Here is a 458,601-nt window from a genome sequence, read left to right as displayed (position 1 = left end):
CGGCGCGCCCAGGGCGTAGCCGAGCCCGGGCAGGGCGAACACCAGCCCGCGGAACAGGAACCGTCCGGGGCGCGCGGCCCACGGGTCGGTGCGCGGCGGGGGTGCGGGGTGACGGCTCGGTACGCGGGCGTACAGCTCGGCCGCCAGCGCGAAGGTGTCCCGGCGCCCGAACCGCTCCTGGGCCTGGTCGCCGGTCAGCCCGTCGGCCTCCAGTACGGCCGCGATCTCATCGGGGTGGACGGCTGCGGCGATCAACTCGCCCTGCTCTTCGATGAGTTCGTCGACCGGGTCATGGGCCCAGCGGGGCCGCCGGGGGCCGCCTCCGCCGTCCCCACGACGCGGTGACGGCAGAGGCGGAGTCGGTACGGACGGAGTCGGTACGGACGGAGTCGGTACGGACGGGGCCGGGGCGGGCGGTACGAGCCGCAGCGGGCCGCTCATGCCGTGCCTCCCGCGACCAGCGCCATCTCCGGGGCCGCGGCCGCGGTGGCCCGGGACGTGGCGTCCAGCTCGTGGTAGATCTCGCGGAAGGCGCTGATGGTCTGGCGCAGGGTGAACTGTTCGATCACCCGCAGCCGGGCCGCCTCGCCCATGCCTGCCCGCAGCTCCGGGTCGCCCAGCAGCCTGAGCGCCGCCCGCGCCATGCGCTCCGGGTCGCGCGGCGGGACGACGAGCCCGCTGTCGCCGACCGCCTCGCGCACACCGCCGACATCGGTCGACACGGTGGCGCGGCCGCAGGACATGGCCTCGATGAGGGTGAACGGGAAGCCTTCGCTGATGCTGGAGAGCATCACCACGTTGCCCGCCGCGTAGGCGTCGCGGATGTCCTCCACCCGCCCCTCGAAGGTGACGGCGTCGGACACGCCCAGCTCCACGGCGAGCGACCGGCATCCGTCGCGGTAGCCCTCCGCGCCGCGCGGGGTGCCGCCGAAGAGGCGCAGGCGCGCCTCGGGCAGCTCCTTGCGCACCAGGGCGAAGGCGCGGATCAGCGTCTCCAGGTCCTTGATCGGGTCGACGCGGCCCGCCCAGCTCAGCGTGGGGACGCCCGGTTCGGGTCCGGCGGGCGGGAAGGCGGCCGGGTCCACGCCGTTGTACACGGTGCGGATGCGCTCCGGCGGGGTGCCGCCGTGCTCCTCCCAGCGCCGGTTGTAGCGGTTGCCGGGGGTGACGAGCGCGGCGCGCCGGTAGCTCTCGATCGCCAGCAGCCGGAAGAAGCCGAGCAGCAGCGCCTTGACGGGCCAGCTGTACGGTTCGGTGCGGAAGCCGAGGTAGCGCTCGCGCAGATAGACGCCGTGCTCGGTGAGCAGGAACGGGGTGCCGTACCGCTCACGGGCCACCAGGCCCGGCAGCGCGGCGAGTCCGCCGCTCACCGCGTGGGCGACGCCCTCGGCCGGGGGCCGCGCGGCGAGCGGGCGCAGGGCGTGCTCCAGCAGGTCGGTGGCGGTCAGGGCGTCGTGCAGGGTGGGGCGGGCGGCGGCGGTGGGCAGATCGGGGCGGGTCCATATTCGGGCCAGGGTGCGGGCCGCGGACTCCGAGGCCAGGGCCGCGGAGAGGGTGCCGCGCTCGGCGTACTCGGCGAGCCGGTACAGCTCGGGCGCGAAGGCGTGTTCCTGGGCCGGGTCGAGCAGGGCGAGCAGAAAGCGCTCGTACCCGGCCAGGAACGTCCGCATCGCCCGCCCGCGCGGGGCGCGCGCCCGGACCGCCGGGGGCGGGCCCCACAGCGGCAGGACGTCCACGCCGCGCACCTGGGCGGGCAGCTCCCAGGCGAGCGGTTCCCGTCCGGTTCCGGTCACCGCGACGACCCGGAAGCCGATGTCCGGCATGCCCCGCACGAGTTGGTCGCACCACACGCTGACCCCGCCGTGGCCGTGCGGGTAGGTGCCCTCGGTGAGCAGGGTCACCGAGACGGTGCCGGCCGTGGGCTCGGCAAGCGGTCCTCGCATGTCGGTTCGGTCTCTCCAGGGACGGCGCCGTGCGAACACGGCGGATGAGGGCAGCGGTGACGGCGGCCGTGACGCGACGGCCGGACGACGGCGGTGGATCGGTGCGGGCGGGCGGGCGCCTCAGTCGCGGCTGGTGTCGCCCGGCCCGTACGGCACGGGCTCGCGCACCCCGGCCGGAACGGGCAGCCGCCGGTCGGCGGGCGCGGCCGCGCGGAGGGCGGGGGCCGTGCCGGAGGGGTCGTCCGGGACCGCGTCGCCGGGCAGGGTGAAGGTGATCCGGCCGAGGGCGGGCGTGGCCCAGCCGGAACGCAGCCCGGCATAGGCGCCGCCGAAGGCGGTGGCGTTGCCGGTCTGGGTCGCCTGGGTGCCGGTGGGCACGGTGGCCGGGGCCTGGGTGCCGCTGGGCACGGTGACGGTGATGGTGTCGCCGACGCGGTACGCCGTGACGCGCCCGGCGGCGAGGGCGGCGTCCCAGGCGGCGCGCTTGCGCATCTCCTCGCCGGTGTCCTTCATCCGCAGGTTGACCAGCGGGGTGTTGTCGGCGAAGAGGCCGTCGTAGGCGCCGAGGGTCTTCTCCAGCACCGGGTAGACGATCCGCTCCTCGGCCAGGTTCGACTGGTGGACGTAGTGCGGACGCGGGTCGTTGGCCAGCACATGGCCGAGCGCGATCCTGGACTCCAGCGGCGCGATGTACGAGGCGTAGCCGGTGGCGGTGTCCAGCGGGGCGTCCAGGCAGGTGGTGGCCGAGGAGGTCTCGCACACCCCGCTGCCCCCGTCGGCCTTCCTGGCGTAGATCCAGTTGTACTCGTCGGCCTGCTCGGCGGCGCGCCCGGTGTTGTAGAAGATGTTCATCGGGTGGCGCGGCACGGTGGTGGCGGGGCCGAGGGTGCGCTGGTCCGTCTCCCGGGAGGCGTCGCTGGCGAGCGAGGTGACTCCGGTGAGGCCGAGGGCGGTCGACAGGTTGGGGTTGTCGTTCGGCTGCTGCGGCAGGGTCTTGAGGCCCGAGTGCTCGCCGGTGACCAGTTCGGTCCTGTCGACGGCGAGGTTCTGCCGCCCGGCCCAGGTGAGGTTGTCGCTGATCTGGCCGGTGATGTCGGTCAGCCCGACGTAGCGGGTGGTGCCGAGGAGGGTGGTGGCGCACCTCCACGGGACGACGGTGGTGTCCTGGACACAGCCCAGGAAGGGGTGGTTGTAGGTGTGGTTGATCCAGCGGAACGAGCCCTGGTCACCGACGAGTTGCTGGGCGAGCGGGTCGCTGCCGCCGTTCTCGTCCTTGTACGCCTCGCTGCCGCCGCCGTTGAAGGCGAGGTCCAGGGTGAAGCCGTGGGCGGTGGACCACTCCTTGGCGTACCGCGCGTCGGCCGCGGTCATCCGGATGGGGTCGTTCTCGACGCCGTCGCCCGCGGTGCCGCAGTCGATGTCGCCGGGGGTGCAGTTGAGTTCGGTGTCCCAGCGGTCGTCGGCGGCGAACACGTCGTCCACGTGGACGGCGAGGTAGTTGCGGTCGGCGCCCAGGTGGATGCCCTGGGTCAGCCACTCGACGATGCCGCGGGCCAGCAGCCGGAACTGGCTCTGGTAGCGGTTGTAGACGAAGGTGACGACGAGTTCACGGCGCCCGTCGTGGGCGTATTCGCCGACCAGCGACCCGCGCGCCGGGCTGCCGGGGACGGGCGCGTCCAGATAGCTGGTGTAGGTGGCGCCCTCGGCCTGCCGCTCCAGCGGGACGGCCAGATAGCCGTAGCTCTCGGTCACGTCCGGATCGTTGTCCTCGAACGGGACGGTGCCGTCGAGGTAGCCGAAGGGGCCCGACGCGCCGGACGGGGTCACCTTCGCGGTGCGGCCGTCCAGCGATCCGGAATACCCGGAATTCTGCGGGGAGTTGAGGCCGACGGCCGGGCGGGCGTAGGTGTACGCGTCCACCTGGCGGATGCCGAACCTCTTCTCGTACGCGGCCAGCGCGGCCATTTCCGCCGAGCCGTCCCCGAACGGATTGTCGTTCGGGACCACGACCGCCTGGTACTTGGCGCGCGGCCGTCCGTCGACGGAGTCGCTGAGGAACGCGGCGTCGATGCGCGAGCGCCCGGGGGCGGTGAGGTCGACCGTGGTGTACGGGGTACCGGAGCCGTCGAGTTCGGCGGTGATGGCGGCGGTCGCGGGACCGTGGTCGTCCAGGACCAGGACCCGCAGGTCGATTCTCGGCGCGGCGGCGGCGCTCGCGGTGAGCGCCGGAGCGAATGCCGTCAGCAGGACCGCGGCGGCGCATGCCGCGGCAGGCCGGGTCATCCGACCCATGGTGAACTCCCCCCAGGGGCAGCCGCGCAGGGCGCGCGGCGCCGACCGGTGAATGACGCGCGTCGGCACGCCGACGCGCGGCGTGCCGAGGCGGAACGAGCGATGAATGATCCTCGGAGAACGCGGCTTCGCGCGGCCGGGGCTCCCCTCCCCGGCGGCTGATGTCACTCCCCCCGCCGCTCACGGACAGCGGTGTCCGGACCGGCTGCGCGGCCGAAGCCGAGACCGCGCAGTCCATATAGTGCGCCATTCGGATGAAGATCGACTCCAGGAACGCCACTCAACGCGCCGGTGGTGAGCCGGTGGTGACTGGATTTCGTCGCTCCGTAACGAACGCTCTCCAGCGCCGCTTCAGAAGTGTGGAGGAGCTGTGAGGATCGGACATCCCTTGCGGCGCCTGATCGGATTTTTGGTCCGCGACAAGCCCTTCGAATGTCTGTTCCTGCTGCACAGCGGGGGTATCACCCCTTGTGGGCCGCGCCGAAATCGGCTGAATGACAGCCGTCCGAATTGATCGCTATTGAAGCGAATCGGGGCGCCGCTCAGTCCACGCTCTGGAGAATGTGCGGCTCGGCCAAGTCGTCCTCGTAACCGGCGAGACGGATCGGAGCGGAGCGTGCCCACACCTCCAGACTGCCCACTTCCGGCGGCTCCGCCCGCCGCCCGGCGTCTTCTGTGTGTGACTCGTCGCCCATGGTCTGCTCGGGGGTCACCGCACACTCCTTCGTGGTCGGCTGAACCAGATCTGTCGTCAGGTTAACCAGCACGTGAAGGCTCCGCGCGTCGATTCCCGAGGACTGGACAAAGAACGAACACTCCGGCCGAATGCTCCGCGCCAAGTGGCCGCGGGCCCCCATCCATGGTGAGCTGGGACGGGAGGGGGTGGGGCCGATGTCCGGCGAACGGGTGAGGCGCCCAGGGGCCGTCCGGCCCGCGGCCCCGCTGCTCGTGGCGCTGCTCGCGCTCGCCGTGCTGAGCGGCTGCCAGGACGGCCAGGGTAAGGGCCGGACCGCGGAGCGCGGCCGGTCCCCGTTCACCGGGCAGTCCGCGAAGTCCGCGCCCGTGCTCGCCGTGAAGATCGACAACACCGGCCAGGCCCGCCCCCAGACCGGCCTCGGCGCGGCCGACATCGTCTACGTCGAGCAGGTGGAGGGCGGGCTGAGCCGCATGCTCGCGGTGTTCTCCAGCCACCTGCCCACCACCGTGGGACCGGTGCGCAGCGCCCGCGAGAGCGACCTCGATCTGCTGCGCCAGTTCGGGCGCCCGGCGCTCGCGTACTCGGGCGTCCAGTCCCGGCTGCGGTCCACCGTGGACGCCGCGCCGCTGTATCCCCTGCCGCCCGGCACGGCGCCCCGCGCCTACTTCCGCGGTACGGAGCATCCCGCGCCGCACAACCTCTACGTGCGCCCCCGGGCCGCGCTGGCCGCGGCCCCGCACGCCTCGGACGCCTCGGACATCGGCTTCCGCTTCGGCGCCGCGCCGCCGGGCGGAGAGCGCGAGACACGGCAGACGGTGCGCTATCCGTCCGCCGCTTTCGCCTTCACCTGGTCTGCCGCTGACAAGCGGTGGCTGGTGGCGATGGACGGCACCCCGGCCCGCACCACCGACGGCGGACGGCTGGGCGCCGCCACGGTCGTGGTGCAGCACACGAGGATCCGCCCGTCGCGTTTCCACGATGTGCTGGGCAGTGTCACGCCCTTCACCGAGACGGTCGGGTCGGGTACCGCGAGGGTGCTGCGCGACGGCAAGGCGTACGAGACCCGCTGGTCACGGCCGGGCGCCGGGGGCGGCACCCGGTTCACGACCACGGACGGCGACCGGATGACGTTCGCACCGGGCCCGGTGTGGGTGGTGTTCGCGGCCCGGTAGCGCCGCGTCTGGCCGGTGGCCGGGAGATCCGAGGTATCAGCGCTCCGATCCGGCCACAGGGGCGCTTGGGCGCACCAATCCGGTCCGCCCATCCGATGTTTATGGCGCGCGAGGGGTTCCCGTTCCTCCGGAAGGGCTGCATCATGCCCAGGGGTTCAGCCCGAGGAACTGGAGGCACGTACGTGACCGCACCCACCAGAAGATCCGTCGTCGGTGGCGCCATGGCCGCCGGAACCATCGGGCTCACCGCACCGGCCACGGCCGCCCACGCGGCCGCCGCCCCGGCCCCGGACGACACCGCCCGGCACCCCTCACCCGACCCCTGGACCACCGTCCTCGACGACGCCGACATGGTCTGGCAGAAGATGCCGCGGACCTGGTACGAGGGCCCGTACCTCGGCAACGCCCGCCTCGGCTCCGGCATCTACGCCGACCCCGACACCCCGGGAGCCGTCCGCTTCAACGTCCAGCACACCGAAGTGCAGGACCACCGCCCCGAGTTCGGCTCCCTCTTCGGGCTCGCCCGCCTCCCGATCGGCCACTTCACCCTGGAGCCGGTCGGCACGATCAAGGCCGTCGACTGGCGGCTGCGGCTCCGCGACGCCGAGCTGACCGGCACGATCACCACCGACCGGGGCACCCTGACGCTGCGCGCCCTGGTCCACAACTCCCGCTCGGTCATGGCCGTCGAGGTCACCCCCACCCGTGGCGAGACGGGGTTCCGCTGGGTGTTCCACCCGGCCGAGGCCGTCAGCCCGCGCGTCGCGTTCAAGCCGGTCCCCGACGGCTACACCGGCAACCCCACGGCCACCGTCGAGGACCACCACGGCGTCCGGGCCGCCGTACAGCCGCTGCTCGCGGGCGGACAGCATGTGACGGCCTGGTGCGAGCGCACCCGCTCCCGGCGCCGCACCCTCTATGTCACCGTGGCGCACTCCCACCCCCGCGCCACCGCCCGCGACCGGGCGCTCAAGGCCGTACGGGCCGCGTCGGCGCTGCCGTACGACGCGCTGGCGGCCACCCACCGCACCTGGTGGCACGCGTACTACCGCAAGAGCTTCCTCTCCCTCCCCGACGCCCGCCTCCAGCGCTTCTATTGGATCCAGCTCTACAAGGTGGCCTCGGCGGCCCGCGCCGGCGCGCCCGTGATGGCCACCTCCGGGCCGTGGCTGGAGCCCACGCCGTGGCCCGCCACCTGGTGGAACCTCAATGTGCAGCTGGAGTACTGGCTGATCCACGGCTCCAACCACCTGGAGCTGGACGCCGTGACCCGCGCTCTCGGCGAGTTCCGCGACAACCTCTCCAACCAGCTCGACGCCCCCTACCGCAAGGACTCGGCGGGCATCCCGCGCACCACCGACATCCGCCTGGTCAACGGCGGAGCCGTGGCGAACGGCGGCTTCGCCGTCGGCATCCCCGGCCAGGACCCGCCCACCCCCGAGGTCGGCAACCTCACCTGGGCGCTGCACAACGTATGGCTCAGCTACCGCCACACCATGGACACCGCGATCCTGCGGGACGTGGTCTTCCCCCTGCTGCGCAAGGCGATCGCGTACTACCTCCACTTCCTCACCCCCGGCGCGGACGGCAAGCTGCATCTGCCCGCCACTTTCTCGCCCGAGTACGGGGTGAACGCCCCGGACTGCAACTACGACCTGATGCTGCTGCGCTGGGGCTGCGCCACGCTGCTGGAGTCGGCGAAGATCCTTGGCGTGGACGACCCGTCGGCGCCGCGCTGGCGTGAGGTGCTCACCAAGCTCACCCCGTACCCGGCCGACGAGAACGGCTTCATGATCGGCGCGGGCGTTCCGTTCGCCAAGTCCCACCGCCACTACTCCCATATGCTCGCCGTCTATCCGCTGTACGAGGTGACCTGGGAGGACCCGGACAAGCGCGAGCTGATCGAGACCTCCCTGAACCACTGGGTCGGCTTCGAGGGTGCGCTCCAGGGCTACACCTTCACCGGCGCCGCCTCGATGTCCGCGCAGATGGGGCGCGGCGAGGACGCGCTGAAGTACCTGGGCGAGCTGATGACCCGGTTCATCCAGCCGAACACGATGTACAAGGAGTCGGGCCCGGTCATCGAGACCCCGCTGTCGGCCGCGCAGTCGCTGCACGACATGGTGTGCCAGAGCTGGGGCGGGGTGATCCGGGTGTTCCCCGCGCTGCCCGCCGCCTGGCGCGAGCTGATGGTGCACGACTTCCGCGCCCAGGGCGCGTTCCTGCTGAGCGCGGCACGCGAGGGCGGGGTGACCCGCTGGGTACGGCTGCGCAGCGAGGCGGGCGCGCCCTGTGTCGTACGGCATTCGCTGCCCGGCAGCATCGAGGTGCACGACGAGCGCGGGCGGCGGCTGCCGTACGAGCACGTCGGCGCGGGCACGATCCGCATCGCGCTGGGCAAGCGGCACGAGGCGGTGATCACGGCGCGCGGCGATCACCCGGACCGGGCGGTCCGGCCGGTCGAGCCGAACGAGGCGGCGCCGCGCTGGGGGCTCCCGGCGTCCTGACGCCACGTCACCGGGTACGGGGCCCTTACACGGGTCAGGGTCCCGTACGCGCGCAGGCGTGACGCACGGAACCGTAGGGGGATGGATCACACCGCGTGCCGGTGAGGCGTGCCGCGGCCATTCCGGGTTACCCAAGAAATATGGGACCGATCAGTGACATCGACCGCCGGCTGTTCGCGCGGGTCGCGGCCAGCAGGCTGCGCGGCGCTCATCCCCTGCTGCCCCGGCTGAGCCGGAGCGCCGACCACGGCAAGCTGTGGTTCGGCACGGCCGCCGTGCTCGCGACGGTTGGCGGGCGCACCGCACGGCGGGCGGCGCTGCGGGGCGTCGGCTCGCTCGCGGCCGCCTCGTTGGCGTCCAACCTGGTGGTGAAGTGGACCGTGGAGCGCCGCCGCCCGGTGCTGGACGCCGTACCGCTGGTCCGGCAGCTGCGCCGACAGCCCTGGACCAGCTCCTTCCCCTCCGGGCACGCCGCCTCCGCGGCCGCCTTCGCGACCGGGGTCGCCATCGAGTCGTCCCGGTACGGCACCCTGGTCGCCCCGCTCGCCGCGGCCGTCGCCGCGTCCCGGGTCTATGTGGGCGTCCACTACCCCAGCGATGTGGTGGCCGGGGTCGCCCTGGGGGCCGGGGCCGCCGCGCTCACCTGCCGCTGGTGGCCGGCGCGCCCGGAGACCCCGGCGCGGGCCCGGCCGCGGGTCTCAGCGCCCGCCCTGCCCAAGGGCGAGGGGCTGGTCGTGGTGGTCAACCACAGCGCGGGTACCACCCCGGCGGGCGGGTTCACCGACGCCGAGCAGCTGGAGGTGCTGCTGCCCGCGGCCGAGATCCTGGAGTGCGGGCCCGACGACGACTTCATGACGCTGCTCGGCCAGGCCGCCCGCCGGGCCGCGGCCCGGGCCGGGGCGCTGGGGATCTGCGGCGGGGACGGCAGCGTCAACGCGGCGGCCACGCTGGCCGCCGAGCGCGGGCTGCCGCTGGCCGTCTTCCCCGGCGGCACCCTCGACCACTTCGCGCTGGACATCGGCGTGCCGAACTTCGAGGACACCGCGCACGCGGTGACCGAGGGCGACGCGGTCGCCGTGGACCTCGCCCGGGCCACCCCGCTGGGCGGAGGAGAGGGGACCGAGGGGACCAGCCACTTCGTCAACACCTTCAGCCTCGGCTTCTATCCCGAGCTGGTGCGGATCCGCGAAAGCCTCCAGGACCGGCTGGGCAAGTGGCCCGCGGCCGCCGTCGCGCTCGGCCGGACGCTGCGCACGGCCACTCCGATGGAGATCGAGGTCAACGGGCACCAGCGGCGGCTGTGGGTGCTGTTCGTCGGCAACGGCGGCTACTCCCCCGACGGCTTCGCGCCCACCTACCGCCAGCAGCTGGACGACGGGCTGCTCGATGTCAGGGCCATCGACGGGGACCAGCCGCTGGCCCGCACCCGGGTGCTGTTCTCGGCGCTCACCGGCACCCTCGGGCGCTCGCGCGTCTATACGACCCGCCGGATGCGGCAGCTGCGGCTGTCCGGGCTGCACGCCCTGGACACCCGCGCCTACGACGGCGAGGTCGCGGCGGAGCCCTCGCAGGCGCTGCTGATCGACAAGCGGCCCGCGGCGCTGACGGTCTACCGGCCCGCCCAGCCGCAGAACGAACTGTTCCAGCGGGCCCGCACAGCCGCCGCCAAGGCGAAGTGGTGGCGTGCCGTACTACGCAAGTAGTAGGAGAAAGCCTGTGCTCAAGGACGACGACGGAGCGGGGTCCGACCGTCAAGGATGAGGGCATGGACGATGACGGATCGGCCCAGGGGGCCTCGACGTGACCTCGCTCGCGCTGTCGGTGCTGCTGGCACTGGCCTCGTCGGTGTGCTACGCCGCCGGGGCCATCCTCCAGGAGCATGTCGCGGCGACCACGCCGCCGAGCGCCACCGGCCCCCTGCGGCGCGGGAGCTGGTGGACCGCGGTGGTCCTCAACGGGGCCGGGGCGGTCCTCCATGTGATCGCGCTGGCCTACGGTCCGCTGAGCGTGGTGCAGCCGCTGGGCGCGCTCACCATCGTCTTCGCGCTGCCGATGGCGGCGATGTTCGTACGGCGGCCGGTCGGCGCGGTGGGGTGGCGGGGTGCGCTGCTGGCCACCGCGGGGCTGGCCGGGCTGCTGTCGCTGACCGGTTCGTCGCGGGCCCAGGCGCTGTCGGACGGGGAGCGCGGCACGCTGATCGTGGTCACGCTCTCCTCCATCGCGGTGCTGGTGCTGCTCTCGCGCCTGCTGCGGCCGGGCGGGCTGCGCGCGGTGGTGCTGGCCACCGCCGCGGGGACGGCCTTCGGTGTCTCCTCGGTGTTCGTCAAGAACGTCGCCGTGGAGGGCACCTGGGGCTCCTGGGCGGACGCCCTGCCGAGCCTTGTCATGATCGGGATACTGGCCGGGAGCGGGGTGCTGCTGTCCCAGGCGTCGTACCACGGGGCCGGGCTGGCCTCGCCGCTCGCGACGGCCACGGTGGTCAACCCCGTGGTGGCGACGGCCGTGGGCATCGCCGCGCTGGGCGAGCACTTCCAGTACGGCACCCCGGGCACGCTGCTGGCGTTGCTCGCGGCGCTGGTGGCCAGCACGGGGCTGGTGATGCTGACGGTGCACGGCGCGGAGACCGGGGCGGACACCGTGCGGCGGCCGGAGGACGACGGCCAGGACGACCGTCCCGACGACCAGCCGCCCGCCCCCAAGGCCCCCGAGGCCCCGCCCCGGCTGACCCGCCGGATCCCCCGCCCCCGCCATCCGGTGCGCAGGCGCGCCCCCGACCGCGGCGAGGCGGTGCTCCAGACCCGCGGCTAGCGGGTCAGCGGGTGCGGTTCCGCCCGACGTACACGTTCCGGGCCCGGTAGTAGGTGTCGCCACTGGGCCCGGAGGAGCCCGAGGAGCCCTCCATCTGGAGGTTGATGATGAGCCACAGCGGCTTGCCGACGAAACCGGCGCCGCGGTGGACGGCCTTCCAGGTGCCGTCGAGGTAGTAGTGGATGTCCACGTCGGTGGCGTTCACCTTGGTGATCCAGGCGCGGTAGGTGTGCCAGTTCCCGGGGCCCGAGACCCCGACGATCGTGCTGGACACGTCGGAGGAGCTGCGGAAGGTGTTGAACCAGTTGTTGGAGTTGCCCTTGAACTCCAGGATGTCGCTCTCCGGCGGCCAGCTGTTGACCCCGGTCAGCCAGAAGGCGGGCCAGGTCCCGGCCCCGCTCGGCGCCTGGAACTCGCCCTTGACCTCGTAGTCGGGGAACTGGTCGGTCACCACGATCTGGTCCTTCGCGTGCACCGCGCCCGAGTGGTAGCGGATCGGCAGATGCGGGGACGAGCCGCTCGTGCCCTCGTCCCAGGTGATGCGGGTGGCCTTCAGGGTGAGCACCCCTGAGGCGAGGGTTACGTGGTTGTGGTCGGTGGAGCTGCCGTACATCCGGGCGCTCCCGTTGTGGTCGGAGCCCCACGGATAGAGGTAGTTCCACTCCGCCTCGAAGGCGCCGTAGCTCCCGAAGGAGCCGTTGATCACGTCTTCCCAGGTCGCCGCCGGTGCGGCGGCGGCCGGGCGGGGCCACCCGGCCAGGGCCGCGGCCCCGCCGACGGCGGCTGCTCCACCGAGGAATCTCCTGCGTCCGTACGACTCGCCTGGTGCTGACACGCCACGCATGGCCGCCTCCCGAAGTCCGAAACTTCGAACACAAGCAAACAGGAGCCACCACAATCCCGCGGCCCCCAGAAGACGTCAACGGTTCGGGACAGGGCCGCGCGGGGAAAGGTCCGGCGCGGGACGGTGTGTTAACCGGACGTTAGCTCTCGGTCCGGAGGCTGTACGCCGCCCCCTGTCCGCACCGACGCTGCGTTGCGCGGCGACCCGCTCCCCGGCGGACCGGCCCGCATACCGCACGTATCTGGAGGCCCAGTGAGCGACACCGGCTCAGCGCAACACCCCCGTACCCCCTGGCGAGCCGTGCTCGGCGGCTCGATCGGCAATCTCGTCGAATGGTTCGACTGGTTCGTCTACGCCAGCTTCGCCACCTACTTCGCCGGTGCCTTCTTCCCCAAGGGCAATGACACCGCGCAACTCCTCAACACCGCGGGCATCTTCGCCGTCGGATTCTTCATGCGCCCCATCGGCGGCTGGCTGCTGGGCCGGTTCGCCGACCGGCGCGGGCGCAAGGCGGCGCTCACCCTCACCGTGACCCTGATGTCCGCGAGCGCGCTGCTCATCGCCATCGCGCCGACCTACGACCAGGTCGGTTACTTCGGCGCGTTCATCCTGCTGGTGGCCCGGCTGCTCCAGGGGCTTTCGGTCGGCGGCGAGTACGCGGCCAGCGCCACCTATCTCACCGAGGCGTCCCAGCCCGGCCGCCGTGGCTTCGTCTCCAGCTTCCAGTACGTCTCCATGACGATGGGTCAGCTCATCGGCCTCGGGCTGCTGATCGTGCTCCAGCGCACCATGTCCGACGACGCGCTGCACTCGTACGGCTGGCGCATCCCGTTCATCGTGGGTGCCGTGGCCGCCGCGGTGGTCTTCTGGCTGCGGCGCAACCTGCTGGAGACCGAGGCGTACACCGAGGAGGAGGGCGCCGGTGAGGGAACGGCCGAGCGCGGGACCCTTCGCCAGCTGATGCGCCACCGCAAGGAGGCGGCGCTGGTCATCGCGCTGACCATGGGCGGCACGGTCGCGTACTACACGTACACCACCTACCTCACCAAATACCTGTCGAACACCGCCGGGCTGAGCAAGTCCGACGCGTCGCTGGTCAGCTTCTGCGCGCTGTTCATCTTCATGCTGATCCAGCCGGCCGCCGGATCGCTGTCGGACCGGATCGGCCGACGGCCGCTGCTGATCACCTTCGGCATCGGCTCGATGCTCGGCACCGTGCCGATCATGACCGCGCTGTCGCACACCGACACCTTCCTCGGCGCGCTGCTGCTCTCGCTCGCCGCGCTGGTCATCATCACCGGCTACACCTCCATCAACGCGGTGGTGAAGGCCGAGCTGTTCCCCACCCATGTCCGGGCCCTCGGGGTGGCGCTGCCGTACGCGCTGGCCAACGCGCTGTTCGGCGGCACGGCGGAGTACGTGGCGCTGTGGTTCAAGGACGCCGGTGCGGAGTCCGGCTTCTACTGGTACGTCTCCGGCTGCGCCGCGGTCTCGCTCATCGTCTACCTCACCATGCGCGAGACCCGGGACACCGCCCTCACCCGGGAAGCGGCCGGGCAGAAGGCCGCCGAGGGCCTGCGGAAGAGTGCTGTCTGAGCCATCGGCCCAGCGCATACGCTGTGGCCCATGCACGTTCTCCTGGTCGAAGACGACGACCGGCTGGCGGCCGCGCTGACCTCGGCGCTCGACCGGCTGGGGCACCAGGTCGTCCGCACCGGGCGCGCGGACGACGCGCTCCGGCTCAAGGACGGCGCCGACTTCGTCCTGCTCGACCTGGGACTGCCCGACATGGACGGGCTGGAGGCGCTGCGCAGGCTGCGCCGCGCCTCCGCCGTCCCCGTCATCGTGGTCACCGCCCGGTCCGCCGAGCGGGACGTGGTCAGGTCCCTGCGCGGCGGCGCCGACGACTACCTGGTCAAGCCGTTCCGTACGGCCGAGCTGATCGCGCGCATGGAGGCCGTCGTACGGCGCGGCACGCGGCCGCTCACGGCCGTAGGCCCGGTGGTCGCGGTCGGCGGCGTACGCATCGACCTGGCCACCCGGCAGCTGGAGGTGGACGGCCGCCCCGTCGCCCTCACCCGCCGGGAGTTCGACGTGCTGGCGCTGCTCGCCCGCGAACCCGGAGTCGTCCGCAGCCGCGAGGAGATCCTGGACGCGGTCTGGGGCGACCTGCTGCTGTCGGCGTCCCGCTCCCTCGATGTCCACATCGCCGGAATCCGCTCCAAGACCGGCCGCCCTGAGCTGGTGGAAACGCTGCGCGGCACCGGATACCGGCTGGGTACCGGCGGATGCACCTGAGGATCCTGACGGTCTACACCGTGCTCATCGCGTGCCTGGTGGCCGCGCTCGCGGTGCCCTTCGCCCGCGCCCACTCCTCGCACCGCACCGGGCAGCTGCTGCTGGAGCGGCGCGCGGACGCGACCCGCTTCGCCGAACTCGCCGACCAGGCGATCCGCGACGGGTACACCACCGGGCTCGCCCAGGAGGTCTCCCGCTACCACCGGCTCTACGGCACCGCCGTGGAGATCCGGGGCCGGGACGGCGAGCGGGTGGCGGGCGGCGGGGCCTGGGATCGCGCTTCCGCCGAGCGGGCGCTGTCCGGCCGTACCACCGGAAGCCTGCCCCTGGTCACCCCGTTCGGCCCTGAGTCGGTGGTGATCGCCGAGCCGGTCGGGCGGGACGCCCAGGTCTCCGGTGTCGTCCTCATGCGGGTGGCCACGGCTACCGCCCGGCGGGAGGTGGCCCTGGTGTGGGCGGCGGTCGCGGGCGGCTCGCTCGTCGCGGTGGCCTGCGCCCTGATCGCCGCGCGACGGCTCGCCCGGTGGATTCTGCGGCCGGTGACCGAGCTGGACGTCACCACCCGGGCCATCGCCGAGGGCCGGATGGACGCCCGGGTCCACGACGTCCGCCACGGCCCCGCCGAGCTGCGGCTGCTGGAGCGGCGGTTCAACGCCATGGCCGACGCGGTCTCCGCCGCCCTGGAGCGGCAGCGCGCCTTCGTCGCGGACGCCTCGCACGAACTGCGCACCCCGCTGACCGTCCTGTCGCTGCGGCTGGAGAACCTGGAGCCGCACCTGCGGAAGAGCGGCGGCGAGGAATACGCCGAGGCGCTCGCGGAGGTCGACCGCCTGGCCGAGCTGCTGGAGGACCTGCTGGAGCTGGCCCGGGTGGAAGCCGGGGCCACCGCCCCCGAGCCGATCCCGCCCGCGGCGCTCGCAGCGCGGCTCGGCACCTGGCGTGAGGTGCACGCGGCGCGGGGGCTGACCCTGGTGGTCGATGTCGACCGGGCTGGCCCTGGCGCCCCGCCGCTGCCCGCCCCGGCCGCCCGGATCGCGGACATCGCGCTGGACAACTCGGCCAAGTTCGTGCCGTCCGGCGGCACGGTCACCGTCTCGCTCGACGCCGCCGGAGCGCTGCGGATCACCGACGACGGGCCCGGGCTCGCCCCCGAGCAGCTGGCCGCGGCCCCCGGCCGCTTCTGGCGCGCCCCGGACCACGGCAACGTCCCCGGCAGCGGCCTGGGCCTCGCCATCGCCGCCGAACTGGCCCGCTCGTGCGGCGCCGAGCTGACGCTGCGCGCCGCCGAGCCGCGGGGGCTGGTGGTGGAGCTGCGGCTGCCGGTGGGGTAGGGCGGGTGCCTCTCCCCACCCCGCCCCTTCCCGAATCGGGGGACACCCCCGCCCCCGGCGGTGCGGGCAGCGCGCACGCCGGATGCCACCGCGCTGCGGACCGGCAGCGGCAGGCGACGCGCGAGTGGCCCGGACGGGGTAGGGCGGGGTGCCACTCCCCCGCCCCAGGCCACTCCGCCGAGCCACACGGGCAGGTGGCGGCGCTGCACCTGGCGGTCGGCCGGGGCCGCCCCCACGGTGCTACCCGGCCAGTTCCACTCCCCCGCCCCCGGCGGGCGGGCAGCGCGCACGGGCGCGGCGGATGCCACCGTGCCGCGGACCGGCAGTGGGTGGGTGCCACTCCTGGTGGCGGGGGATCAGCCGTACGCGGCGCGGTAGTACGCGGCCGCGCCCGGGTGGAGGGGGACGGTGCCGGTGTCGATGGCGTAGCGCTCGTCCAGGCGGCTGCCGGGCGCGTCCGGCACTGCCAGCCGGTCGCGGCGCTCGAAGAGCACCCCGGTGAGCGCGCGGGCCGTCCCGTCCGCGAGCCCGGAGCGGCAGACGAGATAGCTGGGCGTGCCCACGGTGGGGGTCGGCCCCCGCAGCCCGTACACACCGGCCGGGATCGACGCCTCCTCGTAGACCGGGCCGTGCGCGCCGCGCAGCGCGCGGGCGAGCCCGCCGAGGGGGATCAGGCGGAGCGGGCGGCGGCGGGCGAGCCGGGTGATGGCCCAGGTCGGGGCGCCGCCGGACCAGAAGAAGGCGTCCACGTCCCCGTCGGTGAACGCGTCGGCGGAGGCGCCGAGCCCGAGGCGTACGGCGCGGACGTCACGGACTCCGGCGGTCGCGAGCACCCGTCCGGCGGTCGTCGAGGTGCCGGACTCGGCGGCGCCGAGGGAGACCGTGCGCCCGGCCAGCTGGTCGGGGCGTTCGATCGGGGAGTCGGCCGGCACGACCAGGTGCAGATAGTTGAGGTACAGCCGGGCGAGGGCCGCGACCGGGATCCGCCGCCCGAAGGTGCCGCGCCCCGCTGCGGCGTCCGCCGCGCTGTCGGCGAGGGTGAGCGCGGTGTCGGCGCGGCCGTCGCCGAGCATGCGCAGGTTCTCCACGCTCGCCGCGGTGGTGAGCACCCGCACGGTGATCCCGTGGTGGGCGCGGTGCGCCTCGGTGGCCAGTCGGCTGCCGAACGTGGCGTAGGGGCCGCCCCGCGGGCCGGTGGCGAGCCGCACCCGGGCGGAGGGCCCGGGGTCCGAACACCCGGCGAGCCCGCCCGCGGCGAGCGCCAGCAGCAGCCGGCGTGGGACGGTGTGCACCCGGCGATGCTAACCGCAGGGGTGCCGAGAGGGCTCCGTGCCGGTCAGCGGGCCAGGGCGCTGAGCTGGGCCCACACCACGCGGCCCCCGGCCACGCCCGGCCGGTCCCCCCAGGCCTCGGTCAGGGCGCGGACGAGGGCCAGGCCGCGGCCGCTCTCATCCTCCACGCCCGCCTCCCGGGGCATGGGGCCGAGCGGGCCGCCGCCCTGGTCGGCGACCTCGACGTACAGCGAGCACCGCTCCTGGGCGCGCAGCACGCACAGGATCTGCTCGCTGGCGGTGTGCACGAGCGCGTTGGTGAACAGCTCGGACATCACCAGCTCCGCCGCGCCGCACACCTCCTCGTCGAAGCCCCAGCGGGGCACCAGGTTCCGGACGAGCCGTCGCGCGGCGGCGACCGAGGCACCCCGGGCGGGCAGTTGCAGGACCTCCTGGCGGAGGGCCCTGTCAACGCCGGCGGAGCTCATGTGAGGGGCCATCGTCGAGCGTTGACGCAATGCCACGGCCATGTGCCTTCCGTCCGTCTACCTGTGGGGGCGTGAATGCCGTACGTGAATGCCGCAAGTGCGCGACAGGGCAGCCACGTTGGGACCGGTCACGACGCCACTATCGTTCCTGCGAGCATCAGTTGGCAAGACGCGTTCTGCAAAATGCAGAATGGCCACGGCAGTCTGTCCCGCCCACATCGAGCATGGCACACTGAGACGCACAACACCCGTGCGAGGAGGTACGACGTGGGTGAAGCGCGGTCTGCCCCGACCGTCGGGCAGATGGTCCTCGGCATGCGGCTGCGGCACCTCCGTGAGAGGGCCGGGGTCGGCTATGACGCGGCCGCCAAGGCGCTGCACGTCAACCAGACCACGGTGCGCCGGATGGAGAAGGCCGAGGTCGGCCTGAAGCTCCCGTACGTCGAGAAGCTGCTGCGGACCTACGGCGTCGAGCAGGACGAGGTGGAGTCCTTCCTCGCACTGGTCGAGGAGGCCAACAGGCCAGGCTGGTGGCACCGGTTCCGCGATGTGCTGCCGGACTGGTTCAGCCTCTATGTGAGCCTGGAGGGCGCCGCCAGCCGCATCCGCGCGTACGAACCGCACTTCATCCCCGGCCTGCTCCAGACGGAGGACTACGCCCGGGCGCTGCTGCGCATCGGCTTCCCGCAGGGCTCCGAGCGGGAGCTCGACCGCCGGGTCGCCCTGCGGATGGAGCGTCAGGAGCTGCTGTCCAGACCTGACGGCCCGCATCTGTGGGCCGTGATGGACGAGACGGTGCTCCGTCTGCACATCGGCGGGCCGAAGGTCATGCGCGCCCAGATCGACCGCCTCATCGAGACCGTCCAGATGCCGAACGTGACGCTCCAGGTGGTGCCGTTCGCCGCCGGGCCGCATCCGGGCATGGGCGGTCCCTTCCAGCTGTTCCGGTTCCAGATCCCGGAGCTGCCGGACATCGTCTACGCCGAGGGCCTGACGGGCGCCGGCTATCTCGACCAGCGCACCGATGTGGCCGCCTATCTGGAGGCACTGGACCGGATGGGCACCCAGGCCACACCGGCGCGGCGCACGGAGAACTTTCTCCGTGAGATTCGCAAGGAGCTGTGACTGTGGATCAGGCAGAAAACGTCTACAACGGCATGCCGGCCACCCGTCTGGCGACGGAAGGCTGGCGCAAGCCCTGGAGCGGCCCCAACGGCGGTGCGTGCGTGGAGGCCCTGCGGCTGAACGACGGGCGGATCGCCCTGCGGCAGTCGACGGACCCCGACGGCCCCGCCCTGATCTACACGCACCATGAGATGGAGAAGTTCATCCAGGGCGCCAAGGCCGGTGCCGCGGACTTCCTCCTCTCCCGACCCGACCCCAACAACCTGGCCACCACGGCGGCTACCGCACCCGAACGGAGGGCGGCGTGACCGACTACGGACTCGCCCCGGACCAGCAGATCGACACCAGCAAGCCGCATTCGGCTCGGATGTACGACTTCTACCTCAACGGCAAGGACCACTACGAGGTCGACGCGGAAGCGGCCGGCAAGGTGCTGTCGGTCTACCCGACCGTCAGGCTCAACGCCACGGTCAACCGGGGCTTCATCCACCGGGCGACGCGCTGGCTGGCGGCCGAGGCGGGCATCCGGCAGTTCCTGGACATCGGCACCGGCATCCCCACCGAGCCGAACCTGCACCAGGTCGCCCAGAGCGTGGCCCCGGAGGCCCGGGTCGTCTACACCGACTACGACCCGATCGTGCTCGCCTACGCCCAGGCCCTGCTGCGCGGCACCCCCGAGGGGCGCACCGCGTACGTCCAGGCCGATGTGCGCGAGCCGCGGCGGATCATCGAGGCGACCGAGCTTCGGGAGACGCTGGACCTGAGCAAGCCGGTCGCCATGTCGGTGAACGCGCTCTTCCACTTCATCCCGGCGGAGGAGAAGCCGTACGAGCTGGTGCGGGAGCTGATGGGCGCGCTCGCCCCGGGCAGCTATCTGATGCTGACGCACTCCACGGCCGACTTCCACCCGGAGACGTGGCAGAAGGTGATCGCCGTCTACAAGGAGAGCGGCATATCCTTCGTCACCCGCGACAAGAGCGAGGTCGCGGCGTTCTTCGACGGTCTGGAGCTGGTCGAGCCGGGCATCTCGGAGCCGCACGACTGGAAGCCGGACCCCGGCGACCGCCCGGACGAGATCCGCAGCGCGGACATCAACATGTGGGCCGGAGTGGGCCGTAAGCCGTAGCGGGGATCACGCGTTACGGCTCCTCGGGGCCGTCGACCGTGAAGCCCAGGACCGCGCCGCCGCCGGGGCGGGGGCGGGCGAAGACCGTGCCGCCGTGCGCGAGGGCCACCTCGCGCACGATGGCGAGCCCCAGCCCGGAGCCGGGCAGGCTGCGCGCGCCGGGGGCGCGGTAGAAACGGTCGAAGAGCCGTCCGCGGTCCTCCTCCGCGATGCCGGGTCCCCGGTCGCGTACTTCGACGCGGTGCCCGGTCACCACGACCTCGACGGGCCCGGTGCCGCCCTGGTCGAACTTGGCGGCGTTCTCCACCAGGTTGGAGACCGCGCGCAGCAGCGCGGCCGGATGGCCCTCGACGAGGGTGTCGCCCTCGGCCCGTACCGTGATCTCCCGGCCGGTGCGCCTGCGGGCGAGGGTGGCGGCCTTCCCGGCGACCTCGTCCAGGGACACCTCGGTGCGCGGTTCGTCGTCGCGCTGACCGGCCGCCAGATCCACCAGCTCGTTGACGAGGTCGGTCAGTTCCCGGGTCTCCCCCGCCAGGTCGGCCAGCAGCGCCTCGCGCGCGGCGGGCGGCAGCTGCTCGAAGCGGTTCAGCAGCGAGATGTTGGTGCGCAGCGAGGTGAGCGGGGTGCGCAGTTCGTGTCCGGCGTCCTGGACCAGGCGCCGCTGGTCGTCCTTGGAGCGGGCGAGCTGGCCGAGCATGCCGTCGAACGCCCGGCCCAGGCGGCCCACCTCGTCGTCCCCGGCGACCGGGACCGCCACCTCCATCCGGCCGGTGGCCGCCACGCCTTCGGCGATCCGGGTGAGCCGCACCAGCCGCCGGGTGATGCGTCCGGCGAGCCACCACCCGGCGAGACCGGCGGCCAGGATGATCGCGACGACGAACAGCGCGGTGCGCTTCTGGAGTTCGCGCAGCAGATCCTCGGTGTCGCTGATCTGCTGGGCCACCTGTACGGCGCCGCGGTGGTCGCCGAGCGCGACGGTGGCCATCCGGTAGTCGTCCTCGCCGATGGAGATGTTGCGCTGCCGGGTGGTGGCGGGGGTGGTGGCCGCGGCCATCTCCCGGTCCTCGTCACCGACCGGCAGCGCGGGCTTGCCCGCGTCGTAGACGGTGCCCCGGCTGCCCAGCACCTGGACGTCCATGCGGCTGATCCGGCGCAGGTCGTCGCGCAGCCCGTAGGGCACCGGGGCCTCGGCGGCGTACTGCCGTACGACCACCTTCTGGCCCCGGACCTGGGTCCGCAGATCGCGGATGACGTCGGTGAACGCGGACTTCTGGTCGACCCGCACCAGCCCGGCCGCGGCGTCGTAGCTGAGGAACCCCACCAGGAGGGTCACCACGGACGCCAGCGCCGCGCAGGACAGCGCGAAGGTGGTGTGGAGGCTGGGCCGTGGGTGACGGCCGGGCAGGAAGCGCACCGTTCACTCCTCCCGCAGGGTGTAGCCGATGCCGCGCACCGTGTGGATGAGCGGGGTGCGCCCGGTCTGGTCGACCTTGCGGCGCAGATAGCCGATGTAGACGGCCAGGTTCTTCGATCCGGGGCCGAAGTCATAGCCCCAGATGCGAGAGTAGATCGTGGCATGGTCGAGGACGATGCCCGCGTTGCGGGCCAACAGCTCCAGAAGGTCGAATTCGGTGCGGGTCAGCTCCAGCTCCGTACCGCCCCGCCACACCCGGCGCGCCGAGGGGTCGAGCCGGAGGTCGGCGACCTCCAGGGCGGCGTCGTAGGTGCCCTCGGCCGCCTCCGCCACGGGTATGGGCGCGACGCGGCGCAGCAGGGCCCGCAGCCGGGCGAAGACCTCCTCGACCTCGAACGGCTTGGCCACGTAGTCGTCGGCGCCCGCGTCCAGGCCCTCGATGCGGTCGGCGGTCTCCACCCGCGCGGTGAGCATGAGGATCGGGGTGCGGTCGCCCTCGGCGCGCAGCACCCGGCACACCTGGATGCCGTCCACGCCCGGCATCATCACGTCCAGCACGATCACGTCCGGATGCTCACGGTGGATGGCCGCCAGGGCCTCGACGCCGTCGGACACCGCGGTGACCCGGTAGCCCTCCAGCGTCAGGGCGCGCTCCAGGGCATGGCGGATGGCACGGTCGTCCTCGGCGAGCAGCACGGTGTTCGTCACACGACGAGTCTGCCAAGACGCTCAGGGAGCGATCGCCCGCGTCCCCCGGGAGCTGCGGTTCTTACCCAGATCTCACCTTTCTCACGCGACCGGCTTACCGAGCCGGGACAGGGTACCCAGTACGTTCCGGGGGGATCGCGCCCCGGTGTTGCCACCGGCCGGAGAGACACCGAATGAAGATCGTATTCCTGCTGCACAACGCCTATGGGATCGGCGGAACGATTCGCACCACGCTGAACCTCGCCGCGGCGCTCGCGGAGCGCCACGAGGTGGAGATCGTCTCGATGATGCGGCATCGGGGGAAGCCGCGCTTCACGCTCGATCCGCGGGTGCGGCTGGTGCCGCTGGTCGACACCCGTCCCGGCGGCCTCGACGCGCAGGATCCGCTGTTCGCCGAAGCCACCCGGGACTTCCCGGCGCACGAGAAGCGGAACCACCAGTACAACCGGCTGATGGATGTGCGGGTCGCCCGGTATCTGGAGGGCTGCGCCGCCGACGTGATCATCGGCACCCGGCCGGGCATCAATGTGTACCTGGCCCGTTTCGGCCCGCGCAAGGCGCTGCGCATCGCGCAGGAGCACCTGCGGTACGAGGCGCACAGCAAGCAGCTGCGGGCCGAGCTGGCGCCGTTCTACCGCATGCTGGACGCCGTCGTCACCACGACGGAGGCGGACTCGGCGGTGTACCGGGCGAAGATGCCGCTGCCGGGGGCGCGGACCCTCGCGATACCGAACAGCGTGCCCGAGCCAGCGGCCGAGCCGTCCGAGGGCACCGCGCCGGTGATCGCGGCGGCCGGGCGGCTGGTCCGCGGCAAGCGCTTCGACCTGCTGATCGACGCCTTCGCCGAGGTCTCGCCCAAGCATCCGGAGTGGCGGCTGCGGATCTACGGCGGCGGTTCCCAGAAGGAGCGCCTCCAGGAGCGCATCGAGGAGCTGGGGCTGACCGCGGGTGCCGAGCTGATGGGGCCGTACTCGCCGATCGAGGAGGAGTTCGCGAAGGCGTCGATCGTCGCGGTCGCCTCGGACGCCGAGTCGTTCGGGATGACGATCGTGGAGGCGATGCGCTGCGGGGTGCCGGTGGTGAGCACGGACTGCCCGCTGGGCCCCGCCGAGATCATCGAGGACGGGGTCACCGGGCGGCTCGTGCCTGTGGGCGACAAGCAGGCGATGGCGCAGGCGCTGCGGGATCTGATCGAGGACGAGCCGGGCCGCCGGGCGATGGCCGCATCCGCGCTGGAGAGCGCACGGATGTACGACCCGGAGCCGATCGCCGCGCGCTATGAGCAGCTCTTCGAGGAGCTGGCGTCGAGCCGGTTCGCCCGCTCCTGGGAGCGCACCCGCGTCAAGCTGCGGGCCCGCTACCGCCGTACGATGCGCCGCTGGAAGCGCGCCGTACGCCGCCGTCTGCCCGCGACGGGCGGGAAGGCGCCCGCGGGCAAGGCGCCGGGCGGGGAGAAGGCGAGCGCATGACCGCACCCGCGCTCGCCGTACGGGCTCCGGACGCACGGAGCGTCGTGGGGCGGGCGCGCACGGTGCCGTGGCTCACGGTGGTTGCGGTGGTGTACGCGGTGGCGCAGCTCGCCCTGGTCGTCCCGCATGTGGGCAAGGGACTGCTCTGGGACGAGAGCGTCTACGTCTCACAGCTGGACCCGCGCCATCCGACGGTGTTCTTCAGCGCCCCGCGCTCGCGCGGCGTCAGCGTGCTCGTGGCGCCCGTGGTGGCCCTCACCTCGTCCGTGCCGGTGCTGCGCGTCGCGCTGGTCCTGATGTCGGCGGCGGCCCTGTACGGCGCGTTCCGGGTGTGGCGGAAGCTGGTCGGGGAGCGCACGGCGGCGCTGGCCGCGCTGCTCTTCTCGGGGCTGTGGATCACGGAGCTGAGCGGTTCGCAGGCGATGCCGAACCTGTGGGTGGCGCTCTGCGCGGTGGCCGCCGTCGGCTGGTTCCTGCGCGCTCCCGCCGAGCCGCGCGCCCACTGGTGGCTGGTCGCCCTGCTCGCGGGCGCCACCCTGCTGCGGGCGCCCGACGGGGGCTGGCTCGCGCTGCCGCTCCTGGTGAGCGCCGTGGCGGTACGCGGGTGGCGGCCCCAGCTGCCGGCGCTGCTGGCCGGGGTCGCGCTGGGCGCGGCGCAGTGGGTGATCGAGGCGTACGCGCGCTTCGGCGGCATCGGCGCGCGGCTGAGACTCTCCAGCGCCACCGAGGGCGGTATGGCGCCGCACGCCAACTTCGGGGCGAGCCTGCGCTCGCTCGACGGCCCGCTGCTGTGCCGCCCCTGCCACGTGCCGTTGCGCCACCCGGAGCTGACGGTGTGGTGGCTGGCGCTGCCGCTGCTGGCCGCGGCGGCGCTGGCGCTCGCGCTGCACGACCACCGGCGCGGGCGCGGCGGGCCCCACCGGCTGACCGCGACGGTGCTGCCGGTCGCCTGCGCCGCGGCCCTGGCCACGCCCTATCTGCTGCTCATCTCCTACTCCGCGCCGCGCTTCCTCATGCCCGCCTACGCCCTGCTCGCGCTGCCCGTCGCGGGGCTCGCGACCCGGGCCCTGCACGGCGCCCGGCAGCCGGTGGCGGTCGCCGCGGTGCTGGCGGCGGTGCTCGCGCTGCATCTGGGCGGGCAGTACGCGGTCCTCGTACACAACACCGCGGGCGAGGCCAGGACCGTCGAGCAGTACCAGACCGCGGCCGCCGGACTGCACCGGCTCGGGATGCGCCCGCCGTGTCTGGTCACCGGGCCGCGCGCGCTGCCGGTCGGCTATGCGGCGGGCTGTGCGTCGGAGCAGGTCAAGGGCAACAACCGGTCCACCACGGTGGACGGCGTTCTCGACCGGGCGGTGCACGTGCCCACCGCGGCCCTCGGCCGTCCCGGCGGGCACCGGCCGCACTACGCCCACGGTTGGACCCCGCGTCCGCTGCCCGGCACCGGCTGGGTCGCGTACCTGGCACCGCACCGCTGAGCTACGGGGCCGCCCCGGCCTGCCGGACGGGGCGGCTCCGGTCTACCAGGTGGTCGGCGCGTAGTCCTTGAGGAAGCAGCCGAACAGGTCCTCGCCCTGCTCGCCCCGGACGATCGGGTCGTAGACCCGGGCCGCGCCGTCCACCAGGTCCAGCGGGGCGTGGAAGCCGTCGGCGGCGAGCCGCATCTTGTCCGGGTGCGGGCGCTCGTCGGTGATCCAGCCGGTGTCGACGCTGGTCATGAGGATGGAGTCGGCCTCGAACATCTCACGGGCGCTGGTGCGGGTGAGCATGTTGAGCGACGCCTTGGCCATGTTGGTGTGCGGATGGCCCGCGCCCTTGTAGCCGCGGCCGAACTTGCCCTCCATCGCGGACACGTTGACCACGTACTTCCGCCGGGCGGGCGCGGCGGCCATCGCCGGGCGCAGCCGCCCGACCAGGATGAAGGGCGCCGTCTCGTTGCACAGCTGCACCTCCAGCATCTCGACCGGGTCCACCTCGTTGACCCGCTGGATCCAGGTGTTGGTCGGGTCCAGGTCAGGGACGAGCCCACCCGCGTCGATCGCGGTGCCCGCCTCGATCCGGGCGGGCGAGGCGGAGCCGCTGGTGAGCGCGAGGGCGGTGAGGTCCTGGGCGGTCAGCGCGCCGTCCCGCTCCGCGCGCGGCCCGGGCAGCGCCGTCTGGGAGCCGCTGCCGAAGGCGCCCAGGACGACGGACTCGGGCAGTTCCCCGGCGGGCAGCGGCGCCGACTCGCCCGCTATCAGCTCGGCGTACGCCTGCGGGCTGCGGCGCACGGTCTGCGCGGCGTTGTTGATCAGGATGTCCAGCGGCCCGGCGGCGCTCACCTCGTCGGCCAGCGCGATGACCTGGGCGGGGTCGCGCAGATCGATGCCGACGATCTTCAGCCGGTGCAGCCACTCGGCGCTGTCCGGCATCGCGGTGAAGCGGCGGATCGCGTCGTTCGGGAAGCGGGTGGTGACGGTGGTGTGGGCGCCGTCGCGCAGCAGCCGCAGGGCGATGTACATGCCGATCTTGGCGCGGCCGCCGGTGAGCAGCGCCCGCCGCCCGGTGAGGTCGGTGCGGGCGTCGCGGCGGGCCCGGTTCTCGGCGGCGCAGTCGCGGCACAGCTGGTGGTAGAACGCGTCGACCTCGACGTACCGGGTCTTGCACACGTAGCAGGAGCGGGGGCGCGCCAGGATGCCCGCGATCTCGGTGGTGACCGAGCTGCTGAGCGCGCGGCCCAGCGTCTCGTCGTCGATGCGGTCGGCGGCGCCGGTGGCGGTGGCCTCGGTCACCGTCTTGTCGTTGGCGGTCTTGGCGGCCCGCCGCTCCTGGCGCCTGCGCTGCTTCACGGTGCGGTAGATCCCGGCGGTGGCCCGGCGCACCGTGATGGCGTCGGGGTGGTCGACGGGCAGCCGGTCCAGCTCCGCCAGGACGCTCAGGCAGGTCGCCATGCGCTCGGGGTCGATGCCGGGTTCCGCGAAATCCCCCAGCTCTCCGGGCTCCGTGTGCCCGTCAGTCACCGTCATCGCCGCTGCCGCTTTCTGGTTCTGTTCTCCCTGGTTAACGGCCGAACTGTACGGAAGCGGGGACGGCCCTGCCAAACCCGGGCGGTCTCACCCCCTTCCGTACCCGCGGTACGCGTAGCCCTGGGGCGGGGGTTCCCCGGCCGGAGCGGGGCCGGTCAGCGTACGGATCAGGCCATGATCGGGCGAAAGGGCGCAGGCCGGGTCGGTGCGGGCGGCGTCCCCTGTGAGCGCGTACGCCTGGCAGCGGCAGCCGCCGAAGTCCTCGGCGCGGTGGGAGCAGCTGCGACACGGTTCGGCCATCCACTCCTCGCCGCGGTAGCGGTTGAAGGCGGCGGAGTGGTCCCAGATCCACGCGAGGGTGTGGTCGCGGACGTTCGGCGGGTCCAGGTCCGGCAGGGCGGCCGCCGCGGGGCACGGCAGGACGGTGCCGTCCGGCGCGACGGTGAGCGAGACCGCGCCCCAACCGCCCATACAGGGCTTGGCGACGCCCTCGAAGTAGTCCGGGAGGACCCACACCAGCTCGGTGCGGCCGCCGAGCTTCTCGCGCCAGCGCGCGACGCCCTCCCGGGCGCGGGCGAGCTGGTCGCGGCCGGGCAGCAGGGCGGCGCGGTTGCGCAGGGCCCAGCCGTAGAACTGGGTGTTGGCGAGTTCGACGCGGTCGGCGCCCCAGGCCACGGCCAGTTCGATCAGGTCGTCCAGCGCGTCGAGGTTGTCGCGGTGCAGGACGACGTTGACGCCCAGCGGCAGGCCCGCCTCCCGTACCAGCGCCGCGGCCCGCTCCTTGGCGGCGAACGAGCGGCGTCCGGCGATCCGGTCGGACGCCCCGGGGTCGGCGTGCTGGACGGAGAGCTGCACGCTGTTCAGCCCGGCCCCGGTCAGCGCCGCGAGCCGTGCCTCGTCCAGCCCCACGCCGCTGGTGACCAGCTGGGTGTAGAGCCCGGCGGACGCGGCGGCGGCGACGATCGCCTCCAGGTCCCGGCGCAGCAGCGGCTCGCCGCCGGACAGATGGGTGTGGACGACGCCCAGCTCCGCCGCCTGGCGCAGCACCCGCTCCCACTCCTCGCCGGTCAGCTCGCGGGAGCGGCGCACCAGTTGGAGCGGGTTGGAGCAGTAGGGGCAGTGCAGCGGGCAGCCGTGGGTCAGCTCGGCGAGCAGCGCCCAGGGGCGGGGGACGTTCCGGGGGTCGTCGGTCACCGTATCCAGCCCTCCTCGTGCATCCGGTCCAGGAACGCGGGGACGTCGGTGGCCACGGGGGCGCCAGGGAAGCGCTCGGCGAGTTCGGCCACGATGGTGTCGAGGTCGCGGTCGCCGTCGCACAGCCGCAGCACGGTTCCGGCGGTGCCGCGCAGGACCACGACGCGCTCGGGCAGCACCAGCAGGTCCACCTTCCGCACCCGGTCGTGGCGCAGCCGCACCGCGGGGTTAAGGGCCGGGCGCCAGGTGGCCGGGGCCGTCATGTCCCCTCCCCCGCCGCGTCCCCTGCCGTGTCGTTGGTGTCCTTGGTGTCGGCGTGCTCGACCGCGTCCAGCAGGGACCACAGCACCTCGCATTTGAAGGTGAGCGCGGCGACCGCCCGCTCCTCGTCCTCGGGGGTGCGGGCCCAGGTCAGGACGAGGTCGAGGGCTTCGGCGCTGTCCCGGCTGCCCTGGCTCACCCGGTCGCGGAAGTAGCGCAGCCCGTCGCGCTCGATCCAGGGGTAGTGGCGTTCGAACGCCTCGATGCGGGTGCGCATGATGCCGGGGGCGGACAGTTCGGTCAGCGAGGCGGCGACGGCGTCCAGCGGGGTGCCCAGACGGCAGAAGTTGACGTACCCGTCGACCGCGAGCCGCACCCCGGGCAGCACCTCGGCGCCGGTCAGCAGCCGCTCCCGGCCAAGGCCCGCGGCCTCGCCGAGCCGCAGCCACCGCTCGATGCCGCCCTCGCCTTCGGCGGCGCCGTCGTGGTCCTGGATGCGGCGCAGCCACATCCGGCGCAGCCCCGGGGTGTCCAGCTTGGCGGTGATGAGCGCGTCCTTGACGGGGATGTGGCGCTGGTAGTGGAAGCGGTTGAGGATCCAGCGGCGCAGCTCGGCGGGGGTGAGATCGCCCGCGTGCATGCGGAGGTTGAAGGGGTGGCGGTCGTGGTAGCGCTCCTGGGCGACGGCGCGCAGCCGCTCCTCCAGGCTCCGGGTCATAACTCGATCACCATTCCGTCAGCGGCCACTTCGATGCCCCGTCCGGCGAGCAGCGCGTGCTGGGGCGCGGCCGGGTCGTTGAGGGGGTTGGTGTTGTTGAGGTGGGTGTACAGGGTGCGGGCGCCGAGCGCGGCGAGCCGCCGTGCCGTACCACCGGGTCCTTCGATCGGCAGATGGCCCATGGCGGTGGCGGTGCGGGCGCCGAAGCCGCTGCTCCGGGGCTCCTCGTCGTCCCAGAAGGTGCCGTCGACGATGACGCAGTCGGCCTCCTCCGCGGCCCGCTGGAAGGCGTCGGGCCAGGCGGCGAGGGCGGGGGCGTAGAGCAGGGAGCGGCCGGTGGCGCGGTCCCGCAGCTGGAGGGCGACCACCCAGCCGTCGTCGTCGGGGCCACCCGACTCGGCGGCGTAGCGCGGGCGTTTGGCGGAGACGGGCACGGCGCCGACGGCGAAGTCGGCATCGGGTGCGACCGGGCGGGTCTCGCCGGTCGGCACCTCGTGCCAGTCCAGCCGGGTGTACGGGGCGAGTACGTCGCCGAGGTGCAGCCCGGTCAGCAGGGCCCGGCGAACCGCGGCGGTGGTGTGCAGTTCCACGCCGTCCGCCTCGCGCAGCCGGGCGATGCCGAGGGTGTGGTCGAGTTCGGCGTCGGTGAGGATCACCCCGGCCAGCGGGGTGCGGCGCGGTTCGGGTCCGGGGTGGAGTTCGGGGCAGTCCTCGACCTGGTCGCCGAGGTCGGGGGTGGCGTTGACGAGGTACCAGCGGCCTTCGGCGGCCCGTACGGCGAGCGAGGCGTGGCGGCGGCGCCGCTCCGGGTGGGCGCGTGCCCCGGAACATCCGGGGCACGCGCAGTTCCACTGGGGCACGCCGCCGCCCGCCGCGGTGCCGAGCACACGCACGCGCATGGCGGCTGCCGTCAGCGGGCGTTGAGCGAGTAGGCGGTGACTTCCAGCGCGGTCTCGACGACCTCGTAGTCGGGGGTCTGCCAGGCGGTCTCCTCGGGGGCGGGCGGAGTCCGGTCCGCCGTGGTGGGGGTCTGCCGCACGGTCTCGTTCATGGTGTTGACCTGCCTTCCGGTTTCCGATGGGTGGGTCGGTCACGAGGAGGTGTCGCGGGGGCGCGGGCGCGGTCAGCCAGTGGTCCTGATCCGTAAGTCCTCGCCGTCGGTGGTGGTGCTGTGCCGGACCACGGGGCCGGTGACGCCGCTGAAGCCCACGTCGTACGGGCTGGCGGTGCCGCGCTGGGCGGTGACCCGGTCGAGGGTGATGCCTACCCCGTCGTCGGCGATGAACGCGGGCCGGTCGTCGCCGGTGTCGGTGCGGACACTGCTGTTCTTGAAGGTGATGTCCTTGGCGTGCCGGATCCACCAGCCGTAGGAGGGGCGCACTCCATAGGTCTTGGGGACGTAGTCGGTGAGGTATTCGCCGGGGACCAGCTCCGCGTCGGAGGCGGGGTGGCCGCCGGGCACGGTCAGCCGCACCCGGTCGAAGGCGATGTCCTCCACGTCCGCGCCGGGCGCTCCGGTGATGGTGCTGGTGTAGTCGACGCCGGTGACCGGGTGGGTCAGCCCGGTGCCGGTGACATCGGAGAAGGCGATGTCGTGGATCCGCCCGGCGGACGGGGCGCCCGGGCAGCGCTTACGGTCGCCGATCTTGATGAAGACGGGGGTGGCGCCCTTGGTCATGGTGATGTCGGAGTAGCGGACGTCGCTGATGTCGGCGCCGTCCATGGAGACGATGCCGATGGCCGCCTTGCCCCCTCCGCCGATCCGGAGCCGGTCGAAGCGGATGTCGCGGAAGTCGCCGCAGGTCTCCGAGCCGAACTGGAGCGCGTTGTTCTCGGTGGAGAGCACATCGGAGTCATGGACCCGGATGTCATGGCTGGTGTAGGTCCGGCCCAGCGCGTAGTCGCTCTTGAGGACCACACCGTCGTCCCGGCCCTCGATGCGGGACTGACCGATGTCGACATGGCGGCTGTTGATGAGGTTGACGGCGTCCCGGTCGGTGCTGGTGAGCACCTTGGTACGGGTCATCCGCACTCCGTCGCAGCCGTTGAGCAGCAGCGCGAAGTGGCCGCCGCGGGTGAACGTGACGTCCCTGATGTCCAGGTCGGCGCAGCGCTTGAGGGAGAGGATCTTGTCGCCGACGCCCGGTTCCAGTGTGTTGCTGGTGCCCAGACCCTCGCCGTCGAGGGTGCCGGAGCCGGTTATGGCGAGGTGGTGGATGTTCTCGCCGGTCAGCAGCGCGTTGCGAAAGTGGCTGTGACCGAAGTCCTGGTACGCGTCCCAGGGGTTGGGCTCGGCCTCGTCCATGCCGCCGGGGGCGGCGAGCAGCGTCGCGCCCTTGGCCAGGTGCAGGGTGATGTCGCTCTTGAGGTGCAACGTGCGGGACTTGTACGTGCCGGGCGGGAACAGCACGGTGCCGCGGCCGGGAGCGGCGGCGGCCGCGTCGATCGCCCGGTCGATGGCGTCGTCGTCCAGCGTCGTGCCGTCACCGGTGGCCCCGTAGTCGCGCACGTCGTACGTCCTGTCGTACGTCTTGGGGGCGGCGGGGACCGCGGTGGCGGCCGGGGGAAGCGCGGCGAGCGCGCACACCCCGGCCAGTGCGGTGGCCGCGAGCCGTAATCGCGTCATGAATGCCCCTTCGGATAGCCGGAGCCGATGCGCACCTCGTCGATCAGCAGCTTCTGGTAGCGCTTGGTGTCGGTGGCGGCGGCCCATGTGCTGTTGACGGTCAGCCGGACGTAGCGCGCGGTCGTGGCGGGGAGGTCGATGAACCGCACACCGCGGGCACTGGGCAGGGTTCCGGCCTTGACCGGGCTGCCCCACGTGGTGCCGTCGCTGGACACCTGCACCTGGTAGTCGCGGATGCGGGCGGACTGCTCGGTGTCGGACCGGGCGTAGGAGACCGACCACTCCCGCTGGTTGATAGCCAGGTAGCGGAGGTTCTTGGCCGAGCGCAGATCGAAGGTGACCGTGGCGGGCAGCTTGGTGTTGTTGTCCCAGTAGGTCTGCGGGTCGCCGTCGAGGACGGCGGAGGCGGGGTGCCCGCTCGCCGAGGTGCCCGCGCTCGCGGTCATGGAGTCGGCCGGAACCATTCCCTGTCTGCCGTCGGTCCGGACGCTCAGGACGGTGTCGTACGGGTCCCAGCCGGTGATGCCTGAGATGGTGAGCGTGCCCTCGTCCTGGCTGAAGGACAGCTTCTTGCCAGTGCGGAAGTCGGTGACGCCGGACACCTTGTAGCCGTTGTCCCGCAGGGTCAGCTTGGAGCCGGACGGCTTGGTCAGGACGTGGACGTAGTGCTGGTCGGGGTCGGTCCTGCTGACCGTGGTCACCCCGTGCGCCCCGTCGTTCCAGGTGCCGGGCTGGAGCCCGCCGTACGCGTAGCCGCCGCCCTCGGTGCCGTTCAGCGAGCCCCAGATCGTGTCGAGATAGGTCTTGGCGTAGGTGTTGAACGCTTCCTGTTTGCTGGGGAACTTCCCGTTCACCTGGGCCGTCTCCGCCATCAGCGACTTCACGGAGGAACCGGAGTTGCTGATCAGCCGGCCGAGGGTGAGCCCGTAGTCCACCGCCGAGTCGGTGCCGCCGTACCACCAGGCACCGCTGCTGGGCAGTTTGAAGCACGCCTCGGTCAGCCGCGGCTGCGGGGTCCAGATGGCCTGCGGGTAGTCGTACGCCGGGGTCATGCCGGTCTTCTGCTCATTGCTGACCGTGTCCATGATCGGCGTGTCTTCGTTGTTGTTGCTCAGCAGCCAGGACGGGCGGTCGGCGCGGATCTTCTCGTAGAGGCCGTGGTCGAGCCAGTAGTCGTTGTCGTTGTCGATCCAGAACCCGGACAGCTTCGGGTACTTCTTCATCACTTCGACAAAGTTGTCGTATGAGAACTCACCGAACCCGTCGCGCGTGGTCAGGTCGACATCGCGCCCCTTGGAGGCGGAGTACGCCGCCGAGTCGAGCCATTCATGGCCGCCCTCGTCGTGCCACTGCGGATCGTCGGTCATGTAGAGCATGACCTTCAGCCCCTGCTTGCCCGCCGCGTCGATCAGCTCGCCCAGGAAGTCCCGCTTGGTGGAGCAGCTGCCCGGGATGGCCGAGGGCCAGGCGCGCGCGTATCCCAGACGGCTGTGGAAAGAGGCGAGGACAAGGTACTTGGCGTGCAGCTTCTTGGCCTCGTTCACCCAGTAGCCCGCGCTCCAGCCGCCGTCGGTCACCGCCTTCTCCCAGGCGGAACAGCTGGTGTAGCCGGGCGAGGTGCGCATGCCCCAGTGCAGGAACAGGCCCGCCTGTGAGTCGCGCAGCCACTGCTGCCGGGGGTTGACCACATCGGCCCGGGCGGGGGCCGGACCGGCCAGGGTGAGCGTGCCGATGGCCAACAGGACGGCGGCCAGCCAGGCGCCCCAGCGTGGGCGCGATCTGCGGCTCATGGGCGGCTCCTTCTCGGAGTGCGGTCGTGGGCCGTTCTGTTGCAGAGTCACCACCTGTCGGTGTCCGGTCAATAAGCGTGCGCCTAAAATCCTCCGACCTCTTTCGAGGCGCACCCCATGCATGACTCAGTGAACCAACCGGAATGTGCAGGTAGTTGTGGGATCGAGCCGCCAGGAACGGGAGACGACCGCCTTCTTGGTCCACACCATTCCTTGACTCGTGAAGGCATACCTCCTACCTTCACAGTCCCTCGATGTGCACCCCCCATGTGAACAAGGATCAGACAGGAGAATCCTTGATGGAGCGCCGACCGCTCTTACCCCGCACCGCCCTCACTCTCGCGGCCACCGCCGCGCTCATCGCTCCGGCCGCGGTCGCCTACGGCACCGAGCGCTCCCCGCAGGCGCCCGCCGCGTCGTGGAGCCTCAAGTGGAACCCGGCGTCCGGGGCCAGTGTCGCCAGCGCCTTCGAAGGCGCCGAGGACGACCGCGCCGACTCCCATCCGGGCACCACCCACATCTACCCCTACCAGGGCGGTTTCCGGACCGACATCCACTACCCCAAGGACGTCGACACCAGCACCGACCGCCAGCGCAACGAGGTCCGGGGCATGAAGCAGGACGGCTCCGCCGTCAAGATCCTCAAGAACGAGACCTGGCGGATCCAGTACCAGATGTACGTCCCGGCCACGCTCGACGCGACCACGGGCTTCACCCACATCATGCAGATCAAGGTCGGGGACGTGGCCGCCCCGCTGTTCACCATGTCGCTGCACCAGCACGGCGACGGACCGAAGGTCGAGATGCGGACCTCGGACGACGACGACAACCTGACCGAGGCCGGGGCCGCGGACATGGCGCCGCTCCAGGGCACCTGGAGCGATGTGTCGGTCGAGGTCAAGGCCGCCGACTCGGGCGCGTACGCGGACTGGTCGGTGACCACCTCCGACGGCAAGAAGATCGCCTCGTACAAGCGCACCGGCCTCGACCTGTGGCGCGGCAAGAACTATCTGCGGCCCAAGTGGGGCATCTACCGGAGCCTGAACAGCGACGGCCTCCAGACGACGTATCTGCTCACCCGGAACTTCAAGGCGTACAAGCTCCAGTAGGAGGACACGCGATGAAGAGCTGTCGGAACACCCTGGTGGCCGCGGCCGCCACCACCGCGCTCACCGCCGGGCTGCTGCTCGCCCAGGCGGGCACGGGCAACGCCGCACCGGCCGCGGCCGATTCCGCTTCTTCGGCCCCTTCGACCATCACGACCGTCTCGTCCGGCTGGTCGATCCCCTGGGGTCTTAGCTGGCTGCCGGACGGATCGGCGCTGATCACCGAGCGGGACTCGTTCAAACTCTTCAAGCTCACCCAGTCGGGCACCAAGACGCAGGTGGGCACGGTGCCCAACGTGGTGACGACCAGCGGCGAGGGCGGGCTGATGGGCCTCGCGGTCTCCCCGAACTGGAACACCGACCACTACGTCTACCTCATGCACACGGCGTCCGACGGCAACCGGATCGCCCGCATGACCTACGACGGCTCCTCGCTCAGCGGCTACAAGGCGCTCGTCACCGGCATCAAGAAGAACAAGTACCACAACGGCGGGCGCCTCAAGTTCGGCCCGGACGGCTATCTGTACGCCACCACCGGGGAGGCCCAGACCCCCGACCTCGCCCAGGACAAGAACTCGCTCAACGGCAAGATCCTGCGGATGACCACCGACGGCAAGCCCGCCCCCGGCAACCCGTTCGGCACCCTCGTCTACTCCCTCGGCCACCGCAATCCGCAGGGCCTCACCTGGGACGCGCAGGGGCGGCTGTGGGAGGCCGAGCTGGGCAACAGCACGTACGACGAACTCAACCTCATCGAGGCGGGCAAGAACTACGGCTGGCCCACCTGCGAGGGCAGCTGCTCCACCTCCGGGATGACCAGCCCCAAGCGCCAGTGGTCCGTCGGCGACGCGTCCCCCAGCGGGGTCACCTACGCCGACGGGGCGCTCTACATGGCGGCGCTCCGGGGCGAGCGGCTGTGGCGGATCCCGGTCGACGGGACGAGCGCGGGCACCCCGAAGGCGTACTACACCAGCTCGTACGGGCGGCTGCGCACCGTCGAGACGGTGCCCGGCAAGAACACGCTGTGGCTGTCCACGACGAACGCCGACAACAACGGCGGCGAGCCGGACGGCGCGGACAAGGTGTTCCAGGTCGAGCTGAAGTAGCGGGCCCGGGCAGTGGCGGTTGCGGCCGCGCTCCGCGGAGCGCGGCCGCATCCGCGCGTCGTTACGCGATCCGCTCGTTCATCAGCAGGAAGGCGCCCAGCCCATGCAGGTCGTTCGTGTTGCGCTTGCGCCCGAGGTAGTACGCCAGATCGCCGACGTTGGTGCCCTCGCTGATGTCGGTGATGCTGGTCAGCCCGTCCGCGTCCACGGCCACCTTGTCCAGGACGCCCTGGTAGCCGCGGCGCGCCGCCGCCGCGTAGCCGTCGCCGCGGATCCAGCCGTGCCGCAGGGCGGCGTGCAGCATCAGGGTGTACATGCTGGAGGCCGAGGTCTCGGTCCAGTTGCCGGGCTCGCTCGCCTTGTCGACGACCTGGAACCAGCGGCCGGTGGCCCGGTCCTGGTAGCGCTGGAACCCCTTGGCCAAGTGCCTTACGTTGCCGATGAGTTCGGCGCGGCGCGGATGTTTGGCGGGCAGCATCTCCAGCACCTCGATGTGCGTCATCGCGGTCCAGCCGATGGCGCGGGCCCAGAAGTGGGCGGAGGTGCCGGTGGTGTCGTCGGGGTTCCAGGGGGCGTCGCCGTCCGCGTCGTAGGCGTGGTAGATCAGCCCGTTCGGCGCCTTCAGGTGGCGGAAGTACACCGAGAGGTTCCGGGTGACCTCGTCGTACGCGTATTTCTCGTCCCCGTAGGCGATGCCGTACCGCAGCAGGAACGGCTGGGCCATGAACACGCCGTCGCCCCACAGCTCGTTGGTCTTGCCGGTGGCGTGCCACATGCCGCCGTCCGCGGTGCGGGGGTAGGTGGCGAAGCGGGCGCGGATCTGGTCGGCGGCCGTCCGGTAGCGCGCGTCGCCGGTCTCCCGGTGGAGGATCAGCAGCAGGTTGCCGGACTGCATGGCGTCGAGGTTGTCGAAGGTGCGGCTCATATGGCCGTCGGCGTCCACGAAGGTGTCCACCCAGCGCTTGATGTACGCCAGGTACGAGGGATCGCCGACCCGCTGGTAGACGCGGTACGCCCCCAGCAGGAACAGCCCCTGGGTGTAGCCCCAGCCGCCGAGCGAGGCGGGGTCGGGGCGACGGGCGATGGTGGAGTCCACCACGGCCCGCGACCAGTCCGCCGGGGCGGCGTGGGCCGCCCCGGTCCCCGGCAGCAGAAGGCCGCCGCCGATGCCTAACGCGCTCGCGAGTACGGTCCTGCGTCTGATCACTGCGCTCCCCTTTTTTGAGGGCTCGGTTCGCCTCCGGGGCGCCCAGCCGGTGTCGACGGTCGACGTGCTCGGTCGCTCGTACCTCGCTCCCTGCGCGCGACTCCCTTTCGACACCGGCGCGCCCCTTCGGCTCACTCGCCGGAAGACCCAAGCACCCGGGGACTCGAAGTCACCGGACGCCATGTACACGCCAAGAATAGCGTCGGGCGCCGCGTACCGGGTCAAACGCGGAGGAAAGGGCCGGATCCGCGTCCCCCGTCAGCAGTCCGGCCACCAGCCGCCCGGTGGCGGGGGCGAGCATCAGGCCGAGCATGTTGTGGCCAGTGGCCAGCAGCACCCGGGAGTGGCCGGGCACCGGGCCGATCAGCGGGAGCCCGTCGGGGGTCATCGGGCGCGGGCCCACCCACTCCTCCTGGAGGTCGTCCCAGTCGGCGTGGCGCAGATACGGGCGCGCGGCCGCGACGATGGCCTCGACGCGCCGCCGCCGGAACCGGTCGGGGTCGCGCTCGAACTCCATCGTCCCGGCGACCCGGACCCGCTTGCCCATCGGCGTGAGCACCACCTTGGCCGCGCCGAGGTGGACCAGCCGGGACGGCGGGGGCTCGGCCGCCACCGAGAAGCTGTAGCCCTTGCCCGCCACCAGGTCGATGTCCACGCCGAGCCCGCGGACCAGCTCACGGGACCAGATGCCCGCGGCGACCACCACCGCGTCGCTCCGGTACGTCCCCGCCGAGGTACGTACCTCGGCGCGCCCGGCACGGTCCGCGACGGCCGACACCCGGGCGCCCTCGACCAGTTCGACGCCCTGGCGGCGCAGCCGCTCGGCGAGCCGGTCCACGAACAGGCCGGGGTCCAGCGACCACTGGTCGTCCACCACGAACCCCGCCCGGGCGCCCTCGGTGAGCGCGGGCTCGGTGTCCGCGAGGGCGGCGCCGGTGAGCAGCCCGCCGTCGGCGATCGGGGCGCCGAGGCTGCGGAAGCCGGTGAGCGCCTTCGCGGCGTACTCGCGGGACGGAAAGGCGAACAGGAAGCCGTCCTTGTGCGCCTCCCCGTCCACGCCCAGCGCCTCCAGCTCCTCGAAGAGCCCGAAGGTGCCCCGTGCGAGCGCGCCGAGCGCGCTCGCGCCGCGGTCGTGGTGGCGTGCGGTGGCGCGCAGTCCGAAGCGGACGAGGAAGCGCACGAGTTGGGCGCTGGGCGAGGGGTGGACGGCGAGGGCGCTGTCCGGGCGGTGCAGCCCGCGCAGCGCGCTGCCGATCACGCCGGGGGCGGCGAGCGGTTCCACCAGGTCGGGGCAGACCTCCCCGGCGTTGCCGCGGGAGGCGCCGCTGCCCAGCCGGTCGCGCTCCAGGACGGTGACCCGCAGCCCGGCGGCGCTGAGGTAGTGGGCGCACACCAGGCCGACGACTCCGCCGCCGACGATCGTGACCGAGGAGGGCGGGGTGCCGGGGTGGGTCATGAGGTCTCCTTCACCGCGGACCGCGGTGTGGTCGGGGCGGCGGAGTCACGGCGGAGGCGGGAGCGGCCGCGCGGATCGCCGTCGCGGTCCGCCGAGCTGGCGTCGGCGAGGGTCAGCCCGCTGGTCTCCGGGGCGAGGACGTACGACGCGGCCCAGCCGAGGACGCAGATGACCGCGCCGAGGAGCATCGCGAGCCGGGTGCTGTGGGCGAGGACGACGGGCGCTCCCCAGGTGCCGATGGCGGCGCCGACCCGGCTGATGCCGGTGGCGAAGCCGTTGGCTGTGGCGCGCACCCCGGTCGGGAACAGCTCGGAGGGATAGATGGCCTGGAGGCACTGGCTGGAGAAGCACGCCACGCCGAAGGCCGCGAAGAGGACGACCACGACGGCCGGTGAGGGGTGGCCGAGGGCGGCGAGGCAGAGCAGGGGGACGGCGGAGAGGCCGAAGCTCCACAACAGCAGGGTGCGCCGCCCCTTGTTGACCACCAGGATGCCGGAGAGCGAGCCGAGGACGAAGAAGATCTGCACCACGACCGCGCCGAGGTAGGAGTCGTTGCCGTCGGCCAGCCCGAAGGAGGCCAGGATGGTGGGCTCGTAGGTGGTGATGGCGTAGATGGGCAGCAGCTGACAGGCCCAGAAGACGCTGATGAAGACGGTCCTGCGCAGATAGGCGCCGCGGAAGATGTCGCCGTAGCGGGTGCGCGAGGCGGTGTCCGCCTCCAGGTCGGCCACGCTGGCGTCCGGGCCCAGCATCTGCTTCAGCACGGCCTGGGCCTCGTCGGTGCGACCCTTGCTGAGCAGCCAGCGCGGGGATTCGGGGGTGCCGAAGCGCAGCAGCAGGATCAGCGCGGCCGGGAGGGCGCTGCTCGCGAGCATCCAGCGCCAGTCGTCGTGGCCGGAGGTCATCATCACCCAGCCGACGACGTACGCGACGGCGGCGCCGACCGACCACATGGTGACCATGATGACCAGCAGCGGGCCCCGGGAGTTGCGGGGCGCGAACTCGGAGGCGATGGTGCCCGCGATGGCGAAGTCCGCGCCGATGGCGATGCCCATGAGGAAGCGCAGCACGGTGAGCTGCCATGGGTCGGTGACGAAGAACTGGGCCGCGGACAGCAGGATGAACGCGGCGATGTCGAAGAGATAGACCTTCTGCCGCCCGACCCGGTCGGTGACATAGCCGAAGATCAGTCCCCCGGCGAACATGCCGACCAGGGAGGCGGAGCCCACGACTCCGGCGCCGAAGGAGCTGAGGTGGTAGTCGGCGGTGAGGAGCGGAAGCGCGACGCCGATGATGCTGAGGATGTAGCCGTCGCAGAACTCGCCGCCGCCCGCGTAGAGCGTGATGAGCCAGTGGGTGCGGGTGGGACGGGACTTTTCGAGGGAGGCTGTGCTCATGGGCCGTCTCCGATGAGGGACGTGCTCCTGGGGAGGAGGAGGACGGATTGGCCGGGCGGTCGCGAGGCGCCCGGTGCTGATGACGGAAGACGGTAGGCAGCGCGGGCCGCCCGGTCATCGTAGAAGGCGTACGAACCGGTGCCCGGTTCTGCGGGGTCACTTGTACGATCCGCCCATGGACCCTCTGAGCGGCCACCCCGTCCTGACCCCGCAGCTGGCTCAGGAGATCGCCCATGACATCGGCCGGATCACCGGCTTCAACGTGCTGATCACCGACCCCGGGGCGGTCGTCATCGGCTGCGGCGACCGCTCGCGCGTCGGCACCGTCCACGAGGCGTCGCTGGAGGTGGTGCGCACCGGGCGGCCCGCGATCCACACCGCCGGACAGGCGAGCCGGATGCGCGGGGTGCGGCACGGGATGAGCTTGCCGATCACCGTCGGGGAGGAGGTGATCGGCACGGTCTGTCTGACCGGGGAGCCCGAGGAGGTGCACCGCTTCGGCCTCGTGGTGCGGCGGCAGGCCGAGATCCTGCTGGAGGAGCACGCGCTGCTGCGCTCGCGCATGCTGCACGAGCGGGCGGTCGACGACTTCGTACGGGACGTCGCGCTCTACGACGCCGAGGTGGTCGACGCCGGGGCGGTGGAAGCCCGGGCGGTGGAACTGGGCCTGGCCCCCGGCGCGGCGCGGGCCGCGCTGCTGCTGGAGGTGCGCGCGGCCGACGAGGGCGCGGCGGTGTCCCGGATCACGGTGCTGCGGACCGTACGGGAGGTGTTCCGGGACCGGCAGGACGTGGCGGGCGAGCAGGCGGCGGGGCGGTACGTCGTGCTGGCCGCCGCGCACGGGGAGCGCACGGCCCCGGGACGGCTCGCCGACGCCTGCGGCCATCTGCTGTCGCTGCTGTACGAACGCCACGGCCTGGACGGGCGGATGGCCGTCGGCGAGCCAGGCACGGGCAGCAGCGGGATGCACCACTCGTACCGCGACGCGGCCACCGCGCTGCGCACCGGCCCGGCCGTCTCCCCCGGCGACCGCGTGTTCACCGCCTCCGCCCTGCGGATACCGCATCTGCTGGGCTCGGCGCCACGCCATGGCCGGGCGCGGTTCGCCGACGCCGTACTGGGCGATCTGCGTGCCCAGCCGGACTGGCCGACGCTGCGGGAGACGCTGATCGGCTGGGCGGAGGGCGGCTTCCAGCTGGTGCGGGCCGCGGAGCGGCTGCACATCCACCGGAACACGCTGCTGTACCGGCTGGAGAAGATCGGCAAGCTGTCGGGGAAACCGGTGCGGGAACCCGCCCAGGCCATCGAGATGTACCTCGCCTGCCTGACCGACATCCTCCAGGGCAAGATAAGGTAAGGCTTACCTGAAAAGCCCTTGGAGTTGTTCGTGCGCACCCACCGCCTGTTCCCCCTGCTCGCCGCCGCCCTGGCCGCGACCGCCCTCACCGGCTGCGGCCCCGCGCGGTCCGCGGACTCGTCCTCGGCGTCCGCGGGGCGGCCGGGCGCCCGGCAGGCGGACGGTGCCTTCCCCCGCACCGTCGCCCACGCGCTCGGCAGCACACCGGTCAAGGCGAAGCCGAAGCGCGTCGCGGTCATCAGCACCGGACAGCTCGACGATCTGCTCACCCTCGGCCTCGTGCCCGCTGCCACCACCCGCGCCGACAACGCCGGGCTCGTCCCGGACTATCTGCGCGACGCCTTCCCCGGCAAGGCGAAGGCGCTCGCGAAGATGACGGACATCGGCACCCGCTCCTCCCCCTCCCTGGAGAAGCTCGCGGCCGCCAAGCCCGATCTGATCCTGGTCAACAGCACCCAGGGCGACCTGTACCCCACCCTGTCGGCCATCGCGCCGACCGTCGTCACCAAGGGCCGCGGGGTCAACTGGAAGAAGGACCTGCTGACCGTCGCGGACGCGGTCGGCGAGCACGACCGGGCGCGCACGGTCATCAGCCGCTTCGAGAAGGACGCCGCGCGGCAGGGCACCGAGCTGGGCGGGAAGGACACGGAGCTGTCCATGGTGCGGTTCAACCCGGACCGGGTCCGGATGTTCGGCGCGAAGTCCTTCACCGGCACCATCGCCGACGACATGGGGCTCGGCCGCCCGAAGTCGCAGACGTTCGACGACATCTCCCAGGATCTGAGCGGTGAGCGGATCCCCCAGATGGACGGCGACTGGATCTTCTACTCCATCCAGGGCCGGCCAGGGAAGACGGACGCGGACACCTATCTCTCCAATCCGCTGTGGAAGAAGCTCGACGCGGTGCGCGCCGGACACACCGTCAAGGTCGACGACGACCCCTGGTACCTCAACGCCGGTCCGACCGCCGCGCGTGTCGTCCTGGACGACATCACCGAGCACCTGGGCCGCTGAAACGGACCCGGACGTTCGCGACGGTTATGGGAAAGGCATATCCCACCGTCACGCCCCGTATGCGATCGGGACAATCCGTCACCATAATGCCCTCCGCAGGCAATAGTCTCGGCGTAGTGGCCGCGGCGGAGGAGGTAGCCCATGGGGACGGGCGATCGCGAACAGGCACAGGCAAGGGCGCGGCAGGAAGCCGACCGGCTCACCGCGCAGGGCATCCATGGCATCGCGCTGACCTGGGTGGACAACGCGGGGCTCACCCGCGTCAAGTCCGTGCCCACCGGGCGGCTCGCCCACAGCGCCCGGCGTGGCGTCGGCATGTCCCCCGTCTTCGACGTGTACCTCGTGGACGACTCCATGACGACCAGCCCTCATATCGGCGGCCCCGACGGTGATCTGCGGCTCTACCCCGACCTGGACCGGCTCACGGTGCTGGCCGCCCAGCCCGGCTGGGCCTGGGCGCCGGTCGACCGCTACGCCCAGTCCGGCCTGGAACACCCGGCCTGCCAGCGGCTGTTCGCCCGCAGGATGGCCGAGCGCGCCCATGGGCGGGGCATCGCGCTGCGGATGGGGTTCGAGACGGAGTGGGTCGTCACCACGGACGGCACGGGCGGCACCGGCGCGCCGCGCCCCGCGCGCGACACGCCCGGCCCGTACGACGCGGGTCCGCACTACGCCGCTCCGGGCCCGTACGGCACCGCTCCGGGCCCGTACGGCGCGGGTCCGCGCTACGCCGGGGTGGGCCCGGCCTATGGCATGGCGCGCCTGGTCGACCTCTCCGGCTATCTCGCCGATGTGCTCGACACGCTGCACACCCAGGGCGTCGAGGTGCTCCAGCTCCATCCGGAGTACGCGGCCGGGCAGTTCGAGGTGTCCGTGGCGCCCGCGGACCCGGTGGGCGCCGCCGATCTGGCCGTCCTCGTCCGGGAGACGATTCGCGGGGTGTCGGCGCGGCACGGTCTCACCCCGCTGTTCGGCCCGGTGGCCGAGGCGGGCACGGTCGGCAACGGCGGCCATCTGCACCTGAGTCTGTGGCAGGGCGACCGCAATCTGTGCCGGGACGGGGACGGGCCGCACGGCATGACCGCGACCTGTGAGGCGTTCCTCGCCGGAGTGCTGCGCGCGCTGCCCGCCCTGCTCGCCGTCGGCGCCCCCTCCCCGGCGAGCTATCTGCGGCTGGAGCCCTCCCGCTGGGCCGGGGCGTACCAGTGCTGGGGCCTGGAGAACCGCGAGGCCGCGCTGCGCTTCATCACCGGCGCCCCGGACGACCCGGGCGGGGCCAACGCCGAGATCAAGTGCTTCGACCCGGCCGCCAACCCCTATCTGCTGACGGGCGCGGTCATCGCCGCCGGGCTCGCCGGGCTCGACGCCGGGCTCACCCTGCCACCGCCGGTCTCCGGCGACCCGGCGGAGACCGGCAGGGAGCGGCGGCTGCCCACCTCGCTGACCGCCGCGCTGGAGCACTTCGAGGACGCGGGCGTGTTGCGCGAGGCGCTGGGCGATCCGCTCTTCGAGTCCATCGCCGCCGTACGGCGCGCCGAGGCGGCGCTGTTCGAGAAGGCCACCCCGCAGGAGATCGCGGCCGCGACCCGGGGACGGTACTGAACGATGCACTCCGCCGAGGGGACGGAGATGACCGGGCCGTCTCTGCCGCCGCTGGTGGACCACCACTGTCATGGGGTGGCCCGCCGCGAACTGGACGCCGCCGCGTTCGAGGCGTTCCTGACCGAGTCCGACGCGCCCGCCGCGCTCGGCACCACCTTCTTCGACAGCCAGCTGGGCTTCGCGCTGCGCCGCTGGTGTCCGCCGCTGCTCGACCTGGAACCGCACTGCCCGCCCGCCCGCTACCTCGCCCGGCGGCGGGAGCTGGGGGTGCGGGAGGTCAACCGGCGGCTGCTGGGCGCCGCCGGGATCACCGAATTCCTCGTCGACACCGGCCTCCCCGGCGATCTCACCACCCCGGACGAGCTGGCCGCGGCGGCGGGCGGCACCGCGCACGAGATCGTCCGGCTGGAACACCTCGCGGAGCGGACCGCCGACACCTCGCGCAGCGCCGACGACTTCCTGGCCGGGCTCGCCGACGGGATCCGGGAGGCGGCCCGTACCGCCGCGGGCTTCAAATCGGTGGCCGCCTACCGCTACGGCCTCCACTTCGATCCCGCCCCGCCCGCCCCCGCCGCCGTGTACGGCGCGGCCGAGCGCTGGCTCGCCCAGCGCGCCGAGGGCGGCGCGCCCGCGGCCCGGGTGACCGACCCCGTACTGCTGCGCCATCTGCTGTGGTCCGCGGCCCGCACCGGGCTGCCGCTCCAGCTGCACACCGGCTTCGGCGATCCGGATCTGCGGCTGGACCACTGCGATCCGCTCGCGCTCACCGACTTCATCCGCGCCGTGCGTCCCACCGGCTGCTCGCTGATCCTGCTGCACGGCTATCCGTACCACCGCGGCGCGGCCTACCTCGCCGCCGTCTTCCCGCATGTGTACGCCGACGTCGGGCTGTCCCTGACCCACACCGGGGCGCGGTCCGGGGCGGTGCTCGCCGAGATGCTGGAGCTGGCGCCGTTCGGCAAGGTGCTGTTCTCCACCGACGCCTACGGGCTGCCCGAGCTGTACGTGGTGGGCGCGCGGCTGTTCCGGGAGGCGCTGACCCGGCTGCTGTCCCAGTGGGTGCGCGAGGGCGCGTGGTCGAGCGGCGACGCGGGGCGGGTCGCGGCGCTCCTCGGCGCGGACAACGCGCGCCGAGTGTACGGGCTCGGCAGCACGATCACCCGTGATCATTAGCGTTGGCCGCAGAATCACCGGTTCGCGGGGCGCTCGGCCGCGGTTTTCGCCACGATGGTGGGATGGACGATGAGCAATTCCTGGAGCGCGCCCAGCAGTTCGCGCTCCACCTGGCCGAGCTTCAGTCGCGCCTCGACCGCGCGTCGTACGATCTGCTGCTGCGCATACTGCACGGCATCAACGACGCGATCGTGGGCCGGTCCTCGGGCGGCGCCACCGGTATCGACGTACCGTTCACGGCGCTCGACCGGGATCTGTTCACCCCCGCGCTCGGGCGGGAGCTGGCCGAGCTGACCAGTCTGCTGGGGCCGCACGGGCTCCAGTTGGTGGTCGAGTTCGGCAACCAGCAGGAGCACGACCGGCGCGAGGTCGAGGCGATAGCCCGGGTCAGCGGCATGGATCCCGGGGGCGCGTGAAGTCGTACCGGCGGGTACGGTTCGGCGTGGGGCGACCGTCGCCCGATATGCCACCGTCGCCGGAGGAAAACGCATGCGGATCAGCGGCACCACCGTCCTGCTCACCGGAGCGACCGGGGGCATCGGGCAGACCCTCGCCCGGGCTCTCGCCGCCAAGGGCGCCAAGCTGCTGCTCACCGGGCGCCGCGAGGAGGTGCTGAAGCCGCTGGCCGAACGGCTCGGCGCCCGTCCGCTCGTGGCCGACCTGGCCGAACGGTCCGATGTGGAGCGGCTGGTGGAGGAGGCGGAGGCGGCGGACGTCCGTATCCTCATCGCCAACGCCGCGCTGCCCTCCAGCGGCGATGTCCTCGGCTACGAGACCGAGCAGCTCGACCGCGCCCTCGACGTCAATCTGCGCGCCCCGCTGCTGATGTCCCGGCTGATGGCACCGCGGCTGGTGGCCGCGGGGTCCGGGCAGCTGGTGATGATCGGCTCGCTGTCGGGCCGTACCGCGTCCCCCGGCGCCGCGCTCTACAACGCGGCCAAGTTCGGGCTGCGCGGATTCGCGCTCGGGCTGCGGCAGGACCTGCACGGCACGGGCGTCGGGGTGACGCTGGTGCAGCCCGGGTTCGTGGGCGACGCCGGGATGTTCGCCGACTCCGGCGCGTCCACGCCCGCCGGGGTGCGCACCATCACCACCCGCCGGGTGGCGGCCGCCACGGTCCGCGCGATCGAGCGGAACCGGGCCGAGGTGAACGTGGCCCCGATGGAGCTGCGCTTCGGCAGCGCCCTCGGCGGCCTCTTCCCCACCCTCGCCGAGCGCGCCCAGCGCCAGGCGGGCGCCGGGCAGACGTCCCGGCAGCTCGCGGACGGACAGCGCGACAAACGCTGAGGGCTCCGTGGTGTAGGTTCGGGCGACCCCACCGGGTGTTCGAGCGAGGGAGCGGGTTCATGCGTGCTGTGGTGTTCGACGACTTCGGACGCAGGCCCGAGGTACGGACCGTCGACGATCCCACCCCCTCCCGGCGCGGCGCGGTCATCCGCGTCGAGGCCACCGGGCTGTGCCGCAGCGACTGGCACGGCTGGATGGGCCACGACCCGGACATCCGGCTGCCGCACGTCCCCGGGCATGAACTCGCGGGCACGGTCGAGGAGATCGGCTCCGACGTCCTGAACTGGCGCCCCGGGCGGCGCGTCACCGTTCCCTTCGTCTGCGCCTGCGGGCGCTGCGCCGCGTGCGCGGACGGCGCCCAGCAGGTGTGCGAGCGGCAGACGCAGCCGGGCTTCACCCACTGGGGGTCGTTCGCCGAGTACGTCGCGGTCGAGAACGCCGACGTCAACCTCGTCGGCATCCGCAACGAGCTGCCGTTCACCACCGCCGCCTCGCTCGGCTGCCGCTTCGCGACCGCCTTCCGCGCGGTGGTGACCCAGGGCCGGGTCACCCCGGGCGAATGGGTCGCGGTGCACGGATGCGGCGGCGTCGGGCTGTCCGCAGTCATGATCGCGGCGGCCTGCGGGGCGCGGGTCGTCGCGGTCGACATCTCCGCCCGGGCGCTCGCCCTGGCCTCCCGCTTCGGCGCGACGGTCTGCGTGGACGCGTCCTCCACGCTGGGCTCGGTGGCCGAGGCCGTCGCGGACGCGACGGGCGGCGGCGCTCATGTGTCCGTGGACGCGCTGGGCTCGCCCCGTACCTGCGCGGCGTCGGTGAGCAGCCTGCGCCGCCACGGCCGCCACGTCCAGATCGGCCTGCTGCCGCCCGCCGCCGGAAACCCGATGCTCCCGATGGACCGGGTCATCGCCCTGGAACTCCAGCTGCTGGGCAGCCACGGCATGGCCGCGCACGCGTACGGGCCGATGATGGAGATGGTCGACGCCGGGACGCTGCGCCCGGATCTGCTGGTCACCGACATCATAGGGCTGGACGCGGTGCCCGAGGCCCTGTCCACGCTGCCGTCGGCGGCCAAGGGCGGGGTGACGGTGATAGAGCCCCACCGCAGGCCCGCCTCCGGCCACTGACGGACGGCTAACTGCCGCCGTTCACCCGGCCGTTGACCCCGCGCCGGGCATCGCCCCGGCTCCGGCACGCGGGGCGGGCACCCGGCCCCGCGGGGTGGGGACGATGAGGTCGCCCATCGCGCAGACCGCCACCAGGGCGAGGACTCCCGCGACGGCCCCCTCCCAGGCGACCGTGGAACCGATCGCCTGGGCGCCGGCCGTGGCGGTGACCGTGCCGTGAGCGCCCATCAGGGACTGCGCACAGGCCAGCCCGAAGGTGCCGCCGAGCTGCTTGGCGAGGGCCGAGCCCGCGGTCGCCGCGCCCATGTCGGCGGCGGGTACGGCGTTCTGGGTCCCGATGGTGATGCCGCCCATCGCGGGCCCCGTGCCGAGACCGGCGATCAGCAGCCATCCGCAGATCAGCGCCGTCGGTGTCGCCGCGCCCAGGGCGAAGAACGCGGCCGTCCCCGTGGTGAGCAGCCCGGCGCCGGTCAGCAGCGCCGGTTTGGCGCGACCGCTGCGCAGAATGGCGGCGGCGGTGAGCCGGTTGCTCAGCGTCATGCCGATCATCAGCGGCAGGAGCAGCAGCCCGGAGACGGTCGCGGAGTGGTCCCGTACCTGCTGGAAGTAGAGCGGCAGCAGGATCCCGACCGGCATCGCGGCGGCCTGGAAGAAGAACCCGCCGGTCAGCAGGGCGCTGTAGGTGCGGTGCCGGAAGAGCCGGAGCGGCAGCACAGGGACGGACGCGCGGCGCTCCACGGCGACGAGCAGGGCGAGCAGCGCCAGCCCGCCGAGCAGACACCCCGCGACGGTGGGATCCGTCCAGGCCGGGGTGCGCCCGCCCGCCGGGGTGCCCTTCAGGCTGAGACCGGTCAGGGCCAGGGCGAGACCGGCCGTGAGCAGCAGGACCCCCGCGATGTCGAGCCGTCCGGACGGCGCCGCGGCAGGGCGGCGGTCCGGCAGGGCCAGGGCGAGAACGGCCGCGGCGGCCAGGCCGATGGGGAGGTTGAGCCAGAACGCCCACCGCCAGCCCGCGTGGTCGGCGAGCAGACCGCCGACGATCGGCCCGCCGACCAGGCCGAGCACCAGCATCGTGCCCATCACCGTCTGCATGCGGATCAGCCCTTCCGTACGGGTGGGCGGGTTGAGGTCGCGGATCAGGGCCATGCCGAGGGTGAGCAGGGCCCCGGCGCCAAGACCCTGTCCCGCGCGGGAGATGATCAGCGCCTCCATCGAACCAGCCAGGCTGCACGCGAGGGAGCCCGCCAGGAACAGGGCGAGCCCGCCGAGCAACAGCCTGCGGCGGCCGTACAGATCGGAGAAGCGCCCGTAGACGGGCACGCTGATCGAGGACGTCAGCAGATAGGCGGTGACCAGCCAGACGTACCAGCTGCCGCTGCCGCCGATCTGCTCGACGATGCGGGGCAGGGCGGTGCCGACCACGGTGCCGTCGAGCATGGCCAGGAAGGCACACGCCAGCAGGGCCAGGGTGATCAGGGTCCGGCGGCGGGACGTGAGCCGCGCATACGCGTCGGATGTGGTCATCCGCCTTGCCCCGGCCCGGCGAGGGCGCCGTGCAGGAAGAGATCCACCAGTTCGTCGGCGGTCAGCGGGTCGTTCGCGCCCGGCCGCCCGGCGAACATGAGCAGCAGCTGGAAGGAGTCCGCGAGCCGTTCGGGAGCGAGCCGCAGCCGCTCCCGGTCCGGCTCGAACAGGGCGGTCAGCGCGGCGCGCGGCGCGGCGAGCCCCGCCTCACGGTCCAGCAGCCCGCCGCCCTCGGCGGAGGCGTCCGGCGCCCGGCGTTCGAGCTTGCCCGTCGCGACGAGGGCCCCGACGACGGCGCCGATCCGGGTCATGTGACCGCGCATCACCTCGGCCGCCTCGGCGAGCCGGGCGTCGAGCGGCTGGTCGAGGTCGATCGCCTCCAGATGGGCGACGGCTTCATCGGGGCGCGTGGCCTCGGCCACGCAGGCGGCGATCAGGGTGTCCTTGTCGGGGAAGACACGGAAGATCGTGCCCTCCCCGATGCCCGCGGCCCGGGCGATCTTCGCGGTGGTCACGGCGGCGCCGTATTCGACGACGAGGGGAAGCGCCGCGGCGACGATCATCTTCCGGCGCTGGTCGGGGTCCATGGCGGGCGCGCGGCGGCGCGGCGGCGTGGGAGAGGTCTCCGTCATGACCCGAAGAGTACGGAGTGAGTGCTCACTCCGTCAATGAGTGAGCACTCACTCCGTTTCCCCAACAGCGACCTCAGAACGCGTTCACGCCAGTGAGTTCGCTGGAGAGATCCCACAGGCGCGAGGCCGCGTGGAGGTCGGTGGCCCAGGGCTTCACTCCTCCGATGAGCATGTCGTCGGTGGTGGCCGGTTCGGCGATGTCGCAGTCCTGGCAGTAGGCGCCGCCGTGGGCGTCGAGCAGCGGGGAGGTCGCGGCCCAGACCGCCGTCGCCGCACCCTGGCGCGGTGTCTTGAAGCCGTCGGCGGGCTCGCCGTCCGGCGTCACCCAGCCAAGGCCCGACCAGTCCTCGCGCGGGACGTGGCGCTGGAGCGGGGTGAGGATGCTGCCGGGATGCACGGCGTAGGCGTGCACCCCGCTGTCGGCGCCGAGGCGGTCGAGGTGCAGGGCGAAGAGGGCGTTGGCGGTCTTGGACTGGGCGTACGCGAGCCAGCGGTCGTAGCCGGTGCGGAAGTGCGGGTCCGCCCAGCGGATGTCGCTCAGGAAGTGGCCGGCCGACGCCACGGACACCACACGGGCTCCGGGGGCGAGGGCGGGGCGGAGGCGGCCGACGAGCGCGAAGTGCCCGAGGTGGTTGATGGCGAAGTGGGCCTCCCAGTCCGGGCCGACGCGGGTCTCCGGGCACGCCATCACCCCGGCGCCGTTGATGACGATGTCGAGTGTGCGGCCGGTGTCGAGGAAGCGGTCGGAGAAGGCGCGCACGCTCTCCAGATCGCCCAGGTCGAGCGCGCCGACCTCCGCCCCCGGCGTGCCCCGCAGGGCCTCCCCGGCGGTGTCGGGCCGCCGGGCCGGGACGACGACGCGCGCCCCGGCGCGGGCCAGGGCGCGGGTGGTCTCCAGTCCGAGCCCGGAGTAGCCGCCGGTGACCAGGGCGGTGGCTCCGGTCAGGTCGACCCCGGCGAGCACGTCGTCGGCGGTGCTGTGGGCACCGAATCCGGAGGGGAGCTTGCGCTGTTTCGTGATCATGCGCAGGACGCTAGAACCTAGACTGCGCGCTAGGTCAAGGTACGGTGTGCCGATGCGCGACGACGAACACGGCCTGAGCATCGGCAGGGTCTCCGAGGCGACCGGGATGAGCGTGCACGCGCTGCGGTTCTTCGAGCGCGAGGGGCTTTTCCTGCGGGAGATCCCCCGTTCCGGCGGCGGGCAGCGGATCTACGCACAGGCCGACGTGGACTGGCTCGCGCTGTGCGACCGGTTCCGCGCCTCCGGTATGCCGATAGCGACGATCCGGAAGTTCGCCGAACTGGTCCGCCAGGGTCCCGGCAATGAGCCCGACCGGCTCGGACTGCTCCGCGAGCACGAGGAGAACGTACGGGCCAAGATCGACGAACTCGGCGCCTGCCTGGACGTCATCCGGGCCAAGGTCGCCGTCTACGAGCGGCACGTCCACGACGGAACCGCCGCCGGGGTGTGGTCCCCCACGCCGTCGGACGCCTGAGGATCCGGCTTGCCGTAGGCGGCCACCCAGATGTTCATGGCCACCTCGTTCATGTCCTGCCCTTTGGCGTCCGTGGAGTTGACGCTGTAGACCAGGGTGCGGCAGCCGTCGCGGGTGGAGGCGATAGCCGTGTTGTAGCCCCAGCGGCCGCCGGTCTTCCCCCACACTTCGCGGCCGCCGAGTTTCTTCATCGAGAGGCCGACGGAGTACGCGGCCGGGGCGCCGCTCCCGAAGTCCGTCACCTTCGGCAGCGTGAACATCTCCCGCAGGAGCTGGCCGCGCACCACCCGGCCCTGGAACAGGGCCTTCGTGAACCGCTCCAGGTCCGCCGTGGTCGAGATGAGGTCCCCGGCCGCCCAGGCGTCCGTCGCCCTCCACACCGAAACGTCGCGCAGGCCGGTCGTGCCGTCGTCCAGCCTCATCGTCTGATAGCCGTGGTTGTGCCGCCCGATGATGCGCGGATCCGCCCCCGGAGAGTAGGTGTCGCGCAGCCCGAGCGGCTTCAGGACCCGGCGGGCCAGCTGATGCTCGTACGAGTCGCCCGTGACACGCTCGATCAGCAGACCGGCGATCGTGTAGCCGATGTTCAGATAGTGCTGCTTCGTGCCCGGCGCGAACTCTCGCTTCTTCGAGGTCGCCGAGCGGACCATGTCCTCGGGGTCATAGGTCCGGAAGCGGTTCGCGTACGCCTCCTCGACCGTGTTTCCGGGGAAGTCGGGGGCCGGGATGCCATGCGTGTGGTTGAGCAGTTCCCGGACGGTGACCCTCTTGTACGACGCGGGGATCAGTTCCGGCAGGTAGGAGCGGGCGCTGCGGTCCAGGTCCAGTCTGCCCTCGGCGGCCAGTCGCAGGGCGACGGCCGCCGTGAAGACCTTGGTCACGGAACCGGCGCGGAAGCGGGCGCCCGGATCGGCCGGCCGGTTGGTGTTGAGGTCGTGCACGCCCGAACTGCCCCGCCAGACGCCCTCGGTGCCGCCGACCCTGACCAGCGCGGCCGTCGCCGCCGCGTCCGGCAGCTTCGCGATGGCGGCCTCGAGGGCAGGGACCGTGGGATCGGCGGGCCGCGCCGAGGCCGCGCGGGGCGGGGCGGACGCGAGGGCCGGGAGGGTCGCCGGCCCCGTGGCGACGCCGACGACGAGCGCGGCGGCGAGCAGCGTGCGGGTGGTGCTCTTCATGGTCAACTCCATGGGTGCGAGCCGTTGTTCTCGATGGCTCCATCCTGCTGACCAGCGGCCTTTCGCGGATCACCCGCACAGGCGGGTCTCGCCGGGCCGATTCCTCACCGGCGCGGGGGAGGTTCCGGGCCAGGGCGCTCCCCCGGGCGGGGGATCTCCGGCCGTGACGAGGCCCGTCTCATACGCGCAGATCACCGCCTGGATCCGGTCCCGCAGACCCAGCTTGGCGAGCACATGGCCGACATGCGTTTTGACCGTGTGGTCGCTGACGACCAGCTCCGCCGCGATCTCGGCGTTCGACAGCCCCCGCGCGAGGAGCAGCAGCGTCTCCCGCTCCCGCCCGGTCAACGCGTCCAGGCGGGCATCGGGCCGCCGTGGCCGGGCGGCCGGGCGGGTGTACTGCTCCACCAGGCGCCGGGCCACGGACGGCGCGAGCAGCGAGTCACCCCGCGCCACCACCCGGACCGCGTGCACCAGATCGTCCCGGCGTACGTCCTTCAGCAGGAAGCCGCTCGCGCCCGCGTGCAGTGCCTCGTACACGTACTCGTCCGAGTCGAAGGTCGTCAGCATCACCGTCCGGCAGGCGCCGGCCGCGCTGATCTCGCGGCAGGCCTCGATGCCGTCCATGCCCGGCATCCGGATGTCGAGCAGCGCCACTTCGGGCGCCTGCCGCCGCACGGCCTCGACCGCCTCGGATCCGTCGCCCGCCTCCGCGACCACCTCGATGTCCGGCTGGACGTCCAGGATCATCGAGAAGCCGCTGCGCACCAGCTCCTGGTCGTCGGCCACCACCACCCGGATCGTCACCGCGCCACCTCCGCCGCGGTCGGTACGGGGATGCGTACCCGCACCTCGAAGCCCCGGCCGCCCGGGCCCGGCCCGGTGACCGCCGTACCGCCGTGGGCCGCCGCCCGCTCGCGGACCCCGACGAGACCGTGGCCGGCCCCGGGGCCGGGCCGCGGGCCGCGCCCGTCGTCCGTCACCCGTATGTCCACATCCCGCTCCGTGTAGGTGAGTTGTACCGAGACGGTACGGGCGTCCGCGTGCTTGACCACGTTCGTCAGCGCCTCCTGGACGATACGGAAGACCGTCGCCCCGGTGGCGTCCGTCAGCGGCTGCGCGGGCCCCGCCGTTCTGTAGACGACATCGAGGCCGCCGGCCCGCACCCGGTCGAGGAGATCGGGCAGACCGGCCAGGCCCGGTTGCGGTGCGCGCGGGGCGCCGACCGGCTCGTCGCCCTCGCGCAGTACCCCCAGCATGCGGCGCAGCTGCGCCATGGCGTCCCGGCCCGTCTCGGAGATCGCGTCAAAGGCCGCCTCCGCCCGCTCCGGTGCCGTACGCACCGCCACCGGGCCCGCCTCGGCCTGCACGATCATCAGGCTCACCGCGTGGGAGAGGATGTCGTGCATCTCCCGTGCGATCCGGGCCCGTTCCCGCGCGGCGGCCTGTTCGGCCTCGACCCGGTTGGCCCGCTGCCGGGCGGCGGTCAGCCGCCCGAAGACATAGGCCGCCGCGAGCACGAAGGAGGAGAAGGTGAGTTCACGTGCCGTCCGGGTGTTGAGCCAGACCGACATCGGCACGGCCACCAGCATCAGGACTCCGGTGGCCAACCGCTTCCACGGCGGTGAAAGGACGGCGATCGTGTAGACGATGACGAGCCCGGTGTACGGCAGGGGCTGCCCGGGCCCTTCCAGTGCCAGCTTGTACAACGCGCTGGTCGCCAGGATCGCGAACAGGGCGGCAAGGGGAGCCTTCCGGCGCCAGATCAGGGGGATCACGGTGAACGTGGTCAGCCCGTAGGCGGGCCAGGTCGCCGGTGCGACGTCGGCCGGGCGCGGCACCACGAACGGCATGGTCATCGCCGCCTGGACCAGGAGCGCGATCCCGATGTCGACGGCCGGTGGATTGGCCTCCGCCAACGCCCGGCCCCGCGCCGCCCACCCCCGTAAGTGCTCCCGTATGTCCATCACCTCGGAGTGGCCTTTCGCGGTTTCGGCGGCGAGCGGTGGCGAACCATGCTGACGCGTCAGATTACCCGCGGGAGGCCGCCCGGCGCCGAGTACGGCGTTTCAGGGGCACGGGACCCTACGGCACGCGCACGGCGTCCCGCACCACCCGCACCCGGTCTCCCGGCGCCGGATCGGCCTTCATCGGGGGGACGTTGGCGGGGGTGAGCTCGGGGGCATGGCCCGGTTCGCCGCCGCGGGGCACCGTCCGCACCACCTGGCTGGGCGGCAGCTCCCCGCCCCGGCCCCGCAGCCGCTGCCACATCACGTCCAGCGCCTGCTGGTAGTAGTAGCCGAGCGGGACGTAGCGGTTGTCAAGACCCGGCGTCTGCGCGTCGCTGTGGTGGGCGTGGGTGACCTCGACGTAGCTGACCGTCGAGTTGCCCTGCTGCGCACGCGCGTTGAGGCCCAGATACGGCCGGGAGCTGTGGTTCACGGGCACCCTGGTGTCGTCCCGGCCGTGCACGACGATCGCCGGTTTGCCGTGCAGGTCGCCGCTGCGGCGCGTGGCGTCCAGCCCGGCGGCCAGGCGCGCCGCCCAGTCCCGGCCCTTGTCGGCGCCTCGCCGCGGGAAAGCCAGGCGGTACACGCAGCGCTCGCCGCGCAGGTTGTAGTCGTGACGGCCGTCCGCGCCACGGGACTTGCCGTCGGCGACGGGCCCGCCGGGTGCGTTCTCGTCGATCAGCACGCCCGGGGCGGGCGCCCGCCCCGGGCTGGTGCCGAAGGCGGCGGCCAGCTCGGAGCGGCGGTACGGCGCCGGGGCGCCGGAGTCGTCGGTCCGCGCCCAGCCGTAGCCGCACAGCGCGTCGTCCACGGAGGCGCGCGCGTAGCTCATCGCGTACGAGGCGGGCGTCTGCGGATCGTAGTGCGCGAGCTGCAAGTACCCGGACTGCGGCTGGTATCCGGCGCGTACGAGGGCCCGCGCGGCGAGCCGCGGCAGTCCGTCCTCCCCCGCCCGCTCCGCGTCGCGGCGCGGGATGAGCCGGGGGTCGTCGCCGACCAGCGCCGCGCACCGGCGGCGGGCGGCGGGGACGTCGAGGGTGGCGTAGCCCGGCGCGGAGGGTTCGGTGAGCGCGGCGCACGGCTGGAGCAGCGAGGCCAGGGAGTTGTACCGGATCAGCGGCAGCCCGGCCGCGGGGACGGCGCGCCCGCCCTGGCGCACCCGGATGCCGTTCAGCGGGGCGAGGTTCATCTGCGGTTCGGAGGCGACGACGGCGTCGATGAGCCCCGTGCGGTCGTCCTCGCCCGCGGCGACGGCCGCGCCGCCGCCGTTGGAGACGCCGGTGGCCAGGACCGTGGTGGTGGCGGCGGTGTAGCCACCACCACGGTCACGGTGGTCTCGGTTCAGGACGGCGAGCGCGAGCCGCACCGAGCGCAGTACGTCGTGCCCCCAGGTGGCCTGCGGATCGGTCCCGGAGTGCGCCATCTTGTACGCCACGCGGTACGGGCGCGCGGCGTCGAAGCGGGCCCGCTCGGCGTCGGTCAGCCCGGCGTCGAAGGCGCTGCGGCGCCCGAGTTCCGTGCGTGGCCCGGTCGTACCGTCGTAGGCCATGACGGTGTCCGAGTGCAGATCGTCGAAGGCCGGGCCCATGCCCTTGTCGGTGTAGGCGACGGCGCACCGGCGGTGCAGCCCCCAGGCCCCGGCCGTGCCGACCATGCTGTAGACGCCGCCGAGTCCGGTCGCGGGCGCGGCCACGACGCAGGGCCGGGCGCGGTCGAAGCTGTCCGGCACCTGGACGACGAAGCTCACGCTGTCCGCGCCGTGCCCCGCGACCGCCCGGTACTCGGTGCCCGCGATCCGGCCGTCGCCGGGCAGCGGGCGGCCCCGGTCGACGTTGGCCCCGTACAGCCGCCCGAGTCCGCCGCCGGACCCGGCCGACATCCCGGCGGACGCCCAGATGGCCTGGCGGCGCAGCTCGGCGGCGGTGGGCCGGTCGGGGTCGGCGGGGGCGGGCAGCGGGCCGCGCAGGCCGTCGAAGCCGAGCCCGGCGGTGAGCAGATCGTCGCGCTTGCCGTCGTAGTGGGCGGAGGTGAGGTGGTGGAAGCCGGGAGGCGGCAGTGCCCGGTCCGCCGCGGCGACGGGGGTGAGGGACGCAGCGGTCAGGGCGACGGTCAGCAGACTCACGGACGTACGGCGTGCGGATGGCATCGCGGAGGCTCCTCCTCGGGGCGTCACAGCGTTACGAACGGGTTCACACCGGGTTCACACCGGGATCGCGCCCGTCGCCATGGCGACCGCGGTCATCACCAGCGTGGAGCCGAACGCCCAGCGGAAGATGAACCGCTGGTGCTCGCCGAGCTGCACCCCGCTCATGCCGAGCAGGATGAACGTCGCCGCGGTGAGCGGGGAGAGCGGGAAGCCGGTGGTCATCTGGCCGAGGACGGCGGCGCGGGCGACCTCGGCGGGGTCGGTGCCGAAGGAGTCGGCGGTCCCGGCGAGCACGGGCAGTATGCCGAAGTAGTAGGCGTCGGGGGTGAAGACGAGGCTGAGCGGCATGCTGGTGACGGCGACCAGCGCGGGCAGATGCCCGCCGAGGCCATCGGGTATGACCTCGACGATCGCGTGGGCCATCTTCCCGATCATGCCGGTACCGGTGAGGATGCCGGTGAACACTCCGGCGGCGAAGATCATGGTGGTGACGAGGACGACGCTGTTGCCGTGCTTCTCCAGCAGCGCCTGCTGGTCCTCCCAGCGCGGGTAGTTGACGAGCAGCGCGATGGCGAACGCGAGCACGAACAGCACCGGCAGCGGCATGGCCTCCAGCACCAGGGCGGTCAGCAGGGCCACGGTGAGAGCCAAGTTGAAGACGGTGAGCGCGGTGCCCGCCCGAGCGGCCACCCGGGGCGTGCCCGGTCCGTCGCCCTTGGCCGCCGCCTCCGGGACCGGCTCGGGCTCCGGCGTGTCGAGGGTGCCCAGCCGGGCCCGTTCGCGGCGGCCGATGGCGTACGAGGCGAACAGCACCCAGACGATGCCCGCGGCGAAGGCGGGCAGCAGCGGAGTGATGATGTCGGAGGTCTCCAGCTTGAGGGCGGCGGCGGCCCGCGCGGTCGGGCCGCCCCACGGGATCATGTTCATCACGCCCGCGCCGAGGGCGACGACCCCGGCGAGCACGAGCCGGCTCATGCCGAGCCGCCGGTAGACGGGCAGCAGGGCGGAGATGGAGATGAGGAAGGTCGAGGAGCCGTCACCGTCGAGCCCGACGCACATGGTGAGGACGGCGGTGCCGACCGTGACGCGCAGCGGGTCGTTCTTCGCGAGGCGCAGGATGGCGCGGATGAGCGGTTCGAAGAGTCCCGCGTCGATCATCAGGCTGAAATAGAGCACCGCGAAGGCGATCATGATGCCGGTGGGGGCGACCTGGGTGAGCCCGTCGAGTGCCATCGGGCCGAGTTCGTCCCCGTAGCCGCCGATGACGGCCGTCACCACCGGCGTCAGCACGAGGGCGACCAGCACCGAGACCCGTTTGAACATGGTGAGCAGCAGGAAGCCGCCGATCGTGCAGAATCCCAGGGCTGCCAGCATGGGCCGCTCGCTTCCTCGTTCCGGTCGGGTGTTGCCGAAGAGTGTCGGAGCGGCGAAAGATCCGCGTCCAGCATCGAACACAGATCTATCCATGCGTTCTGCGCAACAGTTCCCCCGGACGGCGCTCCCGCATACGCTCGCCGACCATGGACGTCACCCTGCGCCAGCTCACGGCGTACACCGCGGTCGCCCGCGCGGTGAGCTTCACCGCGGCCGCCGCCGAACTGCACGTGTCCCAGTCCTCCCTGAGCCGTGCGGTCGCCGACCTGGAACGCACGCTCGGCATGCGGCTGCTGGAACGCGACACCCGCAACGTCGAACTCACCCCCGCCGGGGCGGAGGCGCTGCGCATCGCTGACCAGATCCTCGCCGCGCACCGGGCGGGCCTGGCCCAGCTGGGCCGCTATGTGGCGGGCGAGCGCGGCACGGTGTCCCTGGCCGCCCTCCCCTCGGTGGCGGCCGTCCTGCTGCCCCCGGTCATCTCCGCCTTCCGCGCCCGGCGCCCCGAGATGACCGTACGGCTCCTCGACGGCCTCGAACGCGCGGTGCTCCAGCGGGTCGTGGACGGCGACGCCGACTTCGCCGTGAGCACGGTCCCCCGCCACCGGGCGGCGAACGGCATACGGCTGCGGCCCCTGGTGCGCGACCGCTTCCACGCCGTGCTCCCCGAACACCATCCGCTCGCCGAGCGCGACGAGGTCACCTGGGAGCAGCTGGTCCGCGAACCGTTCCTCGCGATCGGTACGGACTCCAGCGTCCGCCGCATGACGGACGCCGCCTTCGCCCGGGCGGGCCGGGACGCCGCCCCCGCGGCCGAGGCGTCGAGCGTGGCCACGGTGGGCGGCCTGGTGGCGGCGGGCCTCGGCGTCTCCGCCCTCCCCGCCCTGGTCCACCCCCTGATCCCGCCGGGCCCCCTGGTCCGCCGCCCGCTGGTCGGGCCGGTGCTGGAGCGCCGCCTGTACGTGGTCCTCCCGGCGCACCGGGCGCTCCCGCCGGGCGCGGGCCGCTTCCTGGAGGAACTGGAGGCGTGCCGGGCGGCGGGCCACCCGCTCCCGGAGGGCGTGGTGTGGGAGGAGGCGGAGGCGGACTGACCGGGAAGCCCCGCACGGACGACTCTTGCGACATCCGCATGAATTGATGTTCGTTCAATGCTGGACCCGCATATCCCGCACCCCGCAGCCTGAACCGCATGGAGGACCACACCAGCACACGGCAGGGGCAGGGACAGCTCGCGGGGCTCAAGGTGGTGGAGTTCGCCCACGTCGTGGCGGGCCCGCTCGCCGGGGGCATGCTCGCCGACCAGGGCGCCGACGTCGTACACGTCGAACCGCCCGGTGACGGGGACGCCGCCCGCGCCATGGGGCCCCGCCGGGACGGGGTCCCGCTCTGGTTCAAGGTCGCGGGCCGCAACAAGCGCTCGGTCACGCTCGATCTGCACCATGAGACGGGCCGGGAGGTCGCCCGGGAGCTGGTCGCCTGGGCCGATGTGGTGATCGTGACGCTGCGCGCCGGGCGGCTGCGCGCCTGGGGTCTGGACTGGGAGGCGGTCCACGCGCTCAACCCCCGGGCCATCCTGCTCCAGATCTCCGGCTTCGGCGCCACCTCCTCCCGCGCGGACGCCCCCGGCTTCGGCAAGATGGGCGAGGCCCGCAGCGGCGTCGTCCACCTCACCGGCTTCCCCGGAGGACCGCCCGTGCACACCGGGTTCTCGCACGGCGATGCCGTCACCGGCCTGATGGGCGCTTTCGCGGTGCTCGCCGCGCTGCACCGCCGCAACACCGACCCGGACTTCGACGGCGAGTGGATCGACCTGGCCCTCTTCGAACCGCTCTACCGCCTCGTGGAGTGGCAGATGATCGCGTACGACCAGCTCGGTACGGTCCCCGAGCGGGCGGGCAACCAGCTGGCGGTCGCGCCCGCGGCCGTCATCAACACCTACCGCAGCGTCGACGGCGACTGGCTCACCGTCACCTCCGCCACCACCCGTTCGGTGCGCAACGTGGTCCGTCTGCTCGGCCTGCCCGACGACGAGTTCGCCACCGTCGAGCAGCAGCACGCGGGCCGCGACCGGCTCGACGCGGCGTTGCGCGAGTGGGTCGCCGAGCGCCCCTCGGCAGAGTGCCTGGCGGAGTTCGAACGTACCGAGGTGGTGGCCTCCCGCGTCTTCACCGCCGCCGACATCGCGGCCGACCCCGTCTACGCCGAGCGCGAGGACATCATCACCGTCGACGACCCCGACCTCGGCCCGGTGCGGATGCAGGCCGTCATCCCGCACTTCCGCCGCGCCCCCGGCGCGGTGTGGCGCACCGGCCCGGCGCTCGGCGAGGACAACGACCTGGTGTACGGGCAGTGGCTCGGCATCGACGGCAAGCGGCTTGCGGGGCTGGAGGACGACGGTGTCATCTGAACCGGCCCGGTTCCCGCTGCGCTCCCTCCTCTTCGTCCCGGGCAACAGGACCGATTGGCTGCCCAAGGCTGAGGCGGCGGGCGCCGACGCCGCGATCCTCGACCTGGAGGACGCGGTCCCCGACGAGGGCAAGGCGGCGGCGCTCGACGCGGTGACCCGCGCGATCGACGCTGTGGGCGCGTCGTCCCGCATGCGGCTGTTCGTACGGATCAACCCGCTCGACCGCGCGGCGGGCTGGCAGTCCGCCGACGAACTGCGCGCCGTGGCCCGCCCCGGCCTTTACGGCATCGTGCTGCCCAAGGTCGCCCACGCCGACGACGTGACGGCCGCCGACCGGATGCTGGCGTGGAGCGAGCGCCACCACGGGCTGTCCGAGGGCCACTTCGCGCTCGTCCCCCTGCTGGAGACGGCGCGTGGGCTGCGCGAGGCGTACGCCATCGGCCGCGCCGCCGACCGCGTCGCCCACCTGGGCGCGCTCACCGGCCCCGGCGGGGACGTGGAACGCGCCGTGGGCTACCGCTGGACCCCGGAGGGCGACGAGACGCGCGACCTGCGCGCCCGGGTCCTGCTCGACGCCCGCGCCGCGGACTGCCCCCACCCGGTGGCCGGGCTGTGGACCGATATCGCGGACCTCGGCGGACTGCGCCGCTTCGCCGAGCAGAACCGGGCCCTGGGGTACGAGGGGATGGCGGTGATCCACCCGTCCCATGTGCCGGTCGTGAACGAGGCGTTCTCGCCCGGTCCCGACGAACTGGCCCGGTGCGCGCGGCTGATCGCGGCGGTGGAGGAGGCCCAGGCGCGGGGGGCCGGGGCGGTGCGGTTCGAGGGGCGGATGGTGGACGAGGCGATGGCGGCCACGGCCCGCCGCACCCTCGCCCTGCGGACGGATCGCTGAGGCGCGGGTTCGCCCTCCGGGGTGCGTGGGGCGGTGCCGCCGTTGTTCGGTACCTCGCGGGCGACGTACCGATGCGAGCACCGGGGCCTGCGCGCTCGCACCCTTCGGCCCGGCGCGGGCCGGTCGGACGGTCGCCCGTGGCGGTTCCGCGTCAGCGTTCGGGGCGAGGGGGTTTTCTCCCCTGCCCCGCCCCTTCCCGAAACGGGGGACACCCCCGGCCGCCGGTTCGCTCCGCTGCGCCCTGGCCGCCGGCATCGGGCCTGCCCGGCCACCCCGGGGGCCCGGCTGCGTGGCGAGGCCCCTTCACGGCGCCCAGCCAGCCCGATGGGGGCGCTACGCGCTCGCCTCGGTGGAGGGCGGGCCGTACGGCTGCGGCCGGGCGTGGACCGGCGACTCCGGCGCAGTGCGGCTGGCCGGGGCCTTCGGCACCAGCCCGGGACGGGCGCCCCGCCCCGGGCGCCGAGCAACGAGCGGCAACGGCGGGTCCGGGAAGAACGGGGCCACGCGCCCGCCCCGAGCAACGAGAACGTGCCCGGCGACCTCGTCACCGACCGCACGGTCGGACCCGGCACCGTAAACCGCCCCGGAACCGCACCCCGGCCCTCAATCCTCCAGCACCGTCAGATCGAGCCGGGCCAGCCGGGCCGGGTCGGCGAGGATGTCGATCGCGGCGATCTTCCCGTCCGTGACCGTGAAGCCCAGCACCGAGGCCGGCCTGCCCGCGCGGGTCCCGACCACCCCGACGGCCCCGTTGACCAGCACGGGCCGGGGAACGGAGTCCTCGCCCCCGCTGCGGGCGAACGTGAGCGCCTGGTTGGCGACGCCCTCCGCCCCGCGCACCTCGCGGGGCCCGGCCGGTGCGGCGGCTCCGTAGTCGGCGCGGAGCACGACGTCCGGGTCGAGCAGGGCGATGAGCCCGTCGAAGTCGCCCTCGCGCGCGGCGGCGAGGAAGGCGTCGACCACCGTGCGCTGCCGGGCCAGGTCCGGGTCCGGGAGGGGCGCCGCGCCCCGCACACGGCGGCGGGCGCGGCTGGCGAGCTGACGGGCCGCGGCCGGGGTGCGGCCGACGATGGGCGCGATCTCGTCGAACGGCACGCCGAACAGATCGTGCAGGACGAACGCCAGCCGCTCGGCGGGAGCCAGCGCGTCGAGGACGACCAGCAGGGCGAGGCCGACCGAGTCGGCGAGCAGCGCCTGGTCCTCCGGGTCGACCCCGCCCGTACCGCTGAGGACCGGGTCCGGCACATGCGCCCCGAGGGGTTCCTCGCGCCGCGCGGTGCGCGAGCGCAGCATGTCGAGGCACACGCGGCCGACGACCGTCGTCAGCCAGCCGCCCAGGTTCGTCACCTCGCTGGTGTCGGAGCGGCTGAGCCGCAGCCAGGCCTCCTGGACGGCGTCGTCGGCCTCGCTGAGCGAGCCGAGCATGCGGTAGGCCACCGCCCGCAGATGGCCGCGGTGTGCCTCGAAGGTCTCCGCCAGGTACGCGTCTCCGCCCATCGGCCCGCTCGCCCCTCTCTCCTCGTCCGGTGTCATCGACACACTGACGTACGGGCCGGGGCCGATGTGACAGAGCGACGGCCACCGCGTACCGGTACGCCCGTTCAGCCCCTCAGCCCTTGACGCACCGCGGCCCCCTCACTACAAAACTTGGGAGCGCTCCCAAAGGCCGTCATGCTCCGAGCAGTCCGCAAGGACCGACCGCTCCCCCACCCAGGAGTCGCCCATGCGTACGATCGCCCCCACCGCCCCCGCTGCCCGCTTCGTGGCGGCCGTGTGCGCCGCCCTCGCCGCCCTGCTGCTGTCCCTGCCATCCCTCGCGCCACCCGCCCATGCCGCCGCCGCACCGGAATTACGCGCCGTCGGCGGATTACACGTCGCGGGCGGCAAGCTGGTCGAAGGCAACGGCACCCCCTTCGTGATGCGCGGCGTCAACCACGCCCACACCTGGTACGCCGGCCGGACCACCCAGGCGCTCGCCGACATCAAGGCGCTCGGCGCCAACACCGTGCGGGTGGTGCTGTCCACCGGGGACCGCTGGGCCAAGAACGACACCGCCGACGTGGCGAACGTCGTCGCGCAGTGCAAGCGCAACCGGCTCATCTGCGTGCTCGAAGCGCATGACACCACCGGCTACGGCGAGCAGGGCGGCGCCGTCACCCTCTCCCGCGCCGCCGACTACTGGATCAGCGTGCGCGGCGCCCTCGCGGGCCAGGAGGGCTACGTCGTCGTCAACCTCGGCAACGAGCCGTACGGCAACACCAACGCCACCGCCTGGACCGCCGGCACCAAGGCCGCCATCCGGAAACTGCGCACCGCGGGAATCCACCACGCGCTGATGGCCGACGCCCCCAACTGGGGCCAGGACTGGACCTTCACCATGCGCGACAACGCGGCCGCCGTCCTGGCCGACGACCCGGACCGCAACACCGTGTTCTCCGTCCACATGTACGGAGTCTTCGACACCGCCACCGAGGTCAAGGACTACCTCACCCGCTTCACCAATGCCAAACTCCCGCTCGTCGTAGGCGAGTTCGGTCACAACCACTCCGACGGCAACCCCGACGAGGACGCCATCATGGCGAACGCCCAGACGCTCGGCGTCGGCTATCTGGGCTGGTCCTGGAGTGGCAACAGCGGCGGTGTCGAATACCTCGACATGGCCACCGGATTCAACGCCGCGGCGCTCACCAGCTGGGGACAGCGGATCTTCAAGGGTGCGAACGGCATCGGCTCGACGTCCAGAGAAGCGACCGTCTACGGCTCCTGAGCCACAACTCCCCGGACAGCAAAGGATCTTTCCACCATGCCCAAACGTACCGCGCCGCACACCGCCCGCACCGCCGCCGCGCTCCTGGCCGGAGCACTCCTGCTCGCCGCCGCGCCCGCCACCCAGGCGGCCGTGACCACGGCGCCCTCGGCCGTCCAGGTCAACCAGCTCGGCTATCTGCCGGACGGCCCCAAGCGCGCCACCGTCGTCAGCGCGAGCACCACCGCCCTGCCCTGGCAACTTCGCGACGCCTCCGGCGCGACCGCCGCCTCCGGCACCACCACCGCGCGCGGCGCCGACGCCGCCTCCGGTGACTCCACCCAGTTGGTGGACTTCTCCTCGTACCGGGGAACGGGCACCGGCTACACCCTCACCGTGGACGGCCGGACCAGCCATCCGTTCGACATCCGCGCCGACCTGTACGACGGGCTGCGTGCGGACGCGATGTCCTTCTTCTACCAGCAGCGCTCCGGCACCCCCATCGAGGCGCGGCTCGCGGGCACTGCGTACGCGCGCCCCGCAGGCCACCTCGGTGTCGCGCCCAACAAGGGCGACACCAGCGTGCCGTGCCAGCCCGGCGTGTGCGACTACGCGCGCGATGTCCGCGGCGGCTGGTACGACGCCGGTGACCAGGGCAAGTACGTGGTCAACGGGGGCATCGCGACCTGGCAGCTGGTGAACTCCTTCGAGCGCGCCAAGCAGTCGGGACACGCCGCCGCGCTCGGCGACTCCACCCTGCGCGTGCCCGAGCGGGGCAACAAGGTGCCCGATGTGCTCGACGAGGCGCGCTGGGAGCTGGAGTTCCTGATGCGGATGCAGATCCCGGACGGGAAACCGCTCGCGGGCATGGCCTTCCACAAAATCCACGACGCGGCCTGGACCGGGCTGCCGACCCGCCCCGAACAGGACGCCCAGCCGCGCGAACTCCACCCGCCCTCCACCGCCGCCACCCTCAACCTGGCGGCCGCGGCGGCCCAGTGCGCCCGGGTCTACGCCCCTTACGACGCGGCCTTCGCCGCCCGCTGCCTCGCCTCCGCCCGCCGCGCCTGGACCGCCGCCCAGGCCCACCCCGACCTGCTCGCCCCGGACTCCGACGGCACGGGCGGCGGCGCGTACGGGGACACCCGGGTCGGCGACGAGTTCTACTGGGCGGCCGCCGAGCTGTACGCCACCACCAAGGAGACCCGCTACCGCGACGCGGTGACCTCCTCCCCGCTCCACACCGCGGACGGCGTCTTCACACCCGGCGGTTTCGCCTGGCCCGACACCGCCGCCCTCGGCCGCATCACCCTGGCCACCGTCCCGAACGGCCTGCCCGCCACCGACCTCGCCCGCGTCCGCGCCTCGGTGGTCACCGCCGCCGACGGCTACCTGGCCACCATGGCCCGCCAGGGATACGCCGTCCCGCTGCCCACCGACGGCTACGTCTGGGGCTCCAACGGCCAGGTGGCCAACAACGCGAGCGTCATCGCCCTCGCCTACGAACTCACCAAGCAGCCGCGCTACCGCACCGGCGCCCTGGAGGCCCTGGACTACCTGCTCGGCCGCAACGCCCTGGGCCAGTCCTACGTCACCGGCTACGGCGAGCACTCCTCCCTCAACGAACACCACCGCTTCTGGGCCCACCAGTACGACGCCACCCTCCCCAACCCGCCCGCGGGCTCGTTCGCGGGCGGCCCGAACGCGGCACTTCAGGACCCGGTGGCCCAGGAGAAGCTGGCGGGGTGCGCCCCCGCGAAGTGCTACATCGACGACATCGGCTCGTACTCCACCAACGAGGTGGCCATCAACTGGAACGCCCCGCTGGCGTGGCTGGTGGCCTTCGCCGCCGAACGCTGAGCGTCGCGCGTCACGGGGCTGACACGATGTCCCCATGACGGGCGACGCCACTCCGGCAACCCAAGCGCTGGCTCTGCTCAGCGACCGTTTCCCGCACGCCCTGGGCGCCGTGCTAGGCGGCTCGGCCGCCCAGGGCCGCGCGGCCCCGACCAGCGACCTGGACGTGGTCGTGATCCTCCCGGACGGGGACACCAGCCGTCGCGAGGTGGTACGCCACGACGGCCGCCTCGCCGAACTCTTCCTGCACACCGTCGCGGACGCCCCGCGGCACTTCGAGCGGGACCGGACCCTCCGCCGCGGCACCGTCCTCTTCCTCTACGACCAGTGCCTGATCCTGACCGACCCCCACGGCCACGCGTCCCGCCTGCGCGACCGGGCGCGCGCGGTGTTGGCGTCCGGCCCTCCGCCTCTGGCCCCGGCGGAGTGGGAGCGCGGACGCTACGTCCTCACCTGCTTCATGGACGACCTGACGGACACCTCACCGGCCGACCGTTACGAACAGCTCTCCCTCGCCGACTTCACCCTCCGCGAGGCGGCGCACCTCCTCATCGCCCACCACGGCGGCTGGACGGGCATCGGCAAGTGGCTGCCCCGCAGGCTGCTGAGCGCGGACCCGGTACGGGGCAAGGCCCTGCTGGAGGGCCACCGGGCCGTGGCCGAACGCGCGGACCCCACCCCGCTGGCCGCGGCCGCGGAAGCCGTCCTCGCCATCCTGGGCGGCCCGCTGCGGGAGGGATACACCCAGCGCTGGGACGTCCGGGGAGACGCCGGGGAGTAGGGTGCCGGGTCACCGGAGCGAGATTCCCCACGAAGGGAAAGCGCATGGCCTGGGGCCTGGTCACGGTGTTACGGGAGCGCAACGCCCGCTTCTATCTGACGGGGGTGGTCGTCTCCGGATTCGGGGACTCGGCCATGACCCTGGCCGCCGGGGTGTGGGTCAAGGAACTCACCGGTTCCAGCAGCCTCGCGGCGCTGGTGAGCGTGTGCGTCTGGGCACCGGCCCTGCTGGGGCCGTTCCTCGGCACGCTGGCCGACCGGGTGCGGCGGCGGCCGCTCCTGATCGCCACCAGCCTCGTGCTGGCCGCCCTCATGACGGCACCGCTCGCCGTGCGTTCCCCGGACGACGTCTGGTTGCTCTTCACCGTGCTGGCCCTGGTGGGCGTGGGCGCCGTGCTCACGGGGGCGGCCGAAACGGCGCTGGTGGCCTCCGCGGTACCCGGCGAGCTGCGCGGGGACTTCAACGGATTGGTCCGTACGGCGATCGAGAGTACGAAGCTCCTCGGCCCCCTGACGGGAGCGGCCCTGTTCACCGTGGTGGGCGGGCCGACCGTAGCGGCCCTGGACGCCGCCACGTTCGCCCTGGCCGCACTCGCGTTCTGCCTGATCCGGGTGCGCGAGCCCGCGCCGGCGAAGGGGGCGGCGCGAAACTGGTGGGCCGAGACGGCAGAGGGGCTCTCCTGCCTGTGGCGGCACCGAGCGCTGCGGTCACTGGTGCTCGCCGGTGGCTGCGCCATGGCGGCGGCGAGCCTGCGGAGTACGGCCACCTACGCGCTGCTCGACACCGGGCTGCACCGGCCCGCGGCGCTGGCGGGCGTGATCGCGCTGGTTCAGGGAATCGGGTCGGTCATCAGCGGCCTGACGGCGGGCGCGCTGCTGCGCCGTATGCCCGCGCGCCGCGTCTCGGCGATCGGCCTCGCCCTCTGCGCACTGGGCTCGCTCGCCTGGGCCACTCCCTGGCTTCCCGTGGTCCTGGGCGGCAGCCTGGCGACGGGCCTCGGCCTGCCGTGGCCGCTCATCGGCGCGATGACGTCCGTCCAGGCGGAAACCCCGGGCAAACTCCTCGGGCGCGTCGCGGCGTCCGCCCAGACCCTCATCTTCGCGCCCACCGGGCTCGCGCTGCTCCTGGGCACGGCCATGGTCGCCACCCTCGACTACCGCGTGCAGCTCCTCTCGTCGGCCGCACTGCTGGTGGTCGCCGCCACGTTCAGGGCACCCGCCACCGCGGGGAGCGAGCCACCGGCCGGTGCCGCACCACGCACGCTCGCGAGCGACGACGCGCGGCCCGGCCGGTGACCCTTCGCGCTCAGCCCGGCAGCTGGGCCTCGATCGCGCCCACGACCTCCGCCGCCTCCGGCTCGGTCCGCGGCCGGAAACGCCCGACCACGTCGCCCTGCGGCGAGACCAGGAACTTCTCGAAGTTCCACTGCACATCCCCGGCCTCCCCCGCCGCATCCGGGGTCCGGGTCAGCTCGGCGTAGAGCGGATGCCGCTGCTCGCCGTTGACGTCGGTCTTCTCCAGCAGCGGGAAGGAGACACCGTACGTGGTCGAGCAGAACGTCTCGATCTCCTCCGCCGTCCCCGGCTCCTGCCCCGCGAACTGGTTGCACGGAACCCCCAGCACGGTGAACCCGCGCCCGCCGTACCGCTGCTGCAACCGCTCAAGACCCTCGTACTGCGGCGTCAGCCCACACTTGGACGCCACGTTGACCACCAGCACCGCGGCACCCTGATGCGCGCCGAGCGTGGTCGGCTCGCCGGACAGTGTGCGCAGGGGAATGTCGTACAGACTCATCGCGGATACCACCTTCGTCGTCAGCCGATGCGCCCAATCTATGCCCTCGGGCAATACGCCCGTCGGGCCGCCGGGCACACCGTCCGGGCCGGTGAGCGCGTCCTGCACGCCGGTCCACAACCAGTCGGCGTGGTTGTCGTCGGCCTCGGCCACCGCCTGGGTGATGAGGCTCACGGCGGCCACGGTCCCCACCCGGGCCAGGGCCTCGGCGGTCTGCCGCGTCACCGCCGTGTCCCCGGCGTCCAGCAGCAGCCGCGCCAGGGCTTCCGCGGCCTCGGGGACCTCGGCGAAGGAAGCGAGGTCACGCCCGGCACGGGCACGTCGCGACCACGAGGGGGACGAAGCCCCGGCCAGCGCCGCCCGCAACCCACTCGTCATCTCCGACACCCCCAGACGGTCTCATGCCGAGCGGGGACGGACGAGCCCCGAAGGGGTCCTGTTCAGGCGTGGTCGGTCATCGCCACCGCCAGGCCCGCGGTTCCCGCTCCTTGGTGGAAGGCCCCGTTCTCACCCAGGGCGCGGTCGACACTGGCGTGGATCGACTTGTGCAGGGCGTCCTCGGTGAGTTCCAGTTCCGCGAGGAGTTCACCACGTGATCCGTGGTCGAGGAACTGTTGAGGAATGCCCATCACGTGGACCGGAGCGGTGACACCGGCATCGGACAGTGCCTGTGTCACGGCTACGCCCACGCCTCCCATGCGTCCGCTGTCCTCCACGGTGACGATGTGACGGTAGCCGCGGGCCAGGCGGACGAGCCCCTCCGGGACCGGCTTGACCCACCTCGGGTCGATCACCGTGGCGCCGACCCCGTCGTCGGAGAGCCGGTGCGCCACCCGCACGCACGCGCCTGCCATGGCGCCCACCCCGACGATCAGTACGTCGCGCTGCCCGGACTCGTGCAGCACGTCGACGCCGTGCCTGCGTTCGAGCGCGGGTACGGCGGACTCGACCGCTCCCTTGGGGAAACGCAGGGCCGTCGGCGCGTCCGTGACGTCGACGGCCTCGCGAAGCTCCTCGCGCAGCGTGTCGGCGTCCCGGGGGACGGCCACGCGCAGCCCGGGAACCATGTTGAGCAGGGACAGGTCCCACATGCCGTTGTGGCTGGCACCGTCACTGCCGGTGATACCGGCTCGGTCCAGTACGAACGTCACACCGCACCGGTGCAGGGCAACGTCCATGAGGAGCTGGTCGAAGGCCCGGTTCAGGAACGTCGAGTACACGGCGACGACGGGGTGCAGGCCGGCCATCGCCATGCCGGCCGCCGAGGTGACCGCGTGCTGTTCCGCGATACCGACGTCGAAGAACCGGTCGGGGTGGCGCTTGCCGAACTCATCCAGTCCGACCGGCCCTTGCATGGCCGCCGTGATGGCTGCGACCTTCGGGTTCTCCTCGCCGATCTCGGCGATTTCCGCGGAGAAGACGGAGGTCCAGCTCGGGGAGCCCGCCGAAGACGCCTCGCCGGTACGGGAGTCGATCCTTCCCACGGCGTGGAACCGTTCGGCCTCGTCTCGTTCGGCAGGGCTGTATCCGCGCCCCTTCTCCGTGATGCAGTGGACGATGACGGGACTTCCGAACCCCTTGGCGAGACGCAGGGAGTTCTCCAGCTCGGCGATGTCGTGACCGTCCACCGGCCCGACGTACTTGATGCCGAGATCCTCGAAGAGCGCTTGCGGTGCCACGATGTCCTTGAGTCCCTGTTTGACACCGTGCAGGGTCTCGTAGACCGGATTGCCCACGACGGGCGTGCGTTCGAGGGCTTCCCTACCGGCCGCCAGGAACCGCTCGTACGCCGGCAGGGTCCGCAGCGCCGAGAGGTGCCTGGCCAGCCCTCCGACCGTGGGCGAGTAGGAGCGGCCGTTGTCATTGACGACGATCACCAGGGGCCTGGAGCTGCCCGCCGTCGCGATGTTGTTCAGAGCCTCCCACGCCATTCCGCCCGTCAGAGCGCCGTCTCCGATGACCGCCACCGCGCACCGGTCGACCTCGCCGCGCACGGCGTACGCCTTGGACAACCCGTCGGCGTAGGCGAGGGCCGTGGAGGCGTGGGAATTCTCGACCAGGTCATGCGCGGATTCGGCCCGCGACGGGTAGCCCGACAGGCCGCCCTTCTTACGGAGGGTGGAAAACCTGTCCCGACGTCCTGTGACAATCTTATGGACGTAGGACTGGTGTCCGGTGTCCCAGACGATGGAGTCCGTGGGGGAATCGAACACCCGGTGCAGCGCCAGGGTGAGTTCCACCACGCCGAGATTGGGGCCCAGGTGACCGCCGGTCTGTGAGACCTGCTCGATGAGGAAGGTGCGCACCTCGGAGGCCAGGCGTTCTAATTCCCCCTCGGACAGGCCGTGCAGGTCTTTCGGGGAGCTGATCTCGTTGAGCAACTGCACCACGGGACTTCCTTTCTGGTCTGTTTCCCTGGAGTTCACAGGCCGGCGAGTGCGCGCTTCAACCCGCTGACGACTTCGGGGGAACCGGCGAGAAAGGCGTCGACCTGCCCCGCTCGAACGGTTTCACATTGGCCTCCGGCAGCCCTCACGAGAGCTATTCCAGCCGCGATGTCCCAGATGCTGAGATTGATTCCGACGTAGCCGTCGAGCGAGCCGTCGGCCACCGAGAAGAGGTCACAGGCGGCGGACCCCACCCAGCGCCAGTCCTGGACGTGCGAGACCAGGACCGGCACGATCTGCCGCAGGGTGAACGCCCGCGCGGTGGCGTCATGGCACAGGCCGACCGCGACCAGGGCCTCGTCCACCTTGACCGAGGAGACGGACATCGGGTACTCGGCACTGGCGTAGATCCGGCCGCCCTCGGCGGCGGCCCAGTCTCCGTGAGCAGGCCGGACCACGGCACCCGCAAAGATCCCGTCGCGTGACTCGAGGCCGACCGAGACGGCGAAGTCGCGTCGCCCGTGCACGAAGTTCGTGGTCCCGTCGATGGGGTCGATCACCCAACGCAGCCCGGAGGTCCCCTCCCGCGCCCCGGTCTCCTCGGCGAGGATTCCGTCGCTCGGACTTCGATCCGAGAGATGGTCGATGATGGCGCGCTCCGCTTCCTTGTCGGCGCGCGTCACGAGGTCGTAGCGGGCTCCCTTGCTGGCGATCGTCTGGAGAAATCCCGCCGCGTGTTCATCAATTGCCCTGGCACCCTCCTTCGCCGCCTCCAGCGCCAGGGCTGCGTACGTTAAGTCCACGCCCCCCTGTATCGAAGTGACCAGCATTTCGTTTTCACTCATCGATACCCCACGAATCGGCATGCCGCTGAATGGCTCCGTACAGCAACCATCCTTGCTTACGGAGCGATATCACGCGAGTCACTTCAAGTGACATCGATGTAAACGACATCGATTGTCTTGATCCGTTTCGCTGAATAGCTTCACCTCATGACGGCAGCAAGGGCTTGCCGCCGGGCGACGGAGAGCGTTACTTCGGGTTGCACGCCGGACGGGGCGGTGTCCGGGTTGCGGCATTTCCGGCATCTATCGGAGCACCGAATCAGCCATTGCCCCTTCGCGCGCCGCTACCGCGACGTCAAGCCTTGAGGCCGGAATCGATTGAATCCACTTTCCCTTCACGAAGACGTAAGGGACTGTTGTCCCGCGCGGGCGATCAGGATGCGTTCAGGTACTCGATGGCAGGTTCGGGCCCATGACCTCCGAGACATCCGAGACATCTGAAATCTCCCGGACTTCCGAGACCGCACGGTCGCGTCACCGGCCGCGCTGGAACAAGGTGCCCGAAGTAACCGTCTACTTCTGGGTCATCAAGGTGCTGTGCACGACGGTCGGTGAGACCGCGGCCGACCTGCTGAACGAGAAGGCCGGGCTCGGCCTGACGGGCGTGTCCGCGCTGATGAGCGCGCTGCTGGCCGTGGTGCTGGTGGTGCAGTTCCGGACCCGCGCCTACCGCGCGGGGGTGTACTGGCTGGCCGTCGCGCTGATCAGCGTGGTCGGGACGCTGGTCAGCGACAACCTCACGGACAACATGGGCGTGCCGCTCGAGGTGAGTACGACGGTGTTCGCGATCGTCCTGGCGCTCGTGTTCGTCGCCTGGTACCGGCGGGAGCGCACGCTGTCCATCCACAGCGTCGACAGCCCGAGCCGCGAGTCCTTCTACTGGCTGGCGGTGCTGTTCACCTTCGCCCTGGGAACGGCGGCCGGTGACCTGGTCTCCGAGCGGATGAGCCTCGGGTACTGGCTGTCCGCGGTGCTGTTCGCCCTGGCCATCGCCGCGGTCGCGGTCGCCCGCTTCGCCCTCGGTCTCGACGCGGTGTGGAGCTTCTGGATCGCGTACATCCTCACCCGCCCGCTCGGCGCCTCCGTCGGCGATTACCTCTCCCAGCCGACCGGGGGCGGCGGTCTCGGGCTGGGCACGGTCGTGACCAGTGTGCTGTTCCTGGCGGTCATTCTCGGCCTGGTCGTGTTCCTGGCGGTGACGCGCAAGGACGTCACCGAACCGGAGCTTGCCGCTCGGCAGAGGGCCTGAGGCCCCGTCAATCCCCAAGCGGGTGTTCAGGATGCGTTCAGGCTGCCGCTGACACAGTCGTACGTCGCGGCCGCGCGCGGCCGGTCCATCCCATGGGCGCCCGGGCCCTTCGGCCCGGGCGCCCTGTCCCCGATCAAGAGGGAGCACGTGACATTGGGGAAGCCAGAAGTCCTCACCGACCTCGACGTCGCCAGTACGAGCGGGTCGGTGATGAAGAAACTGCCCGAAGTCACCCTGGCCTTCTGGGTCATGAAGATCGCCGCGACGACCCTCGGCGAGACGGCCGGGGACCTCTTCGCGCAGACCCTGAAGCTCGGCTACTTCCTGACCACGATCGCGCTGTTCCTGGTCTTCGTGGTGACCCTGGTGGTCCAGCTCAGGTCCAACCGCTACCACCCCTTCTTCTACTGGACCGTGATCCTGTCGACCAGCATGGCCGGCACGACCATGTCCGACTTCATGAACCGTGACGCCAGCGCCGCCTACCTCTCGGGCGGCGCCACGTCACTCGGCTGGGGCCCGCAGGGGCTCGGCCTGGGCTATCCGGTCGGCGCGGCGATCCTGATCTCGATCCTGCTGGCGATCTTCCTGGCGTGGAAGGTGAGCGGGATGACGTTCCAGATCCGGGACATCGTCACCTTCCGGGGTGAGGCGCTGTTCTGGTCGGCCATCCTCGTCTCCAACACGCTCGGCACGTCGATGGGTGACTTCCTGTCCGACAGCTCCGGTCTGGGCTACGCGGGCGGCGCGCTCCTGGTCATCGGGGCGCTGGCCGTCCTCCTCGCGCTGATGAAGGCCCCCGCGGTGCCGAACGTGCTGCTGTTCTGGATCGCCTTCGTCCTCACCCGGCCGCTCGGCGCCACCGCGGGTGACTTCCTCACCAAGCCGGTCGCCAAAGGTGGCCTCGACCTGGGCACGGCGGGCTCGTCGGCGGTCCTGCTGGCCGTCCTGTTCGGGTTGATGGCCCACGCCCACGTGCAGGAGCGCCGCACCTCGGACCCGCGGAGTGCGGAGCGGGAGACGGTCAGCCAGCGGGCAGGGTGACGGTGAAGCGCGCCCCGGGCGCGTACGCGGCGTCGTAGGACACCTCGCCGCCCACGGAGCGGGCCAGACGGCGCGCGAGCGGGAGTCCCAGGCCCGCTCCGTGGTGGCCGTCGCCGGGGTCGGCGCGGCGCCCCGGCTGGAACAGCTCACCGGTGAACGCCTCGGGTACGCCCGGGCCGTCGTCGGTGATGTCGATCGCCACGGCACCGGGCACGCGCCGCCCGGAGAGGGTGACGGCGGAACGGGCGTAGCGGCCGGCGTTGGCGAGCAGCGGGCTGACGACGCGTTCGAGGAAGGCCGGTGTCACCCCGGCCTCCAGCCGCGTGTCCCCGGCCGCCACCACGGCTCGCACCCGCGCCGGGGTGTCCAGTTGCTCGGCCATGCGGCGCAGCACGGGCACGACATCGGCCGTACCGGCGGCCGTCGAGGCGTCGGCGGGGTTGTCACGGGCGTCGCGCAGGAGCGTGTCGCAGATGACACGCATGGACTGGGCGGCCTGGTCGATCACCTCGTGAGTGGCGCGGGTCTCGGCGGCCGAACGGGGCCGGGCCCGCCACCAGTCGAGCTCGGCGATGATCCGGGCGAGCGGGGTGCGCAGCTCGTGGGACAGCTCTCCGGTCAGCTGCTGCTCATGACGCAGCACGGCCCTTATGCGGTCCAGCAGCGCGTCCAGTGAGGTGCCGAGACGGGTAAGTTCGGCGGGGCCTCCCGCGGTGCTGAAGCGGTCGTCGGAGGCCACCGCGCTCCACTGGGTGGCCTGATCGGTCATCGTCCGCACGGGGCGCAGGGCCCGGCCGACCGCGAGACGTGTCAGCACGTAGGCGCATACCAGCATCACCGCGTCCAGTATCAGCGAGCCCAGCAGCAGGGTGTCGGCCGAACTCCGGTACGGGGTGAGGTCGAGGGCCGTCACGACGGTGGCGGTGGCGTCGCCGCCGGGTACGGGCCGGGCGCACAAGCGGACGGGCCGGTGTCCATCGGCGCTGACGGTCGCGCAGTCGGGCGTCCCCCGCGCGGCGATCCGTCCCGCGGTGCGGGTGGGAGGGCTGTTGTCCGAGGTGGAGGGCGGCTTCTCCAGCAGGCGGTTCCCGGCGTAGATCCACACGTTCGTGTCCAGCAGTTGGTCGTGGGCGGTCTCCAGGACACGCACCCGTGGGCCGCTGACGTCGACGGTCGTGGCGACGGCGGCCGCCCGGGCCCGCAGTTCGTCGTCCGCCTGGTGTCGCAGGCGTTGCCCCACCACGTTGTTGAACACGACGGTCAGCACGGTGATGAGCAGCGCGGCGGTGGTCAGCGCGACGAGGGAGAGGCGTCCGCGCAACGTACGGGGAGCCAGGCGGCGCAGCAGCGGCCGGTGCGGCGAGGGTTTCATGACAGGCGGTGTCCGATCCCGCGCGCGGTGGCGATGGTCAGACCGCTGCCCGCCTCGCGCAGCTTGCGGCGCAGCCGGGTCAGATACTGGTCCAGGGTGTTGTCACTGACCTGCCCGCCTTCGGGCCAGCCCGCCCTGACCAGGGCGCGGCGGGGCACGAGGTCGCCGTGCGCGGCGGCGAGCGTGGCCAGCAGCCGGAACTCCGTCGGCGACAGGGCGACCCGGGTGCCGCGCACGGTCGCGCTGTGCCGGACCGCGTCCAGGGCCAGGTCCCCGGCCATGGCGGCGGGTGGGGAAGCGGCCCGTTTGAGCGCCGCGCGCAGCCGGGCGGCGAGCTCGGCGATGTGGAACGGTTTCGGCAGGTAGTCGTCACCCCCGGCGGAGAAGCCGGACAGCCGGTCGGTGAGGTGGTGCCGTGCGGTCAGGAAGACGACCGGGGCGTGGAACCCGCCCGCGCGCATGGCCTGGCACACGTCCCGCCCGTCCGCGTCGGGCAGGCCGATGTCCAGGACGACCGCCGCGATCGCGGCGGTGGCCAGGCGCAGCGCGGTGGCGCCGTCGGCGGCCGGGACGGGGTCGAAGTCCTCGTCGTACAGGCCGCGGCGGAGCACATCACGCAGGGCGTGGTCGTCCTCGACGATCAGGATCTTGCGGCGCACGCTCACGCGGTGAGCGCTCCGGTGCCCAGCAGGCCGAACAGCAGCAGGCCGACGGCGATGCGGTAGATGACGAAGGCGTTGAAGGTGTGCTTGGCGACGAACCTCAGCAGCCAGGCGATCGAGGCGTAGGCGACCACGAACGAGACGGCGGTGCCCACCACGAGGGGTGCGGCGCCGACCCCGGCGCCGACGGCGTCCTTCAACTCGTACAGGCCCGCGCCGGTGAGCGCCGGGATGCCGAGGAAGAAGGACAGGCGGGTGGCGGCCACCCGGTCCAGGTCGAGGAGGAGCGCGGTGGACATGGTGGCGCCGGAGCGGGAGAAGCCGGGGAAGAGCAGCGCGAGGATCTGCGAGCAGCCGACCAGCATGGCGTCCTTGAAGCTCGTGTCGTCCTCGCCGCGTTTGTGGCGGCCCATCTGGTCGGCCACCCACATCACACCGGACCCCGCGACGAGGGAACCGGCGACCACCCACAGGGAGGCGAGCGGGCCCTCGATGAGCGGTTTGGCGGCCAGGCCCACGATCACGATCGGGACGGTGGCGCACAGGACCCACCAGGCGAACTTGTAGTCGTGGTGGTGCCGCTGCTCGCGGTCGACCAGGCCACGGCCCCAGGCGGAGACGATCCGCACGATGTCCTTGAAGAAGTACACCAGCACCGCCGCGATCGCCCCGACCTGGATGACGGCCGTGAAGCCCACCACGGAGGCGTCGTCGACCCGGATGCCCATCAGCCCTTCGGTGATCTTCAGGTGGCCGGTGGAGGAGACGGGGAGGAACTCCGTGATGCCTTCGACGATGCCGAGGACGGCCGCCTGGCCGATGGTGATGGCGCTCATCTGGATCCGTTTCTGGGAGGAATGGCACGGCGCGGTGCGGCCGCGCCCGGTGGGACGGGGGGGGTCAGTGGCGCAGGCGTCGCAGGGCCCGGCCCGCGCGACCGCGCCAGGAGGCCCTGCGGCGCTGCCAGCCGCGGGAGAAACGGGTGGCGGCGAGGTCGCTGAACAACTCCTCGTAGGCGAGGGCGACATGGGCCGGATCGAAGCGGCGGGCCGCGGCGCGGGCGGCCTCGCCCATGCGGTGGCGGCCCGGCTCGTCGGCTATCAGGTCGCACAGCGCGGCGGTCAGCGCCTGCCGGTCGCCCGTCGGGACCAGGCGGCCGTCCACGCCGTCGTCGATGATCTCGGCGGGGCCGAGCGGGCAGGCGGTGGCGACCACCGGTGTGCCGCAGCGCATCGCCTCCACCAGGGTCATGCCGAAGGATTCCGCGTCGGAGGCGGAGGCGACGATCGACACCTTCGCGAACTCGGCCTCGATCGGGGACACCGCCCCCATCAGCTCCGCCCGGTCGGCCACGCCCTGCTCCTCGATCAGTTTCCGGAGCCGTTCCTTGTCGGCGCCCGCGCCGTAGATGCGCAGCGACCAGTCGGGGTGCTTGGCGACGACATCGGTGAACGCCTCGATGAGCAGGTCGAACCGTTTGGCGGGCACCAGCCGTCCGGCCGCGGCGATGATGTGGGCGCGGTCGTCGGCGGGCGGCAGCCCCGGGTCGGGCACGCTGTTGGGGACGGCCAGCATCCGCACGCCCGGCAGCCGCATCTTCGCCCGGTAGACGGCCGCGTCGGCCTCGGTCGTGGTCACCACGGCGTCCAGGTCGCGGTACCAGCGGGTGAGCTGGGCGCGCAGTTTCTTGGTGTGCATGTCGTGGGTGAGGTGTTCCTGGGCGATGCGCAGCGCCCGGTGCGGGGCGAAGCGGGCCAGGTAGACGTTGAGGCCCGGCCGGGTGCCGATGATCACGTCCGCGTCGCAGCTCCGCAGGTACTCCCGCGCCCGCTCGTCGGTGAGGCGGCTGTACTGCTTGTACCGCTTCTCGGCGGTGGGGAAGACCTCGGCGGGCTGGCGCAGCAGCGGGTCGGCCGTGTCGGCGGTGTCCGTGCGTATGTCGACCAGGGGCACCACGGTCACCCGCGGGTCGATGGCGAACCGCGGGCCGGCGCGGTGGCGCAGCATCGACACGACGGTCACCTCGTGCCGGTCGGCGAGCGCGGCGGCGAGATTGAGCGTGGTGCGGATCGTGCCGCCGATCGCGTACACGTTGTGGAGCAGGAAGGTGATCTTCACTCGGCCCTCCCGGGGGTCGGCTCAGCGGTTCGTGGAGGGAGAACCAAAGGCACCGCGGGGTCCTTTCCGACCGTGCGCCGCCCCGGGGCAGCGTTCTGCCCGGGTACGAGCGCATGGCACACTTGGGCAACAGCGGCTTTTACACCGGTGTAGGAGTCCTACACGAGTGTAGGAGATGAGGGAAGGGACGCCAAACCCATGGGCATCCGGACGCCTGGACACGGCCCAAAACGGCCCAACGGTGCACGCGAGGCCGAGATCCTCGAACTGCTCCAGCGGGCCGACGGCGCGCTGACCCCCCGCGAGGTCACCGAGCGCCTCGGCAGCGGGCTGGCCTACAACAGCGTGTTGACGATCCTCACCCGCATGCACACCAAGCAGCTGCTCACCCGCACCCCGCGCGGCCGGGCCCATGCCTACGCCCCCGTGACCGACGACCCCGGCTTCGCCGCCCGCCGCATGCGCTCCGTCCTGGAAGAGCGGTCCGACCGCCAGGACGTCCTCGCCCGCTTCGCCGACGGCCTGTCCACCGACGACGCGGACCTGCTGCGCCAGCTGCTCGACCCCGACCAGTAGGAAGGGGCCCGCCCGGATGCGCATCGCCGTCTACGTCCCCCTGCTGCTCTCCCTGCTCGCCCCGCTCGGGGCGCGCCCCCTGTCGGAGCGGTGCGAGCCGCGCCTGGCGACCTGGCTGCTCACCGTCTCCGCCCTCGTCCTGAGCGCGGCGACCACCATCGCGCTCGGACTGCTGGCCGTCACCGGCCTGATCCGCTTCCCCGAGGTGGCCGGCCTCGGCCACTGGTCGGCACACATCGCGCAGCGCGACGACCCCGCCGAGCTGTCCGTCGCCCTGTGCGCCGGACTGCTGCTCGGTGCCGCCGTCCTCACGGCCGCCCGCATGCTCTGGCAGCGCGCCCGCACCCTGGCCGCCGCCGCCCTGGAAGCGGCCTGCATGCCCACCGAGGACGACCTGGTCGTGGTCGAGGACGAGGCCCCCGACGCCTTCGCGATCCCCGGCCTGCCCGGCCGCGTCGTCGTCTCCACCGGCATGCTGCGCACCCTGGACGAGACCGAGCGCCACATCCTGCTCGCCCACGAGCGCGCCCACCTGGCGGCCCACCACTACGCCTTCGTCGCCCTGACCCAGCTCGGCGCCGCCGCCAACCCCCTGCTGCGCCCCCTCGCCACGGCCGTGACGTACACCATCGAACGATGGGCCGACGAGAACGCGGCCACCGCCACGGGCGACCGCGAGCGGGTCGCCCGCACCGTCGGCAAGGCCGCCCTCGCCGCCCACCACACCCCCGCCCGCACCCCGGGCGCCTCGCTGGCCATCCTCGGCCGCCGCAGTCCCCTCACAGCCGCCGGCCCCGTGCCCCGCCGCGTCGCCGCCCTCCTCGCACCCCCCTTCGGCCGCCACCCCCTCCTCGCCACCGCGACCGCCGCGGTCCTCACGACCGCGGCCCTGTCCATCGCCGAAGCCACCCACGACCTCCACCTCCTCCTGGAAGCCGCCAGCACCCGATAGCCCAGCCCCCGCGGACGCCCCGGCATAATGCTGGACGACTGCCTCGGAACCGCAGTCCCAAAGGGGGAAACATGCAGAACGCAGATGACGGGACAGCCCCCGCCTTAGCCGTGGCGATCGTCGGCCTCGTGGTATGGCGGCAGCTGCACACCCGTCCGGTGCGGCGCAATGGTTCGCTGATCGCACCGGTAGTCCTCGGCGTTCTGGGCATATCAGGGCTCACCCTCGGCATCGCCTCGGCCGACAAGCACCATCCGTTGACCACGGCGCCCGTTGCCCTTCTGACAGCCAGCTTTGCCGTCGCGGCCGGCTTCGGTGTGGCCAGGGCCCGGACCGTACACGTATGGCGTGGGCCCCAGGGTGAGGTGCTGCGCAAGGGAACGGCGGCGACGACCGGACTGTGGATCGCCTCGGTGGCCATGCACATCGGGCTGGCCCTGTGGATCGACCACTCGACCACGACCGGATCGCTGGGGACCGCGTCGTTGTACGCCTACCTGGCGATCGGCGTGGGTACGCAAAACCTCCTGGTCCGCGGGCGCGCCGCCGCATTGTGAGTCGTCGTCGCCGCATCTCGGCGGTAAACGGGTGGGCGGTGGCGACGATGTTCGGGTGGGGCGGTCCGGGCGGTGATCTAGGATTTTCCCACCGGACGGAAACCGCGAGCAGCGAGGAGACCCCGTGGCCGAGCCGCGTTACGCCACGATCTCCGAGGATCTCGTGCGCCGGATCGCCGTTGGCAGGTGGGCGGTGGGCGATCTGCTGCCCACCGAGCCCGAGCTGGCGGCGGAGTACGGCGTGTCGCGGGAGACGCTGCGGCGGGCGTTGCGGCGGGTGGAGTCGCTGGGGCTGATCTCGCGGCGGAAGGGCACCGGCACCCGCGTGGAACGCTCGACGCCGGTCACCGCGTTCGCGGCACAGCTGGGCAGCGTCGAGGAGTTGGCGCAGTACGGCCGGACCGCCGTACGCCACGTCCTGTCGGTGGACCCGGTCACGGTCGACGAGGCGCTGGCCGGGACCACCGGGCTGCCGGTCGGCTCCCGGCAGGTGTGCATCACCTCGACCAGGCAGGACCCGGACCACGCCGACGAGGCGCTGTCGTGGGCGAGGGTCTACGTCTCCCCCGAGGACGCCAAGGCGATCGCCGGTGACCTGGGCATGAGCACCCCGCTGATCTCCGACCTGATCCTGGCCCGTACCGGCCGGGCCGTGAAGCGTGTCGTCCAGCGGGTACGGGCGACGCTGCTCAGCCCCGAGGCGGCCGCCGCGCTGGGTGAGCAGCCGGGCGGCCTGGGGATGGAGCTCACCCGCCGGTACTACGACGAGTCGGGTGCGCTCTTCGAGGTCGCGGTCAGCACGCACGCCGGAGACCGTTTCGTCTACGAAACCGTGCTCGAACGCCGCTGAGGCGGTCCCGCCGAAGGTATTGACAGATCCCCGAACACACCCCAAGTTTGTCTAGACACATCACATGTCTAGACAAGGAGCGGCGCATGAGATCTCAGCAGCACGCCGGAGCCACCCCGTCGCCACCAGCGGCGCGCAAGCCCTGGTACCGGGGGCTGGGGGCCCAGGTCCTCATCGCCATGGCCCTCGGCGTGGCCGTCGGGTTCGCGTTCCCGGACGCCGCGGCCCAGCTGAAGATCGTGGGCGATCTGTTCCTCGCGCTGATCAAGGCGGGCGTCGCGCCACTGGTGTTCTTCACCGTCGTCATGGGCATCGCGTCCGCGGGCGATCTGAAGAAGGCGAGCCGGATCGGGTTCCTGGCGCTGATCTACTTCGAGGTCGTCTCGACCGTCGCCCTCCTGCTCGGCCTGCTGGCCGCCAACGTCTTCGAGGTGGGCAAGGGCGCCGGTTCGCTGAACCCCGGCCAGAACGACGCGCCGTCCGCCGGGGGCGGGGAGCACGGCTTCACCGCCTTCCTCAAGGACATCGTGCCGGACAACTTCGTCGGTGCGTTCAGCTCCGGTCAGCTGCTCCAGGTCGTGGTCCTGGCGGTGATCTTCGGCGCCGGACTCCTCTCGCTCCCGACCCGGACGCGGGAGCGGATCAACGGCGGTCTGGAGCTCGTCTCCGAGGGCTTCTTCGGCTTCGTCAACGTCGTCATGAAGCTCGCCCCGATCGGCGCCTTCGGCGCCATCGCCTACTCCGTCGGCACCAACGGCGGCGCCATGCTGCTGGCCCTGGCCGAACTCGTCCTCGAGTACTGGCTGGTCGTCGCCGTCTTCGTCTTCGGCGTACTGGGTCTGATCTGCGCGGGCGCCGGATTCAACGTCCTGCGCATCCTCAGGTACGTCCGCGTCGAGATGGCCCTCGTCCTCGGTACCGCGTCCTCCGAGGCGGCGCTGCCTGGCCTGCTCAAGAAGCTGACCCGAGTGGGGTGTTCGAAGCAGTCCGTCGGGCTCGTCGTCCCCACCGGGTACGCCTTCAACCTGGACGGCACCTCCCTCTACATGTCCCTCTGCACCGTCTTCGTGGCCAACGCGTACGGGATGCCGATGGACCTGTCGGAACAGTTCGCCCTGCTGCTGATCATGCTGCTCACCTCGAAGGGCGCCGCCACGGTGTCCGGCGGAACCTTCGTCGTCTTCGCGTCGACCGTGGCGGCCACCGGCGATCTGCCCATCGAGGGCGCCGCGGTCCTGTTCGGCGTCTACCGCTTCATGTCGATGGCCACCGCCTTCTGCAACACCTTCGGCAACGTCGTCGCCACCTTCGTCCTGGCCAAGTGGAGCAAGGAGATGGACACGGCACGGGTCGAGCGGGCGCTCGCCGACCCCAAGGCGTTCCTCGCCACAGCCGAACGCGAGGACGCCGAACACGACGGTGTCGAAGACGACACCCTCCCCGCCCCCGCCTCCCTCTCCGCGAAGTGAGACATCCCATGAGCAGCAGCACCGTCTTCGACTCCTTCCTGTTCCGCGACATGTTCGGCACACCCGCCATGCGCGACGTCTTCAGCGACACCGCGTACGTCGAACGCGTCATCGACACCGAGACCGCGCTCGCCCGCGCCCAGGCGAAGACCGGCGTCATCCCGCCGGAGGCCGCCGAGGAGATCACCGCCAAGGCGCGCTTCGACGGGCTCGACCTGGAGCGGCTGCGCACCGAGACGGAGATCGTCGGCTATCCGGTCCTGCCGATCGTCAAGCAGGTCGCCGACCAGTGCGGCGCCTCGGGCGGCTATCTGCACTGGGGCGCCACCACGCAGGACATCATGGACACCGCCGTGATGCTCCAGTGCCAGCGGGGCACGGCCCTCCTCCAGACCCAGCTCGACGGCGTACGCCGCGCCCTGAAGAGGCTCGCCGAGGAACACGTCGACACCGTCACCGCCGGCCGCACCCACCTCCAGCACGCCCTGCCGGTCACCTTCGGCTTCCGGTGCGCCGTATGGCTCTCCGCGCTGGACCGGCACGCCGAGCGGCTGGCACAGGCCCGTGACCGCGCCCTCATGGTGCAGTTCGGCGGGGCGGCCGGCACGCTCGCCTCGCTGGGCGAAGGTCCGGAGGGCCTGGAGACCAGGGCCGTCCTCGCCGCCGAACTGGGGCTCCGCGACCCCGCGATCACCTGGCACGTCGCCCGGGACGGGCTGGTGGAGCTGGTCTCCCTGTTCGCCGCCATCGGCGGCTCGCTGGGCAAGATCGCCTGGGACGTGACGATGATGTGCTCCTCCGAATTCGGCGAGCTGGCCGAGCCGTTCGTCCCGGGACGGGGCGCCAGCTCGACCATGCCGCAGAAGCGCAACCCGATCTCCAGCGAGCTGATGGTCGCCGCGGCCAAGCTGCTGCGGGACAAGGCGTCCTCGATGTTCGACGCGATGATGCAGGACTTCGAACGGGCCACCGGCCCCTGGCACCTGGAGTGGGCCGCCGTACCGGAGTCGTTCCTGCTGCTGTCGAGCTCACTGCACCAGGCGGAGTTCATGCTGTCGGGGCTCGAGGTCGACGTCGAGCGGATGCGCGAGAACACCGCCCTCACCGGCGGCCTCATCGTCGCCGAGGCCGTGATGATGGAGGTCGCGCCCGTACTCGGTCGGCAGAACGCACACGAGATCGTGTACGAGGCATGCCGCACCGCCATCGAGGCCAGGACCACCCTGGAGTCGGAGCTCCTCGGCCACCGCGACCTCGTCGAGCGGATCGGCCCGCGGCGGATAGCTGAACTCTGCGACCCCGCCGCGTACTTGGGCAGCGCGGCCGCGATGACCCGGCAGGTCGTCGGCGAGGCCCGCTGAGGTTCAGGACGAGCGTCCGCCCCGACCCGCTCGGGTCAGGACGGGTGCTCGTCCGGGCCCGCCATCAGCGCCTGATGGGGCTCATTCGCCGATCCCCAGCTCGTCGAGCAGCATCGGCTTGAGAACGGGATCGTCCTCGTAGAAGCGGGAGTGGCAACTGACGCAGACCGGCCCTCCCCCGCGCCCAACCGCCCGCCTCCGCAACCACGTCAGCAACTGTTCCAGCAAGGTGAGATCGTCGCTGTGGAGAACCTGGCGCGAGGACAGGGCCCAGCCGTGGTCAGTCGGTCCGTCGCGGCGGGCCAGTTCGGAGAAGACCACCCCGCCGATCCTCGGATCCGCGGGCCCGCGCTCTGCCAGCAGCGGGTACCGGTCGATCTCCCACTGGCCTTCGGGCAGGGGCTCGCCCTCCTCGTCCACGGCCACGACCGGCCAGCCATCCACCACGATCGTGAACTGCTCCGGGCGCGCGCCATGCCCGAGGTGCCAGCGAAGCTCGGCCATCTCGGCTTCTGTCAGGTCAGCTGGAAGTTCGGCCGTAAGGAGAACCTCATGGATATCCGCCACGCTGCGGCATGCTACCCAGGTCGAACAGACGCCTCCCTGGAGATCACGCCGCGTGCTGCCCGGCGGGCGTGGGATAGGTTCCCCGCCATGAGTGACTTAGGATCCATCGCCTGGCCACCCGCGCCGATCAAGACCGAGCGGCTCTTGCTCCGCGAGTCCGAGGCCCGGGATCGTGCGGCGTTCATCGAGCTGTTCGCCTCGCCGGAGGTGGGCGCCTACATGGGCGGCCATCGAACGCGTGAGGAGTTGGAGCGCACGCTGCCCGAGACGCCCGAGAGGCGCCCCGGACTCTTCGTGATCGAGCTCGACGGAGCGATGATCGGCACCATCGAGCTCAACCGGCGCGACGCGGAGCGTCGGAGTCATGTCCGGCCGGATGCCGGGGAGGCCGAGCTGGGCTATCTGCTCCTGCCCGGGGCGTGGGGGCGCGGGTACGCCGCCGAGGCGTGCGCGGCGGCGCTCGGCTGGTTCGCCGACGCGCGTCCCGGCGAGCCGGTGGTGCTCTGCACCCAGACCGCCAACGACCGCTCGATGCGCCTCGCGGCGAAGCTGGGGTTCACCGAGGTGCGACGGTTCGAGGCGTGGGGCGCCGCACAGTGGATGGGCGTGTGGGCCCCGGCCGCGCCGCCCGCACAGCGCTAACGTGGGGCCCGTGATCGTATGGCTCAACGGCACCCACGGCGCGGGCAAGACAACGACCAGCGCACTCGTGCAGCAGCTGATCCCGGATTCACGGGTGTTCGACGCCGAGAAGGTCGGCGAGACGCTCATGGACATCACGCCGGGGCTGCCCGAGACGGACAACTTCCAGCACTGGCCGCCGTGGCGGCCACTCGTGGTCGAGACCGCGCGCCGCGTACTCGACTACACCGGCGGCACGCTGGTGATGCCCATGACCGTCCTGGTCGAGCAGTACTGGCGCGAGATCAGCGCGGGCCTCGCCCGCCATGACATTCCGGTACGGCACTTCGTCCTCCACGCCGACCAGGACACCCTCCGCGCGCGCATCGCGGGGGACACCGTCCTCGGCCCCGACTCACCGTTCCGTCTCAGATACCTCGAGCCCTACGCCGAGGCGGCCCACACATGGCTGCACGGCGAGGCCGAGGTCGTCGACACCACGCACCTCACGCCCGCCGAGGTCGCACTGAAGATCGCGGAGGCCGTCAAGAACGGAACAGCCGGCGCCGAGCGATGAGTTCGACGGTCACGGCGACGGCGATGGCCTGCACCGCCATCAGCGCGATCAGGACGAACAGCTGCACCGCCCCGGCCATGAGCGGGCTCGCCCCGCCCAGGAGCACACCCACGAACGCCCCGGGAAGCGTCACCAGTCCGACCGTGCGCGTCTGGTCCAGCCCCGGCAGCAGCGCGTCGGACGCGGCCGGACGCGCGATCTCCATGCGGGCGTCCCGGTCGAGGAGGCCCAGCGCCATCGCCGCCTCGACCTCGCCGTGGCGGCGTTCCAGCTCGTCGAGGGCTCGTCGCCCCGCGAGCACCGTCACCGTCATGGCGCCGCCGATGAGGATGCCGCTGATGGGGATGAGCGCGATGCCCTTCAGGGGCACCAGTCCCGTCAGGAGCAGCGCGGCCACCGTGGGGACGACGCCGGCGGCGATCGGCGCGGCGGTCAGCCACCAGGTGCGGTTTCTGGTCAGCCGTCGCCCCGCCGTACGCACGGCGACACCGAACATCACGATCAGGAACGCCGCCAGGCCCGCCGCGTTGGTGGCAGCCCAGGTGATGACCAGGGACACACCGGCGAGCTGCGCCGCCGCACGCACGCCCGCGACGACGATCTCCCGGGGACGGTTGGCCGCGTCGTCGGGAGACAGCCGAAACCAGTAGGCGACCCCCGCTGCCACCGTCAGCAGCACCATCAGCAGCACACCGAGGGTGGGGTTGACCGGCATCAGGGATCTCGCGCTCAGCGTCACGAGCCCCACCGTAAACGCCGCTCACAGCGCAGGACAGCCGTGACCTGTGCCAATGAGGCGCTCTATCGGTTGCTCGCGGTTATTGATCGACTACTCCTAGGCGGCAGGGCGGCCATTCTCTGTGAGTTTCTGTGAGCCGCCGACCGACCGGCCGCCGCGACCTGCCGGTTTCCCTCGGGCGGAACCCCCGGTTCGCAGAACACTCCCAGCCTTGCGCAGATCTCTCGCAGAACGGCGGATCAGCGTGAAGCGATGGGCAGCGTCCCTCCGCGACGGAGGAACATCCACCGGTGTTGTTCCTCACCGCCCGCGACGCACCCGAGGACAGGATCAGCGGGCTCAGGGCGGGCGGGGACGACTACGTCACCAAGCCGTTCAACCTGGAGGAACTGGTCCTGCGCATCCAGGCCATCCTGCGCCGCACCAACGGCCGCCAGCCGGACGGGCGGCTGGTCGTCGGCCCCCTGGAGCTGGACCCCGACAGCCGTCAGGTGAGCCGGGACGGACGCCCCGTGCGGCTCTCCCCCACCGAGTTCGACCTGCTGCGCGTGCTGATGGAGAACGCCGGACACGTCCTGTCCAAGGCCCAGCTCCTCCAGCTGGTCTGGCAGTACGACTTCGGCGGCGACGACAGCATCGTCGCCTCCTACATCAGCTATCTGCGGCGCAAGGTGGACCCGGCCGAGCCGAAGCTGATCCATACGGTCCACGGCACCGGCTACGTACTGCGCAGGCCACGGCAGTGAGCGGAGGCCCGGCGCGCGGGCCGCGCGGCAGACTCTCGCTGCGCGGCCGACTGCTGACGATCTGCCTGCTCCTCCTCGTGGTCGCCCTGCTCGGCAGCAACGCCCTGGTCATCACCCTGCTCCAGCGGGACCTGGTGCACCAGCTGGACGACCGGCTCCGCACCGCCGCCCGCCACGTCGGAGAGGTCGGTGAGGCACGGGCACCGCAGGTGCGCGACACCGTGGAGCAGCAGCTGACCGGCGATGTCTACCTCGCCTACCTCGGCCCGGACGGCCACGTACGGCGGGTCGTCCGGCCGTCCGTGCACAGTGCCCCCGCGCTGCCCCCGCTCGATGCGGCGGCGATCCGCGAACGCGACCGCCGCCCCTTCGAAGTCCCCGCCGCCGACGGCGGCGAAGAGTGGCGGGTGATCGCCGTACGGCTCGACGCGCCGGACGGCCGTATGGGCGGCATGCCCGAACGCGCCCATGTCGACGCCGCGATGAGCCGCATCGAACGGGAAGCGGCCCGGCTGGTCCGGCTGGTCGAGGACCTGCTGCTGCTCGCCCGCCTCGACGAACCCACCGCCGCCGCGGACCTCCCGCTCCACCTCAGCCCCATGGACCTGCGCACCCTGGCCACCGACGCCCTCCACGACCTCCACGCGCTGGACCCACGACGCCCCGTCACCCTCACCGGCCCCGGCCGCGGCCCGCCGGGTGGCGCGCCGGTACTCGGCGACGAGGCGAGACTGCGCCAGGTGACCTCCAACCTCGTCGGCAACGCGGTGGCCCACACCCCGCCCGGCACCCCGGTACGGATCGGCGTCGGCGTCGGCGTCGGCGTCCAGGACGGCCTGGCGGTGCTGGAACTCCACGACGAGGGACCGGGGATGTCCCGGGAGCAGGCCGCCCGTGTCTTCGACCGCTTCTACCGCGCGGACGACGCCCGCGGCCGTACCGAAACCGGAGGCGCCCGGTGACCAATCGGCGGCGTCCGGATCACAACTTGACCACGGACCACACACAAACTTTTCACTTTTCAATTACCGCAGTTATGGTCAGCTCCTCGAGTTTCACTCAAGGGGGGACCATGTCCTGGAATAACCGCCCAACACCGCCGCCTCCGGGTCCGACGCCCCGTCGGCCGAGATGGGCCCGCAAGCGCGTGGCCATACCGGCCGCGGCCACGCTGCTGTTCGTCGGCATGGGCATGGGAGGAGCGGATGGGGAGGACGCCAAGGCGGCGGGCCGGGCCAAGCCCGCGCCCACGGTGACCGTGACGGTCACCGCGAAGCCCGCCCAGATCAAGCACAAGGCCGAGCCGACGCCGACCGTGACGGTCACGAAGACCGTCACGGCCAAGCCCAAGCCCAGTGCCACGCCGAAGCCGAAGGTGACGAGGAGCGCCGAGGCGCCCGCCGACACGTCGACGGGCGGGTCGGGGACGGGCTCTGGATCGGGGTCCGGGTCCGGATCGGGGTCCGGGTCGTCGTCCGGGGGTTCGTCCTCAGGGGCGGCGAGTGGCGCCACGGCCAAGTGCGAGGACGGGACGCTTTCGTACGCCGCGCACCATCAGGGCGCCTGCTCGCATCACGGCGGGGTCGCCGTCTTCTACCGGTGACACGGCGACGGGGCGCGCCGCACCGGCGCGCCCCGTCGTGTGATGGCCCGTGGGGCTACTCCGGCGGGGTCGGGGTCTCGTGGTTGCGGTACATCGCCTGGATGTCCAGCTCCAGCTTGACCGTCGGGCCCACGACCGCGATGCCGCGGGCGAGCATGTTGTGCCAGTTCAGCGTGTAGTCCTCGCGGTGGAGTTCGGCGGTGGCGCGGGCCGCGCAGCGCAGCTCCTGGTCGTATCCGCCGTTTACCGCGCCGAGGTAGGTGGTGTCGAGGGTGACGGAGCGGCTGACGCCGTGCAGCGTCAGGGGCCCCTGGATGCTCCACTTCGCACCGCTGCGCCAGGTGAAGCGGTTGCTGACGAAGTGCAGGTCCGGGTAGTTCTCGACGTCGAGGAAGTCCGCCGAGCGCAGGTGGTTGTCCCGGGTGTTGTTGCCGGTGGAGATGCTGGAGGCGTCGATGAGGACCTCGATGCGGGAGTCCTCCATGCGCTCGGCGACGTGGATGCCGCCCCGGAAACGGGTGAAGCGGCCGTGCACGTTGGCCATGCCGACGTGGCGGGCGATGAACCGGATGGCGGTGTGCGGGGGGTCGAACAGCCAGGTGCCGGGCGGGGGGAGTTCGAGCTGCTGCGAGGCCTCCATCTGGATGTGCTGGGGCTCGGTGCACTGGCCCGGCCTGATGTCGGCGGTGAGGCGATGGGGGTTCAGGCCGCTGCCGGTGAACAGGACGGAGTACTCGCCCGGCTCCAGGGTGGCGACGAACAGCCCGTGGGGGTCGGTGGTGGCCTTGACCGCCTGCTTGGCCGCGCCGCGGGTCGCGGTGATGGTGACCTCGACACCGCCCAGCGGCTGGCCGACGGGGTCCAGCACCTCGCAGCTGAAGGCGCCGGCGCCGATGGGCATGGGGAGGCGGAGACCCGATCCACGGTTCTGGCGCTTGGGGCGCATGCGCCGGAGCAGTGCGAGGGGTGTTGCAGTCATCTCTCTAAGGCTTCTCTCGGTAACGGGGTCTCCCCATGATGGAGGGCGCTGGGGGACGGCACCCATCAGGGGTGGTTGTATCGACCAACGGCCTCGGCCTCGTTCGCACCGCTCATGAGACCGCTCAGGAAACGCTCATGAGGAGGTGGGCGACAACACGAGGTCGAAGACGGTGAGACGAAAGGGGGTGCTGACACCGTAACGGGTGGCGAGACCCTCGTCGTCGACCAGGGTGAAGTCCTGCACCAGGCTCCGCTTGACCGCGAACACCGCGTCGGACTCGGCATAGGGGCTGCCCGCCACGAAGACATGGGTGGTCAGGGTGGCGTGGCCGGTGGCCCCGGCGATGACGTGGATGTGCGCGGGCCGGTACGGATGTCGCCCGGTGGCGCGCAGCAGGGCGCCGACCGGCCCGTCGGTGGGGATGGGGTACGGGCTCGGTACGCACGTACGGAACCAGAAGCGGCCCTCGGCGTCGGCGGTGAACAGCCCGCGCCCGTTGCCCTCCGGCTGTACGCCCGGCTGCTGCACATCGTAGAAGCCCTGGTCATTGGCCTGCCAGATGTCCAGCACTGCGCCGGGCAGCGGGCTGCCGTCGGTGCCGGTCACCCGGCCTTGGACGACGCAGGGCTCGCCGGTGCCCACCAGGTCGATGGTGTCGCCGAGTTCGCGGCGCGGCGATCCGGTCAGGTGAAAGGGGCCCAGAACGGTCGGTTCGGTGGCTCCCTCCGCCCCGCGTCCGTTGATCGTCTCGATCAGCATGGAGATTCCGAGCACGTCGGAGAGCAGGATGAACTCCTGCCGGGTGTCGGTGCAGTGGTGGCCGGTCTCGGTGAGGAAACCGATCGCCGCCTCCCACTCCTCCGGGGTGGGCTCGGTCTCGCGGACGAAGTCGTGCAGATGTCGTGTGAGGGAGGTGAGGAGTGTGCGCAGCCGTGGATCGGGGGTCGCGGCGAAGCTGTCGGTGACGGCCTCGGTCGCGGTGCCCTCGGTGAAGTCGGTGGCCATGCCTCTTCCTTCCCTTCCGCCTCACGCGCCTTGTGGCGAGCGCGCATGTCCGAGGATCTGCCTCAGTGCGCCGGTCAGCAAGTCCGCCGCGTCCGGTGCGGCCGTGGCGTGGCGGAAACCGATGTAGTTGTCGGGGCGGGCCAGCAGGGCGCCGCCGTCCCCGGTTTCGCGCAGTGCCGCCCAGTCGCCGTAGGGGTCCTCGTACTCCTGGCCGGGCCCGATGACGACGGTGGCGATGTCGACACCCAGCTCGCGCCGCGCGGCCTCGGCCGCCTGCCGCCAGCCGTCCCCGCCGATGCCGGTGAAGAGGGTGAACCGGCCGTGGCCGCCGAGGTCGAGGGTCGAGACGCGGTCGCGGCCGCGGGTGACCCAGGCGTGCGGCAGCTTGGCGCCGGGGCGGGTGGAGGGCTGGTGGTACAGCTCCGGATCGCGGGCGAAGCCGGGGTCGGGGGTGCCGTCGGGGACGACGGCGGCCGACGCGTACCGCTGGTTCATCTCCACGCCGTGCGCGTTGAACTCGTACACCTTGGCGGCGATGGCCTCGCGCAGCCGCTGCCGCTGCTTCTCGGCCTCGGCGGTGGCGTCCTTGCGCGCGGCGACGTTGCGCCACATCTGCTCGGGGTCGGCGGTGGACAGCACGTTCAGCGCCTCGAAGACCGGCGCGGTCTCGCCGATGCTCTTGTTGGCGCGTTCCACGGTCTGCCGTCCGACCGGGGCCCGCTCGGCGGAGTAGGTGTCCAGGAGGGCGGGCGCGGCGGTGCCGTCGAGGACGTGGCGCAGCTTCCAGGCGAGGTTGTAGGCGTCCTGGACGGAGGTGTTGGAGCCGAGGCCGTTGGACGGCGGGTGGCGGTGGACGGCGTCGCCCGCGCACAGCACCCGCCGGTCGGCGTAGGTCTCGGCGTGGAGGTGGTTGACGGTCCACGCCGAGGTCGAGGTGATGCGCACCGGGATGTCGTCGTCGCCGAGCAGTTGCCGCACCACGGACAGCGCGTACTCCTCGGTGAGGTCCGGCGGACCGGCCGCCAGGTCGTACCCCCACACCACCATCCACTCGGTCCACGGGCGTACGCAGCGCACCAGCCCGGCGCCGATGCCGCCGACGGTGGCGCCGGGGGCGAGCACCCAGTAGAGGGTGGAGGGGCGGTGGGCGGTGAGGGCGGTCAGGTCCGCCTCGAAGACGATGTTGAGGCTGCCCGCGACGCCCATCCGCCCGACGGTGGGCAGCCCGGCGTTCTCGGCGACGCGGCTGCGCCCGCCGTCCGCGCCGACCAGGTAGCGGGCCCGGATGCGGTAGGTGTCGCCGCGCAGCCGGTCCCTTACGGTCGCGGTGACGCCGTCGGCGTCCTGCTCGTGCGCGAGGTATTCGGTGTCGAAGCGCAGCGCGGTGCCCCGGGCGACGGCGGCGTCCACCAGGATGGGTTCCATGAGGTGCTGCGGCATGTCGCACATGGGGCTCGGCCCGGCCAGTTCGTGTTCGGCCTGTACGCGCGGATCGTTGCCCCAGGAGCGCAGCCGCCCCAGCTCCTCGCCCGCGAGGCTGGTGCAGAAGACGGTGTTCCCCATGAGGTGCTGCGGGGTGGCCAGGTCCCGTACCCGCTCCTCGACGCCGAGGTCGCGCAGCACCTCCATGGTGCGCTGGTTGGTGATGTGCGCGCGGGGCGTGTCCGCGAGGTGTCCGTACCGGGTGACGACGATGTTGGGCACGCCGTAGGTGCTCAGGGCGAGCGCCGTCGCGGCCCCGGCCGGGCCGCTCCCGACGACCAGTACGTCGGTCTCGACGGTGTCCACGTGCGCACGGCTCCTCTCCTGGTGGCCGGTCCCCGCGACCGGCCCGCGTGTTGATGATCTTGATCCAGGAGGGGGCGGCGGAGGTGTCTCAATACGAGACACCCGGGCCGTATACGGTGAGGTCCCTGTGACGAGCATCGACGACACCCCGGCCGCCCCGGCCCTCGCCCCGGTACGGCGGGCCCGTGAACGGTTCCTCGGCGGGCGGCCGCCGGGCGAGGACATCCCCGACGAGCTGGCCGAGGCGTGGCGGCGGGCCCGGTTCCTCGGCGTACGGCGGGATCTGACGCCGCCTACCGCCCCCGTACCCGCTCACTCCCCGCTGCTGGCCGCGGCGCGCCCGGTGCTGGCCCGCATCCTGCCCACCCTGACCGGCGGTGACACGGCGCTGCTGCTCACCGACTCCCGCTGCCGGGTGCTGTGGTCGGGCGGCAGGTCGGCGCCCGGGGCGGGCCGCGATCTGTCGGAGCGGGCGGTGGGGCACAACAGCGCGGTGCTCGCGCTGCGCCTCGGACGCCGGGCGGAGGTGCACGGCCCGGAACACGTGCTGGACCTGTGGCAGGAGCTGTCGGCGGTGAGCGTCCCGGTGTACGAGCCGGGCGCGGCCCGCCCGGCCGGGACCGTCACGGCGCTGACGCCGCTGCGGGAGGACCGCGCGCCCCATCCGGGCGCGGCGCTCGCCGAGGCCGTCGGTCACGCGGTCGAGTCGGAGCTGCTGGACCGGGCCCGGCCCCCGGAGCGGCTGCTGCTGGACGCCTGCCTCAGGGAGGAGGGGCCCGCGGTGGTGGCGCTCGACGGGAGCAGCCGCATCGTCAGCTCCGGGGCGGCGCGGCTGCTGTCGGACGAGACGCTGACCCGGCTGGAGCGCCGGGCCACGGCGCTGCTGCGGGACGCGGGTGCGGCGGAAGGGCGGCGGACGCGGGAGTTCCCGGTGCCGGACGGGGCTGGGCTCGTCGTCCGTATGACACCGGTCGTGCACGAGGACGAGGTCATCGGGGCGGTGGCGGTGGCCCGCCCGGACCCGGCGGCCGGTGAGGCGCCGACGGCGCGTACGGCGTCCGAGGCGCGTACGGCTGGGCGCGACGACACCGGGGAACGGCTGCCGGGGCTGGCCGGTACGTCCGGCCCGTGGCGGGTGGCCGTCGCGCGGGCGACCGGGCTGGCCAGGGCGGCGGAGCCGCTGCTGCTGACCGGGGAGGCGGGCGTGGGCAAGTCCGCGCTCGCCCGTGCCCTGTTCGCCCGGCGCGGCGCCCCCGCGCCCCTGGTGGTGGACGCCGCAGAGGGCGCGCCCGGTGACGTACCGCGCTGGTGCCACGCGCTGGCGGAAGGGGACGGCGCACGGGCGGAGGGGGACGCCGTGCCTCCGCTGCTCCTGCTCCACGCCGAGCGGCTGGACCAGCCCGATGTCGCCGCCCTGCTCTCGCTGCTGGCGCGGCGGCCCGACGTACCGCTGACGGCGACCCACACCCCCGGCACCCGGGTCGGCCCGTGTCTGCGGCGGCTGCTGGATCTGCTCACCGCCCGGTCCGTCGCCCTGCCGCCGCTGCGCGAGCGCGTCGAGGACATCCCCGAGCTGCTGCCGGGGCTCGCCGGGCGCCCCTCCCCCGGCTGCCCGCCGCTGTCCTGGAGCCTCGACGCGCGCCGCGCCCTCGAACAGCACAGCTGGCCCGGCAATGTCGCCGAACTGGCCCATGTGGTGCGGGAGGTGGCCGAGCACCGCCGCGCCACCGGCCCGGTGCGGCGCGGGGAACTGCCGCCGGGCCTGCGGGTGCCGCCCGCCGCGCGGCGGCTCAGCGGGATGGAACGGGCCGAACGCACCGCGATCCTGGAGGCGCTGCGCCGCCACGGCGACAACAAGGCGCGCGCGGCCGAGGCCCTGGGCATCGGCCGGGCCACCCTGTACCGCAAACTCCGCGCGCTGGGCATGGACCATGAACTACGGAGCTGACGGCCAGTAGGGTTTTCCGGCACACGTCGTGTTCATGTCGTTCGAGGGGGAACCATGGGGGCTGGCGACACCGGGGGCACGGGGCGGGCGGACGTCGTCGTGCTGACCGCGCTGGAGATCGAGTACCGGGCCGTACGGGCGCATCTGGACGATCCGCGCCCGGTCCGCGCGGAGCGCGGCTCCCTGTTCGAGACGGGCGTCTTCCGCTCCGGGGCCCGGCCCGGCGGCCGTCGGGTGGCGATCCATATGACGGGCCCGGGAAACCCTGGCGCGGCGGCGCTGGTCGAGCGGGCGGCGGCGTTGTTCGCGCCGCGGGCCGTGCTGTTCGTCGGGGTGGCGGGCGGCGTCAAGGATGTCGCGCTGGGCGATGTGGTGGCCGCCGACGCGGTGTACGACTACGAGACCGGCAAGGACACCGAGTCGGGGTTCCTGCCCCGGCAGAAGACCCATCAGCCCGCCTACGGGCTGGCCCAGCTGGCCCGTAACGTCGCCGCGGCCGACGACTGGCAGCGCCGCGTCCTGCCGGGCGGTGCCGCCGGGTCGTACCCGCGCGCCCATGTCAAACCGATCGCGGCGGGTGGCCGGGTGGTGGGGCACGAACGCTCCGACGTCGGCCTCCGGCTCGCAGCCGTCGCCGGGGACGCGGTCGCGGTGGACATGGAGGGCTTCGGCTTCCTGGCGGGCGCGTACGTCAACCAGCAGCTCGACGCGCTGGTGATCCGGGGCATCTCCGATCTGCTGGGCGACAAGGGCACGGCACACGACGAGCACTGGCAGCCGGTCGCCTCCCGGCACGCGGCCGCCTTCGCCTTCGCGCTGATCGACCGCCTCCCCGGCGCGGAGACGGCACCCGGCCCTGAGGCGGCGCACACCGCGAAGGCGGCGCCCGGCGCGGAAGCGGCGCACACCACCCCCACCCGGCGGCGCCGCAAACTCGGCATCCTCGAACTCGGCGGCCTCGCCGACCTGTTGCTGGAGATCCCCGGCCTCTCCTCCCCCGCCCGCTGGCAGCAGCTGCTCGACGAGCTGCCCACCGTCGGCACCGCGGTCGGACGGCAGTCGGCGAGCCGCGCGGAGGCCCTGGCCCTGCTGCGTACGTGCGAGGCGTACCGGGCGCTGGGCGAGCTGGTGTCCGTACTGGGCGTCCTGGCCCCCGACGACCCGGCCGCGGCCGAACTCGCGCGCCGGATCGAGGATTTGGACCTGGGCTGAGCCGGGGGCGGAAAGGGTGTCACCGGGGGCGTGCGGGGCATACAAGTTGTCCGGAGTCCGCGCGGGCGGCGCTTGCCTGTGGCAGGGTCTCCGGCGGGATCATCGGCGGCGGGGACCGGTGATGCGGTACGGGGGAGGCACGGCATGGCGGCCATGCGGGAAGGCGGCCTCAAATCGGTCAACCATTTGGTGTCGGCATTGAAGGAGTTCCGCTGTCTGACGGATCCGGATTCGCGCGCGCTCTGTCTGGACCTGGTCGCCATGGAGCTGGAGACCACGTCCGTCCCGGTGCGCGGCCACCGCATGACCGACTACTTCCTGGTGGAGCTGGCCCGGGAGTGTCTGGAGAACGTGCGGATGATGCGCGCGCTGCGCGCCTCGCTCGCGGTGCTGGCGCCGGGCACGGACGCCATGGAGCACCTCGATTCGGTCGTGGAGGAGATGACGGCCCGTCCGGCGCTGTCATCACCGGCCACCGGCGGGCTGCGGTCGCTGCTGGAGGATCTGGAGATCGGGCATCTGGCCCAGCTGTGCCGTGCCGCGGCGGGTCCGCTCCAGGACGTCCCTGCGGTCACCGGCCCCTGGCACGCGTTCCAGGAGCTGAGCCGGATGAACGCGCGGCCGGACGGGCTGCCGCCGGGGCTGGCCCTGGTGGAGTACCTGGCGGCGTCGGCCCAGCCGCTGCGGAAGGCCGACGCGCTGCGGGCGTGGGCCGATGAGCAGGCCCGGGAGCTGGACCTGACCTCGCAGTTGCGTTCGCTGCGCCAGCAGGTCGGGCACGCCGCCCCGGCCGAGCCGGACGAGGCGTACCTGGTGATCCGGCTGCTGCCGCAGGAGGAACCGGGGCGTTACGAGCTGTCGTCCTGGCACCAGTACGACCCGAGCGGCTGGCATCCGGCCCGCGGCCCGGTCACCCAGGTCACCGCAGCGACCGCCGAACGGGCGGTGCAGGAGCTGGTGTACGCGGCGGAGGAGGAGTGGAAGGACGCCCGGTGCATCCATCTGGAGTTCCTGCTGGGCCCCGATGACCTGAATCTGCCGGTGCACTTATGGCGCAAGGAGCTGGACAGCACGATGGCGACGCCGCTGTGCATGGACTACCCGGTGGTGGTGCGGAGCCTGGAGCGGAGCCAGACCAGACGCTGGCACCGCCCGTGGAACCAGCGCTGGCAGCTCTTCACGGGCCGTCCCGAACTGGCCCGGCAGCTCGTCGTCGAGGGCCAGGATCCGGACAGTCCGCGCTCCGGCGACCCGGCCGCGCTACTGGCCCGGCTCCAGGCGGATCCGCATGTCGTGGCGCTGGTCCTGGGCTCGCCGCCGGGCGGCTCAGGGGAGGGCGCGTACGAGGCGCTGGCGGCCTGGCGGGCGGGAATCCCGCTGGTGGCATGGGACCGCCGGGCCACCCGGGATCCGGCGATCGTCCAGCACTTGAGACAAAAACCGGACGAGGCCAGCGGGGACCTGGCACGGCTCCGCGAAGCCGTGACAAAGTTACGTCTGGACGCCCATACGATCGACTCCGCGGAGCGGGAGCATCACCCGGGGCAGCATGTGGTGCTCGTCTGGGACGACCCGACCCGGCCCGTGGAGACGCAAGGACGCATGACGGGGCCGGACGAGGGGATGGCCAGTCGATGAGCGACGCAGAGCCTGCACGGCGGCACAACGGACGGATCCCGGGTGGCGAAGGCTCCTCCTCCAGTCCCCTGCCGTCCGGCATTCCACGCCCCTGGTGGATCTACCAGGGCACCGGGCGCCCGCTGCACGACGTCAGCCTGGAGGACATCCTTCCGCCCCCGCCGCCCTGGCGCACCTTCGGCGGGGTATCGGCCAGTCCGCCGGACGGCTACGACGGCGACGGCGCGTTATCCGACCCGGACGAGCCGCCGACCGAGCCCCCGGCGCCGCCGGAGGACGTCCAGGACACCGCCCGCAGGCTCGGCGCGACCCCGCTCGGCCTGCGGTCGGAGGCCGAGGAGGCGGACGTGGTGAACGCCGCGCTCATCCTGCGGCGCCCGCTGCTGGTGACCGGCCGCCCGGGCACGGGCAAGTCGACGCTCGCGTACCGCATCAGCCGGGAACTCGGCCTGGGCCGGGTGCTGCGTTGGCCGATCACCACGCGTTCCACCCTGCGGTCGGGTCTCTACGGCTACGATGCCGTCGGCCGTGTGCACGCCGCGGCGGCCGGACAGGCGGCTGAGGAGGACGGACACGAACCGGGACCGGAGGACATCGGCGACTTCCTCCAACTCGGCCCGCTGGGCACGGCGATGCTGCCGCACCGCCTCCCCCGCGTCCTGCTCATCGACGAATTCGACAAGAGCGACATCGATCTTCCCAATGACCTCCTCGACATCTTCGAGGCCGGCGAGTACTCCATCCCCGAGCTGGTGCGCATCCGCAGGCGGCGCCCGGCCGTATCGGTCCTCACCGACGACCCCGACCGCAGCACCGTCATCGCCTCGGGCCGGGTGCGCTGCCGCGCCTTCCCCGTGGTCGTCATCACCAGCAACGGGGAACGGGAGTTCCCGCCCGCTTTCCTGCGCCGCTGTCTCCAGCTGCGGCTGCCCGACCCGGACGCCGACCGGCTCGCCGCGATCGTGGCCGCGCACCTGGGCAGAGCGGACGACCCGCGCGCCCGGGAACTCATCGACATGTTCCTGGAGCGCAGCAGGCACGAAGGCGGGCTCGCCGCCGACCAGTTGCTCAACGCGGTGTATCTGGTGACGGCCCGTTCCGAGGCTCCGGGGCCCGAGTGGGAGGAGCTACTGCGCGCCGTCTGGCACCGGCTGGACGCCGCAGGCTCGACATGACACACGATCCAGGCGGCGGGTCCGGCGAGCAGGGCCCGCGGGACCTCGACTGGCAGCAGCTCGCCGATGCCTTCTGGCTGGCCGTCTGCAAGGCCGAAACGGACCGCGGACCCGGCCGGCCGGCGCCCGACCCGCTGCCCGCGCCCCCGCACGGCGAGACCCCGCCGCGCGCGGACGGCCGGTCCCCTGAGCCACCGCCGGAGGAGGGCGGCGGGCCGCGGCCCGAGCCGGTGCCCGAACCGGCCGTCTCGGCGCCGCAGCCGGTGGAACTCCTCGACGTGCCCGAAGCGCCGGAGGACCCGGCCGGGACGGAACCGGCGCTGGTCACCGACGTGCTGGTGCCCGCGCCCCGCCCGGCCGCCGCCGGACCGCTGGTCGCCGAGCGCGCCGTCTCCCGGGCACTGCGCCCCCTCAAGCGCACCGCGCCCTCGCCGGTCGAGCTGGAGCTGGACGAGGAGGCGACGGCCGAGCGGGCGGCGCGCGACGGGCTGTGGCTGCCGGAGTGCGCGCCGGTGCGGGAGCGCTGGATGGACGCGGTCCTGGTGCTGGACTGCGGCAGCTCCATGGTGGTGTGGCGGCGTACGGCGGCGCGGCTGGTGACCGTGCTGGAGCGGACGGGTGCCTTCCGGGACGTCCGGGTGCACCGGATGAACACCGACCTCCCGCTGCCCGCGGACGGCCCGGGCTCCCCGGTGGACGGCATGGCGCCGCGCGGGAAGCGGGCTGTGCTGGTGCTCACCGACGGCATCGGCGCGGCCTGGGGCGACGAGAGCGCGCAGCGCGCGCTGGGGCGCTGGGCCCGGCGCGCGTCGGTCGCCGTGCTGCATGTGCTGCGTCAGGGCCGCTGGCACCACACGGGGATCGCCCCGGAGCGGGTCCGGGTGCGGGTCCCCGAGCCGGGCGCGCCCAACGGCGCCTGGTGGCCGGGCGACGGCGGCTCCTGGCCGGGCGGCGAACCACCGGTTCCGGTGCTGGAGCTGGACGCGCGCTGGCTGGGCAGCTGGGCGCGGCTGGTGGGTCGTCCGTCGGACCGGGGCCATGACACGCTGGCGCTGCTGCCGGGGGCGTCGTCCGAGCCCTGGGATCCGGAACCGGAACCCAGCGCCTGGGACCGGGTCTTCCGCTTCCGCTCCGCCGCCTCGCCGAGCGCCTTCCGGCTGGCGGCACGGCTCGCGGCGGCCCCGCTGAACATTCCCGTGATGGAGTTCGTCCAGGGAATCCACCAGCCGGAGGGCAGCCCCGGCGATCTGGCCGAAATCCTGCTGGGCGGGCTGTTACGCAAGGTCGGCACCGCCGATCCACTGGACGAGACCGGAATCGGCTACGAATTCCACGACGGGGTACGGGAACTGCTGCTGTCCGCCGGACTGCGGGACGAGTCGCTGTACACCCTGCGCAGCGTGCTGGACCGGCTGGGCCACCGCTGGAAGCCGCTGCATCTGCTGCGCGATCTGCTCAACCATCCCTCGGGGCCGGTACGGGACCTGCCCGACACCGAGCGCCTGATGCCGTACATCCGCCTTCAGGAAAAGGTCTATCAGGCGCTTTCGGGTCCCTATCTCGAAGGCGCGCGCTCCTTTCGCGCCCTTGTCCTCGCGCGCCAAGCGCTCCCCCGCTCGGGCGAAAGCCGTCCGAATCCCTTTGAATCCGTACCCAACTGGGGAAATGTGGTCCCCGAGGTTGCCGTGACTGACTCCATGACTCCCCGAGCCCGTCCGTCGTCCCAAGCCGACGATTCACCATCCCCGCCGGCGCACGGCACGCCGGGTACGGCGGGGGAGCATTCGAGAGGAACCTTCGTGTCCGTGACCGCTGCCCGGTCCCTGCCCGCCGTGGAGGAGCGCCGCGCCGGGGAACCTCCGGCCATCTGGGGCAATGTGCCGCCCCGGAACAACAACTTCACCGGACGGCGAGCGCTGCTCGACACGCTCCACGAGCGGCTGCGCAGCGAGGGTACGGCCGCCGTGCTCCCCGAAACACTGCACGGTCTCGGCGGGGTCGGGAAGTCCCAGATCGCCCTGGAGTACGTCCATCAGCACGCCGCGGACTACGACGCGGTGTGGTGGATTCCGGCGGAGCACCCGGAGCAGATCCGCCAGGCGCTGGTACAGCTCGCCGACCGGCTCGGGCTGAAGGCGGGCATGGAGGCCAACACGGCCGTGCCCAGTGTGCTGGACGCGCTGCGCACCGGGCGCCCCTGCCGCGACTGGCTGCTGGTCTTCGACAACGCGGAGGAACTGGAGACGGTCCGGCCGTTCTTCCCCGCGGGCGGCCCCGGCCGGATCCTGGTGACCTCGCGGAACGCCCAGTGGTCGCGGGCCGCCCGTACCGTCGAGGTGGACGTCTTCGAGCGCGAGGAGAGCATCCAACTGCTGCTGCGGCGGGGGCCTGAGCTGCCGAACGAGCAGGCCGACCGGATCGCCGAGACCCTGGGCGACCTGCCGCTGGCGATCGAGCAGGCGGCGGCGTGGCTCACCGAGACGGGGATGCCGGTCGACGAGTATCTCCAGGTCTTCGAGGACGAGCGGGCGGACGTGAGCACCCGCCGCAACGAACTGCTGGCCGCCGGGGTTCCGGTCGACTATCCCGAACCGGTCGCCGCCGCCTGGAACATGTCGCTGCGCCGCCTCGCGGAGCACTATCCGGGCGCTCTGCAACTGCTCCAGATGTGCTCCTTCTTCGCTCCCGAGCCAATCTCCCGGCGGCTGTTCTCGGGCATTCGGGGTGTTTCCCTCTCCCCCGAGCTGTCGGAAGTACTCCAGGATCCGATCAAGCTCGGCCATGCGATCCGGGAGATCAACCGCTACGCCCTGATCAAGATCAATCACCGGAACAACACCATCGAACTGCACCGGCTGGTGCAGGCGGTGCTGATCGGCCAGATGTCCCCGCAGCAGCAGGCCGACATGCGGCACAGCGCCCATGTGCTGCTCGCCTACGGCGACCCCAATGACGTCGCGCCCGCCAACTGGGGCCGCTACACGGACCTGCTGTCGCACGTCCGGGCGTCCCGCGCGATGGACTGCGACGACAAATGGGTGCGGCAGATGGTGCGGAACCTGGTCCGCTTCCTCCATGTCTGGGGCGACCACGAGGGCGCCCTCGAACTCGGCAGCCGGGTACGCGAGAAGTGGCGGGCCTCGCTCGGCGAGGACAATCCCGAGACCCTCGCCATCTCCCGCACGCTGGGCCATGTCCTCACCCTGCTCGGCCAGTTCGAGCAGGCCCGGGAGCTGAACAGCCGGACGCTGGAGCTGACGCGTGCCCGTGACGGCGACGACCACGAGAACACGCTGGTCACCATCGGGGCGGTCGCCAAGGATGCCCGCTACCAGGGGGATTACGCGCGCTCCGTGGAGCTGGAGGAGGACCGCTGGCGGCGGACCATCCGGCTGTTCGGCGACGAGGACCCGTACACCATCGCCGCCGCGAACGACTACGCCCTGGCGCTGCGCTTCGCCGGGGACTACGCACGCGCCCGGGAGGTGGCCGAGAACGCCCGCAACCTCGCCGAGGTCGTCCTGGGTGAGGACTCGCTGCTGACGATCCTGCTGGAGTCCAATCTCTCGATCGACGTCCGGGAGAGCGGCGACTACGTCGCCGCCCGCACCATGCTGGAGCAGACCTGTGCCCGGGTCCGCCGACTGCTTCCGCAGAACGCGCCGATCGGCGTCGTCGCCCTGCGCAACCTCGCCGTGGCCCGCCGCAAGGCGGGTGACCACGAGGGGGCGCTGGAGATCACCCGGGAGGTCCTGGAGCGGTACCGGCTGCGCTACAGCGAGCCCAATCTCCACATCTCGTCGACCTCGCTGAACCTGTCCATGGACCTGCGCCAGACCGCCGACCTCGACGGCGCCCGTGAGCTGGGCGCCAAGTGTGTGGACGACATGCGGTCCGCGCTCGGGCCCCGGCACCCGGTGACGCTGAGCGCGGCCATCGACCTGGCCGTCACCCTGCGGCTGCTGGGAGAGACCGAGGCGGCACTCGCGCTCAACAAGGAGACGCTGCCCGCGCTGGTCGAGCGGCTGGGGGCGGACCACCCGATCGCCCTGGCCTGCGCGATCAACCTGGCCAGCGACCACTACACGCTGGCGGACTACCAGGAGGCGCGGGAGCTGGACACCGAGACGCTCGCGGCCTGCCGGTCACGGCTGGGCGAGGACCACCCCACCACGCTCGCCTGCGCGGTCAATCTGTCCGGGGATCTGCGCGCGCTCGGTGAGGGCCGGTCCGCCGAGGAGCTGCACAACGACTCCCTGACCCGGTTGCGCACCGTCCTGAGCCCGAGTCACCCGGCCACGGTCGCGGCGGCCCGGGGCATCCGCGCCGACTGCGACGTGGAGGCGATGGCCTTCTGACCGCCCGGGCCCCGGCCCTCAGAGGGCGCTCCCGATCCAGGCCGCCAGCGCGACCGGATCGGGCGCCGCGCCGCCGGAGTTCCGCAGCGCGCGGTGGACGGCGAGGACGGCCTCCGGGGCGCGGAGCATCGCCGTCCTGGCCGGGCCGTCCGGCAGGGTGAGGACGAGCCCGGCCCAGGCCGCGACATCGTCCGGGTCCCGGGCCAGTCGGCCGCGGTAGCCGTGCAGCGCGGCCGCCCGGTCGCCCCTGGCCCAGGCGAGATCGGCCCCGTCCGCTTCGCCGCCCTCCCGCCCCCGCAGCCGCTCCGGTGCGGTGAACCGGAGCCTGGCGAGTGCCGTCCGAGGCACGGTCTCCGTCGCGGCGGACTCGACGAAGGCGGCGGGCAACTTCCGGGGAGGCGTACCGCGCGTCCGCCAGGCCCGCACCCACCCGGCCAACTGCTCGGGTTCGGGCCGCAGATGGCGCATGCGGTACACGAGCCGGTGGTCGACGGCCAGTTCCGCTGCCAGCCGCCGGGGTACGGACGGGACCGGCTCGGCGAGCCAGTCGGCCAGCCGCTCCGCCACCTGGTCGAGAAAGCTCCTGCCCAGGGGCGTCAGTTCGGCGTGGGTGCGCAGCGTCTCCAGCCCGTGGGCGGTCTGCTCCCGGCGGAGGGCGAATTCGAACGCGGCGGTGTCCCTGGCGGGTCCGTCCTCCGTCCGGTGCAGGCGGTCCTGCCAGAAGCCGGTCACCCCCAGGAACGCGTACACCCCCTGGAGCAGTCCGCGCAGCGGCCTCGGGTCCAGCCGCCAGGGCGCGTGGTGGACCTCCTCCCGTCCCCCTTCGATCAGGGGCACCAGATCCATCAGGGCGCTGAGCTTGATGTGCTGGGCCTCGTGCACCAGCGCGGCGGCCAGATCCGGTTCGTCCAGCGGCCCGTTCATCAGGACGCAGCCGTGCGCCTCGGGGGACGAGGCGCTGAACGGCTCGGGGTGGGCCGCGTACGGTACGGGGACCACAGAGGCGACGCAGGCGGCGATCCCCGACGGGTCCACGTTGCGCTGCCCGGCGACCAGCCGCCAGGCGCCCGCGAAACGTTCCTGCCAGTGCTTCCACGCGTCGTCGGTGAGCCGGTCCGGCGCTCTGCGGCGGAAGAAGTCCCGGTAGGGGTCGACATCGTCGAGAAACGGCGAGCAGATGTGTCCTCGGTGCTCACCGTGCAGCCGTCTGAGCCCGAGCCACCCGGGGGCGTCCTCCGCGAAGCCGGAAGCGGGCAGCGGCACCGTGTGCGGCCCGGCCACCACGGCCGCCGTCCCCGTCGCCGTCCGCACGACCTCGGCGAGGTCCGTGGCGGGGTCCGGTACGAGGGTGAAGCCCAGCGCGGGCAGCATCACCCCGCCGTCGCGCACCAGGACCGCGATGCGGAAGTCGATGCCCGCGAGGAGGGCGGCCGAGGCCGCCACCGCGTACAGATAGCCGGTCTCGCTCCACAGCGGCGCGTCCGCCGGTTCCTGACCGCGCAGCTGCCGCAGACACCGGCTCAGCCACACCCCGGTCTGCGGATGCAGCAACAGCCGCTCCACGGCGGCCGGGGAGCGGCGCTCGGCGCGGATCAGCAGCCGCCATGCGTCCCCGGCGGGCGGCAGCGGGCCGGGAAGGGCGGGATGCGTGGCGGCCACGTCGACCAGGGCGCGCAACAGCAGCATCGCACGGCTGCGCTGACCGGATCTCAGCTCGGCGACCGATGACGCGCTGCCCGACCCCGCGGCCAGCTCGGTGAGGCACAGCGCCGATAAGTGGTGGCGGGAGTCGGTCAACTCCCGCAACTCTGCCCCGCATCGGAGGCGCTGGCCGCCGTCGCCGGGTTCCGGACGGCGCCGATCAGCCGCAGCGCCACCGCGGCGATCCCTTCATCCCGGTCGAGGTCTTCCAGTGTCGCTCCCGAAAGGTCCAGCAGCTCCGTCTCGACCTCGGTCGCGACTCGCTCCATGACACCGTCCTCCTCCGGACGTTCCACACCGACTCACGTGAGGCATCCCTATGGTGACCTACCCCTATTGATTGCGAAAGGGTGAACACGGCCAGCGTCAGGCGCCCTTCCCGGAGTGGACCGACTCGACCTCGAACACGCCACCGCACACGCGGAAGGAGTGCGCCGGCACGGTCATGGAGGTGAAGGAGTCCGGCGGGTAGGCCCGGATGCGGTCGGGGGCGCGCCGGCACGGCGTGTCCGTGGTGCCCTCGTTGAGGGTGTGCAGCATGGCGGAGGCGCTGGCGCCCGGCGGCAGGGAGACCGTGGCGCGCGACGCGCCGCGCCGGGTGGCGGGGCCGCCGATCGCGGAGCCCGCGGAGTCCAGCACCGAGACGCCGGGAAAGCCGGTGAGGGTGCAGGTGGCGGTGGACTTGTTGGTGAGCACCAGGGGCATGTAGACGTTCCCCGCGCCCACGTCCTTGCGTCCGACGGTGAGACGAAGCTGCTCGGTGGGGCAGACGCGCTGGGCGCCCGGGCGCGAGGCCGTCGTGCTGGCCCCCGCGGCCGAGGAGGAGACGGACGCGGACCGGGTGACGGGGTGGGTCGCGGGGCGCGATGACGCGGGGTGCGACGCGGGCGGCGCCGTGCGCCCGGTGTGCGCCGTCGACTGTGCGACGGACGAGGCGGCCGCGCTACCGCCGTCCGATGGGCCGGACGCGCCGTGCGGCGCTGCCCCCTGGTCTGCGGTGCCGGTGCCACAGGCGGTCGCCATGGCCAGCGCGCCGGCGAACAGCGCGCATAAGTGCCATGGCCGGGACCGCCGGGGCCTGGGCGTCGTGGTGTCGTTCCGCTGCGCCATGATCGACCTCCCCGGGTCGTATCGGCTCTCTTTTGGCTCCCCCTTCCCCGCCTGGACGCCCTTATGTCTGCCGGAACATTGATCGCATTCCCCGGCAATTCCGGACCCCGGAATCCACCCGCGTCCCGGCGGCCCGGGAGCCACCGGGGCCGCCTGGGAGCGTCGGCTCACATCACCAGGTGAGCCTTGCTGTGGGTGACTTCCTCGATGTCGCCGCCCGCCTTGCCGATCAGCCGGTGGGCCAGGTTGCTCAGTGCCCTCGCCGCCGCGATCTCCTCGCCGACCCGCGGCTGTGCCGGGTCGTCGGGGTTCCGGTTCGCGCGGCCCTGGGCGAGCATCTCGGTGCCGTCGTGCATCCGCAGCCGGATCACCGCTTCGGTCAGCGGACCGATCTCACGGAACTCCATCTCGATGTCGCATCCCACGATCGTCTCCATCACGATCACCTCCTGCGTCACCTTCCAGGATGCGCCTCCCCGCGCTGTCCGGTCGACCTGGTCAGCAGTTCCATCACCTCGGCGTCGCCGGTCTGGGAGAAGTCCTCGTACCACTCGCCGACCGCGGAGAAGTCCGGGGGCGCGGACAGGCACACCACCTCGTCCGCGTCCTCGCGCAGCGAGGCGACCGCGTCGGGCGGCGCCACCGGGACGGCGAGGACGGCCCGGGCCGCGCCCTGGGCCCGCGCGACCCGGCAGGCGGCCCGTGCGGTGGCGCCGGTCGCGATCCCGTCGTCGACGATGATCGCCGTACGGCCCTCCACCGGGATGCGCGGCCGGTCGCCGCGGAAGCGACGCGCCTGCCGGGCCAGCTCGGCCTGCTCGGTCCGCTCCACCTCGGCGATCTCCTCCTCGTCCGCCCGGCTCATGCGGATGATCGCTTCGTGGACGACCCGGACCCCGCCTTCGCCGATGGCACCGAAGCCCAGCTCCCGGTGGAAGGGGACGCCGAGCTTACGGACGATGATCACGTCCAGCGGTGCGTTCAGCGCCCGCGCCACCTCGAAGGCGACCGGCACCCCGCCCCGCGGCAGCCCCAGCACCACGGGCTTCTCCTCGGCCAGCGGCCGCAGCCGCTCGGCGAGCCGCCGTCCGGCGTCCACCCGGTCAGTGAAGATCATCGCTCGCTCCCGGCACCGAATCCTCTCCTTCGCGTCGCTCCCCCGGCATCCCGGGCCGCGAACCGGCGGCGGCTCCGGCACCCTGGAGATATGGAGCACGCCACAAACCGGGACGATTCCGGTTACCCCGTCTTCGTCGAATCATTCGCGTCCGACAGCCGCTATCGACGGGTGCGGATCCGCGGCGTGGGGTGTGAACCACTCGAAAGGGAGGAGTTCGCACCGCGCGTCCGGCAGGTCTTCCCCGGCATCGACCTCGACGACCCGGATCAGGTCCACTGGGCCGACCGGCCCGGGCAGTGGCCGGCGTGGCATCCGGGCGAGGCATGAGCAGGCATGGGCGTCCTGGTCGGCACCTCGGGATGGCAGTACAAGGACTGGCGCGGTGTCCTCTACCCCGCCGACTGCCCGCAGCGGCTGTGGCTGGAGGAGTACGCCCGGGGCTTCGCCACGGTCGAGAGCAATAACGCGTTCTATCGGCTTCCCGAGCACGATCAGTTCGCCACCTGGCGCGACCGCACGCCCGGCGGGTTCGTGATGGCGCTCAAGGCCAGCCGCTATCTCACCCACATCAAGCGGCTGCGCGACCCGAAGGAGCCGGTGGCGCGGCTGATGTCCCACGCGGAAGGGCTCGGCGACCGGCTGGGCCCGGTCCTGCTCCAGCTCCCGCCGACCCTGCGGGCCGACCCCGCCCTGCTGGACACCTGCCTGGCCTGCTTCCCGGCCGGTACCCGGGTCGCGGTCGAGCCGCGCCATGATTCCTGGTGGACCGGGGAGGTCCGGGCGCTGCTGGAGCGCCACGGCGCCGCGCTGTGCTGGGCCGATGTGGGCTCGCGCCCGGCGGCGCCGCTGTGGCGGACCGCCGGGTGGGGGTACGTACGGTTCCACGGCGGCCGCGCCTCGCCCGCGCCGCGCTACGGCGGCCGGGCGCTCGCCACCTGGGCGCGCCGGGTCCATGACGCCTGGCCCGGCGAGGCCGACGTCTACGCGTACTTCAACAACGACACGGGCGGGGCGGCGGTCCACGACGCCATCGCCTTCGCCCGCGCCGTCGACCGGCTGAGCGGCGCGGTCAGCCGTACGCCCGCGCTCTGAACCGGCACCGCGACGGCTACTCCTTGACCGCGCCGCCGAGCATGCCCTCGATGAACCGGCGCTGGAGCGCCACGTAGACGACCACCACCGGCAGCGCGATCAGCACCGACGCCGCCGCGAGCAGCGCCGCGTCCGAGCTGTGCTGGCCCTGGAAGAAGGCGAGGCCGAGCGGGACGGTGCGATGGGCCTCGTCGCTGACCATCACCAGCGCCATCAGGAACTCGTTCCATGTCCACATGAAGGTGATGACGACCATGGTGGAGATCGCCGGACGGCCCATCGGGACCAGCACCCGCCACAGCGTGGTCCAGCTGTTCGCCCCGTCGATCCGGGCCGCCTCGATCACCGCCCGTGCGCTGCCCCGGAAGTACGTCCGCATCCAGAACACGCCGAACGCCAGCGACTGGGCGGTCTGCGGAAGGATCAACGCCCAGTAGGTGTCGGTGAGTCCGGCGTACCGCAGATCGAAGTAGAGCGGGACGACCAGGGCCTCCTGCGGCAGGGTCAGCCCGATCACGAAGAGGTAGAACAGCAGGGTGGAGCCGGGGAAGCGCATCACCCCGAAGGCGTACGCGGCGAGCACGGCCAGCACGGTGGTGGCCGCCACCACGGCCGTGGTGACCAGCACCGAGTTGCCGAGGTAGGTGCCGAAGTGGCCGCGGCTCCAGGCGTCGGCGAAGTTGTCCCAGTGCAGCCCGCCGCGCGGCAGTGAGAACCCGGTGTCCAGGGAGCCCTGCGAGCCGAAGGCGGTGGACAGGATGCCGACGACGGGGATCAGTGAGAGGACGGCGAACAGGGTGAGGAGGGCATAGGTGGCGCCGCGTTCCAGGCGTGTGGTCATGCCCGCCGCCCTTCCACGAGCCGGGACACCGTGACGGTCAGGGCGAAGATCAGGACGGTGAGGGCCACGCCGACGGCGGCGGCCGAGCCGACCTGGTTGGTCTCGAAGGCCCGGTGGTACACCTCGTAGGCGGGTACGGAGGTGGCGTTGCCGGGGCCGCCGCTGGTGGTCACGTAGATGAGGTCGAAGTTGCGCAGGCCCGCGACGATGGTCAGGGTCAGCGCCACCGCGATGTGCGGCCGAAGGCCCGGGAGGGTGACGGCGAGGAACTCCCGGACCGGCCCGGCGCCGTCGATCCGCGCCGCCTCGTACAGCTCGCGCGGGATGCGCTGGACCCCGGCGAGGAAGAGGACCACGCACAGCCCGGTGCCCACCCAGGTGCCGATGACCCCGACGGCGGGCAGCGCCCAGGTGTAGTCGCCGAGCCAGGGGCGGGCGAACGAGCCGAGACCGGCCGCGCGCAAGGTGTCGTTGAGCAGCCCGTCGGGGGCGAGGATGGACCGCCAGGCCACGGCGACCACGATGAGCGCCAGGACCTGCGGCAGGAACAGCACGGTGCGGAAGAAGGTCATGCCGTGGATCCGCACCCGGGACATCGCGGCGGCCAGCAGCAGCCCGATGGCCACCGGCAGGGCCGAGTAGAACACGAGCAGCAGCAGCGCGTGGGCGAACGGGGCGCGCAGCGCGGGGTCGCCGAACAGATCGCGGTAGTTGTCGAATCCGGCCGGGGTGGCGACGGTCAGCCCGTCCCAGTGGACGAACGACAGCCACACCGACTGGCCGAAGGGGTAGAGCAGGAACACCGCGTACACCAGCAGCGCGGGCAGGATGTACAGGTAGCCGACGGCGCGCGGCTCACCGGGCGCCCGACGGCGGTATGCCCTGGCCAGGACGGTGGCCTTCATCGTGACCCCGCCGCCGCGTGGCGCTGCCGCTGGGTGCGCAGGAAGGCGCCGTAGTCCTGCTGGAGGGTGGCGGCCAGCTTCTGCGGTGAGGTCCGGCCGCTGACGACGCCCTGGAGGGCGGCGGAGAGGGTGTCGTAGAAGGTGGGGGTGGCGTAGTCGAGGTACGGGACGAGGCCGTCGGCGGCGCTGAGCCGCTTCCAGCCGTCGACCATCTGGCCGTCGACGGTGTCCGGGTCGACCTCGGCCGCGGCCGGGCCGGGGACGGCCGGCAGCACACCGTGCCGGGTCATGACGTCCGAGGCGTGTGCGCTGGTGAGGAAGTCGAGGTAGGCGGCGGCCACTTCGGGGTGGCGGGAGCGGGAGGTGATGGACCAGGCGAGTCCCTGGCCACCGGTGGTGACGGGGGCGCCGCCGGGCTTCGCGGGCGGCGGGGGCATGAGTCCGAGGTTGTCGCCCATCGTCTTCTTGAGGTCGGCCAGCAGCCAGGTGCCGGTCATGAGGTACGCGCCGTCACCGGAGGCGAACTTCTTGGCCGCGTCGTCGTATCCGAGGCCGTTGGCGCCCTTCGGCAGATAGCCGTGCCTCATCCAGTCGGTGAGGGTCGCGGCGGCGTCCTTGGTGGCCGCGGTGTCGAAACCGGTACCGCGGCCGAGCACGGTGTCCCGGGTCGCGGCGGCCGCGTACTGGTCCTGGAGCACCCCGAAGGTGTGGATCGCGGGGTACTTGTCGAGGTTGCCGAACTGGACGGGCAGTTCGCCCCGCTCCTTGAGGCGGGCGAGCCCCGCGGTGAACTCGCCCCAGGTCTTCGGCGGCTGCAGCCCCGCCTTCCGCAGCAGCTTCTTGTTGTAGTAGAGGCCGACGAACTCGCCGGTCTGGGAGATGCCGTAGAGCCGTCCGCGGCCGAAGTCGGTGCCGTCGGCGGAGACCCGGTTGAGATTGAGGAGGGTGTTCGGGTAGCGGGTGTTCCAGTCGTAGATCCCGGCGTAGGTGTCGAGCGGGGCGAGCAGCCCGGCCCGTACGAAGGAGACCATGTCCGGGTAGCCCTGGTTGGCCTGGATGACATCGGGCGGGTTGTTGCCGGAGACGGCGAGCTTGAGCGTGGTCTTCAGATCGGTGAAGCTCCGCGCCACCCGCTTGATGCGCACATTGGGGTACTTCTTCTCGAACTCCCGGTTCAGCTGGGTGATTTCGCCGTTGGTGCCGCCGCGGATCTCCTGGTCCCACACGGTCAGCGTGGTCTTTCCGGCCGCCCGTGGGTCGGGTACGGCGGTGGCCGCGCCGGTCCCGGGTCCGGCGGCCCCCGAGCCGTCGGTGCCGGGTACGCAGCCCGCGGCGAACAGGGTGGCGCCGAAGGCGAGGGCGGCCGTCAACGCGCGTACGGGCCGGTGGCGCGCCCCGCTGCGGGGACATCCCATGCGGTTCTCCTGTCTGCGGGCGTCGTGTTGCTCCGGGCGTCGTGCTGTTGCGCGTGGCGTACGCGGCGGCCGCGTCGTACGGGCGTCAGGCGCCGCGGGCGTCGGCCGCCCGGAAGCCGATGGTGGGCAGCGCCCGCAGCCGTGGCCAGGCGCGCACCCCGGCCGGGATCACGCCGTCCAGGAAGCGGTGGCGCGCCACCAGTTCGGGGTCCCCCGAGCGGGCCGTACGGTCCCACCACGCGGCGACCTCGGCCCAGCCGGGCGCGGCGAGCGCGCCCCCGAAGTGCTGGACGGAGAGGGCGGCGGTGAGGTTGGCGAAGGCCAGCCGGTCGGCGAGCGGCCAGCCCGCGAGCGTTCCGGTCATGAAACCGGCGACGAACACGTCGCCCGCGCCGGTGGGGTCGAGCGCTTCCACGGCGAGGCCCGGCACCTCGGCGCTCTCCCCGGTGAGCGAGTCGATGCCGATGGCGCCCTCAGCGCCCCTGGTGACCACGGCGATGGGCACCAGCTCGGCCAGGGCGCGCACCGCCCGCTCGGGCGTTTCGGTGCGGGTGTAGCGCTGGGCCTCGGCGGCGTTGGGGAGGAAGGCGTGGGTGTACGGCAGGTCGGGGAGGGTGGCCAGGTCCCAGCGGCCGGACTCGTCCCAGCCGACATCGGCGAAGATCTTGGCTCCCTGGGCGTGCGCCTGGCGCACCCAGTCCTCCTGGCGGCCCGGCTCGTAGGCGGTCACGCAGGCCCGGGAGCGGGGCGGCGCGGGGCGGGTGGCGGGCGGCGGGGCGGGGTGCTCGTGGGTGACCATGGTGCGCTCGCCCTCGTACGCCATGGACACGGTGACCGGGGAGTGCCAGCCGGGGACGCGCCGGGAGTGGGTGAGGTCGACGCCCTCGTCGTGCTCCAGGCTCTCCCAGCAGTAGTCCCCGTAGATGTCGGCGCCGAAGGCCGCGGCGAGGGTGGTGTGCAGGCCGAGCCGGGCGAGGGCGGTGGCCATGTTGGCGATGCCGCCGGGGCTGGAGCCCATGCCGCGGGCCCAGGACTCGGTGCCGCGCACCGGGGCGTGGTCGAGGCCGGTGAAGATGATGTCCAGGAAGACGGTGCCGGTGAGGTAGACGTCGTGTTCGGGGTCGGCGGGGGTGCGCAGCGCGGCGAGCGGGTCGATCGGCTGTATCGGACCGGGGGCTGCGGACGTGGGGCTCACCGGCGCGCCTTTCCTCGTTCGTCGTGACGTCGGTTGAGCGACACCATGCACCTCGGCGTGGCGTTGTGCAAGAGGTCGGTCATACTCGCGCAGAGTCGCTCAGGTGGAGTACGTTGCCACCATGCTGCGAGAGACCCGCCACGAGAAGCTGCTGGACATCCTCGGCGCGGAGGGTGTGCTGCCGATCGGGGAGATCGCCAAGCGCCTGGCGGTCAGCGAGGCCACGGCCCGCCGGGACCTCGCCGAGCTGGGCCGGGCGGGCAGGCTGACCCGGGTCTACGGCGGCGCGGTGGCCGCCGCCACCCCGGACGAGGAGCGCCCGTTCGGCGAGGTGGCGGTCGACGAGCCGGAGGAGAAGGCGGACGTGGCCCGGCGCGCGGCGGAGCTGGTCGCGGACGGCGATGTGCTGCTGCTGGACATCGGCACCACCACGCTCCATCTCGCCCGGCTGCTGCGCGGCCGTCCGGTCACCATCGTGACCAGCAATCTGGCGATCTACGACGAGCTGCGCGACGACCCCGAGGTGACGCTGATCCTGCTGGGCGGGCAGGTGCGCGCCAACTACCGCTCGGTGGTCGGCTTCCTCACCGAGTCCAACCTCCGCCAGCTGCGGGTGGGGCGGCTCTTCCTCGGCGCGAGCGGGGTGCTGGCGGACGGCAGCGTGCTGGACAGCACCCATGTGGAGGTGCCCGTGAAGCGGGCGATGCTCGGCTCGGCCCGCGAGGTTGTCCTGCTGGTCACCGCGGGCAAGTTCCCGGGCGAGACCGGGCTGGCCCGGATCTGCGGCCCGCAGGAGATCGACACCCTGATCACCAACAAGACATCCGACCCGGCGACGCTCGAAGTGTTCCGCGCGGCCGATGTGGAGGTAATGACCGTATGAGGCTGACCGTGCTGGGGGGCGGCGGTTTCCGGCTGCCGCTGGTGTACCGGGCGCTGCTGGAGGACGCCGGGGACGAGGCCGGGCGCTGCACCGAGCTGGTGCTGTACGACACCGACCCCCGCCGGCTGGACGCGATCGGCGCGGTCCTGGCCGAGCAGGCGAAGGAGCATCCGGCCGACCGTCCCGCCCCGCCCGCGGTGCGGGCCACCACCGACCTCGACGACGCGCTGCGCGGCACCGACTTCGTGTTCTCGGCGATCCGGGTCGGCGGCCTCGAGGGCCGGGCCCGCGACGAGCGGATCCCGCTCGCCGAGGGCGTCCTCGGGCAGGAGACGGTCGGCGCGGGCGGGGTGCTGTACGGGCTGCGCACCCTGCCGGTGGCGACGCGGATCGCCGAGCGCGTCGCCACCGTGGCGCCGGACGCCTGGGTCATCAACTTCACCAACCCCGCGGGCATGGTCACCGAGGCGATGCGGCGGGTGCTGGGCGACCGGGTGATCGGCATCTGTGACTCGCCGGTCGGGCTGTGCCGCCGGGCGGCGCGGGCGCTGGGCACGGACCCGGACCGGGCGGTCTACGACTACGTGGGCCTCAACCACCTGGGCTGGCTGCGGGGCGTGGTGGTGGACGGCCGGGACCGGATGCCCGAACTGCTGGCCGACGCCGGGGCGCTGGAGTCCTTCGAGGAGGGCAAGCTGTTCGGGGCGGAGTGGCTGCGGACGCTGGGCGCGCTGCCCAACGAGTATCTGCACTACTACTACTTCAACCGCGAGGCGGTGGCCTCCATCCGGCAGGCCCCGGCCACCCGGGGGGAGTTCCTGCGCGAGCAGCAGGCCCGGTTCTACGAGACGGCCCGCACCGCCGGCGGCGGGGCGCTCGCGGCCTGGGAGCGGACCCGGCTGGAGCGCGAGACCACCTACCTGGCCGCGAGCCGGGAGGCCAGCGGCGGCTGGGAGCGCGACTCCTGCGATCTGGACGGCGGCGGCTACGACCGGATCGCGCTGGCCCTCATGCGGGCCATCGCCCGCGACGAGCGCACCACGCTGATCCTCAACGTCGGCAACCGCACGGCCGTCCCCGGTCTTGACGCGGACGCGGTGGTGGAGGTGCCCTGCCTGGTGGACGCGGGCGGGGCGCGCCCGATGGCCACCGGCGCGGTGGCGGCGGACCAGCTCGGGCTGATGCTGTCGCTGAAGGCGGTCGAACGCGCGACGATCGAGGCGGCCGACGCGATGGGGGCGGCCGGGTCCGGTGGCACCGCCGCCGCCCGGAGCGCGGCCCTGCGCGCCCTCGCGCTGCATCCACTGGTCGACTCGGTCAACGTGGCGAGCCGCATCCTCGACGCCTCGGGGCTGCCGGCGGCGTAGGGACTGCCGACGGCGTGGCCCACGGGCCTAACACATGTCCGAACGGGCTTTCCCTAGACCTTGATCACGCCCGATCGGGCTTCCTTTCGGCCATCTTTTCGGAAACGGGCGGCAAACGGGCACGCCCCGCGCCGACCCAGGCGTCCGCGATCCTCGCCACACCTTCACCCACCCGATCTGACCTGCTGAGATAACGTTAAAGAAACGGGCACATCCGGTCAGGATCTGTCCCGTGCCAAGCCTGGCCACTCCGGTTGCGTGCTTGTAAAACTTCTCGCCAAGCCCGAAGAAGAAGCAGGTGATGCGGTGTGGACGCGGAGGAACGCCGTCGGGAGATCCTCGACATGGCGCGGCGTGCCGGGGTCGTCGACGTCGGCAAGCTCGCCGCGGACCTCGGAGTGTCCAAGGAGACGGTGCGCCGCGATCTGCGCGTGCTGGAGCAGCACGGTCTGGTCCGGCGCACCCATGGCGGCGCGTACCCCGTGGAGAGCGCCGGTTTCGAGACCACCCTCGCCTTCCGCACCACCATGCACGTACCCGAGAAGTCGCGGATCGCGACCGCTGCCGCGGAGCTGCTGGGCGACGCCGAGACGGTCTACATCGACGAGGGCTTCACCCCCCAGCTGATCGCCGAGGCCCTGCCCCGGGACCGGCCGCTCACCGTGATCACCGCCTCCCTCGCGACCGCGAGCGGGCTCGCGGGCCGCGAGAACACCACCGTGCTGCTGCTGGGCGGCCGGGTCCGCGGCGGCACCATGGCCACCGTCGACCACTGGGCCACCCACATGCTCGCCGGTTTCGTCATCGACCTGGCGTTCATCGGCGCCAACGGCATCTCCCGGCAGTACGGGCTCACCACGCCCGACCCGGCGGTCAGCGAGGTCAAGGCGCAGGTGGTCCGGGTGTCCCGGCGCAAGGTGTTCTCCGGGGTACACACCAAGTTCGGGGCCGTCAGCTTCTGCCGGTTCGCGGACGTGTCCGACTTCGAGACGATCGTGACCGACACCGGGCTGCCCGTGACCGAAGCCCACCGGTATTCGCTGCTGGGCCCGCAGATCCTCCGGGTCTGACCTCACCGCCCCTTCCCCTTCCCCCTCTCCCCACGTCCCTCCGATTGGACCCGTTATGCCAGTCCTGACACTTCGTGCTGCCCGGATACCGGTTGTGGCCCTGACCGCGGGCGCGCTCCTCGCGGGGTGCGCCGGTATGGGCGGCGGCAGCTCCGGCGGCAACACCATCAATGTGCTGATGGTGAACAACCCGCAGATGATGGAATTGCAGAAGCTGACCGCGAAGCACTTCACCAAGAAGACGGGCATCAAGGTCAAGTTCACGGTCCTGCCGGAGAACGATGTCCGCGACAAGATCAGTCAGGACTTCTCCAATCAGGCCGGGCAGTACGACGTCGCCACCATCAGCAATTTCGAGGTGCCGTTCTTCGCCGAGAACAGCTGGCTGATGCCGCTGGACGAGCATGTCGCCAAGGACAAGGCGTTCGACCAGAAGGACATCCTTCCGCCGATGCGGGAGTCGCTGACGGCCGGTGACGGCCAGCTGTACGCGGAGCCCTTCTACGGCGAGTCGTCGTTCCTGATGTACCGCAAGGACATCTTCGCCGAGAAGCATCTGAAGATGCCCGAGCGGCCCACCTGGAACCAGGTGGCCGATCTCGCCGCCAAGGCCGACGGCGCCCGCAAGGGGATGAACGGCATCTGTCTGCGCGGGCTGCCCGGCTGGGGCGAGCTGATGGCCCCGCTCACCACGGTCGTCAACACCTTCGGCGGCACCTGGTTCACCAAGGACTGGAAGGCGCGGCTGACCTCGCCCGAGTTCGTCAAGGCGACCAAGTTCTATGTCGACCTGGTGCGCAAGCACGGCGAGGCGGGCGCCCCCCAGTCCGGCTTCGCCGAATGCCTCAACAACCTCACCCAGGGCAAGAGCGCCATGTGGTACGACGCCACCTCGGCAGCCGGGTCGCTGGAGGCAAGCAAGTCCCCGGTCAAGGGCAAGATCGGATACGTCCAGGCGCCGGTGGAGAAGACCAAGAGCTCGGGCTGGCTCTACACCTGGGCCTGGGGCATCCAGAAGGCGTCCCGCAACCCCGACAAGGCGTGGAAGTTCATCTCCTGGGCCTCCAGCAAGGAGTACGAGAACCTGGTCGGCAAGACGTTCGGCTGGTCCAACGTGCCCGCGGGCAAACGCGCCTCCACCTACGCCAACCAGGACTACAACAAGTCCGCCGGCGCCTTCTCCGAGGTGACCAGGAAGGCCATCACCAGCGCCAAGCCGCGCGATCCCGGCGTGCAGGAGCGGCCGACCATCGGCATCCAGTTCGTCGACATCCCCGAATTCGCCGATCTCGGCACCAAGGTCGCCCAGGAGATCAGCGCCGCCATCGCCGGTAAGCAGTCCGTCGACGAGGCATTGAAGACATCGCAGAAGCTGGCCGAGAAGGTGGGCGAGGAGTACCGAGATGAGTAATCCGACAACCGCGGTCCCCGTCCGCGGCAAGCGCCCGCCGACCGCGGCCGCCGCCTCGCCGAACACCTCCCGGCCGCAGCGGAACCGGGCACGGGAGTGGGCCACCCGGGCACCGCTGATGCCCGCCCTGATCTTCCTGATCGTGGTCACCCAGCTGCCGTTCGTGGCGACGCTGGTGATCTCCCTCTTCGACTGGAACTCGTTCCGCCCCGACAACCGCGAGTTCGCCGGTCTGGAGAACTACCAGACCGTGGTGAGCGACGCGGCGCTGCGCGAATCGATCGTCACCACCGTGCTGCTGACCGCCAGTGTGGTCATCGTCAGCGTGGTGCTGGGGCTGGCGCTGGCGCTGCTGCTGGACCGCAAGTTCCGCGGCCGGGGACTCGTCCGGACGATGCTCATCGCGCCGTTCCTGCTGGTGCCGGTGGCCTCGGCGCTACTGTGGAAGCATGCGCTGTACAACCCCGAATACGGGCTGTTCAACGGCGTCCTCAACTGGCTGGGCGGGCCCCAGCCGCAGTGGCTCAGCGATATGCCGCTCATGGCGGTGGAGGCGTCGCTGATCTGGCAGTGGACGCCGTTCATGATGCTCATCCTGCTGGCCGGGCTCCAGAGCCGGCCGCTGGACATGATCGAGGCGGCCCGGCTGGACGGCGCGGGCAACTGGCAGATCTTCCGCTTCCTCACCCTGCCCCATCTGCGGCGCTATCTGGAGCTGGGCACGCTGCTCGGGTCGATCTACATCGTGCAGAACTTCGACGCGGTGTTCACCCTCACCCGTGGCGGGCTCGACACCGCGAACCTCCCCTACACCATCTACGAAACCTTCTACAACGCCCACGAATACGGGCTGGCATCGGCGGCGGGTGTGCTGGTCGTGATCGGCACGATCATCATCGCCACCTTCGCGCTGCGCGTGGTGTCGTCCCTCTTCCGTGAGGAGGCGTCCCGCGCATGACCACCCTGACCGCCCCCGCCGCCATCACCGCGGTTCCGCCGGCCACCCGGCGGGCCAAGCGGCGCGGTGCCGCGCTCGGCCTGCTGGCCTGGTTCATCGGCATCATGTTCGTGCTGCCCGTGCTGTGGATGCTGCTCACCTCGTTCCACTCCGAGGCCGACGCCGCCACCAACCCGCCCTCGCTGGCCGCCCCGCTGACCCTCGACGGCTACAAGGCGTTCTTCGGCGTGGACGGCGGGGCCAGCCCCTGGCCCGCGCTGCTCAACTCGGTGGGCACGTCCGTCTTCTCCACCCTCTTCGTGCTGGTACTGGCGCTTCCGGCCGCGTTCGCGCTGTCGATCCGGCCGGTCCGCAAGTGGACCGACGTCATGTTCTTCTTCCTGTCCACCAAGATGCTTCCGGTGGTGGCCGGGCTGCTGCCGGTGTACCTGTTCGCGAAGGACACCGGCTTCCTGGACAACGTCTGGCTGCTCGTCATCCTCTACACGTCGATGAACCTGCCGATCGCCGTGTGGATGATGCAGTCCTTCCTCGCCGACATCCCGGTGTCCATCATCGAGGCCGCCCAGATGGACGGCGCCCGGCTGACGACCATCCTGTGGCGGGTCGTCGCCCCGATCGCCGGTCCCGGCATCGCCGCCACCTCGCTGATCTGTTTCATCTTCAGCTGGAACGAAATGCTGTTCGCCCAGGTGCTCACCGGCGTGGTCGCCCAGACCGCACCGGCCTTCCTGACCGGCTTCGTCACCAGCCAGGGGCTGTTCCTGGCCCAGGTGTGCGCCGCGTCGATCGTCATCTCCCTGCCGGTGCTCGCCGCGGGGTTCGCCGCCCAGGACAAACTCGTCCAGGGCCTGTCGCTAGGAGCAGTCAAATGAGGGCCGCCGTCATCGAAGCACCCGGCAAGGTCACCGTCGCCACGGTCGCTGACCCGGCGCCTGGCCCCCGCGAGGTCGTCGTCGACGTGGCGGCCTGCGGGCTGTGCGGAACCGATCTGCACATCCTCCAGGGGGAGTTCGCGCCCACCCTGCCGATCATTCCCGGCCATGAATTCGCCGGTGAGGTCGTGGGGATCGGCAAGGACGTCACCGAGCTGGCGGTCGGCGACCGGGTCGCGGTCGACCCCTCCCTGCACTGCCACGAATGCCGCTACTGCCGCATCGGCCGGGGCAACCTGTGCGACAACTGGAACGCCATCGGGGTCAGCGTGCCCGGCGGCGCCGCCGAGTTCGCCATCGCGCCGGTGGCCAACTGCGTCAAGCTCCCCGAGCACGTGGACGTCGGCGACGCGGCCCTCATCGAGCCGCTGTCCTGCGCGGTGCGCGGCTACGACGTGCTCAGCGGCAACCTGGGCGCCGAAGTGCTCATCTACGGCTCCGGCACCATGGGGCTGATGATGCTGGAGCTGGCCAAGCGGACCGGCGCCACCAGCGTCGACGTCCTCGACGTCAACCCCGAGCGGCTGTCGACCGCCAAGACCCTCGGCTGCTCCCGGTCCGCGGGCTCGGCCGACGAACTCGACCAGCCGCGCGGCTGGGACGTGGTCATCGACGCCACCGGCAACCAGGCCGCCATCCAGGACGGGCTCGGCCGGGTCGCCAAGGCGGGCACGTTCCTCCAGTTCGGGGTCTCCGACTACGCGACGCGGGCCACCATCGAGCCGTACAAGATCTACAACCAGGAGATCACCATCACCGGCTCCATGGCGGTCCTGCACAGCTACGAGCGCGCCGCCGGGCTCTTCGCCTCCGGTGTCCTCGACCCGAAGATCTTCATCAGCCACCGGATGCCGCTCGCCGAGTACCCCGAGGCGCTGGAGCAGTTCCGGTCAGGGCAGGGACGCAAGATCGTGGTCGAGCCGTAGTCACGGCGATCGTGTGCGGATGACGGCCCAGGCCCCGGGGGGCCTGGGCCGTCGCCGTGGTCGCCGACGCGGCGGCCGCCGCCTAGTCGGTGGCCGCGCGGAGATGGGCCGCTGCGGCCTGCTCCAGATGGGTCAGGTCGCTGCTGACCGTGGCGAACGTGAAGCCCCTGGCCAGCCGCCTCGCGGCGGTGGCGCCGTCCGGGCAGTGAATTCCGGCCGCGATCCCGGCCGTTTCCGCGGCGCGCGCGACCCTCTCCAGCGCCGCGCCGAACCGTTCCGCCACCGAGGGGTCGGTGGACGTCCGTCCGCCGAGGGCGATCGTGAGGTCGGACGGGCCGATGTAGACGCCGTCCAGACCCTCCGTCGCACAGATCTCCTCCGTGTTGCCCAGCGCCTCCGCCGTTTCGATCATCACGACGCAGGCGACCTGCTCGTTCGCCTCGGCCGGGGCGGGGCCGACGCGCAGGCCCGACCGCATCGGGCCGTAGCTGCGGACGCCGAAGGGCGGGTAGCGGCTGGCGCTCACCGCGGCGGCGGCCTCCTCTGCGGTGTTCACGAGGGGGACGATGACGCCACGGGCGCCCGCGTCCAGGGCCTGGCCGATCCGGAAGGCGTCGTTGGCGGGGACGCGCACCATTCCGGCGGCGGTGCCGCGGGCGTCGATGGCGGTCATCGCGCCGAGGGTGCCCTTGTAGTCGAGCAGCCCGTGCTGGGCGTCGACGCAGATGTAGTCGTAGCCCAGCCCGGCCAGCCGCTCGGTGCCGACGGGGTTGTCGAGGACGACCCAGTAGCCGAGGATCCGCTGGCGCGCGCGGAGCCGGCGCGCGAAGTCGGCGGGGGAAGCGTTCATGCTCCTCAGCTTTCCCCGGTTCCTCTCCCCGAGTCGAGGGTGATGCGTGATGTGAGCACCACGGCCAGCTTTGTGGCGCATAACGCGCAGAATTGGCGACCATACGGCACGGAACGCGCAGACTGATAGTGTTCTCCCCCAGTCACGCAGAGTCGCCCACAGTCGCGGAGAGGATGGCAGGCGCAGATGACATCCAACGGGGAAGGTCAGCGGCGACTGCGCGCCTCCGACCGCCGGGAACTGATCGCCCGTACCATCCGGACCGATGGCACGGTGGTCGTTGAGGAGCTGGCGCGATCGCTGGAGGTGACCCCCTCCACCATCCGCCGGGATCTCGCGCTGCTCACCGAGCAGGGCGCGATCGCCCGCACCTACGGCGGTGCGATGAGCGCGGGGCACACCGTCGAGCCGACGCTGGGGCAGCGCAGCGGGCTCGCGGTCGCCGAGAAGGACCGCATCGGGCGGTGGGCCGCCGCACGGATCGGGCAGGGCGACACCGTCATCCTGGACGCGGGCACCACCACCGGGCGCCTCGCCCACCATCTGCGGGGCCGCACCGAACTCACGGTGATCACCAGCGGGTTGACGGCGGTGCGCGCTCTGGCCGAGGTGGACGGCGTCGAGCTGATCACCCTCGGCGGGCGGCTGCGCCATGTCAGCCAGGGCTTCGTCGGTCCGCTCGCCGAACTGACCCTCTCCCGGCTCACCGCGGACAAGGTCTTCCTGGGCGCCGACGGGCTCGACGCGCGGCGCGGCATCTGCGAGGCCAGTCTCCAGCAGACCTCGCTGAAGGAGATGATGGCCGGCCGTGCCCGGGAGATCTTCGTGCTGGCCGACAGCAGCAAGCTGGGCCAGTCCCCGTTCACCGCGTGGGCCCCGCTGGACCGGCCGTGGACGCTGGTCACCGACAGCGGCGCCACCGATGACCAGCTCGCACCGTTCCGCGCGCTCCCCGACACCGAAGTGATCACCGTATGAGAGAGGGCGGGCCGGGAGTCCCCTCCCGGCCCGCCCACCCGTTGCGTTCACCCGGTCGAGCCCCGGTCAGTCCTTGTACGCGGCTGCCGTCGCGCCGGACTTCTCCAGGAGCGCGAAGGCGTCCTCGACCTCGGCCTTCTCGGCCGCGTTGGGGTTGGCGTTGGTGCAGGACGTACCGGCGCTGGCGCCGGACATCAGGCTGGAGCAGGGCCCCGGCTTCACATCGGGCAGGCCCAGGATGTGGCCCATCTCGTGCGAGGCGATCCGTACGGTGTTGTGGCCCTCGTCCACGGCCTGCCGTCCGAAGTAGATCGTGCCGCTGCCGAGCGCGGTGACCTGGGCGCGGGGCCAGCCGTTGTCCGCGACGACGCGGAGGTTGGCCCGCTGGCCGGAGGCGACCGGCTTGAGCTGTACGTTCTGCACACTCTGGTTCCAGACCGCCGCGCCCTTGGTCACCGCGTCCTTGAACTCGGCGGCCCCGCTGGCGTCGTACGTGACCACGCGCGCGGCGGCGTCGGGCGCCGGGGCGGCCACCGCCTGGCCGCCCGCCAGGGCGAGTACCGCCGCGATCGCGGCCGGTAGGGCGCGGACGAGTCTGCTGGATGTCACATCGGCCTCCTCGTGGGGAAAGGATCCATCTGGACGCGCACATGACGAACCGTCATGTCTCAACGGCCACTGTGCCCACGTCCGCCCCCATCCAACCCGCTCCCCCGCGGCCACGTCACACCGGGGTCAGGGCGGCGCAGTTGGCAGATCCCCGCGTCCGAAACCTCCCCCCGCCCCGCGGGTTCTCCCTAAGCTGCTGTGCAACTCGTTCCACCCCTATCAAGGACGTGATCGCCATGGCGGACACCGCCGATTCCACCCCTGCCCCCGTCTCGCCGTCCGCCGTCGAGGCGGGCCGCTGGGTCCTGGACCCGGCCGGGTCCACGGTCCGCGTCCGGCAGAAGACGTTCTGGGGACTGATGACTGTGAACGGTGTCTTCAAGGGCGTCAGCGGGGAGGGCGAAGTGGCGGCGGACGGCTCCGCGCGCGGCACCCTGACCATCGACGCCGCGTCGCTGGACACCCAGAACGCCAAGCGCGACGAGCATCTGCGCAGCAAGGACTTCCTCGACACGGACCACCACCCCGAGATCGTCTTCGTGGTCTCGAGTGCGGTGCCCGGCGAGAGTGCCGCCGTCGCGGTCGACGGCGAGCTGACCATCCTGGGCAACCCCCGCCCGCTGTCCTTCACGGCGCGGCTCACCGAGGCCACCGCCGAAGCCGTCACGCTCACCGCCGACGTCGATGTCGACCGCACCCGCTTCGGCATGACCTGGAACAAGCTGGGGATGATGCCGGGCGCCGCCGCGATGACCGTCACCGCGCGCTTCACCCGCCGTTGACCAGGGCACCCCGCCGGGCCTCTAGAATCGGCGGATGGCTCTTCCCGAAAACGGACCCGATGTCGTTAACGGCCCCGATGGCAGCGAGGCCCTGCGCGTGCTGCACCGCGTCTTCGGCTATGACGCGTTCCGGGGAGGCCAGCAGGAGATCATCGAGCATGTCATAGCCGGTGGTGACGCACTGGTCCTGATGCCGACCGGCGGCGGCAAGTCGCTGTGCTACCAGATCCCCGCGCTCGTGCGGAAGGGGGTCGGGGTGGTCATCTCGCCGCTGATCGCGCTCATGCAGGACCAGGTCGACGCCCTGAGGAACCTCGGCGTGCGGGCCGGGTTCCTCAACTCCACCCAGGACCTGGACGAGCGGCGGCTGGTGGAGGCCGAGTTCCTCGCGGGCGAGCTGGACCTGCTCTATCTGGCGCCCGAGCGGCTGCGCGTGGAGTCCACGCTGCGGCTGCTGGACCGGGGCACGGTCTCGCTGTTCGCCATCGACGAGGCGCACTGCGTGGCCCAGTGGGGGCACGACTTCCGGCCCGACTATCTGGCCCTGTCCGAGCTGCACGAGCGCTGGCCCACGGTGCCCCGGATCGCGCTGACCGCGACCGCCACCGAGGCCACCCACGCGGAGATCGCGTCCCGGCTGAAGCTCCAGGACGCCCATCACTTCGTGGCGAGCTTCGACCGCCCCAACATCCAGTACCGGATCGCCCCGAAGAACGAGCCGAAGAAGCAGCTGCTGGAGCTGTTGCGCGGCGAGCACCAGGGCGACGCCGGAATCGTCTACTGCCTGTCCCGCTCCTCGGTGGAGAAGACGGCCGGGTTCCTGGTGAGCAACGGGATCGAGGCGGTGCCGTACCACGCGGGTCTCGACGCCCGGGTCCGCGCCGAGAACCAGGCGCGCTTCCTGCGGGAGGACGGCCTGGTCGTGGTGGCGACGATCGCGTTCGGCATGGGCATCGACAAGCCGGACGTGCGGTTCGTGGCCCATCTGGATCTGCCCAAGTCCGTCGAGGGCTACTACCAGGAGACGGGCCGCGCCGGGCGGGACGGGCTGCCGTCCACCGCATGGCTGGCGTACGGGCTCCAGGACGTGATCCAGCAGCGGAAGATGATCGACACCTCCGAGGGCGACGACGCCCACCGGCGCAAGCTGGGTGCGCATCTGGAGGCGATGCTGGCGCTGTGCGAGACGGTGGAATGCCGCCGGGTCCAGCTGCTGGCGTACTTCGGCCAGCAGAGCACCGCGTGCGGCAACTGCGACACGTGTCTGACGCCGCCGGAGTCCTGGGACGGCACCATCCCGGCACAGAAGCTGCTGTCGACGGTGGTGCGGCTCAAGCGGGAGCGGAACCAGAAGTTCGGCGCCGGTCAGGTGATCGACATCCTGCTGGGCAAGAAGACGGCCAAGGTCATCCAGTTCGACCATGACGCGCTGTCGGTGTTCGGCATCGGCACCGAGCTGCGCGAGGCCGAATGGCGCGGTGTGGTACGGCAGTTGCTGGCCCAGGGGCTGATCGGCGTCGAGGGCGACTACGGCACGCTGGTGCTCACCGACGCGAGCGGCGAGGTGCTGGGGCGGGAGCGCGAGGTGCGGCTGCGGCGCGAGCCGGAGCAGGCGCGTACCGGCAAGTCGGCGAAGTCGGGCGCGTCCGGGTCGTCGCCGAAGTCCCGCAAGGCCGTGGTCGACCTGCCGGAGGAGGCGGTGCCGGTCTTCGAGCGGCTGCGCGCCTGGCGGGCGGCGACCGCGAAGGAGCAGGGTGTGCCCGCGTACGTCATCTTCCATGACGCGACGCTGCGCGAGGTCGCGACCGTGTTCCCCTCGACGCTGGACGAGCTGGGCGCGGTGAGCGGGGTCGGCGAGAACAAGCTGCTCAAGTACGGGCAGCAGATCCTGGACACGCTGGCGTCCTGACAGCACGTGCCAGGGCCCCGCTCCGCTGGTCGGGGCGGGGCTTTGGCATGTCGTGAGTACAGGGGTTACCGCTGAGTATTACCTCGGGTAACCTCGGAGTGAAGGTGGCCGCCGGGGGCTGGGGTACTCCGGCGGCCACTCACCTCCTCCCCCTGCTACAGCTCCTGGATCCGGATGTTGCGGAACGAGACCACATCACCGGTGCTGTGGTTCTGGAGGCCGATGTATCCGGAGGCGAACCGGCGGCCGTCGGTGCCCGGGTCGTCCGAGCGCGGCGGGGTGAAGTCCTGGCCCCCGGTGTTCTCGAACTCATTGATCAGCACACCGTTGCGGTAGATCGAGTAGTGCTGGCCGACCACCCGGATCTCGTAGTCGTTCCAGCTGCCCTTGGGCGTCACGCCCGCACCGCCGAGGCCGACCCGGTCGAAGCCGTAGATCGAGCCCGTCTTGTACATGTCGCCGTCCGGGCGGTCGTTGATCTGCACCTCGTGCCCGTACTTGATCGCGACCCACTCCGGGCGGGACTCCTCGGGGTGGTCGTTGACATCGGGGAAGCGGACGAAGACACCGCTGTTGGCGTTGCCCGTGCCCGGGGCGTCGTCACGGAACTGGAGCTTCAGCGAGAAGTCGTCATAGGTGCGCCGCGGGAACCACAGCATGCCCATGCCGTCGACCGTGGAGCTGCTGGTCATGGTGCCGTCGCCGTTCAGCCCGAAGGCGCCGCCGCCCACGTGCTGCCACTGGTCGAACGACTTCTTCGTCCCGTCGAAGAGGTCGCGGTAGCCCTCGCTCTGGCCGGGCTTGCCGATCCCGGACTCGTCGGCGGCCTTGTTGATGGCCTCGTTCTCACGCTGGTCGATGACACCGTCGGAGAGCAGCTTCCCGGTCACCGAGGTGACGTGCTTGAGGAAGAGGGCGTGCGAGGACCAGTCCTTCTCGTCCTCGATCAGCTCGTTGATGGTGCAGCGGCCACGGGTCATCCGGTTGGGGACGCCGGTGTCGACCGTGCCGACGATCACGGTCAGCCGCTCGTCCCACTCCGGGCACGCGGGTGCGGGCACGCCGCCGCCCTCGGCCACGGTGAACGCGAGCTGGCGGGCGGCCGAGGTGTTCCCGGCCTTGTCGGTGGCCCGGTGGGCGACGGTGTGGCGGCCGACCCGGTCGACGACGACGGGGGTGGTGTACGCCAGGTACGGGCCGCCGTCGAGGGAGTACTCGGTCTTCGCCACGCCGGAGTCGGCGTCGGTGGCGGTGATGGTCACCTTGGCGCTGCCGAGGTAGTTGCCGTCCGAGTTCTTGGTGCCCTCGGCCCTGGCCGAGGTCTCGGGCGGGGTGGTGTCCGTGCTCGGCGAGGCAACGACGGTGAAGTCCACCGACTTCACCTCCGAGGTGTTCCCGGCCCGGTCGGTGGCGCGGTAGCGCACCCCGTGCTTGCCGTGGGTGTTCACCATCACCGGTGCGGTGTACTTCGTGAAGTCGCCGCCGTCCAGGGCGTATTCGATGGTGTTGACGCCGGACCCGGTGTCGGAGGCCGTGATGGTGACGGTGGCCGTGTCGTAGTACGCACCGTCCGGACCCTGCTTCCCGGTCACCGTCGCCGAGGTCTCGGGTGGCGCGGTGTCGTCGGTCGGCGGGGCCACGACGCGGAAGTCCACGGATTTCACCGCGGAGGTGTTTCCCGCCTTGTCGGTGGCGCGGTAGCGGATGGTGTGCGTGCCCACCTCGTGGACCATCACCGGAGCGGTGTACGGCTGGAACGCCCCGTCCCCCACCGCGTACTCGATCCGGTCCACGCCCGAGCCCTCGTCGGTGGCCGACACCGCCACCGTGGCCATGCCGAGGTACGCACCGTCCGCGTCCCGCTCGCCCTCGACCTTCGCCGAGGTCGCGGGCGCGGTGGTGTCCGCGCCGCCGCCGTCCTCGGTGACCACGAGGATGCCCTGCATCTGGCCGTGGCCGGGGATGGTGCAGTAGTAGCGGTAGCGGCCCGGGGTCAGATTGACCTCGACGGAGTGCTTGCCGCCGCTGTCGTCGCCGGGGTTGGCGAGGATGTTCAGCGGGACGTCGTTGTTGTACTCGGGATCCGACACGTCGAAGGTGAGGGTGTGCGGCATTCCCATGGTGTTGCCGGTGGCGGTGCTGTTCTCGAAGACGATGGTGGTCTTCCCGGCGACCGCCGTGGTGGGCGCCGAGCCGTACTTCGTGATGTCGTCACCCGCGGTCCAGGTCAGCGTCTGCTGTGCCGCGGCCTTACCCGATGCCGCCGTGGCCGTGGACAGGCCGGTGGTCAGGCCGAGGACCATGAGCACCGCGGCGAGCAGCGCCGTCCACGGTCTGGGGGGTTTGGGTCGCCGTCGTCTCACCGCTGCTCCGCCTTCCTGGCCACGTCCTTGGCGAGCGGAGTGGGCTCGCCGCCCTTGTAGGTGATGTGCCACAGCGCCGACTTGGCGTCGGAGGTGAAGAAGCCGCGCCCGTAGTCGAGGACGTAGAGGGAGCCGTCCGGGGCGAACTTCCAGTCCATGAGGTTGCGGATGCCGTCGGCACCCACCGGGATGATCTTCTTGAGGGTTTCGGCGTGCACGGGCAGTCCGCCCTTGCCGACCGTCTTGGGGTCGGTGAGCACGGCGTGGCGCGGCTGGTCGGCGTCGTAGAAGTCGCCGACGAACCACTTGCCGTCCCAGTACGCGGGCCACTTGGTGGTGCTGTTGCTGTTCTCGTCGTAGCGGTAGACCGGGCCGTTCATGGTGGCCTGGCCGCCGCCCTTGAGCCACGGCAGCAGGTACTTCGCCTCCGACACCTTGTAGCTGGGGATGCCATTGGCATCGCGCGGATAGTCGGGGGCCCCGCCCTGGGGCGAGTACCAGATGGTGTTCCCGGTGACCGGCGGCAGGTTCACCAGGCCGTTGTTGTTGGGCGACTCGTTCTTGGGGTGGTCGCAGTCGTACCAGCCCAGCGGCTTGCTCGGATCGGGCAGGTTGCGGTCGCGGTACGGCTGCTTGTTGCCCATGCAGAACGGCCAGCCGTGGTTGCCCGCCTTGGTGATGGCGGCGAAGGTGTCGTACTTGGCGGGGCCCCAGGTGGTGCTGGGCTCGCCCGCGTCGGGGCCGACCCAGCCCGCGTAGAGGATGTCGGTCTTCTTGTCGACGAAGATCCGGGCCGGGTTGCGCACCCCCATGACGTAGATCTCGCCGCGGGTCTTGCCCCCGCCCTCGTCGGGCTCCTTGCCGGTGAACAGGTTGCCCTCGGGGAGGGTGTACGTGCCGTCGGCCTCGGGGTGGATCCGCAGGATCTTGCCGTTGAGGTTGTTGGTGTTCCCGGCGGTGCGGCGGGCGTCGGCGAAGGACACGCCCTTGTAGTTCGGCTGCGGGTTGTTGCCCGAGTAACCGTCGCTGAACTGGGAGGAGTTGTTGTCGCCCGTGGCGATGTAGAGGTTGCGCTTGGAGTCCCAGGCCATGCCGCCGCCCGCGTGGCAGCAGCTGTGGATCTGCACCGGCCAGGACAGCAGCACCTTCTCCGAGCCGAGGTCGAGCTTGTTCGTCTGGAGGTTCAGGGTGAAGCGGGAGACCCGGCGCTCGGCCATCTGGGTGTCGCGGTTGATCCGGGAGTGCGGGGTGTAGTGCAGATACACCCAGCCGTTGGTGAGGAAGTCCGGGTCCAGCTCGATGCCGAGCAGCCCCTCCTCGTTCTTGATCAACTCATCGCCGCCGCCCTTGTTGCCGAAGACGGTGAGCGCACCGGCGAGCGTCACCTTGCCGGTCTTGGGGTCGTAGATGTGGATCTGGCCCTGGCCCTTGCCGATGTCGGGGTTGTTCCAGTCGGTGACGACGGGCGCGCTGCCGTCGCTCCCGCCGCGGCCGATGTACAGCACCCGGCCGTCCGGCGCGGTGACCAGGCCGTGCGGCTCGCCGATCTGGTCCGCCTGTCCTGGCTGGTTGGGCTTGGTGACCCGCTCGGCCTTGTAGTTGGCGGTGATGGTGGCCTGGCAGTCGGCGCGGGCGAGGCGGGTGGTCCACAGCAGCGCGCCGCGCAGATGGGCGCGGAAGTCCGTCTCCCGGAAACCGGCGGCGGTGCCGCCCATGCCGGTGTAGAAGGACCGGCCGCCGTCGTAGTCACGGCACCAGGAGATGGGGTGGTCCCAGCCGTTGGCGCCGGTGCCCGGCTGATAGCTGCTCTCCCGCACCCGGGCGACGGTGTGCACCTGGCCGGAGGGGTTCGTCTTCCAGTTGAGCCAGGTGTCCGGGCGCTTCCACTCCAGCGGCAGATCCTTGGTGGCCGGGTTGTTGCGGTCGCCGACCTCGACGACGGCCCGCTGCACGGTGGTGGGGCTGGTGGTGGCGGGGCGGGCGCCGATCAGACCGGTGAACCAGTCCGAGTAGGGCTCGTTGCGGGCCGCGTCATGGATGCCGAGGAAGCCGCCGCCCGCCTCCATGTACGTTTCGAGCCCGGCTTCCTGCTCGGGGTCGAGCACATCGCCCGCACCGGTGAGGAAGACGACCGCGTTGTACGTGCCGAGCTTGGGCGCCGTGAAGACGGAGGCGTCGGCGGTGGCGTCGACCGTGAAGCGGGTGTCGGCCGGGCCCTGGTTGCCGATGCGCTCGATGGCCTCGATACCGGCGTCCACGGTGGGCGCCTCGTCCCCGGCCGAGCCGTGGAAGACCAGCACCTTGACGTCGTCCCCGCCCGGCGGGGACGGCAGCGCCAGCCGGGGGCGCTCCTCGGGGCGGGCGGCGGCAGGGGTGCCGCCGAGCATGGTCGCGGTGACGGCCCCGAACAGCAGGGCGGCCAACGCCGCGCGTCTCCTCCGCGGCCGACGCTTCGTCAGCCGATGCCTTTCCGAGGGCTTGTGGTACGGCTTGTCCCGCATGAGTAACCCATCCCTCTCCGGTACCGGATACACCGCTGAAGGAAGCTAGACGCCTTTTCGCGGTCCGCCAATAGCTATGACCGCAACTCGACGAACTTTGTCCTGAGTGTGGATGAACGGGCGTCCCGCCGCTACCGTGATGTCATCCCCGGGGCACGTGCGCATCGGCAACGACTGGACGGCCGTACCGAATTGGGAGAACGATGAGCGACGCACCCGGCACCATGCCCAGACGCGGTTTCAGCCGCCGGCTTCTCGCCGGTGGCGCGGCCGCCGCCGCGATCGGCGGCCCGCTCCCCCTCGCCTCCCCCGCCGACGCCGCCCCCGCCGAGGGTCCGAAGCGGCGGGTGGCGACGGCGGCGGCCGGTGGTGTGGTCCGCCGCATCAAGATGTACGCGGAGAAGCTGCCGGACGGGCAGATGGGCTACGGCCTGGAGAAGGGCAAGGCGTCCATCCCCGGTCCGCTGATCGAGCTGACCGAGGGCGACACCCTGCACATCGAGTTCGAGAACACCATGGACGTCACCGCCAGCCTCCATGTGCACGGGCTGGACTACGACACCGCCAGCGACGGCACCCAGCTCAACCGCAGCGCCGTGGAGCCGGGCGAGACGCGTACGTACACCTGGCGCACCCATGCCCCGGGCACCCGTGCGGACGGCACCTGGCGGCCGGGCAGCGCGGGCTACTGGCACTACCACGACCACGCGGTCGGCACCCCGCACGGCACCGGGGGCCTGCGCAAGGGGCTGTACGGGCCGGTGGTGGTGCGCCGGGCGGGGGACGTCCTGCCGCAGAAGCAGTTCACCATCGTCTTCAACGACATGACGATCAACAACAAGTCCGGCCATGACGCGCCCGAGTTCAGGGCGACGGTCGGCGAGCGCGTCGAGATCATCATGATCACGCACGGCGAGTACTACCACACGTTCCATATGCACGGTCATCGCTGGGCGGACAACCGCACCGGCATCCTGGAGGGGCCGGACGATCCGAGCCGGGTCATCGACAACAAGATCACCGGCCCGGCCGACTCGTTCGGCTTCCAGGTGATCGCCGGGGAGAACACCGGCGCGGGCGCGTGGATGTACCACTGCCACGTCCAGAGCCATTCCGACATGGGGATGGCGGGGCTGTTCCTGGTGGCCAAGGCCGACGGCACGATTCCGGGCTATGACCCGCACCATCTGACCGCGCGGCGCGGGTCCTAGCGCACGTCCTCAGGAGGATCCGTCCGGGTCCCAGTTCAGCAGGCGCACCTGGGCGACGGTACGGACATGGCGGCGCATGGCCGCGGCCGCGGCCTTGGAGCGGCCCTCGGCGATGGCGTCCAGGATCTTGCGGTGCTGGGCGAACGACCGCTGGGGGCGGCCCGGCTGACGCAGTGACTCCTCCCGGCTCTCACCGATCTGCTCGGCGATGGAACGCATGAACTCCGCCAGCAGCGGGCTGTGGGCGGCCGCGGTGACCGCGGCGTGGAAGCGGCGGTCACCCTCGATGCCGTGGCGGCCCGTCGCGATCTCGTCCTCCATCCAGTGGAGCGCCTGCTCCATGGCGGCGAGGTCGTCGTCGGTGCGGCGCTCGGCGGCGAGTTCGGCGAGCTTGGTCTCCAGCGCCTCACGGGCGTCGAGTACATCGGGCAGCCGCCGCCGGCGCTCCATCAGGCGGTCCACGGGCTCGGTGTCGAGGCTGTCGCGGAGCAGCCGCATGCCGCCGCCCTGGCGCACCTCGACCAGGCCCTGCACCTCCAGGACGACGATGGCCTGCTTGACGGAGGCACGGCTGATGCCGAGCCGCTCGGCCAGCTCCCGCTCGGTGGGCAGCCGGTCGCCCGCGCGCAGCCCGCCCTCTTCGACGTAGGAGCGCAGCCTCTCCAGCACCTGCTCGTAAAGGCGCTGACGGTTCATCGGGCGCAGTGCGTCGTCGGCCATGCGGGCTCTCCCCTGCTTCGGCTGGCTGCCGCGATTGGTGACCGTCCCGCTTCGCAGCGTAGCACCTGGTGGCTGATTGGCTCAGCCAATGTGCCACCTATGTATTGACTGTTGAACCACCGCACGCGCAACGTGAGTCGCGGCTCAGCCACTTGCGACGGGAGCGCGCTCGATGTCCGACGAACTGATCTCGATACTCGTGCTGGTGGTGGTCTTCGTGATCGCCACCACCAGATCGATCAACATGGGCGCGCTCTCCTTCGCCGCCGCCTTCGGCGTGGGGGAGCTGGTCGCGGGATTCGACGCGGATCAGATCTTCGCCGGTTTCCCGGGCGATCTGTTCGTGGTGCTGGTGGGTGTGACGTATCTGTTCGCGCTGGCCCGGGCCAACGGGACCACCGACTGGCTGGTGCACGCGGCGATCCGGCTGGTGCGCGGGCGGGTCGCGCTGATCCCCTGGGTGATGTTCGCGATCAGCGCCGCGCTGACCGCGATCGGCGCGGTGAGCCCGGCGGCGGTCGCCATCGTGGCGCCCCTCGCGCTGAGCTTCGCGGCGCGCTACCAGATCAGCCCGCTGCTGATGGGGGCCATGGTGGTGCACGGCTCCCAGGGCGGCGGCTTCTCCCCCATCAGCATCTACGGCTCGATCGTCAACGGCATCGTGGAGCGGGAGAAGCTGCCGGGCAACGAGGTCACCCTGTTCCTGGCCAGCCTGGTGGTCAACCTGCTCATCGCGGCCGTGGTGTTCGTCGTCTGCGGCGGGCTGAAGCTGCCCCGTACCGACGCCGCGGCCGAGGCGGAGGAGGCGGCGGCGGACGCGGACACCCGGCTCACCCCGGCCCGGATCGCGACCCTGGTCGCGCTGGTGGCATTGGTGGTCGCGGTCCTCGTCTTCGACCAGGACGCCGGGCTCACCGCCATCACCCTCGCGGTCGCGCTCAGCGTCGTCTGGCCGGACCACGGCAAGCGGGCCGTCAACGAGGTCACCTGGCCCACCGTGCTGCTGATCTGCGGTGTGCTCACCTATGTCGGGGTGCTGGACGAGATGGGCACCATCACGTACGCGGGCAACGCCGTGACCGACATCGGCATCCCGCTGCTCGCGGCGCTGCTGCTGTGCTACATCGGGGCGATCATCTCCGCGTTCGCCTCATCCGTGGGCATCATGGGCGCGCTCATCCCGCTCGCCGTCCCCTTTCTCTCCCAGGGGCACATCGGCGCGGTGGGCATGATCGCCGCGCTCTCGGTGTCGGCGACGGTCGTGGACGTCAGCCCCTTCTCGACCAACGGCGCGCTGGTGCTGGCTGCCGCGCCCGACGTGGACCGGGACCGGTTCTTCCGGCAGCTGATGATCTACGGCGGCATCATGGTGGCCGTCGTCCCCGCCGCCGTCTGGCTGACGATGGTGGTCCCGGGCCTGGGCTGAGACAGCGCCGGGCCCGGGACCGAAGGGTCAGCACATCTTGTAGTCGGCCCGGCTGCTGTTGTACGAGCAGGTGTCGACCGTGGTGCCGCCGCTCTTGCGGAGCGTGGCCTTGTCGCTGGTGTTGTTCCAGACGTAGGCGCGGCGGTCCTGGTACTTGGAGGCGGAGGTGTCCGAGCCGGTACCGGTCCGCACGGTCACGGTCTTGCCAGCGCCGAGGGTGTACGAGGGGAAGGTGTACGCGTGGCGGCTCGCGTCGACGACCACCCAGCCCTTGAGGCTCACCCCGCGCGTGGTGGAGTTCTTGATCTGCACATACTCCGCGTTGAGGCTGGAGTTGCTCCGGTTGTCCGTACCGGGAGAGTCGTAATAGATCTTGTGCAGATGCACGGAGCCGGCGGCCCCGGCGGGCGCCGCGGGATACAGCAGCGCGATGGCACAGCCCGCGGCGACAGCGGCACCGGCCCTGGCAGTGGTACGGAACATGGACGTCTCTCCCCTTGCGTCGTGTCGCGGTGGTGCGCACACAGACGGACGGACGGCCGCGCCCGAGATGGTTTGGGAGTCACGAGGTGACTCCCTCGGTGCGGCCGTCCGTCCGTCTCCCCCCACCTGTGTGGGCAACCAGAGTGGACCGCGCGGCTCCGTGGCGGCAGGGCTGCGCGGCCCCTGATCAGGGGCCGTCCGGCCCTTGCGGCGCGGCGGGGACTCGGCAGGGGGCGGGGAGTTGACGCGGGGGGCGCTCAGCGGCCGTACTGCGCCCCGCCGTTGATGTGCAGGACCTGCCCGGTGACGTACGCGGCCTCAGGGGAGGCCAGATAGCGGATGGCGGCGGCTATCTCGGCGGGCACGCCCGGCTGTCCGGTGAGTGTCTGCCCGATCTGCTGGGCGATGAACTCGGGTGTGCCGCGCTCGCCGAAGAACTCGGTGTCCTCGACATAGCCGGGGGCCACGGCGTTGGCGGTGACGCCGTCCGCGCCCAGCCGCTTGGCCAGTTCGTAGGTGTAGGTGTGCAGCGCGGCCTTGGTGCCGCCGTACGAACCGGGGCCGCGCAGCGCCGCCACCGAGGAAAGGTGCACGATCCGGCCACCGGGGCGGGCGATATGCGGAATGAGGGCTTCGGTCAACAGGACGGCGGTGAGCACATTGGCCGCGAAGTTGCGCTGGTACTGGTCGGCGATGCCTTCCAGGGTGCCGTCGTTGCCGGGCGCGACATTGCCTCCGGCGTTGGTGACGACCACGTCGACGGGGCCGCCCGCGGCGATCTCGTCGGCGGCGCGGCGGGTCTGCCCGGGGTCGCTCAGGTCGGCGCCGGTCCAGGTCACCAGGCCGTCGCCGTGGGCGGCGTTCAGCTTGTCGGCCGCCGCGCGCAGCACATCGGTGCGGCGTCCCACGATGACGACGCGGTCGCCGTCCGCGGCGAAGGACTCCGCGGTCGCCAGACCGATGCCCGTACCGCCGCCCGACACCACGATCCGTCGCCCCATTACGGCCTCCATCGTGCAAATCGTTGAATCTGGATCATATGTATGAACCGCACGCTAGGCAGAAAGGGCTTTCCCGTCAAGGGTGTTGGCTTGCGTTCAGTATTGACAGGTTCTGTCGCCAATGGCCGAATGATCGGCGCGCCCCCAGCGTGTTCCCACAGCTGTTCCGGCAAGGAGGAGATGTGCGTTTACGTTCGGCCCTCACCAGACCCGGCAGACTCGTCATCGCCGCGCTCGTCCTGGCGCTCGGCGTCCTCGGTCTGCTGACCGCCCCCGGCCCCGCCGCGGCCGCCGCGTCCGACGACCCCGACCCCGTCATCAACGGCCTGCGCGGCGACTACTACCTCCAGTCCGCCCCGGGAGCCTTCGACTTCCACGAGCTCAAGGCGACCACCCTCGATCCGTCCCTCGACTTCGGCAACCTGGAACCGCGGCTCCAGGTCGCCACCGGGCGGTCCGACGACGTCAGCGTCCGGTGGACCGGCCGGCTCGTCCCCGAGCGCTCCGGGGCGCACACCTTCTCGATCACCGGCGACAACGGCTTCCGGCTGTGGATCGACGGCCGTCCCGTCATCGACCACTGGGTCGACGACTGGGACAAGGAGCAGGTCTCCGCGCCGGTCGAGCTGACCGCGGGCCGCGAGTACGACATCAAGGTGGAGTACTTCGAGCACTACGGCGGCTCCAACCTCCACCTCGCCTGGACCCCGCCCGGCGGCACCAAGCAGCCGGTGCCGTCGTCGGCGTTCCGGCTGCCCCCGGACTTCGGCTACGAGGGCCCGGTGCGCAGCGCCGTGCAGCCGGACGGCCGGACGCTGCTGATGGACTTCGCCCGCCCGCTCGACGCTCCCCCGGCCGGGCTGACCGGCCATCTCACCGCCGTCATCGGCGGCGCGGCCTGGCCGCTGGGCGGGGCCCGGCTGGACCCGGCCGACCCCTCGCGGCTGCTGCTCGCGCTGAAGGAGCCGGTGGTGGGCCGCGGCGGTGAGGCGATCGTGCGCTACGACGGCGAGGGCGGCCTGGAGAGCGACAAGGGCGCCGTCGGGCAGTTCCTCGCCTTCGGTGGCAACAAGTCGACATATCAGCTCAGCACCCCCTGGGCCAAGGACGTCGGCCCGGACAACGCCCACCCCGAATACCCGCGCCCGCAGCTGACCCGCGACCGGTGGAAGAACCTCAACGGCACCTGGCAGTTCGCCGCCGCCGAGAAGGGCCAGGCGCCGCCGTTCGGGCAGCGGCTGCGGGAGAACGTCCTGGTGCCGTACCCGGTGGAGTCCAAGCTGTCCGGTCTGGAGCGCCACGAGGACCGCATGTGGTACCGGCGCACCTTCACCGTGCCCGCGGACTGGAAGGTCGGCGGCGGACAGCGGCTGAAGCTGAACTTCGACGCCGTCGACTGGCAGGCCGAGGTCTACGTCAACGGCACCCGGGTCGCCGAACACCGCGGCGGCTACGACCGGTTCAGCGCCGACGTCACCGACGCCCTGCGCCCCGGCCGCACCCAGGAGCTGCTGGTCGGCGTGTACGACCCGACGGACGCCAAGGACGGCGAGAACCCGCCGATGGGCAAGCAGCGGCTGGACCCCAGCGGCATCTTCTACACCCCCTCCTCCGGCATCTGGCAGACGGTGTGGATGGAGCCGGTGGCCGCCGACCACGCCGACAGCCTCAAGCTCACCCCGGACGTGCCGGGCAAGGCGCTCACCGCGGAGGTCCGCGGGGTGCGGGACGGGGTGCCGGTCACCGCGACCGCGTACGACGGTAAGCGCGCGGTCGGCACGGTGACCGGGCGCACCGGCTCGGCCCTGACCGTGCCGGTGCCCTCGCCCCGGCTGTGGTCGCCGGACGATCCGCATCTGTACCGGCTGAAGGTGACCGTCGGGCGGGGCGCGAAGGCCGACCGGGTGGAGAGCTACTTCGGCATGCGCGGCATCGCGGTCGAGGAGGTCGACGGCAAGAAGCGCATGGTGCTCAACGGGAAGCCGTATCTCTCGATGGCCACCCTCGACCAGGGCTTCTGGCCGGACGGCCTGCACACCGCGCCGACGGACGAGGCCCTGGCGTACGACCTGAAGATGCACAAGCGGATGGGGTTCAACTCCGTGCGCAAGCACATCAAGGTCGAACCCGACCGCTGGTACTACTGGGCCGACCGGCTCGGGCTGATGGTGTGGCAGGACATGCCCGCCATGAACACCATCGCGCCCTCGGAGAAGGCGCAGGGCCAGTACGAGCACGAGATGAAGGCCATGATCGACCAGCACATCAGCAGCCCGTCGATCGGCGTCTGGGTCACCTTCAACGAAGGCTGGGGCCAGTACGGCGGGGCGAAGGTGCCCGCGCTCGCCAAGGGCTGGGACCCGTCGCGGCTCATCGACGGCGCCAGCGGCTGGAACGACACCGGCAACGGCGACCTCGCCGACATCCACGCCTATCCGGGCCCCGGCGAACCCCGCCCGGACGCGAAGCGCGCGGGTGTCATCGGCGAGTACGGCGGGCTGGGGCTGGCCGTACCGGGGCACGCGTGGCCGGTGCAGCACACCTATGTGGGCGTGGACCAGGAGCAGTACACGGCCGAATACCTGAAGCTGCTGGACAAGGTGCGGCAGCAGGTCGCCTGCCATGGGAACAGCGGCGCGGTCTACACCCAGATCACGGATGTGGAGGGTGAGCTGAACGGGCTCCTCACCTATGACCGCAAGAAGATCAAGCCCGATGTGGAGCGGCTGCGCGAGGCGCACCGGTCCCTGATCCGCGCGGCGGAGGACCCCGCGTCGATGGAGTGCACCACCGGTTAGCCCGGCAGTGCCATCCGGGCGGGCGTCGCCGCTGAACGCGACGCCCCGCCCGGGTCGTGTGCGGTCTTGAACGCCGCGTCCCGCCGTGTCAGCGTGACGAAGCGTCCGGCCCGTCCGACCATTCGGGAGACTCCTGGTGACCGCATCCTCCTCCCTGCCCGTGGACATCGTGCGCGCCCGGCGCCATGGCGTCGCCGATCTGCTGGCGCGCAGTGCCGCCCGGCTGCCCGGCAAGACGGCCGTGGTGTACGGCGCGCTGCGGCAGACGTACGCGGAACTGGACGCGCTGGTGAGCCGTACGGCGGGCGCGCTGGCGGCGCGCGGTGTCGCCCAGGGCGACCGGGTGGTGCTGTACGCGCGCAACTCGCACGGCTATGTGGTGGCGTACTTCGCGCTGGCCCGGCTGGGCGCGGTGTCGGTGCCGGTGAACTTCATGCTGAGGCCCCCGGAGGTCGCGTACCTCCTCGACCATTCGGGTGCGGTCGGTGTCATCGCGGGCGACGGGCTGCTGGAGGCGGCCGACGCGGCGCTGGCCGAGGCCGCACCGGCCCGCGTCGTCCTGCGCGCGGCCATCGGCGGGGAAGGGCGGGAGGGCTGGGAGGACTTCGCCGCGCTGGGCGAGGAGCGCGGCCACCCCGTGCCCGACCCGGCGCTGGAGGACGACGATCCGGTCCAGCTGATGTACACCTCGGGGACGGAGTCGCGGCCCAAGGGCGCGATCATGACGAGCCGCTGTCTGATCTCGCAGTATCTGACGACGATCGTGGACGGCGGTATGACGGCCGACGACATCGAGGTGCACGCGCTGCCGCTGTACCACTGCGGCCAGTTGCACGCGTTCCTCACCCCGGACGTCTGCCTGGGCGCCACCTCGATCATCCTGCCGGGCCCGGATCCGGCGGCGCTGCTGGCGACGATCGAGGCGGAGGGGGTGACCAAGCTGTTCGCGCCGCCCACGGTGTGGATCGCGCTGCTGCGCCATCCGGACTTCGGGACCCGCGATCTGTCGTCGCTGCGCAAGGGGTATTACGGCGCCGCGGCCATGCCGGTCGCCGTGCTGGCCGAGCTGCGGCGGCGGCTGCCGGGGCTCGCGCTGTACAACCTCTACGGGCAGACCGAGATGTCGCCGATCGCGACCGTCCTGGGCCCGGCCGACCAGGAGCGCAAGGCCGGGTCGGCGGGGCGGGCCGCGCTCAACGTGGAGACGCGGGTGGTGGACGAGGAGGACCGGCCCGTCACCCCGGGCACGGTCGGGGAGATCGTGCACCGCGGCCCGCACACCATGCTCGGCTACTGGCGGGACCCGGAGCGCACCGCGGAGGTGTTCCGCGGCGGCTGGTTCCACAGCGGCGATCTCGGGGTCATGGACGAGGAGGGCTATCTGACGGTCGTCGACCGCAAGAAGGACATGGTGAACAGCGGCGGGGAGAACGTGTCCGGGCGCGAGGTGGAGGAGGTGCTGCACGCCCACCCCGCGGTTGCGGAGGCCGCGGTGTTCGGGGTGCCGCATCCGTACTGGATCGAGGCCGTGACGGCGGTGGTGGTGGCCGGGCCGGGCGAGCGGGTGACGGCCGAGGAGATCCTGGCGCACTGCGGGGAGCGGCTGGCCGGGTTCAAGGTGCCCAAGTACGTGGTGCTGGCCGCGTCCCTGCCGAAGAACCCCAGCGGCAAGATCCTCAAACGGGAGCTGCGCGACACCTATGGACACCTCGGCGCCGACGGTTGACGGTTCTGTGTCAACTGTTCGAGAGCGTGCCGGAACCCGGTTTTAGGATGCGTATTCCCCTGCCGTGACACCGAACCGCCCGAGGGCCCTCCATGAGCAAAGTCCTGAATCTTGACGCTCTACCCGAGCCATCCCGGCTCAAACGTGTGAAGCGACGGCGTCCGGGACTGCTGGCGGCCAATGCCGTGGTGCTGCTGTTCGCCGCGATGGCGGTGACCACGATATTCACCAATCCGCGCTTCGAGTGGCACACCGTAGGGAAATACTTCTTCGAGATCCGCATCATCAAGGGTATCGGGGTCAGCCTGGGGATGACCGCCACGACCATGGCATTCGCCCTGGTGCTCGGCACCGTCGTGGCGCTCATGCGGATGGGTTGCTCGCGGTTGATGTCGGCGGCCGCGGGAGCGTTCATCTGGGTGTTCCGCTCGATTCCCATGCTGGTGCAGCTGCTTTTCTGGTACAACCTGGCGGCGCTGTTTCCCACCCTGTCCCTCGGAATTCCCTGGGGACCGAGTTTCGTCACCTTCGACGCCAATTCTCTGCTGGGTCCGCTTACCGCGGCGGTCATCGGTCTGACCTTGCATGAAACGGCATATGTGGCGGAGCTGATTCGTTCCGGTCTGCTGTCCGTACCGGAGGGGCAGCGCCAGGCGGCCGCCGCGCTCGGTTTGACGCCGACTCAGATCTTCTTCCGTATCACCCTCCCCCAGGCGCTGCGCGTGATCGTGCCGCCGATGGGAAATGAGCTGATATCTCTCCTGAAGGCCACATCTTTGGTCAGCGTGATCTCTCTGGCGGATCTGCTCTACTCGGTGCAGCTCATTTACTCGAAGAACTTCCAGACCGTTCCCCTGTTGATCGTGGCCGCGATCTGGTACATGATCATCACCGGCGTCATCACCCTCCTGCAGCAGCGCCTGGAACGACGCCTCGGGCGACACACGCTGATACCGGCCGAAAAGGTCACCAAAGTGAAGAGGATCGAGCACTCGGTATGACCGTGGCATCGGAAAAGGGAGCGCAGCCCATCGTCTCCCTGCGCGGGATCGTCAAGTCGTTCCGCTCCACGGAGGTGCTGCACGGCATTTCCCTGGATATCCACCGGGGTGAGACGGTCTGTGTCATCGGCCCGTCCGGCTCCGGCAAGAGCACGCTGCTGCGCTGCGTCAACCACCTGGAGGTCCCGGACGACGGCCTGGTCATGGTCGACGGCAACGTCATCGGCTACCGGCTGCGCGGCTCCTCCCTGCACGAGCTGAACCCCCGCGAACTGGCCGCGCAGCGCTCGGTCATGGGCATGGTCTTCCAGAGCTTCAACCTCTTCCCGCACCTCACCGCCCGCGAGAACATCGTGGAGGCGCCGCGCCGGGTCCTCGGTCTTTCGAAGGCGAAGGCCGACTCCCGGGCCGAGGAGCTGATGCGCCGGGTCGGGCTCGCCCACAAGCTGGACAGCTACCCCGAGCAGCTGTCCGGCGGCCAGCAGCAGCGCGTGGCCATCGCCCGGGCGCTGGCGATGCGGCCGAAGGTGATGCTGTTCGACGAGCCGACCTCCGCGCTGGACCCCGAGATGGTGCAGGAGGTGCTGGGCGTCATCCGGGACCTGGCCGGGGAGGGCATGACGATGGTGGTCGTCACCCATGAGATGCGCTTCGCCGCCGAGGTCGCCGACCGCGTGGTGTTCATGGACGACGGGCGGATCGTCGAGGAGGGCCCGCCGGACCGGCTGTTCACCGCCCCCTCCCAGGACCGTACCCGCACATTCCTGTCGAAGGTCAGCGCATGAGCACCGGACGTCCCCTGCCCGACAAGACCCGCGCCCGGCTGGAGCTGTGGGACGGCTACCGCTCGTACCACTACCTGGAGCCGGGCGCGGACTTCCAGGACTTCGAGCTGGTTCCGGCGGTGGGCCGGGTTCCCGACGCGGCGCCGGTGTGGAGCGAGGACGTCGAGGCGCGGGCGCGGGACTTCGAGGAACGCCATCTGGTGATCTCCGCGCACGACCATCTGTCGCTGCGGCCCGCTGACCCGGGGGACTTCGCGGCGTTCCGCCGCCAGGGCCGGGAGGCGATTCCGTACGAGGGCATCGCCCACTCGGGCGTGGACCTGTTCTTCGACGGCGGCCCGGCCGCCGTCAGCATGATCCGCTCGCACACCCCCTGGGACTGGGACGACGCGGTGAGCGACCTGGCCATGCGCCAGGCCGACTTCGCCCATCAGCGCCTGGTGGCCCCGGTCCGCACCCTGGAGGACGCGGAGCGGGCCCGGGCCGGGAACCAGGTCGGCGTCGTGCTGACCCTGGAGTCCGCGTCCCCCATCGGCAACGACGTCGACCGGCTCGATCTGCTCTACGGGCTCGGCGTGCGGCTGCTCGGGCTGGTGTACAGCGAGAGCAACCAGCTCGGCTCCGGGCTCGCGGACACCGGCGACACCGGGCTCACCGTGCTCGGCCGCCGCGCCCTGCGGCGGATGAACGACCTCGGCATCATCGTCGACGTCTCGCACTCCGGGGACGCGACCGCGCTGGACGCGGTGCGCCGCTCCACCGACCCCGTGGTGATCACTCACGCCGGGTCGCGGGCGCTGTGGCCGACGCCGCGGATGAAGCCCGACGACGTGATCCGGGCGTGTGCGGGCTCCGGCGGGTTCATCGGCGTCGAGGCGGCTCCGCACACGACCATCACCGCCCGGCACCCCCGGCACAGCCTGGAGTCGGTGATGGAACACGTGGAGCGCTGTCTGGACCTGGTCGGCATCGACCACGTGGCCTTCGGTCCCGACACCAACTTCGGCGATCACACCGCGTGGCACCACACGTTCGCCCCGCTGTTCGGCAAGGACGACGCGCTCGACGGGCAGAGTTCGCAGCCGCCGCACGAGCCGGTCACTTTCGTCCACGGCTGTGAGAATCCCGCGGACGCCGTCGGCAACATGATCCGCTGGCTGTTCGACCACGGTTACTCCGAGGAGGACGTGGCGAAGCTCGCCGGGGGCAATGTGCGGCGGGTCGCCGAGACCGTCTGGGGCCGCTGACCGTCCCAGTCCCACCTTCCCCCCACATCCGGACCGTCCGGAATCCCGAAACGGAGCAAGGCCATGCGCCACCGACCCCGCGCCGCAGGGTGCGCCCTGTTCGTCTCCCTCGCGCTCACCGCCACCGCCTGTTCGGTCGACGACACTCCGGACAAGGGCAAGTCCGACACGGCCATGCCCACGCCGACCCTCGCCCTGGAACCCAAGGACGACCAGCTGGCGGCGCAGGTGCCCGCGGAGTTCAAGAAGAAGACGCTGCTCATGGGCGTCAGCGAGTACGACCCGTATGTGACCATCGGCTCCGACGGGAAGATCACCGGCCTGGTCCCGGATCTGTCCAAGCAGCTCGCCTCCCAGCTCGGCATCAAGATCAAGGTGGTGCGGACGCCGTTCGACGCGGTGATACCGGGGCTCAAGTCCGGCCGCATCGACCTCAGCGCGCCCTCCGGTGACTTCGTCGAGCGCCAGCAGGAGGTCGACTTCGCCGACTTCGCGCAGAGCCAGATCACCGTGATGGTGAACAAGGAGAGCGGTTTCCGCCCGGAGTCCGGCATCGGCGTCTGCGGGCACAAGGTCGGCGTCGAGAAGGGCGCGGGCACCGAGAACGTCCTCGCCGGTCTCAGCAAGCGGTGTGCCGCGAAGGGCAAGAAGGCCGTGCAGCCGCAGGCGTACGGGGATCTGGCCGCCGCGAGCCTGGCCCTCCAGAGCAAGCGGATCGACGCGGTGGTCGCGCCCAGCGCCTCCAACACATCCGTCAGCGAGAACTCGGACGACAAGTTCGAGACGCTGGAGCTGGACGACATGCTCAGCCTCCCGGCGGCGACGGCGATCTACGGCATCCAGGCCAAGAAGGGCACCGGTCTCGCCGCCGTGATCGTCAAGGGGCTGCGGGAGATGCAGGAGTCGGGCACCTACGCGAAGCTGTTCGGCGGCTGGGGCATGCCGCTGTCCACCATCACCCGGTCGAAGATGCTCCTCAACGGCTCCAAGCAGTCCCAGACCAAGTGAGCGTCTCCCCCATGGCACCGACCGGGCGGACCGAGGCCGCGGAACACCTCGGCGACGGACTGTGGCGGCACCTGCTGCGCGTGCCCGTACGGGACGGGGTGGTGCTCACCGCGGATCTGTACGCGCCCGGGGAACGGCCAGGGCCGCGCCCGGTGATCCTTGAGCGCACCCCGTACGGCCGCCGCGCCATCCGCGAGTCGGACCGGTGCCGCCACGACGAACCTGTGCCGATGCCCGAGGAGACCTCCGCCTTCTTCGTCCGGGCCGGATACCACGTGGTGCGGCAGGACTGCCGGGGCCGGGGCGACTCCGAGGGCACCTTCGTGAAGTACCTGGGCGAGGGTCCGGACGGCGCGGACACCCTCGACTGGATCGCCGCACAGCCCTGGTGCGACGGCCGGGTCGCGATGATGGGCGTGTCCTACTCGGCGCACGCCCAGACGGCGGCCGCGGCCGAGTCCCCAGCCCCGCTGGCCGCGATGTTCATGGACTCCGGCGGCTTCGCGAGCGCGTACGAGGCGGGCATGCGGATGGGCGGCGCCTTCGAGCTCAAGCAGGTCACCTGGGCGTTCCGGCACGGCGAGGAGAGCCCGGAGGCGGAACGCGACCCGCTGGTGCGCAAGGCGTTCGCCGGGACCGATCTGCGGGACTGGTTCACCGTGCTGCCGTGGCGCACCGGCGTCTCCCCGCTGGCGCAGGTCGGCAGTTACGAGCGGTATCTGCTGGACCAGTGGCGGCACGACGCGTTCGACGCGTACTGGCGGCAGCCCGCGATCTACGGGCGGGGGCACTACGACCGCTTCCCCGACGTGCCGACGCTGCACATGGCGAGCTGGTACGACCCGTATGTACGCTCCACGATCGAGAACTTCACGGCCATGGGGCGGCTCAAGACGTCCCCGGCGTATCTGGTGATGGGTCCGTGGACGCACGGCGCGCGCTGCGTCACCTTCGCCGGTGACGTGGACTTCGGGCCCGGCGCCACGTTCAGCGACAACGTGGACACCTCGTATCTGACCTTCCGGCAGCGCTGGTTCGACGCGGTGCTGCGCGGCGGTGACCTCGGCGCGATCCCGCGGGTGCGGTACTTCCTGATGGGCGGGGGCGACGGCCGCCGCGACACGGCCGGGCGGATGCGGCACGGCGGCCGGTGGCACACCGACACCCGGTGGCCGCCGTCCGGGACCCGGGAGACCGCGTTCTACTGCCACACCTCGGGCGAGCTGAGACGGGAGAGACCGGCGGAGGCGGACGCGTGGGTCGAGTACGACTTCGATCCGGGCGACCCGGTGCCGACCCTGGGCGGCCAGGTGACCTCGGGCGAGCCGGTGATGGTCGGGGGCGCCTTCGACCAGGTGCCGGACGAGCGCTTCTACGGGGCGCGCGAGCCGTATCTGCCGCTGAACTCACGGCCCGATGTGATCTCGCTGGTCACCCCGCCGCTGGACGAACCGCTGGTGGTGGCGGGCCCCGTCACCGCCCGGCTGTTCATCTCCTCGACCGCGCCGGACACCGACTTCACGGTGAAGCTGGTCGATGTGCACCCGCCGAACGAGGACTATCCGCACGGGTTCGCCATGAACCTCACCGAGGGCATCTTCCGGTGCCGCTTCCACGCGTCGTTCGAGCGGCCCGAGCCGCTGGTGGCGGGCGAGGTGTACGAGATCGAGATCCCGGCGCCGGACACCGCCAACCACTTCGGGGCCGGGCACCGGCTGCGGGTGGACATCTCGTCCAGCAACTTCCCGCGCTTCGACGTCAACTCGGGCACCGGTGAGCCCGAGGCCGTCACCCGGCGCAAGGTGGTCGCCACCAACCGCGTGCACATGGACGCGGAGCGCCCCTCGGCGGTGCTGCTGTGGACCCGGCCCGGCGCATGAGAGTCAGCGCATGATGGTGGCCAGGACGTCCTGCCCCAGCCGGAGCAGAGTGTCGGTGGCCAGCCGGTGGTACACGTACTTGCCCTCGCGCTCGGACTCCACCAGCCCGGCGTCCCGCAGCTGCCGCAGGGTGCGCGAGACCTGCGTATCGTCCAGGCCCAGCCGCTGGGCCAGTTCGGACGTGGTGATCGGCTCACCCAGCAGATGGCGGCACAGCTCCATCCGGCCGAGCGACGCCAGCGCGGACATCCGGGCCCGCAGCTCCGCCTGGGTGAGCTGCCCGTCCGCCTGCCCCTCCAGCGCGGCGAACTGGAGCACGACGGGACGGGACGCCTCGTCCTTGACGGTCAGATGCGGCCATACGTGGACGGAAGGGACCAGGAAGAGCGGGCGCGGCCCGATGTCGATCTCGTCGACGGCCAGCTTGTCGTAGCGCACCCGGGTGCCGCCCTGGGAGACGACCGCGGTGGGGCTGAGCCCGGCCAGCACCTCGGCCAGGCCCTTTCTGCGGACATCGGTGCGGAACCGCACCACGGACGCCTCAAGACGGTCGTACACCGCGCGCCACTCGGCCGCGAAGAACGCGGTGCCGCAGCGCTCCAGGAAGTCGATCAGCCGGGTCCGCATCCCCTCCGGCGAGGCCATCAGCTCGTGCGCCAGCTCGCCCCGCCGGAACGAGCGCCGCTCGCACTGAGTGATGAAGCGGCAGGCGGCCCCGGGGTCGTTGAGCAGGCTGTGGGCGTCCGGCACCCGCTCCCGGAAGCCCAGCACCCCCTGCGCGCACAGCTCCGTGAACTCCTCCAGCGGCAACTTCTCCAGCAGCCGCAGCTCGTCCTCGAAGGACTGGTCGAGCGGCAGCGCCAGTGGGAACAGCAACCGGCAGCGCAGCCGCGCCCACAGCGGCGACAGGGCGCTCATCTCCTGCGTGAGCGACGCGTCGAAGGTCGTCCCGAGACGGCGCGTCCAGCGCTGCGCCTCGGGGTGGTGGTCCGGCTCGGCCAGGATGTGCAGCACGGACATGAGCTCCGCGAGCGGCGAGCGCCCGACGTGGACGTCGGCCGCCCGCGCTGACCGGAGGTTGAGCGTGATCCCCACCCGCGCAGCGTACAGCCGGATGCGCGGACGGGGACGGCCAGGCAGCGGGGATCAGTCGCGGGGCAGGAGGGGGCCGAGCGGTCCGAGGTCCAGGTTCAGGTCATCCTCGGTGAGTCCGAAGTGCTCCCGCAGCTCCTCCATGTTCTTCTCCAGCGCCATCAGTGTGAGCCCGAGCTTCTCGATCTGCTCGTCGCTGACGCCTCCCTGGTCGACGCGGCGCAGTGCCTGCCGCTCCATCAGCTGGCGCAGCAGCTCCACGATGGTCAGCACCAGACCGGCCAGGCTCTTGCGCACCGACTCCTCGTCGACCTCGATCCGCCGGGGGCGGTGGTCAGGGTCGCGGGGGTCGTGCGGGCGGCGCTCGATGCTCATCCGCGTCTTCCATGTCGTCTATCCGTACGGAGGCGATCAGCGCGCGAAGGGAAATGCGCACCAGATCGATGTCGGCGATGCTCAGGGTGATCTCCCCGGCGATCACGACGCCGCCGGCCAGCACCCGGTCGAGCAGATCGACCAGGGCCACCTCGCGCCGCTCGATCGCCCGGGTCACGACGCCTCCTCGCGCTCGGGCCGTTCGCGTTCGGGCTGCTCGCGTTCGGGCTGCTCGCGTTCGGGCGGCGCGGTGAACGAGTACGGGGGCCACGGGCCGCTCAGCTCCAGGTCGACGTCCGGGTACCGCTCCCCGAGACCGGTCACCGCGGCGGAGAACTCCTCCGTCCGCTCGTCCGGCACCATATAGGAGTTGTTGAGCACCATCCAGCCCTCGTACGCGGCCAGCCGCGCGTCCTGCGGCGGATGGGTGGCGCTCGCCACGGCCAGGGCGGCCAGGGCGGTGTGGATCTCCTCCGCCCGCTCGGTGGCCCGCAGATGGGCGGTCTCCTTGTCGTCCCGCTGGGCGCGGCGGCGCAGCAGATAAGCGGTGCCGGGGCTGTCGCCTGACGTCTCCTCGTCGCCCGGGTCGGGCAGGAAGGCGCGCGGGTCGACGTAAGCCTTGACGCCCCACTCGGTGCGTCCGGCCACCCGCGCCAGCGTCTGCGCGAGGTCGTCCCGCCGCTCCTCCAGCATCGTGCGGACCCGCCCGTCGTCGTGGTAGATCGTGGCGAAGCGCAGCGGGATGACCTGGCCGTATCCGGCCGCCCTGCCGATGACCCGGTGGTGGGCCCTGGCCGCCCGCTCCAGCCAGGGCAGGTCCTCCAGATGGGCGCGCAGCGGCTCCTCGCCGAAGTCGGCCAGCGGTACGGAGCCCACCACGGCGGCCAGCCCGGCGTTCCCGACCAGCCGCACCGGCTCGTCCGCCACGCCGGTGAGCCCGGGCGGGGCGCCGTTCTCCTCGCGGGCCGCGGTCACCGCGTACAGCCAGGTGGCAAGGGCCTCCTCGGTCACCGTCCGTCCTCCCGTTCCGTGTCGCGGCCGGATTCCAGCTCGCCGACGCGGCGCCGCAGCCGCTCGTTCTCGTCCAGGACGTCGCGGGCGCCGGAGGAGAGCGTGGGGTCGTGCTCCCACCAGTCGATGCCCATCTCCTTGGCCCGGTCCACGGAGGCCACCAGCAGCCGGATCTTGATGGTCAGCAGCTCGATGTCCAGCAGGTTGATCTGGATGTCCCCGGCGATGACGATGCCCTTGTCGAGCACCCGCTCCAGGATGTCGGCCAGGCTGGAGGACTCCCGGCGGGCCGGTTCGGGCGGCGCGCCCATGCGGCGGCTCGGCACGTTCCAGTCGGCGCCCTGGCTCATGTCCGCTCCTCCGACCTGCCGCGGTAGTAGCGCCGGGCGCGGCGGTACGAGACGAGCCCGCCCTCGCCGTCGACCTCGACCCGGTACTCGGCGAGGATGTCAGTGGAGTCCGGGATGCGATGGGTCTCCAGCACTTCGACGCCGACGAGCCAGCCGTCGTCGTGGCGCTCCACCGAGGTGATGCTCTCCGGGTCGTGTCCGGTCAGGTCGCGCAGCTCACGGGCGGCGCTGCGGGCGGCCGACCGGGCGGTGGCGGCGGTGCCCCGGGCGCCGGACGAGCCGTGCCGGGTCTCGGGTGCGGACCGCCGGTCGTCGGCGGCGGACCGCCGGGCGCGCCGGGGCCGCTCCCGCTCCTCGCCGTGGTCGCGTCCGTCCCGTTCCTCGCGGACCACGGCTCACACCTCCAGGCCCCCGCCGGGCGGGCCACCGGCCATCAGGCGGCGGACCAGTTCGTCCTCCTGGCGGGCCGCCTCCTCCTCGGTCAGCTCCCCGGATTCCCGCTGCTCCGCGACCTGCTCCAGGCGCTGCTGGATCACCGCGGGGTCGTACAGCTGCCGGTGGGCCTCGTCGTGCAGCTGCTCGGCGATCCAGACGACGCCGCGCACCGGGGCCAGCGGCCAGGTGACCAGTCCGCTGAACAGTCCCATGGCTATTCGTCCTCCTTGGCCGGGCTGATCGCGTCGGCCACGAAGTCGTACGGGGCCAGGGGCCCGAGCAAGCGGATCCGGACCCGGCCGTTCCAGTGCTTGGCCAGCTCCTCGGCAGCCTGCTCGAAGGCCGTCCGCTGCTCGTCCTCGACCAGGAAGGAGGCGTTGACCAGCCCCTCGGCGGAGGACGGTTCCGTGCTCATCGAGCCGAGCGCGTGCGGGCACAGCCTGCGGTCCACTTCCAGCGCGTCCACCGCCCGTTTGGCGGCGATGGCGTCCATGACCAGCTGTCCCAGCTGGATGCGCTGCTCGTACCCGGCCTCCTCCGGCAGCCCCTGGAGCTCCTCGCGGAGCCGTACGGCCTCGGGCTGCTCGGTCAGCACCTCGCGCAGCACCGCGTCCTGTACGTAGCGGGCGCGCAGGGTGAACTGGGAGCGGCCGCGCAGCCTGTCGAGGGCGAGCGCGAAGTCGTCGTGGCCCTCGGCGAGCAGTTCATCGGTGACCGCCGCGGTGTCGCGCACCACCGTGCCGAACCGGAACGGCAGCACGGGGGAGGACTTCGCCGCCAGCGAGTCCAGCACCCGGGCGTGGGCGCGCAGATCCTCGGGGGTGCCCAGCGGTTCGTCGAGGGGCACCTCGCTGACCACGGCGGCCTGACCGCCGTGGCGCACCAGGGTCACCTTCGCGTCCGGATCGCCGACGGCGACCAGGTCCCTGACCGCGTCGTCGCTCCGGTCGTCGGTCACGACCCCGTAGACGTAGCAGGCACGTTCGTCCTCGGCCATCACCGCTCGCGCTCCCTGCTCGTACTCCGCCGGCGCCGGGGCCGGTCACCGGCTTCGACTTCGTCGCGCTCGCCGCGCTCGTCGTCCTCGTCGCCCTGGATCAGGTCGGAGACGGTGTCCTTGACGCCTTCCAGGGCGCCCTTGGTCTTCTTCCGCCCGCCGCTCTCCTGGATCTCGTCCATGAGGCCGGGCAGTCCCTTGGTCTCGGTGCCGCTGCGGGCGAGATCGAGGCGGTTCGTCGCCTCGGCGAACCGCAGATAGGTGTCGACGCTGGCGACGACGATGCGGGCGTCGATCGTCAGGATCTCGATGCCCACCAGGGAGACGCGGACATACACATCGATGACCAGCCCCTTGTCCAGGATCAGGTCGACCACGTCGACCAGGGCGCTCGAACTGGCCCGGTCCAGATACTGACTCTGCTGGCTTGCTACGGTCACCACGCTCACCTGTTCCGGGAGCAGGAGCCGTCAGCGCCGCGAAGGCTGCGCCGGCTCCTTGTCCTCCTCGTACTCCTCCTCGTACTGGTCCTCGTCGCCGTACTCGTCCTCGGGCTCTCCCTCTTCGGCCTCTTCGCCCTCTTCGCCCTCCTCGGCCTCTTCGGCCTCTTCGTCCTCGGCCTCCACGACCTCGCCCTCGCGTATCTCGCCGCGCCAGCCCTCGATCTCGTCCGGGTTCAACAGCACCTCCGCCATCAGATGGCGGCGGAAGTGCTTCAGCTCCAGGCGGACCCGGCGGCCCTGGGCGCGCCAGATGTTCCCGGTCCGTTCGAAGAAGCCCTGGGGGTAGTACTGGAGGACGACCATGATCCGGGTCAGCTCGGGTGCGAGCTCGTGGAAGGTGATCGCGCCGTTGACGTGGCCCTTCTCGGCACGCGACTTCCAGACGATCCGCTTCTCGGGAATCTGCTCGATGATCTCGGCACGCCACTTGCGGTGGGACCAGAAGACCTGGGCCTTCCACTCCATCTCGGTCTCGGACTCCTGCTGAACGTCCTCCACCTTCTTCATGAAGGTGGGGAAGTCCTCGAACTGCGTCCACAGGTCGTAGGTGAGGTCGAGGGGAGCGCCGACGTCGATCTCCTCGACGATGTTGGTGACCTTGAGCTTCTTGTCCTTGTCGCCGTCCTTGCCACCACCCCCTCCGAGGCCCGGGATGGCTTCCTTGGCCTTGTCCACGGTCTTCTCCTTGAGCTGGTTCAGCCCGGCCTTGATCAGCGGCTTCATAGGGAGGCTGAACCCGGAGCCGCCGCCGTCGCCGAGGTTGGTCACCGAGGTCAGGGCCTTCTCGCCGAGTGCGGTGACCAGGTTCTGCGCTTCCTTCATCAGCCGCTCGGTGGGCAGCTCCTTGACGAGCGTGCCGAGCCCGCCCGTCTGCTGGTCCGGTCCCTCAGCCATCACCGATCACCCTTGTCGCCCTTGTCGTCCCCGCTCTTCCGGCCCTCGCCACCGCGGCTGCTCTCGGACGCGGGGCGCCTCCGGGGCCGGTCCTTACGGTCGCCCGAGGATCGCGCCCGCTCCCCGCGCTCCCCGCGCGACGACTCACCGCGCGACGACTCACCACGGGACCGTCCGCCGCTGCCGCGGCGCTCGTGCTCCTCGTCGTCCGCCTCGTGTCCGTCCGGGCCGTGGCCGTTCGGACGCAGCGACTCGGCACGGTGCTCCAGCCGGTCGCTCAGCGCGTCCATGCGGTGACTGGCCGCCGACAGCGCCGCCGACCGACCCGCGGACACCAGTTGGCCGCGCAGCCGACCGATTTCCGAGGACGCCAGATCCTGAATACCGCCCGGGAGGTTTCCGGACGCGAGACGTCGGCCTGCCGCCATCCCGGCGAGGGTGAGCGCCAGGCCCACCTTGTGGCCACGCCCGAAGAGGTAGCCGCCGGTGAAGGCCAGTGCCGTCTGGCCGCTTTTCATGATCGCTCCTCCTCCTGCCCCGCACAGCGATACACTCATATGGGCTTATTAACCAAGTATGGTGCATTTCGCCCATTCGGGCATCGGGGAGCTGCGAGGCGGGGTCAGTCCACCGGGACCCAGTTCAGGGTGCGCTCCACGGCCTTCTTCCAGCCCGCGTAGCCCTCCGCGCGCTGCTCCTCGCTCCACTGGGGCTCCCAGCGCCGGGATTCGCTCCAGTGCGAGCGCAGCTCGTCGGTGTCCCGCCAGAAGCCGGTGGCCAGGCCCGCGGCGTAGGCGGCGCCCAGGGCAGTGGTCTCGGCGATGACGGGGCGGCTGACCGGGACGCCCAGGATGTCGGCCTGGATCTGCATGCACAGCTCGTTGTCGGTGACACCGCCGTCCACGCGCAGGACGTCGAGGTGGATTCCGGCGTCGCGTTCCATCGCCTCCACGACGTCCCGGCTCTGGTAGCAGATGGCCTCCAGCGTGGCCCGTGCCAGATGGCCATTGGTGTTGTAGCGGGTGAGGCCGACGATGGCGCCACGGGCGTCGGAGCGCCAGTACGGGGCGAAGAGGCCGGAGAAGGCGGGGACGAAGTACACCCCGCCGTTGTCCTCGACGGTGCGGGCGAGCCGTTCGCTGCCCGGGGCGTCGTCGATGACCTTCATCTGGTCCCGCAGCCACTGGACGGCCGAGCCGGTGACGGCCATCGAACCCTCCAGGGCGTAGACGGCGGGGCTGTCCCCGAACTGGTACGCCACCGTGGTGAGCAGCCCGCTGGTCGAGCGGACCAGCTCCTGTCCGGTGTTCAGGAGCAGGAAGTTTCCGGTGCCGTAGGTGTTCTTGGCCTCGCCGGGCGCGAAGCACACCTGCCCGACGGTGGCCGCCTGCTGGTCGCCGAGGACACCGGTGATGGGGGTGGGGCTGCGCAGCGGGCGGGAGGTGCGGGCCTGGCCGTACGCCTCGGGGTGGGAGGAGGGGTTGATGACGGGGAGCATGGCGCGCGGGATGCCGAAGAGGGCGAGGAGTTCGTCGTCCCAGTCGAGCGTCTCCAGGTTCATCAGCATGGTGCGGCTGGCGTTGGTGACATCGGTGGCGTGGATGCCGCCGGAGGGCCCGCCGGTGAGGTTCCACAGCACCCAGGCGTCGGTGTTCCCGAAGAGGGCGTGGCCCGCCTCCGCGGCCTCCCGGACCCCGTCGACGTTCTCCAGAATCCACTTGATCTTGCCGCCGGAGAAATAAGTGGCGGGCGGCAGCCCCGCCTTGCGGCGGATGGTGTCGCCGTGGCCGTCGCGTTCGAGGGCGGAGGCGATGGTGTCGGTGCGGGTGTCCTGCCACACGATGGCGTTGTAGTACGGGCGGCCGTCGCGCGGGTCCCAGACGACGGTGGTCTCGCGCTGGTTGGTGATGCCGATCGCGGCCAGGTCGGCGGGTGAGAGCCCGCCCGCGCGCAGGGCGTTCTGCATGACGGAGTTGGTGCGTTCCCAGATCTCCACCGGGTCGTGCTCGACCCAGCCCGCGCGGGGCAGCAGCTGGTGGTGTTCGAGCTGGTACCGCGCCACCTCGCCGCCGTCGTGGTCGAAGATCATGAAGCGGGTGCTGGTGGTTCCCTGGTCCACGGCACCGACGAAGTCCGGCATGCCGCCTCCTCCTTAGACTTCGGGTCCCTCGGGGGCCGGGATGCGTCCCACTTCCTGTGGTCCGGCCTTCGGGAGGAAGCGGCTGACCAGGACCTTGTAGAGCGCGGCTCCGACGAGTCCGCCGATCAGCGGGCCGACGATGGGCACCCAGAAGTAGAAGTTTCCGTACTGGTCGCGCCACGCGGTGCCGTAGCCGGTGAGGAAGCTGGCGAGCCGGGGGCCGAAGTCACGGGCCGGGTTGATGGCGTAGCCCGCGTCGGCACCCCACGCCATGCCGATCGCCACGACGACCAGACCGATGATGAGCGGCGCCAGGTTGGCCTTGGGCGGATCGTTCAGGAGGTCGGTGAGGGCGAAGATCAGCAGCACCAGGATGGCGGTGCCGATGATCTGGTCGCGCAGCGCGCCCCATTCGCTGACCGGCAGCGCCCCGTTGCCGGGCAGGGTGGAGAACACGAACTGGGTCTTGAAGGTGTGCCCCGGGTCGGCGTGGCCCAGCACCTCGGTGTAGTTCCAGCGCACCAGGAGGGCCGCCACGAACGCGCCGAGCGTCTGGGCCACGACGTACGGCGCCACCTTGCGCCAGGGGAAGCCCTTGAAGGCCGCCAGGGAGAGGGTCACCGCCGGGTTGATGTGCGCGCCGCTGAGCCGCGCCGCCACGTACACGCCGAGGGTGACGCCGAGACCCCAGCCCCAGGCGATGGAGTCGTGGTCGCCCAGCCCGCCGGGCGGCTTCGTGAGCGCCCCGCCCGCCACCACCTGGGCCACCACACCGCAGCCGAAGAGGATGAGGATCATGGTGCCCGCGAACTCGGCGCTGAGTTCGCCGAGCATGCCGCCCCGGGTTCCGGTGTCCCGGGTGCCGTCGTCCCGGGTGGCTCTGTTCTTCTCCTCCGCCATGGCCGCCCCTCTCCAGCGGTGCGCGAGCGGCGGTACCGATCGCGTTCCGCACCATCGTGTGCGCGGCCCCGGCACGGCGGCCCGTCCTGTTGCTCCGTACGGGTCACATCGGGCGGCGGCGCGGGCGGTCTGTACGGACCCGGGGCCGGGGCTGTACCAAGGTCCTTGCCACATCACCCCAGGCCCCGGCGCGGGCCCCAGCAGGAACAGGAGCGCGGATGCTGACCACCGGAGCCACCACCAACTGGGCAGGGAACATCACCTTCGGCGCGGCCCGGCTGCACCGCCCGGCCACCCTCGGCGAGCTGCGGCGGATCGTCGGCTCCGCCGACCGGGTCCGGGTGCTGGGCACCGGCCACTCCTTCAACCGCATCGCCGACACCGACGGCGATCTGGTGTCCCTGGACCGGATGCCGCACCGGGTCGAGATCGCCCCCGACGGCACGACCGCCACCATCGCCGCGGGCATGCGCTATGCCCAGGTGGCCGAGGAACTGCACACCGCGGGCTACGCCCTGGCGAACCTCGCCTCGCTGCCGCACATCACGGTGGCGGGCGCCTGCGCCACCGCCACCCATGGCTCGGGCAATGTGCAGCGCTGTCTGGCCGCGTCGGTGGCGGGCCTGGAGCTGGTGGGCCCGGAGGGCGATGTCACCGAGCTGCGCCGGGACACCGAGGCCGACCGGCTGTCCGGTGCGGTGGTCGGGCTCGGCGGGCTGGGCGTCGTGACCTCGATGACGCTGGACATCGAGCCCGCCTACGAGGTGGCGCAGTGGGTGTGGACCGGGCTGCCGCTGGACCGCCTCGGGGACAGCTTCGACGAGATCTTCGCGGCCGCTTACAGCGTCAGCGTGTTCACCGACTGGCACGCCGACGAGGGCGTGGTGTGGCTGAAGTGCCGTACGGATCTGCCGGGCCCGCCGGAGCCGGGCCAGCCGTGGCTGGGCGGCCGCCCGGCCGACCGCCACCACCACCCGGTGCCCGCGATGCCACCGCTGCACTGCACCGAGCAGCTGGGCTCGCCCGGGCCGTGGCACGAGCGGCTGCCGCACTTCCGGCCGGACTTCACGCCCAGCAACGGCGACGAGCTCCAGTCGGAGCTGATCCTGCCGCGCACCGCCGCCACCGAGGCGTTCGCTGCGCTGCGCAGCATCGGGGACCGGATCGCACCCGTGGTGCAGGTGTCCGAGGTCCGCACGGTCGCGGCGGACGAGCTGTGGCTGAGCCCCGCGTACGGCCGGGACTGCGTGGCCCTGCACTTCACATGGGTGCCGGACCACGCGGCGGTCATCGAGGTGGTGGCCGCGATGGAGGAGCTGCTGCTGCCGCTGGGGGCGCGGCCGCACTGGGGCAAGCTCACGGCGGCGGCTCCCGGGCGGATCGTCGCCTCGTACGAGCGGGCCGCCGACTTCCGGCGGCTGCTGGCCGACCACGACCCCGCGGGGAAGTTCCGCAACGCCTTCCTGGACGGCTACTTCCCCGCGGGCTGACCGTCAGGGGGCGGCTAGCCGGTCCAGGACCACTCGGCGACCTCGGGCATGTCGGTGCCGTGTTCGCGGATCCACTGGTGGTGGCGGGCGCGGGCGTCCTGCATCCGCTGCCGTACGGACGCGGCGCGCACCGCGAGCCCCGGGGTGCGGTCGATGACGTCGATGACCAGGCGGTAGCGGTCCAGGTCGTTGCGGACCACCATGTCGAAGGGCGTGGTGGTGGTGCCCGCTTCCTTGTAGCCGCGCACGTGCAGATGCGGGTGGACGGCGCGGCGGTAGGCCAGCCGGTGCACCAGCCACGGATAGCCGTGGTACGCGAAGATGACCGGCCGGTCGCGGGTGAACAGGGAGTCGAACTCGGGGTCCGGCATCCCGTGCGGATGCTCCTCCCTGGGCAGCAGCCGGGTCATGTCGACGACGTTGACCACGCGCACGGCCACATCGGGCAGATGGCGGCGGATGATCCCGGCGGCCGCCAGCACCTCCTGGGTGGGCACGTCGCCCGCGGCGGCCAGCACCACATCGGGCTCCCCCGCGCCGGTCTCCGTCCCCGCCCAGTCCCAGCTTCCGGCGCCGCGGGCGCAGTGCACACGGGCCTGGTCGAGGTCGAGCCAGTCGAAGCAGGGCTGTTTGCCCGCGACGACGACGTTGACGTAGTCGCGGCTGCGCAGCACATGGTCGGCCACGCACAGCAGGGTGTTGGCGTCCGGCGGCAGATACACCCGTACGACCTGGGGGCTCTTGTTGAGCACATGGTCGACGAAGCCGGGGTCCTGGTGCGAGAAGCCGTTGTGGTCCTGCCGCCACACATGGGAGGTCAGCAGGTAGTTGAGGGAGGCGATGGGAGGCCGCCAGGGCAGGTCGCGGGCCACCTTCAGCCACTTGATGTGCTGGTTGACCATGGAGTCCACGATGTGCACGAACGCCTCGTAGCAGGAGAACAGGCCGTGCCGCCCGGTGAGCAGATAGCCCTCCAGCCACCCCTGGCAGAGGTGTTCGGAGAGGACTTCCATGACCCGGCCGTGCCGGCTCAGATGCTCGTCGGTGACGAGGATGTCCTCCTGCCACGCCTTGCCGGTGGCCCGGTAGACGGCGTCGAGCCGGTTGGAGGAGGTTTCGTCGGGGCCGACGAGGCGGAAGTCGCGGCGGTCCGACGTGTCCTCCATGATCTGCTCCAGCAGCCCGCCGAGCACCCGGGTCGGCTCGTGCAGGGTGACGCCGGGCTTGTCGACGTGCACCGCGTACCGCGCCAGGTCGGGCACGGGCAGATCGCGCAGCAGCAGTCCGCCGTTGGCGTGCGGATTGGCGCCGAGGCGGCGCTTCCCCTCGGGTACGCAGGCGAGGACCTGCGGGCGCGGGCGCCCCTCGCCGTCGAACAGCTCCTCGGGACGGTACGAGCGCAGCCACCGCTCCAGCAGCCGCAGATGCTCCGGGTTCTCCCGGACGGCCGGCAGCGGCACCTGGTGGGCGCGCCAGGTGTTCTCGACGGGCAGGCCGTCGACCTCGGCCGGACCGGTCCAGCCCTTGGGCGTACGGAGCACGATCACCGGCCAGCGCGGGCGCTCGACGGCGTCCTCCTCGCGGGCGGTGCGCTGGAGGAGGGCGATCCGGTCGAGCGCCTGGTCCATGGCCCGGGCCAGCGCCCGGTGGGTGTCGAGCGGATCGTCCCCGGGGCGCGCGGCGACGTGGATCGGCTCGTGGCCGTATCCGCGGAGCAGGTCGTCCAGCTCCGGTTCGGGGAGCCGGGCGAGCACCGCCGGATTGGCGATCTTGTAGCCGTTGAGGTGGAGGATCGGCAGCACGGCGCCGTCGTGGACCGGGTCGAGGAACTTGTTGGCGTGCCAGGAACCGGCCAAGGGGCCGGTCTCGGCCTCCCCGTCGCCGATGACGCAGACGGCCAGCAGTCCGGGGTTGTCGAGGGCCGCGCCGTAGGCGTGCGCCAGGGAGTAGCCCAGCTCACCGCCCTCGTGGATCGAGCCGGGGGTCTCCGGGGCGACATGGCTGGGCACCCCGCCGGGGAACGAGAACTGGCGGAAGAGCCGGGCCATGCCCGCCGCGTCCCGGCTCACGTCCGGGTACACCTCGGCGTAACTGCCGTCCAGCCACGACCCGGCGAGCACCGCGGGCCCGCCGTGGCCGGGGCCCCACACGCAGATCGCGTCCAGGTCGCGGGCCTTGACGACCCGGCCGAGGTGGGTGTGGACGAGGTTCAGACCGGGTGAGGTGCCCCAGTGGCCGAGCAGCCGCGGCTTGATGTGCTCGGGGCGCAGCGGCTCGGTCAGCAGGGGGTTGGCCAGCAGATAGATCTGGCCCGCCGCGAGGTAGTTCGCGGCGCGCCAGTGGGCGTCCAGGGCGTGCAGCTCGCGCTCGGTGGGGTCGTTCGGCTCCGTGGTTGCCGCGTCGGGCATGGGCCTCTCTCTCCGCTCGTCCTGTATTGGATGATGCGTACCCCTTTTGCTGGTCGGGTCACGGTCGGACCCGGGCCGTTCGGCCCGGACCCGACCCCGGGCAGCCCACGTGGGCGGGCGGGCGGCCGGTGGAGGCTGGTCGGGGAGGAGGCGGGGATGAAGCATCGCAAAATCGGCAACGTGATGACGGACGACGTCGTCCGGGTCGGCCACGGCGCCTCGTCCGAGGAGATCGGCGCGCTCCTGGAACGGCACCGGATCGGCGGACTGCCCGTGGTGGACGAGGACGACAAGGTCGTCGGCGTGATCACCGGCACCGATCTGATGACCGACGAGGCCGCTCCCGCCCGGCAGCTGATGTCGCGGCCCGCCGTCACCGTGCGCCCGCAGGACAGCATCGTCGACGCCGCGCGCTCCATGGACCGCCATGGCGTGGAGCGGCTGCCCGTCGTTGACGAGGAGGACCGGCTGATCGGCATCGTCACCCGCCGCGATCTGCTCCGGGTCTTCCTCCGCCCGGACGACGAGATCCGCGCTGAGGTCATCGACGAGGTGCTGGTGCGGTCGCTGTGGCTGCGTCCGCAGTCCGTCGCGGTCACCGTCACCGACGGCGTCGTACGGCTGGAGGGCGAGCTGGACCGGCACAGCGAGATCCCCATCGCGGTGCGGATGGCCGGGCAGGTCGACGGGGTGGTGGCGGTCGTGGACCGGCTCACCTACCGCGTCGACGACTCGCGCCCGGCGGCGCCCTCGGGCACCCCGCCATGACCGGGCCCGTACGGCTCGCACGGAACGGCGGCCGGGTCGTGCTCGGCCTGGACGGCTCCGACAGCGCCTGGCGCGCCCTGGACCGGGCGGTCGGCGAGGCGCGGCGGCGCGGTGCCACGCTGGAGATCGTGCACGCCTGGCCCTGGGCGCGGACCGATCCGCTCGCCTACGCCACGGGCCCCGATGCCGGTGCCGTCGCAGGTGCCGACACCGACGCCGATGCCGACGCCGAAGGGCAGCGGCCTCCGGTCGAGGTCGCCCGCACCGTGCTGCGGCTGGCCATGGCACGGGCCGCCGAGCAGGACCCGGAGCTGCGCGTCGTCCCCACCCTCACCGCCCATGAAGCCGTGCCCGAGCTGCTGCGGATCGGCGAGCACGCCGCGCTCATCGTCATCGGCACCCGGGGCCTCGGCGGCTTCACCGGGCTGCTGCTGGGCTCGGTCGGGCTGCGGCTGGCCGCCCACACCCAGCGCCCCCTGCTCGTGGTGCGCGGCGACGTCCCGGCCCCCGCGTACGGGCCCGAGGGCCACGGCAAGGTGCTGGTCGGCCTGGAGAGCGGCGCGGACGAGGCGGCGGCCCGGTACGGGTTCGAGGACGCGGTCCGCCGCGGCGCGCGGCTGCGCGTGCTGTACGCCTGGGCCCGACCCCAGCCGCCGTCGCGCGTGGTGGCCGGGCTGCGCGAGGAGTTCGGCCAGGTGCGGGTGCAGGAACACACGGCCCACCGCGCCCCGGCGCAGGCCCTGGTCGAGGCGTCGCGAGCGGCGGACGTCCTCGTACTGACGGTCCGGCGCCGCACCCCCCACCTGGGCACCCAGTTGGGCCCGGTCACCCACACGGTCCTGCACCACGCCCACTGCCCGGTCGTCCTGATCCCGGCGCCCTGAACCACCCCACCGCGCCCACGGCGGCGGTTGGGCCGGATGACCTGGGTGGGGGCCGGTCGGCCCTTGGCGGGGGGTGGGGGCGGCGTGGTCGGCTGGAAACGGCACCGGGGGCATTCGACACGACGCGGAGAAGCGGACCGGGCGACCGGAACACCGCGCACCGCGCAATCCGGGCCCACGAGAAGCGGGCGGCCCCCGGCGCCGCGTGCCCCGCACGCGGCGGCACGTGGCGGCGCGCATCGCGTGCCCCGCACGAGAGGAAGCGGCCATGAAAGCACTCGTCTTCCAGGGACCCGGGCTGTTCTCCTGGCAGGACGTGCCCGACCCCGGCATCGAGGACGCCACCGACGCCATCGTCCGCGTCGACACGGTCACCATCTGCGGCACCGATCTGCACATCCTCAAGGGCGAGGTGCCGGACGTGCGGCCCGGGACGGTCCTCGGCCACGAGGCCGTCGGCGAGGTGGTCGAGACCGGTGGCGAGGTGCGCGGCGTACGCCCCGGGGACCGGGTGCTGGTGTCGTGCATCTCGGCCTGCGGCCACTGCCGGTTCTGCCGGGAGCGGGCGTACGGGCAGTGCCGTGGCGGCGGGGGCTGGATCCTGGGGCGTTCGGTGCACGGCACCCAGGCCGAGTACGTACGGGTGCCGTTCGCCGATCTGTCCACGCATCCGCTGCCCGCCGCGGCCGACGCGCAGTACGCGGTGCTGCTGGCGGACGTGTTCCCCACCGCCTACGAGGTGGGCGTGCTCAACGGACGGGTCTCGCCGGGCGACACGGTGGCGGTGGTCGGCGCGGGCCCGATCGGGCTGGCCGCGATCGCCACCGCCGAGTTCTTCTCCCCCGGCCGGATCATCGCCGTCGACCTCACCCCCTCGCGGCTCGACGCGGCCAAGCAGGTCGGCGCGGACGCGGTGGCGGACGCCGACGAGGAGCCGGAGCGGCTGATCGACGACCTCACCGAGGGGCTGGGCGCCGATGTGGTGATCGAGGCCGTGGGGACGCCGCGCGCCTTCGAGATCTGCACCCGCATGGTGCGGCCGGGCGGACGGATCGCCAACATCGGCGTGCACTCCCGGCCCGCGACGCTGCACCTCGAGGAGCTGTGGAAGAAGAACATCACGATCACCACCGGGCTGGTCGACACGTACTCCACGCCCACGCTGCTGTCCATGCTGGCCGCCGGGCGGCTGCCCGCGTCGTCACTGATCACCCACCTGTTCGAGCTCGACCAGATGGAGGAGGCGTACGACGTGTTCGCGGGGTCCGCCGACACCGGCGCGCTCAAGGTCGCGATCGGCGGACACCATCCGCCATTGGTCACCCGAGGGAAGTGAACGGTGATGTCCCAGGCAGGCACCCGCCCCGTCGGCGGCGGAGGCGACCTCGGCCGGCGCGTGGCGCTGCGGCGCGAACAGCTCGGCCTCTCCCGGGCGGCGCTGGCCGCCCGGGCGGGCACCTCGCCGGGCTATGTGCGCTATGTCGAGGAGTACCCGGCCGATCCGGGCGCCGCGGTGCTGCTGCGGCTCGCCGCCGCGCTGGAGACCAGCACGGCCGAACTGCGCGGCCGCACCGCCCTGTCGCCGCCCGGCCTCGGGCGGGCCGCCCGCCACGCCGATCTGGTCGAGCTGAGCCCGTGGCAGTGCCGGGAGCTGCTCACCTCGCACGGGGTGGGCCGGGTCTCGGTCTCCACCGCGCCCGGCCCGGCAATAGTGCCGGTCAACTACAGCGTCGTGGACGACACCGTGGTGTTCCGGACCGCGCCCGACGCCACCCCGGCGGCCGCGGCGGGCGCCGAGGTGGCCTTCGAGGTGGACCACATCGACGAGGCGCTCAGCGAGGGCTGGAGCGTGCTCGTCGTGGGCCGCGCCCGGCGGGTCACCGACCCGGCGGCCATACGGCGGCTGGACGACGCGGCGTACACCCCGCCGTGGCCGGGCGGCGGCCGTGACCTGTGGCTGCGCATCGAGCCCCAGAGCATCACCGGCCGCCGGATCCGGGCGCACGCCGTACCGGGCTGACAGGACGCCGAACAGGAGGATCACGTGTCCCGGACCGCGCGCATCGTGAGCGATGTGATGACCCATACCGTCGTCGCCGTCGGCCGCGAGGCACCGTTCAAGGAGATCGTCAGGACGCTGGAGCAGTGGAAGGTGAGCGCCCTGCCGGTGCTGGTGGGCGAGGGCCGGGTCATCGGGGTGGTGTCGGAGGCGGATCTGCTGCCCAAGGAGGAGTTCCGGAACAGCGATCCGGCACGCCTGGCCCAGCTGCGCGACCTGCCCGGCATCGCCAAGGCGGGCGCGGTGAGCGCGGATGAGCTGATGACCACCCCGGCCATCACGGTGCACGCGAACGCCACCCTCGCCGAGGCGGCCCGGATCATGACCCACAAGCGGGTCAAGCGGCTTCCGGTGGTCGACGACGAGGGCCGTCTGGAGGGCATCGTCAGCCGCGCCGATCTGCTGAAGGTGTTCCTGCGGCCGGACGAGGAGATCGAGGAGGAGGTGCGCCGCGAGGTGGTGGCCCATCTCTTCCCGGCGCCGGGTCAGGAGGTCGGGGTGCGTGTGCGCGAGGGCGTGGTCACCCTCACCGGCCATGTCCGGGACGCGGTGCTGATCCCGGCCGCGGCCCGGCTGATCCGCGCGGTCGAGGGCGTCGTGGACTTCGACAACCAGCTGACCGCCGCGCATCTGACGGCGCCCCCGGCCTGAGGCCACCGGTTGAGTCCAATGGCTTCGTACGGGCTCAGGTGTGGCGGCGGGTCCAGCGGGGGCCGACCTCGGCCCAGTCCCGCTCCCACTCGCGCTCCCGGCCGCGGTCCAGCCGCCACCGCACGACCCCGCGGCCCGCCAGCGACACCAGGCACACCCCGGCCGACGCCGACGCACCGGCCAGCGTGGCCCGGGTCGCGGCCTGCCGCGCGGTGGGCGGATCGGCGATGAGGCTGCCGCGCTGATCGGTCCAGACGGTGGTGGCCGTACCGGCGCGCTTGCCCTCGGCGACCCGGGCCGTGCCGGTGTGTACGACGCCGTCGGGTGCGGTCCACCGCACCTTGGCGGGCACCCGGGCGGTGTTCGTACCGTCAGCGGCGGGCATTGCGGCGGGCGCGTTCTCCATGAGCACCGCGGGCACCCGGTGCCGGTCCGCGCGCTCCTGCCGCAGTCCGTCGGCCACCGCGTCGCCGGTCGCGACTCCCGCCGCCGGGCCGCCGACCACCATCACCAGGCCGGTCACCAGGACCACCCAGGCTTCCACCACGTCCGAGCGGCGTTTGAGGGGATTGCGCCGCCATCGCCACAACCACCGCCCCCGCACGTTCGTGCCCATGATTCAGACCGTGGCACGCGCGCGGAAGGGATACGAGGGCCGTGCAGCCCTCTCCGCCGGGGGCCTTTCGGTCCCGTCGCGGCCCCGCGGGGGCCCGTTCGGCCCTGGTGTGCAGGTGGGCGGATGCGCAACGCTCGATTTCCGGGGGCAGGGCGGACGGACGAGCGGGACGAGCGGTGCGAGGGCGCCATGACCGAGAGCTGGGCCGGGGTGACACCACCGACGCCCGTCAGGGTGTTCCTGCTCGACGACCACGAGGTGGTGCGGCGCGGGCTGCACGATCTGCTGGACGCCGAGCCGGACATCGAGGTGGTCGGCGACGCGGGCACGGTGGACCACGCGCTGGCCCGGGGCCCGGCGCTCCGTCCCGACGTGGCCATCCTGGACGTCCGGCTGCCGGACGGGGACGGCATCACGGTCTGCCGTGAGCTGCGCTCCCGCATGCCGGGGCTGGCCTGTCTGATGCTCACCTCGTTCGACGACGACGATGCCCTGCTGGACGCGATCATGGCCGGGGCCGCGGGCTATGTGCTCAAGCAGATCAAGGGGTCCGACCTGGTGTCCGCCGTACGGACCGTCGCGTCCGGCCAGTCGATGCTGGACCCGGCCACCACGGCCCGGCTGATGAGCACCCTGCGCGGCGACGCCGCCCCCGAGGAGCCCCGGGACGAGGCGCTGGCCGGGCTGTCGCCGCGCGAGCGGGAGATCCTGGCGCTGATCGGCGAGGGGCTGACCAACCGGCAGATCGGCAAGCGGCTCTTCCTGTCCGAGAAGACGGTCAAGAACCACATCTCACGGCTGCTGGCCAAGCTGGGCGTCGAACGCCGGATCCAGGCCGCGGTCCTGGCCAGCCACACGCCCCCGGCGCAGGCCCCCGACCACCGTCCCTGACCCGCTCCGACCCATTCGTCCGTGCCCATGTGACCGGCCTGGCCGGCGAGGAGAAGACCATGGAGCCCGCAGTACTGGACGCGGCGACGCTGGAGAAGCTGATCTCCGCCGCCGTCGCTGCTCCGTCGATGCTCCACACCCAGCCATGGCGGTACCGGCTGAATCCGGACACCCTCACCCTGGAGGTCCGGGCCGCCCCTGAGCGCGGGCTGCGGCAGGCCGACCCCATGGGGCGGGCGCTGTGCGTCTCCGCAGGGGCGGCCGTGTGCAATCTGCGCGTGGCCGTGGCCCACTTCGGCTGGGAGCCGGTGGTGCGGCTGCTGCCGCACCGCTCCCAGCCGGACCTGCTGGCCACCGTGCGGCTGACCATGATCCCGCGCGGTGGCGCCCCGAACCCCGTCGGCCTGTACGACATGATCTGGCGGCGGCCCGGCAGCCGGTACCCCTATCCGGGGCGCCGGTTGCCGCCGCGGGAGCTGGGCGCGTTCGCCGAGGCCGCGCGCGGGGACGGGGCGACACTGTACCCGGCGGGCCCCGAGGAGACCGCGCGGCTGCTGCGGCTGACCGCGGAGGCCGAGCGGCGCGGCGCCGAGGGCCACCGCGGGCGCGGGGCGACCGACGGCCGGGGGCGCGACGGCGGCCCCGAAGGCCGGCCGACGATCGCCGTGCTGACCACCGCCCATGACCGGCGCGCCGACTGGCTGCGGGCCGGTCAGGCGCTGGGACACATCCTGCTGCTGGCGACGGCGCACGGCGTCCGGGCCACGCTGCTGCACCAGGCGCTGGAGTGGTCCGATCTGCGCTGGGCACTGAGCGACGGGCGGCGCGCGCCGGGCCATGTCCAGATGCTGATCCGGCTGGGGCCGAACATGGACGGCCAGGAGAGCGGCCCGGAAGGCGTTCCGGGGACGGGCGTCAGCGGTGCTGGAGCGGGACGGCCCACACCAGCCGGGTTCCGCCGCCCGGGGGCGCGCTGAGGTCCAGTTCGCCGCCCAGCTTCTCGGCGCGCTCCGCGAGGTTGCGCAGCCCGCTGCGCCGGCCGCCGTCCGGTATGCCGACGCCGTCGTCCGTCACGGTCAGGGTCAGCCGTCCGCCGTTCACGATCAGCGAGACCTCGGCGGCGTGCGCCCGGGCGTGCCGGGCGGTGTTGGACAGCGCCTCGGCGAGCACCGCGACCATGTCGTCCGCGACCGGCCGCGGCACATCGGTGTCGACCAGCCCCTCGGTGCGCAGCGCGGGGGTGAAGCCGAGGGCGGGCACGGCCTCCTCGATGGTCTTGGCGGTACGGACCCGCAGCCCCTGCACCGCGGGGCCCGCCTCGTGGGAGCGCAGCCCGAAGATCGTGGAGCGGATGATCTTGATGGTGTCGTCGAGGTCGTCCACCACCCGCAGCAGCCGTTCGGAGCCCTCCGGGTGCTGGACGAAGCGCAGGGTGCTCTGGAGCGTCATCCCGGCCGCGAACAGCCGCTGAATGGCCAGGTCGTGCAGGTCGCGGGCGATCCGGTCGCGGTCCTCCAGCAGGGCGAGCTGTTCGGCGTCGCGCCGCCGCTCGGCCAGCTTCATGGCGATCGCCGCCTGGCCCGCGAAGCCGAGCAGGGTGTCGGTCTCGATCTGGGTGAAGGCTGGGCTGCGTGCCGTACGGGCGAGGGAGAGGACGCCGCCGACCCCGTCGCTGGTGCGCATGGGGACCGCGACGGCCGGGCCGAGGCCGGTCCAGCGCTGGGGGCCGACCGCGATCCGGGGGTCATTGGCGACATCGGTGCTGGTGACCGGCTCGGACGCGGTGAAGGCCGCACCGGCGAACGTGCCCTCGCGGGGCAGCACCAGACCACGGTGGGCCTCGGCGTCGGTGCCCGAGGCCAGCGCGACCTGGAGGGAGTCGGAGCCGGTGACGGGCAGCAGCAGGACGCCCAGGTCGGCGGCGAGGATCCGGCGGGCGTGGTCGACGATCAGCTCCAGCACCCCGGTCTCGTCCACTCCGGACAGCAGGTGGTTGGTGACCTCGGCGTTCGCCTCCAGCCAGTGCTGGCGGTGCCGGGCCTCGTCGTACAGCCGGGCGTTCTCGATGGCGACCCCGGCGGCCACGGCGAGGGTGGACAGCACCGTCTCGTCCTCGCCGTCGAACTCCCTCCCCCCGCGCTTCTCGGTGAGGTAGAGGTTGCCGAACACCTCGTCCCGCACCCGGATGGGCACGCCCAGGAAGGAGTGCATCGGCGGATGGCCGGGCGGGAAGCCGTACGAGGCGGGGTGCTGGGACAGTTCGGCCAGCCGCAGCGGCTCTGGGTGGCGGATCAGCTCGCCCAGGATGCCGTGACCGGCGGGCAGCGAGCCGATCGCCTCGCTCTGTTCCGGACTGACGCCCACCGGCAGGAACTCGGCCAGCCGCTGGTCGTCGCCGACGACGCCCAGGGCCCCGTACTCGGCGTCCACCAGCACCACGGCGGCCTCGACGATGCGCCGCAGCACCTGGCGCAGATCCAGCTCGCGGCCGACCGAGAGGACGGCTTCCAGCAGGCTGTGCAGCCGGTCCTGGGTGCCGCTGACCGCGTCGATGCGCACCTGGAGCTCCTCCAGCAGTTCGTCCAGGCGCAGCCGGGGCAGGTACTCGGAACTCCTCAACGGCTCCATGGCCCACCACCGTGTCTTCCGTCAGCGTGTCCCGGCCGCCCCGTCCAGCAGTTCGCCGAGCCGGTCGAGGAAGATCTGCTGCTTGGCGACGATCTTCGTACGGGCCGTGTCGAGGTCCAGCCAGGCGACCCGGTCGATCTCGGGGAACGCCCGCGTCCGGCCTGATCCGCGCGGCCACTCCATGTCGAACGTGCCGGGGGTGATCCGCTCCGGATCGAGGTCGCCCACGAGCGCCCAGACGGTGACCAGCTTGCCGCCGGTCTGCCGTACGGTGCCCAGCGGCCGGAGGTCGCCCACGGGCGGCGGCAGACCCAGCTCCTCTTGGAACTCGCGCCGCGCCGCGGCCTCCGGAAGCTCGTCCTCCGGGTACTCCCCCTTGGGCACGGACCACGCGTGCTCGTCCCGGGTGGCCCAGAACGGCCCGCCCATATGGCCGAGCAGCACCTCGGTGGCCCGGCCCGTACCGCGGTACAGCAGAATCCCGGCGCTGCGTTTTCCCGTCACAGTGCCAGTGTGCGCCGGAACGCGCGGGCTGCCGCGTTCAGCCGCCGGAGCGCGGTCGCAGCGCGGTCGGTGCTGGAGCCCGCGCGGCTCCCGGGCGCCCGGCGGGAAGCGGGTTGGGGGCTGCCGCTCCGCCGTGTACAACGGGGAGAGACACCGCGGAGCGGCAGCGAACCGAGTCTCGGGAGGACCCGGATGAGCCGCGGAGGCGTGGGATTCCCCGGCGGCTCATGGGCGGGTACGGAGCGCGCCCGCGCCGGGTTCACCGTTTGTCCGATCGTGAGCATGAGCCGGAGCCGCCCGTTCCGCAGACCGCCGGGCGCCGATGGATTGCCCCTGCCCGGCCTCCTTGCCAGGCTGTTCCCATGCCCACCACCTCCCTGTCCGAACTGGTCGAAGAACTGCTCGACGGCTGCCGCCCGCTCCCCATCGTCCCCGCGGGCGTCCCCGTCCTGCGCCAAGCCGCCCTCCCCTACGACGGCCAATTGCCCGACGGGCAGCTGGACCGGCTGCTGCGGGCGATGCGCGAGACGATGCACAACGCGCCCGGGGTGGGGCTGGCCGCCCCGCAGATCGGCGTGCCGCTGCGGCTCGCGGTGATCGAGGACCCGGCAGAGGTGGCGGCCGAGGTGCGCGAGGCGCGCGGCCGGGTGCCGCAGCCGTACCGGGTGCTGGTGAATCCGTCGTACGAACCGGTCGGCGACGCCCGTGCGGGGTTCTTCGAGGGGTGCCTGAGTGTTCCCGGCTGGCAGGCCGTGGTCAGCAGGCCCGAGCGGATCCGGCTGCGCGGGCAGGACGAGACGGGGCGCGAGCTGGACGAGGAGTTCAGCGGATGGCCCGCCCGGATCGTCCAGCACGAGACGGACCATCTCGACGGCGTGCTCTATCTGGATCTGGCCGAAACCCGCTCCCTGGCGTCCGCTCAGGCCGTCGCCGACCGCTGGTCGCAGCCCACTCCGGCCGCCGCGGCCCGGGCGCTCGGCTTCCCGCTGCCCGGGGACCAGGGGCCTCGGGGGCGCCAGGGGCCGCACGGCGCCCCATAACACCTCGGCGTTCGGCCTGTGGCATGTTTTCGTCATCGGCTGGCAGTCGTCGAATCACCACGCGGACACTGTGCCGTTCGGAGCCGGAGCAACAGTGGTGTCCTCACCGCTCCTGACGGTCCCCCTGAACGGAGAACAGGAATGTCCGTGCTCACGACGTCCCCGGCTGCGGCCTCCACGAGCTCGTACGTCACCTCCATCGCCCATACCGAGGAGCAGATCCACGCCGCGCAGCGGCTGCGTTACCAGGTGTTCGGCGAAGAACGCGGAGGGGTGCTGACCACACCCTTCCCAGGCCGTGACGTGGACGAGTTCGACGACGTCATGGACCACCTGATCGTCACGGACACCGCGACGGACACCGTGGTCGGCACCTACCGGCTGCTGCCCCCCGGGCGCAGCGAGCGGCTCTACTCGGACACCGAGTTCGATCTGCGGGGGCTTCCCGAGGAGGTGCGCTCCTCGATGGTCGAGGCGGGCCGCGCCTGTGTGCACCCCGATCACCGCTCCGGCGCGGTGATCAACCTGATGTGGGCCGGTCTCGCCCGCTACGTCCTGCTGTCCGGCCACCGCTACCTCGCGGGCTGCGCCTCGGTCCCGCTCGGCGACGGCGAGCAGGCCGCGTCGAACGCCTGGCTGCTGGGCACCACCAAGCACGCCGCCCCGCCCGAGCTGCGGGTCCACCCGCTCGACCCGTGGGTTCCGACCCAGACGCTGGACGCCCGGCCCAGCTACGCCGAACTGCCGCCGCTGCTCCGCGGCTATCTGCGGGTCGGCGCCTGGATGTGCGGCTCCCCGCAGCACGACCGGAGCTTCAACGACGCCGACTTCTTCGTCCTGCTGGACACGGAGCGGATGAACGACCGCTACCGCCGCTACTTCCTCGGTGAGCCCCGGTGACCGTGCCGGTGAGCGTCAACGCGAGCCTTCCGGCGCACGCCTGGGCGGCCTGGTCGCCGTGCTCCCCCAGCTGTGTGTCGCACGCCGCGGCCCGGCTGCCGGCGACCCGGATCGCCCGCCGGTACGCGGCGTTCAGCCGGGCGATCATGAGCGCGCTGCTCAGGGGCGAGCGCATCGGCGACCCGGAGTGCTTGCGCTCGCACGCCGCGGCGATGCTGGACGCGCTGGACATCCGGCTGGAGGTGGCGGGCGACCGCACGCTCAGCGCACCGGGCGGCACCGGGACCCTGGTGGTGGCGAACCACATCTCCTGGCTCGACATCATCGCGCTGCTCGCCGTCGAACCGGTGGTCATGCTGGCCAAGCGGGAGGTGGGTGCCTGGCCGGTGGTCGGTCCGCTGGCGAAGCGGGCGGGCACGATGTTCATCGACCGCGACTCGCTGCGCCATCTGCCCGGCAGCGTAGGGGAGATGGCGGACCGGCTGCGCTCCGGCCAGTCGGTGATGGTCTTCCCCCAGGGCGTCACCTGGTGCGCCGGGACCGGCGGCACCTTCCGCCGGGCCACCTTCCAGGCGGCGCTGGACGCGGGCGCCCCGGTGCGGCCGGTGTCGCTGGACTACGTCCAGCACGGCGCGCCGACCACGGTGGCCGCCTTCGTCGGCGAGGACGACTTCGGCAGCTCGCTGCGCCGGGTGGCCAGCGCCACCGGGCTCACGGTGCGGGTGCGCACGCACCGGCCGCTGCGGCCGGTGGACGGCGCCGACGACCGGCGCACCCTGGCCGCCCGCGCGCAGGCGACGGTGTGCGGTGCGCAGCTGTCGGTTCACAGCTGACAGATCGCAGCTGACAGATCGCAGCTGACGGATCACGGCTGACAGCTGACAGCTATCACGTAGCGGATGACAGCTGACAGATGACGTACGGTGTCCGGCGCCCGCCGGACACCGTACGTCCGTTGCCCGCTGCCCGTTGCGTCAGTCCGTGTGCGGGATGCGCTCGGCGGGGATCGCGCCGAGGCGGCCGCTCTGGAAGTCCTCGACCGCCTGGGCGATCTCGGCCTTGGTGTTCATCACGAACGGCCCGTAGTGCGCGACCGGTTCACGGATCGGGCGGCCGCCGAGGATCAGGACGTCGAGGTTGGGGGTGCGGCTGTCCGGGTGCTCGGTGGCGGCGACGCTCAGCGAGCCGCCCTGGCCGAAGACGGCCAGCTCGTGCGCGTCCAGCGGGCGCTGTTCCGCGCCGACCGTGCCGCGTCCGGACAAGGAGTAGACGAGCGCGTTGAAGTCGGACCGCCACGGCAGGTCGAGCCGGGCGCCCGGGCCGAGGGTGGCGTGGATCATGGTGATCGGGGTGAAGGTGCCGCCAGGACCTTGGTGTCCGGCCACGTCACCGGCGATGACGCGCACCAGCGCGCCACCGTCCGGCGAGGAGAGCAGCGCGGCCTCCTGGCCCTCGATGGACTGGTATCGCGGCGGGTTCCACTTGTTGGCGCGGGGCAGGTTCACCCACAGCTGAATGCCGTGGAAGAGACCGCCGGAGACCACCAGATGCTCCGGCGGCGTCTCGATGTGCAGAATGCCGCCACCGGCGGTCATCCACTGGGTGGCGCCGTCGGCGATCAGCCCTCCGCCGCCGTTGGAGTCCTGGTGCTCCATCTGGCCGTCGATCATGTAGGTGACGGTCTCGAAGCCGCGGTGGGGGTGCCAGGGGGTGCCCTTGGGCTCGCCCGGGGCGTACTCCACCTCGCCCATCTGATCCATGTGGATGAACGGGTCGAGATCACTCAGCGAGGCCCCGGCGAAGGCGCGGTGGACGGGGAAGCCCTCGCCCTCGAAGCCCCGCGGACTGCTGGTCACCGAGCGGACCGGGCGCGGCGGGGCGGTCTGCGGGTCGGGGACGGGGACGTGGGGCAGCTGCACGGTGCTCTCGACGGTCACGGCGGGCATGACACTCTCCTCCCTGCGGATGCGATGTCTAGTTGAACGCTAAACCATCCCGCCGCATTCCCGCACATCGAGCCGATTCCCGCACCCGCCGCCGCGCCCCCGGCACCGCCTCAGGCCGGGCTCTTCACGGAGCGGGACATGAGGGTCTCGTCCTCCATCGGCTGGCCGGTCCTGCGGATCTTCCCGGAGCGCAGGTAGTAGATCGTCCCGGCCACGACCAGGCCGAAGATCCAGGAGAAGGGGGCGACGTCCGAGAACGCCTTCCCCAGGGCCAGCACCGCGGCGACGGCCGCCGCGGGGACGAAGGCGATGATCGCCTCCGGGTTGAAGCCCTTGCGGTAGTGGTACTCCCCCGCCGCGTCGGCGGAGAAGAGGGCGTCGATGTCGATGTGTCCGCGCCGCACGAAGTAGTAGTCGACGAGCAGGATCGCGACCAGCGGGCCGAGGAAGGCACCGAGGGCGCCCAGAAAGTACTGGATGACGACGGGGTTGGAGTAGAGCTTCCACGGCAGGACGACGATCGCGAGGCCCGCCGTGAGCATGCCGCCGCGCTTGAAGTTCAGGTACTTGGGGGCGAGGTTGGCGAAGTCGTACGCGGGGGACACGAAGTTGGCGACGACGTTGATGCCCACGGTGGCGATCACGAAGGAGATCGCGCCGACGATCGTGACCACAGGGTTGTCGATCTTCGCGATGACGCGCACCGGGTCGGATATCGCCTGGCCGAACACGGAGATGGTGCCCGCAGTCATCAGCACCGAGACCACGGCGAAGGCGGTGAAGTTCACCGGCAGCCCCAGCAGATTGCCGCGCCGGTAGGAGCGGTGGTCCGGGGTGAAGCGGGCGAAGTCGGCGTAGTTCAGCACCAGGGTGAGGAAGGTGGCCACGGTCAGGCTGACCGCGATCAGGCTCTGGTGCAGCTGCTCACCCCCGCTGAGACCGGTGAGGCTCGCGGTGAGCGAGATGTCACCGCCCGCCTTGGCCACCAGCCAGAGGGCGAGCACGAGCATGACCACCCAGACGACCGGACCGGTCGCGAAGTCCTGCACCTTGCGGATGAACTCCATGCCGCGCGTGAGCAGCACCGCTTGGAGCGCCCACATCAGGAGGAAGGCGATCCAGCCGAGGGTGGAGAGGCCGAGGATGGAGTTGTGGTCGTACGCGGCGAGGCCGGGCGCGACCTGGATGCCGAGCAGCACGACAGCCTCGGAGGCCAGCCAGGTCTGGATTCCGTACCAGGCGACCGCCATCACCGCCCGGATCAGCGCGGGAATGTTGGCCCCGTACACGCCCCAGCTCGCGCGGGCCAGGACCGGGAAGGGGACGCCAGTGCGATGGCCCGCGTGACCCATCCGGTTCATGAACCAGTGGACGATGGTGATGCCGGCCAGCAGGGAGAGAAAGACCTGCCAGGTGGGCAGGCCGAGGACGAAGAGGCTGGCGGCGAAGGCGTAATTGCTGATCGCGTGGGTGTCGGACATCCACAGGGCGAAGATGCTGTACGTGCCCCATTTGCGCTCCGACGCGGGCGCGAGGTCTTCGTTGTAGAGGCGGGGATCGGGCTGAGCGGGTCCTGGCGTCGGTGAGGTCATGGGGCGCTCCGGGGGACGAGCGGAAGTTCTTGGACGTGAAGCGGTTCACCGAGGGTGGTGTGCCGCGATTTCGGGGACGTTGCGGATGCGGGTCGGGAGCATCACCTCGACTCGGACCCACGGCCGGAGAAGGCGCATGAGCCTCCCGCCGCGTTCGCACCGGAACCGGAAGTTGCCTTCCGTAGTGCGGAATCGATTTTTCGATGGCCAGAACATACCCGCTGAACGCCAGGTGTCAATGGGTACGGCACAGGAACGAAGCGCCCGGGCGGAGGCCGGAAACGGCGCTGAACAACCCGCTCCGCTCGTGCGTACCCCTGGGCGTGAGGTACGCACCGGTGTGCGCACGCGCCGGCCGAACCAGAACGAGAGGGAGCCTGATGGAAGCTTCACCCCACCCGGTCAGAACGCGGCGCCGCCCCGGCCGGCGCATCGCTCCGGTGCTGGCGGTGGCGAGCGTGCTGCTGGCCGCCGGATGCGGCGGCGGTGGCAGCGGTTCGGCGGACGCCAACGCGGGCGGCAAGACCGGCGGCAAGGCAGGCTCCGGGACCGGCGCCGCCAGCTCAGCGCCCAAGCCCGCGCGGGTGGAGCAGCTGGCGAAATCCGTGGACTGCAAGCCTGACTTCACCACCAAGGTGGACGACTACCGGCAGGCGGTCTGCCGCAACTCCAAGGGGAAGTTCCTCTTCCTCGACTTCATCAGCATGAAGGCGCAGCGCGACTGGCTGGAGACCGCGCAGATGTACGGCGGGGTCTATCTGGTCGGCAACCGCTGGGTGATGTCGTCGTCGCCGACGAAGAACATGAAGACGTTCCGGAGCGAGTTCGGCGGCACCATCGAGGAGAGCGGCGGGTACGGCTCCGCCTCCGGCGGGGCCTCCTCACCGGGTGCGTCGTCCTCCCCCGGCGCGTCCTCACCGGGCGCGGGCTGAGCGCCCGCACCCGGCCGGACGGCCCGACGGAGACGAAGCCACCGGTCACACGGCGGCGAGTGCCCGCAGCGTCGCCGCCTCCCGTGGCAGCAGCCGCTCGTCGTCCCCGGGGACGAACTCCAGCAGCACGTCCAGGGGCGCGGTGCCTTCGGTGCTCAGCCGCTCGAACGCGCGGCGCCACAGCGGGGCGCGCGCGGTGAGCGGCAGCCGGGTGGTGCCGGGCCACCAGGAGAAGGCGTGGACGGCGGCGACCCGGCCGCCGAGCGTCGCCAGACCGGTGAGCGCCTCGGCGTCGGGCAGGTCGACCGGCGGCTGCCAGTAGGTGCGCACCTCAGCGCGGTCCACCTCCTCCAGCAGGCGGAGGGTGTGGGCGGCGCCGTCGGTGAGCGTGTTGCGGTGGAACTCGTAGGCGAGTTCCACGCCCGCGTCCGCCGCCAGCGCCGCGGCGCGCCGGGTGTCCTCGACCACGGCCCGGCGCTGTTCGGGCGGTGTCGCGTCGGTGCCCGTGGTGCCCGCCCAGATCCGCACCCGGGGCGCCCCGAGCGCCACGGCCGACCGCAGCACGGCGTCGAACTCCCCCGGGTCGGTGTGCCCGGCGCGGTAGTACGAACCGTACGAGGCGACGGCGAGCCCGGCGTCCAGGGTGGCCTCGCGCACCGCCCGGGCGACGGCCGTATCGCCCGGCGGCACATGGACGTCGCCGCCCCATTCGACGCACTCCAGGCCCGCACCGGCCACCGCGGCGATCACCCGGGCCGGGTCGAGGTGGCGCAGGGTGACCGAGCAGATGCCCAGCCTGCTCACGCGGACACCTCCCGCACGGTGGGAGCGGTGTGCTCGCCGAAGTCCACGACCGTACGGGCGCCGTCCGGCCAGCGCACGGTCACGGTGTGGCCGCTGACCTCGGCCGCGACGAGCCCGGTGAGCGGGTCCGGTCCCCGGTCGCCGGTGAGCGAGGCCAGCGCGGCGAAGAGGGTGCCGGACGGCCCCTCGCCGACGGCGCCGGTCAGCTCGGGGACCAGGGCCCAGGGTCCGTACGCGGTGCCCCGGGGCGCCCGCACCGTACGGGAGGTGTCCCAGCCGTGCAGACCGAGGAGCTGGCCGGTGACCTCAGCCCCGGCGAGGGACACCTCGGGAGCCCCTTCGGTGGCACCGGTCTCGGTCGCCGTGCCAGGGGGCAGGGCGATGGCCCAGCCGGTGTGGTGGACGGTGGTCCCGGCGGGGATGTTCACGGTGCGGTGGACCCGCAGTTCGAACCGGCCGCGCACCAGGGTCAGGCTGTCGAGGCGCGCCGCGGGCAGGACGGGACCACCGGCCGGGAAGAGCGGGGTGTGGGAGGAGGCCAGCCAGCCGGGGCCCGCGGCCAGCGGCTCGATGCGCAGCCGGTCGCTGCGCGCCCCGCGCACCGACAGGGCGATGTGGTTGTCGGGGACGTTGTCGGCGCTGGTGGGGCCGGTGCGGGTGGAGTAGGCGAACCGCCCGTAGAGGGGTTCGGCGGGTGGCAACTCCGCCTCCCAGGGGCGCACCTTGCAGCTGCCGTGGTTGTGCAGCCGCACCAGGCCGTCGCTCGCGGTGGTCTGGACGAGCAGCCCGGGGGCGGACAGGGCGAGCGCCCGGTCGGGCCCCTCGGCCGGGGCGGCCTCCTCGGGTGCGGTCCACACTGGGTGGTCGGGCGGGAGCAGCAGCCCGAGGAAGCCCTTCGACGCCCAGTAGGGCGAGGCGGGTCCGGAGTAGCGCTGCACGGTGGCGGGGTGGGGTCCGTACCAGCCGAGGCCGAGGATGCCGTCCTCGGTGAGCGCGCCGCGGTCGAGGAAGTGGCGGAGCGATCCGCTGAGCAGGCGGCGGGTGGCGCCGGGCGCGAGCGGGGTGTGGCCGGTGAGCGCGCCGAGCGCCACCGCGGCTCCGGCGGCGAAGCGGTACGTGAGGGAGCGGCCGTGGTGGATGGGGGCGCCGTCGGCGTCGAAGAGCAGCGCGAAGCCGTCGAGGAACTCCGCCAGCCGGGGCCCGAGCCGGTCCAGCAGGTCGCGGTCCCCGGCGAGGTGGGCGTGGAGCAGCGGATACATGTGCAGCGCCCAGCCGTTGTAGTGGTCGAAGGCGCGCCCGTCGCCGTCGGAGTACCAGCCCTGCCCCTGGTACCAGCCGTCCAGCAGGCCGAGGGCGCGGTCGGTGGCGCGGGTGGTCTCGGCGTCGCCGCGTCCGACGGATTCGAGGAAACCGGCGACGGTGAGCTGGAAGAGGTACCAGTTGTTGGGCGCGGGCTGGTGGCGCAGCGCGCCGCGCAGCCACTCCTCGGTACGGTCCCGGGCGTCCGGTGTCAGCGCGTCCCAGGTCCACGGCGTGGTCAGGCGCAGTCCGAGCGCGACGGAGGCGGACTCCACCATGGGCTGTCCCTGCACCCCGTGGTGTCCGATCAGCGGCCACGACTCGGCGTCGTCCCGCCCGGGGGTGCGGGTGCCGTGGTCGATGCCCTCGGTGTAGCGCTCCAGGAAGCCGTGCGGGTCCTTGCCGTAGGCGCCCGCGCCGCGGAGCGCGGCGAGCAGGAAGGTGCGGGCGAACCCTTCGAGCCCGTCGGAGCGGACCCCGGACCGGGACGGCGGCCCCGGCAGGTCGATGAGCGCGTGGTGGGGGGTGGCGAAGCGGAGCGCGGCCCGCAGCAGTCCGTCGGCGGCGGCTTCCCAGTGGGCGCGGGTGTATCCGGTGTGCGGGCTGAGGGAGAGGTCGTCTTCGGGGAGGTCGAGTCGGAACATGTGGGGGCGTGTCTCCTTGTCCGGGGCTGCTCGGCTGGCGGGGCGGTTACGCGGAGCGGTCCAGGCGTTCGTGGAGTACGGGATGGGCGAAGTCCCGTCCGGCCACGTAGTTTTCGACCTCGCCGATCGCGAGGTCCGCCAGGCGCCGCAGCTCACCGCTCTTCGACCCGGCGATGTGCGGGGTGAGGAGCACGTTGTCGCAGGTGTACAGCGGCGACTCGGCCGGAAGGACCTCCGGGACGGTGACGTCGAGGACGGCGTGCAGACGTCCCGCCACCACCTCCTCGGTCAGCGCCGCCTGGTCCAGCACCGCCCCCCGCGCGGTGTTGATCAGGGTGGCGCCGTCGGGCATGGCGGCCAGCAGCTCCCTGCTGACCAGGCCGCGGGTGGCGGGCAGCAGCGGGGTGTGCACGCTGACGATGTCGCTGGTGGCGAACAGCTCCCGCAGCCCCACCTGCCGTACGCCCAGCTCACGGGCGCACCCAGCGGTGACGTACGGGTCGTACAGCTGGACGTCGAGGTCGTACGGGGCCAGCAGGGCGATCACCCGGCGGCCGATCTCCGAGGCGCTGAGGATGCCGACCGTTCTGCGGTAGTTGCCCGCGTCCGGGTAGCGTGCGCTCCAGTCGACGGTGCGCCGTTCGGTGCGGTAGTCGCGGGCCATGCCGAGGACGCGCTTGTTGGAGAGCAGGATCATGGCGAGGGTGTATTCGGCGACGGGCACGGCGTTGGCCGCGGCCGCCGAGGAGACCGCGATGCCGCGCTCCCAGCAGGCGTCGGTGATGTGGTGGCGTACCGTCCCCGCGGCGTGCACGACGGCGCGCAGCCGGGGCGCGGCGTCCAGCGCGCGGCGGTCCAGCTGCGGGCAGCCCCAGCCGGTGACCAGCAGTTCGGTGTCGGCCAGTGCGCGGCGCGCGGCGGGGGTGGTGAAGTCGTCCAGGACGAGGTCCGGGTCGAGGTCGAGGAGTGCGGTGAGCCGGTCCAGCGCACCGGAGCCGAGCACCTGGCGGGCGGTGCGCGCCGCCATGGCCAGGGCGGCGCGCGGGCGAGGGCCGATCGGTGGCTGCGGTTGCGGCGGCTGCGATGCGGTCACTTGACACTCCCTGTGGTGAGTCCGGACTTCCAGTAGCGCTGAAGCATCACGAACGCCACGATGAGCGGTACGACGGCGAGCAGCGAGCCGATGACCACCAGCGGGTAGTACTCGGGCGAGACGGTGGCGGAGCTGTTCCAGGTGTAGAGCCCGAGGCTGAGCGGATACAGGTGCTGGTCGGACAGCATCACCATGGGCAGGAAGAAGTTGTTCCAGATGGCCGTGAGCTGGAAGAGGAAGACGGTCACGAAGCCGGGGCCGAGCATGCGCAGGCTGACGCGCACATAGGTCTGGAGTTCGCCCGCGCCGTCGACCCGGCTCGCCTCCAGCACCTCGTTCGGTACGTAGCCGCTGCTGAGCAGGCGGGCGAGGTAGACGCCGAAGGGGTTGAAGAGGACGGGGATGAACACCGCCCAGAAGGTGTTCACCATGCCGATGCCGGAGGCCACCAGGTACAGCGGCAGGGCGAGGACGGTGGGCGGCACCATCACGCCCGTGAGCACGAGCGCGAACAGCTTCTCCTTGTGCCGGAACTCGTACTTGTCGAACGCGTAGCCCGCGGCGACGCTGATCAGGGAGCCGGTCAGGGCGCCGACGACCGCGTACAGCAGGCTGTTGACGTACCACTCCCCGTAGAGCCCGCCGTCCATGGAGAACAGGTCGGAGAGGTTGCCGGCGAACGAGAAGTCGCCGAAGGAGAGGATGTCGCTGCCGAAGAGGGCGTTGGCGTTCTTGGTGGACGCCAGCAGCAGCCACAGGGTCGGCAGCATGGTGTAGAGGGCGGCGACCAGGACGACGGCGTTGGCCACGCCGCGGCTGGTCAGCCGGGACCGGACACCGGTTCTGGGGGTGCGGAGGGTGGTGGTCGGGGTGGTCGTGGTCATCGCGCGCTCCGTTCCCGGCGGCCCGACCAGCGCGTCACAGCGTACGACAGGGCGCAGGTGACGACGAGGAGGATGACCGAGGCCGCGGAGGCGAGTCCGTAGTTGTTGCGGCGGAAGGCCGCGTCGTAGATGTACATGTTCGGGGTGAAGCGGGAGTTGACCATCGGGGTGGCCTGGTTCATCAGCATGGGCTCGGTGAACAGCTGGAGTGCGCCGATCAGGGAGAACATGCACACCATCACCAAGGAGCCGCGGATGATGGGCACCTTGACCTGGAGCGCGGTGCGGATGCCACCGGCGCCGTCGATGGTGGCCGCCTCGATCACCTCGCGCGGCAGCGCCTGGAGCGCGGCATAGAAGATGATCATGTTGTAGCCGAGTCCGCTCCACAGGGCGATGTTGACGATCGACGGGAGCACGGTGTGCAGGCCGAGGAAGTCGATGGTGATGTCGGCCCGGGCGAACACCTTGATGATCGGGCTGAGCCCGGGGGTGTAGAGGTACAGCCAGATGACGGCCGCGATGATGCCGGGCACGGCGTGCGGCAAGTAGAGCAGCATCTGCGCGGTCCGCCGCAGCTTGACCAGGCCCGAGTCGAGCAGCAGGGCGATGGCGAGGGCGCTGAGGACCACGAAGGGGACGAAGATGACGCAGTACAGGGCGATGGTGCCGAACCCGGTGAGGAAGCTCGGGTCCTGGAGCACCGCGAGGTAGCTGCGCAGTCCGGTGAAGACGGTGCGCCCGCCGCCGAAGCCGAGACCCTCGTGGTCCTCGGCGAAGAAGCTGAGGTAGATGGCGTAGCCGACGGGGACCAGGAACACGGCGACGAGCAGTGCCGTGAAGGGGGTCAGCAGCACGGCGGCGGCGAACCGCTGCTGCCGCCGGCCGGTTCTGGAGTGCGGTGCGGCGGCGGCCGCCGAGGGCGGTGCCGCGGTTTTCGGGGAGATGACGGTACTCACGGGATACCTCGGCTCACGGTGGGAGAGGAAGCGGGTTCAGCGGGTGGTGACCGACAGGCCGAGGCTCTTCAGATCCGGCATCGTCCGGCTCTGGGCGTCGCGCAGCGCCTGGAGCACATTGCCGCTCCCGGCACCGGCCTTGGCGAGCCCGTCGTCCCCGGAGGTGGTCGTCGACACCATCCGCGGGCCCCACTTCCAGGTGGGGGCGATCAGCTTGGCCTGCTGGTCGAAGAGGCCGAAGATGTCCTGCCCCGAGAAGTAGCTGGTGTCCATCTGCTTGCGGGCCACCGGGACGAGGCCGGGCACCGAGGGGAAGGCGCTGCTGACGCCGCTGGAGAGCTTGGCGCGCAGGGCGTCGGGGCTGGTGACCATCCAGGAGATGAACTCCATGGCCTCCTTGGGATGGCTGCTGTCCTTGGTGACCATGAAGGTCGAGCCGCCCTGGGTGCTCACCTTCGGCTTGGCCGCGTCCCACTGCGGCACCGGGGCGATGGCCCATTTGCCCTTGCCGTCCGGGGTGGACGCCATCATCGAGCCCGCGGCCCAGGCGCCCGCCAGATATCCGGCCGTCTCACCGCTGCGCAGATGGGCCCGCCACTGCTGGCTGGACCCCGGCTCCACGCGCACCAGGCCGTCGTCCATCAGGCCCTGCCAGTAGTCCGCCACCTTGCGGGTGGGGGCGTCGTCCATGGACACGCGCCAGGTGTCGCCCGAGGTGTCGTACCACTGGCCACCGGCCTGCCACGCGTACGCGGCCATGTACAGGGTGCCGCCGGTGGTGAAGAGGCTGGCGATACGGGAACGGGGCGCGGCCTTCTTCAGCTTGCGGGCCGAACTCTCGAACTCCGCCCAGGTCTTGGGGACCGGGATGTGGTTCTTGGCGAAGATGTCCTTGCGGTACAGGAACACCATCGGCTCGATGTCCACCGGTACGGCATAGGTGCGCCCGTCGAAGGTGGTGAGGTCCAGCGCCTGCGGCAGGATCTTGCGGCGCACCGAGTCGGGCAGCAGCTCGCTGAGGTCCCGCGGCACCCCGTCGATCGTGAAGCCGGGCAGCTGGGGGTATTCGATGGTGGCCACGTCGGGGGCGTTGCCCGCGCGCGCGGCGTTGCTGAGCTTGGCCCAGCCGCCCTGCTCCCCCGAGGGGACCTGGGCGAAGTCGACCTTGATGTTCGTGTGGGTGCGGTTGAACTCGTCCACCACTTCCTGACTGCCGCGCAGCGCGGACCAGAAGGTGAGGCGGACGGGACCGTCCTTGGCGGTGTCCGCTCCGCCACCGGAGCAACCGGTCAGCAGGAGGGCGAACAGTGTGAGCAGCGCCGTCGTTCCGGCTGTCGCCCGGCGTCCGGTAGCCGCGCGTCCTGGGCGTCTGTGGCCAGGCATGGACCCTCCCCTGGTCGCGGTGGAGTCAGGGGGAATCCTGATCGCTTGACGGAAATACCGTCAATACATCGAACAGAAGAAACCAAAACGGTCAAACGATCAGGAGGGGGTGCGGTGAAAAGGGCATGGTGGAAAGGGCATGGTCAGGTGAGCGGGGCCGTCGAGTCCCGCACCACCAGACCGGGCAGCAGTTCCAAGTGGCGGGCACCGCCGGGCCACCGGCCCTCCCTGGCGTGGTCCAGCTGCCGGAGCAGCAGCCCGAGGGCGGCCCGGCCGACCTCCGCCTTGGGCGGGGCGACGGCGGTGAGCGCGATCTGGCCCATGTCGGCCACCACGTCGTTGTACGCGACCACCGAGCAGTCCCCCGGCACCTCGACACCGGCCTCGCGCAGCCGCTGGACCAGCACCAGCGCGTCCATGTCGCTGTGGATCAGCGTCGCGGTGGCGCCGGTCCTGCGCAGCGTCTCCGCCAGGTCGACCGCCCGCGGATCGGCGGCGCGCGGATCGGGGCCAGCGGTGCGCGAGCTGAGGATGGACGCACAGCCCTCGCTAAGGCCCCGGGCGGCCGTCTGCTCGGCGAACTCCGCCCGGATCACCCGGGCCGTCGGGCTGTCGTCGCGCGCGGCCAGCACGATGCGCCGGTGGCCGAGGGAGGTCAGATGCCCCAGCGCCAGATGCACCCCGTACGCGTGGTCCGACCGCACACAGTCCAGCTCGTACAGGGAGCTGCCGCGCTCGGGGCGGCGCTCCAGCAGCACCACGGGGACGTCCAGGTCACGCAGCCAGGAGTGATCGCGCGCCGCCTCGGCCGCCGTGCGCCAGTGCGGCGAGAGCAGCAGCCCGCGCGCGCCCGCCTCCAGCGCCGAGCGCACCGCGGTCCGCTCGGCGTCGGGCTCGTCGGCCGCGATGTGCAGCGCGAGCCGCAGTCCCGCCTTCTCGGCGGCCTCCCTGGCCGCCTGCACGGCCTCGGTCAGATAGGTGTTGCGCTCCGGGATCACCATGCCGACGGTGTCGCCGGTGGCGGTGGACTCCGCGGCCATCGGCTGGAGCGAACGGGCCACCCCATGGCCGCGGCGCACCTCGCCGCGCAGGGCCAGCTCCTCGACGTCCCGCCGTACGGTGACGACGGAAACGCCCAGCTCATCCGCTAGATCGGTGATCCGCGCGACGCCCCGGGACTCCACCAGGTCCACGATTCGCGCCTGCCGCTTGCGCGCCGGCTCCCGCATGTCGCACCGCCCGTCTCGCCGGACGCGTACGGCCGGAGGGTGCCTCGACGCGATCGGCTTTCGTTATCCGCTGAACACCGCCATAGTAGCGATCATTCGATCAGGGGCAGCGGGGGCGTCGTCACACACCGGAGAGAAAGCTGTCGGGGAAGCCGTCAGGCGGGTAGCGGCGCATCAGCCACTCGGCCTGCACCTCCAGAACACGTTGCTTGCGGCGGCCGGCGCGGAGCATCAGGATCAGCGCCACCTCCAGGAAGACGAAGAAGGCGACCGGGATCAGCAGCACCGTCTTGCCGGTCTGTATCAGCTGCACCAGCAGGCCGACGGCGCCGAACAGCACCAGCACCATCGCCGGGACCAGCTTGAGGAGGCTGCGCTCCCGCTCGATCATCTCGGCGTGGTTCCGGGCGGCCCGGGCGCTGCGGCCGTGGAAGGCCGGATGGCGGGCGGCCACCTCGAAGGGGGTGCCGGGCGGCACCGCCTCCCGCTGCGCCCCGGGGTCCTGGTCCGGTACGAAGACGCGGTAGCGGACCGACTTCGAACCGCCGGTGCGGTGGTGGCGGTAGCCGTACGCGGTGGCCAGCTGGACCGCCTGGTCGGGGCGGAGTTCGGTGGTGGAGATGTCCACTTCGGGCCGCCCGTCGAAGAGATGGGCGTAGTGGCCGGGCAACTCCCGTCGTGCCTGGGCCACCCGCTTCGACAATGTCTCTCGCACCGCGGCCACGTCCCACCTCTTGTTGCACCCTGTACGACCGGCTGACCGGGCACACGCTACCTGCGCCACGGGTGGGCCGTATCGGCAGGTCAGAGGTGATCGGAATCCGCGCTCGGCATAGTGCCATACGTCAGGAAACCGACGATGACGGCCGGTCAGCGGACTCGCGGCCTACGCGGCTTCGGGGCCGCCGGGCGGCCGCCCGGCCCGGTTCTGTCCCCTATAACGGCGCTCCCCTATATAGAGGACAGGCGCGAGACCCCGGCCGCCCGGGAGCAGCCGCACCGCCGCGACGCCCGTCCCCTCCTCGGCGGGCTCGTGGGGCACGGGCTCGCAGGGCGCCGGCTCCCGCCATGTCGTACGGCTCCGGTCCCAGGCCGATGGCAGCACCGACACCGATGGCTCGCGTCGTGACACCGGCGGCTTGCGCACGGAACGGTTTCCGGGGACGGCCTGGTTTCCCTGGACGGCCCGCATTCCCGGGACGGTCCGCGAAACACTGGTCACCGGCGTGGGGTTCAACGCGGTCGCTCGCACGGCTTGGGCCCTTCCGGTCGTGGTGATGGCGAGGGGTTCTCCCTGCCGTACGTACGCCGTCGCCACCGTGCTCAATCCCGCGGAAAAAAATTTCTGAGCGCCCTGAATCCGGCCGCATCCAGGGCGAATTCGGGGCGAATCCACCCCCTCAACGCGCGGGCGCGGAGAATACCAACGCGGGGAGATCTCTGTCCCGGCTTTATTCACTAGTGATGAGGTCTCCACGACCGTGCCACACCAGGCACTAGCGTCCGGTGTCACTCCGAAGCAAGGAGGGCGCTGTGCGATCAGCAAACCTGAGCAGATCCATCGCATCCAGCCGTACGATCGGCAGCGGGCTCATCATTGGTGCGCTCGCCGTTACGCTTGCGGCAATCCTCATCCCCGTGAGCCTGTTCAGTTCGAGCAGCGCCGCGGTACTGCCCAACGGCGTCTCCGACGACGGCGGCGGGACGGTCACCACCCAGTACGGGCCCCTCACACCGACCGACCGGGACTTCGTACGCAAGGTCAAGCTCGCCGGACTGTGGGAACTTCCCTCTGGACGGATGGGCAAGGAACGCGGTACTTCTCAGGCCGTCAAGACCGCGGGCCAGCACCTGATCGACGGCCACACCGAACTCGACCGCCGTACGAACGAAGTCGCCCAGGCCCTGGGCGTCAGCCTGCCCACTCAGCCCAATGACCAGCAGCAGGGCTGGCTGAACGAGATGTCCCAGGCACCGAACAGCGCAGAATTCGAGCGCTTGTTCGCGCAATTCCTGCGCAGTGCCCACGGGAAGGTGTTCAATCTGGTGGCGCAGGTACGTGCCCAGAGCAAGAACTCCATGGTCAGGTCTCTGGCCACCAGAGCCAACACCATCGTTCTCGACCACATCACGGTCCTCGAGGACACCGGGCTTGTCGACTACGACGCCCTCTAACGACTAAGTGAAGTGATCTCATGAGGCAACAGACCCACAAGCGCGGGCGGTTCAAGAACAAAACGGTCGCCATCGTCGCCGCACTGGCACTGGGCGGCGGCGGGGCCGCGATCATCACCGCCAACGCCAACGCAAGCGGTGACAACAACGCTTCCTCCCAGGGTGGCGCCGTTTCGGCCAAATCCGCCGGTGGCACGATCAGCTGCCCCGATGTGAGCCAGAAGCTGAGCGGCGATGTGCCGAAGGGTTCCCAGTCCCAGGTCGCCAAGGGCCTCGGTGAGCTGGACAACCAGGTGGCCACCGCCTACCAGCAGATGAACAAGGGCCAGGCCTCGGGCGACGAAGTCCTGAGCAAGCTCAACGACCAGCGCCAGCAGACGCTCAGCCAGATGGGCCAGGCGATGGGCCAGAGCGGCGGGCAGAACGCCCAGCTCCAGGGCATGAGCGAATGCAAGATGCAGCAGGTCGCGCAGGCGGGCCAGCAGGGCGGCCAGCAACAGCAAGGCCAGCAAGGCGGCCAGCAGCAGGGCCAGCAGGGTGGTCAGCAGCAGGGCGGCGACCAAGGCGGCCAGCAGCAAGGCGGCGACCAGCAGCAGGGCGGCGACCAGGGCGGCCAGCAGCAGGGTGGCGAGGGCGCCAACGACGTGCCCGGCAACGCCGGTGGCCAGGCGGGCAACGGCCCGTCGCAGGACGACTTCGTCGACATCACCAAGGTGCAGCCGAACGCCGAGAAGGCCCCGCAGGCGGGCGGCAACGGCTCGGCCGGTACCTTCACCTCGGAGTGCGGCGTCGGCGAGGCGGGCCTGCGCAACAGCGACAACGTCATCGTCGCCCCCGGTGTCAGCAACGGCGCCCACCACATGCACGACTACGTGGGCAGCGACAAGAACGACGCCTTCGCCAACAACCAGACCTTCGAGCAGGGTGGCACCTCCTGCGCCAACCAGGACGACAAGTCGACCTACTACTGGCCGGTGGTCCGCAGCCAGGACGGCAAGGATGAGGCTGACGCCAACCAGCTCGGCGGTGGCCAGGAGGGCAACGTCGGCACGATCCTGACCCCCAAGGCTTCCAAGATCGAGTTCAAGGGCAACGCCCAGAGCAAGGTCACGGCCATGCCGAAGTTCCTCCGGATCATCACCGGTGACGCCAAGGCGTTCACCAACGGCGACGCCAACGCCAACGCTTCCTGGAGCTGCTCCGGCTTCGAGGACCGCCAGCTGACGGACAAGTACCCGCTCTGCCCCCAGGGCAGTGACCTGCTGCGCACCTTCGACTTCCAGGGTTGCTGGGACGGCAAGAACGTCGACAGCGCCAACCACCGTGACCACGTGGCCAACGCCAACGACGACGGCTCCTGCCCCCAGGGCTTCCAGGCCATCCCGCAGCTGGTGAACACCATCAGCTACGAGAACCCGGGTGACACCCCGTTCGCCGTGGACGGCTTCCCCGAGCAGTTGCACAAGCCCATCACCGACCACGACGACTTCATCAACGTGATGTCGGACGACCTCATGAAGAAGGCTGTGGACTGCATCAACAGCGGCCAGCAGTGCAAAAACTGATGGCAGGTGAACACCTGGCGCGCGCCGGCCGCAAGGTCGGCGCGCGCCGCGCTGCGTCGCACCACCGGGCCGCGGGTGACGGTGACGCGGCCGCCGACGACGACGCCGGGGACCGCCCCGGCCACGACCACCGCCCCGGCCACGGCCACGGCCACGACGGCCGGCCCGGCCACCCCGACCGTCCGGTCCTCCCCGCCACCGGGGAGCCGGGCGGTCCGTGTGTGCGGGGCGCCTCCGCCACCGGCGCCGGCGCTCTCTCCGACCAGGAGCTGACCCGGCGGCTCAGGGAGGAGTACACCTCGGGCGCCACCAGCCCGGCCTCGGGGGACGTGCTGTACCGCCGCCACCACCGGGCGACGCTCTCGTACGCCCGGACCTGCTGCCGGGCGCTCCATGACGCCGAGGACCTGGCCTCCGAGGCGTTCATCCGCACGTTCCAGGCAGTCAGGGCGGGCGGCGGCCCGCGTGGCCCGTGGCGGCCGTATCTGCTGACCGTGGTGCGGCACACGGCGCTGGAGTGGAGCGAGGGCGAGCGCCAGATCCTGCTGACGGCGGACTTCGAGACGTGGCGGCAGCACACGCCCATGGCCGACCCCCAGTGGCATCTGGTGGCGCGGGAGGACCGCCAGCTGCTCGTCCGCAGCTTCCGCAGACTTCCGGAGCGGTGGCGGGCCGTGCTGTGGCACACCCTGGTCGAGGAGGAGTCCCCGCAGCAGGTGGCGTCCCTGCTGGGCATCTCCCCCAGCGGGGTCACCTCGCTGGCCTTCCGCGCCCGGGAGGGGCTGCGGGAGTCGTATCTCCAGTCCCATCTGGAGTCCGCGGCGAACGACCGCTGCCGCCACTTCAGCGCCATGCTCGGCGCCTCGGTGCGGCGTGGCGGGGTGCGTGGCCACGCGCTCGCGCGCCACCTGGCCGAGTGTGCTTTCTGCGCCCACGCGTACAAGGAATTGCTGAGCCTGAACGCGGCGATGCGCACGGCGAATCCCACCGAGCGTCACACCGCGGCGCCCTCACCGCGCTGACCAGCTCAACGCACCGGCAACGCACCGGACTGCCGACCGCGCTCCGCGGCCGGCAGTCCCTGTGATGCTCCGGTGGTGTCTGTGTGTTTCAGAGTCCGTTGACGCGCGCCTCCCGGGCGATTCCCAGCGGACGGACGCCTGGGGCAGCGCCGGTACGGGGACGTCGGCTCACCCGGGACGCGTGGCGCCGGATGCGGTCCATCTGCGCCATCAGCCTGCGGCCGCGCAGCGCCATCTCCAGCTCGAACCGTATTCGCGGGTCCCGCAGGCCCGGGCCGAAGAGCTTCTCGATCTGGCGCAGCCGGTAGCGCACGGTCTGCGGATGCACTTTCAGCGCCTTGGCCGCCTCGGGGGCGCCACCCCCCTCCAGCCAGGCCAGCAGGGTCATCTGGAGCCGTTCGCTCTGCCGGGGGGTCAGCCCGACCAGTGGCTTGAGCCAGCGCGCGGCCAGTGCCCGGACGAGGGACTCGTCCTGGAGCAGCAGCAGCATCGACAGGTGGTCGTCCACGAAGAGCACGCGGGGTTCCGCGCCACCGCGGGCGGGGGCCATGGTCAGCAGCCGCCGGGCCCACCGGACCGATGACGCCGCGTCGTTGAGCGGCACCACATGGCCGACGGCCGCGGTCCGGCCACGCAGCGCGGCTTCCAGCGCGCCACGGGTGCCGGGGTCCACGGGCGGTTCCCGGTCCGGGTCCCGTTCGCCGTCCTGGAGCCGCTCCGCGCCCTGGTCGGGGGCGGGGCCGGGGTCCGCGTCCGGGTCGGGGATCAGCAGGCACAACTCGTCGCCGACGGCGCCGATGAGGGTGTCTCCCAGCACGGCGGCCAGGGGCGGCGCCTCGCCCGGGGTGGGCAGGGCGATCGCCTGCACCGTCTCCGGCAGCGGCCAGCGGGCCGCCCGGGACAGCTCGGCCAACGTCCGCTCGGACACCGGGACTTCGCCGATCAGGGCCTCGAACAGGTCGCGCCGGGCCCGCTCGGGCGGAATGTCGGTGGGCGCCTCCTCGCTGTAGGCGGCGTCGGAGAGGGCCGGTGTCCCGGCGCCCTCCTCGCCCGGCTTGCGGTAGCCGAGCGCCGTAAGGAGAGCCTGCTCGACGTCCCAGCGGACCTTTTCACGCTCCGTGTCCTCCAGAAGGTCGGCGAATCCCGGGATCCTGTGCCGGAGGTTCTCGATCACCTCGTCGGCCAGGGACGGGAGCTCATTGCGCAGCACGCGGGTCCACTCGCCACGGGGGCGGGACCAGATGCGGTTCACCAGTTCGCCCATCATTACCTCGTTCTTGCCGGGGGGAGGCCCGACCGTTGGGGGGTCGGTCGGACCCGTGGAGGTTGCCTCCGTCTCCGGTTCGTCCGGTCCGGAAAGGGAGTCGAGGGTCCTCCGCCAGCTCAATAGAGGACCCCCGCCCCTACCGGTCCCGGCGCTTTGCCGGGTCTTTGCCATCGGGATGACAGTGGATCAGCCGAAGACGGTCTGGGCAGTGTTCATACACGAGAAGTTGTCACGTTACGACAAATCTTATGGAGATCAGGTGTAGTTCCGAGAAGCTGCTGCCCCCAAGACGACTTTGACGTATCTCGTCATCCGCGCGGAACACGCGCGATCGGGAGGCTCCAATGTCCATGTCCCAAACGCCTTCTCCCTCACAGGGGCGCCACGGGGGACGCCAAGCACCTGGAGGACGACGAGCCGCTCGCCGGACTCGGCGGGACCAGCCCGGAATCGGGTGGTCCCGGAACATCCGCATCTACGCTATCGTCGCGACCCTCGTGCTGTCCCTCATCGTGACGTACAACGCCGGCGCTTTCAGCCAGACTTTCGCGTTCCTCGACTTCGGCGCCGGGGTGCTCGCCCTGGTCTGCCTCAGCTCAGCGGTGATGTGGGGGCTCGCCGCGACCGACCAGCTGATCCTGCACTCCAACCACAGGCTGATCGCCCAGGGCATCCACCGGGCGGCCGCGGTCGCCGGCCTGCTCTTCCTGGTCATTCACATCTGGGTCAAGATCGCCGAGAGCCATACGAACGTGGCTTCGAGCGTGCTACCGTTCGCTGACGCAAAGCAGCCGGTGCTGATCGGGCTGGGCACCATTGCCGGTTACCTCTTCGTCATCGCGGCGGTGACCGGAGCGGTCCGCAGTTCGTTCGCCGCCGCGGGCAACTCCCGCTGGCGGTACCGGTGGTGGCGGGCGCTCCACGTGGGCGCCTACCCTGCCTGGGGCCTCGCGCTGATCCATGGTCTGAAGGCCGGTCGTGCGGCCAAGACCTGGGCGACGTACGGCTACATCGCGGCCCTGGCCGGAGTGGCCATCGCGCTGTGGATGCGGCTCGCAGCCCGGCGCAGCCAGGACGACGATCGAGGGGATGGCATCTCCGTGAGGAACCCGCCCGCCCGCGGCCTTCAGGAAGGCCGCACCAGGCGCGCCGCACCCAGCGTGCCGCGCCCGCGCTCTGCCGACTCGGGCCGACGGGACGGTGAACGGCTCGGTGCCTCCCGTGGGTGGGACCGGTGATCAAGACAAAACCCAGGCTGGCCTGTGTCGATCCGCCCCGGCTGCTCGCCGGGTTGGACGAGGCGTACCGGCTCGACCGGGTCGCCCACTTGACGGTGCACGGCACGATGCCCGCCCTGCGGGCTGACGAACTCGTCGCGCTCGCGGAGAACATCGATCTCCGCGGGCGCGGCGGGGCCGGTTTCCCGTTCGCCAAGAAGGTCAGCGCGGTCGTCGAAGCGGCGGGCCGCGCGGGCGGCCGTTGCAACGTGGTGGTCAACGGCAGTGAGGGCGAGCCCAGTTGCCTCAAGGACACCGCGCTGCTGCTGCACACCCCGCATCTGGTGATCGACGGCGCCACCCTGGCCGCCGAGGCGATCGGCGCCGAAGAGGTGGTCATCGCCTGCCACCGGCCCGACGTCGAGGAGTCGCTGAACGCGGCCATCGCCGAGCGGGGCCCCAGCGGTGTTCCGGTGGAGGTGAGCGTGACGCCCGACCGGTTCGTGGCCGGTGAGGGCGGCGCCGTCATCAACGGCATCAGCGGCGCCCCCGCCATCCCCAACGGCCGGAAGATCCGCAGCAGCGAGAACGGTCTCGGCGGGCTGCCCACCCTGCTGTCCAACACCGAGACCTACGCCCAGATCGCCATCGCGGCGCGGATGGGCGCCCTGCCGTACCGCTCGGTGGGACTGCCCACCGAGCCGGGCACGACGCTGCTGACGGTCGGCGGCAAGTACGTGATGGAGACGCCGACCGGGGTGCCGCTGACGTACGTCCTGGAGCTGTGCGGGCTCTCCCCCGGCCAGGGTGTGCTGGTGGGCGGCTACCACGGCAAGTGGCTCGACCCGAAGGCCATCAACGCCACCACCATCTCGCGCGAGTCCATGAAGAAGTACGGCGCGCGGCTGGGCGCGGGCGCGGTGCTGCCCATCCCCGAGGACACCTGCCCGCTCGGCGAGACCGCGCGGGTGGCCCGCTGGCTGGCCGCCGAGACGGCCGGGCAGTGCGGCCCCTGCTTCATCGGCCTGCCCGCGCTCGCGGACGCCATCGGCCAGGTGGAGCGCGGCGGCGGCCAGTCGGCCATCGACAATGTGCGCGCGTACATCAATTCGGTGCGCAAACGTGGCGCGTGCAGCCACCCCGACGGTACGGCGGGCTTCGTGACCACGGCGCTGGACGCGTTCCCCGAGGAGTTCGAGTCCCATGCGCTCGGCGCGGGCTGCGGGCGGCCCACGCTCGGCGTGCTGCCGATGCCCGAGGAGACCCAGCCGCTGGCCCTGCCGCCCGGTCCGGCCTCCCCGCCGCCGCGCGCGGAGCGGCAGCAGCGGGGTCCGACGGAGAAGCTCCTGGTGGACTGGTCGCTGTGCCAGGGCCATGGGCTGTGCGCGGACATCCTGCCGCCCGAGGTGCTGACGCTCGGCATCGACGGCTATCCGTCCTCCGCCCGGATGGACGTGCCCCGCCAGCTGCGCGCCCAGGCGGTGCGCGCGGTGCGCCGCTGCCCCGCGCTGGCGCTGCGCATCGAGGAGTAGCCCGCAACGCTCCAACTTCCGCTTCCACGACGGCCGTTGCGCAACGGCCGTCGCTTGCTGTGCGCCCGCGTATCCAGCGTTTTTTGCGTCTGGTGACAAATTTTTAACTGACTGAACGTGGATCGGCACGGGCTCCGTATGGGCATGGTGTCGGCGCCTACACCGCCGCACACCGATGAGGATTTCGCAGGGAGTGGTCATGGAGAAGCGGCGTCAGATCGCATTCGCGGGAGTGTCCGTGGCGATGGTCATGCTGACGGCGGCGTGTGGCAGCAATGACACCTCCGCGGGCAGCGCGAACGTCCAGCCCGTGGGCGGCAGCAGCCAGACGGCGGGTGCGGGTGCTTCGGCGTCGGCGGGTGCGGGAGCGGCGGCCGCGGGGGCCGGTGGCTACGGCAGCGGCACCGGTGAGGCCGCGGGCGCCGCGGGCAGCGGTGGCAGCAAGACCGGTGCGGCCAAGGAGCTCGCGGTCAAGAACGACGCCAAGCTCGGCAAGTTCGTGGCCGACAGCGCCGGGATGACCCTCTACCGCTTCGACGAGGACACCCCCAAGCCCGCCAAGTCCAACTGCAACGACGCGTGCGCCACCAAGTGGCCGCCGGTGCCCGCGGACGACGCCACCGCCGGTGCGGGCATCGAGTCCAGCAAGCTCGGCAAGGTCAAGCGCGACGACGGCACCGAGCAGCTGACCCTGGAGGGCTGGCCGGTCTACCGCTACGCCGGTGACACCAAGGCGGGCGACACCAAGGGCCAGGGCGTGGGCGGCACCTGGAACGCGCTGGCCCCGGACGGAAAGCCGGCCGGCAAGAAGGCCGCGGGCGGCGCCCTGCAGCTGATGGTCAGCAACAACGCCGACCTCGGCAAGATCATGGTGGACGGCAAGGGCATGACCGTCTACCGGTTCGACAAGGACAGCGCCTGGCCGATGAAGACGGCCTGTGTCGACGCCGCGTGCCTGGACAAGTGGAAGCCGGTCAAGGCCGTGGACACCACCAAGGTCTCCGGCGTGGACGCCTCGAAGGTCACCTCGTTCAAGCGCCCCGACGGCACCAAGCAGGCGGCCTTCGACTGCTGGCTGCTGTACACCTTCGTCGGTGACAAGGCCCCCGGGGACACCAACGGCCAGGGCGTGAAGGGCACCTGGTTCGCGGTGACCGACAAGGGCAAGAAGGCGGGCCAGTAGCCACGAAGACGGCATGATGGTCCACCCCGGCGGGGCCCGGGAGCGGCGACGCTCCGGGCCTCCCGCCGGATGTCGACGGGAGGTTGATGTGTCACGCGCACTTCGCGCCACCGCGCTCTGCGCGGCCTTGCTGTTCGCGGGCGGTCTGGTGAGCGGCTGCGGTGGGAGCAGCCACGCGGACGGGAAGAAGTCGGAGAAGGACACGGCGCACGCCGCCAAGGAGCTGGGGAAGCGCGGGAAGCCCGCGGCCCTGACGCAGATCGCCGATGCCATCGGCTGCAAGGCGACGATCATCACCGAGGCGGACGAACTGCGCCAGGGGTCCTGCAAGTCCGGCAAGGGCGACCCGTACACCATGGTCACCTTCGCCACCGAGAAGGGCCAGAAGGACTGGCTGAACACCTCGAAGGACTACGGGGGCATGTATCTGGTCGGCGCCCGCTGGTCGGTCACCGGTCAGTCCTCGGGAGCCCTCAAGCCGCTGCGCGCCAAGCTCGGCGGGGCCATCGAGCAGGGCTCGATGATGAACCACGGTGGGTCGAAGTCCCAGGGTGGTTCCAAGTCCGGCGGCGGGATGGAGCACGACGGGATGAAGATGGACTGACCGGTGCCACCGTCCGTCCCTCCAAGGGCTCAAGCAGCCCGGGAGTCAGCCCACTTGAGCAGGTCGGGGTCGGCGAGCGTGGAGACCCACAGATCCACCGGGGGTCGCTCGTCGACCGGTTTGCGGGGTCCCACGCCGAGCACCCTCAGCCCGGCGCGGGAGGCGGACAGGAAGCCGCAGTGGGAGTCCTCCACCGCGAGCGCGTCACCGGGGGCCGCACCGCACAGGCGGGCGGCCGCCAGATACACATCCGGGTGGGGTTTGGGCCGCACTTCCCCGCCGGGGACCAGCACATGGTCGAAGTAGCGCAGCAGCCCGGCCTTGGAGAGCCCGTCCTCGACCACGTCGCGGGGGCAGTTGCTGGCCACGGCGAGCGGCGCGAACGCCGCCGCCTTGTGGACGAGTTCGGCGGCGCCCGGCATGGTGACCGGGTCTTCGGCCACCAGTCTGCGGAATGCGGTGAGCAGTTGCCGGGTCATCTCGTCGGCGAGGTCCGGAAGTCCGGCGTATTCGGCCATCATGCGGCCGCATTCGGTGTAGTGGAGCCCCTTGGTGCGCCGCCCGAACTCCTCGTCGGTGGTGGTTCCGTAGTCCGCGAGAACCACTTCGCGGGCCTTTTCCCAGTGCCGTTCGGAGTCCATGAGAGTGCCGTCGCAGTCGAAGACGATGGCGGCGGGGGTCCATTCGAGAAGCGTTCCTGCTGTCATCTGCCTGCCGTTCCAGGAGTGGAGGGGGAATCGGCGCAGGGGGTGCCTGTAGCCACGGGGTGCAGCGCGGTGAATGGGCGTGCGGCGCTGCGCGGGAATGCGCTGATGAACGCCGTACAGGCGGAGAATTGCCTGCCCGAAACATAACGATCACTACGTTAGTGAGATGACTCGGAGTAGGCAAGGGGTCACTCAGTGTCGGCGATTTGTTCGTCGTGCGGACCGTTCGTGGTTCAGCGTGTTCGTCGCTCGGAGTGTTCGTCGTTCTGATGTGCGGTCAGCCGTACTGGAGTACGCCGACCGCCGTGCAGATGTCCGCCTGGCGCAGCCGGAAGACACACGTTCTGCCGTGGGAGACGCACTCGACCACGGCGGGCGGATGGGACTCGGTGAAGCGGATCGCCTTCATCCGGCACGCCAGGGGACGGAGCAGCAGCCCCCCGGTGGCCAGCGCCGCGGCCTGCCGCGCTCCCTCCAGCAGCACCAGCCCCGGCACATGGTCGCTCCAGTGGTCGAAGAAGAACGGGTGGCGGGGGTCCGCGGGGTCGAGGTACACCACTCCCCCGTCCCGCACCACCAGCACGTCCCGGGCCGCCGGTACGCCCAACTGCCCTGGTGAGGGCCGTACGGCGGCACGCAGCCTGCGCCTGGCGGTCTGGCCCGAGTGCGCGGAGCGGGTCTCCGCGTACGCCGTGCCGTCAAGGAAGCGGGCGGTGCCCCCGGCCGTTGCGAAGATCCGGCCGCCCGCCCAGAAGCCGACGTCGAGCCGCATCCCGGAGACGGCCCGCGCGGAGGGCGCCGCGGTGCGTACGTCCGTCACGGCGACCCGGCAGGTGATGTCGGTCGCCCCGTGCGGGGCGCGGGGCTCGGCCTCCGGGTCGAGCGTCAAGAACAGGTCGCGGATCAGGAAGTGGGCGCCCGCGGGCACGGCGTAGTACCGGGTCGGGATGTAGATCCCCAGCTCGCGCAGGGTCTCGGCGATCATCAGCGGATGGTGTCGGCCGTCCCCGCCGTGCGGGAACGTCGGATGGGACCGGGGCCACTGGGCGGCCGCCTCGAACCGGCCGTCACCCAGCGTACGGACGTCGGTGAGCAGCACCTCGGCCACCGAAACCCGGTGCACGGCCTCCCGCGCCACGGTACGGGACCAACTGAGCGGCCGACCGGTGGGACCGGTCGGCTCGGAAAGGCCGCGAGCCTCGCGAACGATCACCATAAAATACTAATAATGTTTGACCTGTCTGTCCTCATCACCATCAGCGGCCGAAAGTCCGCTAAGTTCACTCCGTCACACCGGACCGGCTGATTGATAGGACGACGAACACGTGCAAGAGCGGGCCGAACAAACACGCCGGTCTCTTCTGGAAGCGGCCGCATCTCTTTTCGACGAGCGCGGATACGCCGGAACGAGCATCAGCGACATCACCGCCCGGTCGGGTCACACCAGCGGCGCCATTTACTTCCACTACACCAGCAAGGAGCGGCTCGCCCTCGCCGTGGTGCAGGAACACTTCGCCACCTGGCCACCGCTGATCGAGCGCCACACCGGGCTGCGGGCGCCCGCCCTGGAGCAGCTGGTCCGGCTCAGCTTCTCGGTGGCCCGCGCCTTCCGCGACGACATCGTGGTGCGGGCGGGAGCCCGGCTGTGGACCGAGCGCTCCCTGATCGCGGCGCCCTTCCCGCCCCCGTTCATCGGCTGGATCGACGCCGTCGGGGCCATGCTGGAGCGGGCCCACGGCGAGGGCGAACTGGCCGCCCATGTCGATCCGCTGCCCGCCGCCCGGACCATCGTGTGTGCCTTCTTCGGCCTGCACACGGTGTCCGAGGCCCTCGACGGGCGCCGACTGGTCGAGGACCATCTGGCCGAACTGTGGACCCTGCTGCTGCCCTCGCTGCGGGCCGCCCCCGGACACCCCGCGCACACCGCCGAGCTGCTGGCGGCGGCGCGGGGCGCGTGACGGGGGCCGCCCGACGCGGGACCGAGCTACTTCCAGATGTCGGCGACCCACTCCGGGTGGTCGATGAACGGGTTGCGGTTGTGCTGGAAGTCGTCGTAGATGACCTGGTTGCGCTTCTTCTCGAAGGCGTCCGGCGGGTCCTCGTCGTTCCACTTCTTCAGCACGGAGAGCCGTCCCATGAAGGGCTGGCTGCCGTTGTCGACCTTGTCGTTGGGCTCCAGGTCGGGGAAGCCCTCGCCGCCCTCGTAGCGGACCGCCATGTACAGGATCATCCGGGCCACATCGCCCTTGACCTGGTCACGGGGCTCGAATGAGTCGTCGTCGGTGCGGTTGCCCGGCGCCTCCCCCACCTCCGAGCCGCCCTCGTCGAAGTCCTTGTTGCCACGGGTGCTGTTGACCGAGACGTCCGCCGGGCGGAGGTGGTGGATGTCCGTACCGGGTCCGGTGGACGTGCCGAAGTCGCCGTGCGACTTCGCCCAGACGTGTTCGCGGTTCCAGTCGTCGGCGTTTCCGCCATTCGAGTCCTTGCTCTGCGAACGGCCGGTGTAGAGCAGGATGACGTTGGCGGAGTTGTCCGGGTCCTCGTCGGTCTTCTTGAGGGCGTCCCAGACCTCGTCGTACGAGAGCTTGCTGACGTCCTTGCCGATGATCTGGTGCAGGGCGTCCTTCAGCGGCTCCCCGGTCTTGCCCATCGCGTCCTGGTAGTACGTGTCGTCGTAGGCGGTGGTGGGCGACGCCGTGCCGGGTGTCGCGGTGGCCGGGGTCTGCGCGGTGACGGCGACCGTCACGACGCCGACCAGCAGCGCCAGGGATTTCCAGCGGGTCACACGGGTCATGTGTGGTGTCCTCTCCCCGATTTACGACCGTTGTTCGATCCCCGAAAGCGTGTCAGACACAGGATCGTCCAATGGTGAACATCAAGAGGAGGTTCCGTGGCAGGGCCATGACCACGTCAGGCCCTGCCACCGGTCGTCACGCGGTCGTCACAGCGAGGCGCCCGCGCACATCACCAGCGTCTGGCCGGTCACCGCACCGCCCTCCGGGCCCAGCAGGAACGACGTCAGCCCGGCCACCTCCTCGGGGCGTACGAGCCTGCCGAGCGGCGGGACGACGGGCGGGGTGCGGCTGCGGCCCGGGTCCCGCAGCATCGGGGTGTCCGTCGGCCCCGGCGCCACCACGTTCACGGTGACCCCGCGCGGCGCCAGTTCGGCCGCCCAGGACCGGGCCAGGCCCGTCAGTGCCGCCTTGGTGGCCGCGTACTGGCTCTTGCCCGGTACGCCGGTCATCGTCCGGCTGCCCACCAGCACCAGCCGGCCGCCGTCCCGGACCCGGTCCACCAGCGCGTCCGCCAGGACGGTGGCCGCCTGGACGTGGATGCGCCACATGAGCGACCCGTCCCCGGCGTCCAGTTCGCCCAGCCGGGCGGAGCGCTGGACGCCCGCCGCGTGCACGAGGGCGTCCAGCGGGCCGTCCTCGTCCATCGGGGTGAGCGCCCCCGGCAGCTCCTCCGGCCGGGCCAGGTCGGCCGGGAGCCAGCGCAGCCGTTCGTGGCCGTGCGGCGGGGCCGTACGGCTGATGCCGGTGACCCGCCACCCGTCGTCCAGCAGCCGGGTGGCGACGGCGGCGCCGATGCCGGAGCTGACACCGGTGACCACGGCATGAGGCTCAGCCATCGGCCGACGCCCAGTCCGGGCCGACGCGGACGTACTTGATGGCCTGGCGGTGGTAGGTGTACGCGATGTGCAGCGTGCCGTCCGGGGTCTGCCGGATGGTGGGGTACGACAGCTCCCGGTTGAGCCGGTCGCGTGAGTTGTTGGTCAGGCAGTGGCCGTCTCCGACGTCCAGATCGCGCCGTACGGGCCAGGTGCGGCCGCCGTCGGCGGACAGCGCGAGGGTCATCGGCGCCCGGGGCGCGCCCCAGAAGGCGCCGGGGGCGTCCTCGGACTGCCCGGGTGCCGGGGGCTCCGCGGCCGGGGAGTCGCCCGCCCGGCCGTCGTCGTCGATCTCGTCGTAGAGGGAGACCCGGCGGGCCGTGGCGTCCGCGCGGCTGCTGTGGTTGTACACCAGCGCCAGCCGTCCGTCGTCGAGCGGGACGTACTGCACGGAGGAGTTGTTGTTGGGCAGCTCCGTGGGCTCCGGCTCGCTCCAGCTCTCCCCGCCGTCCGTGCTGTGCGAGCGGTACACCGCGTCCGCCCAGCGGCTGCGGAACAGGGCCAGCAGCGTGCCGTCCGGGAGCGGGTGGACGTTCATGTGCACACAGCCAGTGGAGCCCGGTACGGGCCGCTCGCGCCAGGTGCGGCCCTGGTCGTCGCTGATCATCACCGCGCTGGTGTCGTGGTCGCCCACCCACTTGGCGCCGGGCGTGGACACGCAGTGGAACACCGGCAGCAGCCACCGTCCGCCGCCGAGCACGGCGATCGGCTGACGGATGAACACCCCGCCCCCGCCGGTGGCCGGGAAGAGGGTGCGCGGCGCGCCCCAGGTGTCCCCGTTGTCGTCCGACACCCGCACCCGGACCTCGGCGGTGTCCTGGTTGCCCGCCCGCTGGGCGGTGTAGAGCAGCCACAGCGCACCGGCCGGGGTGGGGAACAGCAGCGGGTTCTGCTCGGAGCGCGCCGGGTCGTCGGAGAGCCGGACCGGCTCCGGCCAGGTGTCGGAGCCGGGCGCCAGCCGGGAGAACCACACGGAGATGTCCGGCACGCCCTCCTGGGTGCCGCCGAACCATACGCAGCCGAGGTCGCCGCCGGGCAGCACGGTCAGGTTGGCGGCGTGGTTCTGGACGGCCGGTGCGGGCAGGAACGCCTCCTGGCGCGCCGGGTCGCCCGGCCGCGGCCGGAGCCGCCCGTCCGTCAGCGGTATCGCGGTGTCATGGTCGGCGGTCATGCGCCGGGCTCCTCAGGGGTCGCGGTGGTACGGGAAGGGGCGAGGTGGGGAAAGTCCACCGGGCTACCGGTTGACGGCTTACCGGTTGTAGGCGGGCATCGGTCCCCTCAGCCGGGCGCCGACCTCGTCGCACGCCGCCACCACGTCCTGCGGCAGCGGGCCCGCGGCGGCCGCCGCCAGGTTGGCCCGCAGGTGCTCGATGCGGGAGCCGCCCAGCAGCAGGGCGTCCACGCCGTCGCGGCCCAGCAGCCACCGCAGCGACAGGTCCGTCAGCGGGACGGCCGCCTCGTCGGCGATCCGTCCGAGGTCGCGGACGGCCTCGAAGAGGCGGGGGTCCCAGTAGCGCTTGCGGTACATCTCGGCGACCTTGGAGTCACCGAAGCGGCCGGACTCCGGCGTTTCCTCGAAGGCATGACGCCCCGTCAGCAGGCCGCCGCCCAGCGGGTTGTAGACCATCGTGCGCAGGCCGCTGGTGGCCGCGTACTCCCGGTACTCCTCCTCGATCCGCCGGGCCAGCAGGTTGTACAGCTGCTGTGCCACCACCGGGCGCGGGGCGCCGACCCGGTCGGCGGTGTGGGTCAGCTCGGCGATCTGCCAGGCGGCGTAGTTGGAGACACCGAGCGCGCGGATCTTGCCCTCGGCCACGAACTCGGCGACCGTGCCCAGTGTCTCCTCCAGCGGCGCCGCCCGGTCGGGCTGGTGGAGGTAGAAGAGGTCGACGTGGTCGGTGCCGAGGCGGCGGAGGCTGCCTTCGAGGGCGGCGCGCATGCCGCGCGCGGACAGCGGGGAGTGCTCCCCGGCGTCGGCGTGCGGCATCCCGGCCTTGGTGGCGAGGACGATCCGGTCGCGGCGGCCGGGCAGCAGCTCGGCGAGGATGGTCTCGGTGACGCCACCGACGTACGCGTTGGCGGTGTCCACACCCGTCACCCCGGCGTCGAGCGCGGCGTCCAGCATCTCTGCGGCGCCCGACCGGTCGACCGTGTCGCCGAAGGTCATGGTGCCCAGCACCAGCCGGGACAGCGGCACCGGGGCCCCGGGCACGGTCACCCCGCCGGGCGACGCCTGGGAGGTGGTGTGGGTGTGCGCGTGCACGTTCACAGCGTTGCTCCTGTTTCCTGGTTCTGCTCACGATCCTGGCCATGGTCCTGCCCCTGACCATGGTCCCCGTCGGTCGCGATCGCGGACACCAGGGCCCGCGGTTTGCGTCCGCGCATCGTCGCCGGGTCGAGCGCGGCGCGCCGCAGCGCCCTGGTGTACGGCTGGGTGGGCGCGGCGAGGACGTCCGCGGTCCGTCCCGATTCGACGATCCGCCCACCGCGCATCACCACCACCTCGGAGCTGATCTCGCGGACCACTCCGAGGTTGTGGGAGATGACGATGTAGGCGAGGTTGCGTTCGGCCTGGAGGTCGCGCAGCAGCTGGAGCACCTGGGCCTGTACGGAGACGTCGAGCGCGGACGTGGCCTCGTCGCAGACCAGCAGGTCGGGCCCGCTGGCGAGGGCGCGGGCGATGCCGATGCGCTGGCGCTGGCCGCCGGAGAACTCGGCGGGGCGCCGCTGGAGGGCGCTGCTGGGCAGGCCGACCTGGTCGATCAGCTGGGCTGCCCGGCGGCCGCGTTCGGCGGCGGACCGCATCCCGGCCAGCCGCAGCGGCTCGGCCACGGTCTCCTCGGCGGTCAGATGCGGGTCCAGTGAGCCGTACGGGTCCTGGAAGACCATCTGCACCCGGCGCCGCAGCGGCCGCAGCCGCCGCTCGGGAAGCGACGCGATGTCGGTGCCGTCGAGCAGGATGCGTCCTTCGGTGGGGCGCAGCAGCCGGACGAGGGAGCGGGCGATGGTGGACTTGCCGCAGCCGGACTCGCCGACGATGGCGAGCGCGCCGCCGGGCGCGACGGTGAAGCCGACGCCGTCCACGGCACGGAAGACGCCGCCCGGGACCGGGTATTCGACGACCAGGTCCTCGACGGCCAGCAGGGGTGTGGTCACAGCGACGCCTCCTCGGCGGAAGGAGCGGCAGGGGTTTCGTCCCAGGGGCCCAGGGTGGGGACGGCGGCGAGCAGGTCGCGGGTGTAGGACTCGGCGGGGTGTTCCACGATCTGCTCGACGGGGCCGGATTCCACGAAGCGGCCGCCGCGCATGACGTGGATGCGGTCGGACACCAGCCGGGCCACCCCCAGATCGTGGGTGATCATGAGGATGCCGATGCCGGTGCGTTCCTGGAGCTCCATCAGGAGGTCGAGGACGCCCGCCTGGACGGTGACGTCGAGCGCCGAGGTCGGCTCGTCGGCGACCAGCAGCTCGGGTTCGGCGGCGAGCGCGATGGCGATGAGGACGCGCTGGAGCATGCCGCCGGAGAACTGGTGGGGATAGGCGCCCCACCGGGTCTCGGGGCGGGGGATCCGTACCCGGCCGAGCAGTTCGATGCCCTGGGCGCGGGCCTCGGCGCGGGACAGCTCGGGGTGGCGGATGCGCAGCGCCTCGCCGAGCTGGCGGCCGATGGTGTGCACCGGGCTGAGCGCGGTCATCGGGTCCTGCGGGATGAGGGAGACGCCGCGGCCGCGGATGCGGCGGGCGGCCCGGGGGTCGGCGATGACGTCGACGCCCTGGACGCGGGCGGTGCCGGACAGCACGGCCAGCCCCTCGGGCAGCAGCCGCAGCAGGCCCATCGCGGTGGTGGACTTGCCGGATCCTGACTCACCGATGAGGGTCACGGTCTCGCCCGCTTCGAGGGTGAAGCCGACGCCGTCGACCGCGCGGACCACGCCGCGGTCGGTGATCAGCTCGATCTGGAGGTCCTCGACCTCCAGCAGCGGATTCTGTCGGTCGCTCATCAGGAGCCCTCCGTCGTGCGTCGGCGGGTGCGGTCGCGCAGCCCGTCGCCCAGCAGGTTGACCCCGACCACCAGCAGCGCGATGACGAGTCCTGGCAGGGTCACCAGCCACCAGGAGGTGGTGATGTAGTCCTGGCCGTCGGAGATGATGCGCCCCCAGGTGGCGAACGGCCGCTGGGGTCCGGCGCCGAGGTAGCTGAGCGCGCTCTCCAGCAGGACGGCCTGGGCGAGCAGCAGCAGGACGACCAGGGACGCCTGGCGGACGATGTTGGGGATGATGTGGCGGGCCAGGATGGCGATCTGGCGCAGCCCGAGCACCCGGGCGGCGGCCACGTACGGCTTCTCGCGTTCGACCAGCACCAGCGAGCGGGTCAGCCGGGCCACCTCGGGCCACTGGGCGATGGCGATCACGCAGGTGATGACGGTGACGGACGGGCCGAACAGGGCGACGACGAGCAGCAGCATCATCAGCAGCGGAAGCGACATCTGCGCCTCCAGCAGCCGGGAGACGATCGCGTCCACCCAGCGGCCGAAGTATCCGGCGGCCGCGCCCGCGACGATGCCGATGAGGCCGGAGACGAGGACGGCGAGCACACCGATCGACAGGGACACCTGGCCGCCGTGCAGCACCCGGGAGAGCAGGTCGCGGCCGAGCTGGTCGGTGCCGAAGAGATGGCCGTCGGTCAGCGGGGGGAGCCGCCGCCGGGAGAGGTCCTGGGCGTTCGCGCCGGGCAGCGGCAGCAGCTGTGCGAGGGCGACGGGCAGCACCACCAGCAGGGTGCACACCGCGCCCGTCCACAGCTTGAGGCTGGCGCTGCGGCGGCGCCGGGTGGCGGAAGCGCGGGCCAGGTCGCGGGCGGTGACCCGGCTGGGGCGGGCCGCGGGCGTGGCCTCGGCGGCGGCCGGGGATCCGGTGGGGGCCGAGGGTTCGAGGGCGCCTTTCATGTCTCAGGCCGCCTTTCCCAGGCGTACCCGCGGGTCGAGCAGCGGGTAGGCCAGGTCGATGAGGAGTTGGACGAGGACCGCCAGCGCGGCGGTGACCAGGACGGTCGCCTGGATCAGCGGGTAGTCGCGGGTCTCCAGGGCGCGGACGACCAGCGAGCCGACGCCGGGCCAGCCGAAGACCACCTCGACCACCACGACGCCGTTGAGCATCGCGGCGAACCGGGTGCCGAGCGCGGTGAGCACCGGGATGGCGGAGTTGCCCATGGCGTAACGCCAGGTCAGGGCGCGCTCGGAGACACCGCGTGAGCGGGCGGTGGTGACGTAGGGCGAACTGAGCGCCGCGGCCATCTCGCGCCGCACCAGCCGGGAGATGAGCGCCATCTGGAGGGTCGCCACGGTGACGGTGGGCAGCACCAGGCCGCTCCAGGTGGTGAAGCCGGAGGCGGGCAGCACCGGCATCAGCACGGCGAAGACGGTCAGCAGCATGACGCCGATCCAGAAGTCCGGCATGGACTGTCCGGCGATGGTCAGCACATTGGCGCCGAGTTCGCGCTTGGTGTCGGCGCGGCGGGCCATCCACACGCCCAGCGGCACGGCGACCACGGTGGTGAGCAGGATCGCGGAGAGGGCCAGGGTGATGGTGTAGGGGACCCGGTCGAACACCACGTCGAAGGCGGGGGCGTGGAAGGAGTAACTGGTCCCGAGGTCGCCGGTGAACAGATCGCGCAGGAAGACGCCGTACTGGGTGAGCAGGCTCTTGTCCAGCCCGAACTGTTCACGGATCCGGGCGAGGTCCGCACTGCTGGGGTTGGGCCCGGCGAGGGCGGCGGCCGGGTCCCCGGGCGCCATGCGCACCAGGACGAAGACGGTGGAGAGGGTCAGGAAGATGGTCAGGACGCTCTGGCCAAGGCGGCGTATCAGATAGCGCAGCACGGCTCAGCCCTCCAGGCGCACGGCGGCGAGGTCGTAGGAGTTGAGCTGGAGGAGCCGCACGTCCCGGACCCGGGAGCGACGGGCCAGCACCACATCGGGGACGAAGGCCCACAGGCAGGGGCGGGTGTTCCAGATTTCCTTCTGGACGGCGGCGAGCTTGGTGTCCCGGGTCTTCTCGTCGGTCTCGGCGGACGCGTCGGCCAGCCGGGCGGCGATCTGCGGGAAGACATAGCCCTGGTAGGTGTCGCGGGTCTTCTCCTTCTCCGGGGTGCCGCCGTACATGCCCTGGAGGCTGGTGCTGGCGTGTCCGGTGGGGACGGAGAAGCCGTTGCCGAGGACGTCCCAGTCGCCGCGGCGGCCCTGCCGCCACTGCTGGATGTCGCCGCCGGGCTCGAACTGCTGGAGGGTGGCGCGGACTCCGACGGCGCGCAGCATCTCCAGGACGGCCTCCATCACCGAGGTGTCGCCGGGGAACTCCCCCGACTCCCAGATGATCTTCACCTTGAGGTCGCGGTGGCCGAGCGCGGCGAGCTGCTTGCGCGCCTTGCCGGGGTCGTGGACGTAGCCGCCGGTGCGTATCGCGCCCTTGAGCGCGAGCGGAACCACGCCCTCGGCCTGCTGGGCGGAGCCGGTGAGCACGTCGTCGACGAGGGACTTGCCGTCGATGGCGTAGCTCAGCGCCTCGCGCACCCGCGGGTCGGCGAGCGGATGGCCGTGGGGCTTGCGGAAGTTGAAGAACAGCTGGTTGACGCGGGTGCCGGTGGTGCGGTCGAGGCGCACCCCGGGCAGCCCTCGCAGCTGCTCGGCCGAGTCGGGGGTGATGGTGTCGATGACGTCCAGCTCGCCGCTGCGCAGGGCCACCACGCGGCTGGACTCCTCGGGGACGAAGCGGACCCGCACGCCCGGCGTCGCGGGGCGCCGCCCCCAGTAGCGGTGGTTGGCGGCGAGCGCGTATTCGCCGGTGCCGGAGTTGGCCGAGGTGACCACGTACGGTCCGGAGCCGACGCCGCCGGACAGCTCCTCGGGCCGGTTCTTGGCCGCCGGGCTGATGAGGATGTTGGCCATCAGCTGGTCGAGGATGGGGACCGGGCGCTTGGTGTGCAGATAGAACGTGCGCTCGTCCACCGCCTCGAGGGCGGGCCGCTCGGGGAAGAGCCCGACGATGAAGGAGCCGTTGACGCCCCAGTACATCTTGAGCGCGGTCGCCACGTCCTTGACGGTGACCGGGCTGCCGTCGGAGTAGCGGACCCCGTCCCGCAGCCGCACCGTCCAGCGGGTGGGCTCGGTCATCTCGAAGCGGTCGGCGAGCACCAGCTCCGGCAGGAGCCCCTTGCCCATCCGGGTCAGGCCCTGGCGGACCGCGCGCTGCACGGTGACGGCGGCGTCGAACTGGTTGAGCTTGTTGTCGAGGCTGACCAGGGAACGGTTCAGCCCGAGGCTGATGGCACCGGGGCCGGGGCCACCGGTGGGGCCCGCGCACCCGGCGAGCGGGGCGAGGGCAAGACCTGCGGAGGCGCCCGCTCCGAAGCGGAGCATGGCCCGGCGGCTGATGTCCGGACCGCGGACGTCCGGACCACGGCGGTCCGGGTCTTGGGGGATACGGGTCATCGGTGACCTCTCGGCGGTTCTGAGGCGAGCGACCGGCTCGCTCGACCCGTATCGGCCGAGGGCCGGACGGATCGAGGTGTCGCGGCGGTCACCGTGACATGACTGCGCGCTTTACGCAATACCTCTCGCGCGGTTCGCGCAACGTGTGTCATCATCGAACCCGCGGAGGCAGCGTGTCCGCCGCCCGATCGAATCCGATCACATCTGATCACTCCCCCTGTCATGGCCATTCAAGGAGGTACCGGTGGAGATGCCGCCCTTCCGGAGGGTGCTGGCCATCGCGGACGACCTGTCCGGTGCCGCCGAGACGGCAGCCGGGCTGAGTTCGCGCACAACGCGCAGTCGTGTGGTCCTTCTTGGACCCGATGGGCCGCCCGGGTCCGATGGGTCCCCCGGGCCCGCCGGTCCGCGTCCCGAGGAGATATCCGCGGCGGACGCGCGGGCCGTGACCGTGCTGGACCTCGACTCGCGCTACTGCCCGGCCGAGGACGCGGCCGACGCGGTCCGCGGCGCGCTGCGGCTGGCACCCACGGGCGACGCCCTGGTGCTGAAGAAGATCGACTCACTGCTGCGGGGCAATGTCGCCGCCGAGGTCGCCGCGCTGGCCGCGGACGGGACGGGCGTGATCGTCGCCCCCGCCCTCCCGGTCGCCGGGCGCGTGGTGCGCGCGGGCGTGGTGCACCTCGGCGGCGTGCCGCTGCACGAGGGCGGGGCGTGGCACGCCGAGGCCACGGCGCCGCCGTCCTCGGTGGCCGACGCGCTGGGCGGGCTGCCCACCGTGCTGATCCCCCTCGCGACCGTACGCGCCCCGCGGCCCACCCTGCTGTCCGCCCTGCGGGCCGCGGTGGCGGCGGGACGGGTGGCGGTCTGCGACGCGGAGACGGACGCCGACCTGGACGCGATCGTCGGGGCCTCGCTCGCCGAGGACCCACGGCCGCGCCTGGTCGGCACCGGCGGGCTGGCGACGGCCCTCGGCCGCCACCTGGCGGCCCTGCCCGCCACGGCGGACGGTGACGCGCGCCCGGCGCCGGCCGATACCGCGGCACGGCCGGACCTCGCGGCGCGGGCCGAAGCCGCGGCGGTCGCCGACCGGCCGGTGCTGGTCGTCGTCGGTACGGCCGAACCGGGAGCCGTCGAGCAGGTGCGCCGGCTGGTCGCCGACGGGGCCGTACATGTCGGGCTCGACCTGGCCGACCTGCTGTCGGAGCCGCCCGCGGCCGCCCTGCCCCCGCTGACTGCCCCGCTCACGGTCGTCACCATCGCCCCGGCCCCCGGTCCGCCGCCCGCCGGTCCGCCGCTCGGCGCGGTACGCCCCGCAACGGCCGCCGCGGCGGAGGCCGTTGACACCGCCCCCGTACCGGCCCGGCGGCTGGTGCACGGGCTGGCCCGTACCGTCGCCGCCGCCCTCGCGGCGCACGACGGCGCCGCCGACCTCGTCCTGACCGGCGGCGAGACCGCGCGCCGGGTCCTGGACGCCCTCGCGATCACCCGGCTCGACCCCGTCGGCCAGGTCCACCACGGCGCCGTACACCTCCGCACTCCCGACGGGCGATCCGTCGTGACCCGCCCGGGCAGCTTCGGCGATCCCGATTCCCTGCGTCACATCGTCCGGGCGCTGCGCCCCCACTCGACCGAACGGAAGGTCACCTCATGAACGCACCCACCCATCTCGCCGCCGCCGGTCCGCTCCCGCTCATCGCGGTCACCATGGGCGACGGCGCGGGCATCGGGCCCGAGGTGATCGTCCCCGCCCTGCTCGCCCCGGAGACCCTGCGGCGCTGCCGCCCGGTGGTCATCGGGGACGCGGAGCGGCTGCGGCAAGCGGCCCGGCTGCGCGGCATCGCGTGCGACATCGTCGCCGTCGACGCGCCCGCCGACGCCGAGTTCACCCCGGGCCGGATCAACGTCGTCGACCTCGGGCTGCTCCCGGCCGAGCTGCCCTGGGGCGAGCTGTCCGCGGTCGCCGGGGACGCCGCGTACCAGTACGTACGCACGGCCGCCCGGCTCGCCATGGACGGTGAGGTGCAGGGCATCTGCACCGCGCCGCTGAACAAGGAGGCCCTGCACGCGAGCGGGCACGTCTTCCCCGGCCACACCGAGCTGCTGGCCCATCTCACCGGTGTCGAGGAGGTGTCGATGATGCTGGCCACCCCGACGGTGAAGGTCATCCACGTCACCACCCACATCGGGCTCATCGACGCCGTCAACAAGATCGAGCCGGGTCTGGTCGAACGCACCGTGCGCCGCGGCCACGAGGCGATGGTCAGGGCCGGTACCCCGGAGCCGGTGATCGGGGTGTGCGGCATCAACCCGCACGCCGGGGAGAACGGGCTGTTCGGCTACGGCGAGGAGGAGGAGAAGATCGTGCCCGCGCTGGAGGTGCTGCGGGCGGACGGCATCGACGCCCGCGGACCGCTCCCCGCCGACACCGCCTTCTTCCTGGCCGGACGCGGCGACTACGACCTGATCGTGGCCATGTACCACGACCAGGGGCACGGCCCGGTCAAGGTCCTCGGCCTGGAGGCCGGGGTCAACCTCACCGTGGGCCTCCCCGTCATCCGCACCTCCGTCGACCACGGCACCGCGTTCGACATCGCCGGTACCGGCAAGGCGGACGCCGGTAGCATGATCGAGGCGCTGCGGCAGGCCGCCGAGATGTCGCCCTCGCCCGCCAGCTGAAGCCCACCCACATGACCGAGAAGGACGAGTGACATTGCCGGTAGAGGGAGCACGGGCCCGGCGCGACCAGATCGTCCACCTCGCGACGACCACGGGCCTCGCCAGCGTGGAGGAGCTGTCCCGCACCTTCGGGGTCACCGCCTCCACCATCCGCCGCGACCTCGCCCAGCTGACCGCTGACGGACGGCTGGCGCGGACGTACGGCGGGGCGATGGCCCTGGTCGCCCACCCCGAGGCGTCGCTGCGCCAGCGCACCGGCGAGGCGTTCGAGGCGAAGCGGGCCATCGCCCGCTGGGCGGCGTCGACCGTCCGTACCGGCGAGACGGTGCTGCTGGACGCGGGCTCGACCGTCGGCGCCCTCGCCCATGAGCTGCGCACGGCCGAGGGGCTGACGGTCGCCACGACCGGGCTCACCGCGCTCCAGGAGCTGGCCGACGTGGAGTCCGTACGGGTCGAGTGCCTGGGCGGTACGCTCCGGCCGCTGAGCCAGAGCTTCCTGGGCCCGCTCGCCGAGGCGGCGCTGGAGCGCATGACGTTCGACCGGGTCTTCCTGGGCGCCGACGGGGTGACGGCCGAACACGGCATCTGCGAGGCCGATCTGCGCCAGACCCGGCTCAAGGAGCTGATGGCCCGGCGCGCCGAGCAGGTGTACGTGCTGGCGCACGCGGCCAAGGTCGGGCGGCGCCCGTTCCACACCTGGATACGGCTGCCACCGGGCTGGACCCTGGTGACCGACCGGCGCGCCGACCCGGAGGAGATCCGGGCGCTGCGCGACGGGGGCGTCGAGGTCACGATCGTGGACGCGGACTGACGGCGCGTACGGCGACTCGCGGCGTACGGTGGGAGTCGCCGGGGCCATGCGTGGCCCCCGGGATATCGGGCACCCGCCCCGCAGGGCAACCCGCCTCGCAGATGACGTGGCCACCATCGCACGAGCATGTGGAGGAAATCGTGGCACGGCAGACCGAACCGCTTTCCACCGCCGTCGACCCGACACGGCCCGACGACCCCGTGCCGCCGAACCCGACCCCGTCTCCCGGGCCGGGCGGACCCGAGCCGGGGCCCGCGCCCGGACCCGTACCCGGACCGCCGCCAGGGCCGCCGCCGGACCCGGTGCCGTCGCCCCCGCCGGAGCCGCCGGCACCCACTCCGGGGCCGCCCCCGGGACCTTCCCCGGATCCCGTCCCCAACCCGCCGGGCCCCGATCCGGTCCCCGACCCCTCCCCGGCGCCGGGCCCGCTGACCTGATCCGGCCCGATCCGCCGGGTCGACGGGACCCCCGAGTGGCGTAAGCGGACGCGTGCGGGCGTGGCGGCGGTGAGATGGTCGGATTCCCGGGCCGCCTGGGAATCCCGGACCGCCAAGGAGCCGCAGATGCCGCGCACCGCACCGTCCCGCCCCGTACTGGAACCCGCGGCCGCCGCGTTCGCCGAGGCCACCGCGCGGCCGCCGTACCTGTACCAGATGTCGCCCGCCGAGGGCCGCAGGACGGTCGACGAGGTGCAGTCGGGCGAGGTGTCCAAGCCCGAGGTGGACGAGGAGTGGATCAGCGTCACCGGGATTCCGGCCGGTGGGGTGAAGGCGCGGATCATCCGCCCGCCGAAGGCCTCCGGAACCCTCCCGGTGATTCTCTACGTGCACGGCGCGGGCTGGGTGTTCGGCAACGCGCACACGCATGACCGGCTGGCCCGGGAGCTGGCGGTCGGGGTCGGCGCGGCCGTGGTGTTCCCCGAGTACGACCTCTCCCCCGAGGCCCGCTACCCCGTGGCGCTGGAGCAGTGTTACGCGATCGGGCAGTGGATCGTGGCGCACGGCGAGGGCGCCGGGCTCGACCCGGACCGGCTCGCGATGGCCGGGGACTCGGTGGGCGGCAACATGACCGCCGCGCTGACGCTGATGGCCAAGGAGCGCGGCGACCTCTCCCCCGTCCAGCAGGTGCTGTTCTACCCGGTGACCGACGCGAACTTCGACACCGGCTCGTATCAGCAGTTCGCCGACGGCTACTACCTGACCCGCGAGGGCATGAAGTGGTTCTGGGACCAGTACACGACCGACCCCGTGCAGCGGGCCGAGATCACCGCCTCCCCGCTGCGGGCGGACACCGACCAGCTCAAGGGGCTGCCGCCCGCGCTGGTCATCACCGGTGAGGCCGATGTGCTGCGGGACGAGGGCGAGGCGTACGCGAACAAGCTGCGCGACGCCGGGGTGCCGGTGACCGCGCTGCGCATGCAGGGCATCATCCATGACTTCCTGATGCTCGACGCCCTGCGGGACACCCATGCGGCGCGCGCCGCGCTCACCCTGGCCGTGGACACCCTGCGCGACGCGCTGGGTACGGCCCGACCACGGCCGCTCTAGGCGCCGCGCGCCTTGGCCTGCTTGGCCTGCTGCTTCATCTGCTGCTTGTAGGCGCGCACCTTGTCCAGCGACTCGGGTCCGGTGATGTCGGCCACCGAGCGGTACGAGCCCTCCTCGCCGTACGAACCCGCCGCCTCGCGCCAGCCCTCGGGCCGCACCCCGAACCGCTTGCCGAGCAGGGCGAGGAAGATCTGGGACTTCTGCTTGCCGTACCCGGGCAGGGCGTTCAGCCGCCGCAGGAGTTCGGCGCCGGTGGGGGCGTCGCGCCACAGGGCGGCCGCGTCGCCGTCGTACGTCTCGACCAGGTACCGGCACAGCTGCTGGACGCGCCCCGCCATCGAGCCGGGGTAGCGGTGCACGGCCGGTTTCTCCGACAGCAGCGCCGAAAACCGCTCGGGGTCGTACGCGGCGATCTGATGGGCGTCCAGGTCGTCGGCGCCCATCCGCCGGGCGATGGTGTACGGACCGGTGAACGCCCATTCCATGGGAACCTGCTGATCGAGCAGCATGCCGGTCAGAAGGGCCAGGGGGCTGCGCGCGAGCAGGGCGTCGGCCTCGGGTTGCTGGGCGAGACGAAGGGTGGCGTCCATCTCCGGCGGATACCCACCGCCCCGATGATCAACCACTCAGCGTCACAATTCCCCCCAAAGATGCAGAAAAGAGGGGGCGATTTGGCCGAATTGCACGACCTTGGGGGGCATGCGAGCCTGGTGGCGACCGCAGAACCGACCGTGAAACCGATCGCCCCTCTTCCGGGGCCCCAGTTAGGAGCGGGCCCTCACCGCATCGCCGCTGTGCCGCGGGCAGGCCGTGACATCGGACCACGGAGGCGAGTGACCATGCCAGCAACCGCGACTCGCCGCCGACGACACGACGACACCCCCGACACCGGCGGCGCCTTTCTGCGCATGTCCCAGCTGCCGTCCGGTCCCGAACGGGACGCGCTGCGCGAGACGATCATCTGCGAGTGGCTGCCGGTCGCCAAGCGTCTGGCGCTGCGCTTCCGCAACAAGGGCGAGAACATGGAGGACCTCACCCAGGTCGCCTCGCTGGCCCTGGTGAAGGCCGTCGACCGCTACAACCCGGACCTCGGCCACGCCTTCCCCTCCTATGCGATCCCCGTCATCACCGGCGAGCTGAAGCGGCACTTCCGCGACTGTCTGTGGACGCTGCACATCCCGCGCAACATCCAGGAGGTGCGCTCCCGCACCCGCTCCGCGCGCGACGCGCTGGAGCAGGAGCTGGGCGGCCGCACCCCGACCGTCGGGGAGATCAGCACCCGCACCGGCATGCCGCAGGAGGACGTGCGCGCCGGGCTGGAGGCCAGCGCCTCCTGCACCCCGCTGTCGCTCAACGCCGCCGTGCAGGGCGCCGAGGAGCGGCTGCTCGCCGAGACGGTCGGCGCGGACGACGCCGCGATCGAACGGGTCGTCAACCGGGAGTCGCTGCGGGTGCTCATCGCGGACCTCTCCGAACAGGACCGCTACGTGCTCTACCTGCGCTTCTTCGCCGGGCTTTCGCAGAGCCAGATCGGGGAGATCCTCGGCTTCTCGCAGATGCACATCTCCCGTCGGCTGTCCCGGCTCTACAGCGAGCTGCGCCAGGGGCTGCTGGCCCACGCGTAGCCCCACCCGTTACGCCGCTCCCCGGCAGGAGGTGCCATGCGCTCCGAGACCGCCCGTATCGCCGCGGACGACGCCCTGCTCGTGGGCGATCTGGCCGTTCCGGAACAGCCCGTGGCCGTGGTGGCCTTCGCGCACGGCAGCGGCAGTTCCCGGCACAGCCCGCGCAACCGCGCGGTGGCCGGGGTGCTCCAGCGGGCGGGGCTCGCGACGCTGCTGTTCGACCTGCTCACCGACGCCGAGGAGCGGGTGGACGCGATCACCGCTGAGCACCGCTTCGACATCCCGCTGCTGGGGCGGCGGCTGGTCGCGGCGGTCGACTGGCTCGCCGGGCACCCCGGCACCGCCGGGCTGCCGGTCGGCCTGTTCGGCGCCAGTACGGGCGCGGCGGCCGCCCTGACCGCCGCGGCGGAGCGGCCGGAGCGGGTGCGGGCCGTGGTGTCCCGGGGCGGCCGCCCCGATCTGGCGGGCGGGGTGCTGAACCGGGTGGCCGCACCGGTGCTGCTGGTGGTGGGCGGGGACGACCACGAGGTGCTGCGGCTGAACGAGCAGGCCGCCGCGATGCTGGCCGCGCCGCACGAGGTGCACGTGGTGCCCGGGGCGACCCATCTGTTCGAGGAGCCCGGGGCGCTGGAGCAGGCCGCGGAGGCGGCGCGGGACTGGTTCGCGCGCATGGCCGAACAGCGCGGCGGCGCAACCCGTGGTGGCCCGCGTCCGTGAGCAACTAGCCGCCCAGCACCTCGCGCAGGTCGTACGAGACCGGCTCCTCCAGCTGCGCGTAGCCGCACTCCCCCGGGTCGCGGTCGGGACGCCAGCGCCGGAAGCGGGCGGTGTGCCGGAAGCGGTCGCCCTGCATGTGGTCGTACGCCACCTCGCACACCCGCTCCGGGCGCAGCGGCAGCCAGGACAGGTCCTTGACGCCGGTCCAGCGGCTGGGCGCGCCCGGCATCCGGCTCCCGGCGTGGGCCTCCTCCCGCGCCCAGTCGGCCCAGGGGTGGCCCTCGACCGTCTCCATGCGCAGCGGCTCCAGTTCGGTCATCAGCTCCTGGCGGCGGCGCATCGGGAAGGCGGCGCAGACGCCGACGTGCTGGAGACGGCCCGTGGCGTCGTGCAGCCCGAGCAGCAGGGAGCCGACGACGGGGCCCGACTTGTGCAGCCGCAGGCCCGCCACCACGCAGTCGGCGGTCCGCTCGTGCTTGACCTTGACCATGACGCGTTCACCGGGCCGGTAGCCGAGGTCGGGGCGCTTGGCGACGATGCCGTCGAGTCCGGCGCCCTCGTAATGCTCGAACCACCGCCGGGCCACGTCGATGTCGTCGGTCCAGGGGGCCGTGAACACGGGGTCGGCGGCGTCGCGCAGCGCCTCGGTCAGGGCGTCGCGGCGCTCGCTGAGGGGTGCGTCCAGATACGCGGTGTCGCCGAGGGCGAGCAGGTCGAAGGCGACGAAGCCCGCCGGCGTGGTACGCGCGAGCAGCCGCACCCGGGAGTCGGCGGGGTGGATGCGCTCCAGGAGGGCGTCGAAGTCCAGCCGCCCCTCGCGCGCGATGACGATCTCGCCGTCCAGCACGCAGCGCGGCGGCAGATGGGTGCGGAAGGCGTCGACGAGTTCGGGGAAGTAGCGGGTCAGCGGTTTGCCGGTGCGGCTGCCGACCTCGATCTCGTCCCCGTCGCGGAACACGATGGCGCGGAAGCCGTCCCACTTCGCCTCGTACCGCATGCCGGGCGGGATCGTGGCCACCGACTTGGCCAGCATCGGTGCCACCGGGGGCATCACCGGAAGGTCCATGATGTCTTCGATTGTGTCCCCGCCGGGACCCGCGCGCCCGCCGGGAGGTGGAGCGGGCGGAGTGGACCTAGCGTTGGGGTATGGCAGAGACGGTGGAGCTCGACGTCGGTGGGCGCACGGTGCGGCTGTCCAACCCGGGGAAGGTGTACTTCCCGGAGCGGGGCTTCACCAAGCTCGATCTCGCCCGCTACTACCTCGCCGTCGGCGAGGGCGCGCTGCGGGCGCTGCGGGACCGGCCGACGACGCTGGAGCGCTACCCGGACGGGGTGGCGGGGGAATCGTTCTTCCAGAAGCGGGCGCCGAAGAACCTCCCCGACTGGATCCCGACCGGCCGCATCTCCTTCCCCAGTGGGCGGTACGCGGACGAGCTGTGCCCCACGGAGGTGGCGGCCGTGGTGTGGGCCGCGAACCTCGGCTGCCTGACCTTCCATCCGTGGCCGGTGCGGCGCGGCGACACCGAGCACCCCGACGAGCTGCGCATCGACCTCGACCCGCAGCCGGGCACCGACTACCGGGACGCGGTGCGCGCCGCGGGCGAGCTGCGCCAGGTGCTGGACGAGCTGGGGCTGCGGGGCTGGCCCAAGACCTCCGGCGGGCGGGGGCTGCACGTCTTCGTGCCCATCGCGCCGGAGTGGACCTTCACCCAGGTGCGGCGCTCGGCCATCGCGGTCGCGCGGGAGCTGGAGCGGCGGGCACCGGAGCGGATCACCACGGCGTGGTGGAAGGAGGAGCGCGGCGAGAAGATCTTCGTGGACTACAACCAGACCGCGCGGGACCGCACCATCGCCAGCGCCTATTCCGTACGCCCCAGGCCGTACGCCCCGGTCTCCGCGCCGCTGCGCTGGGAGGAGGTGCCCGACGCCCGGCCGCGCGACTTCGACCTGGCGACCATGCCGGTGCGCTACCGGGAGGTGGGCGATGTGCACGCGGACATGGACGAGCACGCCTACCGGCTGGACGCCGCGCTGGAGCTGGCCGACCGGGACGAGCGGGAGCACGGTCTCGGCGACCTGCCGTATCCGCCGGAGCACCCCAAGATGAAGGGCGAGCCGAAGCGGGTGCAGCCCAGCCGCGCCAAGCACTGACGTGCGAAAATCGCGCCATGACCGTCTTCGCGCATCCGGAGCGGCACCGGGTGGCCGTGCTGGTGCGGCACGGGCTGCTCCCGTTCGAGCTGGGGATGGCGCACCGCCTGTTCGGGCGGGCCGTCTCGGCGTCCGGCGAGCCGCTGTACGAGGTGGTGACGTGCGCGCTGGTGCCCGGTGAGGTGCGTACGGACTCCGACGTCAGCGTGAACGTCGCCCATGGCCCCCAAGCGCTGGCCGAGGCCGACACGGTGCTCGTCCCGGCCGCCAACGAGAAGGACGAGCCGCAGACCGAGGGCCGTCTCGGCCCCGCGCTGGCCGACGCCCTCGCCCGCGTCCGGCGGCCCGGCACCCGTATCGCCTCGATCTGCACCGGCGCGTTCGTCCTGGCGGCGGCCGGACTGCTGGACGGCCGCCGGGCGACGACGCACTGGCAGGCCGCCGACCAGTTCCGGGCGCTGTTCCCGTCGGTCGAGCTGGACCCGGACGTCCTGTACGCGGACGAGGGCGACGTCCTCACCTCCGCCGGGGACGCCTCCGGCATCGATCTGCTGCTGCATCTGATCCGGCTCGACCACGGCTCCGCGGTGGCCGGTGAGGTCGCGCGGGGCGCCGTGGTGGCGCCGCACCGCGACGGCGGCCAGGCCCAGTTCATCCGCCGCCCCGTCCCCGCGCCGCACGGCTCCTCCACCCGGGAGGCGCGGGCGTGGGCCCTGACCCGTCTGGACCGCCCGCTGACCCTCGCGGAGCTGGCGGCGCACGAGTCGATGAGCGTACGGACGTTCTCGCGCCGGTTCCGCGAGGAGGTCGGGATGACGCCCGTACGGTGGCTGACCCAGCGCCGCGTGGAGCGGGCCTGCCAGCTCCTGGAGGAGACGGATCTGCCGGTGGACCGGGTGGCGGCGGAGGCGGGCTTCGGCACGGCGGCGTCGCTGCGGATGCATCTGCGCGACGCCCTGGGCGTCTCCCCCAGCGCGTACCGCTCGACGTTCCGCGGCGCGTAGGCCCTACCGCCGGGGCGAGATCAGCGGCTCCGGGCCCAGGGTGGTGAACCAGTGCTGGATGCGGTCCTCGTTGTGGGTCCTCGCCAGCGCCAGGGTCAGCAGCAGGCGGGCCTTCTGCGGGGTGAGGTCCTGGGCGCCGACCACGCCGCGTACGTGCGGGTCGTACACCGCCCCGGAGCCGGTGCGGGAGGCGGAGGCGAACAGCACGCCGTTCTTCACGGCGTCCGCGCGGGCCTCCGTCATGGCCGGGGAGAGGCCGCCCGCGCCGGTGCCCGCCGTGACGACACCGGCCGCGCCCGCGTCGGCGAACGCCTTGATCGCCTCCGGCCCGGCGCCCTGGTAGCTGTAGGCGATCTCGACCCTCGGCAGCGGCCGCCGGGCAATGCGGTTCAGGTCGAACGGGGTCTTCCAGCCCGGTTTGCCGCATTCCTGGACGCGCGCCGGGGCCCGGTCGACGCGGATGTGGTTCTGGTCGACGACGCCCAGCTCCCCGTTGCTGCCGCTGGTGAAGGCGTTGAGGCGGAGCGCGTCGGCCTTGCGGACCTCGCGGGCGGCCTGGATCTGGTCGTTGAGCATGACGACGGTGCCGAAGCAGGTGGTGCGGCCGCTCGCGGCGAGGCGGATCGCGTTGTAGAGGTTGGCCGGGCCGTCGGAGCTGATGACGGTCCAGGGGCGCAGGGCGCCGGTGAGCACCACCGGCTTGTCGCTGCGGACGGTGAGGTCCAGCCAGTACGCGAACTCCTCCATGGTGTCCGTGCCGGTGGTGACGACGACGGCGTCCTTCGTGCGGAGCGCGTCGTCGACCGCGGCGGTGAGCCGCCGGTAATCGGGCACGGTGTAGTCGTTGGAGTCCTTGTTGCCGAACTGCCGCGTCGTGACGTCGGCGATCCGGTTCACCTCGGGCCTGAGGTCGTCCACCAGCCGGGACACCGGGAGCTGCCCTGACTCGTAGTTCTGGAAGGACACCCGGCTCTTGGCCACGCCCGCGATGGTGCCGCCGGTGCCGATGACGGCGACCTGCGGCTTGGGCCCGCCCACCGGTTCCGGTGACCGCCCGGCGACGGCGAAGGCCGCGGCCGGGGTGCCGAGGCCGACGGTGATCAGGGTGATCAGTACGGCGGAACCGCGGGCGATGTGGTGCATGGGGAACCACCCAATGCGGCATTTGCGGTCATATACGGACTATCCACCGTAACCATCTCCCCCGCCGGAGGGCGAGGCCGAGGAGCCCGGGGACGAGGGCGAGCCCCCCGACAGCCGCGCCAGCAGCAGCGCCACATCGTCGTCCGGCGCCCCGTGCAGCGCCGCCAGCACCTGGTCGCAGATCCGGTCCAGCGGGCCGTGGTGGTGGCGGCTCAGCAGGTCGACCAGGGTGCGCAGCCCGACGTCCAGCGACTCGTGCCGCTTCTCCACCAGGCCGTCGGTGAACAGGGCCAGCACCGCGCCCTCGGCCAGTCGGCAGTCGACCGCCGCGAACGGGACGCCGCCGACCCCCAGCGGGGCGCCGCTGGGGGCGTCGATCAGCTCGGCGTCGCCGCCCGGGTGGACCAGGACCGGCGGCAGATGGCCCGCGGTGGACAGCCGGCAGTGCCCGGTGCGGGGGTCGCAGACCGCGTACAGGCAGGTGGCGATGGAATCGCCCAGGGTCCGGGTGATCTCGTCCAGGTGGCGCAGCAGCTCGACGGGCTCCATGTCGAGCTTGGAGAAGGCGCGGGTCGCGGTGCGCAGCTGGCCCATGATCGCGGCGGCGTGGATGCCCTTGCCCATGACGTCCCCGACGACCAGGCCGACCCGGCCGTCCTTCAGCGGCAGCACATCGAACCAGTCGCCGCCCGCGGCGCTGACCGCGGGCAGATAGCGGGAGGCGGTCTCCAGGCCGTCGAGGTCGCGTGGCGGCAGGGACAGCAGGCTGCGCTGGAGGGTGAGCGCGGCGTCGCGCTCCCGCCCGTACAGCCGGGCGTTGTCGATGGCCAGGGCGGCGCGGATGGCCAGCTCACAGGCGAGGGTGAGGTCGTCCTCGTCGAACGGCTTGGGGTTGACCGTGCGGTGCAGGCTGAGGGTGCCGAGCACGCTGCCGCGGGCGATGAGCGGGGCCGCGATGTAGGAGTGGACGCCCTCGCGCCGCAGCACCTCGGCTGCCTCGTCGTCGCGTGCGATACGGCGTATGTCCTGCTCGGAGGTGCGCGGCACCAGGATCGGCGCGCCGTCGCGCACACACCGGGCGATCAGGCGGTTGGGCCCGTAGCGGGCGATCTCGCCGACCGGGTCGGCGGCGTGGACGGCCTCGGTGGGATAGCCGGCGGCGACGGCGAGCGCCCGGAAGCGGGCCGAGCCGTCGCTGCGTACCCGGGCCACGGGTTCGCGGTGCACCACCGCGTCGAGGACGTCGACGGCGGCGAGGTCGGCGAGCCGGGGCACCGACACATCGGCGAGTTCCTGGGCGGTCTGCCGCAGGTCCAGGGTGGTGCCGATGCGGACGCCCGCGTCGGCGACGACGGCCAGCCGCTCGCGCGCCTCGGCGACCTCGCTGGCCGCCCGGTGGCGCGCGGACACGTCGATGACGGAGACGGCGATGCCCAGGACCCGGCCCCCGGCGTCCTCCAGCCGGTAGTACGACTCCGACCAGGCGTGCTCATGGTCGGGGTCGGCGGGGGTGCGGCCGATGGTCTGCTGGTCCAGGATCGGCTCCCCGGTGGCCAGCACGCGCCGCATGGCGTTCTCGATGGCCTCGGTGTCGAGCCCGGGCAGCATCTCGCTGATCCGGCGCCCGCGCACCAGGGGTTCGGGCATGCCGTTCATGGACTGGAGCGAGGGGTTGGCGCGCAGCCACCGCAGCTCGGTGTCGAAGACCGCGAGGCCGACCGGCGACTGCTCGATCAGCAGCCCCGATACGGCGAGATCGGTCTCGACCCGCCGCACGGTCTCCTCGGCGGCGGCCAGACCGAGGGCGTACGCGTCACCGCGCGCGTCGTGCAGTCCCATGGTGTGGAACTCGACGCGCACGGTGGTGCCGTCCCTGCGCCGTACGGGGAAGACGCCCGCCCAGGTGTCGCCCGCCCGGACCCGGGCGAACAGGTCGACGGCCGCGCGCCGGTCCCCCGGACGGACGAGCAGCTGGTCCGCCCGGCGTCCCAGGGCCTCGGCCGCGGAAAAGCCGAACAGCAGCTCCGCCTCGGGGCTCCACAGGGTGATGCGCCCCTCGGCGTCCAGCACCACAGCGGCGACCCGCAGGAGGTCGAGCACCCCGCCCGCGACGGTGGTCAGGCCGTCCTCGTCCGTCCGGTCCGCCTCGCTGTCGTGCTCGCTGCCCTGCTCGCTGTCCTGGTCAAGACGGTCATGCGTCGTCATACCGGCACCTCACCGGCTCGCCGTGCCCTCCCTCTGTCATACCTCGCCCGGGGCACCGCCGCACCACCGATGGGGGATGCGGTCACGGTCAGATGGTGAACGGGCGCTGCCGGGCGAAGGCGGGGCACTCGGCCCCGGCCATGACCAGATGGGGGGTCTGGTCCGGGGGCATCCGCCGCACGATCTCCCGGTGCAGCGCGCGGTAGCTGCCCGGGAACGCGCCGCCCCGCCAGACCTCCAGCAGGGTGCCGGTGAACAGCCCGTTGACCGTGCCGTCGGCGGAGGTCTGGTTGTCCTGGCAGCCGGAGATGTGCAGCACCCCGGCCTCGATCGTCATCAGGTCCTTGGCGGTGCAGGACTTCTGGATCCGGTCGTAGAGGTCGCGGTCGCGCGCGTAGACGGCGGACTGCACGGGCTCGGGCATGGCCCGCAGCCGCCTGCCGACCTCGCGGGGTTCGTCGCTGGCGAAGCGGCGGGCGAGTTCGGCCGCGCTGAGCACCTCGGGCAGCCGCCGGGCGACCGTACCGCTGTGGCAGCTGTCGGTCAGCACGCAGATGCGGACGCCCCTGGCGAACTTGCCGAACAGCTCGAACAGCTCGTCGTCGACGAGCTGACGGTCGTACAACGCCCAGGTCGCGTCCAGCCGGTCGCCGGGCTCCTCGTGGTTGAGGTCGGGCACCTGGCCGCCGTGGCCGGAGTAGGTGAGGAAGAGGATGTCGCCCTCGGCCAGCCGCCCAGCCGCGGTCTCCAGCGCGGAGGTGACCGCTCCGGCGGTGGCGCCGCCGGTCAGCAGCGGGCCGATGACCTCGAATCCGGCGGTACGGGCGAGCCGGGCCATGGCGGCCGCGTCCTGCTCGCAGGCGTTCAGCTCGCCGTTCCAGCCGTCGTACGCCACGGGATCGACCTGGTTGAGCCCTATGTGCACGGAGAGACCAGTGGGCATGGGGCGCTCCTCGGGTCGCAGTTCGGCCAGTGCGCGGCGCGGCCGCCCCGCGGGCGACGGATCGCCCTCCTCAGGATGATGCGGCGGTGATTCCCGACCCGGCCTGTTTTCCGGGCCCATCCGGGTTCGGGGGCGGCGCTACCCCCCGGCCGTGGGGCGGGCCGACAGGGCGTGCACGACGAGGTCGGCGGTGCGCTCCAGATAGCCGGGCTCCGGCGGCACGCCCCGCACCGCGATGCGCCAGTAGACGGGCGCGGCGAGCAGATCGAGCGCCAGCTCGCGGTCCGTGTCCGGCGGCAGCTCGCCGCGCTCGATCGCGCGGTCCAGCAGCGCGACCGCGCGGGCGCGGCGCGGGCCGCCGATGGTGTCGGCGAGCGCCTGTGCCAGCGCCTCGTCCCGGCGCGCCTCGGCGATCAGGTCCGGGATGATCCGGCTGAACCGCGGATGGGTCAGCCAGTCGGCGACCGCCCGCAGAGCGGCGAGCACATCGCCGCGCAGCGATCCGGAGTCGGGCAGGTCGACCATCGCCACGCTCAGCTCGGAGGCGACGGCGGTGACCATCTGCTGCTTGGAGGCCCACCGCCGGTACAGCGCGCTCTTGCCGACCCCGGCCCGCTTGGCGACCGCCTCCATCGACAGCCGCCCGTAGCCGTGTTCGGCGAGTTCGTCGAGCACGGCCGTGCGGATGGCCTCGGTCTTGTGCGGGCGCAGCGTGGCGGCGCCGCTCGGGGCGCGCCGGGTGGACGGGGTGGGGCGTGAGGGGTCCGGCATGGGCCGACCCTAGCAGATGGACGGGACGGTACCGTTCTGTTTAGATGATGGACGGGACGGTACCGTCCCGTCCGTTCAACGAAGGGAAAACGTCATGGACGAACACGTCAGGGTGTACGAGCGGGCGAAGGCGCTCCTGCTCGCCCACGACATGCGGGGATTCGCGGATCTGTGGGCCGAGGACGGCACCATGGAGTTCCCTTTCGCCCCGCCCGGCCGGCCGCGCAGGCTGGAGGGTCGCGAGGCGGTGCGGGAGTACGTGCGCGACTACACCGACCACATCGATCTGCGGGCCGTCGCCCATGAGGTGGTCCACCGGACCGCGGAGCCGGACGTGCTGATCGTGGAGTTCTCGGTGGACGCCGTCGCCGTCCCCACCGGCCGGCCGCTCCGGATCGACTACGTGGCCGTCATCACCGTCCGGGACGGCGAGATCGCCTCGTACCGGGACTACTGGAATCCGCTGATGCTCAGCGACGGGCTGACCTTCGCCGCCGAGGGAGGCCGGACCCATGGCTGAGCCCACGCCCGAGCCCACCGTGCTGGTGACCGGCGCGACCGGGAACACCGGCTCGCGCGTCGTACGGCTCCTGCGGGAGCAGGGCGCGGCGGTGCGGGCGGCCGCCCGGCGGCCCGCACCGGACGCGGGCGCGGAGGGGGTGCGCTTCGACTGGTACGACCCGGCCACCCATGCCGCCGCGCTGACCGGGGTGGAGCGGATCTATCTGGTCGCACCCGTCGGCGAAGCCGACCCGGTGCCCGTGGTCGAACCGTTCCTGGCCGCCGCGCTCGACCTGGGCGTACGGCGGGTGGTGCTGCTCAGCTCCTCCGCGGTCCCCGCCGACGCTCCGGGTCTCGGCGCGCTGCACCGGCTCGTACGGGACACCGTGCCCGAGTGGGCGGTGCTGCGGCCGTCGTGGTTCATGCAGAACTTCACCGGCGACCACGCGGTGGCCGATGCCATCCGCGGCGACGGCTGGATCGTCACCGCCACCGGCGACGGCCGGGTGGCCTTCGTCGACGCGGACGACATCGCCGCCGTCGCCGTCCGGGCCCTGCTGGACGACCGCCCGCACAACACGGACCACGTCATCACCGGCCCGGAGGCGCTCCGCTACGCCGACGCGGCGCGCATCGTGGCCGAGGTCTCCGGGCGCCGGGTCGGCCATGTGACGGTGACGGCCGCTGCGTTGCGGGAGCGGCTGACGGACGCGGGGATACCGGGCGAGTTCGCGGCGGTGCTGGCGGGCCTGGACGAGGACATCCGGGGCGGCGCCGAGGACCGTACGACGGGCACGGTCCGCCGGATCACGGGCCGCGAGCCACGGTCGTTCCGGGACTTCACCACGGCCCACCGGGCGGCCTGGACGTAAGGGTGGGTCCGCACGGTCGTGCGGACCCACCTTCTGATTCAGCTGGTGCAGGACGTGAAGTCCGGGCTGGTCTGCGCCAGATAGATGCTGGCCCGGCCCTGGTCGTCACTCCGCAGCGGAACCGTGACGGTGTCCTGCGCCTTCCACGGGAAACCGTTCGCGTCGAAGGTCCATTCACCGGTCACCTTCGTCGCCAGCTCCGACAGCGCCACCCATCCGTACTGATGTGACGGCACGCTGATCGTCAGGCTGTTGCCGAGCTCCTCGCTCAGGCTGTAGCTGACCTCGCCGGAGATGGTGAGGCTGACGCTGGCCTGAACAGGGCTCGCGCTTCCCGTACCGGCCCCCGAGGTGAAGGACACACCGAGCTTGCTCGACCAGCCGGTGGTGGTCTTCAGCGAGAACGTCCACGGGACCGCCGCCTCGGTGCCGTTGTACCAGACGGGCGAGACGCACTGCTTCGGCAGCGGCTCGGCCGGGGACTGGGATCCCTTCGCCCACGAGCAGGTCGCCGCGTCCTTCTGGCAGCGCTTCGACGCATGGGCCACGGCGGCCTCGAACGCGGCGCCGGTCGCCGACGAGGGGATCTTCCACTGCTGCGCCTTGCTGCCGTTGCAGCCGTAGGTCTGGGTCCACGCGTCGTCGTACTGGGCACCCAGGACGACGTCGACGCACTTGTTGTCACCGGCGTTCCGGATCATGAACGTGTCGCTGCCGCCGCTCACGGGCTGGAAGTACCAGCGCTGGCCGGAGGATGCGGAACAGGACTGCTGCCTGAGCGGGTAGCCGGCTTCGACGCACTTGCCCGTGTCGTCGTTGACGAGGGTGAACGACCCGTCGGCCTGTGTGCGGGCGCTCCACTTCTGGTGGTGGCCCGGCGCGGAGTTGGTGACGAGGAAGACACCGTCCCCGGTGTTGCCGTTCTGCACGTCCAGGTTGCGGCCGCTGTTGACCGACGTGAAACTCAGGCCGGTCAGGCCCGGTCCGTCGTCCGCCCGGGCCGTGCCGGTCTGGGCGGCCAGCCCGAGGGCGAGGGCGAACGCGGCGATGAGGACGGCGAACGTTCCGCGTAAGCCGCTGAGTCTGGGCGATTTCATACGAGAACAACCCCCTTGTTCGATTGGAGCGCTGGTGACGCGATCCATCTCGTTCCGTACGCTATCGCTCTCTTTGGTCCCGCGGCAGTGCGTCGCTGTCCGCGGGTGGCCGGTCAGCGCAGCAGCAGCTGGAGGCCGCCCAGCACGGTCGCCGCGAGCACCAGCCGCTCGAAGAGCAGCTGGTCGATGCGGTCGACGCACAGCTTGCCGAGGAAGGCGCCGGGTATCACGAACAGGGCGAGACCCGCGTCCAGCAGCAGGGAGTGGCCGTCGATGAGGCCGAGCCCGACACTGAAGGGCACCTTGCACACGTTCACGATGAAGAAGAACCAGGCCGAGGTGCCCAGGAAGCCGAGCTTCTGGAAGCCGGAGGAGATGAGGTAGAGGGACATCACCGGGCCGCCCGCGTTGGCGACCATGGTGGTGAACCCGCCGAGCGCCCCGTACGAACCGGCCTTGGCCCGGCCCCCGGCGCTCCCGGCCGGGCGGTCGGCCGCCGCCGCGTCCGCCGCCATCCGCCGCCGCCACACCGTGACGGCGGCCATGAACAGCAGGATCGCGCCGATCGACACGCGCACCGCCGCGTCGTCGGCCCACAGCATGAACACCCAGCCCGCCACCACGCCGACTGCGACCGCGGGAAGCAGCCGCCACAGGGTGGCCCAGTGGGCGTGCCGCCGGTAGGTGAGGACGGCGAGCACATCGCCGACGATGAGCAGCGGCAGCAGTACGCCCGTCGACTCACGGGCGGGCAGTACGGCCGCGAAGACGGCGAGGCTGACCGTGTTGGCCCCGCTGACGGCCGTCTTCGAGAAGCCGACGAGCAGGGCCGCACCGGCGAGCGCGGCCAGTTCCCAGAGGGCGATGGTGTCCATGCCAGGACACGATGCTACGTCCCCACCTGCACGGATACGGCGGGGTGGGGGTCGGGCCCCTCAGCGCTCCGCCGCCTCCTCCAGGGCGGCCCGCAGCGTACGGCTGTCGGTGAGGCAGCCCCCGGGGCGGGTCAGCCAGACGTGGCCGCGCCGTACGCACCCCGGGCGGGGGCAGCGCAGCACCCGGCCCGCCCCGGCCGCCGCGACCGTGCGGCGGCGGGCGTACGGGGTCCCGGCCAGCCAGCGCTTCCACTCGGCGGCGGCCCCGGGCGGGACGAGGAAGGTCAGCACATGGCTGGAGGTCGCCAGCATCATGGGCCCCGTCGCCGCGTCGCGCCGCTGGAGGGCCTGGATCACCGCCGTACCGATGTCGTCGGCCATGCGGACCAGGTCGAAGACGGTGCCCACCGGCAGATCGGCGAGGCCGTCGCCACTGGCCCACTGGAGCCGTACCCGCCCGGGGTCGTCGCTGGCGGACAGCAGCCAGTCGGCGGCGTCGGTCTCCACGGTGCCGCCCACAGGGCTCATGAGGCGCGCTCGAGCGGCAGGGTGAACCACACCTTCTTGCCCTCGCCGCCCGGTTCCGGCGGCTCGGTCCCCCAGTCGCTGGCGAGGCAGTCGACGATGGCGAGGCCGCGGCCGGACTCCTCGGTCGGCGAGGCGCTGCGGAAGATGGGGATGACGGGCGAGCCGTCGGCCACCTCGACGCGCAGTTCATAACCCAGTCGTCCGACGGAGACTTCGAGGGAGACGGTGATGGTCACGGTGTCGGCGGGTCCCGAGCTGCCGTGCTCGACCGCGTTGGCGAACAATTCGTTGGTGGCGAGGACGGCGCCGTCCACGAGCGCGCCGAGCCGCCAGTCGTTCAGATGGCCGGTGACCATGCGCCGCACGGCGACGGCACGGTCGGGAAGGGCGGGGAACTCGGCCCGGAAGAGCCGCCGGGCGACGAGGGCGCTCATCGGCCCCTCCCCGCGCGGTTCGGGCCCGGTGATCCGGATGCGGTGGCGGTTGACGGACACCGCGAGGGCAGGGCGGTCGCGCCCCAGGTCCTCGTCATCGGCCGGTGCCGGCCGCTGCGGCAGTCCTGGGAGGGATCGGCTCACGGTGTCCGTCCTCGTCGGTCTGTGGGCTCTCATGACATACAGGCACATGGGCAGGCACATGGGGTGGTTGATGTTCGGTTACGCGGGTAGGCGCTTGCTGGCGACTGACAGCGCTGCGTCTGAGCCGGTGGCGGTTGGTGCGCGCCCCCCGTCCGACCCTCCTGGACCGGCTGGACCGGCTGCCACGGACGGCCTCGGCTCGGTCGCGGTTGGTGCCGGTTACCGGCATGGGTTCCTCCTTCGACGGCAGCTCGGAGCGTCATCGGTCACCGTCATGTAGAAAAACGGTTGAACCGACCGGTGGGCGAGAGGGCATGGGGGTTGTCCGGTTGTACGGGCGTAGTGGTTCGGGCCGCACGGCCCTGGCGGGACAGGCGTGAGCGGGGACCGCGGCGGGGAATCCGCCCCGGAGCCGGGGTCCGGTCCGTCCGATGTGTTCCGGCTGGACGGCAAGCGCGTGCTGGTCACCGGGGGCACCCGGGGCCTGGGCGAACAGATCGTGCGGCTGCTGGCCGCGGCGGGCGCACGGGTGGCCACGTGTGCGCGCACGACCGAGGATCTGCGGGCCCTCGAGGCGTCCTTGAGTACACAGTCGCGCACGGAGCCGCGCACGGAGCAGGACCGGGAGCGGTCGGAGCGCATGCGGGGGCCAGGGCGCGCGGAGGGGCGCGCGGTACGGCCGGGGGCGCTGTACACCGAGGCCCTCGACCTCACCGCACCGGACCGGCTGGAGGCATTCGTCCAGGCAGCGGCGGAACGTTTCGGCGGACTGGACGGCGTCGTGGCGTGCGCCGGGGGCGCACGGGGCCGTGGACTGGAGGAGGCGAACGCCCGTGACTGGTCAGCGACCTGGGAGCTGAACGTCGGCCATGCGGCGCGGCTGATCAGGGCGGCGGTGCCGCAGTTGCGGCGCAGCGGCGGCGGCTCGGTGGTGGTGGTCGCCTCCATCTCCGGGTGGAAGCCGGGACCGCAGGCGCAGTACGGGGCGGCCAAGGCCGCCCAGATCCATCTCGCCGCCTCACTCGCCCGCGAACTGGGCCCGGACGGCATCCGGGTGAACGCCGTCTCCCCCGGCTCGATGCTCATCCCCGGCAAGCGCTGGGACCGGATGCGCGCCGAGGAGCCCGAGCGCTACGCCCGGTTCACGGCCGAGATCCCCTCCGGTGAGCTGGTCACCCCGCTGGAGGTCGCCCAGGTGGTGGCGTTTCTGCTGTCCGACGCGTCGAGCGGGGTCTCCGGCGCGCATCTGCCCGTGGACCGGGCCCAGAACGCCCCCACCCCGAACGGCTACTGACCGGGGAGGGACAACGACGCCGGGGGCGCCTCCCGGATCGGGAGACACCCCCGGCGCCCATCGCGCCCACGTACGCGGCAGCCCCCCGGTCCCCCGCTCCGGGGGCCCGCCGCGCGCCGCTGTGCGGACACCCCCTAGGTGTGCTGTCCCGGCACGTTGGTGACGGGACAGCACACCTAGGCCGCGGACCCCAGCACCGCCCGCGAGCGATGCTCGAAGTCCCGCACGATGGGCTCGCCCCGCCGGGGCCGCAGCCTGCTGCGGAAGTCGCGCAACGCCTGGATCGAGCGCTCGCTGTGCACCCCGCTGAGGGTGTCCAGCGCCTCGCCCGCGGTGCCGATGGCCTCGTCCAGCCGGTTCTGCTGGAGGTAGGCCGTGGCGAGGACGGAGCGGCTGATGGCCTGGCGGCGGCGCCGGTCGGCGTTGGCGCGCACCGACTCGGTGGCCGAGTTCTCGGCCTCCGCCGCGTTCCCCAGGTCGCGGAAGCACAGCGCCGCCTCGGCCGCCAGATAGTGGTGGTCCAGGAAGCGCACCCAGGGCGACTCCTGGTCGGCGCCCCGGCTCGTCTCCAGCTGGGCCTCGGCGGCCCGCAGCGACTTGGACGCCTCCCGGGGCTGGTCGAGCGCGGCGTGGCCGCGGGCGGCCATGGCGTGCAGCCGCATCAGCCCGAGCGGGCTGCCCGCGTGCTTGGCGGTGGCCACGCCGACCCGGGCCAGCTCGACCCCCGCCTCCGGCTGGCCGAGGTTGGTGGCCAGATGGGACAGACCGGCCAGGATCTGGCCGCCGAGCACCCGGTCGCCGCCCTCGGCGCACAGCCGCAGCGCCTGCGTCATATAGCGCTGGGCCAGGCCGTATTCGGCGTTGTCGTAGGAACTCCAGCCCGCCATCGCGGCCAGCTTGGCGGCCGCGGTGAACAGCTGGCGCCGCTCGTGCGGCGGCGCGCCGCGCTGCTGGAGCATGGGCACGACCTCGGTCGACAGATAGAGCACGATGCTGGCGCGGACCTGGCCGCCGCCGAAGCGGTTGTCCATCTCGTCGAACATGCTGATGGCCGCGTGGACCTGCTCGACGCGGCCGCCACCGGCCGCGGACGAGAGCCGGGGGGTGTCCTGGTTCTCGACCAGCCACAGCAGCCATTCGCGCTGCGGGGTCACCAGGGCTCCGGCGACGAAGGGCACCGCACCCAGCAGGCTGCGGCGGGAGATATCGGTGGAGCCGAGTTCGGCGAGCGTGTGCAAGGTCTCTGCTACGTCCTCCCGGTAGGCCAGCGCTCTGGCGACGACGGGGCGCTGACGGTCGGCGATGAAGCCGAGCTCGGCGGGCGCCAGCGGCCGGCCGAGACGGTGGGAGAGCACGGCGGCGATCAGCTCCGGCGTGTTGCCGCGCGGCTGTCCGCCCTGGAGCCAGCGGGTGACGGACGCCTTGTCGTAGTTCGACTCGTGTCCTTGTCTGCGGCCCAGTTCGTTGACCCGGTGCGCCAACGAGGCGTAGGAGCAACCGGATTCCTTGAGGGCAGAGGCCAACGCGGCGTTGGCCGGGGCGCTCTGGCGCCCGCTTCCCGGCTGTGCGCCCGGCATCACCGTAACCCTCCCCGGCATGCGCCACGGAAGGTTCCGGGATCCCCGCCGCACGGCGCCGCACTGCTCGGCGGCTGTGTCAACGACGTTGTGGACAAAGGAGGTTGGGAGCCCCCGCCGTGGAGGGTGAGATGGGTCACCCGCTCACTATGCGTGGTGACCCGCTCACCCCGCAACCATCGTTCTGATAATTTCAGAACGATCCGCATAGCTCTGTCTGTGTCGTCGGGCACGTGGCACACTGTCCAGGCACACCGTGCAGGCATATGACACCCCTTTCGGGAGGCGGGACGTGAGCGAGGCACGGCCGAGCGGCGCCGCTCCCACCGTCTTACGCAGGGTCCTCGGCAAGCGTTTGCGGCATTTGCGGGAGCGGGCCCAGGTTTCCTTCGAAGAGGCAGCTCAGGCCATCGAAGTGACCCCGCTGACGGTGCGCCGGATGGAGAAGGCGGAAGTCGGCCTCAAGATCCCGTACGTCAAGGAACTGCTGCGGAATTACGGCGTCCGGGGACCCGAGATCGAAAGCTTCCTCGCCCTCGCCCGGGAGGCCAACCAGCCCGGCTGGTGGCATCAGTTCCGGGACGTACTGCCCGACTGGTTCAGTGCGTATGTCAGCCTCGAAAGCGAGGCCACCGTCATCCGTGCGTATGAGCCGCACTACGTCCCCGGGCTGCTCCAGACGGAGGACTACGCCCGCGCGGTGCTCCGCATCGGCTTCCCCAACGACACCGAGGAGGAGCTGGAGCGCCGGATCGCCCTGCGCCTCCAGCGGCAGAGCCTGCTCACCAAGCCGGACGCGCCGATCATGTGGGCCATCCTCGACGAGACCGTGCTGCGCCGTCCCGTCGGCCCGGGCGAGGTGATGCGGGACCAGATCGACCACATCGTCGACACCCTGTCGATGCCCAAGGTCCGGCTCCAGATCATGCGCTTCGCGTCCGGACCGCACCCCGGGGCCTTCGGCCCCTTCCACTACTTCCGCTTCGGGTTCTCCGAACTGCCCGACGTCGTCTACACCGAGAGCCTCACCGGCGCGGTCTATGTGGACCGGCCGAAGGAGGTCGTGGCCTATCTGGAGGTTCTGGACCGGATGGCCGTCCAGGCGGACCCGATCGGCGCCACCAGCACCATCCTGGCCGAACTGCGTAAGGAGCTGTCATGACAGACCCCGTCTACACCGGGATGCCGGCCGCGGAGCTGGGCACGGAGGGCTGGGAAAAGCCCTGGAGCGGGACCAACGGAGGCACCTGCATCGAGGCGAAGCGGCTGCCGGACGGCCGGGTGGCCCTCCGTCAGTCCACCGACCCGGGTGGCCCCGCCCTGATCTACACCCGCTCCGAGGTCGCCTCCTTCCTGGAGGCCGCCAAGGCGGGCGAGGCCGACTTCCTCATCGCGTAGGCCCGTATCACCCAGGACCGCGTCGTCGCCCGAGTCCGTCCGGCGGATGCCCCGGGTTACCCCCGGAAACGCGCCGGGCGCACCCCCTCACGGGCCATGATTCGAAAACCACTACGGTCGCACAACCGCACAACCCCGTAGCGCACTCCCGCCCCGCCACCCCGCCACGCAGACTGAAGGCGCCGTGGCGGGCGGCGGTGTCGTCCCTCCATCCAATCCGGATCGCTCCGGAACGACGGGAAGACGGGATGAAGCTCCAGCATGCGTATCCACAGCGGCGCACACTGATCGTCGAGGGCTGTGACGGCGTCCGCCGGGACCTGCTGCTGACCGGGCTCGCGGAGCGGCACGGCTTCACCGTCACCCGCGCCTCCCCCGACCTCCCGCACCTCGACCCGGTCCGCCCCTACCGCGAACTGCTCCAGCACGACGGGCAACTCGCGGTGGACGCGGGGCTGGTCGGCGAGCTGGTCTACGGGCCGCTGCGGCGCGGGCACTCCCGGGTCACCTGGATCCAGGCGTTCGACTTCGCGGAGGCGGTGGCCGAGGGCGACGGGGCGTTCGTCCATGTGACCGCGCCCGCCGCCGTACTGGAGGACCGGCTGGCCGCGCGCGGCGCCGGAGCGGCGGACCTCGCGGAGATCGACGCCGCGCTGACCGGCTTCGACCACGCCTTCCGCACCCTCGCCCAGCACGCCCCGGTGGTCACGGTCGACGAGGAACCGCCGATGGACCCCGGTTCCGGCCGCGGCGCCGAACCGGGCCCGGGCGAGACTCCGGTGACGCTCGAGACGGCCTCGTTCGCCCGCCGCCTGCCACGGATTCGCTCACCCGTCCGCCGCTACGCCGGGAACCGCTGAACTCCCGCGCACAGTGGGTAAGTTGGAGCCTCTCACAGGCATGACGCACGGCAGGAGAAGTCCCGATGACCAACGGCTCGTCCGCCCCCGGCCCCGCTCAGCAGGCATGGGCGAAGATCGACACCACCGTGCCGCACTCGGCGCGGATCTGGAACTACTGGATGGGCGGCAAGGACAACTACGAGGTCGACCGGATCGCGGGTGACCAGTACCGGGAGGTCGCCCCGAACATCGAGGTCATGGCCCGCGCCTCGCGTGCGTACCTGATCCGCACCGTCACCCATGTGGCGGGCGAATGCGGCATCCGCCAGTTCCTGGACGTCGGCACCGGGCTGCCCACCTACGACAACACCCACCAGGTCGCCCAGCGGGTGGCGCCCGGGGCCCGGATCGTCTACGTGGACAACGACCCGCTGGTGCTCCGGCACGCCCAGGCACTGCTCACCAGTACCCCCGAGGGCGAGACCGACTACATCGACGCCGATCTGCACGAGCCGGAGCGGATCCTGGAGATGGCGGCGAAGACGCTGGACTTCGACCAGCCCATCGCCCTGATGCTGATGGGCATCCTCGGGCACATCCAGGACTACGACGAGGCGGTGTCGATCGTCCGCCGGTTACAGCAGGCCCTGCCCTCCGGCAGCTACTTCGTGCACTACGACAGCACCGACACCGACCAGGCGCTCAAGGAGGCCCAGCAGGGCTACGACGACACCGGCGCCGTCCCGTACGTGCTGCGCGGCCTGGAACAGATCAGCCGCTTCTACGACGGCCTGGAGCTGATCGAACCGGGTATCGTCTCGTGTCCGCTGTGGCGGCCCGGGCCGTCCGACACGCCCATCGAGACGACGGACGTGCACGGGGGTGTCGCGCGGAAGCCATGACGAGGGCCCGCAGACCAGCCGTGCCGACCGGACCGGCCGTGCCGACCAAACGAGGGGTTCGGCCACCGGGTAGGTAACCCGCGGCCCCGCCCCGTCGTCAGACACGGCGCCGGGGAAGCCGAGGCGGAGGGACGCGCGGGTGTTCGAGGTCGGAGCCTGGAGGGTGCCGTCGGTCAGGCGGCGCTTGCGGGCGTCCGTCGCGGGCGGGCCCGCCGTCGTACGGCAGCGCAGCGGCCCGCGGGAGGAGACCCCGGGGCCGCCCCGGCACCTCGCCATCATCATGGACGGCAACGGCCGCTGGGCCTCCTCACGCGGCCTCTCCCGCAGCCGGGGCCATGAGGCGGGGGTGCTGGCGCTGCCGCGCGTGGTGGACACCGCCCTGGAGGAGGGCGTCGAACATCTGTCGCTGTTCTTCTTCTCCACCGAGAACTGGAACCGGCCGCGCGGCGAGGTGGCCGCCCTCATGCGGCTCACCGCCCAGCTGGCCGACGTCTTCCGGGCGTACGGCGAGCGCGGCGTACGGCTGCGCTGGCTCGGCTCCGAGGCCCGCCTCCCCCGCGCCACCCTGGCCGCCCTGCGCCGGGCCGAGGCCGAGACGGCCGACAACAGCGCGATGACGCTGGCGTTCTGCTTCAACCACGGCGGCCGGGAGGAGATCGCCCGCGCGGCGACCTCGCTGGCCCGGGCCTCGGCGGCCGGGGCGCTGGACCCGGGCCTGATCGACGAGGCGCTGTTCACCCGGCACCTGCCGCACGGCGACCTCCCGGACATCGACATGCTGGTGCGGACGTCCGGGGAGCAGCGGATCTCGAACTTCATGCTGTGGCGCGCGGCCTACGCGGAGCTGTTCTTCGTGGACACGCTGTGGCCGGACTTCACCGCGGAGGAACTGCGCGGCCTGCTGGCGGCGTTCGCGGGACGCAAACGCCGCTTCGGCGCGGGGTGAGCCGGGGCCCGGTCAGCGGATCGGGACGCCGGAGAGGGTGCGGGCGATGACCAGGCGCTGGATCTCGCTGGTGCCCTCGAAGATCGTGTAGATCGCGGCGTCGCGGTGCATGCGCTCGACCGGGTACTCGCGGGTGAAGCCGTTGCCGCCGAGGATCTGGACCGCCTGGGCGGTGACCGTCTTGGCGGTCTCGCTGGCGAACAGCTTGGACATCGAGCCCTCGGCCGAGTCGAAGGACTTGCCGTTCACTGCCATCCACGAGGCCCGCCACACCAGCAGCCGCGAGGCGTCGATCCGGGTGCGCATGTCGGCGAGCTGGAAGGCGACGCCCTGGTTGTCGATGACAGGGCGGCCGAACTGCTGCCGGGTCTTGGCGTAGTCCAGCGCGACCTCGTACGCGGCGCGGGCGGTGCCCACCGCCATGGCGCCGACGGCCGGGCGGGACGCCTCGAAGGTGGCCATCGCGGCGTTCTTCAGCCGCTCCCCGCCCGCCGTGGCCTTCTCGCGGGCGCGGGCCAGGCGCTCGTCCAGCTTCTCCTTGCCGCCGAGCAGGCAGCTGCCGGGCACCCGTACGCCGTCGAGGACCACCTCGGCGGTGTGCGAGGCGCGGATGCCGTGCTTCTTGAACTTCTGCCCCTGCGACAGGCCGGGGGTGCCGGGCGGGATGATGAAGGACGCGTGGCCCTTGGAGCCGAGGTCGGGGTCGACGGCGGCGACCACGACGTGGACGCTCGCGATGCCGCCGTTGGTGGCCCAGGTCTTGGTGCCGTCGATGACCCACTCGTCCTTGGCCTCGTCGTAGACGGCCCGGGTGCGCATGGCGGAGACGTCGGAGCCCGCGTCGGGCTCGGAGGAGCAGAAGGCGGCGACCTTCACGTCGTTCGCGTCGCCGTACATCTGCGGGATCCAGGTGCCGATCTGCTCCTCGGTGCCGTTGGCGAGCACGCCGACGGCGGCCAGGCCGGTACCGACGATGGACAGGGCTATCCCGGCGTCCCCCCAGAACAGCTCCTCCATGGTCATGGGGATGCCGAGGCCGGTGGGGTCGAAGTACTGCTGGGCGTAGAAGTCCAGCGAGTACAGCCCGATCTTGGCCGCCTCCTGGATAATCGGCCAGGGGGTTTCCTCGCGCTCGTCCCATTCCGCGGCTGCGGGGCGCATGACGTCCGCGGCGAAGCCGTGGATCCACTCGCGCACTGCCTTCTGATCATCGTTGAGTTCGAACGAGAACTCCGCCATGGCCCCTCCACCTGCCGCGCCTGCTGTTACCTACGGTAACAGCAGTCTGTTACTGGTCAGTAGGCGATGTCAACTCCACAGCCGCACGATCACCTTGCCCCGGCCGGGTGTTACGTTGCGCAGATACGCGGAGCCCATTCATGTAACGCGTGAACACGTCAGGGGGCGGGGAGGCCACGTCATGGAGACCGGGACCAGCCAGCGCGAGGACCATCAGCAGCAGGCCGCCGCACGGCGCCGCAAGGAGCTGCTGGAAGCCGCCGACCGGGTGGTGCTGCGCGACGGCCCCGAGGCCTCGATGAACGCGATCGCCGCCGAGGCGGGCATCACCAAGCCCATTCTGTACCGCCACTTCGGCGACAAGGGAGGGCTCTACCGGGCGCTCGCGGTCCGCCACACCGACGCCCTGCTCGCCTCCCTGCGCAACGCCCTGGACGCCCCCGCGCCCGACCGCCGCGGGCGGGTGGAGGCCACGCTGGACACCTATCTGGCGGCGATAGAGGCCCGGCCCCAGGTGTACCGGTTCCTGATGCACCCATCCGACCAGGGCCAGCAGCAGGAGCAGGAGCAGGGCTTCGACGTGGGCCACCACTCAGCGCCGCTGCTGCGCCGCATGGGCGACGAGCTGGCCAAGGTGATCGCCGACCGGGTCGAACTCGGCCCCGGCGGCGAGGAGGTGGCCCGGATCTGGGGCCATGGGATCGTCGGCATGATGCACGCCGCCGGCGACTGGTGGCTGCGGGAACGGCCCTGCTCACGCGAGCGGTTGGTGCACCACCTCACCGATCTGCTGTGGGGCAGGCTGGCCCTGGTGGACGACCGGATCGGCGCCCCGGGGCTGTTCTGAGGGCTCACGCCCGCCCGCGCGCCCAGGGGGCACGGCGGGCCGCCCGGAGCACCCGGCGCCGCCGCAGGCCCTCCAGCCGGTCCAGGAACAGCCCGCCGTCCAGGTGGTCGCCCTCGTGCTGGAGACAGCGGGCGAAGAAGCCGCTGCCCTCGACGCGCACCGGCTCCCCGGTCACCGTCACGCCCTCCACCACCGCGCGGTCGAAGCGCGGGGTGCCCGCCTCGATGCCCGGCAGCGACAGACAGCCCTCGGCGCCCCGTACGGTCGCCCCGTCGACCTCGACCGGCCGCGGGTTGACCACATGCCCCAGATGGCGCCGGTCCTCGTCGTCCGGGCAGTCGTACACGAAGACCCGCAGCCCCACCCCGATCTGGTTGGCGGCGAGGCCGACCCCGCTCGCCGCGTACATCGTGGCGAACAGGTCCTCGACCAGCCGGGCGAGCGCCCCGTCGAACGCGGTGACCTCCTCGCAGGGCGCGCGCAGCGCCTCATCGCCGAGCAGCCGCAGGGGCCGTACCGTCCCCCGGCTGCCCGGGATCGCGCCGTTTCGCATGGCAGCCAAGCCTACGGTCCCCCGGAAGGGCCGACGGAATTCGGGACACCGGCCGGATCTCGATAGGCTGATCCCCGACCGTGGCCTCCCGGCTGGCGACTCGGCGCGGAGGGGGCGTACCACCGGTGCCTCGGGGGGCAGGTGCGGCGCCGGTATGCGAGGAGGATCGAGAGACGATGGCAGGCAACTCAGAGCCGCTGTCGCCACGTGCCAAGCTGGCCGTGACGGCGGGCAGGGCCGCGGCGGCGGTGTCGAAGGCCGCGGGCCGCGGCAGCGGATCGGTGATCGGCGGCAAGGTGGCCCTGCGCCTCGACCCCGATCTGCTGACCAGGCTGGCGAACCACCTGGACGTGATCCTGGTGTCGGCGACCAACGGCAAGACCACGACGACCCGGCTGATCGCCGAGGCGCTGCGGGCCGCGGGCCCGGTGGTCTCCAACGCGCTCGGGGCCAACATGCCCGCGGGCATCACCTCGGCCCTGGCGGGCGGCTCCGACGCCCGCTACGGCGTGATCGAGGTCGACGAGAAGTACCTCGCCGGGGTCGCCCGCGACACCGAGCCCAAGGCCATCGCGCTGCTCAACCTCTCGCGCGACCAGCTGGACCGGGCCGCCGAGACCCGGATGCTCGCCGAGAAGTGGCGCGAGGGCCTGGCCGGTACGAAGGCCACGGTGATCGCGAACGCGGACGATCCGCTGATCGTCTGGGCCGCCTCCTCCAGCCCCAATGTGGTCTGGGTCGCGGCCGGCCAGGAGTGGAAGGACGACGCCTGGTCCTGCCCGTCGTGCGGCGGGGTGCTCCAGCGCCCCGGCGACGACTGGGTCTGCGGCGAGTGCGGCTTCCGCCGCCCGGTGCCCAGCTGGGCGCTGAACGGCGATTACGTGCTGGACCCGCACGGCGCCGCCTGGCCGATCCACCTCCAGCTGCCCGGCCGCGCGAACAAGGCGAACGCGGCCACCTCGGCGGCCGTCGCCGCGGCCTTCGGGGTGCCCCCGCAGGTCGCGCTGGAGCGGATGTACCAGGTGCAGGCGGTCGCCGGGCGCTATGACGTGGTCACCTTCCAGGAGCGCCAGCTGCGGCTGCTGCTGGCGAAGAACCCGGCCGGGTGGCTGGAGACGTTCTCGCTGATCGACCCGCCGCCCACCCCGGTGATCCTCTCGGTGAACGCGCGCGGCGCGGACGGCACGGACACCTCCTGGCTGTGGGACGTGGACTACACCCGGCTCGCCGGGCACCCGATCTGCGTGATCGGCGACCGCAAGCTGGACCTCGCGGTGCGCCTGGAGGTCGCCGGGCTCGACTTCCGGGTCTGCGCCGACGCGGACGAGGCGGTGCGGATCTCCCCGCCCGGCCGCATCGAGGTGATCGCCAACTACACCGCGTTCCAGGACCTGCGCCGCCGGGTCGGCAACTGACCCCCCGTACGAGGAGACACGACGATGCGTAGCACGAGCCAGAACGGCCTGCGTCTGGTCTGGGTCTACCCCGACCTGCTGAGCACGTACGGCGACCAGGGCAACGTCCTGGTGACGGAGCGCCGGGCGCGCCAGCGCGGGCTGGACGTCTCCCGGCTGGACGTCCGCTCCGACCAGCAGATCCCCACCTCCGGGGACATCTACCTGATCGGCGGCGGTGAGGACCGCCCGCAGCGGCTGGCCGCCGAGCGGCTGATGCGGGACGGCGGGCTGAACCGCGCGGTCGCCAACGGGGCGATCGTGTTCTCGGTGTGCGCCGGGTACCAGATCCTCGGCCACGAGTTCGTCAACGACCTCGGGCAGCGCCAGCAGGGCCTGGGCCTGCTGGACGTGATCAGCACCCGCGGCGAGGGCGACCGCTGCGTCGGGGACGTCCTGGCCGACATCGACGACCCGCTGGGGCTGCCGCCGCTGACCGGGTTCGAGAACCACCAGGGCGTCACCCACCTGGGTCCGACCGCGCGCCCCTTCGCGCGCGTCCGGTTCGGCAACGGCAACGGCACGGGCGACGGCTACGAGGGCGCGTACAAGGACACCGTCTTCGGCACGTACATGCACGGCCCGGTGATGGCCCGCAACCCGCACATCGCGGACCATCTGCTGAAGCTGGCGCTCGATGTGAACGGGCTGCCGCCGGTCGACGACCAGTGGTACGAGGCGCTGCGCAACGAGCGGATCGCGGCGGCCACCGCCCAGCCCGCCTGAGCCACCACGAAGCGGTTCCACCGGGCGGGTCCTCAGCGGACCCGCCCGGCCGCCGTTAAGGTGACTGTCGTCCCGCCGGACAGCGCGGTCCGGCCGTCGGCCCCTCGCAGACAGAGGAATCACGCGCCATGCGTATCGGTGTGCTCACATCCGGCGGCGACTGCCCCGGGCTGAACGCGGTCATCAGGTCCGTCGTCCACCGCGCCGTCGTCGACCACGGCGACGAGGTGATCGGCTTCCAGGACGGCTGGAAGGGCCTCCTGGAGTGCGACTACCGCAAGCTCGACCTGGACGCCGTGGGCGGCATCCTGGCCCTCGGCGGCACCATCCTCGGCTCGACCCGGGTACAGCCCGCGCATCTGCGCGACGGCGTGGAGCGGGCCAAGGGCCATGTCGAGGAGCTGGGCCTGGACGCGGTCATCCCGATCGGCGGCGAGGGCACCCTGAAGGCGGCCCGGCTGCTGTCGGACGCCGGGCTGCCGATCGTCGGGGTCCCGAAGACGATCGACAACGACATCGCCTCGACCGATGTGACCTTCGGTTTCGACACCGCGGTCGGGGTGGCGACCGAGGCCCTGGACCGGCTCAAGACCACCGCGGAGTCGCATCAGCGGGTGCTGATCGTCGAGGTCATGGGGCGCCACACCGGCTGGATCGCGCTGCACTCGGGCATGGCGGCGGGCGCCCACGCGATCGTCGTCCCCGAGCGCCCGTTCGACATCGAGGAGCTGGCCAGGACCGTCGGGGCCCGGTTCGAGGCGGGCAAGAAGTTCGCGATCGTGGTGGCCGCCGAGGGCGCCAAGCCGCGCGAGGGCACGATGGAGTACTCCGCCGGGGAACGGGACGTCTACGGCCACGAGCGGTTCGCCGGTATCGCCCGCCAGCTCTCCGTCGAGCTGGAGGGACGGCTGGGGAAGGAGGCCCGGCCGGTGATCCTGGGCCATGTGCAGCGCGGCGGCACGCCGACGGCGTACGACCGGGTGCTGGCCACCCGCTTCGGCTGGCACGCCGTCGAGGCGGCGCACCGCGGCGAGTTCGGCAAGATCACTGCGCTGCGCGGTACGGACATCGTGCTGGTACCGCTCGCGGAGGCCGTGGAGCACCTGAAGACGGTCCCCGCCGAGCGGTACACCGAGGCGGAGTGCGTACTGTAGGGACGACACAAACCGGGTACAGCCGAGTGCCGCGACCATTAATTGCGTAACCCTTACGGCGAGCAACCAGGTCCGCGAGAGCGGCGCCGGTTTAGGCGCAAGTAGGGGAGCACCGAATGGATCACGGCGGGCACGGCATGATGATGGATCTGCCGCCGTTCACGCTGTCGCGCGGACTGGAGTTCGGCGGTGATCCCTTCTTCCTCGTCGGCTGTGTGCTCGCGCTCGCGCTGTACGGCTGGGGCGCGACCCGGCTGTGGCGGCGCGGGGACAGCTGGCCGGTGGGGCGGCTGGTGGCGTTCACGGCGGGCGTGCTGACGATCGTGGTCGCGATGTGCACCGGGCTGAACGACTACGGCATGGTCATGTTCAGCGTGCACATGGTCCAGCACATGATCATCAGCATGGTCTCCCCCATCCTCCTGCTGCTGGGCGCGCCGGTGACGCTGGCGCTGCGCGCCCTTCCGGCCGCCGGGCGCGGCCGCAAGGGGCCGCGGGAGCTGCTGGTGGCACTGCTGCACAGCCGCTACATGCGGTTCATCACCCACCCGGTGTTCACGATCCCGCTGTTCATCGCGAGCCTGTACGGGCTGTACTTCACCCCGCTCTTCGACTTCCTGATGGGCTCCAAGGCCGGGCACATCGGGATGATGGTCCACTTCCTGGCGGTGGGCCTGGTCTTCTTCTGGCCGATCATGGGCGTGGACCCGGGCCCGCACCGGCCGGGTTATGTGATGCGGATGCTGGAGCTGTTCGCGGGGATGCCGTTCCACGCGTTCTTCGGGATCGCGCTGATGATGGCGAGCGCGCCCATGGTCGGCACGTTCGAGCATCCGCCCGGCTCGCTGGGGATCGACGCGCTGTCCGACCAGAACGCGGCGGGCGGGATCGCCTGGGCGTTCAGCGAGGTCCCGTCGGTGATCGTGCTGGTGGCGCTGGTGTACCAGTGGTACAAGTCCGACCAGCGCCAGGCGCGGCGTGACGACCGTACGGCGGACCGCGACGGCGATCAGGAACTCGCCGCGTACAACGCCTATCTGGCGTCGCTCCAGGCCCGGGGGCGCTAGGCGGCCACCGCCAGGCGCGGGTCGGGTCTTCCAGCGCCGCGCGGAGCCGCTGTGTGTGCTCAGCTCGTGAGGGAGCAGCTCCGGCACGTGCCATGGCTTCTCGCGATCCACATGGCATCGCGCCGGGCCGGCGCGGGCGGCCGGGCGAGGGGCCGGCCGCTGTGGGGCTCGGGGCCGCTCCGGGCGGCCGGCTCGGGTGGGGTTAAGGTCCAGGCCGCGTGACGGTCGCGGACCTCCTCCTCGCGGCCGGAGGCCGCGAGCTTCTGGCGCGCGTAGATGCGCACCGTCTCCAGCATCCGGAAGCGTGAGCTGCCCGCTCCCCGCAAGGGGGCCAGGAGCGACTTGCCGACCAGTCGGCCGACGGTGTCGACCACCTCCGCGCCGGACAGGGTCGCGTCCGCGCAGAAGTGTTCCGCGGCGTCGAGGTCCCAGGTGCCCACGAGCACGGACAAGTCGTGGAAGACCCGCTTCTCCTCGGCGTCGAGGAGTTCATGGCTCCAGTCCAGCGCCGCGTACAGGGTGCGATGCCGCTCGGGAGCGGGGACCGGGGTCTGAGCGAGGATGTGGAGGCCGTCGGCGAGCCGCGCCTCGATGTCCGGGACGGTGAGCATGCGGGTGCGGCCGACGGCCAGTTCGACGGCCAGCGGCAGGCAGTCCAGCCGACGGCACACCGCCGCCGCGCTCGCCCGTGTGGCGTCGTCCCACCCCAGGTCCGGCGTGGCCGAGGTCATCCGGACCCGGAACAGCTCGACCGCCTCGCCGAGCGCCAACGGGCGCAGCGGGAAGACCGTTTCGCCGGGCACGGCCAGCGCTTCCCTGCTCGTGGCCAGCACGGTCAGGGCGGAGCAGCCGCGCATCAGGGTGTCGACGGTGTGGGCCGCGCCCTCGCGTACGTGTTCGCACGTGTCGACCACAAGGAGCATCCGTTTTTCGGCCAGGGCGGCCTGCAGTCGCGCGAGTCGAGGGATCCGGTCGGGCGAATCCGGGATGCCGAGCGCCTCGGCGAACGCGGCGATCAGCTGGTCGGGGCCGGCACCGGCGGGAAGTGAGGCGAGTTCCACCAGGCAGATGCCGTCCGGGAATTCCTCGCGCAGACCGTCCGCCGTCTGGAGGGCGATCCGGGTCTTGCCCACGCCGCCCGGACCGACCACGGTCACCAGGCGATTCTGCCGCACCGCTGCCGTGATGGTCCCGAGGTCCGCGCGCCGTCCGACGAACGCGTCGAGCGGCGGGACGAGTCCGCCCGTCCCGACCGCCTCACCGGTGCTCCGGGGCCCTGACCCGGGACCCACCGGGCTCGGGGCGTTCCGGGGCTCCGGCGGCGGCGTGGCGGCGAGCCCCCTTCGCGGGGCGTTCAGCACGAGCGTGTCCTGGGCCAGCAGAGCGGCGTGCAGTGCGCGCAAGGGAGGGGAAGGACTCACCCCCAGTGCGTCGCGGAGCACTCCCCGCGTGGCGTTGAAAACCTCGAGCGCCTCGGCCTGTTGGCCCGCTCCGTAGAGGGCCCGCATCAGCAGTCCGCGCAGACTCTCGCGCAGCGGGTGCTCGGCGACCAGGGCCTTCAGCTCGGGCACCAGGGCGACGTGCTGCCCCTGGGCCAGCCGCGCCTCCGCGAGATGCTCGGATGCCACGAGGCGCAGTTCTTGTAATCGCGCCCGCTCACCGGCGATGGCCACGGAGTCGCCCGCGCCCTCCAGCGCCGGGCCCCGCCACAGCCGAAGTGCCTCCTGAAGCACCACCGCCGCGTCGCCCGGGCGCCCTTGGTCGAGGTGGTCGTTGCCCTCGGCGGCGAGCCGTGCGAAGCGGGTCGCGTCGAGCATGTCCGCCGAGAGCCCCATCCGGTATCCGAGGCCCTTCCGCGTCTGCAGCAGGCCGCTGTCCCGGCCCAGCAGACCACGCAGCTTGGCTATATGCAGGTGCAAAGCGTTGACCGGATCCTTGACGGGCCGGCCGGCCCATAACTCCTCGATCAGAAAATCCCGTTTCACCACCGTGGGCGCGTGGACGAGCAGCAGTGCCAGCAGAGTCGACAACCGGGCACCCCGAAGGGGGAGGGAGGCACCGTGCTGCATCAGCATCTGTACCGGTCCCAGGACCTGGAAGAACATACGAACAGTATCCAGAGCGTTACTCTTCAGAGCGATCGGCTCTCGTCAGCGATGCCGTAGTTGCGTCCCATACGTCCCCAAAATACTAGTCAACTTTTTAGGACGACAGAGCGGGCACAGACCGCGGCGGCGGCGGGACAGGTGCACCACAGGGCCACGACAGAACCGTTTGCTGGAATCGCTGCACAGTCCAGCCAACCGCCAGATTCAGGCAGGGGAGGGTCCCATGGACACGTCGTGGAGCTCCGGTCGGCCACCGCGCCCGCAGGACCGCCGATGACCGCTGCGGTGCCGCCCCGCGTGGAGGCGGCCGGGAGCGCGGGATGGGTACGCCAGGTGCTCGCCACCCGCTGGGGACCGCGGTGGTCCGGTGTCCCGGTGCGGCCGCTCTCGGCCGGTGACACCGCGCCGCTCAGTCACACCGCTGGCCTGTGGTACGTGGAGCGCCCCGAGGCAGGCTACGTACTGAAGGTGCAGCTGAATCCCGACGCCGCACGGGAGCCGCGGTTCTATCCGCTCAAGGAAGAGGTCCTCACGCACTGCCGCAGCCACGGGGTGCCCGCCCCGGTGGCCGTGGCGGCCTCGGACGGCGCCACCAGCGTCTGGCACGACGGGCTGGTGTGCGAACTCGCTCCGCTTGCGCCGGGCGCCGCGTCCGGCGAGCTCACGCTCGCCCGGGCCGCCGCCGTCGTACGCACCGGGCTCGGGCTGCGCCGCGCCCTGGACCGGCCGCCGGCCGGGGTGGCGGACGCGCTCGCCCCGATCCGGCTGCCCCGGCTGGTCGACGAGGAACACTGGCCGTCCGCCCTGCGGGACGCCGAGGAGCGGCTGCTGCCCCTCGCGGAGCGGCGCGGCGACAGCTGGGGCCGGGCCGCCGCCTCGGCGCTGCGCGGTGTCGTCGCGTCGGGTCGGCTGCTGCGAGAGGCCGGACCGGCCGCGGCGGGCGAACAGCCCGTCAGGCCCGCGGTGGTGCACGGCGATCTGCATTACCACCACTTCCTGTTCTCCCCCACGGGCGACGGTGCGGGCGAAGGCGGTGGCCCTGACGTCGTAGCCGTGCTGGACTTCGACAATCTGCACGTCGGCGACCGGTTGCTGGACCTCGCCTGGCTGGCCGAGATGGCGGGGCGGGTGGCCGGCGAGACCGACCGCCGCCGCTCCCTCGCCGCGTTCCGGGAGGCGGCGACGGCCCCCGGCCTGCTCGCGCCGGGCGAGGAGCGGCTGTTGATGCCGCTCCTGATGGCCCACTCGCTGCCGGTGATCGTCGACATCGCCAAGGACATCCTGCTCAGGGACATCCTCAGCCCGGTGTGGACCGAGTACTTCGACCTGCTCGCACCGTCGCGCAGGCTGCGGATCCACCAGTCCCTCGTCTCTCCCCTCCCGCGCTGAGCGCGTCGGCGCACCCCCTCACAGAGAGAGATCCCTCATGTCTGTCCAAGAGTCCACGCTGTCGTCGTGGCCGACCGACCTGTCCGCCTACTGCTTCGAGGTCCCGCACTCCGAGGACGCGGTGCTCTTCACCTCCGGCAAGGGAATCCGGCTGCAGGACGCCGGTGGCCGCAGCTATCTGGACGGCCTGTCGGGCGTGTTCGTCACCTGCTTCGGCTACGACTGCGAGCCCATCACGCGGGCGGTGGAGGACCAGCTGCGGACGCTCCCCTTCAATCCGCCCCTGCACGGCACGAATCACGCCGCGCTGGAGCTGGCCCGGGGCCTGGTCGACCTGGCGCCGCCCGGCATCACGGCGGCCAAGCTGGTCAACGGCGGTTCGGAGAGCGTCGAGGCGGCGGTCCGGCTGGCCCGGCTCTACCACCGTACGCACGGCAATCCCGACAAGATCAAGGTGCTCAGCCACTACCACGGGTACCACGGCGCCACCTTCGGCTCGCTGTCGCTGACCGGGCGCCCCGATGTCGGGCGCTTCGGCCCGGGCCTGGGCGGCTTCCTCCACGTCTGGCCGCCGGACTGCCTGGAGTCCTTCTGGGGCGTGCCGCCCGAGGAGTCGGGAGCGCTGGCCGCGTCGATCATCGAGCGGACGATCGAGGCCGAGGGCCCGGATTCGGTGGCCGCCCTGGTCATCGAGCCGGTCATCCATCTGCGCGGCATGGCCATCCCGTCGGCCGACTACCTCACGCGGCTCCGGGAGATCTGTGACCGGCACAACGTGCTGCTCGTCTTCGACGAGATCGTGACCGGATTCGGCCGCACCGGCAGGCCGTTCGCCGCCCAGACCTTCGGCGTCACCCCTGACATCATGTGCGTCGGCAAGGGCATATCCGGCGGTTACGCCCCGCTGGCCGCGGTGCTGATGGCCGAGCGGGTCGCCGCGGTCCTCGGCGACTCCGGCGGTCCGCTGGCGTTCGCCCCCTCGCACACGTACGCGGCCAACCCCATGGCCTCGGCCGCGGGCCTGGCCGCGGTGAACCTCTTCCGGGACGGCGACTTCCCGGTGCGGATCGGCAAACTGGCGGAGTACATCGAACCGCGGCTGCGGGAGCTGATCGGCGGGCGCGGCACCGTGCGGTCGATCGGACTGCTGTACGGGGTCAAACTGCTGGAGGACGGCGGCGAACGGCCGATCGGCGAACGGTTCGCCCGGGCGTGCCTGCGGCGCGGCCTGATCATCCGCGGCCAGGACGACTGGTTCGTCATGGCTCCCGCCTTCGTGACGACCGAGACCGAGGCGGACGAGATGCTGCACGTCCTCGCCGCCGCCCTCGACGAGGTGTGCGGGAGCGGTCGATGACCGGGCTGAGCGGTCTCTTCGCCGAGCCGGGTCGGGCCGCGCTGCCCCGGCTGACCCCCGAGGAGAACGAGGTGGTGCGGCGCGAGCTGGCCGAGCTGGAAGCGGGCGATTACAGTGGCCCGCTACTCGACTCGCTGCGCAAGCTCGCGGCCGCCGTTCCCGAGCGGGTCCATGACGACAGCGCCCGGGTACTGCTGCGGATGCACGAGATCGCGGGCTCGGGGAACTACCAGAGCTGCCTGTCGTCCCTGCCTCTCGTACGCGCCTGCTTCGAGCTCGGACTCGTCTCCGCGGACTCCGACGAGGGCCAGGGCCCGGCCGAGCTGATCGTCGGCCGGGGACACATCGCGCCGAGCTTCTACGCCGAGCACTACGTCCGCGGCACCTTCCCGTTCACCCCGCTGGCCACCCTGCACCAGGGCGGACTGACCGGGGTGGTCCACCGGGACCTGGGCTTCCGCAACACCATGCGGTACAGCCTCGGCGTGGGCGTCGCGCAGGCGGTGAGTCTCGCCAGCGCGATGGCCGAGCGGGGCGACGACCGCAAGGTGGTCTGCCTGGCCGGCGACGGCGAGTTGCAGGAGGGCGTGGTCTTCGAATGCCTGCGCTTCGCCCACGACGCGGGTCTGACCAATCTGATCCTGGTCGTGGACGCCAACGACAAGGGCATCGAGCCGCTCCCGAGGCCGCTCAGCCGCGACTACCTGGGCGGCTATCTGCACCGCGTCGAGGAGGCCGACGGCCTGGACGCGAAGGCCGTCGCGGACTCGCTCGGCGAACTGCTGGCCGCGCCGGGGTCGGCGGCGCTGGTGTGCCGGACCCGCAAGGGCGACCACAGTTTCAAGCCGAAGCCGGCCGAGGGCCCGGCCGCACCGGCGAAGCCCGCCAAGGTGTCCTTCGCCGCGACCACCGGACGGATGCTGGCCGACCGCCAGGAGCGCACCGGCCGGGAACTCGCGGTGTTCACCGCCGACATGGCGAACCGCTTCGGGCTGCGCGGCAAGGTGCCGTACACCAACACCGGGCTCGCGGAGACACTCAGCCTCGGCCTGACCCTCGCGCTGCCCGAGCGGACGCTGAAGGTGGTCGCCACCGACGCGATGTACTACATGGACTCGCTCAGCATGCTCACCGAGGCGACCACCAGCGTGCGCAATCTGCTGGTGCTGGCCGGGCGCAGCTGGGGGGCCTGGGGCGGCGCGCACAACGCCGCGAACCTGCTCGGCCTGGTGATGAACACCCGCGTCTACGAGCCGGTGACCGAGGCGGAGTTCGACGCCTGCCTGGACCGGCTGGACCACAACCCGGACATCACGCACGTGCTCAGCACGGTCGACGCGAAGTTCGACCCGCCCGGGGCGGACTGCTCCGCCGACGTGGACGGCGGAGTGTGGATCACCCCGCCCGCCGCCGGTGACCTGGGGACCGCCCTGGTCACCTTCGGCTACGCGACCGTACTCGTCGCGGAGGCCAACCGGGACCTCGGCCTGCCGCATCTGCACTGCGCGGCGCTCGACCCCGAGCTCGACGCGGAGACCGTCGCGCGCTTGCGCGGCAGCGAACGGCTGCTGGCCATCGAGTACAACGGGGCGCACGGCGGCTTCGGCGAGCGGCTGCGCACGAAGTACCTGCTCCCGGCCGAGGTGCACGGCGTACGGCGGGACATCGCCAACCGCGTGCACGACAAGCAGCTCCGGCTGCACCGGATGAGCCCGGCGCAGCTGCGCGAACTGATCGGCGGAGGGCCGTCGGACGCGGACGGCGAGGACCGTCCCGGGGAGGAGGCCCGCCGTGCGGCTGCACGCGCATGACTACCGGGCGCCGGACACCTCGGGCATCGTCGACGGCGCAATCCTCATGCATCGTGAGGTGGCTGAACTGCTGGACGGCCACAGGAGCGTGGCCTGGCACGATCTGACCCGCGGCGCCGAGAGTGTCGCCTCGGCCTCGCCGGGCGAGGTGGTGTACGCCGGGGCAGGCCCGTACGCCTTCCTGTACCACCTGTGGCGGGAGCGTACGAAGGGCCGCTTCCGGATCGTCCGCGAGGTGCACACGGCGCTGTGGTCCGGCTACTGGGCGCAGGAGGAGCTGTGCGCGCCGCTGCTGCGCCCCGGTGACCTGGTGCTGTTCCCGACCGAGTACACGCGCCGGCTGTTCATCCGGCATCTGGCGTCGGTCACCGAGGACAACTCGGCGGTCGCCTACCCCATGCTCGACCGGCTCCCCCGGCTTCCCCGGGCCCGCATACCGGCGCCCGACGAGCCGCTGCGCATCGGCTATCTCGGCGCTCTGTCACTGGCGAAGAACTTCGACCAGGTGCTGTCGGTCTTCGCCCGCTGCCACCGGGCGAGCGGGGGGCGCGTCAGTCTGCTGTGCGCGGGCAAGCCGAACCATCCCCGCTGGGAGACCGGTTCGGTGCTGGCGGAGCTGGGTCGGCAGGGGGTCGAGCCGGATGCCGTCCGGGTGCTCGGCGTCCTGGGGCAGAACGAACTCGCCGGGTTCTTCTCGGAGATAGACGTGCTGCTGTTCCCGAGCACGGCGTCGCGGGAGACGCTCGGCCGGGTGGTGCTGGAGGCGCTCGCCCACGGGATTCCGGTACTGGGCGCCGATATCGGCCCGGCCGTCGAACTGCTGCCCGCGCGCAATCTGGTGCCGACGGTGCTCGACACCACGACCGCGTTCTCCATGGGCAGGGTCGAGGCGCTCGGCTGGGTCGACGAGGACGCGCTCGTGGACAAGCTGTGCGGCCGCGACTTCGAACCCGCGGACGTGACTGCCGAGTCGCCGTACCAGGACCGGACGTTCCTGCGGGCGCTGTCCGGCGACGCGGTGCGACAGGAGATCCCCCACGACGCCCGGCTGACCGGTCGGCTGACGGTGGAGCGGCGGACGGGCGTCGACCTGGACCGGGCGCTCGCACGGTCCGAGCAGATCTTCACCGACTTCTTCCGGCACCGGGACGACGGCCTGCTGTCCGCGGTGGACGCCCTGCCGGCGGAGTCGGCCCAGGACCGGCGGCAGCTGCGGCGGCTGGTCACCGAAGGAAGCCGCAATCTCGCGGACTACCGGGCTTTCCCCCGGCTCCTGGACGCCCTGGTGCTGCCCCCGCTCGGCTACGGCCTGACGCCGGAGCCCGTAAGCGCAACGCATGGGAAGGACATGACGGCATGACGACGACGGAATCCGGGACCGGGACCGCTACGGGGACGGGGACGGGGACGGGGACGGGGACGGGGCTCGCCGGGAAGGTGGCGCTGGTCATCGGCGGTGGCCGGGGCATCGGCGCCGCCGCGGTGGAGGCGCTGGCCCGGCAGGACGCGACCGTGGTGGTGGCCGACACCGACCGGCTGCCCTCGGCGTTCAACCACTACCGGTCCACCCGGGTGAGCGGCTTCGCCGACGCCCAGAAGCTGGCGGCCCGGCTGAGCGAGGCGGGGCTGCGGGTGACCGCGGCGGAGGTCGATGCCACCGACGAGGCCGCGGTGCGCGAGCTGTACGGGTCGCTGGCAGCCGGGCCGGGACGGCTCGACGTGGTCGTCAACGCCTTCGGGGTGACCCATGTCAGCCCGGTGGAGCAGATGGAGCTCACGGAGTTCCAGCAGGTGGTGTCCGGGAATCTGGACGGCGTCTTCCTGTCCTCCAAGCACGCCGTGCCGCTGCTGCGCGACTCCGGCGGCGGGGCGATCATCAACTTCTCCTCGGTGTCGGGGCGCAGCGGCTTCGCCAAGGTGGCGCACTACTGCGCCGCGAAGTTCGGGGTGATCGGCTTCTCCTCCTCGCTCGCCCTGGAGGTGGCCCGCGACGGCATCCGGGTCAACGCGATCTGCCCCGGGATGATCCGGACCAATATGTGGAGCTATCTGCTGTCGGCGTTCGTCCGGCCCGGCGAGACCGAGGACGAGTGCTGGGAGCGGATGCGCACCATGATTCCCCAGCGGGAGTTCCAGACGCCCGAGGACATCGCGGAGCTGGTGGTCTTCCTGGCCACGGCGAAGAAGGTCACCGGCCAGGCGATCAGCGTCGACGGCGGGATGACGGCATGACGGCGACGCAGCCCACGGGCGCCGCGCCGCCGGAGGTCCTGTTCGGCTTCGACGAGGGCTGGAGCTGGTCGGCCGAGCCGCTCTCCTGCTCGCGTACCGGCGGATCGCTGGAGATCACCGCGCCGGGAGGGGCCGATCTGTTCGCCATGCCCGGCGCCCACGAGGCGAGCGGACTGCCGCTGCTCCAGCGCACGGTCCGGGGAGACTTCACCGCCTGGACCCGGATCTCGGTCGACGGCGCCAGGTTCGGCGACGCGGGCGGGATCGCCCTGCACGGCCCCGAGGGCTGGCTCAAGGTCTGCGTGGAGCGGGTCAAGGCGGGTGGCTGGGCGGTGGTCACCGTGCTGTCCCGGCCGGTGTCCGACGAGGCGCTGGGGCCGGCGCTGGCCGGTCCCGAGGCGGAGCTGCTGGTGACCCGCGAGGGGCCCCGGCAGGCGGTGTTCTTCCGTGAGGCGCCCGAGGACGACTGGCGTTTCGTACGGACGTTCTTCGGCTTCTCGGAGCCGGAGCTGCGGCTGGGGCTCTTCGCCCAGGCTCCGTTCACCCCGTCCGCCTCGGCCGTCTTCGCCCCGGTCGGGTTCCGCGCCACAGCCCTGCCCGACCGGAGGTGACCATGCCGGTGCCGCCCGCCGCACCCGCCCGGGGTCTCGTCGTGGCCCCTCTGGTGCTGTCCTTGCTGCTGGGCGTGGTCACCGCGGCGCTGGGAGCGGCGTTGCCGCTGCTCAGGCCCGCGTACGGGCTGCCCGATGGGGGCGGGGCCGAGCTGGTCGGGCTGTACAACCTGGGTGCGCTCGCCGGGGTCGCCGCGTGCGGTCTCGGCGGCCGTACCGGCGCCGGGGGGTCCACCACCGGGCGCCCGGTCCTCGCCCTGCTGGCCGCGTTCGCGGGCGGCTGCGCGGGGATGGCGCTCGCGCCCACCTGGTGGCTGCTGAACGCGTGCGCCACCGCGACGGGCTTCGGCTTCGGCGGGCTGCTGCTGTACCTGAACGCCTTCTTCGGCCGCTTCCCGGGGCGGCGCGGGCTGCTGCTGATGAATCTGCTGCACGCGTGCTTCGGCGCGGGCGCCACCGTGGGACCGCTGCTGGTGGGGCGGTTCGGTGAGGTGTCGTGGCTGCTGCTGGTGACGGCGGGGCTGACGGCGCCGCTCCTCTGGCCGGCCCGACGCCTCGGCACGGCGGGCCCCGGCACCCCGCCAACGGCCGATACCGGCACCGACGCCCCGGCCTGGCGCCGGAGCCTGCCCCCGCTGGCCGTGTTCGCGGCCGTGGCCTTCCTGTACGCGGGCGTGGAGGCCGGTATCGGCGCGCTGGAGTCCACCCACCTGGAGGCCGCGGGCCGTTCCGCCGAGGAGGCCGCCGGGCTCACCGCGCTGTTCTGGGCGGGCCTCACCGCCGGCCGGGTGGTGCTGCCGCCCGTGACGCACCGGCTGGGCCACCCGCGGCTGGTCCTGCTCTGCCTGCTCGCCGCCACCGGCCTGCTCCTCACCACGCTCGACGGCCGCTGGGCACCGGCGGGTTACGGGCTGGCCGGGTTCGCGCTGGGCACGGTCTTCCCGACCGTCCTCGTCTGGGCCACCGCCGCCCTGCCGCTCCCACCGGAACGCGTCAGCGCCGTACTGCTGCTGACCAACCTGATCGGCAGCGCGGCCCTGCCGCCCCTGCTGGGCCTGTTCGCCGCAGCGGCCCGGGCAGCCGTGTCGATTCCGCTGTCGATCGCCGCTCTCACCCTGTCGTGCGGCCTGGCCGTCACGGCCGCCGTCGCCCTGGCCCGGCGGGCGGAACCGACCGCCGCCCGCCCGCACCCCGACGACCGACCCGACCAGAAGGTAAGGACATGACCTCACCCCAGCCCGTCACCGAGTTGTTCTGGGCGTACTGGAAGACCAAGACGATGCTCAGCGCCATCGAGCTGGGCGTCTTCACCGAGCTGGCCAAGGAGCCGCTGCGCGGAGACGAGCTGGCCGGCCGGCTCGGTCTCGGCCCCGGCGCCGTCGGCGACTTCCTGGACGCTCTGGTGGCGCTCGACCTGCTGGACCGTACCGGCGATGTCTACGCCAACACCCCCGCGGCCGACGAATACCTGGACGCGGGCAAGCCCGCCACCTATCTCGGTGACAGCTACCTGGCCCAGTGCGCGGGCCTGGCCGATGACCTGACGGGGGTGCTTCGGACCGGCGAGGCGCTGCGCGGAGCCCGTACCGGCCGCGACTTCTACGCCGACATGTACGCGACGTCGCACTCGGTCCGCGCCTTCCAGCGGGACATGACGGCGCTGAGCATCGGCTCGGCGCGGGTGATCGCGGAGAGCTTCCCCTGGGACAGCTACCGCTCGCTCGCCGACATCGGCACGTCCGAGGGCGCGCTGCCCGGCCGGATCCTGCTGAGCCACCCGCATCTGACCGCGGTCGGCTTCGACCTGCCGCAGGCCCGCGAGGGGTTCGAGGAGTACACCGGCGCGCTCGGCCTCGCCGACCGGATGAGCTTCAGGCCAGGCGACTTCTTCCGCGACGAACTGCCCTCGGCCGACGTGCTGGTGTTCGGGCACGTCCTGCACAACTGGGGGCTGGAGGAGAAGCGGCTGCTGCTGGACAAGGCGTACCGGACGCTGCCGGAGGGCGGGGCCGTGCTGATCTACGAGACGCTGATCGACGGCGACCGGCGGAGCAACGCGGTCGGGCTGATCCTCAGCCTCATGATGCACCTGGAGGTCCCCGGCGGCTTCGACTACACCGGTCCCCAGTGCCAGGAATGGCTGCGTGAGGCGGGCTTCCGGGAGACCCGCGTGGAACACCTGGACGGTCCGGAATCCATGATCGTCGGATTCAAGTGAGCGGGGCGGGCAGGCAGCCGGCGACGGCCGCCGCGAGCGACCTCGTCATGTTCTGGAACCTGTACGAGGCCGGGATCGACCGGCTGGGAGGCCGGGACGAACGCTGGCTGCTGCAGCGGGACATCGTCGCGGAACACCGGCCCCGGGTGCTGATGACCACCGAGGGGTGGGGCTGGGACCGGGACGGGGGGCGGTTCTTCGAGGACGCCAAGGCCGGGTTCGGCATGGACGGCGCGCTGTTCACCGCGAAGACCGGCTGCCATCTGGCGATCTTCTGGCAGCGGGACATCGCACCGGTGGAGACCGAGCGGACACCGCACGACCTCGCCCCGTGGCACGGCCACGGCAGCGTCACGCTGCGGCTGCCCGGGTGGTCGCACGAGCTGCGGTTCGTCGTGGCTCATCTGGACCCGTTCAGCCCCACGAACCGGCGGATCGAGTCCGACCGGCTGCGCCAGTACGCGAACCCCGCAGCGCCGGCCCCCACGGTCCTGGCCATGGACGCGAACTCCCTCCCGCCGGACGATCCGGAGCCGGACTGGACGACCGTGCCCCGCCACCGCCGGGACGACCACCGGTGGCCCGGCGAGAAGCACGCCGACCGCGCTCCGCTGCGGCGGCTGCTGGGCGAGGCCGAGGATCCGCTGTTCGTCGACGCGGGAGCCCATGCGCGGGATCGCTCGCCGACCTTCGGGCACCACCCGCCGGGCCAGGCGCCGCGCCGCATCGACGTGTTCCTGCTGTCGCCGGTCCTGACCGGGGCGCTGGCCTCGTACCAGGCGGTGGACGACCCCCGGCTGCTCCCGCACGACGGACGGCCGGGCGCCTCCGACCACCGGCCGATCGCCCTCCGGCTCCGCCCCCGGTAACCGTCCCCCGGAAAGGTCTCCCAATGGACGACGACATGGAAACGACCGACGAGCGGGGGCGACTGGCCGCGCTCAAGGCCCGGATGGCCGGCGGGCTGCCGTACGTCTCCACGGAGCCGGCGCTCATGCCTTACCGGGAGCGTTGTGCCCGGCTCCTGGACGCGTTCAACGCGACCGCGCTCACCGACGACCAGGCCCGGCAGCCGATTCTTCACGAGCTGCTCGGCCGGGTCGGGCCCGGTGGCTGGGTGATGCCCCGGTTCCTGTGCGAATTCGGCTTCTTCATCGAGCTGGGCGCCGAGACCAGGATCAACTTCGACGCCGTGCTCCTGGACTGCGCGCCGATCGTGCTGGGTTCGCGCGTCTGGCTGGCGCCGAGGTGCCAGCTCTACACCGCCGACCACGACCTCGACCCGCGGCGGCGGAGCGCCATGTGGGAGCGGGCCCGGCCGATCACCATCGGGGACGACGTGTGGCTCGGCGGCGGGGTGATCGTGCTGCCGGGGGTGACCATCGGCGAACGGACCGTCGTGGGCGCCGGAAGCGTGGTCACGAAGGACCTGCCGGCCGACGTGGTCGCGGCGGGCAACCCCGCCCGCGTGATCCGCGAGGTGCCGCGGCCACAGCCGTGAACCCGCTCCCCCGCCCCTGACGTACCCAAGGAAGGTTCCTGATGGACCCAGCGATCCAGGCCGTCGTCTTCGACCACGACGGAGTGCTGGTCGACTCGATCCGCCCCCACTTCCTCGCCTGCTCCGCCTTGTTCCGGGAGCACGGCGCGGAACTCCCCCGGGAGCGGTGGGCGCGGGAGGTCTGCGGCAGCCCCGACGCGCACCCCCTGCTGTTCGCCATGCTGCGGGCCTCCGCCGGGGCCGCCACCCGTACCGACGCCCAGCTCCAGGACCGGCTGGACACGCTGTGGGCCGAGCACTTCACCCCCGAGAACGTGCGGTTGATGCCGGGAGTCCGCGAACTGCTCGCCGCGTTGCGGGCCGTGGGCCTGCCGCTCGCGGTCGCCTCGGCGGCGGACGAGGGCTGGGTGCGGCGCTGGCTGCGCCACTACGGACTGGACGGCAGCTTCGCGACGGTCGTCACCGGTGACCAGGTACCGCGGCGGAAGCCCGACCCCGCCGTGTACCTGGAGACGGCCGCGCGGCTTTCGGTGGCGCCGCGGCGCTGCCTCGTGTTCGAGGACTCGGTGAGCGGGGTCGCGGCGGCCCGGGCGGCGGGCATGACGGTGCTGGCCGTTCCCACCCCGCTGACGAGTGCGTGCGACTACTCGCTCGCCCACCGTGTCCTGCCCGATCTGACCGTGGTGGACGTGGCGGAGCTGTCCCTCGCGGATCCGGCCCGGGCGGGGCAGCCGTGACGGCAGATACGGCGCGGCCCGCGCGTACCGTACGGTCCGTGCCCCAGGACCGGGCCTGGTGGCGGAGCGCGGTGATCTACGAGATCTACCCGCGCAGCTTCGCCGACGGCAACGGTGACGGCACGGGCGACCTCGCCGGGGTCCGGGCCCGGCTGCCGTATCTGGCACGGCTCGGCGTCGACGCCCTGTGGTTCACGCCGTGGTACCCCTCGCCCATGGCCGACGGCGGCTACGACGTCGTGGACTACCACGGTGTCGACCCGCTGTTCGGCACCCTCGACGAGGCCGAGCGGCTCATCGCCGAAGCCCTCGAACTCGGCATCCGTACGGTCGTGGACATCGTGCCGAATCACGTCTCCAGCGCCCATCCGTGGTTCCGCGCGGCGCTCGCCGCGCCTCCCGGCTCCGCGGAGCGCGCGCTGTTCCACTTCCGTCCCGGGCGCGGCCCGTCAGGTCAGGAGCCGCCCAACAACTGGCGTTCGGAGTTCGGCGGCCCGGCCTGGACGCGGACCGCCGGACCGGACGGAACGCCCGGCGAGTGGTTTCTGCACCTGTTCTCCCCCGACCAGCCCGACCTCAACTGGGACCACCCCCGGGTGCGCGACGCCCACGAGGAGGTACTGCGGTTCTGGCTGGACCGCGGGGTCGCAGGGCTACGCGTGGACTCCGCGACCCTGCTCGCCAAGGACCCGGCCCTGCCCGACCTCGCCGACCCCGGCCTCGCCCCGGAGGACCCCTCGCACCCGTACGCCGACCGCGAGGAACTCCACGGCCTCTACCGCTCCTGGCGGCGGATCACCGACTCCTATCCCGGCGACCGCGCGCTCATCGGCGAGATGTGGCTGCACGAACCAGGGCGCTTCGCCCGCTATCTGCGCCCCGACGAGCTGCACACCGCCTTCAACCTCGACTTCCTGCGCAGCCCCTGGGACGCCGGGCAGCTGCGCCGTTGCGTCGACGCCACGCTCGCCGCGCACGGCGGTGCCCCCGCCTGCTGGGTGCTGTGCAATCACGACGTGACGCGCACCGTCACCCGCTACGGCCGGACCGGCACCGGCTTCGACTTCGCCGCCAAGGCCCACGGCACGCCGACGGATCTCGCCCTGGGGACCCGCCGCGCCAGGGCCGCCGCGCTGCTCACCCTCGCCCTGCCGGGATCCGTCTACCTCTACCAGGGTGAGGAGCTGGGCCTGCCGGAGGTCGAGGACATTCCGGCGGACCGCCTGCGCGATCCGATGCACTTCCGCTCGGGCGGCGAGGATCCGGGGCGCGACGGGTGCCGGGTGCCGCTGCCGTGGAGCGGTGCCGCCCCGCCGTACGGCTTCACGGGAGAGGACGCCGAGCCGTGGCTGCCGCAGCCGAAGGGGTGGGCGGAGCTCACCGTCGAGGCGCAGGAGGGCGCGGCCGGATCGACGCTGGAGCTGTACCGGGAGGCGCTGCGCCTGCGGCGGGCGCTGCCCGCGCTGCACGGCGCGCCGCTGGAGTGGCTGCCCGGCGGCCCCGGCGTGCTCGCCTTCCGGCGCGGTGACGTGGTGTGCGTGGTGAACCTCTCGGACCGCGCAGTCCCGCTGCCCGAGGGCCACACCGTCCTGCTGACCAGCGAGCCGGGACCGCCGGGCGGCGCCGCGCTCGCTCCGGACGCGGCGGCGTGGACGGTGCGGGACGGGAAGGGCGGCGGACATGCGTAGCGCGGCAGTGATCGGAACCGGCCTCATCGGCACCTCGGTGGCGCTCGCCCTCACCGGCCAGGGGGTAACCACCTACCTCCTGGACCGCGATCCGGAGGCGGCCAGGACCGCCGCGGCCCTGGGCGCCGGCCTCGCCGCCACCCCGCGCGCCCCGGTCGACCTGGCGGTCGTCGCGGTGCCGCCCGCGCATACGGCGTCGGTGCTCAAGGAGCATCAGCACCGCATGCTGGCGCGCTTCTTCACCGACGTGGCCAGCGTCAAGACGCGCCCCCTGATGGACGCCGCGTCGGCCGGCTGCGACCTGACGGCTTACGTCGGCGGACACCCCATGGCGGGGCGGGAGTTGTCGGGCCCGCTGGCCGCCCGCGCGGACCTCTTCCAAGGCCGTACGTGGGTGCTCACCCCGTCCGCGTTCTCCCGCGCCGAGGCCCTGCACCACGCCACCGAGCTGATCGAGCTGTGCGGCGGCCGGCCGGTGATCATGGGGCACGCCGAGCACGACCGGGCGGTCGCCCTGACCTCGCATGCCCCCCACATGGTGGCGAGCCTGCTGGCCGGCCGGCTGCTCGGCGCCGAGACGGCACAGCTGCGGCTGGTGGGCAAGGGGCTGCGGGACGCGACGCGCATCGCGGCGGGAGACGCCGGGCTGTGGGCCGACATCATCGGCTCGAACGCGGGCCCCGTCGAGCAGGTACTGGCCGAACTGGCCGAGGAGCTCGGCGCGGTCGTCGCGGCGCTGCGCGAGCTGGACGACTCCGCCGCGCGTCCCCGCGGGAAGGCGGCGGCGGAACTTCTGGCGGCGCTCGCACGGGGTGAGGAAGGACGGTCGCGGATCGTCGCCGCGGAGCGGCCGGCCGACGCGGCGCGGGCCGCCCGCTGAACACTGCCGAACCGGCACACCACGAGAAGGGAGCCAGGATGGACGACGAGATCGTGTTCATCGTCGGAGACCGCTTGGCCGGGGGGCCGCCACGGGCGGGTCTCACGTCGTTGTCCAGGCTCGTAGCGGACTTGAGAGCGGGGCGGCTGAGGGATCCGCTGCCGGTGCTCGTCCCGGGACAGGGCATCGAACGGCACGAGATGGACCTCATCCGGGCGGAGCTGAAGCGTTGCCGGCTGCCCGGGACCGCACTGTGGGACGCGGTCCCGCCGGAGCTCGCCGGCCGCGGTGAAGTCCACAAGCACCGTCAGGAGAACGTCCTGATCGCCGGTCTGCGGCGGGTCGGCGACACCCACTACCGGGCCGCGCTGCGCCTGTCGAACACGCACGAGATGGTGCTCGACCACACCACCGGCACCCATGTCACGGGAATGGTGGTGACGGAGGCCGTCCGGCAGATGTCGCTGGCCGTCGCCGAACGGTATCTGCTGAAGCCGGGTCAGCCCGTTCAGCGGTTCCTCATCAACTCCCTTCAGGTGTCGTTCTCCCGCTTCCTGCTCCCGCTGGACGCCGAGATCGACTATCACCTCGACGAGGCCGTGTGGAAGCGGCCGGACGTGCTGCGCTACCGCGGGCAGTGCGACGTCCTGCAGGCGGGCGTCACGACCGCGTCCGGTTCCATGGACCTGTCGGCCTACGAGGAGGGCGCGGCCGAGCGGATCGAGGAGACCCAGCGCGAAGCCGCCGTCCAGCGGCTGGCCGATCGCCATCAGGCCGCCCGGTCGCCGGAATCGTCCGAGCACCGCGTCCCGTGACCCGTGACCCGGCCAGGAGGCCGACCATGACATGGCTTCTGCGGAGATTTCCGCTGTTCGTGCTCACCGTGTCCGTCATGGCCACGGCGGTGGCCACCGTCCGTGAGGCGGCCGGCTGGTCCGACCCGGCGCACCGGGTCGGATGCGTCCTCGCGGCGTCGTACCTGCTGTGGCTGCTGCTGGAGAGCTGGACGACGGTGCGCAGTTCGCGGGCGACCGAGGCGACGACCGACCGCGGCACGGTCTACGCGTACGGCGCGGCGCGGGCCGCCACCGTGGCGACCGCGTGCCTGGTGCCGACGGACTGGTCCGGGTACCGGCCGTGGATGCCCGTCCTGCCGGTGGCCTTCGTCTGCGCCGTCGCCCTGCGACTGGCGGCGGTCCGCGCCCTCGGGCGGTTCTACTCGCACCGGGTGCGGGCTCTCGGCGACCACCGGATCGTGGACACCGGCCCGTACCGCCTGGTGCGGCATCCCGCGTACGTCGGCATGGCGGCCGCGCACCTCGCCTTCGTCGGCTACTTCCTCAACCCCGCGAGCGCCGCCGCGCTGGTGGTCCTGCTGCTGCCGGCCATCGTGGTGCGCGTCCTGGTCGAGGAACGGATGCTGTTCGCCCTGCCCGGCTACTCCGACTTCGCGGCGTCCCGGCGCCGCCTCATCCCCTGGGTGTGGTGACATCGACATGACCATCGAGAACCTCCTGCGGGCCGTCCGCCCCGCCGGGCGCCGGGTCCCGGTACTGCGCGGGAGAGCGCTGCTGGACGAGGCGGAGGTGGGCCCGAAGTTCGCCCGCCAGGCCCGGATGGCCTCGGCCGGACTGCCCGTGCCCCACTTCTTCTGCCTGCCCGCGAGTCTGTTCACCCGCACCCTGGCACCCGTACGCCCGCGGCTCCTGGCGATCCTGCGGCGGCTGGACCACGCCGACCCCGACCGGCTGGCCGAGCAGTCCGACGCCCTGCGCCGCCTGGTCCTCGACGTGCCGGTCCCCCTGCCGGTGGCGCGCGCCGTCCACCGGGCGTACGACGAGGTGTTCGGCCCGCACGCCGTGGTGTCGGTGCGGTCCTCGATGGTGGGGCCGCGTGGGCGGGCCTCCGAAGACTCGGCCGAGGACGCCTTCGCGGGCATCGGCGAAAGCTTTCTGTACGTCACCCGGGATCAGGTGCTGGAGCGGGTGCGCGAGTGCTGGGCCTCCGGGTTCGGCACCCGGGCGCTGTTGTACCGGGCGGCGCGCTCCACCGCCGCCACGGAGGACTTCGCCGTCAGCGTGGGCGTCCAGCGCATGGTGTTCGGCCGCCGCTCCTTCGTCCTGTTCACGTGCGACCCGCTGACCGGGGCCCGGGACCGGGTGCTGGCGGCCGGGCTCGGCATCGGGGAGGGGGTCGTCCAGGAGAAGGTGCCGGTGGACCATCACTTCATCGACCGGCGCACGGGCGCGGTCCGCTCCGTCGTCGCGCACAAGTCCGAGCGCGTGGAGGAGGATCCCACGCGGCCGGGCAGCGGGCCCCGTCTGCTCCCGGTGCACGGCCGCGAGCGGGACGAACCGGCGCTCACCGACGGGCAGATCCGGCGCATCACTGAGCTCGGCGACCGCGTCGAGCGGCTCTTCGGCTGCCCGCAGGACATCGAGGGCACCCTCACCGAGGACGGCGCCCCGCACCTCCTCCAGGCCCGGCCGGTCGTCCTCGACCTGGGCGGGCAGCGGCTGTGGAGCAACGCGAACATCACCGAGAGCTATCCCGGCGTGACCACCGCCCTCACCTACTCCTTCGCCCAGCGCTTCTACCGTGAGGACTTCCGCGACTTCTACCGGCGGCTCGGGGTCTCCCCCGCCGTGCTGGCACGCCACGAGAACGACCTGAGGTCCATGCTCGGCCTGCTGAACGGACGGGTCTACTACTCGCTCAGCGCGTGGTACACGCTGCACCGGCTGTCCCCCACGTTCCCGCTGTGGCGCGCCAGTTTCGAGCGGATGATGGGCATGTCACCCTCCGTGACGGATGTGCGCCCCGACCGCCTCGCCACCTCTCCCGGCCGGCTGCCGGAAACCGCCGCGGCCCTGCTGCGCCTGGCCTGGCTGCGGGCCGTGCACGTCCCCGCCGCCCGGAGCTTCGACCGCTGGTGGCAGCAGACCATCGCGCGCCACCGCGTGGCCGCCAGGACCGCCGACCCGCTCCAACTGGCGCGGCTGATGCGGTCACTGTGGCGGGAGGCCGGGGAACGCTGGGGCCTCACCCTCGTCAACGACGTGCTGTTGCAGACCGCCGAGACCGCCGTCATGCGGCTCTTCTCCCGCTGGCTGCCCGGCGCCGACGCGGGTCTGCACAGCGATCTGCTGTGCGGGGGCGAGGAAAACCGCAGCGTCACCATCCTGATGTCCCTCGTGGATCTCGCCGAACGGATCAGGGCCACCCCCGGGCTGCTGGATGCCCTCGCCGACGAGGACCCCGGCAAGCCCCCCGAGGAACTGCTGCGCCGGATCGAGGACGGCGCGTTCGGCACGGACATCGCGGACCGGATGCGGGCACACGGGGCGGCCCACGGCGACCGGGGCCTGCAGGAGCTCAAGCTGGAGGTCCCGGTGCCGCGCGAACAGCCGTCCCAGCTGCTGCGGCTGGCCGGCGAGTACGCGCGCGGCGGCCTGACCCGCGAGCACCTGCGCGGCCGGGAGGCCGCGACCCGGCGGGCCGCCGAGGAGCGGCTGCGGACGCTGCTGGCGGGCCACCCCGTGCGGCGCTGGGTGCTGCGTTCCCTGCTCGCCCAGCAGCGCCGGTACATCAACATCCGGGAGGACACCCGCTACAGCCGCAGCGAGCTGTTCGGATTCGGCCGCCAGATATACCGCCGGCTGGGTACGGAACTCGCGGCGCGCGGTGCCCTGGAAGCGGCGGAGGACGTGGTCCACCTCACCGAGGAGGAGATCCTCGGCCACTTCGACGGGGGCGCGGTCACCGACGATCTGCGGGGGCTGGCACGGCTGCGCAAAGCCGAGCACCTGAGCCGTGCCGCCCTCGGTGTCGAACTCCCCGCGGACTTCGCCACGATGGGCCCGGTACGCGACGGGCTGCCCACTACGGAGCGGGACGCGCGGCCGGGCCCGCGGCTGCGCGGGCTGGGCTCCAGCGGCGGTGTCGTACGGGGCACCGCCCGTGTGGTCATCGACCCGCACCAGCGTGTCGACCCCACCGACGACCTGATCCTGGTGGCCCGGGAGACCGACCCCGGGTGGCTGTTCCTCATGCTCTCCGCGCGCGGCATCGTCGTCGAGCGCGGCACGCTGTTGTCCCACACCGCCATCAGCGGCCGGAAGTTCGGCATCCCCACCGTCGTCGCGCTGCCCGGCGCGACGAGAAGGATTCCGGACGGGGCACGCGTGGAGATGGACGGCGCGACCGGCACCGTGACGATCCTGGACGAGGTGGCGGAATGAGCGGCACGGTGCGGCGGCTGTACGCGTTCTTCGCCGAGCGCGCCCCCGCCCGCGTCTATGTGACGTACGCGGTGCTGTGGGTGCTCGCCCTGGAGGGTGCGCTGGCCCTGGTGGAGCCGGGCGACGCCCGCTGGCGGCTGGGGGCGCCCACACTCGCCGAGATCGGCACGGTGTGGCTGGCCCTGCTCTTCATCCGGGTCGTGGACGAGCAGAAGGACCTGGCGTACGACCGGGAGCACAATCCGGACAGGCCACTGCCGCGCGGCTCGATCACGGTACGCGAACTGCGACTCGCCATGGCGGTCATCGCGGCCGCGGGCATCGCACTCACCGTGTGGCGGTCGTCCCTGCTCACCGGCTGGCTGCTGCTGGATCTGGCGTACATCTGTTTCCTGGTCGGACTCGAACGCTGGTCGAGGTCGATCCGGGAAGGCATCTTCCGCAATCTGGCGGTGAGCTATCCCGTGCAGGCGCTGCTCAGCGTGCACGTGTGGCTCTCGTACCGGGACGCGACGGGCGCCGGCCCGCACTGGACCGCCGCCGTGCCGGTTCTGCTCTGCGCCTGTGTCTTCCTGCACTTCGAGTTCGCCCGCAAGACCAGCCACCAGCTCACGCCCGGCGCCACCCTCTACTCGAACGCGATCGGCACCCGGGGCTCCGTCGGGCTGACCGTGGGCTGCGCCCTGGCGGCGGCGGTGCTGGCGCTGCTCGTCGTCCGTCCGTGGCAGGTGCACGGTCCGGCGGCGGCCGCCGCGTGGCTGCCGCTGTCGGCGCTCGGCTGTGTCTGGGCGGGCGGCGAGCGGTTCGCGCTGGCCGACGCGCGGGGCGCGACGTGGCCGCGGGGACCGGCGATGGGCTTCCTCGCCTGGTTCTACGTCGGCCTGTTCGTGGCCGCGCTGAGCGTGGCGGCCCCGGGCCTGACCGTGTGACACCCCGCGCCCTGACCGCGTCGCACCACCGCCGTTCCGAGGATGAGGACCACCCCATGGCCGCGCCCGTACCCGTCCCGTCCACCCACCGCGAGGTGCGCCTGACCGCCCGTCCCGGGGGCAGACTGCGCCCTGACCGGTTCGAGGTCGCCGAGGTCCCGGTCCCGGTGCCCCGCCCTGGCCAGGTCCTCGTACGCAATCGGCTGACGCGGGTCGGCGCGGTGACCCGCACGCTCATGGAGAGCGCCGACGCCGTCCTCCCGATGTCCCCGTACGAACCGGGCCGGGCGCTGTGGGCCCCGGCGCTCGGCGAGGTGGTCACGGCCCCGGGCACCCGCCTCGGCCCCGGCGATCTCGTCAGACACCCGCTCGGCTGGCGGGAATACGCGGTGATCGAGGGGGACGACGCACGGCGCGTCGACCCGGCCCTGTGGCCCGACCCGGCCGCCTGCCTCTCACAGGGATTCGCGGGCTGGCTGGCAGTGGTACGCGCCGCCGGAGTACGGCCGGGCGAGACGGTGTTCGTCACCGGCGCGGCGGGCGGGGCGGGCTCCATCGCCGGACAGTTCGCCCGCGTGCGGGGAGCGGGACGGGTCATCGGGTCGACGGGGTCGCGGCGCAAGGCCGACTACCTCGTGGGGACGCTGGGTTTCGACGCGGCCGTCGTCAGGGGCGAGGCGCCGATCGAGGAGCAGCTGCGCGCGGCGGCCCCCGAGGGTATCGACGTGCTCGTCGACACGGTCGGCGGCGAGCAGCTCCGGGCCGCGTTGGCACTGGCCCGCCGAGGCGCGCGATGCGTCGTCATCGGCGCGCTGTCCGCGCAGGCCCGCGGCGGCACGACGGCCGGGGTGCCGATCGACACCCTGGCGCTGTTCTCCCGGGGCATCACCCTCCGCGGGCTCACCACCGCCGACCACCGCGACGCGGCGCCGCGCTGGGAGGAGCAGTTCAGCCGGGGCCTGCGCGCCGGTGTCCTCACCTTTCCGCACACCCGGCTGCGGGGGATCGAACGGGCACCGCGTGCCCTGGCTGAACTGCTGGACGGCCACCACATCGGTACGGTCCTCCTGGAGTCGTGACCGGAAGGACGACCTCGTCCTAGCCGAAGGCCCCACGGTCGAGAGACGATGGTGTCTCGGCCATGGGGCCGGTGTTCCGGCGTTTGTGTGCCGGGACCGCCGTGAGGAGGTCGGGGATGACCGGATCTGCCAAGGGAATGACGGCGTGCGCGGTGGGTGGTCTGGTGGCAGTGACGGCCTACACCGTGTCGCTGGGGAGCAATGGCTGGCTGTGGTTCGCCTGGGTGGTGCTCGCCCTGCTGACGCTGGGGACGCTGCTGGCCCGCTGAGCGGGACCTGACGTCATCCGCGCAGCCACCGCCACAGGGCGGTCCACCACGGGACGCGGGCGGGCGGCGGCGCGGTGGCGGCGGCGGTGGTCTCCGCGGGTAAGGCTTCTTCCCCGTCCGCCGGCGCCCAGCGGGTGGGGCGCAGCCGGGGCGTGAGCAGCATGCCGGAGGTGTTCTCCACCGGCTCGGTGTCGGGCCTGCGCGGCATGAACGCGACCGGCAGCGCGACCAGATGGCGGGAGATCCACGACGCCACCCAGTTCAGCTCGGACTCCGGTACGTCGAGCCGCACATCGGGCAGCCGCAGCAGCAGGGTGTCGATGGCGGTGTCGGCGATGGCGCGGCCGATGTCCTGGCCGGGGCATTCGTGCGGGCCGCCGCTGAACGACAGGTGTGAGCGGTTGCCGTACATGGGCGCGGCGAGGTCGGGGCGGATGGCGGGGTCGACGTTCCCGGCGGCGAGGCCGAGCAGCAGCATGTCCCCGGCCTTGATCTGCCGTCCGCCGAGTTCGGTGTCGCCGGTGGCCCAGCGGCCGGGGATCACGGTGAGCGGGGGTTCGTTCCACAGCACGTGCTCGATGGCGTCCGGCAGGGTCATATGGCCACCGGCCAGGGAGGCGCGGAAGCGCGGGTCGGTGAGGACCATGCGCAGCGTGTTGGCCATGAGGTTGGTGGTGGTCTCGTTGCCGGTGAGCAGCACGAGCCGCAGATGCTGGACGACCTCCTCCTCGGTCAGCTCGGAGGGGTGGCTCAGCAGCCAGGACGCGAGGTCCTCGGCGGGGTGGGCGCGTTTGCGCTCGACGAGCTGGCGCAGGGTGTCGGTGACGTAACTGTCGCTGCGCAGGGCCGTGTCGGAGCCCTTCATCAGGTCGCGGGTGGCCTCCACCAGCCGGGGGCCGTACTCGTCGGGCATGCCGAGCAGCTGGGTGAGGACGAGCATGGGCAGCCGCTGGGCGAAGCCGGTGACCAGTTCGGCCTGTCCGTCGGCGCAGAAGTCGTTGACCAGCTGATGGGTGAAGCGGGTGATGTGGCGGCGGATGCCGCGGCGGTCGACGCGGTTCATGCTGTCGGTGAGCGCGGCGCGCAGCCGCTCGTGCTCGTCGCCGTCGGCGAAGGTGCACATGGGCTGCCAGCCGACCACGGGGAGCAGCGGCGAGTCGTCCGGGATGCGGCCCTCCGCCCAGGCGCTCCAGTACCGGGAGTCGCGGGAGAAGCGGGACGGGGTGCGGGCGACCTCCAGGTTCTCGCGGTAGCCCAGCAGCAGCCAGGCCGGTACGTCACCGCCGAGCCGCACCGGGGCCACCGGTCCGTGTTCGGTGCGCAGCCGCTCGTACAGGCCCATCGGGTCCTTCTCGTTCTCGGATCCGAAGAGGTCCACCACACCGGCGAGGGGGCTCCGGGCGTGGGCGGGGCACTGGTCGGGAGGAGGGGTCACGGTGTCTCCGGGGTCACGGTGGTGAGGTGCTGCAGATGGCTCACGAGGGTGATGAGGGTGTCGCGGCTGGAGGCGCGGTCGCGGGCGTCGCAGTCGATGATGGGGACGGCGTCCGGCAGGTCGAGGGCCGCGCGCAGCTCGCCGACGGGGTGGACGGGCGCCCCGGGGAAGGCGTTGATGGCGACGACGAAGGGGACGCCCCGCTCCTCCAGCCGTCCCAGGACGTCGAAGCTGACCTCCAGGCGGCGGGTGTCGATGAGGACCACGGCCCCGAGCGCGCCCTCGAAGAGGCCGTTCCACAGGAACCAGAAGCGCTCCTGGCCCGGGGTGCCGAACAGGTAGAGCACCAGCTGTTCGTTGAGGCTGATCCGGCCGAAGTCCATGGCCACGGTGGTCTCGGTCTTGCGCTCGACCCCGGCGATGTCGTCGACGCCGACCCCGGCCTGGGTCATCGTCTCCTCGGTGGTCAGCGGGCGGATCTCGCTCACCGACCCGACCATGGTGGTCTTGCCGACCCCGAAGCCGCCGACGATCACGATCTTGACGGCCGCGGCGGCGGACTCCGGGAGGGTGTCCTCGGCGCGGGGTCCGGCGAGCGTCTCAGAGGTTCTGTAGTCCATGCATCACCGCCTGGAGGAGTTCGGTGTCGGGCAGCACCGCGGCCGGGACCGGTGCCCGGGCCTCCACCTGGTGGTGGGCGAGCAGATCCGCGAGGAGCCGGGTCACGGTGCTGACGGGCAGCGTGAGGTACGCGGAGATCTCGGCCACGGAGAGCGGGAAGTGGCACATCCTCAGCACGGCGGCGGCCTCGGGCAGCATGCCCGGTTCGGGTTCGGCCCGGGCCACGATCAGGCTGACGAGTTCGATGGTGTCCGCCCGCGGGGACCGGCCGGGGCCGCCGCCGTCGACGAGGTAGAGCCGTTCGGGGCCGCCTTCGTCGGCGGCCTTTCCGGGCCCGGCGCCCTTTCCGGCTCCGGCGCCCCTTCCGGTCCGGCTCATGGCATGCGTCCGGAGGCCCGTGGCGGGCTGCTGAGATGTTCGCCGAGCCGGGCGACCAGGTCTCTCATGCACTGGCCCATCAGCCCGGCGTCCACGCCGTCCTCGGCGAGCACCGCGAGGTAGGAGCTGGTGCCCGCGGCCATCAGATAGAAGAAGCCGCCGTCGACCTCGATGACCACCAGCCGCATCCGGCCGTCGCCGGTGGGGAATTCGGCGGCGATCGCCGTCGACAGGCTCTGGAGCCCCGCACAGGCCGCGGCCAGGCGGTCGGCGGTCTCCTCGTCCGTACCGACCTGGGCCATGCACAGGCCGTCCGAGGACAGCAGGACCACGTGGCGGGTCTGCGGAACGCTCTTGGCGAGGTCCCGGAGCATCCAGTCCATGTTGAACCGCGCTTGCGTCACTTGCTACTCACCCTTATCCGAGGCGGTCGACGGGTCCGTTGGCTCGTTGCCGTACGAAAGGCCGGTGAAGTCCACCGGGTCCGCCTCGCCGGAGACGGCCTTGGTGAACGCGGCCAGCCACATCCCCGGCTGGACGGGCGGCTCGGCCGGTGCCGCGGGGGCCACCGGGGCGGGCTCCGGGTCGGCCTGGACGCGGATGGGCGGGGTCACGGTCGGCATCCGGCGGCGGCGCTGGGGCAGTCCGGCGGTGTTGTGGCGGATCCCGTTGTGGTCGTGGGCGACCGGGCCGGTGGCGTTGTCGGGGAACGGCGGATAGGGCTCGGCGCGCTTGATGGGCTTGGGCGGCGGCAGCTTCTGGGCGCGGGCGATGGCGCCGCCGGGGGCGGGGGTGGGGCAGATGACGTCCTGCGGGACGACGAGCACCGCGCGGACGCCGCCGTACGCGGAGGGCCGCAGCGAAACCTGGAACCGGTACTTCACGGCGAGGCGGCCGACCACGGCCAGGCCCAGCCGGGGCGTCTCACCGAGGTCGTCGAGGTCGAAGCCGGTGCCCGCCTTCTCCAGCACGTACTCGGTCCGCCTGCGGCTCTCCTCCGACAGGCCCACCCCGGCGTCCTCGATCTCGACCGCGACGCCGGACTGGACCTCGACGGCGGTCAGATGCACCCGGGTCTTGGGCGGGGAGTAGCGGGTGGCGTTGTCCAGGAGTTCGGCCAGGGCGTGGATCAGGGGCTCCACGGACGGGCCGACGATGCCGACGTCGGCGACCGAGTGCAGGTCCACCCGCCGGTATTCGAGGATGCGGGACATGGCGCCGCGCAGCACGTTGTACAGCGGCACCGGGTTGCGCCACTGGCGGCCAGGCCGGGAGCCGCCGAGCACCGAGATGCTGTCGGCGAGGCGGCCGATCAGCGCGTTGCCGTGGTCGAGGTGGAGGAGGTCGTGGAAGACCTCGGGGGCGGCCCCGTGCTTGTCCTCCATGTCCCGCATGTCCATGGCCTGTTGGTGGACGATGACCTGCACCCGGCGGGCGATGTTGACGAACGCCGTGCCCGCCGCGTCGCGCAGGTCCTCCTCGGCCCGCACGGTCTCCAGCAGGGTCCGTACGACGGCGCGGTGCGCGGACTCGAAGTCCGGGTCGAGGACGGGCGAGGGCTCGATGGTCCTCATCACGGCGTCGACCTCGGCCCCGCGCTGAAGCCGCTCCACGGCCGCGGGCAGCACCTCCTGGGCCAGCCGCCGGGTCTCCACCTCCTGGTCGGCCAGGCGCTGCCGGTACGCGGCGTCCTGTTCGGCGGCCCGGGTGCGCAGCCTGCCGATGAGGCGTCCGCGGCGGACCGACTCGGCCGCCGCCAGGGCCACCGCCAGCGTCGCCGCCGCGCCGCACCAGGCGACCATGGCCCGCGCCCCGGCGGACACCACGGTCACGGCGAGCGCCGCGCAGGCCGCCATCGCGGCGGGAGGGATGAGCCATACGAGCGCGGAGGCGGGCCGTCGGCCTCCAGATGACGCGCCGGCGAAAACCATCGGCTTCCTTAAAAGCAGCGGGAGAAAATGCGTGCGAATTGAACTCGCTATGAGGCCCGGAGCATAGCGGTTGTGACACATCCCGAAATGACGATGATTTTTTCTTGGTAACGAATTCAAGCGGCGAATTCAGCGAGCGTAAAAAAGCGATCGCATTCGCTCACGCCCCTGGGAGTTCCGAAACCCCACACCGCCAACATGCGGTGCATTTGCCGCCATTACGGACATCATGTGGCGACTCGCCGGGCGCGGCGGCGAGTTGTACAGTCGGCAGTTTTCCCTGGCGCGTTTCCCCGGGCATGTTCCCCCCGGACATGCTCCCGGACATGCGGCGGGGGCCGCCCCTGCTGGGACGGCCCCCGCCGGACCCCGCCTCCGTACGCGCCGACTCGTACGGAAGCGGGCGTGCCCGGCCGTTACCCGACGGCTCCGGCGGCCTTCGCGGCCTTGCCGGTCGTCGCGGGCTTCGGGGTGGCGTGCGGACCGCACGTCACATCCTTGGCGTCCACCGTGCCCTTGAGCAGGTAGGCGTCCACCCGGTCGTTGATGCAGGTGTTGACCAGGTTGGTGACACCGTGCGAACCGGCGTCCTTCTCCGTGATCAGACGCGAGCCCTTCAGGCGCTTGTGCAGCTCGACGGCGCCCTCGTACGGGGTCGCGGCGTCACGGGTGCTCTGCACGATGAGCGTCTTCGGCAGCCCCTTGCCCGCACCGACCTCCAGTGGGGTGCCCTGCTTCGACGGCCAGGTGGCGCACGGCAGGTTCATCCAGGCGTTGGACCAGGTCAGGAACGGGTAGTCGCGGTGCAGCCGGGTGTTGTCCCGGTCCCACTTCTGCCAGCTGGTCGGCCACTTGGTGTCGGCGCACTCCACGGCGGTGTACACCGCGTTGCTGTTCTCCGAGGCGATGTTGCCCGCGGTGTCGGACAGGTCCGGGCCCGCGGCCTCGACGAGCGCCTTCTCGTCACCGGTCAGGTAGTCGCTCCACACCTCGGCGACCGTGGTCCACGACGAGTCGTAGTACGGGGCGCTCTGGAAGAAGCCGAGCAGCTCGGCCGGGCCGATGACCCCGCCGATCGGGTTCTTCTTGGCGGTCGCGCGCAGCTTCTCCCACTGCTGCTGGACCTTCTCCGGGGTGTTGCCGATGTGGTAGGCCGCGTCGTTCTTGGCCACCCACGCCTTCCAGTCGTCCCAGCGCATTTCGAAGGCGACGTCCTGGTCCAGGTTGGCCTGGTACCAGATCTTCTCCCGCGACGGGTTCACCACGGAGTCCACGATCAGGCGGCGCACATGGTCCGGGAAGAGCGTCGCGTAGACCCCGCCGATGTACGTCCCGTAGGACACGCCCAGGTAGTTGAGCTTCTTGTCGCCGAGCGCGGCCCGGAGGACGTCGATGTCGCGGGCGGTGTTGGGCGTCGTCATGTGCGGCAGCATGCGGCCGCTGCGCTCCTTGCACCCGTCGGCGTACTCCTTGGCGAGCTTGCGCTGCGCCCGCTTGTCCGCCTCGCTGTCGGGCACCGGGTCCATCTTGGGCGCCTTGACGAACTCCTGCGGGTCGACGCAGGAGATGGGGGCCGAGTGGCCGACCCCGCGCGGGTCGAAGCCCACGAAGTCGTACGCCTTCGCGGTCTTGGTCCACAGCGGGTTCTTGTTGGTGACCCGGGTCGGGAACTTCAGCCCGGAGCCGCCGGGGCCGCCCGGGTTGTAGACCAGCGAACCCTGCCGCTCGGCGGCGGTGCCGGTGCTGCCGACGCGGTCCACCGCGATCTTGATGGTGGGGCCGTTCGGCTTGGCGTAGTCGAGCGGCACGGTCACATAGCCGCACTGGATGGGCTTGGCCAGGTTCCAGTCGGCCGGACAGTCCGTCCAGTCGATGCCCGCCTTCGCGGCCCGGGCCGCGGCGATCACCGCCCCACGGGCCTCGGCGGCGCCCCCCGGCGTCCGCTTGGGCTCCGATGCCCCCGCCGTGGGGGCGGCCAGCGCACCGGTTATCAGCGCACCGGTCATCACGCCGCCGGCCACGCCGAGTACTGCTGAGCGTCTCACGTAGTAATCCCCCTGCTTTGTTGCGCCGCCTGTGCGACGATGATCACAGAGTGTCAGAAGGATCCTCGCGCCTCGCTTACTGCTGAGTACAGGGCAAACCGCCGTTTCTTTATCAACACGTCACCTTCACAGCCCGTTCAGCGTTTGATCGCACCGGCGATGAGGGCCTGAAGCTGCTCGGCGACGCGGTCGAGCGGCTCGACGCCGCGCTTGGCCCGGCACATGGCCACGGTCCCCTCGACTGCCGCGACGACCAGCGTCGCCAGCTGCTCCGCCTGCCCGGGCGCGGCGCCGTGCTCCCGCAGGGAGGCGGCGAGCAGTCCCTCCCAGCCCTCGAAGACCTCCGCGGCGGCCGCCAGGGCGGGCGGGACCTCGCCGGGCGGGGGTTCCTCGATGGAGACGGCCAGGACCGGGCAACCGGCCCGGAAGTCGGCGTCGATGACGATTTCGCGCCAGAGGGCGAGGAACGCCCGGAGCCCCGCGGCCGGGCCAGCCTCCAGCTCCTCGCGGAGCAGCCGGGCGATGGACTCCCCCGCGTACCGGACGGCCTCGGTGGCCAGCTGCTGCTTGCCCTCGGGGAAGTAGTGGTACGTCGAGCCGAGCGGCGCCTCGGCGTGCTTGGCCATCTCGCGGATGCTCGTGGCGTTGAGACCGCGCCGGCTGATCATGTCGGCCGCGCCCGCCACGATGCGCTGCCTGGCCTGTGGGCCGCCCTTGGTCACCTTCACTCCCCCTCTGGCTATAACGCTCGTCATAGTCTAGCGTGACCTCGCGTTATAACGACTGTCATAGAGAGCTGAGGAACGCCCATGCCGATGATCCGGCTGACCGCCCCGAGCGGTGCCCTCACCGAGGAGGGCCGCGCGGGCATTCAGCGCGATCTCGCCGCCCTGCTGCTGCGCTGGGAGGGCGCGCCCGACACGGCCTTCTTCCGCGCCCAGGCGTGGAGCCATCTGATCGAACTGCCCGAGGGGGCGCAGACCACCGCGGAGGACGACGCGCCGCGCTTCCTGGTCGACGTCACCGTGCCGCAGGGCGCCCTGTCCGAGCGGCGCAAGGCCGGTCTGGTCGAGGACGCGACGAAGGCCGTCCTGAAGGCCGCCGGGCTCTCCCGGGACGACGCGCCGCGGGTATGGGTGCTGGTCCACGAGCAGCCGGACGGCACCTGGGGCGCGGGCGGCTCGGTCATCCGTTACGCCGACCTGGTCGCGCTCGCCCGGCAGAGCAGGGCGGAGCGGGGCGAGGGGGCGGCGGCCGATGCGTGAACTGACGTACGTCGCCCGGCACTCCGTCGAATGGCGCGAGGCGCCCGACCCCCGGCTGGAGTCCGGTCGGGACGCGATCGTCGCACCGGTGGCCGCCACGCCGTGCGACGTGGACTCCGCGATCCTCGCCGGGCACGGCTTCATCGACCCGCCGTTCCCCCTCGGGCACGAGTGCGTGGCCCGCGTCGTCGACGTCGGCGACGCGGTGACCGGCGCCGCCCCCGGCGACCTCGTCGTCGTCCCCTGGTCCATCAACTGCGGCGACTGCGACCACTGCCGCGCCGGGCTCACCGCCCACTGCGCCTCCGTACCGCACATGGCGATGTACGGCGCGCCGATCGGCGGCAGCTGGGGCGGGCTCTTCTCCGACCTGGTGCGCGTGCCGTACGCGGACGCCATGCTGGTCCCGCTGCCGCCGGGGCTCGACCCCATCGCCATGGCCTCGGCCAGCGACAACTGGTCCCTCGCGCGGCGCCTGGTCGCCCCGCACCTGGCGGCCCGCCCCGGGGCGCGGGTCCTGGTCGTCGCCCGGGGCAGCATCGGTCTTTACGTGTGCGACATCGCCCGCGCGCTCGGCGCCTCCGACGTCCTGTACGTCGACCCCGACGCCGGGCACCGGAAGCTCGCGGAGAGCTTCGGCGCCCGTACCGCCGAGGCGATCGAGCCCGTCCGGCACGGCTTCGACATCGCCGTCGAGGCCACCGGGCGCGTCGACCAGCTCACCCTGGCGCTCACCTCGCTCGCCCCCGAGGGCATCTGCGAGAGCGCGGGCAACCACTTCCGGCCCGGCGAACTGCCGCTGCTCGACATGTACCTCACCGGCGTCACGCTGCGCGTCGCACGGGACAACGTCCGCAGCCATCTGCCCGACGCCCTCGACCTCGCGGGTTCGGGGAAGGTGGCACCCGAGCGCGTCGTCTCCCATGTCCTGGACTGGGAGCAGCTGCCCGACGCGCTGCCGGAGAAGCGGCTCAAGCCGGTGTTCGTCCGCGACATCGCCCCGGCTACGGCCGCGGGCTGAGCCCTTCGTCGAGCATCCGGCGCAGCCGCAGGCCGTCCGTGGCCACGGCGCTGACCAGGGCGGCGGGACCGGTGAGCGGGGTGACGACGGCCGTGTCGCCGAGCAGGCGGGGCTGGACGGGATCGCCCTCGAACGCCGGGTCGACCACGAGGAGCTGACCGGCCGCCCGGTGCCCGCCGAGCACCGCGCCGCCGTCCCAGCCGGGCGCGCCGGGGCCGTACCCCAGCTCCTGGTCCAGCAGCGGCCGCCCGGCGCGGTGCACGGTGAGCCGGCTGGTCAGCGCGCCCGGTGGCTCGCCGGAGCGGCCGAGGATCTGTTCCTCGCGCAGCACCAGCCGGGCGGTGGGGGCGAGTTCGACGGTGGTGGTCATGCGCAGATCGCTGCCGTGGGCGGAGATCAGGGGCTCGGGCAGCCAGTGCAGGGTGGCGTCGTCGGCGACGGTCAGCCGGATCGCGTAGTGGGCGGGCTCGGCGGAGCGGCCGGGCAGCGCGAGCGTGGCGGCCGACGAGCCGACGCGGAGCCGGGCGCCGGGGCCGACGGTCGCGGTCAGCGCGATGCGGTCGCCGCCGAGCGGGGCACTCATCGCGCCGACCACGGTGACGCAGGCCGCGCCGTCGTCGGTGGTCGTGCCGGTCGCCCTGGTTCGCCGCAGGGCGAGCGGTCCGTCCCCGGCCAGTTCGGGCAGCGCGGTGCCGCCGCGGCCGTCCGCGACGGCGGTGATGCGGGCGGCGGCGCGGACGCCGGTGCCGATGGAGGCCGGGACCGCTGTGACGGTCACGCCCGGGCCGCCGTCCATGCGGCCAGCCGCTCCCGGACCCAGTCGGCGATCGGACGGACGCCGTCCTCGGCGACCAGGGAGGTGAAGGCGACGGGCAGTTCGCCGCGCTGCTCCTTGGCGTCGCGCGCCATGCGCTCCAGGTCGGAGCCGACGTAGGGGGCGAGGTCGGTCTTGTTGACGACGAGCAGGTCGGCCGTCGTCACGCCCGGGCCGCCCTTGCGCGGGATGTCGTCGCCGCCCGCCACGTCGATGACGAACACCTGCGCGTCGACCAGCCCCTTGGAGAAGGTCGCGGTGAGGTTGTCGCCACCGGACTCGACCAGGACCAGGTCGAGCGGGCCGACGCTCTCCTCCAGGTCCTCGACCGCTTCGAGGTTGGCGGAGATGTCGTCGCGGATCGCGGTGTGCGGACAGGCACCGGTCTCCACGGCGGTGATGCGCTCCGCGGGCAGTACGGCGTTGCGCAGCAGGAACGCGGCGTCCTCGCGGGTGTAGATGTCGTTGGTGACCACGGCGATCGACAACTCGTCGCGCAGCGCCCTGCACAGCGCGGCGACCGTCGCGGTCTTGCCGGAGCCGACAGGGCCGCCGAGCCCGATGCGCAGCGCCCGGCGGCTGCCGTCGGGGCGGCGCGGGTCGGCGGCGCCGTGGGTGTGGCGCGAGGGGTAGGTCTCGGGGTGATCGAGGTGCATGGGCGCTCCGGGGTGGCGGTTACGAGGCGAAGAGGCGTACGGGCCAGGTGGCGTGCTGCTCGGCGGCGATGTCGAGCAGCGGAGCGGCGGCCGCGGGCAGCGCGCCGGGGCCCTCGCGCAGGGCCCGTTCGGCCGCCTCGGCGGCGCGGACGGCGATCCGGTCGGTCTCGGGGGCGAGGCGGGCGAGGACGGCGGTGGCGTCGAACGGGTCGAGGCCGAGCAGCCGTACGGCGGCGGACGCCGGTCCCCCGGCCGACTCGTACGCGGCGGCGTACGCGGCGGCCGCGGGTCCGAGCCCGGCGGCACGCGCGGCCAGCCCCAGTACGACGGGCTGGTGGGCACCGCGCGGGCGGGCGGCGGCGAGGGCGTCCAGTTCGGGCGAGGGCCAGGTCGCGCGGGCGGCGCGCATCAGCTGGCGGCCGAGCCGCCGGGCGGTGGCGCGCAGCGCGGGGGCGGGGGTCCGGGCGTCGGCGGCCTCGTCGAGCACGAGCGGATCCACCCCGGCGGCGGCCGCGGCCGCCAGTCCGGCGGCGGTGAGCCCGGAGGTGTGCAACCGCCCCCGGCAGAAGCCCTCCAGGCTGCCCGCGTCCCGCACCCGCCCGGCCTTGACGGCCCCCTCGACCCCACCGGAGTGCGCGTACCCCCCAGCCGGAAACCGCCCATCGGCCAGGATGAGCAACGCGGCAACGCCCCCGGCTGTACGCCCAGCGGCACCCGCCGACGCCACGGGCGCGGCCCCAGCCGGGCCCAGAGGCGAACCCACGCCGGGGGCCACGGGCGGCGTGCCGTCGTGCGTCGGCGGGGTACGGGCGGTGTGGTCCGTCGTCATCGCGATCAGAAGAGGAAGTACCGCTGGGCCATGGGCAGTTCGGCGGCCGGGGCGGGGTCTACGGGGGCGCCGTCGATGGTCACCGTGAAGGTGTCCGGGTCGACCTCCACCCTCGGCAGGGCGTCGTTCTCCCGCATGTCCGCCTTGGTCACCCCGCGCGTCCCCCGGATCGGCACGAACCGCTTGCCGAGGCCGAGCCGGTCCGGCAGACCGTCGTCCAGGGCGGCCTGCGTGACGAAGTTGAAGGAGTTGGCGGCCGGGGCGCGGCCGACCGCGCCGAACATGGGCCGGGGCAGCACCGGTTGCGGGGTGGGGATGGACGCGTTGGCGTCGCCCATCTGCGCGTACGCGATCTGCCCGCCCTTGAGCACCAGCTGCGGCTTGACGCCGAAGAAGGCGGGCTCCCACAGCACCAGGTCGGCCAGCTTTCCGGGCTCCACGGAGCCGATCTCACCGTCGAGGCCCTGCGCCACCGCCGGGTTGATGGTGTATTTGGCGACGTAGCGACGCGCCCGGTGATTGTCGGCACGGCCGTCGCCGGGGAGGGCGCCCCGGCGCCGCTTCATGACGTGCGCGGTCTGCCAGGTGCGCAGCACGACCTCGCCGATCCGGCCCATGGCCTGGGAGTCCGAGGAGATGATCGAGATGGCGCCGAGGTCGTGCAGGATGTCCTCGGCGGCGATGGTGCCGGGCCGGATGCGGGATTCGGCGAAGGCGAGGTCCTCGGGGACGGCCGGGTTGAGGTGGTGGCAGACCATCAGCATGTCGAGGTGTTCCTCGACCGTGTTGACGGTGTGCGGCCGGGTCGGATTGGTGGAGCTGGGCAGCACGTTCGGCTGGGAGACCACCGTGATGATGTCGGGCGCGTGACCGCCGCCCGCGCCCTCGGTGTGGTACGCGTGGATCGAGCGTCCGGCGATCGCGGCGAGGGTGTCGGCGACGAACCCGGCCTCGTTGAGGGTGTCGGTGTGGATGGCGAGCTGGGCGCCGCTCTCCTCGCAGACGCCGAGACAGGCGTCGATCGCGGCGGGGGTCGCGCCCCAGTCCTCGTGAATCTTGAAGCCGAGCGCCCCGCCCCGCAGTTGGGACCACATCCCGTCCCGCGAGACGGTGTTGCCCTTGCCGAGCAGCCCGATGTTGACGGGGGACGCTTCCAGCGCCTCGAACATCCGGGCGAGGTGCCAGGGGCCGGGGGTGATGGTGGTGGCCTTGGTTCCCTCGGCGGGCCCGGTGCCGCCGCCGACGAGGGTGGTGATGCCCGAGGACAGCGCCTGGTCGATCAGGGTCGGCGAGATGAAGTGGACATGGGCGTCGATGGCGCCCGCGGTGAGGATCCTGCCGTTGCCCGCGATGACCTCGGTCTCGGGGCCGATGACGAGGTCGGGGTGGACGCCGTCCATGGTGTCGGGGTTACCGGCCTTGCCGATCCCGGTGATACGGCCGTCGCGCAGCCCGACGTCGGCCTTGACCACGCCCCAGTGGTCGAGCACCACGGCACCGGTGATCACGGTGTCGGGGGCGCCGTCGGCGCGGGTGGCCCGGGACTGGCCCATGGATTCGCGAATCACCTTGCCGCCGCCGAAGACCGCCTCGTCGCCGGAGCGGCCGGGACCGCCGCTGCGGTCCTCCTCGATCTCGACCACGAGATCGGTGTCGGCGAGCCGTATCCGGTCGCCGGTGGTCGGCCCGAACAGGTCCGCGTACGCGGCGCGGCTCAGCTCCGTCACAGCGCGCCTCCCGTCTCGCCGCGCAGCCCGGGGACGATCCGCGCGCCCGCCAGCGGCACCAGCTCCACCTCGACCGGGAGGCCCGGTTCGAAGCGCACGGCGGTGCCCGCGGCGATATGCAGCCGGTGGCCACGGGCCGCGGCGCGGTCGAATTCCAGGCCGGGATTGGCCTCGGCGAAGTGGTAGTGCGAGCCGACCTGGACCGGCCGGTCGGCGGCGTTGAGCACGGTGAGCCGGACGACCGGCCGCCCCTCGTTGAGCCGTACCGGCTCGTCCGCGTAAAGGATCTCTCCAGGGATCATAAAAAGGCCGCCTCCCCTCAGACGATCGGCTGGTGGACGGTGACGAGCTTGGTGCCGTCCGGGAAGGTGGCCTCGACCTGCACGTCGTGGATCATCTCGGGGACGCCCTCCATGACCTCGTCGCGGGTGAGCACCTTGCGGCCGGAGGCCATCAGCTCGGCGACGGTACGGCCGTCCCTGGCGCCCTCCAGGATGTGCACGGTGATCAGCGCGACGGCCTCGGGATGGTTGAGAGACACACCTCGCGCCCGACGTTTTTCAGCCACATCGGCGGCCACATGGATGAGCAGCCGTTCCTGCTCGTGCGGCGACAAGCGCACGTTTTCCCCACCTCATCCTCGCTCACGGCTCATCGCAGATTAGTTCGGCCGTGTTGCGGCGTGGTTAACGCGTCGGCAAAGAATCGCTCTTGACGCCCACATGGCAAAACGCTGATCCTCATGTCCGCATCACATGATCCATCCGTTTCGCTCCAACCCCCCACATCTCTACGGAGCCCAACTGTGAATCGAATAGTGCTGATCCGCCGCGGCGCGCTCGCGGCCGGAACCTGCGCCGCCGTCGCCGCCGCCCTGCTGGGCGGCGCACCGGGAGCCGGGGCGGCCGCCTCGCCCCGCGCCGCCGCGCCGGACATCGACGTCGAGGCCGTCAAGGGCGACCTCGGCAAGCTCCAGTCCATCGCCGAGGAGAACGGCGGCAACCGCGCCCACGGACAGCCCGGCTACCGGGCGTCCCTGGACTTCATCAAGGGCAAGCTGGACGCGGCGGGCTTCAAGACCGCCGTCCAGGAATTCACCTCGGGCGGCGCCAAGGGCTACAACCTCGTTGCCGACTGGCCGGGCGGCAGCGCCGACAAGGTGGTCATGGCCGGGTCGCACCTCGACTCGGTCCAGGCCGGACCCGGCATCAACGACAACGGATCGGGCTCCGCCGCGATCCTGGAGGTCGCGCTCGCCGTGGCCAAGGCCGACCTCAAGCCCACCAAGCAGCTGCGGTTCGCCTGGTGGGGCGACGAGGAGGACGGCATGGTCGGCTCCACGCACTACGTGGACAGCCTGAAGGCCGACGAGAAGTCGAAGATCGACTCATACCTGAACTTCGACATGCTCGGCTCGCCCAACCCCGGCTACTTCGTCTACGACGACGACCCGGAGCTGGAGAAGGTCTTCAAGGACTGGTACGCGGCCAAGAACATCACGACCGAGAAGGAGACCGAGGGCGACGGCCGCTCGGACCACGCCCCGTTCAAGGACGCCGGGGTGCGGGTCGGCGGGCTGTTCACCGGCGCCGAGGCCACCAAGAGCCAGGCGCAGGCGGACGCGTGGGGCGGCAAGGCGGGCGAGCCGTTCGACCCGTGCTACCACTCCGCGTGCGACAAGACGTCCAACGTGGACGAGACGGCGCTGGACCGCAACAGCGACGCCATCGCCCACGCCGTCTGGGAGCTCAGCTCCTAGGCCACATCTCCGCCACCCGCTTCACCCGCGGCCCGGACGCCGATCCCCGGCGTCCGGGCCGCGGTGTTCCGCCGCGATACCGAAGCGCCGCCGTTCGCCGGGAGCGGACGAGGTCGGGCGCATCGCCGACACCGTGCTGATCACTTGCTCCTCCGCCGCCTCCGCCTCGACCGCGTCGAGTCGTTGCAGGTCAGCCGAGGACACCAGGGCGACCAGCGGCTTTCCATGCCGGGTGAGGACCACCCGCTCACCGCCGTAGACGACGCGGTTGATCAGCTCCGCCAGTTCCGCCCGGGCTTGCGTCACCGGAATCTCGTACGCCATGCTCCCCATCGTACGGGACGTACATCCTGTACATTTTTTACGTAGGCAAGCCCCCGAGAGCCCGAGAGGTGACCGCGATGGAACGACCGTCGGCGCGCTACGTCCTGCCCGAGTTCACCGAACGCACCAGCACCGGCGTGCGCACCATGGACCCCTACTCCAAGCTGCTCTCCGAGCGCATCGTCTTCCTCGGCACGCCCATCGACGACACCGCGGCCAACGATGTGATCGCGCAGCTCATCCACCTCGAACACGCCGGGCCCGACCAGGACGTCTCGCTCTACATCAACTCCCCTGGCGGCTCGTTCGGCGCGATGACGGCGATCTACGACACGATGCACTTCGTCAGCTGCGACATCGAGACCATCTGCCTGGGCCAGGCCGCGTCGGCCGCCGCCGTGCTGCTCGCCGCCGGGACGCCGGGCAAGCGGCTGGCGCTGCCGGGCGCGCGGGTGCTCATCCATCAGACGGCGCTCAGCGAGCCCGTCGAGGGCACCACATCGGACCTGGAGATCCAGGCCGGTGAGCTGCTGCGGACCCAGGCGCTGCTGGAGGAGATGCTGGTGCGGCACACCGGTCAGAGCGCCGAGCGCATCCGCGCCGACGTCGACCGCGACACGATCTTCGACGCGGCGGCCGCGGTGGCGTACGGGCTGGTGGACGGTGTCACCGAGAGCCGTAAGCGGCCGGGTTCGCTGCCCGGGGCCAGGTGATCGCGCGCCATGCTGCCGCCGGAACTGCCCCCGCTGCCCGCACTGACCCGCGCGGAGGGAGACCTCGTGGACGCCTATCTGGCGGCCGTCGATCTGCTCGGCCGGATCAACCCGGCCCGCGGCCATGACACCTACGGCGGGCTGCGCGCCGCCCAGGCGCTGGTCGGGAAGGCCATCGCGCTGCGGGACGCGCTGGCGCTGATGCACGAACGGGGCGAGAGCGAACTGCACACCGCGACGCTGGCCAGGGCGCTGCGGGTGCTGGACGGGGAGCGGCGCTCCGAGCGGGTGACGCTGCCGTCCGCCCCGACGCGCTGAGCCCGGCCCCCGGAGCCTCACCCGAACGGCGCAATCCGGATACCCGCCCGGGTCCGCCGCCGGGTTGCGGTCCGCGTCGCCGAAAGGGCCGTCCCCGCAGGCCGGGGCCCTGGCCACGGCCCGCCTCCGTCACCCGGACGGAGGAGTCGTGGCCACCCTCACACCCCGCCCGCTCGGCTCGGAACCGGCGCCCGCGGCGGGTGACCATCCCTGGGACGACCGAACCCGGCCACCGAAGGGTGGTGTGCGAGATGACCGCGCACATACGGATCCCCAGAATGGTCTCCCGGGCCGGTGCCCTCTCGGCCCTCACCGCCGTCGCCGTGGGCGGCACCGTGGCGGTGCCCGCCCTGCCACAGCAGGCCGACGCGGCGACCGTGGCGGCCAAGGCGCTGCGGATCGCGGCCTCGAAGAAGGGCGCGCCCTATGTGTACGGGGCGGCGGGCCCCAGCCGCTTCGACTGCTCGGGGCTCACCCAGTACGCGTACAAGCGGGCCGGAAAGCGGCTGCCGCGCACCGCGGCCGCCCAGTACAACCGCACCCGCCGCATCAAGGCGTCCGCCCGCAAACACGGTGACCTGGTCTTCTTCCACTCCGGAGGCAGCGTCTACCACGTCGGCCTGTACGCGGGCAGCGGCCGCATCTGGCATGCGCCCAAGACGGGCACGGTGGTGCGGCTGGAGCGCATCTGGGCCGCGAAGGTCAGTTACGGCCATGTGCGCTGACGGGCCGGATGTCGGACCCCGGCGGTAGGTTGACGGCGGATCAGCAAGGCCCTGATCCGCCGTCACCTCCGGAGGGACGCGCCGGGCGACGACGCGTGTGGAGCGCGGCGCGGCCGAGCGTGGTCTGGTGTGACCCCCGCCGTGAGGCGTTAGCGTGGGCCGGAGCCGGTCGGGGGAGACCGGTCCCGGGGAGGGGGAACCACGTTGAACGATCAGTTCCAGGCGGACCGGACCTACGACCAGGTGTATCTCGTCTTCGTCGACACCTCCGGCTATTCGACGATCGTCCGCTCGAACCCCAGAGACCGGGCCGCGCACGGCTTCGATCTGCTGCGGGAGCGGATGCGGGCGCGGATCGGGCAGGTGGCGGCGCAGCACCGCTGTGCCCGCAGCGATCTGTGGAACTGGCGCGGGGACGGCGGGTTCTTCGCGATCCACGACGACAGCGAGAGCGTGGCCCGCGATGTCGCGCTGGAGGCGGCCCGTACGTTTCTCACCCTCGATCTGCGGCATCTGCGGGACGAGTTCGCGCAGGCCGGGGTGGACGGCGAGCTGCATGTGCGGATGGCGGTGCACAAGGGGGCGATACGGCACACCGGCGAGGGCCGGACCGGCACCATCCACTCCCCCGACATCAATCTGGCCGCGCATCTGGAGAAGGCGACCCCGCCGGACTGTCTGGCGGTCTCGGAGGACGTGTACCGCACCGCCGGCCGGTACGCGGAGCTGTTCGCGCACGTCGGCAGCCATGAGGGCAAGGACGTGTACCTGATGGCGGGCGACGGCGGCCCGGGCGAGGCGGCCAAGGCGTGGCTGGCGGGCCGGGGGCTGGCGGGCGGCACGCCCGTGCACGCCTATCCGGAGCGGCCCAGCTCGGCGGAGAAGGCGCGGCTGCTGGACGCGGCGTCGGCGGAGGTGCTGGACATGGGCACCGCGCTGCGCACCTCGTCGTCGCGGCTGGTCACCACCGAGCGCCCGGCCCGCTATCGCGACGCGGTGCTGGGCCTGCTGCGCCGGGGCGGGGTCTACCGCTGCTATCTGCTGGATCCGTCCTCGGACGCGGCGGCCACGCTGTCGCGGCAGTACCAGGAGGACATGACCCGGAAGATCAAGGATTCGCTGGAGCGGTTCAGCCGGTTCAAGGAGCGGTACGGGGCGGCGGCGGACGGTCTGCGGGTCTACCAGACGGACGCGTTCCCCGGTTTCTCGGCGCTGGCCGTCGATCCGCGCAGGTCGAACGGGCTGATCCTGTACTCCTCGTATCTGATGGGCACGAGCCCGTACGGGGTGATCGAGCGCGGCGACATGCCGCACTACCTGATCAGCACGGACGCCGGCCGTACGTATGCCCGCATCCTGGAGCTGACCGAGGCGCGGACGGCCACGGGGCAGGTCGAGCGCGTAGTGTGACCGCTTCCGGTAACCCGCACGCCATGAAGGACGACGCCCCGAGAACCGTCCGTCACGAGACCTCGCTGGAGCGTGACGACCGGAACTTCGCCGAACTGCTCCAGGAGCTGCGGGTCACCCAGACGGGGGTGCAGATCCTGTTCGCCTTCCTGCTGACCCTGGCGTTCACCAATCGCTTCGGATCGCTGGACGGGGTGCAGCGCGGCACGTACGTCGCCACACTGCTGCTCGCGGTGGTGGCGGCGGCCCTGTTCACGGCCCCGGCGGCGCTGCACCGGGCGCTGTTCCGCAGGGGCGCCAAGCGGCGGGTCGTGGACGTCTCGGGGAAGCTGGCCTCGGCGGGTCTGTGCGTGCTGACGATGGCGTTCACCGGGTCGGTGCTGCTGGTGGTGGACGTGGTGCTGGGGCGCGGCCCGGGGATCGCCGCGGCGGTGGGCACGTTCGCGGTGTGCTGCGGGCTGTGGGGCGTCCTCCCGCGCTGGATCCGCCACCGGATGGACCCCCGCCCGCCGGCGGCGCCGCACGACAACACCTAGCCCGGACACCGCCTAGCGCACGGGCACGGTCCACGGCAGCGTGATCCACACCGTCTTGCCGCCGTCCGCGGTGCGGGTGACGAACACCTCGCCGCCCGATTCGGCGGCCAGGGCGCCGATGATGACCAAGCCCCGCCCGTTGTCCTGGTGGGCGGGGGCGGACAGCCGCCGGGGCAGGCGGGAATGACTGTCCGTGACCCCGATCTCCAGCCGCCCCTCGTGATCGAGCTTTATGTCCACGGTGAAGGTGGGCGACTGGCCCCGGGTGTGCTGTACGGCGTTGGTCGCGAGCTCGGAGACGATGAGCCGCACGGTCTCCGCGGCCTCCTCGCCTTCCCCGAGTCCCCATTCGGCCAGCACGCATCCCACGTAGCCGCGGGCCGCGGGGACCGAGGCGGGCACGCTCGGCAGAGTGACGGATGCTTCCTGATGGTCTGCCATGACGGCCTGTCCCTTTCCCGCCGGGGCGCGGCTGCGGACGCGCACGGGTGGCGCCGGTGCAGCCTCGGGGTCCGGGTGGGCGGCCCCGGCGGCTCCGACCGCCAGACTGCCACCGATGCCCTCCGTGACGGGGGCGATCCACCGAGTTATGCATATATCTGTCGCCCGAAGCGGTGAACTCTGCTACGGAAGACCGGATTTGCGGGGCAGACTGGGCCACGGTCACGACACAGGTCGGAAGAGCAGGGCAGGCGGGAGGGAGACCTGATGCGGTACGGCCCGGCGGTACGCCGCCGCAAGCTCGGCGCGGAGTTGCGCCGCCAGCGCGATCTGGCGGGACTCACCAGCGGTGAGGCAGCCCGGCGGCTGAGCTGGCACCAGTCGAAGGTGAGCCGGATCGAGACCGGGCGCAGCGGGGCGAAGCCCGCGGACGTGGCGCGATTACTGGATGTGTACGGGGTCACCGACCCGCAGCTGCGGGCCCTGCTGGAGGCGCTGTGCGGCGGGGGCGCCTCGGACCCGGAGGGGTCACGGCGCGGCTGGTGGTACGCATACCGCGATCTGCTGCCGCCCGCCTACCGGGACTTCATCAGCCTGGAGGCGGAGGCGTCGGCCGCGTACACGCTGGAGACCACGGTGGTGCCGGGGCTGCTCCAGACCGCGGACTACGCGCGGACGGTGACCCGGGCGGCGCTGCCGGAGCTGCCGCAGGACCAGCTGGACACGCTGGTCGAGGTGCGGATCGCGCGCCAGTCGGTGCTGCGCGAGGACCGGCCGCTGCGGCTGCACGCGGTGCTCGACGAGGCGGTGCTGCGGCGCGGGGTGGGCGACGCCGAAGTGATGCGGGCTCAGCTGCGGCAGCTGGCGGAGTTGGCCGCGCTGCCACACGTGCGAGTGCAAATCTTGCCATTCTCCGCCGGAATGCCCATCGGCATTACCGGCCCTTTCATTATCTTCTCTTTTCCGCACATTACTGACCTCGATGTAGTAGTTCTCGACCACCTGACGAGTAGCCTCTATCTGGAGCGGAAAGAAGACCTCCGGGCGTACAGCAGTGCTTTCGATGTGCTGCGCACCAACGCCCTGTCACCTGAGGAATCATTGACGTTCATCAAGAAAATCGGGGGCGGCGCCTGAGAGGGGCACCATGTCCGATCTGTCCGTCAAGTCCGCTGTCTGGCTGAAGAGCAGTTACAGCGTCGGAATGAACAATTGCGTCGAAACGGCCCGGCTGAGTCCGGGCCTGCTCGCCGTGCGGGACTCGAAGAACACCGCGGGTCCCGCCCTGCTGTTCCCCCCGTCGGTCTGGTCCTCGTTCGTCGAGGACCTGCGCCACGGCGACCTCGGTGACCCCGGCTCCGCAGGCGCCTCCCGGCCGTAACCGGGAGGCCCCACACCGCCGGACACCGATCCGTCAGGCGGCCGGTGCGGTCCCCACGATCACGTCGGCCGCCTTCTCCACCTGTTGATCCGTCAGATCCGCGCGAGCGGTGAGCCGTACCCGCGAGATGCCGTCGGGGACGGACGGGGGACGGAAGCAGCCCACCAGCAGACCGGCCGCACGGCAGTCGGCGGCCCAGCCCACCGCCAGCTCGGGGGACGGCGCGCGCACCGACACCACCGAGGCGTCGGGCCGCGCCGCGGTGAGCCCGGCGGCGGTCAGCCGCGCGTGCAGCCGGGCCGCGACCGTACGGGCCCGGGCGGCGCGCTCCGGCTCCCGGCGCAGCAGCCGCAGGCTCGCCAGGGCTGCGCCCGCGGCGGCCGGGTTGAGGCCGGTGTCGAAGATGAACGTACGAGCGGTGTTCACCAGGTGCTCGATCACCCGGGCGGGCCCCAGCACCGCACCGCCCTGGCTGCCCAGCGACTTCGACAGGGTGGCCGTGACCACCACGTCCGGCGCGCCCGCGAGCCCGGCCGCGTACGGGGCGCCGCGCCCACCGTCGCCCACTACGCCCAGGCCGTGCGCGTCGTCCACGACCAGCGCGGCGCCGTGCGCCCGGCAGGCGGCGGCGAGCCCGGTCAGCGGCGCCACGTCGCCGTCCACCGAGAAGACCGAGTCGGAGACCACGAGCGCGCGCCGGTCCGGGTCCTCCCTCCGGGCCCCGTCGAGGACCTTGGCGGCGGCGCCGGGGTCGGCGTGCGGGGCGACGGCGACCTCGGCGCGGGAGAGGCGGCAGCCGTCGATGAGCGAGGCGTGGTTGCCCGCGTCGGAGACGACGAACGCGCCCCGGCCGCTCAGCGCCGAGACCGCGGCCAGATTGGCGGCGTACCCGGAGGAGAACACCAGGGCCGCCTCGAACCCGCAGAACGCGGCCAGCTCCGCCTCCAGCGCCGCGTGCAGCTCCGTGGACCCGGTGACCAGCCGGGAGCCGGTCGAACCGGCGCCCCAGCGGTGCGCCGCCTCCGCCGCGGCGGCCGTCACCTCGGGGTGCCGGGCCAGGCCCAGGTAGTCGTTGCTCGCCAGGTCGAGCAGCGGGGAGTCGGCGGGCCGGGGACGGAGCGCGCGCTGGAGCCCGGCGCGGCCGCGCTGCTCCCGCCCGGCGTCGATCCACGCGAACGGGTCGTCCTGGCGGTCCTGGGGCATCGGCTTCCTCGCCTTCCTTCGGGCACGGGCCGGGCACCGGCCTGGCGGGCGCCGGGCGCCGACTGTGGGGTCCGGATAGAAGGTAGTCGCGCGCATGCGTGGTCAGGGTGTGGCAATACACACACCCCGAACGCCGCGTCTTGTGCGGTCCCTCCTTTGCCCGGAGCGGTGGGGTAAGACAGGATCTCTGCCCATGGACCTGCTGAACACGCTGGTGGAGAAGGGGCTGCGGGGCGAGTCGCCGACCCGCGCAGAGGCTCTCGCGGTATTGGCGACTTCCGACGACGACGTACTGGATGTGGTCGCCGCCGCGGGCAAGGTGCGGCGCCGCTGGTTCGGGCGGCGGGTGAAGCTCAACTACCTGGTGAACCTCAAGTCGGGGCTGTGCCCCGAGGACTGCTCGTACTGCTCGCAGCGGCTCGGCTCGAAGTCGGAGATCCTCAAGTACACCTGGCTCAAGCCGGACCAGGCGGCGGCCGCCGCTGAGGCCGGGGTCGCGGGCGGTGCCAAGCGGGTCTGCCTGGTCGCCAGTGGGCGCGGGCCGACGGACCGGGACGTGGACCGGGTTTCGCAGACCATCGCCGCGATCAAGGAACAGAACGAGGACGTCGAGATCTGCGCCTGTCTGGGGCTGCTGTCCGACGGCCAGGCGGCGCGGCTGCGGGAGGCGGGCGCCGACGCGTACAACCACAACCTCAACACCTCCGAGGCCACGTACGGCGACATCACCACCACCCACACCTACGCCGACCGCGTCTCCACCGTGCAGCAGGCCCAGACCGCGGGCATGTCGGCCTGCTCCGGGCTGATCGCGGGCATGGGCGAGCGCGACGAGGACCTGGTCGACGTGGTCTTCTCGCTGCGTGAGCTGAACCCGGACTCGGTGCCGGTCAACTTCCTCATCCCCATCGAGGGCACCCCGCTGGCCGGGGACTGGAACCTCACCCCGCAGCGCTGTCTGCGCATCCTCGCCATGGTGCGGTTCGTCTGCCCGGACGTGGAGGTGCGGCTCGCCGGCGGGCGCGAGATCCATCTGCGGACGCTCCAGCCGCTGGCCCTCAACCTGGCGAACTCGATCTTCCTCGGCGACTATCTGACCACCGAGGGCCAGTCGGGCAAGGACGACCTGGCGATGATCGCCGACGCGGGCTTCGAGGTGGAGGGCACCGACACCAGGACCCTGCCCGCGCACCGCGCCGACGCCCTCGCGGCGGCGCGGGGCGGCTGCGGTTCGCACGGCGCGGAGGGCGGCGGCTGCGGCCCGTGCGGTGACGCGCCCGAGGCCGCGCCTGCCACCGACGCCCCTGCCGCCGACACCGAAGGCGAGCCCGTCGCGGTGGCGGCCGGGGAGTCGCACGCGGACCTGGTCGCGGTGCGCCGCCGGGGCGCGGGGACGGAACTGCCGCCCAATGCCTGAGCCGCTGACGCCCGACGCGCTGCTGGCGCTGGACCGGCAGCACGTCTGGCATCCGTACGCCCCGATGCCCGGCCGCACGGACCCGCTCGTCGTGGACTCCGCGGCCGGGGTCCGGCTGCGGCTGGCCGAACCGGCCGAGGGCGTACGGGAGCTGGTGGACGGGATGTCGTCGTGGTGGTCCGCCATCCACGGCTACAACCATCCGGTGCTCAACGACGCGGCGCGCGGCCAGCTCGACCGGATGAGCCATGTGATGTTCGGCGGGCTCACCCATGAGCCCGCCGTGCGGCTGGCCTCCCGGCTCGTGGAGATCACGCCGGAACCGCTCCAGCACGTCTTCCTCGCCGACTCGGGCTCGGTGTCGGTCGAGGTCGCGGTCAAGATGTGCCTCCAGTACTGGCGCTCGCTGGGCCGCCCCGCCAAGCAGCGGCTGCTGACCTGGCGCGGCGGCTACCACGGCGACACCTGGCAGCCGATGGCGGTGTGCGACCCGGACGGCGGCATGCACCGGCTGTGGTCGGGCGTCCTGCCCGAGCAGATCTTCGCGGACGCGCCGCCGCCCGGCTTCGACGCCGAGCCCGACCCGGCGTACGAGGCCCAGGTGCGGGAGCTGGTGGCGCGCCACGCGGACGAGCTGGCCGCGGTGATCGTGGAACCGGTCGTGCAGGGCGCGGGCGGCATGCGGTTCCACTCCCCCGCCCTGCTGCGGATGCTGCGCGAGGCGTGCGACGAGCACGACGTCCTGCTGGTGTTCGACGAGATCGCCACCGGCTTCGGGCGGACCGGAGCGCTCTTCGCGGCGGAGCACGCCGGGGTCAGCCCCGATGTGCTGTGCCTGGGCAAGGCGCTGACCGGCGGCTATCTGACGCTGGCCGCCACGCTGTGCACCCCGCGCATCGCGGAGGGCATCTCGCGCGGCGAGCTTCCCGTGCTCGCCCACGGCCCGACGTTCATGGGCAATCCGCTGGCCGCCGCCGTCGCGAACGCCTCGATCGACCTGCTGCTGTCGTACGACTGGCACCAGGAGATCAAGCGCATCGAGACGGGGCTGCGGGCAGGGCTGGCCCCCGCCGCCGAGCTGCCGGGCGTACGGGAGGTACGGGTGCTCGGCGCGATCGGCGTCGTCCAGCTCGACCACCCGCTGGACGACGCGGGGATGGCGGCGGCGTCGCGGGCGGCGGTGCGCGAGGGCGTATGGCTGCGGCCGTTCCGCGATCTGCTCTACACCATGCCGCCCTACATCACGGGTGACGACGATCTGGCCCGCATCTGCACGGCGGTACGGGCGGCGGCGGCCGCGGCGGGCTGACGAGACAACAGCACGATGAACAAGACAAAAGCGAAAGGCGCGAAGCACCACATGTCAGTACTGGTCGTGACCGGCACCGGCACGGAGGTCGGCAAGACCGTCACCACGGCGGCCGTAGCGGCGGCGGCACTGTCCCGCGGCCGCTCGGTCGCCGTGCTCAAGCCCGCGCAGACCGGCGTGGGTCCGGATGAACCGGGCGATGCCGCCGAGGTGGCCCGGCTCGCCGGTGACGTCACTCTCCGGGAGCTGGCCCGCTACCCCGAGCCGCTGGCCCCGGACACCGCGGCGCGCCGCGCCGGACGCCCCGCCGTGCGGCCGCGGGAGATCGCGGAGGCGGCGGAGAGGCTGGCCGCCGAGCACGATCTGGTGCTCGTCGAGGGCGCGGGCGGGCTGCTCGTACGGTTCGACGAGACCGGCGCGACGCTCGCCGACGCGGCCCGGCTGCTCGACGCCCCCGTGCTGGTCGTCGCCCACGCGGGCCTGGGCACGCTCAACGCCACGGCCCTCACGGCGGAGGCGCTGCGCGCCCGGGGCCTGCGCTTCCCCGGCGTCGTGATCGGTAGCTGGCCCGCCGACGCGGATCTCGCCTCGCGCTGCAACCGGACCGATCTGCCGGTGGCGGCGGGCGTCCCGCTGCTGGGCGCCGTGCCCGAGCGGGCCGGGGCCCTGCCGCCCGCCGACTTCCGCGCGGCGGCCCCGGGGTGGCTGGCACCGCGGCTCGACGGCGTCTGGGACGCGGAGCGGTTCACAGCGGAGCACCGCACGAAGGAGCACCGCACGGCGTAGCGGTGGGGGCGGCATGGGCAGACTCCCGGTACCGGTATACAGCCGTCCCGCTGGAAAAGGGGTGTCACCCATGCCCGTACGCCGTCTCCGGCCGCCACGCGAAGCCGTCCACCACCCGCTCTTCGCCCGCTTCTGGGCCAAGCTCAGCCCGCTGGCCGACGAACGGGCCGGCGTCGCCGAACTCCGCGGCGAGCTGCTGGCCGGACTGTCCGGCCGGGTCATCGAGATCGGCGCCGGGAACGGGCTGAACTTCCCGCACTACCCGAGCGCCGTCTCCGAGGTCGTCGCCATCGAGCCCGAGCGCCATCTACGGCGGCTCGCGGTGCGGGCGGGCCACCGGGCCGAGGTGCCGGTGGACGTGGTGCCCGGGGTCGCGGAGGCGCTGCCGGTCAAGAGCGAGGCGTTCGACGCGGCTGTGGCGTGCCTGGTGCTGTGTTCCGTACGGGACGTCCAGCGCACCCTGGCCGAACTGCTGCGGGTGCTGCGGCCGGGCGGTGAGCTGCGGTTCCTGGAGCACGGGCGGGCCGAGGGGCGGGCGATGGCGGCGACGCAGGGGGCGCTGGACCGGACGGTGTGGCCGCTGCTGTTCGGTGGCTGCCACACCGGGCGCGACGTACGGGCGGAGCTGGCGCGGGCGGGCTTCGAGCCCGTCACCCACCGCTCCCTGCGAGTCCCCGAACGGGGGCTTCCGATGCCCACCTCGCCCTGCACCCTGGGCGTGGCGCGGCGCCCTGCGGCGTAACGGAACCGGCTAGACGCTCCAGCGGCGCAGCTCGTCCGCGATCGCGTGCACATCCACCGTGCCGTCGTGCACCAGGCGCGCCAGATCCCGCACCCGCTCCGGCGACGTGGCGACCTTCAGCCCGCTCGCCACCAGGTAGGCGTACGCGACGGCCGACGCGAACAGCGCGTTCGACCGCTCCAGGGCCGGTACCAGAAGGAGCAGCTGCAACAGCGCGGCGGCCCGCTCCTGCGGTTCGGGGTAGATCGGGGTGCCGAATATCTCCGCCTCGTGCCGGCTCACGGCGGCCACCAGCGCACCGTAGTCGGTGACGCGCGGGTCCCCCGGGGTGTTGTGTTCGGCGATCATCAGAAGCCAGGCGAGGTCGATACGCACGGTCAACGGCGCGCTTCGCCCCCGAGCTCCCGGCCGAGGTCACGGCCGAACTCCTCGTCGAAGACGGATTCGTACTGCTTCATGAAGTCGGCCGCGGCCTCCACGAACGTATGACCCACCTCGCCCGCGTCCTGCCGGACCAGCTCCTCGATGTAGCGGTTCACGCTCACTCCCCGCTGTAGCGCACGCTCCCGGGCCACCTCAGCGGTGGTTTCGTCGACCCGGACGTTCAGCTGTGTTTTGGCCACGCTCCCACGCTAGCGCATATTTGCTAGCAACGCCAAGCGCGCGCGAAACCGGGGACGGTCCCTACCATCGAGGGCAAAACGTTCCGACACGGGAGGCTTTTGTGTCCACACCGGCGGCAACGAAGACAGGCGGGCACGCGGAGGGCGGCGCCCGCCCGGCGGCCCGGGCCCGCGCCCTGACCAAGGCGTACGGCAGCGGCGAGACCGCCGTGATCGCCCTGGACGCGGTGGACGTGGAGATCGAGCGGGGCAGGTTCACCGCGGTGATGGGGCCGTCCGGCTCCGGCAAGTCCACGCTGATGCACTGCCTGGCGGGACTGGACACCGTCTCCTCGGGCCAGGTCTGGCTGGGCGACACCGAGATCACCGGGCTCGACGACCGCCGGCTGACCCAGCTGCGGCGGGACCGGATCGGCTTCATGTTCCAGTCGTTCAATCTGCTGCCCATCCTGAACGCGGCCGAGAACATCACCCTTCCGATGGACATCGCGGGCCAGAAGCCCGACCCGCAGTGGCTGGACCGGGTCATCGACACCCTCGGACTGCGGGACCGGCTGGGGCACCGGCCCGCGCAGCTGTCCGGCGGCCAGCAGCAGCGGGTGGCCTGCGCCCGGGCGCTGGCCTCCCGCCCCGAGCTGATCTTCGCGGACGAGCCGACCGGCAACCTGGACTCGCGGTCGGGTCTCGAGGTGCTGACGTTCCTGCGCGAGGCGGTGGACGAACTGGGCCAGACGGTGGTCATGGTGACCCATGACCCGAGCGCCGCCGCCCACTCCGACCTGGTGCTCTTCCTCGACGACGGCCGGATCGTGGACCGGATGGAGCGACCCACCGCCGACTCGGTGCTGGGCCGTATGCAGATCTTCACCCGGGGGTACGCGGGAGCCTCCGACGACCCCGTGGCGGACGCGAGCCACTGAGCGCTCCACCGACAACACAAGGCCGACCTATGAGGCCGTTCTCCTATAGATTCGGGCATACCCGGTCAAGGAGGGCTCATGGCGAGGCCGTTCCGTTTCGGCGTCAACCTGCTGGCGCTCGCATCGGCCCCGGCATGGCGCGAGAAGTGCCGTCGCGCCGACCAGTTGGGTTACGACGTGCTGCTGGTCCCCGACCATCTGGGCATGCCCGACCCGTTCACGGCGCTGGTGGCCGCGGCCGAGGCCACCGAGCGGCCGCGGCTCGGCACCTTCGTGCTCAACCTGGGCTTCTGGAACCCGGCCCTGCTGGCCCGCGCGGTGGCCACCTGCGACACGCTCACCGGCGGCCGGCTGGAGCTGGGCCTGGGGGCGGGGTACGTGAAGGCCGAACACGACAGCGCCGGGCTGCCGTTCGGGTCGCCGCGCGAGCGGGCGGACCATCTGGAGCACACCGTCCGTGAGCTGGAGCGGCTGCTGACCGACCCCGGGCAGCAGCCGCGGCCCGCGCAGACGCCGCGCCCGCCGCTGCTGCTGGGCGGCAACGGCGACCGGCTGCTGCGGACGGCCGCGCGCCATGCGCAGACGGCGGCCTTCACGGGCGCGGTCCCGGCGCCGGAGGGCGCACCAGGACCGGTGAAGCTGATCAGCCCGAAGGAGCTGGAGGAGCGGGTGGCGGCCTTCCGCCGCTTCGCCGCCGAAGCCGAGGCCGAGGCCGGGGCTGCCGGGGAGCCCGCTGAGCTGAACTATCTGATCCAGATGGTGGACAGCACCGATGACCGCCGCGCCAAGGCCCGCGAGTTCCAGCGTTACGCCCCCGACCTCACCGAGGACCAGCTGCTGGACCACCCCGCGCTGCTGCTGGGCGGCCCCGAGGACATGGCGAACCAGCTGCGGGCCCACCGCGAGCGCTTCGGCTTCTCGTACTTCACCGTGCTGGAGCACACCATGGAAGCCTTCGCCCCGGTGATCGAGGAGCTGCACGGCCACTGAAAACCCGGTCGCCCACGGTGCCGCCGGGTGATGGGATGCGGGCATGGATGATCTTCGAATACGGGCCGCCGGGCCCTCGGACATCGACGATGTGCTCGCGTTCTGGCAGGAGGCCGCGGAGGGCACCAGCATCAGCGACGACCGGGACGGGGTCGCCCGGCTGATCGCCCGGGACCCGGAGTCGCTGCTGCTGGCCGAGCGGGACGGGGCGCTCGCCGGGAGCGTCATCGCGGGCTTCGACGGCTGGCGCTGCCATCTGTACCGGCTCGCCGTCCACCCCGCCCACCGCCGCCGGGGCGTGGCGACCGCGCTGCTCACGGCGGCCGAGGAGCGGTTCGCGGCACTGGGCGGGCGGCGCGGGGACGCCATGGTGCTCGACGAGAACGCGCTCGCCCACCACGCGTGGAGCGCCGCCGGGTACGCCCGGGAGCCGCAGTGGAGCCGCTGGGTGAAGCCGCTGACGGCCTGACGTAAAGGCGTGGCCCTTTGCCGCGCCTTTACCATGAGAGTGCGCGGCGGCTCCCGTCGCGCACTCCTCCGGGCCCTGCCGGACCATGGGACGGAGGTGAACCGATGACCGAAGTCCTCCTCCTGGCCGTGGCGCTCCTGCTGGCGCTCGCGTGCGGTGGATTCGTGGCGGCGGAGTTCTCGCTGACCACGGTCGAGCGCAGCGAGCTGGAGCGGGCTGTGGAGCGCGGCGAACGCGGTGCGGAGAGCGCGCTGAAGGCCGTACGGAGCCTGACGTACCAGCTCTCCGGCGCCCAGCTCGGCATCACCGTCACCAACCTGGTCGTGGGCATGCTCGCCGAGCCGTCCATCGCCGTGCTGCTGAAGGGGCCGCTCACCGCGCTCGGGGTGCCGCCCTCCGCCGCCCCCTCGGTGGCCCTGGTCATCGGCACCGCCCTGTCGACGGTGGTGATGATGGTGGTCGGCGAGCTGGTCCCCAAGAACTGGGCGATCTCCCGACCGCTGCCCGTCGCCCGGGCGGTCGCCACCCCGCAGCGCGTGTTCAGCGCGGCCTTCGGCCCGCTCATCGCCCACCTCAACAACACCGCCAACCGCCTGGTGCGCCGGATGGGCGTGGAGCCCGCCGAGGAGCTGGCAGGGGCGCGCGGCCCGCAGGAGCTGATCGCGCTCGCCCGGCACTCGGCGAAGGAGGGCGCGCTGGAGGCGGACACCGCGGAGCTGTTCGTCCGCACCCTCAATCTGGGCGAGCTGACCGCGCAGAACGTGATGACGCCCCGGGTGCAGGTGATCGCGCTGGACGTACGGGCCACCGCCGAGGACGTCGCCAACGCGACCCGCGCCACCGGGCTGTCCCGCTTCCCCGTCCACCGCGACAGCCTGGACGCGGTGGCGGGCATCGTCCACATCAAGGACGTTCTCGCGGTCCCCGCCGAGGCGCGGCCGCGCCATCCGGTGTCCGAGCTGATGCACGAGGCCCCGCTCGTCCCCGAATCGCTCACCGTCGACCGGCTGCTGGACCGGCTGTCCGCCCGGCGCAGCATGGCCGTGGTCATCGACGAGTACGGCGGCACTGCCGGGGTCGTCACCCTGGAGGACATCGTCGAGGAGGTGGTCGGCGAGGTGCGCGACGAGCACGATCCGCACGAGACCCCCGGTCTGGCCCCGGCGGGCGAGGACGCCGGGGGCCGGGCGGTGTACGACGCGGACGGCGGCGCCCGGGTCGATCAGCTGGAGGAGATCGGGCTGCGGGTGCCCCCGGGTCCTTACGAGACGCTGGCCGGACTGATCGCGGCCGAGCTGGGCCGCATCCCCGTCGTGGGCGACACGGTGCGGCCGGAGGGCTGGCGGGTGGAGGTGGTGAAGGCGGCGGGCCACCGCGCCGCCCGGGTGCGGCTGCACGCCCCGCTCGCCCACGAAGGCGGCGAGGACCGGGCGCGGGACCGCGGCCGGGACCGGGGTGAGGGCCGGGGCCGGGGTGGGGCGGGCTCATGATCGCCGTCCAGCTGCTGATCGGCCTGCTGACGCTGGTCGCGAACGCGTTCTTCGTGAGCGCCGAGTTCGCCCTGATCTCGGTGCGGCGCAGCCAGATCGAGCCGTACGCCGAGCGGGGCGACCGCCGGGCGCGGGCCGTGCTGTGGGGGCTCGAACACGTCTCCGCGCTGCTGGCCGCCGCCCAGCTCGGCATCACGCTGTGCACGCTGGTGCTGGGCGCCGTCGCGGAACCGGCCATCGCGCATCTGCTGGAGCCGCTGTTCCACGCGGCCGGGCTGCCACTCGGGCTGGTCCATCCCGTCTCGTTCGTGATCGCGCTGAGCCTGGCGACGTATCTGCACATGCTGGTCGGCGAGATGGTGCCGAAGAACGTGGCGCTGGCCGAGCCGGTGCGCTCGGCGCTGCTGATGGGGCCGCCGCTGGTGGCGCTGGCACGGGCGCTGCGCCCGGTGATCTTCGCGGTCAACGAGCTGGCCAACGGACTGCTGAAGCTGATGCGGGTCGAGCCCAGGGGCGAGGTGGCGGCGACCTTCTCGGACGATGAACTCGCACGTATGGTCACGGACTCCAGTGAGGCCGGACTGCTGGACGACCGCGGCGCCGAGCGGCTGCGGGACGCGCTGGAGCTGGGCCGGCGGCCGGTGCGGGACGTGGTGCTGCCGATGGACCGGGTGGTCTCGGCGCGGATCGGGGTGACCCCCGAGGAGCTGGAGCGGATGTCGGCCGAAACCGGCTTCTCGCGCTTCCCCGTGATCGACGGCTCCGGCCGGATCCAGGGCTATCTGCATGTGAAGGACGCGCTGGACGCGCATCCGCGCGACGTTCCGTTCCGCCCCGAACAGCTGCGGCCGGTGGCCCGGGTGCGGTCGCAGACGCCGCTGGACGACGTGCTCACCGCGATGCGCGACAGCGGCACCCATCTGGCGCCCGTCATCGACGCGCAGGGGCGGCTGGAGGGGCTGGTCACGATGGAGGACGTGCTGCGCCTGCTGGTGGCGTGACGAGCCGACGCGGCGGGACGGCACGGAGTGACGGGGAGCGGCGGCCCGGTCCGTCACTGGTCCCGTCTGGACTCATGAGCGATGATGCACGCCTGCCAGTGCGCCAGCGCCTCCTCCCGTCCGCCGCCGCCCTCCTCGGCCACGGCCAGCAGCGCGTCGGCGGCCATCGCGGCGAGCCGGACGGCGACCCGGCACACGTCGCGCGTCTCCAGCGGCTCCAGCAGGGCCGCCGCGCCCTCACCGTCGTCGGCGAGGGCGGCGGCGACGATCGCCATCGTCGTACGGTCGCATTCAAAGGCATCCACGCGCACCAGACTGCCCTACTCCGCACCGTCCGGAACCCTGCTCCGCCCAACCGAGCGACCCGTATCCGGCCGCGCGCCGTCCCTGCCGCGGATTCCGGCCATCCGTGCGGAGCGGGCGCTCAGGGGCGGCGGCCGGGGCGGGCGCCCGCCGGGTCGTAGCGGAAGACCACGTATTCGACGTGCCCGATCACCTTCGTGCGGTCGGTGCGCCGGTACAGCTCGGGCGGCCGGAAGATGTTGTCGTCGTAGATGTCCGCGCCGGGTTCGAGGTTCCAGCTCGCCGTCGTGCCGTTCCGGGCTCCGCCCTCGAAATAGATGTGGGTCATCGCCATGCGGCTCATCATGCGCGCGCCACGGCCGCCGCGCAGCCCGCGTGCACCGGATAAGATCGCCCGAGCCATGCAGACGAACACCACCTATACGAGCTTTGTCGCCGTCGGCGACTCCTTCACCGAGGGCATGTCGGACGCCCTCCCGGACGGCGGCTACCGCGGCTGGGCGGATCTGCTCGCCGCCCGGCTGGCGGCCCGCACCCCCGGCTTCCGCTACGCCAATCTCGCGGTGCGCGGGAAGCTGATCGGCCAGATCGTGGACGAGCAGACGGGCCCGGCCGCCGCGATGGGCGCCGACCTGGTCACGCTGGTCGGCGGCGGGAACGACGTCCTGCGTCCGAAATGCGACATCGGACGAGTGTGCGGACTCCTGGAGGAGGCCGCCGGGCGGCTCGCGCCCAGCTGCAAGCAGCTGGTGCTGATGCGCAGCCCCGGGCGCCGCGGGCCGGTGTTCGAGCGGTTCCAGCCGCGGATGGAGCGGCTGTTCTCCTTCGTGGACGAGCTGGCCGTACGGCATGACGCGATCGTCGTGGACGTGTTCGCCTCCGAGGCGGTCGGCGACCCGCGGATGTGGGCGGACGACCGGCTCCACCTCAACACCGAGGGGCACCGCCGGGTCGCCGAGGCCGTCTGGCAGGCGCTCGGCCACGAGCCGGAGGAGGACTGGGACGCACCGCTGCCGCCCCCGGTCCGCCCCGGCTGGGTGGCCCGCCGCACCTCGGACGCCCGGTTCGCCCGCGAACACCTCGGCCCGTGGATCGCCCGGCGGCTGACGGGCCGTTCCTCAGGAGATGGCCGGGCTCCCAAGCGGGCCGAACTGCTGCCGTACGAGGGCTGACCGGGGCAGAACCCCGGCCACCGGTCTGGCCTGGGGATACGCCCAGTAGACTCTGTGCACGTGACTGGTAAGCCGCGCATTCCGAACGTCCTGGCCGGCCGCTACGCCTCCGCGGAGCTGGCCGTCCTGTGGTCCCCCGAGTACAAGGTGACGCTGGAGCGGCGGCTGTGGCTCGCCGTGCTGCGTGCCCAGAAGGACCTGGGCATCGAGGTGCCGGACGCCGCCCTCGCCGACTACGAGCGGGTCCTGGAGGATGTCGACCTCGCCTCGATCGCCGAGCGCGAGAAGGTCACCCGGCACGATGTGAAGGCCCGTATCGAGGAGTTCAACGCCCTCGCCGGTCATGAGCACGTCCACAAGGGCATGACCTCCCGTGATCTGACCGAGAACGTCGAGCAGCTGCAGATCCGGCTCTCGCTGGAGCTGGTGCGGGACCGTACGGTCGCCGTGCTGGCCCGGCTCGGCAAGCTGGCCGCCGACCACGCAGAGCTGGTGATGGCGGGCCGCTCGCACAACGTGGCCGCGCAGGCCACCACCCTCGGCAAGCGCTTCGCGACCGCGGCGGACGAGCTGCTGGTGGCGTACGGGCGGCTGGAGGAGCTGCTGGGCCGCTATCCGCTGCGCGGCATCAAGGGCCCGGTCGGCACCGCGCAGGACATGCTGGACCTGCTCGGCGGCGACGCCCAGAAGCTGGCCGAGCTGGAGCGGCGGATCGCCGGTCACCTGGGCTTCGCGCAGGCGTTCACCTCGGTCGGCCAGGTCTACCCGCGCTCGCTGGACTACGAGGTCGTCACCGCCCTGGTGCAGCTGGCCGCGGCCCCGTCCTCGCTGGCCAAGACGGTCCGGCTGATGGCCGGGCACGAGCTGGTGACCGAGGGCTTCAAGCCGGGCCAGGTCGGCTCGTCCGCGATGCCGCACAAGATGAACACCCGCTCCTGCGAGCGCGTCAACGGCCTCGCCGTGATCCTGCGCGGCTACGCCTCGATGACCGGCGAGCTGGCGGGCGACCAGTGGAACGAGGGCGATGTGTCCTGCTCGGTGGTGCGCCGGGTCGCGCTGCCGGACGCGTTCTTCGCCTTCGACGGGCTGCTGGAGACCTTCCTGACCGTGCTCGACGAGTTCGGCGCGTTCCCCGCCGTCGTCGCCCGGGAGCTGGACCGCTACCTGCCCTTCCTCGCCACCACCAAGGTGCTGATGGGCGCCGTGCGGGCCGGGGTGGGCCGCGAGATCGCCCATGAGGCGATCAAGGAGCACGCGGTCGCCGCCGCCCTCGCGATGCGCGAGCAGGGCGCCGAGCGCAACGAGCTGCTCGACTCCCTCGCCGCCGACGAGCGGATTCCGCTGGACCTGGCGGCGCTGGAGGCGCTGATGGCCGACAAGCTGTCCTTCACGGGCGCGGCCGCCGACCAGGTCGGCACGGTCGTCGGCCGGATCGAGGAGATCGTCAAGCAGCACCCCGAGGCCGCGGCGTACGCCCCGGGCTCGATCCTCTGACGCCGTGCCGCCGACCCCCGACGAGCTGGAGGCCGCCCGCGACCGCATCGTGCCCGATGTGGTCGGGGACGGTCTGCGGGTCCTCTTCTGCGGGATCAACCCCGGGCTGATGACCGCCGCGACCGGCCACCACTTCGCCCGCCCCGGCAACCGGTTCTGGCCCGTCCTGCACGCGTCGGGGTTCACCCCGCGGCAGCTCCACCCCTCCGAACAGGGCGAACTGCCGTCGTACGGCCTGGGCATCACCAATGTGGTCGCCCGGGCCAGTGCGCGTGCCGACGAGCTGACCCACGAGGAGTACCGGGAGGGCGGCCGGATACTGGAGGAGAAGGTCCGCCGCCTGCGGCCGCGCTGGCTCGCGGTGGCGGGCGTCACCGCCTACCGGGTCGCGTTCGGCGACAAGCGGGCGGCGATCGGCCCGCAGGAGCGGACGATCGGGGACACCCGCATCTGGGCCCTGCCCAACCCCAGCGGGCTCAACGCGCATTGGACGGCGGCGGCGATGGCCGAGGAGTACGCCCGGCTGCGCGCCGCCGCGTGGGCGGAGGACGGCGCCTGACGGCGTCAGCCGTCGTCGTCCCCGTCGTCCTCACCTATCACCACCACCAGCTGGAACGGCAGCTCACGGTCGCCCTGTCCCACGCCGATCCCGACCCAGCGGCCGTCCACGCGCCAGACGTGCAGCTCGGGCACATAGCCGCACAGGGCGTCGAGCGGCGGCGCAACCGGCTCCCCCATCGCCGAGCGCTCCAGGGTGTCGCCGAGGTCGAGGACGCGCGGGGCGCCCCACCGTAAGGTCAGCACCTGGATCAGGACGCTCAGCTCGGCCTCGAACTCCTCCAGCACCTCCTCCACCCGGGTCAGATCCGCGTCCCAGAAGTCCTCGCTCACCCGGAGGTCGGCGACATGGAACCCCGCGCCGCGGCGCTGCGCCGGGAAGTCCCGGGCGCGCAGGGCGTCGATCGTGGCCAGGTGGTCCGCCGTACTGGTCATGTCATCAGTAAACAGCCCCGGACCGACATCTGGCCGCCCGTCAGATGGCAAGGTGTGCAGGGGTCCGCGGGTGGCTCGCCGTGCACGCCGCCAGCGGATACGATCCGGCACACACGCACTGGAGGGGGGCCGACGTGGGGCGGCTGACCGGTGGGGATCCGTCCCTGCTGCGGCGCATCAACTCCGCCGTGGTGCTCCAGGCGCTGCGCGCCGCGACCGCTTCCGCTTCGCCTGACGCCCCGGAGGGCGGCCCCGGCTGCGCGTCCCTCACCGATCTCACCCTGGCCACCGGGCTGTCCCGGCCCACGGTCGAGGGCGTGGTCGACGGGCTGATCGACAGCGGGCTCGCGGCGGAGGTGCCCGCCGAGGAGGGCGGGGTCCGCCGCCAGGGCCGCCCCGCGCGCCGCTTCCGCTTCCGCGCCGAGGCCGGGCATCTGCTGGGCATCGAGATAGGGGCGCACCGGGTCGCCGCCCTGCTGTCCGATCTGGACGGGCGCGCGCTCGGCAGGGCGGTGCGCGAGGTGTCCGAGAAGGCGACGGCGGACGAGCGGCTGGAGCGGGTGCGGACCGCCGCCGCGGAACTGCTCGGGCGCACCGGGGTCGAGCCCCAGTCGCTGCGGGCGGTCGGGGTGGGCAGCCCCGGCATCGTGGAGGCCGACGGCACGGTCCATCTGTGCACCGCCCTGCCGGGCTGGACGGGCCTGCCGCTCGGCGAGCATCTGCGGCGCTCCTTCCAGTGCCCGGTGCTGGTGGAGAACGACGCGAACGCCGCGGCCGTGGCCGAGCACTGGAGGGGCGCCGCGACCGGTTCGGACGATGTGGTCTTCGTGCTGGCCGGGTTGAGCCCCGGCGCCGGATCGCTGATCGGCGGGCGGCTGCACCGCGGCTACGGCGGCGCCGCCGGGGAGATCGGCGCGCTGCATCTGCTGGGCCGCGAGGCCAGCCCGGAAGAGGTGCTGTCCACCACCGGCGAACCGCTGAACCCGCTGGACGAGGCGCAGGTCGTACGGGTCTTCGCGCTCGCCAGGAACGGGGACGTCCGGGCGCGCGCGGCCGTGGACCGCTTCGTCCGGCGGCTGGTGCACGACACGGCGGCCCTGGTGCTGGCGCTCGACCCGGAGGTGGTCGTGGTGGGCGGCTGGGCCGCGGGTCTGGACGGCATGCTGGACCCGCTCCGCGACGAGCTGGCCCGCTACTGTCTGCGCCCGCCGCAGGTCACCCAGTCGCTGCTGGGCGAGGACGCGGTGACGACGGGCGCGCTGCGGCTGGCGCTGGACCATGTGGAGGCGGAGCTTTTCGCGGTGGACGGCACGGTCACCGCGCGCCGCGCCGCCCGCTGAGGCTCTTGCGGTGCCGCCCGCGGGCTTCGAGGCCCGCGGACGTGGCCCGGATCAGCCCGCCGGTCAGCCCGCCAGCAGCTCGACGCCGCTCGGGTCGCCGAAGGTGAGACGGCAGGTGTCGGCGCGGTAGGTGGCCACGGCGACCGCCACGGTGCGGTGGTCCGCGACGTAGCGGGTGGTCACGATGAGGACGGGGGCACCGGGCAGCCGGTCCAGCTCCTTGGCGTCGTCCGCCCGGGCCGACCCCAGCTCCACCGACTGCTCCCGCCCCTCCAGCTTCAACCGGCCCAGCTCGCGCAAGACGGCACGGGCCCGGGACAGCCCGCTGGGGGTGTCGATGGCGGCGAGGCCGGGCACGGACGCGGCCGGTACGTACAGCAGCTCGGCGGCGAGCGGCTGGCCCTGGCTCACCCGGGTGCGCCGCACCTGGTGCACGGGCGCGTCGGGCTCGGTGTCCAGGAGCCGCACGATCGCGGCGGGCGGCACCGCCTCGACGCTGTCGACGCAGGCCCAGGCGTCCTCGCCCGCCTCCGTCCAGGTGTGGGTGTAGTCCCCGACGGCCACGCCGACGCGCGGCGGGGCGACGGTGGTGCCGACACCGCGGCGGCGCTGAAGCCTGCCCTCCAGCTCCAGCTGTTCCAGGGCCTGCCGGAGGGTGGCGCGGGCGACGCCGAAGCGGGCGGCCAGCTCACGTTCGTTGGGCAGGATCTCCCCGACCGCGAACTCCGAGTCGAGCGCGTCGCTGAGCACCGTCTTCAAATGCCAGTATTTCGGCTCCGGTACCGAGTCGAGCTGTGAGGTCCCCACCCTGATCTCCCCCTGCTTCTTTATGCGTGCTTATTTATTAAACATTGTTGCAGTATCAATGCGACCATAGGGCGGGGGCCACCCTTGGTCAAGACCAATGCACGATCAGCTATCGTCGGTGATCATTCCATCGGGGCAAAACGGGGCGGGAGCTGAGGCAGTGGACCAGATCACCGTGGTGACGGGCGGCAGTCGGGGCATCGGGGCGGCGGTCGCGGTGCGGCTGGCCCGTGCCGGGCACAGCGTCGCCATCGGCTACGAGCAGGCCCGGGAGGCCGCCGAGCGGTGCGCGGAGCAGGTGCGCGCCGAGGGGGTGCGGGCCGCCGTCGTGCAGGCCGACACCAGCGTCGAGGAGCAGGTCGAGGCGATGTTCGACGCGGTGCGGGAGGAGCTGGGCCCGATCACCGGGCTGGTCAACAACGCCGGGGTCACCGGGCCGTTGGGCCGCTTCACCGAGACGTCGCCCGAGGTGATGCGGCGGGTCGTGGACGTCAATGTGACCGGCGCCCTGCTGTGCGCGCGGCGCGCCGCGCGCGAGATGTCCACCCGCCACGGCGGTCGCGGCGGCGCCATCGTCAACATCTCCTCCGGTGCGGCGACGACCGGCAGCCCCGGGGAGTACGTGCACTACGCGGCCAGCAAGGCGGCCGTGGACGCGATGACGGTGGGCCTGTCGAAGGAGCTGGCGGCGGAGGGGGTCCGGGTCAACTCGGTCCAGCCGGGCATGACGCTGACCGACATCCACGCGCAGATGGGCGACCCGGAGCGGCCGTGGCGGAATCGGGACCGGGTGCCGATGCGGCGGCCGGGCGAGCCGGAGGAGATCGCGGGCGCGGTGGCGTGGCTGCTCTCCCCCGAGGCGTCGTACACGACGGGCGCCGTGCTGCGGGTGGCGGGCGGGCTGTAGGCCCTTGGGCGCGTCCGACGCTCGGGTAACCCCGTTCTTCCGGCTGGGGGAACCTCCCAGCGGTAGCTGGGGGCGCCCCGGCGGGGGCACCTCCCAGCGGTAGCCGGGGAGAACCGAGCCTCAAAAAAGGGCGCTGTTCACTGCGCGTTCGGGAATGAGGCACCTCGCACCGATAGCAACAGACCGGCACAGCTGTTCTACGAGTAACGGGAGGCTCCACCATGGCGAGGGAATCCGGCAGAGGCATCGGGCGGCGGACGGTACTTCAGGGCTCCGCGGCCGCGTCCGCGGCGCTGGCACTGCCCGCCGCCGCGTCGGGCGTGGCGTCGGCGGCGCCCGCGCAGGCGCTCTCGGGCCGCCCCGGCGCCCGGTGGGGCGTGCAGACGGGGGATGTGACGACGTCGTCGGGGCTGGTGTGGGTGCGCTCCGACCGCCCGGCCCGGATGATCGTGGAGACCTCCGCGACGGAGTCCTTCACGCGTCCGCGCCGCTGGCAGGGGCCGCTCCTCGGGCCCGGCACCGACTTCACCGGCCGCACCGCGCTGCACGGGCTGCCGTCCGGCAGCCAGGTGCACTACCGGGTGCTGCTCGCCGACCCGGAGGACCCGCGGCGCACCGGTGAGCCGGTGTACGGGACGTTCCGTACGGTGCCGGAGCGCCGCGAGGGTGTGCGCTTCGTCTGGTCGGGCGACCTGGCGGGGCAGGGCTGGGGCATCGACCAGGACCGCGGCGGCTACCGCGTCTTCGAGGAGATGCGCCGCCGCAACCCGGACTTCTTCCTGTGCAGCGGCGACAACATCTACGCCGACGGCCCGCTGACCGAGACCGTCAAGCTCCCCGACGGCTCGACCTGGCGCAACATCATGACGCCGGAGAAGTCCAAGGTCGCCGAGACCCTCGACGAGTACCGCGGCAACTTCCGCTACAACCTGCTGGACGCCAATCTGCGCCGGTTCCACGCCGAGGTGCCCACCATCACCCAGTGGGACGACCACGAGGTCCTGAACAACTGGTACCCGGGCGAGATCCTGGCCGACGACCGCTACACCGAGAAGAACGTGAACGTGCTGGCGTCCCACGCCCGGCAGGCGTTCGCCGAGTACTTCCCGATCAGCACGCTGCGGCCGGACGCCAGCGGCCGGGTGTACCGGGTGCAGCACCACGGCCCGCTGCTGGACGTCTTCGTGCTGGACTGCCGTACGTACCGGGACGCCAACTCGCCCGGCCGCCAGCCGGAGGACACCCAGGGCATCCTGGGCGCCGAGCAGCTGACGTGGCTGAAGCGGGAGCTGTCGCGGTCGCGGGCGGTGTGGAAGGTCATCGCCTGCGACATGCCGCTGGGGCTGGTGGTCCCGGACGGGACGAGCGACTTCGAGGCGGTGGCGCAGGGCGACCCGGGCGCCCCGCTCGGCCGTGAGCTCCAGCTGGCGGAGCTGCTCCGGTACATCAAGCACCAGAAGATCACCGGCACGGTGTGGCTGACGGCGGACGTCCACTACACCTCGGCGCAGCACTACGACCCGTCGCGGGCGGCGTTCAAGGACTTCGCGCCGTTCTGGGAGTTCGTGACCGGCCCGATCAACGCGGGCTCGTTCCCGGCGGTGAAGCTGGACGGCACGTTCGGCCCGGAGCAGCCGTATCTCAAGGCGCCGGACCGGGCGAACGTCTCGCCCGCCGAGGGCTACCAGTTCTACGGCGAGGTCGAGATCGACGGCGACAGCGGCGAGCTGACGGTCCGGCTGCTGGAGATCGGCGGCAAGGTGCTGTACACCAAGGCACTCAAGCCGGGCCTGGTCGGCCAGTAGTCCCACGGGTCACGGTACGCGTCCCCGGCGGAGCCTCCGGGGACGCGTACCGTACGGCCCATGACCTCCTCCGTTCCGCCCTCCCGCCTCACCTATCCGGAGGTGGGCGCCACCCGGCGCGATCCGCTGCCCGCCGGGTACGGCCATCTGCGGGTGCGGACCCGGATCGGGACGGGCCAGGCGGTGTTCGAGGCCGCCGGGCGCGCGGTCCTGGACTGGCGGATGCACCGGGCGGTCGGTGTCACGGTCAGCGCGCGGGGGCCCGCCGCCGAGGGGCGGACGGTCGTGGTGGGGCTGGGCGCCGGGCCGCTGCGGCTGCGCGCGCCGTGCGAGGTGGTGTGGACGGTGGCGGACGCGACGGCCGCCGGCTTCGCGTACGGGACGCTGCCGGGCCATCCGGAGCGCGGCGAGGAGTCGTTCGTGGTGAGCCTGGAGCGGGACGGCTCGGTGTGGCTGACGGTCACGGCGTTCAGCCGCCCGGCGGTACGGTTGACCCGGGCGGCGGCGCCGCTGGTGCCGTACTTCCAGCGGGCGTACGCGCGGCGCTGCGGGCGGGTATTGCGGCGGCTGGCGGCCGGGGAATAGGTAATCCCTCATCTTTTCAATCTCGGACAAAACGAGCTTCTCCGATCAGATGCACACTTAACCCATAGGTCACAGAGCGTTTGTGATCACGCAACACCGTTGCGCGAGGCTGTTTTCCATGACCCCTCGAGCGACACACGACCACGGCCCCACCCCACCGCCCCGCGACCGCTGGCGGCTGCCCGCCTGGTGGCGCCGACTACACGGCCACGCCCCGCCGGTGGCGGAATCCTCACCGGAGCCCGTGGACCCGTCGCGGACCGGCGCGGCCGGGACCGCGGGCGCCCCGGAGAGCACACAGCCCACCGATGACCACGACGCCGCCACCACGCTGTGGCGGATGAGGACGACCGTACGGGACGAGCCGGGCACCCTGGCCGCGCTGTGCGGGGCGCTCGCCGGTCACCGGGTCGACATCCTGTCGTTGCAGACCCATCCGCTGGCCGAGGGGACCGTGGACGAGTTCCTGCTGCGCGCCCCCGCCGCCGTGACCGTCGACGACCTGAAGGGCGCGATCGCCGCCGGGGGCGGCGGCGACACCTGGATCGAGCGCGCCGACACCCACGATCTGGTGGACGCCCCGACCCGGGTGCTGACGCTGGCGACCCGTACCGCGCTGGACGGCGCCGAACTTCCGCTCGCGCTGCGCCAGTTGCTCGGCCGCTGCACCATCCACTCGCTTCCGGCCACCTCGCTCGGCAGCCGTCCGCTCCAGGACGCGCCGCCGGTCGAAGGGGTGCTGGAGGAGACCGTGATGCGGCTGCGGGACGCCTCCGGCGGGGCGCTCACCATCGAGCGGCCCCATCTGCCGTTCACCCCGACCGAGTTCGCGCGCGCCCGCGCGCTGGTCGAGCTGGACTCCCGGCTCGGGCCACGGCTGCCGCACCGCCGCGATGTGCTGACCCTCCCCGAGGGCAACGAGGTCACCGTGCGCCGGGCCGACACCCGGGACCTGGCCGCGGCCCGCGCGATGCACCAGCGGTGCTCGCCCGCCACCCTCGGGCTGCGCTACCACGGCCCGGTCGGCGACGCCGACCGTTATCTGGACCATCTGCTCAGCCCCCGCTTCGGCCGCACCCTCGCCGCGTACACCGCCTCCGGGCGGCTGGTCGCGCTCGGCCATCTGCTGTGGGACGGCGACGAGACCGAGGTCGCGCTGATCGTCGAGGACGCGTGGCAGCGCCGCGGCATCGGCGGGGAGTTGCTGCGGCGGCTGATCGCGATGGCCGCCGAGACGGGCAGCGGATGCGTCTACGCGGTCACCCAGTCGGCCAACACCGGGATGGTCGCGGCGATGCGCGCGCTCAGGCTGCCGCTGGACTACCAGATCGAGCAGGGCACGCTCGTGGTCACCGCCCAGCTCACCCCGGCGCAGGTGCCCGCACCGGCCCCGCACGGCGGCCACTGAGCGCCCGGGGCCGTCGTCCGACCGTCGTGACAGCCCGCCGCGGGCCCGGGGGCGCGGCGGGTGCGGCGCGGCCCGGCGCGGATGACGCCGTGCCCCCCGCCGTACGAGGATGGCCCCATGTCCGATTCCAAGAACGCTCCGCTGCCCCGCCAGGTCGCCGACGCCTACGTCGACGCCCTCATCGAACTCGACCCGATCACCGGCACCTACCTGGGCGTTCCCGAGAGCGCACGCCGACTGCCCGACTTCTCCCCCGCGGGCTCCGAGGCCGCCGCCGAGCTGGCGCGCGCCACCCTGGACCGGCTGGCCGAGGCCGAGGCGCGGCCCGGTGGGGACAGCGACGCCGAGCGGCGCTGCGGACGGCTGCTGCGGGAGCGGCTGACCGCCGACCTCGCCGTGCACGAGGCCGATGAGCCGCTGCGCGCGATCAGCAATCTGCACTCCCCGCTGCACTCGGTGCGCAGCGTCTTCACCGTGATGCCGACCGCCACCGACGAGGACTGGTCGGCGATCGCGGCCCGGCTGCGCGCCGTACCCGGGGCGCTGGAGGGCTACCGCGCCTCGCTCGCCGAGGGGCTGCGGCGCGAGCTGCCCGCGGGCCCCCGGCAGGTGGCCACGGTCCTCGGGCAGCTGGACGAGTGGATCGGCACCGAGCGCAGCTGGTTCGCCGACTTCACCGCCGAGGGCCCGGAGGCGCTGCGCACCGAGCTGGCCGAGGCCGCGGCCGTCGCCACCGAGGCGCTGGTCGCCCTCCGCGACTGGCTGCGCGATGTCTACGGACCGGGCGTCGAGGGTGCCCCGGAGGTGGTGGGGCGCGAGCGCTACCAGCGCTGGGCCCGGATGTGGAACGGCACCGATCTGGATCTGGACGAGGCGTACGCGTACGGCTGGTCCGAATACCACCGCATCCACGCCGAGATGCGCACCGAGGCGGAGAAGATCCTGCCCGGCTCCACCCCGTGGGAGGCGCTGCGCCACCTTGACGAGCACGGCGCGCACATCGAGGGCGTCGAGGAGACCCGGGTCTGGCTCCAGGGGCTGATGGACGAGGCCATCGAGCAGCTGGACGGCACCCACTTCGACCTCGCCGAGCGGGTCAAGCGGGTCGAGTCGATGATCGCCCCGCCGGGCAGCGCGGCCGCCCCGTACTACACCCAGCCGTCGGTGGACTTCTCCCGCCCCGGCCGCACCTGGCTGCCCACCATGGGCGAGACCCGCTTCCCCGTCTACGACCTGGTCTCGACCTGGTACCACGAGGGCGTCCCCGGCCACCATCTCCAGCTCGCCCAGTGGGCGCACGTCGCCGACCGGCTCTCCCGCTACCAGGCCACGGTCGGCATGGTCAGCGCCAACGCCGAGGGCTGGGCGCTGTACGCGGAGCGGCTGATGGACGAGCTGGGCTACCTGACCGACCCCGAGCGGCGGCTCGGCTACCTCGACGCGCAGATGATGCGGGCGCTGCGGGTGATCGTCGACATCGGCATGCACCTGGAGCTGGAGATCCCCGGCCACTCCCCCTTCCACCCCGGTGAGCGCTGGACGCCGGAGCTGGCGCGGGAGTTCTTCGGGCAGCACTGCGGCCGCCCCGCGGACTTCCTCGACAGCGAGCTGGTCCGCTACCTCGGCATGCCGGGCCAGGCCATCGGCTACAAGCTCGGCGAGCGGGCCTGGCTGACCGGGCGGGAGGCCGCCCGCAAGGCGCACGGCGACGCCTTCGACGCCAAGAAGTGGCACATGGCGGCGCTGTCCCAGGGGTCGCTGGGCCTGGACGACCTGGTGACGGAGCTGTCCGCGCTCTGACGGGCCGGGAACCGGGCGGCCGGAACGGTGTTGTGCCCCGGCCGCCCCGGTTCCTATCGTCCGTCTCATGCGTCCCGTGTTCCTGTTCTCCCGCGATCCGCTGGCGCCGCGCCGCGTCGACCCCGAGTTCGCCGACGAGGCCCGGGCCGTGCGGGCGACCGGGGCGGTGGTCGCCCTGGTCGACCACGAGGCCCTGACCTCCGGGGACGCGGCGGGCGCGGTGCGCGCGGTACCGCGGGGCGAGCGCGGCGCCGGGCCCGTCTGGTACCGCGGCTGGATGCTGCCCGCCGGGCGGTACGCCGAACTGTCCGCCGCCCTCGCCGACCGCGGCCACACCCTGCTCACCTCGCCCGAGCGGTACCGCACCGCGCATGAACTCCCCGGCTGGTACGACGTCTTCGCCCCGCTGACGCCGCGCAGCGCCTGGCTGCCGCTGCCGCCCGGGCGGGCGGTGGCGCCGGACGAGCTGGCGCGGCTCGCCGCGCGGCTCGGCGGCGCGGGCCCGGCGGTGGTGAAGGACTGGGTCAAGTCCCGCAAGCACGAGTGGTCCGAGGCGTGTTACGTCCCCGACCTCGCCGACACCGCCCGGCTGGCGTCGGTCGTCGCCCGCTTCGTGGAGTTCCAGGGCGACCACCTCACCGGGGGTGTGGTGCTGCGCGTCTACGAGCCGTACCAGCCGGTGGGCGAGGCCCGGGTCTGGTGGCTCGACGGCGAACCCGCCCTCATAGGCCCCCACCCCGACACGCCCGGCCAGGCCCCCGCCCCGGATCTGTCCGAGGTGGCCCCCGCCGTCCGGCAGCTGGCCTGCCGCTTCATCACCACGGACCTCGCCCTCCACGAGGACGGCCGCTGGCGCGTGGTCGAGGCCGGAGACGGCCAGGTCAGCGGCCTGCCCCGGACCACCGATGCCAAGCCCCTGTTCACCGCCCTCACGACGGCCGCCGCGCGCTAGGGGGTGTCTTGCCGAGTACAGTCGCGCTGGGCCGCGCGAATCCGCGCCGCGCCCCGGCGGAGGAGGGGCCCCACGTGGCGTACCAGCAGGCGCACGAGAACGGCCGGTTCGTGCTGTGGAACCGCCGGGTGACGCTGCGCGAGCACACCCCCCGGGACGCGGCCGTCGTCGCCGACGGCAAGCCCGGCGACCTGAACTGGATCGACGGCGTCCCCGGCGAGGCGTCGATCGGCGCCGCCGCGATGACCAGCCGTGCCGCGGCTGCGGGGTACCACCGCTCCCCCTGGGGCATCTTCGCCATCCTGCGTGCCGAGGACGGCGTCGCCCTCGGCAGCATCGGCTTCCACGGCCCGCCCGACCCCGACGAGGGCGAGGTGGAGGTCGGCTACGACCTGTCCCACTCGGCGCGCGGCGCGGGCTGGGCGACCGGTGCGCTGCGGCTGCTGATGGAGTGGACCGCGGAGCAGCCGGAGGTCCACACCGTCATCGCGACCACCGAGCCGTGGAACATCCCCTCCCAGCGGGTGCTGCTCCGAGCGGACTTCTCACGCGAGGCGGACCGCGGCGACCTGCACCTCTATCGCCACGCTCCCTTGGGCTGACCGGGCCGGAGCCGCCGACGCCCGCGGTGACCGGGCCAGGGCCCGGGGCCGCCGCTCACGGCGCGGCCGCGCTGGGTGGCCGCCCCATCGCGCGCGCCGGGGCTCACGCCGGGCGGTGCACACCACGACGCACACCGGGGTCCCGGGGCCTCACCCGGCGACGCACACCGCCGGTGCAAGCCCCCCGCAGCGCTCACGTCGGGGGGCTCACCCCGCGACGCGCACCAGGACGCCCGCCCGGGCATTCACCCACGACGCACACAGGCGACTCAGGGCGCACACCCCAGCGCCCTCGCCACCCGGCGCTCACCCGAGCGCGGGGGCCGCGGTGCGGTGGCGGACCGTCGATCCCTCGCGGCCCTTCACCACCTCCAGCCGTGCCGGGATCCGCTGGCGCAGATCCGCGACGTGGCTGACGATGCCGACCGTACGGTCCCGTTCGCGCAGCGAGTCCAGGACGTCCAGAACCTCGTCCAGGGTCTGTTCGTCCAGGCTGCCGAAGCCCTCGTCGATGAAGAGCGTGTCCAGCCGGACCCCGCCCGCCTCGTCGGTGACGACATCGGCGAGCCCGAGCGCGAGGGACAGCGAGGCGAAGAAGGTCTCGCCGCCGGAGAGGGTGGCGGTGTCGCGCTCGCGGCCCGTCCAGGCGTCGATGACGTGCAGCCCGAGCCCCGAGCGGCCACGGCCGCCCGACCGGGCGTCGGAGTGCACCAGCGTGTAGCGCCCGGAGGACATGTGCCGCAGCCGCGCGCTGGCCGCGGCCGCGACCTGCTCCAGCCGCGCGGCCAGCACATACGCCTCCAGCCGCATCCGCCGCTCGTTGTCGGCTGAGGTGCCCGCGGCGAGGGTGGCGAGGCGGGCGATCCGGTCGTACTCCTCGCGCAGCGGGGCGAGCCGCCGGGCGTCCTCGACGGCCTGTGCTGACAGTCCGTCCAGTTCCTGGCAGCGGGTACGGGCCGCCGCGTCGGCCGCCGAGGCGTCGCGCAGGGCGCGGGTGGCCGCGTCCGCGGCGGCCCGGGCGCCCGCGAGGTCGGCGGGCGGCTCCTGCGCCGCGGCGGCGAGCCGGGGATCGGCCAGCTCGGCCGCGACGGCCGCCGCCTCCGTCTGCCACTGCTCCAGCCGGTGTTGCGCCTCGCGCCGCCGGTCCGCGGGGAGTACGGCCTCGGCCGCGGCCTCCGGTGTGTCGAAGCCCGCGCCGTACGCCGCGTCGGCGAGCTGTGCGTCGGCCTCCTTCAGCCGCCGGGCTGCGGCCTCCGCGTCGCGTACCGCCTCGGCCGTCCGCGCCAGCAGCGCGGCCTGCCGCTCCAGCCGGTCCGCGCGGTCGGCCACCGTGGCGTCCCCGCCGCGGGCCTCCTCCAGCTCGGCCTGCAGCCCGGCCCGCTCCCGGGCCAGCGCCTCGCGGTGCGACGTACGGGCCGCCGAACGCCGCTCCGCCTCCTGCCGCTGGGCCAGCCGCCGGGCGTGCTCGCCCTCGGCCCGGTCGAGGGCCGCGCGGGCGTCGTGCCCGTCGGCGGCCGCGTCGCGGGCCTCGGCGCACGCGGCGCGCAGCTCGGCCAGGGCATGGTCCAGCGCCTCCACCGCGCCGCCGTCCGCCCCGGCCTCCGCGCCCGCCAGCGCCTCCTTCAGCCGCTGCGAACGGCGCTCGGCCTCCTCGCGGCCCGCCTCGGCCCGCTGATACTCCTCCAGCGCGGCCTCCTCCGCCCTGCGGTCCACATGCCCCGCTCCCGGGCGCGCCGGGCTCGGGTGCTCGCAGCCCCCGCACACCGCGCACGGCTCCCCAGGGCGCAGCCCGGCCGCCAGCTCGGCGGCGATCCCGCGCAGCCGCCGGTCCTTGAGGTCCAGCCAGCTCTCCCGGGCGGCGCCCGCCCGCTCCCGGCACCGCAACAGCTCCTCCCGCGCCGCCTCCGCCAGCGCGGCGAGCCGGTCGCGCTCGCGGGCGGCGTCGAGCCGCCGCTCGGCGGGCTCGATCCGGGCGCCGAGCTGTTCGGCGCGGGTGGCGGCCTCCTGCGCGGCCTCGATACGCGCCTGATGGGCGAGGCGCGCCGACTCCCAACCGGCGAGCCAGGCGGCGGCCTCCTCGACGGCCTCGTCGTCGGCCCGCGCCTCGCGGTCCAGCTCGGCGATCTCCGTGGCCACGGCCCGTGCCCGGGCCTCGCCCCGCCGAGCCGCCGCCAACGCCCCCACCTCCCCCCGCACCCACCGCTCGGCCCGAGCCAACACCTCGGCCCCGGCCTCGGCCAGCGGCCCACCGTCGCCCTCCCGCTCGGCGACGTCCTGGCGCGGTCCTGAGGTGTCCTCCCCACCGGCGGCCCCCGTGCCCCGCTGGGCACGCGGCTCGCCGGACGGCTGGGCCTCACGCGGGGGCGGTACCGCCCCCGCGGCTCCTGGCGGGCCTGCCGGACCACCCCGCCCAGGGGCGCACTCGTGCGCCTCGGACCCGTCGTCCTCATGCGCGCCACGTGCCGGTGCGTCGCCCGGCGAGCGCGGGGCCGGGAGGTGGGCGGCGTCGAGAGCGTCCAGGGCCGGGTCGGTGGCCAGGTGGGTGCGAGCCTGGCGTTCGGTGGTGGTGGCTTGGTGGTGGGCCTGGGCCGCGGTGGTGCGGAGGTGGAGCGCGGGGGCCACGGCGTCGGCGGCTCGGGCGCGCTCCAAGAGGGCGTGCAGCCGCTCGCGTTCGGCCCGGCGCAGCTCCAGGTCGTCCGCGCGGCGCCGCGCGTCGGCGTGGCGGCGCTGGAGTTCGGCGCGCTCCCTCTCCGTGTCGGCCGCCCGCCGGGCGGCCTCGTGCAGGGCCTCGGTGCCGCGCAGCGCGGAGGCCGCGATGTCCCGGCGTTCGCGGGCGCCCGCGCGGGCGAGGGCGGCCCACTCCAGGACGGCGTCGGCCAGACCGGGGGCTCCGGCGGCGGCCTCGGGGAGCGGGTGGGCGTCCAGTTCGGCGGAGCGGCCCGCGGCCTGGGCCATGCGGTGGGCGAGTGCGAGGAGCCGTTCGTCGCCGCCGATGACGCGCTTCTCGGCGGCCCGCCGCAGCTCGGCGAGCCGTTCCTCGACGGCGGCGAAGCGGCCGGTGTCGAAGAGCTTGCCCAGCAGCTTGGCCCGGGCCGGTTCGTCCGCGCGGAGGAAGCGGGCGAAGTCGCCCTGCGGCAACAGCACCACCTGGCAGAACTGATCCCTGCTCATGCCCAGCAGCTGTTCGATCTCCGCGCCGATCTCCTGGTGCGAGCGGCTGAGCGCCTTCCAGGTGCGGGAGTCGGCGTCGTACTCCCGCAAGTGGCTCTGCGCCTTCTCGCGGGTCACGCCCGTGCCCCGCTTCTTGGGGCGGGGCTGCTCGGGGCGGCGGGTGATCTCCAAACGGCGTTCGCCGACGGTGAGTTCGAGGACGACCTCCGTCGGGGTCAGCGGCTCGGCGTGGTCGCTGCGCAGGGAGAGCCCGCTGCCCTGCCGGGCGCCGGGGACCTGCCCGTACAGGCCGTAGCAGACGGCGTCGAGGACGGACGTCTTGCCCGCGCCGGTGGGCCCGTGCAGCAGGAAGAGCCCGGCGGCGGACAGCTCGTCGAAGTCGACCGCCTGAGTGGCCCCGAAGGGGCCGAAGGCGGTGACGGTCAGCCGGTGGAGCCTCATCGCGGGTCCTCCCCTTCCGTCCGCACGTCCTCGAAGGCGTCGCCGAGCAGCACGGACTCACGGCCGTCCGGGCCCCGCCCGCCCCGTACGTGGGCCACGAAGTCCTCGGCGATCTCCCGGTCGGTCCGGCCGCGCAGCCGCTGCGCGTACGAGGCGAGCGGGTCGTCGGGAGGCCGCTCCGGGTCGAAGACCAGGCTGAGGACGTGCGGGAAGCGCGCCGCGAGCCGGGCCATCGGTTCGTACGGACGCACCGGGTCGGTCAGTGTCGCCTCGACCCACGCCGCCTCGTGGCGGGCGAGGTCCGGGTCGGCGAGCAGGTCGTCGAGGTGGCCGCGGAGGCGGGCCAGCGGGCGCGGTACGGGGCAGTCGACGCGCTCGGCGGCGCCGATCGCGCCGTCGGCACCGGCGGCGTCCAGGTCCACGAGCCACATGGACTTGCGGTGCGCGGCCTCGGAGAAGGAGTACGCGAGCGGCGAGCCGGAGTAGCGGATCCGCTCGGTGAGGGTCTGACAGCCGTGCAGATGCCCGAGCGCCACATAGTCGACGCCGTCGAAGACATCGGCGGGGACGGAGGCGACGCCGCCGACCGTGATGTCCCGTTCGCTGTCGCTGACCGCGCCGCCGGTGACGAAGGCGTGGGCGAGGACGACGGACCGGGTGCCGGGCGGCCGGGCGGCGAGGTCGGCGCGCACCCGGTCCATGGCAGCGCCGAGGACGGCCGGGTGGCCCGCCGCCGGGGCGTCAAGCGTCTCGCGCACCAGGCCGGGTTCGAGGTACGGCAGCCCGTAGAAGGCCACGTCGCCGTGGCGGTCGGCGAGCACGACGGGGGTGCCGCATCCGGCGGGGTCGGTGCGCAGATGGATCCCGGCCCGCTCGATGAGCCCGGCGCCGACGCCCAGCCGCCGCGGGGAGTCATGGTTGCCGGAGATCATGACGGTCGGCACGCCGAGGCCGGCGAGCCGGTGCAGGGCGTCGTCGAACAGCTCGACGGCGGCGAGCGGCGGTACGGCCCGGTCGTAGACGTCGCCCGCGACGAGGACGGCGTCCACCTCCCGCTCCCGCACGGTCGCGATGAGGTGGTCGAGGAACTCCCGCTGCGCCGCGAGCAGGCTCACGCGGTGGAAGGACCGTCCGAGGTGCCAGTCGGAGGTGTGCAGAATTCTCAACGATCGACTCCGGCCCGCACGTTCGTCCTTCCTCCACCCCATTGGTCAGCAACGCGCCCGTACCGGATCAGCGCTACGGGCACCGACCACGTTAACCGTGATCGGTGCCCGGGTTCGCACGGACCTCGCTTTTGTACCCGTGTTACCTGCGCGTCTCGCCCCAGCGGTGGTCGTCGAAGAGGTCGACGCCCTCGGGGTAGCCGGTGCCGTAGCCCGTGCCGTACGCGTGCTGGTGACCGTCGTGGTAACCGTCGTGGTGGCTGTCGTAGTGATCCTCCACCGGGCTGGGGTCGAGGTAGTACCACTCGGCCGTGGGGCCGGGACCGGCGGACGGCTCGGCCGTCGTCTCCGGCTGCTGCGGCGCGGACTCCTTCTCCTTGGCCGCCGCCTTCGCCTTCGGCACCTCGAGTTCGTTCGGCATCAGCAGTTCCACCCGGACCCCCGGGGTGGCCCGCTTCTGGGCGACGAACTCCTCGACCTGGTTGCGGCAGGCGTGGTCCAGATGCGTGACGCCCATCAGATCGAGCCGGATCCGCTGCTTCCCGGAGCCGCCGGCGGCCTCGAGCGCGTCGATGAGGTTCGGCAGCCGCAGGAAGGTGGCGTTGCCCTTCATGACGACCTTGGCGCTGTCGCCCTCGATGGTGTGCTCGACGGAGGTCTGCGACATCCGCAGCGCGGCCAGCACGATTCCGGCCGCGAGCCCGATCAGCACCCCTTCCAGCAGGGCGGTGGCGACGATGGCGAGCGTGGTGGCGGTCATCACGAAGAACTCGCCGCGGTCCTGGTGCCACATCTTCGGGAACTGCTCGGGGGCGAGCAGCTTCCAGCCGCTGTGGACGAGGACACCGGCCAGCACCGAGATCGGGATCAGGGCGAGCACGCTGGGCAGCAGCAGGGCGAAGCCGAGCAGCCACAGGCCGTGCAGCGTGCGGGAGAGCCGGGTCTTGGCGCCGGACTGGACGTTGGCCGAGCTGCGGGCGACGACGGCGGTCATGGGGAGCGAGCCGAGGAGGCCGCAGATCGTGTTGCCCGCGCCCTGGGCGATCAGCTCGCTGTTGTACTGGGTGCGCTTGCCGTCGTGCATCCGGTCCACGGCGGCGGCCGTGAACAGGCTCTCCGCCGAGGCGATGACGGTGAAGGTGACGATGGCGGTGAGGATCGCGGGGTCGGCGAGCCCGGCGAACTGCTCGGGGCCCGGGACCTGGATGGCGGCCAGCAGATTGCCGACCTGGAGCGTCTTCACCTCCACGCCGGGGAGCGCGGCGATCCCGATGCCGAGGCCGACGGCGACCAGCGCGGCCGGGATCTTGTTGACGGGCGCCGGCACCTTCTTCCAGACGAAGCTGAGGACGACCGTGGCGATGCCGAGCCCGGCGGCGATGGCCGCCTGCGGGTTCGCCAGGGTGTCGGCGACGAGCCCGGGGAAGGCGAGCATGTTCTCGATGGGCGTGCCGGGGGCCTTGTTGTCGGCCAGCGGATACGACTGGCTGACCATCAGCGGCAGGCCGATTCCGGCGAGCATGCCCTGCACGACGGCGACGGAGGTGGCCTGGAACATCCGGCCGAGGCGGATCAGCCCCAGTAGGATCTGGAGGATTCCGGCGCCCAGCACGATCACGCCGAGCATGGCGATGCCCTGTGCCTCCACCGTCTCGGCGACGAGCGCGGCGAGCCCGGCGGCGGGCCCGCTCACCTGGAGGGTGCTGCCCGGGGTCATGCCGACGACGAGGCCGCCGATGACGCCGGTGATGATGCCGAGTTCGGCGGGGGCGCCGGAGGCGACGGCGACGCCGATGCACAGCGGCAGGGCCACCAGGAAGACGACGAGCGAGGCGCTGATCTCGGTACCGAGGTTGGCCCCGGCGAACATGCCGCCCTTGGGCGCACGCCCGTTGGCGTCGCGTCCGCCGGGACCTGCGGCACCCGCGCGGGGGTGGGGTGCCGCCCCGGTGGCGGGACCAGCACCGGCCCCGCCACCGGGAGTCTTAACCATCCCTTTTATCGGCTCGAAGGTTTCCGTAGCCGGACCGATCCCGTCATCAGGAGCATGCGGTGGGGCGTGGGCCGGACTTTGGGCGGGCCAGTCGTCGACGTATATCGACGGCCCGGCAGCACCCGTGGGGGCGCGGCCTCGCGCATGGCGTCCGGTCGTCATGGGTGCACCCGGAAGTCGCCGTCCGCTTCGAGTTCCCACAACTCGGCGCTGTCGACCTGATAGAACCAGCCGTGCAGCCGCAGTTGGTCATTCTCCAGCCGGCGCCGGGCGGAGGGATATTCCTTGAGCGCGTCCAGTTGATTACGGACATTCAGCTGAGCCAATTCCCTCATGCACGGATCCTCTTCGGTGGAACCGAGCTTGGGGGTCAGTCCGGGCCGGGCGACATCGAGCCAGGCGCCGACCCCGGGCATCTGGGACAGGTCCGCCCCGGAGGCCAGCGCCCCCATGGCGCCGCAGTGCGAATGGCCGCAGACGATGACGTCCTTGACGCCCAGCACCTCCAGCGCGTATTCGATGGTGGCGGCCTCGCCGGAGACCAGATGCATTCCGTGCGGCGGCACGATGTTTCCCGCGTTGCGCAGCTCGAAAATCTCACCGGGCCGGGCCCCCGTGATGAGCGCGGGAATGACGCGGGAATCCGAGCAGGTGATGAACAGGGCCTGCGGGGATTGACCGTCCGCCAGTTTCCGATAGGCGCCGCTGTCGAAATCGGCACGGCGCCGGAATGAGCGGGCGTGTTCGAGCAGAGTCTGCATCATGCCTCCCTGACGGGTGATTGCCATGAGATGCATTCACCGTAGGGAGGCATGGGTCAGGTGAGTGCTAAACGAACACTAGAGCATGGCAAGTTCTTCCCCAATATTCGGGAGCGCACTCGCAACATTACAAAAACCGGGACGCGCATCCGGCGCTGCGGTAGACAGGACCCATGACCGTACGAGCGCTGCTGATCGAGGACGACGAGACGATCGCCGAACCCCTTGTGGAGGGTTTACGGCGATACGGGCTGACGGCCAGTCATGTGGGCACGGGTGCCGCCGGTCTTGAAGGGCCGTACGGGGACATCGTTCTGCTCGACCTGGGACTGCCGGACATGGACGGCATCGACGTCTGCCGCGGCATCCGCCAGGTCTCCGACGTACCCATCATCATGCTCACCGCGCGCGGTGAGGAGGCCGACCGGGTGCTCGGGCTGGAACTGGGAGCTGACGACTACTTGGCGAAACCATTCAGCATGCGGGAGCTGATCGCCCGCATCCGCGCCGTGACCCGCCGCACCCAGCGCGTCGAGACCGCGCCCACCGCCCCGGCGGCCACCGCGCCCACCCCCGCTCCTCCCCCGCCGGTCTTCGAACCGGGACCGGCGCAGGCCCCCGCCCCGGCGCCGGTCCAGCACCAGACGCTGGAGGGCCAGGAGCCGCTGATCGTGGACCGCAGGACCCGGCAGGTGTGGGTCGGCGGCGCCCCGGTCGCCCTCACGCCGAAGGAGTTCGAGCTGCTGGCCCTGCTCACCGAGGACCCCGGCGCCGTGTACTCGCGGCAGCAGATCCTCGACCGGGTCTGGGACCCGCACTTCCACGGGCCGACCAAGACCCTGGACGTGCACATCGCCACCCTGCGCCGCAAGCTGGGCGACCCGGCCTGGATCCAGACCCTGCGCGGCGTCGGCTTCCGCCTCGCCGTGCACACCGGAGTTCCGGAGGCCGCCCGGCCGTGACCCGTCGTCTGCTGCTCGGCTATCTGAGCCTCGCCGTCCTGGTCCTGCTGTGCTTCGAGATCCCGCTCGGCTACATCTACAGCCGGTCCGAGAAGGAGCGGGTCATCGCGGCGGCCGAGGACGAGGCCGAGTCGGTGTCCGCGTACACCTCGCTGTCCATCATGGCGGGCCGGCAGGACCGTGAACTTCCGGCCCGGGTCCTGCACTGCGCCCAGCGCATCGGCGGCGAAGTGCTCATCGTGGCCGCCGACGGCAGAGTGCTCGCCGCCTCCCATCCGCCCCCCGCCGACGAGGCGGGGAACCTGACGTCCCGGCCCGAGATCGCGGCAGCGCTCGGGGGCCGGGGCGCGGTCGACGTACGGACCTCCACCATCGGCGGGGTCAGCTATCTCTCCATCGCCCTCCCCGTCACCCATGGGGACCAGCTCCAGGGCGCGGTCCGGCTCACCGTGCCCACCGACGCGGTGCACTCCAAGGTGCACCGCGCATGGCTGCTGCTTGCCCTGGCCGGGCTGGCGATCCTGACCGGCGCCGCCGTGGTGTCCCTGGTCTTCGCCCGCTGGACCAGCCGTCCCATCGTGGAGCTGGAGCGCTTCGCGCACCGGCTGGCCGACGGCAAGGCCCCCACGCCCGCCCCGGTGACCTCGGGCCCGCCCGAAGTACGCAGCCTGGCGGCCACCTTCAACCAGACCGCCGCCCGGCTCGCCCATCTGCTGGAGGCCCAGCGCGCGTTCGCGGCCGAGGCGTCCCACCAGCTCAAGACGCCGCTCGCGGCGCTGCGGCTGCGCCTGGACAACCTGGAGCCCGATCTCGCCGACCACGCCCGCCCCCAGCTCACCGCCGCGACGACCGAGACGGAGCGGCTGGCCCGCATGGTCGAGGGACTGCTGGCGATGGCCCGGATGGAGGAGGGCGCGGTGACACCGGAGCCGGTCGACCTGGACGAGCTGTGCACCGAGCGGCTGCGCACCTGGACCCCGCTGTTCGAGAGGCACCACGCCCATCTCGTCCTGCGCGGCGTCCCGGTCGGCCAGGCCCTCGCGGTACCCGGGGCGATCGAGCAGATCCTGGACAACCTGCTCTCCAACGCGCTGCGTTCCTCACCGCTCGGCAGCACCGTCACCCTCGACCTCCGCCACGCCGCGCCGGACCGCCGCCATCTCCACCGGGACGGCCGCCCCACCTGGGTCGAGGTGCACGTCATCGACCAGGGCCCGGGCATGTCCGCCGAGCAGCGCCGCCGTGCCTTCGACCGCTTCTGGCGGGCCCCCGACTCCCCCAAGGGCGGCACCGGCCTCGGCCTCTCGCTGGTCCAGCGGCTGGCCCACGCCAGCGGCGGCGAGGCCACGCTGAACGCGGCCCCCGGCGGCGGGCTGGACGCCGCGATCCGGCTGCGGTCCCCGGTCAAGGCCGGATCCGGCGGCCCGGGGCGCCCGGCCAGAATGCAGCTGCGCCGCAAACCCGCCCCGGAGCCCACCACCCGGCCCGCCGCCCGGGCACCGGTCTAGGGGTGTCCAGCCGCTGCCCGGTCGTGCTCAGGGCGCCTCTTCGTATGCCTCACCGCCCAGTTCCAGCCCGGCCGTCCCCGCGGTGGCGTCCGCGAGCCAGCCGCGGAAGGCCGCCACGTCCGCCTCGGGCAGCCCCACCTCGATGGTCACCGCCTCCGCGTACCGGACGTCCCGTACCACCCGGCCCGTCGCGCGCAGATCGTTCTCCAGCTTCCCGGCCCGCTGGTGGTCGATGGTGACCGTGACGAGGCGGAACCGCCGCCGGGTGACGGTGCCCAGCGCGTCCAGCGCCTCCCCGACGGCTCCGCCGTACGCGCGGATCAGCCCGCCCGCGCCGAGCTTCACGCCGCCGAAGTAGCGGGTGACCACCGCCACCACGTACCGCATCTCCCGGCGCACCAGCATCTGGAGCATCGGTACGCCCGCGGTGCCACCCGGCTCGCCGTCGTCGCTCGCCTTCTGTACGTCGCCGTCGGCGCCGAGGACATAGGCGTAGCAGTTGTGGTTGGCGCCGGGGTGTTCCTTGCGGACCCGCTGGATGACCTCCTGGGCCTCCTGCTCGGTCGCGGCGGGCGCGAGCGTGCAGAGGAAGCGGGACTTGTTGATCTCGACCTCGTGCACGCCTTCGCGCGCGACCGTCCGGTACTGCTCCTGCATCCGGCCAGCCTATGCCCCGGCTACGCCTCGGCCTCCTCCCCGGGGGCGGCCAGGACCGCGGCGTGGGCGGCCGCGGTGAGCACCGCCGCCGCGAGCACCCATGAGATCCAGTTGCCCGGGTTGGGCAGCCACTGCCTGCCGAGCGCGACCGGGTAGATGACCGCCGCGTAGACGGCGGGGACGGCGTGCCGCACGATGCCCTTCCTGGCGGCGCCGAGGAACAGCGGCGGCGCCAGCAGCCCGGCGGTGAACACCACGCCCAGGACCCAGAGCACGCGGTGCCGCTTGCTGCTGTACATGGGGACGTTTGAGGGCACGGTGGCGGGGAATTCGTTCACGTTTACCTCTTGATAATCGGCTCGACAGTCGGTGTACGGGTCATGGACATGGGCACGCATCGATCATTTGGCCGATTTCTCACTCCCCGAACTCCAGTTCCGATGAAATGTTCGAAGAGATCGCTAACCGCCCGGTTCGGAGCGGAGGCAGCTGAGTGCGCGCCGCGCGCTCGCGGCTCCGATTCCCTCCAGATCGCGCAACTGCTGGGCGGAGAGACTGGACAACCGTTCGACACTGTCGACACCGGCCCGCAGCAAGGTATTGGCCAGCCGATGCCCGAATCTGTCATGACCCAGAACGTCGAAGAGATCTCCGCCCTCACACGAGCATCCGGCCTCCCGGTCCGGCTCCCCCGGCCGCCCCTTTTCCCGTACCCGGCAGGCGGCGCACACATCGATCACCCGACCATCCCGGAGCGTCCTGGTCCAGCTCAGCGGGACCGTCTCCGCTCGCGCCGCGCTCACGCTGTCGGCCGCGTCGGATGTACAAGTGGCGCCACAGATGTCACATCGAATGGTGATCGAATGACTCATGTGAGCATGATGGCAGACAAGTTGGCGACCGGCTTTGCGCACCGTCACTTTGCGGCAGCCCCGCCTCCCACAGGATTCCCCCGAAGTCGAGCGTTCCACCCCTGTGATCGTGGTACTCGGCGAAATGCTGCCCGGCGGCACATGCATTTCTCATAGTGCCTTCATTACAAATGCGACTGTTACCGCGCCCGGAGGGGTGAAAACGTGAGCCAACAGTGGACAGCGCAGAGTCCGGGGGGATGCGCGCGCTGGGCGTAAGAAGCGTGAGGAAGCGTCTCGATTCCCGCTCATCAGGCGGAGGAGACGGCGCACGCCCCAGCGGTCTCACCCCCGATGCCTGCCGACTGCTGTCACTGAGCTCTGCCCTGGGCTCACTTGACCGACAACGGGAACGGCTGGGTGATGACAATCAACGCCACTGGGGACGGTACGGCCGACGCGAACGGTCAGCGGAAGCGTGGATGGCGCGTATCCGCGGCCGTGGGCCTGGCGGCGGTGCTGACCGGCGGGGGGATCGTGGCGCTGAAGGCGACCGGCTCGTCCCCGCCCGGCGGTTCGGCACCCGCGGCGAGCGTCGCCTCCCACACCGGGCCGCTGACGTCGAAGGAGACCCGGGAGGCGTCCCGGATCGCCGCCGCACCCCGGTCCGCGTCCCAGGACTCCCAGGCGTCCCCGGGCGAGAAGAAGAAGGCCGAAAGCCGGGAGAAGAACGCCGCCGGCGGCTCCGGCGCCGAGGTGCTGGACACCCGCCGACCGGCGCGCGCCAAGTCGGCCGCCGCCTCCGCACCCGACAGCGAGGCCGAGGTCCAGCTGTACGACTACGCCTCCGACAGCCTGATCACCCGGGTCGTCGACCTGCGCTCCGACAAGGTCGTGCGCTCGACCCGCCAGCACGGGGTCCAGCCGCCGCCCACGCTGGCCGAGGTCCGGGAGGCGGTGAAGGTCATCCTCGCCGACCGCCGCCTCGGCGACGGAATGCGCGCCTCCTACCAGGCGGAGACGGAGAAGAAGCTGACCTCGCCCACCCAGCTGCGGCTCCAGGGCATGTCGTTCCTCGGGGCCCGCGCCAAGGGCGTGAAGGGTGCCTCGCAGGTGGCGCAGTGCGGTACCCACCGCTGCGTCCAGCTCTTCGTGCGCATCCCGGGCGGCAAGTGGATCGACACCAGCAGGATCGTCATCGATCTCTCGGCCCGGCGCACCGCCGTCATCGGCCTGTGAGGGGAGCTCAGTTCGTGTTCAGTTCGTTCCGGCGTGCCCGGGTGCTGATGGCCGTGGTGGGTCTGCTGACGCTGTGGGTGCCGGGTCCGGCGTCCGCCGCGCCCCGGGAGACAGCGGCGACGCCCTCCTGCCCGAAGGCCGACCGCATCGACCAGACGCTCAAGAACGGTGCCCGCTGGCAGATGTGCTGGAACATCGACCGCAGCACCGGCGTGGTGCTGAGCGATGTGACGTACACGCCCAACCGCGGCACCCCGACCCGTGTGCTGAAGAGCGCGTCGCTCGCCGAGGTGCACGTTCCCTACGACAGCGGCCAGCCGCGCTTCTACGACGTGTCGTCCATCGGCTTCGGTGACCTCGAAGAGGGCACGCTCACCAAGCTGTCGAAGGACGACTGCCCCACCGGCAAGCTCTGGGACTACCAGAAGACGCCCGTGATGTGCAGCCAGGAGCAGCCGCGGCCGTTCGCGTACAAGAGCGCGGTGGAGAAGAGCGTGCGGCACGGGACAGATCTGACCGTGTTCTCGGTGTCCGAGATCGGCTGGTACGACTACATCATGGAGTGGCACTTCTCCGACGACGGTGCCATCACCCCGCGCGCGGGCGCCTCCGGCTCCCTCTCGCCGTTCGCGTTCTCCGACGCGACCAGCGGATGGCCGACCGGCGTGGGCTCGCAGCGGTTCAGCGAGAACCACTCGCACAACATCTTCTGGCGGCTGGACTTCGATGTGAACGGCCAGTCGAAGAACGCCGTCGAGCAGTACGACTTCGAGGGCAGCGGTACGGGCAAGCGCACCATGAAGCGCACCGAGCTGTCCAAGGAGACGGGTGCGGACCTGGCGCCCGAACGCTTCTGGCGGGTGGTGAACCCGACGGCCGAGAACGACGACGGCCACCCCATGTCCTGGGAGATCGACAACGGCGACAGCGACCAGTACCGGGGCCCGAGCGACACCGAGAAGTTCACCCGGCACGACGTGTACTTCTCGCAGTACCGGGAGTGCGAGCAGCTGGCCTACGGCAACACCGCGAAGGGCTGTGCCGCCTCGGTGGACAAGTACACCAACGGTGAGAAGGTCACCGACCCGGTCGCCTGGGTCAGCGTCGACTACCACCACGTGCCCCGGGACGAGGACCAGGACCCGATGCCCACGCACTGGCAGAGCTTCCGCATCGTCCCCCGGGACGTCACGGCGACGAGCCGGCTGCCATGACCGTCCCCGCCCCTCTCATCCGTCCCCTCCGTCCCCTCCGTCCCCTCCGTCCCCAACAATCCGCGGCAAGGAGTGCACCGTGTTACACCGGCCCATGAGAGCGTCCGGACACGAGCGGCGGCCCACCGCGGGCCACCGCCTGGAGGACCGCCTCCGCGCCCTGGCCCGCGCCCATCAGGTGCCCGGAGCCCAACTCGCCGTCCACAGCGGCGGAACCACCCGCGCCGTGCACACCGGGGTGCTGGACTCCATAACCGGGGAGCCGTTCAGCGCCGAGACGGCGGTGCCCATCGGCTCCCTCACCAAGTGCTACACCGCCACCGTCGTCATGGTCCTCGTCGCGGACGGCGATGTGGAGCTGGACGACCAGCTCGGCGACCATGTGCCGGAGCTGCGCCGGGCCGGGCCGCCGTGCACCGTGCGCCAGGTGCTCAGCCACACCGCCGGGCTCGCGTCCGGGCCCGACTCCGACCATGTCGCCGCGCTGACCACCGCGCGCTACCTCCAAGCCCACTGCACCGACGGCACGCTGGTGATGGCTCCGGGGACCGACTTCTCGTACTCCAACGCGGGCTATGTCGCGGCGGGGCGGCTGATCGAGACGGTCACCGGGATGAGCTGGGCGGAGGCCGTACGGTCCATCCTGCTGGACCCGCTGGGCACCGCGCCGTCCTTCATCGGCGCGACCGGTGCGGACTGGCGGCAGGCCGCGCGCGGCCACTCGGCCAACAAGGCGTCGGGCCGCACCCGGCCGGTCGAGCAGAACCTCGCCCCGGCGGAGGCCGCGGCCGGTGCCCTGATGGCCAGCGCGCAGGACCTGGTGGCGCTGGCCCTGGCCCACACCCACGAAGGGCCTGGCGGGCTGCTGCCGCCGGAGCTGGCGGAGGAGATGCGGCAGCCGGTGCCCGGTGCCGACCCCGGTGTCCTCGCCGACGGCTGGGGGCTGGGGTTCGCGCTTTTCCGGCAGGGAGAGACGACCTGGTTCGGGCACGACGGAAACGCCCAGGGCACGTCCTGCTATCTGCGGGCCGATCCGCTGAACCGCACCGTCGTGGCGTTCACCAGCAACTCCAACAGCGGTGCCGACATGTGGCACGAACTCTCGGCCGAACTGGAGGAGTTCACCGGCGTCCCGGTCCCCGGGACACCCGCCAGGCCCCGTCCGGCGGCCACCCCCATGGCCTCGACGGCACAGTGCACCGGGACCTATCTCAACGGCGACATCGAGTACCAGGTGACGATGAGCGACAGCGGCACCCTCGCTCTGTCCGTGGACGGTGACGTCCCCGCGCCACTGGTCTGTCACGAGGACCTGACCTGCGACCTGGTGGACCCGTCCTCCGGGCGCCGGATTCCCGGTGGCCGTTTCGTGCGCGACCCACGCACGGGCGCGGTCGACCGCATTCAGCTCTCGGGCCGGATGGCCCGTAAGAGCGCCCTCGTCTGACGTTCGAGATCCGAGGTCCGAGGCTCCCCACCGCACACTCCCCACCGCGGCCGTCTCCCCCACGCCAACGGCCGCGCGCGGCGCCTCATCTCCACAGTTCCACCCCTTTCAACCGCTCTGAAGGGCCGCACCGACATGATGGAGCAGTACGACAACGCATCGGGTTCGGCGTCCGCACCCGAGGACGCCCCTGGCCTGCCGCCCGCCGCGTGGAACGCCACGTCCCGCGACGCCTCCCGCAGCCCGCTGGGTGAGCTGTTCGCGCACTGGGCGGGCCGTACCCCGAAGGCCGCGGCGCTGGTGGCCGGGGGCCGCACCTGGTCGTTCGGTGAGGTCGACGCCTGGGCGAACCGGCTGGCCCACCACCTCATCGGGCGCGGTGTGGGGCCCGAGCGCGTGGTGGCCCTCGTCCTGCCGCGCTCCGTCGAACTGGTGGTGGCGGAGCTGGCGGTGGCCAAGGCCGGGGCCGCGTTCCTGCCCGTCGACCCGGCGCACCCCGAGGAGCGCCGCGCCATGATGCTGGCCGACGCCCGGCCGGTGGTGGTGCTGGACGACCCGGCGCGGATCCGGGACGTGACCGGCCCCGAGCACACGCCGGGGGACGCGGACCGGCTCGTCCCGCTGCTGCCGGAGCATCCGGCGTACGTCATCTACACCTCCGGCTCCACCGGTGTGCCCAAGGGTGTGATGGTGCCGCACGCCGGGCTGGGCAACTTCTCCGCCGCCACCGCGGACCACTACCAGGTCCGGCCGGGCGACCGGGTGCTGATGTTCTCGTCGCCGAGCTTCGACGCCTCCGTACTGGAGCTGTGCTCGTCCCTGCTCGCCGGGGCGGCGCTGGTGGTGCCCCCGGAGGGTCCGCTGCTGGGCGCCGAACTCCCCGCCGTGCTGCGGGAACACCGGGTGACCCACGCCCTGGTCCCCCCGGCCGCGCTGGCGACGGTGCCCGCGGAGGAGGTCCGGGACGGCCTGCCCGATTTCCGTACGCTGATCGTGGGAGCGGAGGCGTGCCCCGCCGATCTGGTGGACCTGTGGGCGCCGGGCCGACGGATGGTCAACTCCTACGGCCCGACCGAGGCCACCGTCGTGGCCACCTGGACTGACGCCCTCCGGGCGGGCTCCGGCAACCCGCCGATCGGCCGTCCGCTGCCCAACACCCGGGTGTTCGTGCTGGACGAGGCGATGCGGCCGGTGCCGGTGGGCTCCGTCGGGGAGCTGTACATCAGCGGCGCGGGAGTGGCCAGGGGCTATCTCGACCGCCCGGGGCTGACCGCGGAGCGCTTCGTCGCGGTGCCCTTCGGGCCGCCCGGCGCCCGGATGTACCGCACCGGTGACCTGGCCCGCTGGAACGCCGACGGTGAGGTGGAGTTCCTCGGCCGGACCGACCACCAGGTCAAGGTGCGCGGCTTCCGCATCGAACTAGGCGAGGTGGAGGCCGCGCTCGCCCGCCACCCGGACGTCCTGGCCGCCGTCGTCACCGTGCGGGAGGACGAGCCCGGGCTGAAGCGGCTGGTCGGCTATGTGGTGCCGACCGAGGGCGGGGCGAAGCCCCGGGCAGCTGAGCTGCGGGCCGCGGCGGCCCGGGTGCTGCCCGCGCACATGGTGCCGTCCGCGTACGTCGTGCTGGACGCGTTCCCCCTCACCCCGCACCGCAAGATCGACCGGCAGGCGCTGCCCGCCCCGGCCCCCGCCGCGGAGGGGCACTCCCGCCACATCGCCCCGCGCACCCCCGCCGAGACCGCCCTGGCCCGGGTGTGGACCGAGGTGCTGCCGGTGGACGCCGTGGGCGTCGAGGACGACTTCCTGGGCCTCGGCGGCGACTCCATCCTCGGTGTGCGGCTGCTGTCCCGGCTCCGGGCGGAGCTGGGCGTGGAACTGTCGCTGCGGGAGCTGCTCGACGCCCGGACCGTGGCGCGGCTGGCCGCGCGGCTGCCGGAGGAGGCCGCCGACGCGCCGGAGGCGCCGATTCCGCCCGCCCCGCGCGACCGGCCGCTGCCGCTGTCCGCGGCCCAGCGGCGGCTGTGGTTCCTGGACGATCTGACCTCCGGCGGCACCGAGTACAACACCGGCGCCGGGCTGCGGCTGAGCGGCCCGCTCGACACCGGCGCCCTGCGCCGCGCGCTCGCCACCCTGGCCGCCCGGCACGACGCGCTGCGCACCACGTTCGTCACCGTGGGCGGCCACGGGGTGCAGCTCATCTCCGAACACGGCACCGTACCGCTGGACCACACCGACCTCGGCGGACGGCCCGCCGCTGAGCGCGACGCCGCCGTCGAGCGGCTGCTGACCGACGAGCTGAACCGGCCCTACGACCTCGCCGAGGGCCCGCTGACCAGGGCGCTGCTCATCCGGCTCGCCGACGACGACCACGTCCTGCTGCTGGCCCAGCACCACATCGTCACCGACGGCTGGTCGGTCGGCATCCTGGTCCGCGAACTGACCGCGCTGTACGCGGCGGAGGTCACCGGCACCGCCCCGGACCTCGCCGAAGCCGCGCTCCAGTACCCGGACTTCGCCGTCTGGGAGCGGAACTGCCCCGCCCCGCCCGGGCAGGACACCGACCTGAAGTACTGGCGGGACCGGCTCACCGGAATGCAGACCCTGGAGCTGCCCACCGACCGCCCCCGCCCCCCGGTGCGCACCACCGCCGGGGCGGTGCACCGGCGGGAGCTGCCCGCCGATCTGGTGGCCGCGCTCGGCAGGCTCGGCCGGGAGCGGAACACCACGCTGTTCACCCTGCTCGCGGCGTCCGTGGCGGTCCTGTTCTCGCGCTACTCGGGCCAGCGGGACGTCGCGTTCGGCACCGTCACCAGCGGACGCCACCGCAAGGAGCTGGAGTCGGTCGCCGGGTTCTTCGTCAACACGCTGGTGCTGCGCGCCGACGTCGACGGGGACAGCAGCGTCGAGCAGTTCGTGGACGCGATGCGCGAGACGGTGCTGGACGCCTTCAGCCATGACCGGCTGCCGTTCGAGCGGGTCGTGGAGGAGCTGGCCCCCAAGCGCGACGCCAGCCGCAACCCGCTGGTGCAGGCGCTGGTCGTCCAGCAGGGCGCCATGGTGCCCGGCCGGGAGGCCGGGGGCCTGACGATCGCCGAGCACTCCTTGCCGCGCCCCGCCGCGCGGTTCGATCTGGTGCTGGAGTTCCTGCCCCGGGACGACGGATCGCTGGGGCTGACCGTCGAGTACAACTCCGATCTGTTCGACGCCCCGACGATGGAACAGATGGCCGGGCATCTGCACCGGCTGCTGACCCGGATGGTGGCCGACCCCCGCAGCTCCCTGATCGAGCTCCAGATGCTGAGCGACGCCGAGTGGCACAAGCTGCTCGACTCCTGGAACGGCATCTCGGCGGGCGGGACCGAGAAGGACACCGGCGGGGCCGCCGCCCGGGCCACGCTGCCCGAACTCTTCGCGGCGCAGGCCGCGTCGCGGCCCCGGGCCACCGCCGTGACCTGCGGGGATACCCGGCTCACCTACGACGAGGTGAACCGGCGCGCCAACCGGCTCGCCCGGTTGCTGATCGACCGGGGCGTCGGCCCCGAGCGGCTGGTGGCGCTGGCGCTGCCGCGCTCGGCCGACCTCGTCGTCGTCCTGCTGGCGGTGCTCAAGGCGGGCGCCGGATATCTGCCGGTGGACCCCGGATACCCGGCCGAACGCATCGCGTTCATGCTGGACGACGCCGCGCCCTCGACCATCCTCGCCACCGGTGACACCGCGGGCTGCCTGCCCGCCGGTGCCGAACCCCTGGTGCTGGACGACGAAGCGGTCCGCGCCGAGCTGGCGCGGCGGGCGGACGGCGACCTCGGCGACGCCGAGCGCACGGCCCCGCTGGACCCGGCCCATCCCGCGTACGTCATCTACACCTCCGGGTCCACCGGCAGGCCCAAGGGCGTGGTGGTGACCCATCAGAGCGTGGCGACCCTGGCCGCCTGGGCCGGGGCCGAGCTGGGCCGGGAGCGGCTGACCGGGGTCGTGGCCTCGACCTCGCTCAACTTCGACGTGTCCGTGTTCGAGATCCTGTGCCCGCTGCTGGCCGGGGGCAGCATCGAGGTCGTCCAGGATCTGCTGGCCCTCGCCGACCCCGCGAACCGGCCGCGCGCGACCGGGCTGATCAGCGGCGTCCCGTCGGTGTTCGCCCGGCTGCTGAGCGGGGACGCCGGGCAGACCGACGCCGGATACATCGAGGCCGGACGCATCGACGCCGGGACCGTCGTCCTGGCGGGCGAGGCCCTGCCCGCGCAGGTCGTGCGGGACATCCGGGCGACGCTGCCCTCCTGCCGCATCGCCAACATGTACGGGCCGACCGAGGCCACCGTGTACGCCACCGCCTGGTTCTCGTCGGGCGGAACCCCCCAGAAGGCGCCACCGATCGGGCGGCCCGTCGCCGACACCCGCGCCTATGTCCTGGACCCGACGCTGCGGCTGGTGCCGCCCGGGGTGACGGGCGAGCTGTATCTCGGCGGCCGGGGCCTGGCCCGGGGCTATCTCAACCGTGCCGGACTGACCGCCGACCGCTTTCTCGCCGACCCCTTCGGCACCCCGGGCAGCCGGATGTACCGCACCGGCGACCTGGTGCGCTGGGGCAGCGACGGCCAGCTGGAGTACATGGGCCGGGCCGACGACCAGGTGAAGATCCGCGGCTTCCGCATCGAACTCGGCGAGGTCGAGACGGCGCTGCTGCGCCACCCCGACGTCGCCGAGGCCGCAGCCGTCGCGAAGGAGACGGGCGGCCACAAGCGGCTCATCGCCTACGCCGTGCCCGCGCCGGGCGCCACCCCTGACCCGGCCATGCTGCGCACGTTCCTCCAGGGCAGCCTGCCCGACTACATGGTGCCCGCCACCGTCCTGGTCATGGAGCGGATGCCGCTCAACCCCAACGGCAAGCTGGACCGCGGCCGCCTCCCCGACCCGGACTGGTCCGAGGCGGCGGCGCCGGGCTATGTGGCGCCGCGCACCGCGACCGAGCGGACGCTGGCCACGGTCTGGGCCCGCATCCTCCATGTGGAACGCATCGGCGTCGAGGACAACTTCTTCTCGCTCGGCGGCGACTCCATCCTCAGCATCCAGGTCGTCTCCCAGGCGCGGCAGGCCGGGCTCTCCGTCACCTCCCGCGATGTCTACCGCCACCAGACGATCGCCGCCCTCGCCCTGCACCTGGACGCCACGGCCCTCACCGCCGCGGCCGAGCCCGGCACGGACGCGGAAGCGGCCACCGGGGATCTGCCGCTGACGCCCATCCAGCACTGGCTGTTCGAGCACGACCCCGAGCGGGCCGGGCACTTCAACCAGACGCTCTCCCTCGTCCTGCCCGAGGACGTGGACGAGGCCGCGCTGCGCGGCGCGCTGGAGGCCGTCGTGAACCACCACGACGCCCTGCGCTCCCGCTTCCCCCACGAGGACGGCGGCCGGTACCAGCGGATCGACGACGGCGGGACGGCCGATCCGCTGCGCCGCCACACCGGCGGCGGCGAACCCCACCTCGGCGCCTTCGACCTGACGGACGGGCCGATGCTGCGCGCGGTGCTGGAGGAGGGCGCCGGGGACGGGGGGCGGCCGGTGCTCCATCTCACCGTGCACCACGCCGTGGTGGACGGGGTCTCCTGGCGCATCCTGCTGGAGGACCTGGACAGTGCGTACCGCGGCCTAGCGCTGCCCGCCGCGTCGTCCCCGCTGCGCCGGTGGGCCCGGCGGCTGAACGACCACGCCCAGACCGGGGGGTTCGACCCCGAAGCCGGGTACTGGACCGAACTGGCCGAGACCTGCGATCCGTCGCTGCCGGTGGACCACGACGGCGCGAACACCTATGCCTCCGCCCGGTCGGTCACCCTCACCCTCGACCGGGACGAGACCACCGCGCTGCTCCAGACGCTGCCCGAGGTCTACCGGACGCAGGTCAACGACGTGCTGCTGAGCGCGCTGGCCCGGGTGCTCGGCCAGTGGACCGGGCGCTCCCGGGTGCCGGTGGACCTGGAGGGCCACGGGCGCGAGGAGATCTTCGAGGGCGTGGATCTGTCCCGTACGGTCGGCTGGTTCACCACCCGCTTCCCGGTGGCGCTCGACCTGGGCGCCCTGCCCGGGGACGGCTGGGGTGACGTCCTCAAGTCCGTCAAGGAGCAGCTGCGGGCCGTGCCGCAGCGGGGCCTGGGCTACGGGGCGCTGCGCCATCTGGCCCGCCCCGAGGGCCTTCCGGCCGGTCCCACGGCCGGGATCAGCTTCAACTACCTGGGCCAGTTCGAGCTGCCCGGCGACGGCGACGGGCTGTTCCGCGGCCTCCACCGCGAACTCGCCCTGGACGCCGATCCGGAGGGCCTGCGGCCGCATCCGCTGGAGGTGGTCGGCCGGGTCGAGGACCAGCGGCTCGCGTTCACCTGGTTCTACTCCGCGAACCTGCACCGCGAGGAGACCGTCGAGCGGCTGGCCGGGGAGTTCCTGCGGGCGCTGCGCGCCATCGCCCGGCACGCCGCAGCGCCCGGCGCCGGCGGCCGCACCCCGTCCGACTTCCCGCTCGTCTCTCTCGACCAGGCCACGGTGGACGGGCTGGTGGGCGACGGCAGCGGGGTGGAGGACGTCTACCCGCTGACCCCCACCCAGGCGGGCATGCTGTTCCACGGGCTGTCCCAGGACGACCGGCGCGCCTACTTCCAGCAGCTCACCTTCGTCCTCGACGGGGTGTCGGACCCGCACGCGCTGGCCGCGGCCTGGCAGCGGGTCACCGACCGTACCCAGGTGCTGCGCAGCCGTGCCGCGTGGGACCGGGTGCCCGAACCGCTCCAGGTGGTGGAGCGCGGGGTCCGGGTGCCGGTGACCCATCTCGACTGGCGCGGGCTGTCCGCCGCTGAGCGCGACGAGGCGTCGCGGCGGTTCCTCGCGGAGGACCGGGAGCGGGGTCTGGACCTGGCCGCCGCGCCGCTGATGCGGCTGGCGCTGGCCCGGCTGTCCGACACCGAGGTCCAGGTGGTGTGGACGTTCCACCATCTGATCCTGGACGGCTGGAGCCTGTTCCAGGTGCTGTCCGACGTCTTCGCCTGCCATGCGGCCGGGGCCAGGGCCGCGCTGCCCAGCCGCCGCCCGTTCCGCGATTACGTGGCCTGGCTGCGGGACCGCGACTGGGCGGAGGCCGAGGAGCACTGGCGGTCCCGGCTCGGCGACGTGGCGGAGCCCACCCCGCTGCCGTTCGACCGGGAACCCACCGAGGCCCATCACGCGGAGTCCACCGGCGAGGTGCGGGTCACGCTGCCCGCGGAAGCGTCCCAGCGGCTGGCGGAGCTGGCCCGGGGCGCGGGCCTCACCATGAACACCCTGCTCCAGGGCGCCTGGACGCTGCTGCTGTCCCGGTACACCGGGCGCACGGACGTCGTGTTCGGGACCACGGTCTCGGGCCGTCCGCCGGAGCTGCCGGGCGCCCTGGCCATGACCGGCCTGTTCATCACCACCGTGCCGACCCGGCTGCCGGTGCCCACCGGCGGCACCCTGCTGTCGTGGCTGCGGGAGGTGCAGGAGCGGCAGACCGAGGACCGGCGGTTCGACTTCGTACCGCTGACCCGGCTGCGGTCCATGACCCGGCTCGAGGAGCGGGTGAACCTCTTCGACAGCATCGTGGTCTTCGAGAACTACCCCGTCGGCGGGGACCTCGCCGCCGCGCACGGGCTGGCCCTGCGGGACCTCCAGGGCGTCGAGACGACGAACTACCCGCTGAGCCTGGTGGTCTACCCGGGCGAGGAGATGGCGCTGCGGCTCGGCTACGACCCGGCCCTGTTCGACGCGGCGACGGTCGAGCGCATGGCCGAGTACCTGTCGGTGCTGCTGACGCACATGTCCACCGGCCGGGACCGGGCGCCCGCGCGCCTGCCGGTGCTCAGCGACGACCGGCGCGACCAGGTGCTGCGGGAGTGGAACGCCACCACGGCCCCGCTGCCCGAGGGTTCGGTGGCCGAGCTGTTCGCCGCGCAGGTGCGGCGCACGCCGGACGCGCCCGCGCTGGACGGCGACGGCGGCGCGGTGAGCTATCGCGAGCTGGACGCGCGCGCCAACCGCCTTGCCCACCGGCTCACCGGGCTCGGGGTCGGTCCGGAGCGGCCGGTGGCCGTGCTGATGGACCGGTCCGTGGAGCTGGTGGTGGCCCAGCTGGCGATCGTCAAGGCGGGCGGGGTGTACGTACCGCTGGACACCCGCGCGCCCGGGGACCGGCTGCGGGTGGTGCTGGCCGAGGCGACGGCGGACGTGCTGCTGACCGACCGCGCCTGGGAGCGGACCGCGGCGGACCTCGGGCACGCGGGGCGGACGCTGCTGGTGGCGCCCGGTGCCGAGGGCGGCGACGGTCCTTCCGGGCCGCCGGCGGTGGAGGTGTTCGGCGACAACACCGCGTATCTGATGTTCACGTCGGGCTCCACCGGGCGGCCCAAGGGCGTCGCGGTCCGGCACCGCGATGTGACCGCCCTCGCCCATGACCGCTCCTTCGCGGGCCACGGCCGGGTGCTCGTGCACTCCCCGCAGGCGTTCGACGCCTCCACCTACGAGGTGTGGGTGCCGCTGCTGCGCGGCGGTACGGCCGTCCTGGCGCCGGTGGGCGACGTGGACGCGGACGCCGTACGCCACGCGATCACCGCTCACGGGGTGAGCTGCCTGTGGCTGACCGCCGGGCTGTTCCGGCTGCTGGCGCAGGAGGCGCCGGACTGCCTGCGCGGCGCCCGGGAGGTGTGGACCGGCGGCGAGGCCGTGCCGCCGACGGCGGTGCGCCGGGTGCTCGACGCCTGCCCGGAGCTGACGGTGGTCGACGGCTACGGACCCACCGAGACCACGACCTTCGCCACCCGGCGCCCCTTCCGCGCCGGTGAGGAGCTGCCCGGGACGCTGCCCATCGGGCGGCCGCTGGACAACACCCGCGTGTACGTCCTGGACGGCGCCCTCCAGCCGCAACCGCCGGGCATCCCCGGCGAGTTGTACATCGCGGGCGCCGGGCTCGCCCGTGGCTACCGCGACCGGCCCGGACCGACCGCCGAGGCTTATGTGGCCGACCCGTTCGGGCCGCCCGGCTCCCGGATGTACCGCACCGGGGACCTGGTGTCCTGGACCGCCGACGGCGAACTCGCCTTCGTGGGCCGCTCGGACGACCAGATGAAGCTGCGCGGCTTCCGCATCGAACCGGGCGAGATCGAGGCCGCGCTCACCCGCCACCCGGCCGTCGCCGAGGCGGTCGTGGCGCTCGCGCGGGACGGGGACCGGAAGCTCCTGGCCGCCTATCTGGTCCCGGTGCGCGGCGCCGCCGCCCCCGAGCCCGAGGAGCTGCGCTCCCTGGTGGGCCGGGCGCTGCCCGACTACATGGTGCCCGCGGTCTTCATCACCCTGGACGAACTGCCGCTCACCGCCAACGACAAGGTGGACCGCCGACGGCTGCCCGCGCCCGACTGGGCGGCCGCCACGGCGGGCGCGGAGTACGTGGCGCCCCGCACCGACGCCGAACGGATCCTGGCGGAGATCATGGGCCCGCTGCTGGGCCGGGAGCGCATCGGCGTCGAGGACAACTTCTTCATGCTCGGCGGCGACTCCATCCTCAGCATCCAGGTCGCCTCGCGCGCCCGGCAGGCGGGCCTGACGGTGACGCCCAGAGAGCTGTTCCGGCACCCCACCATCGCCTCGCTCGCCACCGTCGCCACGGCCGCCGCCCGGCCCGCCGCCGACACCGGCCCGGTGAGCGGCGAGCTGCCGCTGACCCCGATCCAGCACTGGTTCCTCGGCACGGACAGCCCCCGGCCCGAGTACTTCAACCAGTCCGTCCTGGTCGAACTCGACCAGGACCCCGACCCCCGGGCGCTGCGTCAGGCGCTGCGGGCGCTGCTGGTCCACCATGACGCGCTGCGGATGCGCTACGAGCGCCGGGCGGACGGCACCGTACGGCAGTACTGCCCGGCGCCGGACGACGGCGACGGCCAGGACCCGCTGCGCGAGGTGGACCTGTCGGGGCTCGGGGAGGAGGAGCGGCGGGCCGCCGAGGAGGCGGCCATGGCCGAGGCCAACGCCGGGTTCGCGCTGGACACCGGGCCGCTGCTGGCCGCCCGGCTGCTGCGCCCCGGCCCCGGACTGCCGCCGTCGCTCTTCCTGACCGTGCACCACCTGGTGGTCGACGGCGTCTCCTGGCGGGTGCTGCTGGAGGACCTGGAGACCGCGTACCGCCAGGCGCTGGACGGCGCTCCGGCCGACCTCGGCGCGCGCACCACGTCGTTGCGCGACTGGTCCCGGCGGCTCGCCGAGCACACCGCGGCGGGCGGCTTCGACGCCGAACTCCCGCACTGGACGGCGGTGTCCGAGGACTGCGCGACCGGGATTCCGACCGACGGCGAGGGCGGCAACACCGTCGCGGCCATGAAGTCGGTGACCGTGGCTCTGGACCGGGAGCGGACCACCGCCCTGCTCCAGCGGGTGCCCGAGGTCTACCGCACCCGCGTGGACGACGTGCTGCTCTCGGCGCTGGGCCGAGTACTGGCCGAGTGGACCGGGCGGCGTCGGGTCGCCGTCGACCTGGAGGGGCACGGCCGCGAGGAACACCTGCTGGACGGCGTGGATCTGTCCCGCACCGTCGGCTGGTTCACCACCATGTTCCCGGTCGCCCTGGACATCCCCGACGGCCCGGGCGGCGGCTGGGGCGAGACGCTCAAGTCCGTCAAGGAGCAGCTGCGGGCGGTGCCCGCGCAGGGCATCGGCTACGGGGCGCTGCGCCATCTGGCCCCGGACGCGCCGCTCGCGGAGGCGGCGGAGCCCCGGATCAGCTTCAACTACCTCGGCCAGTTCGGCTGGTCGGACCCGGCCGGGACCACCGGCGACGCCCTGGTCCGCTCCGTACGGGGCGGCCTGGGCGGTGACGCCGCGCCGGAGACGCCGCGGGCGCATCTCCTGGACATCGTGGGCCGGGTCGAGCGGCGCCGCCTGGAGATCACCTGGTACTACGGCTCCGGGACGCACTCCGAGGAGACGGTGTCCCGGCTGGCCGGGGACATGCTCCGCGCGCTGGAGGACATCGTCGCCCACTGCGCCGACCCGGCCGCGGGCGGCCGCACCCCGTCGGACTTCCCGCTGGCCCGGCTGGACCAGGCCGCGGTGGACCGGGTCGCCGCCGACGGGCGGTCGGTGGAGGACCTCTACCCGCTGACCCCGATGCAGGCCGGAATGCTGTTCCACAGCCTGGTGGACCCGGCGTCCGACGCCTACTTCAACCAGGTGCAGCTGCGGCTGACCGGGATCACGGACCCCGGCGCGCTGGCCACGGCATGGCAGCGGACCACCGACGCCAACCCGATCCTGCGCACCCACCTGGCCTGGGCGGACACCCCGGAGCCCCTTCAGGTCGTACGGCGGCGGGCCACCCTGCGCATCGCCCACCACGACTGGACCGGACGCTCCGAGGCGTGGCGCGAGGCCGAGCTGAGCAGGCTGCTCGCCGACGACCGGGCCGAGGGGATCGACCTCGGCAGCGCGCCGCTGACCCGGCTGGCCCTGATCAAGCTGTCGGCCGACGAGGTGCGGCTGGTCTGGACGTTCCACCATGTGCTGCTCGACGGCTGGAGCGCGGCGCAGGTCTTCGACGAGGTGTGCGAGCGGTACGCGGCGCTCACCACCGGGCGCGGTGCGGTCGTACCCACCCGGCGGCCCTTCCGGGAGTACCTGGGCTGGCTGGGTGAGCAGGACACGGCCGAGGCCGAGCGGTTCTGGCGCGGCGCGCTGGCGGGCTTCACCGCCCCGACCGAGCTGCCCCGCGACCGGCCGGCGGCCGAGGCGCACCGCACGGCGTCCTCCGGCTCGCACCGGGTCACCCTCGGCGCGGAGGAGTCCGCCCGGCTCCGTGAGGTCGCCCAGCGCAACGGGCTGACGATGAACACGGTGGTGCAGGGCGCCTGGGGGCTGCTGCTGTCCCGCTACAGCGGGACGGACGACGTGGCGTTCGGGACCACCGTCTCCGGCCGCCCCGCCGCGCTGCCGGGGGTCGAGGCGATGGTCGGGGTGTTCATCAACACCATCCCCACCCGGGTCCGGGTGGACGGCCGGAGCCCGCTGATGAGCTGGCTGCGGGAGCTCCAGACGGCGCAGTCGGAGTCCCGGCGCTTCGAGTTCGTGTCCCTGGCACAGCTCCAGAGCTGGAGCGAGGTGCCCGGCGGCGTCGGTCTCTTCGACAGCATCGTGGTGTTCGAGAACTACCCCTTCGACAGCGAGGCCATCGCGGCCCACGGCCTCCGCATCCACCAGGAACGGGACCTCGAACCCACGAACTACGCGCTGAGCGTCGTCGTGGCGCCCGAGGAGCGGCTGTCGATCTCGCTGGACTACGACCCCGCCGCCTTCGACGCGGCGACGGTCGAGCGGCTGGGCGGCTGCCTGCACGGGCTGCTGGCCCAGATGGCGGCCGATCCGGAACGCCGGCTGGAGGAGCTGCCGCTGATCGGCGCGGCGGAGACCCGCCGGATCCTCGACACGTTCAGCGGTCGCGTCTCCCCGGCGCCGGGCGCGGTGCTGCCGGAGCTGTTCGCGGCGCAGGCGGCCCGTACGCCGGAGGCGGTGGCCGTGCGCGGCGCGGACGGCCAGCTGACCTACCGGGAGCTGAACGAGCGCGCCAACCGGCTCGCCCGGCTGCTGATCGGTGCGGGCGCCGGTCCGGAACGCTTCGTGGCGCTCTCGCTGCCGCGGACCCCGGAGCTGGTGGTGGCGCTGCTGGCGGTGCTCAAGAGCGGCGCCGGATATCTGCCGGTCGACCCCGCCTACCCGGCGGAGCGCATCGCGTTCATGATCGGCGACATCGCCCCGGACATCGTCCTGACCACCCAGGAAACGGCCTCCCGGATTCCCGACGGTCCTGGCCACCGCATCCTGCTGGACGACGCGGAGACCGGGCGGGCGCTCGCCGCACAGGCCGCCCATGACGTCGGCGACGCCGAGCGCACCGCGCCGCTGGAGCCCGGCCATCCGGCGTATGTCATCCACACCTCCGGATCGACCGGTACGCCCAAGGGCGTCGTGGCCACCCACCAGGGTGTCGCCGCGCTGGCCGCCTGGGCGGCGGAGGAGTTCGGCGCGGCGGGGCTGTCCCATGTGGTGGCGTCCACCTCGCTCAACTTCGACGTCTCCGTCTTCGAGATCATCTGCCCGCTGCTGACGGGCGGTTCGCTGGAGATCGTTCGTGACCTGCTCGCGCTGGCCGAACGGCCGGAGCCGTGGACCGCGTCCCTGATCAGCGCCGTGCCCTCGGCCCTCGGCCAGGTGCTCGGCAAGGGCGGCGTCTCCGTCACCGCCGATGCCGTGGTGCTGGCGGGCGAGGGTCTTGCGGCCCGTACGGTGCAGGAGGTCCGCAACGCCATCCCGGGCTGCCGGGTGGCCAACATCTACGGCCCCACCGAGGCCACCGTCTACGCCACCGCCTGGACCTGCGACCCGGCCGACCCCGGCCGGACCCCGCCGATCGGCTCGCCGGTCGCCGCCACCCGGGCCTACGCGCTGGACGCACGGCTGCGGCCGGTGCCCGTCGGGGTGCCGGGCGAGCTGTATCTGGCCGGTCCCGGCCTGGCCCGCGGCTACTTCGGCCGCCCCGGGCTGACCGCTGACCGCTTCACGGCCGACCCCTTCGGCCCCGCGGGCAGCCGCATGTACCGCACCGGCGACCTGGTGCGCTGGGACGCGGACGGCCAGCTGGAGTACCTGGGCAGGACCGACGACCAGGTCAAGGTGCGCGGATTCCGCATCGAACTGGGCGAGGTCGAGGCCGCGCTGGCGCGCCACCCCGAGGTCGCCGAGGCGGCCGCGGCCGTCATCGAGACCGACGGCCACAAGCGGCTGGTCGGTTATGTCGTCCCGGCCGCCGGGGCCGCCGCGGTCGAGTCCGCCGCGATGCGCGCGTTCCTCGCCACGAGCCTGCCGGACCACATGGTGCCCGCGGCCGTCGTCACCCTGGAGCGGCTGCCGCTGGGCACCAGCGGCAAGCTCGACCGGCGGGCGCTGCCCACTCCGGACTGGGCCGCCCCCGCCGCCGGGCATGTGGCGCCCCGTACGGAGACCGAGAAGGCGCTCGCCGGGATCTGGGCCGAGGTCCTGGGGGTGGAGCGGGTCGGCGTCGAAGACAACTACTTCACCCTCGGCGGTGACTCGATCCTCAGCATCCAGATCGTGTCCTCGGCCCGCCGGGCGGGCATCGAGCTGACGCCGCGCCATCTGTTCGTCCACCAGACCGTCGCGGACCTGGCCGCCGCCGCGCAGGACGTCCCGGCCACGGCGGTCGCGGCCGAACAGGGGCCGGTCGTCGGCGAGGTGCCGCTCACCCCCGTCCAGCACTGGCTGTTCGACACCCTGCCGGACAGCCCGGGACACTTCACCCAGTCGGTGTCCGCCGAGCTGACCGGGCCGGTGGACGAGGCCGCGCTGCGCGCCGCGCTGGACACGCTGCTCGACCACCACGACGCGCTGCGGCTGCGCTACGAACCCACCGGGAACGGCAACTGGCACCAGCACAGCGTCCCGCCGGGCGGCTCGGCGCCGATACTCGATGTCCACGACCTGTCCGCCACCGAACCCGCCCTGCGGGAGGCGGCGATGCGGGAGACGGCCTTGCGGATACGGGCCGGATTCCAGCTGGACCGGGGGCCGTTGTTCAAGGCCGCGCTGTTCATGACGGGCGAAGGGGAGCGCCCGGTCCTCAGCCTGATCGCCCACCATCTGGTGGTGGACGCCGTCTCCTGGCGCATCCTGCTGGAGGATCTGGACACCGCCTACCGGCTGCTCACCGCCGGGCGGCCCGCGAGCCTCGGCCGGAAGACCACCTCGTTCCGCGCGTGGTCGCGGCGCCTGAGCGAACACACCGTCGCCGGGGGCTTCGACACCGAACGCGGCCACTGGACCGCCGAGCACGCCCGCGCCGATCTCCCCACGGACGCCGAGGGGCCCAACACCGCCGCCAGCGAGGAGTCGGTCACGGTCCGGCTCGACACCGAGGAGACCCGGGTCCTGCTCCAGGACGTGCCGGGCGCCTATCTGACCCGGATCAACGACGTCCTGCTGTGCGCGCTGGGCCGGGTGCTGGGCCGCTGGACCGGCCGGGACCGGGTGCTCGTCGCGCTGGAGGGCCACGGCCGCGAGGAGATCTTCGAGGGCACCGATCTGTCCCGTACGGTCGGCTGGTTCACCACCATGTACCCCGTCGCCCTCGACGGCTCCGCCGCCACCGGGCCGGACGGGCTCGGGGAGGCGCTGAAGAGCGTCAAGGAGCGGCTGCGGGCGATCCCCGCGAACGGGCTGTCCTACGGGGCGCTGCGCCATCTGTCCGGGGCGGCCGCCCCGGACCTCGCCGAGGACCCGCAGATCAGCTTCAACTACCTCGGCCAGCTCGACTGGGACCTGCCCGACGGCGGTCTGCTGCACTCGCTGCGCAGCGGCCTGGAGGGCGACATGAGCCCGGAGGCGCCCCGGCCGCATCTGCTGGACGTGGTCGGCCGGGTGGAGCGCAGGAAGCTGGAACTCACCTGGTCCTACTCCCGTGACCGGCACCACCGCGAAACGGTGCTGCGGCTCGCCGAGGAGACCCTGGAGGAGCTGCGCGCGATCATGCGGCTGTGCACGGATGCCGGGGCGGGCGGACGCACGCCCTCGGACTTCCCGCTGGCCGGGCTGGACCAGGAGACCGTCGACCGGCTGGCGGGCGACGGCCGGGACGTGGCCGACATCTATCCGCTGACGCCCACCCAGAACGGGCTGGTCTTCCACGGGCTTGCGCAGCGCGGCCAGGGGCTCTATGTGGAGCAGGCGACCTTCGTCCTGGACGGGGTCCGGGACTCCCGGGTCCTCGCCGCCGCCTGGCAGCACGTGGTCGACCGCACCCCGGTGCTGCGCAGCGAGGTGGTCGTGCAGGAGGTGCCCGAACCCCTCCAGATCGTGCGCCGCAACGCGGCCGTACCGGTCGAGGAGCTGGACTGGAGCGGTCTCACGGAGGACGAGCGCCCGGCCGCGCTGGAGCGACTGCTCGACCAGGACCGCGCCCGCGGGCTCGACCTCACCGCGGCGCCGCTGCTGCGCGTCACCCTGGCCCGGCTCTCCCCGACCGAGGTGCAGGTGCTGTGGACGTTCCACCATGTGCTGCTCGACGGCTGGAGCGTCTTCCAGGTGCTGACGGACGTCTTCGCGGCCCATGCCGCCCTGGCCGCGGGCGAACAGCCGCGGCTCCCGGCCCGCAGGCCGTTCGCCGACTATGTCGCCTGGCTCGGACGGCAGGACCGCGCACAGGCCGAGGCTCACTGGCGCAAGGCACTGTCCGGATTCACCGCACCCACTGCCCTCCCCTACGACCGCAAGCCGACGGCGGAGGCCCCCACCCGCTCCTCGCAGTGGCTCTCGCACCGGCTCGGTGAGCAGGAGACCGCAGCCCTGGAGGACTTCGCCCGGCGGCACCGGCTCACTCTCAATACGATCGTCCAGGGCGCTTGGGGATTGCTCGTATCTCGCTTGAGCGGAGAGCCGGACGTCTGCTTCGGGGCGACCGTCTCGGGACGGCCGACCGAACTGCCCGGCGCCGACAGCATCACCGGCATCTTCATCAACACCCTTCCGGTGCGGCTCGGAGTGGAGGAGGGCACCGCCGCCGTCCCGTGGCTGCGCGGGCTCCAGGCCGACCAGGCGGACGCGCGCGGCTACGGCCATGTCCCGCTCGCCCAGATCCAGGGCTGGAGCGAGCTGCCGGGCGGCACGAACCTCTTCGAGAGCCTGGTGGTGTTCGAGAACTACCCGATCAACAGCTCGGCCGCCGCCGAACACGGGCTGCGGGTGCGCGAACTCCAGGCCCTGGAGTCCACCAACTACGCGCTCACCGTGGTCGTCTCGCCCGGTTCCGAGCTGTCCGTCGAACTCGGCTACGACCCCCGGCTCTTCGAGGAGGCCACCGCACACGATCTGGCCGCCCAGCTGACGCACGTCCTCGGCGCCCTCGCCGCGGCACCCGACGATCAGCCGCTGGACCGGATCGACACGCTGCCGGACGCGATGCGCAAGCGGCTCCTGGTGGAGTGGAACGACACCGCCCGCCCGGCCGCGCGGACCACCCTGGCGGACCTCTTCGAGGCCGCCGCGGACCGTCACCCCGACGCGCCCGCGGTCCTCGCGCCCGGCGTCGAGCTGTCGTACGCGGAGCTGGACGCCCGGGCCAACCGCCTCGCCCACCGGCTCATCGGCCGGGGCGTGGGCCCCGGGCGGATCGTCGCCCTGGTGCTGCCGCGGTCGGTGGAGATCGTCGTGGCCCAGCTCGCGGTGGCCAAGGCGGGCGGCGCCTATCTGCCCGTCGACCCCGGCTATCCCGCCGAGCGCGTCGCCCTGATGCTGGAGGACGCCGCCCCGCACGTCACTCTGGAAAGCCTCGACGGTCTCGACGGGACCGAGGGCGCGGCGCACCGGCCCACCGACCGGGACCGGCCGCGGCCGGTGGACGTGGACGACCCGGCCTATGTGATCTACACGTCCGGCTCCACCGGCACCCCCAAGGGCGTGGTCGTCACCCACCGCGGGATCGGCAACTTCGCCGCCGCCGAGGCCGAGCACTACGAGGTACGGGAGGGCGACCGCGTCCTCCAGTTCGCCTCGCCCAGCTTCGACGCCTCCGTCCTGGAGCTGTGCATGGCGCTGCCCCACGGGGCCGCGCTCGTGGTGCCGGAGCCCGGGCCGCTGCTGGGCGAGCACCTGGCGCGGGTGCTGCGCGAGCGGCGCGTCACCCACACCCTCATCCCGCCCGCCGCGCTGGCCACGCTGCCCGACGGAACCGAGAAGGAGCTGCCCGAGCTGCGCACGCTGATCGTCGGCGGCGACGCCTGCGGTACGGAGCTGACGAACCGGTGGGCCCCGTACCACCGCATGATCAACTCGTACGGACCCACCGAGACCACCGTGGTCGCCACCTGGTCCGATCCGCTCGTCGCGGACGGCGCCCCGCCGCCCATCGGGCGGCCGGTCCCCAACACCCGGGCCTATCTGCTCGACGCGCGGCTGCGCCCGGTGCCCCCGGGGGTGCCGGGCGAGCTGTGGATCAGCGGCCCGTCGCTGGCCCGCGGCTATCTGAACCGCCCCGGGCTGACCGCGTCCCGCTTCCTCGCCGACCCCTTCGGGCCCGCCGGATCGCGGATGTACCGCACGGGCGACCTGGCCCGCTACGACGCCGATGGCCGCATCCACCACATGGGCCGCACCGACCACCAGATCAAACTGCACGGCTATCGCATCGAGGCCGGTGAGGTGGAGACCGCCCTGGTCGGCCACCCCGCGGTCGCGGAGGCCGTGGTGACGGTCCGGGAGGACGAGCCCGGCGTCCGCAGGCTGGTGGCGCACCTCGTGCCCGCCCCCGGTGCTGCCGCCCCGGCCGACGCCGAGCTGCGCGCCGAGCTGGGCCGTACCCTGCCCGGCTACATGGTGCCGTCGGCGTTCGCCGTCCTGGACCGGCTGCCGCTCACCGAGAACGGCAAGACGGACCGCGCGGCGCTGCCGGCGCCCGGCCCCGCCACCGCGGCACCGGCCGCCGGTCATGTGGAGCCGCGGACCCCCACCGAGGAGGTCATCGCGGAGATCTGGGCCGAGGTGCTGGGGGTGGAACCGGTCGGCGCCGAGGACGACTTCTTCGCCCTGGGCGGCGACTCCGTCCGCAGCCTGCTGATCGCCTCCCGGGCTGGTGAGGCGTTCGGCCTCGATCTGACCCCGCGGGACGTCATGACCGCGCACACGGTCTCCACCCTCGCCGATCTGGTCGAGGAGTACATCCTGCGCGAACTCGAAGACGCCGCTTCGGGCGGCAGCGACAACGACGAACGGTGAGGACAGACAACATGACGTCTTCGAGGAACAGCCGCGCCTCCGCCCTGCCCGAAGAGCTGCGGGAAGCCCTGCGCCGCCGTCTCGCGGGCAAGGCCGGACGCACCGGGGCGATCCCCCGCGCGGACCGTACGGGCCCCCTTCCGCTGTCGTTCGCCCAACAGCGGCTGTGGTTCCTGCACACCCTCCAGCCGGACGAGGCGGGCTACAACAGCGCGGTCGCCCTGCGGCTCACCGGCGCCCTGGACGTGGCCGCGCTCTCCCGGGCGCTCGATGCCCTGGTGGAGCGCCACGAGGCGCTGCGGACCGTCTTCGACGAGGCTGACGGGCAGCCGTCGCAGGTGGTGCGCGAGGCAACCGCGGTGCCGCTGCCGACGACCGACCTCACCGGCGCGGACGAAGGACCCGGGGCGCTGGACGCCACGCTGCTCGCCGAGTACTCCCGCCCGTTCGACCTGCGGACCGGGCCCCTGCTGCGGGCGCTGCTGGTCCGGCTGGCGGAGGAGGAGCACGTCCTGCTGCTCACCGCCCACCACATCGTCACCGACGGCTGGTCCATGGGCATCCTGCTGGACGAGCTGTGCGCGCTGTACGGGGACGGGCCGGCCGACCTGCCGCCGGTGCCGGTGCAGTACCCGGACTTCGCGGTGTGGCAGCGGAGGCGCCTCTCCGGGCCCGCCCTGGACAAGCAGCTCGCCTACTGGAAGGACCGGCTCGCGGACACCGTCCCGCTGGAGCTGCCCACCGACCGGCCCCGGCCCGCGGTGCGCACCTCGGCGGGCGCGGTGTACGAGTTCACCGTGGGCCGGGACGTCGCTGCGCGGCTGAGGGAGCTGGCGGCGGACCGGCGCACCACCCTGTTCACGGTGCTGGTCGCCGCGTGCCAGGGGCTGTTCGCCCGCTGGTCGGGGCAGGACGACATCGCGCTGGGCACCGTCACCTCCGGCCGTGGCCGCACCGAGCTGGAGCGCGCCATCGGTTTCTTCGTGAACACCGTGGTGCTGCGCTCCGGGGTCGACGTCTCGCGTTCGTACCGCGAGCTGATCGACACCGCCGGTACGACGGTCCTCGACGCGTTCGCGCACGACGAGACGCCGTTCGAGCGGCTGGTGGAGGCCGTGGGGGCGCGCCGGGACGCCGGGCGCAACCCGCTGTTCGACGCGATGGTGCTGCTCCACAGCGCCCCACGGGGCGCGCCCCGCCCGGCCGGACTGACGGCGGCCGCCGTCGACGTACCCCGGCAGTCCTCGACCTTCGACCTCAGTGTGGAGTTCGTCGAGGACGGCGGGGAGCTGCGGGGGCTGCTGGAGTACAGCACCGAGCTGTTCGACGCGGAGACCGCCGAGCGGATGGCGGGGCATCTGCTGGTGCTGCTCGACGCGGCGAGCGCCGATCCTGACCGTCCGCTGCGGGAACTCCCGCTGCTGACGCGGGAGGAGCGGGAGCAGGTCGCCGCATGGACCCACGGTCCCGCACTGGACCTGGAGCCGACCACGTTCCCGGCGGTGTTCGAGGCGCAGGCGGCCCGTACCCCGGCGGCGACGGCGCTGGTGGCCGGGGAGGAGACGTACGACTTCGCGGCGCTCGACGCGGCCGCCAACCGGCTGGCGCACCAGCTGATCGGGCAGGGCGTCGGCCCCGAGCGGATCGTCGGGGTGAAGCTGCCGCGCACCGCCGACATGGTGGTGGCGATCCTCGCCGTCCTCAAGGCGGGCGGGGTGTATCTGCCGATCGATCCCGAACTCCCGGACGAGCGGGTCGCGTTCCTGATGGACGACGCCCGGCCGATGCTGGTGCTGGACCAGGCGGCCGTACGCGCGGTCCCCGCCACGCTGCCCGCCACCGCCCCCACCGACGCCGACCGGACCGGCCCGCTGCACCCGGACAGCGCGGCCTACGTCATCTACACCTCCGGCTCCACCGGCCGCCCCAAGGGGGTGGCCGTGTCGCACCGGGCCATGGTGAACCTGCTGGTGAGCCACCGCCACGGCTTCGTGGCGGATGCGGGCGGCGGTCCGCTGCGCGCCGCGCTGACCGCGTCGTTCTCGTTCGACACCTCGCTGGAGGGGCTGCTGCTCCTGGCGGACGGCCATGAGCTGCACCTCATCGACGAGACCACCCGGCTCGATCCGGCCGTGCTCGTGGACCGCGTCGCCGAACACCGGATCGACTTCCTCGACCTCACCCCGTCGTATCTGCGGCAGCTCCTCCCGGCCGGGCTGCTCACCGACCCCCGGCACCGTCCGAGGGTGCTGATGCTGGGCGGCGAGGCCATCGGGCAGACGCTGTGGCGGCAGCTGGCGGAGGCCCCCGGCACCACGGCGTACAACTTCTACGGCCCGACCGAGTGCACCGTCGACGCGCTCGCCGCCCGGATCGGCGGCGCCGGGCGTCCGGTGGTGGGGCGGCCACTGGGCAATCTGCGCGCCTATGTGCTCGACGCCCGGCTGCGGCCCGTACCGGCCGGGGTGGCGGGCGAGCTGTATCTCGCCGGGGACCAGCTCGCGCGCGGCTATTCGCACCGCCCCGGGCTCACCGCCGCGCGGTTCGTGGCCGATCCGTTCGGGCCGGCGGGCGCCCGGATGTACCGCACCGGCGATGTGGCGCGCTGGACCGCCACCGGGGAGCTGGACTACCTGGGCCGCGCCGACGACCAGGTGAAGATCCGGGGGCACCGGGTCGAACCGGGCGAGATCGAGGCCGCGTTGCTCGATCTGCCGTCCGTCGCCGAGGCGGCCGTGGTGGCCGTGACCGACGACCGCGACCACGCCCGGCTGGTCGCCTACTACGTACCGTCCGCTACCGCCGAACCGCCCACCGCGCAGGAGCTGCGCGCGGCCCTCGGGCGTACGCTGCCGGGCCACATGGTGCCCGGCGCGTTCGTCGCCCTCGACGCCATGCCGCTGACCACGAGCGGCAAGCTCGACCGGCGGGCGCTGCCCGCCCCGCGGCCCGACGCCGACCGCCGGGAGAACGCCTACACGGCTCCGCGCACCCCGGTGGAGGAGGAGCTGGCGCGGATCTGGGCCGAGGTGCTGGGCGCCGAGTCGGTCGGGGTGACGGACAACTTCTTCGAACTCGGCGGCGACTCGATCCTCAGCATCCAGGCCGTCTCGCGGGCGCGCCAGGCCGGGCTGCGGCTCAGCTCCCGTGATGTGTTCCTGCACCAGACCATCGCCGATCTGGCCGCCGCCGTCGCCCCGCGCTCCGCGCCCGGTACGGAGGACGAGACCACGGGGCAGCCGACGGGCCCGGCGCCGCTGACCCCCATCCAGCACTGGTTCTTCGCCACCCACGGCGCGCTGCGCCACTTCACCATGTCGATGGTCGTGGACCTGCCGCACGACCTGGACGAGACCGCCCTGAACACCGCGCTGGAGGCGGTGGCCGACCACCATCCGGCGCTGCGGACCCGGTTCGTCCACGACGGCGGCGCGTGGCGCCAGCACCCGGACGGCCCGGTGGCGGGGCCGCTGATCCGCCGCCACGATCTGTCGCACCTCGGCGGCGGAGGACTGAACGCCGCGGCCGAGGCGGCCGCCGAGGCAGCACGCGATGAACTCGACCTGGCAGCGGGCGTGTTGCTGCGCGCCGCGCTGATCCTGCGCGGCGCGGGGACCCGGCCGCGGCTGTTCCTGGCCGCACACCACCTGGCCGTGGACAGTGTCTCGTGGCGCATCCTGCTCGGCGATCTGGAGACCGCGTACCGGCAGGCCGCGGCCGGGGACCCGGTCCGGCTCGACCCGGTCGGCACCCCGTTCACCCACTGGGCCCACCGGCTGACCGGCCAGGTGCTGGCCGGGGAGCTGGACGGCGACCTGCCGTACTGGGAGGGCGTGACGCGCGCGGGCGGCGCGGAGCTGCCGGTCGACCGCCCGGGCCGGGCCACCGCCGGGACCACCCGCACGGTCCGGGTGCGGCTGGACCACGACACCACCGACGCGCTGCTGCGCCGGGTGCCCGGGGTGTACCGGACGCAGATCAACGACGTCCTGATGAGCGCCCTCGGCCGGGTGCTCGCCGACTGGACGCGCACCGACCGGGTGCTGGTGGCGATGGAGGGCCACGGCCGGGAGGAGATCGACGACAGCGTCGAACTGTCCCGGACGGTGGGCTGGTTCACCACCCAGTACCCGGTGGCGCTCACCCTGCCCGGCGGCGGCTGGGGCGAGGTCCTGAAGTCGGTGAAGGAGCAGCTGCGGGCGCTGCCGCGCAAGGGCCTGAGCTACGAGGCGCTGGCGCACCTGAGCGCCCCCGGCTCCGCCGCCCGTGCGCTGCGGGACGCCCCGCTGCCGGGCGTGTGCTTCAACTACCACGGCCAGTGGGACTCCGTCACCGGCGACGACGGGTTCACCCTCACCGGGGAGACCCTGGGCCTGGACCTCGCCGCCGATGAGCCCTCGACCTATCTGCTGGATGTGTCGGGCGTGGTGGCCGCCGGGGAGCTGGAGCTGACCTGGCTCTACTCCGACCGCGTCCACGACGAGGCCACGGTGCGGCGGCTCGCGGACGCGATGCTGACGGCGCTGCGCGACATCGTCGGCCACTGCGCTGAGCCGGGCGCGGGCGGCCGTACGCCGTCGGACTTCCCGCTCGCCCGGCTGGACCAGGCGGGCGTGGACCGGCTGGTGGGCGACGGGCGCGGGATCGAGGACGTCTATCCGCTGACCCCGCTTCAGGAGGGCATGCTCTTCCACCGTCTGGTGGGCGACGGCAAGGACGTCTATCTGGACCAGGCCACGCTGACCCTGGCCGGGGTGGGCGACCCGGAGGCGTTCGCCCTCGCCTGGCAGCAGACGGTCGACCGCACACCGGTGCTGCGCAGCGGGGTGGTGTGGGAGGACGTCGAGCGGCCCGTGCAGTTCGTACGCCGGCGGGCCGCCGTGCCCGTCACCCATGTGGACTGGCGGGAGCTGCCGGAGGAGCGGCGCGCGGCGGAGCTTGACCGGCTGCGGGAACGGGATCTGGCGCTCGGCCTGGATCTGACCGAGCCGCCGCTGATGCGGCTGACCGTCGTACGGCTGACCGGCGACCGGGTGGCGCTGATCTGGACCTCGCACCATCTGATCCTGGACGGCTGGAGCCTGGCCCAGGTGTTCACCGAGGTGTGCGACCGGTACGCGGCGGCGGCCCGGGGCGAGCGCCCGGCGCTGACCGCCCGGCGGCCGTTCCGCGACTATCTGCACTGGCTGGACCGCCAGGACGGGCGGGAGGCCGAGGAACACTGGCGGGAGCTGCTCACGGGGGTCACCGCACCCACGCCGCTGCCGTACGACCGCAAGCCCCTGGAGTCGCACCGGGCCGGGTCCTCGGCGACGGTGGCGGTGGCGCTCGGGGCCGAGGTGTCGGCGGAGCTGCGCGAGGCGGCCCGGCGCCGGGGCCTGACCGTCAACACGATCGTGCAGGGCGCCTGGGCGCTGCTGCTGTCCCGGTACAGCGGCGAGCCGGACGTGGTCTTCGGCACCACCGTCTCGGGCCGCCCGGCGGAGCTGGCCGGGGTCGAGTCCATGGTGGGCATGTTCATCAACACCCTGCCCACCCGGGTACGGGTCGACGGCACCCGGGACACCACCGAGTGGCTGCGGGAACTCCAGGTGGCACAGGCGGGGTCGCGGGGCTTCGAATCCGTGTCGCTGGCCCAGCTGTCGGCGTGGAGCGAGGTCCCGGCCGGGACGCCGCTGTTCGACAGCATGGTGGCCTTCGAGAACTACCCCTTCGACGACTCCTCGGCGCGCGAGGCGGGGCTGCGGATCCTCGACGTCGAGTCGACCGACGCCACGAACTTCCCGCTGAGCCTGCGGGCGCATCTGTCCGACCGGCTCGGCTTCGATCTCGGCTACGACCCGGAGCTGTTCGACGCCGGGACCGCGGAAGCCCTCGCCGACCGGCTGTGCCAGCTGCTGACGGGGATCGCGGCGGACTCCGACCGCCCGCTGCGGGCCCTGCCGTGGACCACGGCCGAGGAGCGGCGGCGCTTCCTGGTGGAGTGGAACGGCTCCGCGGGGCATGCGGCCCCGGAGCGGACCGTGGTGGACCTGTTCGAGGAGCAGGCCGCCCGTACCCCGGATGCGATCGCCGTCACCTGTGGCGCCGAGTCGCTGTCGTACGCCCAACTCGACGCGCGGGCAGGCCGGTTGGCACACCGCCTGGTCGCTGAGGGCGCGGCGCGGGAGCGGTATGTGGCGCTGGCCCTGCCCCGTTCGCTGGACATGATCGTGGCGATCGTGGCCGTGCTGAAGACCGGGGCGGCGTATCTGCCGGTCGACCCGGACCAGCCAGCCGGGCGGATCGCCCATATGCTCGCCGACACCGAACCCGTGCTGCTGCTGACCACCGGCGACCTGGCGCGGCGCGTCGCGGCGGACACCGCCGTGCCCCGGCTGTGCCTGGACGACCCGGACGTGGCCGCCGATCTGCGGAGCCGCCCGGCCACCGTCCCCGACGCCGCGCGGCCGCTGCCGGACAGCCCGGCCTACGCCATCTACACCTCGGGGTCGACCGGGATACCGAAGGGCGTGGTCATCCCCCACGCCAATGTGGTGCGGCTGTTCTCGCAGACCGACGCGTGGTTCTCGTTCGGCGAGAGCGATGTGTGGACGCTGTTCCACAGCTACGCCTTCGACTTCTCCGTCTGGGAGATCTGGGGGCCGCTGCTGCACGGCGGGCGGCTCGTGGTCGTCCCGTACGCGGTCTCGCGCTCCCCGGAGGAGTTCCTGCGGCTGCTGGCGGACGAGCGGGTGACGGTGCTCAACCAGACGCCGTCGGCGTTCTACGCGCTGATGCGGGCAGACGAAGAAAGCTCCGAGAACCCCGGGGCACGGCTCAGCTTGCGCACGGTGATCTTCGGCGGTGAGGCGCTCGATCCGCGCCGTCTCGAGGGCTGGTACGCGCGCCACGCGGACACCGCGCCGGTGCTGGTCAACATGTACGGGATCACCGAGACCACCGTGCATGTCACCCACACCGCGCTCGACCGCGGCACCGCGGCCGACGCCACCGGCAGCGGCATCGGCACCGGAATTCCCGACCTGCGGATCTACGTTCTCGACGCGGCGCTCGAACCGGTGCCGCCGGGCGCGGTGGGCGAGCTGTACGTGGCGGGCGCGGGCCTTGCGCGTGGCTATCTGCGCCGCCCGGGGCTGACCGCGTCCCGCTTCGTCGCCGACCCGTTCGGCCCGCCCGGCGGCCGGATGTACCGCACCGGCGACCGGGCCCGGTGGAACGCGGACGGCGAACTGGAGTATCTGGGCCGCGCCGACGACCAGGTGAAGATCCGCGGTTTCCGGATCGAACCCGGAGAGATCGAGGCCGCCCTGACCGCCCATCCGGCGGTGGCGCACGCCGTGGTGATCGCGAGCGAGGACCGGCCCGGGGTGCGGCGGCTGGTGGCCTACACCGTGGCCACCGGCCAGGCCACCCCGCCCTCCGCCGCCGAGCTGCGGGAATTCCTCGGGCGGTCCCTGCCCGAGCACATGATCCCGGCCGCCTATGTCCCGCTGGACACCCTGCCGCTGACCGTCAACGGCAAGCTGGACCGGGCGGCCCTGCCCGCCCCCGGCGCGGACGGGCTCGCGACGAGCGCCGAGCGGATCGCGCCGCGCACCGAGGCGGAGCGCACGGTGGCCCGGGTGTGGGCCGAGGTGCTGGGGGTCGAGGAGGCGGGCGCCGAGGACAACTTCTTCGCCCTGGGCGGCGATTCGATCCTCGCCATCCGGGTGGCCTCCCGGCTGCGTACCGCCTTCGGCACGGACGTCTCGCCACGGTCCCTGTTCGCCCACGCCACCGTCGCCGCCCTCGCCACCGCGCTGGGCACACCGGACGGCGGCGCGCCACGCGAGGCGATCCCGGCCGTGGCGCGGGGCGGGGACCTGCCGCTGTCGTACGCCCAACAGCGCCTGTGGTTCCTGGACGGCTTCGACGACCGCGACACCGAGTACGTCACGCCGTTCGCGCTGCGGCTGCGCGGCCCGCTGGACACCACCGCCCTGCGCACCGCGCTCGACGGGCTGGTGGCCCGGCACGAGCCGCTGCGCACCACGTTCGCGGAGGTGGACGGCCGCGGTGTGCAGCGCGTCCAGGACCCGTACCGGGTGGAGCTGCCGCGTCACGACCTCACCGCCTTCCCCGCCGCGGAGCGCGAACGGGAGCTGGAGCGGCTGCTGGAGCGGGAGGGCGCCACCGCCTTCGACCTGAGCCGCGGACCGCTGCTGCGGGCGTCCCTCATCGGGCTGGGCGACGAGGAACAGGTCCTCACGCTGACGATGCACCACATCGTCACGGACGGCTGGTCGACGGCCGTCATCAGCGACGATCTGAGCGAGCTGTACGCGGCGGCACTCGAAGGCCGCAGCCCCGGACTGCCCCCGCTGCCCCTGGCGTACGCCGACTACGCGGCCTGGCAGCGCGATCCGGACGGCGGGGCCGCGGCGGTGGAACCGCAGCTGGACCACTGGCGCAAGACACTCGCCGGCCTGGCCCCGCTGGAGCTGCCCACCGACCGGCCGCGCCCGGCCGTGCAGACCAAGAACGGGGCGTTGCTGGACTTCACCCTGGACGCGGGTCTTGTGGACCGGCTCCGCGAGACCGGGCGGCGCGGCGACGGCACCCTCTTCATGACCCTGCTCGCCACCTGCCAGGTGCTGCTGGCGCGCTGGTCGGGGCAGGAGGACATCGCGGTGGGCACCGTGACCTCCGGCCGGGAGCGGCCCGAGCTGGAGCGCCTGGTGGGCATGTTCGTGAACACGCTCGTGCTGCGCGGCCGGGTGCGCGCGGAGCGCCCGTTCGGCGAACTGCTCCAGGAGGTGCGTGACACCGTCCTTACCGCCTTCGCCCACCAGGACGTGCCGTTCGAGCGGATCGTGGACACGCTCCAGCCGGAGCGGGACACCAGCCGCACCCCGCTGTTCCAGGTGATGGTGGCGCTGCACAACCTGGGCGGCGAGGTACCGGCCCTGCCCGGGCTCGCCGTCGAGCCCGTCCGCATCCCGAGCCGGACCGCCGCCTTCGACCTCGGCTTCGACTTCGTCGAACACCAGGGCGCCCTGACCGGGTACGTGGAGTACAACACCGATCTGTTCGACGCCGCGACCGTGCGGCGGATGACCCACCAGCTGCGGCTGCTGCTGGAGGCGGTGGCGGACGACCCGGACCGCCCGGTGGGCGAACTCCCGCTGCTGACCGAGCGGGAGCGGCACACCGTGCTGGAGGAGTGGAACGACACCGCGCTCCCGGTGGCGGACACCACCTTCCCCGGGCTCTTCGAGGAGCAGGTGGCGCGCACCCCGCACGCCACCGCCCTGGTGGCCGCCGACGCCACGTACGACTTCGCCGAGCTGAACGCCCGCGCCAACCGGCTGGCCCACCATCTGATCGCCCTCGGGGCCGCGCCGGAGAAGGTGGTCGCGGTGCGGCTGCCGCGCACCGCCGATCTGGTGGTGGCGCAGCTCGCGGTCCTCAAGGCGGGCGGTACGTATCTGTACGTCGATCCCGAACTGCCCGCCGAGCGTGTCCGGTTCCTGCTGGAGGACTCGGGCCCCGAGGTCGTCCTGACCCCCGAGGCGCTGCGCGACGCGCCCCTGGCGTCGCTGCCCGATTCCGACCCCACCGACCGGGACCGGCGCGCCCCGCTGTGCCCCGCGAACACCGCGTACGTCAACTACACCTCGGGGTCCACAGGCCGCCCCAAGGGTGTCGCCGTCGAACACCGCCAGCTGGTCAACCTCTGCCATGACCACCGGGCCGGGCTCATCGGGCCGCACGCCGCCGAGGCGGGCCGTCCGCTGCGCGCGGCGCTGACCGCCGCGTTCTCCTTCGACACCTCCTGGGAGGGCGCGGCGTTCCTGGCCGCGGGCCAGGAGGTGCATCTGATCGACGACGCGGTACGGCTCGACCCGGCCGCCCTGGTCGAGCTGATCGGCGCCCGGGAGCTGGACTTCCTCGACCTCACCCCCTCGTATCTGCACGAGCTGATGGCCACCGGGCTGTTCGGCGGCCGCCACCGGCCCCGGATCGTCATGGTCGGCGGCGAGGCCATCGGGGCGGCGCTGTGGCGGGAGCTGCGCGCGGTGCCCGGGGTGGCGGCGTACAACTTCTACGGGCCCACCGAATGCGCCGTCGACGCGGTGTACGGGCGCCTCGCCGACCTCGGGGACCGTCCGCTCATCGGGCGGCCCGGCCACAACCTGCGGGCGTACGTCCTGGACGGGGCGCTGCGCCCTGTGCCGCCCGGGGTGCCGGGCGAACTGCATCTGGCCGGGGCCCAGGTCGTACGCGGCTATCGGGGCAGGCCGGGGCTGACCGCGCGCCACTTCGTCCCGGACCCGTACGGCCCGCCCGGCTCCCGGATGTACCGCACCGGCGACCGGGCCCGCTGGACGGAGGACGGGGTGCTGGAATTCCTCGGCCGCACCGACGAGCAGGTCAAGATCCGTGGCTTCCGCATCGAGCCCGGTGAGATCGAGGCCGCCGTGCTGGAGCATCCGGCGGTCGAGGACGCCGTGGTGGTGGCCCGGGAGGACACCGGCCACCGGCGGCTGGTGTGCTACCTCGTGGCCACGGCGGCGGACACCGCGCCCGGCGCGGTGGAGCTGCGCGCCCGGCTCAAGCAGTCCCTGCCCGACTACATGGTCCCGGCGGCCTTCGTGACGCTGGACCGGGTGCCCCGCACGGACGCCGGAAAGGTCGACCGGCGGGCGCTGCCCGCGCCGCCCGCGCAACCGGAGGCGGGGACCGCGTACGTGGCGCCGCGCACCGATACCGAAACCCTGCTCGCGGGGCTCTGGGCCGAGGTGCTGGGCATCCCGCGGACCGGGGTGGAGGACAACTTCTTCGCGCTGGGCGGCGATTCGATCCTCAGCATCCAGATCGTCTCCCGTGCCCGCCAGGCCGGGCTGCGGATCACCTCCAAGGACATCTTCCGCCACCAGACCATCGCGGAACTCGGGTTGAGCATCGGGTCCGGCCCCGCGCCGGACACCGCTCCGGCCGGGCCGCCGGCCGGACCGGCGCCGCTGACCCCGATCCAGCGCTGGTACCTCGACGGGCGGCGGCCCGGCGATCCGGACCACTTCACCATGACCCACCGGCTCCGGCTCACCGACGGCCTCGACGAGGCCGCGCTGCGGCGGGCGGTGGACGCGGCTGTGGCGCACCACGCGGCGCTGCGCACCCGGTTCCTGGTCGTCGACGGCGAGTGGCGGCAGGAGGTGCTGCCCACCGCGCCGGGACCGCTGCTCGAACGGCACGATCTGTCCGGCCTCGACGAGGAGGCGCAAGCACACGCCGTGCGGGACGCCACGGTCGCGGCGCAGACCGGTCTGGACATCGCCGGGGGCGCGGTGCTGCGGGCCCTGCTGTTCACCTACGGTCCTGAGCAGGCAGCCGAGCTGGTCGTCACCGCCCACCACCTGGTGGTCGACGGCGTGTCCTGGCGTGTGCTGCTGGGCGACCTGGAGACCGCGTACCACCAGGCCGCGGCCGGAGCCACGCCCGCGCTGCCCCCGGCGAGCAGCGCCTACGCACACTGGGCTGACCGGCTGGCGGGCCATGTGCGCTCCGGCGGGCTCGACGGTGACCTGCCGTACTGGACGCGCACCGCGCACACCACGCCCGCGCCGCTGCCCGTGGACCGGCGTGGCGCCAACACCCAGGAGACGGCGGCCACGGTGACCGTCGCCCTCGGCCGCGCCGAGACCGACGCGCTGCTGCGCCACGTCCCGGACGTCTACCGCACCCAGATCAATGATGTGCTGCTCAGCGCGCTCGGCCGGAGCCTGGCCCGCTGGACCGGCGACGACACCGTGCTGATCGGGGTGGAGGGGCACGGCCGCGAGGACCTGTTCGAGGAGCTGGATCTCTCCCGTACGGTCGGCTGGTTCACCGCCGAGTTCCCGCTCGCGCTGACGGTCGCGCCGGACGCCGGGTGGCGGGAGACGCTGAGGTCCGTCAAGGAGCAGCTGCACGCCGTCCCGCACCGCGGGCTGAGCCATGGGGCGCTGCGCCACCTCTCCCCCACCGCGGCCGAGCGGCTGCGGGGCGGTCCGGCGCCGCAGATCGGGTTCAACTACCACGGCCAGTGGGATGTGGCGGCCGACGAATCAGCCGAGGGCCTGTTCCGGGCCGCCCTGCCGTCGACCGGCAAGGACGCGCCCGACGGCGAGACCCGTACGTATCTGCTGGAGGTCACCGGAGCCGTCCAGGGCGGTCAGCTGGAGCTGGGCTGGACCTATCCGGCGCTGATGTACGACGAGGCGACCGTGCGCCGCCTCGCCGAGGACGTCATGGCCGCGCTGCGGGAGATCGTGGCGCACTGCGCGGAGCCCGGCGCGGGCGGCCGTACGCCCTCCGACTTCCCGCTCGCCCGGCTCGACCAGGACCAGGTGGATCTGCTCGCGGGCGACGGCCGGGACATCGAGGACATCTATCCGCTGACCCCGCTCCAGGCGGGCATGCTCTTCCACGGCCTGGTCGACACCGGTGGCGCCTACTTCGACCAGATCGCGCTGCGCATCGGAGGCATCGCCGACCCGGACGCGTTCGCCGCCGCCTGGCAGCGGGTGGTGGACCGGACACCGGTGTTGCGCAGCGAGGTCCGCTGGGAGGGGCTTGAGGAGCCCGTCCAGGTGGTGCGCCGCCACGCCGCGCTGCCCACCGCCCGGCACGACTGGCGCCACCTCGCCCCGGAGGACCAACAGGTCATGCTGGAGGGGCTGTTGGCCGAGGACCGGGCGGCCGGAATGGAGCTGACGGCGGCCCCGCTGAGCCGGATCGCGGTGGCGCGGCTGACCGACGACGAGGTCATGCTGGTGTGGACCTCCCACCATCTGATGCTCGACGGCTGGTCCACCGGGCAGATCTTCGCCGAGGTGTGCGAGCACTACGCGGCGCTCACCGAGGGCCGCACCGTGTCCCCGCCCGCGCGGCGCCCGTTCCGGGACTTCCTGCGCTGGCTGCGGGAGCAGGACCAGGAGCGCGCCGAGCGGCACTGGCGGGACGTCCTGGCGGGCTTCGGCGCGCGGACCCCGCTGCCGTACGACCGGCCGCCCCGCGAGGCGCACCGCGCCACCTCCGGCGCGCTGACCCGGCTGGAGCTGTCCGACGAGGTGTCCGCGCGGCTGCGCGAGACGGCCCGTGGCCACGGGCTGACCGTGAACACGGTGGTGCAGGGCGCCTGGGCGCTGCTGCTGTCCCGGTACGGCGGCGAGCCGGACGTGGTGTTCGGCACCACCGCCTCGGGCCGCCCGGACGGGCTGCCGGGCGTGGAGACGATGGTCGGCATGTTCATCAACACGGTCCCCACCCGGGCCGTGGCCGACGGCGGCCGCGAGGTGGCGGGCTGGCTGCGGGAGCTCCAGGACCAGCAGAGCGAGTCCCGCCGCTTCGACTTCGTCTCCCTCTCCCGCATCCAGTCCCTGAGCGAACTGCGCGCCGCCGAGGCGCTGTTCGACTCCATGGTGGTCTTCGAGAACTACCCCTTCGACGAGGCGTCGGCGTCCGGTGCCGGGATCGCCATCCGGGAGGTGCGGGCCGAGGACGCCACCAACTTCCCGCTGTGCTGCCGCGCCTATCTCGGCGACCGGCTCGGGTTCGACATCGCCTACGATCCCGCGCTGTTCGACGCGGCGACGGCGGAGCGCGCGGCGCGCCACCTGGGCACGCTGCTGGAGGGCATCGCCGACGGCGCCGGGCGAACCCTGGACGATCTGCGGCTGCTGACCGGGGCCGAGGAGCGCCGGGCGGTGCGGAAGTGGAACGACACCGCCCGGCCACTGCCCGTGGGCTCGCTCGCGGAGCTGTTCGCCGGGCAGGCCGCGCGCACCCCGGACGCCCTCGCCGTCAGCGACGGCGACACCTCCCTCAGCTACCGCGACCTCGACGCGTGGTCCGGTCAACTCGCCGCCGTCCTCGCCGAGTCGGGAGTGCGTGCCGAGGACCGGGTGGCGCTGCTCATGGACCGGTCGGCCGAACTCGTCGTGGCGCAGCTCGCGGTGGTCAGGGCGGGCGGGGTGTACGTACCCGTGGACGCCCGCGCGCCGCGCGCACGGCAGGGGGAACTGCTGAAGCGGATGGCCGCGAAGGTCGTGCTGACGGCGGACAACGTGGCCGCCGCGCGCGACGGCGGCCGGGTACCGCCCACCGTGCCGGTGGACCGGGACAACCTGGCGTACGTGATGTTCACCTCCGGGTCCACCGGGGTGCCGAAGGCCGTGGGGGTGCGCCACCGCGATGTGGCGGCGCTCGCCTGCCACGCCGCCTTCGGCAGCGGCGGGCACGAGCGGGTGCCGCTGCACTCCCCGGTGGCGTTCGACGCCGCCACCTACGAGGTCTGGGTGCCGCTGCTGCGCGGCGGCCGGGTCGTGGTGGCCCCGCCGGGCGAGCTGGACGCGGCGGGCCTGCGGCGCCTGGTGGCCGGGCACGGGGTGACGGGCCTGTGGCTGACCGCCGGGCTGTTCCGGCTGCTGGCGCAGGACGACCCGGAGTGCTTCGCCGGGCTGCGCGAGGTGTGGACCGGTGGCGATGTGGTGCCGGCGAGCGCCGTGCGCCGGGTGCTGGCGGCCTGCCCCGGGCTGACCGTGGTGGACGGCTACGGGCCGACCGAGACGACGACGTTCGCCACGTCCTTCCCGATGTCCGAGGCCGACGGGGTGCCCGAGACGGTGCCGATCGGCGGGCCGCTGGACAACATGCGGGTGTACGTCCTGGACGCGCGGCTGCGGATCGTGCCGCCGGGTGTCGTCGGTGAACTCTTCGTCGCCGGTGAGGGCGTGGCCCGTGGCTATCTGGGCCGCCCCGGCGCGACGGCCGCGGCCTTCGTCGCCGATCCGTACGGGCCCGCCGGGGAGCGCATGTACCGCACCGGCGACCTGGCGCGGCGGCGGCCGGACGGCACGGTGGAGTTCGTGGGCCGCGCCGACCAGCAGGTGAAGGTCCGGGGCTTCCGGATCGAGCCGGGCGAGGTGGAGAGCGCGCTGACCGCGCACCCCGGGGTGGCGGACGCGGCGGTGGTGGCCCGGGAGGACCGGCCGGGGGTGAAGCGGCTGGTGGCCTATGTGGTGCCGAACGGCGACCGGGGCGTGGACGGCGCGGAGTTGCGCGCCCACGTGGCGGCCGGGCTCCCGGACTACATGGTGCCGTCGTCGGTCGTCCTGCTGGACGCGCTGCCGCTGAGCCGCAACGGCAAGCTGGACCGCGCGGCGCTGCCCGCCCCGGACGCCGGCCCGGACCGCGCGGCCTACATCGCCCCGCGGGACGAGGCCGAGCGGCGTACGGCGGCGATCCTGGCCGAGGTGCTGGGGGCCGAACGGGTCGGCGCCGAGGACGACTTCTTCGTGCTCGGCGGTGACTCCATCCTCAGCATCCGGCTCACCTCGCGGCTGCGGGAGGCGTTCGGCGCGGAGATCTCGCCCCGGCTGGTGTTCACCCACTCGACGGTGGCCGCCCTCGCCGCGGCCCTCACCGAGGCGAGCGGCCGTACGGACGAGAGGTCCGCGCCGGTCACCCCGGTGTCCAGGGACGCGGAGCTGCCGCTCTCGTTTGCCCAGCAGCGGCTGTGGTTCCTGGACTCCTTCGCCCCGGAGAGCACCGAATACATCACCCCGCTGGCGCTGCGGATGCGCGGCAGCCTCGACGTCACCGCGCTGGAGGACGCGCTGACCGCGCTGGTGGCCCGGCACGAGTCGCTGCGCACCACCTTCGACGCGGTGGACGGGCGCGGGACGCAGATCGTGCACGAGCCCGCCCCGGTCCGACTCGCCCGCCACGATCTGTCGGACGTGCCCACGGACCGGCGGGAGGCGGAGCTGACGGAGCTGCTGGCGCGGGAGCGGGAGCACCCCTTCGACCTGCGGCGCGGCCCACTGCTGCGGGCCGGTCTGATCCGGCTGAACGACGAGGACCACGCGCTCACGCTGACGCTGCATCACATCATCACCGACGGCTGGTCCACCGGTGTGCTCATCGGCGATCTGCGCGAGCTGTACCGGGCGGCGCTGACCGGCGAGGCTGCGGCACTGCCACCGCTTCCGGTGCAGTACGCGGACTTCGCGGCGTGGCAGCGGGCCGAGCTGTCCGGCCCGTACGCGGATGAGCAACTGGCGTACTGGAAGCGCCAGTTGTGCGAGGTGGAGCCGCTTGAGCTGCCCACCGACCGGCCCCGGCCCGCGGTGCGCAGCGGACACGGCGCGACGGCCGAGTTCGAGGTGTCCGCGACCGTGAACCGGCGCCTCAAGGAGTACGGACAGACCCGTGGCACCACCCTGTTCATGACGCTGGTGGCGGCGGCCCAGGTGCTGCTGGCCCGGCTGTCGGGCCAGGAGGACATCACGGTGGGGACGGTCACCTCGGGGCGGGAGCGCGCCGAGGCGGAGCACCTGATCGGCTTCTTCGTCAACACCCTGGTGCTGCGCTCCTCGGTCGACCCCGAGCGCGCGTTCACCGACTTCCTGTCCGAGGTGCGCGGCACCGTCCTGGACGCCTTCGCCCACCAGAGCGTGCCGTTCGAGCGGGTGGTGGACGAGGTGCAGCCCGTCCGGGACACCAGCCGGACACCGCTGTTCCAGGCGATGGTGGTGCTCCAGAACATCCCCGGCGGGCCGCTGGATCTGCCCGGTCTCGCACTGGAGGACATCGCCCCCGAGACCAGCACCGCGGGCTTCGACCTCACGCTGGAGTTCGCCGAGGCCGACGGGGGCGTACTGCGCGGGCTGATCAGCTACAGCACCGATCTGTTCGACGCGCCGACCGCCGAGCGGATTGGCGCGGCGCTCCGTACACTCCTCGGCGCCATCGCCGACGACCCGGACCGGGCGGTGGGCGCGCTGCCGCTCGCCACCCCGGCCGAGCTGCGGCGCACCCTCGTCGACTGGAACGACACCGCGCGGCCCGTCCAACCGGCCACGCTGGCCGAGCTGTTCGAGCGGCAGGCGGCGGTGTCCCCGGACGCCACCGCCGTGGCATCAGGGACGGGCGGGCTCACCTTCGCCGAGCTGGAGGCGGCGGCGAACCGGCTGGCGCACCGGCTGACCGGGCGCGGCGTGGGGCCGGAGAAACTGGTGGCGCTGGTGCTGCCGCGGTCGGTGGAGATGGTGGTGGCACAGCTGGCGGTGGTGAAGGCGGGCGGCGCGTTCCTGCCGGTCGACCCCCACTACCCGGCGGAGCGCATGGCGTTCATGCTGCGCGACGCCGAGCCGCTGGTGGTCCTCGACGACCCGGCCGCGGTGTGGGCCGAAGACGGCCCCGACGGTCCACCGGCCGTCCGGGGGCTGACACCGGACCATCCGGCGTACGTCATCTACACCTCCGGGTCCACCGGGGTGCCCAAGGCGGTCGTGGTCACCCACGCGGGTCTGGCGAGCTTCTCGGCCGCCGCCGCCGAGCGGTATGACGTCCGGGCCGGGGACCGCGTCCTCCAGTTCGCTTCGCCGAGCTTCGACGCCTCCGTACTGGAGCTGTGCGTCTCCCTGCCGAGGGGTGCCGCGCTGGTGGTCGCCGAGGAGGGACCGCTGCTGGGCGAGCGGCTGGCCCAGGTGCTGACCGAGCAGCGGATCACCCATGCGCTCATTCCCCCGGCGGCCCTGGCCACCGTGCCGGAGGGGGCCGGTATCCCGGAGTTGCGCACCCTGATCGTGGGCGGTGACGCCTGCCCGGCCGAGCTGGTGGACCGCTGGGCCCCGGGACGCCGGATGATCAACTCGTACGGTCCGACCGAGGCGACCGTGGTGAGCACCTGGTCCGGGCCGCTGGCCGCCGGTTCGGGGGCGCCGCCGATCGGCGGGCCGATCCGCAACACCCGGGCCTATGTGCTGGACTCCGCGCTGCGCCCGGTCCCGGTGGGCGTGGCCGGGGAGCTGTACGTGGCCGGGGCCGGACTGGCACGCGGCTATCTGGGCCGTCCGGGGCTGACCGCCTCCCGCTTCCTGGCCGACCCGTTCGGCCCCGCGGGCGGGCGGATGTACCGCACGGGCGATGTGGTGCGCTGGACCGCCGATGGCGAGCTGCGGTTCGTCGGCCGGGCCGACGACCAGGTGAAGGTCCGGGGCTTCCGGATCGAGCCGGGCGAGGTGGAGAGCGCGCTGCGGCGCAGCCCGCAGGTGCGCGAGGCGGTGGTGGCGGTACGGAACACCGGGCCCACGCCGGAGCATCCGTCCGGGCTCAAGCGCCTGGTCGGCTATGTGGTTCCGGCGGCGGACGAGGCCCCGACCGGCGCCTCGCTGCGCGACTTCCTCGGCCGCGTCCTGCCGCCCCACATGGTGCCCTCGGCGTTCGCCACCCTGACGGAACTGCCGCTCACCCCCAACGGCAAGGTCGACCGGCGCGCCCTGCCCGACCCGGATCCGGCACCAGCCCCGGGCGCGGACCATGTGGCGCCGCGCACCCCGATGGAGAGCCGGATCGCGGCCATCTGGGCGGATGTCCTCGGCCTCGACCGGGTCGGGGTGGACGACAACTTCTTCGACCTCGGCGGGGATTCCATCCTGAGCATCCAGGTGGTCTCCCGCGCCCGCCAGTCGGGGCTGCGGCTGTCCACCAAGGACCTCTTCACCCATCAGACGGTGGCCGGTCTGGCCGCCGTGGCCACGGCCGAACGGGACGAGGGCGGCGCCGAACCGGTGACCGGCGACCTGCCGCTCACCCCCATCCAGCGCTGGTTCTTCACCACCCACACCGTCAACCCGCACCACTTCAACCAGTCCACCCTGCTGGAGCTGAACCAGGAGCTGGACGAGGCGGCGCTGGAACGGGCGCTGACCGCCCTGCTCGTCCACCACGACGCGCTGCGGACACGGTTCACCCATGACGGGGACGCGTGGCGGCAGTACACCCCGGAACCCGGGGCGGACGCGGTCCTCGCCCGGTACGACCTGTCCGGGCTGCCCGAGCCGGAGGCGGACGCGGCGATGGAGAAGGCGGCCGACGCCCTCCACGCGGGCTTCGACCTCGGCAGCGGCCCGCTGCTGAAGGCCGCGCTGTTCCGGTTCGGCGACGACCGGCGGCCGTTCCTCTTCCTGACCGCGCACCACCTGGTCATCGACGGGGTGTCGTGGCGGATCGTGCTGGACGACCTGGACACCGCGTACCAGCAGAGCGCGCGGGGCGAGACGGTCGACCTCGGCACCAAGACGACCTCGTTCCGGGACTGGGCCCGGCAGCTCGCCGAGCACGTCGCGGGCGGCCACCTGGACCATGAGGCGGACCACTGGGCCACGGCGCTCGACGCCCAGCCGCTGCCGGTCGACCACGAGCCGTCCACCCCGGGCGCCGAGACCCGGGCGGTGCCGGTGGAGATCGACGAGGCGGACACCGAGGCGCTGCTGCGTGCGGCCCCCACCGCCTATCGCACCCGCATCAACGACGTGCTGCTGGCCGCCCTCGCGCTGGCGCTCATCCGCTGGACCGGCCGGGACCGGATCGCCGTCGAACTGGAGGGCCACGGGCGCGAGGACATCGTCGAGGGCGCCGATCTCTCCCGTACGGTCGGCTGGTTCACCACGATGTACCCGGTCTCCTTCGAACTGCCCGCCGCCCGGGACGCCGCGTCCGTCGACTGGCGCGGTCTGGTCAAGGCGGTCAGGCGGCGGCTGCGGGCCGTCCCCGGCAACGGCTTCGGCTTCGGCGCGCTGCGCACCTTCGGCACGGACGCCGTACGGGAGCGGCTGACCGGCACCGGGCCCGGGCCGCAGGTCGTGTTCAACTACCTGGGCCAGTGGGACGCCAGGGCCGCCGAGGCCAAGGACGGCCTCGTCCACGCCGAGCACGGCTCGTACGGCCAGGACCACGACCCCCGCGAGGGCGGATCGCATCTGCTGGAGGTCGTCGGCGCGGTGCAGAACGGCCGCCTCGGCTTCACCTGGTACTACCGTCCCGGCGTCCACGAGGAGTCGACCGTGGCGGCGGTGGCCGCGGACTTCGCGGACGCGCTGCGCCGTATCGCCCAGGACTGCCGGGGTGGCGCATGACCGGGGAGCGCGCCGTCCCGTCGGCGCCCCCGCCGGTGCCCCTGTCGCGCAACCGCGGCTACCGGCTGCTGTGGTGCAGTCAGGCGCTCTCGGAGTTCGGCTTCCACGCCTCGATGATCGCGTTCCCGCTGCTGGTCCTGGCGCTCACCGGCTCCGGCGCCGCCTCCGGCCTGGTGATGGGCACGATCGCCGCCGCCCAGATGGTGGCCGGGCTGCCCGCAGGGGTCCTGGTGGACCGCTACGACCGCAAGGCGCTGATGCTCGGCTGCGAGGCGGCCCAGGCGCTGTCCGCCGTCAGCCTCGTGCTGGCGGTGTGGAGCGACGCCGCCACCGTGCCGCACATGGTCGCCGTCGCCGCGGTGTTCGGGGCCGCCGCCGCCGTCTTCGAACCGGCGGAGAACGCCGCGCTGCCGCTGCTGGTGGACACCGCCCAGCTGCCCGCGGCGGTGTCGATGAACACGGCGCGGGCGTCGATGGGGCAGCTCTCGGGCACCGCGACCGGCGGGTTCCTGTTCGCGGTGGGGCGCTTCGTCCCGTTCCTCGCCGACGCCGTGATGCACACCCTCTCGTTCGTCGCGCTGCTCTTCCTGCGGCTGCCGAAGCCGGAGCGGCCCGCCGCCGCGCCGGGCAGGCTCGGCCACGAGGTGCTGGAGGGCTTCCGGTGGGTGTGGCAGGAACGCCGCATCCGGGTCACCATCCTGTGCGCGGTCGTGCTGAACCTGTTCTTCAGCGCCTTCTACCTCGTCGTCATCGTGCTCGCCGGAACCAGAGGGGTGCCGTCGGGGGAGGTCGGGGTGATGGCGGCCATGCTCGGGGTGGGCGGCGTCCTCGGCGCGCTCGCCGCGCCCGTACTCCACGGCCGCCTCGGCGGCTACCGCGCCATCGTGGCGGTGTTCTGGGCGCTGACCGTGCTCACCCCGGTCGCCGCCGTCGTGCACAGCGGCTATCTGACCGGGGCGCTGTTCGCCCTGATGGCGCTGTTCCCGCCCACCGCGAACACCGCGATCATGACGGAGCAGCTGCTGCGCACCCCTGACCGGCTGCGCGGCAGGCTCACCAGCGTCCTCGCCCTGGCCTGCGGCGCCGCGGGCGCGGCGGGCCCCGCGCTGGGCGGCCTGCTCACCCAGGCCCTGCCGGGTGACCGGGCGATCCTGGTGTGCTCGGCCGGGATGGCCGCCGCGGCCGTGCTCGCCACCGTCAGCCCGACCCTGCGCGGGCTGACCCCGAACCCGCCCTCCGGCCACCGGCCGGCGGCGGTCTGAGAAACCCAACCGCGAAACGATTCCCACGACAGGAGAGACGACATGGACGACAACGCCCGCTACCAGGTGCTCCGCAACGACGAGGACCAGTACTCGCTGTGGCCCGCCGACCTCGACGTGCCCGACGGCTGGCAGACCGTCGGCAAGGAGGGCACCAAGGAGGAGTGCTCGGCCTACGTCGACGAGGTGTGGACCGACATGAGGCCGCGCAGCCTGCGCGAGCGCATGGCGGCCGACTCGGCCTCCTGAACGACCGTCCCCGGCGCCCCCGCCGGGGAATCTCCGGGGCGCGGTGTCCGTTTCCGCCGTCAGGAGGCCGGACACCGCACCCGCAGGAGGCACCATGTACGGCGACGCAGCGACGATCCGCACCATCCTGGACGGACTGGGAGACACCTGGGCGGTCGTCGGCCTGTCCAACAACCAGGCCCGTGCGGCCTACGGCGTGGCCGGGGTGCTCCAGCGCTACGGCAAGCGCGTCGTTCCCGTGCACCCGAAGGCCGAGACGGTGCTCGGCGAGCCCGGGTACGCCACGCTCGCCGAGATCCCGTTCCCGGTCGACGTGGTCGATGTGTTCGTCAACTCCGAGCTGGCCGGGCCGATCGCCGACCAAGCCGTGACGATCGGCGCCAAGGCGGTGTGGTTCCAGCTCGGCGTGGTCGATCCGGCGGCGTACGAGCGGACCCGTGCGGCGGGTCTCGACATGGTGATGGACCGCTGCCCCGCGATTGAACTTAACTCCCCACCTTACGGGTTGCTCCCCTGACCTGCGCGGACATGAAGAAGCCCCGCCCGGCGCCACGTGGGGAGCGCACGGACGGGGCGGTCTTGAGTTGCGGACCTACGGGACGACGCCCTTGCCTCCGCACCTGTTGCACGGCACGGCGTACGCGACGCCTCCATGAGCGACCACTGTCGCCGTCATCCGCGGGCCACGCCGACGAGTGCAGCCGCAGGCGTTGTCCGGACGGGGCGTGGGGCCCTGAAGTTTCTTGACGATCGCCACCAGCTCCGCTTGATTGGGGTTCACCCACTGTATGGACATAGCCACCTCCCGTGACGATGGTACGGAGTTATCGACCGTCGGTCAGCCGTTCTTAATTCGGGCCGCTAGGACCGTCGCCGTCCGGGTCGCCAGTGCAGCTGCCCTCGGGGCCGCCGGGGCTGTGCGTGCAACTCGCAGCGACCGGGATGGAGGTGTCTTCCGGCGCCAGCCACAGCGCGTCATCCACGGTGTATCCCGCGGCGACGATCGCACGCTGTGTGCGCGTGATCGCGGCCAGGTTGTGCCGCGACGGGTCCCGCGGCTCCGGGGTGTGGTGGACGAACGTACCGAGCTTGTTGCACAGCTTCCGATACACGCGGGTGTGCAGAATGAGCGTGTGGCATCCTTCGTCAACGACGCGGGACGGGACGAGCGGTTCCCGTGACTCCGCCACGGCCGCGAGGTACTTCACCGCCTCGTCGACGATGCGACCGGCCATGTCCGGGCTCAGTTCGGGGTTGTTGTTCAGGACGGTGCCGACGACCGCTGTACGGTCCGTCTCGGGCAACAGGGCTGTACCGTTGGTCATGTGCCTACCTCTCTGTTCGGGGGTGCACGGCCCTCGTCCCGGCACTGGCCTCCAAGCGCGTGCTTGGGACGAGGTCTTCCTTTTGGAGGGACGGCTCCCGCCCCGCTCGACGCGACCGGGAAGCGGGACGGGGGCCACAGCCCGAGAGGGAGCCGTACATTTCTCCCGGACCGTCATCCTGTCCGCCGACGTTCCAGCGTCGAACAGACAGGGGGCGTGATGCGGGAGCCTCCGGTACCTATCCGCGTCACTCCCCAGCGACGCTCGAAGGCTCCCGCGCGGTGGCTAGCGACTCCCGGCGCTGGCCACCGCACCTCCCTTCTTGCTGTGCGCAATTCGCGAGAAGGAAGGAAACCAGGTAGCGCGACGTTTACGGTCGGCCGACGAAACGTCGGCGTTCCCGGGCGGCGTCCGATGAGAGTCTTCGATCGTCTGTAGCGCGTCACCCAGCGTGCAGTGCAGCAGCACGCCTACAGCGCGAAGATCATCGGCGGTAGCGTTTTCGTCGGACAACACGCTCGCGGCCATCTGCATGATCGGCCGCCCGATGCCGGAAGGTCCCGTTGTCGTCAAATCCTGAGCAGCAACGTCGGATTGCGTCATCAGCTTCGACAGCGCCTCCAGGAAACTCCGGTTCATGCGACGCCTCCGTGCGGCAACAACGTCACACCCGGAGCGATCGTCTGTCCTCGCCAGCGCAAAGCGCGGGTCGGCGTCTGCGGCGCTTGCGGTGCCCCCAGGGCGGGTGTCTCTTGCTTCTCGCGCAGGGCCGGAGGAAGAGGGCGATGCCCGGCGTCATATTCGTCGTCGACGGCCAGAACCGTTCCACCAGCTCCGCTGACGAGTTGCCGAAGATGAATCATCACCTCGGGGTCGAACGCGATGCGGTCCCACGACGCGACGAGGCAGACAAGCTTGCGTCCTTCACCTTCCAGAGGCATCGCGTGGTCCATTCCGCGCCACGACGGCCGACGATCGGACACGGCGCCTTCTCCGCGGTCGACCCATTGCCCGGCTACCTGCCAACCCATGCGGGCGGCGTACACCCGGCATGTGGCGATCCGCTCGCTCAACAGGGCCGTCTGCGTCGTCTCCTCGCGGTCGTAGATGAATGCGATGGTGGGCAGCTCGTCGTTCACGTCGTTCATATCGTGGCTCCCGGTCGTCGTTGCCGTGTGTAACTAGGTAACTGCGGGGAAACTATGATCAGTTAACACAAAAGTTGCACAACGAGGCGTCAGGTCCGCCTGGAGGGGCGGACGTACGGCCGTTCACATGCGAATCTGTAGTCATGCACAGCACACCGTCAGCGGGCGAGAACATCGCGGTCTTGCGGAAGTCGCGCGGCATCAATCAGTCAGCTCTAGCGCGTCGGATGGGGATCTCGCTCTCGTACCTGAGCAAGATCGAGACAGGCCTACGTCCTGCCACTCCCCCGCTCGTGGCGTCGGCGGCGTCTGCCATGAACGTGACGACGGCGCGCATCTACGGCGACCCGTTCGTCGAGCCGTCCACGCAACACGAGCTGCTGAACGGGCTTCGCACGGTGGTTCGCCGTCACACCCTGCCGCGAGAGGACGTCCCTCCCCTCGACGAGCTGGCGGCATCTCTTGCGACGGCTGCGGAACTCCGAGCCGATACGCGCTACGTAGAGCTGCTGCAGCTCCTTCCCACGTTGCTTGGGCAGGTGACAGCGACGGCCATGTCGTCGGATGGTGACGCCGTGGCGTGGGGGCAGGTAGCTGATGTGTACAGCTGTGCGTATGCCGTGGCGCATAGGTTCCGTCAGCCGGATCTGGCGGACATGATCGTCAGCCGTCAAACGTGGGCGTCTCAACAGACGTGGAACCCGGCGGCCGAAGCTGCTGCTGCGTGGAACGAGGCGGGTACGTACCAGTCTGCGGGCGAATACGCCGATGGGCTCGCCATCATTGAGCGGGCCATCGTCCGGTATGAGTCGGCCCCGGGCGACGGCCTGGAGCACGTCGTTCACCTTGGTTCGCTCCATCTCCGCGGCATCGTCCTGGCGTCCCGCCACGAGGATGCGAACGCCACCGCGGACCACGTACGTCGAGCGAAGTCGTTGGCTGAGCAGATCAACGGGCCCGACGTCCTCCAGCACAATCTGACCTTCGGACCGGGCAACACATCGTTGTACGAACTCGCTGCCCAGATCGAACTGAACGCACCGGACAAGGCCGCCGAGGTGGCGGCTCCGCTGCTGGCGTCTCCTCCCCCGGGGCTCAAGCCGTCGCGAGTTGGTCGGCTGGCTATCGACGCTGCCCGCGCTCGTCTGGCAATAAAGGATCTGGCGGGAGCGGAGGAAGCCTTGACACAGGCTCACCGGGTGGCTCCGCAGATGGCGGAGATCCACCCGATGGCACGGGAAGTGTTGCGAGTGTTGTGGACGCTTCATCAGCGGAGTCGGCCGGAGCTGCTGGTCATGGCGAAGCGATCAGGGCTGGCGGACTGATCCGGAATGCAAAAAGCCCCCCCCCGGGTGGTCCCGGTCGGGGGCTGTTTGTGTTGCGGTCTTCAGGTCTGGCTGTTGCTCACGGGGCGATGCTGACACGTACATCCGGAGCCGACGTACTTCGCGTGGTCCTCGGGGCGTCGCTCGTCGACTGCTCGGGCGCAGGAAGGGCAGATCATGCGCCCCTTTCACGCGCACTCTTGAGGAGGTTTGCCAGATCCCGCACGCCCCGGGCGCCGGTCGGGTAGTCGATTCCAGCTTCGCGAAGCGCGTCGTCGACGGCCGCAAGCTCGGCACGAAGACGAGCTTCGTCGTGGACGGGGACGAGCCCGGCGCCGCGCATCTGGCGGCGTGCGCGGTGGGGCGGGTGGAGGAGCGGATGCCCGCGCCCGCCCACCCCACGGGACGCTTCGGATTCGTCTTCAACGTGTGCACCGACCTCCGCTACCGCGGCCGCGGTTACGCCCGCGCCACCACCGAGGCGCTGCTCGACTGGTTCACCGGGCAGGGCGTCACCCGCGTCGATCTGCACGCCACGGAGGACGCAGAGGAGCTGTACCGGAGCCTGGGCTTCGCCGAGCACTCCATCGCCCTGTCCCTGGACCTGTCCCGGCGCCGCGGCTGACCGGCGCTACGTGCCCAGTCCCTCCAGCACGACCGCGCCCGGCAGCCCGGCCAGCACCTTGCCCGGCACGATGAGCTTGCCCCGGCGGCTGCCGCTGCCGATGAGCGCGTACGGGATGTCGGCGACGGCGGCGTCCAGCAGCAGCGGCCAGTCGGCGGGCAGCCCGATCGGGGTGATGCCGCCGAACTCCATGGCGCTCTCCCCGGTGGCCGTCTCGATCGGCGCGAACGACGCCTTGCGGGCGCCCAGATGGCGGCGTACGACCCCGTTGACGTCGGCCCGGGTGTGGGCGAGGACCAGGCAGGCGGCGAGCGTGGTCTCGCCGCCCCGCTTCCCGGCCACCACCACGCAGTTGGCAGACTGCTCCAGCAGCCAGGAGCCGTAGTTCTCCACCAGCACGGCCGTGTCGGCCTTCTCGGGGTCGGTGTCCACGTACAGCACCTGCTCCACCGGTTCGGTGCCGCGCCAGTCGCGCAGCGCGTCGGCGACCGGGGCGGTCAGCAGGTCCAGGCATTCCACGGCGGGACGGACCTCGTCGAAGGCATCCATCGGGGTAGGCATGCGGCTCAAGCTAGCAGGCCGGACGGGGTGCGCAGGCCCAGGTTTCCGGGGTGCGCGGCCCTCGGCTCAGCGGGCGGGCGGCACCGACACCGCCATGGTCATCTCCACCGGTACGTCCCCGTCGTTGCGGTACGTGTGCGGGGCGTCGGCCTCGAAAGCCGCCGAGGTGCCGGTCGGTACGGTGTACGTCCGGTCCCCGACGACCAGGGTCAGCTCCCCCTGGGTCACCCGCAGCAGCTCGAAGGTCCCGGCCGGATGCGGATCGGAGGTGCTGCCGTCGCCGGGCATCAGCCGCCACTCCCACATCTCCAGCGGGCCTTGCGCCTCGGTGCCCACCAGCAGCGCGGTGTAGCTGCCCGCCTCGGTGGACCACATCCGCACGGCCTGGTCGGCGGGGACGAAGGTCACCTGCGGCCCCTGCTCGTAGTCGAGCAGCGTGGTGATGCTCACGCCGAGCGCGTCGGCGAGCTTCACGGTGATGCCGACGCTGGGGTTCGTACGGGCCTGCTCGATCTGGATGATCATTCCCCGGCTGACCCCGGCCCGGGCGGCGAGGGCGTCGAGGGTGAAGCCGCGTTCGTTGCGCCAGCGCTTGAGATTGCGGGCGAGCGACTGCGTGAGCTGATCCAGGTCCGTCACGGCATCCCGTCCATTCCGGGCCGTCCACTATCGTGAATGGCATAGTCGAACAAAGTGAACTACGGTGGGGTGTACTCCAGCGTCCATCACACTGTACGGCGAGGTCTCCCCATGTCCGCACTCTTCGCTCTGGCCACCAGCCTCATGTGGGGGCTGGCCGACTTCGGCGGAGGGCTGCTCACCCGGCGCACCCCCGCGCTCACGGTGGTCGTCGTCTCGCAGATCATCGCGGTGACCGTGCTCGGCGCGATCGTGGTGGCCACCGGTGGCTGGTCCGAGGCCGGGCCGCAGCTGTGGTTCGCCGCGGCGGCGGGTGTGGTGGGCCCGGCCGCCATGCTCAGCTTCTACCGGGCGCTCGCGCTCGGCCCGATGGGCGTCGTCTCCCCGCTCGGCGCGCTGGGCGGGGTCATGGTGCCGCTCGCGGTCGCGGTCGTGCTCGGCGAGCGGCCCGGACTGCTCCAGCTGGCCGGGGTCGTGGTGGCGGTGGCCGGGGTGGTCCTGGCGGGCGGGCCGCAGACCGGCGGAGCCCCCGTACAGCGGCAGACACTACTGCTCACCCTGGTCGCCGCGCTGGGCTTCGGCTCGGTGATGGCACTGATCGCCGAGGCGTCCTCCACCCTGACCGGGCTGTTCCTGGCGCTGTTCGTGCAGCGGGTGTGCAACGTGGTGGTCGGCGGCAGCGCGCTGCTGATCTCCGTACGGCGCGGCACCCGCGCGCTGCCCGAGGGCGGACCGCGCGTCGTCGCGGCGTCGCTTCCCGCGCTCGCCCTCGTGGGGCTGGCCGACGTCGCCGCCAACGGTACGTACAACCTGGCCGCCCACCACGGGCCGGTCACCATCGCCGCCGTCCTCGCCTCGCTGTACCCGGTGGTGACCGCCCTCGCCGCCCGCGGGCTGCTGGGCGAGCGGCTGCGCGCGGTGCAGGCGACCGGCGCCGGGCTCGCCCTGGTGGGCACCGTGCTGCTGACGGCGGGCTAACGTGCCGGGGACGGCAGAGACGGACCGACCGAAGGAGACGGCAGTGGCGGAGCGGGCACTGATCGCGGGAGTGGGCGGCAAGGAGCCGAAGGTCGACCCGGAGGCGTTCACCGCCCCGACCTCCGTGGTGATCGGCGATGTGTCGGTGGCCGCGGGGGCGAGCGTCTGGTACCACGCCGTGCTGCGCGGCGACGCCGAGTCGATCAGCGTGGGCGCGCAGAGCAACATCCAGGACAACTGCACCGTGCACGCCGACCCCGGCTTCCCGGCCAGCGTCGGCGAGCGCGTGACCGTGGGGCACAACGCGGTGCTGCACGGCTGCACCGTCGAGGACGACGTCCTGGTCGGCATGGGCGCCACCGTGCTGAACGGCGCACACATCGGCGCGGGCTCGCTGATCGCCGCCCAGGCGCTGGTGCCGCAGGGGATGCGGGTGCCGCCGGGCTCACTGGTCGCGGGAGTTCCGGCGAAGGTCAGGCGCGAGCTGACCGAGGAGGAGCGGGAGCACGTCCGGCTGAACGCCGAGGGCTATGTGGAACTGGCCCGCCACCACCGCGCTGCGACGGAGGAGCGGGCCGGTCAGGACGGCTGACGTAAAGCCGCTGCTCGGCAGCGGCTACTCGGCGGCAGCGGCTACTCGGCGGCAGCGGCTACTCGGCGGCCGGGACGGGCTCCGGCTCGGCCGCCTCGGCCGCCACCGACTGCCGGACGGCCCCCTCCTGGGCCTTCTGCTGGGCCTTCTTCGTGCGCCACTTCATCACCAGCATCGAGCCGAGGCCGAAGGCCAGCGCGGCCACGAGCCCGAGGTAGGAGAAGCGCTTCAGCCAGTCCTCGGCGACCTTGCCGACCGAGTAGATGACCGCCGTGGTGCCGCCCGCCCACACGATGCCGCCGAGCACGTTGGCGATGGCGAACTTCCAGTACGGCATGCGCAGCACACCCGCGAGCGGGCCCGCGAAGATGCGCAGCAGGGCGATGAAGCGGCCCACGAAGACCGCCCACATGCCCCACTTCTGGAAGGACCGCTCGGCGGTCGCCACATGCTCGGCGCTGAAGTGCTTGGGGAATTTACGCCCCAGCCATTCGAGCAGGGGCTTACCGCCCTTGCGGCCGATGAGATACCCGATGGAGTCGCCGATCACGGCACCCGCGATGGCGCAGGCCCCGAGGATGTACGGGTCGATGTGGTCCTGCGACGCCGCCAGCAGCGCGGCGGTGATGAGGATGATCTCTCCGGGGAGCGGGATGCCCAGGCTTTCGAGGCCGATGACCAGGCCGACGAGCAGATACACACTGATCGCGGGTACGGTCGCGAGCCATTCCTCGATGTGCAACGCCGGTTCCCTCCCATATGCCGATCCATCGTCGGCGCACGCCCGATCGAGCGCGCTTTTGGAAGCGTACTCAATCGGCGCGTCCGCCACATTCCACGATGGGTGGTCCTGGCCACATCGGCTCGCCGGACGACCCCGTACGAGGGGGAGGCGGGGCCGTACGGGGGAGGGTCGGGGGCCCGTACGGGGGCGGGGCGGCCGGGGCTCAGCCCTTGGGCCGCAGCGTCCAGGTGATGGACATCTCCCCGGTGACCGCTCCGTCCTCGCGGGTGATCTCGACCCGCACCGGGAATTCGGGGCGCTCGCCCGCGTCGAGTCCGGCCAGCACCTCGGCCGCCGGACGGCCGATCCTGGCGGTCGCGGTGACCGGCCCCTTGGCGAGCTTCTTGTAGTCGATCTCGGCGCGCACGGCCAGCGGCACGGCGCGCTGGAGCTGGTCGCCGAAGGCGGCGAGCACGACCGCGCCGGACGCGGATTCACCCAGGGTGAACATCGCCCCCGCATGCGGTCCGCCGACGTGGTTGTGGAAGTCGGACTGGTCGGGCAGGCGGACCACGGCGCGCTCGGCCGACGTCTCGGCGAACTCCAGGTTCAGGGTCCGGACCATGGGCACGGTGGCGGCGAGCATGTCGCCGATGGACGGCAGCGTCTCTGACATGCACCGAAAGTTACCATCGAGTAGCAAATTCGGGAATGGGGCGGCCGTAGCCGCTGTCGGTGGCCCCCTCTATCGTTATCGGCCATGTGGCCAGGACAGCAGCCGCCCGGGGGCGAGCAGAACCCGCAGGATCAGAACCCCTATCAGCAACCGGGGTACCAACAGCCCAACCCGTACCAGCAACCGGGCTATCAGCAGCCGAATCCGTATCAGCAGCCACAGCCGGGCTACCCCGGCCAGGGGGGACAGCAGCCGGGACCGCAGCAGGGTTACGGACCGCCGCAGAACCAGCCCGCACACGGCTGGAATGCGCCCCCCGGACCGGCCGGGGCACCGCAGCCGCCGCAGAAGAAGCGCACGGCGACCATCGCCATCGTCGCCGCGATCGCCGTCGTCGCGGCGGCCGTGATCACCGGCGCCGTCGTCCTGAACCAGGAGGACGGCAAGGACGACCAGGCCAAGGACGACAAGAAGCCCGCCGCCTCCTCGTCCTCCGCCTCCTCCGCCCCGGCCGAGGACCCCTCCGCCGGTGACGAGGACAACCCGCGCGCGGGTGGCGGCGCGGCCGCGGTGAAGCCGGTGATACCCGGCTGGCAGACGGTCGTCAGCCCCAAGCGGCACGATGCCTTCGACGTGCCCGCGAACTGGTCGGTGAAGAAGCCGGACCTGAGCATCGGCTTCGAGGACGACAAGGGCAACCCGCTCGTCATCATGTCCGCCCCGGCCAAGTACAAGGAAAACGCCTGCACGGTCAAGGGCAAGGACGGCGAGGACGAGACCAGCGGCATCGCCGGGGTCGGCACCAAGGGCGCGCAGGGCGCCAAGACCGAGGCCTCCGCCGCCAAGATCGAGGCCGAGAACTGGGTCTTCGCCGCCTTCGACCAGAAGCAGACCGGCACCCGCAAGGTCACCGACGCCAAGCCGTTCAAGAGCGAGCACGGGCTCAAGGGCTACACGTCCACGGCGACGGTCACCGGCGTCAAGAAGACCGACAAGTGCGTCACGGACGGCAAGGCGGTCACCGTCACCTACACGGACGTCAACGGCGACTTCGCGACCTGGGTGCTCTACTCCGCCAAGGGCGTCAAGGACGAGGTCCCGGACTCCACCATCAAGAAGATCATGAGCTCGTTGCGGCCGGTGAAGTCCGAGGGATCGTCGGGCTACTGATCGACGGGCTACGGGCCGACGGGCCGCGGATCGACGGGCCGCCGACCGACGTGGCCGAAATCCCGTTGGACGCCGGGGGCCGCTCCCGGGGACAGTCTGCCGGGTGACCACTCCCCCGTCCTCGCGCCCCCGGCCCCACCGCCCCGCCTGGGCGGGCCGCAACTACACCCTGCTGACCGCCGCCGCGGTGGTGACGGGCCTCGGTAACGCCGGGGCCCTCATCGCGGCGGCGTTCGCGGTCCTGGACGCGGGCGGGGACGGCGGCGACGTCGGGCTCGTCGCGGCCGCCCGTACCCTCCCGCTCGTCGCCTTCCTGCTGATCGGCGGCGCGTTGGCGGACCGGCTGCCGCGGCACCGGGTGATGGTCGCGGCCAACGCCCTCAACTGCGCCTCGCAGGCCCTCTTCGCGGTGCTCGTGCTCACCGGCGAGGCGCGGCTGTGGCACATGGCCGTGCTCGCCGCGCTCAGCGGCATCGGGCAGGCGTTCTTCGGGCCCGCCGCCGAGGGCATGCTGCTCTCCAGCGTCTCCGCCGAACAGTCCTCCCGCGCCTTCGCGTTGTTCCGCATGGGCACCAACGGCGCGCAGATCGGCGGTGCCGCGCTGGGCGGCGCACTGGTGGCGGTCGTCGGCCCGGGCTGGGTGCTGGCCGTCGACGCCGCCGCCTTCGCCGCCGCCGGGGCCTTGCGCGCGCTGCTCGACGTCAGCCACATCGCACCGCGCGCACCAGGCGGCAGCATGCTGCGCGATCTGCGCGAGGGCTGGCGGGAGTTCACCGGGCGGCCCTGGCTGTGGGCCATCGTGGTGCAGTTCTCGGTGGTCAACGCCATGGTGGGGGCCGCCGAGGCGGTGTACGGGCCGCTGGTTTCCGAGGAGCAGTTGGGCGGGGCACGGCCCTGGGGGCTCGCGCTCGCGGCGTTCGGCGCGGGCACCGTCGTCGGCGGGCTGACGATGACCCGCTGGAGACCGCGGCGGCTGCTGTTCGCGGGCATCCTGTGCGTGCTGCCGCTCACCCTGCCGTCGGCCGCGCTCGCCGTCCCGCTGACCGCGCCCGCGCTGTGCGGGGTGATGTTCGTCGCCGGGGCGTCGCTCGAGGTGTTCGGGGTGTCCTGGATGACCGCGCTGCACCAGGAGATCCCCGAGGACAAGCTGTCCCGGGTGGCGGCCTACGACTGGATCGGCTCCATGGCCCTGGTCCCCCTCGCCACCGCCCTCGCGGGCCCGGCCGAGAGCGCCTTCGGGCGGTCGGCCGCGCTGTGGGGCTGCTCGTCGCTGATCCTGCTGCTGACCCTGGCGGTGCTGTGCGTGCCGGACGTACGGCGGCTGCGGCGCCGCGAGCCGCGGCCGGTGGCCGGGGGGAAGCCCACGACGGAGCTGACGACGGCACCGGACCATTGAGCCCGTCGTCCGCGCCGTGCCGTCAGCCGACGCTGAACGCGCCGCCCGGCGGCTCCGGCGACGGCACCGCGTCCTCGTCCCGCACCGGCGCCGCGTCGCCCGTGAACCGCTCCAGCGCCGCCCCGTGCTCCACCCGCGCCGGGAACGCGTCGGCCGCGGTACGCCGCGCCAGTGCCCCGACCGGCAGCTCGCCCTGGGAGGCCACCAGCACCGCGTTCCCGAACCGGCGGCCGCGCAGCACCGCGGGCTCCGCGATCAGGCACAGCTGCGCGAACACGGCTCGATACGTGGCCAGTTGGGAGCGGAGGAAGGTGAACGGCGCGCTGTCGGCGAGGTTCGCCAGATAGCGGCCGCCGGGGCGCAGCACCCGGGCCGCGGCGCGCGCGTACGCGACGGAGGTGAGGTGCGCGGGCACCCGCGAACCGCCGAACACATCGGCCACGACGACATCGGCGGACGCGTCCGGCGCGGCCTCCAGCGCGGCCCGGGCGTCCGCCCGGCGCACCGTGATGCCCGCGCCGCCCGGCGGCAGCGGCAGCTGCTCGGCGACCAGCTCCAGCAGCCCTCCGTCAGCCTCGACCACCTGCTGCCGGGAGCCGGGCCGGGTGGCGGCCAGATAGCGGGGCAGGGTCAGCGCCCCGCCGCCCAGATGCAGGACGTCCAGCGGCGCACCGGGCTCGCCGGTCTCGTCGAGGACGTGGGCGAGCCGGCGCGCGTACTCGAACTCCAGGTGACCGGGGTCGTCCAGGTCGACATACGACTGGGGCGCGCCGTCCACCGTGAGCAGCCAGGCGCGCGGCCGGTCCACGTCCGGCATCAGCTTGGCCGTGCCGTGGTCCACGGCCCGGGTCACGGGTATCGGCTCGTTCACCGTCCCATTGTGCCGTCCCGGGCGGGCCACGGCTCCCGCTCGCCCTCCCCGGCGGGGGGGGGCGGACGAGCGGGAGCCGGCGGGCCCGTACGGCCTACGGCTGGTCGAGCACGGTGAGCACCGTGCCCGCGCCCACCGTGCGGCCGCCCTCACGGATCGCGAAGCCGAGCCCCGGCTCCAGCGGCACCGCGCGGCCCAGCTCCACCGTCAGGGTGACGGTGTCACCGGGGCGGGCCACCCCGGCGTCGCCGAGGTCCACCTCGCCGACCACATCGGCGGTACGGAGGTAGAACTGCGGCCGGTAGCCGGTGACCACCGGGGTGCGGCGGCCGCCCTCGGCCGACGACAGCACGTACACCCTGGCCGTGAAGCGGCGCCGGGGGACGACGCTGCCGGGTGCCGCGACCACGTGGCCGCGGCGTACCGCGTCCCGGGCGACCCCGCGCAGCAGCAGCGCCACGTTGTCGCCCGCCTCGGCGGACTCCATGGGTTTGCCGAAGGTCTCGACGCCCGTGACGACGGTCGTCACGTCCGCGCCGAGCACCTCGACGCGGTCCCCGACCCGTACCGTGCCGCGCTCCACGGCGCCGGTGACCACCGTGCCGCGGCCGGTGATGGTCAGCACGTTCTCCACCGGCAGCAGGAACGGGGCGTCGGTGTAGCGCACCGGCGTCGGCACGTAGATGTCGACGGCGTCGAGCAGCGCCTCGATCGCGGCGGTCCAGCGCGGGTCGCCGTCCAGCGCGCGCAGCCCGGAGACCCGTACGACGGGCGTGGTCTCGCCGGGATAGCCGTGCGCGGACAGCAGCTCGCGCACCTCCAGCTCGACCAGGTCGGTGAGTTCGGGGTCGCCCGCGTCGGCCTTGTTGAGGGCGACCACGATGTGGTCGACCCCCACTTGGCGGGCGAGCAGCACGTGTTCGGCGGTCTGCGGCATGACGCCGTCGAGCGCCGAGACGACGAGGATCGCGCCGTCGAGCTGGGCCGCGCCGGTCACCATGTTCTTGATGAAGTCGGCGTGTCCTGGCATGTCGACGTGCGCGTAGTGCCGCGTGTCGGTCTCGTACTCGACGTGCGCGATGTTGATGGTGATGCCGCGCGCGGCCTCCTCCGGCGCCCGGTCGATGCGGTCGAACGGCACGTACGTGCCGCCGGAGCCGCGCTCGCTGAGCACCTTGGTGATGGCGGCGGTGAGGGTGGTCTTGCCGTGGTCGACGTGGCCCATGGTGCCGATGTTCAGATGCGGCTTGGTGCGCACGTAGGGCGTCTTGGACGTGGCGGACATGCTCGCTGTTCCTCCTCGGAACGACAAGGGAAGCGCGGACCCCGGTTGCCCGGCCGACCCTCCCCTGGCGGGGTCCGTCGGAGTGGTCCGAGGAGGGTCAGCTTCGGGCGCCGTCGGCGGTGGCGGCTGTGAAGGCCGCGGCGGCGGCAGCGAGCGCCGCTGCGGCGAGCGCTGCGGCAGCGGTGGCGGCAGCGTTGGAGAAGTGGGCGGCAGCCTTCGGCGCGTCCGCGACAGCGGACGTCATCTCGAGGAAGGCATACCGGAACATGCCGTGATCATTGCGCACCGTTCGGTCCCCGTCGAATGGTTTTCGCGGCGCACGGGTCCGGTGCGGCGCGGGCGAACCCCTGGTGCCCGGGAGGCGGTTGCCGGGCCGCCCCATGTATCGGCGGGGCGACAACCAGCCGACGAGCGGGCGACATCACAGCGTGCCGACGGCCCGTTCGGTTACGCTCCCCCGGTGCTCGATGTCGCCGTCCCCGCCCCGAAACCGGCCGTGAGCCGCGCCCGCGCCGTGCTGTTCTCGCCGTGGTCACGGCTGGGGCTGCTCGCCGCGCTGCTGGCCGGTTCCGCGGCCGCGGTGTGGGTGTGGCAGCCGCACCGGCTGCTGGCCGACGGCTGGCCGCCGCAGGTGCCGGGCGCGGCGGCCGTGGTGCTGTTCGCGGCCGCGTACGGGCTGTGCACCGCCGCGCTCGTGCCCAGGCCCCTGCTGAACCTGGCGGCGGGTGTGCTCCTCGGCGCCCAGGTCGGCCTCGCCGCGGCGGTCGCCGGTACGGTCCTCGGCGCCGGGATCTCCTTCGGCCTGGGCAGGCTGCTGGGGCAGGACGCGCTGCGCCCGCTGCTGCGGGGCCGCTGGCTGGGCGCGGCCGACCGGCAGCTGAGCCGGCACGGCTTCCGCTCGATGCTGGCGATCCGGCTCTTCCCCGGCGTGCCGTTCGCCGCGGCGAACTACTGCGCGGCGGTGTCGCGGATGGGCTGGCCCGCGTTCCTGCTGGCCACCGGGCTCGGCTGTGTACCGAACACGGCGGCGTACGTGGTGGCGGGCGGCCACGCCGCCACGCCCACCTCACCCGTCTTCCTCGCCGCGCTGGCCTGCATCGCCGTACCGGCCCTGGGCGGGCTCGTCATGGCCTGGCGCAAGCGCGGCCGGCTGCGGAACACCTGACGCCCGTCAGGATTGTGTTGCGGCGCGCGCCGACAGCGGCTCGGCGATGTCCTCCAGCGGGCGCCGTTCCGCCGGTACGGCCAGGAACGCGGCCACCAGCCCCGCCACGACCATGAGCGACGCCCCGATGCCGAACGCCAGCACCGTGTCGCCGACGACCCCGCTCTTCGTCAGCTCGGCGAAGATCAGCGGACCGCTGATCCCTCCGGCCGCCGTGCCGATGGCGTAGAAGAAGGCGATGGCCAGGGCGCGCGTCTCCATCGGGAAGACCTCGCTCGCCGTCAGATACGCGGCACTCGCGCCCGCCGAGGCGAAGAAGAGGACCACGCACCAGCAGGCCGTCATGGTGGCCGCGTTGAGCCAGCCCCGGCCGAACATCCAGGCCGTGACGAACAGCAGCGCGCCGGAGAGGACATACGTCCCCGCGATCATCGGCCGCCGTCCCAGGGTGTCGAAGAGCCGGCAGAGCAGCAGCGGCCCGAGGAAGTTGCCGGCCGCGATGACGGCGAAGTAGTAGCCGGTGTCGCCGCTGGGCACCCCGAAGAACGTCACCAGGATCGAGCCGAAGCCGAAGGTGATGGCGTTGTAGAGAAACGCCTGCCCGATGAAGAGGGCCAGGCCCAGCACGGCGCGCCGCGGGTACGAGAGGAAGAGCGTGCGGGCGATGTCCATGAAGCCGGTGCTCTTCCGGGGCCTGATGGTGATGGTCTCGGACGACTCAGGCAAGGTCACGCCCCGCTCCTCCTCGACCCGGCGCTCGACCGCCGCGACCAGTTCCTCGGCGCCCTCCGACCGGCCGTGGATGAACATCCACCGCGGGCTCTCGGGGACATGGCGGCGCACCAGGAGGATCACGAGCCCGAGGACGACGCCGAGCGCGAAGGTGAGCCGCCAGCCGATGTCCGCCGGGAAGAAACGGGTGTTGAGCATCAGGACGGACAACAGCGAGCCGCCCACGGCGCCGAGCCAGAAGCTCCCGTTGATGACGATGTCGACGCGGCCCCGGTAGCGGCTGGGAATCAGCTCGTCGATCGCGGAATTGATGGCCGCGTACTCCCCGCCGATGCCGAAACCGGTGAGGAAGCGGAAGAGGTAGAACCACCAGACGGAGAAGGACACGGCGGTCAGCGCGGTGGCGGCGAGGTAGACGCCGAGCGTGATGAGGAAGAGTCTCTTGCGGCCGTAGCGGTCGGTGAGCCAGCCGAAGAACAGCGCCCCGGCGCAGGCCCCGGCGACGTAGAGCGCCGCCGCCATGCCGGTCACCTGTGCGCCGGTGATGGCCAGCCCGCTGCCGGGCTCGGAGAGGCGGCTGGCGATGTTGCCGACGACGGTCACTTCGAGGCCGTCCAGGATCCATACGGTACCCAGGCCCACGACGACCATCCAGTGCCAGCCGGACCAGGGGAGCCGGTCCAGCCGGGCAGGGACCTTGGTGGTGACGGTCGAGGCGCCCCCGTCCCGGGGCGGCGTCCCACTGGTGGCCATGAGGCTCCTCGGCGGCTGCTGGACTCCTAGGGGTGAGCGACCGCCGAGTACCCCTGTTCACATGGGTAAACCGCCTATCGGACCGGGCCCTTGGCAGGCCGTACACCCGGGGACGCTACGCTGCCACCACAACCGGTTGCCGGTACCTCGGCCACCGGCCTTCCCCTCGGCCGCCCCGCATGTTCCGGCCTGCCCCGGAACAGAGCATGATCAGCCTTTGGATAGCGTAGACGCAATGTCGTGGTTTGAATCTTTCATCCTTGGGCTGGTCCAGGGGCTGACCGAGTTTCTTCCGATCTCCTCCAGCGCCCACCTGCGCCTCACCGCCGCGTTCGCGGGCTGGAGCGATCCCGGCCCCGCCTTCACGGCCATCACCCAGATAGGCACCGAGCTGGCGGTGCTCATCTACTTCCGCAAGGACATAGCCCGGATCGTGAGCGCCTGGTTCCGCTCCCTGTTCAACAAGGAGTGGCGCGGCGACCACGACGCCCAGATGGGCTGGCTGGTGATCGTCGGCTCGATCCCGATCGGTGTGCTCGGCCTCACCCTCCAGGACGCCATCGAGGGTCCGTTCCGCGATCTGCGGCTCATCGCCACCACCCTCGTCGTCATGGGCATCGTGCTCGGCTACGCGGACCGGCGGGCCGCGCGCGACGAGACCGGCGGCAAGCACCGCGTCGCCAAGCAGCGCAAGTCGCTCCAGGAGCTGACCGTCCGGGACGGACTGATCTTCGGCATATGCCAGGCGATGGCGCTCGTCCCCGGTGTCTCCCGGTCCGGCGCGACCATCAGCGGTGGTCTGCTCATGGGCTACACCCGCGAGGCCGCGGCCCGCTACTCCTTCCTCCTCGCCGTCCCGGCCGTGCTGGCCTCCGGAGTCTTCGAGCTCAAGGACGCGTCCGAGGGGCACACCTCGTGGGGTCCGACGATCTTCGCGACCGTCATCGCCTTCGTCGTCGGCTATGCCGTCATCGCCTGGTTCATGAAATTCATTTCCAGCAAGAGCTTCATGCCCTTCGTGATCTACCGGATCGTGCTGGGCCTGGCGCTCTTCGCCCTGATCGGCTTCGGCGTGCTGAGCGCGCACGCGGCCGAGTCGGCGGGCTGACCTTCTTCGCGTACCGCACGCAGGGGGATGGGCCGCCGGCCGAGGAGGGAGGAGGTCCGGCGGCCCCTTCGCTCAGGTCTGGCGCCCCCTGAGCGGCATGTGAAGAGTCAACCGCCCCGGAGCGCGCGGCGGGAGGGTGTGCGATAGATATATGCAAGCACTCTGGTCACACGGGGTGTGAAAACATCACACTCCGCACAACCTCCCCCCTGAGCTGGTCCTCATCCCCTCCCCGCGCGGATGATCCCGACCAGCTCGTCCAGCTCCGCGATCCGCCAGTCCGCCCGTGCCACATCGTCGCTGTCGGCCCACAGATGCCCCCAGGGCCCCCGGCGGATGTGCGCGGCCCGTAGCCCGGCCGCCCGGGCCGCCCGGATGTCGAACGCCGGATGGTCGCCCACGTACAGCGTCCGGTCCGGCGCGGCCCCGCCCAGCGCGACGACCCGCTCGAAGAACCCCGGATCGGGCTTGGACACCCCCCACTCGCCCGACGTCGCGACGGCGTCCACCGGCAGCTCCAGCCCGCGCAGCACCTCCCCCGTGCGCACCGGCTGGTTCCCGGCCACCACGATCCGTACCCCCAGCGCCCGCAGCGCTCCGAGCGCGGGCCGCGCGTCCGGATACAGATCGCACTCCCCCAGCCAGTCCCCGCGCCCCGCCGCGTCCCACGCCCGCCGCTCCGCGGCGACGTCCACCCCCGGCTTGGCCAGCCGGATCGCCTCCCCGTCGTCCCGCCCCTCCGCGACGACGGCCCCCAGCAGTGCGGACAGCGTATGCGGCGGCACCCCGAGCCAGTCGGCCCACGCGGCCCAGTAGCGGTCCTCCCGCACCAGCGTGGAGCCGACGTCGAACGCGAGCACCTCGATCACAGCGTCTCCTCCGCCGCCTCCCCCGCCCAGTCCGCGTACCGGATCCGCTCGATCTCCAGCACCTCGCCGACCGTCCCCCACTCGTTCTTCCCCAGCCGCGCCAGCGGCCGCAGCCTGCCCACCTCCGGATGCCCGTCGACCATCACCCCGTCGTCGACCGCGGCGTGCACCACCCGCCCGAACACCACGGTCGAGTCCCCCAGCAGCACGGTGCTGTGCAGCTCGCACTCCAACGCCACCGGCGACTCCGCCACCCGCGGCGGCCTCACCCGCACACTCTCCTCCCGCGCCACCCCCACGGCCTCGAACTCGCTCACTCCCCGCGGAAAGTCCGTAGCCGTCCCATTGATCGTCTCGAACATCCGCTCCGGCGCGAGGTTCACCACGAACTCCCCGGTCTCCTCCACGTTGCGCAATGAATCCTTCCGCCCGACAGAGGTGAACTGCACGACGGGCGGGGACACGCACGCCACGGTGAAGAAGGAGTGCGGGGCGAGGTTCGGAGAAAAGCCGTCTGGGCCGATCGTCGACACCCACGCGATCGGCCGAGGTACGACGACCGAGGTCAGCAGCTTGTAGAAGGGGTTACGGCCCACGATCTCGGGATCAAAGTCGATACGCATACGGCCCAGTATCCGCTGGCCGCGGCGGCGCATCCTAACGGCGTTCCGCGGTCTCACCCAGCCCCTGAGTTCCACGGAAGGTGCCCGGTGTCGGAAGGCACGAGCGCCCGGAGCTGAGCACCACCATGTCCGCCCTGTCCCTGTGGGAAGACTTCGAGATCCCGCCCCAGGCCCGCCGCGGCCGCGTCACCCTCAACCTGTACGACCAGCTCTCCGCGTACGCCCCGAAGCGCCCCGGCGCCTACCTGCGGATCTCTTCCGACCGCTTCGGCCTCGAAGCGGGCGTCGACCGCCAGCACGAAGACGCCGAGGACACCCGCCAGCGTCTGCGCTGGGGCCCTTCGCCAAGATCTACAAAGAGAACGACACCTCCGCCTTCAAGAAGCACAAGGTGGTCCGGGACGACGGCTCGATCGACTGGGTGGTCATCCGCCCGAAGTTCCGCGAGCTCCTGGCCGATCTGGCCAGCGGGGTCATCGACGGAGTGATCTTCTACGACCTGGACCGCCTGGTCCGGCAGCCCAGGGACCTGGAAGACCTGATCGACATCGTCGAGTACGTCCAGCGACCGGCCGTAGGCGCGACCGGCGGCCGGATGAACCTGATCAACGACAGCGACCGGCACATGGCCCGGATGATGTGCGTGGTGGCGCTGAAGTCCTCCGAGGACACCTCACGCCGTGTCGCCCGCCTCCACCTGGCCTGCGCCCAGGCCGGCAGGGTCCAGGGCCTCATCGCCTACGGCTGGGTCCGCAAGGGACCGGACAAGGGCACGCTCGTCCCCGACGAGTCCCAAGTGGTCGTCGACATCTTCGACGACTGCCTCACCGGCGAGACGTCCTACAGCATCGCCACCAAGCTCAACCAGAACAGCGTCAAGCCACCCGCGGCGAAGCTCTGGCGCCGAAGGGCCGGGTGGTGACGGCGACGGCGGGCAGTGACCGGGTCCTTGCGGACGTGGTCAAGAAGGAGATCACCCGGGCCGAGATCCTCGACGTGGCGCCCGAGATCGCCGACGCGGGCATCCTGGGCTCCTACACGTTCATCGTCGGCTTCCCGGGTGACCAGCTTGCTGCCCAAGGGCAGAAACTATCGGCGTACTGGTGGTGGTTCTGCCGGACCGCCCCGCTGATCGCACCCGCATCACGCGGCCTGCCACGGCACCGGGCAAGCACCCGGCAACGCCACGTAGCAACAACTTTCAGCAACATAAGTGTTTTCGACGATTGACCTCGACGCACTCCTGGCACAGGATCTTGGTCGGCGGAAATACGGAATTGTCCGCCGGCCGATACGAAAGGACTTCGACCACTGTGAAAGGCCCGTCCGCATCACCAGTTCCTGACTCCCCGTGGACCATCGCGGTACTGGGCCCGGGGGGTGTCGGTGGACTCCTTGCCGCGCTTCTCTCGCGCGCCGGGCACCGGGTGATCGTCCTCGCCGGTGACGACACCGTACAGACGTTGCGACACAACGGCATCGAGGTGCGCAGCGGCCAGTTCGGGCACTTCACCGCGCGGGTTCAAGCCGACGTGGAATTACGCGAGCCGGTGGACGCCTGTTTCATCGCCGTGAAGCACACCTCTCTCCGGGCGGCCCTGGAGCGCTTTCCTCCCGCCTTCGCGGACGACACTCTGATCGTTCCCTTGCTCAACGGCACCGAACACCCCGACGCGTTGCGGTCCCGGTACGGTGCGCACCGGGTGGCGGGGGGCGTGATCCGTGTAGAATCCACGCGCACCGCACCGGGCGTCATCGAGCACGGCAGCCCGTTCATGGAGATCGACCTCCCGGCGAAGCCCGCGAGAGCCGACGCACTGGCGGCGGTGCTGGATGGGGCAGGCGTACAGACCCGTTTGGTCGAGGACGAGCAGGCCGCCCTGTGGGCCAAGCTCGCCTTCCTGGCACCCTGGGCACTGTTGTCCACTCACCATCGCGTGCCGATAGGCGCTCTGCGGACCGACCACCGCGCCGAGTTGGAAGCCCTTGTCACCGAGGTGGCAACCGTGGCCGGGGCCTGTGGGGCCACGACCTCTCCGGACAAGGCGCTGGCGCTGTACGACGCGTTCCCCGCGGACAGCAAATCCTCCATGCAACGCGACGCGGAGGCCGGCCGCCCGCTGGAACTCGACGCGATCGCGGGCGCGGTCCTTCGGGCCGGGGACCGGCACGACATTCCCGTGCCCATCACCGCACGCCTGAGCGCCACGTTGGGCCTCGGCGCCGGGTGACCTGAATCCGCCAGTGGTGACGATCCTCTCTCATCTGCACAAAAGGTGATCACTCACCATCGCCGCGAAGACCTGTGACACCGGGGACAGCGCCGACCACTGACGGGCCGCCCATCCCACACTCAGCGGTTCGAGGCCCTTGACCGGTATGAGCAGCAGATCGTCCCCGGGATGCGCGCGCAGCCCGGGGACCGCAGGCACCAGGGCGTGTCCCAGCCCCAGTTCGGCGAGAAGCAGGGCCGTGTCCCAATCCGTGGCGCCCGTGGGAGCGGCCCCGAGCCGCTGATCGACCTGCCTGCCGGAACTGGTACTCGATGGCGGGCGGATCAGTTGTGCCTGGTGAAAGTCATCGGTGCAAAGCTCCGATGCGCGTGCGAGTGGGTCTTCGTGATGGACCGCGAGGACCCACTCGAGATCCGTCACCGGGCGTTGTTCCACCCCCGCGACGTCAGGGGTGATCGTGACCCACGCCAGGTCCACCAGACCTTCCCGGAGCGCCCGGAGACAGCGTTCGCTGGAACGCTCCGTGTGGAACTCGAGTTGTACGTCGGGATGGCTGCGGCGGAATTCCGCGACAGCCGCTCCCATGAAATGGCGAATGGTGGTGGCTCCTGTGGCGATGGCCACTTTACCCTGCCGGCCGGTGCGCAGCTCGGCGAGCAGGCGCAGTCCATCGTTGAGCGCCGTGAGCCCGTCCGAAGTGGCCTGATAAAGGATCTCTCCGGCCGCCGTGGGCACCACGCCACGCGGCCGACGTTCCATCAGCGCAAGACCGATCTCCTTCTCCAGGCGGCGTACGTGCTGACTCACAGCCGACTGACTGCAATTCATCTCCCGCGCCACAGCGCTGAGGTTGCGCGCCCGGTACACCGCCGCGAACACCTTCAGATCATCAAGCGTCACTGCCTGAACCTACCAAAGCACCCAAGCAAATCCTTGGTGGTGTGCAGGAATCCTTGAGGATTGACTGTTGCGTTCCCAAACGACATGATCTCCTTTAGCGGCGGCAACCTGCCCGTGGAATTCCGGACCCGAGCATGCGGGGCATCCGGAGAAATACCGGTACCACGGGCAGGTGCCGACCTCGTGGAAACGGTTCTTCCCTCACGTATCGCCGTTGTCGGGCCGCTCAGGCACGGCAGCGACGATCAGTGCGTTGCCCAGGCCCGGGAGAAGCCTCGCGGGCCAGCGCACGAAGGTCTTCCGTTCGCCCCAACGCAGCACCACATGGTTGGACCTGCGTGCCACGGGCCGGAGGCCGGCCGCCCGAAGCGATGCCTCCAGCGTGGGGAAGGTGAAGGGGCGAATGTGAAGCCGCAACACTTCGTTCATCGGATCGATGTGGTACGGCGGCCGCCCCGCCAGGAACCGCAGCCGGTCCTGCACGGTCGCCATGTTCAACGTGGTGGCCACCACGATCCCGTTCGGCGTCAGCACCCTGCGGCATTCCCGCAGGAACGTCACCGGATCGAAGATCATGTGGATGATGTCACCGGCCAGCACCGCGTCACAGGAACCGGCCGCGAGCGGGAACGGCCGAGCCGCGTCGAACTGGAGTCTGTGTGCCCGCGGGTCCAGCTCCCGTAGCCCGCTGGTCACGATGTCACCGGCCACGACCTCGAAGCCCCGGTCCAGCATCGCCGAGGCCGTGATGCCGCCACCGTTGCCCAGATCCAGAAGGCGCGGGACGGAGCCCGTCACCGGGGCCTGGCGGCTGAGGTGGGCTGCCAGCAGGTCGGCGCACTCCCTGATGCGCACCATGTGGCGCACATCGGCCCGCTGATAGCCGCTGACATAGCCGCCGCGGTCGAACTGCGCCGCGTTGGCTTCCTTGACGGGGTCCTCATACGGGGCCCGCTCGTCCCGTCCCGCAGGGGGATGGATGTCCGTGTCCAAGACAGCTGGCTTCCGGCTACTGGGCGGTGCCGGCCGGATTTTCGGCCAGCTTCTTGACCACGAGGTCCCAGATGACATCCGAGAAATCCTCTTTGCTGCTCAGGGGTACGTCCACCCGGCCGCCGTCCTGCGACAGTACGAAGCCCTGGTTGTCAGGGGCCCCGTAGGTGAGGTTTGGGCCCACCCGATTGGCGACCAGGAAGTCGCAGCCCTTGCGCTTGAGCTTCGCCTCCGCACCGGCGAGCAGGTCGTGCGTTTCCGCGGCGAAGCCCACGATCACCTGTCCGGGCGTGCGTTGCGCGCCCAGCTCGGCAAGGACATCGGGGTTGAGGTGGAGATTGACCGGCGGCGGCATACCAGCGGATTTCTTGATCTTCAGCTCCTGGTAGTCCGGCCGGAAGTCGGCGACCGCGGCCGCCATCACCACGGCGTCCGCGGGCTCGCTGGTTTCCCCGCTCCCCCGGGCCGCGACGGTCATGGCGTCCCGCAGTTCCGCGGTGGACGAGACGTGGATGACCGTGACTCCCGCGGGAGCGGGCAGGGACACGTTGGCCGCGACCAGTGTCACCCGGGCCCCCCGGGCAATGGCCGTGCGGGCAAGGGCGTATCCCTGGCGCCCGGAGGAGCGGTTGCCGATGAACCGCAGCGGGTCGAGCAACTCCCGCGTGCCGCCGGCCGAGATGACCACATGGCGACCGGTGAGGTCGGGCGTGACAGTGCCGCCGTTGAGAAGCCTGCGGGCCACCTGGTACAGCTCGGCCGGATCGGGCAGGCGTCCCGGACCGGAGTCCTCGTTGGTCAGGCTGCCGTTCGCGGGGTCCACCACGACCGCGCCCCGCTCACGCAGGGTGGCCACATTGGCACGCGTCGCCGGGCTGTTCCACATCTCCGCGTGCATCGCCGGAGCGAGCATCAGCGGACAGGTCGAGGTGAGCAGCGTCGTGGTGAGGAGATCATCGGCGATACCCTGCGCGACCTTGGCAATCAGGTTCGCGGTGGCCGGTGCGATGACGATGAGGTCGGCACTCTGCCCGATGCGCACGTGCGCGACCTCGTCGACGTCGGACCACACCTCTGTCGTCACGGGCTGCCGGGACAGCGCCGCCCACGTGGGTTCGCCGACGAAGCGGAGGGCATCCCGGGTGGGCACGACCCGGACGTCGTGTCCCGCCTTGGTGAATTGCCTCAGTAACTCGATGGACTTGTAGGCGGCGATGCCCGCGCCGACGCCGAGGACGATGCGTCTTCTGCTGCCGGCCGACTCGATGGGTGTGATGGAGGTGTCTGCCATTGGTGGTCTTCCGATCGACTTTTCAGTTGCTGGTGGAGGTGCGCAGAGCTGCTGCCAGAGCGCGCTGGACGAGCGGCTGCCGTTGGTTTCGCAGGTAGAAATGACCGCCCGGCCAAGTGCGTACCGTGACCGGCTCAGTGGAGTGCCGCTGCCACTGGCACAGTTCCTCCTGCTGGAGCGGCTCGTCCTGGCCCGCGTAGACGGTCAACGGGATGGGCAGGGGCTCTCGCTCCCGCCACTGGTACGTCTCCAGTACGGAGTAGTCGGCGCGCAAGCTGACGGCGGCCAGGGCACGGATCTCCGGGTGATCCAGTACCTCGGCGGGGAGACCGCCGTGGGTTCGCTGCACCACGTCGAGCAGCTGGTCGTCCGGCAGCGTGCGCACGGGCTCGCCGCCCCGGGGCAGATGCGGGGCCGGGAAGCTGGAGACGACGAGGCGCCGGGGCAAGGGCAGGCCCGCCGCACGCAGGGCGTGGGTCACCTCGTATGCGATGACGGCTCCCAGGCTGTGGCCGAAGAAGGCGAACGGCGCCACGAAATCCGCCTCGGCGACGAGTGCGGAAACCAGTGGCTCCATCGCGGTGTGCCCGGGTTCCGAGATGCGGGAGCCCCGGCCGGGCAACTGCACGGCGACCAAGTCGACGCCCGCGATCGCGCGTCCCCAGCGGACGTATTCGGCGGCCGAACCGCCGCCGTGAGGGAAGCAGTAGAGCCGCAAGGGCTTTGTGCCCGTGCCGCCCACCGACCAGCGTGGTGCAGTGGAGGTCATGCGGCTCCGGCTCCCTCGGACACGGGCCCGGCGAGGTGCTCCGCGAGCTCCTGGACGGAGGGGTGGTCGAAGACCTCGACGGGCCTGACCTCGCGCCGCAGGTACTCGGAGAGGCAGGTGACCAGCACCAGCGCCGTGGCGGAGTCCACGCCCAGATACTCAAGTGGCACATCGGTGCCGACTTCCCCAGGCGGCAGGTCGAGTATGTCGGCGATGAACTCGACGAGATAGGCGGTCAGTTGCTGCTCGGTCATGCGGTCTCCTGTGCCGTGGGGCCGGACGTGGCGACAGCCGGCTCGGTGGACGGTCCGAGCATCCGTTCCAGCCACTGGTCGATCGCCGCGACCGTGGGCTGCTGGAGGACGGCGGCGACGGGAACGGTCACGCCGAAGGCCCGGAGCAGTTCGGCGGAGATCCGCGCCGCCAGCAGGGAATCACCGCCGGCGTCGAGGAAGTCGACGGCCAGGTCCATGTCGCTCAAACTGAGGACGTCCCGGTAGATGGCGACCAGTTTGAACTGCCGGTCGGTGGTGGGTGGCACGGCCTGCCGGCCAACCCCCGCCGCCTGCGCCTGCACGGAGGACAGGGCCTTGCGATCGATCTTCCCCGTGGGTGTCAGGGGCAGCCGGGCGAGTCGGAACAGATGAGCCGGCAGCATGTGCTGGGGAAGCCGCTCGGCGGCGTACGCGCGCAGCGCATCCATGTCGTACCGGTCGCGAATCAGCGGCCCGTGGGCTACGAGCACGTCGAATCCCGCGGCGGCCGGCCCACCCGTCGGGGTGAGCACATCGCTGCCGTCGAAACCGGCCGCCGCGAGCCGCTCGGCCCACTGCGCCCGGTCGAGCAAGGGGTGCTCGACGCGCAGCTCGGTGTCCTCGTACACGTCGAACCCCTGCTGAAGCCCCATGAGCAGGTCGAACCAGGGGTGGAACCGCGTCTGCTCCACGATCAGGAGCATGCCGCCCGGTGCGAGCGCGGAGCGCAGGGCGGTGAGGGTTTCGTCGATCCGCCCGGTGTCGTGGAGCACGCTGGCCGCGATGATCAGGTCGGCCGAGAGGTCCTCGTATCCCTGTGGCTCCGGATCCCGGTCGAGGTCGTACATCCCGTACCGCACGAAGGGGTACTCGGCGAAGGTATGCCGGGCCCGGTCGGTGAAGTACGGCGAGATGTCGGTGAAGAAGTAGTCCGTGCGATCGGCGGGGAACAGCGGCAGGATCCGCTGTGTGAGGGTGCCGTAACCGGCCCCGACCTCCATGACACGCAGCGGACGGTCATCGGGCCACGCGTCGACGAAGCGCCGCGTGTACTCGGCGGCGACGCGGTACGTGGTGTCGAAGAGCAGTCGGTAGACGTCAGGGGTGCGGTCGGAGGCGTACAACTCGGCCGAGTGCAGCGACTGGGTGAGGATCTCGGCGAGACTGCCGGCCAGCGAGAGCATCCAGTCGGCGAGTTCGTCCGTCACCCGCATGGTGCCGGACAGCGCCGCACGGGCGCGGTCCACGACCAGCGGGGGCAGGGCCTCGGGCAAGGGGTGCACCACCTCGTGGCCCTCCGGCGTGTCACGCAGCACCCCGCGTTCGGTGAGGACACCGACGGCTCGCCGAACCCATCTGTCGTACCGGGCGGCGACCCCCGCGGTGGCCGTGGCCCCGGTGCGGACGACGTCACCGGGCTCGCCCGCGAGCCCGAGCGAGCGGAAGGCGACGGCCACGGCCTCGGCGTACAGCTCATCGAGGGCAGCCCACGCCGCGGTGAGCTGGTCAGCTCCCGGGCCGGCCGGGCGCACATCGGCTGTGGGACGCACCGCTCGGCGCCACCTTTCAGCCCGGTACGGCTCCACCGTGGTACGGCGGACCAGTGAGGTGTCCTGGGAATCGGGCACCACGTAGCCCAGCAGACGCGCTGCGCCCCCGGCCGCCTCGGACTTGACCACCACCGCCCGGTCGACGCCGGGATGCCCGGCGAGTACGCCCTCGATCTCGCCGCATTCGACACGGTGTCCGTTTATCTTGACCTGGCCGTCCCTGCGCCCCAGGAACTGCAAGGTTCCGTCGGGCAGATAGCGGCCGTAGTCACCCGTGCGGTAGAGACACTCGCCGGTTTCGGGATGTGTGATGAACGATGCCGCCGTGCGCTGCGGGTCCCCCCAGTATCCGCGCGCGAGGCCCGCGCCCGCGATGTACAGCTCTCCCTGCACCCAGACGGGACACGGCGACAGCCGCTCGTCCAGGACGTGGAACGCTTGATTCGCCAGGGGCTTTCCGTACGGAACGCTGGGCAGGCCGTCGGGCACCTGATCCGCCGGATGCCAGTTCGACCAGATCGACGCCTCGGTGGCGCCGCCCAGACTGATCACCTGCGCGTCGGGCCAGAGGGAGGCGATCCGGCCGGGCAGGTCCAGTGGCACCCAGTCGCCGCTGAGCAGGACCAGGCGCAGCCCGGCGGGAATGGGGGCCCCGGATTCCAGATGGTCGACCAGCATCTCCATCTGCGCCGGAACCGAATTCCATACGGTGACGCCGTGCCGGCTCATCAGCTCGGCCCAGTGCGCCGGCTCGGCGCGGAGCGAATCGTCCGGTAACACGAGCGTGCCGCCGGCCTGGAAGGTCCCGAACACGTCGTACACCGACAGATCGAAGCTCAGGTCGGCGAGACCGAGGATCCTGGCGTCTGGCCCTACCCCGAACCGACGGTTGATGTCGGCGATGGTGTTGCACGCCCCTCGATGCTCGATCATCACCCCCTTGGGCGCACCGGTCGAGCCGGAGGTGTACAGCACGTACGCCAGGTCGCCGGGTGCGGTCCGGCGGTCCGGTGCGGGACGGTCGGCTGGGTGCGGTTCCGCCGGACCCGGCGCCGGGACGACCAACCGGGGAAGCTCCGCGGGCCAGGCGAGCCCGGTGGCCAGGTCACCGCCCGTGACCACGGCGACCGCGCCGCTGTCCGCGAGGATGTCGTGCCGTCTGCGGACGGGCAGGGAGGGCCCGACGGAGAGGTAAGCGCCACCGGCCAGCAGGATCCCGCAGACCGCGGCGATCTGCTCCATGCTCTTGGGCAGCGTGACGGCGACCAGGCTCTCTTCCGCCAGCGTGGCCGTCACGTGCGGGGCGACAGCGTCGGCGACGCCCAGCGATCTGCGGTGGAGTTCGCCGTAGCTGTACGACGTGCCACCGGAAATGACGGCGGGGCGGTCGGGGGCGTGTTCGGCCCAGTGCGCCAAGCCCTCGTGCAGCAGACGGTCCGGCATCACGTCGGCGGTCTCGTTGACCTTCTGCCGCAGCGCCAGCTGGTGACCGGGCACCGGCACGGCCGGCTGCCGCCCCCAGGCGTCCTCGTCGTGCGCCAGCCGGGCAACACTGTGGCAGTAGGCGTCGAACATGTCGTCGAGGAGACCGTCGGGGAAGAGCTCCTCCACGGCGTCCCACGTGAGGTTCAGGGAGCCGTCGATGTCCACGACCTGGTGGTCCAACCAGACCTGGGGGGTCTGGCTGAGCCGGTACGTCATCTCACCGAAGTAGTCCAGCGCGTCGGTGACGTCGGTGACGGTCCCGAGACCGGAGGTGAACACCACCGGCATCGTCATGAACCCGTTCTGCAAGCCCTGGCGACGCTGCTCACGCAGGGTCTGAAGGGCGCTCACGTGGCGGTGTCTGAGGTCCTGCTGGAGCTGGTACTGGGTTCTGCGCACCTGGTCGGAGAGGGACAGGTCACCGGTGGTGTCCATCTCCAGCAGGCAGATGGAGGTGAACTCACCGACCATCCTGCTCAGATGGGGGTGGACACGACGGCGTCCCCGCTCGTCGGTCGACAGCAGCAGGGGCAGCCGGTTGAAGAGCGTCAGGTTCAGGGTGAAGCGCGGGGTACCGCTCCAGGTCCTCAGCGTCTGCGCGAACACGGTGGCCAGGACGGCGGTGGGGGTCAGGCCGCGGCCGGAGGCACGCTCCTGGATCCGCTGCCAGTCCTCCGGCGGCAGATGGAACTCACGGTGGCTGAACGCGGGCTTGCGGATGTCGACCGGCGATTTCGCGAGCGGCAGGTCCGGCGGCGGCGCGATGGTCCGGGCGCGGGAGGTCCAGTACTCCATGGACCGCTGGTAACGGGGCTTGCCGGCGCCCTTCTCCAGGGCGGTGACGTAGTCGCGGAAGGTGATGTCGATGGGGGGCAGCTCCGTTCGCGGTTCGCGGCAGAGCGTGTTCCACTCGTCGAACAGGACGGTGATGCCCGCGAGGTCCACGATCAGCAGATCAAGGCTGATGTGCAGACGGTCGTGGTCGGGGAGCCGGCTGATGGCGATGTCGAAGAGCGGCCATGCGGCGGGGTCGTACACCCGCGCGGACATCTCCGCGCGCCTGGCGGCGAGCCGTGCCTCACGGTCGTCGGGCGTGACGCCGGAGAGGTCCTCGAAGGCGAGGGTGAACTCCGGCGCAGTGGGCAGGACGCGCTGGGCACCGCTCTCGTCGACGACGGTGCGCAACATGGGGTGGCGGTCGACCAGGCGGCGCCACGCGGTGGCCAGGACCTCCGGGTCGAGGGTCCGTCCCTCCAGCTCGAAATAGGCATGGGGCGCGACGTTCCCCAGAATGAAGTTCGGCCCGCGCCCCACCCAGTACGCATACTGGATTTCGGTGAGCGGGAATGCCTCGGCATGGTGGCCGCGGCCCGTTTCCCCTGACACGACTGTTCTTACTCCTCTTTGCACACTTCAGTTGCTTGATCACCGCGTCCGCTGGCGGGCCTCTACTGCTCCTCGGCCGACGCGGGCGGCCCGTGGCCCCCTCCGCCACGGCTGACGCCGCCCAGGACGGGTACGGCGCGCAGTAGTTCGGCGGTGTAGGGATGGGCCGGTGCTCCCCAGATCTCCTCGACCGGTCCCGACTCCACCACTTTCCCGCCCCGCAGGACGAGCACCGTATGGCACAGGTAGCGGATGACACCGAGGTCGTGGGAGATGACGCAGAGAGCGGTGCGCTGCGCGACGGTGACGTCGCGCAGGAGATCCAGGATCTGCGCGCGTACCGATACGTCCAGGGCGCTGACCGGCTCGTCGGCGAGCAGGACCGAGGGGCGCGGAGCCAGCGCCCGGGCGATCGCGATGCGCTGACGCTGCCCGCCGGAGAACTGGTGGGGGTAGCGTTCGGCGGCTTCCTGTGGCAGACCTACGGCGGTGAGCAGTTCGCTCACGCGGTCCGCGGCGGCCACCGAACGCCGGTCGCTCAACGGCTCGGCGATGATGTCCCGTACCCGCATCCGCGGGTCGAGAGAGGTCATCGGGTCCTGGAAGACCATCTGGACGCCGCGGTCCTCGGCGCCGGGCCCGGGCCCACGGCGTGTCACGGTGCCGTCGGTGGGCCGGTCCAGGCCCGCCAGCAGGCGCAGCAAGGTGGATTTGCCCGCGCCCGACTCCCCCACCACGCCCACACGCCGACCGGCGTGCAGTGCGAGGTCGACGTCCTCCAGGGCGGTGAGGGCGGCCCGCCTGCCGAAGAGGCCGGTGCGGGTGCCGGGATAACGCCGGGTGAGACCTCGGGCGGCGAGCAGCGGCTCCTCGCCATCGGTACGGGCGACAGCCGTGGCGGTGTCCGTGGCAGTGTTCGTCGCGGTACCTGTCGCGGTGTCCGCCGCACCGGTACCGGTACCGGTGCGGACGGAGGTGTCCGCCGCGTCGTGGTGCCAGCAGGCGACCGCCCGCCCGTGGCCGTCGTCCGCCAGTGGCGGCCGCTCCTCGCAGCGGGCGTCCGCATGCCGGCAGCGGGTACGGAACGGGCAGCCCTCGGGCAGTTCACCAGGGGCGGGGACGGTGCCCGGGATGGCCTGGGACCGCGTCCCCGGGGTCAGGTCGCCTGCGGTGAGCAGCGCGCGGGTGTACGGGTGGCCGGGGGCTCGCAGAACGTCGGCGACGGGGCCGCTCTCCACGATCTGCCCGCCGTACATGACGAGCACGCGGTGGCAGACGGTCGACACCAGCGCGAGGTCGTGGCTGATGAAGAGCACCGCGCTGCCGCGTTCCTCGGACACTCCGACGATCAGGTCCACGATCTCCTTCTGCACGGTGACGTCGAGCGCCGTGGTGGGCTCGTCGCAGATCAGGAGGTCGGGGTCGTTGGCGAGGGCGATCGCCAGCACCCCCCGCTGGCGCTGCCCTCCGGAGAGCTGATGCGGATGGGCGCGTGCGGCGCGTTGGGGGTCGGGAAGCCGCAGCCGTTCCAGCAGGTCCACGGTGTCGGCGTGCGCGGCGGTCCTGGTGGCGCGGGTGCCGTGGACCTGCATCGCCTCCACGATCTGGGCGCCGACCCGGCGCACCGGGTTCAGGGCGGTCAGCGGTTCCTGGAAGACCATGCCGGTGCGCTTGCCGCGCACCGCCGACAGTTGCCGGTCGCCGGCTCCGACCAGGTCGAAGGGGACACCGCCGAGACGGACGCTGCCCGTGCACGTCAGCCCGTCGTCGAGCAGCCCGAGGACGGCGAGCGCCGTGAGCGTCTTGCCGGAGCCCGATTCCCCGATGATGCCGAGCCGTTCCCCGCGGGCCAGGGTGAGGGCGACGCCGCGCACCAGGTGGGCCGAGTCGGATGTGACGGTCAAGTCGGTGACCTGGAGCAGGGGGCGGGGATCGCTCATCGCACTCCCTCCAGGGTGGGGTCCACTCGGTCCCGCAGACCGTCACCGAGGAGGTTGAGACCGAGTACGGCACCGGCGATCGCCAGACCGGGCCACAAACACAGCTCCGGGTGGGAGAAGAGCAGATCCTGTGATTCCTGGAGCATCCGCCCCCAGGAAGGCGTGGGCGGCGGTGTGCCCAGCCCCAGGTAGGACAGGGCGGCCTCGGCCAGGATCGCCGTGGCGAAGGACACCGACGCCTGCACGATGACCACGTCGGCGACGTTCGGCAGTACGTGCCGGCACGCGATGGCCAGGCGGGTGCGGCGGGCCAGCCGGGCCGCGTCGATGTATTCGAGGGCCATGACGCGCAAGGTGGCGGCCCTGCTCACCCGGGCGAAGCCGGGGGCGGAGGCGACACCGATCGCCACCATCGCGATGAACGTGCTGGAGCCGTAGACGGCCGTGAGCATGATGGCGAGCAGCAGCGCCGGGAAGGCCAGGAGGAAGTCGTTGACGCGCATGATCAAAGCGCCGGGCCAACTGCCGGACATGCCCGCGGCGATGCCCATGGGAACGCCGATGAGCAAGGCAATGCCGACGGCGACGACGCACACGAAGACGGTCACCTGAGCGCCGGCCATCAGCCGGCTCGCCAGGTCACGGCCGAACTGGTCCGTGCCCAGGAGGTGGCCGTTCCCGGTGGGGGCAAGCCGCTGCGCGGCGTCGATGTGCGTCGGGTCCTGGGGTGTCCACACGACGGACACCGCGGCGAGGGCGACGATGGCGAAGACGAGCAGCCCGCCCGCCACCAGTGTGATGCGTGTCTTCATCAGCCGCTCCTGAGCCGCGGGTCGAGGGCTCGGTAGAGCAGGTCCGTCACCAGGTTCAGCAGGAGCACCGCGATGACAAGCACGAGGACTACGCCCTGCACCAGCAGCAGGTCCCGGTCGGCGACCCCCTGGAGGAGCAGGTCGCCCAGGCCGGGGATGGCGAAGACCCGCTCGACGACGATGGCGCCCACGAGCAGGGAACTCATCTGGACGCCCAGCACGGTGACGATGGGCACGGCCGCGTTGGGCAGGCCGTGCCGCCACAGCGCCGGCCACCGGCGCAGCCCCTTGGCCCGTGCGGTCCGCATGAAGTGCAGGTGCTGCACGGCCAGGACGGCGGAGCGGACGTACCGGGTGAGCACCGCGCCCTGGATCAGGCCGATGGACAGGCAGGGCATGACCAGGGAGCGGGCCCACTCCACCGGGTCCTCGGCGATCGGCGTGTAACCGCCCGAGGGAAGTGCCTGGAGGCGGACCGCGAAGAGGTACACGAGCAGGATGCCGGCGAGGAAGGCGGGCACGGCGATGCCCACCTGGCTGAGCGCGGACAGCAGGGCACCGGCGGGCCTGCGGTGCCAGGCCGCGGCCAGTACGCCGGCGGGCAGCGCGAAGATCAGGGCGATGAGCACGCCCCCCGCGACCAGCCAGCAGGTGACGCTCAGCCGGTCGGTGATCCGGGCGCCGATCGCGTCGCCCGTGACGTAGGAGGTCCCGAAGTCACCGTGCAGCAGGCCTTGTGCCCAGTCGGCGTACTGCACCACCAGCGGGCGGTCGGTGCCCAGCTCGTGGCTGAGCCGGGCCACCGCCTCGGGGGTGGCGTTGGTGCCGAGGGTGACGGCGGCGGCGTTGCCGGGGAGCACGGCGAGGAGGAAGAAGACGAGGAGGCTCGCCACGACGGTGCCGGCGAGCATGGCCGCCGTCTTGCGCAGGATCAGGCCCATGGTTCACCCGGTCCCCGCGCACCGGACAGGTGGGCCCTCACTTGCCCGACCACCGCACGTTCGAGAGGTTCAGCCCCTCGCCGACCTGATTGACGGGCAGACCAGTCAACTTCTTGTTCGCGACCATCAGGTTCGGCAGGAGGTAGAGCCAGTCGGCGGGCGAGTCATCGGACAACATCGTGACGGCCTTGCGGATGCGTCCGGCCTCCTTCCCCGCCTCGCCGGTGTCGGCTTCCTCGAGCAGGTCAGCGTACGCGGAGTTGCGGTAGCGGAAGTAGTAGTCCGGATCGGCGAAGATCCACTGATCCCGCGGCTCGTTGTGCGCGATGATCGACATGTCGTAGTCGGCCCCGGTGAAGACCTCGGAAAGCCAGCGCGCCGGGAACTCCAGCGTCTCGATGGAGACCTTCAGTCCGACCCGGTCCAGCTGGTCCTTGACGAACTGGGCCGAGGAGACGGCGTAGGGCAGGTTGGGGATGCGCAGACGGATGGTGCTGCCCTCGGCCCCCGCCTCGCGCAGCAGCTTCTTGGCGCGGGCCGGATCGTACGGATAACGACCGGCAAGGTCGGTGTACCAGGGATCGGTGGGGCTCTCCATGGTTCCGATCAGGGTGCCCCGCCCGTCCCTCGTCGCCTCCAGGAGCGCCTTGTGGTCGATGGCGTGGCGGACGGCCTGCCGGACCCGCTTGTCCGTGAACGGCTTGCGGGAGTTGTTCATCGACAGCACGACTTCGGCCGTCGAGGTCCCCTCGATGACCCGGTAGCGGTTCTTGTCGGCGAAGCGGGACAGTGTCTCGGGGGCCTGCACGTTGCCGATCACATCGAGATCGCCGGTGAGCATCGCGTTGTTCATGGCTCCGGCGTCCTTGAAGTACTTCAGGGTCACCGACGACAGTGCGGGTTTCGTGCCCCAGTAGCCGGGGTTGCGGTCGAGGACCAGCCGGTCGCCGCGGCGCCACGTCTTGAGCCGGAACGGCCCTGTCCCCACGGGGCGGCGGGCGAGGTCGGAGACGCCGGTCCGGCTGAACATGGCGCCGACGCGCGAGGTCATCGAGTGGAGCCAGCCGTTGCTGGGCTCCTTCAGCGTGACCTTGACCGTCGAGGCGTCTACCTTGACCGCCTTGGAAACGACGTCCATCTGGTGGGCGATCTTGAGCTTCCACTTGGTCTTGACCCGGTTGATGGAGAAGACGGCGTCGTCAGCGGTGAAACTCGCGCCGTTGGTGAACTTCACGCCCTTGCGGAGGTGAAAGGTGTACGTACGGCCGTCGGCGCTGCGCTCATAGCGTTCGGCGAGCCCCGGCTTGATCTCGCCGTGCTGGTCTACCGTGACCAGTCCCTCGTACACATTGCCCAGCAGCGCCTGCGGAATGGCCGCGCCGTCGGTGGTGGAGAAGTCGAGGCTGGCGGGCTCGGCGATCAGCCCGACCTCGAGGCCGTCGGCCGAACCGCCCCGCGGTCCGGAGCCGCCGCATCCCGTGAGTCCGCCCGCCAGGAGAGTGCAGCAGGCCGTGAGGAGGATCTTCCGACGTAAGGGCATAACCGAGTTCTCTCCATGCGCAAGTGTTGTCGGGCGGGGGCGACGTCGATGGGCCGGCTGTGACCGGCACAGGCCGGCAGTCGGTACGGGGTCGCGCGTATCACCACTTACGGAGCCACACCCGGCTCACCTTGTGGTCGGCGCGCTTGTGCAGGACGATGTCCGCCCTGCCCAGCGTGGGTTCAATGTTCTGCACCAGGTTGACCTCATTGATCTGCGCGTAGATCTGATGGGCCTGCTCCCGGGCCTGTTCGTCGTCGAGTCCGGCGTAGTGCGAGAAGTAGGACGCCTTGGCCCGGAAGGCGGTGTCCCTGAGGGTGAGGAAGCGCTCGACGTACCACCGGCGGATGTCCTCGTTGCGGGCGTCGAGGTACACGCCGAGGTCGACGTAGTCGCTGACCACAGGATGGGTTCTGCCTTCCGGGGTGACGGCCGGCGGCTGCAGGACGTTGAGCCCCTCGACGAGGAGGATGTCGGGGCGGTGCAGCCTCAGGTTCTCGCCGGGTACGACGTCATAGGCGAGGTGTGAGTAGACCGGGACCTCGATCTCGGGCACACCGGCCTTGACCTCATGCATGAATTCCAGGAGGGCACGGCTCCGGTACGACTCCGGGAAGCCCTTGCGGGACAGCAGGCCTTCACGTCGCAGCTCGGCGGTGGGACGCAGGAAGCCGTCGGTGGTCACCAGGGCGACACTGGGGCGCTCGGGCCACCGCGTGATCAGCAGTCGCAGCAGCCGCGCCAGAGTGCTCTTCCCCACCGCCACGCCCCCGACGATGCCGAGGACGAACGGTATGGAGAAGTCGGCCGCTCCCCACTGTGCGTCACACGCTTTGCGGCGCTGCCAGGCGGATAACACATGAAGGCGGACCAGCCGGGAGAGCGGAAGGTAGACGTCGGTCACCTCATGCATGTCCACCGGGTCGCCTATGCTGCGAATTTGATCGAGCTCCGCATCGGTGACCGGTGGATTGCTTTCGTCCCGGAACCCGCTCCAGGATTCCCGTGTGAACTCCCGAAAAGGGCTGAACCGCGGCCTCCCGAGCGCCGTCGGTAAAGACGCGGGAGGACAAAAGTCGAGGTCGGACACGGGCGCCCTTCTGAGAGCACTACTGGATGAAACTCGTCTGGGAGGGGCGCGAAGAATGACCCCGCTCCGGTCTGCAAGGTCCCTGACGGCAGCAGAACGTTACCCAGGCGGTGCTGACTCCTCAACGAAAAATGATTGAAGGTGATACAGTTCACATCGCACGTCAACGGGCCTGTTCGCCAAAGGCGTCGCCTTCCGCTTCGGAAGGCCCAGGACACAAAAATGTCTCACCCCTCGACTGCGGCCAGCGGTGTCCATGAACTGTAGTTCCCCTGGCAGTACAGCAGCGGCTCGCGGGAAAACGCCTCGCCGCCCTCGATCTCGGCGACGAAAAGCCAGTGGTCGCCCGCCTCGACGGTCCGTGTGGTCCGGCATTCGGCGTACGCGAGGGCGATGTCGGTGAGTATCGGAGCGCCACCGGCAAGCGCCGACGGCTTCCAAACCACCCCGGCGAACTTGTCCTTCCCTTTCCCGGCGAAGATCCGCGAAGCGGTGTGGCCGGACCGGGCCAGAAAATTGACCGCGAAGAGGCCGGAGGACATCAGCGTCGGCAGGGACTGTGACTGCTTGCCCACCCCGATCAGCAGCAGCGGGGGTTCGGCCGACACCGAGCAGACGGAATTACAGGTGAATCCGCGGGGCACACCCCCCTGCTCGTCGACAACTGTGACGATGGCCACCGCAGTCGGGAAAGAACCGAAGATGTCACGGAACCGCTCAGCGCCTATCGGCATATGACTGCACCATCATTTCTCGAATCTTCGCCACCGGCGTGCACGCCGTGCGTCGGGGGACTCAGAGCAGCTCATGCTCAAGCTCTCGCAGCGCGTGGTACGCCTTGTCCACCTCACCCGCGTCCTCGTGGACGAGGAACACGGCGCCCGGCGAGGAGTTGAGATCGACCGTCCGGCGGGTCGGCGCGCCCTCGGCCAGCCGGAAGCGCACCCTCTCGAAGGCCGGCAGCCGCTCCAGCTCCGCACGCAGGCGCGCCACCGGCAGGGGCACCGAGCGGTGGGCGATCAGGTTCACGCAGCGCGCGGTCTCACGGACCGGATAGCGCACCGGGCGGCCGGTCAGGACCGTGCCGTCGCCCACGTAGCAGTCCAGCGTCAGACCGACCTGGTTGGCGCCCGTACAGCGGTCGAGCGCCGCTGGATCGGCCAGCCCGGTGATCCTGGCACCGGTCTCCAGCAGCACCGGGCCGTCCTGGGTGAGGATCAGCTCGCTGTGGCCGGGGCCGTCGGTGATGCCGAGCGCGTCCAGAACGTCGGAGACGTACGGCAGGATCACCTCGAGCGCTGGTTCCGCGGGTGACAGCAGGTCCTCGGCATCATAGAGCTTCCGGATGTGGTCGCGGACCGTCTTACGGCTGATCCATGCGTCGGTGAACCAGTGCGTACCGTCCCGGCTGACCGTATTGACGACGTACTCGTCACCCGTCAGATACTCCTGGATCAGAACGGCCTCGTTGGTCCGCAGCATGAGATTGAGCTTGCCGATGATGGCGTGGAACGCCGCAGTGATCTCCTGCTCGGTCTCGCAGGTGTGGACATCGTCCGAGCCGGCGCTGTCGAGCGGCTTGACCACCACCCGGCCCGCTCCCCCGGCCCGCCACCAGCCCAGCAGCTCCGCGACATCGTCGCCGCGGAACTGCCGGGGGGTGCGCACCCCGGCCTTAGCCAGGGCCTCCATCATGGCGGACTTGTCGCGCCGGGCCGACGAGAGGACCGGATCGTTGCCGCGCAACCCCAGGGCGTGAGCCAGGTCGTCGGCCGCCTCCACCCCGAACTCACTGGCCGCGATGACGGCTACCGGATTCCGCGCCGCGAGCCGCGCCACCAGCTCACCGTCCTCGCCCGGATAGCTGTGCTCCTCCGCGAAGAGCTCGGTGGGCAGACTGGCGGCGAAGGTGTCGGAGAGGGTGGAGCGCGAGCACACGTGAATCAGGCGGTGGCTCCTGGCCGCCTCGTGCGCCAGCATGGCCCCCGTGGAGAACGCGTCCACCAGCACAAGAGTGGGCCGGTCCGCCGGACGTCTCGGATCGTTCATGATAGTTGGCTCAGTCCCCACTCGAACTCATGGTTGTCATAGCCGCGCGCGACGTGATTGAGCATCGCGAACAGCTCGTCCGATGTCAGTGCGGTGCCGGACTGCCGACCCCTGCCGCGCAGCGGCAGGTTTCCGGTGTTTTCCCAGTCCAGGGCCCCGCGGCTGTCGATCACACAGGTCGTGGCGCCCCGGTTGTCCCGATGAAGGCAGTAGGGAATGTCGAGCACACCCAGCCGAAACGCATCGACCAGGGCGGCCCCCGGGTCGGAATCGAGGTTGAGCACCGCATCGACGATCAGCCGGGCCTCGGCCAGCGTCTCCTCGAAATACGCGTCCTCCAAGGCGGTCGGCTGACCGGGCTCCCCCTCGGCGGCCGCCGACGCGAGCCGCAGTGCCGAGATGTTCTCCCTGACGCTCGGAATCTGCCACGCCTCGGACACCGTCTTGACGATCAACCGCTCGCAGCCGGAGTCGCGGGCCAGCCGGGCACTGTCCTCGATCAAGGCGGTGGCACCGGCCGTAGTCCTGGGGAAAAGTCCCATGTACGTGTACAGGACCACGTGCCAGGCCGTGTCCGCCAGGTACTCCCCCGCAAGCGACCGCAGCGCTCGCAGCGCTCCCCTGTCCTGGGCGGGGTGCGTGCCCTGCGCGTAGCTGAGCGACATGTGCCGCAGACCGTGCGCGCGGAAGAAGCAGCCTTCGAGCACCGTCATCGCCACCAGAAGCGAGGGCGGGCACAGCTGGCCCAGCAGACATCCCCCGAAGCTCTCGATGTGCCCCGATTCGGTCTCCCCCACGAGGAAGCGGCAGCTCTCGGCCCACGCGGCGACGGCGTCCGGCAACGGCAGCCTGCTGTACGGGAGGCAGTACGAGACCGGACCGCCCTCCGTCGCCCCGAGACCGGCCTCGACCAGTCTCTCGAAGACGCGCTGGGGGCGCGCCGTCCCGTGCCGCACCTGGACGGGGAACCCGGGCCCGTGGAGACCGCCCAGCATCGTCCGGGTGGCGGCCACTGGGTGCGAGACGAGGGGGTAGCCGTTCAGCTCCTCCCCGGCGGCCAGCCGCTCCAGTGGCGTCGTGTAGTCACCAACCCTGGTGTAGCTGTCGATGGTGATCGTGCCGACCACCGGGAAGCCGAGCGAGGCGACCTCCCGGAGCCCCGCCGCCATGCTACCGACCGTGCCGAATCCCATACGTGGCTGGACCACCAGGGCGCCCCGCGCACGGCTCGCTCCGATGAACCGGTCGAAGTGTTCTGTCACGTCACCGGCCCGAAACAAGCTCGAAGACGGGCTTTCCGGTCACCGGATCAACGGTCTCGATCCGGTGCTTGTGCGGGTCGTCGGCCCGGACTCGGGAGATCACCGAGTCATGGGCCGTGAAGTTCACCAGGCCACTGCCGTACAACGTGCGCAAATGGGCCACCGTGAGTCCGGACACCCGCTCCAGCCAGGAGGCGGCCTCGGTGTCCCCCTCGCAGCCGGTCCCCCCTCGCAGCACCCGGTGCAGCCGGTCCACCTGGTCCGACATCGACGGATGGCAGCGGTCCAGGAACGCCCGCAGCCGCTCACCGCGGTCGGTGAAGGGCGAGAACACCATCGCGACGAGAGCGTCATCGGTCAGACCGAAGGCCTGGAGGGCGAAGTCGGCGGAGAGCTTGCGCCGATGCGCCCGCTTCCCCGGCGAGTCGTAACGGCTCAGGGCGAGCCGGATCAGATCGTCCGGCATCTCCTTCTTCCGCATCAGCTCTTCGGCCAGTCGCAGGTACTCGGAGACGCCGGCGTCGTACTCCCGGTCGAGCACGTACTCGCTGCGCAGGCCTCGCAGGTGTGCCATGAGGTTCGGGTTGGCGCAGTCCGACTCGCTGAAGCTGAAGGCGAGATCGTCGAACTGGAAACCCAGGAAGCCGACGATCAGGTCCCAGTGGTCGTGTACCCGGTAGCTGACCAGATCGTAGATGGAGATGAACTCCGGCTGCATGGAGCGGTCACCGGTGGACACCTCGCGCTCGGCGAGTTCCGCCTCGCTGCCGTCACCGAACAGTTCACGGAAGTAGGCGTCCCCGATACCGCGCAGGGCGGTGAGGATCCCCTGGAAACCCATGCCGCGGTATTCCTCGACGTCCACGCCCACGGCCTTGGCCAGCCGCCTGATCCACGCGGAGTACAGCAATTGCTCACGCCGGGAGTCCCCGGTCATCACGGCGTCGACTCCGCCTCGGAACCAGGCGGCACGGCCGTAGAAGTCGGCCACGGACAGGTTGCAGCTGTTGCAGAAGGTGGGTCGTCCGTCGCCGGCCGCGCGGTGGCCGTTCATCAGCACGTCGACACGGTTGATGGAGATCATCCGCTCGGGCATCGGCAGGTCGACACGGAACGGGCGGACCTGAGTGTGGTCGATGGTCAGCAGCTCGGCCCGCGGATCGTCGAGCAGGCCGAGAGCGCCGTACACCCGGTGGATGTTCTCCATGACCGCCACGGGGACACCCGCGTGCCGCATGTTGGCCACGCGCAGGACGAAGGTCCGCCCGTAACCGAGCGCGAGGTGGAGCTGTACCGCGCGGACGAAGGCGACGACGTAGGTGCTGTCCTTGCCGCCGCCGTAGGCGACCATGACCGTGTAGCCGGGCAGCTTGTCCACGCCGCCCGCGGCGTCGATCAGCCGGGCGCCGGTTGTCTTGACGCCGTCCAGTTCGACATCGCTCAGATAGCCGGCCAGACGGGCGTTGAGATCCTCGTCGCCCGCGCGGGTGCCGATGACCGTCTCATGGCTCATAGCGAAGTCGCCTCGAATTCGAATGTCTCGATGATGTGGCGAATGTCCGCCTCCACCCGGTCCTGGTCATCGTGCAGCAGAATGAAACGGCCGCTGTGCAGTGCGTCGTACGAACCGCCCGGTTCGAGGACGTCCCCCTCGCGGGGCAGGAGTTCCCGCCAGATGGTCTCCACCTGGCCCCTCATGGACGTCGCTTTGGTCACGCGGGCGGGCAGACCGGCCGGCTTGGGCAGGACCAGCCAGCCACCGGAGGGGTCACCGGACTTGGGAGGAACCGAAACAGTCTCGCCGGACAGGGAACGCAGCCAGACCTCGTAGAGGTTGACCCCGAACAGCTTGTTCAGCAGATGGGGCACCTCGCTGCCGCCGACCCTGCCACCGACCTCCAAGAACACCAGCTCGCCCGCCGGCGTCAGGAAGAGTTCCAGGTGGAACGGCATGGTGCGCATGCCGAGAGCCTTCACGTACTCCTGGGAGAACGCCTCGATGCGGTCACGCAGCGCGCTGTGCCGGAGGACGACCGAGCCCAGCGGCTCCCCCGACCCGAAGGCCAGACAGTCGTTCACGTAGCGGGAGACGACCTGGAAGGGGATTTCCGCATCATCGTCGGCGTACCCGTCCACGTGGAAGATGGTGCCGGTGATGAACTCCTCGACCTCGTAGCGGTTCAGGTCGAGCGTGGGGAGCAGTTCCTTCAGGGCGTGCTCGTCCTCCACCCGGTGCACCCCGATGCTGGCAGCGCCGTCCACCGGCTTCAGGATCACCGGGAAACCGACGGACCTGGCAAAGGAGAGGACCTGATCGGGGCTGTGGCAGCCACTGAACCGGGGGACGCGCAGGCCACGCTCGCCGAGCACCTCCTTCATCCGGACCTTGTCCCTGTACACCGCGGCCTCGTCCGGGGCGGGCCCAGGTATGCCGAGGTCGTGCCGAACCCTGGCGGCGACCTCCAGGGTGAACTCGGAGAGGGCGATGAGCTGGTCGACCGGGCCGACCTTGTCGGCGATGCCGGCGACCGCCGCGCGCAGGGCGTCGACATCGTTGACGTCATCGACCCGCACGAGAGAAGCGATCTTCGACGGATCCGCCAGTACACCATCGGCGCCGAGGAGGTCCACGACATAGCTGACCTGGTGCCGGTCGTGGTCGATGAACTCCTCGTACCGGGTCAGCTCGTTGTCCCAGCGCACGCCGTCGAAGAAGCGTGGCCAGCGGTTGACGACTACGATATGCATCGCTGCACTCCTGTTTGTACGTGCTCCGGGGCATCCCACGGCGGTACGATCGCGGCGTCCGGCCGCCACGCGGAGAAGTTGAGGGTGGTGCCGAACCGGAGGAACTTCCGGAAGCACTCGATGGCTCCCTCCCCGGTGAACACATCGGTCCACCCGCGGGCCAGGAGGTCGCGGCGCACCCGGTCGTTGTCCGACTCCGCGGTGGTCAGCTTGCCGCCCACGGCACAGGGCACCTCCAGGCCGTGCCGTCGCATCTCGGTCAGCAGTACACGGGCTCCGTGATGGCCGTGGCCGTTGACGCTGGAGACCACCAGCAGATCGGGGCCGAACTCACAAATGGCACGGATGACGTCACCGGCCGGGGTGCAACTGCCCAAGTTCAGGACGGTGGCGCCGTGCTCCTCGAGCAACTTCTGAAGGTAAACCAGATTCCAGATGTGCGAATCGGACTCTACGGTGCTGAGGACGCACCGGAAGGTCTTGCTCACGCTTGGACTCCTACGGGGACCTCTTCGCCGTCGACGAGCGACCGTCGGAAGCTGCGCATGGTGAGCGGCAGGAAGACCGCCCCGAACCCAGTGAGACAGACGGCGAGAACCAGGATGAGCCGTTGGGGGCCGAATGCCGCACCCACGCTGCCGACCAGCAGTCCCGCGATCGGGTAGGACAGGAGGTTGAGCAGGTAGAAGGGCCCCATCACCTTGCCGAGGTGCTCCTTGGCGATCACTCTCACCCGCTGGGTGCGGTTGAAGACGTTGTAGTACGCGACACCGGTCAACGCCGCCACGAAGAACACGGCGTAGCCGACGAAGGAGCCGACCACCCCGGTGAGCAGCAGCGCGCCGCACAGCAGCGAGAAGCCCAGTCCGCCGAGGAAGTGCACGTCGAACCGCTTCAGGAGGACAGGGATGACCATGAGGTTGAGGAACCCGATGACGCCGACGCAGGTGTTGAGTAGCGCGAAGGCCGAATCCGGTGCCTTGAACACCCCGGTCACCAGAGCGGCGTTGGCGCTGAGCATCGCGGCGACGGCGAGGTTGATCGCGAAGTTGACCATGCCCAGCAGCAGCACCGGCCGGTTCTTGATGAGCAGCGACCAGCCCAGGGCGAGCTCCTGAAACACCGCACGCGAACTGCCCGCGGCCGGCTGCCGCACGCCGCGCGGCAGCGGAAGCCAGCAAGCGGCAGCCACGGCGAAGACCGAGCCCGCGACCGCGAGCAACCAGACCTTGCCCAGCAAGGTGGCGGCGAGCATCGCCAGGGCGGGCCCCAGCGCCATGGCCAGCAACTCCATGTTCTGCACGAGCGCCTGCGTACGGGCCATTTTCTCGCCCTCGGCGAGAAGCGGGACCATCTTCTCGACGGACATCCGCACTGGTGCCACCAGGACCGAGAGAACGGCGCCGCTGGTCATCAGGATCGCGGTGGTCCAGGAGGGCTGCGCCAGGCAGAGCGCGGCCACCACCACGAGCACCACGGCGCGGCCGCCCGAAACCACGGAGAACAGGCGTGCGCCGCCGTCGCGGTCGGCGATCAGACCGGCGAACGGATAGGCGATCAGACCCGGGAGCCATTCGAGCGCGAAGGCGAAGCCGAGGCTGGAAACCTCATTGGTGTCCTGGAAGATCAGCAGAGGTACGGCGAACATCACCACCTGCTCGGCCATCAGGCCGAGCAGGACCCCGGTGGCGAAGAGGCCGCGGTGCAGCGGAGGCACCGGACTCATGCCATCGACGCATTGCGCTCGTGCCCGCGTATCAGAGGCAGGACGTGAGTGAAGAAGATGCGCATCTCGTCGCGCGTCGGCCATCCGGAGAAGATGAACTCGCTGACTCCGGCCGCCTTGTACCGGAACAGGTACTCGGCCACCTCCTCGTAGCTGCCCACCACGCACAGCGCCGGGCCGCCCCGGTACGCGACGGCTCCCGACCACAGGACGGGCGACAGCCAGTCGCCACTGGCCCGATCAGCCAACCGGAAGGAGGTCTTGACCGCCTCGGAGTCGGACGTGGAGACGAAGTCGCTGACCCACTTCCTGTGCTCCTCATCGGGGTCGCGCATCATCTCTTCGAGCACCGCGAGCGCTTCTTCTCTGGACTCCCGGGCGAGCACGTGCATGCGGATCCCCACCCGGCAGCCCTGCGCCACCAGCGGCTCGGTGACGCGAGCGATGCCCTCGGGGGTGTCGCCGTAGCGGAGCCAGCAGTCGCCGTGTTCGATGGCGGTCTTCTGGGCGACGCCGGAAGCGCCGCTGATGTAGATCTTCGGGCGGCCGCCGCCCTTGTACCCGAGGCCCAGTTGCGCCTCCTCAATCCGGTAGTGCTCACCGGCGTAAGAAAGCGGCTTCTCGCCCTTCCAGAAGCGGTGGCAGATGTCGAGGAATTCATTGGAGCGCGCGTAACGGTCGTCATGGGCGAGAAAGTCACCGTAGAACGCCTGCTCGGCCGGGGAGATTCCAGCGACCAGATTGAGAGCGATACGGCCGTCCGACATCCAGGAGACCGTGTTGACCACCTGTGTGAAGAGGGTGGGAGATAACAGTCCGGGCCGGTACGCCAGAATGAAGGTGACCTTCTCGGTCTCCCGCACCAGTGCGCCGATCATGGGCAGCGGATCCGGCATGTGGTAGCTGATCCCCATCAGCAGGGATTCGACACCAAGTGCATCCGCCTCGCGCGCGAAGTCGACGATTCCATCGAAGTCGAGTTCACCGGCCTGGTACTTCTCGCTTGCCTTCTGCTGCCCACTGTCCAGGGGCGAGCACCAGTGCACCTGTAACGGATCGACGCCAGCGCTCTGCCCTGGCGCCTGACCAAGAGAGTCCATTCGAACACCTTTTATGATAAGTGAGTTCTACCCCGACGCTTATACCTGCACGGCACCATCACGTGCAGAGAAAAAGCAATAAAAAGGAAACGAATCCAAGACCCTCACACGCCAGCCCCCCGACATGAGATGAAAATCGCGCCAGCGCGCAACTGTGACCAAAACGGTCATACGGTTCACCGAACTCGTGAACGATCGGATGCTGACACAGCCCTCGATGGACGGTCAAGCGGCAACTGACGCAATGTGTTTGACGTCACTGCGCGACGCACGGCGACGGGAGGTGCCGCCTCGCGTGGCGGCCAGAGCTCCCGTCGGGGGAATACAAGACTCCGATTAAGCCCGCAGGCAGACAATGGCGTGGGCGACCTTGTTCGAGGGACCTCGGCCCAGGATGTGACACAACACTTTCCGGATCTATTTCGATCCGCTCAAACAAAAACATTCCCATGTGTCCAACATCACCTCGGCAGCATGGATTCGCGATCGGCGGCTACGATCCACTTGGCGCGCTGATCTGACCACCAGTCACTTCTATGCCGGGTCAGCACTCGCACTTCCTGGGTGAGGCAACCCGCTTCACACGAATGGAAAGGTTCGGAGCTTGTCCAAGGAGACCAATGGCGCGGCACTGCCCTCGCCACGCGCTCATCTGACCTCGCAGCGCACCCGTGCCGCGCTGGCTGTTCAGAGTAAGTTTCTCGCAGGGGCACGTGAGTTCCTTACTGGGGAAGGCTTCCAGGAGCTTCTCCCGCCCACGATCGGCCCGGTCACCGACCCCGGCGCGCGTGGTGCCAAACAGGTCGACATCGATTACTACGGCCACCGCTACAAGCTGATGACCAGCGGCATTCTGTACAAGCAGGCATCGCTGCTCAGCTTCGGAAAAATCTTCCATGTGGCGCCGAACGTCCGCCTGGAACCCATGGAGACCGCCGTCACCCACCGGCACCTGGTCGAGTTCCACCAGCTCGACGTGGAGATCGGAGACGGTTCGCGCGAGGACGCCATGGCCATCGCCGAGCGGCTGACCAAGCACGTCGTGGAGCATGTGCTCTCCACCGCCCAGAGCGAGCTGGAGACGCTCGGCCGGGACCCGCAGACGCTCAAGCAGATACTCGACGCGCCGTACGGGCGTACGCCGCACGGGCAAGCCGTGGCCGATCTGCGCGGCACGGGCCACGAGCAGGAGCCCGGGGCGGAGATCGACTGGCAGGGGGAGGAGATCATCTCCCGGGCCGCCGACCACCCGTTCTTCCTCGTCGACTACCCCAAGGGCTCACGAGGCTTCTACGACAAGGAGAGTACGACCGAGCCCGGTGTACTGCGCAACTTCGACCTCATTTTCCCGGGCGGTTTCGGGGAGATGATGAGCGGCAGCGAGCGCGAGTCCGACTACCGCAACCTCGTCATGCGGATCCGTGAGACGGGTGAGAACCCGGCCAAGTACGACTGGTACCTGACGCTGGCCCGCGAGGGCATTCCTTCCAGCGCGGGCTTCGGCCTGGGCGTGGAGCGCTTCACCCGTTTCCTCTGCGGGCTCGACGCGGCTTGGCAGGCCTCCGGTTACCCGAAGCTGCCGGGAGACCCGCGCCCATGACCGACGCGACCGATCTGAGAGCACCGGGCTTTCCCCGGCAGGCAGTGGCGGCGCGGGCCAGACTCGGCTCGGTGCAGGCGTTTCCGGAGGCCGACGAGTACGGCACCACCCTGTTCGGCCAGCACGGTACGGACAGCACACCGACCGCCGACATGATCGACCGGGCCCGGCTCGTACCGCCCGTCTTCGTACCGCTGCGGCTCGAGAAGCTGCTCGACCTCGGACGCGAGCCGGTGGCCGGCGACGTCGACCTGGAAACCGGCATCGGCGGTTTCCGCTCCCGGCTGCCGCTCTACGTCTCGGCCTTCGGCTCTACGCGCGTGGCCGGCGGCGACCTGGGGGAAGCCGTCTCCCGGCAGGCCGGCCGGCTGGGCATCCCCATGGTGATAGGCGAGAACATCGTCCCCGTATCGGGCTACGGACGCATGGCGGAAGAAGCCCCGAGCACCCTTCTGCGCCGCATCACCGCCTATGCCGACTCCGTGCCCGACGACTACGGCGGTGTCGTCGTCCAGCAGAGCACCGAGGACGCGGATGCCGAGGTCTGGAACCTGGTGTACAGCGACCCCTCGGTGCAGTCCCTGCTGGAGTCCGGACGCCTCGCCTTCGAGCTGAAGGTCGGGCAGGGCGCCAAGCCGGGCCTCGGTGGCATGACTCTCGTCCCCCGCGACCGGGCGGCCCGGCTCTCAGCGCAGTACGACATCATGAACGTGTGCGGTCCGCTGAGCGATGCGGTCCTGCGGTGCAGCAGCCCCGGCACCTTCACCGACGAGATCCTGCGCCAGCAGATCCGGCTCATGCGGAACAACTACCCGCGCTGCCGGGTGTGGGTGAAGCTGCCACCGGCCCGTGACGTCGGGCGTGCTGCCGCCGTTGCCTGGGAGGCAGGAGCGGACGCCGTCGCCGTGGACGGTGCGGAGGGCGGCACGGGCTGGGCCCCGCGCGCCTTCCTCGACCATGTCGGGCTGCCGCTGGCGGAGTGCCTCGACCGCGTGGACCCGCAGGACAACTGCCTGCTGGTGACGGGCCGGATCTGGGAAGGCGCGCGGGCCGTCAAGTGCCTGGCCCTGGGCGCCACGGCTGTCGGCATCGGCCGGGCCGCGCTCCTCGCGGCGGACGAGGACCAAAGCCAGGGCCTGGTCAATCTCGTGGACTGCCTCGCCCTGGAGATGCGGCTGTTGCTCAGCGGGCTCGGCAAGTACGCCGTCGCGGACCTGAGTTCCGAGGACATCTGGACCGATCACCACCACACACGGGAGGGATGAACGCGCCGGGGCGGGGGACGGACCACGCCTCGGCCCTCAGCCTCGGGGGGCCGAGGGCCGGTGGTCAGAATCCCTCCATGTGGTCAGAGTTCCTCCATGACGAAGTCGGACTTGGCGGCGCCACAGTCCGGGCACTCCCAATCATCCGGGATGTCCTCCCACCTGGTGCCGGGCGGAATGCCTTCTTCCGGAAGTCCCAGTTCCTCGTAGTAGACCCAGCCGCACAGCAGACACATCCATGCGCGTTTACCGGACCGCTCGCTCATGCAATTCCCTCGGTGCTACGGCGCCCGCACGTCTGGCCGGCGACGAATGCGGACACAGTGGCGATGGCATCCCTCGACATGAGGATGCCCAAGTGGCCGGTCCCGGGCGCGCGCACCAGCAGTACGTTGCTCAGACCCGCCGCGACGGCCTCCCCGTCCGAGTACGGCACCGTGGAGTCGTCCGGATCATGCACCACGAGTACCGGCTGATCGAGCGAGCCTCCGAGGGCGACCACATCCCAGTGGCTGACGGGCACCCCATTGCGCTGGTGCAGTTCGCTGTAGACGCCCCGCACCACGGACTGCGAAAGCCGCAACCCCGCCCCGTCCCACCTGTCGAGGACACCGCCCAGGGTGCAGGCCGGTGCCATCAGAACCATGCAGTCGACCTCGGCGCCCTTCCGCTCCGCAGCCGCTCCGACGGCCGCGATGGCTCCCAGGGAGTGGGCGATGACCACCCTCACGTCCCCGAGGGTGTTCATGACGGCTCCCACGGCGCGCGTGTACTGGGTCATGGTCGCCATGTCGCCGTCCCACGCTCCGTGCGCCGGGGCGTCGAAGGCGGCGACTTTGAAACCGAGGTCACGCATCGGGCGGACGAGGGAGTGCATGCTGCTGCTGTCCGCGGCCCATCCGTGGAGGAGCAGCACCGTCCCGGCGCCCGTCCGCTCCTCGCCCCACAGAAAGCCAGTGGCCACATCACTGTTCCCGACGACCTCGAACTCCCGCGCCCCGAAGGGGAGGACCCTCGCGGGGCGGGAGCCGAACGTGCGGGTACTGCTGAAAACGTCCGTGGCCCAGCGTGTCCCTGCCCTCGGCGCCACGGCCGTCAGAACGCTGTGCGCGATCCCGCGCAGCGGCGATGGCGTCACGACGCACTTTCCGCGGTGATCGACGGGGCAGGTTCGGGCGTCACCTGGCTGCGTGAGAGATCCGCGTAGAAGCCGGACTGCGTGTCATAGAAGTGCAGGTGCCGGACTATGCGCCAGATCTGGCCGGCCCCGAACCGCTGCTCCCGGACCATCCCCGGGTAGCGCTCTTTCAGGGCTGTCTGCGCCTTGGGCAGGTTGTAGTAGGGAATCACCGGGGCGACGTGATGAGCGGTGTGGATGGAGATGTTGTGGGTCAGGAAGAGCAGCCACTTCGGGTACACGTAGTCGGTGGTGACCAGCAGGCGGCTCGCGTTGCGCGTCCAGTACTCGGCCGTCAGGTAAGGCACGTCACTGGCGCTGTGGTGCATGAGCGTGGTCGCGCTGAACCAGGCGTGAGTGGCCAGCCAGGGAGCCACGAAATAGATCAGCAGCCCCTGCACGCCGGTGAAGTACCCGAGGACCGCGAGGTACGGAACGGCGACAGCCGCCACGAAGGCGATTGAGCGCCGTACCTCGCGCCGCTGGCCCTTCTTGGGGAAGAAACCGGGCCGGAAGCCGGATTCGATCCAGTAGTTGATCGTGCCACCCCAGAACGCCCAGGTGCGCGTCGAGATATAGACCGCCTTGTCCCACAGGGACATCCGGTCGAACATCCCGGCGGGCAGGGGGCGCCAGTCGGTGTCCAGCTCCAGGTGGTTGGTGCTGCTGTGGTGGATATTGTGCACATGACGCCAGGCATGGAAGGGATAGATCAGGGGCAGCAGCGAGACATGCCCGATCGCGTAGTTGAATCTCCGGGACCGGGAGAAGGAACCGTGCCCGCAGTCATGGGCAATGCAGTGAAGACCCCACCCGCCCAGCCCCGCCACGATCCACAGGGGTAACCACAGCAGCCAGGTGGGCGACCAGGCCACACCCACGATGGCGCCGGCATACAGGACCCAGCTGACGGAAAAACCGAGGATCCCGCGGCCCACGCGGGGCTCCATCAGCTCCCTGGGGATGGCCGCGGCGAGCCGCTCGCCCTCGATCTGCTCCGCCTGGCGCATGAACTTCTGGAAGTGCTCGTCCGGTGCCGAGGGGAAGTCGAATGCACCCATGTCGTCTCCTCTGCGAACGTCCGGGCTACAGCTTGAGTTCCTTGGCCAGGTACTGGCTCAGTTCGTCGATGGACTGGTACTCGTACAGCAGTCCCGGGGAGAGCCTCCGCTCAACGATCTTCTCCAGAGCCCCGGACACCTGAACCGCCACTCTCGAGTCGAGCCCGTAGGACTCGAAGGTCTTGCTGGTGTCGATGCCGTCCCGCGGTATCTCCACCTGGACGACCAGGTAGTCCACGAGCCACTGCTTCAGCGATGCCTCCGTCAACGGCCCCTGCGGGTTCGCTACTTTCTTCGTTCTCCTGAACACCCAACGCTCCCTCTTGCCCGATGTGTGAAATCGGCGCGGCCTGGCTCAGCGCGCCGTCTTGACCTGTTCCTTGCGCTTGGCGATGGTCGCCTTGTCCGGCTCTCGCAGGTCCCACACGACACGGACCTTGCCGAGCCCCGCCAGCAGCCAGCCGCTGACGTCCGGCTCCCACCACTTGACGCCGTGCCGGTAGGAGCCCGGGAAGGCATGGTGGTTGTTCTGGAGCCCCTCACCGAAGGTGAAGATGGCGACCGGCCAGTTATTGGCGCTGCGGTCGCCGTTGTCGAAGGGGCGTCCGCCGAAGGCGTGGCAGATGGACCCGACACACCAGGCCGCCTGATTGGCGACGAAGATGCGGGCCAGCCCGCCGAAGACCAGACCGGTCACGGCGGACATCGGCGTTCCCTCGACGGCGAAGCCGACAAGGGCGGGAAGCGCCAGCCCCGTGACCACCCACACGGGGTAAGTCCGGTGGTAGTACATCAGACGGCGGTTGCGCAGCACATCGGGTCCGAAGACGGTCCACTTGGTGGTCTCCGCGCTGAGCATCCACGGCATGTGCGCGTACCACAGCCCCCTCATACGGGCCCTGAAGGCCCAGCCGTGCAGGTTGGGCGAGTGCGGATCGCCCTCCTGATCGCTGAACCGGTGATGTCTGCGGTGCGTCGTCACCCAGAACATCAGTGGTCCTTGAGCACCCATGGACCCGGTGGTCATCATCATCGCCTCGAAGAACGGCGAGGTCTTGAACGCCTTGTGGGCCAGGTAGCGGTGGAATCCGACGGTGATGCCGAACATGTGCACGCAGTACATCACGCCGAACAGCCAGAGATCGGTGGCGGTGTACCGCCCGGTGTACAGGAAGTAGGCCGCCACGGCTGTGCCGATGAGCGGCAGGGTCATGGTGGTGAGAGCGGAGAATCGCTTGATCCGCAGACTTACCGGATCGAGCCTCACCACTGCGTTCGCAACCACGCTGGAAGCCGCAGCGCTGCTGGCCGATGACACGCTCAGCTCCTCTTCTCTTGCGGGCGCAACTGTTCGGGATAGCGCGCGCCGGATACCAGACCGAGTGCGTCGAACACCCGGATGACGGCCCCGGTCGGATCGATCTGCCACAGTCCGTGCCGGTTGTGTGCCAGGGAGGGGCGGGCGTGGTGGTTGTTGTGCCAGGAGCCCCCCACGGACAGCACGGCGAAGGGCGCCACGTTCCTGCTGTTGTCGCGCGTGCGGTAGGGCCGGTTGCCCAGGGTGTGACCGACGGAGTTCACCCCCCACGTCACGTGGTCGAGCAGGAAGATGCGGGCCAGCCCGCCCCACAGGAAACCGCCCAGCGCTCCTCGAACGCTACCGGTGAAAAGCCAGCCGAGGAGCGTCGGCAACGCGAGCCCGGCCAGCACCCAGACCAAGTAGTACTGGTTGAGGCGCATGACGAGCCGGTCCCGCACCAAGTCCGGCGCGCGCTTGCTCCAGTCCTGCCGGCGCACACTGAACAGCCAGCCGACGTGTCCGTGCCACAGACCCCGCAGACGGGCGGTCCAGCCGTCGCTCAGCGGCCGCGGGGAGTGGGGGTCGCCGTCGCGGTCGGTGAACGCGTGATGCTGGCGGTGGATGGCAACCCAGAACACCACCGGCCCCTGGGCCGCCATGCTGCCGGCTATGCCCCAGAAAGCGGTTACGGCCGGCCCCGCGGAAAACGAGCGGTGCGAGAAGAAGCGGTGAAAGCCGCCTTCCACGCCTAGCGAAGTGATCATGTACATGACCACCAAGACCGCGCCGTCCAGCAGGGTGAACCCATACCGCACGGCGAACACGATGGCCGCGATCATGCCAAGGGTCGGCACCCCGACCGTGATCCAGGCCAGTCGGCGGGCCGCGGCATCCACCTTCCCGGCGATCTCCGCCCCGGGATCCGGCAGACCGGCGTTGACATCAGCCGTTGTCATGACACCACCGCCCGATCCCCCACCGCGACGGGCGGAAACGCACTCAGAGTGCCGGCCAGGTAGGCGTCACGGGTCGCACGGCGCCGGACCTTGCCGCTGGTCGTCATCAGGACCGTGCCCGGCGGGCCGAAGTGGAGCGCCGCGAGACGCACCCCGTGGTCGCCCGCCACCGCCGAGGTCACCCGCTCCCTGAGGTCGCTCTCCTGCGCCGTGAAGTCCCGGGGTGTCCCTCGGTACTCGGCGACCACGACCACGTCCTCCTCGTCCCGCGCCGGATTGTGCACGGAGAAGGCCGCCGTCCGGCGGACCAACGCGTCCGCCTGGAGCACCGACCGCTCGATGTCCTGCGGATGGAGGTTGCGGCCACTGACGATGATCAGGTCCTTGATCCGTCCGGTCACGAACAGCTCCCCGTCGAGCAGGAAACCAAGGTCGCCCGTGCGCAGATGGACGGGGCCGCCGGTGCGGCCCTGCGGACGGGCACGGAAGGTCCGATCGGTCAGATCCGGGCGATGGAGGTAACCGGCTGCGATGTTGGGGCCGGTCACCCAGATCTCACCCACGCGGCCGGCGGCAAGGGGCTCCGACGAATCGGGATCGACGATGATCACTTGGTGGCCGTCCGCGATCACCCCGCAGCTCACCACGGCTGTCGCGTCGGCCGGGTCCTGGGTGTCGGTCCGGCGGACGGCGCCCGCCTCCAAGGCCTTCTTGTCCAGCCACTCGGTACGGATGCCGGTGCTTCGCTCCGGCTTGCCGGACACGAACAGGGTCGCCTCGGCCAGTCCGTAGCACGGGATGAGCGACGACAGGTCGAATCCGCAGGCGGGCCCGAACCGCTCCGCGAACCTCTCCAGGGTCGCGATCGACACCGGCTCACTGCCGCAGAAGACCTGCCGCAGGGTACTGAGGTCCAGCGTCGCCAACTCGTCGTCGCTGACCGTCGTGGCACACAGATCGAAGGCGAAGTTCGGTCCGACGCTGATCGTCACGCGATTGTCGGTGATCGCCTTCAGCCACCGGTAGGGATCCTGCACGAAGTGCATCGGGGACAGCATGACCAGCGGCCAGCCGCCGTACAGCGACAGCATGATGGTGCCCATGAGGCCCATGTCGTGGTACGGGGGCAGCCAGGAACAACCCACCCGGTCCGCGTCGAAGCCCATGTGGACGTCCAAGACCCGGCAGTTGGCCACGAGATTGGCGTGGGTCAGGATGATGCCCTTCGGCTCCCCCGTCGACCCCGAGGTGTACTGGAGCAGGGCCGGATCCGCCGCCCGGAGCCGGCCGGAAGGCTTGGCGTCCCCCTGGACGAACTGCTCGTCCGGAAGGATCCATTCCAGTGACCGGGCGGATTCCGGCAATCGCTGCCGATACTCCATGACCTGGCCCGCGAATCCGGCGTCGGTCAGCACGGCCACCGGGGCGCAGTCCTCCACGATGGTGAGGAACCGGCTGGTGGCGCGGCGCCCGAAGGGCGGAAAGGACGGGACGGCGGTGCAGCCCGCCCTGAGAATGCCGAACAGGCCCGCCACGTAGTCGAGTCCGGGAGCGAGGGCCAGGATGATCCGTCCGCCGCTGAGTCCCCGGCTCTCCAGGTCGGCGGCGACCGAGTCGGCTCGTGCGGCCAGTTCGCCGTACGTCCAGTCGACCGCGTGCTCGCTCGTCCCGTCCTTCAGGAAGCGGTAGGCGAGCCGATCGGGCTGCGTCCGCGCCCGTTCGTACAGAAGGTGCAGCAGGGAGGGTAAGGCGTGCTGATCCAGTGCTTCCACAGACAGGGCCCCCGAGTCAGTAGTGTGCCGAAGAAGAGGTGTGGGACCAGCAGGGTCATCAGGTGCGCAGGATGCGCAGTTGGTGACCGGTGCCCAGGAGCGCACCGTCACGCCCCCAGACCTCCATGTGCTCATCGATCCAGCCGCCGACGCTCGAGGCCGACGTCCTCGCGCGCACGAGGATCCACGGTGACGCCGCACCGACGAGTCCGTCGGCGGGCCGAACGGTCAACTCGATGGTGGGCGCCAGCGCGAGAGTGGAGAGCGTCGCCGTGTACGAGGGCGCCAGGGCGTCCATGAGGAAGATCAGGCGCAGCACGTCCGGCGGGTCGTCGTCTTCCAGCAGACGCACCCAGGCGATCAGCTCCGGTTCGGTTCCTCCTCCGTACGGGCGCGCCGCACCAACCGGGCGGATCTCCATGCTGGCCGCCACGGGGACGAACTCAGGCGGGATCGTCAGCACGTCGCAGTCCTCAGGCGGCGGCGCCTGTGGCGCGGTCGGCGCCACGGCGTCCCACACGGGCTCCGTGGGAACCCCGTAGACCGCCGACGCCTCGATGTGCACGCCCTTGTCGCTCTCAGCACGAGCGGACACCACCGCCGTGCTCCGTCCGGAACGGATCAGCGAGGCCTTGACGTCGAAACCTGTTCCGATCGCCCTGTCGAACCGTCCGGTGATGCTCTGCAACTGCAATCCCGGTACCTGCTCACGGGCGGCAGAGGCAAGCAATGCCAGAGCAAGCCCGCCGTGAAATCCACCGAAGCCATTGAGCCTACTGTCCGCGGTGACCCAACCGGTCACCGGTTTCCTTAACAGCATTCCTGGTTCGCCCGAATCACGAGCACTTGGAATACGAGGCATACCATTGATACTACCGGCCCCATGCGCATGACACAACGGCATATTTGAAGCCCGCGACAACCTGGGGAAAATTCGGCGAACAAAGAAAATACCCCGCCCATTCACTGCGATGGGCAGCTGGTTCGCGAGGTCGGTGCCGGGCATCCGCCCACCGGCGGCCGCGCCATGGCCGCTTCGGGCGGTGCCTGGCGCTCCGGTCAGCCGAAGAAATCGACGAACGCCGATATGACGGCTTCCGGCTGCTCCTCGACCAGGTAGTTCCTGGTGTCTGCCACCTCCACCACCTCTGCCTGCTCCGCTTGTTCCGGGAGCACCTTCTGCATGTACTCGAAGAACCCCCCGTACGCCAGGCCCAGAGTCGGCACGGTCAGCTTGCCGTACCCGTTGAAGTCCTCGATGTCCTGCTGGTACGCCTGGAACCACGCCTGGCTGGCGCGGATCGCCTCGGGAGCGGAGTAGGCGGCGGCGTATACGTCGCGATCGAAGGATGTGATGGCGTCCGCGTTCCGGAGGCTGAGGCCGAACATGTAGTCCACCATGTGCCGATACCGGCCCGCCAGCAGCTTCTCCGGGAATTCCGGCACCAGATTGAAGGCGAGCCACCAGCGATGCGGAGGCGTATCTTCCGGGCGCGGCATGATCCGGAAACCGTAATAGCTCTCATCAATGTGTGTGGTGTTCAGCAGCGCCAGCCGCCCAGTGGCCGAGGGATGATTCGCCGCGTGACTGAATGCCACCATGGAACCGATCCCGTGGCCCGCTATGTTGACCCGTTCATACCCCAGTTGACGACCCAGTTCCCGGATATCAGCCGCCATCGACTTCTTGTCGTAACCCGATGCCGGCTTTCCTGAACCCCCCATTCCGCGAATGTCGACGGCTATCACGCGGTAGCGCTCCGCCAAAGCGGGCATCACCTTTCGGTACTCCCACCATGTCTCAGGCCATCCGGGAAGGAGGATCAGCGGCTCACCCTCACCGCCGCTCACGTAGTGCAACCGGACCCCATTGACCTCAGCATGGGCGCTCGTGAAGTCCCCGTCGAGGGACGCCGCCAGTTCGGTGTCAGTGGCCACCGCGTTCGTCGACACGTCACGTCCTTTCATCTGTGCTTCGTTGTCGCTGGATGGAACGGTGGCGCGGCCTCATGCGAGAGGGCCGCGCCGCGCCGGAGAGTGCGCGAGGCGCCACCAGGCCCGCGGGCACGGGCGACCTCGTGGGGGAACGCCGGTCAGACCGTCGTGACGAGGAGCCGGTCGTGGCCACGCTGCACGATCTGGTCCCGGAACGTCGGTCGGCCGGCCAGAGACATGCCGGGAAGTTCCATCAGCAACCTCGGCACGACGGTCTCGGCCGACATCCGGGCGAGTGCGGCGCCCAGGCAGTAGTGCGCCCCGCCGCTGAAGGTCAAGGGCTGGTTGTCGGGCCGCCGCGGGTCGAACACGCCAGGGGCGGCGAACCGGCGGGGATCCCGGTTGCCGGCCGCGATCAACAGGGTCAGGGCAGTCCCTTCTGCAACCTGGACACCGAAGTAGTCCAGGTCCCGGGCGGCAACCCGGTTGAGCGCCTGCACCGCCGGGTCGAAACGCAAGGCCTCGTCCACAAAGCCTGCTGCCGCCTCCGGGTCCTTACGCAGCCGCTCGGCCTCCTCTGCGTGCTCCAGGGCAAGGCGCACCATATTGCTGAGCAGGTCCTGGGGCGCTTCGGCCGCCGCCACGAGCAGAAGCATCAGGTTACCCACGAGCTCCTGCTCCGTCAGCTCCTCGCCCGCATCACGGATTCGAACGAACTCGCTGGTCAGGTCCGTTCCGGGGGCAACACGGCGGCGGGCGACCAAGGCGTGGAAGTACTCCGCCAACCGGTCCATGGCGGCGTCGCCCGGTAGCAGCTGGCGCATGTCACCGATGGGCTCGAGCGCGAGGGTGATGTCACCGACCAGCTCGCGCAGGCCCGGCTGGTCCTCATCGGGTATGCCCAGCAGTTCCCCGATCACTCCGGTGGCCAGGCGGAACGAGAACTCGGGCACGAGGTCCACGGTTCGGCCGTCGGCGCCAAGATCCTGGACGTGCCGCACCACGTCGTGCGCCCTGCGTTCCACCATGGGCCGGAAGGCAGCCACACTGCGGGCCGAAAAGGCGCTGGAGAAGAAACGCCGGTACCTCTCGTGGTTCGGGTCGTTGGAGAACAGCATGTTCCTGGTCAGCCATAACCACGACGAGTGCTCGCGCCATCCCGGCAGCTTCGCGTCCTGCACGACGGCGTCCGTGGAAAGCAGGTCAGGGGTGCGCAGGGCCCGCGCGCACTCCTCGTATCCGGTGACGAATACATGGGTGCCGCCCACCGCCACCACCGGCCCGTGGGCGCGCATCTCCTCATAGAGCGGATACGGATTTTGCTTGCCCTCGTAGGAGAGGAGACGACCCATCACGTCGAGGGGATCCGCCAGAGCACTGCCAGGACTCACGCTCACTCCGGTTGCTAGGTGGTACCGGTTCATCCATGCGAGGTGGTACAAGCGGCGCCTACGCTCCGCAACGCCTTCAGGGCGGTGCCCGAACGACAGAAAGTGCTTCCGCACCGAGTTGGTGGTGGAACGACTCAACCCGATCAGTGAATACCGAACAGTAGCAACCGCCCACGGAAATGGGCAACCGGTTACCCCGACCAACAATCAGTGGTTGCGACACACACCCCCCGACCCCCGTTGCACCAGCAAACCCCCTCGCTCACTCATGGTTGCAGCACCAACCGCCCACTGCTACTTTCGCTGCCCGAGGTGAGTTGGAAAATCAAACCCAATCAAGGAGGGAAGCGGTATGGGTGCCTCTGGGGAACAAACACAGGAAACCCCCGACCGTCAGGCATCGCAGGCACCATTCGGCCTGCTCTTCGCCGTCATCGCCGCTGGTGTGGCCATGGCCAATCTGGACGTCTTCATCGTCAACGTGGCCCTGCCGGACATGGGCCGCGACTACTCCGGTGCCTCACTGACCTCGCTGTCCTGGGTACTCAACGCATACGCCGTGGTCTTCGCCGCCTTATTGGTCCCCGGAGGAAACCTGGCCGACCGCACCAGCCCGCGACGTGTCTACCTCGGCGGCATCGCGACGTTCACCGCGGCGTCCGCGCTGTGCGCCATCTCGCCCGGAGTGTGGGTCCTGGTCGCTGCCCGGGTGCTACAGGCAGTCGGCGCCGCGCTTCTCCTCCCCTCGTCCCTCGGCCTGCTGCTGGCGACCGCGCCGCCTGAGCGCCGGGCTGCTTCGGTCCGCGCCTGGACGGCCATCAGTGGCGTGGCCAGCGCGCTGGGCCCGGTCCTCGGCGGCCTGCTCACCGAGTTGGACTGGCGCTGCGTGTTCCTGGTGAACGTACCGGTCGGGATCGCGACACTACTGATCGGCCGACGCATCCTGCCGCAGTCCCCGCCGCGGCAGGTCCCCCGGCCGGACCTGCTCGGTGCCAGTGTGCTCACCATCGCCATCGCAGCCGTGGCCCTCGGACTGGTGAAGGGCGACGAGTGGGGCTGGGGCTCGGCCGCGTTCCTCTGCTCGCTGGGCGTCGCGGCCGTACTGCTGCTGTGGTTCATCAGGCGCTCGGCGACGCACCAGTCGCCGGTCCTTCCGCTTCCGCTCTTCCGGCTGCGCGCTTTCAGCCCGGCGTCCTTCGCCAATGTTGTCTTCGCGGTGGCCTTCGCCGCCATGCTCCTGTCGGCCGTGCTCTGGTGCCAGAACGTCTGGCACTGGTCGGCGCTCCGGACCGGGCTGGCGCTCTTTCCCGGCACGCTACTCCCCCCTGTCCTGGCCATCAGTATCGGCCCAGTGATCCGCAAGGTGGGTGCGGGCCCGGTCTCCGCGGTCGGCTGCCTGGTGTTCGCCGTCGGCATCTGGTGGTGGTACGCGCAGATGACGCCCTCAGCCGACTACGCGTCGGCCATGCTGCCGGGCATGCTGCTCACGGGGGTCGGTGTCGGGCTCGCGCTCCCGACCATCGTCACGGCCGCCATCACTGCGCTACCGCCCCATGGGTTCTCGACCGGCTCGGGAGTTGTGACCATGGCCCGTCAGATTGGCACAGTGCTCGGCATCGCACTCCTCGTGGCTGTCATGGGCACGTCCGCGAACGGCGCGCCCGGGAGCGTGGATGCCTTCAAGGACGGCTGGCTCATGACCCTCGTCGTCGCGGTTGCCGCCGGGGGCGTCGGCCTCCTGACCGGCGCGGCCGGACGAGCACCGAAGGCCGCCCCTCAGACGCCCTGACACACATCGCGAAGCCGAGGGCCGTTCCGCCGGCGCGCGGGGTACCGGTCCCATAGCCCCCGCGATGGCAGCGGCCCCGTTCCACCAGCCTTACCGAGTTACCTCCCATCTCGATCGCATAGGAGTCGTTGTGCGTGACGCGGTCATCATCGAAGCGGTTCGTACGCCTACCGGCAAGGGCAAACCTGGCGGGGCCCTGAGCGGGGAGCACCCGGTGAACCTGCTCGCCCGGACGCTGCAAACCCTGGTGGATCGTGCCGGGATTGATCCGGGGCTGATCGACGATGTCATCGGCGGATGCGTGACCCAGGTAGGTGACCAATCGCTCAACACCACGCGCAACGCCGTGCTGGCCGCCGGATTCCCCGAAAGTGTGCCTGCGATGACCGTGGACCGGCAGTGCGGCTCCTCCCAGCAGGCCGCCCACATCGCGGCTCAGGGAGTGATGAGCGGAGCGTACGACATCGCCATCGCTTGCGGTGTGGAGTCGATGTCCCGCGTAATGATGGGCTCGAACGTGCTGCCCGGCACCGATCCGTGGGGGCCGGCGGTAGCTGCGCGCTATCCCGACGGGCTGGTCGGCCAGGGCATCAGCGCAGAGCTGATCGCGGCCCGCTGGAAGATCACCCGCAGCGAGCAGGATGCCTTCGCCTTGTTGTCCCACGAGCGTGCCACGAATGCCTGGGACAGTGGTCACTTCGGCCGGGAAGTGGCGTGGAGCGGACAGCGTGACGAGACCGTGCGCCCCAGCACTACCACTGAGGCACTGGCTGGGCTGAAGCCCGCCTACTACGATCCGCGGATGGAGGAGCGATTCCCGGAGATCGGCTGGACGGTCTCCGCGGGCAACTCCTCGCCCCTCACCGACGGCGCCGCCGCTGTGCTGATCGTGGAAGCGGATGTCGCCCGGCGTCTCGGGCTACGGCCCCGCGCTCGGTTCCATTCCTTCGCTGTGGCCGGAGGCGACCCCCTCTTCATGCTCACGGCCATCATGCCAGCCACGGAGAAGGTGCTGGCCAAGGCAGGACTCGCGGCAACGGACATTGACCTGTTCGAAGTCAACGAGGCGTTCGCCTCAGTGGTGCTGGCCTGGCAGCGGGAGACCGATGTGGACATCGACAGGCTCAACGTGCGCGGTGGTGGCATCTCCGTCGGTCATCCGCTGGGTGGCAGCGGTGCGCGCATCCTGACCACGCTCCTGCACAACCTGGAGGACCATGACGCCCGGTACGGACTGCAGACCATGTGCGAGGCCGGCGGCATGGCCAACGCGCTGATCGTCGAACGCATCTGAGACCCGGCGCTCTGCTGGACACCGGGGCACGGTGAGCAACGTCCCAAACCCTCCACCGGCGAGGCCCTTGCCGACCAGAGCCGCCTGACCGGTACCGGGATATGGTGATCGCGTTCGAGTAACGCGATCACCACGTTCCGCTCGCCCAGAAGAATCCGCCCGGCGGAAGTGGCCGTATCCGGCATACTCGACCGGCCCGAACCGCTTGGCGGTCTCACAGGAGGCGGCACACGGCAGCGGCGTGGCGAAAAGTCACGCCAAGGCCGATAAATACCCCCTCCGCCATGGTTGCGGCCGGCCCCAAGACGTCGGCTGTTCATCTAGAATGGTGGGCATGCCCAAGTCGAGGGCTCCCCGCGAGTGCTCCATCGCCGATGCGCTCGAGATGGTGGGAGAACGCTGGTCACTGCTTGTGGTGCGCGAGTTGATGCACGGAGTGCACCGCTTCGACCAAATCATCCGCAACACAGGCATGTCACGAGACATCCTGGCCACCCGACTGCGCAAGCTGGAGACAGTGGGCGTCATCAAGGGGGAACGGTACTGCGAGCGCCCGCAGCGCTGCGAATACCACCTGACGCCGGCGGGATCAGAACTCGGTGACGTCCTTCTCACCCTCATGCGATGGGGTGACAGGCACCTCAACGCGGACCATCCGCCAGTGGTGCTGCACCACAGCTGCGGTGAGGTTCTCGAACCGGTCGTCGTCTGCCGACACTGCCAGGAGCCGGCCCGCGACCACCTCCACTCCGCGACGGGACGCGGCGTGCTGCCCCGTGAGGACTGAAGCGCGGGACCGTGGAGTGTCTCCTCCGCGCCGCCCACATCAGTTTTCGGGTTCCACATCGTCGCTCCAGGGCCACGGCGAGGCCCTGGCCGACGCCCATACGGAAGACGCCAGCCCGAGTCCGCTGCCGCTGGCTACGCATCCGCGCCCGGTCATCCGGCGCCGGCCGGATTCCCCCCGGGCGCTCGTCGCCGTGCGCAGCAGCCCCACCCCGCCCCGAGGACGGTTGCCCGTCGGTCTGGCCTGGGCTAACGTCCAGCCCACCGATACCGCTTTCCGCAGAACTTCGCAGGCGCCAGATTCGCGGACTGCGTGTCCGGGTTGATGGTGGACACCCAAGCGATCGGCCGGGGCACGACGACCGAGGTCAGCAGCTTGTAGAAGGGGTTACGGCCGACGGTCTCAGGATCAAAGTCGATACGCATACGGCCCAGTATCCGCAACCCTGCCCCTGCGGGACGACTTCGGGATCCCGCCCCAGGCCCGCCGCGGCCGCGTCACCCTCGAACTCTCCGGCCAGCTCTCCGCCTACATCCCGAAGCGCCCCGGCACCTACCTGCGGACCTCTTCCGACCGCTTCGGTCCCGAAGCCGGAGTCGACCGCCAGCACGAAGACGCCGAGGACACCCGCAGCCGCTGCGCTGGGGCCCTCCGCCTTCAAAAAGCGGAAGGTGGTCCGGGACGACGGGCTTCTCTGGCCAGCGGGGTCATCGGCGGAGTGATCTTCTACGACCTGGACCACCTGGTCCGTCAGGCCAGGGACCTGGAAGACCTGATCAACGACAGCGACCGGCACATGGCCCGAACAGCTTCGTCGAGCCGTCCTCGCCGGGACCCGGGCAAGCACCGCCATGCCTTGTCGGATTCTGACCAGGCCCAGTCGCAATCCAGCCTCGTTGCGTGCAGCTCCGCTTCTAGGTTGGAAATGCAGCCCCCCACCGCCGCGACGGAAACCGGATCGGACAGAAAGCGAAGCCGACGATGACCGAATTGCCTGAATCGACCATGGTGGTCACCGGAGCCACGGGACGCCTCGGCGGGCGCGTCGCCCGCCGCCTGGCCGAGCAGGGCTCGGCGCAGCGGCTGCTGGTGCGCAGCCCCGAGCGGGCGCCCGAACTGCCTGGAGCGACCGCGGTCCGCGGCAGCTATGGCGACCACGACGCCGTCGTCCGCGCCCTGAGCGGCACGGAGACCGTGTTCATGGTGTCCGCCTCCGAAAGCGCCGACCGGCTCGCCCAGCACAGGGCGTTCGTGGACGCTGCCGTGGAGGCGGGCGTCGCGCACCTGGTGTACGTGTCCTTCTTCGGCGCCGCACCCGATGCCGCTTTCACCCTGGCACGAGACCACTTCCACACCGAGGAGCACATCCGGGCCAGCGGCCTGGCGCACACCTTCCTCCGTGACAACTTCTACGCGGAGCTGGTCCCCGATCTGGTCGGCGAGGACGGCGTCATCCGCGGTCCGGGCGGGCAGGGGCGGACCGCGTTCGTCGCCCAGGACGACATCGCCGACGCCGCCGCCACGATCCTCTCCGGGCCGGCCGACCACGTCGGCATGGCCTACGACCTCACCGGGCCCGAGTCCCTCACGCTGGACGAGGCAGCGGCCGTCCTGTCCGAGGCGCTCGGCCGCACCATCACCTACCGGCACGAGACCGTCGAGGAGGCGTACGCCTCCCGCGCCCCCTACGGGGTGCCGCGGTGGCAGCTCGACGCCTGGGTGTCCACCTATACGGCCGTCGCGGCAGGCCAACTCGATGGTGTCAGCGACGCCGTGCCCCGCCTCACCGGCCACCCCGCCACGCCCCTCATCGACGCCATCCGCGCCACTCAGGACTGACCCCGTACCGCCCCACCCCGCGACTTCGGCGGCACCCGGCCCGACGGCAGCAGCCCCATCCGCGCGGCCGACGGCACCAGGCTCGGCGGGCGCTTCTTCACTGTCCGTGGTCGGGGCACCGCCAGTCGGTACCGACGGACGTCGATTTCCTGCTCAACGGCCGCGCCATCCGCGGTGTCACCGAGGGCGCAGCAGCCGGAAAGGTGCTCAAGCCGGTGCTGCGCATGACCGTCTGAGCACTACGCCAACGCAACCACATCAACCGCCCCGACGCGCCGCCCTCCGTGCCGCACCGTGCGCCGGGCGGAGAGGAGCATCCCCGTGCCCGTAGGAAGCCGTCGAACCATGGCCATGCTGGGAGCGGCCACGGCCACGCTCGCCGTCATCGGAGCCACCACGGTCGCCACGGCACAACCGGACACCCCGCCCGCGCAGCACCACAACACCGCCACCAAGAAGGAACTGCTGCTGGGGACCAGCCGCTACCTTGAGGCCCTGCTGGCGAACGACCCCTCCAAGGTGCCGCTCGCGAAGAACGCCCGGGCCACCGACCTCGGCAACACCGTGGCCGTCGGCAAGGGCGCCCTGTGGGGCAAGGCCACCCGCTTCCAGCAGCGGGAGACCTTCGCCGACCCCAGCACCGGGTCGACGGTGTTCTTCGGCACGGCGGCCGACAAGGCGTCGCACACCTGGTGGTGGTACGAACTCCGGCTCAGCTTCCGGGGCGGGAAGATCTCCGAAGTCGAGGAGATCGAATACCAGGCGCCCGACACCGGTTTCGGCTCTGAGATCAAGAACGCGCAGGCGCTCGACCCCCTCCTCGACGCCCCCGTGCCCCGCGCGGAGCGGTCCAGCCCTCGTGAACTCATCAAGGTCGCCGACCAGTACTGGGACAGCCTGGGCAGCACCGCTTCCGACCGGGGCTGGAAGACCCCGTTCAGCCCCTCCTGCCAGCGCCGCGAAATGGGCTCGTTCACCACCAACGGACCCGATCAGCTGGCGGGCAGCTGCGTGGGCGGGTTCTCCGACCCCGACTGGCGCTGGAAGGTGGACAACCGTCGCTACTACGTCACGGACCCGGACCGCGGCATCGTCGTCGGCATCGGGATGTTCCACACCGTCAACCCCTCCGCCCCGGGCGTCGAAGGCAAGTCGTTCGCCGTACCGGAGATCTTCAAGGTCGAGAACGGCACCCTGGTGGAACTCGTCGCCAACTTCAACCCGACCGGCGTACAGATCAAGAGCGGCTGGCCGGACCAGCGGTGAAGCCGCGCGCCGACGACAAGAGCGTGGTGGCGCTTGCCAACGACTCCGAAAACGGGCTGACTTGCGGCGTCATCACCGAAAATGCCACCCACGGCCTGACCGTCTCCCCCGCGTCCACACCGGCATCGTGCACATCGACGCACAGTCGGTGGCCGACGAGCCGCACGCGCCCTTCGGTGGCGTCAAGGCCTCCGGGTACGGCCGGTTCGGCGGACGGTGGGGCATCGAGGCGTTCTCCCACACCCGCTGGGTGACCATCGCGACCCGGCAGACCCGCTACCCGTTCTGATCGCCCGCCGGTGAACGCCCGCGGACCGCGTGGCGAAAGTCGGTCGGGGACTGGCCGACCCGGTGCATGAAGTACTTGCTGAACTGGGACGGGTTGGCGAAGCCGAGCTGCTCCGAGATCTGGGCCGCGGCCTGGTCGCTGTGCGCCAGCATGCGCTTGGCCTCCAGGACGACTCGGCGGTCGAGGAACTCCTTGGCGCTGAGCCCGGCCGTGGTCAGCGTGGCCCGGGCGAGAGTGCGCGCGGAATACCCGAGCAGGCGGGCGTAGTCCTCCACGCGCCGGGTGCGGGCGAAGTGTTGCTCGACCGCGTCACGGAATCGCAGGTACGTCTCGTCCGGGTCCGGAGTGGGGCTCCCGACCGGAACCGTGAGATGGGCCAGACGCAACACGAGGACGGCCAGGAGGTGGCGCAGGGCCGCCATGTGCACCTCCAAGGGCAGGTGGCCGAGCGCGTGGAACTCGCGCCTCAGGTGCTCCACGGCGAAGTTCAGGGCCTCGGCATCGTCGGCGATGGGGCTGCTGGCGACCGGTGCGTGCGGGTCATCGACGCGGGCGGCCGTGGCGGTGGCCGTATCGAGGACGTCCTGCTGGAACAGGATCAGCGTGCCTTCCGCTTTCGTGAGGTCGCCCCACTGCTGCACCTGCCCGGGGCGAACCCACAGCCAGGAACCGGGCCGGAGGGCATAGCCGGTGAAATCCACGGTGTGCCACAGATCGCCTGCCGTGAGGGTGAGCAGATGGTGGAAGTGGGGGCGCTGGGGCCGGGTCAGGCGGTGCTCCGGTACGCGCCTTCGCAGATCCGCGAGAGGCATGACCTCGACACCAGCGGGTGGTGTCCCCGCGGGCGCGGCAAAGGGGATCTCGGGAATCTCCCGTGAGGACCCGTGTCTGCTTTTGACCATCATCAGTCGGAAGTGTATCCGGCTCCCCTGCCACTCTCCTCGTACGTTGATGACGTCGCCGCACAAGCAGGGCGCCTCGGGGCAGAAAACGGAAAGGACTGGAGTGATGATGACGAGAGGCCGGCAGGTCCGGCTGACGTACGTCTCCGACGCGCTCTGCACGTGGTGCCATGGCTTCGCTCCGGCCCTGCGCGCGTTCGTCGACGGGTTGAACACGGCCCTCGCCGAGTGCCTGCGCCGCACGTCCGCGGTCCCGTCGGCCCCGTCGGCCCCTTCGGAAGGAATCCCGGAGTCGTGAACACCACGAGCAACACCCACGTCCGCGCGACACAGGCGGACGAGACGAGCCGTACGTGGCTGGAAGAGGCTGACCGGGTCCTGGTCGCGGCCGGCGCGGGTCTCAGCGCTGCCGCCGGATTCGACTACGGCGACGAGGAACGCTTCAAGCATCTGTTGCCCGCGTTGCACCGGCTCGGCCTGCGTTCGCGCTACCTGCTGGGCGCGCCCCTGCCGAAGGACATGATGTGGGGCTACTGGGCCGTCCACATCGAGGACATCCGCTACGGCGCGGGCCCGAACCGCCTCTATCGGAGTCTGCGGGAGCTGGTCGGCGACCGCGACCACTGGGTGATGACGTCCAACGTCGACGCCCTGTTCGTCCGCAACGGCTTCGCGGCGGATCGTGTCTTCACACCCCAGGGCGACTACGGACGCCTCCAGTGCACCGTGCCCTGCACCCGCGAGACGTGGTCCAGCAAGCCGTTCCTCGACGCGATCCTCGCGGCTTACGACCGTGAGAGCGGCCGGGTGACCGACCCGGCCGCCCTGCCGCACTGCCCCAACTGCGGCGCCGACGTCTTTCCCAATATCCGGGTGGGCCCCGAGTTCGTCGACGACACCTACCTGCCCGCCGGCCGGCGGCTGGCCCGCTGGCTGCAGGAGGCACCCGCGGAGAGCACCCTGCTCGTCCTTGAAATCGGCGCCGGTTTCAACACTCCCGGCGTGATCCGCCGCCCCATGGAGAACGTGGTACGCCACACCCCGCGGGCCCGCCTCGTCCGGGTCAACCCCCACCACCCCGAAGTTCCCGCCGACCTCGGGATCCGGGCCCTGTCCCATGCCATGGGAGCGGAAGCGCTCCTCGCCGGATGCGCCCGCTGACGGGCCCTCGCCACCCCGACCCCAGCACAGCACAGCACAGCCGGAGTAGCCATGCCCACCCCTCGCCCCTACGCGGCCGAGCTGCCGCTGGCCGCCTACCGTGCGGCCGTCGCCCTGGACGAGCCGTTCCGGCCGACCGCCGCCCCGGCCCCGGCCGACCGCCTCGCGGACCACGTCCGTGCGGCACTCGGCCTGCTGAGCTCCGACGTCACCCCACACCTGCGCGACGCCGACCATGCGACGGCCCGCCAAGTGCTCAGGGCCTTGCTGACCGTGCGCGCACCGGGTCCCCTGCCCGGTGGCGCGACCGCCGAACTGGACTCCCTGCTCGGCGGCGAACGCATCGCCCGCGCCACCGTCGACGGGCGCCAACTCCCCACCATCAAAGCGATGTTGCCCGACACGCTGTACCCGGTGGCCGACCGCACCGTGCTGTGGCAGGGCGACATCACCACCCTCGCCGCGGACGCGATCGTCAACGCCGCCAACAGCGCCCTGATGGGCTGCTTCGTCCCGCGACACCCCTGCATCGACAACGCCATCCACGACGCCGCCGGGCCCCGGCTGCGCGACGACTGCCACCTCATCATGAGTCGGCAGAACGCACCTGAACACACGGGCACAGCCAAAATCACCCGCGGCTACCACCTGCCCGCCCGGTACGTCCTCCACACGGTCGGCCCCTTCGTCGAAGGCGTCGTCCACCCGTCGCACGAGCACGCCCTGGCATCGGCCTACCGCTCCTGCCTGGACCTCGCCGCCGAGGTGGACACCATCCGCACGCTGGCGTTCTGCGCCGTCAGCACCGGACTCTTCGGCTTCCCCAAAGCGTCCGCCGCTCGCATCGCGCTCCGCACCGTGGCCGAGTGGATGAGCGCCCACCCGGGCCGACTCGACCGCGTGATCTTCACCGTGTTCAGCGAGGACGACCAGGACATCTACCGAACGGTCCTCGGTGGATGTGGGATCCGCCGTTGACGCGAGGTATCCCCGGCCCCGGCCGGGTCGGGAAGGCGATGACGGCGGCCACGTCCTCGACACCGCCGATGCTGCGTACCGGAACGTCCGCGATCATGGCGGCCTTGCGACGGAGTATTTCGCGGGCGAGCGGCCGGGCGAAGCCCAGGAGAGCGGCCTTGGCCGTCGAGCAGACCACTCCGCCGAAACCCCGCTCGGCCATCCCGGACACCACGCGGTGCATGACCAGGAAGCTCCCGCGGACGTCGGCCTCGAAGACCCGGTCCCACTCCGCGGGGGTGACGTCGACGAGGCGGGTCGGGGACGTGATGCCCGCGTTGTTCACGATGGCTCCGATCGGCGGGAGTGCCGCTTCGGCCTCCCTGATCGCGGCGTCGACCGCATCGGGATGGCATCGCCCCACTTGGAGCCGAAGACGCGATCGCCCGCGGAGATGCCGCGACGGCCCGGGAGATCCCGCACGCGCACATGACCTCCGCGATCAAGCAGCCCATGACGACGCCGATGGTGGCGCCTCGCAGCCAGATGAGGGCCCTGCGGCCGGGTCGGGCGGTGGCGGTCATGCGTCCTTCTTTCCTGCGCCGCGGCGCAGCAGCACCACGGTGGCCACGATGACGAGGGTGAACAGGGCGACGAGGGCGGCGGCGAGCCCGTATTCCTGGTAGTCGAAGGTGAGACCGTAGGCGTAGACGTTGAGGGTTTCGGCTTCGAAGTCGGAGCCGCCGCCGGGGCCTTTGGTGGCGTAGAGGATGTCGAAGGTCTTGAGAGCGTCCACGGCTCGCAGGACCAGGGCGGCGCTCAGGGCGATGGCCGTCCTGCGCTACGGCGCGGTCGCGGCCGCCGTCGGGATGACGGTCGTGGCCGTCTCCCCGCGGATATGGGCCGCGTTCGCGGGCTGGGCGCTGTTCGGTCTGGGACTGTCCGGCTGCGTCCCCCGGCTCTTCGGCGCGGCCGGTCGCGTCGACGCCTCCGCCGCCGGCGCCAACGTCTCCCGCGTCGCCGGGCTCGGCTACCTCGGCATGCTCTCCGGTCCCGCCGTCATCGGCTGGCTGACCCATCCCGTGGCACTGAACCACACCTTCCTGCTGCTGACTTCGCTGTGCGTGCGCCATCACCGCCGCGGCCGCCGGAATCCTGCGCACCGGATCCGAACGCCCGCGCGAGATGGCACAGAGCAGCCGGTGACTGCCTGTGCGGCACGGCCCCTGACGCCGTGCCGCACAGCCCCCTCCTCTCGACCTCGTCCGGCCGCCAGACTGGCGGGGAAGAGCCAACCGCCGCCAGAAGGAGCCCTTGATGCCCGAGACAGACGCCACCTCCGCCCGCGGCCGTGTCGGTGTCATGCTTCCCCGCGATCTGCCCGTACGGGACGTGCTGCCCTACGCCCGGCGAGCCGAGGAGCTGGGGTTCGACCAGGTGTGGGTGGTGGAAGACCTCGGCTGGCGGGGCGCACTCGCCCAAGCCGGCCCCGTCCTCGCCAGCACCACCGGCATCACCGTCGGTCTCGGCATCATGCCCGCCGGCGCCCGCAACGTGTGCTTCGCCGCCATGGAACTCGCCACCCTCGCCCAGCTCTACCCCGGTCGCCTGATCACCGGCATCGGCCACGGCATGCCCGACTGGATGCGCCAGGTAGGAGCCTGGCCCGCCAGCCCCCTGACGCTGCTCAAGGAGTACACGACCGCGCTGCGCCAGCTCATGCGCGGCGAGCCCGGCCCGGCGAACGGCCGCTATGTGCGCTGCGAAGGCGTCGTCATCACCGAGACCCCCGACGTCGCTCCGCCGGTCGTCCTCGGTGTACGCGGCCCCAAATCGCAGGCAGCCGCGGGCGAGGTGGCCGACGGGCTCCTCCTGGCCGAACCCGCGGCCCCCGCCTACATCGCCTCCTCGCTACGGCACCTGGGCACTCCCTCGGACACGAGCGCCCCCGAAGTCGTCACCTACGACGCCGCCGCCGTCGATGACGACGAGGACGCCGCTCTCGCCCGCGTCCGCGACGGCCTGAGCGCCATCGGCGAGCCGGACTGGGCCGCGCACATCGATCCCCTGCCGTTCGCCGCGCAGTTCCGCGAACACCGCGCCGCCTGCGCGGACGCCCGGCAATTCGCCCGGACGATGCCCGCCGCGTGGGTGCGTCAACTGAGCATCGCCGGCAACCCCGAACAGGCACGCGAAGCGATCAATGCCCGCCACGCGGCGGGCGCGACCAGCGTCGTCCTCACTCCCACCGGCCCCGACGCCCTGGCGTCCCTCGACTCGCTCGCCCGCGCCCTGGACTCCCGTCCCTGACCTGTGGGGCCGTGCCCTGTCCGGGCACGGCCCCGTCGCCGTACCGCCGGCCCGCCGAGGTTCCTGCCGGACGACAGCCCCTTCTACTGGTTCGAGAAGGCGGCGTCGAAGGATGCCGCAGGTTGTGGCCACAGCAGGGAGCGTACGAAGGTGACCGCCTCCGCGGCGCCGTGCAGCCGGTCCATGCCCGCGTCCTCCCACTCGATGGAGATGGGACCGCTGTACCCGATGGCTTCCAAGGCCCGGAAGGAGTCCTCCCAGGGGACATCGCCGTGCCCGGTGGAGACGAAGTCCCAGCCGCGGCGCGGGTCTCCCCATCCCTGGTGGGAGCCGAGGATGCCGGCCCGGCCGTTGCGCGGACGCAGGCGGGTGTCCTTGCAGTCGACGTGGTAGATGCGGTCCTTGAAGTCGGTGATGAAGCCGACCGGATCGATGTTCTGCCACATCATGTGGCTGGGGTCCCAGTTGAACCCGAAGGCCGCCCTGTGGTTCACGGCTTCGAGCGTGCGCACGCTGGTCCAGTAGTCGTAGGCGATCTCACCGGGGTGCACTTCATGCGCGAACCGCACGCCCTCGGCGTCGAACACATCCAGGATCGGGTTCCACCGACGGGCGAAGTCCTCGTAGCCGGCGTCGATGACGGAAGCCGGAACGGGCGGGAACATCGCGACGTAGGGCCAGATGGACGACCCGGTGAAACCGACGACGGTGTCGACCCCGAGCTTGCGGGCCACCCGGGCCGCCCGTTTCATGTCCTCCGCCGCGCGCTGACGTACTCCTTCCGCGTCGCCGTCTCCCCATACATACGGCCTGAGGATCGCCTCGTGGCGGAAGTCGATGGGCGCGTCACAAACCGCCTGTCCCGCCAAGTGGTTCGAGATGGCGTAGACCTTCAGCCCGTGGCGTTCGAGGATCTCCAGACGGGAGGCGACGTACGCATCGTCCTCATCGGCACGCCGCAGGTCCAGGTGGTCCCCGGAGGCGGCGATCTCCAGGCCGTCATAACCCCACTGCGCGGCGAGCCGGGCCACTTCCGCGAACGGGAGGTCGGCCCACTGTCCGGTGAACAGGGTGACGGGGTGTGTGGAGGTCATGGTTCGGTCCTTGCTCGCGTCGCTGCCGCCATTCCGGGCGGAGGCTGCCGCCAGGGCGTGTGCGTCCGGCTCGGCGCACTCTGCTTCGAGGTCGTGCGCTGCCTGCTTCCTCCGTTGAATCCGGCGTGAGGGGGCCTGGTCACAGGGTTGCTCCGTAGGGGTCTCGGTCCTCGGGCACGAGAGGGATCTCGTCGGTGCCGCTGTCGACGTGGACCGTCTCGCCGGAGGTGACCGACTCGTCGATGCAGACGAGGGTGTCCAGCACGTGGAAGCCCAGGTCGCCGGTCGCGATGTGGGGCTGCCCGCCGCGGATGGCCCGGGCCATATCGAGGACGCCGAGTCCCCGGCCCGCTTCGATGCCGACCGGCTTGACGATTTCCCACTCGGGTTCGCTGCCGTGGGCGTCGAAGGGCTGCGCCCGAGTGATCTTGACGTCGCCGGCGAACATGTTGGGGTCGGGCACCACGAGGGTGCCCTCGGTTCCGGTGATCTCGACGACGCCGGTGCGGGTGAGAGGCGAGTCGAAGCTGAACACGCTCTGGCTCACCGCGCCACTGTCGAACTGCGCGATCGCCGCGACGTGGGTCGGGACGCTGACCGGGAACTCGGTGCCGGACCGGTCGCCCCTCTTGATGGTGCGGGTAGCCCGGCCGGTCGAGCCCACGGCGGAGACACGGGCGACCGGGCCGAACAGGTTGATCAGAGCGGTGACGTAGTAGGGCCCCATGTCGTACAGCGGGCCGGCACCCTGGGCGAACAGGAACTCCGGGTCGGGATGGAAGATGTCCGGCCCGGCGTACTGCATGACGGTCTGCGCCGACAGCGGTACGCCGATGTCGCCACGGGCGATCGCCCGGCGGGCCGTCTGAACGCCCGGGCCGAGCACCGTATCCGGAGCGACACCGACCCGCATCCCGGCCGCGGCCGCCTGGTCCAGCAGAGACCGGGCGCTGACCCGGTCGATGGCGATCGGCTTCTCGGACCACACGTGCTTGCCCTCGGCGACCGCGGCCGAGCTGACCTCCGCGTGGACGGCGGGGATCGTCAGGTTCACCACGATCTCGACATCGGGGTGGGCGAGCACATCCGCGGTGGATCCCGACTCCGCTATCCCGTACTTCTGCGCCTGCCTCGCGGCCCGGCCGGTGTCGAGGTCGCCAAGGATGACGACGTTGACGTCGGGGAACTTGGTGAGGTTGTCGAGGTACTGCTTACTGATCATGCCGGCCCCGATGAACCCGACGCCGACCGGTCCCCTGGTGCCCATCAACGGATGCCCTTCCCGTTCAGGTACCCGACGGCCGCACCGATGCCCTCGAAGATGTCGCCGCCGTAGTGGTCGAACTCGATGATGGCGAACTCGGCGTGGGGTGCCGCGGCGAGCGCCGCGTCCAGTGGCACTTCGCCCTGCCCCGGCGCGACCTGGCCCGTCTGGGCCGGGTCGAACGGGACACCGGAGGAGAACGGGTCGTCGATGATGGCGCCGTCCTTGACGTGCAGGGCCTGCACACGCGAGCCGAGGCGCCGCAACAGGGCTACGACGTCCCTGCCACCTGCCGCGGCCCAGTAGAGGTCGATCTCAAGGCAGACGTCCGGGTTCAGCCGGCTGACGAAGAGGTCGAAGGCGTTCGTTCCGTTGATGGTGTGGACGAACTCCTGCGAGTGGTTGTGATAGCCCACGCGAAGACCGTGGCCCGCCGCGACGTCGGCCGCGTCGTTCAGCAGGGCCGCCGTCCGAGCGATCTCCTTCTCGTCAGCCCAGCGGGCGGCGGGAACGAAGGGGTCGATCACGATGTCGACGCCCAGCTGCTTGGCCGCGGCGAACGTCTCGTCCAGCGTGTGGACGGTAGCGCCGTGTGCCTGGGCCAGTTCGGGCGACAGGAAGTTGGCGTGTCCGGTGCGCGCGGACAGCCCGTGGCTGCTGAGTGCCTCCGACAGTTCCTGTGCCCGGTGGACGAAGTTGAACACCTCGACGTTGCGCAGCCCCAGGGAGGCCAGCTGGGCGAGGGCGCCGTCCTGATCGTTCTCCAGCGCCTGGCGGGCGGAGTAGAGCTGCACTGACAGGTGTGGTGCTGACACGGGTGGTCCTCTCAAGTGGGTGAACTAGTGCTTGCCCTATGGGAGTTGAGGTTCAGACGGTGCGACTCGGCTACCCGCACGGGATCGGAGGGGGCGCCGCGGCCGGGCGGGGTGGGTTTGGTGGCCGCGGCGCCGGGCCGGAGGTATGGAACCCAATCGAACGGGTGCCACCGTCCGGCGACTGTGGTGCGGGCGTGGTGTGTTTCACGCGGGGGCCGATTTTCACTGCGACGGTCCTGTCGGATGGTGAGCCGCGACTGTTACTTGACGGAGCGGATGGGAACGATGGCGAGCGCTCCGAGGACGCCGAAGATGCCTGCCCCCCAATAGAGAGCGGTGTAGTGGGAGCCGCCACTGCCCAGTGAGAGGAGGAGTGCGCCGACTCCTCCGGCCAACGACTGGGGAAGGGCGTTGGCGATGTTCAACACGCCCAAGTCCTTCGCGCTGTCATCAGGATTGGGCAGGACATCGATGACGAGTGCGGTGTCGACGGCGACGTAAGCACCGTAGCCGGCCCCGAGGACCGCTTCGGCGACGAAGAACGCCGTGACGGTGCCCGAGTGGGCCAGGACGATCATGCCCAGGGCGAACAGCAGGGTGGATGCGATGACGAACGGCTTGCGCCGCCGCATGCGGTCGGACAGGAGGCCTGCCAGCTTGGCGAAGAGAACCAGGGCGATGGTGTAGATGAGGATGCCCGTGCTCAGAGTCTGCACCGCTTCGCGGGTCGACAGCCCGATGGAGTGCTCGAGGAAGAACAGCCGGAAGGTGATGAAGAGGAACTGGGCCAGGATGACGAGGAACCTGGAGACCCACACCCATGCGAAGTCCGGGTGCTTACGGGGGCTGACCCAGAAGGTCCGCAGGAACACCTGCCATCCCCCCAGGTCGGGGCGGTTGGAAAGCGGCCGGTCCGGCAGGAGGAAGCAGTAGCAGGCAATGGTCGCCACGGCGAAGAGCGCGGGCAACGCGAAGAGCATCAGCATGTCGTCCACGAACCAGCCGGCGACGTACGCCGAGGCCAGATTGGCGACGTTCTGCATCACGCCCACGTTGGCCGAGACCGTTCCGCGCTGAGCGGGCGCCACCTGATCGGCGATGGTGGCGAGCAGGGGGGCGAGGATCGCGTTGCCCGAGAGCTGTGCCGCGCACCAGCCCAGCAGGAGGGTCGTGACATTGGGTGCGAGACCCACGACGATCAGGGACGCGAGGAATACCACCGCTCCGCCCAGCATCCACGGGCGTCGACGGCCGAACCGCGAAAGCGTGAGGTCGGACAGCCGGCCGAAGAGCGGATTGGCGACGACCGCCAGCAGCGCCGCCACGGACAGGACACTGCCGTTGACCTCAGTGGCACGGTCGCCGGGGACCAGGGTCTGGGTCTTGAGGGCCAGACTGACGGTGACCGGAGCGAGAAGCCCGATGAACAGACCGAACTGGGCCAGCGCCAGGCCGAATACCACCCTGCGAGGGGTGGCCGCCGTGGCATGTGGCTCCGCTGAAGCCTGGTCATGGAGGTCCCTGGTTCTTGTTGACACGATTCACCACTCATCGTCGAGGGGCTGCGACAGGGGGATGAGGAGGGGCAGGCCATTGGCAGGCCGGCGAGCGGGCGCGGATGCCCGATCCGGTGAGGAGGGCCCCGCTCTACCGTTGAAGTGATTGTTAAGCGCGCGAAAAACTTACGTCAACGGTGACTTCATTTATTTCAAAATTGATTTAATTGCGGGGGTGTGGTCTGCTTGGCCGCATGAAGCCGCCCCTCCCTCATCCCGAGAACGCGCCCCTGATCCGCGCACTCGCTCGCGGTGCGCATTCGCGGACCGCTCTGACCGAGGCGACGGGACTGTCCCGCAACACGGTCGGCAGCCGACTGGACAGCCTCGTCGAGCAGGGGTGGGTCAGCGCGCGGGGAGACACGCGCGGCACACGCGGACGCCCCTCAGCGGTCTACCGCTTCCGGGAGGACGCCGCGCTCGTCTTCACCGCCAGCTTCGGCTGGCGTTCGCTGGCGGGAGCCCTGACGACCCTGCAGGGCCGCCCCTTGGCAACGGCCTCGATGGACTACGACCTGCGACACGGCGGCATTCACGACGCCGTCGAAGCCGCGGACGGCTTCCTGACCAAGCTCCTGCCACAGACCGGGCGGACCCGGGCCGACCTCGCCACCGCGGTCGTGGGCGTCCCCAGCGCCGCCGCCAACGAAACGGTGCTGGCCGCATGGTCCGGCCACGCGTCCGACCTCTTCTCTCAGCGACTCACCGCTCCTGTGCTGGTCGAGAACGACGCCAACCTCATGGCCCTGGGCTACCACGCCGCGCTCGGCCGGAGCCCCGAGTCCATGGTGTTCGTACGGGTTTCGTCAGGGGCTGGGGCAGGACTGATCGTCGCAGGTCAACTGCACCGTGGACATCGCGGCCTCGCAGGGGAGATCAGCCACATGCCTGTCCGCCGCGCGGCGGATCGCCGATGCCCATGCGGCAACACCGGATGCCTCGGCACCGTGTCCTCCATCGACGCGGTGCTGACCGAGGTTCGGCAGGAAGGACGGGACGTCGAGACGTTCGACCAGCTCGCCACCATGGCGATGCGGGGAGATCCGGTCTGCGTCGGCACGCTGCGCCAACTCGGCCGCGACATCGGTGAGGCCTTGAGCAACGTGACCAGCACCCTCGCGCCACCACTCATCGCCGTGGGCGGCCGGCTCGCCCTGGCCGGCGACCACCTCATCACCGGCGTACGCGAAGCCCTGTACGCGCAGGTGATTCCCGCCCTGACCGCGGAACTGAGGATCGAGCGAGCCGACGATCACCAGGAGTGCGCGCTGCGCGGGGCTGCCGAACTCGCCTTCTCCCACCTGTTTCCGCCCCTGAACGGCTGACACCCTGCGACTGGACCTCCGTCACCCGCTCGCAAGCGAATTCAGCAGCCAGTCCCGTCGTTCGCACCGCTCCAGCGCGAAGGGACCTTGGCACAGATCGCCGAGTACGCCGGTGTCTCGGTGGCCACCGTCTCCAAGGTCATCAACGGGCGCCCCGACGTGGGCCAGCGGACGCGTGACCGGGTCCTCGACCTGATGTGCCAGCACAACTACGGCGGGAACCGCGACGATCTGCGCGCGTACCCCACCGTGGAGCTGTTCTTCGGGTTCGAGCGGTTGAGCATCTACCACATCGAAATCATCCAGAGCGTGGTGGACGCCGGGGCCCGTGAGGGCGTCGCGGTCGTGGTCAGCAGGCGCGGCGAGCGCGATCCGGCGGCCGACCCTGCAGCCTGGGCCCGCGGTCTGGCGGCCGCCGGTCGGCGCGCGGTCATCGCGGTCACCGCGAACACGCTGTCGCCGCCGCTCCTCCAGGCCCTGAACCGGGTCCGCATGCCGGCGGTGCTGCTCGACCCGACGGAACCGGTGCCCGACGCCTCGATCGTCAGCGTCGGCGCGACCAACTTCGCCGGCGGCCACGCCGCCGCCACGCATCTGCTCTCCCTGGGCCACCGCCGGATCGCGTACCTCGGGGGCACGGTGTACGCCGGCACCAACCAGGCCCGGCTGCACGGGTTCCGCAGCGCGATGGAGGCGGCCGGCGCACCGGTGCCGGACGAACTGGTCCGCCACGCGGGCACATTCCATGCCGCCGAGGGCATCGAGCACGGCGGGGCGCTGCTGTCGGTGCTCCCGGCGCCCACCGCGGTGTTCGCCGCCTCCGACGAACTGGCCGCCGGGCTCATCGAAGCCGCCCGGCTGCGCGGCCTGCGCGTCCCGGACGACCTCAGCGTCGTCGGCTTCGACAACACCCCGCTGGCCCAGGTGACCTCACCCCCGCCGACCACCATCCACGGCCCCGCCCAGGAGATGGGATCCGTGGCCCTGCGCACCGCGCTGCGCCTGGCAGCAGCGGAGGACATCGACTCCCATCACGTCGAACTGGCCACCCGCCTGGTGGTCCGCGCATCGACCCGGGCCCTGCCGGCCGCCCCCGTCACGACCCCGAACGGCGAGACGACCTGATCCCACCCGCCACCCACCCGGAAACGGAGGCGACGGCCCGATGCCCGCACCCGCCCCGTACGACCTCGCGATCGACTTCGGCGGCGACCACTTCCCGGTCTCCGGCAGCAGCCCCCGGCTGTCGTGGAAGCCACCCACCGGCTTGCCGGCGCACGCCGCCCATGAACTGGACGTCCGCGTCGAGGGCCGACCACCGCTGACCGCCCGCGCCGACGGCCACCTTTACGTCGCCTGGCCCGCCCCGCCGCTGCGCAGCGGCGAACGCGTCCGCTGGCGCGTCCGGTCGCACGGCACGGCGCGGATCTCCGACTGGAGCGCCTGGCACGACTTCGAGACGGGACTCCTGGAGGAGGACTGGTCGGCGCACTGGATCACCCCCGCCGACGACCCGCGGCAGGCGCGCCTGCCCCCCGGCACCCGCTGCGCGCACGTCCTGCGGACCACCTTCACCACCACCGAGGTGGTCCGCGCCCGCCTGTACACGACAGCTCTCGGCGTGTACGAGGCGTTCGTCAACGGCGAGCGCGCGGGCACCGTCGAACTCGCGCCGGGCTCGACGTCGTACGACCACACCCTGTACGCCCAGGCCGCCGACGCCACCTCGTACGTCCGCCCCGGCACCAACTCGCTGGAGATCGTACTGTCCGACGGCTGGTACCGCGGCCAGGTCGGCGCCTTCCGTAAACCGGCCGGATGGGGTGAACTCCTGGCCGCGCGCTGTGAGTTGCACCTGGAGCACGCCGACGGGACGCATCAGGTCGTACGTACCGACGAACACTGGACCTCGGCCCCCGGCCCCCTCATCCGGGCCGACCTGATGGACGGCCAGACAACCGACTTCCGCGCGGTCGGCGGACCCGAGCGGCCCGTCCTCGTCAACGCCGTCACCGCACCCCCGGTCGACTGGTCCCCGGCCCCGCCCGTGCGCCGGATCGAGGACCGCCCCGCCACGTCACTCACCCGGCTGCCGAACGGCGCCTGGATCGCCGACTTCGGCCAGAACGCCTCAGGCTGGATCACCCTCACCGACCTCGGCCCGGCCGGCACCCGCACCGTGATCGACTATGGCGAGCACCTCGACCCCGCCACCGGCGACCTGACCACCACCCACCTCGACATCCAGCGCCCGGGCGACCCCGTCACCGTCTTCGTCCAGCACGACGAGGCCATCTCGTCCGGCGCCACCGGCGAGGTCTTCGAACCCCGCCACACCGTGCACGGATTCCGCTACGCCCGCCTGGAGCGCGGCGAGGTCCCGCTGGACGCGTCGAGCCTCACCATGCGGGTGGTCCACACCGACCTGCGGCCCACCGGCACCTTCGCCTGCTCCCACCCCGACCTCAACCACCTGCACGAGGTCGCCCGCTGGAGCTTCCGCGGGAACGCCGTCGACGTACCCACCGACTGCCCCACCCGCGAACGCATCGGCTGGACCGGCGACTACCAGGTCTTCCTCCCCAGCGCCGCGCGCCTCTACGACGTGTCCGGGTTCAGCCGCAAGTGGCTGCGCTCGGTCCGCGACGACCAACTCGACGACGGACGCATCGCCAACTTCTCCCCGACGGACGCCGCATCAGGCTCCGCGGCGACCAGCGCCTCGACATGATGACCGGCTCCGCCGGCTGGGGAGACGCCATCGTGCTGGTGCGGTGGGAGCTGTACGAGACGTACGGCGACCGCCGGGAACTCACCGAGAACTGGGACGCGATGGTCCGCTGGGTCGAATGGGCCCTTGCCACCGCCCGCACCGCCCGCCTCCCCTCCCGGGTGGCCCGCTCGGCCGAGCCGCTCCCGCACGAGGAGTTCATCTGGGACGGCTCCTTCCACTGGGTCGAGTGGTGCGAACCCAAGCCCCGCGCCGCGGACGGCTCACCCGTCGAGTCGGGGAAGAGCGACCCCGACGATTGGATGAAGTCCGACAAGGGCGAGGTCGGCACCGCGTTCCTGTACCGCTCGACCGCCACCCTCGCGAGGATCGCCCGGGTCCTGGGCCTCGACACCGATGCGGCCCGCTACTCCCGGCTCGCGGAGCGGATCAAGGAGGCGTGGCGGACGGAGTTCCTCGACCTTACCGGCCGCACGACCGTCGACACCCAGGCAAGCTACGTCCGCGCCCTCGCCTACGGCCTGGCGCCCGAGAAGCTACGCGAGGCCGTCGCGGCGCGGCTGACCGCACTCATCGAGGCGGCCGGCACACACCTGGGCACAGGGTTCCTCTCCACCGCCGACCTGCTGCCCGCCCTGGCCGACACCGGCCACGCCGACCTCGCCTACCAGCTACTCCTCCAGCGAACCTCACCCTCGTGGCTCGGCATGCTCGACCGGGGCGCCACCACGATCTGGGAGGACTGGAACGGCGTCGACGAGAACGGCGTCGCCCACGACTCGCTCAACCACTACAGCAAGGCCGCCGTCATCCGCTTCCTGCACACCCACACCCTCGGACTGCGGCAGGCCGAGGAGCCTGGGAGTCGTTCGTCGTCGCACCCGTGCCCCATCCCACGGTCGACTGGGCGCATGGCACCTTCGACGGCCCGCGGGGCACCATCGCGGTCGAGTGGCGCACCGAGACCGGCGAGCTGCACCTCACCGTCGACATTCCCCCCACCTCCACCGCCACCGTCGTTTTCCCCGACGGCGAGGAAGTGCCGGCGGGCCCGGGCCGGTTCACGGCACGCCGGTACGTCGGCACACAGTGAGGTCCGGCAGCCATCCGTTGTCTTCGCGCAGGGGCAGGTGGTCGACGCGGGCGGGCCATGGGAAAGCCGAGGGAGGCCCCCAGGCCCCAGGCCCCAGGCCCCAGAAGAGCACAGCAGCACCGGCCACCAGGGCGTTGTCGGAAAAAAGATGACGATAGCGACACCGACGGCTCCCGAGATCGCACCGGCCCGGACGACGACGGCCCTTCCGAAGCGGCCGAGAAAGAACCCACTGGCGAACCGCCCGACGGTCATCGCGGCGGCGAAGCCGGCATAGACCAGCGATCCCTGTGCCGCATCGAGCCCGTGTCCGTCCACCACGAGCAACGGCAGCCAGTCGTTGGCCGCGCCTTCGGCCAGAGCCATGGCCAGCACGATCACGCCGGTCAGGACCAGCCGGGGATCTTGCCAGACCTTCGCTGCCCGCACCGCCGACCCCTCAGGCACCGGGGTGCGCGAACGGACCCCGGTGCCCGCCGGGACAGCCCTGAGGGCGTACGGGAAGATCGCCATGGAACCGGCTGAGAGGAGCGGCCCGGCTGGTGGCGGCTCCGGCACGGGTGACAGCGGGCTGGACGGAGCGACGCCGGCAGAGTGACATGCTCCGCAGGCCCAGGACCTGTAGCTTCGGGCTGAGCACCGGCCTCCGCCGCTGTCCTCAGCGCTCCGTCGAGAACGCAGCCGTCAGCTCATCACCCCCGCCGCTACCCGGTGCACATAGTGTGTACTACTTATGGGCAGCACCGCTCACTTTGCGTATGTGCTGCGATCGCGTGACTGCCTAGTGTCTCCAGAAACCGCCACGGTGAGAGCAGCTCGACTCCAGCTCCTCGGAATCACCGGATATTGGTCCAGTACACATATATCGAGCACACCGGGCTATGAGGCCTGATCGCCATGGAGGCGCTATGACGGGGACTGCGGAAACGTACGACTACGTTGTTGTGGGGGCCGGCTCAGCGGGCTGCGCGCTTGCTGCCAGGCTCTCCGAGGATCCGGACGTGACAGTGGCTCTGATCGAAGCCGGGCCGCCCGCCACAGGTCGTCTGTTCGAGATTCCCGCGCTGTTCTCGCAGCAGCTGAAGACGACGTACGACTGGGACTTTGCTACGGAGCCCGAGGAGCAGCTGGGCGGACGGAGGATCTACCTGCCGCGTGGGCGGGCGATCGGCGGAACCAGCTCGATGAACACCATGCTCTACGTCCGCGGCCACCGCTACGACTACGACACATGGGAGCGGATGGGGAACCCCGGCTGGAGCTACGACGACGTCCTGCCGTTCTTCAAGAAGTCCGAGGACAACCAGCGTGGAGCCAACGACTTCCACGGCGCTGGGGGCCCGCTGACCGTCAGCGATCCGGTTTCTGTCCATCCGCTGCTGACTGCCTGGGTGGAGGCAGCCCAGGACGCCGGCCACAAGTCCAACCCCGACTTCAACGGAGCCGAGCAGGACGGTGTCGGCTACCACCAGGTCACCCAGCGCAAGGCGCTGCGATGCAGCAGTGCGGTGGCGTTCCTGGAGCCGGCGGCAGACCGCCCGAACCTCACCATCCTCCCTTCGACGACCGCGCTCCGCCTCATCTTCGACGGCACCCGTGCCCAGGGACTGGAGGTCGACCACCTGGGCACCGTCCGGCTGATCCGGATCAACCGTGAGGTCGTGCTGTCCCTGGGCGCCTACAACTCGCCCCACCTGCTGCTGCAGTCGGGCGTCGGTCCGGCGGACGAGCTCGCCCAGGGGGGCATCGCCCCTCTGCACGACCTGCCGGACGTGGGACGGAACATGCAGGACCACGCCGGGTGCTTCATCAGCTTCTTCAGCCACACCGAGCCCCTTCTCGGCCCGGACACCTCGCGCGAGGAGCAGCAGCTGCGTGAGCAGGGTCAGGGAGCTATGGCCTGGAACGAGGTTGGCGGTTTCTTCAGCACCAGCGACGACTTGCCGGCTCCGGACATCCAGGTGCACGCCGCGCTGGGCATCGTCCGTGACGAAGGACTTGCCGCGCCCCTTGAGCCGGGGATGTCCTTCGGGCCGTACGTCGCGCGTCCGAGCAGCCGCGGTTCCGTGCGCCTGCGGCACTCACACCCCTACGCCAAACCGCGCATCGTGCACAACTATCTCGGGGACGAGGACGATCGCAGGCGGCTGCGGGAGGGCCTGCGCATCTGCATGCGCATCGCCCGCGAGTCACGGCTCGCCGAGGTCCTGGAGTCCGATCTTCGCGGGGCCGCGGATGCGGGGCTGGCTCCCGTATCGGACCGCGACCAGGTCATCGACGACTTCATCCGCACCCAGTCGTTCTCGTTCTACCACCCGTCGGGTACGTGCATGATGGGCAAGGTCGTCGATTCCGAACTCCGCGTGCACGGACTGGACAACGTGCGTGTGGCAGACACATCGATCATGCCGTCCCTGGTGACCGGAAACACCAATGCGCCGGCCATCATGATCGGGGAGCGGGCAGCCTCGTTCATCCGGTCTTCGGCGCAGTAACGAATCCGCCCGGCCAGGCACGGTCAGCAGTATCGGCTGTTTCGCCGGCTGATGCCCGCGCCTGGCGGGCGATACCGAGTGTGCCGAGACAGGCGCGTAAGTGGCCCCGGAACGTTTCGGGTGCATGCACACAATGTGCACTTTATCCGGCAACCATCGCCCATCTCGCGCATGTGCTGAATTCTGCGCCATGCTCAGGTGCTCGTGAACCACCAGCAAGGTTCACTGCTTTTCATCGCCCAAACTCAGAGCCAAGCTTCTAAGGGGTTCCGATTCATGTCCAATCCGGTACGTCAGGATTACACGCCGCCGGAGCTTCGGCCCGATTCCCTCGTTTCAGTCGGCACCGCTGCCGAGGTCAGCACTGACGTCCTGATCATCGGCTCCGGCATGGGCGGTTCGTCTCTGGCCTGGGCGCTGAAGGACACCGGCCTTGAGGTACTGGTCGCGGAACGGGGCCATTTCCTTCCCCGTGAACCCGAGAACTCCCAGCCGACCGAGATGTACCTCAAGGGCCGGTACAAAAACGCCGGTTATTGGTACGACACCAGCTCGGGCAAGCCGTTCGCGCCGGGTGTGTACTACTGGGTGGGCGGTAACACCCGCTTCTACGGTGCCATGCTGCCCCGCTTCCGGCGCAGTGACTTCACCGAAGTGGAACACCACGAGGGTGTCTCGCGTGCCTGGCCTTTCACCTACGACGACCTGGAGCCCTTCTATGGCGCCATGGAGCAGCTGCTCCAGGTGCACGGCCAGGCCGACGAGGACCCAACCGAGCCGCCGCGCTCCGCGCCCTACCCGTACCCCGCGCTCGACCACGAACCGGAGATCGAGAGATTCGCTCGGTCACTGCGCAGGCAGGGCCTGCGTCCCTTCCACACGCCGAACGCGCTGAACGTGAACACGCAGGCCGATCGCGCCGCCGTGACGACAGCGGACGGCTGTCCGGACGAGACTGGCATGAAGTCCGACGCCGAGAACAGGATCCTTCTCCCCGCGCTGCGCGACGGCGTGAAGATGCTCACCGGTGCGGAGATCACCCGCCTGATCACCTCACCTGACGGCCGAAAGATCGTCGCCGCCGAGGCACGGCACCGGGGCCGTACCGTCCGCATCCACGCCAGGACCTTCGCCCTCGCCGGGGGTGCCGTCAACTCGGCGGCATTGCTGCTCCGTTCGGCCAATGGCATGCATCCGCACGGTCTCGGCAATTCGTCAGGGCTGCTGGGCCGCAACTACATGGTCCACAACAGCACGTTCTTCGTCGGGGTCAACCCACTGCGGACCAACCCCACGCAGTGGCAGAAGACCCTGGGCATGAACGACTTCTACGAAGCCGGCCCGGGAACGCCCTTCCCGCTGGGAAACCTGCAGATGCTGGGCAAGCTGCGGGCCTCCATGCTCAAGCCCGCGCGTCCATGGGCACCGACGTGGGCCCTGAAGTTCATGTCGTCCAGAAGCATCGACATCTACCTGACGACGGAGGACCTTCCTTCCCCGGACAATCGGGTACGGGTGGACGGCGACCGCATCCTCATCGACTGGGCGCCGACCAACCTCGCCCCCCACCACGAACTCGTACGCCGGGTGACCAAGGCGGTCCGCAAGGCCGGCTATCCGCTGATCTTCACCCAGCGCATGGGCATCGAGACCAACTCCCACATGTGCGGAACGGCCGTGGCAGGTCGCGAGCCGGCGCAGAGCGTCCTCGATCCGCTGTGCCGCAGCCACGACATCGACAACCTCTGGGTGGCCGACTCGTCGTTCTTCCCGTCCTCCGCGGCGCTCAATCCAGCCCTGACGATCGGGGCGAACGCCCTGCGCATCGCCCCATCGCTCGCCAGGGCGACGAAGGGCTGACGTCGCGGGAGTCAGGTCCGCCGCAACGTCGGTTTGCGCAGCAGGTCATGGCCGCGCACGGCTAGTTGCAGCCGCTGCTGGTTGCCGACTCGCGTGAGGTCGAGGCCGAGAATCTCGGAGAGCTTCTCGAGGCGGTGGTAGAGGGTGCGCCGCTGGATGAAGAGTTCGTCCGCCGCCCGTGCCTTGTTGCCACCGCAGTCGAGGAAGGTACGGAGGGTGGGTAGCAGCGGGTTCTTCACGAGCGCGTCGCGCTCGAGCAGGGGGCCCAGTTCGTCCTCGACATAGCGCCTGAGCTCTGGACCTTCTGAGAGTGCGACGAGGAGACGCAGCGCTCCGAGATCGTCGAAATGACGGACTTCCGCCGTGGTGGCCGCCGCTGCGACAGAGGCCGCGCTGCGGCTCTGGCGCAGCGCCAGCGGCAGCGCCGCCGGCTCCACGGTCCGGCTGATGCCACCCCGTACGCCGTGACCGGCCAACAGGTTCTGCACATCGGCCGCGTCAGCGCGGGCGGGCAGGCCCACGACCGCCACGTCGAAATCTCCGGTGTCGCCCACGATGGCGGGCCAGCCGGCCTCCTGGAGCAGGCGGGCAAGGGTGTGGTCCTTGATCGGCTCTTCGTCCCCCGCCCACGCGGTGACGACGATCAGGTCACGTCCGCGCAGGTCCTGCCCGAGTGCCAGGCTGAGGCTCACGAACCGCTCCCCCGTGATATCGCCGAGTAGCAGCCGGTTCAGCAGCGCCGTCTGGCGCTGGGATGCGCGGGCGCCGCTCTCCCGCTCGCTGAGCAGCGAGATCGCCACAGCCGCGGCCGCTCGCTCCAGCGTTCGCAGCTCGGCCGGGGCCGGCCGCACCTTACCGTGCAGCAGGTGAAGCCAACCCCAGGACTCGCCTCTGAGGATCACGGGCTGACGGGCGCAGGGCACGACCTCGCGAAATGATGCCGCCGAGGCCGCAGAGGCCTCAGTGCCCTGCGTCACGACAGGGTAGTGGCGTTCGTGAATGGCCCGGGAGTGCGCGCTCCACTCGTTCACGACCTGGTCGGCCTCCGGTGTCGCGCCTCCATACGCGAGCATCTGATGGGCGACGTCTTCCAGCACCACCGGGTGCCCGGTGCGGCGGGCCAGTTCTCTGACCACGCCCACGTAGTCCTCGTCGGCCAGCAGCAGGTCCATGAACGCCTGGCTGGTGGCCTCTTCCGCGATCATTTGCTTGACGCGCATGCCGACCAACACCTCGTGGACCTGGGCTGACGTCTCGACGAAGGGGATCTCGTCGGTCAGTCCCACCAGCGGCAGGCCGGCGGCTTCGGCCTCCTCGACGACGGCCTGCGGCATGGAGTCGAACATACGCCCGGCCAGCTCGATGACGAGGACGGCCGCATGGGCGTCCGCGAGACGCCGGATGAAGGCGCGCTGCTGAAGGGCCGTCTCGCCCATGCCGAGTCCTGCTGTCAGGAGCATCTCCTGCCCCGTGAGGAAGCGATGGATATCCGGGATCTCACCGGTGTGCACCCAGCGCACGGGGCGGTCCAGATTCCTCTCTCCGGCATACACGCGCACCTCGGTGCGCGTGAACACCTCGAGTTCGAGTGCGGCGCGAACAGTCAGGGGCTCAGCCATGAACCAATACCTCGGTGTGTGCAGGTTCCCTGGCCAATATTGCACACACTGCGCCTGTCGCGACACCTCTGTGTTTACCCAGACTTCAGGTCAAGCCCGCAGGCACGACCACCTGCAAGGAGTGCAGAGTGTCTTCAGTACGCAACATCATCAAGGCTCCGGCCGCCACGGAACCGGCGCGGACCAGCCGTCCGGAGATCGTCGAAACCGTCGCCGACGTCATCGCTGACGTACGACGCGACGGCGACGCCGCCGTGCGCCGCTGGTCGCAGAAGTTCGACGAGTGGAGTCCGCCGTCCTTCCGGCTCGGCCCCGACCAGGTCGCTTCCGTGGTTTCCTCCGTCCCCGAGACGGTCCTCGACGATCTGCGGTTCGTCCAGAAACAGGTGCGTGGCTTCGCCCAGGCACAGCGGGACTCCCTCACCGACTTCGAGGTGGAAACGCTTCCCGGGGTGTTCCTGGGCCAGCGCAACATCCCGATCGGCGCGGCCGGCGCGTACGTCCCGGGAGGCCGCTACCCCCTCACGGCGTCGGCTCACATGACGGTCCTGACGGCCAAGGTCGCGGGTGTCGGCCGGGTCGCCGCGACGACCCCGCCGGACCGCGGTGCTCCGCCGCCCGTGAGCATCGCCGCGATGCATCTGGCCGGGGCCGACGAGATCTACGTCATGGGCGGCGTCCAAGCCGTGGCGGCCCTGGCCCTGGGCACCGAGACGGTCGACGCGGTCGACATCCTCGCCGGTCCCGGCAACGCCTACGTGGCCGAAGCCAAACGCCAGCTCTTCGGCGAGGTCGGGATCGACCTCTTCGCCGGGCCCACGGAAGTACTGATCGTTACCGACGGCACCGCCGATCCGTTCGTGGTGGCGACCGACCTGCTGTCCCAGGCCGAGCACGGGCCGGACTCCCCCGTGGTCCTGATCACGACGTCCGAGGAGGTGGCCACGCGGACCATCTCCTGCGTGGAGCAGCTGCTGCCGGGCCTGCCCACCGGTGAGGTCGCCGGGCGTGCCTGGCGCGACCACGGTGAAGTGATCGTGGTCCCCACACTCGACGCCGCCTACGAACTCGCCGATCAGTACGCGAGCGAACACGTCCAGATCCTGACGGCCGAGCCCCGCGAGGCCCTGCACCGGATGCGGAACTACGGCGCCCTCTTCCTCGGCGACAAGACATGCGTCGCATATGGTGACAAAGTCATCGGCACCAACCATGTACTGCCCACCCTGGGGGCAGCCCGCTACACCGGCGGCCTCTGGGTCGGCAAGTACCTCAAGACGGTGACGTACCAGGAGATCAGGGACGCCAGGTCCAGCGCCCAGCTCGGTGAGGTCTGCGGCAGGGCCTCCCGCATCGAGAACTTCGAGGGGCACGCCCGCTCGGGAGACGTCCGCGCCGCGCGCTACGGATCGGCCCGGCTGGGCTGGACCGACCACTCCTTCGACCGGAGCTGAACGGCGATGACGGATCGCGACTTACGCCGAACCGCGGTCGCGGCGCGGCAACCGTTCGACAAGGAGCACTTCCCCCCAACCCTCCGGAGATCTTCATGTCAGCCACAGAGAACGAGGCGCACGCGGCGCCCCGGTCCCACCACATCAGTCCCCCGGGCGGGGCCGCCGGCCCTGTCTCATCGACCGAGGACGCGGAACTGCTCGCCGCGCTGGGCTATGACCAGAGGTTCGACCGCAAGGTCAGCCTGTGGGCCAACTTCGCCCTCGGTTTCGTATACCTCTCGCCCCTCGTGGGCGTCGTGTCCCTCTTCGCGGTCGGGCTGGCGACCGCCGGCGGACCCGCCATCTTCTGGATAGGCATCGTCGGAGCCGGGCAATTCCTTGTCGCTCTGGTCTTCGGTGAGGTCGTCTCGCAGTTCCCGCTCGCGGGCGGGCTCTACCAATGGGTCCGGCGACTGTGGAATGGGCGTTATGCGTGGTTCACCGCATGGACCTACATCTGCTGCATCACCATCGGCATCACCAGTACCGCACTCTTCAGCTCGGACTTCGTGGCCAGCCTTTTCGCCGGGAGCGCCGACCAGCCGGGAATCAGCTCCACCCCCGGGGAGCGCCTGTGGATCGCGATCGGCATGACCGCCGTCTGTCTGATCTGCAACAGTTTCGGCACCAGGACACTGGCCCTGATCTCCAAGATCGGGCTCGCCGCGGAACTGATCGGCATCATTCTCGTGGGCCTCTACCTGCTGATCTTCGAACGGCGCAACTCCGTCTCGATCTTCTTCGAGACCAGCAGCTCCAACCACGGCAATTACTTCATGGCCTTCATCGCCGCTTCGCTCGTCGGGCTCTTCCTCTTCTACGGCTTCGAAGCGTGCGGCGAGATCGCGGAGGAAGTCCCCAATCCCTCCCGCAGCATCCCCCGCGCGATGCAGCTGACCGTGGGCGTCGGCGGAGCGGCCGCACTCCTCGCGTTCGTCGGCTATGCGCTTGCCGCTCCCGACCTCCCCTCGATCCTCTCGGGGAAGGACACCAACCCGATCCCCTCGATCCTGGAGAACTCGATAGGCATCGTGGGCACGAAGATGGTTCTCATGGTCACCATCACCTCCTTCATCGCGGGCGTGATGAGCCAGCAGGCCGCCGCGAGCCGGATCGTCTTCTCCTTCGCCCGCGACGACATGTTCCCGGGCGCCCGCACCTTCTCGAAGATCTCCCGCAGGCACCGCGTCCCCAGCAACGCGCTGCTGGCAGTGAACGTCGTCCCGTTGCTGATCTTCGTGTTCGTCTATTACTCGCCCGACTCCCTCACCAAGATCGTGGCCTTCCAGGTGCTGGCCGGTTACGCGGCGTTCATGATGGTCGTCCTGGCCGCGCTGCGGATGCGCCTGAAGGGCTGGCGTCCCGCCGGATCCTGGACCCTCGGCCGCTGGGGACTCGTCGTCAACGTGGCGGCCCTGACCTACGGCGTCCTCGGGATGGTTCTCCTGGCCTGGCCCGCCGGCGACGCCGGGACCCCGCTCCTGGACCGGTGGATCGCGCTGATCGGCTTCCTCATCGTCTCGGCCGTGGGCCTCGTATACCTGCTGACGGCGAAGCCGGAGCGCAATTCCACCGCTCCGGAGGGCGACGCCCTGGAAGTGGCGGAGCACCTGCGCAGCCGCGCCGCACTCATCGAATCCACTACCGGAGGGAAGGACGCATGACCCGGGTTCTGTATCTGTACGGAGGCTGGCCGGGGCACAAGCCCTACCAGATCGCCGAACAATGGGCCCTGCCGATCTTCAAGGACCTGGGGTTCGACGTCGACGAGACCAACGACATCTTCGCGCTCGACGCCGACCTGACCGGGTACGACCTCATCGCACTCAACTGGAACAACGCTCTCCTGTCCGAGGGGCTCACCGCCGCCCAGGAGACGAGCCTGCTGAGGGCCGTGGAGAACGGCACCGGGATCGCCGCCTGGCACGGCGCGGCCGCCGCGTTCCGCACGAGCCTCAAGTACCACTGGCTGATCGGCGGCAGCTTCCTCGAACACCCCGCCGGCGAAGCGGTGAAGTACCCCTACCAGGTCACCATTACGGACACCGGCCACCCGATCACCGCCGGGGTCAAGGACTTCCAGGTCGCCTCGGAGCAGTACTACATGTCCGTCGACCCCAACAACCATGTCCTGGCGGAGACCACCTTCACAGGCGAGCACCTGCCGTGGCTGGAGGGCAGGACGATCCCTCAGGCGTGGACCCGGACCTGGGGAGCGGGCCGTGTCTTCTACAGCGCGGTCGGACACGACCTCGACGACCTCCAGAACCCGGACGTCACCCGGCTGTGCACGCAGGGGTTCACCTGGGCCGCCCGCCGGGGCGCCTGACCGCACCATCCGAACCGAGCCGATTGGGACCCCACCATGCCTGTCCTCACCGGAGGCCAGATCGTCGCGCGCACCCTGCGCAACTACGGAGTCGACTACGTCGCCGGCATTCCCGGCCACGGCATCTGGTCACTGACCGACGCCTTCCTCGATGCCGAGTCCAAGATCCCCTTCATCCAGACCTTCCACGAGCAGAGCGCCGTCCACCTCGCGGACGGCTACTACCGCGCCACCGGCCGCCCCCAGGCCGCGGTGACCTCCATCGGCGCCGGCGCGAGCAACACCGTCATCGGCATGGGCACCGCGTTCACGGACTCCACCAGCGTCCTCGTCATCACGGGCGGCCCGCCGACCCATATGCGCGGCCACGGACTGCTCCAGGAACTCGACCGCTACACGGCCAACGACTTCCCCAAGGTGGCCGAGGCCGTCAGCAAGCGGCACTGGGTCGTCACCCGTGTCGAAGAACTTCCCTTCGTCCTGCACCGCTGTTTCAACTCCATGCTGACCGGCCGTCCGGGCCCGGTGCACCTCGAAGTCCCGATGGATGTGCAGGCCGAGGCCGCGGACGTGGATCTCCACGACCTCGAGCGGCGCATTCCCGTCGGCCGACAGCATCCCGACCCGGAAGCGGTGGAACGCGCCGTCGACGTCCTGCGCACCGCCACCCGGCCGGTCATCGTGGTCGGCGGTGGGGCGATCACGTCCGAGGCGTCCGACCAGGTCCTCGCTCTCGCCGAGCGGTGGCAGATCCCGGTCGTCACCACCTGGAACGGCAAGAGCGCCTTCCCCGAGGACCACGAGCTCTTCGCCGGCAGCGTCGGCCAGACCGGCACGATGACCGGCAACGCGATCGCGAGCTCCGCCGACGTCGTCGTCTCCGTCGGCTGCCGTTTCACCGACTGGTCGGCCTCCAGCTACGCCAAGGGCGTCAGCTTCTCGATCCCGCCCGCGAAGCTCATTCACATCGACATCGACCCGCACGAGATCGGCAAGAACTACCCCGCGGAAGTCGGCATCGTCGCCGACGCGCAACGAGCCGTGGCCGCGATCGTCGGCTCCCTGCCCACCAAGGGCGCCGACCGCTCCGAGTACCTGGCCGAACTCGCCACGCTCAAGCAGGACTGGGAGGAGAAACTCGCCGGCCGCCGCGACAGCGACCGCTTCCCGTTCACCTCCCAGCGCCCACTCGGCGCCCTGCGGTCCGTCCTCCCGCGCGACGCGATCATCGTCGCGGGCTCGGGCAACACCCAAGGCGCGGTCAAGCAGACCTTCCCCGTGTACTCCCCTCGCACTCACCTCACCTCCGGCGGCTTCTCCTCCATGGGCTGGGCCGTGCCCGCCGCGGTCGGCGCCAAGCTGGCCCATCCGGACCGTCCCGTGGTGTGCGTCCTCGGCGACGGCGACTTCCTCATGACCGCCCAGGAAATCGCCCTGAGTGTCACCGCCGGCGCGCCGGTGGTCTTCGTCGTCCAGAACAACGCGGGCTACATGTCCATCCGCGGCGGCCAGCGCAAACAGACCTCCCGCCACATCGGCACGGAATTCTCGTATCCCGACGGCACGCCCTACAGCCCCGACTTCGCCGCCATGGGCCGGTCCTTCGGCATCGAATCGTGGAAGGTGTCCACCGCCGACTCCCTGGAGTCGACCCTGCGCAAGGCCGTCCAGTCGGGGGCGCCGGCCCTGGTGGAAGTCCCGACGGACCGCGACGCCGCCGGCCCCTGGGTGCCAGGCTGGTGGGACTTCCCGGTGCCGGCGTACATCACCGACGAGCGGCAGGACGAGTACCACCGGACCAGGGCCACGGAGCAGCACCTCTGAGACGACTCCGCGCCGGGGATGACGACCACCCGTCTTGTGTCGGCCGCGCTGGGAACGGTCACGGCCACCGCATGATCACCAGGGGTTGCGTGGACTCCTGAAGATCGTGCGGTGGCCGTCCCGTCATGCCGGTGGTGGAGGAGAGGTTGACGACGGCTCCGTGGCCGCGGGCGTGTGAGGCGCCCATGTGTCTCAATGGCGGCTGAAAGACTCGCTGCTCGCGCGATGTGCCCAGCCCGCGCGCATCAGGAGTTTGGTCCGCCCGAGGGCGAACGCCGGTCCCGCTGCGAGCCGTTCGCCGAGCCGATGTGTTCGATCACCGAGTTCCGCGTCGTCGACCACATCGTTGATCAGCCCCCAGGCCGAGGCTTCCTCGGCGGTCTGGACCCGGCCCGTGAGGGCGAGTCCGAGCGCGCGCTGTTGTCCGATCGCGCGGGGCAGGAGGTACGAGACGCCACAGTCGGGTGTCAGTCCGGCATCGGCGTAAGCCATGAGGAACTTCGTCGACGCCGCCGAGACGATCACGTCGCAGCTCAGCATCAGCGCCGGACCGGCACCCGCCACCGCTCCCTGGACCGCGGCGTCCTCCCAGCCCGGCCACGCCGGCTTGTCCGCCGGGCTGCGGCCACCGAGCCCTCGGCCGCGGTGTCGCCCGGCGTTTCCACGAACAGCCAGCCCTCTCCTCGGGGCAGATCGGGCACCGCGCCGCTGCCGACGAGGAACTTGGCCAGATCCGCGCCGTTCTCCGGCAGCGGGTGCTCCAGGGAGTAGCCCGACACCTGCCGGCCGAAGCGTCCGAACTCGGCGCGTATCACCGCCAGGTGCTCGCTGACGGTGTCTTCCAGCACGCGGCCCTTGGCGCCCGCGGCGCGCAGGCCGGCCCGGCCGAGGCGACGGGCGTCCAGCCGCTCGCCGTCGGCGGTCAGGGCGTCGATGGACACGACGTTGTCGGCGGTGCGGCCGTACCGGAGCGCCCGGGCGCCGCAGGCGTTGTTGCCCAGCGAACCGCCGATCGTGGCGCGGGCGTGTGTCGAGGGATCGGGGCCGTACCGCAATCCGTACGGGGCCGCGGCGGCGCTGATGCGATCGAGGATCGCTCCCGGCTGGACGGTGGCCGTCCGCGCCTCGGGGTCCACCGAGAGCACCCGGTCGAGATGGCGGGAGAAGTCGAGGACGATGCCGGTGCCCACCGCGTTGCCCGCCGTCGAGGTCCCGCCGCCCCGGCAGGTGACCGGGACTCCCGTGGAGCGCGCGACCGCGACGGCGGCCGCGACCTCGTCGGAGTGCCGGGGAAGGGCGACGACCGCGGGGACGACGCGGTAGTTGGAGGCGTCCGTCGCGTACTCCGCCCTGCGGCGGGTGCCGGCATCGACCTCGGGCATTATCCAGTCGGAAGCGGGAGGTGCAAGCGGCGGATCAGGGCGATGAGCCCAGGAGCCAGAAGAGGGACCTGCCAGGGGTCACACGGCTTCCACGACGGTCGCGTTGGCCATGCCGCCTCCCTCGCACATGGTCTGCAGCCCGTAGCGGCCTCCGGTCCGGCGGAGCTGGTGGACCAGGGTCGTCAGCAGGCGGGCGCCGGTGGCACCCAGTGGGTGCCCCAGGGCGATGGCACCGCCGAACGCGTTGGTGCGTTCCGGGTCGGCGCCGGTCTCCGCGAGCCAGGCTTGTACCACCGGTGCGAACGCCTCGTTGATCTCCACCAGGTCGATCCGGTCGAGGGTCAGTCCCGACCGTTCCAGGACCTTGTCGGTGGCGGGGATGGGCCCGGTGAGCATGAGGACGGGGTCGGAACCGACCACGGCCATGGTGTGCACCCGGGCCAGCGGCGCCAGCCCGAATCGGCGCACCGCGTCCTCGGAGGCGACCAGCAGGGCGGCGGCCCCGTCGGATATCTGGCTGGACACCGCGGCGGTCAGCCGGCCGCCCTCGGTGAGGGGCTTCAGTCCCGCCATCTTCTCCAGCGAGGTGTCCGCGCGCGGCCCCTCGTCGGCCGTCAGGCCGAATGTCGGCACGATCTCGTCCGCGAAGACCCCGGCCGCCTGGGCCGCCAGTGCCCGCTGGTGGCTGGCCAGTGCGTAACTCTCCATGTCCTGCCGGGAGATGCCCCACTTCTCAGCGATCAGCTCCGCCCCGCGGAACTGGGAGATCTCCTGATCGCCGAAGTGGCTGCGCCAGCCTTCCCCGTCGTACGGGGTCCCCATGCCCTCGCGCTGCCCGAGGACGAACGGGCTGCCAATGGGCACCAGGCTCATCACCTCGACCCCGCCCGCGACGACGAGGTCGGCGGTGCCGGACATCACGGCCTGGGCCGCGAAGTGCAGGGCCTGCTGGGAGGAGCCGCACTGCCGGTCGATGGTCGTGCCCGGCACATGCTGGGGCAGACCACCGGCCAGCCAGGAGGTGCGGGCGATGTTGCCGGTCTGCGCGCCGATCTGGCTCACGCAGCCGAAATACACGTCGTCCACGAAGCCGGGATCAACACCGGTCCGGTCGATGAGCGCGCGCAGTACATGCGCTCCGAGGTCTGCGGGGTGGACGCCGCTCAGGGTGCCCTTGCGGCGGCCGACGGGGGTGCGGACGGCGTCGACGATGAACGCTTCGGTCACAGTACGCTCCGGAGTTCGGTGATAAGGGGCCTTGGGTCAGACATTGCGCCGGTATTCTCCGCCGACCTCGAAGAACGCCTCGGTGATCTGCTGGAGTGAGCAGACCCGGGCGGCGTCCATCAGCACCGCGAAGACGTTGCGGCCGCCGGCGGCGGCCTCCTTGAGGGTGGTCAGGGCAGCGGGGGCCTGCTCGCGGTGGCGGGTCTGGAAGTCGTGGACGCGCTTCAGCTGGGACTGCTTCTCGTCCTCGGTGGCGCGTGCCAGCTCCACGGCCATCTGGTCCCGGTTTGTGTCGGCGTGCGGGTGGCGGAAGGTGTTGACACCGATGATGGGCAGGGTGCCGTCGTGCTTGCGCTGCTCGTAGAGCATCGACTCGTCCTGGATGCGGCCGCGTTGGTAGCCGGTCTCCATGGCGCCGAGCACCCCGCCGCGCTCGCTGATCCGCTCGAACTCGCTCAGCACCGCCTCCTCCACCAGGTCGGTGAGCTCGTCAATGATGAAGGAACCCTGCAACGGGTTCTCGTTCATCGCCAGGCCCCACTCCCGGTTGATGATCAGCTGGATGGCGAGCGCGCGGCGCACCGAGTCCTCGGTGGGGGTCGTGACGGCCTCGTCGTAGGCGTTGGTGTGCAGGCTGTTGCAGTTGTCGTAGATGGCGATCAACGCTTGCAGGGTGGTGCGGATGTCGTTGAAGTCCATCTCCTGGGCGTGCAGGGAGCGTCCGGAGGTCTGCACGTGGTACTTCAGCTTCTGGCCCCGAGTCCCCGCGCCGTAACGCTCCCGCATGGTCACCGCCCAGATGCGGCGGGCCACCCGGCCGAGCACGGAGTACTCCGGGTCCATGCCGTTGGAGAAGAAGAACGACAGGTTGGGGGCGAAGTCGTCGATGTGCATCCCACGGGCGAGATAGGCCTCGACGTAGGTGAAGCCGTTGGCGAGGGTGAAGGCGAGCTGGCTGATCGGGTTGGCCCCGGCCTCGGCGATGTGGTAGCCGGATATGGACACCGAGTAGAAGTTGCGCACCTCCTTCTCGATGAACCACTCCTGGATGTCGGCCATCATCCGCAGGCTGAACTCGGTGGAGAACAGGCAGGTGTTCTGGCCCTGATCCTCCTTGAGGATGTCGGCCTGCACGGTGCCGCGGACACTGCGCAGGACATCCGCCCGGATCTGTTCGGCCTCCTCGGCGGTCGGCTCGCGCCCGTGCTCGGTGGCGTGGGCGTCGAGCCGCTGGTCGATCGCGGTGTTGAGGAAGAACGCGAGGATGGTCGGCGCGGGCCCGTTGATCGTCATGGAGACCGACGTCGTGGGCGAGGTCAGGTCGAAGCCGTCGTACAGCGCCTTCATGTCCTCCAGGGTCGCCACCGACACACCCGAGGTTCCGACCTTGCCGTAGATGTCGGGACGCAGATCCGGATCGCGGCCGTAGAGGGTGACCGAGTCGAAGGCGGTGGACAGCCGGGTGGCCTCGCTGTCCTCGGAGAGGTAGTGGAAGCGGCGGTTGGTACGGAACGGGTCGCCCTCACCGGCGAACATCCGCGCCGGGTCCTCGCCCTCCCGTTTGAACGGGAACACCCCGGCGGTGAACGGGAAGAACCCCGGAAGGTTCTCCGCACGGAGGAACCGCAGCAGCTCTCCGTGGTCGGTGTGACGCGGCAACGCCACCCGGGGGATCCTGCTCCCGGACAGCGACTCGCGCACCAGCGTGGTGCGCAGCTCGCGGTCGCGTGCCGTCACGATGAGCTGATCGCCGGAGTAGTCGCGTACGGTCCGCGGCCAGTCGGCCAGCCGTCCGCGCGCTTCCGGTGCGAAGGTGTCCTCCGCGTCCTTCAGCAGCTTTTCGACGTCGTCGGTGTTCGCGCCGGCCGCCGCCAGCTCGTCGCGGACGGCCGCCAGCCGCTGGATCCGGCGGGCCTGCCCGGCCAGGACGCCGGTGCGCTCGTGATAGCCACGCACCGTTTCGGCGATCTCCGCCAGGTAACGCACCCGGGCCGGGGGCACCACCTGGGTAGCGCCGCTGGAGTGGCGCACCGCCACCTCGGGAAGCGCTCCGGGCGCCACGGGCAGGCCGCGCTCGGCGAACAGATCCCGCAGATGCTGGTAGAGCGCGGTGACCCCGTCGTCGTTGAAGGTCGACGCGCTGGTCCCGAAGACCGGCATGTCCTCCGGCCGCTGCCCGAACGCCTCGCGGTTGCGCACCAGCTGTCGGCCCACGTCACGCAGCGCGTCCTTGGCTCCGCGCCGCTCGAACTTGTTGATGGCCACCACGTCGGCGAAGTCGAGCATGTCGATCTTCTCCAGCTGGGAAGCCGCACCGAACTCCGGTGTCATCACGTACAGCGACACATCCACGTACGGGACGATCGCGGCGTCCCCCTGCCCGATGCCCGGCGTCTCCACGATCACCAGGTCGGAACCGGCCGCCTGGCAGGCCGCGATGGCGTCCGACAGGCCCTCGGGAACCTCGCGTCCGCCGCGGGTGGCGAGCGAGCGGAAGAACACCGTGTCGCCGTCGAGGCAGTTCATGCGGATCCGGTCGCCCAGCAGGGCGCCCCCGCCACGCCGCCGGGTCGGATCCACCGCCAGCACCGCCACCTTGAGCCTGCCGCCCTGGTCGCTGCGCAGCCGACGTACCAGCTCGTCCGTGAGCGAGGACTTCCCCGAGCCGCCGGTGCCGGTGATGCCGAGCACCGGTGTCCGGCGGGACGCGGCTGCCTCGCGCAGGACGCCTACGTCCGGGTCGGCCACGGTACCGGCCTCCAGGCCGGTGAGCAGCCGGGCCAGTGCGGGCCTCTCCCCCGCCAACACCTGGTCCGGCGCGACCGGGGCCAGATCCCACAGCGCGGTGTCGCACTCTTCGACCATCGAGTTGATCATCTTGGCCAGACCGAGCCGCTGGCCGTCCTCCGGGGAGAAGATCCGTACCCCGGCCCGGGCCAACCGGGCGATCTCCTCCGCGACGATGACCCCGCCGCCGCCACCGAAGACCTTCACATGTCCGGCGCCACGCTCCCGAAGCAGCTCCACCAGGTACTCGAAGTACTCGATGTGTCCGCCCTGGTAGGAGCTGACGGCCACGCCCTGGACGTCCTCCTCCAGCGCCGCCGACACCACCTCGTCGACCGAGCGGTTGTGCCCGAGGTGCACCACCTCGGCTCCTTGGGCCTGGAGGATGCGGCGCATGATGTTGATCGCCGCGTCGTGCCCGTCGAAGAGGCTCGAAGCCGTGACGAACCGGACCGGATGCTTCGGGCGGTACAGGGACTCAACGGGGGCGGGAACAGACAAAGCACCCTCCGGAAAGGAGTGAACAAACGAACACGTATCCGACCGGAAGCGGACCCGCCCCGGCCCAGTCACCGAAAGTGAACTACTAGATCGCCCAAGTGCATTCAGCCCTTGCGGGTCTTGACCTCCTCGGTGAGCTGCGGGACGACCTCGAAGAGGTCGCCGACCACGCCGTAGTCGACCAGGTCGAAGATCGGGG

Annotated in this window: 390 protein-coding genes and 9 pseudogenes (1 of these 399 only partly in view); 203 read left to right on the top strand and 196 right to left on the bottom strand. The window is 71.8% G+C overall.

The genetic code is table 11. The features are described from left to right. The 4 genes from ACH4TL_RS19620 to ACH4TL_RS19605 form a co-directional block, all read right to left on the bottom strand. Window positions 1–441, bottom strand: the 5' end (the start) of a protein-coding gene (locus ACH4TL_RS19620; protein ID WP_398315706.1) for a hypothetical protein. 1,083 nt of this gene lie to the left of the window's left edge; only the first 441 of its 1,524 coding nucleotides appear in the window; its start codon is at window positions 439–441; the stop codon falls past the left edge of the window. After that, window positions 438–1,943 carry a GT4 family glycosyltransferase PelF gene (gene pelF, locus ACH4TL_RS19615; RefSeq protein ID WP_398315704.1) on the bottom strand — a complete coding sequence of 502 codons (1,506 nt, stop codon included), beginning with the start codon at window positions 1,941–1,943 and terminating at the stop codon, window positions 438–440. The genes ACH4TL_RS19620 and pelF overlap by 4 nt, the downstream gene beginning before the upstream one ends. A 120-nt stretch (window positions 1,944–2,063) precedes the next feature. Then, window positions 2,064–4,235, bottom strand: a complete 2,172-nt coding sequence (locus ACH4TL_RS19610; protein ID WP_398315702.1) for a hypothetical protein — start codon at window positions 4,233–4,235, stop codon at window positions 2,064–2,066. Between the two features lie 542 nt (window positions 4,236–4,777). Next, complete coding sequence (locus tag ACH4TL_RS19605) at window positions 4,778–4,948, bottom strand: hypothetical protein (protein WP_398315700.1); 171 nt, start codon at window positions 4,946–4,948, stop codon at window positions 4,778–4,780. A 178-nt stretch (window positions 4,949–5,126) separates the two neighbouring features. Here ACH4TL_RS19605 and ACH4TL_RS19600 point away from each other — a divergent pair, with 178 nt between their 5' ends. The 4 genes from ACH4TL_RS19600 (at window position 5,127) to ACH4TL_RS19585 (ending at window position 11,419) form a co-directional block, all read left to right on the top strand. Next, on the top strand, window positions 5,127–6,104 hold the full coding sequence (locus ACH4TL_RS19600) for a DUF3048 domain-containing protein (protein ID WP_398315698.1): 978 nt from the start codon (window positions 5,127–5,129) through the stop codon (window positions 6,102–6,104). Between the two features lie 143 nt (window positions 6,105–6,247). Then, on the top strand, window positions 6,248–8,611 hold the full coding sequence (locus ACH4TL_RS19595) for a glycosyl hydrolase family 95 catalytic domain-containing protein (RefSeq protein ID WP_398315696.1): 2,364 nt from the start codon (window positions 6,248–6,250) through the stop codon (window positions 8,609–8,611). Between the two features lie 140 nt (window positions 8,612–8,751). Further along, a complete protein-coding gene (locus ACH4TL_RS19590) occupies window positions 8,752–10,314 on the top strand; it encodes a phosphatase PAP2 family protein (RefSeq protein WP_398315693.1) in 1,563 nt (520 codons plus the stop codon). Window positions 10,315–10,411: 97 nt separating this feature from the next. Then, a complete protein-coding gene (locus ACH4TL_RS19585; protein WP_398315691.1) occupies window positions 10,412–11,419 on the top strand; it encodes a DMT family transporter in 1,008 nt (335 codons plus the stop codon). 4 nt (window positions 11,420–11,423) lie between these two features. Here the strand turns inward: ACH4TL_RS19585 and ACH4TL_RS19580 are convergent, their stop codons facing one another. After that, the gene (locus ACH4TL_RS19580) at window positions 11,424–12,254 is read right to left on the bottom strand and encodes a family 16 glycosylhydrolase (protein ID WP_398315689.1); all 831 of its coding nucleotides are present in this window, start codon (window positions 12,252–12,254) and stop codon (window positions 11,424–11,426) included. Window positions 12,255–12,515: 261 nt separating this feature from the next. Here ACH4TL_RS19580 and ACH4TL_RS19575 point away from each other — a divergent pair, with 261 nt between their 5' ends. The 3 genes from ACH4TL_RS19575 to ACH4TL_RS19565 are packed head-to-tail and all read left to right on the top strand — an operon-like array spanning window position 12,516 to window position 15,892. Next, entirely contained in the window at window positions 12,516–13,859 is a 1,344-nt protein-coding gene (locus ACH4TL_RS19575) for an MFS transporter (RefSeq protein ID WP_398315687.1), read from the top strand. 30 nt (window positions 13,860–13,889) lie between these two features. Next, window positions 13,890–14,561: a response regulator transcription factor gene (locus ACH4TL_RS19570; protein ID WP_398315685.1), complete on the top strand. Its 672-nt coding sequence runs from the start codon at window positions 13,890–13,892 to the stop codon at window positions 14,559–14,561. Next, the gene (locus ACH4TL_RS19565) at window positions 14,552–15,892 is read left to right on the top strand and encodes a sensor histidine kinase (RefSeq protein WP_398315683.1); all 1,341 of its coding nucleotides are present in this window, start codon (window positions 14,552–14,554) and stop codon (window positions 15,890–15,892) included. The genes ACH4TL_RS19570 and ACH4TL_RS19565 overlap by 10 nt, the downstream gene beginning before the upstream one ends. Window positions 15,893–16,248: 356 nt before the next feature. Here the strand turns inward: ACH4TL_RS19565 and ACH4TL_RS19560 are convergent, their stop codons facing one another. Both ACH4TL_RS19560 and ACH4TL_RS19555 read right to left on the bottom strand, forming a co-directional pair. Further along, the gene (locus ACH4TL_RS19560; protein ID WP_398315681.1) at window positions 16,249–17,184 is read right to left on the bottom strand and encodes a TAXI family TRAP transporter solute-binding subunit; all 936 of its coding nucleotides are present in this window, start codon (window positions 17,182–17,184) and stop codon (window positions 16,249–16,251) included. A gap of 44 nt (window positions 17,185–17,228) precedes the next feature. Next, window positions 17,229–17,651, bottom strand: coding sequence for an ATP-binding protein (locus ACH4TL_RS19555; RefSeq protein WP_398315679.1), 423 nt, complete (start codon window positions 17,649–17,651; stop codon window positions 17,229–17,231). A 267-nt stretch (window positions 17,652–17,918) separates the two neighbouring features. On the opposite strand from ACH4TL_RS19555, the gene ACH4TL_RS19550 reads away from it, so the two are divergent. From ACH4TL_RS19550 to ACH4TL_RS19540, 3 genes are read left to right on the top strand one after another with little or no spacing between them, the layout of a single operon-like run. Beyond that, on the top strand, window positions 17,919–18,776 hold the full coding sequence (locus ACH4TL_RS19550; protein ID WP_398315677.1) for a helix-turn-helix domain-containing protein: 858 nt from the start codon (window positions 17,919–17,921) through the stop codon (window positions 18,774–18,776). Between the two features lie 32 nt (window positions 18,777–18,808). Further along, window positions 18,809–19,084, top strand: coding sequence for a DUF397 domain-containing protein (locus ACH4TL_RS19545; protein WP_398316055.1), 276 nt, complete (start codon window positions 18,809–18,811; stop codon window positions 19,082–19,084). Next, a complete protein-coding gene (locus ACH4TL_RS19540; RefSeq protein ID WP_398315675.1) occupies window positions 19,081–19,902 on the top strand; it encodes an SAM-dependent methyltransferase in 822 nt (273 codons plus the stop codon). Before ACH4TL_RS19545 ends, ACH4TL_RS19540 begins: the two co-directional genes overlap by 4 nt. 13 nt (window positions 19,903–19,915) lie before the next feature. On the opposite strand, the gene ACH4TL_RS19535 is transcribed toward ACH4TL_RS19540, so the two are convergent. Both ACH4TL_RS19535 and ACH4TL_RS19530 read right to left on the bottom strand, forming a co-directional pair. Further along, window positions 19,916–21,316 (bottom strand): ATP-binding protein, encoded by a 1,401-nt coding sequence (locus ACH4TL_RS19535; RefSeq protein ID WP_398315673.1) that lies wholly within the window; start codon window positions 21,314–21,316, stop codon window positions 19,916–19,918. 3 nt (window positions 21,317–21,319) lie between these two features. After that, window positions 21,320–22,024 carry a response regulator transcription factor gene (locus ACH4TL_RS19530; protein WP_398315671.1) on the bottom strand — a complete coding sequence of 235 codons (705 nt, stop codon included), beginning with the start codon at window positions 22,022–22,024 and terminating at the stop codon, window positions 21,320–21,322. A 173-nt stretch (window positions 22,025–22,197) separates the two neighbouring features. Between ACH4TL_RS19530 and ACH4TL_RS19525 the strand changes: the two genes are divergently transcribed. Both ACH4TL_RS19525 and ACH4TL_RS19520 read left to right on the top strand, forming a co-directional pair. After that, entirely contained in the window at window positions 22,198–23,493 is a 1,296-nt protein-coding gene (locus tag ACH4TL_RS19525) for a glycosyltransferase family 4 protein (protein ID WP_398315669.1), read from the top strand. Next, window positions 23,490–24,971: an ArnT family glycosyltransferase gene (locus ACH4TL_RS19520; protein WP_398315667.1), complete on the top strand. Its 1,482-nt coding sequence runs from the start codon at window positions 23,490–23,492 to the stop codon at window positions 24,969–24,971. Before ACH4TL_RS19525 ends, ACH4TL_RS19520 begins: the two co-directional genes overlap by 4 nt. Before the next feature lie 42 nt (window positions 24,972–25,013). Here the strand turns inward: ACH4TL_RS19520 and ACH4TL_RS19515 are convergent, their stop codons facing one another. From ACH4TL_RS19515 to ACH4TL_RS19480, 8 genes are all read right to left on the bottom strand, one after another. Further along, on the bottom strand, window positions 25,014–26,498 hold the full coding sequence (locus tag ACH4TL_RS19515; RefSeq protein ID WP_398315665.1) for an SDR family NAD(P)-dependent oxidoreductase: 1,485 nt from the start codon (window positions 26,496–26,498) through the stop codon (window positions 25,014–25,016). 87 nt (window positions 26,499–26,585) lie between these two features. Beyond that, window positions 26,586–27,701 carry a pyrroloquinoline quinone biosynthesis protein PqqE gene (gene pqqE, locus ACH4TL_RS19510; protein ID WP_398316053.1) on the bottom strand — a complete coding sequence of 372 codons (1,116 nt, stop codon included), beginning with the start codon at window positions 27,699–27,701 and terminating at the stop codon, window positions 26,586–26,588. Next, window positions 27,689–27,955: a pyrroloquinoline quinone biosynthesis peptide chaperone PqqD gene (pqqD, locus tag ACH4TL_RS19505; protein ID WP_398315663.1), complete on the bottom strand. Its 267-nt coding sequence runs from the start codon at window positions 27,953–27,955 to the stop codon at window positions 27,689–27,691. Before pqqD ends, pqqE begins: the two co-directional genes overlap by 13 nt. Beyond that, window positions 27,952–28,671 (bottom strand): pyrroloquinoline-quinone synthase PqqC, encoded by a 720-nt coding sequence (gene pqqC, locus ACH4TL_RS19500; RefSeq protein ID WP_398315661.1) that lies wholly within the window; start codon window positions 28,669–28,671, stop codon window positions 27,952–27,954. Before pqqC ends, pqqD begins: the two co-directional genes overlap by 4 nt. Continuing rightward, entirely contained in the window at window positions 28,668–29,570 is a 903-nt protein-coding gene (gene pqqB / locus ACH4TL_RS19495; RefSeq protein WP_398315659.1) for a pyrroloquinoline quinone biosynthesis protein PqqB, read from the bottom strand. Before pqqB ends, pqqC begins: the two co-directional genes overlap by 4 nt. 11 nt (window positions 29,571–29,581) lie before the next feature. Further along, entirely contained in the window at window positions 29,582–29,722 is a 141-nt protein-coding gene (gene pqqA, locus ACH4TL_RS19490) for a pyrroloquinoline quinone precursor peptide PqqA (RefSeq protein ID WP_398315656.1), read from the bottom strand. Window positions 29,723–29,794: 72 nt separating this feature from the next. Continuing rightward, window positions 29,795–31,297, bottom strand: coding sequence for a glycoside hydrolase family 28 protein (locus ACH4TL_RS19485; RefSeq protein ID WP_398315655.1), 1,503 nt, complete (start codon window positions 31,295–31,297; stop codon window positions 29,795–29,797). After that, window positions 31,294–33,087 (bottom strand): discoidin domain-containing protein, encoded by a 1,794-nt coding sequence (locus tag ACH4TL_RS19480; protein ID WP_398315653.1) that lies wholly within the window; start codon window positions 33,085–33,087, stop codon window positions 31,294–31,296. The genes ACH4TL_RS19485 and ACH4TL_RS19480 overlap by 4 nt, the downstream gene beginning before the upstream one ends. Before the next feature lie 299 nt (window positions 33,088–33,386). On the opposite strand from ACH4TL_RS19480, the gene ACH4TL_RS19475 reads away from it, so the two are divergent. After that, entirely contained in the window at window positions 33,387–34,196 is an 810-nt protein-coding gene (locus tag ACH4TL_RS19475; RefSeq protein WP_398315651.1) for a hypothetical protein, read from the top strand. Window positions 34,197–34,207: 11 nt separating this feature from the next. Continuing rightward, the gene (locus ACH4TL_RS19470; protein ID WP_398315649.1) at window positions 34,208–35,299 is read left to right on the top strand and encodes a PQQ-dependent sugar dehydrogenase; all 1,092 of its coding nucleotides are present in this window, start codon (window positions 34,208–34,210) and stop codon (window positions 35,297–35,299) included. A gap of 61 nt (window positions 35,300–35,360) precedes the next feature. Here ACH4TL_RS19470 and ACH4TL_RS19465 read toward each other — a convergent pair whose 3' ends face one another. From ACH4TL_RS19465 to ACH4TL_RS19455, 3 genes are all read right to left on the bottom strand, one after another. Further along, a complete protein-coding gene (locus ACH4TL_RS19465; RefSeq protein WP_398315647.1) occupies window positions 35,361–36,506 on the bottom strand; it encodes a glycoside hydrolase family 105 protein in 1,146 nt (381 codons plus the stop codon). A gap of 169 nt (window positions 36,507–36,675) precedes the next feature. Continuing rightward, window positions 36,676–37,962: an NAD(P)/FAD-dependent oxidoreductase gene (locus ACH4TL_RS19460; RefSeq protein ID WP_398315645.1), complete on the bottom strand. Its 1,287-nt coding sequence runs from the start codon at window positions 37,960–37,962 to the stop codon at window positions 36,676–36,678. Further along, window positions 37,959–39,359 carry an MFS transporter gene (locus tag ACH4TL_RS19455; protein ID WP_398315643.1) on the bottom strand — a complete coding sequence of 467 codons (1,401 nt, stop codon included), beginning with the start codon at window positions 39,357–39,359 and terminating at the stop codon, window positions 37,959–37,961. Before ACH4TL_RS19455 ends, ACH4TL_RS19460 begins: the two co-directional genes overlap by 4 nt. Window positions 39,360–39,534: 175 nt before the next feature. On the opposite strand from ACH4TL_RS19455, the gene ACH4TL_RS19450 reads away from it, so the two are divergent. The 7 genes from ACH4TL_RS19450 to ACH4TL_RS19420 all read left to right on the top strand — a co-directional run bounded on the left by ACH4TL_RS19450 (window position 39,535) and on the right by ACH4TL_RS19420 (window position 46,916). Further along, on the top strand, window positions 39,535–40,716 hold the full coding sequence (locus ACH4TL_RS19450) for a CdaR family transcriptional regulator (protein ID WP_398315641.1): 1,182 nt from the start codon (window positions 39,535–39,537) through the stop codon (window positions 40,714–40,716). Between the two features lie 30 nt (window positions 40,717–40,746). Further along, window positions 40,747–41,730, top strand: a complete 984-nt coding sequence (locus ACH4TL_RS19445; RefSeq protein WP_398315639.1) for an ABC transporter substrate-binding protein — start codon at window positions 40,747–40,749, stop codon at window positions 41,728–41,730. 141 nt (window positions 41,731–41,871) lie between these two features. Then, window positions 41,872–43,332: a glutamine synthetase gene (locus ACH4TL_RS19440; RefSeq protein ID WP_398315637.1), complete on the top strand. Its 1,461-nt coding sequence runs from the start codon at window positions 41,872–41,874 to the stop codon at window positions 43,330–43,332. Window positions 43,333–43,359: 27 nt separating this feature from the next. Further along, complete coding sequence (locus ACH4TL_RS19435) at window positions 43,360–44,505, top strand: amidohydrolase family protein (RefSeq protein ID WP_398315635.1); 1,146 nt, start codon at window positions 43,360–43,362, stop codon at window positions 44,503–44,505. Window positions 44,506–44,567: 62 nt separating this feature from the next. Next, a complete protein-coding gene (locus tag ACH4TL_RS19430; protein WP_398315633.1) occupies window positions 44,568–44,921 on the top strand; it encodes a hypothetical protein in 354 nt (117 codons plus the stop codon). A gap of 73 nt (window positions 44,922–44,994) precedes the next feature. Continuing rightward, window positions 44,995–45,792, top strand: a complete 798-nt coding sequence (locus ACH4TL_RS19425) for an SDR family NAD(P)-dependent oxidoreductase (RefSeq protein WP_398315631.1) — start codon at window positions 44,995–44,997, stop codon at window positions 45,790–45,792. Between the two features lie 59 nt (window positions 45,793–45,851). Continuing rightward, window positions 45,852–46,916: a zinc-dependent alcohol dehydrogenase family protein gene (locus ACH4TL_RS19420; RefSeq protein WP_398315629.1), complete on the top strand. Its 1,065-nt coding sequence runs from the start codon at window positions 45,852–45,854 to the stop codon at window positions 46,914–46,916. 21 nt (window positions 46,917–46,937) lie between these two features. On the opposite strand, the gene ACH4TL_RS19415 is transcribed toward ACH4TL_RS19420, so the two are convergent. The 3 genes from ACH4TL_RS19415 to ACH4TL_RS19405 form a co-directional block, all read right to left on the bottom strand. Beyond that, the gene (locus ACH4TL_RS19415; RefSeq protein WP_398315627.1) at window positions 46,938–48,440 is read right to left on the bottom strand and encodes an MFS transporter; all 1,503 of its coding nucleotides are present in this window, start codon (window positions 48,438–48,440) and stop codon (window positions 46,938–46,940) included. Next, window positions 48,437–49,072 carry a TetR/AcrR family transcriptional regulator gene (locus tag ACH4TL_RS19410; RefSeq protein ID WP_398315625.1) on the bottom strand — a complete coding sequence of 212 codons (636 nt, stop codon included), beginning with the start codon at window positions 49,070–49,072 and terminating at the stop codon, window positions 48,437–48,439. Before ACH4TL_RS19410 ends, ACH4TL_RS19415 begins: the two co-directional genes overlap by 4 nt. Before the next feature lie 73 nt (window positions 49,073–49,145). Further along, on the bottom strand, window positions 49,146–50,096 hold the full coding sequence (locus ACH4TL_RS19405; protein WP_398315623.1) for an SDR family NAD(P)-dependent oxidoreductase: 951 nt from the start codon (window positions 50,094–50,096) through the stop codon (window positions 49,146–49,148). 52 nt (window positions 50,097–50,148) lie between these two features. Here ACH4TL_RS19405 and ACH4TL_RS19400 point away from each other — a divergent pair, with 52 nt between their 5' ends. Then, entirely contained in the window at window positions 50,149–50,571 is a 423-nt protein-coding gene (locus ACH4TL_RS19400) for a MerR family transcriptional regulator (RefSeq protein ID WP_398315621.1), read from the top strand. Here the strand turns inward: ACH4TL_RS19400 and ACH4TL_RS19395 are convergent. From ACH4TL_RS19395 to ACH4TL_RS19375, 5 genes are all read right to left on the bottom strand, one after another. Further along, a complete protein-coding gene (locus ACH4TL_RS19395; RefSeq protein WP_398315619.1) occupies window positions 50,505–51,746 on the bottom strand; it encodes a serine hydrolase domain-containing protein in 1,242 nt (413 codons plus the stop codon). The genes ACH4TL_RS19400 and ACH4TL_RS19395 overlap by 67 nt on opposite strands. A 69-nt stretch (window positions 51,747–51,815) precedes the next feature. Further along, window positions 51,816–52,553 carry a response regulator gene (locus ACH4TL_RS19390; protein WP_398315617.1) on the bottom strand — a complete coding sequence of 246 codons (738 nt, stop codon included), beginning with the start codon at window positions 52,551–52,553 and terminating at the stop codon, window positions 51,816–51,818. Continuing rightward, window positions 52,550–53,713, bottom strand: a complete 1,164-nt coding sequence (locus tag ACH4TL_RS19385) for a sensor histidine kinase (protein ID WP_398315615.1) — start codon at window positions 53,711–53,713, stop codon at window positions 52,550–52,552. The genes ACH4TL_RS19390 and ACH4TL_RS19385 overlap by 4 nt, the downstream gene beginning before the upstream one ends. A gap of 118 nt (window positions 53,714–53,831) precedes the next feature. Then, on the bottom strand, window positions 53,832–55,901 hold the full coding sequence (locus tag ACH4TL_RS19380; protein ID WP_398315613.1) for a 3-hydroxybutyrate oligomer hydrolase family protein: 2,070 nt from the start codon (window positions 55,899–55,901) through the stop codon (window positions 53,832–53,834). Between the two features lie 54 nt (window positions 55,902–55,955). Beyond that, window positions 55,956–57,275 carry a CitMHS family transporter gene (locus ACH4TL_RS19375; protein ID WP_398315611.1) on the bottom strand — a complete coding sequence of 440 codons (1,320 nt, stop codon included), beginning with the start codon at window positions 57,273–57,275 and terminating at the stop codon, window positions 55,956–55,958. A 146-nt stretch (window positions 57,276–57,421) separates the two neighbouring features. On the opposite strand from ACH4TL_RS19375, the gene ACH4TL_RS19370 reads away from it, so the two are divergent. The 3 genes from ACH4TL_RS19370 (at window position 57,422) to ACH4TL_RS19360 (ending at window position 60,577) form a co-directional block, all read left to right on the top strand. Continuing rightward, on the top strand, window positions 57,422–58,366 hold the full coding sequence (locus ACH4TL_RS19370) for a LysR family transcriptional regulator (protein WP_398315609.1): 945 nt from the start codon (window positions 57,422–57,424) through the stop codon (window positions 58,364–58,366). A gap of 98 nt (window positions 58,367–58,464) precedes the next feature. Then, the gene (locus ACH4TL_RS19365; protein WP_398315607.1) at window positions 58,465–59,682 is read left to right on the top strand and encodes a CaiB/BaiF CoA transferase family protein; all 1,218 of its coding nucleotides are present in this window, start codon (window positions 58,465–58,467) and stop codon (window positions 59,680–59,682) included. Next, a complete protein-coding gene (locus ACH4TL_RS19360) occupies window positions 59,672–60,577 on the top strand; it encodes an HpcH/HpaI aldolase/citrate lyase family protein (RefSeq protein ID WP_398315605.1) in 906 nt (301 codons plus the stop codon). Before ACH4TL_RS19365 ends, ACH4TL_RS19360 begins: the two co-directional genes overlap by 11 nt. 603 nt (window positions 60,578–61,180) lie before the next feature. Here ACH4TL_RS19360 and sigJ read toward each other — a convergent pair. Continuing rightward, window positions 61,181–62,074, bottom strand: a complete 894-nt coding sequence (sigJ, locus tag ACH4TL_RS19355) for an RNA polymerase sigma factor SigJ (protein ID WP_398315603.1) — start codon at window positions 62,072–62,074, stop codon at window positions 61,181–61,183. 226 nt (window positions 62,075–62,300) lie between these two features. On the opposite strand from sigJ, the gene ACH4TL_RS19350 reads away from it, so the two are divergent. The 4 genes from ACH4TL_RS19350 to ACH4TL_RS19335 are packed head-to-tail and all read left to right on the top strand — an operon-like array spanning window position 62,301 to window position 67,256. Beyond that, window positions 62,301–63,344, top strand: coding sequence for a glycoside hydrolase family 5 protein (locus tag ACH4TL_RS19350; protein WP_398315601.1), 1,044 nt, complete (start codon window positions 62,301–62,303; stop codon window positions 63,342–63,344). Between the two features lie 36 nt (window positions 63,345–63,380). After that, window positions 63,381–65,183 carry a glycoside hydrolase family 9 protein gene (locus ACH4TL_RS19345; protein WP_398315599.1) on the top strand — a complete coding sequence of 601 codons (1,803 nt, stop codon included), beginning with the start codon at window positions 63,381–63,383 and terminating at the stop codon, window positions 65,181–65,183. Window positions 65,184–65,217: 34 nt separating this feature from the next. Further along, window positions 65,218–65,961, top strand: coding sequence for a nucleotidyltransferase domain-containing protein (locus ACH4TL_RS19340; protein WP_398315597.1), 744 nt, complete (start codon window positions 65,218–65,220; stop codon window positions 65,959–65,961). A 44-nt stretch (window positions 65,962–66,005) separates the two neighbouring features. Further along, complete coding sequence (locus tag ACH4TL_RS19335) at window positions 66,006–67,256, top strand: MFS transporter (RefSeq protein ID WP_398315595.1); 1,251 nt, start codon at window positions 66,006–66,008, stop codon at window positions 67,254–67,256. Window positions 67,257–67,266: 10 nt separating this feature from the next. Here ACH4TL_RS19335 and ACH4TL_RS19330 read toward each other — a convergent pair whose 3' ends face one another. From ACH4TL_RS19330 to ACH4TL_RS19320, 3 genes are all read right to left on the bottom strand, one after another. Beyond that, window positions 67,267–67,755 carry a glutathione peroxidase gene (locus tag ACH4TL_RS19330; protein ID WP_398316051.1) on the bottom strand — a complete coding sequence of 163 codons (489 nt, stop codon included), beginning with the start codon at window positions 67,753–67,755 and terminating at the stop codon, window positions 67,267–67,269. 440 nt (window positions 67,756–68,195) lie between these two features. Further along, window positions 68,196–70,142 carry a 1-deoxy-D-xylulose-5-phosphate synthase gene (gene dxs, locus ACH4TL_RS19325; protein ID WP_398316049.1) on the bottom strand — a complete coding sequence of 649 codons (1,947 nt, stop codon included), beginning with the start codon at window positions 70,140–70,142 and terminating at the stop codon, window positions 68,196–68,198. Between the two features lie 35 nt (window positions 70,143–70,177). Then, the gene (locus ACH4TL_RS19320) at window positions 70,178–70,987 is read right to left on the bottom strand and encodes an inositol monophosphatase family protein (protein ID WP_398425283.1); all 810 of its coding nucleotides are present in this window, start codon (window positions 70,985–70,987) and stop codon (window positions 70,178–70,180) included. Between the two features lie 412 nt (window positions 70,988–71,399). Here ACH4TL_RS19320 and ACH4TL_RS19315 point away from each other — a divergent pair, with 412 nt between their 5' ends. Both ACH4TL_RS19315 and ACH4TL_RS19310 read left to right on the top strand, forming a co-directional pair. Beyond that, window positions 71,400–72,236, top strand: a complete 837-nt coding sequence (locus ACH4TL_RS19315) for a hypothetical protein (RefSeq protein WP_398315591.1) — start codon at window positions 71,400–71,402, stop codon at window positions 72,234–72,236. A 153-nt stretch (window positions 72,237–72,389) separates the two neighbouring features. Continuing rightward, entirely contained in the window at window positions 72,390–73,280 is an 891-nt protein-coding gene (locus ACH4TL_RS19310) for a hypothetical protein (RefSeq protein ID WP_398315589.1), read from the top strand. On the opposite strand, the gene ACH4TL_RS19305 is transcribed toward ACH4TL_RS19310, so the two are convergent. From ACH4TL_RS19305 to ACH4TL_RS19290, 4 genes are all read right to left on the bottom strand, one after another. Beyond that, the gene (locus ACH4TL_RS19305) at window positions 73,261–74,652 is read right to left on the bottom strand and encodes a sensor histidine kinase (protein ID WP_398315587.1); all 1,392 of its coding nucleotides are present in this window, start codon (window positions 74,650–74,652) and stop codon (window positions 73,261–73,263) included. The genes ACH4TL_RS19310 and ACH4TL_RS19305 overlap by 20 nt on opposite strands. Beyond that, window positions 74,649–75,311 (bottom strand): response regulator transcription factor, encoded by a 663-nt coding sequence (locus ACH4TL_RS19300; RefSeq protein ID WP_398316047.1) that lies wholly within the window; start codon window positions 75,309–75,311, stop codon window positions 74,649–74,651. Before ACH4TL_RS19300 ends, ACH4TL_RS19305 begins: the two co-directional genes overlap by 4 nt. Before the next feature lie 2 nt (window positions 75,312–75,313). After that, window positions 75,314–76,150 (bottom strand): undecaprenyl-diphosphate phosphatase, encoded by an 837-nt coding sequence (locus ACH4TL_RS19295; protein WP_398315585.1) that lies wholly within the window; start codon window positions 76,148–76,150, stop codon window positions 75,314–75,316. A gap of 64 nt (window positions 76,151–76,214) precedes the next feature. Next, window positions 76,215–77,432 (bottom strand): glycosyltransferase family 4 protein, encoded by a 1,218-nt coding sequence (locus tag ACH4TL_RS19290; protein ID WP_398315583.1) that lies wholly within the window; start codon window positions 77,430–77,432, stop codon window positions 76,215–76,217. A 198-nt stretch (window positions 77,433–77,630) separates the two neighbouring features. Between ACH4TL_RS19290 and ACH4TL_RS19285 the strand changes: the two genes are divergently transcribed. The 6 genes from ACH4TL_RS19285 (at window position 77,631) to ACH4TL_RS19260 (ending at window position 83,197) form a co-directional block, all read left to right on the top strand. Beyond that, window positions 77,631–78,008 (top strand): BlaI/MecI/CopY family transcriptional regulator, encoded by a 378-nt coding sequence (locus ACH4TL_RS19285; RefSeq protein WP_398315581.1) that lies wholly within the window; start codon window positions 77,631–77,633, stop codon window positions 78,006–78,008. A gap of 16 nt (window positions 78,009–78,024) precedes the next feature. Then, window positions 78,025–78,960, top strand: a complete 936-nt coding sequence (locus ACH4TL_RS19280) for a M56 family metallopeptidase (protein WP_398315579.1) — start codon at window positions 78,025–78,027, stop codon at window positions 78,958–78,960. Between the two features lie 71 nt (window positions 78,961–79,031). Next, window positions 79,032–79,517 (top strand): hypothetical protein, encoded by a 486-nt coding sequence (locus ACH4TL_RS19275; protein ID WP_398315577.1) that lies wholly within the window; start codon window positions 79,032–79,034, stop codon window positions 79,515–79,517. 124 nt (window positions 79,518–79,641) lie between these two features. Further along, window positions 79,642–80,367, top strand: coding sequence for a GntR family transcriptional regulator (locus ACH4TL_RS19270; protein ID WP_398315575.1), 726 nt, complete (start codon window positions 79,642–79,644; stop codon window positions 80,365–80,367). Window positions 80,368–80,453: 86 nt separating this feature from the next. Further along, window positions 80,454–81,836: a cation:dicarboxylate symporter family transporter gene (locus ACH4TL_RS19265; protein WP_398315573.1), complete on the top strand. Its 1,383-nt coding sequence runs from the start codon at window positions 80,454–80,456 to the stop codon at window positions 81,834–81,836. A gap of 8 nt (window positions 81,837–81,844) precedes the next feature. Next, window positions 81,845–83,197, top strand: a complete 1,353-nt coding sequence (locus ACH4TL_RS19260; RefSeq protein WP_398315571.1) for an adenylosuccinate lyase family protein — start codon at window positions 81,845–81,847, stop codon at window positions 83,195–83,197. An 81-nt stretch (window positions 83,198–83,278) separates the two neighbouring features. On the opposite strand, the gene ACH4TL_RS19255 is transcribed toward ACH4TL_RS19260, so the two are convergent. Continuing rightward, window positions 83,279–83,764, bottom strand: a complete 486-nt coding sequence (locus tag ACH4TL_RS19255; protein ID WP_398315569.1) for a hypothetical protein — start codon at window positions 83,762–83,764, stop codon at window positions 83,279–83,281. An 87-nt stretch (window positions 83,765–83,851) separates the two neighbouring features. Between ACH4TL_RS19255 and ACH4TL_RS19250 the strand changes: the two genes are divergently transcribed. Both ACH4TL_RS19250 and ACH4TL_RS19245 read left to right on the top strand, forming a co-directional pair. After that, on the top strand, window positions 83,852–84,406 hold the full coding sequence (locus tag ACH4TL_RS19250) for a GNAT family N-acetyltransferase (protein ID WP_398315567.1): 555 nt from the start codon (window positions 83,852–83,854) through the stop codon (window positions 84,404–84,406). Window positions 84,407–84,416: 10 nt separating this feature from the next. Next, on the top strand, window positions 84,417–84,962 hold the full coding sequence (locus ACH4TL_RS19245) for an AAA family ATPase (protein WP_398315565.1): 546 nt from the start codon (window positions 84,417–84,419) through the stop codon (window positions 84,960–84,962). Here ACH4TL_RS19245 and ACH4TL_RS19240 read toward each other — a convergent pair. Next, on the bottom strand, window positions 84,931–85,677 hold the full coding sequence (locus ACH4TL_RS19240) for an ABC transporter permease (protein WP_398316045.1): 747 nt from the start codon (window positions 85,675–85,677) through the stop codon (window positions 84,931–84,933). The two genes, ACH4TL_RS19245 and ACH4TL_RS19240, sit on opposite strands and share 32 nt — an antisense overlap. A 284-nt stretch (window positions 85,678–85,961) precedes the next feature. Between ACH4TL_RS19240 and ACH4TL_RS19235 the strand changes: the two are divergent. The 3 genes and pseudogenes from ACH4TL_RS19235 to ACH4TL_RS19225 form a co-directional block, all read left to right on the top strand. Then, window positions 85,962–86,447 (top strand): annotated as a pseudogene (locus tag ACH4TL_RS19235) (response regulator transcription factor); the annotation flags it as partial. Continuing rightward, on the top strand, window positions 86,444–87,409 hold the full coding sequence (locus ACH4TL_RS19230) for a sensor histidine kinase (protein ID WP_398315563.1): 966 nt from the start codon (window positions 86,444–86,446) through the stop codon (window positions 87,407–87,409). The pseudogene ACH4TL_RS19235 and the gene ACH4TL_RS19230, both read left to right, overlap by 4 nt. Window positions 87,410–87,594: 185 nt before the next feature. Next, window positions 87,595–88,050, top strand: coding sequence for a DUF3761 domain-containing protein (locus tag ACH4TL_RS19225; protein ID WP_398315561.1), 456 nt, complete (start codon window positions 87,595–87,597; stop codon window positions 88,048–88,050). Window positions 88,051–88,105: 55 nt separating this feature from the next. Here ACH4TL_RS19225 and ACH4TL_RS19220 read toward each other — a convergent pair whose 3' ends face one another. From ACH4TL_RS19220 to ACH4TL_RS19210, 3 genes are all read right to left on the bottom strand, one after another. Continuing rightward, the gene (locus ACH4TL_RS19220; protein ID WP_398315559.1) at window positions 88,106–89,029 is read right to left on the bottom strand and encodes a YceI family protein; all 924 of its coding nucleotides are present in this window, start codon (window positions 89,027–89,029) and stop codon (window positions 88,106–88,108) included. A gap of 135 nt (window positions 89,030–89,164) precedes the next feature. Continuing rightward, the gene (locus tag ACH4TL_RS19215; RefSeq protein WP_398315557.1) at window positions 89,165–90,037 is read right to left on the bottom strand and encodes a dioxygenase; all 873 of its coding nucleotides are present in this window, start codon (window positions 90,035–90,037) and stop codon (window positions 89,165–89,167) included. Window positions 90,038–90,058: 21 nt separating this feature from the next. Next, window positions 90,059–91,825, bottom strand: coding sequence for an FAD-dependent oxidoreductase (locus tag ACH4TL_RS19210; RefSeq protein WP_398315555.1), 1,767 nt, complete (start codon window positions 91,823–91,825; stop codon window positions 90,059–90,061). 127 nt (window positions 91,826–91,952) lie between these two features. On the opposite strand from ACH4TL_RS19210, the gene ACH4TL_RS19205 reads away from it, so the two are divergent. The 5 genes from ACH4TL_RS19205 to fxsT all read left to right on the top strand — a co-directional run bounded on the left by ACH4TL_RS19205 (window position 91,953) and on the right by fxsT (window position 102,156). Next, window positions 91,953–93,773, top strand: coding sequence for a sigma-54-dependent Fis family transcriptional regulator (locus ACH4TL_RS19205; protein ID WP_398315553.1), 1,821 nt, complete (start codon window positions 91,953–91,955; stop codon window positions 93,771–93,773). Between the two features lie 54 nt (window positions 93,774–93,827). Next, the gene (locus tag ACH4TL_RS19200) at window positions 93,828–94,985 is read left to right on the top strand and encodes a hypothetical protein (RefSeq protein WP_398315551.1); all 1,158 of its coding nucleotides are present in this window, start codon (window positions 93,828–93,830) and stop codon (window positions 94,983–94,985) included. 144 nt (window positions 94,986–95,129) lie between these two features. After that, entirely contained in the window at window positions 95,130–96,623 is a 1,494-nt protein-coding gene (locus ACH4TL_RS19195; protein ID WP_398315549.1) for a hypothetical protein, read from the top strand. Then, a complete protein-coding gene (locus ACH4TL_RS19190) occupies window positions 96,620–97,798 on the top strand; it encodes an AAA family ATPase (RefSeq protein WP_398315547.1) in 1,179 nt (392 codons plus the stop codon). Before ACH4TL_RS19195 ends, ACH4TL_RS19190 begins: the two co-directional genes overlap by 4 nt. Further along, a complete protein-coding gene (gene fxsT / locus ACH4TL_RS19185) occupies window positions 97,795–102,156 on the top strand; it encodes an FxSxx-COOH system tetratricopeptide repeat protein (protein ID WP_398315545.1) in 4,362 nt (1,453 codons plus the stop codon). Before ACH4TL_RS19190 ends, fxsT begins: the two co-directional genes overlap by 4 nt. A gap of 18 nt (window positions 102,157–102,174) precedes the next feature. Here the strand turns inward: fxsT and ACH4TL_RS19180 are convergent, their stop codons facing one another. From ACH4TL_RS19180 to ACH4TL_RS19160, 5 genes and pseudogenes are all read right to left on the bottom strand, one after another. Further along, window positions 102,175–103,953 carry an HEXXH motif domain-containing protein gene (locus ACH4TL_RS19180; protein ID WP_398315543.1) on the bottom strand — a complete coding sequence of 593 codons (1,779 nt, stop codon included), beginning with the start codon at window positions 103,951–103,953 and terminating at the stop codon, window positions 102,175–102,177. Beyond that, window positions 103,950–104,126, bottom strand: a complete 177-nt coding sequence (locus ACH4TL_RS19175; protein ID WP_398296789.1) for a hypothetical protein — start codon at window positions 104,124–104,126, stop codon at window positions 103,950–103,952. The genes ACH4TL_RS19180 and ACH4TL_RS19175 overlap by 4 nt, the downstream gene beginning before the upstream one ends. A gap of 97 nt (window positions 104,127–104,223) precedes the next feature. After that, window positions 104,224–104,967: a DUF4232 domain-containing protein gene (locus ACH4TL_RS19170; protein WP_398315541.1), complete on the bottom strand. Its 744-nt coding sequence runs from the start codon at window positions 104,965–104,967 to the stop codon at window positions 104,224–104,226. 167 nt (window positions 104,968–105,134) lie between these two features. Next, on the bottom strand, window positions 105,135–105,404 hold the full coding sequence (locus ACH4TL_RS19165; RefSeq protein ID WP_398315539.1) for a DUF1876 domain-containing protein: 270 nt from the start codon (window positions 105,402–105,404) through the stop codon (window positions 105,135–105,137). Window positions 105,405–105,442: 38 nt separating this feature from the next. Then, a pseudogene (locus ACH4TL_RS19160) lies at window positions 105,443–106,084 on the bottom strand (phosphoribosyltransferase); the annotation flags it as partial. A 90-nt stretch (window positions 106,085–106,174) separates the two neighbouring features. On the opposite strand from ACH4TL_RS19160, the gene ACH4TL_RS19155 reads away from it, so the two are divergent. Further along, on the top strand, window positions 106,175–106,414 hold the full coding sequence (locus ACH4TL_RS19155) for a hypothetical protein (RefSeq protein ID WP_398315537.1): 240 nt from the start codon (window positions 106,175–106,177) through the stop codon (window positions 106,412–106,414). 6 nt (window positions 106,415–106,420) lie between these two features. Continuing rightward, window positions 106,421–107,179 (top strand): DUF72 domain-containing protein, encoded by a 759-nt coding sequence (locus ACH4TL_RS19150; RefSeq protein WP_398315535.1) that lies wholly within the window; start codon window positions 106,421–106,423, stop codon window positions 107,177–107,179. 16 nt (window positions 107,180–107,195) lie between these two features. Here ACH4TL_RS19150 and ACH4TL_RS19145 read toward each other — a convergent pair whose 3' ends face one another. From ACH4TL_RS19145 to ACH4TL_RS19130, 4 genes are all read right to left on the bottom strand, one after another. Beyond that, window positions 107,196–108,020: a carbohydrate ABC transporter permease gene (locus tag ACH4TL_RS19145; protein ID WP_398315533.1), complete on the bottom strand. Its 825-nt coding sequence runs from the start codon at window positions 108,018–108,020 to the stop codon at window positions 107,196–107,198. Continuing rightward, window positions 108,017–108,925: a carbohydrate ABC transporter permease gene (locus ACH4TL_RS19140; RefSeq protein ID WP_398315531.1), complete on the bottom strand. Its 909-nt coding sequence runs from the start codon at window positions 108,923–108,925 to the stop codon at window positions 108,017–108,019. Before ACH4TL_RS19140 ends, ACH4TL_RS19145 begins: the two co-directional genes overlap by 4 nt. Then, window positions 108,922–110,340, bottom strand: a complete 1,419-nt coding sequence (locus ACH4TL_RS19135) for an extracellular solute-binding protein (RefSeq protein ID WP_398315529.1) — start codon at window positions 110,338–110,340, stop codon at window positions 108,922–108,924. Before ACH4TL_RS19135 ends, ACH4TL_RS19140 begins: the two co-directional genes overlap by 4 nt. Before the next feature lie 85 nt (window positions 110,341–110,425). Continuing rightward, window positions 110,426–111,535, bottom strand: coding sequence for a carbohydrate kinase family protein (locus ACH4TL_RS19130; protein ID WP_398315527.1), 1,110 nt, complete (start codon window positions 111,533–111,535; stop codon window positions 110,426–110,428). 121 nt (window positions 111,536–111,656) lie between these two features. Here ACH4TL_RS19130 and ACH4TL_RS19125 point away from each other — a divergent pair, with 121 nt between their 5' ends. The 7 genes from ACH4TL_RS19125 (at window position 111,657) to ACH4TL_RS19095 (ending at window position 119,085) form a co-directional block, all read left to right on the top strand. Further along, window positions 111,657–112,418: a DeoR/GlpR family DNA-binding transcription regulator gene (locus ACH4TL_RS19125; protein WP_398315525.1), complete on the top strand. Its 762-nt coding sequence runs from the start codon at window positions 111,657–111,659 to the stop codon at window positions 112,416–112,418. Continuing rightward, window positions 112,415–113,785 carry a 6-phospho-beta-glucosidase gene (locus tag ACH4TL_RS19120; RefSeq protein WP_398315523.1) on the top strand — a complete coding sequence of 457 codons (1,371 nt, stop codon included), beginning with the start codon at window positions 112,415–112,417 and terminating at the stop codon, window positions 113,783–113,785. Before ACH4TL_RS19125 ends, ACH4TL_RS19120 begins: the two co-directional genes overlap by 4 nt. A 308-nt stretch (window positions 113,786–114,093) precedes the next feature. Continuing rightward, a complete protein-coding gene (locus ACH4TL_RS19115; RefSeq protein WP_398315521.1) occupies window positions 114,094–114,855 on the top strand; it encodes a DeoR/GlpR family DNA-binding transcription regulator in 762 nt (253 codons plus the stop codon). A 55-nt stretch (window positions 114,856–114,910) separates the two neighbouring features. After that, window positions 114,911–116,266 (top strand): ABC transporter substrate-binding protein, encoded by a 1,356-nt coding sequence (locus tag ACH4TL_RS19110; protein ID WP_398315519.1) that lies wholly within the window; start codon window positions 114,911–114,913, stop codon window positions 116,264–116,266. Continuing rightward, window positions 116,259–117,224 (top strand): carbohydrate ABC transporter permease, encoded by a 966-nt coding sequence (locus ACH4TL_RS19105; RefSeq protein ID WP_398315517.1) that lies wholly within the window; start codon window positions 116,259–116,261, stop codon window positions 117,222–117,224. Before ACH4TL_RS19110 ends, ACH4TL_RS19105 begins: the two co-directional genes overlap by 8 nt. Further along, window positions 117,221–118,099 (top strand): carbohydrate ABC transporter permease, encoded by an 879-nt coding sequence (locus tag ACH4TL_RS19100; RefSeq protein WP_398315515.1) that lies wholly within the window; start codon window positions 117,221–117,223, stop codon window positions 118,097–118,099. Before ACH4TL_RS19105 ends, ACH4TL_RS19100 begins: the two co-directional genes overlap by 4 nt. Then, window positions 118,096–119,085, top strand: coding sequence for a zinc-dependent alcohol dehydrogenase family protein (locus tag ACH4TL_RS19095; protein WP_398315513.1), 990 nt, complete (start codon window positions 118,096–118,098; stop codon window positions 119,083–119,085). The genes ACH4TL_RS19100 and ACH4TL_RS19095 overlap by 4 nt, the downstream gene beginning before the upstream one ends. Window positions 119,086–119,167: 82 nt before the next feature. On the opposite strand, the gene ACH4TL_RS19090 is transcribed toward ACH4TL_RS19095, so the two are convergent. Beyond that, on the bottom strand, window positions 119,168–119,935 hold the full coding sequence (locus ACH4TL_RS19090; protein WP_398315511.1) for an HpcH/HpaI aldolase/citrate lyase family protein: 768 nt from the start codon (window positions 119,933–119,935) through the stop codon (window positions 119,168–119,170). Window positions 119,936–120,121: 186 nt separating this feature from the next. On the opposite strand from ACH4TL_RS19090, the gene ACH4TL_RS19085 reads away from it, so the two are divergent. Then, window positions 120,122–120,913, top strand: a complete 792-nt coding sequence (locus tag ACH4TL_RS19085; RefSeq protein ID WP_398315509.1) for a DeoR/GlpR family DNA-binding transcription regulator — start codon at window positions 120,122–120,124, stop codon at window positions 120,911–120,913. A gap of 66 nt (window positions 120,914–120,979) precedes the next feature. On the opposite strand, the gene ACH4TL_RS19080 is transcribed toward ACH4TL_RS19085, so the two are convergent. Continuing rightward, window positions 120,980–121,522: a snapalysin family zinc-dependent metalloprotease gene (locus ACH4TL_RS19080; RefSeq protein ID WP_398315507.1), complete on the bottom strand. Its 543-nt coding sequence runs from the start codon at window positions 121,520–121,522 to the stop codon at window positions 120,980–120,982. 236 nt (window positions 121,523–121,758) lie between these two features. On the opposite strand from ACH4TL_RS19080, the gene ACH4TL_RS19075 reads away from it, so the two are divergent. Together ACH4TL_RS19075 and recQ are read left to right on the top strand one after the other, a co-directional pair. Continuing rightward, window positions 121,759–122,304: a YceI family protein gene (locus ACH4TL_RS19075; RefSeq protein ID WP_398315505.1), complete on the top strand. Its 546-nt coding sequence runs from the start codon at window positions 121,759–121,761 to the stop codon at window positions 122,302–122,304. A 34-nt stretch (window positions 122,305–122,338) separates the two neighbouring features. Then, complete coding sequence (gene recQ / locus ACH4TL_RS19070) at window positions 122,339–124,213, top strand: DNA helicase RecQ (RefSeq protein ID WP_398315503.1); 1,875 nt, start codon at window positions 122,339–122,341, stop codon at window positions 124,211–124,213. 155 nt (window positions 124,214–124,368) lie between these two features. Here the strand turns inward: recQ and ACH4TL_RS19065 are convergent, their stop codons facing one another. Then, window positions 124,369–126,516: an OmpL47-type beta-barrel domain-containing protein gene (locus ACH4TL_RS19065; RefSeq protein WP_398316043.1), complete on the bottom strand. Its 2,148-nt coding sequence runs from the start codon at window positions 126,514–126,516 to the stop codon at window positions 124,369–124,371. A gap of 56 nt (window positions 126,517–126,572) precedes the next feature. Next, the gene (locus ACH4TL_RS19060; RefSeq protein ID WP_398316041.1) at window positions 126,573–128,963 is read right to left on the bottom strand and encodes a ThuA domain-containing protein; all 2,391 of its coding nucleotides are present in this window, start codon (window positions 128,961–128,963) and stop codon (window positions 126,573–126,575) included. A gap of 317 nt (window positions 128,964–129,280) precedes the next feature. Here ACH4TL_RS19060 and ACH4TL_RS19055 point away from each other — a divergent pair, with 317 nt between their 5' ends. Beyond that, on the top strand, window positions 129,281–130,288 hold the full coding sequence (locus tag ACH4TL_RS19055; RefSeq protein ID WP_398315501.1) for a multicopper oxidase domain-containing protein: 1,008 nt from the start codon (window positions 129,281–129,283) through the stop codon (window positions 130,286–130,288). A gap of 9 nt (window positions 130,289–130,297) precedes the next feature. On the opposite strand, the gene ACH4TL_RS19050 is transcribed toward ACH4TL_RS19055, so the two are convergent. Next, window positions 130,298–131,008, bottom strand: coding sequence for a FadR/GntR family transcriptional regulator (locus tag ACH4TL_RS19050; protein WP_398315499.1), 711 nt, complete (start codon window positions 131,006–131,008; stop codon window positions 130,298–130,300). A gap of 172 nt (window positions 131,009–131,180) precedes the next feature. Between ACH4TL_RS19050 and ACH4TL_RS19045 the strand changes: the two genes are divergently transcribed. Continuing rightward, the gene (locus tag ACH4TL_RS19045) at window positions 131,181–132,434 is read left to right on the top strand and encodes an SLC13 family permease (RefSeq protein ID WP_398315497.1); all 1,254 of its coding nucleotides are present in this window, start codon (window positions 131,181–131,183) and stop codon (window positions 132,432–132,434) included. 27 nt (window positions 132,435–132,461) lie between these two features. On the opposite strand, the gene ACH4TL_RS19040 is transcribed toward ACH4TL_RS19045, so the two are convergent. Continuing rightward, window positions 132,462–132,917 carry a lamin tail domain-containing protein gene (locus ACH4TL_RS19040; RefSeq protein ID WP_398315495.1) on the bottom strand — a complete coding sequence of 152 codons (456 nt, stop codon included), beginning with the start codon at window positions 132,915–132,917 and terminating at the stop codon, window positions 132,462–132,464. Between the two features lie 257 nt (window positions 132,918–133,174). Next, window positions 133,175–133,918 carry an SDR family NAD(P)-dependent oxidoreductase gene (locus ACH4TL_RS19035; protein ID WP_398315493.1) on the bottom strand — a complete coding sequence of 248 codons (744 nt, stop codon included), beginning with the start codon at window positions 133,916–133,918 and terminating at the stop codon, window positions 133,175–133,177. Between the two features lie 182 nt (window positions 133,919–134,100). Between ACH4TL_RS19035 and ACH4TL_RS19030 the strand changes: the two genes are divergently transcribed. The 7 genes from ACH4TL_RS19030 to ACH4TL_RS19000 all read left to right on the top strand — a co-directional run bounded on the left by ACH4TL_RS19030 (window position 134,101) and on the right by ACH4TL_RS19000 (window position 144,363). Beyond that, entirely contained in the window at window positions 134,101–136,716 is a 2,616-nt protein-coding gene (locus ACH4TL_RS19030) for a PA14 domain-containing protein (RefSeq protein WP_398315491.1), read from the top strand. A 136-nt stretch (window positions 136,717–136,852) separates the two neighbouring features. Further along, the gene (locus tag ACH4TL_RS19025; protein WP_398315489.1) at window positions 136,853–138,442 is read left to right on the top strand and encodes an acyl-CoA synthetase; all 1,590 of its coding nucleotides are present in this window, start codon (window positions 136,853–136,855) and stop codon (window positions 138,440–138,442) included. Window positions 138,443–138,534: 92 nt separating this feature from the next. After that, window positions 138,535–139,443 (top strand): amino acid ABC transporter permease, encoded by a 909-nt coding sequence (locus tag ACH4TL_RS19020; protein ID WP_398315487.1) that lies wholly within the window; start codon window positions 138,535–138,537, stop codon window positions 139,441–139,443. Beyond that, window positions 139,440–140,228, top strand: coding sequence for an amino acid ABC transporter ATP-binding protein (locus tag ACH4TL_RS19015; RefSeq protein ID WP_398315485.1), 789 nt, complete (start codon window positions 139,440–139,442; stop codon window positions 140,226–140,228). The genes ACH4TL_RS19020 and ACH4TL_RS19015 overlap by 4 nt, the downstream gene beginning before the upstream one ends. Then, window positions 140,225–141,475 carry a dipeptidase gene (locus tag ACH4TL_RS19010; protein ID WP_398315483.1) on the top strand — a complete coding sequence of 417 codons (1,251 nt, stop codon included), beginning with the start codon at window positions 140,225–140,227 and terminating at the stop codon, window positions 141,473–141,475. The genes ACH4TL_RS19015 and ACH4TL_RS19010 overlap by 4 nt, the downstream gene beginning before the upstream one ends. Window positions 141,476–141,538: 63 nt before the next feature. Next, the gene (locus tag ACH4TL_RS19005; protein ID WP_398315481.1) at window positions 141,539–142,483 is read left to right on the top strand and encodes a transporter substrate-binding domain-containing protein; all 945 of its coding nucleotides are present in this window, start codon (window positions 141,539–141,541) and stop codon (window positions 142,481–142,483) included. Window positions 142,484–142,494: 11 nt separating this feature from the next. Beyond that, on the top strand, window positions 142,495–144,363 hold the full coding sequence (locus tag ACH4TL_RS19000; RefSeq protein ID WP_398315479.1) for a CocE/NonD family hydrolase: 1,869 nt from the start codon (window positions 142,495–142,497) through the stop codon (window positions 144,361–144,363). Window positions 144,364–144,366: 3 nt separating this feature from the next. Here ACH4TL_RS19000 and ACH4TL_RS18995 read toward each other — a convergent pair whose 3' ends face one another. The 13 genes from ACH4TL_RS18995 to ACH4TL_RS18935 all read right to left on the bottom strand — a co-directional run bounded on the left by ACH4TL_RS18995 (window position 144,367) and on the right by ACH4TL_RS18935 (window position 153,060). Beyond that, window positions 144,367–145,458 (bottom strand): DUF5937 family protein, encoded by a 1,092-nt coding sequence (locus tag ACH4TL_RS18995; protein ID WP_398315477.1) that lies wholly within the window; start codon window positions 145,456–145,458, stop codon window positions 144,367–144,369. 51 nt (window positions 145,459–145,509) lie between these two features. After that, window positions 145,510–145,830, bottom strand: a complete 321-nt coding sequence (locus ACH4TL_RS18990) for a gas vesicle protein K (RefSeq protein WP_398315475.1) — start codon at window positions 145,828–145,830, stop codon at window positions 145,510–145,512. After that, complete coding sequence (locus ACH4TL_RS18985; RefSeq protein WP_398315473.1) at window positions 145,790–146,008, bottom strand: gas vesicle protein; 219 nt, start codon at window positions 146,006–146,008, stop codon at window positions 145,790–145,792. Before ACH4TL_RS18985 ends, ACH4TL_RS18990 begins: the two co-directional genes overlap by 41 nt. Next, window positions 146,005–146,841, bottom strand: a complete 837-nt coding sequence (locus ACH4TL_RS18980; protein ID WP_398315471.1) for a GvpL/GvpF family gas vesicle protein — start codon at window positions 146,839–146,841, stop codon at window positions 146,005–146,007. The genes ACH4TL_RS18985 and ACH4TL_RS18980 overlap by 4 nt, the downstream gene beginning before the upstream one ends. After that, window positions 146,838–147,191, bottom strand: a complete 354-nt coding sequence (locus ACH4TL_RS18975; RefSeq protein WP_398315469.1) for a gas vesicle protein — start codon at window positions 147,189–147,191, stop codon at window positions 146,838–146,840. Before ACH4TL_RS18975 ends, ACH4TL_RS18980 begins: the two co-directional genes overlap by 4 nt. After that, window positions 147,188–147,583: a gas vesicle protein GvpO gene (gene gvpO, locus ACH4TL_RS18970; protein ID WP_398315467.1), complete on the bottom strand. Its 396-nt coding sequence runs from the start codon at window positions 147,581–147,583 to the stop codon at window positions 147,188–147,190. Before gvpO ends, ACH4TL_RS18975 begins: the two co-directional genes overlap by 4 nt. A 3-nt stretch (window positions 147,584–147,586) precedes the next feature. Next, window positions 147,587–147,838 carry a gas vesicle protein GvpG gene (locus tag ACH4TL_RS18965; RefSeq protein WP_398315465.1) on the bottom strand — a complete coding sequence of 84 codons (252 nt, stop codon included), beginning with the start codon at window positions 147,836–147,838 and terminating at the stop codon, window positions 147,587–147,589. Window positions 147,839–147,840: 2 nt separating this feature from the next. Continuing rightward, entirely contained in the window at window positions 147,841–148,623 is a 783-nt protein-coding gene (locus ACH4TL_RS18960) for a GvpL/GvpF family gas vesicle protein (RefSeq protein ID WP_398315463.1), read from the bottom strand. Beyond that, window positions 148,623–149,066, bottom strand: coding sequence for a gas vesicle protein GvpJ (gene gvpJ / locus ACH4TL_RS18955; protein ID WP_398315461.1), 444 nt, complete (start codon window positions 149,064–149,066; stop codon window positions 148,623–148,625). Before gvpJ ends, ACH4TL_RS18960 begins: the two co-directional genes overlap by 1 nt. 27 nt (window positions 149,067–149,093) lie before the next feature. After that, complete coding sequence (locus ACH4TL_RS18950) at window positions 149,094–150,020, bottom strand: SRPBCC family protein (RefSeq protein WP_398315459.1); 927 nt, start codon at window positions 150,018–150,020, stop codon at window positions 149,094–149,096. Further along, window positions 150,020–150,538, bottom strand: coding sequence for a hypothetical protein (locus ACH4TL_RS18945; protein ID WP_398315457.1), 519 nt, complete (start codon window positions 150,536–150,538; stop codon window positions 150,020–150,022). The genes ACH4TL_RS18950 and ACH4TL_RS18945 overlap by 1 nt, the downstream gene beginning before the upstream one ends. 104 nt (window positions 150,539–150,642) lie before the next feature. Beyond that, complete coding sequence (gene glpK / locus ACH4TL_RS18940; protein ID WP_398315455.1) at window positions 150,643–152,160, bottom strand: glycerol kinase GlpK; 1,518 nt, start codon at window positions 152,158–152,160, stop codon at window positions 150,643–150,645. Between the two features lie 12 nt (window positions 152,161–152,172). Beyond that, window positions 152,173–153,060 (bottom strand): MIP/aquaporin family protein, encoded by an 888-nt coding sequence (locus ACH4TL_RS18935; protein ID WP_398315453.1) that lies wholly within the window; start codon window positions 153,058–153,060, stop codon window positions 152,173–152,175. A gap of 218 nt (window positions 153,061–153,278) precedes the next feature. Between ACH4TL_RS18935 and ACH4TL_RS18930 the strand changes: the two genes are divergently transcribed. Continuing rightward, entirely contained in the window at window positions 153,279–154,550 is a 1,272-nt protein-coding gene (locus tag ACH4TL_RS18930; protein WP_398315451.1) for an FAD-binding protein, read from the top strand. Between the two features lie 14 nt (window positions 154,551–154,564). Here ACH4TL_RS18930 and ACH4TL_RS18925 read toward each other — a convergent pair whose 3' ends face one another. Then, window positions 154,565–156,958, bottom strand: coding sequence for a phosphoketolase (locus ACH4TL_RS18925; protein ID WP_398315449.1), 2,394 nt, complete (start codon window positions 156,956–156,958; stop codon window positions 154,565–154,567). Between the two features lie 156 nt (window positions 156,959–157,114). Here ACH4TL_RS18925 and ACH4TL_RS18920 point away from each other — a divergent pair, with 156 nt between their 5' ends. The 5 genes from ACH4TL_RS18920 (at window position 157,115) to ACH4TL_RS18900 (ending at window position 161,320) form a co-directional block, all read left to right on the top strand. Then, a complete protein-coding gene (locus tag ACH4TL_RS18920) occupies window positions 157,115–157,726 on the top strand; it encodes a CBS domain-containing protein (RefSeq protein WP_398315447.1) in 612 nt (203 codons plus the stop codon). Continuing rightward, window positions 157,723–158,610: a universal stress protein gene (locus ACH4TL_RS18915; RefSeq protein ID WP_398315445.1), complete on the top strand. Its 888-nt coding sequence runs from the start codon at window positions 157,723–157,725 to the stop codon at window positions 158,608–158,610. Before ACH4TL_RS18920 ends, ACH4TL_RS18915 begins: the two co-directional genes overlap by 4 nt. A 268-nt stretch (window positions 158,611–158,878) precedes the next feature. Next, entirely contained in the window at window positions 158,879–159,946 is a 1,068-nt protein-coding gene (locus tag ACH4TL_RS18910) for an alcohol dehydrogenase catalytic domain-containing protein (protein WP_398315443.1), read from the top strand. Window positions 159,947–159,952: 6 nt separating this feature from the next. Next, window positions 159,953–160,630, top strand: a complete 678-nt coding sequence (locus tag ACH4TL_RS18905; RefSeq protein WP_398315441.1) for a pyridoxamine 5'-phosphate oxidase family protein — start codon at window positions 159,953–159,955, stop codon at window positions 160,628–160,630. 24 nt (window positions 160,631–160,654) lie between these two features. After that, window positions 160,655–161,320 (top strand): CBS domain-containing protein, encoded by a 666-nt coding sequence (locus tag ACH4TL_RS18900; RefSeq protein WP_398315439.1) that lies wholly within the window; start codon window positions 160,655–160,657, stop codon window positions 161,318–161,320. A 34-nt stretch (window positions 161,321–161,354) separates the two neighbouring features. Here the strand turns inward: ACH4TL_RS18900 and ACH4TL_RS18895 are convergent, their stop codons facing one another. Next, window positions 161,355–161,936, bottom strand: a complete 582-nt coding sequence (locus tag ACH4TL_RS18895; protein ID WP_398315437.1) for a hypothetical protein — start codon at window positions 161,934–161,936, stop codon at window positions 161,355–161,357. Window positions 161,937–162,125: 189 nt separating this feature from the next. On the opposite strand from ACH4TL_RS18895, the gene ACH4TL_RS18890 reads away from it, so the two are divergent. Beyond that, window positions 162,126–162,827, top strand: a complete 702-nt coding sequence (locus tag ACH4TL_RS18890; protein ID WP_398316039.1) for a response regulator — start codon at window positions 162,126–162,128, stop codon at window positions 162,825–162,827. Window positions 162,828–162,886: 59 nt separating this feature from the next. Next, window positions 162,887–163,804 carry a hypothetical protein gene (locus ACH4TL_RS18885; protein WP_398315435.1) on the top strand — a complete coding sequence of 306 codons (918 nt, stop codon included), beginning with the start codon at window positions 162,887–162,889 and terminating at the stop codon, window positions 163,802–163,804. Here ACH4TL_RS18885 and ACH4TL_RS18880 read toward each other — a convergent pair. Both ACH4TL_RS18880 and ACH4TL_RS18875 read right to left on the bottom strand, forming a co-directional pair. Beyond that, window positions 163,743–165,455 carry a GAF domain-containing protein gene (locus ACH4TL_RS18880; RefSeq protein ID WP_398315433.1) on the bottom strand — a complete coding sequence of 571 codons (1,713 nt, stop codon included), beginning with the start codon at window positions 165,453–165,455 and terminating at the stop codon, window positions 163,743–163,745. The genes ACH4TL_RS18885 and ACH4TL_RS18880 overlap by 62 nt on opposite strands. Before the next feature lie 21 nt (window positions 165,456–165,476). After that, window positions 165,477–165,959 carry an NUDIX domain-containing protein gene (locus ACH4TL_RS18875; RefSeq protein ID WP_398315431.1) on the bottom strand — a complete coding sequence of 161 codons (483 nt, stop codon included), beginning with the start codon at window positions 165,957–165,959 and terminating at the stop codon, window positions 165,477–165,479. Between the two features lie 362 nt (window positions 165,960–166,321). Here ACH4TL_RS18875 and def (ACH4TL_RS18870) point away from each other — a divergent pair, with 362 nt between their 5' ends. From def (ACH4TL_RS18870) to ACH4TL_RS18860, 3 genes are all read left to right on the top strand, one after another. Then, a complete protein-coding gene (gene def / locus ACH4TL_RS18870) occupies window positions 166,322–166,999 on the top strand; it encodes a peptide deformylase (RefSeq protein WP_398315429.1) in 678 nt (225 codons plus the stop codon). Window positions 167,000–167,140: 141 nt separating this feature from the next. Beyond that, window positions 167,141–167,899: a GNAT family N-acetyltransferase gene (locus ACH4TL_RS18865; protein WP_398315427.1), complete on the top strand. Its 759-nt coding sequence runs from the start codon at window positions 167,141–167,143 to the stop codon at window positions 167,897–167,899. Then, window positions 167,896–168,732, top strand: coding sequence for a lysophospholipid acyltransferase family protein (locus ACH4TL_RS18860; RefSeq protein WP_398315425.1), 837 nt, complete (start codon window positions 167,896–167,898; stop codon window positions 168,730–168,732). Before ACH4TL_RS18865 ends, ACH4TL_RS18860 begins: the two co-directional genes overlap by 4 nt. Window positions 168,733–168,873: 141 nt before the next feature. Here ACH4TL_RS18860 and ACH4TL_RS18855 read toward each other — a convergent pair whose 3' ends face one another. Together ACH4TL_RS18855 and ACH4TL_RS18850 are read right to left on the bottom strand one after the other, a co-directional pair. Beyond that, on the bottom strand, window positions 168,874–169,845 hold the full coding sequence (locus tag ACH4TL_RS18855) for a pirin family protein (RefSeq protein WP_398315423.1): 972 nt from the start codon (window positions 169,843–169,845) through the stop codon (window positions 168,874–168,876). Window positions 169,846–169,955: 110 nt separating this feature from the next. Beyond that, entirely contained in the window at window positions 169,956–171,437 is a 1,482-nt protein-coding gene (locus ACH4TL_RS18850; RefSeq protein ID WP_398315421.1) for an NCS1 family nucleobase:cation symporter-1, read from the bottom strand. A gap of 380 nt (window positions 171,438–171,817) precedes the next feature. Here ACH4TL_RS18850 and ACH4TL_RS18845 point away from each other — a divergent pair, with 380 nt between their 5' ends. Then, the gene (locus tag ACH4TL_RS18845; RefSeq protein ID WP_398315419.1) at window positions 171,818–172,369 is read left to right on the top strand and encodes a hypothetical protein; all 552 of its coding nucleotides are present in this window, start codon (window positions 171,818–171,820) and stop codon (window positions 172,367–172,369) included. Between the two features lie 45 nt (window positions 172,370–172,414). On the opposite strand, the gene ACH4TL_RS18840 is transcribed toward ACH4TL_RS18845, so the two are convergent. The 8 genes from ACH4TL_RS18840 to ACH4TL_RS18805 form a co-directional block, all read right to left on the bottom strand. Then, window positions 172,415–173,173: a sugar phosphate isomerase/epimerase family protein gene (locus ACH4TL_RS18840; protein WP_398315417.1), complete on the bottom strand. Its 759-nt coding sequence runs from the start codon at window positions 173,171–173,173 to the stop codon at window positions 172,415–172,417. Continuing rightward, complete coding sequence (locus ACH4TL_RS18835) at window positions 173,170–175,116, bottom strand: DUF2264 domain-containing protein (protein WP_398315415.1); 1,947 nt, start codon at window positions 175,114–175,116, stop codon at window positions 173,170–173,172. The genes ACH4TL_RS18840 and ACH4TL_RS18835 overlap by 4 nt, the downstream gene beginning before the upstream one ends. A gap of 46 nt (window positions 175,117–175,162) precedes the next feature. Then, entirely contained in the window at window positions 175,163–176,143 is a 981-nt protein-coding gene (locus tag ACH4TL_RS18830) for a hydroxyacid dehydrogenase (protein WP_398316037.1), read from the bottom strand. 62 nt (window positions 176,144–176,205) lie between these two features. After that, window positions 176,206–177,093 carry a carbohydrate ABC transporter permease gene (locus ACH4TL_RS18825; RefSeq protein WP_398315413.1) on the bottom strand — a complete coding sequence of 296 codons (888 nt, stop codon included), beginning with the start codon at window positions 177,091–177,093 and terminating at the stop codon, window positions 176,206–176,208. Further along, a complete protein-coding gene (locus ACH4TL_RS18820; RefSeq protein ID WP_398315411.1) occupies window positions 177,090–178,052 on the bottom strand; it encodes a carbohydrate ABC transporter permease in 963 nt (320 codons plus the stop codon). Before ACH4TL_RS18820 ends, ACH4TL_RS18825 begins: the two co-directional genes overlap by 4 nt. A 36-nt stretch (window positions 178,053–178,088) precedes the next feature. Then, complete coding sequence (locus tag ACH4TL_RS18815; protein ID WP_398315409.1) at window positions 178,089–179,435, bottom strand: ABC transporter substrate-binding protein; 1,347 nt, start codon at window positions 179,433–179,435, stop codon at window positions 178,089–178,091. A 143-nt stretch (window positions 179,436–179,578) separates the two neighbouring features. After that, window positions 179,579–180,664 (bottom strand): LacI family DNA-binding transcriptional regulator, encoded by a 1,086-nt coding sequence (locus ACH4TL_RS18810; protein WP_398315407.1) that lies wholly within the window; start codon window positions 180,662–180,664, stop codon window positions 179,579–179,581. A 121-nt stretch (window positions 180,665–180,785) separates the two neighbouring features. Next, window positions 180,786–181,388, bottom strand: coding sequence for a hypothetical protein (locus tag ACH4TL_RS18805; protein ID WP_398315405.1), 603 nt, complete (start codon window positions 181,386–181,388; stop codon window positions 180,786–180,788). An 809-nt stretch (window positions 181,389–182,197) separates the two neighbouring features. Between ACH4TL_RS18805 and ACH4TL_RS18800 the strand changes: the two genes are divergently transcribed. From ACH4TL_RS18800 to ACH4TL_RS18790, 3 genes are read left to right on the top strand one after another with little or no spacing between them, the layout of a single operon-like run. Further along, window positions 182,198–182,839, top strand: a complete 642-nt coding sequence (locus ACH4TL_RS18800; RefSeq protein WP_398425280.1) for a DUF4142 domain-containing protein — start codon at window positions 182,198–182,200, stop codon at window positions 182,837–182,839. Between the two features lie 20 nt (window positions 182,840–182,859). Continuing rightward, the gene (locus ACH4TL_RS18795; RefSeq protein ID WP_398315401.1) at window positions 182,860–184,404 is read left to right on the top strand and encodes a DUF1996 domain-containing protein; all 1,545 of its coding nucleotides are present in this window, start codon (window positions 182,860–182,862) and stop codon (window positions 184,402–184,404) included. Then, window positions 184,404–185,426 (top strand): RNA polymerase sigma factor, encoded by a 1,023-nt coding sequence (locus ACH4TL_RS18790; RefSeq protein WP_398315399.1) that lies wholly within the window; start codon window positions 184,404–184,406, stop codon window positions 185,424–185,426. The genes ACH4TL_RS18795 and ACH4TL_RS18790 overlap by 1 nt, the downstream gene beginning before the upstream one ends. 88 nt (window positions 185,427–185,514) lie before the next feature. On the opposite strand, the gene ACH4TL_RS18785 is transcribed toward ACH4TL_RS18790, so the two are convergent. Further along, entirely contained in the window at window positions 185,515–186,693 is a 1,179-nt protein-coding gene (locus tag ACH4TL_RS18785) for a PucR family transcriptional regulator (protein ID WP_398315397.1), read from the bottom strand. A 497-nt stretch (window positions 186,694–187,190) separates the two neighbouring features. Here ACH4TL_RS18785 and ACH4TL_RS18780 point away from each other — a divergent pair, with 497 nt between their 5' ends. The 4 genes from ACH4TL_RS18780 (at window position 187,191) to ACH4TL_RS18765 (ending at window position 191,229) form a co-directional block, all read left to right on the top strand. After that, a complete protein-coding gene (locus ACH4TL_RS18780; protein WP_398315395.1) occupies window positions 187,191–187,931 on the top strand; it encodes a hypothetical protein in 741 nt (246 codons plus the stop codon). Then, window positions 187,928–189,442: an NADH-ubiquinone oxidoreductase-F iron-sulfur binding region domain-containing protein gene (locus tag ACH4TL_RS18775; RefSeq protein WP_398315393.1), complete on the top strand. Its 1,515-nt coding sequence runs from the start codon at window positions 187,928–187,930 to the stop codon at window positions 189,440–189,442. The genes ACH4TL_RS18780 and ACH4TL_RS18775 overlap by 4 nt, the downstream gene beginning before the upstream one ends. A gap of 199 nt (window positions 189,443–189,641) precedes the next feature. Beyond that, window positions 189,642–190,625, top strand: a complete 984-nt coding sequence (locus ACH4TL_RS18770) for an SCO0930 family lipoprotein (protein ID WP_398315391.1) — start codon at window positions 189,642–189,644, stop codon at window positions 190,623–190,625. 88 nt (window positions 190,626–190,713) lie between these two features. Then, window positions 190,714–191,229, top strand: coding sequence for a hypothetical protein (locus tag ACH4TL_RS18765; RefSeq protein WP_398315389.1), 516 nt, complete (start codon window positions 190,714–190,716; stop codon window positions 191,227–191,229). 29 nt (window positions 191,230–191,258) lie between these two features. Here the strand turns inward: ACH4TL_RS18765 and ACH4TL_RS18760 are convergent, their stop codons facing one another. Further along, on the bottom strand, window positions 191,259–191,936 hold the full coding sequence (locus ACH4TL_RS18760; RefSeq protein ID WP_398315387.1) for an HAD family hydrolase: 678 nt from the start codon (window positions 191,934–191,936) through the stop codon (window positions 191,259–191,261). 277 nt (window positions 191,937–192,213) lie between these two features. Next, window positions 192,214–193,152 carry a ScbA/BarX family gamma-butyrolactone biosynthesis protein gene (locus ACH4TL_RS18755; protein WP_398315385.1) on the bottom strand — a complete coding sequence of 313 codons (939 nt, stop codon included), beginning with the start codon at window positions 193,150–193,152 and terminating at the stop codon, window positions 192,214–192,216. A 109-nt stretch (window positions 193,153–193,261) separates the two neighbouring features. Here ACH4TL_RS18755 and ACH4TL_RS18750 point away from each other — a divergent pair, with 109 nt between their 5' ends. Beyond that, a complete protein-coding gene (locus tag ACH4TL_RS18750; RefSeq protein WP_398315383.1) occupies window positions 193,262–193,894 on the top strand; it encodes a ScbR family autoregulator-binding transcription factor in 633 nt (210 codons plus the stop codon). Between the two features lie 26 nt (window positions 193,895–193,920). On the opposite strand, the gene ACH4TL_RS18745 is transcribed toward ACH4TL_RS18750, so the two are convergent. From ACH4TL_RS18745 to ACH4TL_RS18705, 9 genes are all read right to left on the bottom strand, one after another. Continuing rightward, on the bottom strand, window positions 193,921–194,730 hold the full coding sequence (locus tag ACH4TL_RS18745; RefSeq protein ID WP_398315381.1) for an endonuclease I family protein: 810 nt from the start codon (window positions 194,728–194,730) through the stop codon (window positions 193,921–193,923). A gap of 147 nt (window positions 194,731–194,877) precedes the next feature. Continuing rightward, entirely contained in the window at window positions 194,878–195,567 is a 690-nt protein-coding gene (locus ACH4TL_RS18740) for an SDR family NAD(P)-dependent oxidoreductase (RefSeq protein ID WP_398315379.1), read from the bottom strand. Beyond that, window positions 195,560–196,777, bottom strand: coding sequence for an exo-alpha-sialidase (locus ACH4TL_RS18735; protein WP_398315377.1), 1,218 nt, complete (start codon window positions 196,775–196,777; stop codon window positions 195,560–195,562). Before ACH4TL_RS18735 ends, ACH4TL_RS18740 begins: the two co-directional genes overlap by 8 nt. A 78-nt stretch (window positions 196,778–196,855) precedes the next feature. After that, the gene (locus ACH4TL_RS18730) at window positions 196,856–197,875 is read right to left on the bottom strand and encodes an aldo/keto reductase (protein ID WP_398315375.1); all 1,020 of its coding nucleotides are present in this window, start codon (window positions 197,873–197,875) and stop codon (window positions 196,856–196,858) included. Continuing rightward, window positions 197,872–198,762, bottom strand: coding sequence for an ATP-binding cassette domain-containing protein (locus tag ACH4TL_RS18725; protein WP_398315373.1), 891 nt, complete (start codon window positions 198,760–198,762; stop codon window positions 197,872–197,874). Before ACH4TL_RS18725 ends, ACH4TL_RS18730 begins: the two co-directional genes overlap by 4 nt. Beyond that, a complete protein-coding gene (locus ACH4TL_RS18720) occupies window positions 198,759–199,607 on the bottom strand; it encodes an ABC transporter ATP-binding protein (protein WP_398315371.1) in 849 nt (282 codons plus the stop codon). The genes ACH4TL_RS18725 and ACH4TL_RS18720 overlap by 4 nt, the downstream gene beginning before the upstream one ends. Continuing rightward, on the bottom strand, window positions 199,607–200,551 hold the full coding sequence (locus tag ACH4TL_RS18715; protein WP_398315369.1) for an ABC transporter permease: 945 nt from the start codon (window positions 200,549–200,551) through the stop codon (window positions 199,607–199,609). Before ACH4TL_RS18715 ends, ACH4TL_RS18720 begins: the two co-directional genes overlap by 1 nt. Window positions 200,552–200,554: 3 nt before the next feature. After that, window positions 200,555–201,484: an ABC transporter permease gene (locus ACH4TL_RS18710; RefSeq protein WP_398315367.1), complete on the bottom strand. Its 930-nt coding sequence runs from the start codon at window positions 201,482–201,484 to the stop codon at window positions 200,555–200,557. A gap of 3 nt (window positions 201,485–201,487) precedes the next feature. Next, window positions 201,488–203,092, bottom strand: coding sequence for an ABC transporter substrate-binding protein (locus ACH4TL_RS18705; protein WP_398315365.1), 1,605 nt, complete (start codon window positions 203,090–203,092; stop codon window positions 201,488–201,490). A gap of 250 nt (window positions 203,093–203,342) precedes the next feature. On the opposite strand from ACH4TL_RS18705, the gene ACH4TL_RS18700 reads away from it, so the two are divergent. The 4 genes from ACH4TL_RS18700 (at window position 203,343) to ACH4TL_RS18685 (ending at window position 208,129) form a co-directional block, all read left to right on the top strand. After that, complete coding sequence (locus ACH4TL_RS18700; protein ID WP_398316035.1) at window positions 203,343–204,746, top strand: four-carbon acid sugar kinase family protein; 1,404 nt, start codon at window positions 203,343–203,345, stop codon at window positions 204,744–204,746. Then, window positions 204,743–205,771 (top strand): 4-hydroxythreonine-4-phosphate dehydrogenase PdxA, encoded by a 1,029-nt coding sequence (pdxA, locus tag ACH4TL_RS18695; protein WP_398315363.1) that lies wholly within the window; start codon window positions 204,743–204,745, stop codon window positions 205,769–205,771. The genes ACH4TL_RS18700 and pdxA overlap by 4 nt, the downstream gene beginning before the upstream one ends. A 34-nt stretch (window positions 205,772–205,805) precedes the next feature. After that, entirely contained in the window at window positions 205,806–206,582 is a 777-nt protein-coding gene (locus ACH4TL_RS18690; protein WP_398316033.1) for a DeoR/GlpR family DNA-binding transcription regulator, read from the top strand. Window positions 206,583–207,145: 563 nt separating this feature from the next. Next, window positions 207,146–208,129: an alpha/beta hydrolase gene (locus ACH4TL_RS18685; RefSeq protein ID WP_398315361.1), complete on the top strand. Its 984-nt coding sequence runs from the start codon at window positions 207,146–207,148 to the stop codon at window positions 208,127–208,129. Here the strand turns inward: ACH4TL_RS18685 and ACH4TL_RS18680 are convergent. Beyond that, entirely contained in the window at window positions 208,126–208,719 is a 594-nt protein-coding gene (locus ACH4TL_RS18680) for an HhH-GPD-type base excision DNA repair protein (RefSeq protein ID WP_398315359.1), read from the bottom strand. The two genes, ACH4TL_RS18685 and ACH4TL_RS18680, sit on opposite strands and share 4 nt — an antisense overlap. Before the next feature lie 249 nt (window positions 208,720–208,968). Here ACH4TL_RS18680 and ACH4TL_RS18675 point away from each other — a divergent pair, with 249 nt between their 5' ends. Continuing rightward, a complete protein-coding gene (locus ACH4TL_RS18675; protein ID WP_398315357.1) occupies window positions 208,969–209,754 on the top strand; it encodes a sigma-70 family RNA polymerase sigma factor in 786 nt (261 codons plus the stop codon). A gap of 36 nt (window positions 209,755–209,790) precedes the next feature. Further along, on the top strand, window positions 209,791–210,471 hold the full coding sequence (locus ACH4TL_RS18670) for a dienelactone hydrolase family protein (RefSeq protein WP_398315355.1): 681 nt from the start codon (window positions 209,791–209,793) through the stop codon (window positions 210,469–210,471). 4 nt (window positions 210,472–210,475) lie between these two features. On the opposite strand, the gene ACH4TL_RS18665 is transcribed toward ACH4TL_RS18670, so the two are convergent. Further along, window positions 210,476–211,537 (bottom strand): ATP-dependent DNA ligase, encoded by a 1,062-nt coding sequence (locus ACH4TL_RS18665; protein ID WP_398315353.1) that lies wholly within the window; start codon window positions 211,535–211,537, stop codon window positions 210,476–210,478. An 80-nt stretch (window positions 211,538–211,617) separates the two neighbouring features. On the opposite strand from ACH4TL_RS18665, the gene ligD reads away from it, so the two are divergent. After that, the gene (ligD, locus tag ACH4TL_RS18660; protein ID WP_398315351.1) at window positions 211,618–212,622 is read left to right on the top strand and encodes a non-homologous end-joining DNA ligase; all 1,005 of its coding nucleotides are present in this window, start codon (window positions 211,618–211,620) and stop codon (window positions 212,620–212,622) included. Between the two features lie 17 nt (window positions 212,623–212,639). After that, window positions 212,640–213,626, top strand: a complete 987-nt coding sequence (locus ACH4TL_RS18655; protein WP_398315349.1) for a GlxA family transcriptional regulator — start codon at window positions 212,640–212,642, stop codon at window positions 213,624–213,626. Between the two features lie 3 nt (window positions 213,627–213,629). Here the strand turns inward: ACH4TL_RS18655 and ACH4TL_RS18650 are convergent, their stop codons facing one another. The 4 genes from ACH4TL_RS18650 to ACH4TL_RS18635 all read right to left on the bottom strand — a co-directional run bounded on the left by ACH4TL_RS18650 (window position 213,630) and on the right by ACH4TL_RS18635 (window position 218,688). Beyond that, complete coding sequence (locus ACH4TL_RS18650; RefSeq protein WP_398315347.1) at window positions 213,630–214,769, bottom strand: asparaginase; 1,140 nt, start codon at window positions 214,767–214,769, stop codon at window positions 213,630–213,632. Window positions 214,770–214,808: 39 nt separating this feature from the next. Further along, complete coding sequence (locus tag ACH4TL_RS18645; RefSeq protein WP_398315345.1) at window positions 214,809–216,974, bottom strand: SpoIIE family protein phosphatase; 2,166 nt, start codon at window positions 216,972–216,974, stop codon at window positions 214,809–214,811. Between the two features lie 88 nt (window positions 216,975–217,062). Next, a complete protein-coding gene (locus ACH4TL_RS18640) occupies window positions 217,063–217,917 on the bottom strand; it encodes a caspase family protein (protein WP_398315343.1) in 855 nt (284 codons plus the stop codon). Window positions 217,918–218,055: 138 nt separating this feature from the next. Next, window positions 218,056–218,688, bottom strand: a complete 633-nt coding sequence (locus ACH4TL_RS18635) for a TetR/AcrR family transcriptional regulator (RefSeq protein WP_398315340.1) — start codon at window positions 218,686–218,688, stop codon at window positions 218,056–218,058. Between the two features lie 94 nt (window positions 218,689–218,782). Between ACH4TL_RS18635 and ACH4TL_RS18630 the strand changes: the two genes are divergently transcribed. Further along, window positions 218,783–219,208 carry a nuclear transport factor 2 family protein gene (locus ACH4TL_RS18630; RefSeq protein WP_398315338.1) on the top strand — a complete coding sequence of 142 codons (426 nt, stop codon included), beginning with the start codon at window positions 218,783–218,785 and terminating at the stop codon, window positions 219,206–219,208. Continuing rightward, window positions 219,201–220,061 (top strand): NmrA family NAD(P)-binding protein, encoded by an 861-nt coding sequence (locus tag ACH4TL_RS18625; RefSeq protein WP_398315336.1) that lies wholly within the window; start codon window positions 219,201–219,203, stop codon window positions 220,059–220,061. Before ACH4TL_RS18630 ends, ACH4TL_RS18625 begins: the two co-directional genes overlap by 8 nt. A 38-nt stretch (window positions 220,062–220,099) precedes the next feature. Here the strand turns inward: ACH4TL_RS18625 and ACH4TL_RS18620 are convergent, their stop codons facing one another. From ACH4TL_RS18620 to ACH4TL_RS18605, 4 genes are all read right to left on the bottom strand, one after another. Further along, on the bottom strand, window positions 220,100–221,158 hold the full coding sequence (locus tag ACH4TL_RS18620) for an RICIN domain-containing protein (protein ID WP_398315334.1): 1,059 nt from the start codon (window positions 221,156–221,158) through the stop codon (window positions 220,100–220,102). A gap of 113 nt (window positions 221,159–221,271) precedes the next feature. Continuing rightward, window positions 221,272–222,033: a sulfite exporter TauE/SafE family protein gene (locus ACH4TL_RS18615; RefSeq protein ID WP_398315332.1), complete on the bottom strand. Its 762-nt coding sequence runs from the start codon at window positions 222,031–222,033 to the stop codon at window positions 221,272–221,274. A gap of 60 nt (window positions 222,034–222,093) precedes the next feature. Then, the gene (locus ACH4TL_RS18610) at window positions 222,094–222,561 is read right to left on the bottom strand and encodes a hypothetical protein (RefSeq protein WP_398315330.1); all 468 of its coding nucleotides are present in this window, start codon (window positions 222,559–222,561) and stop codon (window positions 222,094–222,096) included. Next, window positions 222,558–223,139, bottom strand: coding sequence for an ATP-binding protein (locus tag ACH4TL_RS18605; protein ID WP_398315328.1), 582 nt, complete (start codon window positions 223,137–223,139; stop codon window positions 222,558–222,560). The genes ACH4TL_RS18610 and ACH4TL_RS18605 overlap by 4 nt, the downstream gene beginning before the upstream one ends. Window positions 223,140–223,515: 376 nt before the next feature. On the opposite strand from ACH4TL_RS18605, the gene ACH4TL_RS18600 reads away from it, so the two are divergent. After that, a complete protein-coding gene (locus ACH4TL_RS18600) occupies window positions 223,516–224,433 on the top strand; it encodes an SDR family NAD(P)-dependent oxidoreductase (protein ID WP_398315326.1) in 918 nt (305 codons plus the stop codon). Between the two features lie 176 nt (window positions 224,434–224,609). On the opposite strand, the gene ACH4TL_RS18595 is transcribed toward ACH4TL_RS18600, so the two are convergent. Continuing rightward, window positions 224,610–226,010, bottom strand: coding sequence for a hypothetical protein (locus ACH4TL_RS18595; RefSeq protein ID WP_398315324.1), 1,401 nt, complete (start codon window positions 226,008–226,010; stop codon window positions 224,610–224,612). A gap of 292 nt (window positions 226,011–226,302) precedes the next feature. Between ACH4TL_RS18595 and ACH4TL_RS18590 the strand changes: the two genes are divergently transcribed. The 5 genes from ACH4TL_RS18590 (at window position 226,303) to uppS (ending at window position 230,098) form a co-directional block, all read left to right on the top strand. Continuing rightward, window positions 226,303–227,172, top strand: a complete 870-nt coding sequence (locus ACH4TL_RS18590; RefSeq protein ID WP_398315322.1) for a helix-turn-helix domain-containing protein — start codon at window positions 226,303–226,305, stop codon at window positions 227,170–227,172. Further along, window positions 227,169–227,408, top strand: a complete 240-nt coding sequence (locus ACH4TL_RS18585) for a DUF397 domain-containing protein (RefSeq protein ID WP_398315320.1) — start codon at window positions 227,169–227,171, stop codon at window positions 227,406–227,408. The genes ACH4TL_RS18590 and ACH4TL_RS18585 overlap by 4 nt, the downstream gene beginning before the upstream one ends. A gap of 248 nt (window positions 227,409–227,656) precedes the next feature. After that, window positions 227,657–228,268: a hypothetical protein gene (locus tag ACH4TL_RS18580; protein ID WP_398315318.1), complete on the top strand. Its 612-nt coding sequence runs from the start codon at window positions 227,657–227,659 to the stop codon at window positions 228,266–228,268. A 65-nt stretch (window positions 228,269–228,333) separates the two neighbouring features. Next, window positions 228,334–229,152 carry an SAM-dependent methyltransferase gene (locus ACH4TL_RS18575; protein WP_398315316.1) on the top strand — a complete coding sequence of 273 codons (819 nt, stop codon included), beginning with the start codon at window positions 228,334–228,336 and terminating at the stop codon, window positions 229,150–229,152. Between the two features lie 139 nt (window positions 229,153–229,291). Then, window positions 229,292–230,098: a polyprenyl diphosphate synthase gene (gene uppS / locus ACH4TL_RS18570; protein WP_398315314.1), complete on the top strand. Its 807-nt coding sequence runs from the start codon at window positions 229,292–229,294 to the stop codon at window positions 230,096–230,098. Window positions 230,099–230,110: 12 nt separating this feature from the next. On the opposite strand, the gene ACH4TL_RS18565 is transcribed toward uppS, so the two are convergent. After that, entirely contained in the window at window positions 230,111–231,337 is a 1,227-nt protein-coding gene (locus tag ACH4TL_RS18565; protein ID WP_398315312.1) for an acyl-CoA dehydrogenase family protein, read from the bottom strand. Between the two features lie 181 nt (window positions 231,338–231,518). Here ACH4TL_RS18565 and ACH4TL_RS18560 point away from each other — a divergent pair, with 181 nt between their 5' ends. Further along, window positions 231,519–232,184, top strand: coding sequence for a TetR family transcriptional regulator (locus ACH4TL_RS18560; RefSeq protein ID WP_398315310.1), 666 nt, complete (start codon window positions 231,519–231,521; stop codon window positions 232,182–232,184). Between the two features lie 4 nt (window positions 232,185–232,188). On the opposite strand, the gene def (ACH4TL_RS18555) is transcribed toward ACH4TL_RS18560, so the two are convergent. Continuing rightward, window positions 232,189–232,737 (bottom strand): peptide deformylase, encoded by a 549-nt coding sequence (gene def / locus ACH4TL_RS18555; RefSeq protein ID WP_398315307.1) that lies wholly within the window; start codon window positions 232,735–232,737, stop codon window positions 232,189–232,191. Window positions 232,738–232,913: 176 nt separating this feature from the next. On the opposite strand from def (ACH4TL_RS18555), the gene ACH4TL_RS18550 reads away from it, so the two are divergent. From ACH4TL_RS18550 to ACH4TL_RS18535, 4 genes are all read left to right on the top strand, one after another. Then, entirely contained in the window at window positions 232,914–234,152 is a 1,239-nt protein-coding gene (locus ACH4TL_RS18550) for a MurT ligase domain-containing protein (protein WP_398315305.1), read from the top strand. Window positions 234,153–234,176: 24 nt separating this feature from the next. Next, complete coding sequence (locus ACH4TL_RS18545; RefSeq protein WP_398315303.1) at window positions 234,177–234,917, top strand: type 1 glutamine amidotransferase; 741 nt, start codon at window positions 234,177–234,179, stop codon at window positions 234,915–234,917. Window positions 234,918–235,045: 128 nt separating this feature from the next. Next, entirely contained in the window at window positions 235,046–236,071 is a 1,026-nt protein-coding gene (locus ACH4TL_RS18540) for a 6-phosphofructokinase (RefSeq protein WP_398315301.1), read from the top strand. A gap of 116 nt (window positions 236,072–236,187) precedes the next feature. Beyond that, on the top strand, window positions 236,188–237,138 hold the full coding sequence (locus tag ACH4TL_RS18535; RefSeq protein WP_398315299.1) for a cytochrome c oxidase assembly protein: 951 nt from the start codon (window positions 236,188–236,190) through the stop codon (window positions 237,136–237,138). A gap of 59 nt (window positions 237,139–237,197) precedes the next feature. On the opposite strand, the gene ACH4TL_RS18530 is transcribed toward ACH4TL_RS18535, so the two are convergent. Further along, the gene (locus tag ACH4TL_RS18530; protein ID WP_398425278.1) at window positions 237,198–239,168 is read right to left on the bottom strand and encodes an AfsR/SARP family transcriptional regulator; all 1,971 of its coding nucleotides are present in this window, start codon (window positions 239,166–239,168) and stop codon (window positions 237,198–237,200) included. 351 nt (window positions 239,169–239,519) lie between these two features. On the opposite strand from ACH4TL_RS18530, the gene ACH4TL_RS18525 reads away from it, so the two are divergent. The 19 genes from ACH4TL_RS18525 to ACH4TL_RS18435 all read left to right on the top strand — a co-directional run bounded on the left by ACH4TL_RS18525 (window position 239,520) and on the right by ACH4TL_RS18435 (window position 260,188). Beyond that, complete coding sequence (locus ACH4TL_RS18525; protein ID WP_398315295.1) at window positions 239,520–240,635, top strand: phosphotransferase; 1,116 nt, start codon at window positions 239,520–239,522, stop codon at window positions 240,633–240,635. 37 nt (window positions 240,636–240,672) lie between these two features. Continuing rightward, entirely contained in the window at window positions 240,673–241,992 is a 1,320-nt protein-coding gene (locus ACH4TL_RS18520; protein ID WP_398315293.1) for an aspartate aminotransferase family protein, read from the top strand. After that, entirely contained in the window at window positions 241,989–243,803 is a 1,815-nt protein-coding gene (locus ACH4TL_RS18515) for a 1-deoxy-D-xylulose-5-phosphate synthase N-terminal domain-containing protein (RefSeq protein WP_398315291.1), read from the top strand. Before ACH4TL_RS18520 ends, ACH4TL_RS18515 begins: the two co-directional genes overlap by 4 nt. Beyond that, a complete protein-coding gene (locus tag ACH4TL_RS18510; RefSeq protein WP_398315289.1) occupies window positions 243,784–245,163 on the top strand; it encodes a glycosyltransferase in 1,380 nt (459 codons plus the stop codon). The genes ACH4TL_RS18515 and ACH4TL_RS18510 overlap by 20 nt, the downstream gene beginning before the upstream one ends. Further along, window positions 245,160–246,035, top strand: a complete 876-nt coding sequence (locus ACH4TL_RS18505; RefSeq protein WP_398315287.1) for an SDR family oxidoreductase — start codon at window positions 245,160–245,162, stop codon at window positions 246,033–246,035. The genes ACH4TL_RS18510 and ACH4TL_RS18505 overlap by 4 nt, the downstream gene beginning before the upstream one ends. Beyond that, window positions 246,032–246,646 (top strand): DUF1349 domain-containing protein, encoded by a 615-nt coding sequence (locus tag ACH4TL_RS18500; protein WP_398315285.1) that lies wholly within the window; start codon window positions 246,032–246,034, stop codon window positions 246,644–246,646. The genes ACH4TL_RS18505 and ACH4TL_RS18500 overlap by 4 nt, the downstream gene beginning before the upstream one ends. Window positions 246,647–246,648: 2 nt before the next feature. Next, on the top strand, window positions 246,649–247,872 hold the full coding sequence (locus tag ACH4TL_RS18495) for an MFS transporter (RefSeq protein ID WP_398315283.1): 1,224 nt from the start codon (window positions 246,649–246,651) through the stop codon (window positions 247,870–247,872). Continuing rightward, window positions 247,869–248,864, top strand: coding sequence for a methyltransferase (locus ACH4TL_RS18490; protein ID WP_398315281.1), 996 nt, complete (start codon window positions 247,869–247,871; stop codon window positions 248,862–248,864). Before ACH4TL_RS18495 ends, ACH4TL_RS18490 begins: the two co-directional genes overlap by 4 nt. A gap of 47 nt (window positions 248,865–248,911) precedes the next feature. Next, window positions 248,912–249,733 carry an endonuclease/exonuclease/phosphatase family protein gene (locus ACH4TL_RS18485; RefSeq protein WP_398315279.1) on the top strand — a complete coding sequence of 274 codons (822 nt, stop codon included), beginning with the start codon at window positions 248,912–248,914 and terminating at the stop codon, window positions 249,731–249,733. 35 nt (window positions 249,734–249,768) lie between these two features. Next, window positions 249,769–250,365, top strand: a complete 597-nt coding sequence (locus ACH4TL_RS18480; protein ID WP_398315277.1) for a sugar O-acetyltransferase — start codon at window positions 249,769–249,771, stop codon at window positions 250,363–250,365. A gap of 41 nt (window positions 250,366–250,406) precedes the next feature. Continuing rightward, window positions 250,407–251,102, top strand: coding sequence for an HAD family hydrolase (locus tag ACH4TL_RS18475; protein ID WP_398315275.1), 696 nt, complete (start codon window positions 250,407–250,409; stop codon window positions 251,100–251,102). Window positions 251,103–251,140: 38 nt separating this feature from the next. Further along, a complete protein-coding gene (locus ACH4TL_RS18470) occupies window positions 251,141–252,790 on the top strand; it encodes a glycoside hydrolase family 13 protein (protein WP_398315273.1) in 1,650 nt (549 codons plus the stop codon). Further along, a complete protein-coding gene (locus ACH4TL_RS18465; RefSeq protein ID WP_398315271.1) occupies window positions 252,783–253,670 on the top strand; it encodes a prephenate dehydrogenase in 888 nt (295 codons plus the stop codon). The genes ACH4TL_RS18470 and ACH4TL_RS18465 overlap by 8 nt, the downstream gene beginning before the upstream one ends. Window positions 253,671–253,708: 38 nt before the next feature. After that, a complete protein-coding gene (locus ACH4TL_RS18460; protein WP_398315269.1) occupies window positions 253,709–254,485 on the top strand; it encodes an AfsA-related hotdog domain-containing protein in 777 nt (258 codons plus the stop codon). Between the two features lie 26 nt (window positions 254,486–254,511). After that, on the top strand, window positions 254,512–255,159 hold the full coding sequence (locus ACH4TL_RS18455) for a methyltransferase family protein (protein WP_398315267.1): 648 nt from the start codon (window positions 254,512–254,514) through the stop codon (window positions 255,157–255,159). A gap of 7 nt (window positions 255,160–255,166) precedes the next feature. Beyond that, complete coding sequence (locus tag ACH4TL_RS18450) at window positions 255,167–257,911, top strand: PEP/pyruvate-binding domain-containing protein (RefSeq protein ID WP_398315265.1); 2,745 nt, start codon at window positions 255,167–255,169, stop codon at window positions 257,909–257,911. Beyond that, complete coding sequence (locus ACH4TL_RS18445) at window positions 257,908–258,840, top strand: UbiA family prenyltransferase (protein WP_398315263.1); 933 nt, start codon at window positions 257,908–257,910, stop codon at window positions 258,838–258,840. The genes ACH4TL_RS18450 and ACH4TL_RS18445 overlap by 4 nt, the downstream gene beginning before the upstream one ends. A gap of 56 nt (window positions 258,841–258,896) precedes the next feature. Next, on the top strand, window positions 258,897–259,919 hold the full coding sequence (locus tag ACH4TL_RS18440; protein WP_398315261.1) for an MDR family NADP-dependent oxidoreductase: 1,023 nt from the start codon (window positions 258,897–258,899) through the stop codon (window positions 259,917–259,919). Between the two features lie 116 nt (window positions 259,920–260,035). Next, a complete protein-coding gene (locus ACH4TL_RS18435; RefSeq protein ID WP_398315259.1) occupies window positions 260,036–260,188 on the top strand; it encodes a hypothetical protein in 153 nt (50 codons plus the stop codon). Between the two features lie 13 nt (window positions 260,189–260,201). On the opposite strand, the gene ACH4TL_RS18430 is transcribed toward ACH4TL_RS18435, so the two are convergent. The 7 genes from ACH4TL_RS18430 to ACH4TL_RS18400 form a co-directional block, all read right to left on the bottom strand. Then, the gene (locus ACH4TL_RS18430; RefSeq protein ID WP_398315257.1) at window positions 260,202–261,623 is read right to left on the bottom strand and encodes a cytochrome P450; all 1,422 of its coding nucleotides are present in this window, start codon (window positions 261,621–261,623) and stop codon (window positions 260,202–260,204) included. Further along, a complete protein-coding gene (locus tag ACH4TL_RS18425; protein ID WP_398315255.1) occupies window positions 261,620–262,243 on the bottom strand; it encodes a GTP-binding protein in 624 nt (207 codons plus the stop codon). The genes ACH4TL_RS18430 and ACH4TL_RS18425 overlap by 4 nt, the downstream gene beginning before the upstream one ends. Continuing rightward, the gene (locus ACH4TL_RS18420) at window positions 262,224–262,622 is read right to left on the bottom strand and encodes a DUF742 domain-containing protein (protein WP_398315253.1); all 399 of its coding nucleotides are present in this window, start codon (window positions 262,620–262,622) and stop codon (window positions 262,224–262,226) included. The genes ACH4TL_RS18425 and ACH4TL_RS18420 overlap by 20 nt, the downstream gene beginning before the upstream one ends. Continuing rightward, a complete protein-coding gene (locus tag ACH4TL_RS18415; RefSeq protein WP_184503146.1) occupies window positions 262,619–263,005 on the bottom strand; it encodes a roadblock/LC7 domain-containing protein in 387 nt (128 codons plus the stop codon). Before ACH4TL_RS18415 ends, ACH4TL_RS18420 begins: the two co-directional genes overlap by 4 nt. Window positions 263,006–263,029: 24 nt before the next feature. Further along, window positions 263,030–264,553 (bottom strand): sensor histidine kinase, encoded by a 1,524-nt coding sequence (locus ACH4TL_RS18410; RefSeq protein ID WP_398315251.1) that lies wholly within the window; start codon window positions 264,551–264,553, stop codon window positions 263,030–263,032. Window positions 264,554–264,969: 416 nt separating this feature from the next. Further along, a complete protein-coding gene (locus ACH4TL_RS18405; protein ID WP_398316031.1) occupies window positions 264,970–266,559 on the bottom strand; it encodes an alpha/beta hydrolase in 1,590 nt (529 codons plus the stop codon). Between the two features lie 176 nt (window positions 266,560–266,735). Beyond that, on the bottom strand, window positions 266,736–267,353 hold the full coding sequence (locus tag ACH4TL_RS18400) for a TetR/AcrR family transcriptional regulator (RefSeq protein WP_398315249.1): 618 nt from the start codon (window positions 267,351–267,353) through the stop codon (window positions 266,736–266,738). A gap of 54 nt (window positions 267,354–267,407) precedes the next feature. Between ACH4TL_RS18400 and ACH4TL_RS18395 the strand changes: the two genes are divergently transcribed. Together ACH4TL_RS18395 and ACH4TL_RS18390 are read left to right on the top strand one after the other, a co-directional pair. Then, entirely contained in the window at window positions 267,408–267,863 is a 456-nt protein-coding gene (locus ACH4TL_RS18395) for a 4-oxalocrotonate tautomerase family protein (RefSeq protein ID WP_398315247.1), read from the top strand. Beyond that, a complete protein-coding gene (locus tag ACH4TL_RS18390; protein WP_398315245.1) occupies window positions 267,856–268,884 on the top strand; it encodes a zinc-binding dehydrogenase in 1,029 nt (342 codons plus the stop codon). The genes ACH4TL_RS18395 and ACH4TL_RS18390 overlap by 8 nt, the downstream gene beginning before the upstream one ends. On the opposite strand, the gene ACH4TL_RS18385 is transcribed toward ACH4TL_RS18390, so the two are convergent. The 6 genes from ACH4TL_RS18385 to ACH4TL_RS18360 are packed head-to-tail and all read right to left on the bottom strand — an operon-like array spanning window position 268,868 to window position 273,532. Continuing rightward, entirely contained in the window at window positions 268,868–269,680 is an 813-nt protein-coding gene (locus ACH4TL_RS18385) for an urease accessory protein UreD (RefSeq protein ID WP_398315243.1), read from the bottom strand. The genes ACH4TL_RS18390 and ACH4TL_RS18385 overlap by 17 nt on opposite strands. Beyond that, the gene (gene ureG, locus ACH4TL_RS18380; protein WP_398315241.1) at window positions 269,659–270,354 is read right to left on the bottom strand and encodes an urease accessory protein UreG; all 696 of its coding nucleotides are present in this window, start codon (window positions 270,352–270,354) and stop codon (window positions 269,659–269,661) included. Before ureG ends, ACH4TL_RS18385 begins: the two co-directional genes overlap by 22 nt. A 19-nt stretch (window positions 270,355–270,373) precedes the next feature. Beyond that, the gene (locus tag ACH4TL_RS18375; RefSeq protein ID WP_398315239.1) at window positions 270,374–271,183 is read right to left on the bottom strand and encodes an urease accessory protein UreF; all 810 of its coding nucleotides are present in this window, start codon (window positions 271,181–271,183) and stop codon (window positions 270,374–270,376) included. A gap of 5 nt (window positions 271,184–271,188) precedes the next feature. Next, a complete protein-coding gene (locus ACH4TL_RS18370) occupies window positions 271,189–272,910 on the bottom strand; it encodes an urease subunit alpha (RefSeq protein WP_398315237.1) in 1,722 nt (573 codons plus the stop codon). Further along, complete coding sequence (locus ACH4TL_RS18365) at window positions 272,907–273,212, bottom strand: urease subunit beta (protein WP_398315235.1); 306 nt, start codon at window positions 273,210–273,212, stop codon at window positions 272,907–272,909. The genes ACH4TL_RS18370 and ACH4TL_RS18365 overlap by 4 nt, the downstream gene beginning before the upstream one ends. A gap of 17 nt (window positions 273,213–273,229) precedes the next feature. Next, entirely contained in the window at window positions 273,230–273,532 is a 303-nt protein-coding gene (locus tag ACH4TL_RS18360; RefSeq protein WP_398315233.1) for an urease subunit gamma, read from the bottom strand. A gap of 183 nt (window positions 273,533–273,715) precedes the next feature. Here ACH4TL_RS18360 and ACH4TL_RS18355 point away from each other — a divergent pair, with 183 nt between their 5' ends. After that, window positions 273,716–274,669 (top strand): M28 family metallopeptidase, encoded by a 954-nt coding sequence (locus ACH4TL_RS18355; RefSeq protein WP_398315231.1) that lies wholly within the window; start codon window positions 273,716–273,718, stop codon window positions 274,667–274,669. Window positions 274,670–274,690: 21 nt separating this feature from the next. Here ACH4TL_RS18355 and ACH4TL_RS18350 read toward each other — a convergent pair whose 3' ends face one another. Then, on the bottom strand, window positions 274,691–274,993 hold the full coding sequence (locus ACH4TL_RS18350; RefSeq protein ID WP_055551475.1) for a type II toxin-antitoxin system Phd/YefM family antitoxin: 303 nt from the start codon (window positions 274,991–274,993) through the stop codon (window positions 274,691–274,693). 77 nt (window positions 274,994–275,070) lie between these two features. Between ACH4TL_RS18350 and ACH4TL_RS18345 the strand changes: the two genes are divergently transcribed. The 5 genes from ACH4TL_RS18345 to ACH4TL_RS18325 all read left to right on the top strand — a co-directional run bounded on the left by ACH4TL_RS18345 (window position 275,071) and on the right by ACH4TL_RS18325 (window position 278,695). Then, window positions 275,071–275,706, top strand: a complete 636-nt coding sequence (locus ACH4TL_RS18345; RefSeq protein ID WP_398315228.1) for an ATP-dependent Clp protease proteolytic subunit — start codon at window positions 275,071–275,073, stop codon at window positions 275,704–275,706. A gap of 9 nt (window positions 275,707–275,715) precedes the next feature. Next, window positions 275,716–276,024, top strand: coding sequence for a hypothetical protein (locus ACH4TL_RS18340; RefSeq protein WP_398315226.1), 309 nt, complete (start codon window positions 275,716–275,718; stop codon window positions 276,022–276,024). 251 nt (window positions 276,025–276,275) lie between these two features. Beyond that, window positions 276,276–276,749, top strand: coding sequence for a C40 family peptidase (locus ACH4TL_RS18335; RefSeq protein ID WP_398315224.1), 474 nt, complete (start codon window positions 276,276–276,278; stop codon window positions 276,747–276,749). A 204-nt stretch (window positions 276,750–276,953) separates the two neighbouring features. Beyond that, window positions 276,954–278,159 (top strand): hypothetical protein, encoded by a 1,206-nt coding sequence (locus ACH4TL_RS18330; protein WP_398315222.1) that lies wholly within the window; start codon window positions 276,954–276,956, stop codon window positions 278,157–278,159. Window positions 278,160–278,182: 23 nt separating this feature from the next. After that, window positions 278,183–278,695, top strand: a complete 513-nt coding sequence (locus ACH4TL_RS18325; protein ID WP_398315220.1) for a DUF6328 family protein — start codon at window positions 278,183–278,185, stop codon at window positions 278,693–278,695. Window positions 278,696–278,707: 12 nt separating this feature from the next. Here the strand turns inward: ACH4TL_RS18325 and ACH4TL_RS18320 are convergent, their stop codons facing one another. After that, window positions 278,708–279,136 (bottom strand): ATP-binding protein, encoded by a 429-nt coding sequence (locus ACH4TL_RS18320; protein WP_398315218.1) that lies wholly within the window; start codon window positions 279,134–279,136, stop codon window positions 278,708–278,710. A gap of 267 nt (window positions 279,137–279,403) precedes the next feature. Here ACH4TL_RS18320 and ACH4TL_RS18315 point away from each other — a divergent pair, with 267 nt between their 5' ends. After that, on the top strand, window positions 279,404–280,273 hold the full coding sequence (locus ACH4TL_RS18315) for a helix-turn-helix domain-containing protein (protein WP_398315216.1): 870 nt from the start codon (window positions 279,404–279,406) through the stop codon (window positions 280,271–280,273). 10 nt (window positions 280,274–280,283) lie between these two features. Beyond that, window positions 280,284–280,517, top strand: a complete 234-nt coding sequence (locus ACH4TL_RS18310; RefSeq protein WP_398315214.1) for a DUF397 domain-containing protein — start codon at window positions 280,284–280,286, stop codon at window positions 280,515–280,517. Between the two features lie 33 nt (window positions 280,518–280,550). Here the strand turns inward: ACH4TL_RS18310 and ACH4TL_RS18305 are convergent, their stop codons facing one another. Beyond that, window positions 280,551–281,720, bottom strand: a complete 1,170-nt coding sequence (locus ACH4TL_RS18305) for an 8-amino-7-oxononanoate synthase (RefSeq protein ID WP_398315212.1) — start codon at window positions 281,718–281,720, stop codon at window positions 280,551–280,553. 193 nt (window positions 281,721–281,913) lie between these two features. Here ACH4TL_RS18305 and bioB point away from each other — a divergent pair, with 193 nt between their 5' ends. From bioB to ACH4TL_RS18285, 4 genes are all read left to right on the top strand, one after another. Then, window positions 281,914–283,137, top strand: a complete 1,224-nt coding sequence (bioB, locus tag ACH4TL_RS18300) for a biotin synthase BioB (RefSeq protein WP_398315210.1) — start codon at window positions 281,914–281,916, stop codon at window positions 283,135–283,137. Then, window positions 283,130–284,446: an adenosylmethionine--8-amino-7-oxononanoate transaminase gene (locus ACH4TL_RS18295; RefSeq protein ID WP_398315208.1), complete on the top strand. Its 1,317-nt coding sequence runs from the start codon at window positions 283,130–283,132 to the stop codon at window positions 284,444–284,446. The genes bioB and ACH4TL_RS18295 overlap by 8 nt, the downstream gene beginning before the upstream one ends. Before the next feature lie 51 nt (window positions 284,447–284,497). Continuing rightward, window positions 284,498–285,232, top strand: a complete 735-nt coding sequence (gene bioD / locus ACH4TL_RS18290; RefSeq protein ID WP_398315206.1) for a dethiobiotin synthase — start codon at window positions 284,498–284,500, stop codon at window positions 285,230–285,232. A 70-nt stretch (window positions 285,233–285,302) separates the two neighbouring features. After that, window positions 285,303–285,974: a class I SAM-dependent methyltransferase gene (locus ACH4TL_RS18285; protein WP_398315204.1), complete on the top strand. Its 672-nt coding sequence runs from the start codon at window positions 285,303–285,305 to the stop codon at window positions 285,972–285,974. 9 nt (window positions 285,975–285,983) lie between these two features. Here the strand turns inward: ACH4TL_RS18285 and ACH4TL_RS18280 are convergent, their stop codons facing one another. Together ACH4TL_RS18280 and ACH4TL_RS18275 are read right to left on the bottom strand one after the other, a co-directional pair. Continuing rightward, complete coding sequence (locus ACH4TL_RS18280; RefSeq protein ID WP_398315202.1) at window positions 285,984–286,355, bottom strand: fic family toxin-antitoxin system, toxin component; 372 nt, start codon at window positions 286,353–286,355, stop codon at window positions 285,984–285,986. Next, window positions 286,352–286,597, bottom strand: a complete 246-nt coding sequence (locus ACH4TL_RS18275) for an antitoxin (protein ID WP_398315200.1) — start codon at window positions 286,595–286,597, stop codon at window positions 286,352–286,354. Before ACH4TL_RS18275 ends, ACH4TL_RS18280 begins: the two co-directional genes overlap by 4 nt. 101 nt (window positions 286,598–286,698) lie before the next feature. Between ACH4TL_RS18275 and ACH4TL_RS18270 the strand changes: the two genes are divergently transcribed. The 5 genes from ACH4TL_RS18270 to ACH4TL_RS18250 all read left to right on the top strand — a co-directional run bounded on the left by ACH4TL_RS18270 (window position 286,699) and on the right by ACH4TL_RS18250 (window position 291,467). Continuing rightward, window positions 286,699–287,517 carry an ABC transporter ATP-binding protein gene (locus ACH4TL_RS18270; RefSeq protein ID WP_398315198.1) on the top strand — a complete coding sequence of 273 codons (819 nt, stop codon included), beginning with the start codon at window positions 286,699–286,701 and terminating at the stop codon, window positions 287,515–287,517. Window positions 287,518–287,595: 78 nt separating this feature from the next. Further along, entirely contained in the window at window positions 287,596–288,507 is a 912-nt protein-coding gene (locus ACH4TL_RS18265) for a TIGR03621 family F420-dependent LLM class oxidoreductase (protein WP_398315197.1), read from the top strand. A 43-nt stretch (window positions 288,508–288,550) separates the two neighbouring features. Continuing rightward, entirely contained in the window at window positions 288,551–288,976 is a 426-nt protein-coding gene (locus ACH4TL_RS18260; RefSeq protein ID WP_398315195.1) for a GNAT family N-acetyltransferase, read from the top strand. A gap of 104 nt (window positions 288,977–289,080) precedes the next feature. Then, a complete protein-coding gene (locus tag ACH4TL_RS18255) occupies window positions 289,081–290,466 on the top strand; it encodes a hemolysin family protein (protein WP_398315193.1) in 1,386 nt (461 codons plus the stop codon). Beyond that, window positions 290,463–291,467: a hemolysin family protein gene (locus tag ACH4TL_RS18250; protein ID WP_398315191.1), complete on the top strand. Its 1,005-nt coding sequence runs from the start codon at window positions 290,463–290,465 to the stop codon at window positions 291,465–291,467. The genes ACH4TL_RS18255 and ACH4TL_RS18250 overlap by 4 nt, the downstream gene beginning before the upstream one ends. Window positions 291,468–291,520: 53 nt before the next feature. Here the strand turns inward: ACH4TL_RS18250 and ACH4TL_RS18245 are convergent, their stop codons facing one another. Both ACH4TL_RS18245 and ACH4TL_RS18240 read right to left on the bottom strand, forming a co-directional pair. Beyond that, complete coding sequence (locus ACH4TL_RS18245; protein WP_039936516.1) at window positions 291,521–291,742, bottom strand: hypothetical protein; 222 nt, start codon at window positions 291,740–291,742, stop codon at window positions 291,521–291,523. Between the two features lie 149 nt (window positions 291,743–291,891). Then, window positions 291,892–292,104 carry a hypothetical protein gene (locus ACH4TL_RS18240; RefSeq protein WP_246097644.1) on the bottom strand — a complete coding sequence of 71 codons (213 nt, stop codon included), beginning with the start codon at window positions 292,102–292,104 and terminating at the stop codon, window positions 291,892–291,894. A gap of 67 nt (window positions 292,105–292,171) precedes the next feature. Here ACH4TL_RS18240 and ACH4TL_RS18235 point away from each other — a divergent pair, with 67 nt between their 5' ends. Genes ACH4TL_RS18235 through mug form a run of 3 tightly spaced genes read left to right on the top strand, consistent with a single transcriptional unit; the run spans window position 292,172 to window position 294,995 of the window. Further along, complete coding sequence (locus tag ACH4TL_RS18235) at window positions 292,172–292,942, top strand: SGNH/GDSL hydrolase family protein (RefSeq protein ID WP_398315189.1); 771 nt, start codon at window positions 292,172–292,174, stop codon at window positions 292,940–292,942. A 60-nt stretch (window positions 292,943–293,002) separates the two neighbouring features. Next, window positions 293,003–294,436: an adenylosuccinate lyase gene (purB, locus tag ACH4TL_RS18230; RefSeq protein WP_398315187.1), complete on the top strand. Its 1,434-nt coding sequence runs from the start codon at window positions 293,003–293,005 to the stop codon at window positions 294,434–294,436. A 4-nt stretch (window positions 294,437–294,440) separates the two neighbouring features. Continuing rightward, window positions 294,441–294,995, top strand: coding sequence for a G/U mismatch-specific DNA glycosylase (mug, locus tag ACH4TL_RS18225; RefSeq protein WP_398315185.1), 555 nt, complete (start codon window positions 294,441–294,443; stop codon window positions 294,993–294,995). A gap of 5 nt (window positions 294,996–295,000) precedes the next feature. Here mug and ACH4TL_RS18220 read toward each other — a convergent pair whose 3' ends face one another. After that, window positions 295,001–295,429: a hypothetical protein gene (locus ACH4TL_RS18220; RefSeq protein WP_398315183.1), complete on the bottom strand. Its 429-nt coding sequence runs from the start codon at window positions 295,427–295,429 to the stop codon at window positions 295,001–295,003. Window positions 295,430–295,563: 134 nt separating this feature from the next. Here ACH4TL_RS18220 and ACH4TL_RS18215 point away from each other — a divergent pair, with 134 nt between their 5' ends. Continuing rightward, window positions 295,564–296,769 carry an ROK family protein gene (locus ACH4TL_RS18215; protein WP_398315181.1) on the top strand — a complete coding sequence of 402 codons (1,206 nt, stop codon included), beginning with the start codon at window positions 295,564–295,566 and terminating at the stop codon, window positions 296,767–296,769. Window positions 296,770–296,832: 63 nt separating this feature from the next. Here the strand turns inward: ACH4TL_RS18215 and ACH4TL_RS18210 are convergent, their stop codons facing one another. Continuing rightward, window positions 296,833–297,576, bottom strand: a complete 744-nt coding sequence (locus ACH4TL_RS18210; RefSeq protein ID WP_398315179.1) for a GntR family transcriptional regulator — start codon at window positions 297,574–297,576, stop codon at window positions 296,833–296,835. Between the two features lie 160 nt (window positions 297,577–297,736). Here ACH4TL_RS18210 and ACH4TL_RS18205 point away from each other — a divergent pair, with 160 nt between their 5' ends. The 7 genes from ACH4TL_RS18205 to ACH4TL_RS18175 all read left to right on the top strand — a co-directional run bounded on the left by ACH4TL_RS18205 (window position 297,737) and on the right by ACH4TL_RS18175 (window position 305,635). Then, window positions 297,737–298,483: an SDR family oxidoreductase gene (locus ACH4TL_RS18205; protein WP_398315177.1), complete on the top strand. Its 747-nt coding sequence runs from the start codon at window positions 297,737–297,739 to the stop codon at window positions 298,481–298,483. 221 nt (window positions 298,484–298,704) lie between these two features. Next, window positions 298,705–300,288, top strand: coding sequence for an alkaline phosphatase D family protein (locus ACH4TL_RS18200; RefSeq protein ID WP_398315175.1), 1,584 nt, complete (start codon window positions 298,705–298,707; stop codon window positions 300,286–300,288). Between the two features lie 60 nt (window positions 300,289–300,348). Beyond that, window positions 300,349–300,873, top strand: a complete 525-nt coding sequence (locus ACH4TL_RS18195) for a DUF1990 family protein (protein WP_398315173.1) — start codon at window positions 300,349–300,351, stop codon at window positions 300,871–300,873. A 118-nt stretch (window positions 300,874–300,991) separates the two neighbouring features. Then, window positions 300,992–302,281 carry a GNAT family N-acetyltransferase gene (locus tag ACH4TL_RS18190; RefSeq protein WP_398315171.1) on the top strand — a complete coding sequence of 430 codons (1,290 nt, stop codon included), beginning with the start codon at window positions 300,992–300,994 and terminating at the stop codon, window positions 302,279–302,281. A gap of 117 nt (window positions 302,282–302,398) precedes the next feature. Then, window positions 302,399–304,081 (top strand): DUF885 domain-containing protein, encoded by a 1,683-nt coding sequence (locus ACH4TL_RS18185; RefSeq protein ID WP_398315169.1) that lies wholly within the window; start codon window positions 302,399–302,401, stop codon window positions 304,079–304,081. Window positions 304,082–304,148: 67 nt separating this feature from the next. Beyond that, window positions 304,149–305,033, top strand: a complete 885-nt coding sequence (locus ACH4TL_RS18180) for an ATP-grasp domain-containing protein (RefSeq protein ID WP_398315167.1) — start codon at window positions 304,149–304,151, stop codon at window positions 305,031–305,033. Window positions 305,034–305,041: 8 nt separating this feature from the next. Beyond that, window positions 305,042–305,635, top strand: coding sequence for a GNAT family N-acetyltransferase (locus ACH4TL_RS18175; RefSeq protein ID WP_398315165.1), 594 nt, complete (start codon window positions 305,042–305,044; stop codon window positions 305,633–305,635). Between the two features lie 306 nt (window positions 305,636–305,941). On the opposite strand, the gene ACH4TL_RS18170 is transcribed toward ACH4TL_RS18175, so the two are convergent. The 4 genes from ACH4TL_RS18170 to ACH4TL_RS18155 form a co-directional block, all read right to left on the bottom strand. Continuing rightward, a complete protein-coding gene (locus ACH4TL_RS18170) occupies window positions 305,942–309,247 on the bottom strand; it encodes an AAA family ATPase (protein ID WP_398315163.1) in 3,306 nt (1,101 codons plus the stop codon). Beyond that, window positions 309,244–310,413 carry an exonuclease SbcCD subunit D gene (locus tag ACH4TL_RS18165; RefSeq protein ID WP_398315161.1) on the bottom strand — a complete coding sequence of 390 codons (1,170 nt, stop codon included), beginning with the start codon at window positions 310,411–310,413 and terminating at the stop codon, window positions 309,244–309,246. Before ACH4TL_RS18165 ends, ACH4TL_RS18170 begins: the two co-directional genes overlap by 4 nt. 142 nt (window positions 310,414–310,555) lie before the next feature. Then, window positions 310,556–312,283 (bottom strand): SulP family inorganic anion transporter, encoded by a 1,728-nt coding sequence (locus tag ACH4TL_RS18160; protein WP_398316028.1) that lies wholly within the window; start codon window positions 312,281–312,283, stop codon window positions 310,556–310,558. 281 nt (window positions 312,284–312,564) lie between these two features. Continuing rightward, complete coding sequence (locus tag ACH4TL_RS18155) at window positions 312,565–313,167, bottom strand: carbonic anhydrase (RefSeq protein WP_398316026.1); 603 nt, start codon at window positions 313,165–313,167, stop codon at window positions 312,565–312,567. A gap of 173 nt (window positions 313,168–313,340) precedes the next feature. On the opposite strand from ACH4TL_RS18155, the gene ACH4TL_RS18150 reads away from it, so the two are divergent. Together ACH4TL_RS18150 and ACH4TL_RS18145 are read left to right on the top strand one after the other, a co-directional pair. Continuing rightward, the gene (locus ACH4TL_RS18150) at window positions 313,341–314,129 is read left to right on the top strand and encodes a response regulator transcription factor (protein ID WP_398315159.1); all 789 of its coding nucleotides are present in this window, start codon (window positions 313,341–313,343) and stop codon (window positions 314,127–314,129) included. Next, a complete protein-coding gene (locus ACH4TL_RS18145; protein ID WP_398315157.1) occupies window positions 314,126–315,637 on the top strand; it encodes an ATP-binding protein in 1,512 nt (503 codons plus the stop codon). The genes ACH4TL_RS18150 and ACH4TL_RS18145 overlap by 4 nt, the downstream gene beginning before the upstream one ends. 27 nt (window positions 315,638–315,664) lie before the next feature. Here the strand turns inward: ACH4TL_RS18145 and ACH4TL_RS18140 are convergent, their stop codons facing one another. The 3 genes from ACH4TL_RS18140 to ACH4TL_RS18130 all read right to left on the bottom strand — a co-directional run bounded on the left by ACH4TL_RS18140 (window position 315,665) and on the right by ACH4TL_RS18130 (window position 317,166). Further along, a complete protein-coding gene (locus tag ACH4TL_RS18140; protein WP_398315155.1) occupies window positions 315,665–316,294 on the bottom strand; it encodes a YigZ family protein in 630 nt (209 codons plus the stop codon). A gap of 20 nt (window positions 316,295–316,314) precedes the next feature. After that, window positions 316,315–316,632, bottom strand: a complete 318-nt coding sequence (locus ACH4TL_RS18135; RefSeq protein WP_398315153.1) for a hypothetical protein — start codon at window positions 316,630–316,632, stop codon at window positions 316,315–316,317. A gap of 123 nt (window positions 316,633–316,755) precedes the next feature. After that, window positions 316,756–317,166 carry a helix-hairpin-helix domain-containing protein gene (locus tag ACH4TL_RS18130; RefSeq protein ID WP_398315151.1) on the bottom strand — a complete coding sequence of 137 codons (411 nt, stop codon included), beginning with the start codon at window positions 317,164–317,166 and terminating at the stop codon, window positions 316,756–316,758. A 375-nt stretch (window positions 317,167–317,541) separates the two neighbouring features. Here ACH4TL_RS18130 and ACH4TL_RS18125 point away from each other — a divergent pair, with 375 nt between their 5' ends. The 8 genes from ACH4TL_RS18125 to ACH4TL_RS18090 all read left to right on the top strand — a co-directional run bounded on the left by ACH4TL_RS18125 (window position 317,542) and on the right by ACH4TL_RS18090 (window position 361,835). Next, complete coding sequence (locus tag ACH4TL_RS18125) at window positions 317,542–318,384, top strand: hypothetical protein (protein WP_398315149.1); 843 nt, start codon at window positions 317,542–317,544, stop codon at window positions 318,382–318,384. A gap of 14 nt (window positions 318,385–318,398) precedes the next feature. After that, entirely contained in the window at window positions 318,399–319,598 is a 1,200-nt protein-coding gene (locus tag ACH4TL_RS18120) for a copper amine oxidase (protein WP_398315147.1), read from the top strand. A gap of 94 nt (window positions 319,599–319,692) precedes the next feature. After that, window positions 319,693–321,045, top strand: a complete 1,353-nt coding sequence (locus tag ACH4TL_RS18115) for a serine hydrolase domain-containing protein (RefSeq protein WP_398315145.1) — start codon at window positions 319,693–319,695, stop codon at window positions 321,043–321,045. A 135-nt stretch (window positions 321,046–321,180) separates the two neighbouring features. Then, window positions 321,181–339,858 (top strand): non-ribosomal peptide synthase/polyketide synthase, encoded by an 18,678-nt coding sequence (locus ACH4TL_RS18110; RefSeq protein ID WP_398315143.1) that lies wholly within the window; start codon window positions 321,181–321,183, stop codon window positions 339,856–339,858. Between the two features lie 11 nt (window positions 339,859–339,869). Then, on the top strand, window positions 339,870–359,807 hold the full coding sequence (locus ACH4TL_RS18105) for a non-ribosomal peptide synthase/polyketide synthase (protein ID WP_398315141.1): 19,938 nt from the start codon (window positions 339,870–339,872) through the stop codon (window positions 359,805–359,807). Beyond that, entirely contained in the window at window positions 359,804–361,069 is a 1,266-nt protein-coding gene (locus tag ACH4TL_RS18100; RefSeq protein WP_398315139.1) for an MFS transporter, read from the top strand. Before ACH4TL_RS18105 ends, ACH4TL_RS18100 begins: the two co-directional genes overlap by 4 nt. Before the next feature lie 42 nt (window positions 361,070–361,111). Beyond that, window positions 361,112–361,318, top strand: a complete 207-nt coding sequence (locus ACH4TL_RS18095) for an MbtH family protein (RefSeq protein ID WP_398315138.1) — start codon at window positions 361,112–361,114, stop codon at window positions 361,316–361,318. A gap of 94 nt (window positions 361,319–361,412) precedes the next feature. Next, window positions 361,413–361,835, top strand: coding sequence for a CoA-binding protein (locus ACH4TL_RS18090; protein ID WP_398315136.1), 423 nt, complete (start codon window positions 361,413–361,415; stop codon window positions 361,833–361,835). 331 nt (window positions 361,836–362,166) lie between these two features. Here ACH4TL_RS18090 and ACH4TL_RS18085 read toward each other — a convergent pair whose 3' ends face one another. From ACH4TL_RS18085 to ACH4TL_RS18075, 3 genes are all read right to left on the bottom strand, one after another. Continuing rightward, complete coding sequence (locus tag ACH4TL_RS18085; RefSeq protein WP_398315134.1) at window positions 362,167–362,643, bottom strand: glycine-rich domain-containing protein; 477 nt, start codon at window positions 362,641–362,643, stop codon at window positions 362,167–362,169. Between the two features lie 285 nt (window positions 362,644–362,928). Beyond that, window positions 362,929–363,282 (bottom strand): hypothetical protein, encoded by a 354-nt coding sequence (locus ACH4TL_RS18080; RefSeq protein WP_398315132.1) that lies wholly within the window; start codon window positions 363,280–363,282, stop codon window positions 362,929–362,931. Next, window positions 363,279–363,791, bottom strand: coding sequence for a hypothetical protein (locus tag ACH4TL_RS18075; RefSeq protein WP_398315130.1), 513 nt, complete (start codon window positions 363,789–363,791; stop codon window positions 363,279–363,281). The genes ACH4TL_RS18080 and ACH4TL_RS18075 overlap by 4 nt, the downstream gene beginning before the upstream one ends. Before the next feature lie 143 nt (window positions 363,792–363,934). Between ACH4TL_RS18075 and ACH4TL_RS18070 the strand changes: the two genes are divergently transcribed. Further along, window positions 363,935–365,116, top strand: a complete 1,182-nt coding sequence (locus tag ACH4TL_RS18070) for a helix-turn-helix domain-containing protein (protein ID WP_398315128.1) — start codon at window positions 363,935–363,937, stop codon at window positions 365,114–365,116. Between the two features lie 304 nt (window positions 365,117–365,420). Beyond that, window positions 365,421–365,741: pseudogene (locus tag ACH4TL_RS18065) on the top strand (GNAT family N-acetyltransferase); the annotation flags it as partial. Window positions 365,742–365,747: 6 nt separating this feature from the next. Here the strand turns inward: ACH4TL_RS18065 and ACH4TL_RS18060 are convergent. Then, on the bottom strand, window positions 365,748–366,302 hold the full coding sequence (locus ACH4TL_RS18060) for a YbaK/EbsC family protein (RefSeq protein WP_398315126.1): 555 nt from the start codon (window positions 366,300–366,302) through the stop codon (window positions 365,748–365,750). A gap of 66 nt (window positions 366,303–366,368) precedes the next feature. Then, window positions 366,369–366,941, bottom strand: a complete 573-nt coding sequence (locus tag ACH4TL_RS18055; RefSeq protein WP_398315124.1) for a helix-turn-helix domain-containing protein — start codon at window positions 366,939–366,941, stop codon at window positions 366,369–366,371. A gap of 111 nt (window positions 366,942–367,052) precedes the next feature. Here ACH4TL_RS18055 and ACH4TL_RS18050 point away from each other — a divergent pair, with 111 nt between their 5' ends. Continuing rightward, a complete protein-coding gene (locus ACH4TL_RS18050; RefSeq protein WP_398315122.1) occupies window positions 367,053–367,919 on the top strand; it encodes an EamA family transporter in 867 nt (288 codons plus the stop codon). A 43-nt stretch (window positions 367,920–367,962) separates the two neighbouring features. After that, the gene (locus ACH4TL_RS18045; protein ID WP_398315120.1) at window positions 367,963–368,511 is read left to right on the top strand and encodes a gamma carbonic anhydrase family protein; all 549 of its coding nucleotides are present in this window, start codon (window positions 367,963–367,965) and stop codon (window positions 368,509–368,511) included. A 58-nt stretch (window positions 368,512–368,569) separates the two neighbouring features. On the opposite strand, the gene ACH4TL_RS18040 is transcribed toward ACH4TL_RS18045, so the two are convergent. Both ACH4TL_RS18040 and ACH4TL_RS18035 read right to left on the bottom strand, forming a co-directional pair. Next, complete coding sequence (locus ACH4TL_RS18040) at window positions 368,570–369,253, bottom strand: DedA family protein (RefSeq protein ID WP_398315118.1); 684 nt, start codon at window positions 369,251–369,253, stop codon at window positions 368,570–368,572. 205 nt (window positions 369,254–369,458) lie between these two features. Then, window positions 369,459–369,911, bottom strand: coding sequence for a DUF4442 domain-containing protein (locus tag ACH4TL_RS18035; RefSeq protein WP_398315116.1), 453 nt, complete (start codon window positions 369,909–369,911; stop codon window positions 369,459–369,461). Between the two features lie 84 nt (window positions 369,912–369,995). On the opposite strand from ACH4TL_RS18035, the gene ACH4TL_RS18030 reads away from it, so the two are divergent. Beyond that, window positions 369,996–371,081 carry a hypothetical protein gene (locus ACH4TL_RS18030; RefSeq protein ID WP_398315114.1) on the top strand — a complete coding sequence of 362 codons (1,086 nt, stop codon included), beginning with the start codon at window positions 369,996–369,998 and terminating at the stop codon, window positions 371,079–371,081. A gap of 103 nt (window positions 371,082–371,184) precedes the next feature. Continuing rightward, window positions 371,185–372,477: an MFS transporter gene (locus ACH4TL_RS18025; RefSeq protein ID WP_398315112.1), complete on the top strand. Its 1,293-nt coding sequence runs from the start codon at window positions 371,185–371,187 to the stop codon at window positions 372,475–372,477. 22 nt (window positions 372,478–372,499) lie between these two features. Here the strand turns inward: ACH4TL_RS18025 and ACH4TL_RS18020 are convergent, their stop codons facing one another. From ACH4TL_RS18020 to ACH4TL_RS18010, 3 genes are all read right to left on the bottom strand, one after another. Continuing rightward, entirely contained in the window at window positions 372,500–373,348 is an 849-nt protein-coding gene (locus ACH4TL_RS18020) for a spermidine synthase (protein ID WP_398315110.1), read from the bottom strand. Window positions 373,349–373,442: 94 nt separating this feature from the next. Beyond that, window positions 373,443–374,633: an elongation factor Tu gene (gene tuf, locus ACH4TL_RS18015; protein WP_398315108.1), complete on the bottom strand. Its 1,191-nt coding sequence runs from the start codon at window positions 374,631–374,633 to the stop codon at window positions 373,443–373,445. A 97-nt stretch (window positions 374,634–374,730) separates the two neighbouring features. Then, window positions 374,731–374,901, bottom strand: coding sequence for a hypothetical protein (locus tag ACH4TL_RS18010; protein ID WP_398315106.1), 171 nt, complete (start codon window positions 374,899–374,901; stop codon window positions 374,731–374,733). A gap of 192 nt (window positions 374,902–375,093) precedes the next feature. Here ACH4TL_RS18010 and ACH4TL_RS18005 point away from each other — a divergent pair, with 192 nt between their 5' ends. Further along, window positions 375,094–375,798: a TVP38/TMEM64 family protein gene (locus tag ACH4TL_RS18005; protein ID WP_398315104.1), complete on the top strand. Its 705-nt coding sequence runs from the start codon at window positions 375,094–375,096 to the stop codon at window positions 375,796–375,798. Window positions 375,799–375,804: 6 nt separating this feature from the next. Here the strand turns inward: ACH4TL_RS18005 and ACH4TL_RS18000 are convergent, their stop codons facing one another. Next, window positions 375,805–377,283, bottom strand: coding sequence for an MFS transporter (locus ACH4TL_RS18000; protein ID WP_398315102.1), 1,479 nt, complete (start codon window positions 377,281–377,283; stop codon window positions 375,805–375,807). A gap of 235 nt (window positions 377,284–377,518) precedes the next feature. On the opposite strand from ACH4TL_RS18000, the gene ACH4TL_RS17995 reads away from it, so the two are divergent. Then, the gene (locus ACH4TL_RS17995; protein ID WP_398315100.1) at window positions 377,519–378,391 is read left to right on the top strand and encodes an undecaprenyl-diphosphate phosphatase; all 873 of its coding nucleotides are present in this window, start codon (window positions 377,519–377,521) and stop codon (window positions 378,389–378,391) included. Between the two features lie 221 nt (window positions 378,392–378,612). On the opposite strand, the gene ACH4TL_RS17990 is transcribed toward ACH4TL_RS17995, so the two are convergent. After that, on the bottom strand, window positions 378,613–379,260 hold the full coding sequence (locus ACH4TL_RS17990; RefSeq protein WP_398315098.1) for an HAD family hydrolase: 648 nt from the start codon (window positions 379,258–379,260) through the stop codon (window positions 378,613–378,615). Further along, window positions 379,257–379,883: a flavin reductase family protein gene (locus ACH4TL_RS17985; RefSeq protein WP_398315096.1), complete on the bottom strand. Its 627-nt coding sequence runs from the start codon at window positions 379,881–379,883 to the stop codon at window positions 379,257–379,259. Before ACH4TL_RS17985 ends, ACH4TL_RS17990 begins: the two co-directional genes overlap by 4 nt. Window positions 379,884–380,274: 391 nt before the next feature. On the opposite strand from ACH4TL_RS17985, the gene ACH4TL_RS17980 reads away from it, so the two are divergent. The 3 genes from ACH4TL_RS17980 (at window position 380,275) to ACH4TL_RS17970 (ending at window position 382,114) form a co-directional block, all read left to right on the top strand. Next, window positions 380,275–380,805 (top strand): recombinase family protein, encoded by a 531-nt coding sequence (locus tag ACH4TL_RS17980; protein WP_398315094.1) that lies wholly within the window; start codon window positions 380,275–380,277, stop codon window positions 380,803–380,805. Continuing rightward, window positions 380,802–381,113, top strand: a complete 312-nt coding sequence (locus ACH4TL_RS17975; RefSeq protein WP_398315092.1) for a hypothetical protein — start codon at window positions 380,802–380,804, stop codon at window positions 381,111–381,113. The genes ACH4TL_RS17980 and ACH4TL_RS17975 overlap by 4 nt, the downstream gene beginning before the upstream one ends. Before the next feature lie 83 nt (window positions 381,114–381,196). Continuing rightward, on the top strand, window positions 381,197–382,114 hold the full coding sequence (locus ACH4TL_RS17970; RefSeq protein WP_398315090.1) for a ketopantoate reductase family protein: 918 nt from the start codon (window positions 381,197–381,199) through the stop codon (window positions 382,112–382,114). A 30-nt stretch (window positions 382,115–382,144) separates the two neighbouring features. Here ACH4TL_RS17970 and ACH4TL_RS17965 read toward each other — a convergent pair whose 3' ends face one another. The 19 genes from ACH4TL_RS17965 to ACH4TL_RS17875 all read right to left on the bottom strand — a co-directional run bounded on the left by ACH4TL_RS17965 (window position 382,145) and on the right by ACH4TL_RS17875 (window position 405,953). Continuing rightward, a complete protein-coding gene (locus ACH4TL_RS17965) occupies window positions 382,145–383,017 on the bottom strand; it encodes a LysR family transcriptional regulator (protein WP_398315088.1) in 873 nt (290 codons plus the stop codon). Window positions 383,018–383,218: 201 nt separating this feature from the next. Then, window positions 383,219–384,010 (bottom strand): class I SAM-dependent methyltransferase, encoded by a 792-nt coding sequence (locus tag ACH4TL_RS17960; RefSeq protein WP_398315086.1) that lies wholly within the window; start codon window positions 384,008–384,010, stop codon window positions 383,219–383,221. Window positions 384,011–384,026: 16 nt separating this feature from the next. Next, on the bottom strand, window positions 384,027–385,301 hold the full coding sequence (coaBC, locus tag ACH4TL_RS17955) for a bifunctional phosphopantothenoylcysteine decarboxylase/phosphopantothenate--cysteine ligase CoaBC (RefSeq protein ID WP_398315084.1): 1,275 nt from the start codon (window positions 385,299–385,301) through the stop codon (window positions 384,027–384,029). 22 nt (window positions 385,302–385,323) lie between these two features. Continuing rightward, window positions 385,324–386,070: a thioesterase II family protein gene (locus tag ACH4TL_RS17950; RefSeq protein ID WP_398315082.1), complete on the bottom strand. Its 747-nt coding sequence runs from the start codon at window positions 386,068–386,070 to the stop codon at window positions 385,324–385,326. After that, window positions 386,067–386,324 (bottom strand): acyl carrier protein, encoded by a 258-nt coding sequence (locus ACH4TL_RS17945; protein ID WP_398315080.1) that lies wholly within the window; start codon window positions 386,322–386,324, stop codon window positions 386,067–386,069. The genes ACH4TL_RS17950 and ACH4TL_RS17945 overlap by 4 nt, the downstream gene beginning before the upstream one ends. Beyond that, window positions 386,321–390,745, bottom strand: a complete 4,425-nt coding sequence (locus ACH4TL_RS17940) for an amino acid adenylation domain-containing protein (protein ID WP_398315078.1) — start codon at window positions 390,743–390,745, stop codon at window positions 386,321–386,323. Before ACH4TL_RS17940 ends, ACH4TL_RS17945 begins: the two co-directional genes overlap by 4 nt. Window positions 390,746–390,807: 62 nt before the next feature. Next, complete coding sequence (locus ACH4TL_RS17935; protein WP_398315076.1) at window positions 390,808–392,685, bottom strand: dipeptide ABC transporter ATP-binding protein; 1,878 nt, start codon at window positions 392,683–392,685, stop codon at window positions 390,808–390,810. Then, window positions 392,682–393,497 (bottom strand): ABC transporter permease, encoded by an 816-nt coding sequence (locus tag ACH4TL_RS17930; protein ID WP_398315074.1) that lies wholly within the window; start codon window positions 393,495–393,497, stop codon window positions 392,682–392,684. Before ACH4TL_RS17930 ends, ACH4TL_RS17935 begins: the two co-directional genes overlap by 4 nt. Then, window positions 393,497–394,438 (bottom strand): ABC transporter permease, encoded by a 942-nt coding sequence (locus ACH4TL_RS17925; protein ID WP_398315072.1) that lies wholly within the window; start codon window positions 394,436–394,438, stop codon window positions 393,497–393,499. Before ACH4TL_RS17925 ends, ACH4TL_RS17930 begins: the two co-directional genes overlap by 1 nt. A 37-nt stretch (window positions 394,439–394,475) precedes the next feature. Beyond that, a complete protein-coding gene (locus ACH4TL_RS17920) occupies window positions 394,476–395,978 on the bottom strand; it encodes an ABC transporter substrate-binding protein (RefSeq protein WP_398315070.1) in 1,503 nt (500 codons plus the stop codon). 100 nt (window positions 395,979–396,078) lie between these two features. Further along, on the bottom strand, window positions 396,079–397,068 hold the full coding sequence (gene coaA, locus ACH4TL_RS17915; protein ID WP_398315068.1) for a type I pantothenate kinase: 990 nt from the start codon (window positions 397,066–397,068) through the stop codon (window positions 396,079–396,081). Window positions 397,069–397,295: 227 nt separating this feature from the next. Then, window positions 397,296–397,802, bottom strand: coding sequence for a flavin reductase family protein (locus ACH4TL_RS17910; protein WP_398315066.1), 507 nt, complete (start codon window positions 397,800–397,802; stop codon window positions 397,296–397,298). A gap of 61 nt (window positions 397,803–397,863) precedes the next feature. After that, window positions 397,864–399,117, bottom strand: a complete 1,254-nt coding sequence (locus ACH4TL_RS17905; RefSeq protein ID WP_398315064.1) for an ATP-grasp domain-containing protein — start codon at window positions 399,115–399,117, stop codon at window positions 397,864–397,866. After that, window positions 399,114–400,379: a methylaspartate mutase gene (locus ACH4TL_RS17900; RefSeq protein ID WP_398315062.1), complete on the bottom strand. Its 1,266-nt coding sequence runs from the start codon at window positions 400,377–400,379 to the stop codon at window positions 399,114–399,116. The genes ACH4TL_RS17905 and ACH4TL_RS17900 overlap by 4 nt, the downstream gene beginning before the upstream one ends. A gap of 1 nt (window position 400,380) precedes the next feature. Next, window positions 400,381–401,892 (bottom strand): PqqD family protein, encoded by a 1,512-nt coding sequence (locus ACH4TL_RS17895; RefSeq protein ID WP_398315060.1) that lies wholly within the window; start codon window positions 401,890–401,892, stop codon window positions 400,381–400,383. Continuing rightward, window positions 401,889–403,127, bottom strand: a complete 1,239-nt coding sequence (locus tag ACH4TL_RS17890; protein ID WP_398315058.1) for an acetyl-CoA carboxylase biotin carboxylase subunit family protein — start codon at window positions 403,125–403,127, stop codon at window positions 401,889–401,891. Before ACH4TL_RS17890 ends, ACH4TL_RS17895 begins: the two co-directional genes overlap by 4 nt. Beyond that, window positions 403,115–403,615, bottom strand: coding sequence for a cobalamin B12-binding domain-containing protein (locus tag ACH4TL_RS17885; RefSeq protein WP_398315056.1), 501 nt, complete (start codon window positions 403,613–403,615; stop codon window positions 403,115–403,117). The genes ACH4TL_RS17890 and ACH4TL_RS17885 overlap by 13 nt, the downstream gene beginning before the upstream one ends. Beyond that, on the bottom strand, window positions 403,612–404,853 hold the full coding sequence (locus ACH4TL_RS17880) for an MFS transporter (RefSeq protein WP_398315054.1): 1,242 nt from the start codon (window positions 404,851–404,853) through the stop codon (window positions 403,612–403,614). Before ACH4TL_RS17880 ends, ACH4TL_RS17885 begins: the two co-directional genes overlap by 4 nt. Continuing rightward, the gene (locus tag ACH4TL_RS17875) at window positions 404,850–405,953 is read right to left on the bottom strand and encodes an LLM class flavin-dependent oxidoreductase (protein ID WP_398315052.1); all 1,104 of its coding nucleotides are present in this window, start codon (window positions 405,951–405,953) and stop codon (window positions 404,850–404,852) included. The genes ACH4TL_RS17880 and ACH4TL_RS17875 overlap by 4 nt, the downstream gene beginning before the upstream one ends. A gap of 604 nt (window positions 405,954–406,557) precedes the next feature. Between ACH4TL_RS17875 and ACH4TL_RS17870 the strand changes: the two genes are divergently transcribed. Beyond that, window positions 406,558–407,553, top strand: a complete 996-nt coding sequence (locus ACH4TL_RS17870) for an asparagine synthetase A (RefSeq protein WP_398315050.1) — start codon at window positions 406,558–406,560, stop codon at window positions 407,551–407,553. After that, the gene (locus tag ACH4TL_RS17865) at window positions 407,550–408,818 is read left to right on the top strand and encodes a glutamate synthase-related protein (protein WP_398315048.1); all 1,269 of its coding nucleotides are present in this window, start codon (window positions 407,550–407,552) and stop codon (window positions 408,816–408,818) included. The genes ACH4TL_RS17870 and ACH4TL_RS17865 overlap by 4 nt, the downstream gene beginning before the upstream one ends. Before the next feature lie 83 nt (window positions 408,819–408,901). Here ACH4TL_RS17865 and ACH4TL_RS17860 read toward each other — a convergent pair whose 3' ends face one another. The 10 genes from ACH4TL_RS17860 to ACH4TL_RS17815 form a co-directional block, all read right to left on the bottom strand. Next, the gene (locus tag ACH4TL_RS17860; RefSeq protein WP_398315046.1) at window positions 408,902–409,084 is read right to left on the bottom strand and encodes a rubredoxin; all 183 of its coding nucleotides are present in this window, start codon (window positions 409,082–409,084) and stop codon (window positions 408,902–408,904) included. Continuing rightward, window positions 409,081–409,782, bottom strand: coding sequence for an alpha/beta hydrolase (locus ACH4TL_RS17855; protein WP_398315044.1), 702 nt, complete (start codon window positions 409,780–409,782; stop codon window positions 409,081–409,083). The genes ACH4TL_RS17860 and ACH4TL_RS17855 overlap by 4 nt, the downstream gene beginning before the upstream one ends. Before the next feature lie 170 nt (window positions 409,783–409,952). After that, a complete protein-coding gene (locus ACH4TL_RS17850) occupies window positions 409,953–411,056 on the bottom strand; it encodes a fatty acid desaturase (RefSeq protein ID WP_398315042.1) in 1,104 nt (367 codons plus the stop codon). 25 nt (window positions 411,057–411,081) lie between these two features. Further along, window positions 411,082–411,366 (bottom strand): acyl carrier protein, encoded by a 285-nt coding sequence (locus ACH4TL_RS17845; RefSeq protein ID WP_398315040.1) that lies wholly within the window; start codon window positions 411,364–411,366, stop codon window positions 411,082–411,084. A 45-nt stretch (window positions 411,367–411,411) separates the two neighbouring features. Beyond that, window positions 411,412–412,269 carry an acyl-CoA desaturase gene (locus tag ACH4TL_RS17840; protein ID WP_398315038.1) on the bottom strand — a complete coding sequence of 286 codons (858 nt, stop codon included), beginning with the start codon at window positions 412,267–412,269 and terminating at the stop codon, window positions 411,412–411,414. A 107-nt stretch (window positions 412,270–412,376) separates the two neighbouring features. Continuing rightward, window positions 412,377–413,312, bottom strand: coding sequence for an acyl-CoA desaturase (locus ACH4TL_RS17835; RefSeq protein ID WP_398315036.1), 936 nt, complete (start codon window positions 413,310–413,312; stop codon window positions 412,377–412,379). Beyond that, window positions 413,309–415,084 (bottom strand): fatty acyl-AMP ligase, encoded by a 1,776-nt coding sequence (locus ACH4TL_RS17830; RefSeq protein ID WP_398315034.1) that lies wholly within the window; start codon window positions 415,082–415,084, stop codon window positions 413,309–413,311. The genes ACH4TL_RS17835 and ACH4TL_RS17830 overlap by 4 nt, the downstream gene beginning before the upstream one ends. A 58-nt stretch (window positions 415,085–415,142) precedes the next feature. Continuing rightward, window positions 415,143–415,886 carry a thioesterase family protein gene (locus ACH4TL_RS17825; protein WP_398315032.1) on the bottom strand — a complete coding sequence of 248 codons (744 nt, stop codon included), beginning with the start codon at window positions 415,884–415,886 and terminating at the stop codon, window positions 415,143–415,145. 257 nt (window positions 415,887–416,143) lie between these two features. Continuing rightward, window positions 416,144–417,037, bottom strand: a complete 894-nt coding sequence (locus ACH4TL_RS17820) for an alpha/beta fold hydrolase (RefSeq protein WP_398315030.1) — start codon at window positions 417,035–417,037, stop codon at window positions 416,144–416,146. A 140-nt stretch (window positions 417,038–417,177) separates the two neighbouring features. Next, window positions 417,178–418,371 carry a cytochrome P450 gene (locus tag ACH4TL_RS17815; RefSeq protein ID WP_398315028.1) on the bottom strand — a complete coding sequence of 398 codons (1,194 nt, stop codon included), beginning with the start codon at window positions 418,369–418,371 and terminating at the stop codon, window positions 417,178–417,180. A gap of 391 nt (window positions 418,372–418,762) precedes the next feature. Here ACH4TL_RS17815 and ACH4TL_RS17810 point away from each other — a divergent pair, with 391 nt between their 5' ends. From ACH4TL_RS17810 to ACH4TL_RS17800, 3 genes are all read left to right on the top strand, one after another. Beyond that, window positions 418,763–420,199, top strand: a complete 1,437-nt coding sequence (locus ACH4TL_RS17810; RefSeq protein ID WP_398315026.1) for a DHA2 family efflux MFS transporter permease subunit — start codon at window positions 418,763–418,765, stop codon at window positions 420,197–420,199. A gap of 130 nt (window positions 420,200–420,329) precedes the next feature. After that, a complete protein-coding gene (locus ACH4TL_RS17805; protein WP_398315024.1) occupies window positions 420,330–421,493 on the top strand; it encodes a thiolase family protein in 1,164 nt (387 codons plus the stop codon). A 334-nt stretch (window positions 421,494–421,827) separates the two neighbouring features. After that, window positions 421,828–422,280, top strand: coding sequence for a winged helix-turn-helix transcriptional regulator (locus tag ACH4TL_RS17800; protein WP_398315022.1), 453 nt, complete (start codon window positions 421,828–421,830; stop codon window positions 422,278–422,280). Window positions 422,281–422,561: 281 nt separating this feature from the next. Here the strand turns inward: ACH4TL_RS17800 and ACH4TL_RS17795 are convergent. After that, window positions 422,562–422,705 (bottom strand): annotated as a pseudogene (locus ACH4TL_RS17795) (flavin reductase family protein); the annotation flags it as partial. 556 nt (window positions 422,706–423,261) lie between these two features. On the opposite strand from ACH4TL_RS17795, the gene ACH4TL_RS17790 reads away from it, so the two are divergent. The 3 genes and pseudogenes from ACH4TL_RS17790 to ACH4TL_RS17780 form a co-directional block, all read left to right on the top strand. Further along, entirely contained in the window at window positions 423,262–424,119 is an 858-nt protein-coding gene (locus tag ACH4TL_RS17790) for an SDR family oxidoreductase (RefSeq protein ID WP_398315020.1), read from the top strand. Between the two features lie 345 nt (window positions 424,120–424,464). Beyond that, window positions 424,465–425,385 carry a hypothetical protein gene (locus ACH4TL_RS17785; RefSeq protein WP_398315018.1) on the top strand — a complete coding sequence of 307 codons (921 nt, stop codon included), beginning with the start codon at window positions 424,465–424,467 and terminating at the stop codon, window positions 425,383–425,385. Window positions 425,386–425,393: 8 nt separating this feature from the next. Continuing rightward, window positions 425,394–425,674 (top strand): annotated as a pseudogene (locus ACH4TL_RS17780) (aldehyde dehydrogenase family protein); the annotation flags it as partial. On the opposite strand, the gene ACH4TL_RS17775 reads toward ACH4TL_RS17780, so the two are convergent. Then, on the bottom strand, window positions 425,662–426,579 hold the full coding sequence (locus ACH4TL_RS17775) for a helix-turn-helix domain-containing protein (protein WP_398315016.1): 918 nt from the start codon (window positions 426,577–426,579) through the stop codon (window positions 425,662–425,664). The pseudogene ACH4TL_RS17780 and the gene ACH4TL_RS17775 sit on opposite strands and share 13 nt — an antisense overlap. Window positions 426,580–426,682: 103 nt before the next feature. Between ACH4TL_RS17775 and ACH4TL_RS17770 the strand changes: the two genes are divergently transcribed. The 3 genes from ACH4TL_RS17770 to ACH4TL_RS17760 are packed head-to-tail and all read left to right on the top strand — an operon-like array spanning window position 426,683 to window position 428,715. Next, on the top strand, window positions 426,683–426,874 hold the full coding sequence (locus tag ACH4TL_RS17770; RefSeq protein ID WP_398315014.1) for a hypothetical protein: 192 nt from the start codon (window positions 426,683–426,685) through the stop codon (window positions 426,872–426,874). Then, on the top strand, window positions 426,871–427,737 hold the full coding sequence (locus ACH4TL_RS17765) for an NAD-dependent protein deacetylase of SIR2 family (protein WP_398315012.1): 867 nt from the start codon (window positions 426,871–426,873) through the stop codon (window positions 427,735–427,737). Before ACH4TL_RS17770 ends, ACH4TL_RS17765 begins: the two co-directional genes overlap by 4 nt. A gap of 51 nt (window positions 427,738–427,788) precedes the next feature. Next, the gene (locus ACH4TL_RS17760) at window positions 427,789–428,715 is read left to right on the top strand and encodes a protein-ADP-ribose hydrolase (RefSeq protein ID WP_398315010.1); all 927 of its coding nucleotides are present in this window, start codon (window positions 427,789–427,791) and stop codon (window positions 428,713–428,715) included. On the opposite strand, the gene ACH4TL_RS17755 is transcribed toward ACH4TL_RS17760, so the two are convergent. Together ACH4TL_RS17755 and ACH4TL_RS17750 are read right to left on the bottom strand one after the other, a co-directional pair. Next, window positions 428,654–429,118, bottom strand: a complete 465-nt coding sequence (locus tag ACH4TL_RS17755) for an SDR family NAD(P)-dependent oxidoreductase (RefSeq protein ID WP_398315007.1) — start codon at window positions 429,116–429,118, stop codon at window positions 428,654–428,656. The genes ACH4TL_RS17760 and ACH4TL_RS17755 overlap by 62 nt on opposite strands. Before the next feature lie 156 nt (window positions 429,119–429,274). Next, a pseudogene (locus tag ACH4TL_RS17750) lies at window positions 429,275–429,517 on the bottom strand (sugar ABC transporter permease); the annotation flags it as partial. 1 nt (window position 429,518) lies between these two features. On the opposite strand from ACH4TL_RS17750, the pseudogene ACH4TL_RS17745 reads away from it, so the two are divergent. Next, window positions 429,519–429,900: pseudogene (locus ACH4TL_RS17745) on the top strand (MFS transporter); the annotation flags it as partial. Between the two features lie 111 nt (window positions 429,901–430,011). Continuing rightward, window positions 430,012–431,004, top strand: coding sequence for an LLM class flavin-dependent oxidoreductase (locus ACH4TL_RS17740; protein ID WP_398315005.1), 993 nt, complete (start codon window positions 430,012–430,014; stop codon window positions 431,002–431,004). A gap of 83 nt (window positions 431,005–431,087) precedes the next feature. Here the strand turns inward: ACH4TL_RS17740 and ACH4TL_RS17735 are convergent, their stop codons facing one another. The 4 genes from ACH4TL_RS17735 to ACH4TL_RS17720 all read right to left on the bottom strand — a co-directional run bounded on the left by ACH4TL_RS17735 (window position 431,088) and on the right by ACH4TL_RS17720 (window position 435,640). Next, complete coding sequence (locus tag ACH4TL_RS17735) at window positions 431,088–432,098, bottom strand: sugar phosphate isomerase/epimerase family protein (protein WP_398315003.1); 1,011 nt, start codon at window positions 432,096–432,098, stop codon at window positions 431,088–431,090. Window positions 432,099–432,237: 139 nt separating this feature from the next. After that, the gene (locus ACH4TL_RS17730) at window positions 432,238–433,365 is read right to left on the bottom strand and encodes a Gfo/Idh/MocA family protein (RefSeq protein ID WP_398315001.1); all 1,128 of its coding nucleotides are present in this window, start codon (window positions 433,363–433,365) and stop codon (window positions 432,238–432,240) included. Continuing rightward, window positions 433,365–434,177, bottom strand: a complete 813-nt coding sequence (locus tag ACH4TL_RS17725; protein WP_398314999.1) for a sugar phosphate isomerase/epimerase family protein — start codon at window positions 434,175–434,177, stop codon at window positions 433,365–433,367. Before ACH4TL_RS17725 ends, ACH4TL_RS17730 begins: the two co-directional genes overlap by 1 nt. 260 nt (window positions 434,178–434,437) lie before the next feature. Then, complete coding sequence (locus ACH4TL_RS17720) at window positions 434,438–435,640, bottom strand: MFS transporter (RefSeq protein WP_398314997.1); 1,203 nt, start codon at window positions 435,638–435,640, stop codon at window positions 434,438–434,440. Between the two features lie 287 nt (window positions 435,641–435,927). On the opposite strand from ACH4TL_RS17720, the gene ACH4TL_RS17715 reads away from it, so the two are divergent. The 5 genes and pseudogenes from ACH4TL_RS17715 (at window position 435,928) to ACH4TL_RS17695 (ending at window position 440,882) form a co-directional block, all read left to right on the top strand. After that, window positions 435,928–437,058, top strand: coding sequence for an ROK family protein (locus ACH4TL_RS17715; RefSeq protein ID WP_398314995.1), 1,131 nt, complete (start codon window positions 435,928–435,930; stop codon window positions 437,056–437,058). An 87-nt stretch (window positions 437,059–437,145) separates the two neighbouring features. Beyond that, window positions 437,146–438,183: a LacI family DNA-binding transcriptional regulator gene (locus tag ACH4TL_RS17710; protein ID WP_398314993.1), complete on the top strand. Its 1,038-nt coding sequence runs from the start codon at window positions 437,146–437,148 to the stop codon at window positions 438,181–438,183. 40 nt (window positions 438,184–438,223) lie between these two features. Further along, the gene (locus tag ACH4TL_RS17705) at window positions 438,224–439,789 is read left to right on the top strand and encodes a family 78 glycoside hydrolase catalytic domain (protein WP_398314991.1); all 1,566 of its coding nucleotides are present in this window, start codon (window positions 438,224–438,226) and stop codon (window positions 439,787–439,789) included. Then, window positions 439,786–440,559 (top strand): annotated as a pseudogene (locus ACH4TL_RS17700) (alpha-L-rhamnosidase); the annotation flags it as partial. The gene ACH4TL_RS17705 and the pseudogene ACH4TL_RS17700, both read left to right, overlap by 4 nt. Beyond that, window positions 440,487–440,882, top strand: a complete 396-nt coding sequence (locus ACH4TL_RS17695) for an alpha-L-rhamnosidase C-terminal domain-containing protein (protein ID WP_398316024.1) — start codon at window positions 440,487–440,489, stop codon at window positions 440,880–440,882. The pseudogene ACH4TL_RS17700 and the gene ACH4TL_RS17695, both read left to right, overlap by 73 nt. Before the next feature lie 144 nt (window positions 440,883–441,026). Here ACH4TL_RS17695 and ACH4TL_RS17690 read toward each other — a convergent pair. After that, a pseudogene (locus ACH4TL_RS17690) lies at window positions 441,027–441,395 on the bottom strand (MFS transporter); the annotation flags it as partial. A 395-nt stretch (window positions 441,396–441,790) separates the two neighbouring features. On the opposite strand from ACH4TL_RS17690, the gene ACH4TL_RS17685 reads away from it, so the two are divergent. Together ACH4TL_RS17685 and ACH4TL_RS17680 are read left to right on the top strand one after the other, a co-directional pair. After that, on the top strand, window positions 441,791–443,377 hold the full coding sequence (locus tag ACH4TL_RS17685; protein WP_398316022.1) for a GMC family oxidoreductase: 1,587 nt from the start codon (window positions 441,791–441,793) through the stop codon (window positions 443,375–443,377). Between the two features lie 204 nt (window positions 443,378–443,581). Beyond that, a complete protein-coding gene (locus ACH4TL_RS17680; protein ID WP_398314989.1) occupies window positions 443,582–445,237 on the top strand; it encodes a GMC oxidoreductase in 1,656 nt (551 codons plus the stop codon). 11 nt (window positions 445,238–445,248) lie between these two features. Here the strand turns inward: ACH4TL_RS17680 and ACH4TL_RS17675 are convergent, their stop codons facing one another. Continuing rightward, window positions 445,249–446,856 (bottom strand): PucR family transcriptional regulator, encoded by a 1,608-nt coding sequence (locus tag ACH4TL_RS17675; protein WP_398314987.1) that lies wholly within the window; start codon window positions 446,854–446,856, stop codon window positions 445,249–445,251. Window positions 446,857–446,984: 128 nt separating this feature from the next. On the opposite strand from ACH4TL_RS17675, the gene hisD reads away from it, so the two are divergent. The 4 genes from hisD (at window position 446,985) to ACH4TL_RS17655 (ending at window position 452,505) form a co-directional block, all read left to right on the top strand. Further along, a complete protein-coding gene (gene hisD / locus ACH4TL_RS17670) occupies window positions 446,985–448,310 on the top strand; it encodes a histidinol dehydrogenase (protein ID WP_398314985.1) in 1,326 nt (441 codons plus the stop codon). Between the two features lie 95 nt (window positions 448,311–448,405). Continuing rightward, window positions 448,406–450,016: an APC family permease gene (locus ACH4TL_RS17665; RefSeq protein ID WP_398314983.1), complete on the top strand. Its 1,611-nt coding sequence runs from the start codon at window positions 448,406–448,408 to the stop codon at window positions 450,014–450,016. Further along, window positions 450,013–450,681 (top strand): ThuA domain-containing protein, encoded by a 669-nt coding sequence (locus ACH4TL_RS17660; protein WP_398314981.1) that lies wholly within the window; start codon window positions 450,013–450,015, stop codon window positions 450,679–450,681. The genes ACH4TL_RS17665 and ACH4TL_RS17660 overlap by 4 nt, the downstream gene beginning before the upstream one ends. Before the next feature lie 36 nt (window positions 450,682–450,717). Continuing rightward, window positions 450,718–452,505, top strand: a complete 1,788-nt coding sequence (locus tag ACH4TL_RS17655) for a thiamine pyrophosphate-binding protein (protein ID WP_398314979.1) — start codon at window positions 450,718–450,720, stop codon at window positions 452,503–452,505. A gap of 58 nt (window positions 452,506–452,563) precedes the next feature. Here the strand turns inward: ACH4TL_RS17655 and ACH4TL_RS17650 are convergent, their stop codons facing one another. The 5 genes from ACH4TL_RS17650 to icmF all read right to left on the bottom strand — a co-directional run bounded on the left by ACH4TL_RS17650 (window position 452,564) and on the right by icmF (window position 458,402). Beyond that, window positions 452,564–452,692 (bottom strand): hypothetical protein, encoded by a 129-nt coding sequence (locus tag ACH4TL_RS17650; protein WP_398314977.1) that lies wholly within the window; start codon window positions 452,690–452,692, stop codon window positions 452,564–452,566. Window positions 452,693–452,697: 5 nt separating this feature from the next. After that, complete coding sequence (locus tag ACH4TL_RS17645) at window positions 452,698–453,030, bottom strand: enoyl-CoA hydratase-related protein (protein WP_398314975.1); 333 nt, start codon at window positions 453,028–453,030, stop codon at window positions 452,698–452,700. A 14-nt stretch (window positions 453,031–453,044) separates the two neighbouring features. Then, window positions 453,045–453,887: an FAD-binding oxidoreductase gene (locus tag ACH4TL_RS17640; RefSeq protein WP_398314973.1), complete on the bottom strand. Its 843-nt coding sequence runs from the start codon at window positions 453,885–453,887 to the stop codon at window positions 453,045–453,047. A gap of 78 nt (window positions 453,888–453,965) precedes the next feature. Beyond that, window positions 453,966–455,114: an acetyl-CoA C-acetyltransferase gene (locus ACH4TL_RS17635; protein ID WP_398314971.1), complete on the bottom strand. Its 1,149-nt coding sequence runs from the start codon at window positions 455,112–455,114 to the stop codon at window positions 453,966–453,968. Window positions 455,115–455,150: 36 nt separating this feature from the next. Continuing rightward, window positions 455,151–458,402 carry a fused isobutyryl-CoA mutase/GTPase IcmF gene (gene icmF, locus ACH4TL_RS17630; protein WP_398314969.1) on the bottom strand — a complete coding sequence of 1,084 codons (3,252 nt, stop codon included), beginning with the start codon at window positions 458,400–458,402 and terminating at the stop codon, window positions 455,151–455,153. Window positions 458,403–458,601 lie beyond the last annotated feature (199 nt).

The organism is Streptomyces sp. NPDC021115, assembly GCF_044333065.1.
Classification (GTDB): Bacteria; Actinomycetota; Actinomycetes; order Streptomycetales; family Streptomycetaceae; genus Streptomyces.
Note: the sequence above shows the minus strand (reverse complement) of the source record. Positions and strands in the feature narration are given on the sequence as shown.

Coding starts and splice junctions, on each gene's coding strand:
- pelF (WP_398315704.1), bottom strand. CDS start 1,943: ATGCGAGGACCGCTTGCCGAGCCCACGGCCGGCACCGTCTCGGTGACC.
- ACH4TL_RS19610 (WP_398315702.1), bottom strand. CDS start 4,235: ATGGGTCGGATGACCCGGCCTGCCGCGGCATGCGCCGCCGCGGTCCTG.
- ACH4TL_RS19600 (WP_398315698.1), top strand. CDS start 5,127: ATGTCCGGCGAACGGGTGAGGCGCCCAGGGGCCGTCCGGCCCGCGGCC.
- ACH4TL_RS19595 (WP_398315696.1), top strand. CDS start 6,248: ATGCCCAGGGGTTCAGCCCGAGGAACTGGAGGCACGTACGTGACCGCA.
- ACH4TL_RS19590 (WP_398315693.1), top strand. CDS start 8,752: ATGGGACCGATCAGTGACATCGACCGCCGGCTGTTCGCGCGGGTCGCG.
- ACH4TL_RS19570 (WP_398315685.1), top strand. CDS start 13,890: ATGCACGTTCTCCTGGTCGAAGACGACGACCGGCTGGCGGCCGCGCTG.
- ACH4TL_RS19565 (WP_398315683.1), top strand. CDS start 14,552: ATGCACCTGAGGATCCTGACGGTCTACACCGTGCTCATCGCGTGCCTG.
- ACH4TL_RS19555 (WP_398315679.1), bottom strand. CDS start 17,651: ATGAGCTCCGCCGGCGTTGACAGGGCCCTCCGCCAGGAGGTCCTGCAA.
- ACH4TL_RS19545 (WP_398316055.1), top strand. CDS start 18,809: ATGCCGGCCACCCGTCTGGCGACGGAAGGCTGGCGCAAGCCCTGGAGC.
- ACH4TL_RS19525 (WP_398315669.1), top strand. CDS start 22,198: ATGAAGATCGTATTCCTGCTGCACAACGCCTATGGGATCGGCGGAACG.
- ACH4TL_RS19520 (WP_398315667.1), top strand. CDS start 23,490: ATGACCGCACCCGCGCTCGCCGTACGGGCTCCGGACGCACGGAGCGTC.
- ACH4TL_RS19515 (WP_398315665.1), bottom strand. CDS start 26,498: ATGACGGTGACTGACGGGCACACGGAGCCCGGAGAGCTGGGGGATTTC.
- pqqD (WP_398315663.1), bottom strand. CDS start 27,955: ATGACGGCCCCGGCCACCTGGCGCCCGGCCCTTAACCCCGCGGTGCGG.
- pqqC (WP_398315661.1), bottom strand. CDS start 28,671: ATGACCCGGAGCCTGGAGGAGCGGCTGCGCGCCGTCGCCCAGGAGCGC.
- pqqB (WP_398315659.1), bottom strand. CDS start 29,570: ATGCGCGTGCGTGTGCTCGGCACCGCGGCGGGCGGCGGCGTGCCCCAG.
- pqqA (WP_398315656.1), bottom strand. CDS start 29,722: ATGAACGAGACCGTGCGGCAGACCCCCACCACGGCGGACCGGACTCCG.
- ACH4TL_RS19485 (WP_398315655.1), bottom strand. CDS start 31,297: ATGACGCGATTACGGCTCGCGGCCACCGCACTGGCCGGGGTGTGCGCG.
- ACH4TL_RS19480 (WP_398315653.1), bottom strand. CDS start 33,087: ATGAGCCGCAGATCGCGCCCACGCTGGGGCGCCTGGCTGGCCGCCGTC.
- ACH4TL_RS19475 (WP_398315651.1), top strand. CDS start 33,387: ATGGAGCGCCGACCGCTCTTACCCCGCACCGCCCTCACTCTCGCGGCC.
- ACH4TL_RS19470 (WP_398315649.1), top strand. CDS start 34,208: ATGAAGAGCTGTCGGAACACCCTGGTGGCCGCGGCCGCCACCACCGCG.
- ACH4TL_RS19460 (WP_398315645.1), bottom strand. CDS start 37,962: ATGACCCACCCCGGCACCCCGCCCTCCTCGGTCACGATCGTCGGCGGC.
- ACH4TL_RS19455 (WP_398315643.1), bottom strand. CDS start 39,359: ATGAGCACAGCCTCCCTCGAAAAGTCCCGTCCCACCCGCACCCACTGG.
- ACH4TL_RS19450 (WP_398315641.1), top strand. CDS start 39,535: ATGGACCCTCTGAGCGGCCACCCCGTCCTGACCCCGCAGCTGGCTCAG.
- ACH4TL_RS19440 (WP_398315637.1), top strand. CDS start 41,872: ATGGGGACGGGCGATCGCGAACAGGCACAGGCAAGGGCGCGGCAGGAA.
- ACH4TL_RS19435 (WP_398315635.1), top strand. CDS start 43,360: ATGACCGGGCCGTCTCTGCCGCCGCTGGTGGACCACCACTGTCATGGG.
- ACH4TL_RS19430 (WP_398315633.1), top strand. CDS start 44,568: ATGGACGATGAGCAATTCCTGGAGCGCGCCCAGCAGTTCGCGCTCCAC.
- ACH4TL_RS19425 (WP_398315631.1), top strand. CDS start 44,995: ATGCGGATCAGCGGCACCACCGTCCTGCTCACCGGAGCGACCGGGGGC.
- ACH4TL_RS19420 (WP_398315629.1), top strand. CDS start 45,852: ATGCGTGCTGTGGTGTTCGACGACTTCGGACGCAGGCCCGAGGTACGG.
- ACH4TL_RS19415 (WP_398315627.1), bottom strand. CDS start 48,440: ATGACCACATCCGACGCGTATGCGCGGCTCACGTCCCGCCGCCGGACC.
- ACH4TL_RS19410 (WP_398315625.1), bottom strand. CDS start 49,072: ATGACGGAGACCTCTCCCACGCCGCCGCGCCGCCGCGCGCCCGCCATG.
- ACH4TL_RS19405 (WP_398315623.1), bottom strand. CDS start 50,096: ATGATCACGAAACAGCGCAAGCTCCCCTCCGGATTCGGTGCCCACAGC.
- ACH4TL_RS19400 (WP_398315621.1), top strand. CDS start 50,149: ATGCGCGACGACGAACACGGCCTGAGCATCGGCAGGGTCTCCGAGGCG.
- ACH4TL_RS19395 (WP_398315619.1), bottom strand. CDS start 51,746: ATGAAGAGCACCACCCGCACGCTGCTCGCCGCCGCGCTCGTCGTCGGC.
- ACH4TL_RS19385 (WP_398315615.1), bottom strand. CDS start 53,713: ATGGACATACGGGAGCACTTACGGGGGTGGGCGGCGCGGGGCCGGGCG.
- ACH4TL_RS19380 (WP_398315613.1), bottom strand. CDS start 55,901: ATGCCATCCGCACGCCGTACGTCCGTGAGTCTGCTGACCGTCGCCCTG.
- ACH4TL_RS19375 (WP_398315611.1), bottom strand. CDS start 57,275: ATGCTGGCAGCCCTGGGATTCTGCACGATCGGCGGCTTCCTGCTGCTC.
- ACH4TL_RS19370 (WP_398315609.1), top strand. CDS start 57,422: ATGGACGTCACCCTGCGCCAGCTCACGGCGTACACCGCGGTCGCCCGC.
- ACH4TL_RS19365 (WP_398315607.1), top strand. CDS start 58,465: ATGGAGGACCACACCAGCACACGGCAGGGGCAGGGACAGCTCGCGGGG.
- sigJ (WP_398315603.1), bottom strand. CDS start 62,074: ATGGGCGGAGACGCGTACCTGGCGGAGACCTTCGAGGCACACCGCGGC.
- ACH4TL_RS19350 (WP_398315601.1), top strand. CDS start 62,301: ATGCGTACGATCGCCCCCACCGCCCCCGCTGCCCGCTTCGTGGCGGCC.
- ACH4TL_RS19345 (WP_398315599.1), top strand. CDS start 63,381: ATGCCCAAACGTACCGCGCCGCACACCGCCCGCACCGCCGCCGCGCTC.
- ACH4TL_RS19340 (WP_398315597.1), top strand. CDS start 65,218: ATGACGGGCGACGCCACTCCGGCAACCCAAGCGCTGGCTCTGCTCAGC.
- ACH4TL_RS19335 (WP_398315595.1), top strand. CDS start 66,006: ATGGCCTGGGGCCTGGTCACGGTGTTACGGGAGCGCAACGCCCGCTTC.
- ACH4TL_RS19330 (WP_398316051.1), bottom strand. CDS start 67,755: ATGAGTCTGTACGACATTCCCCTGCGCACACTGTCCGGCGAGCCGACC.
- ACH4TL_RS19320 (WP_398425283.1), bottom strand. CDS start 70,987: ATGAGTGAAAACGAAATGCTGGTCACTTCGATACAGGGGGGCGTGGAC.
- ACH4TL_RS19315 (WP_398315591.1), top strand. CDS start 71,400: ATGACCTCCGAGACATCCGAGACATCTGAAATCTCCCGGACTTCCGAG.
- ACH4TL_RS19305 (WP_398315587.1), bottom strand. CDS start 74,652: ATGAAACCCTCGCCGCACCGGCCGCTGCTGCGCCGCCTGGCTCCCCGT.
- ACH4TL_RS19295 (WP_398315585.1), bottom strand. CDS start 76,150: ATGAGCGCCATCACCATCGGCCAGGCGGCCGTCCTCGGCATCGTCGAA.
- ACH4TL_RS19285 (WP_398315581.1), top strand. CDS start 77,631: ATGGGCATCCGGACGCCTGGACACGGCCCAAAACGGCCCAACGGTGCA.
- ACH4TL_RS19280 (WP_398315579.1), top strand. CDS start 78,025: ATGCGCATCGCCGTCTACGTCCCCCTGCTGCTCTCCCTGCTCGCCCCG.
- ACH4TL_RS19275 (WP_398315577.1), top strand. CDS start 79,032: ATGCAGAACGCAGATGACGGGACAGCCCCCGCCTTAGCCGTGGCGATC.
- ACH4TL_RS19265 (WP_398315573.1), top strand. CDS start 80,454: ATGAGATCTCAGCAGCACGCCGGAGCCACCCCGTCGCCACCAGCGGCG.
- ACH4TL_RS19260 (WP_398315571.1), top strand. CDS start 81,845: ATGAGCAGCAGCACCGTCTTCGACTCCTTCCTGTTCCGCGACATGTTC.
- ACH4TL_RS19250 (WP_398315567.1), top strand. CDS start 83,852: ATGAGTGACTTAGGATCCATCGCCTGGCCACCCGCGCCGATCAAGACC.
- ACH4TL_RS19240 (WP_398316045.1), bottom strand. CDS start 85,677: ATGCCGGTCAACCCCACCCTCGGTGTGCTGCTGATGGTGCTGCTGACG.
- ACH4TL_RS19220 (WP_398315559.1), bottom strand. CDS start 89,029: ATGACTGCAACACCCCTCGCACTGCTCCGGCGCATGCGCCCCAAGCGC.
- ACH4TL_RS19215 (WP_398315557.1), bottom strand. CDS start 90,037: ATGGCCACCGACTTCACCGAGGGCACCGCGACCGAGGCCGTCACCGAC.
- ACH4TL_RS19200 (WP_398315551.1), top strand. CDS start 93,828: ATGGGGGCTGGCGACACCGGGGGCACGGGGCGGGCGGACGTCGTCGTG.
- ACH4TL_RS19195 (WP_398315549.1), top strand. CDS start 95,130: ATGGCGGCCATGCGGGAAGGCGGCCTCAAATCGGTCAACCATTTGGTG.
- ACH4TL_RS19190 (WP_398315547.1), top strand. CDS start 96,620: ATGAGCGACGCAGAGCCTGCACGGCGGCACAACGGACGGATCCCGGGT.
- fxsT (WP_398315545.1), top strand. CDS start 97,795: ATGACACACGATCCAGGCGGCGGGTCCGGCGAGCAGGGCCCGCGGGAC.
- ACH4TL_RS19175 (WP_398296789.1), bottom strand. CDS start 104,126: ATGGAGCGAGTCGCGACCGAGGTCGAGACGGAGCTGCTGGACCTTTCG.
- ACH4TL_RS19170 (WP_398315541.1), bottom strand. CDS start 104,967: ATGGCGCAGCGGAACGACACCACGACGCCCAGGCCCCGGCGGTCCCGG.
- ACH4TL_RS19165 (WP_398315539.1), bottom strand. CDS start 105,404: ATGGAGACGATCGTGGGATGCGACATCGAGATGGAGTTCCGTGAGATC.
- ACH4TL_RS19155 (WP_398315537.1), top strand. CDS start 106,175: ATGGAGCACGCCACAAACCGGGACGATTCCGGTTACCCCGTCTTCGTC.
- ACH4TL_RS19150 (WP_398315535.1), top strand. CDS start 106,421: ATGGGCGTCCTGGTCGGCACCTCGGGATGGCAGTACAAGGACTGGCGC.
- ACH4TL_RS19145 (WP_398315533.1), bottom strand. CDS start 108,020: ATGACCACACGCCTGGAACGCGGCGCCACCTATGCCCTCCTCACCCTG.
- ACH4TL_RS19140 (WP_398315531.1), bottom strand. CDS start 108,925: ATGAAGGCCACCGTCCTGGCCAGGGCATACCGCCGTCGGGCGCCCGGT.
- ACH4TL_RS19135 (WP_398315529.1), bottom strand. CDS start 110,340: ATGGGATGTCCCCGCAGCGGGGCGCGCCACCGGCCCGTACGCGCGTTG.
- ACH4TL_RS19125 (WP_398315525.1), top strand. CDS start 111,657: ATGCTGCGAGAGACCCGCCACGAGAAGCTGCTGGACATCCTCGGCGCG.
- ACH4TL_RS19120 (WP_398315523.1), top strand. CDS start 112,415: ATGAGGCTGACCGTGCTGGGGGGCGGCGGTTTCCGGCTGCCGCTGGTG.
- ACH4TL_RS19110 (WP_398315519.1), top strand. CDS start 114,911: ATGCCAGTCCTGACACTTCGTGCTGCCCGGATACCGGTTGTGGCCCTG.
- ACH4TL_RS19105 (WP_398315517.1), top strand. CDS start 116,259: ATGAGTAATCCGACAACCGCGGTCCCCGTCCGCGGCAAGCGCCCGCCG.
- ACH4TL_RS19100 (WP_398315515.1), top strand. CDS start 117,221: ATGACCACCCTGACCGCCCCCGCCGCCATCACCGCGGTTCCGCCGGCC.
- ACH4TL_RS19095 (WP_398315513.1), top strand. CDS start 118,096: ATGAGGGCCGCCGTCATCGAAGCACCCGGCAAGGTCACCGTCGCCACG.
- ACH4TL_RS19090 (WP_398315511.1), bottom strand. CDS start 119,935: ATGAACGCTTCCCCCGCCGACTTCGCGCGCCGGCTCCGCGCGCGCCAG.
- ACH4TL_RS19085 (WP_398315509.1), top strand. CDS start 120,122: ATGACATCCAACGGGGAAGGTCAGCGGCGACTGCGCGCCTCCGACCGC.
- ACH4TL_RS19075 (WP_398315505.1), top strand. CDS start 121,759: ATGGCGGACACCGCCGATTCCACCCCTGCCCCCGTCTCGCCGTCCGCC.
- recQ (WP_398315503.1), top strand. CDS start 122,339: ATGGCTCTTCCCGAAAACGGACCCGATGTCGTTAACGGCCCCGATGGC.
- ACH4TL_RS19065 (WP_398316043.1), bottom strand. CDS start 126,516: ATGGTCCTCGGCCTGACCACCGGCCTGTCCACGGCCACGGCGGCATCG.
- ACH4TL_RS19060 (WP_398316041.1), bottom strand. CDS start 128,963: ATGCTCGGCGGCACCCCTGCCGCCGCCCGCCCCGAGGAGCGCCCCCGG.
- ACH4TL_RS19055 (WP_398315501.1), top strand. CDS start 129,281: ATGAGCGACGCACCCGGCACCATGCCCAGACGCGGTTTCAGCCGCCGG.
- ACH4TL_RS19050 (WP_398315499.1), bottom strand. CDS start 131,008: ATGGCCGACGACGCACTGCGCCCGATGAACCGTCAGCGCCTTTACGAG.
- ACH4TL_RS19045 (WP_398315497.1), top strand. CDS start 131,181: ATGTCCGACGAACTGATCTCGATACTCGTGCTGGTGGTGGTCTTCGTG.
- ACH4TL_RS19040 (WP_398315495.1), bottom strand. CDS start 132,917: ATGTTCCGTACCACTGCCAGGGCCGGTGCCGCTGTCGCCGCGGGCTGT.
- ACH4TL_RS19035 (WP_398315493.1), bottom strand. CDS start 133,918: ATGGGGCGACGGATCGTGGTGTCGGGCGGCGGTACGGGCATCGGTCTG.
- ACH4TL_RS19020 (WP_398315487.1), top strand. CDS start 138,535: ATGAGCAAAGTCCTGAATCTTGACGCTCTACCCGAGCCATCCCGGCTC.
- ACH4TL_RS19015 (WP_398315485.1), top strand. CDS start 139,440: ATGACCGTGGCATCGGAAAAGGGAGCGCAGCCCATCGTCTCCCTGCGC.
- ACH4TL_RS19010 (WP_398315483.1), top strand. CDS start 140,225: ATGAGCACCGGACGTCCCCTGCCCGACAAGACCCGCGCCCGGCTGGAG.
- ACH4TL_RS19005 (WP_398315481.1), top strand. CDS start 141,539: ATGCGCCACCGACCCCGCGCCGCAGGGTGCGCCCTGTTCGTCTCCCTC.
- ACH4TL_RS19000 (WP_398315479.1), top strand. CDS start 142,495: ATGGCACCGACCGGGCGGACCGAGGCCGCGGAACACCTCGGCGACGGA.
- ACH4TL_RS18990 (WP_398315475.1), bottom strand. CDS start 145,830: ATGAGCATCGAGCGCCGCCCGCACGACCCCCGCGACCCTGACCACCGC.
- ACH4TL_RS18975 (WP_398315469.1), bottom strand. CDS start 147,191: ATGAGCCAGGGCGCCGACTGGAACGTGCCGAGCCGCCGCATGGGCGCG.
- ACH4TL_RS18965 (WP_398315465.1), bottom strand. CDS start 147,838: ATGGGACTGTTCAGCGGACTGGTCACCTGGCCGCTGGCCCCGGTGCGC.
- ACH4TL_RS18960 (WP_398315463.1), bottom strand. CDS start 148,623: ATGGCCGAGGACGAACGTGCCTGCTACGTCTACGGGGTCGTGACCGAC.
- ACH4TL_RS18950 (WP_398315459.1), bottom strand. CDS start 150,020: ATGGCTGAGGGACCGGACCAGCAGACGGGCGGGCTCGGCACGCTCGTC.
- ACH4TL_RS18945 (WP_398315457.1), bottom strand. CDS start 150,538: ATGAAAAGCGGCCAGACGGCACTGGCCTTCACCGGCGGCTACCTCTTC.
- glpK (WP_398315455.1), bottom strand. CDS start 152,160: ATGCCGGACTTCGTCGGTGCCGTGGACCAGGGAACCACCAGCACCCGC.
- ACH4TL_RS18935 (WP_398315453.1), bottom strand. CDS start 153,060: ATGGCGGAGGAGAAGAACAGAGCCACCCGGGACGACGGCACCCGGGAC.
- ACH4TL_RS18930 (WP_398315451.1), top strand. CDS start 153,279: ATGCTGACCACCGGAGCCACCACCAACTGGGCAGGGAACATCACCTTC.
- ACH4TL_RS18925 (WP_398315449.1), bottom strand. CDS start 156,958: ATGCCCGACGCGGCAACCACGGAGCCGAACGACCCCACCGAGCGCGAG.
- ACH4TL_RS18920 (WP_398315447.1), top strand. CDS start 157,115: ATGAAGCATCGCAAAATCGGCAACGTGATGACGGACGACGTCGTCCGG.
- ACH4TL_RS18915 (WP_398315445.1), top strand. CDS start 157,723: ATGACCGGGCCCGTACGGCTCGCACGGAACGGCGGCCGGGTCGTGCTC.
- ACH4TL_RS18910 (WP_398315443.1), top strand. CDS start 158,879: ATGAAAGCACTCGTCTTCCAGGGACCCGGGCTGTTCTCCTGGCAGGAC.
- ACH4TL_RS18905 (WP_398315441.1), top strand. CDS start 159,953: ATGTCCCAGGCAGGCACCCGCCCCGTCGGCGGCGGAGGCGACCTCGGC.
- ACH4TL_RS18895 (WP_398315437.1), bottom strand. CDS start 161,936: ATGGGCACGAACGTGCGGGGGCGGTGGTTGTGGCGATGGCGGCGCAAT.
- ACH4TL_RS18890 (WP_398316039.1), top strand. CDS start 162,126: ATGACCGAGAGCTGGGCCGGGGTGACACCACCGACGCCCGTCAGGGTG.
- ACH4TL_RS18885 (WP_398315435.1), top strand. CDS start 162,887: ATGGAGCCCGCAGTACTGGACGCGGCGACGCTGGAGAAGCTGATCTCC.
- ACH4TL_RS18880 (WP_398315433.1), bottom strand. CDS start 165,455: ATGGAGCCGTTGAGGAGTTCCGAGTACCTGCCCCGGCTGCGCCTGGAC.
- def (WP_398315429.1), top strand. CDS start 166,322: ATGCCCACCACCTCCCTGTCCGAACTGGTCGAAGAACTGCTCGACGGC.
- ACH4TL_RS18865 (WP_398315427.1), top strand. CDS start 167,141: ATGTCCGTGCTCACGACGTCCCCGGCTGCGGCCTCCACGAGCTCGTAC.
- ACH4TL_RS18855 (WP_398315423.1), bottom strand. CDS start 169,845: ATGCCCGCCGTGACCGTCGAGAGCACCGTGCAGCTGCCCCACGTCCCC.
- ACH4TL_RS18850 (WP_398315421.1), bottom strand. CDS start 171,437: ATGACCTCACCGACGCCAGGACCCGCTCAGCCCGATCCCCGCCTCTAC.
- ACH4TL_RS18845 (WP_398315419.1), top strand. CDS start 171,818: ATGGAAGCTTCACCCCACCCGGTCAGAACGCGGCGCCGCCCCGGCCGG.
- ACH4TL_RS18835 (WP_398315415.1), bottom strand. CDS start 175,116: ATGTTCCGACTCGACCTCCCCGAAGACGACCTCTCCCTCAGCCCGCAC.
- ACH4TL_RS18830 (WP_398316037.1), bottom strand. CDS start 176,143: ATGGCGGCGCGCACCGCCCGCCAGGTGCTCGGCTCCGGTGCGCTGGAC.
- ACH4TL_RS18825 (WP_398315413.1), bottom strand. CDS start 177,093: ATGACCACGACCACCCCGACCACCACCCTCCGCACCCCCAGAACCGGT.
- ACH4TL_RS18815 (WP_398315409.1), bottom strand. CDS start 179,435: ATGCCTGGCCACAGACGCCCAGGACGCGCGGCTACCGGACGCCGGGCG.
- ACH4TL_RS18810 (WP_398315407.1), bottom strand. CDS start 180,664: ATGCGGGAGCCGGCGCGCAAGCGGCAGGCGCGAATCGTGGACCTGGTG.
- ACH4TL_RS18795 (WP_398315401.1), top strand. CDS start 182,860: ATGAGGCAACAGACCCACAAGCGCGGGCGGTTCAAGAACAAAACGGTC.
- ACH4TL_RS18790 (WP_398315399.1), top strand. CDS start 184,404: ATGGCAGGTGAACACCTGGCGCGCGCCGGCCGCAAGGTCGGCGCGCGC.
- ACH4TL_RS18785 (WP_398315397.1), bottom strand. CDS start 186,693: ATGATGGGCGAACTGGTGAACCGCATCTGGTCCCGCCCCCGTGGCGAG.
- ACH4TL_RS18770 (WP_398315391.1), top strand. CDS start 189,642: ATGGAGAAGCGGCGTCAGATCGCATTCGCGGGAGTGTCCGTGGCGATG.
- ACH4TL_RS18760 (WP_398315387.1), bottom strand. CDS start 191,936: ATGACAGCAGGAACGCTTCTCGAATGGACCCCCGCCGCCATCGTCTTC.
- ACH4TL_RS18755 (WP_398315385.1), bottom strand. CDS start 193,152: ATGGTGATCGTTCGCGAGGCTCGCGGCCTTTCCGAGCCGACCGGTCCC.
- ACH4TL_RS18745 (WP_398315381.1), bottom strand. CDS start 194,730: ATGACCCGTGTGACCCGCTGGAAATCCCTGGCGCTGCTGGTCGGCGTC.
- ACH4TL_RS18740 (WP_398315379.1), bottom strand. CDS start 195,567: ATGGCTGAGCCTCATGCCGTGGTCACCGGTGTCAGCTCCGGCATCGGC.
- ACH4TL_RS18735 (WP_398315377.1), bottom strand. CDS start 196,777: ATGACCGCCGACCATGACACCGCGATACCGCTGACGGACGGGCGGCTC.
- ACH4TL_RS18720 (WP_398315371.1), bottom strand. CDS start 199,607: ATGAGCGACCGACAGAATCCGCTGCTGGAGGTCGAGGACCTCCAGATC.
- ACH4TL_RS18715 (WP_398315369.1), bottom strand. CDS start 200,551: ATGAAAGGCGCCCTCGAACCCTCGGCCCCCACCGGATCCCCGGCCGCC.
- ACH4TL_RS18705 (WP_398315365.1), bottom strand. CDS start 203,092: ATGACCCGTATCCCCCAAGACCCGGACCGCCGTGGTCCGGACGTCCGC.
- ACH4TL_RS18700 (WP_398316035.1), top strand. CDS start 203,343: ATGCCGCCCTTCCGGAGGGTGCTGGCCATCGCGGACGACCTGTCCGGT.
- pdxA (WP_398315363.1), top strand. CDS start 204,743: ATGAACGCACCCACCCATCTCGCCGCCGCCGGTCCGCTCCCGCTCATC.
- ACH4TL_RS18685 (WP_398315361.1), top strand. CDS start 207,146: ATGCCGCGCACCGCACCGTCCCGCCCCGTACTGGAACCCGCGGCCGCC.
- ACH4TL_RS18680 (WP_398315359.1), bottom strand. CDS start 208,719: ATGGACGCCACCCTTCGTCTCGCCCAGCAACCCGAGGCCGACGCCCTG.
- ACH4TL_RS18675 (WP_398315357.1), top strand. CDS start 208,969: ATGCCAGCAACCGCGACTCGCCGCCGACGACACGACGACACCCCCGAC.
- ACH4TL_RS18670 (WP_398315355.1), top strand. CDS start 209,791: ATGCGCTCCGAGACCGCCCGTATCGCCGCGGACGACGCCCTGCTCGTG.
- ACH4TL_RS18665 (WP_398315353.1), bottom strand. CDS start 211,537: ATGGACCTTCCGGTGATGCCCCCGGTGGCACCGATGCTGGCCAAGTCG.
- ligD (WP_398315351.1), top strand. CDS start 211,618: ATGGCAGAGACGGTGGAGCTCGACGTCGGTGGGCGCACGGTGCGGCTG.
- ACH4TL_RS18655 (WP_398315349.1), top strand. CDS start 212,640: ATGACCGTCTTCGCGCATCCGGAGCGGCACCGGGTGGCCGTGCTGGTG.
- ACH4TL_RS18650 (WP_398315347.1), bottom strand. CDS start 214,769: ATGCACCACATCGCCCGCGGTTCCGCCGTACTGATCACCCTGATCACC.
- ACH4TL_RS18645 (WP_398315345.1), bottom strand. CDS start 216,974: ATGACGACGCATGACCGTCTTGACCAGGACAGCGAGCAGGGCAGCGAG.
- ACH4TL_RS18640 (WP_398315343.1), bottom strand. CDS start 217,917: ATGCCCACTGGTCTCTCCGTGCACATAGGGCTCAACCAGGTCGATCCC.
- ACH4TL_RS18635 (WP_398315340.1), bottom strand. CDS start 218,688: ATGCCGGACCCCTCACGCCCCACCCCGTCCACCCGGCGCGCCCCGAGC.
- ACH4TL_RS18630 (WP_398315338.1), top strand. CDS start 218,783: ATGGACGAACACGTCAGGGTGTACGAGCGGGCGAAGGCGCTCCTGCTC.
- ACH4TL_RS18625 (WP_398315336.1), top strand. CDS start 219,201: ATGGCTGAGCCCACGCCCGAGCCCACCGTGCTGGTGACCGGCGCGACC.
- ACH4TL_RS18620 (WP_398315334.1), bottom strand. CDS start 221,158: ATGAAATCGCCCAGACTCAGCGGCTTACGCGGAACGTTCGCCGTCCTC.
- ACH4TL_RS18615 (WP_398315332.1), bottom strand. CDS start 222,033: ATGGACACCATCGCCCTCTGGGAACTGGCCGCGCTCGCCGGTGCGGCC.
- ACH4TL_RS18610 (WP_398315330.1), bottom strand. CDS start 222,561: ATGAGCCCTGTGGGCGGCACCGTGGAGACCGACGCCGCCGACTGGCTG.
- ACH4TL_RS18595 (WP_398315324.1), bottom strand. CDS start 226,010: ATGCCGGGCGCACAGCCGGGAAGCGGGCGCCAGAGCGCCCCGGCCAAC.
- ACH4TL_RS18585 (WP_398315320.1), top strand. CDS start 227,169: ATGACAGACCCCGTCTACACCGGGATGCCGGCCGCGGAGCTGGGCACG.
- ACH4TL_RS18580 (WP_398315318.1), top strand. CDS start 227,657: ATGAAGCTCCAGCATGCGTATCCACAGCGGCGCACACTGATCGTCGAG.
- ACH4TL_RS18575 (WP_398315316.1), top strand. CDS start 228,334: ATGACCAACGGCTCGTCCGCCCCCGGCCCCGCTCAGCAGGCATGGGCG.
- ACH4TL_RS18565 (WP_398315312.1), bottom strand. CDS start 231,337: ATGGCGGAGTTCTCGTTCGAACTCAACGATGATCAGAAGGCAGTGCGC.
- ACH4TL_RS18560 (WP_398315310.1), top strand. CDS start 231,519: ATGGAGACCGGGACCAGCCAGCGCGAGGACCATCAGCAGCAGGCCGCC.
- def (WP_398315307.1), bottom strand. CDS start 232,737: ATGCGAAACGGCGCGATCCCGGGCAGCCGGGGGACGGTACGGCCCCTG.
- ACH4TL_RS18550 (WP_398315305.1), top strand. CDS start 232,914: ATGGCAGGCAACTCAGAGCCGCTGTCGCCACGTGCCAAGCTGGCCGTG.
- ACH4TL_RS18545 (WP_398315303.1), top strand. CDS start 234,177: ATGCGTAGCACGAGCCAGAACGGCCTGCGTCTGGTCTGGGTCTACCCC.
- ACH4TL_RS18540 (WP_398315301.1), top strand. CDS start 235,046: ATGCGTATCGGTGTGCTCACATCCGGCGGCGACTGCCCCGGGCTGAAC.
- ACH4TL_RS18535 (WP_398315299.1), top strand. CDS start 236,188: ATGGATCACGGCGGGCACGGCATGATGATGGATCTGCCGCCGTTCACG.
- ACH4TL_RS18525 (WP_398315295.1), top strand. CDS start 239,520: ATGACCGCTGCGGTGCCGCCCCGCGTGGAGGCGGCCGGGAGCGCGGGA.
- ACH4TL_RS18520 (WP_398315293.1), top strand. CDS start 240,673: ATGTCTGTCCAAGAGTCCACGCTGTCGTCGTGGCCGACCGACCTGTCC.
- ACH4TL_RS18515 (WP_398315291.1), top strand. CDS start 241,989: ATGACCGGGCTGAGCGGTCTCTTCGCCGAGCCGGGTCGGGCCGCGCTG.
- ACH4TL_RS18505 (WP_398315287.1), top strand. CDS start 245,160: ATGACGACGACGGAATCCGGGACCGGGACCGCTACGGGGACGGGGACG.
- ACH4TL_RS18500 (WP_398315285.1), top strand. CDS start 246,032: ATGACGGCGACGCAGCCCACGGGCGCCGCGCCGCCGGAGGTCCTGTTC.
- ACH4TL_RS18495 (WP_398315283.1), top strand. CDS start 246,649: ATGCCGGTGCCGCCCGCCGCACCCGCCCGGGGTCTCGTCGTGGCCCCT.
- ACH4TL_RS18490 (WP_398315281.1), top strand. CDS start 247,869: ATGACCTCACCCCAGCCCGTCACCGAGTTGTTCTGGGCGTACTGGAAG.
- ACH4TL_RS18485 (WP_398315279.1), top strand. CDS start 248,912: ATGTTCTGGAACCTGTACGAGGCCGGGATCGACCGGCTGGGAGGCCGG.
- ACH4TL_RS18480 (WP_398315277.1), top strand. CDS start 249,769: ATGGAAACGACCGACGAGCGGGGGCGACTGGCCGCGCTCAAGGCCCGG.
- ACH4TL_RS18475 (WP_398315275.1), top strand. CDS start 250,407: ATGGACCCAGCGATCCAGGCCGTCGTCTTCGACCACGACGGAGTGCTG.
- ACH4TL_RS18465 (WP_398315271.1), top strand. CDS start 252,783: ATGCGTAGCGCGGCAGTGATCGGAACCGGCCTCATCGGCACCTCGGTG.
- ACH4TL_RS18460 (WP_398315269.1), top strand. CDS start 253,709: ATGGACGACGAGATCGTGTTCATCGTCGGAGACCGCTTGGCCGGGGGG.
- ACH4TL_RS18455 (WP_398315267.1), top strand. CDS start 254,512: ATGACATGGCTTCTGCGGAGATTTCCGCTGTTCGTGCTCACCGTGTCC.
- ACH4TL_RS18450 (WP_398315265.1), top strand. CDS start 255,167: ATGACCATCGAGAACCTCCTGCGGGCCGTCCGCCCCGCCGGGCGCCGG.
- ACH4TL_RS18445 (WP_398315263.1), top strand. CDS start 257,908: ATGAGCGGCACGGTGCGGCGGCTGTACGCGTTCTTCGCCGAGCGCGCC.
- ACH4TL_RS18440 (WP_398315261.1), top strand. CDS start 258,897: ATGGCCGCGCCCGTACCCGTCCCGTCCACCCACCGCGAGGTGCGCCTG.
- ACH4TL_RS18435 (WP_398315259.1), top strand. CDS start 260,036: ATGACCGGATCTGCCAAGGGAATGACGGCGTGCGCGGTGGGTGGTCTG.
- ACH4TL_RS18425 (WP_398315255.1), bottom strand. CDS start 262,243: ATGGACTACAGAACCTCTGAGACGCTCGCCGGACCCCGCGCCGAGGAC.
- ACH4TL_RS18420 (WP_398315253.1), bottom strand. CDS start 262,622: ATGAGCCGGACCGGAAGGGGCGCCGGAGCCGGAAAGGGCGCCGGGCCC.
- ACH4TL_RS18415 (WP_184503146.1), bottom strand. CDS start 263,005: ATGGACTGGATGCTCCGGGACCTCGCCAAGAGCGTTCCGCAGACCCGC.
- ACH4TL_RS18410 (WP_398315251.1), bottom strand. CDS start 264,553: ATGGTTTTCGCCGGCGCGTCATCTGGAGGCCGACGGCCCGCCTCCGCG.
- ACH4TL_RS18405 (WP_398316031.1), bottom strand. CDS start 266,559: ATGACCGGTGCGCTGATAACCGGTGCGCTGGCCGCCCCCACGGCGGGG.
- ACH4TL_RS18400 (WP_398315249.1), bottom strand. CDS start 267,353: ATGACGAGCGTTATAGCCAGAGGGGGAGTGAAGGTGACCAAGGGCGGC.
- ACH4TL_RS18395 (WP_398315247.1), top strand. CDS start 267,408: ATGCCGATGATCCGGCTGACCGCCCCGAGCGGTGCCCTCACCGAGGAG.
- ACH4TL_RS18390 (WP_398315245.1), top strand. CDS start 267,856: ATGCGTGAACTGACGTACGTCGCCCGGCACTCCGTCGAATGGCGCGAG.
- ACH4TL_RS18385 (WP_398315243.1), bottom strand. CDS start 269,680: ATGGACGGCGGCCCGGGCGTGACCGTCACAGCGGTCCCGGCCTCCATC.
- ureG (WP_398315241.1), bottom strand. CDS start 270,354: ATGCACCTCGATCACCCCGAGACCTACCCCTCGCGCCACACCCACGGC.
- ACH4TL_RS18375 (WP_398315239.1), bottom strand. CDS start 271,183: ATGACGACGGACCACACCGCCCGTACCCCGCCGACGCACGACGGCACG.
- ACH4TL_RS18365 (WP_398315235.1), bottom strand. CDS start 273,212: ATGATCCCTGGAGAGATCCTTTACGCGGACGAGCCGGTACGGCTCAAC.
- ACH4TL_RS18350 (WP_055551475.1), bottom strand. CDS start 274,993: ATGGCGTACGAGATTCCGGTGACGCAAGCCCGGGCGGAACTGGCGGAG.
- ACH4TL_RS18345 (WP_398315228.1), top strand. CDS start 275,071: ATGGAACGACCGTCGGCGCGCTACGTCCTGCCCGAGTTCACCGAACGC.
- ACH4TL_RS18340 (WP_398315226.1), top strand. CDS start 275,716: ATGCTGCCGCCGGAACTGCCCCCGCTGCCCGCACTGACCCGCGCGGAG.
- ACH4TL_RS18335 (WP_398315224.1), top strand. CDS start 276,276: ATGACCGCGCACATACGGATCCCCAGAATGGTCTCCCGGGCCGGTGCC.
- ACH4TL_RS18325 (WP_398315220.1), top strand. CDS start 278,183: ATGAAGGACGACGCCCCGAGAACCGTCCGTCACGAGACCTCGCTGGAG.
- ACH4TL_RS18320 (WP_398315218.1), bottom strand. CDS start 279,136: ATGGCAGACCATCAGGAAGCATCCGTCACTCTGCCGAGCGTGCCCGCC.
- ACH4TL_RS18315 (WP_398315216.1), top strand. CDS start 279,404: ATGCGGTACGGCCCGGCGGTACGCCGCCGCAAGCTCGGCGCGGAGTTG.
- ACH4TL_RS18310 (WP_398315214.1), top strand. CDS start 280,284: ATGTCCGATCTGTCCGTCAAGTCCGCTGTCTGGCTGAAGAGCAGTTAC.
- ACH4TL_RS18305 (WP_398315212.1), bottom strand. CDS start 281,720: ATGCCCCAGGACCGCCAGGACGACCCGTTCGCGTGGATCGACGCCGGG.
- bioB (WP_398315210.1), top strand. CDS start 281,914: ATGGACCTGCTGAACACGCTGGTGGAGAAGGGGCTGCGGGGCGAGTCG.
- ACH4TL_RS18295 (WP_398315208.1), top strand. CDS start 283,130: ATGCCTGAGCCGCTGACGCCCGACGCGCTGCTGGCGCTGGACCGGCAG.
- bioD (WP_398315206.1), top strand. CDS start 284,498: ATGTCAGTACTGGTCGTGACCGGCACCGGCACGGAGGTCGGCAAGACC.
- ACH4TL_RS18285 (WP_398315204.1), top strand. CDS start 285,303: ATGCCCGTACGCCGTCTCCGGCCGCCACGCGAAGCCGTCCACCACCCG.
- ACH4TL_RS18265 (WP_398315197.1), top strand. CDS start 287,596: ATGGCGAGGCCGTTCCGTTTCGGCGTCAACCTGCTGGCGCTCGCATCG.
- ACH4TL_RS18260 (WP_398315195.1), top strand. CDS start 288,551: ATGGATGATCTTCGAATACGGGCCGCCGGGCCCTCGGACATCGACGAT.
- ACH4TL_RS18255 (WP_398315193.1), top strand. CDS start 289,081: ATGACCGAAGTCCTCCTCCTGGCCGTGGCGCTCCTGCTGGCGCTCGCG.
- ACH4TL_RS18250 (WP_398315191.1), top strand. CDS start 290,463: ATGATCGCCGTCCAGCTGCTGATCGGCCTGCTGACGCTGGTCGCGAAC.
- ACH4TL_RS18245 (WP_039936516.1), bottom strand. CDS start 291,742: ATGGCGATCGTCGCCGCCGCCCTCGCCGACGACGGTGAGGGCGCGGCG.
- ACH4TL_RS18240 (WP_246097644.1), bottom strand. CDS start 292,104: ATGGCGATGACCCACATCTATTTCGAGGGCGGAGCCCGGAACGGCACG.
- ACH4TL_RS18235 (WP_398315189.1), top strand. CDS start 292,172: ATGCAGACGAACACCACCTATACGAGCTTTGTCGCCGTCGGCGACTCC.
- ACH4TL_RS18220 (WP_398315183.1), bottom strand. CDS start 295,429: ATGACCAGTACGGCGGACCACCTGGCCACGATCGACGCCCTGCGCGCC.
- ACH4TL_RS18200 (WP_398315175.1), top strand. CDS start 298,705: ATGGCGAGGGAATCCGGCAGAGGCATCGGGCGGCGGACGGTACTTCAG.
- ACH4TL_RS18195 (WP_398315173.1), top strand. CDS start 300,349: ATGACCTCCTCCGTTCCGCCCTCCCGCCTCACCTATCCGGAGGTGGGC.
- ACH4TL_RS18190 (WP_398315171.1), top strand. CDS start 300,992: ATGACCCCTCGAGCGACACACGACCACGGCCCCACCCCACCGCCCCGC.
- ACH4TL_RS18185 (WP_398315169.1), top strand. CDS start 302,399: ATGTCCGATTCCAAGAACGCTCCGCTGCCCCGCCAGGTCGCCGACGCC.
- ACH4TL_RS18180 (WP_398315167.1), top strand. CDS start 304,149: ATGCGTCCCGTGTTCCTGTTCTCCCGCGATCCGCTGGCGCCGCGCCGC.
- ACH4TL_RS18170 (WP_398315163.1), bottom strand. CDS start 309,247: ATGAGGCTCCACCGGCTGACCGTCACCGCCTTCGGCCCCTTCGGGGCC.
- ACH4TL_RS18160 (WP_398316028.1), bottom strand. CDS start 312,283: ATGTTCGCCGGGGCCAACCTCGGTACCGAGATCAGCGCCTCGCTCGTC.
- ACH4TL_RS18155 (WP_398316026.1), bottom strand. CDS start 313,167: ATGCAGACTCTGCTCGAACACGCCCGCTCATTCCGGCGCCGTGCCGAT.
- ACH4TL_RS18150 (WP_398315159.1), top strand. CDS start 313,341: ATGACCGTACGAGCGCTGCTGATCGAGGACGACGAGACGATCGCCGAA.
- ACH4TL_RS18140 (WP_398315155.1), bottom strand. CDS start 316,294: ATGCAGGAGCAGTACCGGACGGTCGCGCGCGAAGGCGTGCACGAGGTC.
- ACH4TL_RS18130 (WP_398315151.1), bottom strand. CDS start 317,166: ATGAGTCATTCGATCACCATTCGATGTGACATCTGTGGCGCCACTTGT.
- ACH4TL_RS18115 (WP_398315145.1), top strand. CDS start 319,693: ATGAGAGCGTCCGGACACGAGCGGCGGCCCACCGCGGGCCACCGCCTG.
- ACH4TL_RS18110 (WP_398315143.1), top strand. CDS start 321,181: ATGATGGAGCAGTACGACAACGCATCGGGTTCGGCGTCCGCACCCGAG.
- ACH4TL_RS18105 (WP_398315141.1), top strand. CDS start 339,870: ATGACGTCTTCGAGGAACAGCCGCGCCTCCGCCCTGCCCGAAGAGCTG.
- ACH4TL_RS18100 (WP_398315139.1), top strand. CDS start 359,804: ATGACCGGGGAGCGCGCCGTCCCGTCGGCGCCCCCGCCGGTGCCCCTG.
- ACH4TL_RS18095 (WP_398315138.1), top strand. CDS start 361,112: ATGGACGACAACGCCCGCTACCAGGTGCTCCGCAACGACGAGGACCAG.
- ACH4TL_RS18090 (WP_398315136.1), top strand. CDS start 361,413: ATGTACGGCGACGCAGCGACGATCCGCACCATCCTGGACGGACTGGGA.
- ACH4TL_RS18085 (WP_398315134.1), bottom strand. CDS start 362,643: ATGACCAACGGTACAGCCCTGTTGCCCGAGACGGACCGTACAGCGGTC.
- ACH4TL_RS18080 (WP_398315132.1), bottom strand. CDS start 363,282: ATGAACCGGAGTTTCCTGGAGGCGCTGTCGAAGCTGATGACGCAATCC.
- ACH4TL_RS18075 (WP_398315130.1), bottom strand. CDS start 363,791: ATGAACGACGTGAACGACGAGCTGCCCACCATCGCATTCATCTACGAC.
- ACH4TL_RS18070 (WP_398315128.1), top strand. CDS start 363,935: ATGCACAGCACACCGTCAGCGGGCGAGAACATCGCGGTCTTGCGGAAG.
- ACH4TL_RS18060 (WP_398315126.1), bottom strand. CDS start 366,302: ATGCCTACCCCGATGGATGCCTTCGACGAGGTCCGTCCCGCCGTGGAA.
- ACH4TL_RS18050 (WP_398315122.1), top strand. CDS start 367,053: ATGTCCGCACTCTTCGCTCTGGCCACCAGCCTCATGTGGGGGCTGGCC.
- ACH4TL_RS18035 (WP_398315116.1), bottom strand. CDS start 369,911: ATGTCAGAGACGCTGCCGTCCATCGGCGACATGCTCGCCGCCACCGTG.
- ACH4TL_RS18030 (WP_398315114.1), top strand. CDS start 369,996: ATGTGGCCAGGACAGCAGCCGCCCGGGGGCGAGCAGAACCCGCAGGAT.
- tuf (WP_398315108.1), bottom strand. CDS start 374,633: ATGTCCGCCACGTCCAAGACGCCCTACGTGCGCACCAAGCCGCATCTG.
- ACH4TL_RS18010 (WP_398315106.1), bottom strand. CDS start 374,901: ATGTTCCGGTATGCCTTCCTCGAGATGACGTCCGCTGTCGCGGACGCG.
- ACH4TL_RS18000 (WP_398315102.1), bottom strand. CDS start 377,283: ATGGCCACCAGTGGGACGCCGCCCCGGGACGGGGGCGCCTCGACCGTC.
- ACH4TL_RS17995 (WP_398315100.1), top strand. CDS start 377,519: ATGTCGTGGTTTGAATCTTTCATCCTTGGGCTGGTCCAGGGGCTGACC.
- ACH4TL_RS17985 (WP_398315096.1), bottom strand. CDS start 379,883: ATGCGTATCGACTTTGATCCCGAGATCGTGGGCCGTAACCCCTTCTAC.
- coaBC (WP_398315084.1), bottom strand. CDS start 385,301: ATGGCAGACACCTCCATCACACCCATCGAGTCGGCCGGCAGCAGAAGA.
- ACH4TL_RS17950 (WP_398315082.1), bottom strand. CDS start 386,070: ATGACCTCCACTGCACCACGCTGGTCGGTGGGCGGCACGGGCACAAAG.
- ACH4TL_RS17945 (WP_398315080.1), bottom strand. CDS start 386,324: ATGACCGAGCAGCAACTGACCGCCTATCTCGTCGAGTTCATCGCCGAC.
- ACH4TL_RS17935 (WP_398315076.1), bottom strand. CDS start 392,685: ATGAGCGATCCCCGCCCCCTGCTCCAGGTCACCGACTTGACCGTCACA.
- ACH4TL_RS17930 (WP_398315074.1), bottom strand. CDS start 393,497: ATGAAGACACGCATCACACTGGTGGCGGGCGGGCTGCTCGTCTTCGCC.
- ACH4TL_RS17925 (WP_398315072.1), bottom strand. CDS start 394,438: ATGGGCCTGATCCTGCGCAAGACGGCGGCCATGCTCGCCGGCACCGTC.
- ACH4TL_RS17920 (WP_398315070.1), bottom strand. CDS start 395,978: ATGCCCTTACGTCGGAAGATCCTCCTCACGGCCTGCTGCACTCTCCTG.
- ACH4TL_RS17910 (WP_398315066.1), bottom strand. CDS start 397,802: ATGCCGATAGGCGCTGAGCGGTTCCGTGACATCTTCGGTTCTTTCCCG.
- ACH4TL_RS17905 (WP_398315064.1), bottom strand. CDS start 399,117: ATGAACGATCCGAGACGTCCGGCGGACCGGCCCACTCTTGTGCTGGTG.
- ACH4TL_RS17895 (WP_398315060.1), bottom strand. CDS start 401,892: ATGAGCCATGAGACGGTCATCGGCACCCGCGCGGGCGACGAGGATCTC.
- ACH4TL_RS17890 (WP_398315058.1), bottom strand. CDS start 403,127: ATGCATATCGTAGTCGTCAACCGCTGGCCACGCTTCTTCGACGGCGTG.
- ACH4TL_RS17880 (WP_398315054.1), bottom strand. CDS start 404,853: ATGAGTCCGGTGCCTCCGCTGCACCGCGGCCTCTTCGCCACCGGGGTC.
- ACH4TL_RS17875 (WP_398315052.1), bottom strand. CDS start 405,953: ATGGACTCTCTTGGTCAGGCGCCAGGGCAGAGCGCTGGCGTCGATCCG.
- ACH4TL_RS17865 (WP_398315048.1), top strand. CDS start 407,550: ATGACCGACGCGACCGATCTGAGAGCACCGGGCTTTCCCCGGCAGGCA.
- ACH4TL_RS17860 (WP_398315046.1), bottom strand. CDS start 409,084: ATGAGCGAGCGGTCCGGTAAACGCGCATGGATGTGTCTGCTGTGCGGC.
- ACH4TL_RS17850 (WP_398315042.1), bottom strand. CDS start 411,056: ATGGGTGCATTCGACTTCCCCTCGGCACCGGACGAGCACTTCCAGAAG.
- ACH4TL_RS17840 (WP_398315038.1), bottom strand. CDS start 412,269: ATGACCCTGCCGCTCATCGGCACAGCCGTGGCGGCCTACTTCCTGTAC.
- ACH4TL_RS17835 (WP_398315036.1), bottom strand. CDS start 413,312: ATGACAACGGCTGATGTCAACGCCGGTCTGCCGGATCCCGGGGCGGAG.
- ACH4TL_RS17815 (WP_398315028.1), bottom strand. CDS start 418,371: ATGGGTCGTCTCCTCTCCTACGAGGGCAAGCAAAATCCGTATCCGCTC.
- ACH4TL_RS17810 (WP_398315026.1), top strand. CDS start 418,763: ATGGGTGCCTCTGGGGAACAAACACAGGAAACCCCCGACCGTCAGGCA.
- ACH4TL_RS17800 (WP_398315022.1), top strand. CDS start 421,828: ATGCCCAAGTCGAGGGCTCCCCGCGAGTGCTCCATCGCCGATGCGCTC.
- ACH4TL_RS17790 (WP_398315020.1), top strand. CDS start 423,262: ATGACCGAATTGCCTGAATCGACCATGGTGGTCACCGGAGCCACGGGA.
- ACH4TL_RS17785 (WP_398315018.1), top strand. CDS start 424,465: ATGGCCATGCTGGGAGCGGCCACGGCCACGCTCGCCGTCATCGGAGCC.
- ACH4TL_RS17775 (WP_398315016.1), bottom strand. CDS start 426,579: ATGATGGTCAAAAGCAGACACGGGTCCTCACGGGAGATTCCCGAGATC.
- ACH4TL_RS17770 (WP_398315014.1), top strand. CDS start 426,683: ATGATGACGAGAGGCCGGCAGGTCCGGCTGACGTACGTCTCCGACGCG.
- ACH4TL_RS17760 (WP_398315010.1), top strand. CDS start 427,789: ATGCCCACCCCTCGCCCCTACGCGGCCGAGCTGCCGCTGGCCGCCTAC.
- ACH4TL_RS17740 (WP_398315005.1), top strand. CDS start 430,012: ATGCCCGAGACAGACGCCACCTCCGCCCGCGGCCGTGTCGGTGTCATG.
- ACH4TL_RS17735 (WP_398315003.1), bottom strand. CDS start 432,098: ATGACCTCCACACACCCCGTCACCCTGTTCACCGGACAGTGGGCCGAC.
- ACH4TL_RS17730 (WP_398315001.1), bottom strand. CDS start 433,365: ATGGGCACCAGGGGACCGGTCGGCGTCGGGTTCATCGGGGCCGGCATG.
- ACH4TL_RS17715 (WP_398314995.1), top strand. CDS start 435,928: ATGAAGCCGCCCCTCCCTCATCCCGAGAACGCGCCCCTGATCCGCGCA.
- ACH4TL_RS17705 (WP_398314991.1), top strand. CDS start 438,224: ATGCCCGCACCCGCCCCGTACGACCTCGCGATCGACTTCGGCGGCGAC.
- ACH4TL_RS17685 (WP_398316022.1), top strand. CDS start 441,791: ATGACGGGGACTGCGGAAACGTACGACTACGTTGTTGTGGGGGCCGGC.
- ACH4TL_RS17675 (WP_398314987.1), bottom strand. CDS start 446,856: ATGGCTGAGCCCCTGACTGTTCGCGCCGCACTCGAACTCGAGGTGTTC.
- ACH4TL_RS17665 (WP_398314983.1), top strand. CDS start 448,406: ATGTCAGCCACAGAGAACGAGGCGCACGCGGCGCCCCGGTCCCACCAC.
- ACH4TL_RS17660 (WP_398314981.1), top strand. CDS start 450,013: ATGACCCGGGTTCTGTATCTGTACGGAGGCTGGCCGGGGCACAAGCCC.
- ACH4TL_RS17655 (WP_398314979.1), top strand. CDS start 450,718: ATGCCTGTCCTCACCGGAGGCCAGATCGTCGCGCGCACCCTGCGCAAC.
- ACH4TL_RS17650 (WP_398314977.1), bottom strand. CDS start 452,692: ATGGGCGCCTCACACGCCCGCGGCCACGGAGCCGTCGTCAACCTCTCC.
- ACH4TL_RS17640 (WP_398314973.1), bottom strand. CDS start 453,887: ATGCCCGAGGTCGATGCCGGCACCCGCCGCAGGGCGGAGTACGCGACG.